The sequence below is a fragment of the Bradyrhizobium embrapense genome, from assembly GCF_001189235.2.
Classification (GTDB): domain Bacteria; phylum Pseudomonadota; class Alphaproteobacteria; order Rhizobiales; family Xanthobacteraceae; genus Bradyrhizobium; species Bradyrhizobium embrapense.
In genome coordinates this window covers 900,604-1,359,364 of the sequence record NZ_LFIP02000002.1, presented here as the reverse complement: position 1 = coordinate 1,359,364, position 458,761 = coordinate 900,604, and the positions used below count along the sequence as shown (strand labels likewise).

The 458,761-nt window shown below is 64.5% G+C and carries 425 protein-coding genes, 2 tRNA genes, 8 pseudogenes and 1 riboswitch (2 of these 436 running past the window's edge); of the genes and pseudogenes, 205 read left to right on the top strand and 230 right to left on the bottom strand.

Annotated features, from left to right (window positions below):
- Positions 1–206: the 3' portion of a hypothetical protein gene (locus AKN83_RS13795; RefSeq protein ID WP_050401676.1), read on the top strand. Its footprint begins 124 nt before the window's first position; only the last 206 of its 330 coding nucleotides appear in the window; its start codon lies off the left edge, out of view; it ends in the stop codon at positions 204–206.
- Positions 207–335: 129 nt separating this feature from the next.
- Here the strand turns inward: AKN83_RS13795 and AKN83_RS13790 are convergent, their stop codons facing one another.
- Positions 336–989: a PilZ domain-containing protein gene (locus AKN83_RS13790; RefSeq protein WP_050401675.1), complete on the bottom strand. Its 654-nt coding sequence runs from the start codon at positions 987–989 to the stop codon at positions 336–338.
- Between the two features lie 378 nt (positions 990–1,367).
- Between AKN83_RS13790 and AKN83_RS13785 the strand changes: the two genes are divergently transcribed.
- Entirely contained in the window at positions 1,368–2,171 is an 804-nt protein-coding gene (locus AKN83_RS13785; RefSeq protein ID WP_050401674.1) for an enoyl-CoA hydratase, read from the top strand.
- 185 nt (positions 2,172–2,356) lie between these two features.
- On the opposite strand, the gene AKN83_RS13780 is transcribed toward AKN83_RS13785, so the two are convergent.
- The 6 genes and pseudogenes from AKN83_RS13780 to AKN83_RS13760 all read right to left on the bottom strand — a co-directional run bounded on the left by AKN83_RS13780 (position 2,357) and on the right by AKN83_RS13760 (position 7,403).
- Positions 2,357–3,139, bottom strand: a complete 783-nt coding sequence (locus AKN83_RS13780; protein WP_050401673.1) for an SDR family NAD(P)-dependent oxidoreductase — start codon at positions 3,137–3,139, stop codon at positions 2,357–2,359.
- 159 nt (positions 3,140–3,298) lie between these two features.
- Positions 3,299–4,045, bottom strand: a complete 747-nt coding sequence (locus AKN83_RS13775) for a TetR/AcrR family transcriptional regulator (protein ID WP_050401672.1) — start codon at positions 4,043–4,045, stop codon at positions 3,299–3,301.
- Positions 4,046–4,102: 57 nt separating this feature from the next.
- The gene (locus tag AKN83_RS13770; RefSeq protein ID WP_050401719.1) at positions 4,103–4,981 is read right to left on the bottom strand and encodes an SMP-30/gluconolactonase/LRE family protein; all 879 of its coding nucleotides are present in this window, start codon (positions 4,979–4,981) and stop codon (positions 4,103–4,105) included.
- A gap of 35 nt (positions 4,982–5,016) precedes the next feature.
- Positions 5,017–6,087: an aldose epimerase family protein gene (locus tag AKN83_RS13765; RefSeq protein ID WP_050401671.1), complete on the bottom strand. Its 1,071-nt coding sequence runs from the start codon at positions 6,085–6,087 to the stop codon at positions 5,017–5,019.
- A gap of 2 nt (positions 6,088–6,089) precedes the next feature.
- Positions 6,090–6,206, bottom strand: a pseudogene (locus AKN83_RS41175) (gfo/Idh/MocA family oxidoreductase); the annotation flags it as partial.
- A 171-nt stretch (positions 6,207–6,377) separates the two neighbouring features.
- Positions 6,378–7,403, bottom strand: coding sequence for a histone deacetylase family protein (locus AKN83_RS13760; RefSeq protein WP_050401670.1), 1,026 nt, complete (start codon positions 7,401–7,403; stop codon positions 6,378–6,380).
- 153 nt (positions 7,404–7,556) lie between these two features.
- Between AKN83_RS13760 and AKN83_RS13755 the strand changes: the two genes are divergently transcribed.
- Positions 7,557–8,168 carry a TetR/AcrR family transcriptional regulator gene (locus AKN83_RS13755; RefSeq protein WP_050401669.1) on the top strand — a complete coding sequence of 204 codons (612 nt, stop codon included), beginning with the start codon at positions 7,557–7,559 and terminating at the stop codon, positions 8,166–8,168.
- A gap of 3 nt (positions 8,169–8,171) precedes the next feature.
- Here AKN83_RS13755 and AKN83_RS13750 read toward each other — a convergent pair whose 3' ends face one another.
- A complete protein-coding gene (locus AKN83_RS13750) occupies positions 8,172–9,122 on the bottom strand; it encodes a fatty acid desaturase (RefSeq protein WP_050401668.1) in 951 nt (316 codons plus the stop codon).
- A gap of 14 nt (positions 9,123–9,136) precedes the next feature.
- Complete coding sequence (locus tag AKN83_RS13745) at positions 9,137–10,168, bottom strand: alpha/beta fold hydrolase (RefSeq protein ID WP_050401718.1); 1,032 nt, start codon at positions 10,166–10,168, stop codon at positions 9,137–9,139.
- Between the two features lie 212 nt (positions 10,169–10,380).
- Between AKN83_RS13745 and AKN83_RS13740 the strand changes: the two genes are divergently transcribed.
- From AKN83_RS13740 to AKN83_RS13710, 7 genes are all read left to right on the top strand, one after another.
- On the top strand, positions 10,381–11,718 hold the full coding sequence (locus tag AKN83_RS13740) for an MFS transporter (protein WP_050401667.1): 1,338 nt from the start codon (positions 10,381–10,383) through the stop codon (positions 11,716–11,718).
- Positions 11,719–11,874: 156 nt separating this feature from the next.
- Positions 11,875–12,780: a LysR family transcriptional regulator gene (locus tag AKN83_RS13735; RefSeq protein WP_050401666.1), complete on the top strand. Its 906-nt coding sequence runs from the start codon at positions 11,875–11,877 to the stop codon at positions 12,778–12,780.
- 127 nt (positions 12,781–12,907) lie between these two features.
- Positions 12,908–13,849: a 5-dehydro-4-deoxyglucarate dehydratase gene (kdgD, locus tag AKN83_RS13730; protein WP_050401665.1), complete on the top strand. Its 942-nt coding sequence runs from the start codon at positions 12,908–12,910 to the stop codon at positions 13,847–13,849.
- Between the two features lie 31 nt (positions 13,850–13,880).
- On the top strand, positions 13,881–15,236 hold the full coding sequence (gene gudD / locus AKN83_RS13725) for a glucarate dehydratase (RefSeq protein ID WP_050401664.1): 1,356 nt from the start codon (positions 13,881–13,883) through the stop codon (positions 15,234–15,236).
- A gap of 21 nt (positions 15,237–15,257) precedes the next feature.
- Positions 15,258–16,706: an aldehyde dehydrogenase family protein gene (locus tag AKN83_RS13720; protein ID WP_050401663.1), complete on the top strand. Its 1,449-nt coding sequence runs from the start codon at positions 15,258–15,260 to the stop codon at positions 16,704–16,706.
- Positions 16,707–16,812: 106 nt separating this feature from the next.
- Positions 16,813–18,354 (top strand): galactarate dehydratase, encoded by a 1,542-nt coding sequence (garD, locus tag AKN83_RS13715; RefSeq protein WP_050401662.1) that lies wholly within the window; start codon positions 16,813–16,815, stop codon positions 18,352–18,354.
- Positions 18,355–18,447: 93 nt separating this feature from the next.
- Positions 18,448–18,633: a hypothetical protein gene (locus tag AKN83_RS13710; RefSeq protein WP_244521970.1), complete on the top strand. Its 186-nt coding sequence runs from the start codon at positions 18,448–18,450 to the stop codon at positions 18,631–18,633.
- Between the two features lie 60 nt (positions 18,634–18,693).
- On the opposite strand, the gene AKN83_RS13705 is transcribed toward AKN83_RS13710, so the two are convergent.
- The gene (locus tag AKN83_RS13705; RefSeq protein ID WP_050401660.1) at positions 18,694–18,951 is read right to left on the bottom strand and encodes a hypothetical protein; all 258 of its coding nucleotides are present in this window, start codon (positions 18,949–18,951) and stop codon (positions 18,694–18,696) included.
- Positions 18,952–19,169: 218 nt separating this feature from the next.
- Between AKN83_RS13705 and AKN83_RS40550 the strand changes: the two genes are divergently transcribed.
- Positions 19,170–19,346, top strand: coding sequence for a hypothetical protein (locus tag AKN83_RS40550; protein ID WP_172803536.1), 177 nt, complete (start codon positions 19,170–19,172; stop codon positions 19,344–19,346).
- Between the two features lie 44 nt (positions 19,347–19,390).
- Here AKN83_RS40550 and AKN83_RS13700 read toward each other — a convergent pair whose 3' ends face one another.
- The 7 genes from AKN83_RS13700 to ald all read right to left on the bottom strand — a co-directional run bounded on the left by AKN83_RS13700 (position 19,391) and on the right by ald (position 26,688).
- Positions 19,391–20,263: an ABC transporter permease gene (locus AKN83_RS13700; protein WP_050401659.1), complete on the bottom strand. Its 873-nt coding sequence runs from the start codon at positions 20,261–20,263 to the stop codon at positions 19,391–19,393.
- Positions 20,260–21,093 (bottom strand): ABC transporter ATP-binding protein, encoded by an 834-nt coding sequence (locus tag AKN83_RS13695; protein WP_050401658.1) that lies wholly within the window; start codon positions 21,091–21,093, stop codon positions 20,260–20,262. Before AKN83_RS13695 ends, AKN83_RS13700 begins: the two co-directional genes overlap by 4 nt.
- Positions 21,090–22,148: an ABC transporter substrate-binding protein gene (locus tag AKN83_RS13690; protein WP_050401657.1), complete on the bottom strand. Its 1,059-nt coding sequence runs from the start codon at positions 22,146–22,148 to the stop codon at positions 21,090–21,092. The genes AKN83_RS13695 and AKN83_RS13690 overlap by 4 nt, the downstream gene beginning before the upstream one ends.
- Complete coding sequence (gene leuB, locus AKN83_RS13685; RefSeq protein ID WP_083992029.1) at positions 22,148–23,281, bottom strand: 3-isopropylmalate dehydrogenase; 1,134 nt, start codon at positions 23,279–23,281, stop codon at positions 22,148–22,150. Before leuB ends, AKN83_RS13690 begins: the two co-directional genes overlap by 1 nt.
- Positions 23,278–23,928 (bottom strand): 3-isopropylmalate dehydratase small subunit, encoded by a 651-nt coding sequence (gene leuD / locus AKN83_RS13680; RefSeq protein ID WP_050401656.1) that lies wholly within the window; start codon positions 23,926–23,928, stop codon positions 23,278–23,280. Before leuD ends, leuB begins: the two co-directional genes overlap by 4 nt.
- A gap of 3 nt (positions 23,929–23,931) precedes the next feature.
- The gene (gene leuC, locus AKN83_RS13675; RefSeq protein WP_172803546.1) at positions 23,932–25,320 is read right to left on the bottom strand and encodes a 3-isopropylmalate dehydratase large subunit; all 1,389 of its coding nucleotides are present in this window, start codon (positions 25,318–25,320) and stop codon (positions 23,932–23,934) included.
- Positions 25,321–25,572: 252 nt separating this feature from the next.
- Positions 25,573–26,688: an alanine dehydrogenase gene (gene ald, locus AKN83_RS13670; RefSeq protein ID WP_050401654.1), complete on the bottom strand. Its 1,116-nt coding sequence runs from the start codon at positions 26,686–26,688 to the stop codon at positions 25,573–25,575.
- An 89-nt stretch (positions 26,689–26,777) separates the two neighbouring features.
- Here ald and AKN83_RS13665 point away from each other — a divergent pair, with 89 nt between their 5' ends.
- Positions 26,778–27,305 carry an Lrp/AsnC family transcriptional regulator gene (locus AKN83_RS13665; protein WP_083992059.1) on the top strand — a complete coding sequence of 176 codons (528 nt, stop codon included), beginning with the start codon at positions 26,778–26,780 and terminating at the stop codon, positions 27,303–27,305.
- Positions 27,306–27,320: 15 nt separating this feature from the next.
- On the opposite strand, the gene AKN83_RS13660 is transcribed toward AKN83_RS13665, so the two are convergent.
- Complete coding sequence (locus tag AKN83_RS13660) at positions 27,321–27,869, bottom strand: cytochrome b (protein WP_083992058.1); 549 nt, start codon at positions 27,867–27,869, stop codon at positions 27,321–27,323.
- 433 nt (positions 27,870–28,302) lie between these two features.
- Between AKN83_RS13660 and AKN83_RS13655 the strand changes: the two genes are divergently transcribed.
- A complete protein-coding gene (locus AKN83_RS13655) occupies positions 28,303–29,235 on the top strand; it encodes a hypothetical protein (protein WP_050401652.1) in 933 nt (310 codons plus the stop codon).
- Between the two features lie 84 nt (positions 29,236–29,319).
- Positions 29,320–30,032: pseudogene (locus AKN83_RS13650) on the top strand (type 1 glutamine amidotransferase).
- A gap of 10 nt (positions 30,033–30,042) precedes the next feature.
- Here the strand turns inward: AKN83_RS13650 and AKN83_RS13645 are convergent.
- The gene (locus AKN83_RS13645; protein WP_050401715.1) at positions 30,043–30,393 is read right to left on the bottom strand and encodes a hypothetical protein; all 351 of its coding nucleotides are present in this window, start codon (positions 30,391–30,393) and stop codon (positions 30,043–30,045) included.
- Between the two features lie 257 nt (positions 30,394–30,650).
- Positions 30,651–31,586, bottom strand: a complete 936-nt coding sequence (locus AKN83_RS13640) for a LysR substrate-binding domain-containing protein (protein ID WP_050401651.1) — start codon at positions 31,584–31,586, stop codon at positions 30,651–30,653.
- A 201-nt stretch (positions 31,587–31,787) separates the two neighbouring features.
- On the opposite strand from AKN83_RS13640, the gene AKN83_RS13635 reads away from it, so the two are divergent.
- The 4 genes from AKN83_RS13635 to AKN83_RS13620 all read left to right on the top strand — a co-directional run bounded on the left by AKN83_RS13635 (position 31,788) and on the right by AKN83_RS13620 (position 37,673).
- On the top strand, positions 31,788–33,116 hold the full coding sequence (locus AKN83_RS13635; protein WP_050401650.1) for an MFS transporter: 1,329 nt from the start codon (positions 31,788–31,790) through the stop codon (positions 33,114–33,116).
- Between the two features lie 34 nt (positions 33,117–33,150).
- Complete coding sequence (locus tag AKN83_RS13630) at positions 33,151–34,176, top strand: amidohydrolase family protein (protein ID WP_050401649.1); 1,026 nt, start codon at positions 33,151–33,153, stop codon at positions 34,174–34,176.
- A 33-nt stretch (positions 34,177–34,209) separates the two neighbouring features.
- Positions 34,210–34,884: an RraA family protein gene (locus AKN83_RS13625; RefSeq protein ID WP_050401648.1), complete on the top strand. Its 675-nt coding sequence runs from the start codon at positions 34,210–34,212 to the stop codon at positions 34,882–34,884.
- Between the two features lie 239 nt (positions 34,885–35,123).
- Positions 35,124–37,673 carry a TonB-dependent receptor gene (locus tag AKN83_RS13620; RefSeq protein ID WP_283807366.1) on the top strand — a complete coding sequence of 850 codons (2,550 nt, stop codon included), beginning with the start codon at positions 35,124–35,126 and terminating at the stop codon, positions 37,671–37,673.
- Positions 37,674–37,793: 120 nt separating this feature from the next.
- On the opposite strand, the gene AKN83_RS13615 is transcribed toward AKN83_RS13620, so the two are convergent.
- Positions 37,794–38,414 carry a hypothetical protein gene (locus AKN83_RS13615; protein WP_050401647.1) on the bottom strand — a complete coding sequence of 207 codons (621 nt, stop codon included), beginning with the start codon at positions 38,412–38,414 and terminating at the stop codon, positions 37,794–37,796.
- A 361-nt stretch (positions 38,415–38,775) separates the two neighbouring features.
- On the opposite strand from AKN83_RS13615, the gene tuf reads away from it, so the two are divergent.
- The 3 genes from tuf to AKN83_RS13600 all read left to right on the top strand — a co-directional run bounded on the left by tuf (position 38,776) and on the right by AKN83_RS13600 (position 42,969).
- The gene (gene tuf, locus AKN83_RS13610) at positions 38,776–39,981 is read left to right on the top strand and encodes an elongation factor Tu (RefSeq protein WP_050401646.1); all 1,206 of its coding nucleotides are present in this window, start codon (positions 38,776–38,778) and stop codon (positions 39,979–39,981) included.
- Positions 39,982–40,177: 196 nt separating this feature from the next.
- A complete protein-coding gene (locus AKN83_RS13605) occupies positions 40,178–40,549 on the top strand; it encodes a hypothetical protein (RefSeq protein ID WP_063695342.1) in 372 nt (123 codons plus the stop codon).
- Positions 40,550–40,695: 146 nt separating this feature from the next.
- Positions 40,696–42,969 carry a TonB-dependent receptor gene (locus AKN83_RS13600; protein WP_063695319.1) on the top strand — a complete coding sequence of 758 codons (2,274 nt, stop codon included), beginning with the start codon at positions 40,696–40,698 and terminating at the stop codon, positions 42,967–42,969.
- 31 nt (positions 42,970–43,000) lie between these two features.
- Here the strand turns inward: AKN83_RS13600 and AKN83_RS13595 are convergent, their stop codons facing one another.
- Positions 43,001–43,933: a LysR family transcriptional regulator gene (locus AKN83_RS13595; protein WP_050401644.1), complete on the bottom strand. Its 933-nt coding sequence runs from the start codon at positions 43,931–43,933 to the stop codon at positions 43,001–43,003.
- A gap of 115 nt (positions 43,934–44,048) precedes the next feature.
- Here AKN83_RS13595 and AKN83_RS13590 point away from each other — a divergent pair, with 115 nt between their 5' ends.
- The 3 genes from AKN83_RS13590 (at position 44,049) to AKN83_RS39620 (ending at position 45,158) form a co-directional block, all read left to right on the top strand.
- Positions 44,049–44,384 (top strand): hypothetical protein, encoded by a 336-nt coding sequence (locus tag AKN83_RS13590; protein WP_050401714.1) that lies wholly within the window; start codon positions 44,049–44,051, stop codon positions 44,382–44,384.
- Positions 44,385–44,409: 25 nt separating this feature from the next.
- On the top strand, positions 44,410–44,874 hold the full coding sequence (locus AKN83_RS13585) for a hypothetical protein (RefSeq protein ID WP_050401643.1): 465 nt from the start codon (positions 44,410–44,412) through the stop codon (positions 44,872–44,874).
- Positions 44,875–45,005: 131 nt separating this feature from the next.
- Positions 45,006–45,158: a hypothetical protein gene (locus AKN83_RS39620; RefSeq protein ID WP_157113346.1), complete on the top strand. Its 153-nt coding sequence runs from the start codon at positions 45,006–45,008 to the stop codon at positions 45,156–45,158.
- Positions 45,159–45,195: 37 nt separating this feature from the next.
- Here the strand turns inward: AKN83_RS39620 and AKN83_RS13580 are convergent, their stop codons facing one another.
- A complete protein-coding gene (locus tag AKN83_RS13580; RefSeq protein ID WP_050401713.1) occupies positions 45,196–46,104 on the bottom strand; it encodes a LysR family transcriptional regulator in 909 nt (302 codons plus the stop codon).
- A gap of 135 nt (positions 46,105–46,239) precedes the next feature.
- Between AKN83_RS13580 and AKN83_RS13575 the strand changes: the two genes are divergently transcribed.
- The 24 genes from AKN83_RS13575 (at position 46,240) to AKN83_RS13460 (ending at position 73,245) form a co-directional block, all read left to right on the top strand.
- Positions 46,240–47,013, top strand: coding sequence for an SDR family oxidoreductase (locus tag AKN83_RS13575; RefSeq protein ID WP_050401641.1), 774 nt, complete (start codon positions 46,240–46,242; stop codon positions 47,011–47,013).
- Positions 47,014–47,147: 134 nt separating this feature from the next.
- Positions 47,148–48,083, top strand: a complete 936-nt coding sequence (locus tag AKN83_RS13570; protein WP_050401640.1) for a helix-turn-helix domain-containing protein — start codon at positions 47,148–47,150, stop codon at positions 48,081–48,083.
- A gap of 115 nt (positions 48,084–48,198) precedes the next feature.
- Positions 48,199–49,443 (top strand): acyl-CoA dehydrogenase family protein, encoded by a 1,245-nt coding sequence (locus AKN83_RS13565; RefSeq protein WP_050401639.1) that lies wholly within the window; start codon positions 48,199–48,201, stop codon positions 49,441–49,443.
- A gap of 20 nt (positions 49,444–49,463) precedes the next feature.
- Positions 49,464–50,183 (top strand): SDR family NAD(P)-dependent oxidoreductase, encoded by a 720-nt coding sequence (locus tag AKN83_RS13560; RefSeq protein WP_050401638.1) that lies wholly within the window; start codon positions 49,464–49,466, stop codon positions 50,181–50,183.
- Between the two features lie 832 nt (positions 50,184–51,015).
- Positions 51,016–52,266 carry an ABC transporter substrate-binding protein gene (locus tag AKN83_RS13555; RefSeq protein ID WP_050401637.1) on the top strand — a complete coding sequence of 417 codons (1,251 nt, stop codon included), beginning with the start codon at positions 51,016–51,018 and terminating at the stop codon, positions 52,264–52,266.
- Between the two features lie 138 nt (positions 52,267–52,404).
- Positions 52,405–53,223 carry a helix-turn-helix transcriptional regulator gene (locus AKN83_RS13550; RefSeq protein ID WP_050401636.1) on the top strand — a complete coding sequence of 273 codons (819 nt, stop codon included), beginning with the start codon at positions 52,405–52,407 and terminating at the stop codon, positions 53,221–53,223.
- 121 nt (positions 53,224–53,344) lie between these two features.
- Positions 53,345–54,355: a branched-chain amino acid ABC transporter permease gene (locus AKN83_RS13545; RefSeq protein WP_050401635.1), complete on the top strand. Its 1,011-nt coding sequence runs from the start codon at positions 53,345–53,347 to the stop codon at positions 54,353–54,355.
- Position 54,356: 1 nt separating this feature from the next.
- Positions 54,357–55,442: a branched-chain amino acid ABC transporter permease gene (locus tag AKN83_RS13540; RefSeq protein ID WP_050401634.1), complete on the top strand. Its 1,086-nt coding sequence runs from the start codon at positions 54,357–54,359 to the stop codon at positions 55,440–55,442.
- Positions 55,435–56,217, top strand: a complete 783-nt coding sequence (locus AKN83_RS13535) for an ABC transporter ATP-binding protein (RefSeq protein ID WP_050401633.1) — start codon at positions 55,435–55,437, stop codon at positions 56,215–56,217. The genes AKN83_RS13540 and AKN83_RS13535 overlap by 8 nt, the downstream gene beginning before the upstream one ends.
- Complete coding sequence (locus AKN83_RS13530) at positions 56,210–58,420, top strand: ABC transporter permease (protein WP_063695318.1); 2,211 nt, start codon at positions 56,210–56,212, stop codon at positions 58,418–58,420. The genes AKN83_RS13535 and AKN83_RS13530 overlap by 8 nt, the downstream gene beginning before the upstream one ends.
- 3 nt (positions 58,421–58,423) lie before the next feature.
- Positions 58,424–59,257 (top strand): phosphoenolpyruvate hydrolase family protein, encoded by an 834-nt coding sequence (locus AKN83_RS13525; RefSeq protein ID WP_050402300.1) that lies wholly within the window; start codon positions 58,424–58,426, stop codon positions 59,255–59,257.
- A gap of 25 nt (positions 59,258–59,282) precedes the next feature.
- On the top strand, positions 59,283–62,174 hold the full coding sequence (locus AKN83_RS13520) for a flotillin family protein (protein WP_050402301.1): 2,892 nt from the start codon (positions 59,283–59,285) through the stop codon (positions 62,172–62,174).
- Positions 62,175–62,183: 9 nt separating this feature from the next.
- Entirely contained in the window at positions 62,184–62,621 is a 438-nt protein-coding gene (locus tag AKN83_RS13515) for an SRPBCC family protein (RefSeq protein WP_050402302.1), read from the top strand.
- A 216-nt stretch (positions 62,622–62,837) separates the two neighbouring features.
- Positions 62,838–63,281 (top strand): SRPBCC family protein, encoded by a 444-nt coding sequence (locus AKN83_RS13510; RefSeq protein ID WP_050402303.1) that lies wholly within the window; start codon positions 62,838–62,840, stop codon positions 63,279–63,281.
- A gap of 15 nt (positions 63,282–63,296) precedes the next feature.
- The gene (locus AKN83_RS13505; RefSeq protein ID WP_050402304.1) at positions 63,297–64,115 is read left to right on the top strand and encodes an FAD binding domain-containing protein; all 819 of its coding nucleotides are present in this window, start codon (positions 63,297–63,299) and stop codon (positions 64,113–64,115) included.
- Positions 64,116–64,121: 6 nt separating this feature from the next.
- Complete coding sequence (locus AKN83_RS13500; RefSeq protein WP_050402305.1) at positions 64,122–64,601, top strand: (2Fe-2S)-binding protein; 480 nt, start codon at positions 64,122–64,124, stop codon at positions 64,599–64,601.
- Positions 64,602–64,613: 12 nt separating this feature from the next.
- Entirely contained in the window at positions 64,614–66,197 is a 1,584-nt protein-coding gene (locus AKN83_RS13495; RefSeq protein WP_050402306.1) for a xanthine dehydrogenase family protein molybdopterin-binding subunit, read from the top strand.
- A 2-nt stretch (positions 66,198–66,199) separates the two neighbouring features.
- Entirely contained in the window at positions 66,200–67,222 is a 1,023-nt protein-coding gene (locus AKN83_RS13490; RefSeq protein ID WP_050402307.1) for a xanthine dehydrogenase family protein molybdopterin-binding subunit, read from the top strand.
- A 9-nt stretch (positions 67,223–67,231) separates the two neighbouring features.
- Positions 67,232–68,113 carry an AAA family ATPase gene (locus AKN83_RS13485; protein WP_050402308.1) on the top strand — a complete coding sequence of 294 codons (882 nt, stop codon included), beginning with the start codon at positions 67,232–67,234 and terminating at the stop codon, positions 68,111–68,113.
- A complete protein-coding gene (locus tag AKN83_RS13480) occupies positions 68,110–69,234 on the top strand; it encodes a vWA domain-containing protein (protein ID WP_050402309.1) in 1,125 nt (374 codons plus the stop codon). Before AKN83_RS13485 ends, AKN83_RS13480 begins: the two co-directional genes overlap by 4 nt.
- Entirely contained in the window at positions 69,231–70,121 is an 891-nt protein-coding gene (locus AKN83_RS13475; protein WP_050402310.1) for an amidohydrolase family protein, read from the top strand. Before AKN83_RS13480 ends, AKN83_RS13475 begins: the two co-directional genes overlap by 4 nt.
- A gap of 46 nt (positions 70,122–70,167) precedes the next feature.
- Positions 70,168–71,016 carry an MBL fold metallo-hydrolase gene (locus AKN83_RS13470; protein WP_050402311.1) on the top strand — a complete coding sequence of 283 codons (849 nt, stop codon included), beginning with the start codon at positions 70,168–70,170 and terminating at the stop codon, positions 71,014–71,016.
- An 18-nt stretch (positions 71,017–71,034) separates the two neighbouring features.
- A complete protein-coding gene (locus tag AKN83_RS13465; protein ID WP_050402312.1) occupies positions 71,035–72,609 on the top strand; it encodes an isochorismatase family protein in 1,575 nt (524 codons plus the stop codon).
- 9 nt (positions 72,610–72,618) lie between these two features.
- Positions 72,619–73,245 (top strand): FMN-dependent NADH-azoreductase, encoded by a 627-nt coding sequence (locus AKN83_RS13460; RefSeq protein WP_050402313.1) that lies wholly within the window; start codon positions 72,619–72,621, stop codon positions 73,243–73,245.
- A 203-nt stretch (positions 73,246–73,448) separates the two neighbouring features.
- On the opposite strand, the gene AKN83_RS13455 is transcribed toward AKN83_RS13460, so the two are convergent.
- From AKN83_RS13455 to AKN83_RS13440, 4 genes are all read right to left on the bottom strand, one after another.
- A complete protein-coding gene (locus tag AKN83_RS13455; protein ID WP_050402314.1) occupies positions 73,449–74,822 on the bottom strand; it encodes a sensor histidine kinase in 1,374 nt (457 codons plus the stop codon).
- Entirely contained in the window at positions 74,809–75,501 is a 693-nt protein-coding gene (locus AKN83_RS13450) for a response regulator transcription factor (RefSeq protein WP_050402315.1), read from the bottom strand. Before AKN83_RS13450 ends, AKN83_RS13455 begins: the two co-directional genes overlap by 14 nt.
- A 146-nt stretch (positions 75,502–75,647) precedes the next feature.
- Positions 75,648–76,142, bottom strand: a complete 495-nt coding sequence (locus AKN83_RS40545) for a hypothetical protein (protein WP_050402316.1) — start codon at positions 76,140–76,142, stop codon at positions 75,648–75,650.
- Between the two features lie 176 nt (positions 76,143–76,318).
- On the bottom strand, positions 76,319–76,678 hold the full coding sequence (locus AKN83_RS13440; protein ID WP_430641526.1) for a winged helix-turn-helix transcriptional regulator: 360 nt from the start codon (positions 76,676–76,678) through the stop codon (positions 76,319–76,321).
- 99 nt (positions 76,679–76,777) lie between these two features.
- Here AKN83_RS13440 and AKN83_RS13435 point away from each other — a divergent pair, with 99 nt between their 5' ends.
- Positions 76,778–77,362 (top strand): glutathione S-transferase N-terminal domain-containing protein, encoded by a 585-nt coding sequence (locus tag AKN83_RS13435; protein ID WP_050402378.1) that lies wholly within the window; start codon positions 76,778–76,780, stop codon positions 77,360–77,362.
- Position 77,363: 1 nt separating this feature from the next.
- Here the strand turns inward: AKN83_RS13435 and AKN83_RS13430 are convergent, their stop codons facing one another.
- From AKN83_RS13430 to AKN83_RS13415, 4 genes are all read right to left on the bottom strand, one after another.
- Positions 77,364–79,703 carry a Tex family protein gene (locus AKN83_RS13430; protein WP_050402318.1) on the bottom strand — a complete coding sequence of 780 codons (2,340 nt, stop codon included), beginning with the start codon at positions 79,701–79,703 and terminating at the stop codon, positions 77,364–77,366.
- 119 nt (positions 79,704–79,822) lie between these two features.
- Positions 79,823–80,677: an amidohydrolase family protein gene (locus AKN83_RS13425; RefSeq protein ID WP_050402319.1), complete on the bottom strand. Its 855-nt coding sequence runs from the start codon at positions 80,675–80,677 to the stop codon at positions 79,823–79,825.
- Positions 80,674–81,711: an aldo/keto reductase gene (locus tag AKN83_RS13420; protein ID WP_050402320.1), complete on the bottom strand. Its 1,038-nt coding sequence runs from the start codon at positions 81,709–81,711 to the stop codon at positions 80,674–80,676. Before AKN83_RS13420 ends, AKN83_RS13425 begins: the two co-directional genes overlap by 4 nt.
- 132 nt (positions 81,712–81,843) lie before the next feature.
- A complete protein-coding gene (locus tag AKN83_RS13415; protein WP_050402321.1) occupies positions 81,844–82,161 on the bottom strand; it encodes a hypothetical protein in 318 nt (105 codons plus the stop codon).
- Positions 82,162–82,241: 80 nt separating this feature from the next.
- Between AKN83_RS13415 and AKN83_RS13410 the strand changes: the two genes are divergently transcribed.
- Positions 82,242–82,820, top strand: a complete 579-nt coding sequence (locus AKN83_RS13410; RefSeq protein WP_050402322.1) for a TetR/AcrR family transcriptional regulator — start codon at positions 82,242–82,244, stop codon at positions 82,818–82,820.
- Between the two features lie 2 nt (positions 82,821–82,822).
- Here the strand turns inward: AKN83_RS13410 and AKN83_RS13405 are convergent, their stop codons facing one another.
- From AKN83_RS13405 to AKN83_RS13380, 6 genes are all read right to left on the bottom strand, one after another.
- Positions 82,823–83,662: a class I SAM-dependent methyltransferase gene (locus tag AKN83_RS13405; RefSeq protein ID WP_050402323.1), complete on the bottom strand. Its 840-nt coding sequence runs from the start codon at positions 83,660–83,662 to the stop codon at positions 82,823–82,825.
- A 48-nt stretch (positions 83,663–83,710) separates the two neighbouring features.
- Positions 83,711–84,568: an alpha/beta fold hydrolase gene (locus AKN83_RS13400; RefSeq protein WP_050402324.1), complete on the bottom strand. Its 858-nt coding sequence runs from the start codon at positions 84,566–84,568 to the stop codon at positions 83,711–83,713.
- Between the two features lie 84 nt (positions 84,569–84,652).
- Positions 84,653–85,684, bottom strand: coding sequence for a hypothetical protein (locus AKN83_RS13395; protein ID WP_050402325.1), 1,032 nt, complete (start codon positions 85,682–85,684; stop codon positions 84,653–84,655).
- Between the two features lie 250 nt (positions 85,685–85,934).
- Positions 85,935–87,056, bottom strand: coding sequence for a branched-chain amino acid ABC transporter substrate-binding protein (locus AKN83_RS13390; protein ID WP_050402379.1), 1,122 nt, complete (start codon positions 87,054–87,056; stop codon positions 85,935–85,937).
- A 234-nt stretch (positions 87,057–87,290) separates the two neighbouring features.
- On the bottom strand, positions 87,291–87,782 hold the full coding sequence (locus tag AKN83_RS13385) for a hypothetical protein (RefSeq protein WP_050402326.1): 492 nt from the start codon (positions 87,780–87,782) through the stop codon (positions 87,291–87,293).
- A gap of 18 nt (positions 87,783–87,800) precedes the next feature.
- A complete protein-coding gene (locus tag AKN83_RS13380) occupies positions 87,801–88,820 on the bottom strand; it encodes a DUF4424 domain-containing protein (RefSeq protein ID WP_172803535.1) in 1,020 nt (339 codons plus the stop codon).
- Here AKN83_RS13380 and AKN83_RS39610 point away from each other — a divergent pair.
- Complete coding sequence (locus AKN83_RS39610; RefSeq protein ID WP_172803534.1) at positions 88,813–89,265, top strand: hypothetical protein; 453 nt, start codon at positions 88,813–88,815, stop codon at positions 89,263–89,265. The genes AKN83_RS13380 and AKN83_RS39610 overlap by 8 nt on opposite strands.
- A 157-nt stretch (positions 89,266–89,422) precedes the next feature.
- Here AKN83_RS39610 and AKN83_RS40540 read toward each other — a convergent pair whose 3' ends face one another.
- Together AKN83_RS40540 and AKN83_RS13365 are read right to left on the bottom strand one after the other, a co-directional pair.
- Positions 89,423–89,935, bottom strand: coding sequence for a class I SAM-dependent methyltransferase (locus AKN83_RS40540; protein ID WP_172803533.1), 513 nt, complete (start codon positions 89,933–89,935; stop codon positions 89,423–89,425).
- Between the two features lie 95 nt (positions 89,936–90,030).
- Positions 90,031–90,609 (bottom strand): cupin domain-containing protein, encoded by a 579-nt coding sequence (locus AKN83_RS13365; RefSeq protein WP_050402330.1) that lies wholly within the window; start codon positions 90,607–90,609, stop codon positions 90,031–90,033.
- Between the two features lie 211 nt (positions 90,610–90,820).
- Between AKN83_RS13365 and AKN83_RS39605 the strand changes: the two genes are divergently transcribed.
- Complete coding sequence (locus AKN83_RS39605) at positions 90,821–90,991, top strand: hypothetical protein (protein ID WP_157113344.1); 171 nt, start codon at positions 90,821–90,823, stop codon at positions 90,989–90,991.
- 44 nt (positions 90,992–91,035) lie between these two features.
- Here AKN83_RS39605 and AKN83_RS13360 read toward each other — a convergent pair whose 3' ends face one another.
- Positions 91,036–92,052 carry an AraC family transcriptional regulator gene (locus AKN83_RS13360; RefSeq protein WP_050402331.1) on the bottom strand — a complete coding sequence of 339 codons (1,017 nt, stop codon included), beginning with the start codon at positions 92,050–92,052 and terminating at the stop codon, positions 91,036–91,038.
- A 352-nt stretch (positions 92,053–92,404) separates the two neighbouring features.
- Here AKN83_RS13360 and paaG point away from each other — a divergent pair, with 352 nt between their 5' ends.
- Both paaG and paaZ read left to right on the top strand, forming a co-directional pair.
- Positions 92,405–93,196 carry a 2-(1,2-epoxy-1,2-dihydrophenyl)acetyl-CoA isomerase PaaG gene (gene paaG / locus AKN83_RS13355; protein ID WP_050402332.1) on the top strand — a complete coding sequence of 264 codons (792 nt, stop codon included), beginning with the start codon at positions 92,405–92,407 and terminating at the stop codon, positions 93,194–93,196.
- 114 nt (positions 93,197–93,310) lie between these two features.
- The gene (gene paaZ, locus AKN83_RS13350) at positions 93,311–95,338 is read left to right on the top strand and encodes a phenylacetic acid degradation bifunctional protein PaaZ (RefSeq protein ID WP_050402380.1); all 2,028 of its coding nucleotides are present in this window, start codon (positions 93,311–93,313) and stop codon (positions 95,336–95,338) included.
- Positions 95,339–95,341: 3 nt separating this feature from the next.
- Here the strand turns inward: paaZ and AKN83_RS13345 are convergent, their stop codons facing one another.
- The 3 genes from AKN83_RS13345 to AKN83_RS13335 all read right to left on the bottom strand — a co-directional run bounded on the left by AKN83_RS13345 (position 95,342) and on the right by AKN83_RS13335 (position 98,488).
- Positions 95,342–95,995, bottom strand: coding sequence for a TetR/AcrR family transcriptional regulator (locus AKN83_RS13345; protein WP_050402333.1), 654 nt, complete (start codon positions 95,993–95,995; stop codon positions 95,342–95,344).
- A gap of 384 nt (positions 95,996–96,379) precedes the next feature.
- Complete coding sequence (locus AKN83_RS13340) at positions 96,380–97,138, bottom strand: SDR family NAD(P)-dependent oxidoreductase (RefSeq protein WP_050402334.1); 759 nt, start codon at positions 97,136–97,138, stop codon at positions 96,380–96,382.
- Between the two features lie 78 nt (positions 97,139–97,216).
- Positions 97,217–98,488 (bottom strand): ROK family protein, encoded by a 1,272-nt coding sequence (locus AKN83_RS13335; RefSeq protein WP_050402335.1) that lies wholly within the window; start codon positions 98,486–98,488, stop codon positions 97,217–97,219.
- 241 nt (positions 98,489–98,729) lie between these two features.
- On the opposite strand from AKN83_RS13335, the gene AKN83_RS13330 reads away from it, so the two are divergent.
- From AKN83_RS13330 to AKN83_RS13300, 7 genes are all read left to right on the top strand, one after another.
- Positions 98,730–99,695, top strand: a complete 966-nt coding sequence (locus AKN83_RS13330) for a sugar-binding protein (RefSeq protein ID WP_083992025.1) — start codon at positions 98,730–98,732, stop codon at positions 99,693–99,695.
- 63 nt (positions 99,696–99,758) lie between these two features.
- Complete coding sequence (locus AKN83_RS13325) at positions 99,759–101,285, top strand: sugar ABC transporter ATP-binding protein (protein ID WP_050402336.1); 1,527 nt, start codon at positions 99,759–99,761, stop codon at positions 101,283–101,285.
- Positions 101,282–102,343 carry an ABC transporter permease gene (locus AKN83_RS13320; protein WP_050402337.1) on the top strand — a complete coding sequence of 354 codons (1,062 nt, stop codon included), beginning with the start codon at positions 101,282–101,284 and terminating at the stop codon, positions 102,341–102,343. The genes AKN83_RS13325 and AKN83_RS13320 overlap by 4 nt, the downstream gene beginning before the upstream one ends.
- Before the next feature lie 299 nt (positions 102,344–102,642).
- A complete protein-coding gene (locus tag AKN83_RS13315; protein WP_050402338.1) occupies positions 102,643–103,992 on the top strand; it encodes a carbohydrate porin in 1,350 nt (449 codons plus the stop codon).
- 38 nt (positions 103,993–104,030) lie between these two features.
- A complete protein-coding gene (locus AKN83_RS13310) occupies positions 104,031–104,795 on the top strand; it encodes an ATP-binding cassette domain-containing protein (protein WP_050402339.1) in 765 nt (254 codons plus the stop codon).
- Positions 104,795–105,877 (top strand): ABC transporter permease, encoded by a 1,083-nt coding sequence (locus AKN83_RS13305; protein WP_050402340.1) that lies wholly within the window; start codon positions 104,795–104,797, stop codon positions 105,875–105,877. Before AKN83_RS13310 ends, AKN83_RS13305 begins: the two co-directional genes overlap by 1 nt.
- Positions 105,878–105,972: 95 nt before the next feature.
- A complete protein-coding gene (locus AKN83_RS13300; protein WP_050402341.1) occupies positions 105,973–106,905 on the top strand; it encodes a sugar-binding protein in 933 nt (310 codons plus the stop codon).
- Between the two features lie 16 nt (positions 106,906–106,921).
- On the opposite strand, the gene AKN83_RS13295 is transcribed toward AKN83_RS13300, so the two are convergent.
- From AKN83_RS13295 to AKN83_RS13275, 5 genes are all read right to left on the bottom strand, one after another.
- On the bottom strand, positions 106,922–107,464 hold the full coding sequence (locus AKN83_RS13295; RefSeq protein ID WP_050402342.1) for an RNA polymerase sigma factor: 543 nt from the start codon (positions 107,462–107,464) through the stop codon (positions 106,922–106,924).
- A 22-nt stretch (positions 107,465–107,486) separates the two neighbouring features.
- Complete coding sequence (locus AKN83_RS13290) at positions 107,487–119,609, bottom strand: filamentous hemagglutinin family protein (protein WP_063695316.1); 12,123 nt, start codon at positions 119,607–119,609, stop codon at positions 107,487–107,489.
- A 541-nt stretch (positions 119,610–120,150) separates the two neighbouring features.
- A complete protein-coding gene (locus tag AKN83_RS13285; RefSeq protein WP_050404165.1) occupies positions 120,151–121,137 on the bottom strand; it encodes a FecR family protein in 987 nt (328 codons plus the stop codon).
- Between the two features lie 112 nt (positions 121,138–121,249).
- Positions 121,250–121,816, bottom strand: coding sequence for an RNA polymerase sigma factor (locus AKN83_RS13280; protein WP_083992023.1), 567 nt, complete (start codon positions 121,814–121,816; stop codon positions 121,250–121,252).
- A complete protein-coding gene (locus AKN83_RS13275) occupies positions 121,809–122,519 on the bottom strand; it encodes a hypothetical protein (protein ID WP_050404164.1) in 711 nt (236 codons plus the stop codon). The genes AKN83_RS13280 and AKN83_RS13275 overlap by 8 nt, the downstream gene beginning before the upstream one ends.
- Positions 122,520–123,168: 649 nt before the next feature.
- On the opposite strand from AKN83_RS13275, the gene AKN83_RS13265 reads away from it, so the two are divergent.
- Entirely contained in the window at positions 123,169–124,353 is a 1,185-nt protein-coding gene (locus AKN83_RS13265) for an IS481 family transposase (RefSeq protein ID WP_050404162.1), read from the top strand.
- 387 nt (positions 124,354–124,740) lie between these two features.
- Here AKN83_RS13265 and AKN83_RS13260 read toward each other — a convergent pair.
- The 4 genes and pseudogenes from AKN83_RS13260 to AKN83_RS38250 all read right to left on the bottom strand — a co-directional run.
- Positions 124,741–126,311: pseudogene (locus tag AKN83_RS13260) on the bottom strand (ABC transporter permease/substrate-binding protein).
- Positions 126,312–126,324: 13 nt separating this feature from the next.
- Positions 126,325–127,117: pseudogene (locus AKN83_RS13255) on the bottom strand (ATP-binding cassette domain-containing protein).
- 160 nt (positions 127,118–127,277) lie between these two features.
- Positions 127,278–128,216 carry a hypothetical protein gene (locus tag AKN83_RS13250; protein ID WP_083992053.1) on the bottom strand — a complete coding sequence of 313 codons (939 nt, stop codon included), beginning with the start codon at positions 128,214–128,216 and terminating at the stop codon, positions 127,278–127,280.
- 594 nt (positions 128,217–128,810) lie between these two features.
- Positions 128,811–128,999 (bottom strand): annotated as a pseudogene (locus AKN83_RS38250) (tyrosine-type recombinase/integrase); the annotation flags it as partial.
- 3 nt (positions 129,000–129,002) lie between these two features.
- Between AKN83_RS38250 and AKN83_RS38245 the strand changes: the two are divergent.
- Positions 129,003–129,629 (top strand): annotated as a pseudogene (locus AKN83_RS38245) (aminotransferase class V-fold PLP-dependent enzyme); the annotation flags it as partial.
- A gap of 181 nt (positions 129,630–129,810) precedes the next feature.
- Here AKN83_RS38245 and AKN83_RS42040 read toward each other — a convergent pair.
- A complete protein-coding gene (locus tag AKN83_RS42040) occupies positions 129,811–130,086 on the bottom strand; it encodes a LysR family transcriptional regulator (RefSeq protein WP_083992022.1) in 276 nt (91 codons plus the stop codon).
- 558 nt (positions 130,087–130,644) lie between these two features.
- Here AKN83_RS42040 and AKN83_RS13230 point away from each other — a divergent pair.
- Together AKN83_RS13230 and AKN83_RS39600 are read left to right on the top strand one after the other, a co-directional pair.
- Positions 130,645–133,314 (top strand): PAS domain S-box protein, encoded by a 2,670-nt coding sequence (locus AKN83_RS13230; protein ID WP_050404158.1) that lies wholly within the window; start codon positions 130,645–130,647, stop codon positions 133,312–133,314.
- Positions 133,314–133,747 (top strand): annotated as a pseudogene (locus tag AKN83_RS39600) (response regulator transcription factor); the annotation flags it as partial. The gene AKN83_RS13230 and the pseudogene AKN83_RS39600, both read left to right, overlap by 1 nt.
- Before the next feature lie 132 nt (positions 133,748–133,879).
- Here AKN83_RS39600 and AKN83_RS41730 read toward each other — a convergent pair.
- Positions 133,880–134,725, bottom strand: a complete 846-nt coding sequence (locus AKN83_RS41730; RefSeq protein WP_050404157.1) for a Fic family protein — start codon at positions 134,723–134,725, stop codon at positions 133,880–133,882.
- Positions 134,726–134,917: 192 nt separating this feature from the next.
- Between AKN83_RS41730 and AKN83_RS38235 the strand changes: the two genes are divergently transcribed.
- A complete protein-coding gene (locus AKN83_RS38235) occupies positions 134,918–135,226 on the top strand; it encodes a hypothetical protein (protein ID WP_175596492.1) in 309 nt (102 codons plus the stop codon).
- On the opposite strand, the gene AKN83_RS13220 is transcribed toward AKN83_RS38235, so the two are convergent.
- Positions 135,171–136,502 carry a tyrosine-type recombinase/integrase gene (locus AKN83_RS13220; RefSeq protein WP_050404156.1) on the bottom strand — a complete coding sequence of 444 codons (1,332 nt, stop codon included), beginning with the start codon at positions 136,500–136,502 and terminating at the stop codon, positions 135,171–135,173. The two genes, AKN83_RS38235 and AKN83_RS13220, sit on opposite strands and share 56 nt — an antisense overlap.
- A 491-nt stretch (positions 136,503–136,993) precedes the next feature.
- A complete protein-coding gene (locus AKN83_RS13215; protein WP_050404155.1) occupies positions 136,994–137,293 on the bottom strand; it encodes a hypothetical protein in 300 nt (99 codons plus the stop codon).
- 180 nt (positions 137,294–137,473) lie between these two features.
- On the opposite strand from AKN83_RS13215, the gene AKN83_RS13210 reads away from it, so the two are divergent.
- Entirely contained in the window at positions 137,474–137,845 is a 372-nt protein-coding gene (locus tag AKN83_RS13210) for a DUF4118 domain-containing protein (protein WP_050404154.1), read from the top strand.
- A 69-nt stretch (positions 137,846–137,914) separates the two neighbouring features.
- On the opposite strand, the gene AKN83_RS39595 is transcribed toward AKN83_RS13210, so the two are convergent.
- Positions 137,915–138,055: a hypothetical protein gene (locus tag AKN83_RS39595; RefSeq protein WP_157113342.1), complete on the bottom strand. Its 141-nt coding sequence runs from the start codon at positions 138,053–138,055 to the stop codon at positions 137,915–137,917.
- A 180-nt stretch (positions 138,056–138,235) separates the two neighbouring features.
- On the opposite strand from AKN83_RS39595, the gene AKN83_RS13205 reads away from it, so the two are divergent.
- Positions 138,236–138,463 carry a hypothetical protein gene (locus AKN83_RS13205; protein WP_050404153.1) on the top strand — a complete coding sequence of 76 codons (228 nt, stop codon included), beginning with the start codon at positions 138,236–138,238 and terminating at the stop codon, positions 138,461–138,463.
- A 366-nt stretch (positions 138,464–138,829) separates the two neighbouring features.
- On the opposite strand, the gene AKN83_RS13200 is transcribed toward AKN83_RS13205, so the two are convergent.
- Positions 138,830–139,366, bottom strand: coding sequence for a hypothetical protein (locus AKN83_RS13200; RefSeq protein WP_050404152.1), 537 nt, complete (start codon positions 139,364–139,366; stop codon positions 138,830–138,832).
- Between the two features lie 52 nt (positions 139,367–139,418).
- Positions 139,419–140,963: an acetolactate synthase large subunit gene (locus AKN83_RS13195; RefSeq protein ID WP_050404151.1), complete on the bottom strand. Its 1,545-nt coding sequence runs from the start codon at positions 140,961–140,963 to the stop codon at positions 139,419–139,421.
- Positions 140,964–141,320: 357 nt separating this feature from the next.
- On the opposite strand from AKN83_RS13195, the gene AKN83_RS13190 reads away from it, so the two are divergent.
- The 4 genes from AKN83_RS13190 (at position 141,321) to AKN83_RS13175 (ending at position 145,284) form a co-directional block, all read left to right on the top strand.
- Positions 141,321–141,893 (top strand): L,D-transpeptidase, encoded by a 573-nt coding sequence (locus AKN83_RS13190; protein WP_050404150.1) that lies wholly within the window; start codon positions 141,321–141,323, stop codon positions 141,891–141,893.
- A 93-nt stretch (positions 141,894–141,986) separates the two neighbouring features.
- On the top strand, positions 141,987–142,784 hold the full coding sequence (locus AKN83_RS13185; protein ID WP_050404149.1) for a DUF2927 domain-containing protein: 798 nt from the start codon (positions 141,987–141,989) through the stop codon (positions 142,782–142,784).
- A 385-nt stretch (positions 142,785–143,169) separates the two neighbouring features.
- On the top strand, positions 143,170–144,201 hold the full coding sequence (locus AKN83_RS13180; protein WP_050404148.1) for a MerR family transcriptional regulator: 1,032 nt from the start codon (positions 143,170–143,172) through the stop codon (positions 144,199–144,201).
- 87 nt (positions 144,202–144,288) lie between these two features.
- Positions 144,289–145,284, top strand: coding sequence for a LysR family transcriptional regulator (locus AKN83_RS13175; RefSeq protein WP_050404147.1), 996 nt, complete (start codon positions 144,289–144,291; stop codon positions 145,282–145,284).
- Positions 145,285–145,445: 161 nt separating this feature from the next.
- Here the strand turns inward: AKN83_RS13175 and AKN83_RS13170 are convergent, their stop codons facing one another.
- Positions 145,446–145,649 (bottom strand): hypothetical protein, encoded by a 204-nt coding sequence (locus AKN83_RS13170; RefSeq protein ID WP_050404146.1) that lies wholly within the window; start codon positions 145,647–145,649, stop codon positions 145,446–145,448.
- Positions 145,650–146,009: 360 nt separating this feature from the next.
- Here AKN83_RS13170 and AKN83_RS13165 point away from each other — a divergent pair, with 360 nt between their 5' ends.
- Positions 146,010–147,158, top strand: a complete 1,149-nt coding sequence (locus tag AKN83_RS13165) for an ABC transporter substrate-binding protein (protein WP_050404145.1) — start codon at positions 146,010–146,012, stop codon at positions 147,156–147,158.
- Between the two features lie 8 nt (positions 147,159–147,166).
- On the opposite strand, the gene AKN83_RS13160 is transcribed toward AKN83_RS13165, so the two are convergent.
- Genes AKN83_RS13160 through AKN83_RS13150 form a run of 3 tightly spaced genes read right to left on the bottom strand, consistent with a single transcriptional unit; the run spans position 147,167 to position 149,733 of the window.
- A complete protein-coding gene (locus AKN83_RS13160; protein ID WP_050404144.1) occupies positions 147,167–147,412 on the bottom strand; it encodes a hypothetical protein in 246 nt (81 codons plus the stop codon).
- A 46-nt stretch (positions 147,413–147,458) separates the two neighbouring features.
- Positions 147,459–148,583: a M48 family metallopeptidase gene (locus AKN83_RS13155; RefSeq protein WP_050404143.1), complete on the bottom strand. Its 1,125-nt coding sequence runs from the start codon at positions 148,581–148,583 to the stop codon at positions 147,459–147,461.
- A 4-nt stretch (positions 148,584–148,587) separates the two neighbouring features.
- Entirely contained in the window at positions 148,588–149,733 is a 1,146-nt protein-coding gene (locus AKN83_RS13150; protein WP_157113379.1) for a DUF898 family protein, read from the bottom strand.
- A gap of 567 nt (positions 149,734–150,300) precedes the next feature.
- On the opposite strand from AKN83_RS13150, the gene AKN83_RS13140 reads away from it, so the two are divergent.
- Positions 150,301–151,572 carry a cytochrome P450 gene (locus AKN83_RS13140; protein WP_050404140.1) on the top strand — a complete coding sequence of 424 codons (1,272 nt, stop codon included), beginning with the start codon at positions 150,301–150,303 and terminating at the stop codon, positions 151,570–151,572.
- 31 nt (positions 151,573–151,603) lie between these two features.
- Positions 151,604–152,878, top strand: coding sequence for a cytochrome P450 (locus tag AKN83_RS13135; RefSeq protein ID WP_050404139.1), 1,275 nt, complete (start codon positions 151,604–151,606; stop codon positions 152,876–152,878).
- A 22-nt stretch (positions 152,879–152,900) separates the two neighbouring features.
- Here the strand turns inward: AKN83_RS13135 and AKN83_RS13130 are convergent, their stop codons facing one another.
- Positions 152,901–153,410 carry a MarR family winged helix-turn-helix transcriptional regulator gene (locus AKN83_RS13130; protein ID WP_050404138.1) on the bottom strand — a complete coding sequence of 170 codons (510 nt, stop codon included), beginning with the start codon at positions 153,408–153,410 and terminating at the stop codon, positions 152,901–152,903.
- Between the two features lie 107 nt (positions 153,411–153,517).
- Here AKN83_RS13130 and AKN83_RS13125 point away from each other — a divergent pair, with 107 nt between their 5' ends.
- From AKN83_RS13125 to AKN83_RS13110, 4 genes are all read left to right on the top strand, one after another.
- A complete protein-coding gene (locus AKN83_RS13125) occupies positions 153,518–154,417 on the top strand; it encodes an alpha/beta fold hydrolase (protein WP_050404137.1) in 900 nt (299 codons plus the stop codon).
- 66 nt (positions 154,418–154,483) lie between these two features.
- The gene (locus tag AKN83_RS13120) at positions 154,484–155,287 is read left to right on the top strand and encodes an isocitrate lyase/PEP mutase family protein (protein ID WP_050404136.1); all 804 of its coding nucleotides are present in this window, start codon (positions 154,484–154,486) and stop codon (positions 155,285–155,287) included.
- A gap of 128 nt (positions 155,288–155,415) precedes the next feature.
- On the top strand, positions 155,416–155,976 hold the full coding sequence (locus AKN83_RS13115) for a thiamine pyrophosphate-binding protein (RefSeq protein WP_157113341.1): 561 nt from the start codon (positions 155,416–155,418) through the stop codon (positions 155,974–155,976).
- Positions 155,976–156,569 carry a thiamine pyrophosphate-dependent enzyme gene (locus AKN83_RS13110; protein ID WP_050404135.1) on the top strand — a complete coding sequence of 198 codons (594 nt, stop codon included), beginning with the start codon at positions 155,976–155,978 and terminating at the stop codon, positions 156,567–156,569. Before AKN83_RS13115 ends, AKN83_RS13110 begins: the two co-directional genes overlap by 1 nt.
- A 133-nt stretch (positions 156,570–156,702) precedes the next feature.
- Here AKN83_RS13110 and AKN83_RS13105 read toward each other — a convergent pair whose 3' ends face one another.
- Positions 156,703–157,626, bottom strand: coding sequence for a LysR family transcriptional regulator (locus tag AKN83_RS13105; RefSeq protein ID WP_050404134.1), 924 nt, complete (start codon positions 157,624–157,626; stop codon positions 156,703–156,705).
- Positions 157,627–157,748: 122 nt separating this feature from the next.
- Here AKN83_RS13105 and AKN83_RS13100 point away from each other — a divergent pair, with 122 nt between their 5' ends.
- The 5 genes from AKN83_RS13100 to AKN83_RS13080 all read left to right on the top strand — a co-directional run bounded on the left by AKN83_RS13100 (position 157,749) and on the right by AKN83_RS13080 (position 162,326).
- Complete coding sequence (locus AKN83_RS13100; protein WP_050404133.1) at positions 157,749–158,918, top strand: acyl-CoA dehydrogenase family protein; 1,170 nt, start codon at positions 157,749–157,751, stop codon at positions 158,916–158,918.
- Positions 158,919–158,929: 11 nt separating this feature from the next.
- The gene (locus tag AKN83_RS13095) at positions 158,930–160,030 is read left to right on the top strand and encodes a CaiB/BaiF CoA transferase family protein (protein WP_050404132.1); all 1,101 of its coding nucleotides are present in this window, start codon (positions 158,930–158,932) and stop codon (positions 160,028–160,030) included.
- A 27-nt stretch (positions 160,031–160,057) separates the two neighbouring features.
- Positions 160,058–160,912 carry an HTD2 family dehydratase gene (locus tag AKN83_RS13090; protein WP_050404131.1) on the top strand — a complete coding sequence of 285 codons (855 nt, stop codon included), beginning with the start codon at positions 160,058–160,060 and terminating at the stop codon, positions 160,910–160,912.
- Positions 160,913–161,015: 103 nt separating this feature from the next.
- Entirely contained in the window at positions 161,016–162,068 is a 1,053-nt protein-coding gene (hisC, locus tag AKN83_RS13085; RefSeq protein ID WP_063695314.1) for a histidinol-phosphate transaminase, read from the top strand.
- A 66-nt stretch (positions 162,069–162,134) separates the two neighbouring features.
- Complete coding sequence (locus tag AKN83_RS13080; RefSeq protein WP_050404130.1) at positions 162,135–162,326, top strand: hypothetical protein; 192 nt, start codon at positions 162,135–162,137, stop codon at positions 162,324–162,326.
- 18 nt (positions 162,327–162,344) lie between these two features.
- Here the strand turns inward: AKN83_RS13080 and AKN83_RS13075 are convergent, their stop codons facing one another.
- Genes AKN83_RS13075 through AKN83_RS13060 form a run of 4 tightly spaced genes read right to left on the bottom strand, consistent with a single transcriptional unit; the run spans position 162,345 to position 165,354 of the window.
- On the bottom strand, positions 162,345–162,638 hold the full coding sequence (locus AKN83_RS13075) for a putative quinol monooxygenase (RefSeq protein ID WP_050404129.1): 294 nt from the start codon (positions 162,636–162,638) through the stop codon (positions 162,345–162,347).
- Positions 162,639–162,674: 36 nt separating this feature from the next.
- Positions 162,675–164,045, bottom strand: coding sequence for an epoxide hydrolase family protein (locus AKN83_RS13070; RefSeq protein ID WP_050404128.1), 1,371 nt, complete (start codon positions 164,043–164,045; stop codon positions 162,675–162,677).
- Positions 164,042–164,692: a cysteine hydrolase family protein gene (locus tag AKN83_RS13065; protein WP_050404127.1), complete on the bottom strand. Its 651-nt coding sequence runs from the start codon at positions 164,690–164,692 to the stop codon at positions 164,042–164,044. Before AKN83_RS13065 ends, AKN83_RS13070 begins: the two co-directional genes overlap by 4 nt.
- 56 nt (positions 164,693–164,748) lie before the next feature.
- Positions 164,749–165,354 (bottom strand): VOC family protein, encoded by a 606-nt coding sequence (locus AKN83_RS13060; RefSeq protein ID WP_050404126.1) that lies wholly within the window; start codon positions 165,352–165,354, stop codon positions 164,749–164,751.
- A 134-nt stretch (positions 165,355–165,488) separates the two neighbouring features.
- On the opposite strand from AKN83_RS13060, the gene AKN83_RS13055 reads away from it, so the two are divergent.
- The 4 genes from AKN83_RS13055 to mdlC all read left to right on the top strand — a co-directional run bounded on the left by AKN83_RS13055 (position 165,489) and on the right by mdlC (position 168,422).
- Positions 165,489–165,974, top strand: a complete 486-nt coding sequence (locus AKN83_RS13055; RefSeq protein ID WP_244521969.1) for a winged helix-turn-helix transcriptional regulator — start codon at positions 165,489–165,491, stop codon at positions 165,972–165,974.
- Between the two features lie 112 nt (positions 165,975–166,086).
- Complete coding sequence (locus tag AKN83_RS13050; protein WP_050404124.1) at positions 166,087–166,470, top strand: tautomerase family protein; 384 nt, start codon at positions 166,087–166,089, stop codon at positions 166,468–166,470.
- A gap of 13 nt (positions 166,471–166,483) precedes the next feature.
- Positions 166,484–166,648, top strand: coding sequence for a hypothetical protein (locus AKN83_RS41160; protein WP_244521968.1), 165 nt, complete (start codon positions 166,484–166,486; stop codon positions 166,646–166,648).
- A gap of 145 nt (positions 166,649–166,793) precedes the next feature.
- Positions 166,794–168,422 carry a benzoylformate decarboxylase gene (gene mdlC, locus AKN83_RS13045; RefSeq protein WP_050404123.1) on the top strand — a complete coding sequence of 543 codons (1,629 nt, stop codon included), beginning with the start codon at positions 166,794–166,796 and terminating at the stop codon, positions 168,420–168,422.
- 110 nt (positions 168,423–168,532) lie between these two features.
- On the opposite strand, the gene AKN83_RS13040 is transcribed toward mdlC, so the two are convergent.
- Together AKN83_RS13040 and trhA are read right to left on the bottom strand one after the other, a co-directional pair.
- Entirely contained in the window at positions 168,533–169,327 is a 795-nt protein-coding gene (locus AKN83_RS13040; RefSeq protein WP_050404122.1) for an SDR family oxidoreductase, read from the bottom strand.
- A gap of 197 nt (positions 169,328–169,524) precedes the next feature.
- Positions 169,525–170,220, bottom strand: coding sequence for a PAQR family membrane homeostasis protein TrhA (gene trhA, locus AKN83_RS13035; protein WP_050404121.1), 696 nt, complete (start codon positions 170,218–170,220; stop codon positions 169,525–169,527).
- Positions 170,221–170,397: 177 nt separating this feature from the next.
- Between trhA and AKN83_RS13030 the strand changes: the two genes are divergently transcribed.
- Positions 170,398–171,861, top strand: a complete 1,464-nt coding sequence (locus AKN83_RS13030; RefSeq protein WP_050404120.1) for a YcjX family GTP-binding protein — start codon at positions 170,398–170,400, stop codon at positions 171,859–171,861.
- Entirely contained in the window at positions 171,858–172,889 is a 1,032-nt protein-coding gene (locus AKN83_RS13025) for a YcjF family protein (RefSeq protein WP_050404119.1), read from the top strand. The genes AKN83_RS13030 and AKN83_RS13025 overlap by 4 nt, the downstream gene beginning before the upstream one ends.
- Positions 172,890–173,029: 140 nt before the next feature.
- On the opposite strand, the gene AKN83_RS13020 is transcribed toward AKN83_RS13025, so the two are convergent.
- Complete coding sequence (locus tag AKN83_RS13020; RefSeq protein WP_347336823.1) at positions 173,030–174,580, bottom strand: glycosyltransferase family 39 protein; 1,551 nt, start codon at positions 174,578–174,580, stop codon at positions 173,030–173,032.
- 214 nt (positions 174,581–174,794) lie between these two features.
- On the opposite strand from AKN83_RS13020, the gene AKN83_RS13015 reads away from it, so the two are divergent.
- The 5 genes from AKN83_RS13015 (at position 174,795) to AKN83_RS12995 (ending at position 179,143) form a co-directional block, all read left to right on the top strand.
- Positions 174,795–176,531 (top strand): adenylate/guanylate cyclase domain-containing protein, encoded by a 1,737-nt coding sequence (locus tag AKN83_RS13015; protein WP_050404169.1) that lies wholly within the window; start codon positions 174,795–174,797, stop codon positions 176,529–176,531.
- A gap of 161 nt (positions 176,532–176,692) precedes the next feature.
- Entirely contained in the window at positions 176,693–176,920 is a 228-nt protein-coding gene (locus AKN83_RS13010) for a hypothetical protein (RefSeq protein WP_050404118.1), read from the top strand.
- A gap of 217 nt (positions 176,921–177,137) precedes the next feature.
- Entirely contained in the window at positions 177,138–178,337 is a 1,200-nt protein-coding gene (gene sorA / locus AKN83_RS13005; protein WP_050404117.1) for a SorA family sulfite dehydrogenase catalytic subunit, read from the top strand.
- A gap of 11 nt (positions 178,338–178,348) precedes the next feature.
- Entirely contained in the window at positions 178,349–178,660 is a 312-nt protein-coding gene (gene sorB, locus AKN83_RS13000) for a SorB family sulfite dehydrogenase c-type cytochrome subunit (RefSeq protein ID WP_050404116.1), read from the top strand.
- A gap of 282 nt (positions 178,661–178,942) precedes the next feature.
- Positions 178,943–179,143, top strand: a complete 201-nt coding sequence (locus tag AKN83_RS12995; protein ID WP_021079749.1) for a cold-shock protein — start codon at positions 178,943–178,945, stop codon at positions 179,141–179,143.
- A 168-nt stretch (positions 179,144–179,311) separates the two neighbouring features.
- On the opposite strand, the gene AKN83_RS12990 is transcribed toward AKN83_RS12995, so the two are convergent.
- Together AKN83_RS12990 and AKN83_RS12985 are read right to left on the bottom strand one after the other, a co-directional pair.
- Entirely contained in the window at positions 179,312–179,962 is a 651-nt protein-coding gene (locus AKN83_RS12990) for a hypothetical protein (RefSeq protein ID WP_050404115.1), read from the bottom strand.
- 91 nt (positions 179,963–180,053) lie between these two features.
- Complete coding sequence (locus AKN83_RS12985; RefSeq protein WP_050404114.1) at positions 180,054–180,518, bottom strand: Lrp/AsnC ligand binding domain-containing protein; 465 nt, start codon at positions 180,516–180,518, stop codon at positions 180,054–180,056.
- Positions 180,519–180,644: 126 nt separating this feature from the next.
- On the opposite strand from AKN83_RS12985, the gene putA reads away from it, so the two are divergent.
- Together putA and AKN83_RS12975 are read left to right on the top strand one after the other, a co-directional pair.
- Complete coding sequence (gene putA, locus AKN83_RS12980) at positions 180,645–183,656, top strand: bifunctional proline dehydrogenase/L-glutamate gamma-semialdehyde dehydrogenase PutA (RefSeq protein ID WP_050404113.1); 3,012 nt, start codon at positions 180,645–180,647, stop codon at positions 183,654–183,656.
- A gap of 211 nt (positions 183,657–183,867) precedes the next feature.
- Positions 183,868–185,073, top strand: coding sequence for a CaiB/BaiF CoA transferase family protein (locus tag AKN83_RS12975; RefSeq protein WP_050404112.1), 1,206 nt, complete (start codon positions 183,868–183,870; stop codon positions 185,071–185,073).
- Positions 185,074–185,163: 90 nt separating this feature from the next.
- Here the strand turns inward: AKN83_RS12975 and AKN83_RS40535 are convergent, their stop codons facing one another.
- The 3 genes from AKN83_RS40535 to AKN83_RS12965 form a co-directional block, all read right to left on the bottom strand.
- The gene (locus tag AKN83_RS40535; RefSeq protein ID WP_172803532.1) at positions 185,164–185,328 is read right to left on the bottom strand and encodes a hypothetical protein; all 165 of its coding nucleotides are present in this window, start codon (positions 185,326–185,328) and stop codon (positions 185,164–185,166) included.
- Positions 185,329–185,421: 93 nt separating this feature from the next.
- Entirely contained in the window at positions 185,422–186,969 is a 1,548-nt protein-coding gene (locus tag AKN83_RS12970) for a hypothetical protein (protein ID WP_050404111.1), read from the bottom strand.
- A 90-nt stretch (positions 186,970–187,059) separates the two neighbouring features.
- Entirely contained in the window at positions 187,060–188,136 is a 1,077-nt protein-coding gene (locus AKN83_RS12965) for a hypothetical protein (RefSeq protein ID WP_050404110.1), read from the bottom strand.
- A 204-nt stretch (positions 188,137–188,340) separates the two neighbouring features.
- Here AKN83_RS12965 and AKN83_RS12960 point away from each other — a divergent pair, with 204 nt between their 5' ends.
- The 4 genes from AKN83_RS12960 (at position 188,341) to AKN83_RS12945 (ending at position 191,680) form a co-directional block, all read left to right on the top strand.
- The gene (locus AKN83_RS12960) at positions 188,341–188,715 is read left to right on the top strand and encodes a Crp/Fnr family transcriptional regulator (RefSeq protein WP_050404109.1); all 375 of its coding nucleotides are present in this window, start codon (positions 188,341–188,343) and stop codon (positions 188,713–188,715) included.
- Positions 188,712–189,521 carry an MBL fold metallo-hydrolase gene (locus AKN83_RS12955; protein WP_050404108.1) on the top strand — a complete coding sequence of 270 codons (810 nt, stop codon included), beginning with the start codon at positions 188,712–188,714 and terminating at the stop codon, positions 189,519–189,521. The genes AKN83_RS12960 and AKN83_RS12955 overlap by 4 nt, the downstream gene beginning before the upstream one ends.
- Positions 189,522–189,648: 127 nt before the next feature.
- Complete coding sequence (locus AKN83_RS12950; protein ID WP_050404107.1) at positions 189,649–190,962, top strand: MFS transporter; 1,314 nt, start codon at positions 189,649–189,651, stop codon at positions 190,960–190,962.
- A 103-nt stretch (positions 190,963–191,065) separates the two neighbouring features.
- Positions 191,066–191,680 carry a glutathione S-transferase family protein gene (locus AKN83_RS12945; protein ID WP_050404168.1) on the top strand — a complete coding sequence of 205 codons (615 nt, stop codon included), beginning with the start codon at positions 191,066–191,068 and terminating at the stop codon, positions 191,678–191,680.
- Positions 191,681–191,791: 111 nt separating this feature from the next.
- On the opposite strand, the gene AKN83_RS12940 is transcribed toward AKN83_RS12945, so the two are convergent.
- From AKN83_RS12940 to AKN83_RS12930, 3 genes are read right to left on the bottom strand one after another with little or no spacing between them, the layout of a single operon-like run.
- Positions 191,792–192,289 carry a TPM domain-containing protein gene (locus AKN83_RS12940; RefSeq protein ID WP_050404106.1) on the bottom strand — a complete coding sequence of 166 codons (498 nt, stop codon included), beginning with the start codon at positions 192,287–192,289 and terminating at the stop codon, positions 191,792–191,794.
- A 4-nt stretch (positions 192,290–192,293) separates the two neighbouring features.
- Positions 192,294–193,193 carry a TPM domain-containing protein gene (locus tag AKN83_RS12935; protein WP_050404105.1) on the bottom strand — a complete coding sequence of 300 codons (900 nt, stop codon included), beginning with the start codon at positions 193,191–193,193 and terminating at the stop codon, positions 192,294–192,296.
- Between the two features lie 22 nt (positions 193,194–193,215).
- A complete protein-coding gene (locus tag AKN83_RS12930) occupies positions 193,216–193,830 on the bottom strand; it encodes a LemA family protein (RefSeq protein ID WP_050404104.1) in 615 nt (204 codons plus the stop codon).
- Positions 193,831–193,989: 159 nt separating this feature from the next.
- On the opposite strand from AKN83_RS12930, the gene AKN83_RS12925 reads away from it, so the two are divergent.
- From AKN83_RS12925 to AKN83_RS12915, 3 genes are read left to right on the top strand one after another with little or no spacing between them, the layout of a single operon-like run.
- Positions 193,990–194,847, top strand: a complete 858-nt coding sequence (locus AKN83_RS12925; protein ID WP_083992021.1) for an enoyl-CoA hydratase — start codon at positions 193,990–193,992, stop codon at positions 194,845–194,847.
- Between the two features lie 4 nt (positions 194,848–194,851).
- Entirely contained in the window at positions 194,852–195,997 is a 1,146-nt protein-coding gene (locus AKN83_RS12920; RefSeq protein WP_050404103.1) for an acyl-CoA dehydrogenase family protein, read from the top strand.
- Between the two features lie 13 nt (positions 195,998–196,010).
- Entirely contained in the window at positions 196,011–197,207 is a 1,197-nt protein-coding gene (locus tag AKN83_RS12915) for an acyl-CoA dehydrogenase family protein (protein ID WP_050404102.1), read from the top strand.
- 136 nt (positions 197,208–197,343) lie between these two features.
- Here AKN83_RS12915 and AKN83_RS12910 read toward each other — a convergent pair whose 3' ends face one another.
- The 6 genes from AKN83_RS12910 to AKN83_RS12885 all read right to left on the bottom strand — a co-directional run bounded on the left by AKN83_RS12910 (position 197,344) and on the right by AKN83_RS12885 (position 207,805).
- Positions 197,344–199,671: a xanthine dehydrogenase family protein molybdopterin-binding subunit gene (locus AKN83_RS12910; protein WP_050404101.1), complete on the bottom strand. Its 2,328-nt coding sequence runs from the start codon at positions 199,669–199,671 to the stop codon at positions 197,344–197,346.
- A 111-nt stretch (positions 199,672–199,782) separates the two neighbouring features.
- Positions 199,783–200,658, bottom strand: coding sequence for a dihydrodipicolinate synthase family protein (locus AKN83_RS12905; protein WP_050404100.1), 876 nt, complete (start codon positions 200,656–200,658; stop codon positions 199,783–199,785).
- Positions 200,651–201,607 (bottom strand): NAD-dependent epimerase/dehydratase family protein, encoded by a 957-nt coding sequence (locus AKN83_RS12900; protein WP_050404099.1) that lies wholly within the window; start codon positions 201,605–201,607, stop codon positions 200,651–200,653. The genes AKN83_RS12905 and AKN83_RS12900 overlap by 8 nt, the downstream gene beginning before the upstream one ends.
- Before the next feature lie 21 nt (positions 201,608–201,628).
- Positions 201,629–203,269: a phosphoglucomutase (alpha-D-glucose-1,6-bisphosphate-dependent) gene (gene pgm, locus AKN83_RS12895; protein ID WP_050404098.1), complete on the bottom strand. Its 1,641-nt coding sequence runs from the start codon at positions 203,267–203,269 to the stop codon at positions 201,629–201,631.
- A gap of 138 nt (positions 203,270–203,407) precedes the next feature.
- On the bottom strand, positions 203,408–205,060 hold the full coding sequence (locus AKN83_RS12890) for an acetolactate synthase large subunit (RefSeq protein WP_050404097.1): 1,653 nt from the start codon (positions 205,058–205,060) through the stop codon (positions 203,408–203,410).
- A 78-nt stretch (positions 205,061–205,138) separates the two neighbouring features.
- A complete protein-coding gene (locus AKN83_RS12885) occupies positions 205,139–207,805 on the bottom strand; it encodes a M1 family metallopeptidase (RefSeq protein ID WP_050404096.1) in 2,667 nt (888 codons plus the stop codon).
- Between the two features lie 246 nt (positions 207,806–208,051).
- On the opposite strand from AKN83_RS12885, the gene AKN83_RS12880 reads away from it, so the two are divergent.
- Positions 208,052–209,506 (top strand): GH1 family beta-glucosidase, encoded by a 1,455-nt coding sequence (locus AKN83_RS12880; protein WP_050404095.1) that lies wholly within the window; start codon positions 208,052–208,054, stop codon positions 209,504–209,506.
- A 1-nt stretch (position 209,507) separates the two neighbouring features.
- On the opposite strand, the gene AKN83_RS12875 is transcribed toward AKN83_RS12880, so the two are convergent.
- Both AKN83_RS12875 and AKN83_RS12870 read right to left on the bottom strand, forming a co-directional pair.
- Positions 209,508–210,575: a maleylacetate reductase gene (locus AKN83_RS12875; protein WP_050404094.1), complete on the bottom strand. Its 1,068-nt coding sequence runs from the start codon at positions 210,573–210,575 to the stop codon at positions 209,508–209,510.
- Positions 210,576–210,596: 21 nt separating this feature from the next.
- A complete protein-coding gene (locus AKN83_RS12870; protein ID WP_050404093.1) occupies positions 210,597–211,577 on the bottom strand; it encodes a helix-turn-helix domain-containing protein in 981 nt (326 codons plus the stop codon).
- 145 nt (positions 211,578–211,722) lie between these two features.
- Here AKN83_RS12870 and AKN83_RS12865 point away from each other — a divergent pair, with 145 nt between their 5' ends.
- Positions 211,723–212,448 (top strand): alpha/beta hydrolase, encoded by a 726-nt coding sequence (locus tag AKN83_RS12865; protein WP_050404092.1) that lies wholly within the window; start codon positions 211,723–211,725, stop codon positions 212,446–212,448.
- On the opposite strand, the gene AKN83_RS12860 is transcribed toward AKN83_RS12865, so the two are convergent.
- Together AKN83_RS12860 and AKN83_RS12855 are read right to left on the bottom strand one after the other, a co-directional pair.
- The gene (locus AKN83_RS12860) at positions 212,445–213,935 is read right to left on the bottom strand and encodes a flavin-containing monooxygenase (RefSeq protein ID WP_050404091.1); all 1,491 of its coding nucleotides are present in this window, start codon (positions 213,933–213,935) and stop codon (positions 212,445–212,447) included. The two genes, AKN83_RS12865 and AKN83_RS12860, sit on opposite strands and share 4 nt — an antisense overlap.
- Positions 213,936–214,044: 109 nt before the next feature.
- Entirely contained in the window at positions 214,045–214,494 is a 450-nt protein-coding gene (locus AKN83_RS12855; RefSeq protein WP_050404090.1) for a cupin domain-containing protein, read from the bottom strand.
- Positions 214,495–214,758: 264 nt separating this feature from the next.
- On the opposite strand from AKN83_RS12855, the gene AKN83_RS12850 reads away from it, so the two are divergent.
- The 4 genes from AKN83_RS12850 (at position 214,759) to AKN83_RS12835 (ending at position 217,714) form a co-directional block, all read left to right on the top strand.
- On the top strand, positions 214,759–215,781 hold the full coding sequence (locus AKN83_RS12850) for an AraC family transcriptional regulator (protein ID WP_050404089.1): 1,023 nt from the start codon (positions 214,759–214,761) through the stop codon (positions 215,779–215,781).
- Positions 215,782–215,878: 97 nt separating this feature from the next.
- Positions 215,879–216,745, top strand: coding sequence for a S1C family serine protease (locus tag AKN83_RS12845; protein ID WP_063695313.1), 867 nt, complete (start codon positions 215,879–215,881; stop codon positions 216,743–216,745).
- Positions 216,742–217,113, top strand: coding sequence for a response regulator transcription factor (locus AKN83_RS12840; RefSeq protein ID WP_050402547.1), 372 nt, complete (start codon positions 216,742–216,744; stop codon positions 217,111–217,113). Before AKN83_RS12845 ends, AKN83_RS12840 begins: the two co-directional genes overlap by 4 nt.
- Positions 217,114–217,501: 388 nt before the next feature.
- The gene (locus AKN83_RS12835; RefSeq protein WP_050402548.1) at positions 217,502–217,714 is read left to right on the top strand and encodes a hypothetical protein; all 213 of its coding nucleotides are present in this window, start codon (positions 217,502–217,504) and stop codon (positions 217,712–217,714) included.
- 89 nt (positions 217,715–217,803) lie between these two features.
- Here the strand turns inward: AKN83_RS12835 and AKN83_RS12830 are convergent, their stop codons facing one another.
- Positions 217,804–219,165, bottom strand: coding sequence for a metallophosphoesterase family protein (locus AKN83_RS12830; RefSeq protein ID WP_050402549.1), 1,362 nt, complete (start codon positions 219,163–219,165; stop codon positions 217,804–217,806).
- A 240-nt stretch (positions 219,166–219,405) separates the two neighbouring features.
- Between AKN83_RS12830 and AKN83_RS12825 the strand changes: the two genes are divergently transcribed.
- The 6 genes from AKN83_RS12825 (at position 219,406) to AKN83_RS12800 (ending at position 227,007) form a co-directional block, all read left to right on the top strand.
- Positions 219,406–220,824, top strand: a complete 1,419-nt coding sequence (locus tag AKN83_RS12825; RefSeq protein ID WP_050402550.1) for a M20 family metallopeptidase — start codon at positions 219,406–219,408, stop codon at positions 220,822–220,824.
- A 358-nt stretch (positions 220,825–221,182) separates the two neighbouring features.
- On the top strand, positions 221,183–222,973 hold the full coding sequence (locus AKN83_RS12820; RefSeq protein WP_050402551.1) for a peptide ABC transporter substrate-binding protein: 1,791 nt from the start codon (positions 221,183–221,185) through the stop codon (positions 222,971–222,973).
- A 252-nt stretch (positions 222,974–223,225) separates the two neighbouring features.
- A complete protein-coding gene (locus tag AKN83_RS12815; RefSeq protein WP_050402780.1) occupies positions 223,226–224,182 on the top strand; it encodes an ABC transporter permease in 957 nt (318 codons plus the stop codon).
- A complete protein-coding gene (locus tag AKN83_RS12810; RefSeq protein ID WP_050402552.1) occupies positions 224,148–225,065 on the top strand; it encodes an ABC transporter permease in 918 nt (305 codons plus the stop codon). The genes AKN83_RS12815 and AKN83_RS12810 overlap by 35 nt, the downstream gene beginning before the upstream one ends.
- A complete protein-coding gene (locus AKN83_RS12805) occupies positions 225,062–226,042 on the top strand; it encodes an ABC transporter ATP-binding protein (RefSeq protein WP_157113375.1) in 981 nt (326 codons plus the stop codon). The genes AKN83_RS12810 and AKN83_RS12805 overlap by 4 nt, the downstream gene beginning before the upstream one ends.
- Positions 226,039–227,007, top strand: coding sequence for an ABC transporter ATP-binding protein (locus tag AKN83_RS12800; RefSeq protein ID WP_050402554.1), 969 nt, complete (start codon positions 226,039–226,041; stop codon positions 227,005–227,007). The genes AKN83_RS12805 and AKN83_RS12800 overlap by 4 nt, the downstream gene beginning before the upstream one ends.
- 189 nt (positions 227,008–227,196) lie before the next feature.
- On the opposite strand, the gene AKN83_RS12795 is transcribed toward AKN83_RS12800, so the two are convergent.
- Positions 227,197–228,159 carry a LysR family transcriptional regulator gene (locus tag AKN83_RS12795; protein WP_050402555.1) on the bottom strand — a complete coding sequence of 321 codons (963 nt, stop codon included), beginning with the start codon at positions 228,157–228,159 and terminating at the stop codon, positions 227,197–227,199.
- A 99-nt stretch (positions 228,160–228,258) separates the two neighbouring features.
- Between AKN83_RS12795 and bla the strand changes: the two genes are divergently transcribed.
- Together bla and AKN83_RS12785 are read left to right on the top strand one after the other, a co-directional pair.
- Entirely contained in the window at positions 228,259–229,158 is a 900-nt protein-coding gene (gene bla, locus AKN83_RS12790) for a class A beta-lactamase (protein WP_050402556.1), read from the top strand.
- A gap of 117 nt (positions 229,159–229,275) precedes the next feature.
- Positions 229,276–230,190: an ankyrin repeat domain-containing protein gene (locus AKN83_RS12785; protein WP_050402557.1), complete on the top strand. Its 915-nt coding sequence runs from the start codon at positions 229,276–229,278 to the stop codon at positions 230,188–230,190.
- 14 nt (positions 230,191–230,204) lie between these two features.
- Here AKN83_RS12785 and AKN83_RS12780 read toward each other — a convergent pair whose 3' ends face one another.
- The 17 genes from AKN83_RS12780 to AKN83_RS12700 form a co-directional block, all read right to left on the bottom strand.
- Positions 230,205–230,771 (bottom strand): c-type cytochrome, encoded by a 567-nt coding sequence (locus tag AKN83_RS12780; RefSeq protein ID WP_244521966.1) that lies wholly within the window; start codon positions 230,769–230,771, stop codon positions 230,205–230,207.
- A 211-nt stretch (positions 230,772–230,982) separates the two neighbouring features.
- Positions 230,983–232,692 carry a pyrroloquinoline quinone-dependent dehydrogenase gene (locus tag AKN83_RS12775; RefSeq protein WP_050402558.1) on the bottom strand — a complete coding sequence of 570 codons (1,710 nt, stop codon included), beginning with the start codon at positions 232,690–232,692 and terminating at the stop codon, positions 230,983–230,985.
- Positions 232,693–233,125: 433 nt separating this feature from the next.
- Positions 233,126–234,616, bottom strand: a complete 1,491-nt coding sequence (locus AKN83_RS12770) for an ABC transporter substrate-binding protein (RefSeq protein WP_050402559.1) — start codon at positions 234,614–234,616, stop codon at positions 233,126–233,128.
- A 56-nt stretch (positions 234,617–234,672) separates the two neighbouring features.
- Positions 234,673–235,701 carry an ABC transporter ATP-binding protein gene (locus AKN83_RS12765; RefSeq protein WP_050402560.1) on the bottom strand — a complete coding sequence of 343 codons (1,029 nt, stop codon included), beginning with the start codon at positions 235,699–235,701 and terminating at the stop codon, positions 234,673–234,675.
- A complete protein-coding gene (locus AKN83_RS12760; RefSeq protein WP_063695312.1) occupies positions 235,698–236,702 on the bottom strand; it encodes an ABC transporter ATP-binding protein in 1,005 nt (334 codons plus the stop codon). The genes AKN83_RS12765 and AKN83_RS12760 overlap by 4 nt, the downstream gene beginning before the upstream one ends.
- A gap of 2 nt (positions 236,703–236,704) precedes the next feature.
- Entirely contained in the window at positions 236,705–237,601 is an 897-nt protein-coding gene (locus AKN83_RS12755; RefSeq protein WP_050402562.1) for an ABC transporter permease, read from the bottom strand.
- A complete protein-coding gene (locus AKN83_RS12750; RefSeq protein ID WP_050402563.1) occupies positions 237,598–238,548 on the bottom strand; it encodes an ABC transporter permease in 951 nt (316 codons plus the stop codon). The genes AKN83_RS12755 and AKN83_RS12750 overlap by 4 nt, the downstream gene beginning before the upstream one ends.
- A 79-nt stretch (positions 238,549–238,627) precedes the next feature.
- Positions 238,628–240,055, bottom strand: a complete 1,428-nt coding sequence (locus AKN83_RS12745; protein ID WP_050402564.1) for an amidase — start codon at positions 240,053–240,055, stop codon at positions 238,628–238,630.
- 122 nt (positions 240,056–240,177) lie between these two features.
- Positions 240,178–241,116 carry a carbohydrate kinase family protein gene (locus tag AKN83_RS12740; RefSeq protein WP_050402565.1) on the bottom strand — a complete coding sequence of 313 codons (939 nt, stop codon included), beginning with the start codon at positions 241,114–241,116 and terminating at the stop codon, positions 240,178–240,180.
- A 13-nt stretch (positions 241,117–241,129) separates the two neighbouring features.
- Positions 241,130–242,782: an FGGY-family carbohydrate kinase gene (locus tag AKN83_RS12735; protein ID WP_050402566.1), complete on the bottom strand. Its 1,653-nt coding sequence runs from the start codon at positions 242,780–242,782 to the stop codon at positions 241,130–241,132.
- Between the two features lie 79 nt (positions 242,783–242,861).
- Positions 242,862–243,635 (bottom strand): SDR family NAD(P)-dependent oxidoreductase, encoded by a 774-nt coding sequence (locus AKN83_RS12730; RefSeq protein WP_050402567.1) that lies wholly within the window; start codon positions 243,633–243,635, stop codon positions 242,862–242,864.
- Positions 243,636–243,710: 75 nt separating this feature from the next.
- Entirely contained in the window at positions 243,711–244,718 is a 1,008-nt protein-coding gene (locus AKN83_RS12725; protein WP_050402568.1) for an ABC transporter ATP-binding protein, read from the bottom strand.
- Positions 244,719–244,734: 16 nt separating this feature from the next.
- Positions 244,735–245,565 (bottom strand): carbohydrate ABC transporter permease, encoded by an 831-nt coding sequence (locus tag AKN83_RS12720; protein WP_050402569.1) that lies wholly within the window; start codon positions 245,563–245,565, stop codon positions 244,735–244,737.
- 4 nt (positions 245,566–245,569) lie between these two features.
- Positions 245,570–246,442 carry a carbohydrate ABC transporter permease gene (locus AKN83_RS12715; protein ID WP_050402570.1) on the bottom strand — a complete coding sequence of 291 codons (873 nt, stop codon included), beginning with the start codon at positions 246,440–246,442 and terminating at the stop codon, positions 245,570–245,572.
- A gap of 135 nt (positions 246,443–246,577) precedes the next feature.
- On the bottom strand, positions 246,578–247,891 hold the full coding sequence (locus tag AKN83_RS12710; RefSeq protein WP_050402571.1) for an ABC transporter substrate-binding protein: 1,314 nt from the start codon (positions 247,889–247,891) through the stop codon (positions 246,578–246,580).
- Positions 247,892–248,047: 156 nt separating this feature from the next.
- A complete protein-coding gene (locus AKN83_RS12705) occupies positions 248,048–249,001 on the bottom strand; it encodes a sugar-binding transcriptional regulator (RefSeq protein ID WP_050402572.1) in 954 nt (317 codons plus the stop codon).
- Between the two features lie 9 nt (positions 249,002–249,010).
- Positions 249,011–249,676: an HAD family hydrolase gene (locus AKN83_RS12700; RefSeq protein WP_050402573.1), complete on the bottom strand. Its 666-nt coding sequence runs from the start codon at positions 249,674–249,676 to the stop codon at positions 249,011–249,013.
- Positions 249,677–249,791: 115 nt separating this feature from the next.
- Here AKN83_RS12700 and ybaL point away from each other — a divergent pair, with 115 nt between their 5' ends.
- Together ybaL and AKN83_RS12690 are read left to right on the top strand one after the other, a co-directional pair.
- A complete protein-coding gene (gene ybaL / locus AKN83_RS12695; RefSeq protein ID WP_063695339.1) occupies positions 249,792–251,522 on the top strand; it encodes a YbaL family putative K(+) efflux transporter in 1,731 nt (576 codons plus the stop codon).
- 38 nt (positions 251,523–251,560) lie between these two features.
- Positions 251,561–251,794: a hypothetical protein gene (locus tag AKN83_RS12690; protein WP_050402574.1), complete on the top strand. Its 234-nt coding sequence runs from the start codon at positions 251,561–251,563 to the stop codon at positions 251,792–251,794.
- Between the two features lie 5 nt (positions 251,795–251,799).
- On the opposite strand, the gene AKN83_RS12685 is transcribed toward AKN83_RS12690, so the two are convergent.
- The 5 genes from AKN83_RS12685 to AKN83_RS40895 all read right to left on the bottom strand — a co-directional run bounded on the left by AKN83_RS12685 (position 251,800) and on the right by AKN83_RS40895 (position 255,017).
- Positions 251,800–252,024 carry a hypothetical protein gene (locus tag AKN83_RS12685; RefSeq protein WP_021081495.1) on the bottom strand — a complete coding sequence of 75 codons (225 nt, stop codon included), beginning with the start codon at positions 252,022–252,024 and terminating at the stop codon, positions 251,800–251,802.
- A gap of 28 nt (positions 252,025–252,052) precedes the next feature.
- Positions 252,053–252,328 (bottom strand): chaperone modulator CbpM, encoded by a 276-nt coding sequence (locus AKN83_RS12680; RefSeq protein ID WP_050402575.1) that lies wholly within the window; start codon positions 252,326–252,328, stop codon positions 252,053–252,055.
- Positions 252,325–253,227: a DnaJ C-terminal domain-containing protein gene (locus AKN83_RS12675; protein ID WP_050402576.1), complete on the bottom strand. Its 903-nt coding sequence runs from the start codon at positions 253,225–253,227 to the stop codon at positions 252,325–252,327. The genes AKN83_RS12680 and AKN83_RS12675 overlap by 4 nt, the downstream gene beginning before the upstream one ends.
- A 124-nt stretch (positions 253,228–253,351) precedes the next feature.
- The gene (locus AKN83_RS12670; protein WP_050402782.1) at positions 253,352–253,534 is read right to left on the bottom strand and encodes a hypothetical protein; all 183 of its coding nucleotides are present in this window, start codon (positions 253,532–253,534) and stop codon (positions 253,352–253,354) included.
- A gap of 82 nt (positions 253,535–253,616) precedes the next feature.
- Positions 253,617–255,017, bottom strand: coding sequence for a YXWGXW repeat-containing protein (locus AKN83_RS40895; RefSeq protein ID WP_050402577.1), 1,401 nt, complete (start codon positions 255,015–255,017; stop codon positions 253,617–253,619).
- Between the two features lie 645 nt (positions 255,018–255,662).
- Here AKN83_RS40895 and clpB point away from each other — a divergent pair.
- The 5 genes from clpB (at position 255,663) to AKN83_RS12640 (ending at position 260,910) form a co-directional block, all read left to right on the top strand.
- Positions 255,663–258,275, top strand: coding sequence for an ATP-dependent chaperone ClpB (gene clpB, locus AKN83_RS12660; RefSeq protein ID WP_050402578.1), 2,613 nt, complete (start codon positions 255,663–255,665; stop codon positions 258,273–258,275).
- A gap of 102 nt (positions 258,276–258,377) precedes the next feature.
- Positions 258,378–258,647, top strand: a complete 270-nt coding sequence (locus AKN83_RS12655; RefSeq protein WP_050402579.1) for a DUF2171 domain-containing protein — start codon at positions 258,378–258,380, stop codon at positions 258,645–258,647.
- A 116-nt stretch (positions 258,648–258,763) separates the two neighbouring features.
- Positions 258,764–259,825 carry a Dyp-type peroxidase gene (locus tag AKN83_RS12650; protein WP_050402580.1) on the top strand — a complete coding sequence of 354 codons (1,062 nt, stop codon included), beginning with the start codon at positions 258,764–258,766 and terminating at the stop codon, positions 259,823–259,825.
- A complete protein-coding gene (locus AKN83_RS12645) occupies positions 259,818–260,633 on the top strand; it encodes a family 1 encapsulin nanocompartment shell protein (RefSeq protein WP_063695311.1) in 816 nt (271 codons plus the stop codon). The genes AKN83_RS12650 and AKN83_RS12645 overlap by 8 nt, the downstream gene beginning before the upstream one ends.
- An 85-nt stretch (positions 260,634–260,718) precedes the next feature.
- Positions 260,719–260,910 (top strand): hypothetical protein, encoded by a 192-nt coding sequence (locus tag AKN83_RS12640; RefSeq protein WP_050402581.1) that lies wholly within the window; start codon positions 260,719–260,721, stop codon positions 260,908–260,910.
- Positions 260,911–260,918: 8 nt separating this feature from the next.
- Here AKN83_RS12640 and AKN83_RS12635 read toward each other — a convergent pair whose 3' ends face one another.
- The 4 genes from AKN83_RS12635 to AKN83_RS12620 form a co-directional block, all read right to left on the bottom strand.
- Positions 260,919–262,208, bottom strand: coding sequence for an MFS transporter (locus AKN83_RS12635; RefSeq protein ID WP_050402582.1), 1,290 nt, complete (start codon positions 262,206–262,208; stop codon positions 260,919–260,921).
- A 121-nt stretch (positions 262,209–262,329) separates the two neighbouring features.
- A complete protein-coding gene (locus AKN83_RS12630) occupies positions 262,330–263,355 on the bottom strand; it encodes a glycoside hydrolase family 5 protein (protein WP_050402583.1) in 1,026 nt (341 codons plus the stop codon).
- On the bottom strand, positions 263,352–264,641 hold the full coding sequence (locus AKN83_RS12625; RefSeq protein WP_050402584.1) for an O-antigen ligase family protein: 1,290 nt from the start codon (positions 264,639–264,641) through the stop codon (positions 263,352–263,354). Before AKN83_RS12625 ends, AKN83_RS12630 begins: the two co-directional genes overlap by 4 nt.
- Positions 264,642–264,715: 74 nt before the next feature.
- Positions 264,716–265,540: a WecB/TagA/CpsF family glycosyltransferase gene (locus AKN83_RS12620; RefSeq protein WP_050402585.1), complete on the bottom strand. Its 825-nt coding sequence runs from the start codon at positions 265,538–265,540 to the stop codon at positions 264,716–264,718.
- 484 nt (positions 265,541–266,024) lie between these two features.
- On the opposite strand from AKN83_RS12620, the gene AKN83_RS12615 reads away from it, so the two are divergent.
- Positions 266,025–267,155, top strand: coding sequence for a GNAT family N-acetyltransferase (locus AKN83_RS12615; protein ID WP_050402586.1), 1,131 nt, complete (start codon positions 266,025–266,027; stop codon positions 267,153–267,155).
- 27 nt (positions 267,156–267,182) lie between these two features.
- Here the strand turns inward: AKN83_RS12615 and AKN83_RS12610 are convergent, their stop codons facing one another.
- Positions 267,183–268,403, bottom strand: coding sequence for an FAD-dependent oxidoreductase (locus AKN83_RS12610; protein WP_050402587.1), 1,221 nt, complete (start codon positions 268,401–268,403; stop codon positions 267,183–267,185).
- A 519-nt stretch (positions 268,404–268,922) separates the two neighbouring features.
- Here AKN83_RS12610 and AKN83_RS12605 point away from each other — a divergent pair.
- Positions 268,923–270,248 carry a lipopolysaccharide biosynthesis protein gene (locus AKN83_RS12605; RefSeq protein WP_430641525.1) on the top strand — a complete coding sequence of 442 codons (1,326 nt, stop codon included), beginning with the start codon at positions 268,923–268,925 and terminating at the stop codon, positions 270,246–270,248.
- Positions 270,249–270,336: 88 nt separating this feature from the next.
- Here the strand turns inward: AKN83_RS12605 and AKN83_RS12600 are convergent, their stop codons facing one another.
- Positions 270,337–272,442 (bottom strand): GumC family protein, encoded by a 2,106-nt coding sequence (locus AKN83_RS12600; protein WP_050402588.1) that lies wholly within the window; start codon positions 272,440–272,442, stop codon positions 270,337–270,339.
- Positions 272,443–272,718: 276 nt separating this feature from the next.
- Here AKN83_RS12600 and AKN83_RS12595 point away from each other — a divergent pair, with 276 nt between their 5' ends.
- Together AKN83_RS12595 and AKN83_RS12590 are read left to right on the top strand one after the other, a co-directional pair.
- The gene (locus AKN83_RS12595; RefSeq protein ID WP_083992051.1) at positions 272,719–273,909 is read left to right on the top strand and encodes a glycosyltransferase family 4 protein; all 1,191 of its coding nucleotides are present in this window, start codon (positions 272,719–272,721) and stop codon (positions 273,907–273,909) included.
- Positions 273,910–273,924: 15 nt separating this feature from the next.
- Positions 273,925–275,481, top strand: a complete 1,557-nt coding sequence (locus AKN83_RS12590; RefSeq protein ID WP_050402589.1) for a glucosamine inositolphosphorylceramide transferase family protein — start codon at positions 273,925–273,927, stop codon at positions 275,479–275,481.
- A 125-nt stretch (positions 275,482–275,606) separates the two neighbouring features.
- Here the strand turns inward: AKN83_RS12590 and AKN83_RS12585 are convergent, their stop codons facing one another.
- From AKN83_RS12585 to AKN83_RS12530, 12 genes are all read right to left on the bottom strand, one after another.
- The gene (locus tag AKN83_RS12585) at positions 275,607–276,809 is read right to left on the bottom strand and encodes an ABC transporter substrate-binding protein (RefSeq protein WP_050402590.1); all 1,203 of its coding nucleotides are present in this window, start codon (positions 276,807–276,809) and stop codon (positions 275,607–275,609) included.
- A gap of 52 nt (positions 276,810–276,861) precedes the next feature.
- On the bottom strand, positions 276,862–277,563 hold the full coding sequence (locus AKN83_RS12580; RefSeq protein WP_050402591.1) for an SDR family NAD(P)-dependent oxidoreductase: 702 nt from the start codon (positions 277,561–277,563) through the stop codon (positions 276,862–276,864).
- 39 nt (positions 277,564–277,602) lie between these two features.
- A complete protein-coding gene (locus AKN83_RS12575) occupies positions 277,603–278,409 on the bottom strand; it encodes a glutathione S-transferase family protein (RefSeq protein ID WP_050402592.1) in 807 nt (268 codons plus the stop codon).
- A gap of 25 nt (positions 278,410–278,434) precedes the next feature.
- On the bottom strand, positions 278,435–279,595 hold the full coding sequence (locus AKN83_RS12570; protein WP_050402593.1) for an iron-containing alcohol dehydrogenase: 1,161 nt from the start codon (positions 279,593–279,595) through the stop codon (positions 278,435–278,437).
- Positions 279,596–279,636: 41 nt separating this feature from the next.
- Positions 279,637–280,410, bottom strand: a complete 774-nt coding sequence (locus tag AKN83_RS12565) for an enoyl-CoA hydratase-related protein (RefSeq protein WP_050402594.1) — start codon at positions 280,408–280,410, stop codon at positions 279,637–279,639.
- 12 nt (positions 280,411–280,422) lie between these two features.
- Positions 280,423–281,433: an NAD(P)H-dependent flavin oxidoreductase gene (locus AKN83_RS12560; protein WP_050402595.1), complete on the bottom strand. Its 1,011-nt coding sequence runs from the start codon at positions 281,431–281,433 to the stop codon at positions 280,423–280,425.
- A 21-nt stretch (positions 281,434–281,454) separates the two neighbouring features.
- Positions 281,455–282,642: an acetyl-CoA C-acyltransferase gene (locus tag AKN83_RS12555; RefSeq protein WP_050402596.1), complete on the bottom strand. Its 1,188-nt coding sequence runs from the start codon at positions 282,640–282,642 to the stop codon at positions 281,455–281,457.
- Between the two features lie 17 nt (positions 282,643–282,659).
- The gene (locus AKN83_RS12550; RefSeq protein WP_050402597.1) at positions 282,660–283,790 is read right to left on the bottom strand and encodes an acyl-CoA dehydrogenase family protein; all 1,131 of its coding nucleotides are present in this window, start codon (positions 283,788–283,790) and stop codon (positions 282,660–282,662) included.
- A gap of 73 nt (positions 283,791–283,863) precedes the next feature.
- Positions 283,864–285,045 (bottom strand): acyl-CoA dehydrogenase family protein, encoded by a 1,182-nt coding sequence (locus tag AKN83_RS12545; protein WP_050402598.1) that lies wholly within the window; start codon positions 285,043–285,045, stop codon positions 283,864–283,866.
- A 12-nt stretch (positions 285,046–285,057) separates the two neighbouring features.
- Positions 285,058–285,795, bottom strand: a complete 738-nt coding sequence (locus AKN83_RS12540) for an SDR family oxidoreductase (RefSeq protein WP_050402599.1) — start codon at positions 285,793–285,795, stop codon at positions 285,058–285,060.
- 51 nt (positions 285,796–285,846) lie between these two features.
- Complete coding sequence (locus AKN83_RS12535; protein ID WP_050402600.1) at positions 285,847–287,394, bottom strand: class I adenylate-forming enzyme family protein; 1,548 nt, start codon at positions 287,392–287,394, stop codon at positions 285,847–285,849.
- Between the two features lie 53 nt (positions 287,395–287,447).
- Positions 287,448–288,086, bottom strand: a complete 639-nt coding sequence (locus tag AKN83_RS12530; protein ID WP_050402601.1) for a 2-hydroxychromene-2-carboxylate isomerase — start codon at positions 288,084–288,086, stop codon at positions 287,448–287,450.
- A gap of 208 nt (positions 288,087–288,294) precedes the next feature.
- Here AKN83_RS12530 and AKN83_RS12525 point away from each other — a divergent pair, with 208 nt between their 5' ends.
- Positions 288,295–288,807 (top strand): winged helix-turn-helix transcriptional regulator, encoded by a 513-nt coding sequence (locus tag AKN83_RS12525; protein ID WP_050402602.1) that lies wholly within the window; start codon positions 288,295–288,297, stop codon positions 288,805–288,807.
- Between the two features lie 6 nt (positions 288,808–288,813).
- On the opposite strand, the gene AKN83_RS12520 is transcribed toward AKN83_RS12525, so the two are convergent.
- Positions 288,814–289,854, bottom strand: a complete 1,041-nt coding sequence (locus AKN83_RS12520) for an alpha/beta fold hydrolase (RefSeq protein WP_050402785.1) — start codon at positions 289,852–289,854, stop codon at positions 288,814–288,816.
- A gap of 151 nt (positions 289,855–290,005) precedes the next feature.
- Positions 290,006–292,327 carry a molybdopterin guanine dinucleotide-containing S/N-oxide reductase gene (locus AKN83_RS12515; RefSeq protein ID WP_050402603.1) on the bottom strand — a complete coding sequence of 774 codons (2,322 nt, stop codon included), beginning with the start codon at positions 292,325–292,327 and terminating at the stop codon, positions 290,006–290,008.
- Between the two features lie 450 nt (positions 292,328–292,777).
- On the opposite strand from AKN83_RS12515, the gene AKN83_RS12510 reads away from it, so the two are divergent.
- Together AKN83_RS12510 and AKN83_RS41725 are read left to right on the top strand one after the other, a co-directional pair.
- Entirely contained in the window at positions 292,778–293,434 is a 657-nt protein-coding gene (locus tag AKN83_RS12510; protein ID WP_050402786.1) for a hypothetical protein, read from the top strand.
- Positions 293,431–293,697, top strand: coding sequence for an HGGxSTG domain-containing protein (locus AKN83_RS41725; RefSeq protein WP_050402604.1), 267 nt, complete (start codon positions 293,431–293,433; stop codon positions 293,695–293,697). The genes AKN83_RS12510 and AKN83_RS41725 overlap by 4 nt, the downstream gene beginning before the upstream one ends.
- A 316-nt stretch (positions 293,698–294,013) precedes the next feature.
- On the opposite strand, the gene AKN83_RS12500 is transcribed toward AKN83_RS41725, so the two are convergent.
- From AKN83_RS12500 to AKN83_RS12490, 3 genes are all read right to left on the bottom strand, one after another.
- Complete coding sequence (locus AKN83_RS12500; RefSeq protein ID WP_172803531.1) at positions 294,014–295,777, bottom strand: radical SAM protein; 1,764 nt, start codon at positions 295,775–295,777, stop codon at positions 294,014–294,016.
- 62 nt (positions 295,778–295,839) lie between these two features.
- Entirely contained in the window at positions 295,840–297,138 is a 1,299-nt protein-coding gene (locus AKN83_RS39585; protein ID WP_157113338.1) for a hypothetical protein, read from the bottom strand.
- Positions 297,126–298,904, bottom strand: coding sequence for an esterase/lipase family protein (locus AKN83_RS12490; protein WP_050402607.1), 1,779 nt, complete (start codon positions 298,902–298,904; stop codon positions 297,126–297,128). Before AKN83_RS12490 ends, AKN83_RS39585 begins: the two co-directional genes overlap by 13 nt.
- A 690-nt stretch (positions 298,905–299,594) precedes the next feature.
- Here AKN83_RS12490 and AKN83_RS41720 point away from each other — a divergent pair.
- Positions 299,595–299,690 (top strand): annotated as a pseudogene (locus tag AKN83_RS41720) (beta-ketoacyl synthase N-terminal-like domain-containing protein); the annotation flags it as partial.
- A gap of 27 nt (positions 299,691–299,717) precedes the next feature.
- On the opposite strand, the gene AKN83_RS12485 reads toward AKN83_RS41720, so the two are convergent.
- A complete protein-coding gene (locus AKN83_RS12485; protein ID WP_050402608.1) occupies positions 299,718–302,501 on the bottom strand; it encodes a UPF0182 family membrane protein in 2,784 nt (927 codons plus the stop codon).
- Positions 302,502–302,795: 294 nt separating this feature from the next.
- On the opposite strand from AKN83_RS12485, the gene fabF reads away from it, so the two are divergent.
- Entirely contained in the window at positions 302,796–304,058 is a 1,263-nt protein-coding gene (gene fabF / locus AKN83_RS12480; RefSeq protein ID WP_050402609.1) for a beta-ketoacyl-ACP synthase II, read from the top strand.
- Between the two features lie 66 nt (positions 304,059–304,124).
- Here the strand turns inward: fabF and AKN83_RS12475 are convergent, their stop codons facing one another.
- Positions 304,125–304,721, bottom strand: coding sequence for a TetR/AcrR family transcriptional regulator (locus tag AKN83_RS12475; protein WP_050402610.1), 597 nt, complete (start codon positions 304,719–304,721; stop codon positions 304,125–304,127).
- A gap of 94 nt (positions 304,722–304,815) precedes the next feature.
- Between AKN83_RS12475 and AKN83_RS12470 the strand changes: the two genes are divergently transcribed.
- Entirely contained in the window at positions 304,816–306,111 is a 1,296-nt protein-coding gene (locus AKN83_RS12470) for an MFS transporter (protein ID WP_050402611.1), read from the top strand.
- Between the two features lie 364 nt (positions 306,112–306,475).
- The gene (locus AKN83_RS12465) at positions 306,476–308,785 is read left to right on the top strand and encodes a tetratricopeptide repeat protein (RefSeq protein ID WP_063695310.1); all 2,310 of its coding nucleotides are present in this window, start codon (positions 306,476–306,478) and stop codon (positions 308,783–308,785) included.
- A 166-nt stretch (positions 308,786–308,951) separates the two neighbouring features.
- Here the strand turns inward: AKN83_RS12465 and AKN83_RS12460 are convergent, their stop codons facing one another.
- The 3 genes from AKN83_RS12460 to AKN83_RS12450 form a co-directional block, all read right to left on the bottom strand.
- Positions 308,952–309,965: a filamentous hemagglutinin family protein gene (locus tag AKN83_RS12460; RefSeq protein WP_050402613.1), complete on the bottom strand. Its 1,014-nt coding sequence runs from the start codon at positions 309,963–309,965 to the stop codon at positions 308,952–308,954.
- A 9-nt stretch (positions 309,966–309,974) separates the two neighbouring features.
- On the bottom strand, positions 309,975–310,670 hold the full coding sequence (locus AKN83_RS12455; protein WP_157113336.1) for an STN domain-containing protein: 696 nt from the start codon (positions 310,668–310,670) through the stop codon (positions 309,975–309,977).
- Positions 310,671–310,906: 236 nt separating this feature from the next.
- On the bottom strand, positions 310,907–311,134 hold the full coding sequence (locus tag AKN83_RS12450) for a site-2 protease family protein (protein ID WP_050402615.1): 228 nt from the start codon (positions 311,132–311,134) through the stop codon (positions 310,907–310,909).
- A gap of 585 nt (positions 311,135–311,719) precedes the next feature.
- Between AKN83_RS12450 and AKN83_RS12445 the strand changes: the two genes are divergently transcribed.
- Genes AKN83_RS12445 through AKN83_RS12435 form a run of 3 tightly spaced genes read left to right on the top strand, consistent with a single transcriptional unit; the run spans position 311,720 to position 314,363 of the window.
- A complete protein-coding gene (locus AKN83_RS12445; RefSeq protein ID WP_050402616.1) occupies positions 311,720–313,243 on the top strand; it encodes a TadE/TadG family type IV pilus assembly protein in 1,524 nt (507 codons plus the stop codon).
- Between the two features lie 11 nt (positions 313,244–313,254).
- Positions 313,255–313,815, top strand: coding sequence for a TadE/TadG family type IV pilus assembly protein (locus AKN83_RS12440; RefSeq protein WP_050402617.1), 561 nt, complete (start codon positions 313,255–313,257; stop codon positions 313,813–313,815).
- Positions 313,812–314,363, top strand: coding sequence for a TadE/TadG family type IV pilus assembly protein (locus AKN83_RS12435; protein WP_050402618.1), 552 nt, complete (start codon positions 313,812–313,814; stop codon positions 314,361–314,363). Before AKN83_RS12440 ends, AKN83_RS12435 begins: the two co-directional genes overlap by 4 nt.
- Positions 314,364–314,679: 316 nt before the next feature.
- On the opposite strand, the gene AKN83_RS12430 is transcribed toward AKN83_RS12435, so the two are convergent.
- From AKN83_RS12430 to AKN83_RS12415, 3 genes are all read right to left on the bottom strand, one after another.
- Entirely contained in the window at positions 314,680–315,627 is a 948-nt protein-coding gene (locus tag AKN83_RS12430) for an AraC family transcriptional regulator (protein WP_050402619.1), read from the bottom strand.
- Positions 315,628–315,636: 9 nt separating this feature from the next.
- A complete protein-coding gene (locus tag AKN83_RS12425; RefSeq protein ID WP_050402620.1) occupies positions 315,637–316,113 on the bottom strand; it encodes a MarR family winged helix-turn-helix transcriptional regulator in 477 nt (158 codons plus the stop codon).
- 776 nt (positions 316,114–316,889) lie between these two features.
- A complete protein-coding gene (locus AKN83_RS12415) occupies positions 316,890–318,200 on the bottom strand; it encodes an NRAMP family divalent metal transporter (RefSeq protein ID WP_050402622.1) in 1,311 nt (436 codons plus the stop codon).
- 251 nt (positions 318,201–318,451) lie between these two features.
- On the opposite strand from AKN83_RS12415, the gene AKN83_RS38220 reads away from it, so the two are divergent.
- Positions 318,452–318,697 carry a hypothetical protein gene (locus AKN83_RS38220; RefSeq protein WP_083992017.1) on the top strand — a complete coding sequence of 82 codons (246 nt, stop codon included), beginning with the start codon at positions 318,452–318,454 and terminating at the stop codon, positions 318,695–318,697.
- A 154-nt stretch (positions 318,698–318,851) separates the two neighbouring features.
- Here the strand turns inward: AKN83_RS38220 and ccoS are convergent, their stop codons facing one another.
- The 12 genes from ccoS to AKN83_RS12360 form a co-directional block, all read right to left on the bottom strand.
- On the bottom strand, positions 318,852–319,019 hold the full coding sequence (gene ccoS / locus AKN83_RS12410) for a cbb3-type cytochrome oxidase assembly protein CcoS (RefSeq protein ID WP_050402623.1): 168 nt from the start codon (positions 319,017–319,019) through the stop codon (positions 318,852–318,854).
- A complete protein-coding gene (locus tag AKN83_RS12405) occupies positions 319,019–321,205 on the bottom strand; it encodes a heavy metal translocating P-type ATPase (RefSeq protein WP_063695309.1) in 2,187 nt (728 codons plus the stop codon). The genes ccoS and AKN83_RS12405 overlap by 1 nt, the downstream gene beginning before the upstream one ends.
- 11 nt (positions 321,206–321,216) lie before the next feature.
- A complete protein-coding gene (locus tag AKN83_RS12400) occupies positions 321,217–321,717 on the bottom strand; it encodes a FixH family protein (RefSeq protein ID WP_050402624.1) in 501 nt (166 codons plus the stop codon).
- A gap of 16 nt (positions 321,718–321,733) precedes the next feature.
- Positions 321,734–323,191 (bottom strand): cytochrome c oxidase accessory protein CcoG, encoded by a 1,458-nt coding sequence (gene ccoG, locus AKN83_RS12395; RefSeq protein ID WP_050402625.1) that lies wholly within the window; start codon positions 323,189–323,191, stop codon positions 321,734–321,736.
- Between the two features lie 97 nt (positions 323,192–323,288).
- A complete protein-coding gene (gene ccoP, locus AKN83_RS12390) occupies positions 323,289–324,161 on the bottom strand; it encodes a cytochrome-c oxidase, cbb3-type subunit III (RefSeq protein ID WP_050402626.1) in 873 nt (290 codons plus the stop codon).
- Positions 324,162–324,167: 6 nt separating this feature from the next.
- Complete coding sequence (locus tag AKN83_RS12385; protein ID WP_050402627.1) at positions 324,168–324,332, bottom strand: cbb3-type cytochrome c oxidase subunit 3; 165 nt, start codon at positions 324,330–324,332, stop codon at positions 324,168–324,170.
- Between the two features lie 10 nt (positions 324,333–324,342).
- On the bottom strand, positions 324,343–325,077 hold the full coding sequence (ccoO, locus tag AKN83_RS12380) for a cytochrome-c oxidase, cbb3-type subunit II (protein WP_050402628.1): 735 nt from the start codon (positions 325,075–325,077) through the stop codon (positions 324,343–324,345).
- 8 nt (positions 325,078–325,085) lie between these two features.
- Positions 325,086–326,708: a cytochrome-c oxidase, cbb3-type subunit I gene (gene ccoN, locus AKN83_RS12375; RefSeq protein ID WP_430641541.1), complete on the bottom strand. Its 1,623-nt coding sequence runs from the start codon at positions 326,706–326,708 to the stop codon at positions 325,086–325,088.
- Between the two features lie 26 nt (positions 326,709–326,734).
- The gene (locus AKN83_RS39575; RefSeq protein WP_157113334.1) at positions 326,735–327,232 is read right to left on the bottom strand and encodes a hypothetical protein; all 498 of its coding nucleotides are present in this window, start codon (positions 327,230–327,232) and stop codon (positions 326,735–326,737) included.
- A 113-nt stretch (positions 327,233–327,345) separates the two neighbouring features.
- Positions 327,346–327,573, bottom strand: coding sequence for a hypothetical protein (locus tag AKN83_RS12365; protein WP_063695308.1), 228 nt, complete (start codon positions 327,571–327,573; stop codon positions 327,346–327,348).
- 216 nt (positions 327,574–327,789) lie between these two features.
- Positions 327,790–328,005, bottom strand: coding sequence for a hypothetical protein (locus AKN83_RS39570; protein WP_157113333.1), 216 nt, complete (start codon positions 328,003–328,005; stop codon positions 327,790–327,792).
- A complete protein-coding gene (locus tag AKN83_RS12360) occupies positions 328,002–328,751 on the bottom strand; it encodes a CBS domain-containing protein (protein WP_050402631.1) in 750 nt (249 codons plus the stop codon). Before AKN83_RS12360 ends, AKN83_RS39570 begins: the two co-directional genes overlap by 4 nt.
- Before the next feature lie 146 nt (positions 328,752–328,897).
- Between AKN83_RS12360 and AKN83_RS12355 the strand changes: the two genes are divergently transcribed.
- The 5 genes from AKN83_RS12355 (at position 328,898) to fixJ (ending at position 332,160) form a co-directional block, all read left to right on the top strand.
- The gene (locus AKN83_RS12355) at positions 328,898–329,116 is read left to right on the top strand and encodes a hypothetical protein (protein WP_157113332.1); all 219 of its coding nucleotides are present in this window, start codon (positions 328,898–328,900) and stop codon (positions 329,114–329,116) included.
- Between the two features lie 329 nt (positions 329,117–329,445).
- Positions 329,446–329,802 carry a hypothetical protein gene (locus tag AKN83_RS12350; RefSeq protein WP_083992050.1) on the top strand — a complete coding sequence of 119 codons (357 nt, stop codon included), beginning with the start codon at positions 329,446–329,448 and terminating at the stop codon, positions 329,800–329,802.
- A 100-nt stretch (positions 329,803–329,902) separates the two neighbouring features.
- The gene (locus tag AKN83_RS41715; protein ID WP_283807365.1) at positions 329,903–330,031 is read left to right on the top strand and encodes a hypothetical protein; all 129 of its coding nucleotides are present in this window, start codon (positions 329,903–329,905) and stop codon (positions 330,029–330,031) included.
- 93 nt (positions 330,032–330,124) lie between these two features.
- Complete coding sequence (locus tag AKN83_RS12340) at positions 330,125–331,555, top strand: PAS domain S-box protein (RefSeq protein WP_050402635.1); 1,431 nt, start codon at positions 330,125–330,127, stop codon at positions 331,553–331,555.
- Positions 331,552–332,160: a response regulator FixJ gene (gene fixJ / locus AKN83_RS12335; protein ID WP_050402636.1), complete on the top strand. Its 609-nt coding sequence runs from the start codon at positions 331,552–331,554 to the stop codon at positions 332,158–332,160. The genes AKN83_RS12340 and fixJ overlap by 4 nt, the downstream gene beginning before the upstream one ends.
- A 112-nt stretch (positions 332,161–332,272) precedes the next feature.
- On the opposite strand, the gene AKN83_RS39565 is transcribed toward fixJ, so the two are convergent.
- The gene (locus AKN83_RS39565) at positions 332,273–332,560 is read right to left on the bottom strand and encodes a hypothetical protein (RefSeq protein WP_157113331.1); all 288 of its coding nucleotides are present in this window, start codon (positions 332,558–332,560) and stop codon (positions 332,273–332,275) included.
- Positions 332,561–333,168: 608 nt separating this feature from the next.
- Here AKN83_RS39565 and AKN83_RS12325 point away from each other — a divergent pair.
- Both AKN83_RS12325 and AKN83_RS12320 read left to right on the top strand, forming a co-directional pair.
- On the top strand, positions 333,169–335,580 hold the full coding sequence (locus tag AKN83_RS12325) for a phosphoketolase family protein (RefSeq protein ID WP_050402638.1): 2,412 nt from the start codon (positions 333,169–333,171) through the stop codon (positions 335,578–335,580).
- 26 nt (positions 335,581–335,606) lie between these two features.
- On the top strand, positions 335,607–336,782 hold the full coding sequence (locus tag AKN83_RS12320; RefSeq protein ID WP_050402639.1) for an acetate/propionate family kinase: 1,176 nt from the start codon (positions 335,607–335,609) through the stop codon (positions 336,780–336,782).
- 12 nt (positions 336,783–336,794) lie between these two features.
- Here AKN83_RS12320 and AKN83_RS12315 read toward each other — a convergent pair whose 3' ends face one another.
- The 3 genes from AKN83_RS12315 to AKN83_RS12305 are packed head-to-tail and all read right to left on the bottom strand — an operon-like array spanning position 336,795 to position 339,773.
- Positions 336,795–337,904, bottom strand: coding sequence for an ABC-type transport auxiliary lipoprotein family protein (locus AKN83_RS12315; protein ID WP_050402640.1), 1,110 nt, complete (start codon positions 337,902–337,904; stop codon positions 336,795–336,797).
- Between the two features lie 16 nt (positions 337,905–337,920).
- Positions 337,921–338,658 carry an ABC transporter ATP-binding protein gene (locus AKN83_RS12310; protein ID WP_050402641.1) on the bottom strand — a complete coding sequence of 246 codons (738 nt, stop codon included), beginning with the start codon at positions 338,656–338,658 and terminating at the stop codon, positions 337,921–337,923.
- Between the two features lie 2 nt (positions 338,659–338,660).
- A complete protein-coding gene (locus AKN83_RS12305) occupies positions 338,661–339,773 on the bottom strand; it encodes an MlaE family ABC transporter permease (RefSeq protein ID WP_050402642.1) in 1,113 nt (370 codons plus the stop codon).
- Between the two features lie 181 nt (positions 339,774–339,954).
- Here AKN83_RS12305 and AKN83_RS12300 point away from each other — a divergent pair, with 181 nt between their 5' ends.
- Entirely contained in the window at positions 339,955–340,365 is a 411-nt protein-coding gene (locus AKN83_RS12300) for a hypothetical protein (RefSeq protein WP_050402643.1), read from the top strand.
- On the opposite strand, the gene AKN83_RS12295 is transcribed toward AKN83_RS12300, so the two are convergent.
- The 3 genes from AKN83_RS12295 to AKN83_RS12285 all read right to left on the bottom strand — a co-directional run bounded on the left by AKN83_RS12295 (position 340,352) and on the right by AKN83_RS12285 (position 344,112).
- The gene (locus AKN83_RS12295) at positions 340,352–343,105 is read right to left on the bottom strand and encodes a bifunctional acetate--CoA ligase family protein/GNAT family N-acetyltransferase (RefSeq protein WP_083992015.1); all 2,754 of its coding nucleotides are present in this window, start codon (positions 343,103–343,105) and stop codon (positions 340,352–340,354) included. The two genes, AKN83_RS12300 and AKN83_RS12295, sit on opposite strands and share 14 nt — an antisense overlap.
- Positions 343,087–343,563, bottom strand: a complete 477-nt coding sequence (locus AKN83_RS12290) for a CBS domain-containing protein (protein ID WP_050402644.1) — start codon at positions 343,561–343,563, stop codon at positions 343,087–343,089. Before AKN83_RS12290 ends, AKN83_RS12295 begins: the two co-directional genes overlap by 19 nt.
- A 75-nt stretch (positions 343,564–343,638) precedes the next feature.
- Positions 343,639–344,112 (bottom strand): Hsp20/alpha crystallin family protein, encoded by a 474-nt coding sequence (locus AKN83_RS12285; RefSeq protein ID WP_050402645.1) that lies wholly within the window; start codon positions 344,110–344,112, stop codon positions 343,639–343,641.
- A gap of 132 nt (positions 344,113–344,244) precedes the next feature.
- Here AKN83_RS12285 and AKN83_RS12280 point away from each other — a divergent pair, with 132 nt between their 5' ends.
- Genes AKN83_RS12280 through AKN83_RS12270 form a run of 3 tightly spaced genes read left to right on the top strand, consistent with a single transcriptional unit; the run spans position 344,245 to position 347,129 of the window.
- Positions 344,245–345,228 (top strand): zinc-dependent alcohol dehydrogenase family protein, encoded by a 984-nt coding sequence (locus AKN83_RS12280; protein WP_050402646.1) that lies wholly within the window; start codon positions 344,245–344,247, stop codon positions 345,226–345,228.
- Positions 345,228–346,820 (top strand): AAA family ATPase, encoded by a 1,593-nt coding sequence (locus AKN83_RS12275; protein ID WP_050402787.1) that lies wholly within the window; start codon positions 345,228–345,230, stop codon positions 346,818–346,820. Before AKN83_RS12280 ends, AKN83_RS12275 begins: the two co-directional genes overlap by 1 nt.
- 54 nt (positions 346,821–346,874) lie before the next feature.
- Positions 346,875–347,129 (top strand): hypothetical protein, encoded by a 255-nt coding sequence (locus AKN83_RS12270; RefSeq protein ID WP_050402647.1) that lies wholly within the window; start codon positions 346,875–346,877, stop codon positions 347,127–347,129.
- 303 nt (positions 347,130–347,432) lie between these two features.
- On the opposite strand, the gene AKN83_RS39560 is transcribed toward AKN83_RS12270, so the two are convergent.
- The 5 genes from AKN83_RS39560 to phbB are packed head-to-tail and all read right to left on the bottom strand — an operon-like array spanning position 347,433 to position 351,104.
- A complete protein-coding gene (locus AKN83_RS39560; protein ID WP_157113329.1) occupies positions 347,433–347,690 on the bottom strand; it encodes a hypothetical protein in 258 nt (85 codons plus the stop codon).
- Positions 347,687–349,501 carry a PHA/PHB synthase family protein gene (locus AKN83_RS12265; protein ID WP_244521965.1) on the bottom strand — a complete coding sequence of 605 codons (1,815 nt, stop codon included), beginning with the start codon at positions 349,499–349,501 and terminating at the stop codon, positions 347,687–347,689. The genes AKN83_RS39560 and AKN83_RS12265 overlap by 4 nt, the downstream gene beginning before the upstream one ends.
- Positions 349,498–349,887 carry a hypothetical protein gene (locus tag AKN83_RS12260; protein ID WP_050402648.1) on the bottom strand — a complete coding sequence of 130 codons (390 nt, stop codon included), beginning with the start codon at positions 349,885–349,887 and terminating at the stop codon, positions 349,498–349,500. The genes AKN83_RS12265 and AKN83_RS12260 overlap by 4 nt, the downstream gene beginning before the upstream one ends.
- A complete protein-coding gene (locus AKN83_RS12255) occupies positions 349,884–350,345 on the bottom strand; it encodes a CBS domain-containing protein (protein ID WP_244521964.1) in 462 nt (153 codons plus the stop codon). The genes AKN83_RS12260 and AKN83_RS12255 overlap by 4 nt, the downstream gene beginning before the upstream one ends.
- Before the next feature lie 33 nt (positions 350,346–350,378).
- Complete coding sequence (gene phbB, locus AKN83_RS12250; RefSeq protein ID WP_050402650.1) at positions 350,379–351,104, bottom strand: acetoacetyl-CoA reductase; 726 nt, start codon at positions 351,102–351,104, stop codon at positions 350,379–350,381.
- 163 nt (positions 351,105–351,267) lie between these two features.
- Between phbB and AKN83_RS12245 the strand changes: the two genes are divergently transcribed.
- The 7 genes from AKN83_RS12245 to AKN83_RS12220 all read left to right on the top strand — a co-directional run bounded on the left by AKN83_RS12245 (position 351,268) and on the right by AKN83_RS12220 (position 356,629).
- On the top strand, positions 351,268–352,104 hold the full coding sequence (locus tag AKN83_RS12245; protein ID WP_050402651.1) for a universal stress protein: 837 nt from the start codon (positions 351,268–351,270) through the stop codon (positions 352,102–352,104).
- 77 nt (positions 352,105–352,181) lie between these two features.
- Positions 352,182–352,475, top strand: a complete 294-nt coding sequence (locus tag AKN83_RS12240; RefSeq protein ID WP_430641539.1) for a c-type cytochrome — start codon at positions 352,182–352,184, stop codon at positions 352,473–352,475.
- Positions 352,476–352,538: 63 nt separating this feature from the next.
- A complete protein-coding gene (locus AKN83_RS12235) occupies positions 352,539–353,261 on the top strand; it encodes a CBS domain-containing protein (RefSeq protein ID WP_050402653.1) in 723 nt (240 codons plus the stop codon).
- 19 nt (positions 353,262–353,280) lie between these two features.
- Positions 353,281–353,445 (top strand): hypothetical protein, encoded by a 165-nt coding sequence (locus AKN83_RS39555; RefSeq protein WP_157113328.1) that lies wholly within the window; start codon positions 353,281–353,283, stop codon positions 353,443–353,445.
- Between the two features lie 175 nt (positions 353,446–353,620).
- Entirely contained in the window at positions 353,621–354,298 is a 678-nt protein-coding gene (locus AKN83_RS12230; protein ID WP_172803529.1) for a helix-turn-helix domain-containing protein, read from the top strand.
- 52 nt (positions 354,299–354,350) lie between these two features.
- Positions 354,351–355,703, top strand: coding sequence for an oxygen-independent coproporphyrinogen III oxidase (gene hemN / locus AKN83_RS12225; protein WP_050402654.1), 1,353 nt, complete (start codon positions 354,351–354,353; stop codon positions 355,701–355,703).
- Positions 355,704–355,894: 191 nt separating this feature from the next.
- Complete coding sequence (locus AKN83_RS12220; protein WP_050402655.1) at positions 355,895–356,629, top strand: CBS domain-containing protein; 735 nt, start codon at positions 355,895–355,897, stop codon at positions 356,627–356,629.
- Positions 356,630–357,048: 419 nt separating this feature from the next.
- Here AKN83_RS12220 and AKN83_RS41155 read toward each other — a convergent pair whose 3' ends face one another.
- The 3 genes from AKN83_RS41155 to AKN83_RS12205 all read right to left on the bottom strand — a co-directional run bounded on the left by AKN83_RS41155 (position 357,049) and on the right by AKN83_RS12205 (position 358,316).
- Positions 357,049–357,207 carry a hypothetical protein gene (locus AKN83_RS41155; protein ID WP_244521963.1) on the bottom strand — a complete coding sequence of 53 codons (159 nt, stop codon included), beginning with the start codon at positions 357,205–357,207 and terminating at the stop codon, positions 357,049–357,051.
- A 16-nt stretch (positions 357,208–357,223) separates the two neighbouring features.
- Positions 357,224–357,436: a YgaP family membrane protein gene (locus AKN83_RS12210; protein WP_050402656.1), complete on the bottom strand. Its 213-nt coding sequence runs from the start codon at positions 357,434–357,436 to the stop codon at positions 357,224–357,226.
- A gap of 508 nt (positions 357,437–357,944) precedes the next feature.
- On the bottom strand, positions 357,945–358,316 hold the full coding sequence (locus AKN83_RS12205; protein WP_050402658.1) for a carboxymuconolactone decarboxylase family protein: 372 nt from the start codon (positions 358,314–358,316) through the stop codon (positions 357,945–357,947).
- 291 nt (positions 358,317–358,607) lie between these two features.
- Here AKN83_RS12205 and AKN83_RS12200 point away from each other — a divergent pair, with 291 nt between their 5' ends.
- Both AKN83_RS12200 and AKN83_RS12195 read left to right on the top strand, forming a co-directional pair.
- Positions 358,608–359,339, top strand: a complete 732-nt coding sequence (locus tag AKN83_RS12200) for a CBS domain-containing protein (protein ID WP_050402659.1) — start codon at positions 358,608–358,610, stop codon at positions 359,337–359,339.
- 320 nt (positions 359,340–359,659) lie between these two features.
- Positions 359,660–360,379 carry a CBS domain-containing protein gene (locus AKN83_RS12195; protein WP_050402660.1) on the top strand — a complete coding sequence of 240 codons (720 nt, stop codon included), beginning with the start codon at positions 359,660–359,662 and terminating at the stop codon, positions 360,377–360,379.
- 51 nt (positions 360,380–360,430) lie between these two features.
- Here AKN83_RS12195 and AKN83_RS12190 read toward each other — a convergent pair whose 3' ends face one another.
- The 6 genes from AKN83_RS12190 to AKN83_RS12165 all read right to left on the bottom strand — a co-directional run bounded on the left by AKN83_RS12190 (position 360,431) and on the right by AKN83_RS12165 (position 365,544).
- The gene (locus tag AKN83_RS12190; RefSeq protein WP_050402661.1) at positions 360,431–361,819 is read right to left on the bottom strand and encodes an MBL fold metallo-hydrolase; all 1,389 of its coding nucleotides are present in this window, start codon (positions 361,817–361,819) and stop codon (positions 360,431–360,433) included.
- On the bottom strand, positions 361,816–362,823 hold the full coding sequence (locus AKN83_RS12185; RefSeq protein WP_050402662.1) for an LOG family protein: 1,008 nt from the start codon (positions 362,821–362,823) through the stop codon (positions 361,816–361,818). The genes AKN83_RS12190 and AKN83_RS12185 overlap by 4 nt, the downstream gene beginning before the upstream one ends.
- Positions 362,816–363,004 carry a hypothetical protein gene (locus tag AKN83_RS12180; protein WP_157113327.1) on the bottom strand — a complete coding sequence of 63 codons (189 nt, stop codon included), beginning with the start codon at positions 363,002–363,004 and terminating at the stop codon, positions 362,816–362,818. The genes AKN83_RS12185 and AKN83_RS12180 overlap by 8 nt, the downstream gene beginning before the upstream one ends.
- Positions 363,005–363,203: 199 nt before the next feature.
- Positions 363,204–363,665, bottom strand: a complete 462-nt coding sequence (locus AKN83_RS12175) for a CBS domain-containing protein (RefSeq protein ID WP_050402664.1) — start codon at positions 363,663–363,665, stop codon at positions 363,204–363,206.
- A gap of 385 nt (positions 363,666–364,050) precedes the next feature.
- Positions 364,051–364,896: a S1C family serine protease gene (locus AKN83_RS41150; RefSeq protein WP_050402665.1), complete on the bottom strand. Its 846-nt coding sequence runs from the start codon at positions 364,894–364,896 to the stop codon at positions 364,051–364,053.
- Between the two features lie 168 nt (positions 364,897–365,064).
- Positions 365,065–365,544 carry a c-type cytochrome gene (locus AKN83_RS12165; RefSeq protein WP_244521962.1) on the bottom strand — a complete coding sequence of 160 codons (480 nt, stop codon included), beginning with the start codon at positions 365,542–365,544 and terminating at the stop codon, positions 365,065–365,067.
- A 271-nt stretch (positions 365,545–365,815) separates the two neighbouring features.
- Between AKN83_RS12165 and AKN83_RS39550 the strand changes: the two genes are divergently transcribed.
- Positions 365,816–366,361, top strand: coding sequence for a hypothetical protein (locus tag AKN83_RS39550; protein WP_157113326.1), 546 nt, complete (start codon positions 365,816–365,818; stop codon positions 366,359–366,361).
- Here AKN83_RS39550 and AKN83_RS12155 read toward each other — a convergent pair.
- Positions 366,349–366,423 (bottom strand) — tRNA-Glu (locus AKN83_RS12155). The genes AKN83_RS39550 and AKN83_RS12155 overlap by 13 nt on opposite strands.
- A gap of 523 nt (positions 366,424–366,946) precedes the next feature.
- Between AKN83_RS12155 and AKN83_RS12150 the strand changes: the two genes are divergently transcribed.
- Genes AKN83_RS12150 through AKN83_RS12140 form a run of 3 tightly spaced genes read left to right on the top strand, consistent with a single transcriptional unit; the run spans position 366,947 to position 370,044 of the window.
- Complete coding sequence (locus AKN83_RS12150; protein ID WP_050402667.1) at positions 366,947–367,399, top strand: (2Fe-2S)-binding protein; 453 nt, start codon at positions 366,947–366,949, stop codon at positions 367,397–367,399.
- A 1-nt stretch (position 367,400) separates the two neighbouring features.
- Positions 367,401–369,716, top strand: coding sequence for a xanthine dehydrogenase family protein molybdopterin-binding subunit (locus AKN83_RS12145; protein ID WP_050402668.1), 2,316 nt, complete (start codon positions 367,401–367,403; stop codon positions 369,714–369,716).
- A 58-nt stretch (positions 369,717–369,774) separates the two neighbouring features.
- The gene (locus AKN83_RS12140) at positions 369,775–370,044 is read left to right on the top strand and encodes a hypothetical protein (protein WP_050402669.1); all 270 of its coding nucleotides are present in this window, start codon (positions 369,775–369,777) and stop codon (positions 370,042–370,044) included.
- Positions 370,045–370,169: 125 nt separating this feature from the next.
- Here AKN83_RS12140 and AKN83_RS12135 read toward each other — a convergent pair whose 3' ends face one another.
- The 3 genes from AKN83_RS12135 to AKN83_RS12125 form a co-directional block, all read right to left on the bottom strand.
- Entirely contained in the window at positions 370,170–371,900 is a 1,731-nt protein-coding gene (locus AKN83_RS12135) for a methanol/ethanol family PQQ-dependent dehydrogenase (RefSeq protein ID WP_063695305.1), read from the bottom strand.
- A 58-nt stretch (positions 371,901–371,958) separates the two neighbouring features.
- Entirely contained in the window at positions 371,959–372,606 is a 648-nt protein-coding gene (locus AKN83_RS12130) for a QcrA and Rieske domain-containing protein (protein WP_050402670.1), read from the bottom strand.
- Positions 372,607–372,735: 129 nt separating this feature from the next.
- Positions 372,736–373,071: a hypothetical protein gene (locus AKN83_RS12125; protein ID WP_050402671.1), complete on the bottom strand. Its 336-nt coding sequence runs from the start codon at positions 373,069–373,071 to the stop codon at positions 372,736–372,738.
- Positions 373,072–373,134: 63 nt separating this feature from the next.
- On the opposite strand from AKN83_RS12125, the gene AKN83_RS12120 reads away from it, so the two are divergent.
- From AKN83_RS12120 to AKN83_RS12110, 3 genes are all read left to right on the top strand, one after another.
- Positions 373,135–374,115, top strand: a complete 981-nt coding sequence (locus AKN83_RS12120) for an RluA family pseudouridine synthase (RefSeq protein ID WP_050402791.1) — start codon at positions 373,135–373,137, stop codon at positions 374,113–374,115.
- 216 nt (positions 374,116–374,331) lie between these two features.
- Positions 374,332–375,228, top strand: a complete 897-nt coding sequence (gene rpoH, locus AKN83_RS12115; RefSeq protein WP_050402672.1) for an RNA polymerase sigma factor RpoH — start codon at positions 374,332–374,334, stop codon at positions 375,226–375,228.
- 366 nt (positions 375,229–375,594) lie between these two features.
- Positions 375,595–375,987 carry a hypothetical protein gene (locus AKN83_RS12110; RefSeq protein WP_050402673.1) on the top strand — a complete coding sequence of 131 codons (393 nt, stop codon included), beginning with the start codon at positions 375,595–375,597 and terminating at the stop codon, positions 375,985–375,987.
- A gap of 117 nt (positions 375,988–376,104) precedes the next feature.
- Here AKN83_RS12110 and AKN83_RS12105 read toward each other — a convergent pair whose 3' ends face one another.
- The 7 genes from AKN83_RS12105 to AKN83_RS12075 all read right to left on the bottom strand — a co-directional run bounded on the left by AKN83_RS12105 (position 376,105) and on the right by AKN83_RS12075 (position 381,918).
- Positions 376,105–376,992: a L,D-transpeptidase gene (locus AKN83_RS12105; protein WP_050402674.1), complete on the bottom strand. Its 888-nt coding sequence runs from the start codon at positions 376,990–376,992 to the stop codon at positions 376,105–376,107.
- 164 nt (positions 376,993–377,156) lie between these two features.
- A complete protein-coding gene (locus tag AKN83_RS12100; protein WP_157113325.1) occupies positions 377,157–377,630 on the bottom strand; it encodes a cupin domain-containing protein in 474 nt (157 codons plus the stop codon).
- 48 nt (positions 377,631–377,678) lie between these two features.
- Entirely contained in the window at positions 377,679–378,266 is a 588-nt protein-coding gene (locus tag AKN83_RS39545) for a hypothetical protein (RefSeq protein ID WP_157113324.1), read from the bottom strand.
- A gap of 26 nt (positions 378,267–378,292) precedes the next feature.
- On the bottom strand, positions 378,293–378,907 hold the full coding sequence (locus AKN83_RS12095) for a peptidoglycan recognition protein family protein (protein WP_050402676.1): 615 nt from the start codon (positions 378,905–378,907) through the stop codon (positions 378,293–378,295).
- A gap of 36 nt (positions 378,908–378,943) precedes the next feature.
- Positions 378,944–380,158 (bottom strand): GGDEF domain-containing protein, encoded by a 1,215-nt coding sequence (locus tag AKN83_RS12090; RefSeq protein WP_050402677.1) that lies wholly within the window; start codon positions 380,156–380,158, stop codon positions 378,944–378,946.
- Between the two features lie 634 nt (positions 380,159–380,792).
- Entirely contained in the window at positions 380,793–381,404 is a 612-nt protein-coding gene (locus tag AKN83_RS12080; RefSeq protein WP_050402678.1) for a LysE family translocator, read from the bottom strand.
- 112 nt (positions 381,405–381,516) lie between these two features.
- Positions 381,517–381,918, bottom strand: coding sequence for a response regulator (locus AKN83_RS12075; protein ID WP_050402679.1), 402 nt, complete (start codon positions 381,916–381,918; stop codon positions 381,517–381,519).
- A 164-nt stretch (positions 381,919–382,082) separates the two neighbouring features.
- Between AKN83_RS12075 and AKN83_RS12070 the strand changes: the two genes are divergently transcribed.
- The gene (locus AKN83_RS12070; RefSeq protein WP_050402680.1) at positions 382,083–382,988 is read left to right on the top strand and encodes an SDR family NAD(P)-dependent oxidoreductase; all 906 of its coding nucleotides are present in this window, start codon (positions 382,083–382,085) and stop codon (positions 382,986–382,988) included.
- A gap of 201 nt (positions 382,989–383,189) precedes the next feature.
- Here the strand turns inward: AKN83_RS12070 and AKN83_RS12065 are convergent, their stop codons facing one another.
- From AKN83_RS12065 to AKN83_RS12045, 5 genes are all read right to left on the bottom strand, one after another.
- The gene (locus tag AKN83_RS12065) at positions 383,190–384,035 is read right to left on the bottom strand and encodes an FRG domain-containing protein (protein WP_050402681.1); all 846 of its coding nucleotides are present in this window, start codon (positions 384,033–384,035) and stop codon (positions 383,190–383,192) included.
- Between the two features lie 199 nt (positions 384,036–384,234).
- Positions 384,235–385,041 (bottom strand): lytic murein transglycosylase, encoded by an 807-nt coding sequence (locus AKN83_RS12060; protein WP_050402682.1) that lies wholly within the window; start codon positions 385,039–385,041, stop codon positions 384,235–384,237.
- Between the two features lie 55 nt (positions 385,042–385,096).
- Entirely contained in the window at positions 385,097–386,056 is a 960-nt protein-coding gene (locus tag AKN83_RS12055) for a DUF817 domain-containing protein (protein WP_244521961.1), read from the bottom strand.
- Positions 386,057–386,134: 78 nt separating this feature from the next.
- A complete protein-coding gene (locus AKN83_RS12050; protein ID WP_172803528.1) occupies positions 386,135–387,028 on the bottom strand; it encodes a DUF4231 domain-containing protein in 894 nt (297 codons plus the stop codon).
- A gap of 202 nt (positions 387,029–387,230) precedes the next feature.
- Positions 387,231–387,641 (bottom strand): ester cyclase, encoded by a 411-nt coding sequence (locus tag AKN83_RS12045; protein WP_050402684.1) that lies wholly within the window; start codon positions 387,639–387,641, stop codon positions 387,231–387,233.
- 534 nt (positions 387,642–388,175) lie between these two features.
- On the opposite strand from AKN83_RS12045, the gene AKN83_RS12035 reads away from it, so the two are divergent.
- Positions 388,176–391,007 carry a CHAT domain-containing protein gene (locus AKN83_RS12035; protein WP_050402686.1) on the top strand — a complete coding sequence of 944 codons (2,832 nt, stop codon included), beginning with the start codon at positions 388,176–388,178 and terminating at the stop codon, positions 391,005–391,007.
- A 182-nt stretch (positions 391,008–391,189) separates the two neighbouring features.
- Positions 391,190–391,426, top strand: a complete 237-nt coding sequence (locus tag AKN83_RS12030) for a hypothetical protein (RefSeq protein WP_024581032.1) — start codon at positions 391,190–391,192, stop codon at positions 391,424–391,426.
- Between the two features lie 214 nt (positions 391,427–391,640).
- On the opposite strand, the gene rpoD is transcribed toward AKN83_RS12030, so the two are convergent.
- Together rpoD and dnaG are read right to left on the bottom strand one after the other, a co-directional pair.
- Positions 391,641–393,767 (bottom strand): RNA polymerase sigma factor RpoD, encoded by a 2,127-nt coding sequence (gene rpoD, locus AKN83_RS12025; RefSeq protein ID WP_050402687.1) that lies wholly within the window; start codon positions 393,765–393,767, stop codon positions 391,641–391,643.
- A 253-nt stretch (positions 393,768–394,020) separates the two neighbouring features.
- A complete protein-coding gene (gene dnaG, locus AKN83_RS12020; protein ID WP_050402688.1) occupies positions 394,021–396,033 on the bottom strand; it encodes a DNA primase in 2,013 nt (670 codons plus the stop codon).
- A gap of 258 nt (positions 396,034–396,291) precedes the next feature.
- Between dnaG and AKN83_RS12015 the strand changes: the two genes are divergently transcribed.
- Positions 396,292–396,846, top strand: a complete 555-nt coding sequence (locus tag AKN83_RS12015) for a chlorite dismutase family protein (protein WP_050402689.1) — start codon at positions 396,292–396,294, stop codon at positions 396,844–396,846.
- Between the two features lie 5 nt (positions 396,847–396,851).
- Here the strand turns inward: AKN83_RS12015 and AKN83_RS12010 are convergent, their stop codons facing one another.
- The 3 genes from AKN83_RS12010 to AKN83_RS12000 form a co-directional block, all read right to left on the bottom strand.
- Positions 396,852–397,250: a gamma-glutamylcyclotransferase family protein gene (locus AKN83_RS12010; RefSeq protein WP_050402690.1), complete on the bottom strand. Its 399-nt coding sequence runs from the start codon at positions 397,248–397,250 to the stop codon at positions 396,852–396,854.
- 66 nt (positions 397,251–397,316) lie between these two features.
- A complete protein-coding gene (locus AKN83_RS12005; RefSeq protein ID WP_050402691.1) occupies positions 397,317–398,129 on the bottom strand; it encodes a transglutaminase-like domain-containing protein in 813 nt (270 codons plus the stop codon).
- Between the two features lie 2 nt (positions 398,130–398,131).
- On the bottom strand, positions 398,132–399,034 hold the full coding sequence (locus AKN83_RS12000) for a transglutaminase family protein (protein ID WP_050402793.1): 903 nt from the start codon (positions 399,032–399,034) through the stop codon (positions 398,132–398,134).
- 102 nt (positions 399,035–399,136) lie between these two features.
- On the opposite strand from AKN83_RS12000, the gene AKN83_RS11995 reads away from it, so the two are divergent.
- Complete coding sequence (locus AKN83_RS11995) at positions 399,137–399,934, top strand: N-formylglutamate amidohydrolase (protein ID WP_050402692.1); 798 nt, start codon at positions 399,137–399,139, stop codon at positions 399,932–399,934.
- A gap of 238 nt (positions 399,935–400,172) precedes the next feature.
- Here AKN83_RS11995 and AKN83_RS11990 read toward each other — a convergent pair whose 3' ends face one another.
- From AKN83_RS11990 to AKN83_RS11980, 4 genes are all read right to left on the bottom strand, one after another.
- A complete protein-coding gene (locus AKN83_RS11990; protein ID WP_050402693.1) occupies positions 400,173–400,355 on the bottom strand; it encodes a hypothetical protein in 183 nt (60 codons plus the stop codon).
- A gap of 7 nt (positions 400,356–400,362) precedes the next feature.
- Complete coding sequence (locus tag AKN83_RS11985; protein WP_050402694.1) at positions 400,363–401,526, bottom strand: PepSY-associated TM helix domain-containing protein; 1,164 nt, start codon at positions 401,524–401,526, stop codon at positions 400,363–400,365.
- 222 nt (positions 401,527–401,748) lie between these two features.
- Positions 401,749–401,922 (bottom strand): hypothetical protein, encoded by a 174-nt coding sequence (locus AKN83_RS40530; protein ID WP_172803527.1) that lies wholly within the window; start codon positions 401,920–401,922, stop codon positions 401,749–401,751.
- Positions 401,923–401,931: 9 nt separating this feature from the next.
- Positions 401,932–402,165 (bottom strand): DUF6894 family protein, encoded by a 234-nt coding sequence (locus tag AKN83_RS11980; protein WP_050402695.1) that lies wholly within the window; start codon positions 402,163–402,165, stop codon positions 401,932–401,934.
- A 171-nt stretch (positions 402,166–402,336) separates the two neighbouring features.
- On the opposite strand from AKN83_RS11980, the gene AKN83_RS11975 reads away from it, so the two are divergent.
- From AKN83_RS11975 to AKN83_RS11965, 3 genes are read left to right on the top strand one after another with little or no spacing between them, the layout of a single operon-like run.
- A complete protein-coding gene (locus AKN83_RS11975) occupies positions 402,337–403,011 on the top strand; it encodes a TetR/AcrR family transcriptional regulator (protein ID WP_050402696.1) in 675 nt (224 codons plus the stop codon).
- The gene (locus tag AKN83_RS11970; RefSeq protein ID WP_050402697.1) at positions 403,008–405,689 is read left to right on the top strand and encodes a molybdopterin-dependent oxidoreductase; all 2,682 of its coding nucleotides are present in this window, start codon (positions 403,008–403,010) and stop codon (positions 405,687–405,689) included. The genes AKN83_RS11975 and AKN83_RS11970 overlap by 4 nt, the downstream gene beginning before the upstream one ends.
- Positions 405,686–406,609, top strand: a complete 924-nt coding sequence (locus tag AKN83_RS11965) for an FAD binding domain-containing protein (RefSeq protein ID WP_050402698.1) — start codon at positions 405,686–405,688, stop codon at positions 406,607–406,609. Before AKN83_RS11970 ends, AKN83_RS11965 begins: the two co-directional genes overlap by 4 nt.
- 13 nt (positions 406,610–406,622) lie before the next feature.
- Here AKN83_RS11965 and AKN83_RS11960 read toward each other — a convergent pair whose 3' ends face one another.
- The 3 genes from AKN83_RS11960 to AKN83_RS11950 all read right to left on the bottom strand — a co-directional run bounded on the left by AKN83_RS11960 (position 406,623) and on the right by AKN83_RS11950 (position 409,368).
- Entirely contained in the window at positions 406,623–407,240 is a 618-nt protein-coding gene (locus tag AKN83_RS11960; protein ID WP_050402699.1) for a LysE family translocator, read from the bottom strand.
- 144 nt (positions 407,241–407,384) lie between these two features.
- The gene (locus AKN83_RS11955) at positions 407,385–407,918 is read right to left on the bottom strand and encodes a hypothetical protein (RefSeq protein ID WP_083992011.1); all 534 of its coding nucleotides are present in this window, start codon (positions 407,916–407,918) and stop codon (positions 407,385–407,387) included.
- A gap of 7 nt (positions 407,919–407,925) precedes the next feature.
- The gene (locus AKN83_RS11950; RefSeq protein WP_050402701.1) at positions 407,926–409,368 is read right to left on the bottom strand and encodes an LVIVD repeat-containing protein; all 1,443 of its coding nucleotides are present in this window, start codon (positions 409,366–409,368) and stop codon (positions 407,926–407,928) included.
- A gap of 121 nt (positions 409,369–409,489) precedes the next feature.
- Between AKN83_RS11950 and AKN83_RS11945 the strand changes: the two genes are divergently transcribed.
- The 4 genes from AKN83_RS11945 to AKN83_RS11930 are packed head-to-tail and all read left to right on the top strand — an operon-like array spanning position 409,490 to position 411,269.
- The gene (locus tag AKN83_RS11945; RefSeq protein WP_050402702.1) at positions 409,490–409,804 is read left to right on the top strand and encodes an ArsR/SmtB family transcription factor; all 315 of its coding nucleotides are present in this window, start codon (positions 409,490–409,492) and stop codon (positions 409,802–409,804) included.
- The gene (locus AKN83_RS11940) at positions 409,797–410,261 is read left to right on the top strand and encodes an SRPBCC family protein (protein ID WP_050402703.1); all 465 of its coding nucleotides are present in this window, start codon (positions 409,797–409,799) and stop codon (positions 410,259–410,261) included. The genes AKN83_RS11945 and AKN83_RS11940 overlap by 8 nt, the downstream gene beginning before the upstream one ends.
- The gene (locus AKN83_RS11935; protein ID WP_050402704.1) at positions 410,254–410,721 is read left to right on the top strand and encodes an SRPBCC family protein; all 468 of its coding nucleotides are present in this window, start codon (positions 410,254–410,256) and stop codon (positions 410,719–410,721) included. The genes AKN83_RS11940 and AKN83_RS11935 overlap by 8 nt, the downstream gene beginning before the upstream one ends.
- Before the next feature lie 32 nt (positions 410,722–410,753).
- The gene (locus AKN83_RS11930; RefSeq protein ID WP_050402705.1) at positions 410,754–411,269 is read left to right on the top strand and encodes an SRPBCC family protein; all 516 of its coding nucleotides are present in this window, start codon (positions 410,754–410,756) and stop codon (positions 411,267–411,269) included.
- A 1-nt stretch (position 411,270) separates the two neighbouring features.
- Here the strand turns inward: AKN83_RS11930 and AKN83_RS11925 are convergent, their stop codons facing one another.
- The 6 genes from AKN83_RS11925 to AKN83_RS11900 form a co-directional block, all read right to left on the bottom strand.
- A complete protein-coding gene (locus AKN83_RS11925) occupies positions 411,271–412,074 on the bottom strand; it encodes a DUF2189 domain-containing protein (protein ID WP_050402794.1) in 804 nt (267 codons plus the stop codon).
- A gap of 86 nt (positions 412,075–412,160) precedes the next feature.
- Entirely contained in the window at positions 412,161–413,771 is a 1,611-nt protein-coding gene (locus tag AKN83_RS11920) for an acyl-CoA synthetase (protein WP_050402706.1), read from the bottom strand.
- Positions 413,772–413,828: 57 nt separating this feature from the next.
- Positions 413,829–415,355 carry an FAD-dependent oxidoreductase gene (locus AKN83_RS11915; protein ID WP_050402707.1) on the bottom strand — a complete coding sequence of 509 codons (1,527 nt, stop codon included), beginning with the start codon at positions 415,353–415,355 and terminating at the stop codon, positions 413,829–413,831.
- 79 nt (positions 415,356–415,434) lie between these two features.
- Positions 415,435–415,902: a hypothetical protein gene (locus tag AKN83_RS11910; RefSeq protein WP_050402708.1), complete on the bottom strand. Its 468-nt coding sequence runs from the start codon at positions 415,900–415,902 to the stop codon at positions 415,435–415,437.
- Between the two features lie 131 nt (positions 415,903–416,033).
- Positions 416,034–416,489, bottom strand: a complete 456-nt coding sequence (locus AKN83_RS11905) for a GatB/YqeY domain-containing protein (RefSeq protein WP_050402709.1) — start codon at positions 416,487–416,489, stop codon at positions 416,034–416,036.
- 58 nt (positions 416,490–416,547) lie between these two features.
- Positions 416,548–417,249 (bottom strand): alpha/beta fold hydrolase, encoded by a 702-nt coding sequence (locus AKN83_RS11900; RefSeq protein WP_050402710.1) that lies wholly within the window; start codon positions 417,247–417,249, stop codon positions 416,548–416,550.
- Positions 417,250–417,410: 161 nt separating this feature from the next.
- On the opposite strand from AKN83_RS11900, the gene carA reads away from it, so the two are divergent.
- From carA to AKN83_RS11880, 4 genes are all read left to right on the top strand, one after another.
- Positions 417,411–418,604: a glutamine-hydrolyzing carbamoyl-phosphate synthase small subunit gene (gene carA, locus AKN83_RS11895; RefSeq protein ID WP_050402711.1), complete on the top strand. Its 1,194-nt coding sequence runs from the start codon at positions 417,411–417,413 to the stop codon at positions 418,602–418,604.
- Positions 418,605–418,753: 149 nt separating this feature from the next.
- On the top strand, positions 418,754–419,251 hold the full coding sequence (locus AKN83_RS11890; RefSeq protein ID WP_050402712.1) for a PaaI family thioesterase: 498 nt from the start codon (positions 418,754–418,756) through the stop codon (positions 419,249–419,251).
- A 125-nt stretch (positions 419,252–419,376) separates the two neighbouring features.
- Positions 419,377–420,477 carry a mandelate racemase/muconate lactonizing enzyme family protein gene (locus tag AKN83_RS11885; protein WP_083992010.1) on the top strand — a complete coding sequence of 367 codons (1,101 nt, stop codon included), beginning with the start codon at positions 419,377–419,379 and terminating at the stop codon, positions 420,475–420,477.
- Between the two features lie 73 nt (positions 420,478–420,550).
- Positions 420,551–421,072 (top strand): hypothetical protein, encoded by a 522-nt coding sequence (locus AKN83_RS11880; protein ID WP_050402714.1) that lies wholly within the window; start codon positions 420,551–420,553, stop codon positions 421,070–421,072.
- A 165-nt stretch (positions 421,073–421,237) separates the two neighbouring features.
- On the opposite strand, the gene AKN83_RS11875 is transcribed toward AKN83_RS11880, so the two are convergent.
- On the bottom strand, positions 421,238–421,777 hold the full coding sequence (locus AKN83_RS11875; protein WP_050402715.1) for a Dps family protein: 540 nt from the start codon (positions 421,775–421,777) through the stop codon (positions 421,238–421,240).
- Positions 421,778–421,902: 125 nt separating this feature from the next.
- Here AKN83_RS11875 and AKN83_RS11870 point away from each other — a divergent pair, with 125 nt between their 5' ends.
- The 5 genes from AKN83_RS11870 (at position 421,903) to AKN83_RS11850 (ending at position 427,946) form a co-directional block, all read left to right on the top strand.
- On the top strand, positions 421,903–422,592 hold the full coding sequence (locus tag AKN83_RS11870; RefSeq protein ID WP_050402716.1) for a class I SAM-dependent methyltransferase: 690 nt from the start codon (positions 421,903–421,905) through the stop codon (positions 422,590–422,592).
- A gap of 77 nt (positions 422,593–422,669) precedes the next feature.
- Positions 422,670–422,745 (top strand) — tRNA-OTHER (locus AKN83_RS11865).
- Between the two features lie 328 nt (positions 422,746–423,073).
- Positions 423,074–426,538, top strand: coding sequence for a carbamoyl-phosphate synthase large subunit (gene carB, locus AKN83_RS11860; protein WP_050402717.1), 3,465 nt, complete (start codon positions 423,074–423,076; stop codon positions 426,536–426,538).
- 197 nt (positions 426,539–426,735) lie between these two features.
- The gene (greA, locus tag AKN83_RS11855) at positions 426,736–427,209 is read left to right on the top strand and encodes a transcription elongation factor GreA (RefSeq protein ID WP_157113323.1); all 474 of its coding nucleotides are present in this window, start codon (positions 426,736–426,738) and stop codon (positions 427,207–427,209) included.
- 341 nt (positions 427,210–427,550) lie between these two features.
- A complete protein-coding gene (locus tag AKN83_RS11850) occupies positions 427,551–427,946 on the top strand; it encodes a DoxX family protein (protein WP_050402719.1) in 396 nt (131 codons plus the stop codon).
- A 441-nt stretch (positions 427,947–428,387) separates the two neighbouring features.
- On the opposite strand, the gene AKN83_RS11845 is transcribed toward AKN83_RS11850, so the two are convergent.
- The 5 genes from AKN83_RS11845 to AKN83_RS11825 form a co-directional block, all read right to left on the bottom strand.
- On the bottom strand, positions 428,388–429,035 hold the full coding sequence (locus AKN83_RS11845) for a hypothetical protein (RefSeq protein WP_157113322.1): 648 nt from the start codon (positions 429,033–429,035) through the stop codon (positions 428,388–428,390).
- A gap of 143 nt (positions 429,036–429,178) precedes the next feature.
- Entirely contained in the window at positions 429,179–429,379 is a 201-nt protein-coding gene (locus AKN83_RS11840; protein WP_050402720.1) for a hypothetical protein, read from the bottom strand.
- 187 nt (positions 429,380–429,566) lie between these two features.
- On the bottom strand, positions 429,567–430,151 hold the full coding sequence (locus AKN83_RS11835) for a protein-S-isoprenylcysteine O-methyltransferase (protein ID WP_050402721.1): 585 nt from the start codon (positions 430,149–430,151) through the stop codon (positions 429,567–429,569).
- Between the two features lie 180 nt (positions 430,152–430,331).
- Positions 430,332–430,874 carry a GDSL-type esterase/lipase family protein gene (locus tag AKN83_RS11830; RefSeq protein ID WP_244521959.1) on the bottom strand — a complete coding sequence of 181 codons (543 nt, stop codon included), beginning with the start codon at positions 430,872–430,874 and terminating at the stop codon, positions 430,332–430,334.
- Between the two features lie 116 nt (positions 430,875–430,990).
- Positions 430,991–431,704 carry a thioesterase domain-containing protein gene (locus AKN83_RS11825; protein WP_172803526.1) on the bottom strand — a complete coding sequence of 238 codons (714 nt, stop codon included), beginning with the start codon at positions 431,702–431,704 and terminating at the stop codon, positions 430,991–430,993.
- Positions 431,705–432,105: 401 nt separating this feature from the next.
- Here AKN83_RS11825 and AKN83_RS11820 point away from each other — a divergent pair, with 401 nt between their 5' ends.
- Complete coding sequence (locus AKN83_RS11820) at positions 432,106–433,305, top strand: hypothetical protein (protein ID WP_050402724.1); 1,200 nt, start codon at positions 432,106–432,108, stop codon at positions 433,303–433,305.
- Positions 433,306–433,343: 38 nt separating this feature from the next.
- On the opposite strand, the gene AKN83_RS11815 is transcribed toward AKN83_RS11820, so the two are convergent.
- A complete protein-coding gene (locus AKN83_RS11815; protein ID WP_050402725.1) occupies positions 433,344–433,823 on the bottom strand; it encodes an Lrp/AsnC family transcriptional regulator in 480 nt (159 codons plus the stop codon).
- Between the two features lie 284 nt (positions 433,824–434,107).
- On the opposite strand from AKN83_RS11815, the gene trxB reads away from it, so the two are divergent.
- From trxB to AKN83_RS11795, 3 genes are all read left to right on the top strand, one after another.
- Positions 434,108–435,073: a thioredoxin-disulfide reductase gene (gene trxB, locus AKN83_RS11810; protein WP_050402726.1), complete on the top strand. Its 966-nt coding sequence runs from the start codon at positions 434,108–434,110 to the stop codon at positions 435,071–435,073.
- Between the two features lie 2 nt (positions 435,074–435,075).
- Entirely contained in the window at positions 435,076–435,996 is a 921-nt protein-coding gene (locus AKN83_RS11805; protein WP_028344089.1) for a LysR family transcriptional regulator, read from the top strand.
- Positions 435,997–436,530: 534 nt separating this feature from the next.
- A complete protein-coding gene (locus tag AKN83_RS11795) occupies positions 436,531–437,445 on the top strand; it encodes a 4-hydroxy-tetrahydrodipicolinate synthase family protein (RefSeq protein ID WP_050402727.1) in 915 nt (304 codons plus the stop codon).
- Positions 437,446–437,504: 59 nt separating this feature from the next.
- On the opposite strand, the gene AKN83_RS11790 is transcribed toward AKN83_RS11795, so the two are convergent.
- Entirely contained in the window at positions 437,505–439,841 is a 2,337-nt protein-coding gene (locus AKN83_RS11790; RefSeq protein ID WP_283807364.1) for a heavy metal translocating P-type ATPase, read from the bottom strand.
- A 132-nt stretch (positions 439,842–439,973) separates the two neighbouring features.
- Between AKN83_RS11790 and AKN83_RS11785 the strand changes: the two genes are divergently transcribed.
- A complete protein-coding gene (locus AKN83_RS11785; protein WP_050402729.1) occupies positions 439,974–440,249 on the top strand; it encodes a metal-sensitive transcriptional regulator in 276 nt (91 codons plus the stop codon).
- A gap of 214 nt (positions 440,250–440,463) precedes the next feature.
- Here the strand turns inward: AKN83_RS11785 and ychF are convergent, their stop codons facing one another.
- The 4 genes from ychF to AKN83_RS11765 form a co-directional block, all read right to left on the bottom strand.
- Positions 440,464–441,561, bottom strand: a complete 1,098-nt coding sequence (ychF, locus tag AKN83_RS11780) for a redox-regulated ATPase YchF (RefSeq protein ID WP_050402730.1) — start codon at positions 441,559–441,561, stop codon at positions 440,464–440,466.
- Positions 441,562–441,614: 53 nt separating this feature from the next.
- Positions 441,615–442,229 carry an aminoacyl-tRNA hydrolase gene (gene pth, locus AKN83_RS11775; RefSeq protein ID WP_050402731.1) on the bottom strand — a complete coding sequence of 205 codons (615 nt, stop codon included), beginning with the start codon at positions 442,227–442,229 and terminating at the stop codon, positions 441,615–441,617.
- Between the two features lie 55 nt (positions 442,230–442,284).
- Entirely contained in the window at positions 442,285–443,010 is a 726-nt protein-coding gene (locus AKN83_RS11770; protein WP_050402732.1) for a 50S ribosomal protein L25/general stress protein Ctc, read from the bottom strand.
- A 190-nt stretch (positions 443,011–443,200) separates the two neighbouring features.
- Positions 443,201–443,461 (bottom strand): accessory factor UbiK family protein, encoded by a 261-nt coding sequence (locus tag AKN83_RS11765; protein WP_038388183.1) that lies wholly within the window; start codon positions 443,459–443,461, stop codon positions 443,201–443,203.
- Between the two features lie 177 nt (positions 443,462–443,638).
- Here AKN83_RS11765 and AKN83_RS11760 point away from each other — a divergent pair, with 177 nt between their 5' ends.
- From AKN83_RS11760 to AKN83_RS11730, 7 genes are all read left to right on the top strand, one after another.
- Complete coding sequence (locus tag AKN83_RS11760) at positions 443,639–444,370, top strand: dienelactone hydrolase family protein (protein WP_050402733.1); 732 nt, start codon at positions 443,639–443,641, stop codon at positions 444,368–444,370.
- 16 nt (positions 444,371–444,386) lie between these two features.
- Entirely contained in the window at positions 444,387–444,878 is a 492-nt protein-coding gene (locus AKN83_RS11755; RefSeq protein WP_050402734.1) for a GNAT family N-acetyltransferase, read from the top strand.
- Positions 444,879–444,883: 5 nt separating this feature from the next.
- On the top strand, positions 444,884–445,726 hold the full coding sequence (gene lgt / locus AKN83_RS11750; protein ID WP_050402735.1) for a prolipoprotein diacylglyceryl transferase: 843 nt from the start codon (positions 444,884–444,886) through the stop codon (positions 445,724–445,726).
- An 84-nt stretch (positions 445,727–445,810) separates the two neighbouring features.
- On the top strand, positions 445,811–446,869 hold the full coding sequence (locus AKN83_RS11745; RefSeq protein WP_050402796.1) for a class I SAM-dependent methyltransferase: 1,059 nt from the start codon (positions 445,811–445,813) through the stop codon (positions 446,867–446,869).
- Positions 446,866–447,633, top strand: coding sequence for a peptidoglycan editing factor PgeF (pgeF, locus tag AKN83_RS11740; protein WP_050402736.1), 768 nt, complete (start codon positions 446,866–446,868; stop codon positions 447,631–447,633). Before AKN83_RS11745 ends, pgeF begins: the two co-directional genes overlap by 4 nt.
- A gap of 121 nt (positions 447,634–447,754) precedes the next feature.
- Positions 447,755–448,372, top strand: a complete 618-nt coding sequence (locus tag AKN83_RS11735; protein ID WP_050402737.1) for a hypothetical protein — start codon at positions 447,755–447,757, stop codon at positions 448,370–448,372.
- Positions 448,373–448,551: 179 nt separating this feature from the next.
- Positions 448,552–449,505: a ribose-phosphate pyrophosphokinase gene (locus AKN83_RS11730; RefSeq protein WP_050402797.1), complete on the top strand. Its 954-nt coding sequence runs from the start codon at positions 448,552–448,554 to the stop codon at positions 449,503–449,505.
- 169 nt (positions 449,506–449,674) lie between these two features.
- Here AKN83_RS11730 and AKN83_RS11725 read toward each other — a convergent pair whose 3' ends face one another.
- Together AKN83_RS11725 and AKN83_RS11720 are read right to left on the bottom strand one after the other, a co-directional pair.
- Positions 449,675–450,481: an SDR family NAD(P)-dependent oxidoreductase gene (locus AKN83_RS11725; protein ID WP_050402738.1), complete on the bottom strand. Its 807-nt coding sequence runs from the start codon at positions 450,479–450,481 to the stop codon at positions 449,675–449,677.
- Positions 450,482–450,588: 107 nt separating this feature from the next.
- Entirely contained in the window at positions 450,589–451,170 is a 582-nt protein-coding gene (locus tag AKN83_RS11720; RefSeq protein ID WP_050402739.1) for a 6,7-dimethyl-8-ribityllumazine synthase, read from the bottom strand.
- Between the two features lie 78 nt (positions 451,171–451,248).
- Positions 451,249–451,402, bottom strand: a riboswitch (FMN riboswitch).
- A gap of 445 nt (positions 451,403–451,847) precedes the next feature.
- On the opposite strand from AKN83_RS11720, the gene AKN83_RS11715 reads away from it, so the two are divergent.
- The gene (locus tag AKN83_RS11715; RefSeq protein ID WP_016844492.1) at positions 451,848–452,348 is read left to right on the top strand and encodes a type III secretion system chaperone family protein; all 501 of its coding nucleotides are present in this window, start codon (positions 451,848–451,850) and stop codon (positions 452,346–452,348) included.
- Positions 452,349–452,464: 116 nt separating this feature from the next.
- A complete protein-coding gene (gene proC, locus AKN83_RS11710) occupies positions 452,465–453,343 on the top strand; it encodes a pyrroline-5-carboxylate reductase (RefSeq protein WP_172803542.1) in 879 nt (292 codons plus the stop codon).
- A 6-nt stretch (positions 453,344–453,349) separates the two neighbouring features.
- Here proC and AKN83_RS11705 read toward each other — a convergent pair whose 3' ends face one another.
- From AKN83_RS11705 to AKN83_RS11690, 4 genes are all read right to left on the bottom strand, one after another.
- On the bottom strand, positions 453,350–453,760 hold the full coding sequence (locus AKN83_RS11705) for a thioesterase family protein (protein ID WP_050402741.1): 411 nt from the start codon (positions 453,758–453,760) through the stop codon (positions 453,350–453,352).
- Positions 453,761–453,906: 146 nt separating this feature from the next.
- On the bottom strand, positions 453,907–454,110 hold the full coding sequence (locus AKN83_RS11700; RefSeq protein WP_044538952.1) for a tautomerase family protein: 204 nt from the start codon (positions 454,108–454,110) through the stop codon (positions 453,907–453,909).
- A gap of 115 nt (positions 454,111–454,225) precedes the next feature.
- Positions 454,226–455,740 carry a histidine--tRNA ligase gene (gene hisS, locus AKN83_RS11695; RefSeq protein WP_050402742.1) on the bottom strand — a complete coding sequence of 505 codons (1,515 nt, stop codon included), beginning with the start codon at positions 455,738–455,740 and terminating at the stop codon, positions 454,226–454,228.
- Positions 455,741–455,877: 137 nt separating this feature from the next.
- The gene (locus tag AKN83_RS11690; RefSeq protein WP_050402743.1) at positions 455,878–456,957 is read right to left on the bottom strand and encodes a branched-chain amino acid aminotransferase; all 1,080 of its coding nucleotides are present in this window, start codon (positions 456,955–456,957) and stop codon (positions 455,878–455,880) included.
- A 330-nt stretch (positions 456,958–457,287) separates the two neighbouring features.
- Between AKN83_RS11690 and AKN83_RS11685 the strand changes: the two genes are divergently transcribed.
- The 3 genes in view from AKN83_RS11685 to AKN83_RS11675 are tightly spaced (at most 23 nt apart) and all read left to right on the top strand, a layout consistent with a single transcriptional unit that may run on beyond the window.
- Entirely contained in the window at positions 457,288–457,836 is a 549-nt protein-coding gene (locus AKN83_RS11685; RefSeq protein WP_050402744.1) for a MarR family winged helix-turn-helix transcriptional regulator, read from the top strand.
- 23 nt (positions 457,837–457,859) lie between these two features.
- Positions 457,860–458,561: a response regulator gene (locus AKN83_RS11680; protein ID WP_430641538.1), complete on the top strand. Its 702-nt coding sequence runs from the start codon at positions 457,860–457,862 to the stop codon at positions 458,559–458,561.
- A gap of 9 nt (positions 458,562–458,570) precedes the next feature.
- A protein-coding gene (locus AKN83_RS11675) for an ATP-binding protein (protein ID WP_050402746.1) crosses the window boundary here: on the top strand, positions 458,571–458,761 show its 5' end (the start). Its footprint extends 1,195 nt past the window's final position; only the first 191 of its 1,386 coding nucleotides appear in the window; the start codon lies at positions 458,571–458,573; the stop codon falls past the right edge of the window.

The window sequence follows — 458,761 nt, the reverse complement described above, 5'->3', positions numbered from 1 at the left end:
GGTTTCCAGCCGGAATCACTTTTGGGATCCTAGACGTATATCCTCTGATGGATCAGCATCCATGGACAAGATTTCTGGGGCCTCCCGTCTCCTTACTGATCATGTATTTGCTCGGTTGGCTGGTTAACGTCATCAGATTTCGCCATAAGGTCAAGGAAACAGAAGCCTTGGCGCACAGGCTTGCCGAAGCCAAAAGGAGCGACTGACTTTCGTTCGCGAATGTCAGCTTGTGGCCCTTTGCGGACATTCACCTAGGCGTCGGTGACGTCTGCTTTGGAGGATATCTCCGTCCTCGCTATTGCCGCACGCACGCACCCGATTTGTGAGTACTCGCCCTAGGCAACCGGATCCGCGTCGGCGGAGGCCACCAGCAGCTCCTTGGACTTCCGCGCGATCAAGCGGGCCAGTTCGCTCTGCTTGTAGGTCTCGACGAACTTGATCGCGAAGCCGTTCGGCAGATGCCGGACGACGCGCCCGACGCAGGCGCCGATCGCCAGCGGCATGCCGATCGGCGGCTGCACCTCGGAGGACACTGCCGCGCCCGACAGCGACATGTCGATGATGAAGCAGCTCTGCATGGTGCCGTCCGCGAGCGTCAGCATGGCATGCGGCGCGACGGGAACGAAGCGCGGATTGTTGCGCGCCTCGCGGACGCTCGGATCCTTCTGCTTCTTCTCGATCCAGGTCAGCTTGTCGGCGAACTTCTCGCGCCTGGCATGCGTCATCTCGAGCTCGAGCAGGAAGCTGCCGCTCATCGTGTCGGTGATGCAGCCTTCGAACTTGCCGAACTCCTCGAAATACGACGTCAGCCGGTCGCCGACCTTGCCGACGACAGGCACGTCCACGATCATCCGGAACGGCGAGACGCGCGTGGTGCGGCAGGCGAAGGTGCGCAGCTTGCCCTGCGCATCGTACCAATTCGGCAACGTGTAGCTGCCGTTGACGGTGATCCTGACCGCGCGTTGCTTGAGAAACTTTTCGACGGACACGACTGAACCTCGCCCGAGGCGATGTGAGTGCACGGAGGTCGGGGATGACCGGCTTGCCTGCCGGTCCGGTGGGGGACGTCCGCTACCGGCGCGATGGCAGCGGGAGGCTGCGGCACGCACCCCAGCGCGTCGGGGAACGGTCCTGGCGCGCAGGTGCGTACAGTCGTACCGTCGAAACACTAGGAAACAGTTAAACTGGCACAAAGTGCACAGTCTATCGCGCAACCCTTTCGCGGCAGTTTATTTCGCGAGCCGTGCAACTACCGGGAGAGTTACCGCGCGCCGATGCAATCGCGCCGTGCCATAAACCGCCTGCCCCCGGCTGGCAACTGCCTGCTAGCCTCGGCTCAAATCAGTCCGGCCACTCATAGGCTCAACATGTCAGACAAATCGCTCGCCGACGGCAAGATCCTGCAAAACGTGGTCGACGGCGTCGGCGTCGTCACCTTCAACAACCCCGACAAGCGCAATGCGATGTCGCTGGAGATGTGGGAGGGGCTTGGCGAAGCGCTGACCGCCTTGCGTGACGATCCTGACGTCCGCGTCGTGATCCTGGTCGGCGCCGGCGACAAGGCCTTCGTGTCCGGCGCCGATATCAGCCAGTTCGAGAAGACCCGCCACAACGCGGCAGCTTCCGAGGAATATTCACGGCGCAGCGCCGCCCAGCGCGCGCTGTTGGCCGACTACCCGAAACCGACCATTGCCTGCATCCGCGGCTTCTGCCTCGGTGGCGGCATGCAGGTCGCGATGCTGACCGACATCCGCATCTCCGGCACGAGCGGCCAGTTCGGCATTCCCGCCGCCAAGCTCGGCATCGCTTACGGGTATGACGGGCTGCGCCATCTGGTCTCGCTGGTCGGCCCGTCCTGGGCGCGGCTGATCATGTATACCGGCATGCGGATCGACTCCGCCGAAGCACTGCGGATCGGCCTCGTCGACCGCGTGCTGCCGGATGCTGAGCTCTGGGACGCGACCATGGAGATCGCGCGCACCATTTCAGCCAACGCGCCGCTGGCGATCAAGGCCGCCAAGATCACCATCGCGCAGGTGCTGAAGGATCCCGCCGATCGCGACATGGCCGCGATCAAGCAGATCGGCATCGATTGCATGGACAGCGCGGATTTCCGCGAAGGCCGCAACGCCTTCATGGAAAAGCGCAAGCCGCAGTTCAAGGGCCGGTAGCCATCCGATGTTATCACCCGCGCATGCCGCGGCCTACTGGATCGCCCGGTTAACCGGGCGATCCAGTTGGTGATGCCGCGAGGTTTCTGAAAAGTAAAATAATACCGCAAATTAGGCCCGGCATCCCGACACAGGCCGCCCGCGGCTACTGTGCATGGGGTTGTTTTCGATATTTTGGCGGCGCGCTACTTCTTCTCGTTGACCGGCACCGTGTAGTTGAGGATCAACCGCCCGCCGTCGGGATAGATGGTCTGGCCGGTGATGTAGGAGGCGTCGTCGCTGGCGAGGAACGACACCACCGAGGCAACTTCGCTCGGCTCGCCGCAGCGCCCCGCGGGGGTGCGCGACAGCACGCTGCGCCGCGCGTCCTCCGACGAAAAGATCGCGGTCGCCACCATCTCGGTCAGGATCGTGCCGGGCCCGACTGCCACGACCCGAATGCCGTGCGGCGCCAGCGCGACGGCGGCCACCGAGGTGAGCTGCTTCATCGCACCCTTGGACATCGCGTAGGTCGCAAGCGAGGGGATCGCGAGCAGCGCATTGACCGAGGACATGTTGACGACGACGCCGCCACCGCCCTGCGCGATCATCTGGCGCGCTGCGGCCTGAACGCCGAAGAACGCGCCCTTGAGGTTGATCCCCATCACGTCGTCGAACTCGGCCTCGCTGATGTCGAGGAAGTCGCGGTTGCGCGCGACGCCGGCGTTGTTGACCATGACGTCGAGCCGGCCGAACTCCTTCACCGCGGTGGCCACGATGCGATCGACGTCGGCGCGCTTGCTGACGTCGGCCTCGACCGCCCGCAACCGATCCTCATGTCCGAGTTCCTGGGCGGCGTGGACGAGCCCCGCAGCGTCGACATCGGAGATGACGACCCTGGCGCCATCGGCCAGGAAGCGCGCCGCGCAGGCCTTGCCGATACCGCGCGCCGCCCCGGTGATGGCGACGACCTTGCCGGAATTCTTCATGGGAGTGCCTCCAGAACCGAAGCTGTTCGCAGAGCAATAGCGCATTGCGCGTCGGCAGGGAACGCGGCGGATTCTCCGCGCGTCACCGCCTGGACGTGCGGGTGATTGCCAAGCACGGTGCGCAGCCGAAGTTTCTCCATGGCGACGAACTCCGCGGGGTCAGGTCAGCGCGCGCCCAGGATTCGCGCTTGCGGTCTTCCGCGGCACAGGCGTTGGTTGATCGAGCCGCGCAGCCTGCAGCGCGGCGACCGTCGCGCGTACCAGTTCTTCGATAGCGTGGCCGGCGTTGGTGCCGTCGGCGCTGCCGCGCGACAGCCGCGAGACGCGCTCCGGCGTCACTAGTGTGTAGTACAGCGCGCCGAGCAGGAAGTGGCCGCGCCAGACCAGATCGGTGCGCGGGATATGCGGCAGGCTTTCATGGATCGCGTCGATCAAGGCATGGCTGGTGTCGTCGAAAGTCTGCGCGATGATCTTGCGCACCACCTCATTGCCTTCGGCCGACATGATCGCGCGCAACCGCGTGAACCGCGTTCCGCCGCCGGCGAGATCGCTGCCCGAGGTGAAGGCCGGCAGCACATAGGCGCGCACGATCGCCTCCAGCCGGTCTTGAAGATCGCGCACCCGCCGCGCTTCCGCGAGCAGCTCAGAGCGCCGCCGGTTCATCGGGCCGCAATGCCGCCGATAGATCTCCAGCAGCAGGCCGTCTTTGGTCTTGAAGTGATAGGTCACGCTGCCGGGATTGGCGCCGGCGGCCTGCGCGATGTCGCGCACCGAGACGGCGTTGAAGCCGTAGGTCGAGAACAACTCCTCCGCCGCGGCGAGGATCGCCTCGCGCATGTTCGGCTTGCGGGTGCTGGTGGCCTTGGCGTCGGGCTTGATGCCGGACCTGGCAGGTTTACGGACCATATTTGTACTGTCGTCCAAATATTCAGGTCGCGTCAACGAGGCGGCAGCGAGCCGCGTTCAGGAGAGCTTGACGTCGGGCTCGGCACGGCCGCGTGCCGCGGCGTCGAGCAGGAAGGTTTGGCCGTGGCCGGGATCGGCTGCGCGCTGCGCCTCGTCCATGTCCTGCCAGGCCGAGGTGACCAGCACGCGCGAGAAATCGCGGCCGACAAAAGCCGGACAGCTCGACTGCTTCGCCGGCACCTTCAGCGAGCGCAAATGCCGGCCGCCGGGATCGTAGACGTCGACACAGCCGCCGCCCCAGCGCGCGTTCCAGATCATTCCATCGGCATCGACGATCGCGCCGTCGATCCCGCCGATGCCCCGATATCTGATTAGGTCGACGGGCTCGCCGGTCGGCAATCCCGTCGATGGATCCAGCGGTACGCGATACAGCACGTTGGTCGCGGTGTCGGCGAAGTAGCCGACGTCGCCTGCGGGCGAAAAGCAGATCGCGTTGGGGATCGTGATCCCGGGATAGAGCCGCGTGATGCGGCCGTGATGCAGCGCGTAGATCGCGCCGGCGTTATGCTCGGCCTGACGCCCCATGGTCCCGAGCCAGAAGGTGCCCGACGGATGCACCCGCGCATCGTTGGAGCGCGTCACCGGATTGTCGGCTTCGAGTGCGGCAAACAGCTCCGGCCGGCCGCCGGCGAGCTGCCGGACGTAAAGCCCATCCTCGGTGAGGATCAGCTGCCGCTCGCCGTCGATCCGCGCCAGCGCGCTCGCCATTTTCGGCAGCGCGTGAATGACGGTGCGGCCGCTGGCAAAACGATGCTCGAACAGGCGACGCTCGCGGATGTCGAACCACCAGGCGGTGTCGGTCGCTGCGTCATAGGTCGGGCCCTCGCCGAGGTGACAGCGCTCGGCTGACAGCACCGATGTCGGGACCCGTTCGATCAGCGGCTCGGCGGCAGGATCGGTCATGATGTCACTCACACTGTGGAGAAGCGATAGATCGCGGTGCGCCGATAGATCTGCCCGGGATCGAGCCGCGCTGGCGGGAAGTCGGGCCGGTTCGGCGTATCCGGCCAGGCGTGCGGTTCGAGACACAGCGCATCGGATTGGCGATAGAGCCAATCGCCCTTGCCGGCGGTCGAACCGTCGAGGAAATTGCCGGAATAGAACTGCAATCCCGGCTGATCGGTGAACAGCTCCATCACGCGGCCGCTATGAGGTGCCTCGAGCCGCGCGGCGAAGCGAACGCCTGTCCCCGAGGCCAGACAGAAATTATGGTCATAGCCGCGGCCGAGCCGCAGCTGCTCATCATTGATCCTGATCCGCGCGCCGATCGCGATCGGCTTGCGGAATTCGAACGGCGTGCGGTCAACCGGCCACGGCGGCCCCGGTAGCGGAATCGCGGTGGCGTCCACCGCGAGGAAATGATCTGCGGCGATCGTCAGCCGATGATCGAGGATCTGCGTGCCCGAGCGCGCGCCGTCGAGATTGAAGAAGCTGTGATTGGTGAGGTTGACGCAAGTCGGCCGGTCGGTGGTCGCCTCGTACGTGACTGCGAGTTCCACCGGGTCGCGCACCTGATACGTCACTCGGGTCTGAAGATTGCCCGGATAGCCCTCTTCGCCATGCGGGCTTTCGCGCTCCAGCACCAGCGTCGGCCCCGGTTGATCGACGAGCCGGGCAATCCGCCACAGCTTGCGATCAAAGCCGTGGGGGCCACCGTGCAGCGCATTGGGGCCGTTGTTGGCGGCGAGATTTACCGTCTCGCCATCGAGCACGAAGCGCGCGGCGGCGATCCGGTTGGCGTAGCGCCCGATCGTCGCGCCGAAGAATTTGCGCTGAGCGAGGTAGCCTTCGAACTCGTCATGTCCAAGCACGACGTCGGCGCAATGCCCGCCGCGATCGGGCACGAGCAGCGCTTGCAGCGTGGCGCCGAAAGTGAGGATGCTGGCCTCGAAGCCGTGTTCGCCGCGCAGCGTCACGCGCTCGACGGCGATGCCATCGTGCAATTTGCCGAAGGGCGCGCGCGCAATGTTGGCTGATGTCATCGTCAGTCCCCGAACGCCTCGACAAGGCGCCGTCGCCCCAGCATGAAACTATCGGCGACGAGCCGCAAGGGCGCGAGGTCGACCTCGGACTTTCCGTCCGAGGTCAGCGCAACGAAACGGAACGGGATACCAACGGCTTGATCCGGCCTTGGTTACAAACCGGCAAATTCACGACGCCTTGTTGTGCGACGCGCGGCTGGGGCATCGGTCCTGATCGATCAAAACCGATGCTCCAGATTCGTTGTCTTGACAGGCTTTTTCGCGCGGACCGATCACCAGTCGAAACCACGCTAGCGCGCAGCTTCGAATCCGCCGAGCACCGCCGTCAGATTGGCACCGAGGATGTCTGAGAGATAGCCGCCTTCCTGCACCAGCACCGTCGGCAGGCCGAACCGGGCGAGCGCCTCGCCGATCCGGCGGAAGCCGTCGGTGGTGACGGCGAGGCCTGCGAGCGGGTCCTTCTCGGAGGCGTCGAGCCCGAGCGCGACCACCAGCGCGGTCGGCGCGAAGGAGCGGATCGCCCTCTCGGCGGCGGCGAGCGCCTTGATGTAATCGTCGTCGCCGGTGCCCTTGGCGAGCGGAATGTTGAGATTGGTGCCAAGACCGGGCCCGGCGCCGCGCTCATGCGAATGGCCCCAGACGAAGGGGTAGAAGAACGACGGGTCGGCGTGGATCGAGACGGTGAAGACGTCGCCCCGCTCGTAGAAGATGCCCTGCGTGCCGTTGCCGTGATGCACGTCGACATCGAGGATCGCGACGCGCTCGTGCTTCTGGCGCAAATGTTCGGCCGCGATCGCACTGTTGTTGAGGAAGCAGAAGCCGCCGGCGAGATCGCGATAGGCATGGTGACCCGGCGGACGGCACAGCGCGTAGACGGCACCCTCGCCATCGAGCACCATCTGCGCCGCGGTGACTGCGACGTCGCTCGAGGCGCAGGCGCCGGCCCAGGTGCCGGGGCCGATCGGCGCCGCGGTGTCGACCGTGTGCCAGCCGAGCTTGCCGACGATATGGGAGGGATAGGTCCCGGCGTTACGCACCGGGTGCATGTTCGCGATCATCTCCGGCCCGGCGTTGCCGAGCGCCGACCATTCGTCCCAGGCATCAGCAAGAAAGCTCAGATATTCCGGACTGTGCACGCGCGCCCGCGGCCCCTGCCCGAATTTGGTCGGTTCGATCAGCGAGTGCTTGCCGGCCTTCAGGCCCGCCAGCAGGCGATCGGCGCGCTCAGGCTGCTCCGTGGTGCGCTGGACCACACCGCGGACCAGGAAGAATTGCGGATCATGGCTGCGGTGCAGATCACTGTAGACGGCCTTCACGGGATACTCCTGTTCGATGGGGGCAATTGAGCTGAGCCTTCGCTGGCGAATTGTACAGTATCAGCGGCCGCGATGATCTGAAACAGCGCGCGATTTCATGCTATGTCCGCAGGCAACGCACTGATTCAAGCACGCAGGACACCAATCCCGGCCATGGCGGCAAGCAAGGCGGAGACGGAGGATACGACGACGGGACGGCGCGGCCGGCCGCGCTCCGCCGCGACCACGGCCGCGATCCTGCACAGCGCCTATACGCTGATGGCAACCACGGGCCTTGCCGCCACCACCATCGACGCGATCGCGAGACACTCCAACGTCTCGAAGATGACGATCTACAAATGGTGGCCGTCGCGCGAGGCCTTGCTGATCGATGCCTTCCTCGACCAGGCCTCGCGCGCAGTGCCGCTGCCCGAAGCGGGCAATCCGGTGGCCCGCATCCGCCGGCACGTCGCGACCTATGTCGAGGCCTTGCAGGGCGAGTTCGGACGGGTGCAGCTCGCGGTGATCTCGGAATGCATCTCGCAGACCGGCACGGCCGAACTGTTTTATGAGCGCTACCTCGGCCTTCGCCGCGCCAGGATGCTGAAAATCATCGCCGCCGGCCAGAAGGACGGCAGCATCGGCGCGCCTGGCGTGCCCAGCGACATCTACGACGCGATCTATGGCAGCCTGTTCTACCGCTATGTCTTCGGCATCAGGCCGCTGACGCCGGCCTATGCCCGCAATCTCGTCAATCTGGTGCTGCGGCCACACGCCGAGGCTTGAATATCAAGCGGAGCGTTGCCGCTGACGGCGGAACCAGGCCCAGGTCTCGCGTGTCACGGCGCGGTAGTTGCGACCGCGATAGACGATGTGGCCGTCGACGATCGCGTTCAGCTTCGGCAAAGCATGGAACGGCACCGTCGGATAGGCATGATGCTCGACATGATAGGGCATGTTCCAGGCGAACCATTTCATGATCCGGCCGGTCATCGTGGTGCGGGTGTTCTCGAACGCACTCCGCGTCCGCTCGCAACCGGTGTGCTCGGCGTAAAGATACGGGCGCAGGATGAGCTGGCCGGCCAGCAGCGGCACGATCCAGACCCAGAGCAGGATCGCGCTGTGCAGCGCAAGCGATGCCACGAGCAACAGCAGATAACCGGCGAGGTAGAGCCTTGCCTCCAGCACGATCGCGGCGCGCTTGTGCTGCGGAATCCACGGCACGATCACCTTCCCGGTGAGTGCATGCCGGAACATCAGGCGAATCCGGACCAGCACCTGCAGCAGTCCCGAATAGGCGATCGCGAGCTGGGTGTCCGACGCGGGCTTGGGGCCGACGATCAGCTCCGGATCCTTCTCCGGATCCTGGGTGTAGCGGTGATGGTCCCAGTGAAACAGGCAGTAATATTGGTAGGGCAATCCGATCATGAAGGCGGACAGGTTGCCGACCACAAGATTGAGTGCGTGACTGCGGAACGCCGTCTTGTGCGCAGTCTCGTGCACCACCATGAACAGGAATGCGACGAAGTAACCCTGGATGGCCATCAGCGGCAGCGCCCAGACGAGACCATAACGCGACGAGATCAACGAGATCAGCGCGCCGACGATGAGGATCATCCCGTAGTGGCTTGCCGCGCGCACCGCGCCGGCAAGGTTCGACCTGGTCGACAGCTCGCGCAAGGTCAGGGGGCTGAGCGGCTTGAGGCGAGGCCCGGCATCACTGGTTTCTGCGGTGCTCATAGCGGTCTCACATATTAGCGTTGCAGGAGCGCCGAGATCTCGGCGTTGATGAAGGCGTGGTCTTCGGCGTTGTTGACGGGATTGCCGGCGCGGTGCCCATGGATCGATGGGATCGCGTGCAGCGCCGCGGAGCGGGCATTGACGAGGCGTCCAAGCTCATCCGCGTTGTCGCGCGGGTCGAAATAGCGGTCGGTGCGGCCGGGCATCAGCAGCACATGCGCCTTGATCGCCGCCAGCGCACGGTCGAAGTCGCCGCCGAATTCGTTGCAGCGGCTGATATCGCCGGCCTGCCAGATCGCGATCTGCGCCAGCAGATTGTTCGCGTCGCGCCGCGCGAAAGCACCATCCCACGATCCCGCGAGGTAGTCCTCCAACGAGTTGAAGCCGGCCTCGCGCCAGGCTTCCTCGCGAAAAAACGCGTGCGACATCGCCCAGCCGGCATAGACGCGCCCCATCGCGCGAAGGCCTGCTGCCGGCCTGGTGACGAAGCGGCCATCCTGGTAGGCCGGATCGGCGGTCAGCGCGGCCTTCACGCCTTCGAGGAAGACATGATTATACGGCGAGCACCTCGCGCTGCCGCAGACCACCGCCGCGCGTTCGACCATGTCAGGATAGCGCGCGGCCCAGTGATAGGCCTGCATGCCGCCCATCGACCAGCCATAGACCAGTGCGAGCTTGGTCACGCCGAACCGCTCGACGAGCAGCCGCCGCTGGATAGCGACGGCGTCATGATAGGTGAAGTCTGGAAACGGTGCGCCGCAGAGCACCTCGCTCGAATTCGACGGCGAGGACGACAGGCCGTTGCCGAACAGATTCGCGATGACGATGAAATAGCGCGCGGGATCGAGTGCCCCGCCCGGCTGCACCAGCCATTCGATGTCGGTGTGCTGCGCGGCGAACGACGTCGGATAGAGGATGACGTTGTCCCTGGCCGCGTTCAACGTGCCGTAGGTCTTGTAGGCGAGCGCAAGCTGCGGAAACACCGCGCCGCCCTGCAAGGTCACCCTGCCTGCCTCGAACACCTCATAGTCGCGTTGCGTGGTCATGCGCATTCGAACTCGAAAGGCGGGCGCAAACGCCGCGCCCCAATAACTGTACTATTAGTACATTAATTTGGAACCGAAGCAAGAGCGACGAAGGTGGAATGACACCGGGCCGATCCATTCAAAATCGGCATCGATCAATACCCGTTTCGGCTTGGACCCATTGCCGTCATCTCTCTAGGACAGACCCCGAGGAAATTTCCAAGGAGGCGCGAATGAGCGCAATTGTGTCCGCCACGGACGCGCGGCGATCCCGCGTCCGGCTGTTGATCGTGGCGATGCTGTTCCTCGTCACCACCGTGAACTATGCCGATCGCGCCACGCTCTCGATCGCCGGCCCTGCGCTCTCCAAGGAACTGCATCTCGACCCCGTCGCGATGGGCTACGTGTTTTCGGCGTTTGGCTGGTCCTATGTGGTTGCGCAGGTGCCGTGCGGCTGGCTGCTCGACCGCTACGGCTCCAAATGGGTCTATGCGATCAGCATCATCGTCTGGTCGATCTTCACCGCGATGCAGGGCCTGGTCGGGTTCCTGTCGGCCGGCGCGGCCGTGGTGCTGCTGTTCGCGCTGCGCTTCCTGGTCGGCTTTGCCGAAGCGCCATCGTTCCCGGCCAATGCCCGCATCGTCGCGGCCTGGTTCCCCGGCAATGAGCGCGGCACCGCATCGGCGTTCTTCAATTCCGGGCAGTATTTCGCGACCGTGATCTTCGCGCCGCTGATGGGCTGGATCGCGCACGACTACGGCTGGCGCCACGTGTTCTACGTGATGGGCGGGCTCGGCGTCGTGATGGGCATCGCCTGGATCAAGACGATCTACGAGCCGAAGGACCATCCCGCGATCAACGAGGCCGAGTTCGACTACATCAAAGAGGGCGGCGCGCTGGTCGACATGGATGCCGCCAAGACCAGCAAGACCCAGGTCAGCGGCCCGAGTTGGGATCATATCCGCCAGTTGCTCGCCAACCGGATGATGCTCGGCGTCTATATCGGCCAGTACTGCATCAACACGCTGACCTACTTCTTCCTGACCTGGTTCCCGGTCTATCTGGTAAAGGAACGCGGCCTGTCGATCCTGCAGGCCGGCTTCGTCGCGACATTGCCGGCGCTGTGCGGCTTTATCGGCGGCGTGCTCGGCGGCGTGATCTCGGACTACCTCTTGCGCCGCACCGGCTCGTTGACCATGGCGCGCAAGATCCCGATCGTCGGCGGCATGCTGCTGTCGATGACGATCATCGCCTGCAACTATGTCGACAGCCAGGCGCTGGTGGTCGGCTTCATGGCGCTCGCCTTCTTCGGCAAGGGCATCGGCGCACTCGGCTGGGCTGTCGTCTCCGACACCTCACCGAAGGAGGCCGGCGGCGTCTCCGGCGGGTTGTTCAACACCTTCGGCAATCTGTCCTCGATCACGACGCCGATCATCATCGGCTACATCCTCGCCGCCACCGGCTCGTTCAACGGCGCGCTGGTGTTCGTCGGCGCCAACGCGCTGGTCGCGGCGATCGCCTATCTGTTCATCGTCGGCGAGATCAAGCGGGTGCAGCTGAAGGCGGCCTGAGCAAAGTCTAGGCAATAAGGCTGCCGCGAGTTGCAACAACAGATCAACGGCGGCTTCGGCCGCCGTCTTTGTCTGCTTGTTCGTCTTCTTGGCCAGTGGGAGGCATCGATGCTAGAACGAACAAATCCTCGACCGATCCATTCCAGGCTAGCATCGATGTTCGACCTGAACCAGCTCCGCTGTTTCGTCACCGTGGCCGAGGAATTGCACTTCGGCCGCGCCGCGGCGCGGCTCAACATGACGCAGCCGCCGCTCAGCCGGCAGATCCAGGTGCTCGAGCACATCATCGACGCGCCGCTGCTGGAGCGGACCAGCCGTTCGGTGCGGCTGACCCCGGCGGGACGCAGTTTCCTGCCAGAGGCGCGGCGCATCCTCAAGCTCGCAGAATCCGCTTCGCAAGTCGCCCGCCGCATCGCGCTCGGCAAGACCGGCTCGCTCAAGATCGGCTTCACGGCCGCCGCCGCTTACGGCTTCCTGCCCGATCTGATCGCAGCCGCCCGTTCCCGCCTGCCCGAGGTCGATTTTTCCCTGAAAGAGATGGTGTCCGGCGATCAGTTCGAGGCGCTCACCACCGGTCAGATCGATGCCGGCCTGTTGCGCCCGCCGATCGCGCGGCCGGAATTCGCCAGCCGGCGCGTCGTGGCCGAGCCGCTGCTCGCTGCGATCCCGAAGAAACATCCGCTGGCCACAGCCGGCACCGTCAGCATCAAGGATTTCGACGACCAGCCCTTCGTGATGTATTCGCCCTATGAGGCGCGCTACTTCCACGACCTGCTGGTATCGCTGTTCACACGCGCCGACGTGCTGCCGCGCTATGTGCAGCATCTCAGCCAGATCCACTCGATCCTCGCGATGGTTCGCGCCGGGCTCGGCGTCGCGATCGTGCCGGAAGCCGCTGCCAGCCTCAAAATCGCCGACGTCCGGCTGAAGCCACTAAAGCTGCGCACGCCGGTGCCGGTCGAGTTGTTCATGGTATGGCGGCGCGATCACGAGAACCAGTTGCTGCCGTCCCTGATCGAGATCGCCAGCGAACTCGCGGCCCCGCATTTGCGCGGCGATTGATGCAGATTGCGCATCGCTTGATACCGCGATTGGCTTGGACGCGCATCGAAGCTACCCTTAAGAAATCGGCCGTGGACGCGCGCTGCTCGCGCATCCCTTATCCCAATATCATTCGAGGAGTGGCGCCATGAGCAAGATGACCCCTCAGGAGATGGCTGCCAGAATCGGTAGCGGCCTCCTGTCTTTTCCCGTGACCCCGTTCAAGCCTGACTATTCGTTCGACGAGGCGACCTATCGCGCCAACATGGACTGGCTGTGCGGCTATGACGTCGCCGGCCTGTTCGCCGCCGGCGGCACCGGCGAGTTCTTCTCGCTGACGCCGGCTGAAGTTCCCCATGTCGTGAAGATCGCAGTCGACGAGACCAAGGGCCGCGTTCCCGTGCTGGCCGGCACCGGCTACGGCACCGCGATTGCGCGCGAGATCGCAATCGGTGCCGAGAAGGCGGGCGCCGACGGCCTCTTGCTGCTGCCGCCTTATCTCATCCATGCCGAGCAGGACGGCCTTGCCGCCCATGTCGAGGCGGTGTGCTCGTCGGTGAAGATCGGCGTCATCGTCTACAATCGCGACAATGCGATCCTGCAGCCCGATGCGCTGGCGCGGCTGTGCGAGCGCTGCCCGAACCTCGTCGGCTACAAGGACGGCATCGGCGACATCGAGCTGATGACCCGCGTCTACACCAAGCTCGGCGACCGCCTGACCTATATCGGCGGCCTGCCGACGGCGGAAACCTTCGCGCTGCCCTATCTCGACATGGGCGTGACGACTTATTCGTCGGCAGTGTTCAACTTCGTGCCGGAATTTGCGACAAGATTCTACGCCGCGGTGCGCCGGCGCGATCATCAGACCATCCATGCGGGGTTGAAGGATTTCATCCTGCCGCTGATCGCGATACGCAACCGCAAGAAGGGCTACGCGGTGTCGATCATCAAGGCCGGCATGAAGGTGATCGGCCGCGATTCCGGCCCGGTGCGGCTGCCGCTGACCGATCTCACCGAGCAGGAGATCGCCGAACTCGCGGCGCTGGTGGCGAAGCTGCCGCAGGCCGCGACCCAGCAGGCGGCGGAATAAGCCGGACGACAAACAACAAAGGGAGGAGCAGATGATTCAAGACACGATCCGCAGCGGCTTTGCCGGCGCCCCCGTCGTCACGGCGATGGAGGTGATCCCGGTCGCCGGCCGCGACGGCATGCTCCTCAATCTGAGCGGCGCGCACGCGCCGTTCTTCACCCGCAACCTCGTCATCCTCACCGACAACTCCGGCCACACCGGCGTCGGCGAGGTGCCGGGCGGCGAGAAGATCAGGAAGACGCTCGAGGACGCCCGCGACCTCGTGGTCGGCCAGACCATCGGAGGGTGCAACAACATCCTGGCCTCGATGCGCCAGGCCTTCGCCGACCGCGACGCCGGCGGCCGCGGCAAGCAGACCTTCGACCTGCGCGTCACCATCCATGCGGTGACCGCGGTGGAATCCGCGCTGCTCGATCTGCTCGGCCAGCACCTCGATCTCCCGGTCGCAGCCTTGCTCGGCGAAGGCCAGCAGCGCGCCAGCGTCGAGACGCTCGGCTACCTCTTCTTCGTCGGCGATCGCCAGAAGACCAACCTGCCTTACGTCGAGGGCGAGACCGGCAAGCCTGACTGGTTCAATCTGCGCCATCAGGCGGCGATGACGCCGGAGGCGATCGTGCGGCTCGCCGAGGCGACGCAGGCGCATTACGGCTTCGCCGATTTCAAGCTCAAGGGCGGCGTGCTCAGGGGCGAAGAGGAGATCGAGGCCGTCACCGCGATTGCAAAGCGCTTCCCCAAGGCCCGCGTCACGCTCGACCCGAACGGCGCCTGGTCGCTCGACGAGGCGACCCGGCTTTGCAGCAACATGCATGGCGTGCTTGCCTATGCCGAGGATCCCTGCGGCGCCGAGGCCGGCTTCTCCGGCCGCGAGATCATGGCCGAGTTCCGCCGCGCCACCGGACTGCCGACCGCGACCAACATGATCGCGACCGACTGGCGCCAGCTCAGCCACGCGCTGCGGCTCGGCGCGGTCGACATTCCGCTCGCCGATCCGCATTTCTGGACCATGCAGGGCTCGGTGCGGGTGGCGCAGACCTGTCGCGACAACGGCCTGACCTGGGGCTCGCACTCCAACAACCATTTCGATATTTCACTGGCGATGTTCACCCATGTCGGCGCCGCCGCGCCCGGCAAGGTGACCGCGATCGACACCCACTGGATCTGGCAGGACGGCCAGGCGTTGACCAGGGAGCCGCTGCTGATCAGGGGCGGCAAGATCGCGATGCCGGATCGGCCCGGCCTCGGCATCGAGCTCGATCGCGGTGCCATCGAGGCGGCGAACGCGCTATACAAGCAGCATGGCCTCGGCGCCCGCGACGATGCGCTGGCCATGCAGTTCCTGATCCCGGGCTGGACTTTCGACGACAAGCGTCCCTGCCTCGTGCGCTAACAAGAAAGGTTGGAGAGAAACATGACCGCTCACCAGAAGAACTTCATCGCCGGCGAATGGGTCGACGGAACAAGCATCACGCGGGACATCAACCCCTCCAACACCAAGGACGTGGTCGGCGAATACGCCAAGGCCGACAAGGCGCAGACCGAAAAGGCGATCGCCGCGGCGAAGGCCGCCTTCCCGGCCTGGGCGCGCTCGACACCGCAGGAGCGCTTCGACGCGCTGACCAAAATCTCCGTCGAAATCCTCGCCCGCAAGGAAGAACTCGGCCGCCTGCTGGCGCGCGAGGAAGGCAAGACGCTCCCCGAGGGCATCGGCGAGGTGGCGCGCGCCGGGCAGATCTTCGCGTTCTTCGCCGGCGAGGCGCTGCGGCTGATGGGCGAGAAGGGCGCATCGGTGCGCCCCGGTCTCGATGTCGAGATCACCCGCGAACCGGTCGGCGTCGTCGGCATGATCACGCCGTGGAATTTCCCGATCGCGATCCCGGCCTGGAAGATCGCGCCGGCGCTCTGCTACGGCAACACGGTGGTGTTCAAGCCGGCCGAGCTGGTTCCGGGCTCCGCGCATGCGCTGTCCGAGATCATCGCGCGCTCCGGGATTCCGGCCGGCGTGTTCAACCTTGTGGTCGGCTCGGGCTCGGTGGTCGGCCAGACGCTGCTCGATCATCCCGACGTTGCCGCGATCTCGTTCACCGGCTCGGTGCAGACCGGTCGCAAGATCGCGCAGGCCTGCGTGCTCTCCAATCCGATGAAGAAGTTCCAGCTCGAGATGGGCGGCAAGAACCCGCTGGTCGTGCTCGACGACGCCGACGTCAAGGTCGCCGTCGAGGTCGCGGTCAACGGCGCCTATTTCTCGACCGGCCAGCGCTGCACGGCCTCTTCGCGCCTGATCGTCACCGCAGGCATTCATGATCGCTTCGTCGATGCGATGACCGAGCGGATGAAGGGGCTTGCGGTGGATGACGCGCTGAAGAGCGGCGTGCATGTCGGCCCTGTGGTCGACCAGAGCCAGCTCGACCAGGACCTCCGCTACATCAAGATCGGACAGGACGAGGGCGCCCGCCTGCATTGGGGCGGCGAGCTGCTGAACCGCGAGACGCCCGGCTTCTATCTGCAGCCGGCGCTGTTCACCGAGGCCAACAACCAGATGCGCATCGCCCGCGAGGAGATCTTCGGACCGGTCGCCTGCGTGATCCGCGCCAAGGATTATGAGGAGGCGCTGGCGATCTCCAACGATACCGAATTCGGCCTCGCCTCGGGCATCTGCACCACGAGCCTGAAATACGCCTCGCACTACAAGCGCAACAGCGAGGCCGGCATGGTGATGGTCAATCTGCCGACCGCCGGCGTCGACTATCACGTGCCGTTCGGCGGCCGCAAAGGCTCGAGCTACGGCGCTCGCGAACAAGGCGCCTACGCCCGCGAGTTCTACACCACGGTGAAGACGGCCTATACATTCCCGGGTTGAGAATCGTAGGGTGGACTAACGTCAGCGCAATCCACCATCGGCACCGCACACCAAGCATGGCGGGTTACGCCTTCGGCTAACCCGCCCTACAAATCCGGGAGCCCTCATGGACCAGTCGATCGGCGCGCAGGAGCAGCCCCGCTACATCAAGCTCAACGCGCGCGACAATGTCGCGATCGTGGTGAATGATTTCGGCCTGCCTGCCGGCTCGCGCTTCGCTTGCGGCCTGACGCTTCGCGCCTACGTGCCGCAGGGCCACAAGACCGCGCTGCAAGACATCGCCGAGGGCGCGCCGATCATCCGCTATGGCGAGGTGATCGGCCATGCGCTGTCGCCGATCCTGGCCGGCGAATGGGTCGACGAGGCGCGCATCCGCATGCCCGACGCGCCGCCGCTGGATCAGCTCGAGATCGCAACCGCCGTGCCGCCGGCGCTGCCGCCGCTCGAAGGCTTTACCTTCGAAGGCTATCGCAACCGCGACGGCTCGGTCGGCACCAAGAACATCCTCGGCATCTCCTCGTCGGTGCAATGCGTCAAGGGCACCATGGAATATGCGGTCAAGCGCATCCGCGCCGAGCTGCTGCCGAAATATCCCAATGTCGACGACGTCGTGCCGCTGACCCACGCCTATGGCTGCGGCGTCGCGATCACGGCGCCCGATGCCGTGGTGCCGATCCGCACGCTGCAGAATCTCGCACTCAATCCGAATTTCGGCGGCGAGATCCTGGTCATAGGGCTCGGCTGCGAGAAGCTCGCGCCGGAACGGCTGGTGCCCGAAGGCATCAATGATGCCATCGTGCGGATGCAGGACGAAGCCTTCGACGGCTTCGGCGCCATCGTCGACGCGATCATGACCCAGGCGGAGGCCCGCCTGAAGGTGCTCAACGCCCGCCAGCGCGAGACCTGCCCCGCCGCCGATCTCGTGATCGGCCTGCAATGCGGCGGCAGCGATGCATTTTCCGGCGTCACCGCGAATCCTGCGGTCGGCTTCGCCGCAGACCTGCTGGTGCGCGCGGGCGCCACCGTGATGTTCTCGGAAGTGACCGAGGTGCGCGACGCCATCCAGCTGCTGACTCGCCGCGCCGCGAGCGAGGATGTCGGCCGCGCCCTGATCCGCGAGATGGCCTGGTACGACGCCTATCTCGCCCGCGGCGGCGCGGACCGCAGCGCCAACACCACGCCGGGCAACAAGAAGGGCGGCCTCGCCAACATCGTCGAGAAATCACTCGGCTCGATCGTCAAGTCGGGCTCGGGCCCGATCGCCGGTGTGCTGTCGCCCGGCGAGAAGGCGCGGCAGAAGGGCATGTTGTTCGCAGCGACACCCGCGAGCGACTTCATCTGCGGCACCTTGCAGCTCGCCTCCGGCATGACCCTGCAGGTTTTCACCACCGGTCGCGGCACGCCCTATGGCCTCGCCGCCGCGCCCGTCATCAAGGTCGCAACCCGCAGCGAGCTGGCGCGCCGCTGGAAGGACCTGATCGATTTCGACGCCGGCTGCATCGCGACCGGCGAGAAGACGATCGAGGAAACCGGCTGGGATCTGTTCCGCCTGATCCTCGACGTCGCGAGCGGGCGCACCAAGCCGTGGTCGGACAAGTGGGGCATCCACAACGATCTGACGCTGTTCAATCCGGCGCCGGTGACTTGAGCATCGGCGCCAGATTAACCACCCGTTAGCCACGTCTCCACGGGCCGGGGAACGTCGCAGTTCGATTCAAATTGTCTGGACATGGAGGCAGCCATGAGCCCGACAATCAACGATCTCAAGGACGCGGCCGAGCGCGCCGAGCGGCTGGCACGCACCGGTCTGGACCAACTGACGGCCGAGCGGCTGCGGGCGTTCGCAGCTGAATGCCGCAGCCGGATCACGAGCGTCGAGCGAGAAAGGCCTGACATCCAATCGGCGGTATGCAGCCCTCGCTCATGAAAAGTCCGCCGCGGCAGATCCAGCGGCGGACTTCTGCTGCAGACGAGGCTTCGATTGCCGTCAGTCGTCGTCGTGATGGATCACGGTCTTGCTGCGGTTGCCGAACTCGTCCTGCTTCTTGATGACGGTGGTTCGGTCACTGCGCGGCTCGCGCTCCCTGATTACGGTGGTGCGGTCACGATCGTGGTCGCGATATTCGGGCGCCCGGCCGACGGTCACGCCGGCGCCGACGGGACCGGCGCGGACACCGATTTCATCGGCGAACGCAGGCGATGCGATCGCCGTGACCATGGCTGCGGCGAACAGATACTTCCTCATGGCGTCTCTCCTCCTCCAGTTGCGACGTGAGGGACGAACGCCGAGTGCGACATAGTGTTCCTATATCGGGTATGGTGCAGATGCTCACGCGCGCCTTGCGGAACATCGCACCGGAACCTCGCTGAACAGGCATTCACCTGTATGGCGAAATGCTCATGTTCCAAGCGTTGAATAGCCGGATTTGATGTCCCACGTCCTTACCAACAGGAGGACGTTCCATGAAGCAATCGCAGCACTTCCTCGACAATGCAGAGAACTGCGCGCAGCTTGCCGAGCACGCCAGTGACGAGCCGACCCACAACCGCTTCAAGCGCATGGAAGCGGCCTGGCGCGCGCTGGCCAGGGAGCAAGATTGGCTCGACGGCGAAAGTTCGCCGTCGGAAAACGCAGCTTAGATCCACGCCGTGGCGGCCGATACGCCGCTACGGCGCCACCTGGTCTACTCGGCGCTGCGCTGCCGCTGCCAGCGCAGCAGATAGGCCTGCAGCCGCCAGATGATCGCCGACAGCACGACGCCGACCAGCATCAAGACCACGACTGCGATCATCATGCCCGAGGCCTCGCCGCGCGCCTCGGACTCGATGATCAGGCGGCCGATGCCGCGCTCGGCGCCGATGAACTCGCCGACGATGACGCCGATCAGTGCGAACGAGATCGCCGGCGTCAGCGAGGCGAACACCCAGGCCATGGTCGAGGGGATCACCACGGTGCGCGTGATCTGCCACTCGCTGGCGCCGAGCAGTCGCGCCGCGTTGGTAAAGCCCTCGTCGATCGAGCGCGCGCCCTCGAAGGTGTTGAAGAACACCAGGAACACCACGACAATCCAGGACGTCACGATCTTCGACATGTCGCCGATCCCGAACGCCAGCACGATGATCGGCGCCAGCGCGATCCGCGGGATCGAATTCACCGCGGTGATGAAGGGCTGGAAGATCGCGCTGAGACGGTCGGACCGTCCGAGGATCAGCCCAGCGACGAAGCCAGAGACCACGCCGGTGATGAAGCCGAAAAAGGTGTTCTTGAGGGTGATCGCCGTCGCGGCCCAGAGATTGTTCTCGTTGCGCGTCAGGCACTTTGCGAACTCGCCGTTGAACCAGCCATTGAAAACACCAAGCTTCGATTTCAGGCAACTCTGGATCAGGAAGTTGTCGAAGATCATCGACGGCTTCGAGATGAAATAGGGGTCGAGCAGATCGGGCACCAGCCACGGCAGCCTGGCGCGGAGATCATAACCCCATTGCCACACCGACAGCACGATGGCGCAGATCAGGACCTGCCAGCCGATCGTTCCGAGCGTGCTATATCGCCTCATGCGCTGCGGCCCTTGATGAATTCCTCGCCGAGCGAGTGCCAGATGTGTTGGAACAGCTCGGCATAACGCGGGGTCTCGCGTACCTTCACCGCGTCGCGCGCACGGGCGAAATCGACCGCGAACATGTCCTTGATGCGGCCCGGCCGCGCCGAGAACAGGATGATGCGGTCGGCCAGGGTCAGCGCCTCGCCGAGATCGTGGGTTACGAACAGCACGGTCTGCTGCTCGCGCTCCCAGATCCGGAGCAGCACCTCGTGCATGTCGATCTTGGTGTGGGTGTCGAGCGCGCCGAACGGCTCGTCCATCAACAGGATCTGCGGCTCGACGATCAAGGTCCGCATCAGCGCCGCGCGCTGCCGCATGCCGCCCGACAGCGCCGATGGATAGGCGTTCTCGAATCCCCTCAAGCCAGCCCGCGCGACGCATTCCGCGATGCGCTCTTTCCGCTCCCGAGCCGACACGCCGGACAGCTCCAGCCCGTAGCCGATATTATCGGCGACGGTTCGCCACGGAAACAACGTATCGCGCTGGAACACGTAACCGACATTGGGTGTCGCTCTGCCGGAGACGACGCGCTTGCCGTCGATCAGGATCTCGCCGGCGGTGGGGCGGATCAGCGAGGCGATCATGTTGAGCACCGTGCTCTTGCCCGAGCCGGACGGCCCGAGCAGCGCGACGAACTCGCCGCGGCGCACGTCGAACGTCACGTCGCGCACGGCTTCGATCGTGGTCTTCGCAAGCTGGAACGACTTGCTCAGGCCCTTGACCTCGACGCGGCGATCGGCCGAGGCGCGCGGCGATGTGGTTGCGCTCGTCTCGAGCGCGCTCAACCCGGATAGGCCTTTCGCGCCGCGTCGATGAAGCTTGGGTTGATCACGTCGGCGATCTTGAGCGGCTTGATGCCGGTCATCTCGCGGAACCAGACCTTCTCGCCGCGCGCGAAGCTCGCCGCATCGACCGTACCCTCATAGTCCGCGACCTTCTGGATCGCGGATATCTCGAGCAGGTTGGCGTCGCGCGAGGTGCTGCCGACATAGGGCTCGATGGCGTCGTAGATCTCCGCCGGCTTGTGGGCCTTGATCCATTGCGAGGCGCGCCACAGCGCGGTGACATAGGCCTGCATCTTGGCGGGGTCCTTGTCGATGGTCGCCTGCAGCGTGAAATGCGCGGTCACCGGCACCTTGCCGCCGATATGCTCGTTCCAGATCGCTTCCTCGGTGCCGTCGAACAGCAATTCGCCCCAGCCCTGCTGCTGCGCCTCGTTGAGCAACGACAGCGAACTGACGAGGATGTCGACCTGCTTCGACTTCAGCGATCCCAGCATGGTGTCGACATTGCCGGTGCCGATCCAGGTCACCTTGTCGTCGAGCCCCATGGTTTCCATGTAGTAGGACGCCCAGACATGGTTGGTGCCGCCGAGCGAGGAGACCGAGACGATCGGCTTGCGGCCATCTGGCCGCTTCCATTGCGTGAAAGCCTCCAGCGTGCTGATGCCCTGGTCCTTCAAATCCTTGCGCAGGATGAACATCACCGAGTTCGACCGTGTGTCGACCGGCAGCAGCACGCGCGCGGCGCGGCCGTGATTGGTCAATTGCATCGGATGGGTGACGTCGCCGATCCCGATATCGCCCTGCGACGAGGCGATGATCTCGCGGGTCTTTACCCCGCTGCCGCCCTGCACCAGCTTGCAGTCGAGCCCGGCGTCCTTGAAATAGCCGATCCGGTCGGCAACGAATTGCGTCTGATAGACCGGCACCGCGACCGGATAGACTACGCGGCCGGTGGCCGCCTGCGCCCATGCCCGCCCGCTCGCCAGCGCCGCACCGCCGGCGATCACCGTCAGCACCGATCGCCTCGACAGATGGGGCATGGAGGGGCGGGCCATCAAGCGTGCTCCCTGGCCGAGATCTTGTCCAGCGCGCTGAGTACAGCATCGCCCATCTGCACGGTCGAGAGCTTTTTCGCCCCCGCCTCGGCGATATCGGCGGTGCGTGCGCCGGAGGCGAGCGCGGTCTGCACCGCCCGCTCCAGCAGCTCGGCATCCTCGGGCCGGTTCAAGGTCAGGCGCAGCAGCATCGCGACGCTGAGGATCGAACCGAGCGGATTGGCGATGCCCTTGCCCGCGATATCGGGCGCGCTGCCATGCACCGGCTCATACAGCGCCTTGCGCCGGCCGAAGCGATCGACCGGGCCGAGCGAGGCCGACGGCAGCATGCCGAGCGAGCCCGAAGCCATCGCCGCGCAGTCCGACAGGATGTCGCCGAAGATGTTTCCGGTCACCATGACGTCGAACTGCCGCGGCTCGCGCACGATCTGCATCGCGGCGTTGTCGACATAGAGATGGGTCAGCTCGACGTCGGAGAACTCCTCCTTGTGCAACCTGATCACGTCCTCGCGCCAAACCACGCTGGTCTCCAGCACATTGGCCTTGTCGACCGAACAGACCTTGTTGCGGCGGGTCCGTGCCAATTCGAACGCCGAGCGCGCCACGCGGCGGATCTGGTTCGTGGTGTATTGCTCGGTGTTGAAGCCGCGGCGCTGACCGTCAGGCAATGTCTCGATGCCGCGCGGCTCGCCGAAATAGATGCCGCTGGTCAATTCGCGGATAATGACGAAATCGACGCCGTCGAGCACCTCGGGCTTGAGCGGCGCCGACGCCGACAGTGCCGGGCTCGCCACGATCGGACGCAGATTGGCGTAGAGATCGTATTTGCTGCGCAACCCCAGGAGGCTGCCGGCCTTGCGCGCGGCGGCCGGCACTTCGGTCGTTTCCGGACCCCCCGTTGCACCCCACAGGATGGCGTCGGCCTCGTCCATCGCCTCCGCGGTGTCCTCGGGCAGCACCTTGCCGGTCGCCAGATACGGGATCAGACCGTACTGCGCCTCGCGCAACGTCATCGGCACGTTGCGTTTGGCTGCGAACCACTCGAGCACGCGGCGCGACTGCGCGGTGACCTCGGGGCCGATGCCCTCGCCGCCGACGACGGCGACCTTGATCATGTTGGATTGCGTGCTCATGCCGATGTCCTTGAAGCGGGCGTTTTCTGAAAATGAATCCAGGGCCGCGCGGTGCGGTCGGCATCCTGGAAGGCGTGGATCTCGAGGTCGCGCTGCAATGTCAGCGCGACCTCGTCGAGCCCCTTCAACAGCCCCTCGCGTCGCCGCGGATCGATCTCGAACGCATGCCGCGCGCCTGATGGCGAGACGATGGTCTGGGCCTCGAGGTCGATCGAGACTTTGCCGGCGCCCTGCGTCGCCTCGATGTCGGCGGCGAGCTGATCGACCACCGCCTTGTCGACGATGACGGGCAGGATGCCGTTCTGGAAGCAGTTGGCGAAGAAGATGTCGCCGAAGCCGGAGCCGATGATGGCGCGGATGCCGCGCTCCTGCAGCGACCACACCGCGCCCTCCCGCGACGAGCCGCAGCCGAAATTCGGGCCTGTCACCAAAATCTCCGCCTCCCGATACGGCTCGCGGTTGAGGATGAAATCCGGATTCTCCGAGCCGTCGGCCAGATAGCGCAGCGAGCCGAACGCCCATTTGCCGAGCGTGCCGCGGACCCCGTTGCCGACCAGGCGTTCGATCCGGATGATCACGTCGGTATCGATATTGGCGCGCATGATCGGCGCGGCGGTGGCGGTGAGCTTGTCGAACGGCTTTGGCATCGTCTAGCGCCCCATCATCCTGACATCGGCGATCGCACCGGCAATGGCCGAGGCCGCGGCGCTCGCGGGACTCGCCAGATGGGTCCGCGCGCGCGGCCCCTGCCGGCCGACGAAGTTGCGGTTCGAGGTCGAGACCGAGCGCTGCCCGGGCGCCACCACCTCGCCATTGGCGGCCAGGCACATCGAGCAACCCGGCTCGCGCCACTCGAAGCCGGCCTCGATGAAGATCTTGTCGAGCCCTTCGGCCACCGCCTCGCGCTTGACGTTCTCCGAGCCCGGCACCACCCAGGCGCGGACCCCGGCGGCGACCTTGCGGCCGCGCGCGACCTCGGCCGCGGCGCGGAGATCGCTCAGCCGGCTGTTGGTGCAAGAGCCGATGAACACCCAGTCGACCGGCGTACCGGCGATCGGCGCGCCGCCTTGCAGGCCCATATACTCGAGTGCAGTCTCGATCGCAGCGCGCCGTGCGGGATCATCGACCGCCTTGGGATCGGGAATGACGCCGTCGACGCCGACGACGTGCTCGGGGCTGATGCCCCAGGTCACCTGCGGGATGATCTTTTCAACGTCGATCACGACCTCGCGGTCGAACACCGCGTCGGGATCGCTCGGCAATTCGCGCCAAGCCTTGACCGCGAGATCCCACATCTCGCCTTGCGGCGCATAGGGACGGCCGCGCAGGAATTCGAAAGTCTTCTCGTCCGGCGCGACCATGCCCATCTTGGCGCCGAGCTCGATCGAGAGGTTGCAGATCGTCAGCCGGCCCTCGATCGGCAGCTCGCGGATCGCACTGCCGGCATATTCGACCGCGTAGCCGGTGCCGCCGGCGGCGCCGATCTGCCCGATCAGCGCCAGGATCATGTCCTTGGCGGTGACGCCGAGCGGCAGCTTGCCCTCGAACCGCGCGCGCAGCGTCTTCGGGCGCTTCTGGATCAGCGCCTGCGTCGCCAGCACGTGCGTGAGCTCGCTCGATCCGATGCCGAAGGCGAGCGCCCCCAAGCCGCCATGGGTGCAGGTGTGGCTGTCGCCGCAGACGATCGTCGCGCCCGGCAGGCTCAGGCCGAGCTCCGGCCCGATGACGTGAACGATGCCCTGGCCGGGCTGGTCGACATCGAACAGCGTGATGCCGCTCGCCGCCGTCTCGACCCGCAGCGCGGCCAGCAATTCCATGCCGATCTTGCTGGTCCCGGCGCGGCCGGGCGCCGTCGACAGCGCGTGATCCGGCGTCGCAAAGGTCAGCTCGGGATTGTGAACCTTGAGACCGCGGCTCTTGAGATCAAGCAGCCCGCGCGAGCCGCCGAGATCGTGCAGCAGATGGCGGTCGATGTGAAGCAGGTCAGTGTCCTCGCTCAGGCGAGCAATGACATGCTGATCCCAGATCTTGGCCAGCATCGTACGACCGGTCTTTTCCAAGACGGTCCTCCCTTCGGCTTCTTGAGGCCAGCGGCGGCGCTGATCGCCGCTTCGCGCGGCTTACGTTGCGCATCAAATCACGCAGTCGACCGCCCGGCCAGAGCCGAGTGAGGAGCATGAGATGGAGGGAGGGCTGCGCTGGTGCAGCTTGACAACGCCGTAGCCCGGATGGAGCGAAAGCGAAATCCGGGCTACGAATCTAGCCTCAGTATCCGCAGCGTGAGCCAAGCCTCACGACGCCAGCGCTTCCTCCGGCATCACGGCCGACAGATGCTGGCTCTCGGCAACGGCGCGGTTGGTGATGCGGCCGCGATGGACGTTGAGGCCGGCGCGCAGATGCGGATCCTCGACCAGCGCGCGCAGTCCCTTCGAGGCCAGCGCCAGGCCGAACGGCAACGTGGCGTGGTTGAGCGCGTGGCTCGAGGTGACCGGCACCGCGCCCGGCATGTTGGCAACGCAATAATGCACGATATCATCGACCAGATAGGTCGGCGCCTGGTGCGTGGTCGCCTTCGAGGTCTCGAAGCAGCCGCCCTGGTCGATCGCGACATCGACCAGCACCGCGCGGCGCTTCATGCCTCCGAGCTGTGCGCGCGAGACAAGTTTCGGCGCGCTGGCGCCGGGCACCAGCACCGCGCCGATCACAACGTCAGCGGCGAAAACCTCCTGCTCGATGGCTTCCAGCGTCGCGTAACGGGTGCGGACGCGTCCGAGGAAGAGGTCGTCGAGCGCGCGGAGCCGCGGCAATGAGCGGTCGAGGATGGTGACGTCGCTGCCGAGCCCTGCCGCCATTCGCGCCGCGTGGGTACCGACCACGCCGCCACCGATGATCGCAACGCGCGCCGGCGGAACGCCCGGCACGCCGCCGAGCAGCTTGCCCATGCCGTCGGCGGACTTACGCAAGGCGGCGCCAGCGGCCTCGATCGCAAGCCGGCCGGCGACTTCGCTCATCGGCGCGAGCAGCGGCAGCCCGCCATGCGCATCGGTCACGGTCTCATAGGCGACCGCGGTACAGCCGGAGGCAATCAGCCCCGTGGTCTGCGGCACGTCGGGCGCAAGATGCAGATAGGTGAAGAGGATCTGGCCCTCGCGTAGCCTGCTCCATTCGGATGGCTGCGGCTCCTTCACCTTCACGACCATCTCGGCAACCGAGAACACCTCTTCGGCGGTATCGGCTATCCGTGCTCCGGCCTGGGTGTAGACGTCATCGCCGGCACCGATGCCGTCACCGGCCCCGCGCTGGACCACGACTTCGTGGCCATGCGCCACATATTCCCGCACCGAGGCAGGCGTCAGCCCGACCCGATATTCCTCGACCTTGATTTCCTTGGGCACACCGATGCGCATGGTCCCGCTCCTTGAAGGATTCGTTTCCCGTTACGCGCAAGGCTATTCCCCGTCACATGGCGTTTCTCAGCGAATTCCGGCTTGTGCACATGCGGATACGCTCATATCCTTCGTTTCCGACACAGCCCTCGAAGGAAAACTGCGTGGACGGTTTCGATCGTATCGATCTCAGGATCCTTGCCGAGCTCGTCGCCGACGCTCGCGCGAGCCAGATTGAGCTTGCCGAGAAGGTCGGGCTGTCGCCGACCGCCTGTGCGCGGCGCATCCGTCATCTCGAGGAGATCGGCGTGATCCGGGGCTACCGGGTCGACCTCGAACCGACGGCGCTTGGCCTCGTGACGACCGTCGTCGTCACCATCACGCTGGAGAAGCAGAGCGAGGATTATCTCGCAGCCTTCGAGGCCGCGGTCGCGCGCTGCCCCGACGTCGTGTCGTGCCATCTGATGTCGGGCAGCGACGATTATCATCTGCAGGTGATCGCCCGCGACATCGCCGACTTCGAGCGCATCCACAAGCAGCATCTGTCGCGGATGCCGGGCGTCGCCCGCATCCATTCCAGCTTTGCGATGCGCGAGGTGGTCCGCCGCACCATTCCAGAAACCGCCCTGCGCGGCTAAACGCGCGCTAGACGGTCAGGATGGATGGCGGCTCGCGCGCGGCCACATCCGCGCCAGCGTCTCATCCTTCTTGACGACGACATGCCAGAGCGTCGCGGCGACATGCAGCGCGACCACGCCGTAAACGAAGTAGGCAAGCACGCCATGCGCAAGCTCGCCCGCTTCCGCGACCGCCTTGTTGTCGGCGAACAGGCGCGGCCAGCTGAAGCTCCAGAAATAGCGCAGCGAATAGCCGCCGGCCGACGAGAACATGTATCCGGTCACCGGCATCACGAACAGGATTGCGTAGAGCGCCCAGTGATTGAGCCGTGCGGCGATCCTGACCAGCGGCGAGTATGAGCCCGGCTCCGGCGGCGCCGTGGTCGCAGCCCGCACCATCAGCCGCAGGATCGCCAGGAAGAACAGGGTGACGCCGAGCGACTTGTGCACCTCGAGCAGCTCGCGCCGCGGCGAAGTTCCCGCCGGCTGCAGCCCGCAATAGAGCCCGATCAGCATCGCCGCGATGAACAGCACCGCGGTTGCCCAGTGAATCCGGCGGAGCAGCGGATCGTAGCTGGGTGTCATCTCCATCGTCACGGGGTGCCTTCGTTGAAGCCAGCCCACGCGGGTTCGGCCGTTAAGGACGGCCGTTCATAGAGGATCGCGCGGAACCTGCCTACCGGCGCGAGCGTCAACTTCGATCACGATCGCGAAGGCCGGAGGGTTCGTCTCTCCCGTCGTCATTCCGGGATGCGCCGAAGGCGCAGGCCCGGAATCCATCGGGCCGCCGCGTTGCGGTCGAATGGATTCCGGGCTCGCGCTTCGCACGCCCCGGAATGACGAGAGGAGGTTTGGTGGGCCGCTCCTGTCACAAACGCCGCGCTGTCACAAACGCTGTCACAATCGCAGCCGCCGGATCCCGTGCCACACGCATTTTTTAGTCGTGATTCGCCACCTTCTATGACAGAATTACTACAACTCGATATCAGTTCGGTTACACGCGGAGCGGTGAATGAGCATGGAGTGGCGGGCGCGGCCGGTTACGCTGGCGTGGTCAAATCCAGTGGTCCGGTGGTGGGGCTTCCTGAGCCTCGTCAGCGCCGCCAACATCGCGGTGTGGTTCGCGCTCTACCGCCAGTTCCATGAGCAGGCCAATGGCAGCTTCAGCAACACGTCCGGCATCGGCCTGATGATGCTGCTGTGTGCGGCCTACGTGTTCGGCTGCGCGTTCCGCTCGGTGCTGCCGCGCGCCGACGTGCAGCGCATTTGTCTGTTCGATCACTGGCTATCGAGCGTCGTGGTCGGCCGCACCGTCGCCACCATCGCCGAGGTCTGCTTCGCCGCGCAATGGGCGATCATCCTGCATCAGCTCGGCACCATGACTGGCGCCGAGACCACCGTGACCATCGCCTGGGTCATCGTGCCGCTGATCGTGATCGCGGAATGCTTCTCCTGGTACGCCGTGCTGACCACGCATTATCTCTGCAACGCCATCGAGAACTCGATCTGGGCCGTGGTGTTCTTCCTGGTCGGGATCGCGCTATGCCGGCTGCTGCCGGAGTTTCACGGCCCGGTGCGCTGGGCCTTCATCGTCGCGATCGTCGGCATCGCCGCCTTCCTCGCCTTCCTGATGACCGTCGACGTGCCGATGTACCTGAATCGCTGGCGCGCCAATCTCGCGGCCGGCGGCACCCTGCTGCATCCGCTCGACGGCCTGCGCGACGTCAGCCGCCGCTGGGTCGTGACCCACGACATCGCCGAATGGCGCGAGGAGATCGCCTGGATGTCGCTGTATTTTAGCATGGCGGTGTGGTCGAGCCTCGCGCTCTGCGTCGGCTATTCGCTCGAGGACCAGCTGCCGCGCTACCGCACCGAGTCTGCCATCGTCGCGACAACGCCGGCACCGGCGGCGCAGCACACCGCCACGATCGACGCGGCGTTGCGGAATTGATCGGCGGCCGCGCCGCGCGGCTTGTGGCCGCCGGCGCTTTCGGAGTAAACGCTTAGGCATCCTGCCCATCCGCCAATGCGTTCCGTGCCCCGCATCACCATCATCGAAACCGGGCTCGTCAGTCCGCAATTCCGCGAGCGTCACGGCAGCTATCCGCAGATGTTCCAGCGGATGGTCGCCACCGCCGATCCATCCATTGCCTGCGATGTCGTGAGCGTCGCCAGCGGTGAACCGCTTCCGGATCCCGCCACACTGGATGCGATCCTGATCACGGGATCGGCAGCGGGTGTCTATGACGACGTCGCCTGGATCGCGCGCTCGAAGCCTTCGTGCGCACCGCCCATGACAAGCGCATTCCGATGGTCGGCGTCTGCTTCGGCCATCAGCTGATCGCGCAGGCGCTCGGCGGCACCGTGCGCAAATCGGAGAAGGGTTGGGGCATCGGCCGTCATGTCTATCAGGTCGCGCCGGACAACGGGCTGCTCGACGGCGAGACGATCGCAGCGGCCGCCTCGCATCAGGACCAAGTGATCACGCCGCCCGCCTCCGCGCGCACCATCATGTCGTCCGACTTCACCCCGCATGCCGGGCTGCTCTACGCCAACGGCACGACGCTGTCGGCGCAGCCGCACCCGGAATTCACCGTCGACTATGCCGACGCGCTGTGCGACCTGCGCCGCGGCCTCGCGCCCGACGCTGTCGTCGACGCCGCCAAGGCATCGCTCACCGGGCCGCTGGACCACACGACGCTCGGCGGCGTGGTCACGCGCTTCCTCACCGCCAAGCGCCCGGCGTAAGATTGCGGCCTCAGGTCATGCTGCCCGGCATGAAGCAGCGCACCCGCGGGTGGCCGTCGATATAGTGCTTCCACACCATGGTTCGGCCGATCTTGTTCGGCTCGGTGATCACGGCCTCGCTCGGCACAACCACCCATTCGTCGTCGATGTGCACGCGATAATGGCCATGATCCGACTCCCAGTCGGGGTCGGCGACCACATATCCGTCGGCATCCGAACAGCATTGTCCGTAGCCGCTGTGCAGGCTTTCGAACCAGGGTTTCAGGGGTGAATTGGCGTAGCGGCCGTCGTCGCGCGCCAGGGTCGGCGATGTCAGCGACATCGCCGCAAGCAGCAGTACCGCACGTGTGATGACGTGCATGTCGTCGTCTCCGTCAATGTCGATCCAGCTATGGGCGCACATCACCTCCTGTTCGCCGGCAACACGGCCGTTCCGGGCGAAAACACGACGAATCGGCGCCCCAGCACCTTGCATTGAGCTATGCAAGAGCGACGCCAGACTGCATTCCGGGAGACTACTGGCGACGAAAGTATGGGGTATGCGGACTGTCGCGTGCCACGCGCGGCCCCCTCACGCCGCCACCTCAAGCGCGAGCTTTCGCCTTTCACACAGCTCGATCAGCGGCCGGCCGCGGCGACCTCGGAGACGAGCGGCGGTGCGCTGCGCGACGCCGCCTGCAGCGCGCAATCGACGAACCGGCGCGGCAGGAGCGAGGCGTTCGAGCGCATCGCCACCAGCATGCGGCTCTCCGCATCCGGCGTGTCCAGCGCTTTGGCGACGACGTTCATGACGCCGGCCTGCTGGTAGCACGACGGCAGGATCGAGAGTCCGATCCCGGCCGCGACGAGGCTGAGCACCGTGCGCAGCTCATGCGCCTCCTGCGCGATCCGCGGCGCGAAGCCGGCGCGCCGGCACAGCATCGCGGCCTGGTCGCCGACGCCGCAGCCGCTCTCGGCCATGCCGACGAATTCGTACTCGGCAAGGTCCGCGACGCCGAGCTTGCCGGGTACCGCAGCCAACGGATGATCGATCGGAAAGAACACCATCAAGCGGTCGCGCCAGACGACATGAACTTGCAAGTCAGCTGCGGGCCGGAAGTCCAGCGGCGGCCGCATGATCGCGACGTCGAGCTCAGCGTCGGCCAGCGCCTGCAGCTGCTTGGCCGTCGACATGTGCCTGAGCTCGATCTTCACCCGCGGATAGCTGCCGCGAAAGCTGCGGAACAGTTCGGCGAACATGTCGAGCATCGGCACCGAGTCGGTAAAGCCGACACGAACGGCGCCGGCCTCCCCGCGCGCGGCGCGGCGCACCGTCTCCGACGCAAGATCGAGCTCGCTGACGGCACGCCGTGCGTGCTCAAGCAGCAACTGGCCGGCCTGGGTGAGCTCGACCGCGCGCCGCGTCCGCGACAACAGCCTTGTGCCGAGCTCCTCCTCCATCGCCTTGATCTGGGTGCTCAGCGGCGGCTGGCTGACATGCAGCCGCTTGGCGGCGCGGCTGAAGCTGAGCTCTTCGGCCACCGCGATGAAGTAGCGAAGCTGCCTGTAATCCATCGCTTATTCCGTTTCCCTATAAGTGGCGGGTCAAAGCGGTATTTGACCTCCCACGGCCGTTTCCCGATCCTGGCGGCAAAACGCCGATGCTCCAAGGGGCAACACGCGCAGCCGGTCAGCCATGCGAAATCGCCGCGAATAACAGGCGCTCCGCCCGGTTCGGATCACAGGCGCGATAACAACAAGCAAGGGAGGAATCCAATGGACCAGGCGTCCGTCAGCGAACTCGAACAGCAAACCATCCGCCGGGTCTATTGGCGACTGATCCCGATCCTCTTCGTCATGATGTTCTTCAACTATCTCGACCGCATCAACCTCGGCTACGCCGGGCTGACCATGAACAGGGACCTCGGCCTCAGCCCCGCAATCTTCGGCTTTGCCGCCAGCATCTTCTTCCTCGGCTACATGGTGCTCGAGGTGCCGAGCAATCTGATGCTGCACTGGCTCGGAGCGCGGATCTGGCTGGCGCGCATCCTGATCACCTGGGGCCTCGTCGCCACGCTCACCGCCTTCGTCTGGAATCCGCTCAGCCTCTACGTGATGCGGTTCGGCCTCGGCGTCGCCGAGGCCGGCTTCATGCCGGGCGTGGTGCTTTACCTCACCTACTGGTTCCCCTCGCGCTACCGCGCCCGCGCGGTTGCCGGCTACATCATCGCGGGTTCGTTCTCTGCCGTCTTGGGCGGGCCGATCTCGACCAGCATCATGACCTGGTTGGACGGCGCGGCCGGCTTGCATGGCTGGCAATGGATGTTCATCGCCGAGGGCGTGCCGACCATTCTGCTCGGCCTGTTCACGCTCTGTTATCTGACCGACAGTCCCGCCAAGGCGAACTGGCTCACCAAAGAGCAGGCCATCTGGTTGGAAGGCGAGCTCGCCGCCGAGCGGGCCGAGATCGAACAACAAGGGCAGCACAGGTTGATCGAATGCGTGCTCGATATCCGCGTCTGGCTGCTGGCGGCGCTGTTCGGCTGCGCGCTGGTCGGCATCTACGGCCTCTTGCTGTGGTTGCCGCAGATCATCAAGGGCATGGGCGATCTCAGCAACATCGAGGTCGGCTTCCTGTCGGCGATCCCGCCGCTGCTCGGCGTGGTCGGCACCATCGTGGTCAGCCGCAGTTCGGACAAGACGGGTGATCGCAAGTTTCATCTTGCGGCCGTCTATCTGCTTGCCGCGGTTGCCATGCTCGGCAGCGCCTATGTCGCGAGCCCGGTGCTGGCCTTCATGTTCCTATGCATCGTCGGCTTCAGCCTGAACGCCGGCAATCCGCTGTTCTGGAGCATCAACGCCTCGCTGCTGACCGGGGCGGCCGGCGCCGCCGCGATCGCCATGGTCAACACGCTGGCCCAGTTCGGCGGACTGATCGGCCCGTGGTGCATCGGCCTGATCAAGGACTCCACCGGAAGCTTCTCCTGGGCGCTGGTCGGCATCGCCGGCTTCCTGTTCGTCGCCTCCGCCATCGCCGCCACCATGCGCGTCAAACCGCGCGAGACGGAACTTTCGGGCGCGATCCCGTCATCCGTCGCACACTGACAACCCTGCCAAGGGGAACAACAAGGACGCAACCATGATCATCGACTGTCACGGCCACTACACCACCGAGCCGGCCAAGCTGCAGATCTTCCGCGACAAGCAGCTCGCCGGCCTCGCAGACAGATCGCGCCGGCCGCTCACCACCAATCTCGGCATTACCGACGACGAGATCCGCACCAGCGTCGAGGGCGCGCAGCTCCGCCTGCAGAAGGAGCGCGGCACCGACGTCACCATCTTCTCGCCGCGCGCCGCCGGTATGGCGCACCATGTCGGCAAGGAAGCGACCAGCCGGGAATGGACCACGATCTGCAACGACCTGGTGCACCGGGTCTGCACGCTGTTTCCGCAGAATTTCGTGCCCGTGTGCCAGCTGCCGCAGAGCCCCGGGGTGCAGCCCAAAAACTGCATCGAGGAGCTGGAGCGTTGCGTGACGCAGCTCGGCTTCGTCGGCTGCAACCTCAATCCCGATCCCGCCGGCGGTTATTGGTGCGATCCGCCGCTATCAGACGAATGGTGGTATCCGCTGTATGAGAAAATGGTCGAGCTCGACGTGCCGGCGATGGTCCATGTCTCGTCGTCCTGCAATCCGTGCTTCCACGGCACCGGCGCGCATTACCTCAACGGCGACACCACGGCCTTCATGCAGTTCCTGACCTCGGACCTGTTCAAGCGCTTCCCGACCCTGCGCTTCATCATCCCGCATGGCGGCGGCGCGGTGCCCTATCACTGGGGCCGCTACCGCGGCCTCGCACAGGATATGAAGCTGCCACCGCTGTCGGAGCATCTGTTGAAGAACGTATTCTTCGACACCTGCGTCTATCATCTCCCCGGCATCGAGCTGTTGACCCGGGTGATCCCGGTCGAGAACATCCTGTTCGCCTCCGAGATGGTCGGTGCGGTCCGCGGCATCGACCCTGAAACGGGTCATCACTTCGACGACACCCGCCGCTACATCGATGCGCTGCCGCTGAGCACGGAGGACAAGGCCAAGATCTTCGAAGGCAATGCCCGCCGCGTCTATCCTCGCCTCAACGCCCATCTCGACCGCCGCGCGCATTGAGCGATCGCGCCGCCAACACACCGGAGAAAACCGATGGCCATAGGATTTGCTATTCACAAGGCGAAGCGGAAAGTCTCGTCCGACCTCGTCGCGCGCTACCGCACGCTGCCGGTCGCCAATATCAGCGATTCGATGTCGCGGATCGCCGGCACCAACCGGCTGCGGCCGATGCATAAGGGCGGCTGGCTGGGCGGTCCGGCGCTGACGGTGAAGACCCGCCCCGGCGACAATCTGATGGTGCACAAGGCGATCGACCTCGCCCAGCCGGGCGACGTCATCGTGGTCGATGCCGGCGGCGTCCTGGTCAATGCCATCATCGGCGAGATCATGTCGACCCTGGCCGAAAAGAAGGGCGTCGCGGGTTTTGTCATCGACGGCTCGATCCGCGATGCGGGCGCGATCCGCGCCGGATCGTTCCCGGTGTTCGCCGCCGGCGTCGCCCATCGCGGGCCCTACAAGGACGGCCCGGGCGAGATCAATTGCGCCATCTCGATCGACGGCATGATCGTCGAGCCCGGCGATCTCATCGTGGCCGACGACGACGGCGTGCTTTGCGTGCCCCATGACGATGCCGAGGCGATCTGCAAGCTGACCGAGGCCAAGAAGGCGAGCGAGGAAAAAGCCATCCAGCAGATCCTCGCCGGTACCAGCGACCGCCGTTGGGTCGATGAGGCCCTGCACCGCCTCGGCTGCGAGTTCAAGGACTGACCAACTCGCTGCCCAGGCGGCGGGATGCCTGTCTCTTGGGCATAAATTGGCGAGAATCGCTGTCGCGCAGCCGGTTGGCGGGTCCGTCGACCGGCATCGGGAATTTTCCCGATTATGGATGGAAAAGAATCCCGCCCCTCCGGGACACATCTTGTTTGCCAAAGCAAACGCGCTCCCCCAGTCTCGGGACCAAGGTTCGTCGGGGATAAAAGCCGAACCGGGACAACAGGGTGGGCGTTATGGCTGGTACGTTGTTGCGTGCGGCAACACGGTTTTTGTCTGGTTCGGTCACGACGCGCGGCGCTGCGGCCGTGCTCACCGCCATCGGAGCCGCATCGCCGCTGACGATGGTGCAAGCCCAGACCTCCACCCCGACGACCGAATTACCGCCGGTCACCGTGATTGCCCCCTCGCCGCTGTCGGGTACGCGCAGCATCAAGCCCGCGTCTCGGCCGGTGGCGCGAACCTCACGAACCGCCCGAACACGGGCCGCGCCCGTGCAAACGGCCGCGGCGCCGGAGGGCGGCGCCGGGGTCCCGGGCCCCTCCGAGCGCGATTCGAGCCTGCTCGACCGTGACAAGATCCCGTCCAATACCGAGGTGCTGACCTCGGCCGATTTCAGCCGCAACGATTCGACGAACTTTCTCGACTCGGTGAATCGCAAGCTGCCCGGCGTCGCGCTGACCGACCAGACCGGCAACCCGTTCCAGCGCAATCTCGACTACCGCGGCTTCACTGCCTCGCCGGTGCAGGGAACGCCGCAGGGCATTGCGGTCTATCAGAACGGCGTGCGCATCAACGAATCCTGGGGCGACGTGGTCAACTGGGATTTCATTCCCGAAAAGGCCATCGACCGGGTGTCGCTGGTGCCCAACAACCCCGTATTTGGCCTCAACGCGATCGGCGGCGCGCTCAGCATCCAGATGAAGAACGGCTTCACTTATCAGGGCTCCGAGGCCGAACTGTTCGGCGGCTCCTACGGGCGCGTGCAGGGCAGCGTGCAAGCCGGCGGCCAGCGAGACAATATCTCGGCCTATGCCGCATTCGAATCCGCCTATGATCGCGGCTGGCGCGACTACGCCAATTCCTCGCACGTCAACCGCATGTATGTCGACGTCGGCGCGCGCAACGACGACACCGAATTCCACGTCAATTTCACCGGCGCCAGCAACCTGCTCGGCAACGTCGCCGCAACGCCGGTCGAGATGCTCAACCAGCGCTGGTCGAGCGTCTACACCTGGCCGCAGTCGACGCTGCTGCAGCTTGCCTTCGTCAACGCCACGCTGAGCCATAATTTCTCGGACACCTGGTCGTTCCAGGGCAACGCCTATTTCCGCGGCTTCCGGCAGACTCATGTCGACGGCAACGGCACCGACGTTGCGCCCTGCGACGATCCCACCACCTTGTGCATCGGCGACGGCCTTCCGGTTTTCGGTCCGGCGGACGGTCCCGCGACCCCGAACACGCTGGGTAACGCTTTCCTTGGCGAAATCGATCGCAACCGGGCCGCGACCAACAGCTTCGGCGGCACCGCACAGCTGACGAATTCGGACAAGCTGTTCGGGCTCGACAACCACGTCGTGATGGGCGTCAGCGTCGACCACGGCAACACCAAGTTTACGGCGACCAGCGAGCTCGGAACAGTCGACCCGAACAACCTGTTCGTGTCCGGCACCGGGGTCTTCATCAATCAACCAGACGCCGGCCTCAGTCCGGTCGACCTGCGCGCCACCAACACCTACACCGGCGTCTACCTCACCGACACGTTCGACGTGACGAACAGGTTCTCGGTAACAGCCGGTGGGCGATTCAACTACGCCCAGATCGATTTGCACGACCAGACGGGGACCAATGACCTGCTCAACAGCAGCAACCGCTTCCAGCGATTCAATCCGGTGATCGGCGGCACTTACAAGATCACCCCGAGCCTCACCGCCTATGCCGGCTATTCGGAAGCCAACCGCGCGCCGACGCCGCTCGAGCTCGGCTGCTCCGATCCCAACCATCCCTGCATGATCGACACCTTCCTGGTGGCCGACCCGCCGCTCAAGCAGGTGGTATCGCACACCGTCGAAGCCGGCCTTCGCGGCAGCTGGGGCCGTGATGCCAAGACGGGCGTGCTGAGCTGGGGGCTCGGCGCGTTCCGCACCCTGTCCGACGACGACATCATCCAGGTGGCAAGCCCGCTCGGCGTCAACAATTTCGGATACTTCCAGAACGCCGGACAGACCTTGCGCCAGGGCATCGAGGCCAAGCTCGACTATCGCCTCGACCGCTGGAACGCCTACGCCAACTACACCTATGTCAACGCGACCTATCAAAGCGCGATCACGCTGTCATCGCCGAACAATCCGAATGCGCTGACCAGCGACGGCGGCGTGCAATTCGTCAACGTCAAGCCGGGTGACCACATCCCCGGCATTCCCGCGCACCGCTTCAAGGCCGGCGTCGACTACAACGTGACCGATGCCTGGAAGGTCGGCGCCGACCTCAACGTCGTCGGCAGCCAGTGGCTGATCCATGACTATACCAACCAGAGCCCGAAGGTGCCGGCCTACTCGGTCGTCAATCTGCACACCTCGTATCAGATCACGCCGAGCATCGAGGTGTTCGGGCTGATCAACAATGTGTTCAACCAGCACTATTATCTGAGCGGCGCGTTCTACCAGACCGGCGGCTTTGCCAGCGCCGGGGGCGGCCCCAACCTGATGGCGCAGCTGAGCGATCCCCGCGCCTTCGTGCCCGGCATGCCGCTCGCCGCGTACGCCGGTATCAGGGCGAAGTTCTAGGAAGTCCTGTGGGAGCGCAGCGCCGTCTTGATCTCGTCCTTCTTGGTTCTGGTTGAAGTTCTGGTTGGATCAGGACCGCAACACTGCGGTCTTGCGCTGACGCGCTCTATTCGTGTCGCGCTAGCGGCCGCCGAACAGAACCGGAGACTGGCCGGGCAGCAGCTGTGAATGGATATCGCTGTCCATGCGTTCCGCCCCTTGCTGGGTTAAACCGGCTCCGAACGACAGGGTAACGTTTGAGGTCGGGCGGAACTCGACGCCCGCACGTGCGCTATACCCGGCGTTGACGCCGGGATTGCCGCTGAACGGCGCCAGCGGGCCGCCGGCGCCGGGAGGATTGTATTTCAACGAGTCGAACCCGGCGAAGAACGTCACGGGTGTGTTGCCGAAACCCTTGAAATTGTAGCCGACCTGCGCACCCTGATATTCGAGCGAGCCGAATGCCGCCGATTGGCCAAGCGCGCTCCAGCCGGCGCGGCCGCCTTCGCCGCCGATGAACCAGCCGTCCGGACGGCCGTTCAGGTACGAGAAGTCGCCGCCTTTCGCGGCGGCCGCGTCAAAGCCCGGAAAGTTTCCGTAAGTATCCGCCTTCTGGCCGTCGGCCAGGCTGCCGCCGAAGCCGAACAGCGAGCCCGGCGTCCAATAGCGCACAGGTCCGGCCTGAGCGTTGGCCTGCTGGGCGCCGAGACAGAGCACTGCAGCGATGATGGCGAGACCGGATTTGCTTGCGAAGATCGACATTCGGGAGACCGTCACTTGTGCCCGCGAACTATACCCTCCGGAGGTCGACTACGCCAGCGTGGCGCTTCGGCGCGACGGCCCCGCCTCTTGCCAATCAGGCGACCACCCCTTATGTACACGCCTCCTTTGTAGAGCGAGCGATCCAGGTTTCCAACATGCGGCAGTCACAGCGAGCATCAGTGCTGATGACGGGAGGGCTAGTGCCTTCGTCCGCCGCCATTCTGCTTTGGACCTGACCTCACGTCACACCTGACATTGGAAGGCAGCCCGGAGCGGAAGCGGCTCCTGGCGCCGAGCGGGCTCTCGCGGTGCCTCGAGTCGTGCAAACCCAGCACGGGAGCTCGAACACCACAGGTGTCCCATGGCCAAAGAGAAGTTCATCCGCCTCAAGCCCAACTGCAATGTTGGCACGATCGGCCACGTGGATCATGGCAAGACGACGCTGACGGCAGCGATGACGAAGGTTTCAGCCGATCTCGGCTGGGGCGCGTTCGTCTCCTATCAGGACGTTGCCAAGGCGTCGGCCGCGCAAGGTACGCGTGACGATTCGAAGATCCTGACGATAGCAACGAGCCACGTCGAGTTCTCGACGGCGGCGCGCCACTACTCGCACGTCGACTGCCCGGGCCACGCCGATTATGTGAAGAACATGATCACGGGTGCGGCGCAGATGGACGGCGCGATCCTGGTCGTCTCGGCCGTCGACGGACCGATGCCGCAGACGCGCGAGCACATCCTGCTCGCGCGCCAGATCGGCGTGCCGCGCATCGTGGTGTTCCTGAACAAGTGCGATGTCGCCGACGATCCGGAGCTGGTCGATCTCGTCGAGATCGAGGTGCGCGATCTGTTGTCGAAGTACCAGTACGACGGCGACAACGCGCCGGTGGTGCGCGGGGCGGCGATGGCGGCGCTGCGCGGCGAGCACGGCCCGCTGGCGGATCAGGCGATCCTCAAGCTGTTCGAAGCACTCGACAACTACATCGAGGTCCCCGAACGGCACCAGGATCGTCCGTTCCTGATGCCGATCGAAGGCGTGCAGTCGATCGCCGGGCGCGGCACTGTCGTGACCGGGCTCGTCGAGCGCGGCACGATCAGGATCGGCGACGAGGTCGAGATCGTCGGCCTCGGCGAGACCCGCAAGTCGGTCGTGACCAGCATCGAGAGCTACCGGAAGATCCTCGACCAGGGGCAGGCCGGCGACAATGTCGGCTGCCTGCTGCGCGGGATCGACAAGGCTCTCGTGCAGCGGGGTCAGGTGCTGGCGCATCCGGGCGGTGCGTCGCCGCACCGGACCTTCCGCGCGGAAGTATACGTGCTGACAAAGGATGAAGGCGGCCGTCACACGCCGTTCTTCGCCAATTATCGTCCGCAGTTCTACTTCCGAACCGCCGACGTCACCGGCACCGTCCAGCTCGCTGACGGCGCCGAGATGGTGATGCCGGGCGACAGCGCCGAGTTCACGATCGAGCTCAACAAGCCGATCGCGCTCGAGGCGCGGTCGCGCTTTGCGATCCGTGAAGGCAACCGCACCGTCGGTGCCGGCGTCGTGACCGCGATCGTGGAGTGAGGAATGGGGGCCTGGCGCGCGCCGGGCCCCCATTTTCAACGCTGCGATGTTGCATAATCGTCCGGGCGGCTGGAAATCGATCAGGCCGCTCGGCAATGCGGATTGACAGGCTGGCAGGTTTTCGAAAATGTGCGACACCGCGTCGCACATGCCGTCCGGCGGTCTTGTGACCTCACGGCGCGGGAATGGCGGCGTCATGAAGTGGTTTCGCTCGAACATCAGGCACGGGGCTCGGCTGGCGCTTTTGGCGCTGTCGATCCAGTTCGTGCTGTCGTTCGGGCATTTTCACGCCATTGCTCCGGCGCGGGCCACAACGTCGGCGGCGGCGCACGTCGAGAACGCTTCGCGCAACGCGCCGCGTTCAGCTCCGGATTCCGATCAAGCCGCGGATCTCTGCGCCATCTGCGCCGTTGTGGCGATGGTCAACTCGGCGACGCCGTCGCCGACGCTGCCTCCACTGCAGCTGCCGGATGCCGCAGCTCTGCTCTCCTGGCGCATCGACAATCATGCGGCCCCGCTCGACATCGGCCGGCTGCACTATCAGCCGCGCGCACCTCCGATCTCCTGAACTCCCTGCACGACTGAACGTCGAACGCGGCCATATGTCGGCCGCGGTTCGATCAATGGGGAATTTCGCCGTCACGGATCGACGGCGGGCTCGACCGCATCCTTCGGAAGGATCCGGATCGTGGCCTCGCGAGATCGGGAACCAACATGTCAGCACACATCCGACGGCACGCCGCCGCAGGCGCGGCTTCACTTCTGGTCTGCGGGATGAACGGCGCCGCCTTCGCGCAGACCACGGCGCCGACAACCAAGCTTCCGGACATCACGGTGACAGCGCCGCAACATCGCGCCGCGCCGTCCGGACCGAAAAAGCCGAGGACCCGCGTTGCGACCGGAGGCGGCCACCGGGCGCGACGAGCCGCTGCGGTAACGACGACGCCGGAATCTCCGGAGCAGTCCCAGGCTCAGGCCGTTGCTGGCCAGAACACACGGCTCGACCAGGCCCGCGCCGCCCTGCTCGCGCCGACCGGCGCAAACAGTTACCAGATGAGCCGGCAGGCGCTCGAGTCGTTGCCGCAGGGCACCAACACCACCCTCGACAAGGCGCTGCTGCAGGCGCCGGGCGTCTCGCAGGATTCCGCCGCAAGCGGCGAGTTGCACGTGCGCAACGAGCACGCCAACCTGCAATACCGCATCAACGGGATCATGCTGCCCGACGGCGTCGGCGCCTTCGGCCAGATCATCGACACCGGAATCGTCGGCAGCATGGCGCTGATCACCGGCGCGCTGCCCGCGCAATACGGCCTGCGCACCGCCGGCGTGCTCGACATCCAGACCAAGGCCGATGCCTTCAACAATTCCGGCAGCATCAGCGTCTATGGCGGCAGCCATGGCAACTTCACCACCAGGGTCGACTATGGCGGCACGACCGGGCAGACCCAGTATTACGTCTCCGGCCGCTATTTCGGCAGCGATGTCGGCATCGAGAACCCGACGCCGGCCTATAGCGCCATCCACGACCGGACCGATCAGGAGAAGGGCTTTGCCTATGTCTCGACCGCGATCGATCCAACCAGCCGGCTGACCTATATCGGCGGCGTCTCCAACGGCGCCTATCAGATCCCCAACAATCCCGGGCAAACCCCGGCCTTCACCGCCTACGGCGTCTCGAACTTCGATTCCGCGCTGCTCAACGAGCGGCAACACGAGTTCAACCAGTTCAACGTCGTGGCCTATCAGAAGTCCGGCGACGGGTTCGATTACCAGGTCGCCTATTTCAATCGCTACAGCCAGCTGCACTTCATGCCGGATCCGGTCGGCGATCTCGTGTTCAACGGCGTCGCGTCGGACGTCTATCGCCAGAGCTTCATCAACGGCATCCAGGAGGACACCTCCTACCGGCTGGGCTTCGCGCACACGCTGAAGTTCGGCGTCGCGTTCAGCGCCGAGCGTTCGCTGGTCAACAACGGCTCGACCGTGCTGCCGCTCGACGACACCGGCAACCCCATCGATGCGCCGCTGTCCGTGTTCGATACCAGCGCCAAGACCGGATATTTGTTCTCCACCTACATCGCCGACGAATGGAAGATCACCAACCAGCTGACGCTCAATGCCGGCCTGCGCTTCGACCAGATGTGGCAATATGTCGATGCCAACCAGCTGAGCCCGCGGATCAGCCTGACATGGAAGCCCTACGATGGCACGACCTTCCACGCCGGCTATGCCCGCAACTTCACGCCGCCCGAGCAGGTGCTGGCGGCCCCGACCAACCTCTCGCTGGTGCAGAACACGACGGCGGCGCCGGCGACCACCGCCAATGACCCAGTGCGGCCGGAGCGCTCACACGTGTTCGACATCGGCGTCACGCAGAAAGTTGATGCGATCCCCGGCCTCGAAGTCGGCATGGACGCCTACTACAAGATCGCGACCGACCTGCTCGACGACGGCCAGTTCGGCCAGGCTTACGTTCTCACCGCCTTCAACTATGCGAAAGGCACCAACGAGGGCGTCGAGCTGACGGCGAGATACGACCACGACAATCTGCATCTCTACGGCAATGTCGCGATCGCAAGACAGGTCGCCACCCAGGTCGTCTCGAACCAATATCTGTTCGATCCGGACGAACTGGCCTACATCGCCAACAACTACGTCAACACCGACCATGCCCAGACGCTGACCGCATCGGTCGGCGGCTGGTACCAATGGCGCGACACCAAGTTCAGCGCGTCGGTGATCTACGGCTCAGGCTTGCGCGACGGCTTTGCCAATACGGGCACCGTGCCGCCCTACGCGCAGGTCAACGTCGGCGTCTCGCACGATTTCAACATCGTCGCACCGAACAAGCCGACCACGCTGCGCTTCGACGTCGTCAACCTGTTTGACACCGTCTACCAGATCCGCGACGGCTCCGGCATCGGCGTGTTCGCGCCGCAATACGGCCCGCGCCGCGGCTTCTATGCCGGCATCACCCAGAAGTTCTAGCGAGGTCGGCGTTCGTTGCTGCCGTGCCGGCTCACAGTTCGGCGACCAGTTGGACCAGCTGGTCCCGCAACCATACATGAGCCGGGTCGTGGTGGTAGGACGCATGCCACAACAGTGACACCGTGACGTCTTTCACCTTCACCGGCGGTGGACTGAGGCTGAGCCCGAGATCGGCAGCGAAGCGGCGCGCCAGCCGCGCACCCATGGTGACGATGACGGGCGCTTGCGCCACCAGATATGGCACGGTGAGGAAACGCGGCGTGGTCAGCGCGACGGAACGCTGCAGGCCGAGTTCCTCGAGCGCGTCATCGACAAAGCCGCGCACCGTGAGCCCTGGCCGCAGGCTGGTCAGCACGTGCGGAAGCCGGACGTAATCCTCGAGCGAGATCGGCGGCTTGATCCCGGTCTTCTCGGCATTGAACATGCAGAGGAAGCTCTCGGTGAACAGCACGCGCTGCTTGTGATGCAATTGGCCGTGCTGGATCTGCCCGTAGGACAGCGCGATATCGACTTCATCGGCGTCGAGGTCATCGAGCAGCCGCGAACTATCGACATTGTAGAGCCGCAGATGAATACCCGGTGCGATCTCGCGCATGCGCGCCAGCAGGCGCGGCACGATCAGGATTTCCATGCTGTCCGACAGGCCGAGCCTGAACGTCCGCACCGCCGTGGCCGGATCGAAGGACTGGTCGCGCAGCAGCACCGTCTCGACCTGTGCGAGCGCGGTCCGTACCGGATCAACCAGGGTCGTCGCGCGCGGGGTCAGACGCATGCCATCGGCTGCCCGCGTGAGCAGCTCATCATCGAACAGTTCGCGCAGGCGGGCGAGATTGTGGCTCATCGCGGATTGGCCAATGCCGACGCGTCCCGCCGCGCGCGTCACGCTCCGCTCGGTCAGCAGCGCATCGAGATGAACCAGCAGATTCAGGTCGATGCGACCCAAATTGACGACATCGATGGCCATTATCGATCCCATCTGTTTGATCGATGATCATAGCCTGACCATCTCCTCCGGCAAGGGAGCAGGCGGGCAATCGCCCGCCGCCCAGGTTCCAACCGTCAAGCCAATGGAGGATCCCATGTCGATCCGCAGCACCGCTCTCGCCGCCTTCACCCTCGCCGCACTTGCCACCACGACTGGAGTTGCAGAAGCGCGCGGCCTCAGGCCGATCGAGGCCCAAAGCATCCATCTCGGCGACGTGTCCGGCGTAGCCTATTACACGGTCGAGCCCGATGGATATCGCGTCGTGACCACGCTCGCGCAGGGCGAGACCGGCACGCCGGTGCGCTTCGTGTCGGTACTGGCACCTGGTCAGCGTGCCCTGCTCTCGACGCCGAACCGGGCAGGCGCCCTGGAGATCAGCCGGACCGGCGACAGCGTGACGGTCCGCACGTCGCCCGCACTCTCCAATTGATCCGCCACCCGTGGAGGAGCGACAGATGTCCACGATCCACCTTCACCGAACGACGACGTTAACGCCCGAGCAATACGTCGCCGGCCTCACCGACTTCGGACCAGGCCGTTCCAAGCTGTTCGGCAACAGCGCCGACGCCTATCTTAAGGTGCATGACCGCGGCCCCTCGGATGCGGACGTGACGGAAGGCTCGAACAGCATCTGGGAGCGTCTGTATTACGACTGGTCAGATCCCGACCATGTCATCCTGACGACAACCGACTCCAATGTGTGGGGCGGCAGGTCAGGCCACACCTACAACTTCGTACGACGGCCAGACGGGACGACCGATATTGACGTGGTCGTGGTGCGCGACGGCAAGAATTTCAAAGGATGGATTCTGGGTCTCGTGCTCGGATCCATCGGCAAAGGCGTGCTGGAAAAGGCATTCGAAAACTCCGTCAAAGCCATCGAGCAACGGCACGCACCGCAGCGCCGGATCGCTGCCTAGGCGAGAGCATTGAGAGTATTGCTCCGAGATCAATGTTTCTATTGTACCGAGCAATGTACCGGATCATATTTAGCTTTGTAGAGCGCATTGCACCGGGTCAGCCCGGTACAAGCCGAATGGAGACAACGAAAATGGAGATTAACTTTCTCGATACGTTCCTGGCATTCCTCGGAATGACCTTCGGACTGGTCTCGGTGATGCCCGGCCTTTTTTTCGAGCCCAAGGCCGAGGTGAAGCGCGCGACAAGGATAGCCTCGACCCGCCCCGGCAACAGCCGGCGATGACGCGACGCGGCTTCCGGGCCTGCATCACGCTGGAGCCCTAGCTCCCGACCAGCAGCTGCTCTTTCAGCAGTGCGGTCAGCCAATCGGCAAACACCTGCAGTCGCCGCGACAGATGCTGGCGGTGCGGATAGAGCAACGTCATCGGCATCGGCGTCGCGCGATGCCGCGGCATCGCCTCGACGAGCTCGCCGGCATCGAGATGCCGCTTCACGTCGTAGGCTGGAATCTGGATCAGGCCGAGACCGGCGAGGCAGCAAGCGATATAGGCTTCCGCACTGTTGACGGTGACGCGGCTGCGCATCGCGATGGTGCGCAACGCGCCCTGCTCGCGCCATTCCCACTCTTCGATACGGCCGGTGGATGGCGAGGCGTAGTTGACCGCCCAATGCGCGCCGAGATCGTCGGGCGTCTGCGGCGTGCCGTGGCGCGCGAGATATCCCGCGCTTGCGACATTGATCAGCACGAGATTGCCGAGCGGCCGCGCGATCAGACCGGAATCGCCGAGCGGGCCGACGCGCACCACGCAATCGGCGGAGTCCTCGATCAGATTGATGGCGCGATCGGTGACGCCGAGATCGATGTCGATCTGCGGATAGCGATCCAGGAAAGCCGGCAGTGCCGGCGCGATAATCAGGCGTCCGATCCGCCCGGGCACGTCGACCCTGAGCCGGCCCGACGGTTCGGCGGCGGTATGGAGGAACAGGGTCTCAGCTTCCTCGACGTCGGCAACGACGCGCAGGCACCGTTCGTAGAACGCCGCGCCATCATGCGTCGGTGACACTTTTCGTGTCGTGCGATGCAGCAGCCGGGCGCCGACGCGCTGCTCTAGCTCCGCGACGGCTGACGAGACCGACGAGCGCGGCAGCCCCAGCGTGTCCGCCGCCCGGGTAAAGCTCGCGCATTCGACGACGCGGGCGAAGACGCGGAAGAGATCGATGCGGTCCAAGATCAGGCCCCGATTGTTCGTCATTTCTGACAAGTGACGTCAGAATGCACGGCTTTATCGGCAAATCCTAGACGATATCGTTGCCTCTAGAAAGCGGCCGCAGGGCGTGGCCGCACGATCTGGAGAAGCGACGTCATGACCGACCACAGCATCAAGGACAAGACCGTCATCATCGCCGGCGGCGCCAAGAATCTCGGCGGCCTGATCGCGCGCGATCTCGCGGCCCACGGCGCGAAGGCGATCGCGATCCATTACAACAGCGCCGTAACCAAGGCCGATGCCGACGCGACCGTCACCGCGATCAAGGCTGCCGGCGCCAACGCGGTCGCCTTGCAGGCCAACCTCACGACAGCGGGCGCGATGGAGAAGCTGTTCACTGACGCCGTCGCCGCGATCGGCCGTCCCGACATCGCAATCAACACCGTCGGCAAGGTGTTGAAGAAGCCGATGGTCGAGATCTCGGAAGCGGAATACGACGCGATGAGCGCGGTCAACGCCAAGTCCGCATTCTTCTTCCTCAAGGAGGCCGGCCGTCACGTGAACGACAACGGCAAAATCTGCACGCTGGTGACGTCGCTGCTCGGCGCCTACACGCCGTTCTACGCCGCCTATGCCGGCACCAAGGCGCCGGTCGAGCATTTCACCCGCGCGGCCTCGAAGGAATTCGGCGCACGCGGCATCTCGGTCACTGCGATCGGCCCCGGCCCGATGGACACGCCGTTCTTCTATCCGGCCGAAGGCGCCGACGCGGTCGCCTATCACAAATCGGCAGCGGCGCTGTCCGGCTTCTCGAAAACCGGCCTCACCGACATCAAGGATATCGTGCCCTGGATTCGCCTGCTGGTGTCGGAGGGCTGGTGGATGACCGGCCAGACAATTCTGGTCAACGGCGGCTACACCACGAAGTGAGGTCGCTGCTCCCTGCAGGCAGGCGCCTATCCTTGCAGGGGAAATGGACCCCGGCGGAATTTGACCGCCGGTTTGGCCGGCGATATCGTTCGCCCCGCTGGGTCCTTCGCTGTGACGGTCTATTCGAGGCGCACATGGAATGGTCGACCAGGCCGGCCCGTCCGGATCAGCCCTTCGGCAGTTGGGCCGACGACCTCGCAGCCGCCTTCGTGCGCCTCGAGCCGCGCAGGATTGCCGAGGAATCGTTTGCCGGTGCGATCTGCAAGGTCGACGCCGCGCCGCTGCAGATATCGCGGGTCACGGCGAGCGGGCACATCGTGCACCGTCTCGCCTCGCACATCGCAGCGAGCACCGACGACCTTTGTTTCGTCAACCTGCAGCTCGAAGGGCTCGGACGCACCTCGCAGCGCGGCCACGAGCAGATCAGCGCCCCCGGGGATCTCGCGGTTGCCGATACGACGCAGCCGTTCGAGATCGCCCACCGGCATCACTTCAAGCTGTTCTGCTTTGCCGTACCGCGGCGTCTGCTGCCGGACGCGCTGTTCGATCACCCGCGACTCGGCCTGTCTGCGACCGAGACCGGCCGCGCGTTGTCGCGGACGCTGGCGAGCTACGCCGAGCTCTGCCTGAGCGGCGGTGGCCTCGCAGCAACCTCGTCGATGCTGGGAACACATATCGCCGAGCTGATCGCGCACGCACCCGACATTCTCGCCGACGTGCCGGCGGAGCGCGTGCATACGCCGGTGCTGTTGTCTGTCATGCTTGACCATATCGCCCGCTACAGCGACGATCCCGAGCTCGGCGCGCCGGCGCTGGCCACGAAATTCCGCTGCTCCGAGCGCTACGTACACCGCCTGTTCGCAAGCACCGGCCGCTCCGTGGGCGAACATGTCAACGAGCAGCGGATCACCGCCAGCACGCGCACTCTGCTCGATCGCGCCTCTGCCCACAGGACCATTGCCGAAATCGCCTTTGCCGCGGGCTTCCGCGACATCTCGCATTTCAACCGCCTGTTCAAGCGCCACAATGGCCTCGCCCCGCGCGAATTCCGCCGCGCCGCCGCGCACTGAGGCGCGGCGAGATTAGGTTCACTCCGCGCCAAGAAATCAGGCACTGCCATCCAAGATTTCCCGACCATGCCGCGATAGCCATTAAGCCCGAACCGCCGACACGGAGGGCATTGGCATGGCGATCGATTTCACGCTCACGGCACAGCAGCGCGAGCTGCAGCTCGAGTCCCGCAAATTTGCCAGCAAAGTACTGGCCGAGGCCAGGGCCGCCGAAAGACTGGCAACGCCGGAGCAGCGCTTTCTCGCCACTAAGCCGACCTACGAAGCGATGGTGGCGGCCGGTTACTTGCGCAAATGCATTCCGGCGCCTGCCGGCGGCGACAACGCCGGCATGATCGACATGGCGATCCTGGCCGAGGAATTCTACAGCGTGAACCCCAGCGTGACCCTCACCATGCTCGGCAGCGTGCTCGGTCTGCTGCCGCTGCTGCTCGGCGGCACGCCGGAGCAGTGCCAGCGCTTGCTTCCGCCGTTCCTGAAGACCAGCGGCGCGCCCCTCGCCGCCTTCTGCTCCAGCGAGCCGGGCGGCAGCGCCAACGCCGCCTCGCCGTCGCCCGGCGAAGGCGTCCGCACAACGGCCCGGCGAGAAGGCGACAACTGGATGATCAACGGCCGCAAGAAATGGGTGTCGTCGGCGACCGGCTGGAATCGCGAGGGCGCCGATCTCCTCACCATCGTGTGCCGGACCGATCCGGCGGCGGCGCCCGATACAGCCATCTCGATCATTGCCGTGGAAGGACCGGTAAACGGTCTCGTGTTCGAACGTGCGATCGACAGCGTCGGGCATCGCGCGCACCTTGTCCCGCAATTTGGTTTGCACAACGTCGCGGCGCCGCATCGCAATCTGCTGGGACAGCAAGGTGCCGGCCTGGCGCTGGCCGCGGCGTCATTCACCGGCACCGCGGCGCTGGTCGGGATATTCGGGGTGGCGCTGATGCGGGCCGCCTTTGCTTTCGCGCTGGATTTTGCCCGCAGCGAAAAGCGCGGCGGCGTCCATCCCATCATCGAGCATCAGGCGGTCGGCTACGCGCTTGCCGATGCCAAGACCACGATCGAAGCGGCGCGCGCTCTGAGCTGGCGCGCCTGCCATGCTCTCGACACCCAGTCGCCGGCTGCCGAGGAGCTTTCGGTGCAGGCCAAGATCTTCGGCTCCGAGGCCGCCGTGCGCGTCATCACTGATCTGATGCGGGTGGTCGGGATCGACAGCTACGATCATGAGACCCCGTTCGGCGGCTTGCTGCAGGACGCGCTTGCGCTGCCGATCTTCGATGGCGGCAATCTCGGCATCCGCCGGCGGCAATTGCACACGCTGTTCAAGAGCCACGACTACAGCCCGCTCGCCGCAAGTGGCGCGGCGTAGCATTGCAAAGGAGCGCAATCATGAGCACGGAGCGGAAAGTAGCCGTCGTCACCGGGGCGTCGCAGGGAATCGGCGCTGGCATCGTGCAGGCCTTCAGGGATCGCAACTGCCGGGTGGTCGCGACCTCGCGCGCGATCAAGCCGGCGGCTGACGCGGATATCGTCACGGTGGCGGGCGATGTCGGCGCAGCAGAAACAGCGGAGAGCGTATTCAAGGCAGCGCTGGAGCGCTTCGGCCGCGTCGACACGCTGGTCAACAACGCCGGCATCTTCCTGGCAAAGCCATTCACCGCTTATACGCAGGAGGACTACGCCAGCTACATCTCGACCAACGTGACCGGCTTCTTCAACATGACCCGGCGCGCGCTGGAGCTGATGAGCAAGCAGGGGCACGGTCACATCGTCACCATCACGACGAGTCTCGTCGACCAGCCGATGAGCAGCGTTCCCGCCGCCCTCGCCTCGCTGACCAAGGGCGCCCTGAACGCCGCAACCCGCGCGCTCGCCATCGAATATGCAAGGAGCGGAATCCGCGTCAATGCGGTATCTCCCGGAATCATCAAGACCCCGATGCATCCGGCGGAGGCGCATCAAGCGCTGGCGGCGCTCCACCCGGTCGGCCGGATGGGAGAGATCTCCGACATCGTCGGCGCGGTGCTCTACCTCGATGGCGCGGGCTTCGTGACCGGAGAAGTCCTCCACGTCGACGGCGGGCAGGCCGCCGGCCACCATATGCCCTAGCAAGGCGATGCCTGGACCGGATTGCCGCTTCGCGCCCCGCAATTCGTTTTTTCAGAATACGTTCTTGACATGACGCCCAACTCAGCTGTTCAATGTACCCGTCTCGCCCGAACGAGGGGCGCTTCGCGGTCGTCACGAACGCGGGTCGAGATGCGGTGGACGCGGTCGTGCGCAGTCGACGAATGCGCATGAAGCGGACGGTGAAGTCGTGTGGTCCTGACGCCCTAACGGCAGGTGTCTTTTCCGATTGCGCAGGTCGCGCGTTGCGAAGACGGTGACAAAAAAGCCCAGTCTCGCCGGGGAGAGCACGAAGTAAGCCGTAGCCCATCGCGCAGGGAAAGCCGGGTTGTTTCCGGTTACACCTGTGGTCCTACCCCCCGTGCTTTCTACCCATTGCACGGGGCCCATGGGTGCGATCGGCACCCGGCTTTCCCTGCGCCCTCTGCAAGACAGAGGGCGGAACGACCAGCAAAGCTCGGGCAATTCATGTCGCGAGAATGCAGAATTGTATCTCATTCTCATCTGTCATCGCCGGCTTGACCGGGCGATCCAGTACGCCGCGGCTCCTCGGTTCGAGCATTGCTGTCTCTGAAATACTGGACCGCCCCCTTTTTCGTTGATGACACCGAACAGACCGAACAACCACCGCGACATTGCGCCGCGAAGCTCGTTGCGGCGCAACAATCAAAATGAGACTGCCCGTTAAGCACCCAAGCGACGACGACATCCGCGCTGCGCCTGCCTTCGGCTAGCTTTGCCGGCAACAACCGGACACCCATCGGCCTTCGTCAGGCCATGTGGAGATCGGCGACAACACAGAGGGAGGAGAGCGATGTTGAAAGGCAGTTTGGGACTGATTGCGTTGAGCAGCCTGTTGCTTTCGGGCACGGCGTTCGCCCAGGAGAAGATCAAGGTCGGCGTCACCGCGACGCTCGAGGGCACTTACACGGTGCTCGGCGAGGATGGCATGCGCGGCCACCAGACCGCCCTCAATGTGCTAGGCAAGAAGATCGGCGACAAGGAGCTCGAATTCGTCGTCGCCTCAACCGACGCGACGCCGGACTCCGCGGTGCGCGCGGTGCGTAAGCTGATTGAGCAGGACAAGGTGCAGATCCTGCTGTCGCCGCTGTCCGGCGACGAAGGCATCGCGGTGAAGAATTTTGCCAAGACCCATCCGGAGCTGACCTTCGTCAACGCCGCCTCCGGCGCTCAGGAGACGACCTACGTCGATCCGGCGCCGAACTTCTTCCGCTACAACATGGACGGCGCGCAGTGGCAGGTCGGCCTCGGCAAGTACGCCTACGAGACCAAGGGCTATCGCAAGATCGCAACCGTCGGCGAGGATTACTCGTTCATCTACACCCAGGTGTTCGGCCTCGTGCTCGAGTTCTGCGGCGCCGGCGGCCAGGTCACCAACCGCCAATGGGTGCCGCTCGGCACCAAGGATTTCGCCTCTGTCATCGCCGCACTGCCCGACGATGTCGATGCAATCTATCTCGGCCTCGGCGGCGCCGACGCCGTCAACTTCCTCAACCAGTATCAGCAGGCCGGCGGCAAGGCGCATCTGATGGGCGGCTCGATCATGATCGACCAGACCATCCTGTCGTCGAAGGGCAGTGCCAAGAACGCGCTGATCGGCACCATCGCCGCGAGCGGCCAGGCCGATACCTGGGAGGATCCGGGCTGGCAGAAGTTCGTGAAGGCCTATCAGGACTCGTTCCCGGAGAGCAAACGCTTCCCGAGCCCATCGCTGCTGGCCACCAACTATTACGGCTCGACCATGGCGCTGATCCTGGCGCTGCGGCAGGTCAATGGCGACCTCTCCAACAATCAGGCCAAGCTCAAGGACGCGCTGGCCAAGATCGAGATCGACGCCCCGAACGGCAAGATCAAACTCGACGCCAACCGCCAGGCGATCGGCACCAATTTCGTCACCGAGGTGGTCGATGACGGCAAGGGCGCGCTGTTCAGCAAGGTCGTCAAGGTGATCCCGAACGTCAACCAGACGCTTGGCTACGATCCGGCGGTGTTCGCCAAGATCGGCCTGCCGAGCCGCACGGTCCCGGAGTGCAAGAAGTACTGACGTATTTGTTGCAGGTGCGAGCAAGCCAGCCGTGACGAAGGCGCGCGGTTGCATCAAGAGCCCTGCTCGCCCTTGCTTTCCGCGGGCGGATGATGAACGCTTGTCGAAAAGACAAGAACATCCCGCGGGAGGGGAGGCATGAGCAGGGCGCTTGCCGTCTTCCACGGCCGGTTCGGTCGCGCGACGGTCTACCAGTTGAACCGTCCCTTCAACGTGCATGCGCACCGCGAAGGGCACTTGATCTTTCATGTCGGCGGCACGCCGGCGCAGATCGACGTCTCCGAGCAGCGCCTGCTGCTCAAGGACGACACCGTGGTTGCGGTCAACCCGTGGGAACCGCACAATTTTCTGCCGACCGACATGGACCATGGCGCGATCTTCTTCGTGCTCTACGTCAATGCCGAATGGTTCGCGCCGCAGCCCGCGAGCGCGCAGGGCCTGCGGTTCGGCCGCACCTTCTTTCCGCGCACCGAGGCGCTCGACCGGCTGATCCGCCGCACTGCAGCACTGGTGTGCGGCGCGCCGTCGCTGCGCAGCCTCGACTGCGAGCTCAGGCAGCTGATCGATTCCTGCTACGAGGAGAGCTGGCAGGCGGCACAGGACACGCCGGCCGCCGCCGGGGTGACCGATTTCCGGGTGCGTAAATCGATCAAGCTGATGTCGGAAAGTCCCGGCGCCGAGATCGAGCTCGATGCGATCGCGCGCGAGGCCGGCTTGTCACGGCCGCATTTCTACCGGCTGTTCCGGACCCAAACCGGCGTCACCCCTCACCTCTACATGAACACGCTGATCATGGAGCAGGCGCTGGATGCGCTGGTGGCGACGGAAGCGCCGATCGCCGATATCGGCTTCGATCTCGGCTTCTCCTCGCAGAGCGGCTTCACCCGCTTCTTCGCTGCCAATGTCGGCATGGCCCCGACCGACTATCGCCGCGCCGCCAAGGTGTTGCGGCCGTGAAGGGAGTTCCGGGCAAACGATAAAAGATACTCTCGATCAAATCCGAAGCTTTCGCCCTCGGTAGGATGCAAGGACACGCGGCCCGGCAGACGGTCGCGACGTCAGAGGGAACGCGACGGAGATGGCCAGGTTCATCGAACGCCATCCAGCCTGGGCGCTGATCGTGATCATCGCGGTCGCGGTGCTGCTGTGGCTGGTGTTCGCGATCTGGCCGCCGGGGCTGGAAGCCGCGATCGGCCGCAAGCGCTTGTTCCTCAACGCCGTGCTGAACGGCATCACGCTCGGCGGGCTGTATTTCCTGGTGGCGAGCGGCTTCACGCTGATCTTCGGCCTGATGCGCAACGTCAACCTCGCGCACGGCTCGCTGTATTTGTTCGGCGGCTATATCGGCTACGCGATCAGCACCTGGACCGGGTCGTGGATCCTCTCCTTCATCGTCGCCTTCATCGCAGTGGCGCTGGTCGGCGTGATCCTGCAGCTCGCCGTGTTCCGCCGGATGGAGGGGCAGGATCTCCGGCAGACCATGGTCACGATCGGGCTCTCGATCGTGTTCGCCGACCTGATGCTGTGGGTGTTCGGCGGCGACTTCTACCAGGTCCAGACCCCGAGCTGGCTGATCGGCCCGGTGCAGTTGCCGTTGCTGACCGCGATCAAATCATCGGGCGAGCCGGTCTATCTGCAGTACCCGCTGGTGCGGCTGGTGATCTTCGCAGCCTCCGTCGTGATCGGCATCGCGATGTGGCTGGCGCTCAACCGCACCCGGATCGGCATGATCGTGCGCGCTGGGGTCGACGACCGCGACATCCTGGCCGCGACCGGGGTGCGGATCCAGCTCGTGTTCGTGCTGGTGTTCGCGCTCGGCGCAGGGCTTGCCGGCATCGCCGGCGTCGTCGGTGGCACCTTCCAATCGCTGTCGCCGGGCGAGGATACGCGCTTCCTGCTCGCGTCCCTGGTCGTCGTGATCGTCGGCGGCATGGGCTCAATTCCGGGGGCCGCGCTCGGCGCCGTCATCATCGGGCTCGCCGAGCAGCTCGGCTCGGTCTACATCCCGACCTACGCCATCGTCGTCACCTTCCTGATCATGGTCGTGGTGCTTGCGCTGCGGCCGCAGGGCCTGCTGGCGAGGCGATGAGATGTCGTTGCTCCAGAGCACCCAGTTCCGCCCCGACCCCACTACGCCAACGACGCGCCGCGCCCTGATCCGTGCCTGGCCGGAATTCCAGAACCCGGTGGCCTGGCTGGTCGCGCTGATCCTGGTGATCATGCCGCTGATCGCCAACGGCTTCTTCCTGATCGAGATCTTCGCCACCACGCTGATCCTCGGCATCATCGCGCTCAGCCTGATGTTCCTCGCCGGCTATGGCGGCATGGTCAGCCTGATGCAGCTCACCATCGCGGGCTTCGCCGGCTACATGGTCGCGGTGTTCGGCGTCAGCGGCAACGCCAATATCAGCCTCGGCTGGCCGTGGTGGCTCGCGACGCCGATGGCGCTGGCGCTGGCTACGCTGTTCGGCACGCTCGGCGGCGCGCTCGCGGTGCGCACCGAGGGCATCTACACCATCATGATCACGCTGGCGATCGGCGCGGCGTTCTACTACTTCACCAACCAGAACTGGGCGATCTTCAACGGCCACACCGGCATCAACACCGTCGCGACGCCGCATTTCTGGGGCGTCGACTGGCGCGCCGATATCGCCTTCTACTATGTGACGCTCGGCGTCGCCGCGATCTGCTACTTCGCGGTCCAGTATGTCTCGCGCGCGCCGTTCGGCCTCGCGCTGCAGGGCGTCCGCGACAACTCCCGCCGCATGGCGGCGCTCGGCTTCAATCCCAATGCGCACCGCATCGCGGCCTATGCCTTCGCGGCATTCATCGCCGCGCTCGGCGGCGTATTGCAGGTCTGGAACTACCGGCAGATCTCGCCCGGCTCGGTCAGCGTCGGCGCCTGCATCGACGTCCTGATCATCGCCGTGGTCGGCGGCATCACAAGGCCGATCGGGCCGTTTATCGGGGCGCTGATCTTCGTCCTGCTGCGCACCTTCGCGCTCGACGTGTTGATCAAGTTCGGGCTCGACGGCAATCGCTTCCGCCTGCTGATCGGGCTCGGCTTCCTCGCCATCGTGTTCTGGTCATCCGACGGCGTGATCGGGCTGTGGGAACGCTGGCGGCGGCGCAGTGCGTCATCGACGCAACGTTCGGACGGAGGCCGCCATGGATAGCGTCGCGCAGCGGCTGTCCGTGGTCGGCGCCGGCGCAGCGCTGGAGCTGCGCGGCGTGACAAGGTTGTTCGGCGCGCTGGCGGCACTGACCGACGTCACCATCACGGTGCGCCCCGGCGAACGCCGTGCGGTGCTCGGCTCGAACGGCGCCGGCAAGACCACGCTGTTCAACTGCATCACCGGCGACTTCCCGCCCTCCTCCGGTACGATCCGCTTCTTCGGCGAGGACATCACCCAGTTCCCGCCCTATGAGCGCATCCGCCGCGGCTTGCGCCGCACCTACCAGATCTCGGCGCTGTTCCCCGGCCTCACCGTTCAGGACAACGTCTATCTCGCCTGCCGCGGCGTCTCGCGCAGCCGCTTCTCGTTGCTGCGTCCGGGGCAGAACGACGCGCTGATGCATGCCACCGAAACGCTGGTGCAGGCGGTGCACCTCGCCGGCGTCAAGGACCAGCGCGTCGCCGAACTCGCGCACGGCCAGCAGCGGCAGCTCGAAATCGCGCTCGCGCTCGCGGGCGCGCCGCGCTTCATTTTGTTCGACGAACCGGCGGCGGGGCTGTCGCCGACCGAGCGACGCGAGCTGATCGAGATCCTGACCTCGCTGCCCGCCCATATCGGCTACATCATCATCGAGCACGACATGGACGTCGCGCTGCGCGTCGTCGAGAGCGTGACGATGATGCACAACGGCCGTATCTTCAAGGAAGGGCTGCCGCGCGAAATCGAATCCGATCCCGAGGTGCAACAGCTCTATCTCGGAGGCGGCCATGAATGACCGCCGCGCCGCCCCAGCCCTCGAGGTGAAGGGCCTCGACGTCTATTATGGCCATTCGCATGCGCTGCAGGGCGTCGACCTCACGCTCGATACCGGTGTATTCTCCGTAGTCGGCCGCAACGGCATGGGCAAGACCACGCTGTGCAAGGCGATCATGGGCTTGGTCCATGCCAGCGGCGGCTCGATCCGGATCCGCGGCGAGGAGGTCACACGGCTGAACCCGGCCCGGATCGCCCGGCTCGGCGTCGGCTATGTGCCGCAGGGCCGGCGGCTGTGGCGCTCGCTGACGGTCGACGAACACCTTGCGCTCGCCGGCGGCCTGCGCCGCGGCGCCTGGACCATCGAGCGCATCTACGACACCTTCCCGCGGCTCGCCGAGCGCAAGAACAATGGCGGCAACCAGCTCTCCGGCGGCGAGCAGCAGATGCTGGCGATCTCACGCGCCTTGCTGACCAACCCGCAGCTCTTGATCATGGACGAGCCGACCGAAGGCCTTGCGCCCGTCATCGTCGCGCAGGTCGAGGAGATGCTGCTGCGCCTCGGCGATGAAGGCGACATGTCCGTGCTGGTGATCGAGCAGAACATCGGCGTCGCGACCGCGGTCTCGCAGAACGTCGCCATCATGGTCAATGGCCGCCTCAACCGCATCATCGACTCCGCGCGGCTTGCGACCGACCGCGAGCTGCAGCAGCGGTTGCTCGGCGTCGGCACCCACGGCGCGGACGAGACCGACGCCGAGGCTGCGCCGGCGAAAGTCGAAGCCGCCGGCACGCCGCAGCCGGAGCGCAAGGGACCGATCCGCATCTACATCTCCAATCCCGTGCTGCCGACGCGGTGGTCGCAACCGGTGCCGATCGCCCGTATCGAGGCCGCCGCGCGGACCCAGTCCGCCGCCGTCACGCGTCTTGAGGAGACAACGCGCGCGCGGCACGAACCCGCGACGTCGAGGACATCGGGACCTCCGGTCGTGCTGGTCGTCGGCACGCTCGACACCAAGGGCGCGGAGCTGCGCTTCATCCGCGGCATCGTCGCTGGCAGCGGCCTGCGCACCCGGCTGGTCGACGTCTCGACCAGCGGCAAGGCGGCGAGCTGCGACGTCACCGCGCAGGAGATCGCGCTGAACCACGGCCGCGGCGGTTCCGGCGTATTCGGCGCCGATCGCGGTGCCTCGGTGACGGCGATGGCAGAAGCATTCGAGCGATGGCTGCGTCGGCAGAGCAATGTCGCCGGCATCATTTCCGCCGGCGGCTCGGGTGGCGCGTCGCTGGTCGCACCGGGCATGCGCGCGCTTCCAGTCGGCGTGCCGAAGCTCATCATCTCCTCGGTCGCGTCCGGCGACGTCGGCCCCTATGTCGGTCCGGCCGACATCACCATGATGTATTCGGTGACCGACGTGCAGGGCCTCAACTCGATCTCACGCGCGGTGCTCGGCAACGGCGCCCATGCGCTGGTCGGCATGGTCAAGGCCCGGCTCGACGAACAGGCCAGCAAGCAGCGCGATACCGGCGCTCATCTTCCGGCTATCGGCATCACGATGTTCGGCGTCACCACGCCGGCGGTGCGGAGGATTGCCGCCGATCTGCGCGAGGATTTCGAATGCCTCGTCTTCCACGCAACCGGCGTCGGCGGCCGCTCGATGGAGAAGCTGGTCGAGTCGGGCCAACTCGCCGGCGTCATCGATTTGACCACGACTGAAGTCTGCGACCTGCTGATGGGCGGCGTGTTCCCGGCGACCAACGATCGCTTCGGCGCCATCATCCGCAGCCGAGTGCCTTATGTCGGCTCGGTCGGCGCTCTGGATATGGTCAACTTTGGCGCGCCCGACACCATTCCGGAGCGCTACCGGCAGCGCAAATTCCACATCCACAATCCGCAGGTCACATTGATGCGGACCACGCCGGAAGAGAACGAGCGGATGGGCCGCTGGATCGGCGAGCGGCTCAACCAGATGGATGGGCCGGTGCGCTTCTTCCTCGCCGAAGGCGGCGTCTCCGCGCTCGATGCCCCCGGCCAGCCGTTCTGGGACCCCGACGCCGACGCGGCGCTGTTCCGCGCGCTGGAGCGCACCGTGCGCCAGACCGGCAACCGGCAGATCATTCGCGTCAAGCGCAACATCAACGATCCCGAGTTCACCGCCGCCATCGTCAGCGCGTTCCGTCCATTGCTCGGACGCGCCGGTGGCCGGCGCAGAGTGGCGAGGTGACCCATGCCGAGGTTTGAACGCGCGGCGCTGTTGAAGAAGTTTCACGCCATGATCGCGCGCGGCGAGCCGATCGTCGGCGGCGGCGCCGGCACCGGCCTGTCGGCAAAATGCGAGGAGGCTGGCGGCGTCGACCTGATCGTGATCTACAATTCCGGCCGCTATCGCATGGCCGGCCGCGGCTCGCTCGCCGGATTGATGCCCTATGGCGACGCTAACGCCGTCGTCGTCGAGATGGCCGGCGAGGTGCTCCCCGTCGTGACCAAAACGCCGGTGCTCGCCGGCGTCAACGGCACCGATCCGTTCCGCGACATGGATGTGTTCCTCGACCAGCTCAAGGCGCTCGGCTTCGCCGGGGTGCAGAACTTCCCGACCGTCGGGCTGATCGACGGCACCTTCCGCGCCAATCTCGAAGAGACCGGGATGTCCTATGCGCTCGAGATCGACATGATCGCAAAGGCGCATGACAAGAACATGCTGACCACGCCCTATGTGTTCAGCGAGCAGGAGGCCACCGCGATGGCGATCGCCGGCGCCGACATCATCGTCTGCCATATGGGGCTGACCACGGGCGGCACGATCGGCGCGCAGACCGCGCCGAAGCTTGCCGACTGCCCTGCCCGGATCGAGGCCTGGGCCGAGGCTGCGCTCAGCGTCAATTCAGACATCATCGTGCTCGCGCATGGCGGTCCGATCGCGGACCCCGAAGACGCCGATTTCATCATGAAGCAGACCCGCAACTGCCACGGCTTCTATGGTGCCTCCTCGATGGAGCGCTTGCCGGTCGAGCGGGCGCTGACGGATCAGGTTCGCAAGTTCAAGGCGATCGGCGCGCGCTGACGCGCCGTGACCAAGGGAGGAAGATATGTCGGGGATGCTGGTCGGTGAATTGATCCTCTGGCTCATCGTCGCAATCGTCGCGATCGTCATCATCGTCTACGTGGTGAACTGGCTCTACCACCGTTCATCGAAAGAAACCTCCTTCGTCCGCACCGGCTTCCTCGGCGAGCGGGTGGTGATCAACGGCGGCGCCTTCGTGCTGCCGTTCATCCACGACTACACGCCGGTTAACATGAACGTGCTGCCGATGGGGATCGTGCGCTCCCGCGAGGACGCCGTGATCACCCGCGACCGCATGCGCGTCGACATCGAGGCCGATTTCTACGTCCGGGTCCAGCCGACCCGCGAGGCGGTCTCGATCGCCGCCGCGACGCTCGGCCGCCGCACCATGGAGCCCGAACAGCTGCACACCCTGCTCTCCGGCAAGTTCATCTCAGCGATCCGCTCGGTGGCTTCCGAGATGACGATGGAGCAGATGCACGAGCAGCGCGGCGACTATGTCGCGCGCGTCAAGGCCAATGCCGCGGAGGCGCTGGCGCAGAACGGCCTCGAACTCGAATCGGTCGCAATCACTGATCTCGACCAGACCGACCTCGAATATTTCAATCCCTCGAACCGGTTCGATGCCGAAGGCCTGACCCGCCTGATGGAGGACATCGAGGCCAAGCGCAAGCTGCGCAACGACATCGAACAGGACTCGATGATCAAGATCCGCTCCCGCAACCTCGAAGCCGAGCGGCAGGCGCTGGAGATCGAGCGCGAGAGCGAAACCGCACGCCTCGAGCAGGAACGCGACATCGAGATGCGTCGCGCCCTGCAGCGCACCGAAGTGGCGCGTGAACGTGCCTTGCGCGAGACCGAGTCCGAGCAGGCTCAGATCGCGGCACGAGAGGCTATTGAAAAGGCGCGCATCGCCAACGAGCAGGCGATCACCGAAGCCCGGATCGCCTCCGAGCGCGAGACCCGGCATCGCGAGATCGAGCGCACCCGCGCGGTGGAGGAGCGCGAACTGCTGGCGCGCGAGGAGATCGAGAAGGCGAGGATCGCCAACCAGCGCTCGGTCGACACCACCCGCATCGCCTCCGAACGCGAGGTCCGCCAGCGCGAGATCGAGCGGATGCGCACGGTCGAGGAGGCCGAGATCGCGGCCCGCGAGGCGATCGAGAAAGCCAGGATCCAACAGGACCGTGTCGTCACCGACGCCCGCATCGCCAATGAGGAAGAGACCCGCCGGCGCGAGATCGAGCGCACCCGCGCGGTCGAGGAAGCCGAGATCGCGGCCCGCGAGGCCACCGAGAAGGCGCGCATCGCCCAGACCATGATTGTCAATGTCGAGCGCATCTCCTCCGACGAACGCACCCGCGCGCTGGAGATCCAGCAGGTCCGCACCATCCAGGAAGCCGAGATCGAGGCGCAGAAGGCGGTCGAGGCCGCCCGCATTGCGCGCGAGAAGACGCTGGCGGCCGAGCGCATCGCCGCCGATCACACGACACGCAAGCTCGAGATCGAGCGCAACCAGGCCATCGAGATCGCCGGAATCGCCGCGCGCGACGCCACCGAAGCGTCTCGGATCGCCCAGGAGGAGCACGTCCGTGCACTGGAGATCGCGCGCACCCGCGCGATCGAGGAAGCCGACATCGCCTCGCGCGAAGCGATCGAGGCGGCACGGATCTCGCAGGAGAAATCGGTCGCCGCGCAGCGCATCCGTGCCGAGCGCGAGACCCGCGGGCTCGAGATTGCGCGCACCGAGGCGATCGAGGCCGCCGAGCTAAAGCGCCGCGACTCCATCGAGCGGCAGCGGATCGATGTCGAACTCGCGCTGGAGAGCGAGCGGATCGCTTCCTCCAGGACCCGCGAGGTGCTCAACATCGACCAGAAGCGGGCGATCGAGCTCGCCGACGAAGAGCGCGTGATCGCGCTCGCTGCCAAGCGTTCCGAGCGGATCGATGCCGACCGGCAAGTCAGGCAGGCCGAGATCACGGCGCGCAAGGAGGTTGAGACCACCGATGTGACCCGCGAGCAGGCGCTGGAGGCGGCGCGGATCGAACGGCGTCGTTCGATCGAGCAGCTTGAAGTCGCGCGCAATCAATCGCTGCAGGAGGCCGAGATCGCGGCGCGTGAAGAGGTCGAGCGCGCCCGCATCGCCGCCGACCGCGGCCTCGACGAGGCGCGGATCGGCCGCGAACGCGAGCTGCGCAAACTCGAGGTCAACCGCGAGAAGGATGTCGAGACCGCCCTGATGGAGAAGGCCATCGTGCTGCACCAGAAGTCGCTGGAGGAATCGGCAGCGCGCGCCGCCGCCGAGGACGCGAGGGTCCACGCCACCGAAGCGGCCGAGCGCGTCGTCACCGCGCGCGAAAGCGAGATCGCCAAGCGGCGCAAGACCATCGAGGTGCTGCTCGCCGAGAAGCAGGCCGAGGAAACCCGGATCGCCGCGGAAGCCGAACGCGTCCGTGCTGCGGTCGAGGCCGAGGCCCAACGCATGCTCAACGAGGCCGAGAACGTGCTGACCGACCAGGCCCGCTACTCGCTGTTCCGCCGCAAGCTGCTCGACCGGATCGAGGGCATCGTGCGCGAGAGCGTCAAGCCGATGGAGAAGATCGAGGGCATCCGCATTCTCCAGGTCGATGGCCTGAACGGCAACGGCCAAGGCGGCGGCAGTGGTCGCAGCGCGACCGACGAGGTTATCGACTCGGCGCTGCGCTATCGCGTGCAGGCGCCGCTGATCGACTCGATCCTTTCCGACATCGGCGTCGAGGGCGGCAGCCTCGCGAAGATGCCCGGCCTGATCCGCGAGGCGCGCGACATGCAGGGCATCAAGGACTCCGCACGCAAGGGCGGCGGCGAGGCCAAGCCGGCGGCGCCTGAGGGCGGCGGCGAGCCGCGCCCTGAACGCACGCCGCGCAAGAAGGACTGAGCTCGCAACATGGCACGGGTTTACATCTCCACTGTCGTCAATGCCCGCAACGACCGGGTCTGGGCGCGCGTCCGCGATTTCAACGGACTGCCGAACTGGCATCCCGCGATCGCGGAGAGCCGGATCGAGGGCGGCGAGCCGTCGGACAAGATCGGCTGCGTCAGGGATTTCCGCCTGCGCAACGGCGATCGGATCCGGGAGAAGCTGCTCGGGCTGTCCGACTACGACATGTTCTGCACCTATTCGATCCTGGAATCGCCGATGGGCGTGGAGAACTACGTTGCGACGCTCCGGCTGACGCCGGTCACCGATGGCGACCAGACGTTCCTGGAATGGACGGCCGAGTTCGACTGCGCTCCGGAGCGCGAGACGGAGCTGGTCAACAATATCGGCAGCGGCGTGTTCCAGGGCGGATTCGATGCGCTGAAGCGGGCGTTCGGGGGCTAGCGGGATGCATAAGCAAGATATCGCCGAGCAGACGGTCCACCTCTCCCCCTGTGGGAGAGGTCGGATCGCATCGCGCGATGCGATCCGGGTGAGGGGCGGCGGTTCATCGTGGGGCCTGATCCCCCTCACCCGCGCCTTCGGCGCGACCTCTCCCCGTTGGGGAGAGGTGGTTCACGCGGTCACATCGACGCAAACGATTGGCATTGGATGCTAGTCATGCCGCATATCGTCAAAAGCACGATCCTGGATGCACCGACCGATGCGGTGTGGGCCGTGCTGCGCGATTTCAACGGCCATGACCGCTGGCACCCGGCGGTCGCGAGCAGCGGCATCGAGCGGGCGCAGCCGTCCGACAAAATCGGCTGCGTCAGGCGCTTCAAGCTGATGGACGGCGCCGAGCTGCGCGAGCAGCTGCTGGCGCTGTCCGACCTGGAGCAAAGCTTCAGCTACTGCCTGCTCGATACGCCGATCCCGATGTTCAACTACGTCGCGCATGTCCGCCTGCTGCCGGTCACCGACGGCGACCGCACCTTCTGGCACTGGGAATCACGCTTCTCGACCCGGACCGAGGACACGGATCGCATCACGCGAATGGTTTCGGAAGACATCTACCAGGCCGGCTTCGACGCCATCCGCCGGCATCTGAAGGAGGCCGCGTAAGCGGGAGAGGACATCATGCCAGTCACGGTGAAGACCTTTACCAGCACCCATGACGCCGCGGCGGCGTTGTCGTCGGATCGCGGCGCCCGCTATCTGGGCGGCGGCACGCTGGTGATGCGGGCGCTGAACGAGGGTGACATCTCGATCTCGACTATCGTGCGCGCCAGCGACCAGGCGATGACAAGGATCGATACGTCAGGCTCGCGCATCACGCTCGGCGCCGGCATCACTTTCGCGCGCATCTTGGCCGAACGCGAGCTCGGGTTTCTGCACGCTCCTGCCCGCTCGATCGGCGGACCGGCGGTGCGCAACATGGGCACGGTCGGCGGCAATCTGTTCGCGCCGGTGCCGTATGGCGACTTCACGGTCGCGATGCTGGCGCTCGACGCAACGGTCTCGGTGCAGGGCGGCCTCGGCGGCCGCGAGATCCCGATCGATGAGTTCCTGCAATCGCGCGACCGGCAGACCGGCGCGCTGGTACTGGCGATCTCCTTTGCCAAGCCCGGCAACCCTGATGCCTTCCGCTACCGCAAGATCGCGCGGATCAAACCCAAAGGCGGCGCAGTGATCACATTGGCGGCGCATCTGCCGGTCAACGGCAGTCGGATCGGCGGTGCCCGCATCGCGCTCGGCTCGATGGCGCCGACCCCGATCCGCGCCCGCGCAGCCGAACGTGCACTGGAAGGCCGTTCGCTAGACGCTTTCACGATCAACGCGGCCGCCGCGGCCGTCGTCGAAGGCACATCGCCCGGCGACAATGCCCTCGCCAGCGCCTGGTATCGCCGTGAGATCGTCGGCGTGCATCTCCGGCGCCTGTTGTCCGGGCAGGAATAAATCGCGATGGCCAAGACCCCTCTGCAATTCAGCCATAACGGTCGCGACGTCGCGATCTTCGTCGACGGCGGCACCAACCTGCTGGTCGCTCTGCGCGAGCTAATCGGCGACATGACGCCGAAATTCGGCTGCGGCCAGGGCGGCTGCGGCACCTGCAGCGTCCTGATCGACGGCGAACTGCATCTCTCCTGCCTGACGCTGGCCGAGACGGTTGCCGGCCGCTCGGTCGAGACGCTCGACGGCATCAAGGACGGTCCCAATCTGCACCCGCTGCAGCGCGCCTTCGCCGACAATTTCGCCGCGCAGTGCGGCTATTGCACGCCGGGCATGCTGATGGCCGCCAAGGCGCTGCTCGACCGCAACCCGCAGCCGAGCCGCGCCGAGGTGATCGAGGCGATCTCGGGCAACGTCTGCCGCTGCACCGGCTATGAGCCGATCATCAACGCCGTGCTGGCAGCCGCTTCCGGCGGCCGCGCCCGCGCGTAAGGGAACAGTGCCATGCTGGAATTGCGCAAGGACCTCTTCGCCGACGAGCGCGACGACAATCTGAAGGAAATCGGCAAGGGCACGCAGCGCCAGGACATGCTCGGCCATGTCACGGGCACCTCGCCCTATTTCGACGACCACAAGCTGCAGGGCATGCTGCACCTGAAGGTGGTCCGTAGCGCGCACTCTCATGCAAGGCTGCGGCGCATCGACACTTCGGAGGCCGAGCGGTCGCAGGGGGTGCGGCGGGTGATCCGCGCCTCCGACGTGCCACACAATTTGAACACGCTGCTCAGCCTGATCAATTTCGGCAAGGACGACGAACCGTCGCTCGCGCTCGACAAGGTGCGCTACAAGGGCGAACCGATTGTCGCGATCGTCGCCGACAGCCCTCGCGAGGCCTTTGAAGCCATCGCGAAGGTGAAGATCGACTACGAGCCGCTGCCGGCGGTGTTCGACGTCGAGGACGCGCTGAAGCCGGGCGCGCCCGTGGTCAACGAAGTCTATCCCAAGAACACCTTCACCTATCACGAGAGGTACGATCGCCAGCAGCTGCGCTTTGGCGACGCCGACCGCGCGCTCGCAGCGGCCGACCATGTGCTGGAGCAGCGCTACCAGATGTCGCCGATCGAACACGCCCCGACCGAGACCAACGGCTCGATCGCAGCGCCCGATACCAACGGCCGTTACATCGTCTATACGTCGACGCAGGCGCTGTTCTTCTCGGTCGACACCTGCGCAAAAATCCTCGACGTGCCCTCCAACACCTTCCATTTCATCGGCGGCACGGTGGGCGGCGGCTTCGGCGGCAAGGTCGATACCCTGACCGAGCCGCTCTGCATCCTCGGCGCGATGCTGACCGGGCGGCCGGTGCGCTACGTGTTCGGACGCGAGGAGGAGATGCAATATGGGCCGCCGCGCGGCGCCGAGCGCATCTACATCAAGGACGGCGTGATGCGCGATGGCCGCGTCGTCGCCCGCAAGGTGCGGGCCTATTTCGACAGTGGTGCCTATACGCGGCTGTCGAGCTATGCCGCGGTGAAATGCGCCGCGCATCTGCCCGGCCCCTACACAATCCCGAACGTCCATGGCGACGTCTACTGCGTGTTCACCAACCGCACGCCGGCGACCGCGATGCGCGGCTTCGGCGTCACGGCGATGGATTTCGCGATCGAATGCCAGATGGACAAGCTCGCCCATCTCGTCGGCATGGATCCGATGGAGTTCCGGATCCTCAATGCGTATCGCGACGGCGACATGAAAGCTCACCGCCGCGAGGCCAAGAACACGGCGTTGATCGAATGCGTGCAGGTCGCCGCCGAGAAGGCGAAATGGCCGCTCCGCGAGGAGTTCAAGCGGATGTCGTCGCGCAAGGATGGGGGCGGCGCGCGTGCCGCCGTGCCGCTGACACCGCGTGAAACGCACGCGCCACCGCCGGCCCCGTCGCAACAGCGCACCACCTATGACCGCGCGCCGGCCGCGACCCGCGAGCCGCCGCCTCCCCCGCCACCGCCATCATCTCCGCCACCGCGGCCGAGCGCGCCGTCGCACGGCGCCACCCGCTTCTCTTCCGTCTTCGGCACCAGGAGGCGTTGACCATGACCCGGCATCGCGGACGCGGCATCGCGTCGGTCAACTATCCCATCGGCATGAATCTCGGCGGCGATCCGAGCCAGGCGCTGGTGCATTCCAACCCCAGCGGCAAGTTCACCGTGGCGCTGTCCTCGATCGATCTCGGCCAGGGCATGAAGTCGGTGACCCGGCAGATCTGCGCCGAGACGCTCGGCGTGCCGGTCGAGGACGTCTATGTCGATACTGCCGACTCCGACACTGGCCCGCACTGCATGGGCTCGTTCGCCTCGCGCGGCACGCACCGCGTCGGCAATGCCGTGATGGCGGCAGCGCGGGAGGCCCGCGGCGTGATGATGGAGGCGGCCGCCGAGGAGCTCGAGGTGAATGCCGCCGATCTCGAGACCGACGGCCGCGGCAATATCCACGTCAAGGGCGCGCCACATCGCTCGATCTCGACCAAGGACGTCGCCATCGCCGCGCAGTTCAAGCAGGGCAAGACGATCTCCGGCCGCGGCATTTTCCTGGTGCCGCTGTCCGATGTCGACCCCGAGACCGGCGAGATGTCGCCGGCGACCTGTTACGCGCACGCCTGCCTGGTCGCCGAGGTCGAGGTCGACGACGAGACCGGTGAGGTCGACATGGTCAGGATGGACTCGGCCTATGAGCTCGGCCGCGCGCTCAATCCGCGGCTGGTCGAGCAACAGCTGGTCGGCGGCGCCTGGATGGGCGTCAGCCACGCCCTCTACGAGACGCCGGAGCCCTATTATCCGGAGCCGATACACGGCCCGCGCGATTTCGTCGAATACCTGATGCCAGGGCCCGGTGACATCTGTCCGCACGACATCGCAGTGCTGGAGCGCCCCGCACCCGACGGCCCGTTCGGCGCCAAGGGACCGGGCGAGATGTGCGCCAATCCGGTGCTGCCCGCCGTCGCCAATGCGATCTTCAACGCGGTCGGGGTGCGGATCGACGATCTGCCGATCACGCCGGAGAAGGTGTTGCGTGCGATCAAGGCGCAAGGCGGCGCGCGGCCGCAGCCGCGGCGCTGAGGTCTCTCCATGCCGGTCCGCAGCAACATCGTCGGCATCGATAGCCCCGAGGCGCTGGAGAAGGCGCTGCGTGCGGCCTATTACCTCGCCGACGACGGCATCGCGACGGCGTCCTATCTCTCGCTTGCGCTCGGCAAGCCGCTGCTGCTCGAGGGTGCCCCGGGCGTCGGCAAGACCGAGGCAGCGAAAGCGATCGCCGCCGTGCTCGGCCGCCGGTTGATCCGGCTGCAATGCTATGAAGGCATCGACGCCGCGGCGGCGCTCTACGAGTGGAACTATCCGCGCCAGATGCTGGCGATCCGGCGGGCGGGCGAAGAGAGCATCGACATCTACGGCGAGCCGTTCCTGATCGAGCGCCCGATGCTCGCCGCGCTGCGCGCTCCCGACGCGACCGTGCTCCTGATCGACGAAATCGACCGCGCCGACCAGGAGTTCGAAGCCTTCCTGCTCGAATTCCTCTCCGACTTCCAGATCTCGATCCCGGAGCGCGGCACCATCCGCGCCGCCGAGCATCCCGTCGTGGTGCTGACTTCGAACCGGACCCGCGACCTGCACGAGGCGCTGCGACGGCGTTGTGTGTATCACTGGATCGACTATCCGAACGCCGAGCGCGAGGCCCGGATCGTGATGATGCGCGCCTCCAGCGTCGCCGAGGCGACCGCCCGTGCCGTCGTCGCCGCGGTCGGCCGGCTGCGCCGCGAGCCGCTGAGCAAGGCGCCGGGCGTTGCCGAGGCGGTCGACTGGGCCGAGGCCGCAACCCTGCTCAACAAGGGCGGCGCGCGCTGGCCGGACGCCTTCAAACGCTCGATCGGCGTCGCGCTGAAGGACGAAGAGGACCTGCATTTCATCTCGCCGCGGCTCGATGCGATCATCGCGGAGGCTGCGGCGTGAGCGACGATCTCAGGCTGCCGCGCGCCGCGCAGTTCTTCGTGTCCTTTGTCGCGCTGCTGCGCGCCAACGGCTTCCTGGTGGCGCCGGAGCAGACCACGAGTTTTCTGGCCGCGATCGAACTGCTCGGGCCGCGCAGCCTCGAGCACATCCGCCGGGCCGGTCTGGCGACATTGGCGCCTCCGCCGGAGCGCCGCGCGACCTATGACCGGCTGTTCAATATCCATTTCCGTGGCGCTGAGGCGATCGAGCACGCCGAGGGCGAGGACGAAGACGAGGAGACCGTCCGCCTGCAGGAGGAAGGCCGCGGCGAGAACGAGCCGCCGCTTGCCGACGAGGCCAATGAATCAGGCCTCGCCGCGGCGCGGGCCGAGGCGCTGGTCGAGCGCAGATTTGCGCAAGTCCCGACCAGCGATCCGTTGCGTCGGCTGTCGCGCGAGGCGGCAAAACGGCTGCCGCGGCGCCGCAGCCACCGGCGACGGCGCGCGCGCAGCGGTCCATTCGCTGACCTCCGCCGCACTTTGCGTGACAGCGTACGCAATGACGGTGAGGTGCTGCGGCTCGGCCGGATGCGCCGCCGCCAGCGGCCCCGCAAGATGCTGCTCCTGATCGACGTCTCCGGCTCGATGAAGGCTCGCACTGAAGAGAACATGCGGCTGGCGCATGCGCTGGTGCAGGCGGTTGGCAATGTCGAGGTCTTCACCTTCGGCACACGGCTGACCCGCGTCACGTCGGCGCTGCGGCTGAAGCGCCGCGAGCAGGCACTGAGCGCGGCATCCTTCCTGGTCAGTGACTGGGACGGCGGCACGAGGATCGGCGACGCGCTGCAGGCCTTCCTCGCCGTACCGAGGTTCGGCGGATATGCCCGTGGCGCCGCTGTCGTGATCGTCTCCGACGGTCTGGAGCGCGGCGATCCGGCCGCGCTGAGCGACGCCGTCGCAAAACTGTCGCGCCGAGCCTGGCGCGTCAGCTGGCTGACGCCGCTCGCGACCGCGCCAGGCTTCAAGCCGCAAACCGAGGCGCTGATCGCGATCCAGCGCTTCGTCGATGATCTCGTGGACGGCGGATCGAGCGCGGCAGTCGTCGCGCATCTGCTGTCGCTTGCAACAAGGAGAGCGGCGTGACCGGCATTGTCGACGGACATCATCACATCTGGCGTCAGGCCGATCTCGCCTGGCTGTCCGGCCCGATGCAGCCGCGCATCTTCGGCCCCTACGAGCCGATCCGCCGCGACTATCCGATCGAAGAGTATCTCGACGACCTCAAGGGCACCGGCGTCACCCGCTCGGTCTATGTCCAGACCAATTGGCCGAACGTCCAATTCGAGGACGAGGCCGCCTGGGTGCAGCAGACCGCCGACGCTCACGGTTGGCCGCACGCGCTCGTCGCTTATGCCGACTTCTCCGTCGACGACGTCCGACCGCAGCTCGATCGATTAAAGCGCTATCCACTGGTGCGCGGCGTGCGCATGCAGCTGCACTGGCACGAAAATCCGCTCTATCGCTTCGCAGCTCGTCCCGATCTCTGTACCGATCCGGTGATCCGGCGCAATATCGGCCACCTCGCCGACTATGGTTGGAGTTTCGACTTGCAGGTGTTCGCGCCGCAGATGGTTGCTGCCGCCGGGCTTGCGGAGTCCTGCCCCGACGTGACCTTCATCCTGCAGCATGCCGGCATGCTGGAGGATCTGTCGCCGCAAGGCCGCGCCGCATGGCGCGCCGGCATGGCGCGGCTCGCGCAATGTCCCAACGTGGTGTCCAAGCTGTCCGGGCTCGGCACCTTCATCCATCGCAGCGATGCCGCGCATATCGCCGGTGTCGTGATCGACACGGTCGCGATCTTCGGCGCAGAGCGCTGCCTGTTCGGCTCGAACTTTCCGATCGAGAAGCTGTGGACCAGCTACCGCGATCTCATCGCGGCCTTCAAGGCGGCAGCCGAACGGCTCAGCCGCGAACAGCGCGAGGCGATCTTCAGCACGACGGCGGCGCGGGTCTATCGGCTGGGGCCATAGCCGCGCTGCGAACACGAACACAACAACGAACACGGGAGGGCGAGCGATGCCGTTGGAGATCAAGATTCTGGACTATGGCGATATCGAGCTGGAATCGAGCTTCCTCGTGCTCGGGCACAATTGCGGCCGCACCCGCCGCGTGCTGACGCTCGGCTTTCTGATCCTCGGCGGCCCCTACCCTGTGCTGGTCGACACCGGCTATCGCTCCAACCAGATCATGGAGACGCTCGGCATGCGCGGCCTCCAGTTCCACGAGAACATGATCGAGAACCAGCTCGCCCGCCACGGCGTGCGGATGGGCGACGTCCGCTTCGTCTGCCACACCCATCTGCACATCGACCATGCCGGCAAGGACGATCTGTTCCCGATGAACACGACCGTCGTTCTCAACCGCAAGGAGCTGGAATATTCCGTTTCCGGCCTGATGCACCCGCAATATCCCGCGCCTGACATCAAGCACCTGATCGACCGCCTGCACACCAAGAGCGCGCTGCGCCTCCTCGACCTCGAGATCACCGGCCCGGTCGAGTTGATGCCGGGCGTCTATTGCGACGCCGCCAACGCCCATACGGAAGGCTCGATGAACATCCACGTCCACACTGCCGATGGAATCGCCACGATCTGCGGCGACGTGATCTACGATTTCAACGACCAGATCGTGAATCCATTCAACGAAATCCACGACGCCGAGCCACGCACCACCGGCAATCATGGCACCAGCAAACGAGCGGAGAAGGCGTCGATCAAGAGGCTCCTGAACAACTCACGCTATCTGCTGCCGGTGCACGATCGCCCGGCGAAGATCGAGGGCGGCATGGTGGTCGGCCGCCTGCATGACCAGGTGCCGGGCCCGATCGTGCAGAGCCTGCCGCAGCGCAACTGGTTCCCGGCGTAGGGGCGGAGGCTTGATGCGATGACGCATGTCACGCTGCGCAGCGAGTTTGAAGACCTGATCGACCCCTACGCGCCGGTCGGCCAGGTCGGCACCGGCTTCGATTTCACGGAAGGACCGATCTGGCATCCGGTCGATCACTTCCTGCTGTTCTCCGACATGCCGGGCGACGTGCGCCGGCGCTGGGATGCACGACGCGGCGTAGTCGAGGTCAGGCGCCCGTCGAACAAGTGCAACGGCATGACCTATGATGCCGAGCTCAACTTGATTGTCTGCGAGCACGCGACGTCATCGCTGATCCGCGAGCGCCCCGACGGGCGGCGCGAGGTGCTGGCCTCGCATTACGAGAACCAGGAGCTCAACAGCCCGAACGACGTCTGCGTTCATTCGAGCGGAGCGATCTACTTCTCCGATCCCTGGTACGGCCGCATGCCGGTCTATGGCGTCGAGCGGCCACGCCAGCTCGGCTTCCAGGGCGTCTATCGCGTGCCGCCCGGCGGCGGTGCGCCGAAGCTCTTGGTCGACCGCTATCTGTTCGAACAGCCGAACGGGCTGTGCTTCTCGCCCGACGAGCGCATCCTCTACGTCAACGACACCGTGCAAGCGCTAATCCGCGCCTTCGACGTCAGCCCCGACGGCGCGCTCGGCAATCCGCGGGTATTCGCCTCAGGCATCCGCTCCGAGCTTGAACCCGGCCTGCCCGACGGCATGAAGTGCGATCAGCGCGGCAATGTCTGGGTTACCGCGCCCGGCGGCGTCTGGGTCTACTCGCCCGCTGGTGATCTGCTCGGCAAGGTCCGCCTGCCCGAACTCGTCGCCAACCTTGCCTGGGGCGGCGCCGATTTCCGCACGCTCTATCTGACCGCGACCCATTCGGTCTATGCGATCCCGACCAAGGTCGGGCCGCGCAACGAGCCTTATATGACCGGCAAGCGCGGCAGCACCGGCGCCGTAGCGTCGTCCTCGCCCGCGCCCAATCTTGCCGCCGGCGAGATGCAGATCGATCCGCAGCGCTGCGCGATGATCATCCAGGACATGCAGAACGACGTCATCATGGAAGGCGGCGCATTCGCCGACTCTGGCGCGCCGGCCCATGCCCGCCAGCAGCATGTCGTCGAGAATGTCCGCCGCGTCGCGGAGGCTGCGCGGGCGCGCGGCGTCGCCATCATCCATGTCTGGTTCGTGGTCGAGCCGGGCGCGCCCGGCGTGACGCTCAACGCGCCGCTGTTCGAGGGGCTGGTCGACAGCAAGGCAATGGTGCGCGGCAGCTGGGGCGCCGCGCCGGTCTCGGGGCTCGAACCGCGTCCGGGCGACTTCGTGGTCGAGAAGATGCGGATGAGCGCATGGGAAGGGACGAGGCTCGAGACCATCCTGAAAGCCACCGGCCGCGACATGATCATCAACACCGGGGCTTGGACCAACATGTCGGTCGAGCACACCGCGCGTACCGGCGCCGACAAGGGCTATTTCATGATCGTTCCGGAGGATTGCTGCTCGACCATGAATGCAGACTGGCACAACGCGGCGATCAATTTTGCGCTCCAGAATGTCTCCGTCGTGACCAACGCCGACACAGTCATCAAGGCGCTGGGCTGAGGAGGCGCGGTGCCGAAGCTGCTGCATCTTGACTGCTCTCCCCGCGCCGATTCGGAATCGGCGGCCGGCGCGCGCGTCTTTCTCGATCACTTCCGGGAGGTACGGCCGGACTGGGAGATCGACGCGACGAACCTGTGGCGCGAGCCGTTGCCGGAGTTCGAGGGCCATCTGCTCGAAGCGAAATACGCCCGGATCGGCGGCAAGGCCTTCACCAATTCGCAGCAAGATGCCTTTGCCGTCGCCGAACGCCTGGCCCTGCGGCTGTCGCTGGCCGACCGCGTGCTGATCTCGACGCCGATGTGGAATTTTTCGATTCCCTACAAGCTCAAGCAGTGGCTCGATGTCATCATCCAACCCGGGCTGACCTTCCGCTTCGATCCGGCGCTGGGCTATCTGCCGCTGCTCAAGGACCGCCCGACGGTTGCGATCATCGCCAGCGGCAGCGACTTCGTCACCGGCATGAACCGCGGCCGCATCGACATGGCGACGCCCTATCTGCGCGAGGTGCTGCGCTTCATCGGCATCAGCGACGTGCGCTTCGTCCCGATCGGCCCGACCACCGGACCCACCGAGCCGATCCGCACGGCCCGCGAAGCCGCGCACCGGAGGCTCGCGGAGATGGCGGCGCGGTTTTAAGCTCCTCTCACCACATCGTCGTCCTGGCGAAGGCCAGAACGACGGTTAGTTTGCGGTGGAAGAGTTGCCCGTCGGGTTGTCGCCCTTCCCCTTCGTCATTTTGGGGCGACGCGAAGCGTCGAGCCCGGAATCCATCGAGCCGAATTATGCGCGGAGCAATGGATTCCGGCTCGCGCTGCGCGCGCCCCGGAATAACGAAAGATCTACGTTTCCGCTGCTGGAAACACCAGCCTGCACAACAACCCCGGCGCGTTGTCGCGCAATTCGATCTTTGCGCCGTGCAGGCTCGCGACCGCGGCGACCAGGCTGAGGCCGAGGCCGTTGCCCGGCGTGTAGCGGCTCTGCTCGAGCCGGTAGAAGCGCTTGAAGACCTGATCGTGCTGTTCGGCGGGAATTCCGGGACCGTTATCGGCGACCGAAATCACCGGCTCGCCCTCGTCGTTGTCGCAGGTCACGGTCACCCGTCCGCCCGGACGGCCATGCTTGATGGCGTTGTCGACGAGATTGGCGATGGCGTCGAACAAGAGGTCGCGATCGCCGGTGACCAGCACCGCCGGATCGCCGGCAAGGTCGAGATGGGTGGTGACCTCTTCGGCGGCGGCATCGTAGAGCTCGACCACCTCGCCTGCGATCTCGACCAGGTTAACGATGCGGAACGCGCCCTTGCGGGCCCGCGTCTCGATCTCGGAAATCCGCGTGATCGATGCGAACATCCCGAGCACCGCGTCGAGATCGGCGATGGTGTCGCCGATCAGCGCCGCATCGCCCTCCCCGTTGCGTGGGGCGTGATAGGCCTTCTCGAGCCGGCCGCGCATCCGGGTCAGCGGCGTGCGCAAATCGTGGGCGATATTCTCGCTGACCTGCTTGATGTCTCCCATCAGGGTCTGGATGCGATCCAGCATCAGATTGAGGTTCTCGGCGACGCGATCCCATTCGTCGTGACTGCCATGGAGCGGGATACGCTGATCGAGGCCGGAGAGCATGATGGCGCGGCTGGTCGCATTGATCGACTCGATCCGCCCGACGGTTCGCCGTGTGACCCCGATGCTGGCGGCCGCAGCAAGGCCGATGATCAGCATGACGACGGCGATGCCTGCGGCCCTGATCTGTGCCATGAAGCCGTCGAGATCGCTGATGTCGCGCCCGACCAGCAGCCGATCACTGCCCGGCAAAGTCTTGGTCACAGCGCGCACCAGCGCGGTTGCCGAAGGCCGCTGTGGCAGCGAGGTTCGAAATTCGGTCCATCCATCTCCAACGGCGTCTGCTGGCCATTGCGTGAGATTTCCCGCAAGCACCACGGATCCGGGGCCGACCAGCAGATAAACCTGATCGGCAAGACCCTTGTTCGCGATGCGTTGTGCGATCAACGCGGTCAGGCCATCGCGGCCGGACCGCGCATAGGTGTCATACAGGCTCGCTTGCTCGGCCATAATGGCGCGGTCGGACCTGTCGCGCACGTACGACAGCGTCGACCAGTATACATAGGCGAAGATCGCGGACACGATCAGGCCGAACACGCCGATGGCGATCAACGCCAGGCGGAAGGTCGACGATCGGAGGGTTTTAGCCAGGAGCACGGAGGCAGTACCCGATGCCGCGGATCGTGTGGATCAGCGGATAGGCTTGCTGGTCGTCGACCTTGCGACGCACCCGACCGACATAGACGTCGATGATGTTGGTCGAGGGATCGAAGTGCAGGTCCCAGACATGCTGCAGCAGCATGGCGCGCGACACCACTCGGCCTTCGTTGCGCGCGAGATATTCAAGCAGCTGGAATTCCTTCGGCAGCAGCGGAATCTTGCGACCGCGGCGGCTTGCCGTCCGCGCAATCAGATCGACCGCGAGATCGCCGACCCGCAGGATGGTCTCCTTTGCAACGGTCTCACTGCGGCGGCCAAGCGCTTCCAGTCGCGCCAGCAGCTCGACAAACGAAAACGGCTTGACCAGGTAATCGTCGCCGCCCGCGCGCAAGCCACGCACACGATCATCGACCTCGCCGAGCGCGCTGATGATCAGGAACGGCGCCGCGATGCCGTCGTCGCGCATCTGGCGCATCACCGTGATACCGTCGATGTCGGGCAGCATGCGATCGATCGTGATCACGGCATAGTCGCGCGCCGCCCCCTGGCTCAACGCCTCGCGGCCGTTCGCCGCCAGATCCACCTCATAACCGCTGGTGGTGAGCTCCTCGACGAGCTGACCGGCGGTTTCCGGATCGTCCTCGACGACGAGAATGCGGCGGTGAGCTCCAGTCATGTTCTTAAACTCTCCGAGTTGTCCTGAACTCCCCGAGTTCTCGAACTCTCCGAGCGCCCCGCAACGGTCGCCGCCAGACTATCCCATTCCGGGGCTGGATGGAACGCCTGGCGACGACCGCGACAACGGTGCGGTTGATTGGGCGATCACCAATAGTCGCCGCACACATTGATCCACTGCGGACCGTAAGAGGTCCATACCCTGCGGTAGCAGCCGTTGTAGTAATCGGCATAGACGTAGGGCCCGCCGAAGAAGGCGAAGCGATGGAAGCGGTGGTGGTGGAAGAAGCCGCCATGATGGAAGAAGCGCGCGCCGTGGAATCCGGCGCCGGCAAAGCGCGGGCCGAATGCCGGTGCGCCTGCGAAGCGAGCGCCGCCGAAATGCCCACCGGCAAAATGCCCGCCGCCGCCCATCGCGGCGAACGCCATTCCGCCACCATGCATGCCGCCGAAGCCGCCGCCATGCATACCACCACCCATGGCACCACCAAAGCTGCCGCCATGGCCGCCACCGAAGCCACCGCCGCCGCCATGTCCGCCGCCACCACCACCACCGCCGCCTCTAGCGAGGGCAGCGGGTGCAAGTGCAACGCTTACGGCGAGCGTCGCCGCGGTGAGAAACGTGAAGAGCCTGTTCGTCATGAAATCCTCCCTGATTGGGACCGCGGCGAACCTCGTGGCGCGGCATGCAGAGCATGATCAGAAGACGCAAGCGTGAGGCCGACTTCAACTGACAAATGCGCCAGATTCTGACGCCGGATTTAGTTTCGGCGAGACCTGCTCAATGACGGCGCTCTTCAACCCGACTTCGTCGCGCTTCAAGTGCGGCTGGTGTCGTATCGCTGACGGTTTTCACGAATGATTGTACGGTGCGCGACCGCCCATTCCGCAAGCTGCCGCACTGTCCCTGAAAGCGAGAGCCCGAGTTCGGTCAATGCATACTCGACCTGCGGAGGCGTGCTGGAGCGGACCGTGCGCGCGACCATGCCGTCGCGTTCAAGCGCCTTGAGCGTGCGCGTCAGCATCTGCTGCGAGATGCCGGCGACGTGACGCTTGATGTCGTTGAAGCGCCGCGGCCGATCGCGAAGCGCCACCACGACCTGAATTGTCCACTTGTCGCCGACCTGATTGAGAATCTCGCTCACCCAGCGACAACCGGCGGAAGCATCGACCGACACGGGCACATCCATATGACCTGGTCCTGAAGATATGCGTTTGACGACATAGTCACGCATCTGCTGTTGGTCAACAAGTCGGACCACGTACGGAGAACTATGATGATCCTCTACTACGCCCCCGGTGCCTGCAGCCTGGCGGACCACATCGCACTGATCGAGACGCGCCTTCCCTACAAGCTGATCAGCATCAATCGCGACAAGCGGACCGAAGACGGGCGCGACTACCTGACAGTCAATCCCAAGGGCTACGTGCCCGCGCTGGAGCTCGACGACGGAACGGTGCTGACCGAGAACCTCGCCATTCTGGCTTACATTGCACACCGGAGCGAGGCGTTGCTCCCCGAGGATGGTCTCACGCGCTGGCGCGCGCTTGAGGCCATCTCCTTCATGGCCACCGAGATCCATGGCGGCTTGCGACCCTTCTTCAAGAACCTGCCAACGCCCGAGAAGGAACGCGCGCGGAACCTGTTGATCAAGCATTTCGCTGTTCTCGCGCAGCAGCTCGGCGACAAGGCTTTCTTGTTGGGCGATCGAATGACGATCCCCGACCCCTATCTTTTCTGGGCGCTGAAATGGGCGCCCGTACACGGGATCGAGGTCCCGGAACGGCTACAGGCCTATTTCGCCCGCATGAAAAGCTTGCCGTCCGTCGAACAAGCGCTCGTCGAGGAAGGACTGGCTTGACCTAGGTCGGCTTGCCGCGCCCGCTCTTCTCGGCGGCGCGGCGCAGCGCGTCGGCGAGCGCGCCCCCGCCGGACTGTTCCTGCGGACGGCGCGACGCCGACGACGTCATCTTGGCCGAGCCGCGCGAGAAATCGCGTGACTGTCCCGCATTGTCCTTCTTGGCTCCGACCTCATCGTCGAGCCGCAAGGTCAGCGCGATGCGCTTGCGCGCGACCTCGACGTCCAGCACCTTAACCTTGACGATGTCGCCCGGCTTCACGACTTCGCGCGGGTCCTTGATGAAATTCCGCGACATCGCCGAGATGTGCACCAGGCCATCCTGGTGCACGCCGATATCGACGAAGGCGCCGAAGGCGGCGACGTTGGTCACCGTGCCCTCGAGGATCATGCCCTGCTTGAGGTCCTTGACCTCTTCGACGCCGTCCTTGAACACCGCCGCCTTGAACGCGGGACGCGGGTCGCGGCCGGGCTTTTCCAGCTCGCGCAGAATGTCGGTGACGGTCGGCAGACCGAACGTGTCGTCGACGAAGGATTGCGGCTTCAGCCCGCGCACCACGTCGGCGTTGCCGATCAGCGCCTTGATGTCGCTTTTGGTGGCCTCGAGGATGCGGCGCACCACCGGATAGGCTTCCGGATGCACGCCGGATGAATCGAGCGGGTCCTCGCCATTGCTGATGCGCAGGAAGCCGGCGCACTGCTCGAACGCCTTCGGCCCGAGCCGCGGCACGTCCTTCAGCGCCTTGCGCGACTTGAACGGGCCGTTGGCGTCGCGATGCTGCACGATGCTCTGCGCCAGCCCCTGACCGATGCCCGACACCCGCGCCAGCAGCGGCACCGAGGCGGTATTGGCATCGACCCCGACCGCGTTCACGCAGTCTTCCACCACTGCATCGAGCGAGCGCGCCAGCTTGGCTTCGCCGAGATCGTGCTGGTACTGACCGACGCCGATCGCCTTCGGTTCGATCTTGACCAGCTCGGCCAGCGGATCCTGCAGGCGCCGCGCGATCGAGACCGCGCCGCGAATGGTGACGTCGAGATCGGGCAGTTCGCTCGAGGCAAAGGCGGAAGCCGAGTAGACCGACGCGCCGGCTTCGGAGACCACGATCTTGGTCATCTTGCGCTCGGGCAGCCGCTTCACGAGCTCGGCGGCCAGCTTGTCGGTTTCGCGCGAAGCGGTGCCGTTGCCGATCGCGATCAGCTCGACGCCGTGTTCGATCGCAAGCTTGCCGAGGATGGCCAGCGCCTCGTCCCAGCGCCGCTGCGGCTCGTGCGGGAAGATCGCCGTGTGCGCCACCACCTTGCCGGTGGCATCGATCACTGCGACCTTGACACCGGTGCGATAGCCCGGATCGAGCCCCATGGTGGCGCGCGGGCCGGCCGGCGCCGCCAGCAGCAGGTCGCGCAGGTTCGAGGCGAACACGCGCACCGCCTCGGTCTCCGCCGCGGTCCACAGCCGCATCCGCAAATCGATGTTGAGATGGATCTGGATCTTGGTGCGCCAGGCCCAGCGTACCGTCTCCGTCAGCCACTTGTCGCCCTTGCGGCCCTGGTTGGAGATCGCAAACCGGTTCATGATCCTGAGTTCGTAGAGGCCGGGCACGCCGGCGACCGGCTCCTGTGCTTCCGGCTTGATCGCGAGGTCGAGGATCTCCTCCTTCTCGCCGCGGAACAGCGCCAGGATGCGGTGCGACGGCAGCTTCGGCAGCGGCTCGGAGAAATCGAAATAGTCCTTGAACTTCTCGCCGTCGGTCTTCTTGCCGGTGCGGACGGTCGAGACCATGATGCCGTTCGACCACATCTCCTCGCGCAGGGCGCCGATCAGGTCGGCATCCTCGGCGAAGCGTTCGACGAGGATGGCGCGCGCACCGTCCAGTGCAGCTGCGACGTCGGCGACCTGCTTCTCGGCATTGACGAAGGGAGCAGCCGCCTCGTTCGGATCGTTCTGCGGTTGCGTCAAGAGGAGATCGGCGAGTGGCTCGAGTCCGGCCTCCTTGGCGATCTCGGCCTTGGTGCGGCGCTTCGGCTTGTACGGCAGATAGATGTCTTCCAGACGACCCTTGCTGTCGGCCGCCATGATCTGGGCTTCGAGCGCAGCGTCGAGCTTGCCCTGCTCGCGGATCGAGTTGAGCACCGCGGTGCGGCGCTCCTCAAGCTCGCGCAGATAGGTCAACCGCTCTTCCAGAGTGCGCAACTGGGCGTCATCTAGCGCGCCAGTGAGCTCCTTGCGGTATCGCGCGATGAATGGCACCGTGGCGCCGCCGTCGAGCAACGTCACCGCCGCCTCGACCTGCTCATCGCGAACCCCAAGCTCCTGCGCAATCTGATGATGGATCTTTGCCACGCCTGTCTCTCTCACCCCGTTGCGCCGCCAAATCACCGGCGTCGCGGACGCCGCTTATGAACCATCCCGGATTGATTCATCAAGGCGCGCTGTGGATCAAATGAGGCGCAGGCTGCGATCTATTTCCGGGATGGCGACCGCCCGCGGCTTGACAAATAGATGCGCGCCGCATTGCCGCCGAAAATCGCGCTCCTCTCGTCACTTGACAAATCAGCCAGCAAGGTCTCCGCCGCCGCGAACCAGTGCGCATAGCCGCCGGCGAGATTGACGACCGGCCAGTCACTGCCCCACAGCATCCGCTTCGGGCCGAAACATGCCAGCGCGTGATCCACCGCCTCGCGCAGATCGGCAACCTGCCAGTTTGGCGCTGCCTCCGTCGCAAGGCCCGACAGCTTGCAGGCGACGTTGGGCCGTGACGCAAGGTTCGCGATGTGGTCCTTCCAGGCCGCGATGTCGCCGGTTGCGAGGTGCGGCTTGCCGAAATGATCGAGCACGAATTGTAGATCCGGATGGCGATCGACCACCTGAACCAGCCGCGGCAGATGGCGCGGCAGCGCCAGCGCGTCGAAGACCAGATCATGCCGAACCATCGCCTCGAGCGGCGCCGCCAGTTCCGGCCGCAGCAGCCAGTCGTCGTCGGCGATGTCCTGCACCATCGGCCGCAGGCCGACCAGCAGTTCGCGATCGGCGATCGCATCGATCCGCGCCGCGGCATCGGCGGCGTCGAAGTCGATCCAGCCGACCACGCCGCGCACCAGCTCGGCACCGTTGGCGACGTCGAGCATGAACGCCGTCTCGGCCTCGGTCGGCGCGGCCTGCACCAGGATGGTGCCCTCGATGGCGGCCGCGGCGAGATGCGGCGCGAGATCGGCCAGGCCGAAGTCGCGATAGATCGGCCCGCGTTCGGGCGTCAGCCAGCCGTAATCGGCGCGCGCCAGCGTCCAGACATGGTGGTGGGCGTCGATCCGCATCATGCCGGCACCGGCGCGTGCTGGTCGAGCAGCTCCTCGGTCTTCAGATCGCGCCACAGCGCGGCCGGGACCGGCGACGACAAGGCGGCGACGTTGCGCTCGACCTCCTGCGGCGTCTGCGCGCCGAGCACGAGGCTCGCGACCGCCGGATGGCCCAGCGCGAAATGCAGCGCCGCGGTCGGCAGCGGCACGCCATGCGCGCGGCAGACGTGCTCGATCGCCGCGACCTTCTGCATCACGTCGGGTGGCGCGTCCTTGTAGTTGTATTTGGCGCCGGCAACCGCGCCGGTCGCCAGGATGCCCGAGTTGAACACGCCGCCGAGCATCATGCCGATGCCCTGCTGCTCCGCCAGCGGCAGGAACTCGGCGAGCGCCGGCTGCTCCAGCAGCGAGTAGCGGCCGGCGAGCAGCATGGTGTCGAACGTCCCCGCCTTGGCGAAGCGCACGCACATCTCGGCCTCGTTGACGCCGATTCCAATACCCCGGACCACGCGCTCGGAGCGGAGCTTGTCGAGCGCGACATAGGCGCCTTCCATCGCCTCGCGAAACCGCGCCTCAATGGCCTCAGCTCCGTGGGTCCAGACGTCGACGTCGTGGATCAGCAGCAGGTCGATGCGATCGGTACCGAGCCGCAGCAATGACTGCTCCACCGAGCGCATCGTACCGTCATAGGAATAATCGACCACCGCGCGATGCGGCGCGCCCCCGACGAAATTCGAGCCGTCGCCGCGGCTGCGGAACGGGTCCATCCAACGCCCGACCTTGGTGCAGACGACGATTTCGTCGCGCGCCACGCGGCGCAACGCCGTGCCGCTGCGGTGCTCGGCGAGGCCATGGCCATAGAGGGGGGAGGAATCCAGCAGGTTGATGCCCAGCGTGAACGCCTGCTCCGCCGCGGCGATCGCGGTGGCATCATCGAGCTGCGCGAACAGATCGCCGAGCGGCGCGGTGCCGAAACCGAGTATGGAGACATCGAGCCCGGTGCGGCCGAGCCTGCGACGTGGTAGCGCTGGACGTGAGGATGGAGATTGGTTCACCGTGACGGCTCCCTCGCAGTTTTCTTACTTGCAGGGAAAGTAGCCTTGCGGACGCCTCCAACACAAGCAGATGCGCCCGGCATGCGCCGTCAAGAGTTCCGCGCCCTTTGAATTTGACGTGACGATGCAATACTATTCGTGGTCGGCAACGATCTGCTCGGCGACATTGTCGACCACGACGGGGCTTTCGAAATAGGCGACGGTCGGATCGGCGCCATATTTCTCGCGGGCACGGGCGCGCCAGGCATCGGTGTACAGCGCTTCCGCCTCGCTCCGCGAGTTCCAGAAATAGATGCCGCCGGCCGTCATGCCGTCCTCCGACAGCACATAGGTCTTGCGAAACAACCCCTGGACGCCGCGATAGATCGGTGCGGTGCTCAGGAAGATGCTGCGCGCTTCCTCGCGCGTGACCGGCTTCGGCAATCTGAACGTCGTGACGGCGGTGATCATCTGGACCTCCTTGGCATCATTCTTGACATCATTGTTAATCTTGACGACAGTGTCAAGGATGGTTTGATGGAGCGAACCGAATGGTGGGCATACGACAGTTTGACGAGGACGAGGTCATCGCAACCGCGCTCGACGTGTTCTGGCGCAAGGGCCTGCACGATGCGACCATGCTAGACCTCGCGGCGGCGACCGGCGTGCAGCGCGGCAGCCTCTACAACGCTTATGGCGACAAGGAAGCGATCTTCCTGCGCGCCTTCGATCGGTATGCCAGGCAATTCCTGGAGGCGGCCGGCAACGCGCTGTCCCACGGCGACGCTGCGGCGGGGCTGCGGCACTTCTTCGACATGATCATCGTTAACATGACCGACGGCTCGCCGCCGCGCGGCTGCCTGACCACGCGCACCGCGCTCGACGCGGCCATTTCAAGCGCAGATGTCCGTCAGCGCGTGCAGGATATGCTCACGCGGCTTGAGCAGCAGATCGCCAAGGTCATCGGCACGGCACCGGGCAAGCGTAGCGTGGCCGATGCGAACCGGCTGGCACGCGTCATCGTGACGTACACGCGCGGGCTGGCCGTGATGGAGCGCGCCGGATACACCCGCAAGCAGTTGAGGGAAATGGCCACGACGTTCATCGACGCGGTCGTTGGCAACGCCTGAGGTCAGCCCGGCCGCCTGCGCGACCATGCGCCGACGAAGGTCGGCAGCGCAAAGACGCCCTGCACGGCGACGACCTCGGTGCGCAAGCGGTCGGCAAAGCTATCCAGCGCCAGCTCGGCTTCAGTGGCGACACCGAGCTTGACGATATGCGGCAGGTTGCTGCGCAGGCCGCTCGCCATATAGTCGTAACCATCGAAATCCGCCCCGCCTCCGGCCGGCGCAAACAGGCTCATGCGTGGCACCGGAAGCCCGGCGGCGACGAAGGCGCCATGCAACGACAATCCCATCCGGTTGTTCAGACCCGCCCGGCGGAACATCTCCTTCACGGTGCCCCAAGCCTGCGACAGCAGCGGCGACGGCGGATTGGCGATCGGCCCCTCGCCCCAGTCGAGATCCTGGAACGCCACGATGCCATCGGGCTTGATATGCCCGAGCAAGCGCCGGATCAATGCCGCGGGATCCTTCACATAGATCAGCACGAGCCGGCCGACGACCGCATCGAAATCCCGATCCAGCTCGATCGTGCTGATATCTCCGACCTGGAACGAGACGTGGCGGAGGCCGAGCGAGCGCGCCGCGCCCGCGGCTTCTTCGACGATGGCGGGGTTGCTGTCGACCCCGACCACCGCTCCGCTTTCGCCGACCAGGCCCGCGGCAATGAAGGATACGTTGCCGGCTCCGCTTCCGATGTCGAGCACTTTCATGCCCTGCGAGAGCCCGGCCTCCTTCAGGAGTTGCCATGTGGACGCATCATAGAGCTGCGACTGGCGCTTGAGCCTGTCGGTTTCCGCAGCCGAACGCCCCATCACGTAGTTCGGATCGTAGCCGGACGTCTCTTGCATGGATCTACCCGTCTTCGGTTCGTAAAATAGAGGCTGCCGCGGCCGTGCTCACTCCGGCTGCAGGCTCAACAGGAAAGTCTGCAGATCCGCCGCGAAACGTTGCTCGAACGCGATGGAGCGGTGGGGTGAATGGCCGCAACCCTCGTAGCGAACGATGTCGGCACGCGGATTGTCGTGAGCGAAGCGCGCATCGTGGTCCTCCAGCAGGGCCGCCCCACATCCAGGATCGGCCTGAATGATCCTGACGGGACAAAGGAATTCCCGCTTGGTCGGAATCGCCGCAAGAACCGAGGTACCAACGTTTCCGTCCGCCCAGCACCGCCCGTCCTGTCGCTGCAGCGCAGACGCATGGCTCAGCAGATGACGGGGGCCGAAATGATCGCGGCCGATCCCGCCCATCGGCGTCGGAGAGTCTGCAACGAACGCCAGATACGTGCCGAGCGGCGCGCGCGCCTGCTGCCACGCGGCCTGACGCGCGCTGACGATCGCAAACAGTTTTGGGAACGCCGACTTCTCCCACTCGCCTGGCTGGCCAAGATACCACGGCGGGTCTTCGAGCAAGGCGGCGCGCACGCTAGCATTGCCACTTTGTGCCAGCACCCCGGCAACGCAGCCGCCGAGCGAGTGTCCGACGATCGCCGCCGGACGCCCGATCACGGCCAATGCGGTCTCGGCGTCCGACACATAATCGGAGAGCGAGTAGCCCGAGGCCCGATCCGAGTGCCCGTGTCCCCGGAAATCCAGCGTCCAGACCCGATATCGATCCTTCAGCCGATCGCCGAGTTCCTGCCATGTGTCCCGGCTGAGCGACAGTCCGTGCAGAAACAGGATCGGTTCACCGTCCGCCGGGCCAACGACCGAAGCAGCAAGCCTGACGCCGTCATTGTCGAGTGTAATATCGGTCACCGAACATCTCCGTTACGAAATTCCATCAGCATTAGACACCGGCCGGCTGGCTTGCCGCTCGGCGCGAGCTATCGTCCGCCGATCTCAGCGTCCGATCTGCCGGAACTTGTCTGTGAGGCCGTCGAGATAACCGACCCAGGTCGAATTGATCGGCTGGTTCTCGATCAGCGCGTGGAAGCGGATCATCATGCAGATCAGGAATAGCGGCTGGATGAATGCTGCGCGCACCGTCACCGCCAGCAGGGCCGCAGTGAAGACGGTGAACATGGCGCCGTACTCCCTGACAGCCTCCGGCAACCAGACGGTCACCACTCCGGCGGGGACCAGCAGCACCAGGCAAAGCAGGATGCTCAGGATCCGCTCGACGATGACCATCCAGACCGACGTCGCCAGGATCGGCTTGGCGTTCTGGCAATAATAGACCAGTCCGTCCTGGATGTTGCGCCTCGGATCGTCGCCGCCGCGCGCCAGATCGTAGGACAGCACGACCTTGTCCAGATAGCGCGTCGCGGCCGACAGGATGGTGTTGAGCAGACCGACGATCGCCTTCATGCCCGGCGCCGGCAGCCAATCGCCAAGCGTGTCGAGCGCATTGTGAAACGCACGGAGCACGGCGCGGATCAGCGCGTTAAGCCCGAACAGGACCGCGACCTCGCCGAACCGGTCCATCACGATCCGGCGGCCATAGGCAAACTGCCCCTCGGTGCCATTGCCGATGCTGCCGCGCGTCATCAGCTCGGTCAGCACGGCGACATGGCCGCAGGCGATCATGTGAAGCGTGTAGCGCAGGATGGCGCCCCAGATCCATCCGCCGAGCAACAGAACGCCAAGCAGCCAGCAATAGCCGAACACGCTGGCAACGTGGGTGCCGAGCCAGACTGCGCCGCCCACCGCAACCACGGCCCAGAGGGCGCACGCCGCGGCAAAGGCCAGCAGCACGCCCCAGCGCGCCAGCGCGTAGGGCAAGGTTTCGACCAACAGCTTCAGCGCCGTCGCCAAACCATGATCGCGAACCAGCAACGGATAGGAGTGGGACGCACCCTGGGACTGTCCCGTGGCGCGCCAATCGGCTGAGCCGCCGCGGCCGCCGCCATTGCTCAGGCTGATGTCAGACACGTGTTGCCTCTTGCTGGCTCTTGGGTTGCCGTGATCGATCGAAATCCGATTGAATGGGATCGTTTTGGGAATCGTTATTGCGGGATCAGCTCGACGCGCTGACTGACGCGGCAATCTGCCCTTTTCGGTCGCGGACCGGGCGTCACAGCGCCAACACCTCCGGGGCTGGCAGAGGGTTGGTCCGTTGGCGCTGTGACCCGGCACAGCCGCGACATCGATCAGGGAGGAGCGCCGATGTCGCGGCCAGCGATCATTGACCGGCGGCCGGCAGCTCGGTGTAGTTGCCGTCCTTGTCGCGGCGGTACACGACGTAATCGATCAGGGTGATGTCACCCTTCGGCGTGTAGCTGATGTTGCCGAGCACGGTGTCCCAGTTTCCGCTCTTGATGGTCGCTGCGATCTTCTTGGCGTCCGTGGTCTGGGCGCGGGCGACGGCCTGGCTCCAGATCTGGAACGCGGCATAGCTGTAGAGCGTGTAGCCGTCCGGATCGATGCCCTTGTCCTTGAACTTCTTCAAGGTCGCGGCCGCGGTCACTTTCTTCCGCGGATCCGGCGAGAAGGTGAACAGCGAGCCCTCGGCAAGCGGACCCGCGATCGCGGCGAACTGCTTGTCGACCAGAGCGTCGCCGCCCATCAGCACGGCATTGACGCCCTGCTCGCGCATCTGGCGCAGGATCAACGCTGCTTCGGCGTAGTAGCCACCGACATAGACGAAATCGATCGATTCCTTCTTGAAGCGGGATACCAGCGCGGCGAAATCCTTGTCGCCCTTGGTGTAGGCTTCATAGAGCTTTTCCTTCACGCCCGCCGCGTTGATGGCGTTCTTGGTCTCGTCGGCAAGACCTTTGCCATAGGTCGTCTTGTCGTGGATGATCGCGACGTTCTTGGTCTTGTAGTTCTTGATGATATAGGCCGCCGCGACCATACCCTGCTGGTCATCCCGGCCGCAGACGCGGAACGTGTTCCACAATCCGCGCTCGGTGAACAGCGGGTTGGTCGAGCCCGGCGTGATCTGCAGCACGTTGCCCTCGGCATAGGCGTCCGAGGCGGGAATCGAGGTCGACGAGCAGAAGTGCCCGACCACGAACGGAATCTTCGCGCCCGCCATCTTCTCGGCAACCGACACCGCCTGCTTCGGATCGCAGGCATCATCGCCGACTTCCAGCTTCAGCTTCTTGCCGAGCACGCCGCCCGCCGCATTGATGTCGGCAATGGCGAGATCGGCGCCGTTCTTGAACTGCTGGCCGAAGCTCGCCTCCGAGCCGGTCATCGGCCCAACCACGGCAACACTAATATCCTGTGCCATGGCGGCGCCGGACAAGGCCAGGCTGGTGCCGAGCGCAAGCAAATATTCTCGAAGTGCAAACTTCATCACATTCTCCTCGATGGTCTCAAGTCGCCACAATGCATCGCAATCGACTCAGGTCGCCGGCTGCGACGATCACCGGGGGCTGCCTTTTATGCGCGCGATGGCAAGCAGGCTCGGACTGGGGCGACGGGGGATTGGACATATGCGACATTGGGCAACAATGTGAAACACGTTGCCGTGCATTGGTGCCTGGAATCACCCTATGTGCGCGACAGCACGTAGCTGGTCGTTGTCCGATCACGGCCGCACCAGCGGTTCGGGCTCGGCCGGCTTGACGTTTGCGCCGACCGGCGCCGCGGCCTCGACCGCGCCTGTCAGCTCGATCTCGTAATAGCCGCCGACCTTGATCGCGCCCCATTGCGTCGAGACCGCAAGGTTGATGCGCTGTCGCGCCGGCAGATCAGCATCGGTGTGGCGGTGAGCGACGGCGCCCTGAGACAGGACTTCGATATGCGACAGCCGAACGCCGTCCGCATTCCAGAAGTCGAAGTTGAGATACTGCGGCAGCGGACGACCGAACACGCCCATCTCTTTGAAGGCCAGTTCGACATCGACATGGCCCGGCCCCGCCATGAAGGTGTAATAATGGCCGCGGACATCATTGGTGATGTTGGCGCGATTGACACCCAGGCCGAGCACCGTCGGATGATGCGGATCGGTGGACTGCGCCGATGCCGGGCCCGCCAGGGCGCAGGTCCAGAGCAGCAGGCAGAGGGCCGCATTCGTCATGGCTGGAACGCGCCGGCGCTAATTTGGATTCGGAACGAAGATGACAATCTTCAAATCGCGCGACGGCCTGAAATTGGTGTGCCTCACCTCGAAGCGGGTTGGTCCGGTCTTCTTGACGCCATCGGCACAGAAGCTGACGAGATTGTTCGGCTCGCCCTTGTCGATGGTGAGGTGGAAGTCGCCGATCGGTGCCGCCCAGTTGGCGCCGGTCGAGAGCACATAGGCAATCGACCGCTCGCCGAATGGCGGATAGGGAGTATGCCGCGTCGCACGCGCCCGCTCGATGGTGCGGATCAGGTCGTCATCGATGCAGTAGGAGGCGAGGAATGCCGGCGCTTCGGGATTGCTGCGCCAGTTGTCGGCGCCGATGATGGTCTGCACGGAGCCTCCGACGCTCGGACGGTAGGTCTGCTCGAACGTAATTTCCCGGCCCGCGGGGAAGGTCTGCGTCCAGGTATAGGCCGAGCGCAAGGTCCAGGTCGGCACCAGATGATCCTGCATCGGGCCGCCCGACCCGTAGGTCTCGACGGCGCCGACACCGAGCTTGACCAGTTCCGGCCATTTCGACTTCGGCACCTTGTCGAGCAGCTCGTCGGCGGTCCCCCTGATCGGCATCAGCGGGATGCCAAGCTTCCGCAGCAGCGCGGTCTGGTCGACATCGTTCGCCAGCGCCGTCTGATCGAGATGCGGCGCGGCCGGCTTGCCGTCGACCGAGACGTAGAAATCAAAGATGTTCTCCGGATCATCCGTCGGAATCCCGATGTTCTCGTCGCCTTCCTTGCCGACGATGTCAGGCATCGGGAACGCGATCATGATGGTCTTGTCGGCGGCCGAGGTGTTGAAGAAGCGGTAGACGATCCGGATCTGCTTCTCGGAGATGAACAGATCCTCCGAGCGCATCACGATATCAGGGTCTTGCTTGAAGCGCAGGCCTCCGGTTTCCAGCGCGGCGGAGGTGTCGTTCGCCCGCGCGCACCAGGGCATCAGCCCGGCAAGCAGGACTAGAAAAGCCCCTTTGGCTCTCGGAGGCATGTTCATTCCCTCTCTATTGATTGCGGAAGCAAACTCGCGGCAGTCAATCGCATCCGTCCTTGACCGGGAAAAAATCGGAGACGTCGACATGCGTCGTCTCGATCGGCAGAACGACCCAACTGTTTATCTCGAGATGACCGCAAAGCTTGACGACGGCGATCGATTTCCGGCCCCGCCAGGCCGTCGCCGTGAATCCGATCGGGACAGCGCTGCGCTCGAGAACATGCAGCTTGGCAATACCGGCGGCAGGGCCGGCCGCAAGCGAGATCGTGATTTCGCCGGCGCTGGTGCCACCAGGCTGGATCGCCGATTGCCGCGGTGGTCCAAACGAGAGTTCGCTCCCGGCCGAGACCACGACGGTCTGCTGGAACCCGTTCTCGATCCTGAGCACAGGTTTCGCACCCGCGGCCTCGGTCGGCGCTATTCCCGCTGGAAGGCAGAGAAGCACTGATGCTGATCGAATGAGCGAAACCGACATGAGCGCAATCCTTCCTGAATGAGTGCGCGCAGAGCCGAACAGGTTCGCTGCATCGCGAGCTCTCCCTGCGTTCAGTATCGATGCACGCGCAGCCTTCGCTGCGAACGATCTTGAACGGCAACCACTCCTCCTATCGCGCAACGATTACATTCCAGGCCGTGTCAGGCTCGGGACGATGGATCTCGACTGCTCCGAACCCCGCCTGCCGCAAGGCATGTTCAACATCGCCTGTGGTTCGAAAGGTGAAGATGTCTTTGGGAAATCCCAAGCGCCCCATCGCATCGGCCGGCAGGAAGCCGAGCGCAAGCACGCCACCTGCCTTGAGCACCCGCCTGAGCTCGCCGGCACCTGCAGGCAGCGATCGCCAGAAGTACACCGTGTTGACGCTGCATACCTTGTCGAACTGACCGCTCTGAAGCGGCAAGGCCTCGATTTCTCCGATCCGGAAGTCGGCGCGTCCGGCATCGACCGCAATCCGATATCGCGCAGTCGCCCACGCCACCACATCCCGCGAGCGATCGACCGCCGTCAGATGAGCAGCGCGATCCAGCAAGGGGCCGAGCGTAGCGCCGCCACCGAACCCGATCTCGGCCACGCGGTCGGAGGACTTCACATCGAGCAATTGCAGCGCAAAGCGGTTCATCCGGCTGTTGCGCCGGTTCATCAGGCCGCCGACAAAACGGCCGAAGACGCCGCGCGGGTGAGCGAGATGGCGAGCGATCAAGCGAGGCGGAGCCATTATTCTTCCCGAACCGATTTCAAGACCCGTGATGCAGGAGGCTGATAACCGCGCAGCCGACCGATGACCGCCAGGCCCGCGAGCGCGGGACGAAGCAGCCACTGCGGACCGGCGAGGCAAAACACGTCGCGATAGGCAGTCAGATACACGCCGAACGCCAACAATCCTGGCATTCCGTCGCGGCCGACGCGCCCCGTGCGCTGCAAACCATCCAGCGCCATAAACCATTCGAGGGTTCGCTTCGGCGGCGTCGTGACCCAGACCGCGCGTACCGGATCGCTGCCAGCATTCCACATGCGATGTGGCGTACCGCGCGGCACGTCACATGTTGCACCCGGACCGAGTTCCTTCTTCTGTCCGTCAAGCACGACGTGAAGACGGCCGGCAAGGATTTCGAAATGCTCGTCCTGCGCGGGATGGAAATGCGCGGGAGGTGGCCGCCCGCCCGGCGAATAGACGACCTCCACAGTCAGATGATCGGAACGCACTTCACGGACGGTCACCGACTCGTGCGGGGTCAACTTGAAGGTTCGAGCCGCGGCAGCGTCACGCGACGATGGCAAGGTGATGTGATCCATTGATCTCCTCGTCGCACCCCCCTCCGTTCGAAACTGCCCGTGCATTCGTGGAATCGTCCCGAAGGCAAGAACAGGCGGGAACGGCCTTTTAGGTGCTTCGCGGACGTGCGGCACGGACCGACGCGACAGTGATTTGGACATATGCGACATTTGTCGCCGCCTGTCGCAGGCTTATCAGGCGGCAGGGTCGTCTCAGACCAGCCGCCCGCTCATGATCGCCCGCTCGGACGCCGCGATCGACGGCAGCATCGCATGGCCTGCCGAGCCGAAGGCTGCGTGCGGCGCGATGTTGATGTGCGCGAATGAGCCGGTGTTGTCGGCAAAACGTCAGCGGCGGCTGGTCGAACAGGTCCGGCGGCTGCCCGGATGCGGCGAACCGTAGCAACCCGCCACGCGTCTGCGCGGCCGAGGACCCGAGACATTCGGTCAGGAACGCCGCGGCACCGTGCGAATATCCGACGGCGTCATGCCGTATTGCCGGCGGAAGGTGCGATTGAAGTAGGACAGGTCGCCAAACCCGACCTCGAACGCGATCGTGCCGATGGTGCTACGGCTGTGGCGTGGGTCGGTCAATAAATGATGCGCGCGCGCCAGGCGTTGGCCGAGCACGAATGCTGAGAATGTCGATCCCGCGCTCTCGAACAGCCGCTGAATACGGCGCGGCGTCAGCTTCAGCCGGGCAGCCACCGCGGGCAGCGAGAGGTCGCCATAGCTGAGATTGGCGCTGATGTCGGCCTTGACCGCGGCGAGCCGCGCCGCCGCGAGTCCGCCGTCTTCCGCAGCAGCCGCTGCATCCCGGTTGGCGCCGATGATCAGCGCGCCGAGATCGATCAGATGCTTGACGACGGCGCCGCGCAACTCCGGAGTCGAAAGCTGGTAGCTGTCGTCGAGTTCCCTGATGTAAAGCGCAAGGAGGCGCATCGCCTCGGTGTTCGCTGGCAGCGCGCGGATCAGCATGTCCTCGGGATCGTTGACCAGCGATGCCAGCGCCATGCGTGGCAGCCGGAGACCGACGAAGCGGCTCGGCGACACCGGGACCACGATGTTGCCCGCTTCCGCGCTCGACTGCAGAACAGCCTGGCCCGGGCCCAGCTCGATATCGCGGCCGCGCTGCGAGGCGCGGGTGTTGCCGCTCGTGATGATCGTCAGCACCAAATCGTCGGTGCCGTCCAGCAATTCGCGCGGTCTTGCGATCTTGAGATTGCTGCACGCCCAGGATCCGATGCCGAGCCCGGACAATTCGCGTACATTCGCTTCGGCGTGAAACGCGCCGTCGTGGAGCGGCTCCGGATCGAGCTTGACGATCATGCGCCCGATCTGCTCGCGAAAGATCGGCAGGCGATCGCGCTCGCCGAAATGCGCGGTCGAGAACCGGAATCCTGTGATATCGCCCGACTGCATTGTCATCGGCTCGCCCTCATGGCGGCGGACGTCGCCGCTCATATACGGCTGATTTGTGGCGGCGCACACCGCAGCATGGGGGCCATGCAACGCGACGTTGAACGTGAACCTTTCACCGGTTCCACCGATGCTTCGATCTGACAAGTGTCAAGGGTTGCGCATAAGCTTCGCAAATGCGCGGTCTCGTGCAACGCGCGCAAAACTGCTCCGATCAAATTGTATTTGTTGCGCCCGAATTCGCGACCGGGACTAAAATCGTGTTCGCTCCGATCGGCCCGAAGACGCCGTCCGACTGGGCGCGCGGATAAATATAATTGACTGACCGGACGGTCAATAGTAATCCGGTCGCAGGTCATGCGACCTCGGTCATCAGAAGCCGCAACGGGAGGTAATCATGGTCAGCAATTTGGTGTTGACCGATATCCGCGCCGGATATCGCGTCCTGACGCTCAACAGACCCGACCGCCTAAATTCATTCAGCGCCGATCTGCACAAAGCGTTGATGGCCGCGTTGACCGCGGCCGAGCAGGACAAATCCTGCCGCGCGCTGATCCTGACCGGAGCCGGGCGCGGATTCTGCGCCGGGCAGGATCTCTCGGACGGCGTGTTCACGCCGGGCGAAACGCCTGATCTCTCGGTGCCGATCGAAAAATACTACAACCCGCTGGTGCGCAAGCTGCGCAGCCTTCCGATTCCGGTCGTATGCGCCGTCAACGGCGTGGCCGCGGGCGCCGGCGCGAACGTGGCGCTTGCCTGCGATATCGTGATCGCCGCGCGATCGGCCAAGTTCATTCAGGCCTTCGCGAAGCTCGGCCTCGTCCCGGATTCCGGCGGCACCTGGTTCCTGCCGCGGCTCGTCGGCCCGGCGCGGGCTCGTGCCTTGGCCATGCTGGCCGAACCGGTTTCCGCGGAGCGGGCGGAGACATGGGGCATGATCTGGAAAGTGGTCGAGGACTCCGACCTGATGATGGAGGCCCATGCGCTCGCCGCCTCGCTCGCGACGCAACCGACCGATGGTCTTGCGTTGATCAAGCAGGCGCTCGATGCCTCCGAGACCAACACGCTCGATGCGCAGCTCACGCTTGAGCGCGACCTGCAGGGACGCGCGGGCCGGTCGGCAGACTATGCCGAGGGCGTCACCGCGTTCCTCGAAAAGCGCGCGCCACGCTTCACCGGACGAGCCTAACCGCAGATTGAACATTCCGCCGGCAAGGCGAGACGCATCAATGATCACCAGTCAGAGGATCCAATTTCGATGACACAGCCTCAGCCCAGCGGCGCGCAGTCGTCCGACAAGATCATGAAACTCGACAGCTTCGTTCGCGGAAAGTGGTCCGGCGCGGGAGAATTCGCCACCGAGATCCGCAGCGCCGTCACCGGCGACGTGGTCGCGCTCACGACCAGGAGCGATCTCGACATGCGCGAGATCCTCGCCTATGGCCGCGCGATCGGCGGCAAGAATCTCCGCAAGCTGTCGTTCCACCAGCGTGCCGGCCTGCTGAAGACGCTGGCCGACTATCTGAGCCAGCACAAGGACCGGCTTTACAAACTCTCGCTCCATGCCGGCGCGACCCGCACCGACGCCATGATCGACGTCGATGGCGGCATTGGCACGCTGTTCGCCTATGCCAGCAAGGGACGCCGCGAGCTACCGAATACCAGATACCTGCTCGACGGCAATGTCGAGGGGCTTTCCAAGGGCGGCGCATTCGCCGGCCAGCACGTCGTCACGCCGTTGCACGGCGTTGCCGTGCATATCAACGCATTCAACTTCCCGTGCTGGGGTATGCTGGAGAAGCTGGCGCCGGCGCTGCTCGCCGGCGTACCCGTCGTCACCAAGCCCGCGACCGTCACCTCCTACGTTGCCTACGAGCTGGCGCGGATGATCACCGAATCCGGCGCGCTGCCCGAAGGCGTCCTGCAGTTCATCGTCGGATCGACCGGCGACCTGTTCGACCACCTTACCTGCCAGGACGTGGTGTCCTTCACCGGCTCGGCCGACACATCGCAAAAGCTCCAACGGCATCCGGTCATCGCGCGCGAAGCGGTCCGGTTCATCGCCGAGCGGGATTCGCTCAATGCGGCAATCCTCGCGCCGGACGCCATGCCGGGAACCCCGGAGTTCGACCTCTTCATCAAGGAGGTGGCGAAGGAGATGACGGTCAAGGCCGGGCAGAAATGCACCGCGATCCGCCGCGCATTGGCGCCGTCGGCGCAGATCGACGCCGTTGTCACGGCGCTGCGCGAGCGTCTCGCCAAGGTCACGATCGGCAATCCCGAGAACGACAAGGTCAGGATGGGACCGCTGGTCGGCCTCGCCCAGCGCAGCGATGTGCTTGCCCATGTCGCGAAGCTTCGCACCGAGGCCGAACTGGTGGCCGGCGATCCCGACAACTTCCCGCTGGTCGACGCCGACGCCAAGCGCGGCGCCTTCGTCCCACCGCTGCTGCTGCACTGCACGAAACCGGTGGCCGCAACCGCGGTGCATGAGATCGAGGCGTTCGGGCCGGTCTGCACCGTGATGGGCTATGACGATCTCGACCAGGCCATCGCGCTGACCAATCGCGGCGGCGGCAGCCTCGTCGCATCGGTCTACACCCACGACATCCCGACCGCGACCGAACTTGCGTTCGGCATCGGCAGCTTTCACGGCCGGGTCGCGATCATCGACCGCGACTGCGCGACCGAGCACGCCGGGCACGGCTCGCCGATGCCGCAGATGGTTCACGGCGGCCCGGGCCGCGCCGGCGGCGGGGAGGAACTGGGCGGAGTCCGCAGCCTGCAGCATTACATGCAGCGCACTGCGTTGCAGGGCTCGCCGGCGATGCTGTCCGGCGTCACCGGCCGCTGGTTCAAGGGCAGCCCGATGCTCGAAGGCGACCTGCACCCGTTCCGCTACCACTACGACGATCTCGAGATCGGCCGCACGCTGGTCTCCAAGGCGCGGCAGATCACGCTCGACGACATCGAGCACTTCGCGCATTTCACGGGCGACACCTTCTACGCCCACATGGACGAGGAAGCGACCCGGGGGCATCCGTTCTTCCCGGGTCGCGTCGCCCATGGCTATCTGCTGCTGTCGTTCGCGGCCGGCCTGTTCGTCGATCCCGACTACGGACCGGTGCTCGCAAATTACGGGCTCGACTCGCTGCGCTTCGTCAAACCTGTGCAACCGGGCGAACAGATCCAGGTGCGGCTGACCGCGAAGGAGAAGACGCCGCGCAACAAGCAGTACGGCGAGGTGCGCTGGGACGTCGAGATCACGACCGGCACCGGCGAGACCGCGGCGACCTACGAGCTTCTGACGATGAACGCGATGCGGTCGTAACGCTCAGAGCAACTCGGCCTGCCGGCTGCGGCCGGCGGGCTTTGCCTTGCTGCGCGGCCGGGTGTTGGCCGCCTCTTCCGCGCCGGCCAACACCAGTTGCGCGACGAAGTCGGCGTATTCGGCGCGGGTCATCGGCCCGCCCTCGCGAAACCACATGTAGTGCCAGTTCAGCATGCCGAAGACGCTCATCGTTAACGGCTTGAGCACGCGCTTCTGCTTGGCCGTCGGCACAGCCGCGGCGAGCGCATCCGACATGATCCCGACCAGGGTCCGCTCGCTCGCAAGCAGCGGCTGTTGCTTGTCCTTCGGCAGCAGCTTGAGGCTCGCAATCTGGACCTGATGCTCGGCGTCAGCATGCCGGTAGAGCTCGAGCAAGGTCGCCACGATCGTCCTGAAGCGCTCAACCGGATCGCCGGCCGATGCGCTCGCCTTCCGGACCGCCGCCACGAGCTTCTCGAGATGCGACGACAGGATATCGAACAGGATCGCCTCCTTGTCGGGGTAATAGTGATAGAGCAGCGCCTTCGAGACACCGCAGGCGTCGGCGATGGTGTTCATCGACGTGCCGACATAGCCCGACGCGGCAAACAGCTCGGCGGAGCGATGCAGCATCGAGAGACGCTTGTCGTCGTAATCCTTGGCGCGCGATCGGGCCATGTCCTGTCAGTTCCACCTGCCGGCTATTCGGCGCTCGCCTCGAGGGGCAAATCACCACCGGCCCAAAGCCATGTCCGGCGTGGCGATTCATTGACCATCCGGTCGGATAATTCTACGACGTATACGGAATAGGTGGCGACGTTGCAATCCGCACCTTGCAAACCAGCGCGGGAACATGGCGGTACGTCGCCGACGAGATGGCGAGCCGCGGTCGGCCGCCCTGCCATCTCCACAAAGAGCGCGACACGCGCGTCAGGACGGCATCGGCCTGACGGTCGACGAACTCGTCACGCTCAACAAGCGCGTCAGGCGCTTCGCGACGCGTTGACCGCCTCAGGCGCGGGCTGATCGACGAGGGTCCTTCCCCCAGTTGTGATGCGATCGCTAGACCCAGCCGCCATCGACGATGTGGCTCTGGTTGGTGCAGGCGCCGCTGTCGTCGGCGGCGAAAAACAGGACGACACGGGCGATGTCGTCCGGCACGAGCTTGCGCTTGAGGCATTGGCGCTGCATCAGCTCGGCCACCCCTTCGGGCGTCAACCATAGATCCTGCTGCCGCTGGGTCATGATCCATCCGGGCAGGATGGAGTTGACCCGCACGTTGTGCGGCCCGAGATCGCGGGCCAACGCGCGGGTGAGGCCCTGAACCGCAGATTTGGCCGTGGTGTAGCAGGGCATGTTGCCCTGACCGATCACCCAGCTCACCGAGCCGATGTTGACGATCGAACCGCCCCCTGCCTGTTTCATGTCGGGTGCGACCGCCTGGGCGCTGAAGAACTGATGCTTCAGGTTGACGGCGAAGCGCTCGTCCCAGAATTCCGGTGTGACGTCCTCGATCGCGTGACGGTCGTCGCGCGCCGCGTTGTTGACCAGGATGGTGATCGGCCCGAGCGCCTCGCGGATACCGGCAACCGCGCGTCGCAGCGCGCCGATGTCGCGCAGGTCGGCGTGCTCGAAGTGCACGCGGGCATGCGCTCCCAAATCGGACAGCAGCTGCTCCGAAGACGTCACATCGATATCGATGAAGCCAACCCGCGCGCCCTGGCTGATGAACTGGCGGACGATGGCCTCGCCGATACCGGAACCGCCACCGGTGACCAGGACGGTCCGGTCCTTGAGGCTTGGATAGATGGCACCCTGCATTGGCATTCTCTCGCTTTGGCGCCTGAAGCGCGTCGGTTGCGTTGCTGCGGCTCAAGCAGGAGCCGCAGCTCCCGAGGTTCACTCGGTCGTCTCCATGTGATTTCGGTCCACAACCCGCAGCGTGCGCCGCACCATGCCGTCGACAATCGTCGCCGACTCGCTCGGACGAACATGGATCGCAGTGGACTTGAGCAGCCACGGCAACACGGCCTGCTCGAGCCGCTCCTCATAGGCAGCGCGCATCATGTCAAACGCCTGCAGGCCGGGACCTGCGAGGATCAAATGATGCGGGCGCAACACCGAGATCGTCGTGGCTACCGCTTCGGCAAGTGCGTAGCCCGCCTGCCGGAACAGCTGTTCGAGACGGGGATCGCCGGCGCGTGCCCGCGCGCGCAACAGGGCCATCTGCGCCTCGGATGGTTGCTGGGACACCGCCGGTGGCAGATCGAGAAAGGTGCGGGCGTCGCGGTAGAGCGCATAGTCGGCGAGATGGGCCTCGATGCAGCCGCGCTGACCGCAGCGGCATTGCGGACCGTTCGGCGTCAACTTGACATGGCCGATCTCGCTGCCCGCGCCGGCCCCCCAGCGCGCTTCACCGTCGACGACGATGCCCATGCCGATGCCGTGACCGACCATGAGCGTCGCCGTGAGGCCCTGCGCCAGCGCCGGCTCGGCCGCCACGAGGGCCAGCGCCACCGCGACCGCGTCGTTCGCCATCACGACGTCAACGCCGAATGCCTCGCGGATCGGTTTTGCCAGATCGACGTCGGTGATCGACAGCGCCGGGCTCCACAGATGCCGGCCGGTGTCGGCATCGACGATGCCCTGCAGCGCAATCCCGATTCCGAGCAGCCGGTCCCGCGGCGTGGCCGTCTCATCGAGCATGGCGTCGATCTGCGCGGTCACGAGGTCGCATAACCCGCCGGCATCGAGCCCGCGGGTCGTGAGCTCGAGCCGCGATTGTGCCAGGGCAGAGCCACTGAAATCGGCGAGCAATGTCTCGATCAGGTTCATGCGCAGCGAGACGGCAATGATGCGGCCGAACTCGGGGTTCAGGGTCAGCAGGACCGCCGGCCGGCCGCGGCGGCGGCCGTTCAGCCCATCCGCGTCCTCTTCGTCGGTATCGTCGGGCAACGACGTCGCCGCGTCCGTCTCGGCTTCGCACAGCAGGTCTTCCGCCATCAGCTTTGACGTGATGGCCGAAATGGCCGGAAAGCTCAGTCCCGTGCTGCGGGCGAGCTCGACGCGCGGCAATGGCCCCTGACGCCGCAAGACTTCGACGAGACGGCCACGGTTCGATCCGCGGGCCAGACTAGAAGCACGTCTCAGCGGTTCGGACTGCTCGTTCATGTCGGCTTTTTTAATTCGCTTGATAAAATTATTCAACGGATGAGCCTCAGACGTTGGCCAAAAAGCGTCGATAGCGGCCGAAATACATCACATTCCCACTATTTTTGCTTGAATACGCAAACGTAAACATCCTTGACTGGACATTTCGTCGCGCTAATTTATTAGTTACGTGAATAAAATAAGGCGTGAAAAGCGCCGGGCGTGAAATCCCCTTACCGGGGGTGTCGACAGGGAGGTCCATATGAATGACTCAATGAAAAGATTGATCGTGCCGCTGTTGGCGGGCGCAGCTGCGCTCGCGATGACTACGGGGATAGCACAGGCGCAGCAGAAAAAGACCATCGCGCTGGTGACCAATGTCGCGGCCGATTTCTGGACCATCGCGGGCCGCGGGCTTGAGAAGGCGCAGAAAGAGCACCCGGAATACAATATCGAGCTGATCGTCACCAACGAAGGCACCGCGGCTGGCCAGCGGCGCGAGCTGGACGACCTCTTGGTTCGCGGCGTCGCCGGCATCTCGATCTCGGTCGACGATGCGCCGCATGCGACCGAAGAACTCAACAAGGTCGCGGCCAAGACCGTGCTGATCACGACGGACAGCGACGCACCGCAGAGCAACCGTCTCGCCTATATCGGCACCGACAACGTCGCGGCCGGACGGCAGGCCGGCGAGGAGATCAAGAAGGCGCTGCCGAACGGCGGCAAGATCGCGCTGTTCGTAGGCACGATGGATGCCGACAACGCCCGCGAGCGCGTCCAGGGCATCAAGGAATCGATCGCCGGTACCAAGGTCGAGCTGGTCGACGTGTTCACCGACCAGGTGGATTTTGCCAAGGCCAAGGCGAACATGGAGAACGTGCTCGTCAAATATCCCGACATTGCACTGCTCTCCGGCCTGTGGAGCTACGAGACCCCGCTGATCTATGATGCGGTGAAGGCCGCGGGCAAGGCCGGCAAGGTAAAGATCGTCGGCTTCGACGAGGACCAGCGGACGCTGCGGGGCATTTCCGACGGCACGATCGAATCCACGGTCGTGCAGCAGCCCTACGAGTTCGGCTATCTCTCTGCCACCAACATCATCAAGACGCTGAACGGCGACAAGTCCTGGATTCCGAAGGACAGCAAGCTGATCGTGCCGACCAAGGTGATCAGCAAGATCAACGTCGCGGAGTTCGCCGCAAACCTGAAGGAACTGCTGAAGAAGTAACTTAAGTCGGCTTGACCGCCCGGCCGCCTCAGGCCGCCGGGGGGCTGCAGGAGGACGTGCCGAATGGCGGAGACGCTGCTCGAACTCAGCGGAATCAGCAAGACCTACCCCGGCGTCAGGGCGCTCGACGAAGTCAATTTGCGCGTCTGCCGCGGCGAGGTGCTGGGCCTGATCGGCGAGAACGGCGCCGGAAAATCGACGCTGATGCGCGTGCTGGCGGGCGTGATCGCGCCGAGCGCGGGCGTGATCCGCATCGGCGGCATCGATCACGCCAGGATGACGGTGAACGAGGCGACCCTCGCCGGTATCGCCTTTGTGCACCAGGAGCTGAACCTGTTCGAGAATCTCGACGTCGCGGCCAATGTCTTCATCGGGCGCGAGAAGCTTGCCGGCGGCCCGCTGAAGCTGGTCGACAATGCAGAAATGCGCGCCCGCGTGACACCGCTGCTGGAGCGGCTGGGCGCCGATTTCACGCCGAGCACGCTGGTCGACAATTTGTCGATCGCGGAGCGTCAGATGGTGGAGATCGCCAAGGCGCTCTCGATCGACGCCCGCGTGATCATCATGGACGAGCCGACCTCCAGCCTGACCATTTCGGAGACCGAACGGCTGCTGGAAGTGATTGCCGACCTGAAGGCCCACGGCATTTCGGTGATCTACATCTCTCACCGGCTCGGCGAGATCATGAGCTGCGCGGATCGCGTCGTGGTACTGCGCGACGGGCGCACCGTGGGCGAGCTGGCGCGCGCCGAGCTGAGCCATGCCGCGATGATCCGGCTGATGATCGGCCGCGACCTCAAAGCGCTGTACACGCCGCCGGCGCACGCGCCGCAGCCTGGCGGCTGCGACATCGCCGGCGTTGTGACGACGGCCTTTCCCGACCGGCAGATCGACCTTTCCGTGCGGCGCGGCGAGATCCTCGGTCTTGCCGGACTCGTCGGTGCCGGCCGCACCTCACTCGCCCGCGCCGTCTTCGGCATCGACCCGCTGCTGGGGGGCGAGATCAGGATCGACAATGCAGCGGTCGGTATCGCCTCGCCGCGTGATGCGATCAGGCAGGGCATCTACCTGGTGCCGGAGGACCGCAAGAAATCCGGCCTGGTGCTGGAGCTGCCGATCCGGGAGAACGTGACGCTCGCGAGCCTGCTGGATTATGCCCGGATGTGGCTGGTTAACGGCACGTCCGAGCGCAAGATCGCAAAGGAACAGGCCAGGCGGCTGTCGATCAAGGCGCCGAGCATCGACATCGAAGCCGTGACGCTCTCCGGCGGCAACCAGCAGAAGGTTGTGCTGGGCAAGTGGCTCTCCATGCAGCCGCGCGTGATGTTCTTCGACGAGCCGACCCGCGGCATCGATGTCGGCGCCAAGAGCGAAATCTACGCCCTGATGCGCAACCTCGCCGACCAGGGCGTCGCCATCGTGATGATCTCATCCGACATGGAAGAGGTCATCGGCGTCTCCGACCGGGTCGCGGTGATGCACGAAGGCAGCGTCAGCGGCGTGCTCGAGCGCGACCAGTTCAGCGAATACAACGTGTTGAGGCTGGCGGTCGGCCAGGCGCTCGAAAACCTGGAGACCGCTGCGCCATGATGAAGAAGGAACTCGGCCTGTTCTTGCTGCTGGCGGTGATCTCCGCCATCACCGGCGCGATCAATCCGGCCTTCCTGTCGTTCGTGAACCTGTTGAACATGGCCAATTTGATCGGCCTGTTCGGTGTGTTCGCGCTGGGCGAAGGATTGGTCATCATCACCGGGGGCATCGATCTTTCGCTCGGCTCGATGTTCGCGCTGCTCGGTGTCGTCTTCATCGACCTGCTGACGACGTACCAGGTGCCCTGGCCGTTCGCGCTCTTGCTGGTGCTGATGGGCGGGCTCGCGCTGGGCGGCATCCAGGGCTTCCTGATCACCCGGCTGAAGATGCAGCCCTTCATCGTGACGCTGTGCGGGCTGCTGATCTATCGCGGTGCCGCGCGCTACTATACCAGCGATTCGACGCGCGGCTTCGGCTACGGCGACGAGGCCAGCACGTTGAGCAACATCGCCTCCGGCAATGTTGCGGGCATTCCGAACACCTTCATCTTCCTGATCATCCTCGCGGTGGTCCTCGGCGTGCTGCTGCATCGTTCGGTCTACGGGCGCTGGCTTTATGCGGTGGGCAAGAACGAGGAAGCGGCGCGCTACTCCGGCATCAGGACGAATCTCGTGATCGCGACCGCCTATGTCATCAGCGGTGGCCTCGCCGGCGTTTCGACGGTCCTGTTCGTCTTCTATACCAACTCGGTCTCTCCGAGTTCGTTCGGTAATTTCTACGAACTCTATGCGATTGCGGCTGCCGTCCTCGGCGGCTGCAGCCTGCGCGGCGGCGAAGGCTCGATTCTCGGTATCGTGCTGGGCACCGCGCTGCTGCAGGTGCTGCAGAACCTCGTGAACATCCTGGGCATTCCGAACTCCCTGAACTTCGCGGTGATGGGAACCGTGATTCTGATCGGCGTGCTGGCGGATCAGCAATTGCAGGCCCGGCGCAGGCGCAAGGCGGCGCTGGCCGGCCTCGCCCGCACGGCGCCTCGATCAAGGGAAACCACAATTCTGCAAAACGCATCTCCCCGTGGCGCGTCAGCGTTGCCGACGAGCGCGGGCGACCAGGCTTAACTCGATGACGAAGAATCAGGATCGGGAATACGACCGCGGCGACTTGGGTAGAGGGACAGGGGAAGAGTTCGATGCGCAAGACTGATCGGGCATCCGACGTTCGCGTCCATGTCGGCGCTGTGAGCCGAGCCCGGCCGCGGGCAGACCTCACCACCGTCCCGAATGGTTTGGTGCGCGTAGATTTTCTATCTCAAGTTGACGTGTCGCTACACTGACGGGGGCACGTTCCAGGCTGAAGGGCTTTGGGCAGGAACGTGACGCAAAAATGGACAAAGCCGGGGACGCTGGGAGTGCAGAAAATGTCACCTTGGTCTGTAAACATCGCGCGAGCGTGCGGCGTGGGGATCGCCTTGTTATCTCTGTCCAACGTCGGTGCGCATGCGGCCGATCTCTTAACGAAGGCTCCGCCTGTGCCCTACACGGAGACCGATGATTTCTGGACAAGACCGTATCTGTTCGGCGATCTCGGCAGGACGCAGCTGAAGGAGCGGGGTATCTCGCTGGCCCTGACGCTGGGCGATGAAGCCGTCGGCAACCTGTCGGGTGGCAACAGGAACACCGCGACCCAGGCCGGGCAGCTGTTCTTCCAGGCCAAGTTTGACATGGCGAAGCTGGCCGGCATCCAGGGCGGTACGGTCGGCCTCACGCTGGTCGACCGCTTCGGCCGCAACCTGAATGACGAGGCAGGCATTCCGGCGCTGCAACTGACCAACGAAGTGTTCGGCCGCGGCAGTATTCTTCGCCTCACCGAACTCTACTATTCGCAGAAGCTGTTCGATGACCGCCTTGAACTGAAGGGCGGCCGTCTTCCGGTCGGCTCCGACTTCTTCTTCGGCCTGTGCGAATTCATCAACCTGACGTTCTGCGGCGGCCAGCCCGGCAACATCCAGGGTGGCTACATCTACAACTGGCCGGTGAGCCAATGGGCCGGTGTTGCACACTACAACTTCACGAAGGAATGGCAGCTTTCGGTCGGCGTCTACGACGCCAATCCGAACTATCTGACGACGTCGGACTCCGCGACTTACTTCCTGCCGGGCGTCCCCGGTTCGAGCCGGGCCTCCGGCGTGCTGGTGCCGGTCGAGGTGGTCTGGGCGCCGAGCGGTCCCCTGAACGGGACCTGGAGATTCGGCGGCTGGTATGACAGCGCGTCGACGATCGACGGCGGCCTGCCCGGCATCATCGCAATCGCCCCCGGCATGGGTGGTGTCTCGGATCAGAATCTGGGCGATCAACGCGGCCGCTACGGCATCTACGAATCGATCCTGCAGCGATTGACCGTCGAGGGTGCAAAGGCACAGGGTTGGTACATGTTCCTCAATACGACCGTCGCCGATCATCGGACGTCGTATCAGGACTACCAGGTCGCCCTGGGCTTCAGGCACACCGGAACGTTCTCTTGGCGCCCGGAAGACGAAGTCGGCTTCGCGGTGGGTACGACGCACGTGAATTCGGCGGCGCTCACCCTGAATGCGGGTGGAAACGAAGTGCCGATCGAAGCCTGGTACGGCTGGCAGGCGACCGGCTGGATGAACCTCAAGTTCGACGCCCAGTACGTGATCAATCCCGGCGGGCGCGGCTACAATGCCGCGGGTATCAAGACCGAGAATGCCTGGGTCCTTGGTCTGCGCACGCTGGTGCACTTCTGATCGGGAGGGGTTGCCAGCATGTCTGAGCGAAACCAACCATGGTAACCCCTCACGATGCCGGGCTCGCGGTCCTCGAGTTGAAGGGCATCGGCAAGGAGTTCGGCGCTATTCGCGCGTTGCATGGCGTCGACCTGCGCGTTTCTCCCGGCGAAGTGGTCGGCCTGATGGGAGACAACGGTGCCGGCAAGTCGACGCTGGTCAAGATCATCGCCGGCAATTTCCCGCCAAGTCACGGCGAGATCCGCTTTGACGGCAAGGTGGTTCATTTCGCCCGCCCGATCGACGCCCGCGCGATCGGCATCGAAGTGGTCTACCAGGACCTCGCGCTCGCCGACAATCTCACGGCAGCGGCCAATGTCTTCCTCGGCCGTGAGCTCAAGCGCAAGCTTGGTCCGTTCGCGCTTCTCGACCACAAGGCGATGGCGGCCCGCGCGCTGGAGCTGTTCGGCGAACTGCGTTCGGAGACCCGGCCGCACGATCTCGTCAAGCAGATGTCGGGCGGCCAGCGCCAGGCGGTCGCGATCGCGCGGACGCGGCTGTCCAATGCCAAGCTCGTGATGATGGACGAGCCGACGGCCGCGATCTCGGTCCGCCAGGTCGAGCAGGTGTTGAGCCTGATCCATCGCCTGAAGGAACAGGGCGTCGCGGTGATGCTGATCTCGCACCGCATGCCCGACGTGTTCGCGGTCTGCGACCGCGTCGTCGTCATGCGCCGCGGCGAGAAACGCGCCGACAAGGCGATCGGCGACACCAGCCCCGAGGAAGTCACCTCCCTCATCACGGGAGCGAAGGAGGCTGCGTGATGGCCACGCCCCTGGAATCTCCCATCACCTTCACCAATGTCGGCAAGGCCAGATGGTGGCAGAGCGGTCTATTTGCCTCACAGACCGGCTACGTCCTGCTCGCGCTGGTCGCGCTGTTCGTGGTGATGAACTTCACCAGCCCCTATTTCCTCACCGAGGGCAACATACAGAACGTGGCGAAGAATTTTTCCTTCATCGCCATCGCCACGCTCGGCGTGACGTTCGTCATCATCACCGGCGGTATCGACCTCTCGGTCGGCTCGGTGATGTGCTTTTCCGCGATGATCACCTCGATGGTCATGACGCAGATCTCGACACCGGGCCTGCCCGGCGCGGGATGGTTCGTACATCTGGCCGGCGACGGCAAGACCGTGATCGCCAATGTGGCCGGATTGATCCTGTTGGTCTCGATCCTCGCAGGACTCGGCGTCGCGCTGATCGTCGGCCTCGTCAATGGCTTCTGCATCGCGGTGCTCGGGCTGTCGCCGTTCGTCACCACGCTCGGCATGCTCTCGATCGTGCGCGGCCTCGGCTACGTCGTCTCCAATGGCCGCGGCAGCTTTCCCAGCGGCCCCGAAGCCGATTATTTCTACACGCTGACGTCGGGCGTCGTATTCGGCTTGCCCGCACCGTTCATCTACCTCGTCGTTCTCGCGGTGGCGATGGCGGTCGTGCTGCACCACACGAGTTTCGGCCGCCACGTCTTTGCCGTCGGCGGCAATGAGAAGGCGGCCGCCCTGACCGGCATTGCGGTCGTGCGGGTGAAAATCGGGATCTACGTGATCTGCGCGCTCGCGGCGGGCCTGCAAGGCATCATCATCTGCGGCTGGCTGGGATCGGCGCCGGCAAACATGGCGACGTCCTACGAGCTCAACGTCATCGCTGCTGCCGTCATCGGCGGCGCCAATCTCGCCGGAGGCGCCGGCGGCCCGCTCGGAGCTATCGTGGGCTGCGTGCTGCTGGAGGTGATCCGCAATGGCCTCGTGCTCGCGCAAGTCAACTCCTATTGGCAGCAGACCTTGGTGGGCGTGATCATCATCGCAGCGGTGCTGGTCGATCGCCTCCGCTCGCGCATGGCCTGAAGAGTTCGTCCCCGGAGGACCACCAATGTCGGCCTATCCGCCTCCGGGAATTGCTGATTTCAAGGAATAGGCACAAGAAAATGTGGAGGGAAGCAATGAGGAAGACACTTCTTGCCGCCGCGGTCCTCGCCATGATGGCGACGCCTGGCTTTGCCCAGAGCTACAAATTCGTGATCGTGCCCAAGGCGATGAACAATCCGTTCTTCGACTTCGCGCGCGACGGCTGCCAGAAGCGCGCCAAGGAACTCGGCAACATCGAATGCATCTACAAGGGTCCCGTCGAGCACGAGCCGGCGACGCAAGCGCAGATCATCCAGGACTTCATCACCCAAAAGGTGGACGGCCTCGCCATCTCGGTCGCCGACGTCGCCGCGATGACCAAGTCGATCGAGGCGGCGACGGCGGCCGGCATCGCCGTGATCACGTTCGACTCGGACGCACCCGGCTCGAAGCGGACTGTCTATATCGGCACCGACAACAAGGAGTTCGGCGTCGCGCTCGGCAAGCAATTGCTGAAGCTCCGGCCCAACGGCGGCAAATACGCGATGATCTCCGGCGGGCCGGGAGCGGCGAACCTCGCCGAACGTGTCGATGGCGTGCGCGAAGCGCTCAAGGGCTCGAAGTGGACCGAAGTCGGGGGCTCGCCGACCTTCTGCAACGACGACCCTGCGCTGGGCGTCCAGCAGATGACCGATCTGCGCACCGCAACGCCCGACCTTGCCGCGATCGTCCCGGTCGGCGGCTGGCCGATGTTCGCGCCGGAAGGCTTCAAGGCATTCGCCAGCAAGAGCAAGAAGGAGATCGACGCAGGCAAGTTCACGCTCGTCGTCGCCGACACCCTCAAGATGCAGCTCGAGCTTCTGAACGACGGTTATGCCAATGCGCTGATCGGCCAGCGTCCGTTCGAGATGGGCGAGAAGGCGATGGATACGCTGCTTGCCATCAAGAAGGGGCAGAAGGTGCCGCAGATCATCCACACCGGTCTCGACGTCGTGACAAAGGACAATGTCGCGACAATGTTGAAGTAGGTGCCGCCGCAACCAGTTACGGCCGCAGCCGTGGTCCGCCGCGACGACGGACCACGGTGCGGCCAAGAACGGTTGCGCAGTGCCGTAAGGCCAGTCTGAGGTCATTTTCGACCGTACGAAGGCTGATTTGCAGACGGGCCGCGACCTCCTGCGGCGTTACACCCTCGATCGAAATCCCTTCAAGCACCTGGCGAGGCCGGTCCGGAAGCCCGGCCAACGCGTATTTGAAGGCTGCGATCTCGGAGCGCGCCTCGACCACCCGCGCAGTATCGGGCTGCTCGTCGCAAACATCCAGCAGCGCATCGACCTCGGACACGCCGAGGCGATAGGTCTGGGCCTTGCGTCGGTCCTTCGCGACATTGATGGCGATGCGAAAGAGATAGTCGGCCGGACTGCGAACCGGGACCGCGTCCGTGACCCGATCCAGCCGCAGGAATGTCTCGTGCAGGGCCTCATAGGCGAAGTCTGAGGAGCCCAGGCGGCGCGTCAGTCTCGCAATGAGGCCGTCATAGTTCTGCACCAGCTGGTCGCGCAGCCGAGCCTGGTTGGTATCAGCCACGTTCAGGACCCCAAACTATTCCTCAGCGTGTCTCGAGGCTCGCTCTTTCCTCCACGGTGAGCGCCTGCCTTTGCGTTTCCGAAAGCGAACCATTGCCAACGAGCTGAAGAAGGCTGTTCTGGTTGTAGCTGTGCTGCTCTTGCGTACGCCGCTTCTGTTCCTCCTTCGCGGGATCCGGCGCGGCGCCATCGCCGCCGCCATAGCCGAGCACCTCGACGATGACGATCGAAGGCTGGTCATTGTTCTTCGGCGGCGGCGCCGTGGCCTGCTGGCTGGCGGCGGTGGTGTTCGACGCCGCCGTCAGTGCTGCGACCGGCGGCCCCTGCACCGTCGGAATGCCGGTCGAGGTGCCCTGCACCTGGATGTTGGCGGCGTTGACCACCTGCAGCGCCGCGAGATTGACGTTGCCCGAGACGCGGATGCCGGCTTCGCCCGCATCAATGGTGCCGAGCGGCGCGATCAGGTCGACGTCGCTCGGCGGCGTCCCCGGAATGGGGGCGAGCGTCGCGATGCCGGCACCACTGGCCGGCGCCGCCGGCGACAGCTTGATATTGCCATACGCGTCATAGGTGCGCAGCGGCGGCGTATAGATCACCGTCGTTTTCGAGCCGCGGCCGGCGTTGATGTCGCCGATTGCCGACCACGCCAGGATGTTGCCACCGAACGTGGTCATGATGCGGCTCTGGCCGAGCAGCACGCTGCCGAGCGAATAGACATCGATATTGCTGTTCTGGCCTTGCGTGATCAGGCCAGCGCCGGGACCCGGCGTCACGCCCTCGACCCCGATAATGGTCTGCCCTCCCGGATTGAGGACCTGAATGTCGCCGCCGAACTGCGTCTGAATGCCGGCGTCAGCAAGATACGTGTTGCCAAGAGCGTCCTTCGTGAAGCCGCTGAACATGGTGACCTTGCCCGAATACGCCAGCGGATTGCCTTGCGCATCCTTATCCGGAAACAGGGTGGCAATCGCCTCGCGACCGCGCAAATAGCTCCTGTAGCGACGGCTGTCCTCGTTGTTGTACTCGCGACCGCTTTCCTTCAGCTCGGTATAATATTCCTGCCGGACGAAAACGCCCTGCTGCTGTGCCGGCAAGGTCAGGAAGAAAGCGAGCGCATCCTGCTTCGCGCCCGTGAAGACGTAGGACTGGCCGTCGTACGAATAATTCCGGCTCGGCGAGAACCGGTCGCGCAGCCAATCGTACAGCTCGTCGGCGTAGGTCTTTGCGACCTTGCCGCTGCCCGCGAGCGGCGTGCCGTCGCCGGGAAGCTGGTTCGCGGCATCGAAATACAGCTTGGCGAAATCGGTGTAGTCGGGGCCGTTGGCGCCGGTACCGGCGATCGCAACGATTCCCGCACCGCCCTTCTGATTGACGATATCGCCGGCGCTGACCAGCGAGCCGTAAAAGCCCTGATACAGATTGCGGCCGGCTTGCAGCTGAAACAGACCGGGGCCGAGGACGGTGACCGATTGATAGAAGATGTCACGACCGGCCTGCATCAGCGAGATATCGTCCGCTCCGTTGTTCAGGAACACGCTCGGCACGGGACCGGTGCCGACGATATCGCGGCCGGCGATCACCTCGAACGGCTTGGCCGCGATATACCAGGTGCTGTGGGTCGGATAGAAATACTGGCCGGCACTCGGGTTCTGCGGCTGCGCCTGGCCGAGGGTGAGATCGACAATGTCGATGCCGGCGTAGACCAGGGCCGGCCGATCATCCCCTGCGTGCAGGTTGGAGATGGGCATATCCTCGCCGAAGGCGATTGGACTGATCGGATTGATGCGATTGGCGGCGTTCGCCCACGCGTTGCTGCTGCCGCCGCCGTTGACGCCGGTGGCAAAGACGGGATTGAACGGCGTCGCCAACGTGCTCATGTCCGCGCCCGACATCGCCACGGCCTGGCTCGTCCCGTAGATTGACCCGGCCGCCAGCAATTCGAGTTGGCCGCGAGGCGACGGCATCAGTTCGATTGTCGGCACTCCGCCGCCGGCCGCAGGCTCCAAGAACCGAATGTCGCCGTTGGCGGCCGCAACGATCAGCGTTCCCGGAAAGAAAGCCGTGCCGCCAAAGGAAATTCCGCCCAATACGGCCGCATCGCCACCCGCCGCGTAGAGATCGATCGCGGTCGCCGGCGTCCACAATGTGAAGTTCGATTGCCCGCGGCTATGGAGCGTCGTAGTGCCGTCCGCGTTGCGCACCGTATACGCAATGCCGTTCAGATCGACTGGCGACGCCATGCCGGCGTCCCCCGCGCCGCCGAGCACGAGGTCGCCGCGCGTCGTGATGCTGACGCTGCCGTCGCCCGGCATGACGAGCGGCCCCGGCGTCTTGAGCGAGCGCTTGAAGACGTTGGGATCAGCGGCGCGCGGATCGTACGAAACGAAATTGGATGACCAGGTGTTCACGGCCAGCGCGCCGACCGACCCGGCACTGACGGTGGTGTCGCCACGCAGGTTGGTGATCGAGCCGAAATAGTCCGGCACCTGACCCTGACCGTCAGGTGTTCTTGGCACCACCGGATTGAGTCCGCCGCCAATCCTCACGACCAGATTGCCGCCACCGGTCTCGACCAGCGTGCCATTCGCCAGAACACGGCCGGTCGACGCGACCGCCAGGTCGAGGCCGGTCGAGCCGTTGCCCGTCACGCCGGCATTGCCGCCCGCGGTCACGGTGAGATTGCCGCCGCCAAGCGTGCCGATCCCCTGGAAGCCGATCAATTGCTGGCTGATGCTATAAGGGTAGGTCTTCGCAAGCGAGCCGAAATTGATCCACCACGCAGCCGGATCGGCGGAGGCGCCACCGCCTTGCAGCCGGAGCCAGTTGGCGGTGAGATTGGAGTCGGCGAACCGGGTGTTGTTGTCCGCGATCTGGAGATTGCCGGTGATATCCCGTTGCGCGGTGAGCAGGAGGTCGCCGCCATGCTCGGGGTACCAGGCGTGCGAGTTGCCGCTGCTGGTGACACCGACGAGGTCGTAGGGATTGCTGCCGTCGGCCGCCAGGATCGGCGCCGCCTGCGTACCAGCCGTATAGACGCCATATGGCGTGGCTTCGCTGAAGCTGCCGCCGGCCAGCAAATCGAGACTGCCGGTGCCGGTGCGCAGCACGCTGAAGAACGTGCCGTTGCGTGACGAATTGTAGGCCGGATCGCTCAGCGTCAGGTTGCCGCTCCCGTTCAGCGCTTGTGTCGTTTGCAACGCGCGCTGGTCGGCACCGGCAAGATCCGCACCTGCCACGAGGCGAACCGATGCGGAGTGCGAACCGGGCGCGAGCATTGCCGCTGCCGCCGACATGGCAGCTGCGCCGGGAATTCCGGGTACGACCACCGCTCCGAGGGAAGGCAAAGTCGCAATATCGAAGATCAAGTAGCCGTTCCCGCCTAACGAAGGTCCGGGATTCAGCGTAGTGCCGGCCGGAATGGTGTTACCCGGCCCATATTGATGGCCGTTGATATCGACGAATGGGATCCCATACATCGAGACCATAGACTGGTAGAACTCATCGTCCGGCACCGTCCAGTCAATCATCAGCGTCACGCTGCTGGAATAGACGTAACTGGAATTGTTCAGGCCGGTGTCGCTGGGCGACCACAACTGCGCGTTGGGATCTTTCGAGATATCGATCGGAGTGTAGACCGCTGGCTTTCCCGGAGTCGACTTGAACCCGTCCGATATGCTTCCATTGATCGTGAGGTTGCCGGCGGCGCGGACCACAAGAGCCATCGGCTCGCCTCCGCCATAGTTCGCCGAATTCGGATCACGATCTGCGCCCGCGCCGTAGCGATATTTCGCAAGGTCGATATCGCCCAAAGTCGAGAGGGCGCCGCTCGACGTTATCTGGACGCCCGGCCGCAGATGGTAGGCACTGCCGAAAGCGGACAGGCCCGCGACGCGCGTCGCCAATCCCGCGTTACCCAATGCGGCATTGATGAACGCCGTGCTCGCGATGTCGTAGCCGTCGAGCGTCGCCTGGCTGATGCTGCTGCCGCCCGGCAGGTCATAGGTCCAGAACGCGTTGAGCGCGATGCTGTAGGCGCCCTTGATATTGAGCGGACCCGAGGCGTTGATGGCGATATCGCCCGAGGTCTCGCCGGTGCGCTGTGCGTTCAGCACCACGTCGCCATAGGCAACGCCGTTCGGCGCGGTAAGATTCATGGTCGCGCCAGAAGCCAGCGTGAGAGCGCCGCCCGCCGCGGTCAGCTCGATGTGGCCGCGGTTCCTCGCTTCGATCGGCTGGCCGTAGCTGTCGACCTGGAGCACCGTGCCGTGAACATCGAGCACGGCGCTCGGCGCCAGCGCGAGCCCGTTGCCGGCGGAGAGCCGGATGGTGCCGGGTGCGGCACCGGACGCATCGATGGTGCCGACGACGGTGAGGCTGCCGTTGTCGGTGGAGACCGTCACGCTGCTGGCCTTCACGCCGTCGCCGATGACGAGATCGCCGTTCCTGATGTCGAAGGCACGCGCGTCGAAGAAGCCGCCCTGGGTCAGCAGGGCGTTGAGCGCTGCGAAGTCGGAACTCGAAAGCGTGCCGCTGGACACGCTGAAGTCACCGCTGGCGTAACCGCCCGTCGCCGCGCCGCGAAGCTCGCCTCCCAGCGTGACCTGACCATTCGCCGCAGCGATGCTGATCGAGCCGGCACCGGCATTGGTCGCGGAGACATCGATCACGGCGCCGGCAGACTGCGTCAGGCTGCCCTGTACGCTGTTGAAGATCGCGGTGCCGCCGAACCCATAGACCGTCGCCTTCTGGATCGCGGACGGCCGGCCGCCGAGGTCGATGCGGCTTGCACCGCCGAGTGCGATATCACCGGTCGCATTGACGACCAGCTTGCCGCTCGGCAACAGGATCGTGCTGTCGATCCCGACGCTGCCGCCGGTCAGGTCGATCTCGGCGCCGGCCACGGTGGACCCGGCGGCGCTTGGCGCGATGCCCGCGGGCGCGACGACATCGAGCGCGCCGCCCGTGGCATAGGCCATGATCGATTTCTGCGCACCGGTCAGCAGCGGCGTCGCCAGCGTCAGGTTGCCGCCGCTGCCGCTCTGGCCGAACACGGCAGCAGGATCGGCGCTTGGCGACTGGTAGACGAACAGCTTGCTGTTGCCGGCCGAGACGATCCTCGAGTTGGCGGTGATGTTGACGTTGCTGAAGCCGTAGATCACGCGGCTCGCGGTTGATGTGTCGAGCGAGGCAAACCGGCCGAAGTCGATCTCGTCCGCGACGATATTGAGGGCACCTGCTCCGGTGCCCGGCCCGCCTGCGGCGATCGCCGGCGGGGTCGTACCGCTCAGGCCATTCCACGTGATCTTGTTGGCGGCGATGGTCGAGCTGTCGCCGGCTGTGCCGTAGCCATAGATCGCCGAGGTGTTCAGCACCAGGTTGACACCGCTGCCGGTGGCATCCAGACCGGCACCTGCGAACAGATTGATGGAATTCGCCGCAGACAATGTGATGGTCTTCAGCTCCGGCGCGCCGTGCAGCGGATCACCATGGAGAAGAGTGTTGAACAGCGTCTGATCGAACATCAATCCGGCGGGTGCGCCCGTCGCGGCCACGGTCGCGGCGTCGCCGATATTGATGGTGCCGACCGCGAGCGCGATGTTGCTCGACCCGAAATGGGCGGTCGGATCGATCGCAGAAGCGCCGTTGGTGACGAACGCCAGCGTCCCTTCGGAATAGAGCGACGAGCCGGCGCCGATGGTGATCGAGCCGTTGCCGACGTTCGAGGGCAGGAAGTTGACGTTACCATTGGACAGTGCCAGCACAGTGAACTGGTTGACCGCATAGCTCATGCCGGTGGTCACGGAATCGAACGGCACTGCGCCCTGTCCGACGGTGCTGAGCGTCACGTTGTTGCCGACGCTGATATTGTTACCGATAAAGAACATCTCGCCGGCGGAAAGGGAGACGCCATCGCGGATGAAGAGATCCTGACCGTGAACCTGATTAAGAGACAGCGTGCCATTCGCGATGACGACGATTCCGTTGATCAGGAGGCGTGGCGCCTTGAGCGCATTGAGATCGGCGGCGTCGACCGAGGGACTGGAAAATCCTTGGGTCGGCGCGCCAGCATAGATTTCGCCGACATTCAGCAACGCCACCTGGCCGGCGTTACCGCCCTGCGCACCCTGAAACAGCGCGGTGCCGTCGAATGTGAGCACAGGTCCGATCGGGGTGGCGTTCGGCCTCTCGAACACGATCTCGAGCGTCTTGCCGTCGCTCGGCAGCAGCGGACGCACGCCGCCGAATTGCGCCACGTTGGCAAGCAGGAAATCGCTGTAGCTCTGCTCGTTGAATTGCGAATATTTGCGGACCGAGGTGCCCGCGGTGATCAGCGCCGTCACCGGCAAGCTGCCCTTGATCGCGGTGTTGGCGATGCTGGTGGTGACCGAGGTGGCGTAGGTGCCGTTACCGATGGTGATCGGGCTGCCGACCGGCGTCGTGGTGCTGCCGCCGAGTTCGACACGGTATCCGCCGGGCAGCAGCGCGTAGTTGGAGGGCAGCAGCGTGTACGTTCCCGCCGGCAGTCCCGGAACACCGGACGGAATGGTGACCTGTTGACCAATCGCGGGATCGCCGGCGCCGTTTTCGGGCGCGATCGGCGCGTAACTTGAACTATAGCCAGGCAGGATGGCGTAGACCGTGTCACTCGCCTTGCTGACGGGAGCAGCAGGGTTGGCGTTGACGAGCGGCGTGTCGATCACGTTGACGGAGCCGCCGCGTCCGGACACGAAACCCGCGCCGGCGAGCGTGCCGCCGCCCGACAGATCGAGGATCGCGCCGCTCGCGACGTTGACCGACTGCCCATCCAGGATAATGCCGGATTGCGGGCCGTTGTTGTTGAAATTGGTGACGCCGATCGGACGGATGCTGGTGCCGTTGTACGTGTAGGTCACGCCGTCGATCGTCCCGCCGTAGGGAATGGTCAGGCCTGCCATCGAAACCGAAGTCAGGCTGCCGGGCAGCAGATCGACATGTGGCGTGTAGACCGGCCAGCTCGTGCCGAAGGTCAACAGGCCGAGCGGTGCACGGACGATGCCGCTCTGCTCGATCACCGGCGCCTGGAACGCGAGCTGGCCGAACACCGACAGCGGTGCATCCGGAATGTTGTCGGTGGTGCGTCCGATGATCAGCTTCGTGGTCGGATCGGCATTTCCGCTGCCGGCGATCACGGTCGCGACGGTGTTGGTTGCGGGATAAATCTGCGCGGCGAATAGTTCGAGATTACCGCTGGTGGACAATTGGGTGGCGATCACCCCGGGCATCGACAGGAAGCGGATATCGCCCTGGCTGACCAGCTTCGTGGTCAGGAATCCTGGCGCATACATGTTGTTCGGCGAACGCGCCGAGAATCCGATCAGGCCCTGGACGTCGATCTGGTTTGCGTCGGCCTCGAACCTCGCCATGGTCGGCAAGACCGCACTGCCGGGATTGCGGATGCTGCCGCTGATGGTCCCGTCAGGGACGACAGCGGTCGCCTCACGGAACAGGATGTAGGGGGCCCACAGCTTCACGCTGCCGGTCGTAGCCGCCATCGAGGAATCGATCGGCCCGGAAACCGGCGCCCCCGATGTGAAAGCCGCCGCCGTCAGCGTCAGGCTGCGCCCCAGCGTCAGCGACACATCGCCGGAGAACTGCATGTAATCGCCGGACACAAGCGTCAGACTATCGAAGCCGCCGTCGTTGACCATCTTGGCGCTCACCGTGGCCCGGCCGAACTTCAGCTTCGAAGCATCGGTCCCAGGCGCGATATCCGCCGGCAGCGAGGAATCCGGACGCGCCTGCACCACGGTCATCAGGCTTGGGACGATCACGTTGGCCGGCGCCGTGCCGTTGGGGAATGAATTGCCATCGAAGTTCGGCGTGGTGAGCGCGATCGACAAATTGCCGCCGGCAGCGCCTCTGCCACCGGACAAGGCGTGGACGGCGCCGTCGAGATAGAGCCCGCTCTGCGACGCCAGGGTGATGGAGCCGCCATTCGTCGTGATCATCTGCGGCCGGCTTGACGACGCCGCGCCTCCCGCTGCGAGATCGATCGCCAGCTGGGTGCCGTCGGCATTGAGCTCGGCACCCGGGCGCAGGATCACGAAGGCGCCGCCGCCGTTGACGGTGATCGAGCCGCCATCGGTCGCCCGCCCGAACGGGTGTCCGGCCGTGTCGGTCGCCTTATAGGCCAGCCCCGAGACATCGAGCTTGGCAGCGGCGTCGACCCAGATCGAAACGCCGCGGCCATTGCCGTTGAGGTCGAAGTTAAAACCGCCCTGAACCGGTGAACCGTAGGCGTCATTGACCAGATTGATGCTGCCGCCATGCGCGGTGAGGCTGCCGAACACGTTTATCTGTCCGAAGGCATCGAGCGTGATGCTCTGGCCTGGATCGACGCTGACCGAGGCGCCGTCGCCAACCACGATGGCACCGCCGTTCACGAGAGCACCGCCTCCCGATTTGATCAGCGAGCGCAGCGTGAGGCTCGCTCCGCCGCGCTGGGTCATCGTGGCCTTGACCGTATCCGCGGCAAACAACGGAGGCGTCCATAGCGTCAACGCCGAAGACGGATCGCTGCCGCTAGCTGCCGAATAGCTGGTCGGCGTGAACCGGTAGACCGGCATCGTCGGCGCGATCACGGTATTGCTGGCCACCACAACGCCCAGGCCACCATTGATGTCGTAGTTGGAGAAGCCGGCGGCGAAGAACGAAGGATGGAGCGCAGGCGCGGGCTCGACGGCCACGGTCTGCGGTATCACCCCGCCGACCGGAATAGTACTGCCGACCGGGTAAGTCATCGACGTTGATTGAACCGACCCGGCCGCATAGGTGATCTGATAGGGCTGGATCGGGAGGCCGTTGGGGAAAACGCTCGAAGGAATGACCGTGCCGGCCGGAATGACGTCTCCCGTGGATCCGCCCAGGCTAAAGCCGGCAATGATCGACCCCGCCGGCAACACGGATCCCGCGCTCCAGTACTGAGTATTGCCGTTCACCTTTGTCTGCACCGTGAATCCGGCAGGAATAGTCCAGGGCGCGCCGGTCGGCGTGCTGGGTGCACCCGCGTTCCGGATGTCGACCGGGGTCGGCACGTCATAGACCAAGGAGGTGAAGGTGAGCGTAAGCGGGATCGGCAGGGGCTGCCCTGCCGGAATGGTCAGCGGTTGGCTGAGTTTCAATGCCACTGGCGCCGGCGTTCCTGCCGTCAATGAGCCGCCCGCCAATTGGGCGTTGTCGCCGATCAGGATATTGCCGGGCGAGGAAATCGTCAGCGTGCCGCCGCCGCTGACGCCCCAGGCGCGGATCACTCCGTCGAGAACAAGCGTTCCATCGCCCGGCGTGCCGGCGTTCTGCTGGGTGTGGCCGGCGAGGATCGTGACGTTGCCGCCCTTGCCGCCTTGCGTCTTGCCGTTGACGAGAACGGCGCCGCCGGAGGACACGTCGATCACGCTCCCCGCCGCGAGCGTCACATTCTGGGTCGAATCGAAGGTAACGTTGCCGCCGTCAAGGAGGCCGAGGCCCGACACGCTGGTCGGATCGCTCTGCGCATTGACCCACAGGCCGCGCGTGTCGATGGTCGCGCCGGCCTCCAGCGTCAGCGATGCGCCGCCGGTCGCGTTCGTCAACGTAACCGTTCCGTTTGCGGTGTTGAGAATGTTGCTGACCGTGACGCTGCCGGAGCGCGCGGTGATGTCGGCTGCGATATCGACGGTCGGCGCGATCAGCCTGACCTGCGCCCCGGCCGAGAACTCGAGCGGTGCATTGATCGCGATCTTGTTTGATGTGTTGATGTTGACGCCGCCGAGGCCGAAGCTGTTGAGCGTCGGCGCGTCGAACCAGGCCGTGTTGGCGCGATCCGTCGGCAGCGCGGAGGTCAAGCCGAGATTGCCGGTGACCGGCGCGACATTGCCGAACGTCACATCGGTGGTGTAGGCGCCGGCGAGGCCGTAGCCGTTGTACTGCCCGAGCGCSAGCGTGCCGGCGAGCGGCRSGGTGTTCTGGGTCAGCTTGTAGCCGTCGGTGACRCCGGCCGGGCGTTTGGCGATCTGGGTTTCGCCGTCGATCACACCGGCGAGGACCGTGCCCTCGAAGATCGAGGTCGGGGTCGCGAGAACGAGGCTGCCGGCGTCGCGGCCCACGGTGTAGCCGTTCTCCCAGCGCGAGCCGCCTTTGCCGAACGGGCTGAGATAGACCTCGACGACGTTCCAGTGGGCGTGATTGACGATGAAGCCGTTGGCCACCGCGACATAGGTCAAATTGGCCGGGGCATTGTCGGCATTGTAGATGCGGCCGTCACTGCCGAGCAGCATCGTCTGCTGCACATAGCCGCCCTGGTACTGCACCGCGCCGCCGGAGATATTGAAGATCGCGCCGCGCTGCGCCACCACCTCCGGCGCAGACAGGGTGATGGTGCCGCCGAGCGCGGTCCATTCGCCGATCCTGTGGCCGGTGTTGTTCAGATAGCCCGACACCTCGAGCAGGCCGCCGGCGGTGTAGTAGCGGTCGGTCGCATAGCCGCCGGTGCCGGCCGGCACCAAGGTGAGATCGCGGGCGTCGATCCACATGTTGCTGTTGATGAGCGTGCCGCTGTCGCGGTTCTGCGGACTGTCGCGCAGCTCGTTGCCCTGGACGTTGACCTTGACCATGTTGGCGGACGCCGGCAGCACGGTGCCGGTGGTGCCGGAGACGTCGATCACGGCGCCGGTCTCGGCGAACACCCGCTTGCCGGCGGAGGCCGTCACCTGGCCGCCCTGCGCCATGGTCAGCGAGCCGTTCCTGAAATCGATGGTGCCGCCGGTGACGATTTCGATGCGCGACTGATCGGGCCGATCGGCCAATGTCGAGAGGTTGTCGAACTGGCCGGTCGCCAGCAGGTTCGGCTTGGCCGAGGCGATCAGGGCATCGCGCTGCGAATTGAACGCGGTCACGCTCGGATCGATGCCCGAAACCAGCGCGGCTGCGGCATCGGTCTCCGGCAGGATCAGGCTGATGCCGTTGTTGGTCAGSGTRATGCTGCCGGTGGCGTCGGACGTCGAGTTGAGCAGATGGATGCTGCCGCGCTGATTGACCGAGGTGGTGGAGAGAACAATGCCGTCCTGGGTGACGGCATGCCCGGCCAGCGTGATGTCGCCCTGCTGGGCGAGGACGAGACCGGTGTTGGTGACGGTCCCGCTGGCGCTGCCGCTGCGCAGCAGCGGCGCGATCTCGTTGCCGCGGGTAGTCGAGTTCTGGTTGGTGTTGGTGCCGTAGCCGGCACGCAGGATGAAATCGTCGCCGGCCGCGAACTGGGTCTGGCCCTTCGGCGTGGTGATGGCGCCGGCATTGTCGACCTCGGTGCCCATCATGAGCACGAAGCCGCCGCCTGACGTGACCGAGGACGGCGCATTGGTGGTGATCAGCGCGCCGCTCTCGACCACGATCTTGCCGCCGGCGCCGGTGAAGCTCGGCAGATAGGTCGTGCCGCTCTGGATCGAATAGAGCCCATTGGCGAGGAATTGGCCATCGGTGATGTTGGCGGTCGAGGCGATCAGCGARCCGACATTGATCTGGCTGGCGCCGCCGAAGATGATGCCGTTCTGGTTGATCACCAGCACCTGGCCGGGCGCGGTGATGCGGCCGAGGATCTGGCTCGGTCCGATGTTGCCGACGACGCGATTGAGCGCGGTCCAGTTGCCGGCCTGCTGGTTGAAGTTGAGCGTGGTCTGGCTGCCGACGTTGAAGCTCTGCCAGTTGAGGATCGCCTGCGGCGCGGTCTGATTGACGGTGACCGTGGTCTGGCCGCCGCTGGCGCTCTGGCTCGGCAGCGCGGCGCCTTGCCAGAGGCCCGAGCCGGGCACCGCGCCCGGCGCCACCTGAAGCCCGCCCGGTGCAAGACCGTTCGGCACCGCCACCTGCGGCAGCGTGGCCGATCGCTGCGAGGCCGCGGCGGCACTGCGTGCGGCAGACTGCGCGGCCTGCAACGCCTGGATGGCCTGGGTCGCTCGCATCAGCGCGCCCTGGCTTTGCCTGGCGACTTCCGTCGCCTGCCGGGCCGCGGCGGTTGCCGCGTCGCTGGCGATCGCCGGAGCCGACGTCGTCGTCGCGAAATTGCCGAAGGGCCGCGCGGAGGCGTCCTCGAGCCCGCTCAGCAGCAGCGCCAGCGTGCTCGTTCCGGCGAGCAGCACGGAACGGGATACCAGTCCGATCCGCTGCCGCGGAGGAAGCGGCGCGACCCCACGCAGGTCAAGACGAGAACGGCGGATGGCTTTCCGGCGAGACGGCATGGGTATCCTCTGGGAATGGAATGAGCGAATAAGGAGCGGATCAGAGGCGTACGGAGCGAAGCGTCGGTGCCTCGGCCCGGTTGATGCGCGACCGGGGTGTCCGAACGCCGGCCATTGCCGGAGCCGCTCTTCCGCTCACCGGACGGTTCTGCGGCGAACGAAACCACGAAGCGTTGCGCAGGGCGCGCGATACGCGGGAAATCACACGATCGACGTACATTGGAAATCCTGACCAGGCCGATTTGCGATCACTGTGATGACCGCTGGCTCACTGTCGTGACACCTCCCAGCGCCGAACCCCTCAAGGGAATTTTATGAATGTTTTGTGTCACCACCCCGGAGCGTCAGAACGTGGTCGCGATGCAGTACGCTGAGACTGATCCCGGGGGCGCCGCCGGTTGGCGTGAAGGACGTGCGTGGAACAAGATCTTGGCGAGAAGGCTCAGGCGAGCAAGACCAGTCCGCCGGGCAGTGTGCGGGCGTGAATGCCGAATGCCCGCTCGATCTGCACCAAGGCCTCGTCGGGACGATCGATCCTGAAGCGGCCGTTGACGGGATTACGCCCTAACTGCGCATTCAGCAGCACGATGCGGCCGGATCGGTATCTATTCAGCTCCTGAATCAAATCCGTCAAAGGCATCATGTTGCAGATGATCAGACCCTGCTGCCAGGCAGCGGCAATCGACGGGTCGATCGCGACGACATCGCCAAATCCGCTGTCACCGTAGGTCACACACTGCCGGGATCTGAGGACCATCCGCTGCGTCCGATGCTCCACATGCGCCTCGTTCGCGAGGCAGGTGACACGGACGCCCGCCCCCTCAACGCGCATGTCGAACTGCGCTCCCATCGACGTGGTTTTTCCACCCGCCGCGATCACACTGAATATCTCTGCGCGCCGATCGGCAACCTTGAAGGAGGCTTCGCCGGCGATCAGTTCGACCGCGCCGGACGCATCTCCCGATCCCAGCGAGATGCTGGTGCGCGTGTTCATCTGGACCACGACGCCGTCCACCACGGCCACCTCACGCTGCTCGCCGACGCCGGTGCGGTAATCAGCCCGCAGTTCGAACAGGGACGGCCACAGATCGAGTGGCGGGTGCACCACCATGATCCCGGCTGCCGTGGCCGCCAGCGCACCTCCCACCACCGCGCGGCGACTGAGGTTCGACGTCCTGCCGCCGGCGCGCGGTCCGAGGTTCGTCACTCTCTCGTCCGCGAGCAGGCTCCGACCGGCGGGCCCGAACGCCTTCCAGAAACGGCTGGCTTCGGAAAAAGCGGCCGCATGGGCTGGACTCTGGCTGCACCATCGCTGCAGCGCCGCCGCATCGGACGTCCTCGCCTCGCCGGACGTCAAGCGCCGAACCCAGGCGTGGGCTTCGCGCTCCAGCGCGGGAAGCTCGTCGTGATGTTGGTCGCTTTCAATCATCAACGTTGCATTTGCCGATCATCGTGAGGACTGCAGTTGCAGTCCGCTGCGGGCGAACCAGCGGCCCTCCCGCAACATAGACACTCCTGGGAAGCGCGAACCGCACAATTTTCTACTCCGAACGCTGGATTTTCTTGAAACGGGCAACGCAATGTTCCTGCGCCCTCCTCAATTCCTTTTCCACCAGGCTCAAGGAGATTCCGAAGCGCCGGGCAATTGCCTGCCTGGACAATCCTTCGAGCCGGGCGGCCAACAGGATAGCCCGCGGGCGCGGCGGCAGTTCGGCCATTACCCGCTTGAGCCTTTCGAGATCGGCGCGGGCAGAAATCACGCGCACGGCATCGGGCGCATCGTCGGCGAGATCAAGCAGCGCCTCGACCTCCCCCGTATTGAGGCGTCGGTTGTCGGCGCGACGCTGATTCAGCGCGATATGGAAGGCAGATCGAAGCAGGTAGGCGGCCGGATTGTGGACGTCGCCAACGATCTCCCTGCCGTTCAGACGCAGATAGGTGTCCTGCAGGGCATCTTCCGCCCATTCCAGCGAACCCAGCCGACGTGCCAGGCGCGACTTCAAGTCCTGATAGCGCTCGATCAAGAGAGCCCGCAGCGTCCGCGAACTGTCGTTGTCCGCAGCGGGCTCATGATCGGGAGAGTTCGAGAACCTCTCGTCCTCACTCATCTTGTCGGCCGCCTTCAGCCCGCGGACAGTCGACGGTGCCGCCGGACGCTTGCGGCAGGATAACCATGGTGAAGGGTTGCGTCATCTGCGCAGGGGGAGCTTCGCCTACGGCCACGCAAAGCGCTGCCTCCGCAATCGCTGCATCCCGTTGCGCATCGCCGGTCGTCCCTAAGAGCTTCACCCTCGTCACACTGCCAGAAGGTCCGACCCAAAAGCTGATTGCAGCCCGGTACGTGCCGGGCCTCGTCACACGCTGAGCGCACAAGGCATTGTTGAGCCGCTCCTGTAGCAGTGCCGAGTATCGCCGTTCAATAGCGCTCTGTTGTGACAAGGCCGCTTGCGCGATCGCCGATGGCGATCGTGTCACAGAAGTTTCATTCGGCGCCGGAACGACGACGATGGCATCGGATGCCGTGTAGTCTGCGACCAATCCGCTGCCTTTCAGAAGAAGCAGAATGGCTTGCTGAGGATAGAACTGGCCTTTCACCGGATTCGAAAGCCGTCCAACCGCAAGATTGCCATTGTAGGCGATGACGACGCCGGTCGTCTTGCCAAAGGCGTCGAGCGCCGACGCGAGCGGTTGCGAGGGAATGTCGAACCAGGCCTGACTCGCCGGCTGCGCCGTTTGCGCCGACACTGCACAAGCCCAGAACATGCCTAGGGAGAAAAAGCCGCGGAACCAGAAACGCCATCGAAACGGCATGAGATGCAGACGTCATTTCCTAAATGGACTCCGACCATCTCATAGCGTCTGCACGGGATTTGAACCACTCTCTCTTATGAGCCGGCTCCTGAATTGCGAAGAGTAACGGATCCGACATCCTCCGGCCGATTGGGTCGACACCGGTTTGGCGGACGGTCTGGGGAAGCGCGAGCTTCAGTTCAAGACCCGAAAAGCTCCCCATCATACCGGCTGAACGTCGAGATTCGACCGCAACGGTTTCGTATCGGAGCCACGGCGGATGAAACTCCGCGAACACGATCGAACCGGACCAAGACGAAAGCAGATATCTGAGGAGTTGCAGCGCCGGCACCAAGGGAAGTTGCGCTGCATCCGTCCATCCAAAGCGATAATGAGGCGCAGCTCGGCCGGCTTGAGGAAGCGCTAGCAGGGTGTCGGTGCGAGGCCGCCGAAGCATCAAAGGTCTCGTCGAGACCGTCACCGTCCCCGAGATCCGCGCAGGCAGGCGGTGTAACCGTGGAGGTTGCGGGTCTGCTCGGCGCCCTGACGGAGGAAGAGGCTTATCCCAACCGCGTCAAAGAAGTGTGGGGTGAGCGGCCCGAGACATAGGTGACAGAACGTACCGGACACATGGGTTACACTTTCCGCTTTTGTTCTGCGGGAGGTGTGGATGCCGTGGAAAGCGAGTTCGGTGATGGAAGAGCGCCTGCGTTTTGTCGCCCGGCTTCTGAATGGGGAAGCCATGTCCGAGGTCTGCCGGGAGTTCGGCATCTCCCGCAAGACCGGCTACAAGATTCTCGACCGCTACAAGGAGCACGGTCTGGAGGCGCTGAGCGACCGCTCCCGGCGCCCGGTCCGCTTTGCCAATCAGTTGCCGAGCCAGATCGAGACCCAGATCGTCCAGCTCAAGGCCGAGAAGCCGCACTGGGGTGCGCGCAAGATCCGGGAGCTCCTGGTCAGGCGCCTCGACGGTGATGTCAGGGTCCCGGCCAAAAGCACCATCCACGCGGTGCTCGACCGCCACGGCTTGGTCAAGCGCGGCGGCGGGCCGCGCCACCGCGCGCGCGGCACGCCGCTGTCGCAGGGCACACTGCCCAACGATCTGTGGTGCGCCGACTTCAAGGGCGAGTTCAAGCTCGGCAATGGCCGATACTGTTATCCGCTGACCGTTACCGATCATGCCTCGCGCTTCCTGCTGCTCTGCGAGGCGCTGGACTCGACACGCGAAGACCCTGCAATAACAGCCTTTGAACGGCTGTTCCGCGACCGCGGACTGCCGCTGGCCATTCGCTCCGACAACGGCGTGCCGTTTGCCAGTCCCAACGCTCTGTTCAATCTCTCAAAGCTCTCGGTGTGGTGGCTCAGGCTCGGCATTGCCATCGAGCGCATCAAGCCAGGCCATCCACAGCAGAACGGTCGCCATGAACGGATGCACCTCACCCTCAAGAAGGAAGCGACCCGCCCGCCAGGATTCAACAGCCTGCAACAGCAACACCGCTTCGACAGCTTCCTGCACGAGTTCAATGAAGAGCGGCCGCATGAGGCTCTCGGCATGAAGCGACCCGCCGACCTCTACTTTGCCTCACCCCGGCGCTACGACGGCCTGCCCGAGCTGGCCTATCCCTTCCACGATCGCGACGTCGTCGTCACCTCCTGCGGCCGCCTCTGCCTGCATCGCAAGAGAATCAACATTTCCCTCGTCCTGGCCGGCCAGAAGCTCGGCATCAAGGAGGTCGACGAGGGCATTTGGCTCGTCAGCTTCATGCACTATGATCTTGGATATTTCGACCTGGAGCAGAAAACCCTGCAACCTCTCGACAACCCGTTCGGCACGAGGTTGTCACCCATGTCTTAGGTACGATCCGTTACCTATGTGTCAGGGCTGGACAGGGGCAAAGGTGGTAGCGGGGGTCCGCTACGCTGCGAAACCCACTATCTCGATCTCGGACGCCTTGTTTTCTTATCGCGGAGCAGCCTAACCTCGAAATGTCGCGCGTTGACAGTCCGACAAAAGCCGCCGTTGGTGTGCAAGCTATCCTGGAACCATCTCAAATTGCTATTTGAGGCAGCCTGAGCGGGCGGATCGGTCGGCCGAACCGCCACAACGTTGCCAACGGAGCCCGACTGTACTGCCGAACTGATCGTTCATTGCAAGACGCGCAATTTCGTTCGGAACCTTGAGCACGACTCATCCGCGAAGATCGAACCTCGAACGAAAACGCCCTTGCCCGGGTACTTATATTTATCGCGACTGCAAATGCACGGCCCTTGCCAAGGCTCGCGCCGCCTCTTGCGGAGGAGCCTTGTCCGTATCGCCGTCGACCATGAGGTTAGCGGCGCGCATAGCCTCAACGGAAACCGAGCCGACAAGCGGAACAAGTGCTCGCTTCAGCCGCGCATCGGCGGCGCGCTTTGGCGCGACGAGGATCAGGGCATCATAGGAAGGTATCGCATGCTTCGGGTCAGCCAGCACGGGAAGATCAAGCGCCGCGATACGCCCGTCGCTGGAGAACGCGGAGATGACGTCGGCCTCGCCGGATTCGAGAGCATGATACATCATCGTTGGATTGAACGAGCGTCGCGCTCTGAACGACAGACCATAGGCATTCTGAAGCGAGCGCCATTCCGGTCGTCCCAGGAACTCAAGATCATCGCCGATGGTGAGTTGAGGTGCAACACGGGCAAGATCGGCAAGCGAACTGACGTTTGGTGCCCGCGCTCTTTCTCGTTTCATCGCGAGAACGTAGGCATTTTCGAAACCGAGCGCGCCAAGGACCGTGACGCCCCGCTCTGCTTTCATCCAGCGGACGATCTCCGCCTGCATCTCCTCGCGTGGCGGCATGTCGGTGCGGCCGATGACATTGCGCCAGAGCGTGCCGGAGTAGTCGACGTAAGCATCAATGTCATTGTGAGCCAGCGCGCGAAAGGCGATAGCCGAACCGAGCCCATCCTTGCGCGTTACGCCGGCTCCCTCAGCCTTCAGTCGGTCACCCATCAGGTCCGCCAGAATGAACTGTTCGGAGAAGCTCTTCGCGCCGATGACATAGGCAGCGGCTTCGTTCGAGAGCAGCGGCGCGAGAGCGGCGAGCGTGCCGAGAGAAAGCCCGGCGATACCGAACACCACACGCTTCCCGTTGCGTTCAGACGCCCCTGTCTCCACGAGGCCGAGACATAAGTCGGTGATTAGAGCAAGTCCGGCGGCGGCGATGCAGCCGAACAGCACAGAAACCCAGTTTTCGGTTTGCAATCCCGTAAAAATGTAATTGCCGAGGCTGGTTTGGCCGACGGGCGTGGAAAGCGTGGCTCCTCCAATCGTCCATACAGCTGCAGTCCGCACCCCGGCCATGATGACAGGCGTGGCGAACGGCGCCTTGACGCGCGTCAGAATCTGCTGCGGCGTCATACCACGCCTTCTGCCGCTTCGACGATGGCAGGACTGATGCCATTCAGGCCAACCACGCTGTTGCGCAAGATCGGAAGCATGGCATAGAGCGTCAACGCTATCAGCGTCGGCAAGAATCCCAGCGCGGGGATGCCGAAGCCGAAGAGCCGTGTCGTCAAGGTCGAGAGCACAAGGAGCAAAGGATAGAACAGCGCGAGCAGCACAAGTCCGGGTATGGTCTGGATCAAGCTCGCGATGGCAAGCACCAGCCTGCGTAGCCATGGCCGATTCGCTGCGAGGGCGGCCAGCGGCAGGCTGATGAGCAGTCCAAGCGTCAGCGCCGTGGCGCAAATTAGGATATGTGGCGTGAGATAGGTGGGAAGCAGGCGCCAGGCGTCGAAGAAAGCGTCTAAGCGGGCACCGGAAAGCAGCTCTGCGCCGGCATCAGGCACTGGCAGGTCCGTTGCTGGCCGCAAGCGCGGCGATACGTTCCGCTTGACGTCGCGGCACTTCCATCAAGGCGGTCACGTCCGGATCGTCAGAACCGGAGCCCATCATCAAGGCGTGCGACGAATCGTCGGCCAGTATGCGGCCGTTCTTCATGACGACGATCCGATCAGCCATCAGCGCAGCTTCCTGGATGTCATGTGTAACCATCAGGGTCGTCATGCCGAACCGGTCGTGCAGGTCGCGGTAGGAAGACCCCAGGCTGTCGCGGGTAACAGGATCGAGTGCGCCCAGCGGCTCGTCCATCAGAACAATGCGCGGTCGGGCGGCGATTGCGCGCGCGACGCCAACCCGCTTGCGCTGACCTCCGGACAGCATGTGCGGAAAGCGGCTGGCGTAATCTTGCGGCAAGTCCACCATGTCAAGCATTTCGGCCACCCGCGTTTCGATCTCGCTCGCCTGCCAGCCACGCAACCTGAGTGTTACGGCAATGTTGTCGGCAACGCGCATGTGCTTAAACAAACCGATCCCCCTGAAAGACATAGCCGATGCTCCGCCGCAGCATCGGCGGTTCGGCTTCGCTTACCGGCACTCCGTCGATCCTGACTTCTCCAACGTCAGGATCGGCGAGCCGAATGATGGTCTTCAGCAGCGTGGTCTTGCCAGATCCTGAGCCACCCACGAGCGCAACCAGTGAACCCTGCTGTACGTCGAGCGATACGTTGGAAACGGCAGCAGTCCGCCCTCCATCGTAAGATTTCGATACAGCATCGATTTCGATATACGGCACGGAAGCAGACGGATTTGAGATCGACGAAGCTGTTATGAGCAAGGCCTCCCTTTAGACTGCTGAACTGGCAGAAAGTAACAGTGCAGGAGTCAGATCATGATCCACTTGGGTGCACAGGTCACAGGGTCACGGCAACGCCCGTCTTCGGAAAGCGAGCCGGTCACGGCTCCAACGCGACCTGCAAGCCGTCGTCGCCCTCAATGTGAACATAGCGGGGTCCGATCGGACGCCCTCTACCGCTGGCGACAGTGACAATGTCTCTCAGGGGAGAGGCACGCGCATCCGCCTCAGGGCGCGACAAGATCAGATCGGCGTGAAACAGCCCTTCCGACTCAAGACCGGTCGCATCGACGCCAAGAGCCGCCAGGCTGGCCAGGCAACTTTCAAACTCTTCAGCATCGCGAAAACGACGCTGGATAAAAGTCGCGCCGGTAAGACGCTCTGTCACCAGGCCACGCTCCGCGAAAGTCGTGGCTAGAGAATCGAACGGGAACATTCGTAGCACGAACGAAATGATCCATGGACGCTTTTCTGTCGCATCGAGAATCTTGCCGAACGTCTTCTCGGTAACGTAGCCGATACACCCCGTCGACATGATGACATCCGCGGATCGGATAAGATTCGCGCTGCCGGTCGAGAGTGCCTCGGTTTCAAGATCAGCGACAATGCCCTGCTCAAGCAGGCCAACACCCGTCGCATACTTGATCGCCGGCGCCGAGATATCGAGACCGATAAATCGCGCCAGACCGACATCCGGCCAAGCGGCATAAAAATGACGATCGAGACGCACCAGTGTCTCGGAATCGACCGCCCTCATCTCGCGTCGAGCGTAGCGATGGCGCAAGCCCCCGAAAGTCAGCGGAAACCGATGCACCGCTGCATTGATGCCGTATGAGCAGCCAACATCAAGCACGTTCGGCTTAACGCCGGTTGCCGAAGCTTTCGCTGCCAGAATTTGGCGCACAACCGGCTCAGCCACGTCCGGGATCATGTAATCCAAATCGCCCAGGACAGAGAAATATGCCCTGGGATCATCCAGCGAGTAAATATCGTCGAAGACGGCCTTGGACTGATTGATGCGCGAAAAATGTGTTTGCAACCCGGTCTCCCATTTCACCTTGCAAGCCACTCGACGGCTGCTGCCTTCAAGGGCTTGATGCCTTATTGCAGAGATTGACTGACGCATAAACCCCATTGCGCAATTTCAATCTCGCTTCGTGGAACTGCGCTGATCACTGATGTGCACGCGCGTGTAACGCGGCTTTCCAAACCATCGCGTGTTGGGGCGGCTTGATGTGCGATCAGGATGATGCCGAGTATGCCGGTCGCTCTGGCAGAGAACAAAATCAATTCCAGTGCTGCGCGAATGAAAGCGTGCGGACAGTCGGCCTCGATAATCCACAATGCAGGCGAGGCACGGACGCGGCACGCTCACGTTGCGTGCTCGGTGGCGCCAGTCGCAGCACCGGAGAACATTTCGCAGAGGCATGGAATGCGCTCGTACCAGCACAGTTGCCGACAACAGGTTGAGACCCTGCCAATAGGAAGGGCGCTCAGATGGGAATGATTAGCCCGCGCCCGATGGATCGTACTTGGCCTACTGACAAGGCGCGGTGGAGCCGTTCCTCGGCAACGGCAACTCACGCACGTGGTTGGGGCCATGTGAGAAAATGCGCCGAGCCGCCACGCCGAGGATGATGAGCGCGGTGTCCAGCGTATGGATGTACTTGCTGGTAACCGAACCTTTGGCATGGCCGACCAGAGCCGCGATGGTCACTTCAGTAAAGCCGAGATCGTTGGCGATGCTCGCGAAACTATGGCGCAGGACGTGGGGGGTAATATCGGATAGCGGGGAGTCCTCGAAGAGATGCTTCCAATGGTTCCCTACCTGCTGGATGCCTGCCAGGCTGTTGGCCAGATCCCCGTCGACGTCCGCGCACTTGGTTGCGACATACTCACGGCGACAGGTCGGATATTCTTGCGTGGTCCGCGCGGAACAGGGTTCCTCTACATGCGCGACGATTTCCTGAAGGACATTGAACCGGCCATGATTGACCTGTTCGGAGCCCCTTGGGTTGGACCTGAGCGTTACGAACTTAGGCCTGACGCACGACGATTCGAAACGTGGGAAGCGAACTATGCGGCGCGGCTTGGACTTGGGATCGCTGCTGACTACGCGCTTGCAATTGGCATCGAGAGGATCGAACGACGTTGCCGCCAGCTTGCGAATGAATTGCGAGCAGCACTTGGCACGGTCCCTGGGGTGTTGCTCCATGATCTCGGAGAACGTCCCGCTTCAATCGTATCGTTCACAGTTCGTAAGGCCGCACGCGAGGTCATGCGCGGCGTTGCTAGGCAGACCATCAACCTATCGGTCTCGCCACCAACGAGTACACCGTTGGATGCTGCGCGAAGAGGCCTTCCGGACGTTGTTCGCGCATCGACGCACTACTACAATACGATTGAGGAGGTTCACACTCTCGCGTCAGTGGTCAGGGGAATTGCCGCCTAACCGTGGATTGCAAGCTGCGCCAAGACCAGGACGTTCGGTTTTCGACCACCGAGTGGGCGGCTTGTCGATAGCTCGTCCCTTCGGTTAGCAGCTCACCTATTGCTTCATTTCCGTCGGCGATCGAGGCCTCAAAGAACCTGTAGCGGCGAGCACCGCCTCAAATGACTGCGGTGCGCAGGTCCTAACGGTAGAACGCCTTGTTTGCCCCGAATATTTCAATCACGAAATCAAAGACCGCCGCCATCCTGGGAACCTGCCGTAGCTCTTCGTGGATGGCAATCCAGAAGCCGCGATTTGTCTTGGCCTCAACCGCCAGTACGCGCCTGAGGGTAGGCTCAGAGTCCGCCAGGCAGGTGGGAAACATTCCGATGCCGAAGCTTCGCCTGACGGCCTCCAATTGGACAAGTGGGCTGGTGCTACGGAAAACGACGGGCCTCTCGCCGACGGTGTCATGCAGCGTGCGGAGATTTCGATCATATCGCCGATATAGTCCACAAAAACATGATCATCGGCTTGCTCCAGACTTTGAGGCACGCCATGACGGTCAATGTAGCTTTCGGAGGCATAGAGATAGACGTCGCATCTGGCGATTCGCCGGGCGATATGGCGTGGACCGGTCGGGCGCACGATCCCGATGGATATGTCAGCCTCTCGCCGCGTCAGACTTTCGGTCTGCATCGCGGTGACGGCGCGGCGCCATAGCCGCCTGTAGAAACGTGTTTACAGCAACCCAGTCCGCGACGATCCGCTCCAGCAATCGATCGGAGTGGGGTGGAGATGCGAACCAAAGAAGCTTGAGGCGCATAGCTCGGGCACGGTTGTTAGCTTCGATATTGAAAGGTTTAAAAGAACTATACGAACGTTTGTAATGCGCTTTCCTTCGGCTCATGCTGAGTTCAGTGACCGCCGACGGTTCTCGGCACCGCCCCTAAAGTGCTGTTCGGGGCGAAAGGAATTGCCGCATTTTTGCCCAATATGTTAACCTCTTCCGCCAGAGAATGGCGGATGACTGTGTATGTATAATCAGCTCACCAAGTTCGGACATTCAGTAGGGCAGCTTGCTTTCGGCAGCATTGCGCTGGCGGCGGTGACGCTAACTTCCGTATACGTTCACAGCCACTTCGCGGCAACAGCGTTTGCCTATTTGGTGGTGATATTGCTGTTTTCGCTGATGGGTAGCTTCATCGCATCGTCCGCCCTCTCTATCTTCTCCGTCGCGGCTTTGGCCTACTTGTTTACGCCACCAACATTCAGTCTCCAGATTGACGACCCCCAAGACCTTCTTGTGCTTGTCGCTTTCCTTACTGCATCAATTGTCGGAACGCAGCTGATCAGAAACGTTCGCCACGAGAGGGAGACTGCGCGTGAGATCGCAGCCAAGCTACGGAACAGCGAGGCCGATTTGCGTGACCGCGAGAAACGATGGCGCGCAATCTTTGAGCACAATCCGGTCATGTACTTCATGGTCGATGAAGCCGGAACGGTTCTCAACGTCAACACTTTCGGTGCGACACAACTCGGCTATGCGCCCGAGGAAATAGTCGGCCTATCCGTGCTGAAGATCTTTCGGGACGAAGATCGCGAGCTTGTCCGCAAATGCATAGGAGAGTGCCTTGCAAATATCGGCCAATCGCACACCTGGGATATCGAGAAGGTGAGGAAGGACGGCTCGGTGCTGTGGGTGCGAGAGAACGCCAAAGCCATGCCGTGGGCTGATGACAAGCCCATCGTCCTCCTCGCTTGCGAAGATATCACTGAGCGAAGACGGACTGTACTTGCTCTGCGGCGGAGTGAAGCCCATCTGGCCCAGGCGCAGGAGTTGAGCCACACCGGCAGCTTCGGCTGGAACGTCGCCACCGGCGAGGTCTTTTGGTCCAGGGAGAATTATCGTATTTTCGAATACGACCCTGAGACCAAACCGACGCCGCAGTTCGTCCTTGACCGCACCCACCCCGAAGATAAGGCTTCCGTTCAAGACGTTTTGAATCGAGCGTCTCAAGGCCAGGATTTCGAGCACGAATACCGACTGCTGATGCCCGATGGGTCGGTAAAGCACATTCACGCGCTGGCTCGGACCACAAGAACCGCCTCTGGCGATATCGAGTTTGTCGGGGCGGCGACGGACATCACGGCAAGAAAGCAGGCGGAACAGCACCTGCGCCGGAGCGAAGCCTATCTGGCCGACGCACAGCGGCTTAGCCATACGGGCACCTGGTGCTGGGACTGCAACCGTCGCTGTTTTGCGTACCGCTCCGCCGAAGTCAGCCGCTTATTTGGCTTCGACCCGGACGAACCTGTATCGCTTGAGGCCATCCGGTCGCGTATCCATCCAGACGACTTGCCGCTGCAGCAGAATGTGCAGCGTCAGGCAATCGAACAGAAGACGGGGAACTTCGAGTATGACTTTCGAATCCTCCTACCCGATGGCGCAATAAGGCACATACACGCAGTTGCGCACGCCGTGGTGGGAAGCGATGGCTCCACCGTCGAGCTCATCGGGACGCATATGGACGTCACCGAGCAACACGCAGCCAGGGAACGGTTAGAAAACACCCTTGCCGCGTTGCGCGAAAGCGAGCAGCGTTTTCGCGACTACGCCGAGACGGCGTCCGACTGGTTATGGGAGACCGGCCCAGACCACCTGCTTACCCAATTTTTGGAGCACGCCGGCACCGCGGGCGTCGTGGCGAAAGGGGTTATCGGCTTACCCCGCCGAGAAATTGCGCGCGACGTCGAAGAAGAACCCGAGAAGTGGCGCCAACATCAGGCGACGCTAGACGCGCGTCTCCCATTTCGAGATCTGATCTACCGTACCGTTAACCGGCACGGCTCTCCGACCTACGTCCGAAGCAGCGGCAAGCCCTTTTTTGACGGAAGCGGCAACTTTCTTGGCTACAGGGGCGTCAGCACCGACATCACCGCGATGATTAGGGCAGATCAAGCCGAACAAGAGCTGAGAAAGGCCCAAGCGGAGCTAGCGCATGTGACGCGCGTAACGACGCTTGGGGAGCTGACAGCCTCCATCGCCCACGAAGTAAATCAACCGCTTGCCGCTATCATCAACAACGCCGATGCGTGCCTCGGTTGGCTGGGTCGAAACACACCTGACCTTCCTGCTGCGCGCAGCTCGGTGGAGTGGATCATCGAAGACGCGATCCGTGCAAGCGAAGTGATCCGCCGCATCAGGGCACTTGCGAAGAAAGGCGAGATCGAGATGGTCACAATCGATATCAACGAAGTCGTCAAGGATGCCATCGCGCTGGTGACACGCGAGTTGGCCAATCATCACGTCACCTTGCGGACTGAGCTGGCGCCGATGCTTCCCGCGATTCTGGCCGACCGGGTCCAGCTGCAGCAGGTAATCATCAATCTCGTGATGAACGGGATCGAAGCCATGCAAACGGTTGACGACCACACGCGCGAACTCATGATTAAGTCATCCCTAGATGATATGGGCCGGGTGCAACTCTCGGTGACCGATTGCGGCGTCGGGATCGCCGAGGATGATACGAACCGAATTTTGGATCCTTTCTTCACCACCAAAGCGAGTGGCCTTGGAATGGGCCTGTCGATCTGCCGTTCCATTGTGGAAGCCCATGGAGGGCGCCTGTCAGTCGTCCGCAAGCAAGGGCCGGGCGCGACCTTCCAATTTGTTCTGCCCTTGCATAAGGAGGTTGTATCGTGATTGGGCGCTTTGATTCGTCGCGAGAAAGCAGGACAGCTACGGAGCCGACAAGTGCGGCCGTGTTCGTTGTCGAGGATGACGCCTCGATGCGTCGGTCGCTCACAAACCTTTTTCAACAAGTTGGACTGGACGTGGTGACTTTTGGATCAGCCCACGAAATGCTTCAGAACAACGTTCCGACGTTGTCAGCTGTCTGGTTCTTGACATCCGACTACCGGGACAGAGCGGGCTCGAATTCCAGGCTGAGCTGGCAAAGTCGAACATTCGAATGCCGATTATTTTCATCACCGGCCACGGCGACATTCCAATGAGCGTCAGGGCGATGAAGGGAGGAGCGGTCGATTTTCTCACCGAGCCGTTTCGCGAGCAGGAACTTCTTGATGCGGTGGCGGCGGCGACCGAACGGAATCGCAAGAGACGAGAGGGTGCGGAATGCTGCACGCATCTGACGGATGCGGCGATCAAACATGATACGACGCATTGTTTTCAGGGCGAATGTTATAGGCAATTGATACTTCGAGCGAACGCAGTACCCGAATTTGGTTGGTCGGTCGCTTTGCACATTCTACGGAAACAATCCGGGAAGGAAACGTTCGGCCCTATGCGCCGGCAACGAGAAACTGACCGCTTCGTCGTGCACATTGACCACGCCATCCCGTTTCAGCTGATCAATCACTTCGACTGCGTTGACGTTGTTTCCCACGACGAGCTGGCAACGGGACTTGCTTAAGGCGCCTTCGTTGAGGATGGCCTTGAGAAGCGGGCCGGCGGCGGGGTCCAGCCGACTTCCGGGAGTTCCTCCTTGGCCTGCGCCCTGACCGTACACGGAAGCTGTCTCGACCCACCTGTCGATGTGGCTCGAGAGCTCGTCCAGCCGCATGACCTTGCGCATAAACTGGATCTGCTCGAGACATGTGTTCAAAAAGAATTCCGAGAATTGCGACAATACGCTCTCGCTGAGATTGCCGCGGCCATCGAGATCTCCTCTTCGGGATTGATCGCATGCCTCGATCAGTCCTTTGTACTCGGTCTGCCGGATCGCGAGCCCTCTGGAAACAGACCAGAGGCTGTGCGTCCTCAGTGTCCGGCCGAGCATGGCGTCGCTCATGAGCCGGGCCCCCCGCCCGTTTCCGTCCCCAAAGGGATGGATCCACAACAGACGATGATGGGCGGGGGCCGCCGCCAATACGATGGATTCCGGCGACCTCATCACACCGTAGACCTGCTCGAATCTGTTCACAAGCCGGGGAATGGCGCCGGGGCTGGGCGGCCCGTGTCTTCCGACTGACGTGAAATCTCGTCTAAAACCGCCGGGCACGACGAGCTCCCGACGCGTGCCATCCTGGTTTTCGATCCATTGCGGTTCGGGGAATTCCGAGAAGAAGCGATCGTGGACGAGCCCTCGGCGCATAGGAGTGTGCTTCGTCCTATTAGTACGCCACAGCTACCCGGCAACCTTACCTGCGTTCTAGCTCTCTTTCTTCGTTGAGAAACCTACGCGATCTTATTGTCTCAGACCGATCACGGTTCGGGGCGGAGGCATGAGTGGCAAGGACGAAAGGGCCGGATCGAGGCATTAGAGTCGTCGCTAGGTAATCTGAAAATGCCGCCGACCACGAAGCGCCGCCGCAAGAACCGTGGCATGCCGCCGCCCGCGACGTTCGATATCGATGCGCTGCCAGGCGGCTCCAATTTGACGGCATTGGAAACGGCCGCGGTCATCCGGCGCACACCCGGCGCGCTGGAACGGTGGCGACGCGATCCGAACCACCCGCTGAAATGGCGCTACGTCGAAGGCCGCCCGCTCTATCGGGTCGATGCCGTGCGGGACTATCTGGCCAAATGCGACAAGGCTACTAAGCCGTCTCAGCCGCATAATGCTCGCGGAGACGACCCAGCAGCTCAGCCTTGATCGGATCGAGCGGATTCGTTCTTTGCAGGCGCACGACTTTGCCGACCCGCATCGCGCCGACCAGCTCCGCGATGTAATCATGAGCCGCTTCGAATGCCATTTTTCGGATGATCCACTGTTCGTCGTGATTGTATACCTTATCGATTCCGCTGGGCTTTTGCCCGACACACAGCCGCTGGATCTCATTGTCGTAGCCGCAGCGCGACATGATAGTGCGCAAACTGCGCCTTAAGTCATGCATGGTGAATTTCGCGCCCCCCGCCTCCTTGATCAACCGATTGACCATCTTGGTGAAGCCAGACATCTGGCCGCCGGTCTTCGGTGACGGGAAGACGTAATCGGACGTGGCACGCTGAAAATGTTTCGCAGCCGAGAGCACCTCGTCAACCAAGTGAGTGCGCGGCACATCGTGGTGCAGCCCCATCTTGGTCCACGCAGCATCGAAGGTGATACGGTCATCCATGATGTGCTTTCGCCACTCGATCATGGTAGGCTCGCTGCGGCGCGGGCCACCGAGTAGGCACATGCGTGTCAGAAGACCGAAAGCTCCGAGCTTGCCGGATGCATCCCAGACCTTCATGATCTCCTCATCGGTCAGCGCGCGGCCCTTTGTTCGGCGCCCGACTCTCTGCGCGCGGGTTTCCTTGGGCGCGCGATAGCCGGCGAGCACGTTGTGCTCGACGTAACCTTCGCCGACGCACCATTCGAGGAAAGTATGCACGTGCTTGCGCAAGTCCTTGGCTGCGCCGCGCTTGCCGGTCTTGGCAATCTTGTCGACCGCAGCCATGATCTGCCGTCGTGTCAGGTCCCCCACGCCGCTCTCGGCGTGATCCTTGAGCCCGCGGCGGAGCGCCGACATTGCTGGCTTCCAGTTGACGACTTGACGTTCGGTCAAGGACGCCTGGTAGGGACCATCTTTAACAATGAGCGTCGCGAGCGTGGTGCGCTGCTTCTCGGCTGCCTGTTGCCGCCTCGCCTCGCGCTTCGCGTCGTTCGGGTCCAAGCCCTTGACTACCTCGCCGGCGGCGATGGTGGCGGCCTTGCGCGCGGCCTTCTCATTATATCTTGGCCACGCGCCGAGAGTTTTGCGCTGGGTCCCTCTCACCCCCGGCTTGGTGAAGAGGTAGACCCAGGTCCGACCACCGGTGGCGCGCATGCGCAAAGCGAGGCCTGGCAGCTTGTCGTCGTGGAGATAGTGCTGCGCCTTACCCGGCGGCAGCGTTGCGCTGCATATCACCGCATCGGTGAGTGTCAGCTGGTTGGCCGGCTCCGTCATGATTCCTTCCCTCTCTCTGTGCCCGGTGGGCCCCGCAAGAAGGGCGGTCAGCCCTCGAACAGAACTGGACCACAGACCTTCCCCTTGCCGTGTGCCCGCGCAGGGAGGCTCCACAGACCCAAACAGAACCGGGCTCAGACCTCCCCGTTTTTGTGCCCCAAGGGAAAATCCTCGGCGGGCACAACGGGGGCATACAAAATGTAGTAAGGTCACCTATGGGCCCTTATGGCCGAATAAGGCCATAAACCACATCAATCGAACGAGTTTTTACATCGCAACTATGGCCGGATTTGGCTGGCTCTGGTCTACAGATTGTGGTTCACACGGGAGAGGTCCAAGGTTCGATCCCTTGTGCGTCCACCATGCCCTTCGGCCCCCCGAGCGCGGACGATTGTCGACATTCTGGTGGCCATCGTGACCGCCTGATCGAAAATGTCGAAAACAACCCCATGCACAGTAGCCGACGCCGCGGCGGCCCCGGCCAATCCAGCTCATTGCCGACGGCGGTGCGGGGCGGATGACGGCCTGGCGTTACGCCGGCCAAGCTCGCCGAGCAGGTCGCGAACCGCGCCGTCGAGCTCGTCAGGCGGCAGGGTGGCTTGGTCGGCGCCTTGCGCGCCGGCCGGCCGATACCAGCCGCGGGCGGAGATGTCGTCATTCGCGGCGCGGACCTTCGGCGGGTGCACCTGCGGAGCAGACCGCCGTCTGCGGCGCGAGATCAGTTCGCGCACGCCGTACCCCGATACGAACCCGATCCCGGTGACCAGCACGACAATCAAGAATTCCAGCATCGTGTCGTCCCACCATCACCCTGCTGCAACGCAATAAGCGCGACAATGCGGCGGCGGCTTGACCGGGCCGGTTCCTTTTCACTGTGCCGAGCACAATGCTGACCCTCGGAGTCCTACGGGGTTTTGTTTGCAGGCCTCCTCGGCTACCGTCCCGGAACTCGCGGAGGCCGGGACGTCTCGATGCGCAAGGGCAACGACTACATTCTGAAGCTGCGGCCTTGGTCATTGTCGACGTTCGTCGTCGCCCTGCTGGCCGTGGTGCTCGCCACCGCGACGCAGGAGATGTTCGCAAGCTTCGGCATGCAGCTCCATTTCGCGGCCTTCGTGCCAGCGATCCTGATCGCCGGGCTGCTGGGCGGCGCACCGGCTGGGGCTTTTGCCACCATCATCACGGTGCCGCTGGTGTGGTGGGTGTTCATGCCCCCCTATTTCGAGTTCGCCTGGCCGACGGCCGACGATTATGACAGCATCGCGACGTTCCTGCTGTCGAGCTCGCTGTTGCTCGGTTTCTCGCAGCTCTACCGGGAAGCGCTGATCATTTTGCGGAAATAGCCGACCGGGCGCAGGCCACGACCGCGCGCCGGCGTTTATAAGCCGGTCGCCTGGGCGGATCGTTCGCCCTCAGATCCCGAACATCCAGACCGCGACGATGGCGGCCAGTGTCGCCAGCCCGCTGATGGTCCAGCCCACCGTGTAGAAGGTATCCTCGGGGGCGGTGTCGAGCACCGTATTGGTGGTTTCCGTCACTGATCGCCAACGCATGGCGCCTCTCCTCGGAATTCCTGCCCAGCGATATAACGCGGCGCGCGGTTCCCGGTTCCGTCCATCTCGCGGCGGCGGCACCGTTCACGGGCAGCTCACGGACTGCTGATCGACGCTGCGGAACCTGCGACATTCTGTCCCGTTGAGGGGCGCCGGAAACCAACTTGGGAGAACCATCCGATGCGAACACTGATCCTCGCCGCCACGGCGCTTGCCTTCGTCTCGTCCACAGCGCTCGCGCAGGACAAGGCCGCGAGCCCGGCCCCCGCAGCGCAAAGCGGCGACACGGCAACCAAGAGCGAGGCGACCAAGATGGCGCCGAAGAAGAAAGCCAAGAAGAAGTCGAGCGCCAAGGGAGCGGCAAAGGGCGGCGCCGCCGCGACCGGCGACGATGCGGCCAAGCAATAAACAGAAACAAACGCGATAGCCGATCGCGAATCTGGCGATCACGGAAAAGGCCGCCCTAAGGCGGCCTTTTTTGTTGCTGTCTCGGTGCGGATGCCGCCTCGCCCATCGCATCGCGTCGCGATCACATGCGCCGGCCGCTTGGGGCAGTGATTGTCGGGGCCGCGAGAACTGAATTCAAGTGCGGGAGAGGGAGCGAAAGAGGCGCAGAGCCGATAATCCGCACCGCCATCGGATCGTTCTGAAAATTGACCACCAGCTCCAGAAATTGCTCCACCTCCCGCACGTTCTGTTTTGACGCGCGTGCAGCAGCAACGCATGATCCAAACGGGCTATCACTGCGATGCGTTGAACGATTCATCGACAGGCCTAATGCTGGGCGCCGTCGTCGCGCCCGCCTGCGAGCCCGCTCTCGCGTATCCGCGCCGCAAACCAGCGCGACGTGGCGCTGTCGACGGTGCCGCCGGCATAGATCTCGGAAAAGCTCACGCCGTGCCGTCCGACGATCACCAGAATGCCCATCGCATAGGCAAACCACACATTCGGATCGGTCAGCGCCTGCAGCTTGCGTTGATCGTGGTCGAGCGGCTGGTGATTGCTGTCCTTGCGCAGCTCGATAGCCAGCAGATTGTTCGGGATGTCGCGCTGGTGCACGACGATATCGGGATAGATCGACTTGCCGAGATGGTCGTCGGTCGAACTCCCCGAGCCGCGCGGCAGCCGCAGCGTGCGCTCGCCGAGCCGGTCGTAGTTGCAATCGACCTGCCAGCCGGGAAACTGCCGCTCGACATAGACCGCAAGCCGGTGGGTGAGCGTTCGCTCGCCGAGATCGCGCTCCAGCAGGAAGGTCTCCTGCGCGTAGAATTCCGCGACCGCGGCGATCAGCTTGTTCAGCTCGGTCTGCATTGTCGCCTCCGACTGGACTGGACCACCGCCGCGGCCTTTTCAAATTGCGCTGCTACACCTGCACTTCGATCAGCCGCGGGCCCGGCTCGGCGACGGCTTCCGCCAAGGCCTTGTTGAACTCGTCGGCAGTGGTCACCGCCCGGCCCGGCACGCCCATGCTCTTGGCGAGCGCGACGAAATCCAGCGTCGGGCTGTCGATCCTCAGCATGTCCTGCGCCCGCTTGCCCGGTTCACCGGCGCCGACGCCATCGAATTCGCCGCGCAGGATCTGGTACATGCGATTGGCGAAGACGATGGTGACGATGTTGAGCCCTTCGCGCGCCTGGGTCCACAGCGACTGGATCGTGTACATCGCGCTGCCGTCGCCGACCATGCAGATCACCTTGCGGTCCGGACAGGCGATCGCGGCGCCGGTCGCGACCGGCGTCGAATAGCCGATCGAGCCGCCCAGGTTCTGAATCCAGTCATGCGGAGCGGCGCCCGCCGTCAGCGGAAAGAAGCCGCGCCCGGTCGTTATGGATTCGTCGACCAGGATGGCATTGTCAGGAACCGCAGCCGCGATCGCCTGGGCGATCGACGCGTGGTTCAAGGCACCGGTCGGCTTCACCAGTTCGACGGTCGCCTGCGGCTTCACATCGGCCGGCTTGGCGCCAACCGCCGAGGCCAGTGCCTGCAGCGCCGCCACCGAATTCTCGCCGATCGAGGTCATGCGATGCACCTCGCATCCCTCCGGCTTCAGCAGGCTCGGCTTGTTCGGATAGGCGAAGAACGCGACGGGTTCGTTGGCCTCGACGAGAACGATGTGTCGAAAGCCCTTCAGCGCCGCGAGCGCCAGCTCGACCACATAAGGCACCCGCTCGATCGAAAACCGCCCGCGCCCCCGCGCCATCCGCGGGCTCGCCAGCTGACCCATGACCTTGCAGCCGGTCTTGCCGGCGATCTGCGCCGCCAGCGCCAGCGCCGGCTCTGTCACCGCGCTGCCGGTCATCAGCAGCAATGTCGGTTCACCGCTGCGCAGCACCTTGGCGGCGCTCTCGACCGCCTGCGGCGAATAGTTCCGGCGCTGCGATTCCACGGGCACCTGCGCCACCTCGTCGGCCTCGTTCCACGCGGTGTCGGCGGGCAGGATCAGGGTCGCAACCTGCGGCGGTGCGCCGCTGGCCGCGGCGATCGCGGCGGCGCCGTCACGGGCGACCGACTCGGCGTCCGGCGAGGTGCGCACCCAGGCCGACATCGGCCGTGCCAGGCCTTCGATGTCCGATGTCAGCGGCGCGTTGTATTCGATGTGATAGGTGGCGTGCTGGCCGACGATGTTGACGATGCCGGAATGCGCCTTCTTGGCGTTGTGCAGATTGGCGAGGCCGTTGGCAAGGCCGGGCCCGAGATGCAGCAGCGTCGAGGCCGGCGTTCCCTTCATACGGAAATAGCCGTCGGCCGCACCGGTCACCACACCCTCGAACAGGCCGAGCACGCAGCGCATGCCGGGGACCTTGTCCAGTGCCGCGACGAAATGCATCTCCGAGGTGCCGGGATTGGTGAAGCAGACGTCCACGCCGCCCGCAACCAACGTCCGCACCAGACTTTCCGCACCGTTCATGCTCACGCTCCCGTTTCGAGATGTTCTTGAGGTCGCTCCAGGGCATGATCCGATCGAATCGGAGCATGCTGGTATCCTTTTGTTTGGTCGCGTTTTCTGAAAACGCTCAAGCTTTTGCTTGGCCGCGTTTCCTTGACGCGAACCGGTTTCCGCTTCGCTTGAAAACGCTCCAGATCAACCATTCTTCGTCCGCTTCGTCAAAGGTTTGGCGGGACAATGCAGCTATCGCTTCCGGTCTGTTGCCTTTTTAAACCGTGTTGCTCGAAAGTGCATGAAGTCACGGCTTCGTCGCTTGCGAAAGGCCGGCGGTTGTGGCCTTTTTGGCGGAATATTTGATTGTTCGCGAGGACGACGACGATGCGCAAGATTGCCTTGATGTTTGCCGCGCTCACGATCCTGGCAGGCGCCGGCCAGGCCCAGGCCCAGTTCTTCGACTCCCGGGGCTACCAGTCCGAAGCCCCGAGCTTCTTCGGCGGTGGCGGCGCAAGCCCGATCCCGCGCACCACCGTCAACTATCCGACCAACTATGCCCCCGGCACCATCGTGGTGAACACCGCCGAACGACGGCTCTATCTGGTGCAGGGCAACGGCCAGGCGCTGCGCTACGGCATCGGCGTCGGCCGCGACGGCTTCCGCTGGAGCGGCGTGCACCGCATCTCCGCGAAGAAGGAATGGCCGTCCTGGACGCCGCCGTCGCAGATGCTGCGCCGCCGCCCCGATCTGCCGCGCCACATGGCCGGCGGCATCGAGAACCCGCTCGGCGCGCGCGCGATGTATCTCGGCTCGACGCTGTACCGCATCCACGGCTCGAACGAACCGGAGACGATCGGCCAGGCGGTCTCGTCGGGCTGCTTTCGGATGACCAATGAGGACGTCAAGGACCTCTATGATCGCGTCTCGGTCGGCGCCACCGTGGTGGTGAAGAACTGACCGCGTCGATTTCGACGGAACCAGGCACTTCCATCCGGCGAGATCGTCAATCGCAGCTTGCGCTGTCGCAAACCTTGCGGCAGCGTCGTCGCAATGTCTCAGCATCGTCCTTCGATACTTCTGCTTCTCGCCGCAGCGCTCGCCGTTTGCCTCACCGATAGCACCGTGCCGGCCGCCGCCGAGGTACCGGCCATCGCGGCGCGCCAGCGCAACGAGAAGAAGGTCTTCACCGACGCCGAGATCGTCGAGGGCTTCCTGAAGACCGCGTTCGGCGCCGAATATCATCTCGCCGGCCGGGTCGACCGCATCCGCAAATACGACAGGCCGGTGCGCGTGTTCGCCGACGGCAACCGTGCCGACCGCAAGGTCCAGCTCGCCAAGGTCATCGCCGACATCCGAGCCAAGGTGCAGCATCTTGACATCGCGATGACCGACGACAACGACGCTGCCAATGTCGTGGTCAAGCTGGTGCGCGACCGCGAGCTAAACCGCACCATCGCGACCTTCTACGGCCAGGAGCGCGCCAAGGAAATCCGCACCTCGCTCGACCCGCAATGCCTGTCCGGCTTCCGCAAGAACGAGAACTACGAGATCGAGCATTCCGACGTCATCCTCACCGTCGACAACGGCGATTTCGTCTTCCTCGACTGCGCCTATGAGGAGCTGCTGCAGTCGCTCGGCCCGATCAACGACACTGCGACGGTGCCGTGGACCATGTTCAACGACAGCGTCTCGATGGGCTTTTTCGACATCTACGACCAATACCTGCTCAACCTGCTCTACGATCCCCGCATCAAGCCCGGCATGAACGTCCAGGAGGTCAAGGCCGCGCTGCCCGAAGTGCTCACCGACGTCCGCGCCTGGGTGGCGAAGGTGAACCATCTGGAGTGAGGGTGAGCTTTTGCCGCAATGGGCACAGACGCTCGCGGCACACACCGCTGTCGTCCCTGCGAAAGCAGGGACCCATACTCCGCGGCGGATGTTATTGAGGGGACTCGTCATACCAACATTGCTCACCACAACCATTCGTGGTTATGGGTCCCTGCTTTCGCAGGGACGACATCGAGAACGTTGCACCGCTTGTGAATCAAGCGGAACGCGCACGTGAGGCGAGCACCGGCAGCAGGGCTCCCTCTCCCCTTGCGGGAGAGGGAGCCTGACCGGCGTGCTTACCTCACTGCTCAATTCGCAACGTGGGAATCACCACCCTCGCCGCTTGACCTTGCCCCTGCGGCCGCCTCCATAGAGCTGCGGTCAGACAACGCGAGGTGATTCGATGAATGCTCCTGCTGCCCGTTTCCTCAGCCCGTCCGAAGCTGCAAGGCAGCTCGGGATCTCGGCGAAAGCACTGCGCCTCTACGAGGAGCGCGGCCTGATCGCGCCCACCCGCTCGCCGGCGGGATGGCGCGCCTATGGTGCGGCCGAGATGGCGCGCGGCGCCGAGATCGTCGCGCTGCGCGGGCTCGGCCTCAGCATCAATGAAGTGGCGCGGATCCTGAGCGGCGACGCCGCCGTCCTCGATCGCGTGCTGGCCGCGCACCAGGCCGCGCTCGAAGCGGGCATCCGCCAATCCGGCGACAGCATCGCCAAGGTGCGACGACTGCGGGCTGACCTCGCCCGCGGCAAGATGCCCGCGACGCACGACCTCATCGGTGCAGTCAGGACAAGACCCGGGATCGGCGTCGCATTCGATCTGCCGTGGCCGTGGGGCGGCGAGCGCTTCGAGTTGCACGACATCAAACTGCTGAACTACATCGTCGGCCCGCTCGGCAGCGGCAAGACGCGCCTCGCGCAGCGGCTGGCCGAAGTGCTGCCCGGCGCCAGTTTCGTGGGGCTGGACCGCACCGCCGGCGGCGGCGCGGCCGTTCGCGCGCGGCTCGATGCGGACCCGGCACACAAAGCGAGGGTCGAGGCGAGCCTTGCCGTCCTGCTCGCCGATGGCGCGGTGGACTCGGTCGCGCTGACCACCCTGCTCGCCGCGCTCGAAGCCGACGGCGACACCATCCTGGTGATCGACATGCTCGAGCAAGGGCTCGATGCGGCAAGCCAGGAAGCCGTGATCGCGCATCTGCGCCGCCGCGGACCTGCGGCGCGGCCGCTGTTCTTCCTCACGCGCTCCAACGCGATCCTGGACCTCGACGCGGTCGGCGACGATGAAGCGATCATCCTGTGCCCCGCCAATCACAGCGTGCCGATCTCCGTCACGCCGGTGCCCGGCGCGGCGGGCTATGAGGCGGTTGCGACCTGCCTCGCCTCGCCGGCGGTGCGGGCGCGCACCGAAGGCATGGTTGCGTGGCGGCCATCCTGACTTCTCGCATTGGTTGTATTATAATTACACAACAATGCACTGCGCAGGTCGGATGCACGGCGAAAAAGTGTGCTATAAGCCCACACAATGACCGAGCTTCCCCGTACCCAGGCCTTGCGTTGCTTCATCACGGTTGCCCGTGAAGGCACTGTATCGCGTGCTGCAGCGATGCTGAAACTGACCCAGCCGGCGGTCAGCCTGCAACTCAAGGCGCTCGAGGAAAGCACCGGCTTGCTGCTGTTCAACCGCACGCCGAGCGGCTTCACGCTGACCGAGGCCGGCGCCGCGCTGCTGCCGCTGGCGCACCGGGCGGTGGCGGCCGCATCCGACTTCAAGGCGATGGCGGATCAGCTGAACGAGGCGCAGCGCGGCACGCTGCGCGTCGGCACCATCCTCGACCCCGAGTTCACCCGGCTCGGGCCGTTCGTGCGCAGCCTTGCGATGTCCTCGCAACGCACCGAAGTGTTTCTGCGCCATGGCGTCAGCGACGACGTGCTGGCGCAGGTCGGCCGGGGCGAGCTCGACGTCGGCTACTATGTCGACGCCACGCCGCCGGAGCAGCTGGTCCATCACAGCTTCGCGGAACGGACCATCGCCGACGGCCGCTACCAGCTGGCGCCGCTGCTCAGCTACCACTACCGCGTGATCGCGCCGATCGGCTGGCGGGATCGGGTGATCGGCAAGGGCTGGGCGGAGCTCGCCGAGCTGCCCTGGCTCGCGACACCGCCGCATTCCGGCCACCGCCGGCTGCTCGATGACATCTTCCGTCCGCTCGGCGCCTTACCCAAGCGCGTCGGCTACACCGATCAGGAAGAGGCGATGATCGACTTCGTCGAATCCGGCCTCTGCCTCAGCCTCGCGCGCGACAGCGTGCTGGCGCCGCGGATGGCGCGCCCGCATCAGTTCGTGGTCGCCGACAAGGTAAAGCTCACCTGCGATCTCTCTTTCGCCTGCCTTGCCGCCCGCCGCCAGGAGCCGGTGATCGCGCACGCCTTCACGGCGGTGCGCGCGGTGTGGAATATCAAGCCGGCGATCGCCGGCGCCGGCCCGACGCGGACGCGCAAGGTCGCGAAGAACGTGTGACGCGGCCGCGCGGCCGGTCGGTCACCGTGAACCGGGGCCTAAAGCGCGAGGAGATCAGACTGAAGCGTCATCGCGCCTCAGCTCTTTGTTTGAGCACGCTCTTTTTGGGAAAGCCGGTTCGCACTTTTCGCCAACGCGGCCGTTCCGGTCCGGATCATGCTCTAGGCCGCGACCACCAACGCTCGCGCCATGACCGGCGCCGCCGACGGCGCCTCATGATCCTGCAGCGCGAGTGCGTTCATCAGCTCCTGCAGCCTGGGCGGCAGATCGGCGTAATCGCCGCGCAGCGCATGGCGCAGCCGCTCGCCGATCTCCTCGCAGATGGCGCGCGCGTGCTCGGGCGCGATCGGATGAGGCTCACCCATCGGCGTGGACCGCGTGAACTGCTTGCATAGGCGGCGAGCCGTCAGACGGCATTTCCGCGTACGCGGATCCCGCATGCGCACATGCGATCAAGACCAGGATCCGAACGATGCTGAACATGTTCGTACTCCCTTTTCCCCTCCTTCGATAACAGCAGGTCGTTGCCGCCCGATTAGGGAAACTGGTTCTCACGGCCTTTAAGGGAGTGGTAAACGCCAGGTTTCAGCGCCCGCCCGCAGCCGATCATGTCCCCCGCGGAGGGGACAGACACATCAGGCGGAATTGGTATGATGCCAAACTGAAGGCCGGTCGGCTATCGTCGGCCACCAATGACAAAAAGCATTTGACCGGGAGGAATTGCAATGAAGTTGGCGATGGCCGGACTCTGGGTACTCGCAGGCGCGCTGCTGGTCGCGCCGGACGCGCGGGCCGACATCAAGGTCGGCGTCGTGGTGTCCGGATCCGGGCCGGGCTCGGCGCTCGGCCAGCCGCAGATGCGCACCATCGCCGCGCTGCCGAAGGAGATCGGCGGCGAGAAGGTGGTCTACATCGCACTCGACGACGAGTCCGATCCGACCAAGGGCACGCAGAATGCCCGCCGCCTCGTGATCCAGGACGGCGTCGACATCCTGATCGGCTCCTCGCTGACCCCGGTGACCATGCCGATGCTCGACGTTGCCTTCGAATCCAGGACGCCGATCATCTCGCTCGCGGCGGCGACCGCGATCGTGCGCCCGATGGACGAGCGCCGCCGCTGGGCGTTCAAGGTGGTCCCCAATGACGACCTGATGGCGGCGGCGATCCTGAAATACATCGCCAAATCGGGCATCAAGACGCTCGGCTATATCGGCGTCTCCGACGGCTATGGCGAAGGCTATTACGCCGAGGTGTCGCGGCTGGCGCCTCAGCTCGGCCTCACCGTCACGACGCATGAGGTCTATGCCCGCGCCGACACCAGCGCGATGGGCCAGGCGCTGAAGGTGATCGCGACCAACCCGGAGGCGGTGTTCATCGCCTCCGCGGGCACGCCGGCGGTGCTGCCGCAGGAAGCGTTGCGCAGCCGAGGCTATGCCGGCAAGATCTTCCAGACCCACGGCGTTGCGTCGGAGGAATTCATCAAGCTCGGCGGCGCCAATGTCGAGGGCGCGATCTTCACCGGCGAGGCCTTCACCATCGCCGACGATCTGCCGGCGAACGATCCGTTCCGCCAGGCGCGCGACGAGTTCGTGGCGAGCTACGAGAAGGTCAACGGGCAAAAGCCAAACATCTTCGGCGCGCATCTGTGGGACGCCGTGACGCTGTTCAAGCGGGCGGCGGCGAACGCGCTGAAGACGGCCAAGCCCGGCACGCCGGAATTCCGCGCCGCGCTGCGCGACGAGCTCGAGCGCGGCAAGGACGTCTATCTGAACAACGGCCTCTCGACGATGAGCCCGACCGATCACAACGGCTATGACGAGCGGTCGGCATTCCTGATCAAGGTCGAGGGCGGCAAGTTCAGGCTGGTGAAGTAGCGGTTGGGTCAGTCGCCGCCCCAGCGCCAGCGCGGCGGCTCGCCCTTCCACCAGCATACGGCGGTGAGCAAGGCGCTCAGCACGACGACATAGGCGATGAAGCGAGCCGGAGCGTGCGGGAGGATCAGCGCGGCGCCGACCGCAATCAGCGCCGCGAATCCTGCCAGAACCGACCAGCCCTGCCAGTTGTTCGGAGGTCCCCAGCCCCAGCCGTAGCGCTTGGCGGGAAACCAGTATCTGTCGTCAAGCGGCATGGGATCGCTCCAGTTCTCGAAATCCCAATTCAGAAAATCGCCGGCCTCACACCTTGCCCCTGCCCGATCCGCAGATGCCCTTCAGCGCCTGCCATTCGGCTGATGACAGCAGCGGCGGGCCGCTCGGCCGGCTGCCGGCATCGGCCTTGTCCATGCGCGCGAGGCGGTCCTCGGTCAAAGGATGGCTTGAGACCAGCGAGAGCCCCTTGCCGCCTTCCTTGCCGGTGACACGGAACATCAGTTCGCCCATCGGTTTCGCCGGACGGCCGAGCTTGTGCATGGTCTCGATCGCGAAACTATCGGCATTGGTCTCGGCGTCGCGCGAATAGGACGACGTCACCAGCGAGCGCGAGGCGAAGATGAGCGCACCGGAGCCGGTGACGTCGCCGAACAACAGCCCGATCAGGAACGAGGTGCCGCCATTGTGGATCAGCTCGCGCATGCTGTCGCGATGCCGGAGATGGCCGAGCTCATGCGCCAGCACGCCGGCGATCTCGTCGGGATTTTCCGCTTTCTCGAGCAGCCCGTCGAACAGATAGACCTTGCCGCCCGGCAGCGCGAAGGCATTCGGCACCGAGGTCGCCAGCACGCCCGACTGCACCGAATTGTCGAGGCCGGCGGTCTCCCGCAGCTTGCCGACCAGCTTCGCGAACGCCGCTTGTCCTGCCGCGTTGCTGCACGGCTTGCCGTCGAACACCACCTTGACCTGCGCCTCCGCGACGTCGCCGAGCCGCCGCTCGAAAGCGTCGGGCACCAGCGGCGTCAGCCGCTCGGCGGCGAGCGGCACGCCGAACAGCACCACCAGCACGATCGACACCGCAGCCGCGAGCGACCAGCCGACGATCGCGGCGACGCCCTTGCGGTTCGGCAGGTCCGCCTCGAGTGCCTCGCAGCGCGCGACCAGCGCCGCGATCAGCTGCGCATCGCGGATTTCAAGCCGCGCCAGAGCCGGAGCGGTCAGGCAACTCAGCCGCAACAAGCCGGACGGGCTATCGGCGCGGCGAATGTCGGCAAACGGCCAGCGCCCCAGCAGTTCGCCGCTCTCCCTGATCTCCAGCGTATCGGACAGTCTGAGCGCGACGAGGCGCCGACGGTTCGACAGGCCGTCGAAGAAGACGCCGCCAGGAGCCGGCGTCGCCGCGGAGTTGGTCTGGCTGGAATCGGATTCCATGGCGCTAGAAGCCACCGACGTCGAGGCCGTCGGCAAAACCTTCGCCGAGCGCATTGGCGAGATCGCCGCGCGCGGTGACGTTGGCCGCCGCCTCGATGTTGTGCACGATGGTCGAGGACAGCACCCGGAGCCAGAGATCGCGCATCAGATAGACCCGCATCACCACGTTCATCGCCAGCGCAAAGGCAAGATAGCCGATGCCGAGCAGAACGATCAGGGGAATGCTCTTGGCGAACGCCTCGGTCCTGAAGAAGCTCTCGATCGAGGAGCCGTCGATGCTGGCGGCCAGGAAGATGCAGAGCAGGAGATAGGCCGCGAACACCGCGAACAGCAGCACGATCCAGCCGATCACCTTCCAGTACAGGCCGACCAGCGCGCTGCGCGGAAGCGTCGATTCCAGCCGTACCTCGCCGAAACGGATGCCCGACAGCCACCAGCGCCACTCGATCGCCTTGAATGCGGCATAGGCGAACGGGGCAAACACGTAAGACGACAGCGCGAGCGGCATCAGCAGCCAGAGCCACCAGCCCCGCTTGAAGAAATCCCAGCCGCGGCCCTCGAACGAGCCTTGCAGATCGCCGTAATAGGAATGCCGCATCTTGTAGCGTTCGAGCGCCGCCTCGCGCCATGGCAGCGCCAGGCCGAGCGTGAACACGACCAGCAAGCCCCACAGCGAGGCCTTGAGCGCATAGAGCCAGCCCGAGCCGCTCATCCAGAAACGGACGCCGCGCCACACCGTGCGGGTCAGGCGGTAGCGCCGCGCGCGGTAGATCGCAAACTGCCCGAACAGATAGAAGAAGGCGACCAGCGGCAGCGAGGCGAACGCCTTGAGATGCTCCGCCTCGATGCCAATCAGGAAGTATCCGACATAGATCGGCATCAGGATCGCGAGCGCGACCAGAAAGCCGATCAGCAGTTCCTTGCCGCGGCCGGTATATTCCGGCGCGTCGCCATCGATCTGGGTGTGCGACCAGAGGTGACGACGGATGTCGGTGGTCAGCCAGAACCGGTAGAAGCCGAGCGTGACGAGTTCGAGCCCCGCGCCGCGCGCGACCAGGCGGAAGAAGTCCTTCCGGTTTCCTGCAAAGGCCACCGGCATCGGCGGCGGAACCGGTGGTGGTTGCGGCGGCCCCAGCGGGGTCCAGCTCATATCGTTCACGGGGTAGCTCCAAAACGTGACAATCTCTGCGCTACAAAGAGCACAGCTTTGTCGCTCTGAGTGTGATGCAGGTTTCACACAAGGTCGAGATCGCGGGGTGATTTTTTGGCGGGGTGCGGTTGGCCACGCCTTAATGGCATGCCGGAAGCACGGTCGTCGATCGGGCATCGACCACCGCCGGACCAAAGCGCCCGCTGCCGAGCAGACCGAGGAGATCATGCTCAAATCGGCCGACAAGCGGGACGCGAAAGGCGACGTGCTGGTCGCGTCCCTGCTGCTGTGGGGCATGCAGGATACCTATCCCTGCGAAAAACCAGCGAGCCAATAGCCGCGCCGTCCGCGCGGTGCCGGACCAGAATCAAACATCGTTTCAAACAGGCCGCGTCACGCCGCCGCCCCCGATCGGCGCGAAAAGCCCGGATTCGGCCGCTTTGGCCCGGCATCAATGCGGCCAAATGCGCGCTGAGGGCACTTGCGCAAACGATGGAATGAGAATGTAATTCGGTAAAACATGCCGCGCCGGCGACGCCCCGGCGCGCAACGATTGAGGAGCCGCTCATGCACGGGACCATCGATCTGGTCGACAGCACCAATCTGGATGCCGCACGCGAACGCGCCAACACGCTTCCGCTTTCGGATTACGATCCCGGCGATCCCGAGCTGTTCAAGACCGATACCTTCTGGCCGTATTTCGACCGGCTGCGCCGAGAGGATCCGGTGCACTGGTGCAAGGATTCGATGTTCGGTCCGTACTGGTCGATCACCCGCTACAACGACATCATGGACATCGAGACCAACCACGCGGTGTTCTCCTCGGCCGCCTCGCTCGGCGGCATTACCATCCGCGACGTGCCGCCGGACCTGCGCCGCGAAAGCTTCATCGCGATGGACCAGCCGCGCCATTCGGCGCAGCGCAAGACCGTGGCGCCGATGTTCACGCCGACGCATCTCGACGAGCTCGCCATCAACATCCGCAAGCGCTCGACCGAGTGTCTCGACAATCTGCCGCGCGGCGAGGTGTTCGACTGGGTCGACAAGGTCTCGATCGAGCTGACCACGCAGATGCTCGCGGTGCTGTTCGATTTCCCCTGGGAAGACCGCCGCAAGCTGACGCGCTGGTCCGACGTCGCGACGACCCTGCCCGGCGCCGGCGGCCTCGTTGCCACCGAGGACGAGCGGCAAGCCGAATTGATGGAATGCGCGACCTATTTCGCACGGCTGTGGAAGGAACGCGCTGCCCAGCCGCCGAAGAGCGATCTGCTCTCGATGATGGCGCACAGCGACGCCACGCGAAACATGGATCCGAAGAACTTCCTCGGCAATTTGATCCTGTTGATCGTCGGCGGCAACGACACCACGCGCAACACGCTGTCCGGCAGCATCTACGCGCTGAGCAAGCATCCGGAGCAGTACCGCAAGCTGCGCGAGAATCCGGCACTGATCGACAGTTTCGTGCCCGAGGTGATCCGCTGGCAGACGCCGCTCGCCCATATGCGGCGCACCGCACTCACCGACGTCGAGTTCCGCGGCCGCCAGATCAAGAAGGGCGACAAGGTCGTGATGTGGTACGTCTCGGGCAACCGCGACGAAGAGGCGATCGAGAAGCCCTACGAGTTCCTGATCGACCGCGCCCGGCCGCGCACCCACATCTCGTTCGGCTTCGGCATCCACCGCTGCGTGGGTCTCAGGCTCGCCGAGCTGCAGCTCAAGATCATCTGGGAGGAGATCCTCAAGCGCTTCGACACCATCGAGGTGGTGGAGGAGCCGCAGCGGGTGTATTCCAGCTTCATCAAGGGCTACGAGACGCTGCCAGTGCGCATCGCCGCCTGATGCGTCGCGAGCCAACCGGGATCAAGGAACCATGAACGTCCAGACCGCCATCCGTGCCGACCGGGCCGAGCTGCTGCGCCAGGCGCGCGAGGAAGCCTATGCGACGCCACTGAAGGACTTTCATCCCGGCGCACCAAAACTCTTCCAGAACGACACGTTGTGGCCGTGGTTCGAGCGGCTGCGCAAGGAAGAGCCGGTGCACTACTGCACCAACGCGCCGATCGAGCCCTATTGGTCGGTCGTGAAGTACAACGACATCATGCATGTCGACACCAGCCACGGCATCTTCTCCTCGGACTCCACGCTCGGCGGCATCTCGATCCGCGACGTGCCGCCCGGCTACGACTATCCGAGCTTCATCGCGATGGACCAGCCGAAGCACGCCCATCAGCGCAAGACCGTGTCGCCGATGTTCACGCCTGATCATCTCGACGAGCTGGCGAAGCTGATACGCCAGCGCTCGGCGAGCGTGCTCGACAATCTGCCGCGCAACGAGACCTTCAATTTCGTCGAGCGCGTCTCGATCGAATTGACCACCCAGATGCTGGCGACGCTGTTCGACTTCCCCTGGGAAGAACGGCGCAAGCTGACGCGCTGGTCCGACGTCTCAACCGCGCTGCCGAAGAGCGGCATCGTCAATTCGCCGGAGCAGCGGCGGCAGGAAATGGACGAGTGCTACGCCTATTTCTCCAGGTTGTGGAACGAACGTGTCAACGCGCCGCCCAGGAACGACCTGCTGTCGATGATGGCGCATAGCGACGCCACGCGGCACATGGACCCCGACAATCTGATGGGCAACATCATCCTGCTGATCGTCGGCGGCAACGACACCACGCGCAACACCATGAGCGGCTCGGTGCTGGCGCTGCACGAGCATCCCGACCAGTTCAGGAAGCTGAAGGAGAACCCCGCGCTGATCGACACCATGGTGCCGGAGGTGATCCGCTGGCAGACGCCGCTCGCGCATATGCGGCGCACCGCCCTGCAGGACACCGAGCTGGGCGGCAAGACGATCAGGAAGGGCGACCGCGTCGTGATGTGGTACGTCTCAGGCAACCGCGACGACGAGGTGATCGATCGTCCAAACGAATTCATCATCGATCGCGCCCGGCCTCGCATCCATCTGTCGTTCGGCTTCGGCATCCACCGCTGCGTCGGCATGCGGCTCGCCGAGCTGCAGCTCAAGATCGTCTGGCAGGAGATGCTGAAGCGCTTCGACCGCATCGAGGTGGTCGGCGAGCCGAAGCGAGTCTATTCCAGCTTCGTGCGCGGCATCGAGAACCTGCCGGTGCGCATCCCGGGTTGAGCCTCGCTTCGTTCGCGCCAGCCTAGCGCGCGTGCTGGCCCTTGCTGGTCGGCAATGGGCAATTGGTGCAGACCCGGTCGTCGCACATCCGGCAGATGGTGAAGCGATCCATCTCGGAGGTGTCCTGCCGTCCCAGCAGTTCGCGGATCAATATCGCCAGCTGCTTGCGTTCGGCCGGTGACAGCACGTCGAGCAGCGACGTCACGGCTGATATCCGCGACGCCAGCAGTTTGTTGCGGGCCGCGGCGCCGGTCGAAGTCAGGTGCAAGGCGACCTCGCGGCCGTCCTTGCCCGGGCGGCGTTCGACCAGCCGATCCGACACCAGACGATCCACCAGGCGGACCGTTCCGGAATGCGACAGGCCGAGGATCCGCCTCAGCTTGTCGTTGGTCATGCCCTGGCCATAGCCGATGACGATGAGGGCCGCCGGCGTCTCGCCGCCGCGGCCGACCACCTCGCGCGCGCCCTGCTCGATCCGATCCATGACAGCGAGCGACAGCGCGCCCAGCAGATTGGCGATTCCGTTTTCCATGCCGGGAATAATATGTGCGCTGCGCACAAAAAACAACTTGACCTGATATGTGCGCTACGCACATATTTATCCCAGAGCATAGCAGCGACGAAAAATGGAGTGGAGCGATGACGATCCGAAGCACCGCATTGGCAACGCCTGATGCCGCCGGCGGCGAACCCGCCCTGAAATACGTGCAGGCCAACGGCGTGGGCTTCGCCTATCTCGAACAGGGCAGCGGGCCGCTCGTCATGTTCATGCACGGCTTCCCCGACAATGCCTGGTCGTATCGCAAGCAGTTGCAGGTGTTCGCGGATGCGGGCTATCGCGCGGTCGCGCCGTTTCTGCGCGGCTATGCGCCGACCGAGATTCCGGCCGACGGCATCTTCGATCCGATCGCGCTGGGACAGGATCTCGAAGCGCTGATCGCCGCGCTGAGCGACGACGGACGGGCATACGTCGTCGGCATGGATTGGGGCGGCACCTCGACATTCCAGGTGCTGGCCACGGCGCCGTCTGCGATCAAGGCCGCGGTAGTGATGAATACCGCGCACCCAATCACGATCCCGAGCCTCAGGAGCGATCCCGATGCCGTTCGATCGGTCTTCCACGTCTATTTCTTTACGGTGCCCGGCGCGCACGCGGCGGTCAACATCGAGGGACTTCCCTTCGTCGACTACCTCTGGAAGTTATGGTCGCCAACCCTAGAGAACGACGCGCATCTCCGCTCGGTCAAGCAGACGCTCTCTTCTCCCGGCACCATGAAGGCGGCGCTGAAATACTACAACGGCCTGGTCGATGCCGGAGTTGCGGGCCGGCTACCGATCAACGACATGCATACGCCGACGCTGACGATTTATGGCGGCAACGATCCGACCGCGCGCTATTCGATCAAGGAAGAGCCGCTGTTCAAGGGGCCACATCAGCGCATCGTCCTGCCCGATGTCGGTCACTTCCCGCATCTCGAGCGTGAGGCCGAGGTCAACGGCCTGATCATGGACTGGTTCAAGACCCACGCCGCCGACTGAGCGCCCGCAGGCAGCGGCCGCTCAGCCGCGACATCTTTCAAAATTCTCCAACCGGGAGTGCGCGCAATGGACGCCACGACACAGCAGCAATACGCCGAAGCCTTTCATGCCCTTCACAGGACGGGCGATCCGCTCGTCCTGTTCAACGCCTGGGATGTCGCGACCGCCAAGGCGATCGCGAAGACCTCGCCAGCCATTGCAACGAGCAGCGGTGCGGTCGCCTCCGCACTCGGCTATGCCGACGGCGAGAATGCCCCGCTCGACATGGTGGAGGGCCTGGTGTCGCGGATGACTGCTTCCGTAACAGTCCCGGTATCGATCGATCTGGAGGCAGGATATGGCGACACTCCCGATGCCACCACGCGTTCGGCGGCGCGAATCCTCAAGGCCGGCGCGATCGGCATCAATATCGAGGACGGGCTCTTCGGCGGCAAGCGGCAGCTCGTCAGCCCCGAACTGCATGCCGCCAAGATCAGGGCGGTGCGGGACACTGCGCGACAGCTCGGAGTTCGTCTCTTCATCAATGCCCGGACCGATCCGTTTCTGCTGAAATTCGGCTCGCCGGAGCAATGCCTGGATGAAGCGGTGCGGCGCGCGAAGGTTTATGCGGATGCGGGCGCAGATGGCATTTTTGTGCCGGGGCTCACCGAGCTCGCGCTGATCGAGCGGCTCGTTCAACTGTCGCCGGCGCCGGTCAACATCATGGTGACGCGGGGCGTTCCCGAGATCGGCGAGCTCGCCCGTGCCGGCGTGCGCCGGATCAGCCTTGGGCCGTGGCCGATGCTGGCGGCGATGCGCGTCATCGGCGAGGCCGCCGCCGCGGTCGTCGCGAGCAAGCAGTACGGCAGGTTCCTGCTGCCGAACCCCTGAGTTCTAGGGTCGCGCGCGGGTATACAAATCCGGTATAGCTGCGCGAGCCAGATGCGAAGGGAAGTAAGGCTGCCCGCGCGGTAAAGGCTTCGGCGAGGACGCGCCAATGTGCGGCCCGAGCCGAGGCCATGATGGACCAGATTGCCGTTCACCAGGACAGCGCGACCAGCACCGACTGGCCGGTTGCGATCTACCGCACGCTGAAGAATTTTGGCGTCGCGCAGGTGTCCTACGTCCCCGACGCGGGACATTCCAAGCTGATCAAGCTGTCGCACGCCGATGCCGACATCAAGACCACGGTGCTGACGACCGAGGAAGAAGGCGTCGCGCTGTCGGCCGGCGCCTGGCTCGGCGGCGACCGCGCGGTGCTGCTGATGCAATCGAGCGGCGTCGGCAATTGCATCAATATGCTCTCACTGATGGCGAGCTGCCGCTTCCCGCTGCTGACATTGGTGACGATGCGCGGCGAATGGGCCGAGTTCAATCCCTGGCAGATCCCGATGGGCCGCGCGACGCCGCAGGCGTTCGAGATCATGGGCACCACCGTGCTGCGGCTCGACCATCCCGACGACGCCGAGGAGGTGATCTCGGCGGCCGCCTCGCTCGCCTTTGACGGCGACCAGCAGGTCGCGGTGCTGATCTCGCAGCGGATGATCGGCCGCAAGAAGTGGACGAAGGAGACGCATTGATGTCGGCATCAACAGGCACGCTCGATCGCCGCGCCGCCGTGAACGCGCTGCTCGCCGACCGCGGCGATCTACTCGTGATCTCCGGGCTTGGCTCCTCGTCTTACGATGTGTTCGATGCCGGCGAGCATCCCGGCAATTTCTATCTCTGGGGCGCGATGGGTGGCGCCGCGATGGTCGGTCTCGGGCTCGCGCTGGCGCAGCCGAAGCGGCCGGTTCTCGTCGTCACCGGCGACGGCGAGCAGCTGATGGGGATCGGCAGCCTGTTGACCATCGCCACCAAGCAGCCCGGCAATCTCTCGATCGCGGTGCTCGACAACGGCCATTTCGGCGAGACCGGGATGCAGCTCAGCCATTCCGGCCTCGGGGCGAAGCTGGAGGTGATCGCAAGCGGCGCCGGCATCGGCCATGTATCCGATATCGCCGACATGGCCGGCATCGATCGCTTCCGCAAAAGCTTGCGCGATCTCGCTGGCGGCCCGCGGCTGGCGCGCATCCGTATCGCGGCCGGCGAAGTCGAGCGCGCGCTGCCGCCGCGCGACGGTACGTATCTCAAGAATCGCTTCCGCGGCCATCTCGGTTTCCAGGTGCGCTGAGATCACAATGCACGCACCGCCGTCATTGCGAGCGAAGCGAAGCAATCCATCGCGCGGCATGCGCGGAGGCATGGATTGCTTCGTCGCTGTCGCTCCTCGCAATGACGATGATAGGCCTACGCCGTCAGCGCGCTCAGGCGAGCTGGATATCCCAGAGCCCCTCGGCGCGGCACGCGGCGACCTCCTCGCGCAGCAATTTGGCGATCAGCGTGATGGCATTGGAGCCGGGATGTTCGACCGGCGAGGCCAGCGTCAATTCGCGCCGCGGCGCGGGACGTGCGATCGGCGCAGTCTCGAGCCGGCCATCGGCGACCTCGCCGCGCACCGAGGATGGCGGCAGCATGGTGTATCCGAGCCCCTCCTCGACCAGACTGGTCAGCACCCGGAACGAATCCGCCTCGAGCTTGACGTCGAGCGTGACCTTCTTCTTCGCCGCCGCGTGCTCGATCATGGCGCGGAGCCCGTGCGAATGACTTGGAAGCACCAGGCGCTGGCGCAGCAGCCAGCCGATGTCGACCTGCTTCTTCTGCTTCAGCCCGCTGCCGCGCGGGCCGACCGCGACGATCGAGTCGCGGCCGAGGCTCTGCACCGCCAGATGCAGATCGACCGACGGGCCGTAGATCACCGCAAGGTCCATCTCGCCGCGATGCAGCCACTCGATCAGGTGACCGCTGTAGCTTTCGACGATGCAGAGCGAGATGCCGGGATAGCGCTCCACCGTGCGACGCGCCAGCCGCGCCGAGATCACGCAGCTCACCGTCGGCACCAGCCCGAGCACGACGCGCCCGGACGGCGCGCCGCCAGCGGACTGGATGTCGTCGCGGATCTGGTCGATCTGCCGCACGATACCGCCGGTGCGCGCCAGCAGCAGCCGGCCGGCGTCGGTCAGCACCATGCCGCGGCCGTTGCGCGTGAACAATTCGGTGCGCAGCTCGTGCTCCAGCAGCTTGATCTGCCGGCTCAGCGCCGGCTGCGCCACCCGCAAGGTATCCGATGCCTTGCTCAGACTCCCGAGTTCCGCGACGCACGCAAAGGTCCTAAGCTGGCGGAAATCCATACTTGCCAATCCTGGAAGGCAGGTTCATACGCTATAACAAAACAGCATAGGGAGTTTACCGGGGCCCCACAACAGCGGGCGCTTCACCCGGCGTCTGCGTAACCTCGCGACAAGAAGAACCAATGACCGCACACGAACAACACACCGACGACCATTCCGACATCCGCGACGCCGTCGCAAAGCTCTGCGCGCAGTTTCCCGGCGAGTACTGGCGCAAGCTCGACCGCCAGATGGCCTATCCGAAGGAGTTCGTCGATGCGCTGACGGAAGCCGGCTATCTCTCGGTGCTGATCCCCGAGGAGTATGGCGGCGCGGGCCTGAAGCTGTCGGCCGCGGCGGCGATCCTGGAAGAGATCCAGCGCGCGGGCTGTAACGGCGGCGGCTGCCACGCCCAGATGTACACGATGGGCACCGTGCTGCGGCACGGCAACGATGCGCAGAAGGCGAAGTACCTGCCGAAGGTCGCGACCGGCGAATTGCGATTGCAGGCGTTCGGCGTCACCGAGCCGACCAGCGGCACCGATACATCGTCGCTGAAGACCTTCGCACGCCGCGAGGGCGACCACTACGTCGTCAACGGCCAGAAGATCTGGACCAGCCGCGCCGAATATTCCGACCTGATGGTGCTGCTCGCACGCACCACCCCGAAGGAGCAGTCGAAAAAGCGCACCGACGGCCTCTCGGTGTTCATCGTCGACATGCGCGAGGTGAAGGGCAAGGGGCTGGAGATCCGCCCGATCCGCACCATGATGAACCACGCGACGACAGAAGTGTTCTTCACCGACATGAAGGTGCCGGCGGAGAATTTGATCGGCGAGGAAGGCAAGGGTTTCCGCTACATCCTGTCCGGCATGAATGCCGAACGCATCCTGATCGCGGCCGAATGCGTCGGCGACGCCAAGTGGTTCATCCAGAAGGCGACCGACTACGCCAAGGAGCGCAGCGTGTTCGGCCGGCCGATCGGCCAGAACCAAGGCATCCAGTTCCCGATCGCGAAAGCCTACGCCTCGATGCGCGCGGCCGAATTGATGGTGAAGGAAGCCACCCGCAAATACGAAGCCGGCCTCGACTGCGGCGCCGAGGCCAACATGGCCAAGATGCTGGCGGCCGATGCCTCCTGGGAAGCGGCCAATGCCTGCGTGCAGACTCATGGCGGCTTCGGCTTCGCCGAGGAGTACGATGTCGAGCGCAAGTTCCGCGAGACGCGGCTCTACCAAGTGGCGCCGATCTCGACCAACCTGATCCTCTCCTTCGTCGCCGAGCACGTGCTCGGCATGCCCCGCTCCTACTGAGTTGCCAGATCATGCTGCCGCTTGAGGGACTGACCGTCATCGCCGTCGAACAGGCAGTCGCCGCGCCGTTCTGCTCGTCACGCCTCGCCGACGCCGGCGCTCATGTCATCAAGATCGAGCGCCCCGAAGGCGATTTCGCCCGCGGCTACGACGCCGCGGCGAAGGGCCAGAGCAGCTATTTCGTCTGGCTCAACCGCGGCAAGGATTCCGCCGTGGTCGACCTCGCGACCAAGGAAGGCCGTGCGCAGCTCGAGCAGCTGATCGCGGGCGCCGACGTGCTGCTGCAGAATCTCAAGCCGGGCTCGATGGACAAGCTCGGCTTCTCGCGCGAGCGGCTGCGCAAAGACTACCCGAAGCTGGTCATGTGCACCATCACCGGCTATGGCGACACCGGTCCGTACGCCGATCGCAAGGCCTATGACCTCCTGATCCAGGCCGAGAGCGGGCTGGCCTCGATCACCGGCGGCCCCGAGGGCGCCTCGCGCGTCGGCATGTCGATCGTCGATGTCGCGACCGGTGCCACCGCGCACGCCGCGATCCTCGAAGCGCTGATCGGCCGCGGCCGCACCGGAGAGGGAGCCGACATCCGGATCTCGATGTTCGACGTGATGGCCGACTGGCTCACGGTGCCGCTGCTCAACGCCGAAGACGGCAAGTCGCCCAAACGCATCGGCCTCGCCCATCCCTCGATCGCGCCCTATGGCGTGTTCCGCTCCAGGGACGGCAAGGAGATCCTGATCTCGATCCAGAGCGAGCGCGAGTGGAAGACGCTGTGCGCCAAGGTGCTGGGCCAGCCCGGCCTGCCCGACGATCCGCGCTTCGCCAACATGGTGGAGCGCGTGCGCAACCGCGCGCTGACCGACGGCATCGTCAGCGACAGTTTCAGCAGACTGACGCGCGAGGAATTGCTGGGCAAGCTCGCCGAGGCCGACATCGCCTTCGCCGAGGTCAACAGCATGGACGACCTCGCCAGGCATCCGCATCTGCGCCGCATCGAGGTCGACACGCCGAACGGCAAGGTGAGCTATCCGGCACCGGCTGCGATCGTGGTCGGCGAGAACAGGCACTACGGCAAGGTGCCCGCGATCGGCGAGCGCATCAAACGTTCCTGAGATCCCTCCTGCCCGGGCAACACAGACATGACCGACAAACTCGACCTCGATCATCTCCGCCAGTGGATCGGCAAGACCACCGAGTCCTCCGACGTCGTCACCAAGTATCTCGTGATGGGGCTGCGCGCGACTCTGTTCCAGGAGATCGGCGAGCCGAAGGCCGGCGACACTGCGCCGTGGACGACGCATTGGTGCCTCGCTCAGCCGGTGTTTCCGATGTCGCAGCTCGGCCCCGACGGCCACCCGACCCGCGGCGGCTTCCTGCCGCCGGTGCCGCTGCCGCGCCGGATGTGGGCTGGCGGCGAACTGGAATTCTTCGACGCGTTGCGCATCGGCGATGACGCCAGGCGAACCTCGAAGATTGCGGACGTCACCGTGAAATCGGGCTCGACCGGCACGCTGTGCTTCGTCTCGGTCAATCACGAGGTCACGACCTCGCGCGGGCTTGCGATCCGTGAGCGGCAGGACATCGTCTATCGCGAGATGACGAGCACGCAAGCCGCAGCGCCTGCCAAGGCGCCGCCGCCTGCCCCGGCCGCGCAGCATCGCGAGAGCCACGTTTCCGATCCTGTGCTGCTGTTTCGCTACTCGGCGCTGACCTTCAACGGCCACCGCATCCACTACGATCGCGACTACGTCACCAAGGTCGAGGGCTATCCGGGCCTGATCTTCCACGGCCCGCTGCAGGCCTCGTTCATCGTCGAGCTCGCCGCGAAGCTGCGCGGCGGCAAACCGCCGAAGAAGCTCAGCTATCGCGGTGTGCAGCCGCTGTTCGAGGGCAGCGAGTTCTCGATCAATGCCAACGACAAGGACGGCGGCATGGAGCTGTGGACCGCGAATGCCGAGGGCCAGCCGACCATGAAGGGCACAGCGACCTGGTAGTCGCGCGCGCGCCTCACATCAAGATGCGACGGGAATACGAGGCGCTTTCATCAACGCCTCGTATTCCCTATTGTGATCGCATTCAGCCACGGATCACGGGATCATGAGTCGCTTCTGGAGTTCGGTCGTCCACAATCTGTCGCCCTACGTGCCCGGCGAGCAGCCGAAGATCGGCGGCCTGATCAAGCTCAACACCAACGAGAACCCCTACCCGCCGTCGCCGCGCGCGGTGGCGGCGATCACCGCGGCCACGGATCGGCTGCGGCTCTATCCGGACCCGCGCGCGACCGCCCTGCGCGAGGCGATCGCGACGCGCTACGGCGTCACGGCAGACGAGGTGTTCGTCGGCAACGGCTCGGACGAGGTGCTGGCGCACGCCTTTCCGGCGCTGCTGAAGCATGACGCGCCGCTGCTGTTCCCCGACATCACCTACAGCTTCTACCCGGTCTATTGCCGCCTCTATGGCGTCGGCCACGAGACGATTCCGCTCGATGCCGCGATGCGGATCAACCTTGCCGACTATCGGCGGCCTGGCAGCGCCATCCTGCTGTGCAATCCGAACGCGCCGACCGGCATCGCGCTGCCGCGGGCCGCGATCGAGGCGCTGGCGACCGAGCAGCCCGACCGTCTCGTGGTGGTCGACGAGGCCTATGTCGATTTCGGCGCCGAGAGCGCCGTGCCGCTGGTCGCGCGCCACGACAATCTGCTCGTCATCCAGACGCTGTCCAAGTCGCGCGCGCTGGCGGGACTGCGCGTCGGTTTCGCCGTCGGCCAGCGCCCGTTGATCGAGGCCTTGGAGCGCGTCAAGGACAGCTTCAACTCCTATCCGCTGGATTGCTTTGCGATCGCCGGCGCCGTCGCCGCGATCGGGGACGATGCGTGGTTTGAAGAGACCCGGCAACGCATCATCAGCAGCCGTGAGGCGCTCGCCCGCGGCCTCACGGAGCTCGGCTTCGACGTGCTGCCGTCGTCGGCGAATTTCGTGTTCGCCCGCCATCCCGGCCACCGCGGCGCCGATCTCGCCGCGAAACTGCGCGAGCGCGGCGTGCTGGTGCGGCATTTCCAGAAACCACGGATCGAGGATTTCCTGCGCATCACGGTCGGCACCGACGATGAATGCGGCCGCCTGATCGGCTTGTTGCGTCAGATGGTGTGATCCAGTTTCGGCTGCTACTGGAACCGAACGCCGGCCAGCGCGTTCCCCGCCGTGACGGAGGACGCCATGATTAGAGACGAACAGGTCGCGGTTCTCTGCGACATCGCGCAATCCATTGCCTTTGCCGACGACGTGCAGGGTGAAGTCGACCGGCTGATCAAGGAGGGCTACGTCGCCAAGGACGGCGATCTATACGAGCTGACGCCGAAGGCCGAGAAGCTGCTGTCGGATCGCGGCGCCAGCCTCAACCAGGCGTGACGCTGCTCGCGACCGAGCTTACGCCGCGGGCGTGCACAGCGTCGCTGATATCTTGATACCGAGCCCTGCGGACTCCTCGCGGAACTGCGCGATCGAGCGCGCGTTGCGATGGGCCTCGAACGCGGCGTCATCCTGGTAGACCTCGTAGATCAGGAGCTTCGCGGCGTCTTCGCGCGGCACCAGTATCTCGAAGTGCAGCGTGCCCGGTTCATCCCTGAGCGACCGGGCGCCATGCGCCGACAGCAGCGCCAGCACCTGATCCCTCTTTTCTGGCGCGACCTCGACGTTGGCGATGAGTGCAAGCTTCGGCATGATGAATACTCCTTTCGGTTCCGTTGAATGTTCAGATCAGCTGCGCAGCGGCCGAAACGCGTCCCGAACCTCTCGACTGAAGATGTCCGGCTGCTCCCACGCGGCGAAGTGACCGCCGGCTTCGGCCTGATGGAAGTAGATCAGCTTGTGGTAGGCCTTTTCCGCCCAGCTCCTCGGCGCCACGAAGCTCTCGCCGGGAAACGCGGTCACGGCAGCCGGGACCGTGACATTGGCGGGCAGATAGAAGTTGGTCTTGTTCTCCCAGTACAGGCGGCCCGACGAGATCGCCGTGTTGGTCAGCCAGTAGAGTGTGATGTTGTCGAGCACGTCATCGCGGGTCAGTGCGCCGGCGGAATGCCCGTTGACGTCGCGCCCGAGCACGGCTGATTGCATTGCGGAGGCCGGCTGCGCATAGCGGTCGCCGTGATCGAGCAGCCAGGCAGCGAGGCCGGCAGGCGAATCCGCAAAGGCCGCGAGCGACTGCGGGCGCGTGCCCATGATCTGCGCGTAGGCGCGTCGCTTCGCGAATTGAAGCTTGAGCTGGTCGAAGGCGTGCTGCTCCTCCGTGGACATGTTGTCCGGCGCAGGGCCGCCGGTGCTCACCGCCCTGAAGACCTCGGGCGGAACGACGCCAGGCAGGTTGACGTGGATGCCGAGCAACTCCGGCGCACCCAGCTTGGCCATCTCATTGGAGACCGGCGATCCCCAATCGCCGCCCTGCGCCACGAACTTGCTGTAGCCGAGCCGCTTCATCAACTGAACCCAGGCCCGCGCGATGCGCTGGGTATCCCAGCCGACCGTGGTCGGTTTGCCGGAGAAGCCGTAGCCCGGCATCGACGGGATCACGAGATGGAACGCATCCGACGCGCTGCCGCCGTGTGCGGTGGGATCGGTCAGGGGGTCGATGATCTTCATCTGCTCGATGACCGAACCCGGCCAGCCATGCGTGACGATCAGGGGCAACGCGTTGTCATGCTTGGAACGTACGTGAATGAAATGGATGTCCAGTCCGTCGATTTCGGTGATGAATTGCGGCAGCGCGTTGAGCCGCGCCTCGACCTTCCGCCAGTCGTAGTCGGTCTGCCAGTAGCGGACGAGATCTCGCAGCATCGCCTGGGGAACGCCCTGGGAGTCGTCATTGACGGTCTCCTTGTCGGACCATCGGGTCGCGGCCAGACGGCGGCGAAGGTCGGCGAGGTCCTCCTCGGGAATGTCGACGCGGAACGGGCGGATCGCATCATTCTCCGCCGCCCCGACGGGATGCGAGGGGAACAGACTGGCGGCACCTGCGACAGCAGCCAGGCCCAGCGCCGCGCCCGTCAACAGCCTGCGCCGGGTCCGGTCGATGGCTCCCTGGGTCGATTGGCCTGTTGCGATTGCAGCCGGTGTCTTCGATGTCGCAGTCATTTGACTGTCTCCTTGGAACGAGAGGCCGCCGGCAACGCCGCGATCACCTCCGTGGTTGTCAGGATGGAATGGGCGTAGGTCGGGCCATTCAGCTCATGAGCGGCGTGCATCATGTCGTGCGAGAAAGCGGCGGTGGCATCGCGCACCAGCGTCACGTGGTAGCCGAGCTCCATCGCGAAGCGCGCGGTCGATTCGATGCAGGTGTTGGCCAGCAGCCCGACCACGATCACGTGCGTGATGCCTTTCTGCTTGAGCAGGAAATCGAGATTGGTGTTGGCGAACCCACTCTGCCCCCAATGCTCCCCGGCGATCAGGTCGCCGGGCTTGGGGGCAAAGTCCGGATGCCAATCGCCGCCCCATTCGCCGCGCGCAAAGCTATGGCGCTGCATGATCAAGCGCTGGGTCGGATTGGGATGATCCCAATCCGCATAGTCGCCCGGCTCCCAGCGGCGGTGCGGGACGATCACCACCTGGATCCCGGCGCCCCGGACCGCGCCGTCGAGCCGGCGCAGATTGTCGAGTAGCCCGACCTCGTCGGCGATCGGCTTGATGCGCGGAAACACCAAGCCGCCCTCGGAGAGGAAATCATTGTAGGGATCGACGAGAAGCAGCGCGGTTCGCTCGCGTGGATAGATGATCTGGGACATCGATCACTCCTTGGCCATCAGGCAGCGGTTGGATTTGCTTCAACGACGCGCTCCGTTCACTCGGGCAGCGGCTTGCCGGCTTGTTCGCGGACGATGTACTCGGCGTACCAATCGGGCCAGTTCGCATCGTGGCCGCCGGTCCGTTTCTCGTGTTCGCCATGGGCTGCTGCCGCGCGGCGCAACGCAGCGGCGAGATCGGCCGCGGAGGAGAAATCCGTGCTGTTGCCGTCGACCCGCCCGGGCAGGCGTTGCGTCACCTGCTGCAGCAGCCAGACGTTGCCGTCGGGATCGTTGAACGTGGCGAGCGACCCGTAGCTCGGACGTTCCGGGTCCGGGCCCTTGATGCGACCTTCCGCGCCGCGGTGAAACACCTCGCTGACATCGGCGCCGCGCGCGATCAGCTCGGTGCGCGCCGCTTCGATGTCGTTGACGATGAGGAAGCGCGGCAGCGCGGGTCCCGAGCCGAGATGGATCGAGGTCGGCGAGCCTGGCGGCGTCAGCTGCAGGGCGCGCGAACCGTCAGGTCTGACGAAGTCGGCATCAAGGCGCCAGCCCAGGTCCTGGTAAAAGCGCTTGGCGCGGTCGACATCCGAGACCGGAATGACGACGACTTCGAGCTTCAAATCGACTTTGGCCGCTGTCGGCGCCTGTTCGGTGGTCATGGCTAGCTCCCTGGTGATGACAGACCGGGCCATCAACGGCCCATTGCATTTGCGACGATGCCGCGCCATATTGCTATGAAAATCATAGTAACAAGCCTGATGAAGAAAACGTGATGACCAGAATGAAGGGCAACATGACTGACCAAACGCTGTGCCCTGTCGCGCGCGCCGAAGCCGTCGTGGGCGACCGTTGGACCGTACTCGTTCTGCGCGAATTGTTCGCGCGAAATCATCGCTTCGAGGAGATTCAGGCGCAGACCGGTGGCACGCCGCAAATGATCACCGCGCGCCTGAAGACGCTGGAAGCGGACGGGCTGGTGACGCGGCGCGTCTACAACAAGCGTCCGCTGCGCCACGAATATCACCTCACCGAGAAGGGCGAAGCGTTCTTTCCGGTGATGATGGCGCTGCGCGCCTGGGGCGAGACCTGGTGCAAGTCACCGCGCGAAGGCCGGGCAATGAAGTACACCCATCTCGTCTGCGGCAAGCCGGCCGGGCTCGGTCCGGTCTGCGAGTCCTGCGGCGAGCCGGTCCGTCGCGCCGACATGGTGGGCGAGCGGACGCCGAAATATCAACGCGAGCGCGATGCCCGATGGGAGGCCTTCAAGGCAACCCGCTGAATTCCCCGACGCCGCCGGCGCGAGCGGACGACGCGAGAGCCTTCGCATCGTCGCAGCGTCTCGATCACACCGGGCCGATCCGGCCGAGCCCCGCATAGCACAGGAGACCACCATGCCATTCGTTCGTATCGACCTGAAGCGCGGCAAGTCCGCCGAATATCGCAAGACGCTCGGCGAGATCGTCTACAAGGCGATGCGCGAGGTGATCAACGTGCCCGAGAACGACAAGTTTCAGGTCATCACCGAGCACGATCGCGGCGACCTCAACTACGCCGACAACTATCTCGGCAACAATTACAGCGACGATCTCGTCTTGATCCAGATCACGCTGAATGCCGGGCGGACCGTCGAGATGAAGAAGGCGTTCTACAAGCGGATCGTCGACGATTTCCAGAGCCAGCTGCAGGGACGTCCAGACGATATCTTCATCAACCTGGTCGAGGTCGCCAAGGAAAACTGGTCGTTCGGCAACGGCATCGCGCAATACGCCAGCTGAACGCGGAACAGGCATGCGCCGGACGGACGGCCGCCTTGACTGGCGGCTTGCCGCCCGCCGCTTGCGATCGGCATTGCCAGCACGCAGAGGCGAAAACACCAGCTATGTGACCGGGCTCCAGCAGGATTTCGACAAGCAGTTCGCCAAGCAGACCGCCGCGCTGCAAAAATCCAACTAGCAGACCGCAACTTTCGGCCGTTGCTGCGGCAACTATGGGGACTGCGGCTTGACATCGTCAGGCAATCCATCGAGAGGTGGATTGCCTTTCCGCTTTTGCGACACGCAATGACGGAACGTAACAAGACAGGAATGGAAACCGCCTGATGTCATCCCGTAAACCCGAGGCCAGCAAAGGCAAGACCGTCACCGTCAAGGACGCTACCTTCGGCCTCCTGCGCGCCTGGGGCATCAAAAAGGTGTTCGGCAATCCCGGTTCGACAGAGCTGCCGTTCCTGAGCGACTGGCCCGACGACATCGATTACGTGCTCGGCCTGCAGGAAGCCTCCGTCGTCGGCATGGCCGACGGCTATGCGCTGGCGACGCGCAATGCCGGTTTCGTCAACCTGCATTCGGCGGCCGGCGTCGGCAACGCGCTCGGCAACATCTACAACGCCTATCGCAACCAGACCCCGCTCGTGATCACCGCCGGCCAGCAGGCGCGCTCGATCATGCCGCTGCAGGCCTTCCTCTATGCCGAGCGTGCCTCGGAGTTTCCGCGGCCTTACGTCAAGTTCGCCGTCGAGCCGGCGCGCGCCGAGGACGTGCCGGCGGCGATCGCGCGCGCTTATTACATCGCGATGCAGCCGCCCTGCGGGCCGACCTTCGTCTCGGTGCCGATCGACGACTGGGCGCATGCGACACAGCCGCTCGAGGCGCGCCAGGTCAGCCGCGAGGTCGGCCCCGATCTGTCGGCGATGCAGGCGCTGGCGGCCGCGCTGGGCGCGGCCAGGCGCCCTGGCCTCGTCGTCGGTCCCGCCGTCGATCGTGCCGAAGCCGTCGACCTTATGGTCAAGGTCGCCGAGAAGACGAAAGCCGCGGTCTGGGCCAGCCCGTTCTCGGCGCGCTGCTCGTTCCCTGAGCGCCATCCGCAATTTGCCGGCTTCCTGCATGCCGCACCTGGCCAGCTGTCCGACGCGCTGCGCGAGCACGATCTCGTCTTGGTGGTCGGCGCGCCGGTCTTCACCTTCCATGTCGAGGGCCATGCCGCGATCTTCGACGGCACAACGGCGATCTTCCAGATCACCGACGATCCCGATGCGGCCGCGATGACGCCGACCGGCCACAGCATCGTCGCGACCATGAAGCCGGCGCTGACGGCGCTGCTCGATATGCTGCCGGAGACCAAGCGCTCCGCGCCCGCGGGCCGCGTGCTGCCGCCGGCGCCCGCGGCCGGCGACCCGATCCCCGCCGAATATGCGCTGCATGCACTTTCGGCCGCGATGGGACCCTACGACGCACTGGTCGAGGAGGTGCCGTCGCATCGCCCGCTGATGCAGAAGGCGATGCCGATGCGCGGCCAGGACAGTTTTTACACCATGGCGAGCGGCGGCCTCGGCTACAGCCTGCCGGCGGCGGTCGGCATGGCGCTCGGCCGCAGCAAAGGGCGCACGGTCTGCCTGATCGGCGACGGCTCGGCGATGTATTCGATCCAGGCGCTGTGGACCGCCGCACAGCGCAAGCTGCCGCTGACGGTCGTCGTGATGAACAATTCCGGCTATGGCGCGATGCGTTCGTTCAGTCAGGTCATGCAGGTCCGCAACGTGCCGGGCCTCGATTTGCCCGGCATCGATTTCGTCAAGCTCGCCGAAGGCATGGGCTGCGACGCAATGCGGGTGACGAAGTCGGCCGATCTTCCCGCCGCCTACCAGCGCGCGCTGTCGCATCAGGGCGCCAGCCTGATCGAGGTGATGGTGGATTCCGCGGTGCCGCTGCTCTACACGCAGAAGAATTGAGCGGGGATCCTACGGGGGTCTCGTAGCCCGGATGGAGCGCAGCGTAATCCGGGATTCTCGCAACGACGTTCGGCCCCGGATTGCGCTTCGCTCCATCCGGGCTACCGGTCTCACTTCCCGTAACTCTCCCGCATCTTGGCCTGGATCTTGGCCATGCCGCCGATCCAGCGGTCGTAGTTCTCGGTCTTCTTGCGCATGTAGCCGAGCACTTGCGGGTGCGGCAGGATCAGGAAGGTCTCCTGCTCGATACCCTTGAGCGCGTCCTGCGCGACCTGCTCCGCCGTGAGATCGCCGTCGCCGGATTGCGGGCCCTTCGGGATCGAGCGCAGCATGTTGGTGTCGACGCCCTGCGGGCAGAGGATCGAGACCTTGATGTTGTCGGCGCGGTGCGAGATCGCGAGGTTTTCGGCAAAGCCCACTGCTGCGTGCTTGGTGGTCGAATAGGCCGGGCTGCCGACCTGCGACAAGAGGCCCGCGGCCGAGATCGTGTTGAGGAAATAACCGCCGCCGCGCGCCTTCATACGCGGCACCAGATGCCGCGCGGCATAGACATGCGCCATCACATGGATCGCCCAGCTTCGCGACCACGGCTCGTCCGAGGTGCCACCGGCATTTTTCGACAGCGGGTCGAAGCCGCCGCCAATGCCGGCGTTGGAGCAGAACAGCGCGATCGGGCCGAACATGCGCTCGGTCTCGTCGATCACATGCAGGATGTTCTTCTCCTGCCCGACATCGCATTTGAACGCGGCGCCACCCACCGAGGCCGCGACCTTCTCTGCCGCCGCATGATCGAGGTCGACCACCACGACCTTGGATGCGCCCGCGGCATGGAACGCCTCGCACAGCGCCTTGCCGATGCCATTGCCACCGCCGGTGACCACCACGACTTTACCTGCCACCTGCATGGCTGTCCTCCCGATACCTTTGCTTGCACACTGTCGTTCGCTTTGCTCACCTCGCCCCCTACATCCGTCATCCTGAGGAGCGCGGAGCGCGTCTCCTCCAGCGACAACGGCTTCGCCGTTGCGCGGGGGCGACGGTGAGAGGGCTGAATGCGCTATCACGAAGCATGATAGCTCATCCGCTGCAGATGGCGAGAACTTCAGCTCGTCAGCACGACGTCGAATACCGCCGTATAGTGGCAGGCGGCGCCGAGCAGCACGAAGCCGTGCCAGATCGCATTCTGGAAACGCAGCCGCCGCCAGGAGTGGAAGATCACCCCGAAGCTGTAGAGAATGCCGCCCGCCAGCACAAAGCCGAGCGCCATCGCCGGCAGCGCCTTCACGACGCGGTCGTAGAGCATGATGCCACTCCAGCCCATCGCGAGATAGAGCCCAATCGACAGCCGGTCGAACCGGCCGGGGTAGCGCAGCTTCAGCCAGATGCCGACGATCGCGACGCACCACACGCCGACGAGCAGCGCGAGCGCGAAATAGCTGTCCTTCAGTTCCACGATGAACGGCGTATAGGTCGCGGCGATCAAGAGATAGATCGCGGAATGGTCGAAGCGCCGCAGCACCCATTTGGCGCGCGACACCGGCCAGAGATTGTAGGTCGCCGACAGCGTCAGCATCGCGAGCAGGCCCGCGACATAGACCGAGACCACGGCAACGTCGAACGGGCCGGCATAGACCGCGGTCAGCACGATCAGCGCGGTGGCGGCAACCAGCCCGAAGGCGACGCCGATGAGATGAACGACGCCGTCGGCGATCAGCTCGGCGCGGTCATAGTTCCACAGCGCGGCGCCGGCTGCGTGGATCGAGTTCGAGGCAAGTTGCTTCAGGCGGAAGACCGTCATGCCGTAACGCTTTCCTGTGCGGCGATGAATATGGGTACTGCGAGCGCGGCCCAGCGTTCAATCCCTCGCCCGCAAAGGCGCCGGAAATGTGAAGCTTGATTTTGCCTGGATAATCGCCACCTTGCGGGTGATCGCCCACCCTTTTGGCCCCCTTTGCCGGGTTTCCGTTAACCCTCCATGCCCCCCAGCTTCGCAGATATCGTCGAGGAAGCGCGTCTCTCGGCGCGGGCGCTGCTCGACTATGGCGAGGGTTTCTTCAACCCGACGGTGCGGCTCGGCGTCACCGGCCTGTCGCGCGCCGGCAAGACCGTGTTCATCACCGCGCTGGTGCATGGCCTGACCCGCGGCGGCCGCTTCCCGGTGTTCGAGGCCTATAGCTCCGGGCGGATCGCGCGCGGCTATCTCGCCCCGCAGCCCGACGATGCGGTGCCGCGCTTCGCCTACGAGAACCATGTCCGCACCCTGATCGAGGAGCGGAGCTGGCCGAGCTCGACCACCGACATCTCCGAGCTTCGCCTGGTGATCGAGTATCAGCGGCAAAATGGCGCGGACCGCACGCTGACGCTCGACATCGTCGACTATCCCGGCGAGTGGCTGCTCGACCTGCCGCTGCTCAACAAGAGCTATGAGCAATGGTCCGCGGAAAGCCTCGCATTGTCGCGCGAGCCGCTGCGCGCCAAGCTCGCGGCACCCTGGCACGCCCATCTGGCAACGCTGCAGCCCGAGGCCAAGGAGGACGAGCAGGCCGCACGCACCGAAGCCAGATTGTTCACCGACTATCTGCGCGCCTGCCGCGACGAGCGCTTCGCGATGAGCTTGCTACCGCCCGGCCGTTTCCTGATGCCGGGCAATCTCGCCGATACGCCGGCGTTGACCTTTGCGCCGCTCGACGTGCCGGCGGACGGCAGCGCGCCCGACGGCTCGCTGTGGGCGATGATGCGGCGGCGGTACGAGGCCTACAAGGATGTCGTGGTGCGGCCGTTCTTCCGCGATCATTTTGCGCGGCTCGATCGCCAGATCGTGCTGGCCGATGCGCTCGCCGCATTCAATGCCGGTCCCGAGGCGCTGCACGATCTTGAGGCGGCGCTGGCCGGCATCCTCGACTGCTTCCGGATCGGCCGCAGCACGATCCTGAGCGCGCTGTTCCGGCCGCGCATCGACCGCATCCTGTTCGCGGCGACCAAGGCCGACCATCTGCACCACCAGAGCCATGACCGGCTGGAATCCGTGCTGCGGCGGATCGTGGCCAGGGCCACCGAGCGCGCCGAATATGCCGGCGCCGGCATCGACGTCGTGGCGCTCGCCGCGGTGCGCGCCACGCGCGAGGCGCAGGTCGCACGCGGCCGCGACCGGCTGCCGTCGATCCTCGGCACGCCAGCTGAGGGCGAAGTTGCCAATGGCGAGACGCTTGACGGCGAGACCGAGGTCGCGACCTTTCCCGGTGACCTGCCCGACAATCCGGAGGAGCTGTTCAACGGCGGATTCCGCGGCCTCTCGAGTGCCGGCGCGGATACCGCCGACTTTCGTTTCCTGCGCTTCCGGCCGCCGAAGCTGGAACGAAGTGGCGATGCGGAGCCGGCGCTGCCTCACATCCGCCTTGACCGCGCCCTCCAGTTCCTGATCGGAGACAAGCTGCAATGAACGAGAAGACGCCCCCGCGGCGGCCGGCGACGTTCAAGCTCGACGATCCCGGCGTGGTCGTGATGGATCCGGACGAGGCCGGCCGCCTCTCCCGCGGCACGATCCAGATCGTGCCCGAAGCCGAGCCCGCGCAGCTCCCGGTGCCGGTCGATACGCCGATGCTGCCGGCGCGTCGTGGCTTCCGCTGGGGCACGCTGTTCTGGAGCGCGGTCGCGGGCCTTGTGGTGCTCGGCAGCGGGCTCGGCGTCATCAACCTGGTCGAGGATCTATTCGCGCGCAACGAGGGCCTCGGCATGCTCGGATTGGGGCTCGCCGTGATCGCCACGGTGGCGCTCGCGGTCGTCACCATGCGCGAGCTGGTCGGCCTGGCGCGGCTTGCGACCATCGAGAAGCTGCATCTGCGCGCCGCCGAGGTGCTGATCAGCGACGACCGCGCCACGAGCCGCGCGATCGTTGCCGACCTGCTCAAGCTCGCGCACCAGACCCCGCAACTCGCCCGCGCCCGCAGCACGCTGCAGAGCCACACCGACGACATCATCGACGGCGCCGACATGATCCGCCTCGCCGAACGCGAATTGATGACGCCGCTCGACGAGGAGGCGCGGCGGCTGGTGTCATCAGCCGCGCAGCGCGTCTCCGTCGTCACCGCGGTCAGCCCGCGCGCGCTGTTCGACGTGCTGTTCGTGTTCGTGGCGAGCCTGCGGATGATCCGCCAGCTGGCGCGGCTCTATGGCGGCCGGCCCGGCGCACTCGGCATGATCCGCTTGCTGCGCCACGTCATCGCGCATCTCGCCATCACCGGCGGCATGGCCGCGAGCGACAGCCTGATCCAGCAGATGCTCGGCCACGGCATCGCGGCAAAACTCTCGCAGCGGCTCGGCGAAGGCATGCTCAACGGCCTCTTGACCGCCCGCCTCGGCCTCGCGGCAATCGACGTCACCCGCCCGCTTCCCTTCAGTGCTTTGCCGCGCCCCGCGCTGACCGATCTCGCGAAGGACCTGATCCGCAAGCGCGAGGAAGAGGAATAGTTCTTCTTTTTCCTGCCCAAAGCGGTGCCCATTACTGCGCCCTCTCCCCTTGTGGGAGAGGGCAGCTCAGCTGCTCGTCAAGAACCCGCTTGGGTGAGGAGTTTCTTTCCGCAAGCACCGCTCGCGCGGAGACATACCCCTCATCCGGCAGCCTTCGGCTGCCACCTTCTCCCACAAGGGGAGAAGGGGATCTCGCAAGGTCCGCTCAACATCGCCAGCACGCGCCAGCGGAAGAAGGTGGTGTCCGGCGGCGGCGACAGGTCCGGTGTCCAGCCCGAGATCTTCTCCAGCGCGTAGGTGTCCATCACCATGCCGCGCCAGCTCCGCGTCACGCGCTCCAGCGGCTGGCGTAGCGCGGATGTTTCGCTCCACAGCGGCAGATTGTTCTCGGGCTCGCGCCCGACATAGATGCCGGCGTGGTCGCGGATCTCGCTCATGCCGGGATCGGCAAAGCCCTGGAAACGGCCGCGCTCGTTGATCTCGACGACCGGCACCCGCCCGCGCAGCATCCAGCGCAGCATCGCATAGGTGCGATAGTCCGTGGTCGCGACCCAGCTCGCACCGGTCGCCTGCACCTGCGCCAACGTGCGCGCGGCCACCACATCGTAGCCCGCCTCGGTGCCGATCGGATCGGTGCGGCCGATCAGATTCCACGGCGCGAACATGTAATAGAGGAAGACGCAGACGACAAAGACGATGCCCGATGCGATCGCGGTCCGCGCCCAGGAGATCGTCGATTTGATGAGCCCGAGCGACCAGCCCTCGAACGGCATCTTCGTGACGTTGATGGCAACGGCCGCAAAGCCGGCCGGCCACAGGAACATCGGCCAGGTGTCGCCGACCCGCAAGGTCAGCGACTTCCAGAGGAAATAGACGAACGGCACCAGCACCGATGTTGCGAGCAGGATCGCGACCGGCTCGCGCCTGACATAGCCGCGCCATGCCGTCAGCACCGTGCCGAACAGCGTCACCGGCAGCAGCACGAAGCCGACGAGGCCGAACTGCATGCCGATGAACTCGCCGAGCGTGCGGAAGGTGAGATCGCGCTCGACGGTGGCGCGCACCGCCTGGAAGCGGAACGAGGCCCAGTCATGCTCCGCATTCCAGATCAAGACCGGCGAGAACACGATAATCGCGATCAGCGCGGCGAGGTAGGGATACGGGCTGCGCAGCCAGCGCCAGCGCCAGTCCGGCACCAGCGCAAAGGCGAGCACCGCCGGCGCGAACATGATCGCGGTGAATTTCGACAGCAGCGACAGCCCGGCGAACAGCCCCGCGGCGAGCCACCAGCGCCCGTCATTGCTCTGCGCGAGCCGCACCAGCGACCACAGCATCGCCACCGAAAACGGGATCAGCGCGGTATCCGGCGCGACCTTGGCCATTAACAATCCGTAATACAGCGCCGCCTCCGGCAGCAGCAGCGCGAGCATCACGGCGCGGACATTGTTCGATGTCACGCGGCGAACGATGTCCGCGAGCAGCAGCTGGGTCGCCAGCATCGCCACGATGCCACTGAGGCGAACGCCGAGATTGGTGTCACCGAGAATAGCTGTGCCAAAACGGATGAACCAGGCGACCATCGGAGGATGGTCGAGGAACGACAGCACGTTCTCCTTCGACCAGGTCCAGTAATAGGCCTCGTCGGTGCGCAGATCGAGCGCATGGGCATAGGCCAGCCGCATCGCGGTCATGGCGGCGATCACGGCAATGACGCCACGCCAATCCGGCGCACGCAAACGGGCCGGCTTGACGCTGATGTTATCGGGATGGGCTATCGTCACGGCGCTTTTTGTTCGACTCTTAACGGAGTGTCAACGTGCTGCAATGCCCGCTACCGCGGCGTGTCCGGACCGGCGGTGGTGTTCAGCGCGGGAATTAAGCACTAGAATTGCCGATATGAATCACATGGCGTCCCCTTCGCGCGAACATTTGCAGGACATGGCCCGCGGCATCGGCCAGCGGCAGGTTCGCCTGGTCACGGGGACGATCATGTTCGCCTACCTGATCAGCCATTTCCTCAACCACGCGCTCGGCAATATCTCGACCGAGGCGATGGCGATCGGGGTGCATTACCACACCGAGTTCTGGCAGTTCCTGCCGGTCGCGATCGTGTTCTATTCTGCGTGCCTGGTGCATACCGGCCTCGGCATCTGGGCGCTGTACCAGCGCCGCGAGTTCCGCTGGAAGGCGATCGAGCCGCTGCAGCTGACGCTCGGCCTTAGCATCCCGATGCTGATCGTCGCGCACGTCGTCGGCGTGCGGCTCGGCCAGACCCTGTACGGGCACGAAAAGCTCTACCCGCAGGAGCTGTACACCTTCTTCATCGCCTCGCCGAACCGGCTCTGGACGATGCTGTCGGTGCTGGTGATCGCCTGGGTCCATGGCTGCATCGGCCTGTATTTCTGGTTGCGGCTGCGGGCGTTCTTTACGCGCGCCGCGCCGTTCCTGCTCGCGACGGCGGTGCTGATCCCGACGCTGGCGATACTCGGCATCTATCAGGCCGGCCGCGCCACCATCGCCGACTATCAGGATCCCGACTGGCGGCGCGAGGAGCTCTCGGTGCAGAAGCTCGGGACGGCGGCCCAGGGGACCATGCTCGAGCGGATCACCGATGACCTGACGATCGGCTATCTCGGCCTGCTCGGCCTCGTGCTGCTGGCGCGCGGCGCGCGTGCGCTGCTGGAGCGCCGCGGCGGCATGATCGCGCTGTCCTACGGCAACGGCCGCACGCTGCGGGTGCCGAAGGGACTGAGCGTGCTGGAAGCCAGCCTGCGCTACAACGTTCCCCATGCCAGCGTCTGCGGCGGCCGTGCACGCTGCTCGACCTGCCGTATCCGGATCATCGGCGATCACGCCGCGCTGCCCGAGCCCTCGCCGCGCGAGGCCTTCGTGCTGCACCGGGTCGGCACCGACGATCCGTCGATCCGGCTGGCCTGCCAGTTGCGGCCGACCGGCGACCTGACCTTCTTCCAGCTGTTCCTGCCGCACACGATGTCGGCGAACGCACACGCCGGCAATCCGACGCGGGTCGGCCAGGAGCGATATCTCGTCAGCATGTTCGTCGACATGCGCGGCTCGACGCAGCTTGCCGAGAAGCGGCTGCCGTTCGACACCGTGTTCATCGTCAATCGCTTCCTCGGCGCGGTGTCGCAGGCGGTGCTGGAAGCCGGCGGCCGGCCCAACCAGTTCATCGGCGACGGCATGCTGGCGCTGTTCGGGCTGAGCACCGACCGCCAGGTGGCTTGCCGCCAGGCGCTGCGCGCGGCCGCACTGATCGCAACCAATATCGACGAGCTGAACCAGTTTCTCAGCCACGATCTGCGCGAGCCGATCCGCTTCGGCATCGGCATCCATGGCGGCGAGGTGATCGTCGGCGATATCGGCTATCGCGACCACATGGTGTTCACCGCGCTCGGCGACGCCGTCAATGTCGCGGCGCGGCTGCAGGACATGACCAAGGCGCTGGCCTCCGAGGCGGTCATCTCCGACGAGGTGCGCGCCACCGCGGGCCTTGCCGACGATGCCCTGCCGGCGCAGGAAGTCGCGATCCGCGGCCGCAAGGAGCCGATGACGGTGCGCACCGTCGAGTCGACGCGCGTCCTGTCGGCGCTGGTCGACGACCGGCGTGCCGTCGCGGCCTGACCGGGTTCAGTCCCCTTCACTCAATGTGACCTGCCGCACATCCGAAGCTGCGTTGAGCAGAGATGCTCGAACGCGTCCTATGCCGGATGCGACTGACCGGCGATGGGTAACACTGCAACCGCGCCGCGACAGAGCTCAACGCGCACCTGAAGGAGACGACCATGCTTCGCAAAGTCACGCTCGCTCTCGCCACTGCTGCAACGCTTGCTGCCGCCGCGCTGGCGCCGACCTCGGCTTCCGCCAAACCGTTCTTCTGGCATCCGTACCACCATCACTTCTGGGGCGGCCCGGGCATCTCGGTCGGCTTCGTCGATTCCGGCTGCTACGTCACCCGCCTAGTGCTGACGCCCTACGGCTATCGCTATCGCACCGTGAACGTCTGCTACTGATCCAACCTTCGTCTTGATGGAAATGCCCCGGTCGTCTGATGCGACCGGGGCTTTCGTTATTGCGACGCAGCGGCGTTGGACGCTGCGAAAGCTCAATTGACTTGCAATTGCCCGATGCGTCATTTGTCTTGCGCGCATTCCATGATGCGAAGGCGCGCAAGGCAGAGTGAGCCTGGTGATGACCAGCCCACGACAGAACAGCTTCGGAGGAAGCGGAATGCTCGATCGACGAGACTTGATGAAGCGCGCCGGGTTGGCCGCCTTGGTGACGGGGCTGGGATCAAGGGGCGCATTGGCCCTCGACACCGTGACGATGCCCTTCGGCAACGGCGAACGGCCGCTGGTGCGCTACCCGCAGAAGCGCCCGATGATCGGCCTGACCGCGCGGCCGCCGCAGCTGGAAACGCCGTTTGCGATCTTCAACGACGGGCCGCTCACGCCGAACAACGCGTTCTTCGTCCGCTATCATCTCGCCGGCGTCCCCTACGATCTCGACCCGGACAAGTTCACGCTCGAGATCAAGGGCAAGGTCGACAAGCCGCTCAAGCTGTCGCTGAAGGAGATCCGGAAGCTGAAAGCCGTCGAGCTCGTCGCCGTCAACCAGTGCTCCGGCAACAGCCGCGGCTTCTTCAATCCGCGCGTCGCCGGCGGCCAGCTCGGCAACGGCGCGATGGGCTGCGCGCGCTGGCACGGCGTGCCGCTGAAGACCGTGCTCGACATGGCCGGCGTGCAGGCCGGCGCCAAGCAGGTCACCTTCAACGGCATGGACGGCCCGGTGATGGAGACGACGCCCGACTTCGTGAAAGCGCTCGACATCGACCATGCGCGCGACGGCGAGGTGATGCTGGCCTGGGGCATGAACGGCGAGGACCTGCCGTTCCTCAATGGCTTCCCGCTCCGCCTCGTGGTGCCCGGCTATTACGGCACCTATTGGGTGAAGCACCTCAACGAGATCACCGTGATCGACAGCGTGTTCGAGGGCTTCTGGATGAAGTCCGCCTACCGGATTCCGGACACGCCGAACAACGCGGTCGAGCCCGGCACCGCACCAAAGGCGACGATCCCGATCAACCGCTTCACGGTGCGCTCGTTCATCACCAGCGTTGCCGACGGCGCCAAGCTGAAGGCCGGTCGCATCACGCTGCGCGGCATCGCCTTCGACGGCGGCAAGGGCATCAAGGAGGTCGTGGTCTCGACCGACGGCGGCAAGAGCTGGACACCGGCCAAGCTCGGCAAGTATCTCGGCAAATACGCATTCCGCGAATGGAAGCTGAAGGTCGCGCTGCCGGCCGGCGCCTCGGAGCTGAAGGTGCGCGCCACCAACAATGCCGGCGACACCCAGCCGATGGACCCGTTGTGGAATCCCGCCGGCTATCTGCGCAACGTCGTCGAAACCGTGCGCGTCACCGCGGCCTGAGGAGAAGCATCATGACCAGCAAGCTGCTTGCCTCCCTCGCCGCGATCGCCATGCTGTCGATCGGAGCTACGATGGCCGCGCCCGTCAACTATACGCTTCCCGAGGAGACCGCGACCTTCAAGCCGGGTCCCAACCTCGACGTGGTGCAGAACAACTGCACCGCCTGCCACTCGGCCGACTACATCAAGACCCAGCCGCAGGGCGAGAAGTTCAAGAAGGACTTCTGGCAGGCCGAGGTGACCAAGATGATCAAGGTCTACGGCGCGCCGATCGACCAGGCCGACGTCAGCAAGATCGTCGAGTATCTCTCCGCGACCTATTGAGACGCGGCCGATTCATCCCCCGCGCACCGGCAGAAACCCCGCGCGGGGGCCGTTGATCCAAATCGGTTCACTGGAACCGATCTCTTTTGCAGCGCATCAATTGACCACGAAACAGGCAATCCGGCAGCAAAACCCTGCAAACCGGGTTGTTTCCGGGCGAAAACACACCGTGGTTTGATCTACCCAGCTTTTTTCAAACTGCTATCCTGTGCGGTACGGACAAGCCGGTTTGTGCGGGGACCGACTGGTCTGTTTTCGATTGATTCCGCGGAGACGACTGGAATGCCCAAAGGTACAGTGAAGTGGTTCAACCCGACCAAGGGTTATGGATTCATCCAGCCCGCTACAGGCGGCAAGGACATTTTCGTGCATATTTCAGCAGTTCAGAAGGCCGGTCTTCAGAGCCTCAACGAAGGCCAGTCTGTTGAATACGAAGAGATCGCCAATCGCGGCAAGACGTCAGCCGAGAACCTCAAGGTCTAGCGCACCGCGCGAGATCAGCGGCGCACTCTCGGACACGATCCGGGAGTGAGGGCCGATCCAACATCACACGACGTGACGTTCGGCGGAGCGGGCACGGCGCCCGCGCGTCACGACGCTGAACTTTTCTCCGGCCGCCTTCGATCGCGCGCGGCACGAACACTCAGCCGTTCAATCTTCCGTCACCCATTTGGCGACGGTCATGACGTCAGGCGGCTGCAGATAGCCGCGGGGCCAGAGATCGACGGCCCATTCCACCTTGGTCGCGCGCTCCACCAGCACGGCGGTATTGTGCGGCGTCTGCATCAGCTGAAAACCGCGATAGTGGGGGTCTCCCACGTCGTGGAACTTGAACAGATTCCACGACTGCATCACCAGCATCAGGCTGGTGGTGTTGCGCGTGGTGTCCCAGCAATCGTAATTGTGCTTGTCGTCGTTGGCGCGGAAGTCGGCTTTCGCCACGCGCTTGTCGGTGCCGAGGATCGGCCCCATCCGGCGGTCGAACCAGATCACGGCCTTCTGCACGGCCGCGCGTTCGGCGGCGGCGTTGGCGCGGCCAGTGGCCATGATCCTGGCCAGGGCCGCCCGGTCGGCCGCGCTGAAGTCGAGCATCTCGCGGCGCCGGCAAACGAAGCCGTAACACACCGTCATCGCCGAGGCCGACGGCGGATAGATCGAGACCGACGTATAGAGCTGCATGATGCCGGAGCTGAGCTCGGCCGCGCGGGAGGGCGTCATCGCGGATAGCGACAGGATGGCTGCGCATAGCGCGCCGGCAACCCCGGCTCGACTCGCACCTATCGGCTGATTGGCATCGTCCATGTCGCGGCCCCCAACTGAGGGGAGAATTATCGCGGGTGCGCCGCGATGCCAAGACATCCTGCGCATGGCTGTGGATCGGATCCTGCGCCTGTCAGCCGACCGGAAGCGGCGCGTCGCGCTTGACTTCCTCCATCACCGCGTAGGTTCGCGTCTCGCGCACGCCCGGCAGCGCCAGCAGGGTCTCGCCGAGAAACCGGCGATAGGCGGTCATGTTGGCGACGCGGGCCTTGACCAGATAGTCGAAGCCGCCGGCCACCATGTGGCACTCCAGCACTTCCGGGGCGTTCTGCACGGCCCTGGCGAACTTCTCGAATACGTCGGGCGTGGTCTTGTCGAGCAGCACCTCGACGAACACCAGGAGGCCGAGGCCGAGCCGGTGCGGGTTGAGCCGCGCACCATAGCCCTCGACGAAGCCGTCGCGCTGCAGCCGCTTCAGCCGTTCGCCGACGGAGGTCGGCGACAGGCCGATCCTCTCGGCCAGTTCTACATTGGCAATCCTTCCATCTCCTTGCAGGATCGAGAGGATTTTGCGGTCTGTCTTATCTATCTCTGTCATATCCACGGCAATATTTGAGATGATCCGGATTTTCTAAGGCAACTCTGCTAATTTGTCTATCGAACTACGGTGCGACCGCGCGTAGGTATTCCTGTGCAACCATCGAGGAACCGCCAAGGGACCGCCATGCCCGACCCATCCCCGCTCCCGCCGCCGTTCAGCGCGCCCTACGCCCCCGATGACACCGCGATCGCCGGCAGGCTGTGCCGGGACGCGCAGCTTGGCGCGGATCAGGAGGCTGGGGTCGACCGCACCGCGCGACGCCTGATCGAGGCGATCAGGGCCAATGACGATCCGCTCGGCGGGGTCGAGGACATGCTGCGCGAGTTCGCGCTGTCGACCAAGGAGGGCCTGGCGCTGATGGTGCTCGCGGAGGCGCTGCTCAGGGTGCCCGACGCGCGCACCGCCGACCAGTTCATCGAGGACAAGCTCGGCCAGGGCGACTTCGTCAACCACGAGACCAGATCGAGCGCGTTCATGGTCAACGCCTCGGCCTGGGCGCTCGGCATGTCGGCCCGCGTAATCCAGCCCGGTGAAACACCGCAAGGCACGATAGGTCGGCTGACCAAGCGGCTCGGCGCCCCTGCGGTGCGCGCTGCGACACGGCAGGCGATGCGGCTGATGGGCAGCCATTTCGTGCTCGGCGAGACCATCGAGGCCGCGCTGTCGCGGGCGCAATCGCACACGGCCCGTGGCTCGCGCTATTCGTTCGATATGCTTGGCGAGGGCGCCCGCACCGCCGACGATGCCCGCCGCTATTTCGAATCCTATGCCCGCGCGATCGACGCGATTGGCAAGGCGGCCGACGATCAGGCCCTGCCCGACCGGCCCGGCATCTCAGTCAAACTCTCCGCGCTGCATCCGCGCTTCGAGGCGGTTAGCCACGCTCGCGTGATGACCGAGCTGGTGCCGCAGCTGATCGACCTGGCGCGCCGCGCCAAGGCGTTCGACCTCAACTTCACCGTCGATGCCGAGGAAGCCGACCGGCTGGAGCTGTCGCTCGACGTCATCGCAGCTGCCTTCGCCGACCCGTCGCTCGCCGGCTGGAGCGGCTTCGGGCTTGCGATCCAGGCCTATCAGAAGCGCGCCGCCGACGTGATCGACTACATCGATGCGCTGACGCGCGCGCTCGACCGCAGGATGATGGTGCGCCTGGTCAAGGGCGCCTATTGGGACACCGAGATCAAGCGCGCACAGGAGCGCGGGCTCGACGGCTATCCGGTGTTCACCCGCAAGGCGATGACCGATCTGAACTATGTCGCCTGCGCGCGCAAGCTGCTCGGCTTGCGGCCGCGGCTGTTTCCGCAATTCGCCACCCACAACGCGCTGACGGTCGCGACCATCCTCGAACTGTCGGACGATCCCACGAGCTTCGAGTTCCAGCGGCTGCACGGCATGGGCGAAGCGCTCTACGCCCAGCTTGGCGACGACAGGCCGGAGATCGCCCACCGCACCTATGCCCCGGTCGGCAGCCACCGCGACCTGCTTGCCTATCTGGTGCGGCGGCTGCTCGAGAACGGCGCAAATTCGTCCTTTGTGGCGCTGGCGGCGGACAATCGCGTTTCCATCGTGGACCTGCTGCGCCGCCCGGCCGAGATCATCGGCGCCGACGACAACGCGGCGCACTCCGGAATTCCATTGCCGGCCGATCTCTACCGGCCGCAACGCGAGAATTCGCACGGCATCGAGTTCGGCGAGCGAAAGGCGCTCGACGCGCTGACATCGGCGATCGCGGCCGAACCCAAGGCGGCGTCGGGCATGGTCGCAACGTCGAGGGCCGAACAGGCGAACGCCGCGGTCGTTGCCGCCCGCGCCGGCTTCAAGGCCTGGAACGCAACGCCCGCCGCCCAACGTGCGGCGATCCTCGACGAGGCCGCGGACCTGCTCGAGCAGCGCCGCGCGCACTTCCTCGCCCTGCTGCAGAGCGAAGGCGGCAAGACGCTCGACGACGCGCTCTCGGAGGTGCGCGAGGCGATCGACTTCTGCCGCTACTATGCAGCGCTCGGTCAAAAACTGTTCGGCCAGGGCGAGGCGATGCCCGGGCCGACTGGCGAAAGCAACGTGCTGGAGCTGCGCGGCCGTGGCGCCTTCGTCGCGATTTCGCCATGGAATTTCCCGCTCGCGATCTTCCTCGGTCAGGTCACGGCGGCGCTGATGGCCGGCAATGCGGTGATCGCAAAGCCGGCCGAGCAGACCCCGCGGATCGCAGCCGAGGCCGTCGCGCTGCTGCACCAGGCCGGCGTGCCAGCATCGGCCCTGCATCTGGTTCAGGGCGACGGCACTGCCGGTGCCGCGCTGGTCAGCCATCCCGCCATTGCTGGCGTGGTCTTCACTGGCTCCACGGAGGTGGCGCGATCGATCAACCGGACGCTCGCGGCCAAGGACGGCCCGATCGTGCCGCTGATCGCCGAGACCGGCGGCATCAATGCGATGATCGTCGATGCCACCGCGTTGCCCGAGCAGGTTGCCGATGACGTCGTGACCTCGGCGTTCCGTTCCGCCGGCCAGCGCTGCTCGGCGCTGCGGCTGCTGTTCGTGCAGGACGACGTCGCCGACCGCATGATCGAGATGATCGCTGGCGCGGCACGCGAATTGAAGATCGGCGATCCATCGGAGCCATCGACGCATATCGGACCGGTGATCGATGCCGAAGCCAAGCTGCGCCTCGACGCGCACATCGCGCGGATGAAAAAGGAAGCGCGGGTGCATCTCGCCGGCGAGGCCCCTGCAGGCAATTTCGTCGCGCCGCATATCTTCGAGCTCTCGTCCGCAAGCCAGCTGCGTGAGGAGGTGTTCGGCCCGATCCTGCATGTCGTGCGCTACCGCGCCGAACGGTTCGGCGAGGTGCTTTCCGCGATCGAGGCGACTGGGTTTGCGCTGACGCTCGGCATCCACTCGCGCATCGACGACACGATCGAGCACGTGATCGATCGTCTTCAGGTCGGCAACATCTATGTCAACCGCAACATGATTGGCGCGGTGGTCGGCGTGCAGCCGTTCGGCGGCAGCGGCCTCTCCGGCACCGGCCCCAAGGCCGGCGGCCCGCACTACCTCACTAGCTTCGCCACCGAGCAGACGGTGACGATCAACACCGCCGCCGCCGGCGGCAATGCGGCGCTGATGGCGGGCGTGGAGTAACGGATGCGTCATTGCGAGGAGCAGAGCGACGAAGCAATCCACCTATCCCGGGATGAGGTATCGATTGCTTCGCTGCGCTCGCAATGGCGCTCAACAAGCCGTTGCATCGTGCCCCCGAGATGGGTCAAATGGCGGTCCGATCGGGATCATCGCACGCGATAATTCCAGCTACCGGAAAAACACCAACAAGCGCCACGGGAGCGACGGCACGATGGAAAAAGGCATTTTTGACGGGCTCAAGGTCCTGGACTGCGCGAGCTTCATCGCGGCGCCCGCGGCCGCGACCGTGCTGTCCGACTTCGGCGCCGACGTCATCAAGATCGAACCGCCCGGCGCCGGCGATCCCTACCGCAATCTGCCCAATCTGCCCGGCTATCCCGCCAGCGAGCACAATTTCGCGTGGATGCTGGAGGCCCGCAACAAGAAGAGCCTCGCGCTCGACCTCACCAAGCCGGACGCACAGCAGGTGCTCTACAAGCTCGTCGCCGAGGCCGACGTCTTCATCACCAACATGCCGCCGCAGGTGCGGGCGAAGCTCGGCATCACCTACGATCATCTGGCCCATCTCAACGACCGGCTGATCTACGCCTCCTTCACCGGTTACGGCGAGAAGGGCGAAGAGGCCAACAAGCCCGGCTTTGACTCCAACGCCTACTGGGCCCGCTCCGGCCTGATGGACCTGGTGCGCGCCGACGAGGACACCACGCCGGCACGTTCCGTCGCCGGCATGGGCGATCATCCCTGCGCGATGGCGTTCTACGGCGCGATCGTCACCGCGCTGTTCCAGCGCGAGAAGACCGGCAAGGGCTCGCACGTCTCGACCAATCTGATGGCCAACGGCATCTGGGCCAACGGCGTGCTGGCGCAGGCCAAGCTGGTCGGCGCCAAGTTCAAGAAGCGCAAGCCGCGCGAAGAGGCGCTGAACGCCGTCACCAACCACTACAAGTGCAAGGACGGCCGCTGGCTGATCCTGTCGCTGCTCAACGAGGACCGGCAGTGGCCGACCCTGGCGCGCTGCATGGGCCGCGAGGACCTCCTCGCCGACGCGCGCTTCGCCACCAAGGCGGACCGCCATGCGCGCTCGGTCGAACTGATCAGGATCTTCGACGAGGTGTTCGCCGGCAAGGACCTCGCCGAATGGCGCAAGATCCTCGACGGCAACGGCCTGGTGTTCGGCGTCGTCGGCATCCTCGACGACATTCCGAACGACAAGCAGATGATCGAGAACGAGGTGCTGGTGCGCTTCGAGAACGACACCATGCTCACCGTCAACAGCCCGATCTTCATCGACGGCGCCAAGAAGGTGCAGCCACGCAAGCCGCCCGAGGTCGGCGAGCACTCCGACGAGATCCTGCGCCAGGCCGGCTACGACGAGGCCACGATCCGGAAGCTGCGCGCGTCCGGCGCGGTGGCATAGTCACGCGACACGTAGCCCGGATGGAGCGAAGCGTCCTCGAATACTCCGTTCCCGGATTGCGCTGCGCTCCATCCGGGCTACAAGGAAAGCTCAGCGCTTCATCCAGGCCCAGGCGATGGCCACCACGATGATGCCGATGATCACCGCGAGCCCGATCGCCCAGCTGCTGACGCGGACGGCGCTGACCGCCTGACGCTCGGCCTCATTGGCCGCGATCTCGCGATTGCGCTGCTTGTTGTCCTCGGAAGCACTCATCGGGCCGGTCTCCGGTCAAGAGCTGTCAGGTCCTGGGCAAGCTCGAGTGTAGCATCAAATAATGACGCGCAGCCGCTTCGGTTCCGGCTGAACTCACCGTCCCTGCACGAAGCACATCCCCATCCGTGAGGTCTTCCCCGCGACCTGGCAGGCAAGGCCTTCGGCGCAGGTCCAGCCGCGAAAGCTGCGGTCGGTCTGGGCCGGTTTAGCGTTCGGCAGATAGCAATGCGCGCCCCAGCCGTCGCTGTATTCGGTGCCGGCAAGCTCGGCGCCGGCGCGCAGTTGCGGTCGGTTGGAGAAGCCGCGCGAGAAGTCCGGCGCCTTGCCGTCGCGGACGCTGGTGAGGATGTCGCGGCGGCGAGGCTGGTCGCCGAAGAAATGCGGCGAGGCCGGCACCACGGTGGAGTTCGACGGCTTTGCCGCCATCCAGTCGACGCCGGGAAAATGGAAGCCGCCGATGCCGCGGGTCTGATGGCATCCGGCGCAGGTGACGTCGTTGAGGCGCCGCTCGAAGCCGGCCAGCGACTGGATGTTTTGCAGCTTCGTTCCGTCGGCCGCGGCCTTCTGCAACGCGCCGACCACCTCGCCTTCCGAGAACACCGCCGTGCCGGCTGTCCCCTCGCCCTGCACCATCCCGAACTCAGGCTCCAGATCACTGACATCAAAACCGGTCGGCGTTGGCGCCACCGCTGATGTCGCGAGGAAGCGATCGGGGATCAGCAAGGTGCCGCGATCGAGCTCGGCAAAATGCCCGGGATCGAGCAGCCATGCCCTGAAGTCGCGCTTCAAGGCCGCGTCGGCCAGAATACGATCGCGGTCGATCTGGTTCTCCAGCGGCGCCTCGGCAAAGCGTTTCGCCGCGGCGTCATAGTCGAACACCTTCAGGAGATAGTCGGTGCGGAAGTCGCGCACCGCGGATTTCGGCGCATGAGCGATCTGCAGATTGGTCTCGATGCGATCGATGTTGCGGGCATCGATCAGGTCGAGCGGCCCGTCCTTGCCGAACAGCCTGTCCATCGTCGGCGGCGCGCTGGCGGTCGCGAGCCAGCGCCGCGCGAGCTCGCGACAGGTCAGCGAGGCATCGTTGCCGTCGCCCTTCGCCTTCAACACCAGGTTCAGCGTCATCGGCAGCCGCTGCGAGACCGCGTTCTCGCCGATCAGCGGCACGTCGGTGCGAGTCAGCCGGTAGATCAACCGGATCTCGCCGCAATCTTTCGGCGCCACATAGGCGCGGTCCATGCGGTTGACGATGCCGGCCAGCACGAAGCGAACGTCAGCGGATTCAAGCAGCGCGCGATCGAACAGCTGAAACGCAAAGCCGTCGCCGACCCCGATGCTCTCGTTCGGCAGGCTTGCCTTGTGCTGTCCGACATAGTGATCGAATTCGCGGTCGAGCGCCTCGCGCACCGGCAGCATCGCAGGCAATCCGAACAGGTCGCGATTGGACAGCGGCGTATCGGCGGCGCGCTCCGGCGCCAGCATCCGGCCGAGGCCGAAGCGGCCATGATCGAGCTCGCGCAGGATCGCGGGATCGATCACCGCCGCGCCGCGCTCGAGCGCGAAATGCTCCGCGGCGCGCCCAGGCACGGCGCCGCCGAACAGAACGGACATCACCAGGAGGCATTTCAGCGCGCGGCTCATGCCCCACTAACACCGCACGGCAAACCCTATTCAAGAAAAAAGGCGCTTCACATCGCGGTGAAGCGCCTTGGTATCGTCGCGTTTCACAGATCAGCGCGAGACGATCAGACCCTTGCTGGTGACGACCACCCAACGGCCATCCTGCTTGCGGATCGCATCGACGCGGCCGAGGCCGGGGACGGGATCGCCGGCATAGACCTCGTAGATGCCGCCGCGGCCCTCGATCAGTGCGCCGCCATTGCCGACGTCGCGCAGCGCCCAGCCGTCGACCACCGGCATGCGGCCGACCTCGGGCCTCGGGGCGGCGGGTGCTGCCGCGGCAGTCACCGGCGGGACCGAGCCGGTCACCTCGCGGGCGGGCGTCACGGCGGCGACGGTCGTCTGCGGGGCGCGGAGCTTGTCGACGGTCTCGCTGAGCTTGTTGAGCCTGGCGATCGGCTCGGCCTGGGCCTTCTCGACCTTCTCGATCCGGTCACTGGCCTTGCTGAACTGGGCCTGGCCGGCCTTGGCAGCCTGCTCCAGGCTGGCCTTCAGCCCGGCGATTTCGGATTCAATCCGGGCGAAGGAGGCATCGGCCGCTTCCTTGGCGGCGGCGTTGGCAGCGTCCTTGGCAGCCACATCCCTGACGGAGGCAGCGGCGGGCGCGGCGAGATGGCCAAGCCCGGCGGTCGCGAGCGCACCACCGACGGCCCCCGCGACGGTCGCCAGCGCAATCACCGCGGCCATGGCCCCGAACCGGCGCGTACCGGCCGGTTTGCCTGATGTCTTGCCGCTCTGCTCGGTGCCCGGCCTGGAGGCGGATGCCTCGTGGTCCCAGGTCCGGTCACCCGGCGCCATGATCATCAGCTTGCCCGGGAAAGGCGGCTCTTCACGCTTGCCGGTCTCGACCTTGGGCACGTCCATGTTGGTCGGCTCGATCTTGGCGCCGATGTTGGCGTCAATCTTTGCCTCGATCACCGGATCAAGCCGGGACGGCTCGATCTTGGGGGCTTCAACCTTCGGCGCGTCCATCCGGGGCGCGTCGGCCTTTGGCGAGGTCTCTTCCTGCTCGGGCGCAAGCCTGACAGCCTCGGCACCGGCCGCGGCCATCACGGGCTCGCTCTTCGCCGCCGTCTCGGCGCCGGCTTGACCGCTGACCGGCTCGCTCTGCTGCTCACTCACGTTCAAAGTCTCCAGGATAGGTTGACAATTCGGTAACTTTCATTGCTTGCGAAATGGTTACCCCGCGCCGCCATTACCTAAATTTTAGGGAGTTTTCCGGGCCGGATTTGGGCGATGTTGCCGTGCGGCAATCTGCGTCAGCTCCGTTTGCGCGCGGCGCTTTCCCGATTAACATACCGCCGTCTTCCAGCCAGAAGGCAGGAGAGCGCCATGACGATCGAGAAGTGCATCAATGAATTTGATGTCGATGACGTCATTTTTGAGGAAGGCTCGACGGGCCGCGAGCTGTTCGTCGTGCTCGACGGCACCGTCGACATCGCCAAGATCGATGGCCGACACAAGACGGTCATCGTCAGCCTCGGCAAGGGCGAGTTCTTCGGCGAGATGGCCGTGATCGACGGCTCGGCGCGCTCGGCAACCGCGATCGCCTCCGCGCCCGCGACGCGAGTGATGCGGATCAATCACGCCCGCTTCGTCTATCTAGTCAGCCAGCAGCCGGCCTTCGCGCTGATGGTGATGGATGCACTCTCGAAACGGCTGCGCGCCTCCAACGCCGTTACATACCGGACGGCGGCTGCACCATGAGCGAGCGCAAGCCAAGCCCGTTCAAGACGCTGTTCGACGCCGACGTCGCGACGCTGATCCAGGCGGCCGACGACGTCTACCAGATCCGCTTCAAGAATCGTGCGGCCAACGCCTATCTCGTGCGCGGCAGCAAGCGGACCATCATGATCGACGTCGGGCTGTCGACCAACTATCCGTCGCTGGTCGCCTGTCTCAACCATCTCGGGGTGACGCCCGACATGATCGACATGGTGGTGCTGAGCCACGAGCATCTCGACCACATCGGCGCGGCCTATCATTTCCATGGCTCGGCCTACATCGCCGCGCACCGGCTCGCCGCCAACAAGATCATGCTGCGCGACGACTTCTCGATGCTGCGCAAGATGTTCAACGAACCGAACGTGCCGATCGACATCGACATCTGGCTCGAGGAAGGCAATCTGATCGACCTCGGCAATTTCCGCCTCAACGTGATGTACACGCCAGGCCACACCTCGGCCTGCATCTCGCTGTTCGATCAGGACAAGGGGCTGCTGTTCGCCGCCGACACGCTGATGCCCGGCGGCGTGATGGGCGGCGTGTTCGGCTCCGGCTCGATCGCCGACTACATCCAGTCACTGGAACGGCTGAAGGGGCTCAATTCGAAGATCCTGCTGTCGGGTCATGGCCGCCTGTCCGACACGCCGCAGGATGATGTGCGGATCGCGCTGCAGCGCTCGCATGCCCTGCTCGAGGACACCGCGCAACTGTTCGATGCGCTCGATGCACGCGCGAATTTCGAGCCGATCATGCAGTCGGTACGCGACCTCAACAAGCTCGACGATTGACGGTCGGACCGAGCCCAAGGTCACCCGTTGTGGCCTGCCATGACTTTGCATTAGGATCGGCCCACAATGACAAAAATCATGGGCTCGGCGATGCAAGCCATTGCCGATAGCGGGGGAGACGAAACCAATGCAGGCTGACACGATGGCGCAGATGCGCCGCCGGGTGGTGATCTCCTCCACGATCGGCAATGCGCTGGAATGGTTCGACTTCACCGTCTTCGGCCTGTTCGCCGGCATCCTGAGCAAGCTGTTCTTTCCGGCGGACAATCCGCATTCCTCGCTGCTGCTGACCTTCGCGACATTCGGGATCGCCTTTGCAGCCCGGCCGCTGGGTGGCCTGGTGTTCGGGCTGTATTCCGACAAGCACGGCCGCAAGAAGGCGCTGGTCGTGATGATATCGCTGATGGCGATCGGCACCGGCCTGCTCGGCCTGCTGCCGACCTATGGCGCGATCGGAATCGCGGCGCCGCTGCTATTGCTGCTGGCACGGCTGATCCAGGGATTCTCCGCCGGCGGCGAGTTCGGCAGCGCCAGCGCGATGCTGATCGAATTCGCGCCGCCCGGCCGGCGCGGCTTTTACGGCTCATTCCAGATGGTGTCGCAATCGTTGGCGTTCGGCCTCGGTGCCGCGATGGCGATCGGCCTCAATGTCAGCCTGTCGCCCGACGCCTTCGCGAGCTGGGGCTGGCGCGTGCCGTTCATCCTCGGCATCCTGATCGGGCCGACCGGATGGTACCTGAGGCAAAAGTGCGACGAGTCGCCCGAATTCAAGGCCTATCTCGCCGAGAAGGCCGCGACGGCGCAACCGAGCAGGCAGACCACGCTCGGCCAGTTGTTCTCCGAGCATCCGCGCGAGTTGATTGCCTCGTTCTGCCTGATCGCCGCCGGTACGGCGATCAACTATGTCAATGCGATCTTTCTGCCGACCTATGCGGTCGCTGAGCTGAAGCTGCCGATCCTGAACGCGCAGCTCGGCCTGCTCGTCGTCAGCCTCGTCAATGCGGCGGTGGCGGTGGCATGCGGCGCGCTCTCCGACCGGATCGGTCGTCGCGCGGTCCTTGTTCCGGCGCTGATCATCTACAGCGTGCTGTTCTACGTGATCCTGCAGCGGCTCGTCGCCGCCCCGACCACCGCGAACCTCTGGCAGTTGCAGATCGTCGCGGTCCTGCTCGGAGCCCTGGCCGGGCCGATGCCGGCCTTCATGACCGAGATCTTTCCGGTCGGCGTGCGCTCGACCGGAGCATCGCTGATGTACAACCTCGCCGTGATGCTGTTCGGCGGGCTGGCGCCGTTCATCAACACCTGGCTGGTGCAGATCACCGGCGACAAGGCTGCACCGGTCTACTACATCCTGTTCGCCGCGGCGGTGGGTCTCGTGGGTCTGTCGGTCTATCGCGGGAGACCTTCCGTGCCGGGAATCGCAACTCAGCCCGCGCAATGAGGTCCGCGTGCGCGACCACGACTGCGGCGCTGCATTTGACAAATCCGCGCGTGGCCTGTTCAACAGCGACAAGAATAACACTGAAGAACAGGGAGCGAGGACGATGAAGCTTTACGACTCGATCGGGCCCAATCCGCGCATCGTGCGCATGTTCATGGCCGAGAAGGGCATCGAGATCCCCAAGCAGACCGTCGACCTGCGCAAGGGCGAGAACCGTGAGGCTGCGCATCTGAAGCGCAATCCGCACGGCCAGATGCCGACGCTCGAGCTCGACTGCGGCAACTACCTCTCGGAGATCACGGCGATCTGCGAATATCTCGAGGAGAAGCACCCCACGCCCGCCATGATCGGCAGCACGCCGGAAGAGCGCGCCGAGTGCCGGATGTGGACCCGCCGCGTCGATCTCAACATCGCCGAGCCGCTCGCCAACGGCTACCGCTTCGGCGAGGCGCTGAAATTCTTCGAGAAGCGCATTCCGGTGGCGCCGGAGGCCTCGCCCGGGCTGAAGATGATCGCCGCCAACCGCATCAAGTGGCTGAACGACCAGATGGCCGACGGCCGCGACTATATCTGCGGCAAGCGCTTCACCCTCGCCGACATGCTGCTCTATTGCTGGCTCGATTTCGGCAACCAGGTCGGCCAGCCGCTGGACCCGTCGAACGGCAACATCGTAGCCTGGTTCGACCGTGTGGGTGCGCGGCCTTCGGTGAAGGCGTAAGCCTTTCAGAGCCGTCATTGCGAGGAACGACAGCGACCAAGCAATCCACCTCACCGCACGTGGAGAGCTGGATTGCCTCGCTTCGCTCGCAATGACGTGGGGAGAGTCGGCCTAGATCACCACCGGCTTGTCCGGCAGCTCGTTCGGTCCGCCCTCGACGTGCGGGAAATACTTCGCGAGCTCCCGCGACACCGCCTCGATCCCCTTGATCACGCCCTGCTCGAACCGGCCCGCCCGGAAGTCCGTTTCCATCGCGCGGCAAATCGCTTCCCAGCCGGCATGGCCGACCTTGGCATCGATGCCGCGATCGGCGACGATCTCGACATCGCGGTCGGCGAGCAAAAGATAGATCAGAACGCCATTGTTGTGATGGGTGTCCCAGATCCGCAGGTGCGCGAACACGTCGAGCGCCCGCTCCCGCGCCGGCTGATCGCGGAACAGCGGCACGCCATCGAGCGCGCCCTCGACGACGAAGCGGATCTGGCCCGAGTGGGTCGCCTCGCCGGCCTTGATCGCCTGCTCGATTGCATCGAGCACGCGCGGCGGAAACTCGCGCCGCACGCGCCAGCGGTGTTCGAGCAGATGCTTGCCGATGCGCTTGATGCCCATGTGCCTACCAGCTCCCCGAGGCGCCGCCACCGCCGAAGCTGCCGCCTCCGCCGCTGAAGCCGCCGCTGTCGCCCGAGCTCGAGCCGCTGCTCCAGCCACCACCGCCGCCCGACCAGCCGCCGGAATAACCGCCGCCACGCCGGTACGGTCCCGAGCCGGCCGCCGGACCGCCGAAATTCAATCCGCCGAAGATCAGCGCGGCAACGGCCGCGAACAGCCCGATCACCATGGCAGTGGCAAGCGAGCCGGCGACCATCCAGGTGAAGACGCCGACGATACCGCCGGTCGCGACCGAGCCCAATAGCCGCCCCAGCATCGCGCGCAACACGCTCGCCGCGATGATGACGACGAAGATCACCACTGGATTGGCAAAGTCGACCAGGCTCGGCCCTTGCCAATGCTCGGGCTCCGGCGCGGGCAAATGCTCGCCATTGATCAGACGGATCATGCGGTCGACGCCGGCCGAGATGCCGCCGGCGAAATCGCCGGCCTTGAATTTCGGCGTGATGTCTTCGTCGATGATGCGGTGGGTGACGACGTCGCTCAGCACGCCCTCGAGGCCGTAGCCGACCTCGATGCGCAGATGCCGGTCGCTCTTGGCGACGACGAACAGCGCGCCGTCGTCAACCTTCTTGCGCCCGATCTTCCAGGCCTCGGCAACGCGGATCGAGAACTGCTCGATGGTTTCCTCGCCCGTGGTCGGCACGATCAGAACCGCGATCTGGCTGCCCTTGCGGGTCTCCAGATCCTTCAGCCTGTCGTTCAGCGACGCAACGTCACTCGCCGACAGCGTCCCGGTCTGATCGACGACGCGGCCAGTGAGCTGAGGCACTGCGACCTCCGCCCACGCCGGGCACACGAAGCCCAGCAGCAAAGCGATCAGGATGACGCGTGCGACAGTCATCGCGGTAGGCGCCCCGCCGACGCTATTTCGACGGCGCGGGCGCCGGAGCCGGATTGAAGTCGACCTTCGGCGCGGTCGAGATCTCCTTCTCATTGTCGACCGTGAAGTTGGGCTTCTCCTTGTAGCCGAACGCCATTGCGGTCAGATTGTTCGGGAAGGTGCGGATGCCGACGTTGTAGTCCTGCACCGCCTTGATGTAGCGATTGCGCGCCACGGTAATGCGGTTCTCGGTGCCTTCGAGCTGCGCCATCAAATCGCGGAACAGCGCATCCGATTTCAGCTGCGGGTAGTTCTCGGTGACGACCAGCAGCCGCGACAGCGCGCTGGTCAGTTCACCCTGCGCCTGGGTGAACTTCTGGAACGCGGCGGGATCGTTGAGCACCTCGGGCGTCGCCTGAATGCTGCCGACCTTGGCGCGTGCGTTGGTGACGCCGAGCAGCACGTCCTTCTCCTGCTGCGCAAAGCCCTTCACCGAGTTGACCAGGTTCGGCACCAGATCGGCGCGCCGCTGGTACTGGTTCACCACCTCCGACCAGCTCGACTTGACCTGCTCGTCATTGGTCTGGATCGCGTTGTAGCCGCAGTTGGTCAGGCTCAAGGTCGCCAGCGCTGCCAGCACGGTCCAAAGCTTGCGCATGAAGATGGTCCTCCCGGTGGATTCTCGTATCAGAGTAACAGATTTCCGGCTGACAATCCCGCGCGGCGGGATACGCGGGCGGTTTTGCAGACGATAGCCCTTGCCACTCCCTCCCCGCGCCGTTCATCATGGCGGAAAAATCGGTCCCGGGAGGATCCATTGGCGTCTGAACAATTCGAGACGATCGTCGTCGAGCGGCCCGACCCCGCGATTGCGCGGATCGTGATGAATCGACCTGAGGCGCGCAACGCCCAGAACCTGCAGATGACCTACGACCTCAACACCGCCTTCGACCAGGCAGTGCAGGACGACGCGATCAAGGTCATCATCCTCGCCGGCAACGGCCCGCATTTCTCGGCTGGCCACGATCTGCGGCCCGCCGGCAAGAACGAGGCCGGCGTCGATTTCCCGCCAGTCGGAAATTGGGGCGGCTTCGCCGAACCGAACGCCCACGGCCGCTTCGCGCGCGAGCAGGAGATCTACCTGCAGATCACACGGCGCTGGCGCAATCTCGCCAAGCCCACGATCGCGGAGATCCACGGCAAATGCATCGCCGGCGGGCTGATGCTGGCCTGGGCCTGCGACCTGATCGTCGCGAGCCACGATGCCGAGTTCTGCGATCCCGTCGTGACGATGGGCGTCTGCGGCGTCGAATGGTTCGTGCATCCCTGGGAGCTCGGCGCGCGCAAGGCCAAGGAGATGTTGTTCACCGCGGATGTCTGGAGCGCCGACGAGGCGCATCGCCTCGGCATGGTCAATCACGTGGTGCCGCGCGGCGATCTCTCCTCCTTCACGCTGGCGCTGGCGCGCAGGATCGCGGCCAAGCCTGCCTTCGCGCTGAAGCTATCCAAGGAGGCGGTGAACCGCTCGATCGACATCATGGGCCAACCCGCCGCGATCGATCAGGCGTTCGCGCTGCATCAGCTCTGCCACGCCCACAACCTGCAGCAATTCGGAATGATAGTGGACCCTGCGGGCCTGCATCCCTCCGTCAAGAAAAACGCCAACGTGAAGTAATCAGATGGACCTTACCCTGAGCGACGAGCAGCGCCTGCTGCGCGAAAGTGCCGACCGCTTCGTGGCGGAGACCTTCACATCGGAGCATCGCAAGAAGGCGACGAACGATCCGCTGGGTTATTCACCCGCGATCTGGAAGCAGTTCGCCGAGCTCGGCTGGCTGGCGCTGCCGATCGCCGAAGCCCATGGCGGGCTCGGCGGCGGCGCGATCGAGATCGGGCTGCTGATGGAAGCATTCGGCCGCGGCCTGGTGTCCGAGCCGTTCCTGTCCACGGTCGTGATCGGCGCTGCGCTGGTCGCCGAATGCGGCACCGAGGCACAGCAGCAGGCGATCCTGCCCAGGGTCGCCGAGGGCGCGCTCACGCTTGCCTTCGCGCATTCGGAGCGCGCCGCGCGGTTCGACCTCGCCCATGTCGACACCACGGCCGCCAAGACCGCCGACGGCTGGCGGCTGAACGGCAGCAAGATCGCCGTGCTGGACGGCGCGGCCGCCAGCCAGATCATCGTCTCGGCCCGCACCGCCAACGCCAACGGCGCATCTGGCAAGCTTTGCTTGTTCCTCGTGCCTCCCGGTACACCGGGTCTCACCTTGCGCGACTACGCGCGGCTCGGCGGCGGGCACGGCTGCAATCTCGATCTCAGCGATGTGCAAGTGCCCGCCGACGCGCTGCTCGGCGACGGACGGGATACGCTGCCCGCGATCGAGACCGTGGTCGACCGAGCGATGGCCGCGCTCGGCGCCGAGGCGGTCGGCATCATGCAGACGCTGCTCGACACCACGCTCGAATACACCAAGATCCGCAAGCAGTTCGGCCGCCCGCTATCGGCCAACCAGGTGATCCGCCATCGCCTCGCCGACGTCGCGATGCAGGTCGACGAGGCGCGGTCGATGGCGCTGCGCGCTGCGCTGATGGCGGGCGCCGAGCCCGTGGCCCGCGGCCGCGCCGCTTCCGGCGCCAAGGCGAAAATCGGCAGATGCGCGCGCTTCGTTGCCGAGCAAGCGGTGCAGCTTCACGGCGCGATGGGCGTCACCGAGGAGCTCGACATCGGCGCCTATTTCAAGCGGCTGCTCGCCTTCGACACGCTGTTCGGCAGCAGCGCCCATCATTATCGCCGCCACGCCGCGCTGAGCGGCCGCGCCCACGCGTAACGGAGAGCGCTCCATGGATCTCACCTTCAGTGCCGAGGAACGGGCTTTCGAACAGGAAGTCCGCGACTACATCGCCGAGAGCCTGACGCCGGAGATGAAGCGCGCCACCGCGCTGACGCCGTCGGTGTTCTCCGATCCCGACATCGGCACGGCCTGGCAGCGCGCACTACACAAGAAGGGCTGGGGCGCGCCGGGCTGGCCGGTCGAGCATGGCGGGCCGGACTGGACGCCGGCGCAGCGCTGGATCTTCGAGGCCGAATGCGCCCGCGCCGGCGTCCCGAATGTCAACGTGATGGGCGTGAAGATGGTCGGCCCGGTCATCATCGGCTTCGGCTCCCCGGAGCAGAAGAATTATTATCTGCCGCGCATTCTTTCCGGCGAGGACTATTGGTGCCAGGGCTATTCCGAGCCGGGCTCCGGCTCCGACCTGTCGTCGCTGAAGACCCGCGCGGTGCGCGACGGCGACGACTACGTCATCAACGGCACCAAGATCTGGACCACGCACGCACATCACGCCAACCGCATGTTCGCGCTGGTGCGCACCAGCGACGAGGCGCGGCAACAGGACGGCATCAGTTTTATTCTCATCGACATGAAGACGTCCGGCATCACGACGCGGCCAATACTGACGATCGGCGGCGATCACGAGGTCAACCAGGTGTTCTTCGACGACGTCCGCGTGCCCGTCGCCAACCGCGTCGGCGAGGAAGGCAAGGGCTGGACCTACGGAAAGTACCTGCTCGAATTCGAGCGCGGCTCCGGCATCGCCTCGGCCAAGCTGCGTGAGGCGCTGAAGACGATTGCCGACCTCGCGGAGTCCGAGGTCACCGGCCGCGCCATCGAAGACCCCGACATCGCGATACGGATGTCGGAGCTCGAGGTCGATATCGACGCGCTCGAGATGACCGAGCTCAGGGTGCTGTCGGCACTGCAGACCGGGCAGAATCCCGGCGCGGTGTCGTCGCTGATCAAGCTCAGGGTCAGCGAGATCCGTCAGGCGGTGACGCGGCTCGGCGTCGACGTGATCGGCCAAGACGGGCTTGCGGTCGAGCCAGCGCGGCCGTTCTACCGGCTCAACCACGAGCCGGCGATCCCGGAAGAACTGCTGCCGGTAGTGCCGGAATATCTCAACGGGCGGGCGTACACGATCTTCGGCGGCTCGTCGGAGATCCAGCGAGACATCATCGCGAAGATGGTGCTGGGGCTGTAAATTCTCCCTCCGTCGTTCCGGGGCGCACATGAGCGCGAGCCCGGAATCCATTTCACCTCAGAATGTGGCGCCCGATGGATTCCGGGCTCATCGCTTCGCGATGCCCGGAATGACGTGGTGAGAGTGCGCGGGCCGCCTAAGCAGCCCCCGCTTTCGCGTCCTGGATCGCCTGCCAGATCTTCACCGGCGTCAGCGGCGTGTTGAGCTGGGTGATCCCGACCTCGCTCAAGGCATCCATCACGCCGTTGGTGATGCAAGGCGGCCCGCCGATCGCGCCCGACTCGCCACAGCCCTTGGCGCCGAGCGGATTGGTCTTGCAGGGCGCGGAGGGATCGAGCGTCACCGACAGCGGCGGAACGTCCGAGGCGCGTGGGATGCAATAGTCCTGATAGCTCGCGGTCAGCAGCTGGCCTTCCTCGCTGTAGGCCACGCCCTCGAACAGCGCCTGGCCGATGCCCTGGACAACGCCGCCATGCACCTGCCCGGTCACCAGCATCGGATTGACCGCGACGCCGACGTCGTCGACCGTGGTGTAGCGCACCACGCGCGTGACACCGGTCTCGGGATCGATCTCGACCTCGCAGATATGCGTGCCGTTCGGCCAGCTCGGTCCGTCGACATTGCCCTCGCTCTCGACCGAGAGCTTTGCGCCGCTTTCCTTGGCCGCAATCTCGAACAGGCTGATGCGCTTGTCGGTGCCGACCACGGTGAGGAAGCCGTCGCGATACTCGATGTCCTCGACCGAGGCTTCCAGCAGGTTGGAGGCCTTGTCGCGCGCCTTGTTGATCATGTCGTTGGTGGAGACCGCAACTGCGGTGCCGCCGACGAACAGCGAGCGCGAACCGACGCTGCCGAAGCCGGTGGCCAGATCGGTGTCGCCCTGGACGACGTCGATCTTGTCCATGGCAATGCCGAGCGTATCGGCGATCATCTGGGTGTAGGTGGTGGCGAGGCCCTGCCCCATCGCCATGGTGCCGGAATGCAGGATGACGCGGCCTTCGGCGGTCGCATGCAGCGACACGTTTTCGGTGTGGGCGCGGCCGCCGGTCCACTCGATGTAGCTGGTCAGACCGCGACCGTAGAGCAGGCCTTTCTTCTTCGCCGCCTTCTTGCGCGCGGCAAAGCCGTTCCAGTCGGCGAGGTCTGAGGCGCGCTCCAGCATGTGGGCGAAGGCGCCGGAATCGTACACCTGCCCAACCGCATTGGTGTAGGGCAGTTGCGCCGGCTTGATGTAGTTGACCTTGCGGATGGTGCGCGGGTCCATGCCGATCTGGCGCGCGGCGGCATCGAACAGCCGCTCGACGATGAACACCGCCTCGGGCCTGCCGGCGCCGCGATAGGCGCCGACCGGCGCGGTGTGGGTCATCACCGACTTCACTTCGAAATGCACCAGCGGCAGATCGTAGACGCCGGTCTGCACGAACGGGCCGAGCACCAGCGGGATGATGTTGGCGGTGCCCGACGAGTAGGCGCCGGTGCCGCCGATCGAACGCACGCGATAGGCCAGCACGCGACCCTTGGCGTCGAGCGCAAACTCACCGGTCGAGGTGAGGTCGCGGCCATGGGTGCCGCCGACGAATTCGTCGGTGCGATCGCCACGCCAGCGGATCTTCTCGTTCAGCTTGGTCGCGGCATAGGCGACGATGCCGTCTTCGGGATACAGGCTGGTCTTCTGGCCGAAGCCGCCGCCGATGTCGCCGACCAGCACGCGCACGCTGTCCTTCGGCCGCTTCAGGATCGATTCCGCCAGCAGATCGCGGGTCGAGCCCGGGGTCTGCGACTGCACGTGGAGAATGAGCCGGCCGGTCTTCTTCTCGATCTCGGCAATGGTCGAGCGCGGCTCCATCGCCGACGGCACCAGGCGCTGGCTGACCAGGTCGAGCGACACTTTGTGCGCGGCATTGGCAAAGGCTTCCTCGACCTTGGCTGCGTCGCCATAGCTCATCGCGGCCACGATATTGTCGGGCGCTTCCGGCCAGACCACCGGCGCACCGGGCTTGATCGCCTCGACCGGATCGACCACCGAAGGCAGCACCTCGTAATCGACCTCGATCGCCTCGGCCGCGGTCTGCGCCAGCACGCGCGAGGTCGCGACCACAGCCGCAACGCCCTCGCCCGCGTAACGAACCACCTCATGCGCCAGCAGGCGCCGCGGCGGCACCGTCATCGGCGAGCCGTCCGGCCGCTTAAAGATCGCAAGCGTCGGCAGCGTGCCGATATCGTCCCTGACGAGGTCGGCGCCCGTATAGACCGCCTTGACGCCGGGCATCTCCAGCGCCGCCTTGGCGTCGAACGACTTGATGTTGGCGTGGGCATGCGGCGAGCGCAGCACGTGCAGCCACAGCGCGCCGTCCTGCGGCTTATCGTCGATGAAGTGCCCCTTCCCGGTGAGCAGCCGCTGGTCTTCCAGACGCTTGACCGGCTGGCCCGCACCAAAACGCATATTGCCGGGAAGAATGTTCATCGGAGGGTCCTTGATTTCATAAATTTCGGCGGGTTTTAACGGATTTTCGGCGCGAGACAACACGCCCGGAAACGACGACGTAATGCGCCGGATGCAACCCGCAAGCCAGCTTCAGCCGAGATCGCGCAACGCGGCCTCGACCACCTTGCGCTGCTCGGCGCTCAGCGGCGCCTGCGGCGGCACGGGATCGCCGACATCGTAGCCTTGGCTCGCCAGTCCGGCCTTGATGCAGGCGGCGAGGTTGAAGCAGGCGAACGCCTCGTTGATGCGCCAGAGCTTGCGCTGCAGGGCCATCGCCTCGTCCCACCGGGCGCGGCGGCAGAGATTGTAGAGCTCGACGCTCTGGCGCGGGATGATGCAGGCAGGTCCCGCCATCCAGCCATGGCCGCCGATCAGCATCACCGCGGCCGGAATATGGGCGGACGCCGAGAATACTTTCAGGCCATCGCCGCAGCGGTTCATGATCGACAGCAGCCGGCCAGTGTTGGTCGAGGCGTCCTTGATGTAGCCGATCCGCGGGTGCTGGGCGAGCCGCGCGATGACGTCGAGCGTGAGATCGGAACGCTGGAAATTCGGATTGGTGTAGATCACGACCGGAATGTCGACGGCGTCGGCGATGGCGCGGAAATAGGATTCCACCTGGGCGTCACTGAGCGGAAAATACGCCTCCAGGATCGCGAGAATGCCGGCAGCGCCGCGCTTCTGATAGGCCTTGGCCTGCGCCACCGCATCCGCCGTCGAGGTCGAGGCGACGCCGGCGACCACAGGCACGCGGCCCTGCGCGGCCTCGATCGTGGTCGCCACCACCTGCATGCGCTGCGCATTGTTGAGATAGGCGAATTCGCCGGTCGAGCCGAGTGGCGTCAGCCCGTGGACGCCGGCCTCGATCAGGTCGTCGCAGAGCCGGCCCAGCACCTCGGTGCGGATATGGCCGGCGGGATCGACCGGGGACACCAGATAGGGAAAGACGCCGTGGAAATCAGCCATTTGCGAGCCTCGTTGACGGCGAGACATAATCGGGATCGTGCGCAAATGGAAGCGGTTCGCCCGTGCGCAGGGCGTCGAGCACGGCGGCAAAATCGGTTACCGCGCGGAAACCGAGCAGCCGCTCGGCCTTGCTCGCATCGTAGATCCGGCCGATCGATTTCGGCAGCTGCCAGCCGCGGCGCGCGAACAGCGCCGGCGCCTCGGGGAAGATACGCGCGATCGTGCCGGCCGCATCCGTCTTCAGGGCGGCAACGTCGCTGCGCGCAAACGGCGTCGGCGCACTGATCACGAACACCTCGAAGCCGCGGATCTTCTCCAGCGCCACGACATGGGCGTCGGCGGCATCCTCGACCGTGAGGCGGCGGTACAGCAGCTCGGTCGCCTTCAGGTTCTCGCCATGGATGTCGCGGATCGTGTCGTCGTCCTCGGGGAAGAAGCGGCTGGTGCGCAATACCGCGCAGTTCAGCCCATACTCGCGGCTGTAGAGCCGGCACAACCCTTCGGCGGCGAGTTTTGTCACGCCGTAGACGTTGCGTGGCTCGAGCGGCCCCGAGCTCTCGTCGAGCCACACCGCGGTGTGGCCCTCCTCGTCGCGGATCGCCTGCGAGATCATCAGCGAGGTCGTCGAGGTGAAGACGAAGCGGTCGTGGCCAGCGGACGCGGCGGCTTGCAGCAGATTGAGCGTGCCTGACACGTTGACGTCGACAAAGGCCTGCGGCGCGAACCGTTCGATGTCCGGCTTGTGCAGCGCGCCGCCATGGATCACGGCCTCGATGCCGCGATCGCCGAACACGCGGTCGACCACCGATCTCTCAGTCACCGAACCGACCACATCGGTCGCCTCCCCCGGAACGATGTCGAGGCCGGTCACGTCATGGCCGGCCTGTTGAAGCCGCGGCGCGAGGAACCGGCCGAGCCAGCCGGAGGAGCCGGTCAACAATACGCGCATGAATTCCGCCCCGCCCGGCGCTCAGAACACCTTGGCGATCGCGGCCTGCGCGTCGCCCTGGATCTTTTTCAGATGATTCGGGCCGTGAAAACTCTCGGCGTAGATCTTGTAGACGTCTTCGGTACCGGAGGGACGTGCGGCGAACCAGCCGGCGTCGCTCTCGACCTTGATGCCGCCGAACGGCTGATCGTTGCCCGGTGCCTTGGTTCGGACCGCGCGCACCGGATCGCCGGCGAGCTCGGTCATGTTGAGCTGGTCCGGCCCGAGCGCCTTCAGCGCGTTCTTCTGCTTCGGCGTCGCCGCAACATCGATGCGCTCGTAATAGGGCACGCCGAGCTCGGCGGTCAGCTCATTGAACAATTCGCTGGGATCGCGGCCGGTCTTGGCGATGATCTCCGCAGCCAGCAGGCCGAGGATGATGCCGTCCTTGTCGGTGGTCCAGGCCGAACCGTCGCGCTTGAGGAACGAGGCGCCGGCGCTTTCCTCTCCGGCAAAGCCGAAGCGGCCGCTGCCGAGCCCTTCGACGAACCATTTGAAGCCGACCGGCGTCTCGACCAACTTGCGACCGAGCTTCTTGGCCACACGATCGATGATCGAGCTCGATACGATGGTCTTGCCGATCGCGGCGTCCTTGCTCCATTGCGGCCGGTGCGCGAACAGATAGGCGATCGCGGTGGCGAGGAAATGGTTCGGGTTCATCAGCCCGTTCGAGCGGGTCACGATGCCATGGCGGTCGGCGTCGGTGTCGTTAGCGAAGGCGACATCGAAACGGTCGCGCATCCCGATCAGGCTCGCCATCGCATACGGCGACGAGCAGTCCATCCGGATCTTGCCGTCCCAGTCCGCGGTCATGAAGCGGAAGGTCGGATCGACCGCCTGGTTGACCACGGTAGCGTCGATGCCGTAGCGCGCGATGATCGGTTGCCAGTAGTGCACCGCCGCGCCGCCGAGCGGATCGATGCCGATCCTGACGCCGGCGGATTTGATCAGCGCGAGATCGACGGTGTTGCCGAGGTCGGCGACATAGGGCGTGATGTAGTCATGCAGATGCGTGGTCGCTGCCTTGCGCGCGCGATCATAGGGCATCCGCGCGACCCCCTTGAGGCCGGCCTCGATATACCGGTTGGCGTTCTTTTCGACCACCGCGGTGACGTCGGTGTCGGCCGGGCCGCCATGCGGCGGGTTGTACTTGTAGCCGCCGTCCTCCGGCGGGTTGTGTGACGGGGTGATGACGACGCCGTCGGCAAGGCCGGTGCTGCGGCCCTTGTTGTAGCTCAGGATGGCGTGCGAGATGACGGGCGTCGGGGTGTAGCCGCCCTGCGCGTCGATCATGATCTCGACGCCATTCGCCGCGAACACCTCGACCGCGCTGGCCAGCGCCGGCTCGGCCAGCGCATGGGTGTCGATACCGATGAACAGCGGCCCGGTCAGCCCCTTTTCGCGCCGATAGTCGCAGATCGCCTGCGTGGTGGCGAGGATATGATCCTCATTGAACGAGTTCTTCAGCGACGAGCCGCGATGGCCCGACGTGCCGAAAGCAACCCGCTGGGTGGGATCGCCGGCGTCGGGCTTGCCCGCGAAATAGGCCGTGACCAGCCGCGGCACATTGGCGAGCGCTGAGGGATCAATGGGTTTGCCGGCGGCAGGATTTGGTGCAGTCACGTGACCTCTCAGATCTGGTATCGCCGACCATCAGCAAAACGAGTGATGCTCAGTGCGTAACATCTGGGCGTGCTACCATGGCGGCTGACGTTCAATCAAGCCGACGGCATTTCGTTCCGTGAGGTCGGCGGCAATTTGCTATTCCACGTCGATCTGCTGCACCTTCTCGCGCAGCTCGTCGACCAGCACCCGCTTGTTCTCGCTATAGTCGATCGGCACCACGACGAGGTGCACGCCGCCGCCGGCGAAAGCCCGCTCCAGGGTCGGCACGATCGCCTCCGTGCTCTCGATCCGCGAGCCCTTGGCGCCGTAGCTTTCGGCATATTTGACGAAATCGGGATTGCCGAAGGTCAGGCCGAAATCCGGGAAATGATCGACCGCCTGCTTCCAACGGATCATGCCGTAGGCGGAATCCTCCAGGATCAGGATCACGAGATTGAGCTTGAGGCGGACCGCAGTCTCCATCTCCTGCGAGTTCATCATGAAGCCGCCGTCGCCGCAGACCGCGAGCACGCGGTTGTTCGGAAAGAGCATCGCCGCCATCATCGCCGACGGCAGGCCGGCGCCCATGGTGGCGAGCGCGTTATCCAGCAGCAGCGAGTTCGCGAGCAGCGTGCGGTAGTTGCGCGCGAACCAGATCTTGTACATGCCGTTGTCGAGCGCGACGATGCCGTCCTCGGGAATCACCTGGCGCACATCGTGCACGATGCGCTGCGGCGTCGGCGGCCAGCGGCCTTCTGTCGCGCGATCGGTGATCTTCGCCAGAATGCCCTCGCGCAGGCTGAGCAGCGCACTGGCATGCGGCAGCTTGCCCGCGACGCGGTCGGCCAGCAGTTCGAGGCTCGGCCCGACATCGCCGATCACCTCGCATTGCGGGAAATACACCTGCTCGACATTCGCCGGCGTGTAGCTGACATGGATCACCTGCGGCCCCTTGGGGCCCATGATGAAGGGCGGCTTCTCGATCGTGTCGTGGCCGATCGCGATGATCAGGTCGGCGCGGTCGATCGCCTCGTGCACATAGTCACGCTCGCTCAGCGCGGCGGTTCCCATGTACTGGTTGGTGCCGCCGGATACCGTGCCCTTGCCCATCTGTGTGGTGAAGAACGGGATCTTGGTCCGCCGTACGAAGTCGCCGATCCCTGCGGTCGAGCGCGGGCGCGATGCCGCAGCACCCAGCATGATCAGCGGCCGCTGCGCCTTCAGGATCATCTCGGCGGCGCGGTCGAGGGCTGCAGCATGTGCGATCGGAATTTCGATCGGATGCGGCGGGATCATTTCGACCGGCGCGGTCTCCTCGCCGGCGATGTCTTCCGGCAATTCAAGCAGCACCGGCCCCGGCCGTTCCTGGGTCGCGATCCGGAAGGCATCACGCACCAGCGTCGGGATGGTCGCGCCGCTGACGATCTGCAGCGACAGCTTGGTCAGCGGCCGGAACGTGTTGACGATGTCGACGATCTGGAACTTGGCCTGCCGACTGCTCAGGATGCCCTTCTGCCCCGTGAGCATCACCATCGGCATCGCGCCGAGCAGCGCATAGGCCGCGCCGGTCGTCAGGTTGAGCGCGCCGGGGCCCAGCGTCGTCATGCAGACGCCGGGCTTTCCGGTCAGCCGGCCATAGGTCGCCGCCATGAACGCCGCGGCCTGCTCGTGGCGGGTTACGATCAGCTTGATCGAGGATCTGCGCAGGCTCTCGACGACGTCGAGATTCTCTTCGCCGGGAACGCCGAACACCCGTTCCACGCCCTCGTTCTCGAGGGCGGCGACCAGCAAATCGGAACCTTTGACCATGTCAGCCTCGCATCGTTGATTGCATGCCGCGCACGGAGCATAGCCGCATCGCGCGCCGCCGGAAACTCCCCCGCGACCTCACGGCTTGTGCGCCGTGATCCAGGCCTCAGTGGCGGGCAGCACGCGCGCGGCGAGATCGGCCGAGATCGCGATCGCCTGCAAGGAGCGCGCCACCATCACCCGCCCGCCGCTGGTCGATTGCGACGGGGCGAACGCGGCGAGCTCCACCGCGTGGGCCTGATCGGTAAAATTGGTCATGAAGTTCGGCACGAACTGGTCGCGGAAGTTCGGCCCTTGCCTCGCCAGCAGCGCATCGAAATTGGCCCGGACGAAGTCCCAGGCGAGCTGCGGTTGATCGCCCGCGCCCGCAACGGCGTTGATCATTCCCGTGACGATGGTGTCGGGCAATTCGTTGGTCAGCGTCAACGTCAGCGTGGCGCGCGCCAGCTCCGCATCGCGGGCACTGGCCGCGGCGAAGTAATAGCGCAGCCGCTCATTGGTCGCCGTGCTCTTGCGCGCGAGCGCCAGCAGTTGATCATAGGTTGCCCGATCGGCCGTGATGCCAACGACATGGGTGACCGCATCGCGCAGCGTGGTGGGCAGCGATTTGGGATCATCGAGGAACGTTGCAAAGCGCTGCTTCGCTTCGGCGATGATGGCCGCATCCCCGAGATCGCCCAGCGTCGAGATCAGGCTCGCGCGCTGCAGCGCGGTGTCGTCGTCGGCGGGACCGCGTCCCTCCCATCCGATCCGATCGAATACCGGGCGCAGCTTGGCGCGGGCATAGGCCTGGATCACCGGTCGTTCGCTGCGGTCGCGCGACAGGCGGTTGAGCATGGCAAAGGTCGAGATCACCTGGTCCCACACCGCACGGTGGTCGCCGACATCGAGCGCGTCGAGCAGCGCAAGATAGGATGACGCTTCAGTGCGGCCCGCCTGCACCAGCGCCCAGCTGTCGGTGACGATATTGAGCCGGTCGGTGACCTGCATTTGCGGGAAGGCGTTCAGCAATGCGGCACGGTTCTTGGGACCGTATTCGACCCTGAAGTAACCGACGGCGCCGAGATTGACCTTGATCGCATCGCCGCATGTGCCGGCCGGGACATCGGCACGGCCCTTCAGCAGGATCTCGTCGAACGGCTTGCCCTGCGCCGGTCCGGCCGCAACCGGGATCTGCCAGTCGTGGGCCGGCAACGGCGGATCGCCGGCCGGCGCGATCACGAAGCGATCCTGCCGCAACGTCAGGCGCTGTGCCGTGCCATCGCACGCTGTCTCCGCCACGACGAGCGGCACGCCGTCCTGCTCGGTGAAGGAGGCGGCGATGCCGGTGATGGGCTTGCCGCCGGACGTCTCGAGCGCCTGCCAAAGATCGGCCGTGGTGGAATTGCTGTAGGCATGCGCGGCGATGTATTTGCGGATGCCGTCGCGGAACGCCTGCTCGCCCAGCCAGGTCTCCAGCATGCGGATCAGCGCCTGCCCCTTGTTGTAGGTGATGGCGTCGAACGCCGTGACCGCTTCGCTGTGATCGGCGATCGGCTGCTGCACCGGGTGCGAGGTGCGGCGCGCATCGAGCGCCATGGCGAACTGCTTGGCGCCGTTGCCGTTCAGCCAGCTCTGCCATTGCGGATAGAATTGCTCCGACGCCTTGGTCGCCATCCAGCTGGCAAAGCCCTCGTTGAGCCAGAGATTGTCCCACCACGCCATGGTGACGAGATCGCCGAACCACATATGCGCCATCTCGTGCGCGATGATCGCGAAGATGCCGCGCCGCGCGGTCTCGGCATTGGTCGCGGGATCGAACAGCAGCCGGCTCTCGAAGAAGGTGATGCCGCCCCAGTTCTCCATCGCGCCGCCGAACCCGCCGGGAACGGCGATCAGGTCGAGCTTCGGCAGCGGATATTTCACGCCGAAATAGTCGTTGTAATAGGCGAGCAGCTTCACCGCGCTGTCGAGCGCGAACCGGCTCTGCCCGCTCTTGCCCTCCGTCGTCACCACGCCGACGATGACGCCGCCGGCATCCGCGGTGATCCGCTCGAGCTCACCGACCGTGAGCACGAACAGATAGCTCGACATCTTCGGTGTCGGCGCGAAGGTGACCTTCTTGAGATCGTCGGCGACCGGCGCCTCGCTCGCGACGGGCATGTTGCCGACCGCGAGCAGATTGCGCGGAATCACGACGGTCAGTGCGAAGCTCGCCTTGAACGACGGCTCGTCCCAGCACGGGAAGATCCGCCGCGCATCGGCCGGCTCCAGCTTGCTTGAGACCAGCCGCTTGATCCCGCTCGGGGTCGGATAATCGACCGCGAACAGGCCGGTGCCGAATTTGTTGATCTGCGCCGTGAACACGATGCGGAGCTTGTGCCGGCCCGCCGCAAGCGGTTTGGCGAAGGTCAGCGTCGCGGTCTGCGCGGTAGCGTCCGTTGCGACCTCAGCACGCTGCGCACCGTCATCGATCGTGACCTCGGCGAAGGTCGTATTGATCGCATTCAGCGTCAGCTGCGCCACGGCCTCGCGCACATCGACGTCAACGGTCTCGACGCCGGGCAGAGCAAGGCTGGTGAGATCGGGCGTCAACTCGATCGTGTAGCTCAACGGGACCACCGTCTTCGGCAGCTTTCCCGGCGTGCCGTCGAACGAAAATGTCTGCTCGGCCTGCGCGCCCGCGGCCATCGTCAGCAGCAGACCGATCGCCGTGGCAAGACGACGCAGCTGCGCGGTCCGGACATGGGTTGCTGGCTTGTTCATCGCGCACGACTCACCGGGATTTCGGGAATTTCGGATGTCATTGCGGAAGGACATAGCGGGCAATCTAGTAGAGAACATGTCGCCACAAAACTGACAACTCCGCGACATCCGACATCGCAGCGGCTCGCATCGATTGGTGCGCGGCTCGCTACGGCGCCTCGGCCGGCCCTTGTTGCTCTACGGCCGGGTGGAAGGCTAACTTGTGGCCGACATTCCGGCCGCAAGGTCCGGCCACGGGAGACAATAATGTTCGGAAAATTCTCGCGTCGGCAATTTGCGGGCCTTGCAGGCCTCTCGGCGCTCGGCTTGACCGGCCCTGCCGAGGCAGCGAACCACGCCCCGCGGCCGGACGGCGCGAACTTTCCGGCCGGCTTCGTCTGGGGCACCGCGACCTCGTCCTACCAGGTCGAGGGCGCGGTCAACGAGGACGGCCGCGGCCGATCGATCTGGGACACATTCACCCACACATCGGGCAAGATCGAGGACGGCTCGACCGGCGATCGCGCCAACGAGCACTACCACCGCTACAAGGAAGATGTCCGCCTCATCAAGGATCTCGGCGCCAGGGCCTATCGTTTTTCGATCGCCTGGCCGCGGGTGTTTCCCGATGGCACCGGCACGCCGAATCCGAAAGGCCTCGACTTCTACAACCGCCTGGTCGACGAGCTGCTCGCCAACGGCATCGAGCCCTACGCCACGCTCTATCACTGGGACCTGCCGCAGGCGTTACAAGACCGCGTCGGCGGCTGGCGCTCGCGCGACACATCGAAGGCGTTCGGCGACTATGCCGGCTATGTGGCGCAGCGACTGACCGACCGGGTCAAGAACATCTTCACCCTCAACGAGGTCGGGCGCTTCCTCCCGTTCGGCTATGCGCTCGGCGTCGACGCGCCGGGGCTGACGCTGCCGCCGGCCGAGGTCAACCAGGCGCGCCACCACGTCGCGCTGGCGCATGGGCTCGCGGTGCAGGCGATCCGCGCCAAGGGCCGCCCCGGCACGCGGGTCGGCCCGGCCGAGAACATCACCGCCTGCGTGCCCGCGGTCAACACGCCGGAGCACATCCGCGCCACCGAGATCGCGACGCGCGAGCTCAATGCGGGCTTCCTCGGCGTTCTCCTCGAAGGCAAGTACACCGAGGGCTTCCTGCAATATGCCGGCACTGATGCACCCAAATTCACCGCGGAGGAGCTGAAGATCATCTCGCAGCCGAACGATTTCGTCGGGCTCAACATCTACGCGCCGCAGTGCTACGTCCTCGCCACCGACTCAGGCCCCGGCTGGAAGCCGCTGCCGATGCCGGGCTCCTTCCCGCATATGAGTTCGGATTGGCTGCGGATCGCGCCGGAAACGATCTACTGGGCGCCGCGGATCGCCGCCAAGCTCTGGAACATCAAGAGCATCTATATCAGTGAGAACGGCACCTCCGGCGAGGACAAGGTGCAGCCGGACGGGCAGATCTACGACCTCGACCGCATCATGTTCCTGCGCAACTACCTCGCCCAGTTGCAGCGCGCGACCGCCGACGGCGTCCCGGTCCACGGCTATTTCCTGTGGAGCCTGATGGACAATTTCGAGTGGATCTTCGGCTATGCGAAGCGCTTCGGCCTCTATCGGGTGGATTTCGAGACCCAGGCGCGCGTGCCGAAACTGAGCGCGGCGTTCTATCGCGACGTGATCGCGCGCAACGCCATCGGCGCATGATCTATCCGGCCTGCGGCCGCGCGCCGGACCACGCACGCTTGAGCAAGTTGCCGATGCCGCTCTCTTCGATCGGCCGCGGATTCCAGTAGGGATTTTTGGTGGCGAGTGCGGCCGCTTTTGCGATGCCGTCTTCGGGCATACCGATCTCGGCGAGCGAGCGCGGCGCGCCGAGCCTTGCCGACAGATCGAACAGGCCATCGGCCGCATCGGACACTCCAAGCGCCCGTGCGGCACGGCTGATCGCATCGCGTGCCGCCGGCGTGTTGTAGGCGATAGTGTGCGGCAGCAGCACCGCATGGGTTTCGGCATGCGGCAGGTCGAACAGCGCGCCGACGGTGTGGCAGAGCTTGTGATGCAACGCCATGCCGACGGTGCCGAGACAGACCGCACACAGCCACGCGCCATAGAGCGCGTCGGACCGCGCGTCGAGATCGCGCGGCCGTGCGATCACCTCCGGCAGCGATGACGCGAGTTTTGCAATCGCCTCTTCCGCCATTAGCGCGGTGATCGGGTTGCCGTCCCGCGCATACAGCGCCTCGGCCGCATGGGCGATCGCATTGAGGCCGGAGATCGCCGAGAATTTTGCCGGCATCGAGACCGTCAAGTTGACGTCGTAGATCACGGCCTCGGGCAATATCTTGGGCGAGGACTGCGTGGTCTTGACACCGTCCACGGTCTCGCCGAGCACCGGCGTCATCTCGGAGCCGGCATAGCTGGTCGGCAAAATCAGTTGCGGCAGGTCGGTGCGCAGCGCGATCGCCTTGCTAAGCCCGGTCGCGGCGCCCGCGCCGATCGCAACCACGCCGTCGGGTTTCAACTCGCGGACCGTCTGCATCGCACGTTCGGTCACCGCGACCGGCGTGTGCACGACGGCGCCGTCGAACGCGCCGGCGATGCGGCCGCCGGCCAGCCTTACGAGATCGCCGAGCTCGGCCTGCTGCCGCCGGCTTGCGAGCAGCAGCGCGCGGCCGATGCCAAGCCGGCCGAGTTCGTCCGCCAGCTGCGCGACCGTGCCGGTCCCGAACACGACCCGCATCGGGCTGACCTGATAGATAAACGATTGCGCCATGGCGATTTCCAGAACGGTTGGTCAGCCCCGGCGCCAGTCACGCGGCGTGCAGCCGAAGCGATGCCGAAAGCGCCGGGTAAAGTGCGACAGATCGGAGAAGCCCCAGTCGAAGGCGATGTCGCCGATGGCGCGCCCGGCGACCGCCGGATCCTTCAGGTCGCGCGCCGCGCCGTCGAGGCGGCGGTCCATCACATGGCTGGCGAATGTGGTGCCGGCTTTCTCGAACAGTTTGTGGACGTAACGCTCGCTGATGCCGATTGCGGCCGCGATCGATGCGACGCTGAGCCCCGGCTGGCGCAGCCTGCGGTCCACGGCGCGGCGCAGCGCCAGCCAGGTCGCGTCCGCAAGGCCCGCACCCTCGGCAACGCCTGCGCAACCGGTCCGCGACAGGCTGAGCGCGACCAGATCGAGCAGCACACCGAACAGCCGGGCATTGTCGGCATCAGAGGCGCGAAGCGCCGAATTGTTCAGCACTTGCGCGGTCTCGGCGATGAGATGGCCGACAAAGGGATCATCGGAAACCCGCGCCGGCGTCACCTCGGGCGCCGACGGCAGCCGTTCGTCGAGCGCCTCGGCCGGCACCCAGAACGAAGCGACCTGCAGCGCCGGGCCGCGGTCATGCAGCAGCGAGAAGCGCTGCCCGCTGTCGAAGATTCCGACCTGCCCCGGCGACAGGCTGATCTCGCGCCCCGCCTGCTGGATGCGGCAACGGCCGGCGAGCTTGAGATTGAGGTAGTAGCAGCGCCGGCTGGACGCGGCGATGTCGGCTGCCGAGCGCCGCACGACATGCTCCGGGAAGCTGACCCGGTTGACCGCGCCATCGCCGAGCCCAACGGTTTCGACCCGGGCCAGGAAGCCCGGTGTCGCCGACGGTTCCGGCGTCAGGTTCATGAAGGCCTTGCAGATCGCTTCGCGATAATAGGCGAACTGCTCGCCCGGCCGCGTGTCCGCGGTATTCCAGCTCAGCCTGCGCGAGCGATCAGCGGCGGCGATTTGCTGCATCAGTTCACTCCGAGCCCAGTCCGGTTCGGTTACAGCCAAGCGCGTTCCGTGGCCCCGGGTCAATATCCGATCGAGAACTGCTTGAACTCGGCGCGTATTCCGGACGTCGCAACCGATCTAACCAAACCACGCAGGGAGCTACAACATGTCGACCTATGTTCTCGTCCATGGCGCCTGGCATACCGGCGCCGAGTTTGAGCCGGTTGCGGCTGCGATCCGCAAGGCCGGCCATGTCGTGCACACCCCGACCATCAAGGGCAACCGCCCCGGCGACCGCAAGGATTCCGGGCTTGCCGAGGCCATCCACTCGATCGTGGATTATCTCGCCGAGCACAATCTGAATGACTTCGTGCTGGTCGGCCACAGTTACGGCGGCATGGTCATCACGGGCGTTGCCGACGCCGCCGCCAACCGCATCCGCCGGCTGGTGTACTGGAATGCGTTCGTGCCCAACAATGGCGAATGCCTCAACGACATGGTGCCGCCGCACTATGTCGGCCTGTTCGATGCCGTCCATGCCGAGCGCGGCGACGGCTCGGTGGTGCTGCCGTTCCCGATCTGGCGCGAGGCCTTCATCAACGACGCCGATCTCGAGACGGCGCAGCGGGCCTATGACAAGCTCAACCCGCACCCGCTCAAGACCTTCCAGGACAAGATCGCGCTGCGGACCAATCCGGCCGAGATGCCGATCGCAAAGTCCTACGTCAACTGCACCGAGGATACCGCGATGCCGCACGGCCTGCCCTGGCATCCGCGGCTGTCGGAGAAGCTCGGGCTGTTCCGCCTGGTCCAGGTGCCGGGCAGCCACGAGCTGTGCTTCTCCAATCCCGAGCGCCTGGCACAGGCCTTCCTCGACGCCGGCCGCGATTAGGCAGCCTTGTATTCCGGCGCGGTCGCAAGGAAGCGCGCATAGGCGTCCGCGTCCGGCGGCGTGAACTTTTCGACGAGCGGGTTGCGGCGCGACGCCTTGGTGCCGATATCCGCGAGCAGCTCGTCGAAATGCTTGAAGTGATACGGCGCGACGCACAGCCCGCCATAGACGCCCGCCGCCGGACGCTCGACGCGCTTGAAGTTCAGCATCATCGCAATGTTGTCGTGCATCTCGGCCGCGCTCGGCTGCCGCGCGAGCTGGCCGTCGGCATAGCGCACCAGCCAGTTCGCGGCGAGATCCGCGCACAGCACGGTGCAGAAGCTCGAGTTGAACCCGACAAAGCCCATGTCGGGCAGATCGGGGTTGGCGATCAGCCGATAGAGCCGGTACTGCCCGTCGGGCTCGACCAGCTTGGCTTGATACTCCTCGGGCAGGAACGGCACGCCGAGCTTGTAGCCGATCGCGAGCACCGCGACGTCGGCCGCGACACGCTGGCCGCCGCTCATCACGATGGTCCTGCCGTCATAATGATCGAAAGTGCCCTGCACGGCCTTGATCCGGCCGTCGGCGACCATCGGATAGAAACCGGGGGTCGCGATCGGCACCGAGCAGTTGACGCCGTCTTCGATCCGCTGCTTCGGCACCATGCCGCACTGCTTGAGCTTGAGCTGCATCTTCAGCATGCTCTCGAGCCCGCGCCAGTTCGCCCAAACGAACGGCTTCGCCACGGCATGCGCAAGGCGCGCGATCGGGCCGATGCCCCAGCTCGCGAACATCTGCTCCTGGGCACGGATGTAGAGGATGCGCTTGAAGTTGACGAGGCCGCCGACGAAATAGGGAAACCGCCAGACCGGCTCGCGAAACACGATGGTGACCTCGCTGGCGCCGGAATTGACCGCGTTCACCGCGATGTCGGTCGCCGATTTCGAGCCGCCGAGCACCACCACCTTGCGGCCCTTGGCGAGATCGGGATCGCTGTATTGCGACGAGTGCAGGATCTGGCCGCCCTGCGCCTTGAAGCCCTCCTCGCCGGGCAACGGCAGGGACTGCGGTTCGTTGAACTGTCCTGTGCAGACGGCGACAAAGTCGAAATCCTCATGGCCGGTGGCACCGTCGGTCGAGCGCAGCGTGAGCGTCCAGCCTGGTCTGCCGTCGGCGCGGCGCGTCATGCCTTCGACCCTGGTGTCGAACCGCATCGCGCCGTCGAGCCCATGGCCGCGGGCGTAGTCGCGCAGATAGGCATGGACTTGCGGTCCTTTCGGCCATTCCGGATAGGACTCCGGCATCGCCTTGTCGGTGTAGCGATAGAGCTCCTTCGGGCTCTGGGTCTGCACATCGGGATAGGAGCGCGCCGGCTCCCAGACCCCGCCGAGATCGCCGCTGCGCTCGATGATCGTCACCTTGTGGCCGCGACCGGCGAAGGCCTTGCCGGCGGCGAGGCCGGAAATCCCGGCGCCGATGACGCACACATGCTTCTGCTTGACCATGAAACGTCTCCGCGATGAATGAACAAGTCCATTTTCCAGGCGCACGTCCCCGTAATCACCGGAGCCAGCTCCGGCGATTGCGCGTGCGTTTTGTCTGTTTGCTCGCGCTCTAGTCGTTGGCTTCCGGCGGCAGGAAATCCACCTCGTGCTCGGCGGAAATGCGCACCACCTCGACGGGGTCCTGCAGGTTGTGCAGCTTCTCGAACAACGCCTCGAGCTTCTGCATCGGCGACACCCAGAACAGCGCCCGCGCCGGCTTGTCCGACTTGTTGAAATAGCCGTGCGGGATGCCGCGCGGCATGCGCACGAGGTCGCCGGCCCTGGCCTGCACCCAGACGCCGTCGAGCTTCAGGTCGAGCACGCCCTCCTGCACCAGGATGAACTCGTCCTGGGTCGGGTGGATGTGCACCGGCACGAACTGGCCGGGATCGCTGTTGGTCTCGAACGCGAAGGTCGAGTCGGTGACTGCCTTCGGATAGTAGACCTGGCCCAGGATATTCCAGGTCTTGCCGCCGTAGCCGGTGCCGGTTCGGGTAATGCCTTTCTCGAGCGTGCCCATGTCAGCCTCTCCAGTTTTGGATGCTTCTTGCGGACACGGAGCCTGTCGCTGGCCGGTGAGGCTGTCTAGCCGATAAACGAATCCGCAGCCGGCGCGATCATGCTGCAATGCGGGAGCATCGAGCCGGCCGCCGTCTGCTTAACGACATCGCAGCCGCCTGCGTGCCGATCGGGCAGATTGCGCGACGAAACGGCGTTCCCCTTTGCCGGCGAATGCACTAGGCTGGCTGATATTTTAGACCTCAAACAACTCCGGACGGCCGGCGTGACTGCTGTTGGCAACGAGGTTTCGGCAAGGGCAAATTCCGCAAGGCTGAAGGATTTCGCACGCGTTGCGACCGCGCGCGTCGATGATGCGGCCGAAGCGATCGGCCGCATCTTCTGTCCGCACGACCTGACGCCGGTCGATCATTCGGAGCGCGATTTCTCCGCGCACCACAATTGCGCAGGGTTCGACGGCTTCTCCGTCAACTATGTCGCCTATGGCGGATCGGTCGCGATCAATCCCGGCTGCCTCGATCGCTTCTTCCTGTTGCAGATGCCGCTGTCCGGCTCGGCCTCGATCCGCACCGCCGCACGCGAGCTCACCACCGGGCCGCAACACTGTGCCTCGCTGCTGTCGCCGACGATTCCGACCGAGATGACCTGGCGCGACAACTGCGCCCAGATCATCCTGCTGCTCGACCGCAAGCTGGTCGAGCATCGCGCCGCGGCGCTTGGCGGCGCGGCGGTCCAACCGGTCGAGTTCGATCCCGCCGTCGCCTTGCATGGGCCGCTCGGGCAGACGCTCTCGGCCAGGATCGGGCGGCTCGTGTCGACGGCGGAGCAGCTCGGGCCATGCAAATCGTTATCTGCGGTCGCGGCGGCCGATTGGCGCGAACAGTTCCTCAACGTCCTGCTCAACGAGCAGCGCCACAGCCTGAGTTCGGCGATCGAGGTGTTCAACGGCCGTACCGAGGCGCAGCCGGCGGCGCTGAAGCGCGTGCGGGCCTACCTCGAAACCCGCGCGACCGAGCCGCTGGATCTTGCCGAGCTCGCCGACATCGCGGGTACCGGTATCCGCGCGCTGCAACTCGGCTTCCGCCGCCATTTCGGCACCACCGTCTCAGAGATGCTGCTCGACATCCGCCTCGCCCATCTCAACGCCCGCCTCAAGACGGCGCGGCCGGGCGAGCGCATCGTCGATATTGCATTCGACCTCGGCTTCACCCATCTGAGCCGGATGGCGAGCGCCTACCGCGCCAAGTTCGGCGAAAGCCCGAAAGCGACGCTGCAGCGGCTGAGCTGAGCGGCGGTTCCGAGCGGCGCGTCCCGGCCCTGCCCATCCGGCCAGTTTCGCCGCCGGCCGCAACATCCCAGATTGCGGGAAGCCAACGGAGTTTCCCATGACCGAACCGAACATCCTTGCCTCGCTGTCGTCAGCCCTGTCGGAGACCATTGCGCGCGCTGCGCCGTCGGTCGTCTCCGTGCATTCGCATCGCGCGCGCGCCTCCGGCTTTGTCTGGAAGGTCGGCCTGATCGTCACCGCCGACGAAGCGCTGGCCGACGAGGGCGAGATCGAGATCCAGTTCGCCGACGGCAGCCGCAAGCAAGCCGCCGTCGCCGGGCGCGACCACACCACCGACATTGCCTTGCTGCGCGTCGATGGCGAAGTCGCCCCGGTCAAACTGTCGAGCGAGATCCCCGCGCTCGGATCGCTCGCGGTGCTGGTCGCGGCCGACCGCGACGCGCCGGTCGCACGGCTCGGCATGGTCTCGCGGTCGGGCGGCGCCTGGCGCAGCCTGCGCGGCGGCGAGATCGACGCGCGGATCGAGCTCGACGTCCGGCTGCGGCACAGCCAGCAGGGCGGGCTGGCGCTGAATGCCGCCGGCGTGCCGTTCGGCATGGCGGTGCTCGGCCCGCGCCGCGTACTGACGATTCCGGCTGCGACCATCGAGCGGGTCGCAGCCCAGCTCGAGAAGAGCGGCCGCATCGCGCGCGGATATCTCGGCGTCGGACTGCAGCCGGTCCGTCTCGACGACGGCCTCGGCGCGATGGTGATGAATGTCGACAAGGCCGGCCCCTCGGCCGCCGCCGGCATCCGCCAAGGCGACGTGATCATCGCCGTCAACGGTGAGAAGCTGTCGGGCGTGCGGGCGCTGTCGCGCGGTCTCGGGCCGCAGAGCGTCGGCAGCGTCGTCGAGCTGACCGTGCATCGCGGCGGCGAGCCGATGACATTCAAGGTCACAGTCGGAGAGAGGCCCGAGACGTGAGCAGTGAACCTGCCGCCGACATCGTCATTGCGCTCGAGATCGACGACCCCGTCCTCGCCGACCGGCTGGCGACATTGCTCGGCAGCGTCGCCGGCCTGCGGCTTGCCGCACCCGGCGAGCAGGCGGCGGCCGCGATCGTCGCACGCAACCGCGAGGCCGCCAGCGGCGACTTCGAGCTGACACCGCGCGAGCTCGATGTGCTGGCGCTGCTGGCCGAGGGCGCATCCAACAAGATGATCGCGCAGCGGCTCGGGATTTCCGTCCACACCGCAAAATTCCATGTCGGCTCCCTGCTCGACAAGCTCGACGCCACCGGCCGCACCGACGCCGTCGCCCACGCCGCGCGGCGCGGCGTGATCAATTTGTGAAGGGTGCGCGGTCTCTCCACACGTCGTCCCTGCGAAAGCAGGACTCCGGCGCATGTTGCATGCGGGACCCACCGTTCGTCGTCCTGGCGAAAGCCAGGACCCATAACCACGGCTTTGGATTGTGAAAGGGACCGTGGCCCCGGCATCGCGCAACAATGAACATTCGGGGTAATGGGTCCTGGCTTTCGCCAGGACGACGATGAGGATGGTTCTCGATTCAAGGTGTCACGCGGTGTCATCACCCGCGAAAGCTAGACAACGACCCCAACTCGATGATTTGCAAAAATTCCGCCACGCGGACGTCTAGACCAAATGCGTAGGTAGTCGTCCGGATACAGACACCCTCTCGATCTCGCTATGCACTCTTCAGCCAACAAGAAGAAACGGCATGAAGAAGCTGATCGATCGTCACCGGGACATTCAATACACGCTCACCAACATCGAACCCGACCTCTGGAGCTGGTCATTCGAAATCAACGGCAAGATCAAGCGCGGCACCACGCGCGCGCGGCTCGACCTGCTGGCGCAGCGCCGGGTCTGCACGCTGATCGATCGCGAATTGAAAGGCGCGGAACGGGACAAGCCGAAGAAGCCTGACTAGACCAGCCGCTTCGCCGCCGACCTGACCCAAGGCTTGGACTAAGGCTTGGACTAAGGCTTGGCCCAAAGCTTGGCCTAAGGCTCAAAGCATCATGACGCTGCGAGAACGGTCGCAGCGATCTCGAGCCGCGGTCCGGCGTAGCGCCGGTCGTCCGGTCCATGCTGCCCGCAGCCGACGCTCCAGAGCGCGGGCCACGACAACAGCTCGAGCCCCGTCGCCGATATCGCCGCGAACGACGTCCAGCTGATGTCACCGCGGCGTCGCCACAGCACGCCGCCGGGTCCCATGTCCGGATAGAAGGCGATCTCGAGGTCGAAATCCCGCTCATCGCCGAGATCCGGACCGACCCAATAGTGCGGACTGCGCCCATGCTCGCGCCCGAGGATCAGCGTTAGCGTCTGGTTCGGACCGCGCAGGCCGAGCCAGAGCGGTGCGATCATGTCAGGCACCGGCGTGCAGAGCAGCGTTTGCGGCGCCGCTACTCCGGCGGCGGTGCGACCTGACAATCTCAGGGCGACGACCGTCGCCGGCGCCGGCATTCCGGACAATGGTGCAGGGTTGATGCCGTGCGGCAATGGCGACCACGCTGCCTCGTCGAGAGATGGTGGCGGCCATGCGAGCTGCTCGCGGATGGCGCCTTCGGTGTCGAGCACCTGATAGCGGAGACCGCGTCGATCGAGCGCGGCCTGCACGCAATGCAGATACTCGACGCCCTCGGGCATCCGGTGCGCGGTGCCTGCGCCGGCGGTGCAGATCTGCAGCACCCCGCGATGAACCTGAACGTCGAATGCAAGGATGTGGCTGCAGACATAGGCGGTCACGCCGGCGCGCACCAGGATTTCCCAGAAGCGCGCACTGTATTCGTGGCCGATCTCGCGCTGATAGCTGCCGCTGAAGCCATTGATGGGGAAGACCGGATGATGACCCAGCACCAGCTTGTATCTTGCGTCGTTGTGCTGTTCGAGGACCGCGTCCAGCCATTCGGTCTCGACGTGGCCCTCGCCGCCGAGCCCGCTCCACAGCGTGTGCACGAACACCATCAGCAGGTCGTCGCGGTGGACCCAATAGGACAGGCCTTCCTGACCGGGCGGACCGTTGCGCGGCAGCTTCAGCACCTCGCGAAACACCGCCTCGCTCATCCGATCATAGGTGGTGTGGTTGCCGGTCGTGTGCCACAGCGGCACGGCGCGTCGATCCAGCCAGCCCATTTCGGTATCGAGCCAGTGCCGCCATTGCGCGCGCAACGCCTCCGCATCGGCGGTGAGGCCGATGATCTCGTCACCCGGAAAGAGGATGAATTCGGGCGCAGGATGCAGCCGGCGGACCACATCATTCATTGATGCGAAAGTCCGCTCGTGCAGCGCGCCGGGAACACCGGAGCAGGCGTCGGCATAGATCACGAACTGGTGGCCCGAATTTCTCGGCAACAGAGACGGAATTGCATCATGCATGGTCGGACCACGTCCTCACGAGCCACATCATAGAGGAAGGCAGACTGATCGCTCAAGGCGGCCATCCATGCGATGGTCGTGGATTCGGGGCTCTCGAAGTCGCTCGGTCCGAGGACGGGGGTTCCTGCACACCAGGACGTGACTTTCGGAAAAGCTGGTCTGCCGGCAGGCGCTAGGCGGCGCTGCGGCAAGCTGCTAGCGTTTTGCGCTTCAGATTGCCTTACTCGAGGATCGGAGCAAATGGACAACCGTAGTGATGTTTGGCGCGGCGTCGACGCGATCAAGCCGCGTTTCATCGAATTGAGCGACCGGGTGTGGGCAATGCCCGAGGTCTGCTACACCGAGGCACGCTCCTCCGCCGAACATCTGGCCGAACTGCGCCACCAGGGTTTCCGCATCACCGAAAACCTCGCCGACATTCCAACCGCGGTGATGGGCGAATGGGGCGAAGGCGGCCCCGTGATCGCCTTCCTCGGCGAATATGACGCCCTGCCCGGCCTCAGCCAGGAGGCCGGCATCGCCGAGCATCGTCCGGTCGAGACCGGCGGCCACGGTCATGGCTGCGGCCACAATCTGCTCGGCTCCTCCGCATTGCTCGCCGCGACCGCGGTGAAGGACTGGCTCGCCGCCAACAAGGTGCCGGGCCGGGTGCGCTACTACGGCTGTCCCGCCGAGGAAGGCGGCGCCGCGAAGGCCTTCATGGTGCGCTGTGGCGCGTTCGAGGACGCCGACATCGCCATCACCTGGCATCCGCACAGCTTCTGGGAGGTGGCGGTGACGCCGTCGCTCGCCAACACCCGGGCCGACTTCATCTTCACCGGGCGCACCTCGCATGCGGCGGCCTCGCCGCATCTCGGCCGCAGCGCGCTCGATGCGGTGGAATTGATGAATGTCGGCGTCAACTACATGCGCGAGCACATGCCGAGCGATGCCCGGGTGCACTATGCGCTGCTCGACACCGGCGGCATTGCACCCAACGTGGTGCAGGCCCATGCCCGCGTGCGCTACTCGATCCGCGCCCGCGACCTGCCCGGCATGAACGAGCTGGTCGAGCGCGTGCACAAGATCGCGCAAGGCGCTGCCCTGATGACCGAGACCAAGGTCGAGATGAAGATCATCTCCGCGGTCTCCAACATCCTGCCCAACACGCCGCTGGAGCGGACGCTGCACCAGATCATGGAAGATCTCGGCCCGCCGCATTTCGACGATGCCGACAAGGATTTCGCCGGCAAGATCCGCGCGACCCTGACCGACAAGGACATCGCCTCGGTCTATTACGCGATCGGCATGGAGCCAACCGACCGGCCGCTGGCCGATTTCCTGGTGCCGATCGACGCCAAGCGCAATCCGCTGATCGGCTCGACCGATGTCGGCGACGTCAGCTGGGTGGTGCCGACGGTGCAGGTTCATGCACCGACGGTTGCAATCGGCACGCCGTTCCACACCTGGCAGGTTGTGGCGCAGGGCAAGACGCCGGCCGCGCACAAGGCGATGGTGCAGGCCGCCAAGGCGATGGCTGGCCTCGGCGTCAAGGCGCTGCTGGAGCCGGAGCTGATCGCGGCCGCCAAGGCCGATCTCAAGAAGCGGACCACCAGAACGCCCTATGTCAGCCCGCTGCCGGCGAATGTTGCTCCGCCGTTGGACATGTCGGTCGCCTGAGGACCGCATAACGGGCCGGACCAGTTCTTTGCAACGAGGTCCGGCCCAAGCCCTTTCCGATTGGAACGGAGCAGCCACTTCGCGCGACAACGCTCTTGCGTGACAAAAAAGCATCTCAGAACAAAGGATAACGAACAAATTTTCCGCACTGCGAGGCGTGCGCAGCCGCGCTTTGGCACCGAAATGCCGAACCGATGTGCGATGCGGAGCCGTTCTGCACAAGCGATAGCCAAAAGACCTAGGCCCTGTGGCGTTGGAGACGTTGACCTTCGCGGTCATTCGGTGTGCCATCTGCCGCCAGCACGGCGGCCGGTTCCACGGTCCGCCGCAATCTCACGTGAGCCGGACCGAGGGGACAATGTTCGACAACAATCTGCGCGGGATGATCGACGACGTAAGGGACGGGCGGATGGATCGCCGCGCCTTCGTCAAGCGAATGGTTGCCGTCGGCCTCACCGCGCCGTTGGCTAACCAGATTCTGGCGATCGGCGGCGTCGCGATGGCGCAGAGCCCCAACCCCTACAAGCCGACCAAGCGCGGCGGCGGCGGTCCGCTGAAGCTGTTGTGGTGGCAGGGCCCGACGCTGCTCAATCCGCACTTCGCCACCGGCACCAAGGACCAGGATGGCTCGCGCATCTTCTACGAGCCGCTGGCCAGCTGGGATGTCGACGGCCATCTCAACCCGATCCTCGCCGCCGAGATCCCCTCGATCCAGAATGGCGGCCTTGCCGCCGACGCCAAATCGGTGGTCTGGAAACTCAAGCCCGGCGTCAAATGGCATGACGGGAAACCGTTCAGCGCCGACGACGTCGTCTTCACATACGAATATGCCAGCGACCCGGCGACGGCCGCGGTCTCGAGTGCGACCTACGCCGGCATGACAGTGGAGAAGGTCGACGACCTCACGGTCCGCATCAAGTTCAAGGATCCGACGCCGTTCTGGGCCAACGCATTCGTCGGCGCCTATGGCTGCGTCATTCCGAAACACCTGTTCGCCGAGTTCAAGGGCGGCAAGTCGCGCGAGGCGCCGACCAATCTGAAGCCGGTCGGCACCGGACCCTACAAGTTCATCGAATTCAAGCCGGGCGACCTGATCCGCGGCGAGATCAATCAAGACTACCACATGGCGAACCGGCCCTATTTCGACACGATCGAGATGAAGGGCGGCGGTGACGCGGTGTCGGCGGCGCGCGCGGTGATCCAGACCGGCGAATATGATTTCGCCTGGAATATCCAGGTCGAGGACGAAGTGCTGCTGCGGCTGGAGAAGGGCGGCAAGGGCAAGACGCTCTATGCCGTCGGCGGCGACATCGAATTCATCGCCATCAACTTCACCGACCCCAACACCGAGGTCGACGGCGAACGCTCGTCGATGAAGACCAAGCATCCGATTCTGTCCGACCCGCGCGTGCGCCAGGCGCTCGCCCTCCTGGTCGACCGCGAATCCATCAAGAAGGTGATCTACGGCCGCGCCGGCCGCGCCACCGCCAACTATCTCAACGGCCCCGAAGAGTTCGTCTCCAAGAACACCAAATGGGAGTTCTCGGTCGAGAAGGCGAGCGCGCTGCTCGAGGAAGCCGGCTGGAAGGCGGGCTCCGATGGCATCCGCGAGAAGGACGGCAAGAAGCTCAAACTTCTCTACCAGACCTCGATCAACGGGCCGCGACAGAAGACCCAAGCGATCGTCAAGCAGGCCTGCCAGAAGGCCGGCATCGACGTCGAGTTGAAATCGGTGGTGGCCTCGGTGTTCTTCTCCTCCGACGTCGCCAACCCCGACACCTACGCCCATTTCTATGCCGACATCGAGATGTTCCAGATCCCGATGACGCAGCCCGATCCGGCCCTGCACATGCGCCGCTATCATTCGCGCAACGTCGCCACCAAGGAGAACAAGTGGCAGGGACCGAACTTCCCGCGCTGGGTCAACAAGGATTACGACGCCGCGGTCGATGCCGCCGATACCGAGACCGATCCGATCAAGCGCGCCGATCTCTACATCAAGTGCAACGATCTGATGTGGCAGGACAACGTGATGATCCCCGTGATGCATCGGCTCGCGGTGGAAGCCTGCTCCAACACGGTGCGGCCCGCGCTCTCCGGCTGGGCCAACCAGACCGACAATCTGCAAGACTGGTATCGTGAAACTTAAGACGTGACGGGTACAGCGTCGAACCGGTGCATCTCTTCCCTCTCCCCCCCCTTGCGGGGAGAGGGTTAGGGTGAGGGGCTCGAACTGCCAATACCGTGAGAGATGAGTTCGTGGAGAGTCCCTCTCACCCGGCATTCAAGCCGTGCTTGAATTCCGACCTCTCCCCGTACGCTGGGCGAGGTGAAGCTCGCCTTTCGACTGAAAGTAAGATCAACGTGCTCAAGGTGCGAGCGTTAGTTAGATGATCTCTCTATGAGTCAGTATATCCTGCGCCGTCTGATGATCGCGATCCCGAGCCTGCTCGGGATTTCGGTCGTGCTGTTCGTCGTGCTGGCGCTCGCGCCAGGCGATCCGTTCAGCGAGCTCGCGACCAATCCGAACGTGCCGCCCGAGGTGCAGGCCGCGCTGCGCACCAAGTTCGGGCTCGACGATCCGATCTATCTCCGCTACCTGCACTGGCTCGTGGCGATGGCGCAGGGCGACTGGGGCTTCTCCTTCGTCAGCCGGATCAATGTCGATACGCTGATCCTGCAACGACTGCCGACCACGCTCTACGTGGTCGGCTCGTCGCAACTGCTGGCGCTGCTGATCGCGATCCCGGTCGGCGTCTACGCCGCCACCCGACCCTATTCGCTGTTCGACCAGCTCGCCAACACCTTCGCCTTCATCGGCTTCTCGCTGCCGACCTTCTTCACCGGCATCCTGTTCATCCTGGTGTTCTCGGTGAAGCTGGACTGGCTGCCGTTCGTCTACACCGACCTACCGGGCAGCGGGATCAAATGGGCCCTCGAGATGATCCGGCAGGCCATCATGCCAGTGATGGTGCTCGGCCTGTTCCAGGCGGCGTCGATGACCCGCTTCGTGCGCTCGGCGATGCTCGACGTGATCCGCCTCGACTATGTCACCACCGCGCGCGCCAAGGGGCTCGGGCAGGCCAAGGTGATCGTCAAGCATGTGATGCGAAACGCGATGATCCCGGTTGTCACGCTGATCGCATTGCAAATGCCTGCCGTGTTCGGCGGCGCCATCGTCACCGAGCAGATCTTCCGGATTCCCGGCATCGGCTCGCTGCTGATTTCCTCCATCCTCGCCAACGATACGCCGGTCGTGATGGCCGTGACCTTCGTGTTCGCGTGTCTCGTGGTGCTGTTCAACCTGATTGCAGATGTCCTCTATGGCTGGCTTGACCCTCGCATCTCCTTCCGCTGAGCGGCGCGGCTATTCGCCCTGGCGCGAAACCTGGCGGCGCTACCGCCGGCACCGGCCGGCGGTGGTCAGCGCCGTGCTGCTGCTGCTCTTGATCGCGGCCGTGGTGATCGGTCCGTTCATCTGGCGCGTCTCGATCAGCGACATCGACGTGGTGGCAGGCCTGCAGGGCCCCTCGCTGGCGCATCCGTTCGGCACCGACGATCTCGGCCAAGACCTGCTGGCCCGCATGATCTATGGCGGCCGCATCTCGCTCGCGGTCGGCCTCGCCGCGATGCTGGTCTCGGTGTTCGTCGGCACGCTGATCGGCGCGCTCGCCGGCATGTCGCGCGGCCCGCTCGGCTACGCGCTGATGTGGCTGACCGACCTGTTCCTGTCGCTGCCGCAACTGCCGCTGCTGTTGATGCTGATCTATCTGTTCCGCGACGGGCTGAAGGCCGTGTTCGGCCCGGAGGGCGGCATCTTCATCCTGATCGTGCTTGTGATCGGTGGCCTGCGCTGGATGCCGGTCGCCCGCCTGGTGCGCGCCCAGTTCCTGTCGCTGCGCGAGAAGGAATTCGTCGAGGCGGCGCGTGCGCTCGGCGCGAGCCCGGTGCGCCAGGTGGTGCGCCACATCCTGCCCAATGCACTTGGTCCCGTGATCATCGCCGGCACGATCGACGTCGCCGCCGCGATCATCGCCGAATCGACGCTCTCGTTCCTCGGCCTCGGCTTCCCGCCGGATACGCCGACCTGGGGCCGCATCCTCTATGACGCCAAGGACTTTCTCGACATCGGGCCGCATTGGGCGCTGTTTCCCGGCGGCGCGATCTTCATCGCCGTGGTCGCCATCAACTTCATCGGCGACGGGCTGCGCGACGCGCTCGACGCCCGCAAGGTGATCTGATGGCGCTGCTCGACATCAAGGGCCTGAAAACCCATTTCAGCACCGACGCCGGCATTCTCCAGGCCGTCGACGGCGTCGACATCAGCATCAACCGGGGCGAGACGCTGTGCGTGGTCGGCGAATCCGGCTGCGGCAAGACTGTCACCGCGATGTCGATCCTGAAGCTGATCGCGATGCCGCCGGGCAGGATCGTCGAAGGCGAGATCATGTTCGAGGGCCGCGATCTCGTGCCGTTGACCAGCCGCGAGCTCGACGATATCAGGGCCAAGGAGATCGGCTTCATCTTCCAGGAGCCGATGACCTCGCTCAACCCGGTGCTGACGATCGGCGAGCAGATCGCCGAGAGCCTGCGCCGCCACGAGCCGGTGACCAAGAAGCAGGCGCTCGAGCGCACCGTCGAGATGCTGAAGCTGGTGCAGATCCCCAATGCCGCGGGTCGCGTGCATCATTACCCGCACCAGTTCTCCGGCGGCATGCGCCAGCGCGTGATGATCGCGATGGCGCTGGCCTGCCGGCCCAAGCTCGTGATCGCCGACGAGCCGACCACCGCGCTCGACGTCACCATCCAGGCGCAGATCCTCGACCTCTTGCAGGACATGAAGGAACGCTTCGGCATGGCGGTGATGCTGATCACGCACGCGATGGGCGTGGTGGCCGAGACCGCGCAGCGCGTCGTCGTGATGTATGCCGGCAAGGTGGTGGAAGAGGCGCCGGTCGACGAACTGTTCGGCAATCCGCGCCATCCCTACACCCAGGGCCTGATCCGCTCGATCCCGCGCATCGACCTCGACGCCGCGCACAAAACCCGGCTGGAAGCGATCGGAGGCTCGGTGCCGATCCTGATCAACCCGCCGCCCGGTTGCCGGTTTGCTTCCCGCTGCAAACACGCGATGAGCATCTGCACCGAGCGCGAGCCGCGGCTGCGCGAGATCGCGCCCGGCCATCGCATCGCCTGCCACCTCGGAGACGCGTCATGAGCGAGCCGCTGCTGCGCGTTTCCAATCTGAAGAAGCATTTCCCGGTGCTCGGCGGCCTGTTGTCGCGCGAGGTCGGCCAGGTCTATGCGGTCGACGGCGTGTCGTTTGCGGTCAGCCGCGGCGAGACGCTCGGCCTCGTGGGCGAATCCGGCTGCGGCAAGTCCACCACCGGACGCTGCGTGCTGCGGCTGATCGAGCCGACCTCGGGCGAAGTCGTGTTCGACGGCCAGAGCGTGACCGGTCTCGGCGGCGGCGACCTGCGTGCCATGCGGCGCAACATGCAGCTGGTGTTCCAGGACCCGTTCGCCTCGCTCAATCCGCGCATGACGGTCGGCGCGATCCTCGCCGAGCCCTTCATCATCCATAATCTCGTGACGTCAGCGAGCGAGCGCGAGGACCGCGTCGCGCGCCTTCTGGTCAAGGTCGGGCTGAAGGCCGAGCACATGCGGCGCTACCCGCATGAATTCTCCGGCGGCCAGCGCCAGCGCATCGCGATCGCCCGCGCGCTGACCTTGGAGCCGAAGCTGATCGTGTGCGACGAGCCGGTCTCGGCGCTCGACGTTTCGATCCAGGCCCAGGTCATCAACCTGCTCGAGGATCTGCAGGCCGAGCTGAACCTCACCTATCTGTTCGTGGCCCACGATCTCTCTGTGGTCGAACACATCTCCGACCGTGTCGCGGTGATGTATCTCGGCCGCATCGTCGAGCTCGCCAAGGCCAGCGATCTCTACCGCAATCCCCAGCATCCCTACACCAAGGCGCTGCTCTCGGCGGTGCCGGTGGCCGATCCCAAGGCGAAGCGCGACCGCATCCGCCTGAAGGGCGACGTGCCGAGCCCGATGAACCCGCCGCAGGGCTGCCACTTCCACACCCGTTGCCCGATCGCCGAAGAACGCTGCCGGCAAACCGCGCCGGAACTGCGGGAGGGAAGCAACGGGCATTCCGTGGCGTGCCATCTGGCGTAGGTGACGCGCCAGATGCGGTTGCCAGCCGTCGCTGGGGGCGCACCGCCAAAAATATCGAAAACAACCCCATGCACAGTAGCCGGCGGCTGCGGGCGTTCGACACGGCCCTTGACATGTCGGGCAAATCAGCGGCATTATTCGAAAATTCAGAAATAGTGGCGACGATGATTGAAATCATGCCGCCCAAGGCTAACGCCGCTTGGTCTTGCTCAGTGGCGTCGGTCTGGCCTTTGCCTTGGCGTTCCGCCGCGGTGCAGGCGCTGCCGCGTCCTCCGCCTCGCTCACTTCCGCCCGCAGCGTATCCAGCAACCAGTCGCGGAAGGCGCGCATGCCGGGCGTCACTTCCCGCGACTTCAGCCAGGTCAGCCAATAGGAGCCCGCCGGCACTTCGGCCGCGAATGGCCGCACCAGCCGGCCCGAGGTCAATTCGTTGTTGAACATCGCTGTTGGGACCAGCCCGACGCCGACGCCGCGCGCGGCGGCCTCGGCCATCGCAACCGAACTGTCGAAGATCGGCCCCTGGATCTTCGGGCATGGCGCGCCGGCCACCGCAAACCACAGCGGCCATTCCTCGGCGCGGTAGGAGCGCAGCAGGAATTCCTGCGCGAGATCCGACGGCTTGCGCAGCCGGCCCGCCGTATCGGCGCAGCACACCGGCGAGAGCGGCGTGGACAGCAGATGGATCGCCTCGGTTCCGTGCCATGAGCCGTCGCCGAAGCGAAGCGCAAGATCGAGCCCGTCGCCCGCGATGTCGACGCGGTTGTTGTTGGTGAGCAGGCGCAGGTCGATATAGGGATGCGCACGCTTGAAGCGATCGATCCGCTGCAGCAGCCACCCGGTCGCAAAGGTCGTGACGCAGCCGACGGTAACGACCTCGCGCGTGCCCTTGGCTTCGATGCGATCGATCGCAGCCCCGATCCGGTCGAGCGCGTCGGTCAACACCGGCAGCAGCGCCAGCCCCTCGTCGGTGAGCACCAGCCCGCGCGGCAGGCGGCGAAACAGGCTCGCGCCGAGCGTATCCTCGAGCTGCTTGACCTGGTGACTGATCGCGGTCTGCGTCACGCGCAGCTCCATCCCCGCGCGGGTGAAGCTGAGCAGCCGCGCGGAGGCCTCGAAGGCGCGTAATGCGTTCAGCGGGAGGTGCCGGCGCACGGTGTCATGACCAAGTTTTTCTCATGCCTCGTTGTATAAATGATTGTTTGTGCTCCGTCACGCCGCCCGGCAGGTTCGCGCCGCCAACGGAGACGAGAGATGCTGACGAGACGGACATTGGGATTGCGCGCGCTGGGCCTTGCGGTTTCTTGCACCCTGGCGCGACAGAGTGCAGCGGCGGGACCGAGCGGGCCGGCGCAGCGGCTGCAGGACGAGTTTGCGCGCATCGAGCTCGCAACCAGCGGCCGGCTCGGCGTCGCCGCGCTCGACATGGAAACCGGATTGCGCGCCAGCCTGCGCGGCGACGAGCGGTTCCCGATGTGCAGCACCTTCAAGGCACTGGCCTCGGCCGCGGTACTGCTCCGGGTCGACCGAGGTGAATCCAGCCTCGACCAGCGCGTGCGGTTCGAGGCCAAAGATATCTTGGCCAATTCGCCTGTCACCAAGGACCATGTCGAGTCGGGCATGACGCTCGCCGAACTCTGCGAGGCTGCGATCACGCGGAGCGACAACACCGCGGGCAACATGATCCTGCGCGAGATCGGCGGGCCGGCCGGCCTCACCGCGTTCTTCCGCACCATCGGCGACAATGTGAGCCGGCTCGACCGCTGGGAGCTGGCGCTGAACGAGGGCGTATCAGGCGACCCGCGCGACACGACGAGCCCTGTTGCGATGCTGAAGAATCTGCAGCGCGTGGTGATCGGCGATGTCCTGCAGGCCGCCTCGCGCCAGAAGCTGGCGGATTGGATGGTGGCCAACAAGACCGGTGACGCAAGGCTGCGCGCCGGCGTGCCGCGCGACTGGCGGGTCGGCGACAAGACCGGCACCGGCGAGCGCGGCACCTATAACGATATCGGCGTATTCTGGCCGCCCGGCCGCAAGCCGATCGTGGTGACGGTCTACCTGACCGGGGCAAGTGCGCCCATGGAGAAATGCAACGAGGTGATCGCCAATGTCGCGCGCGCCGTTGCGAATGCGAGTACCGGGCAGTCCGGCTAGAGCCGCAGGACGCCGCCGCGCGGCATCCCATCGCTGCGCGGCTTGGCAGCAACGAAGGATCATGCGACGCTGAATCCGAATGGCGATGCTGATAGCAGGCCATCCGGAGGACACGTCTTGTATCGCCGCATCGCCCTCGCCGCGCTGCTTGTCGCAGGCCACGTTCACAGCGGCTTTGCTGCGGCCGACCCGGCACGCTGCCGCGAGCTGATCCGCAAATACGAAACCGACAAGGCCCAGCTCAGCGCGATCGAGATCTCGCTGACCTTGTTCGCTGCCGCCAACGCCGATTGCATCAATCTCGCCACCGCCCTGCTCGATGGCGGCGCCTCGGTCGATGCACGGGACCGGCTCGGTGCAAGACCGCTGAGCCACGCTGCCCGCTCCGGCCATCTCGACATGGTCGACCTGCTGCTGGCCCGTGGCGCGCCGGTCGATGCCCGCAACCTCGCAGGATCGACCGCGCTGTATCTTGCCGCCGAGCGCGGCCATGTCGCGATCGTGCAGCGGCTGATCGACCGCGGCGCCGACGTCAATCTCACCGGACGCAGCGGCGCCTCGGCGGTCGCGGCCGCCGCCTATGCCGGCCGGGACATGGTGGTGCGCATGCTGCTGGCGCACGGCGCCGACGGCCGCAAGCCCGACGACACCGGCAAGCCGCCGGTCGTCTATGCGGCGGCCGGCGGCCAGCTCGGTATCGTCAAGCAGCTGCTCGCGCTCGATATCGACATCAACGCGCGCTACGCCAACGACCTAACGCTGCTGATGTGGGCGGCCGGACCGGATGAGACCGTGCCGGAGGCGCAGGCGCTCGAGGTCGTCGCGTATCTGCTGGACGCGGGCGCCAAGGTCGACGAACGCGATGCGCGGGGACGCACAGCGCTGATGATCGCCGCCGAGGGCAACCATCCGGCGATCGCCAAAGCGCTGCTCGCCCACGGCGCCGATGCGGCGCTGGCCGACAAGGCCGGCAAGCACGCCGCCGATCTCACCATCCTCTCGGCGCTGCGCGAAGAGCTGACACCGCACTGAGACGGCGGCGCCGCTCACAGCCCCGCCAGATACTCGACCAGCGCGGCGAGGTCGTCGGGCGACGTCGCGATCATGAGGTCGGACATGCCGGGATTGTTGCCGCGCGCGCGGGTGCGGAAATCGGCGATTGTCTTGGCGAGGTAGTCCCGCCCCATCCCGGCAAGCCGTGGCACCGTGCCGTCACCCTGGAAGCGATCGAGGTGGCAGGCCGGGCAGCCGACCGAAGCGCTGGCGCTGAGCGCCTTCGCCGCGACGTCCTTGGGCGCACGCGGCTGGCCGAGGTCCGGCCATGGCTTCTGCGAGAAATATTCCGCGATCGCCAGCATGTCGTCGCGCTCGAACTGGGTCGCGATCGGCTGCATGATCTCGCTCTTGCGATCGCCGCGCTTGAAATCCCGGAGCTGGATGTAGAGATAGCCGGCCTGCTGGCCCCAGATCGTCGGAATGGTCTTGTCGATGGGCTTGCCGGCCTCGCCGTGGCAACCGGCGCAGACCGCAACCTTGTCTTCGATTGTCTCTGCCCGCGCCTGCCCCGCCATCAGCAGCAACGCCGCGCCGCACATCATCTGTTTACCGAGCATCACCTGATCCGAACGGGTTATGATTCCCGTCATTGCGAGGAGCGAAAGCGACGAAGCAACCCATGCCTCCGCACATGCGGCACAATGGATTGCTTCGCTTCGCTCGCAATGACGCGGCTGGACCTTTGGTCCGAACAAAACCGAGGCGGGACCGGAGCGGGCCCGCCTCGCCGTCAACGCTTGTACGCGCGATTATGCATTCCGCCCCGGCTCAGTCGAGCGTGAAGGCGATGATGTTGTTGCCGCGCTTGAAATCGAGCTGGACGTTGCCGCCCGCACCGACCACGACATATTGCTTGCCGCCGACCATGTAGCTCGACGGCGGCGCGTTGACGCCGGCGCCGGCGCGGAAACTCCACAGCTCCTTGCCGCTCGACGAATTGTAGGCCGCGAACTTGCCGTTGCCCTCGCCGGTGAACACGAGGCCGCCGGCCGTGGCGAGGATGCCGCCGATCATCGGCTCAGGCGTCTTGACCTGCCACTTGATCTTGCCGGTGTTGTAGTTCACCGCGGTGATGTTGCCCGACTGCTTCTCGCTCGGGATCACCTTGAAGGCGCCGCCCAGCCACAGCTTGCCGTTCGGATAGGCGGTGCTTTCGACGTGGTAGGTCATCGGCTGGTGCAGATTGATGGCGTAGGCCAGCTCCTGTCCCGGGTCGGTCGCGATCGGCGACCATTCGACGCCGCCATTGGCGCCAGGCAGCATGCGCGCGCCCTCCTTGGTCGGCAGCACCCACATGTTCTCCTGCGGCACCATCGCCTCGGAGAAGCGGATCAGGCTGCAGTCCTTGCGATCGTGCACATAGATGTGTCCGGTCTTGCCGGCATGAATGACGCCGGGAATCGTCTTGCCGCCCTTGTCCTTGACGTCGACCAGCACCGTCGGGCTGACCGCGTCGAGGTCCCAGACGTCATGGGCGATGTACTGGAAGTGGCAGACATACTTGCCGGTGTCGAGATCGAGCGAGACCAGCGAGTTGGTGTAGAGGTTGTCGCCGGGCCGGTTCGAGCCGTCGAGGTCGGGCGATGGATTGCCGACGACGAAGTAGATCCGGTTGGTCGCGAGATCGACCGAAGGGTTCTGCCACACGCCGCCGCCGAGCTTGGCATAGGGATCGCCGATCTTGGCGAGCATGTCCTTCTCGGCCTGGATATTGCGATGCATGTCGCGGCCGGTGGCGTCCTTGGTGGCCCAGACTCCGACGGAGTTCTCCGGAATGGTGTTGAAATTCCACAGCTGCTTGCCGGTCTTGGCGTCATAGGCACGCACGAAGCCGCGGATGCCGTATTCGCCGCCATTGGTGCCGATCAGCACCTTGTCCTTGACCACGGTCGGCGCCATGGTCTCGCTGTAGCCGAGCTCGGGATCGGCGATGTTGGTGGTCCATACCACCTCGCCGGTCTTGGCGTTCAGAGCCATCAGCTTGGAATCCAGCGTCGCCAGATAGACCCTGTCGCCCAGCACCTGGACGCCGCGATTGTTGGGACCGCAGCAATAGACGGTGATCGGGCCCATCTTGTGGGCATAGTGCCAGAGCTGCTGACCGGTCTTGGCGTCGAGCGCATAGACATGGCTGAACGACGTCGTCACGTACATCACGCCATCGACGACGATCGGCGATGTCTCGAGCGACTCCTTGACGTCGGTCTGGAAGATCCAGGCGACGTGCAGGTTCTTCACATTGTCCCGGCTGATCTGCTTGCCCGGATAAAACCGCGTCTGGGCGTAATTTCCGTTGGTGAGCAGGAAGTCCTTGGCGTTCTTGTCGGCGGCGTTGAGCTGCTCCTGGGTCACCGGCGGCACATTGGCGTTGCCGAGAACCGACTGCTTCTCCTGCTTGACTTCCTGTGCGATGGCGGCGCCGGACAACAGGCCAACGCCGACCGCTGCGGCGAAGGCCGCAAGCCCTTTCACGTACATAGTCTCCCCCGTTATTTCTTGGTTGCAGTATCAGGGATGGTGTTTGCTACTTCCCCTCGAGGCCTGGCGTAGCGAGCGCGCACCGTGGTGGCCTTGGTTGCGCTGCAATAGATGATTGAAAAATGACAACGACAGGTATCGACGGACGGGTTCCATGTTAGCGCTGTCCTTCACAAAGACAACCGATGCGCTCGATGCGAAGCCGGAACAGCATGCGTTCGCGCGCCCGAAGTGCTGCGACCGCGGGCTTGCATCAAACTGAGCAATATCGGTGGCTTCCCGCGCCGTCACGCATCGCCGGACAGAATCGCCTTCGCAAGCGCAGCACGTAAAATGAGACTAAGCGTCAAGCGACGGCGTCGCGCGAGCTGCGGCGCCGGCTGAGGCCATTGCTCTCCGCCGGCGCGATCGCTTGCTCCGAGTTACTCGCAAGTTACTCCCAAGCCCAGGTCGAGAAATCATTCTCGAACTGCGGCACGTCTTTCCACACGCCCTTCAGCTTCTTGCTGGCGATCGTGATCAATTGCGGCTGGAACAGGAAGCAGGCGACCGCATCGGTTGCCAGCATCCGCTGCGCGTCGCCGAGCAGCTTGGCCCGGCCGGCCTCGTCAGGCGTCGCCATGATCTGCTGATAGAGCGCGTTGAACGCCTCTGACTTGTAGCCGAGATAGTAATCCGGCTCGGTCAGCTTCACGAGGTCGAACGGCTCGACATGCGCGACGATGGTGAGGTCGTAATTGTGCGGGCCGGTGAACACCTGCGACAGCCACTGCGCCCATTCCACGTTCTCGATCTTGGCAACGATACCGACCTTGGCGAGTTGGGCCGCGAGCACCTCGCCGCCCTGACGCGCGTAGGACGGCGGCGGCAGTTTCAGGCTGAGTTCGAGCGGCGTCTTGACGCCGGCCTCGGCCAGCAGCTTCTTGGCGAGCTCCGGATCGTAGGGGTTGATGCCGGTGGTATCGACATAGCCGAGCGATCCCGGCGTGTAGAAGCTGCCGATCGGCGTGCCGAAGCCGTCGACCGCGCCGTCGATCATCGCCTTGCGATCGATCGCGGCGAGGATGGCGCGACGAACCCGGACGTCGTCGAGCGGCTTCTTGCGTTCGTTGATGCCGACGATGGTTTTTGTTCGCGAGCCGCCGATCAGGACATTGAAGCGCGGATCGGCCTTGAACTGCGCCAGGCTGCGCGCCGCCGCAACCCGCGGAAACGCGTCGACGTCGCCCGACAGCAGCGCCGCGACCTGCGCGGCGGGATCGCCGATGAACCGGATCGTCACCTTGGACAGCTTGATCGCGGCGGCGTTGCGATACTCCGGCCATTTCACCAGCGTGATCGACGAGCCCTTGGCCCAGTTGCCGAGCGTGTAGGGTCCGGTGCCGACCGGCTGCGTCACGTCGGTCGGCGCGCTCTTCGGCTCGACGATCGAACCCGACGCCTGGCCGAGCAGGAACGGCAGGTTCGGCTCGGAATACTTCAACGCAACGACGATCGTCTCCGGGTCGGGCGCCGTCACCGACGCGAACGCCTGGTACAGGCTCCTGTCCTTGTTGGTCGAGGTCGGCGCTGCGGCACGGTCGAATGTGAACTTGACCGCGGCGGAATCGAAAGGCTCGCCATTGTGGAATTTGACGCCCTTGCGGAGCCTGAAGGTGTAGGTCTTGAGATCAGGCGAGGCTTGCCAGCTCTCGGCGAGCAGCGGCGACACCGAGCCGTCCTCGTTGATCTTGGTCAGCGTCTCGTAGATGTTGTAGAGCGTGACCTCGGCGATCGCCGCGGCCGCTGCGTTGGTCGGATCGAGCCCCGGCGGCTCCAGCGTCATGCCCATCACGACGCTGTCCTTCTTGCCCTGCGCGAAGCTCGGCAGCGGCGCGGCGGCGAGCGCGGCGGCGGCCGCGATGACGCACAATTTCCTCAACATTGGTCTGCTCCCCGGGCGTGCTCATTCTTCAAGCTCGGTCAACCTCACACGAAAGACTAACCGGCCTCGGCGACCACCGGCGGCAACGCCATCACCGCTTCGGCGTGATGGCAGGCCGCCAGATGGGTGTCACCCACGCTGCGTAGCGCAGGCGCGGTCTCGCGACAATGCTGGTCGGCCAGGGGGCAGCGCGGCGCGTAAGGACAGCCGGCCGTGACCGAGGACTGCGAGACGATCGCCTGCGCGCCGCGGCGCCGCCGGACACCACCGGCCCGGGCGCGCGGAACCGCATCGAGCAGCGCGCGCGTGTAGGGATGGGCGCTGTGGGCGAACAGATCTGCGGGATGCCCCTGCTCGACGATCCGCCCGAGATACATCACCGCGATCTCGTCGCAGATCAGATCGACCACGGCGAGGTCATGGCTGATCAGGATGTAGCTGAGCCCAAATTCGTCCTGCAGATCCTGCATCAGGTTGAGTACCTGCGCCTGCACCGAGACGTCGAGCGCCGAGACCGGCTCGTCGGCCACGATCAGTTTCGGCCGGGTGATCAGCGCGCGCGCAATCGCGATGCGCTGGCGCTGGCCGCCGGAGAATTCATGCGGGAACTTGTCCATGTCGGCATCGCGCAACCCGACCTGCCGCAGCACCGTGGCGACCCGCTCGCGCAGGCCGGCGCGATCGATCCGCCCGAGCGCGGTCAGCGGCTCGGCAACGATCCGCGCGATGGTCTGGCGCGGATCGAGCGAGCCGTAGGGATCCTGGAACACCATCTGGAAATCGCGGCGGGCGTGGCGCAGTTCGTCCGGCGGCATCCGGTTGAGGTCGCGGCCCATCATGACGACCTGCCCCGACGACGGCCGCTCCAGCGCCATCACCAGCCGCGCAAGGGTCGATTTGCCCGACCCGGACTCGCCGACCACGCCGAGGCTCCTGCCCGGCATCACCCGCGCCGTGACGCCGTTGAGCGCGTGCACCTGCGCCGCCGGCCTGAACAGGCTTTCACGCGGCAGGGTGTAACGCTGCGCGAGCTCCGTCACCTCGAGCAACGGCGTCGCAGATGATGGCTGGTCCAGCACCGTCATGCGACGACGCCTCCGTCGGCCATCGAGACGTCCGTCCTGATGCAACGCACGCCATGGCTTCCGCCGACATCGACGACTGGCGGGAGCGCCGCGCGGCAACGCGCCTCGACGATCGCGCAGCGATCGGCGAAGGTGCAGCCCGCGGGCAGGTCGGCGAGCTCCGGCACGGTACCGGCGATGGTCGTGAGCCGCGTGCCCTTGCGCGCGCCGAGCCGTGGCCGGGCGCGGAACAGGCCCTGCGTATAGGGATGGCCCATCCGCGTGAACACGGCCTGGGTCTCGCCGCTTTCGACGACGGTGCCGCCATACATCACCATCATTCGCGCGACATTCTCGGCGATCACGCCGAGATCATGCGAGATCAGGATCATCGCCATGCCGCGCTCCGCGACGAGGTCGGCGATCAGATCGAGGATCTGGCCCTGGATCGTGACGTCGAGCGCCGTGGTCGGCTCGTCGGCGATCAGCACATCGGGCTGGCAGGCCAGCGCCATCGCGATCGTGATGCGCTGGCGCTGGCCGCCCGAGAACTGGTGCGGATAGGCATCGATGCGCTTTGACGCATCGGGCAGCCCGACACGATCGAGCAAGGCGATGGCCTCCTGCCGCGCCTCAGCCGCCGAAACACTGGTGTGGCGCAGCAAGGGCTCGGCGACCTGGCGCCCGATCGTGTGCATCGGATTGAGCGCGGTCATCGGCTCCTGGAAGATCATGCTGATGCGGTTGCCGCGCAGCTTGCAATAGGCCGCATCAGGCAGTCCGACCAGCTCCGCGCCTTCGAGCCGGATGCTGCCGCTGATCACGGCGCTGTCCGGCAACAGCCCCATCAGGGCCAGCGCCGTGACCGACTTGCCGCAACCGGATTCGCCGACCAGCCCGAGCGTCTCGCCGCGGCGAAGCGTAAAGCTGACGCCGCGCACGGCCTGCGCCGGGCCGCGGCTGGTGTTGAGCCTGACGCCAAGGTCCTTCACCTCGATCAGCGGCGCGTCTGCGTTAGCCATGCTCAACGCTCCCGTGCCAGGCGGGGATCGAGCAGATCGCGCAAGCCGTCGCCGAGCAGATTGAGCCCGAGCACCGCGATCGCGATCGCGGCACCTGGATAGACCGCGAGCATCGGCGACTGGAACAGCAGGGTCTGCGCATCGTTGAGCATGCGGCCCCAGGACGGCTGCGGCGGCTGGGTGCCGAGCCCGAGATAGGACAGTGCGGCCTCGGCGAGGATCGCGAGCGCGAACTGGATCGTCGCCTGCACGATCAGGATCGACAGGATGTTCGGCAGCACATGCTCGATGGTGATGCGGAACGACCCCTTGCCGGCGGCGCGCGCGGCCAGCACGAATTCGCGGGCCCAGATCGCATTGGCCGAGCCGCGGGTGACGCGGACGAAGGTCGGGATCTGGAAGATGCCGATCGCGGTGATCGACGTCACCATGCCGGGGCCGGCGACCGCGGCGAGCATGATCGCCGACAGCACCGCTGGGAAAGCGAAAGTGAAGTCGCTCATCCGCATGATGAGCTCCTCGGTCCAGCCCTTGCGCGCGGCGGCGACCAGGCCGAGGCCAACGCCGAAGCTAAGGCCGATCCCCACCGCAATGACGCCGACCATGATGGTGGAGCGCGCGCCGACCAGCAGCAGCGAGACGATGTCGCGGCCGAGCACATCGGTGCCGAGCCAGTGCGCCGCCGACGGCGGGTGCAGTTTCGACGCGACATCGATGTCGTAAGCCGACCACGGCGTCCAGACCAGCGACAGCAGCGCTGCGCCGAGCACGAACAAGCTGAGCACCGCCCCGAGCAAGAAGCTGCGATGGCGCAGCGCGCGGCGCCAGAAGCCGGTCACAGGCCGCGCGCCCGGTGCGATTGCCGCGGTGCCGGCAGCTGCGGTCAGCGGCGCGCTCACAGGTTGGCCACCTTGATGCGCGGATCGATGAAGGCATAGAGCATATCGACCACGAAATTGACGATCACGACCATCGCGGCCAGCAGCATCACGCAATTGCGCACCACGATCAGGTCGCGGTTGGCGATCGACTGGAAGATCAGCCGGCCGAGGCCCGGCAGATAGAACACGTTCTCGATCACGATGGTGCCGGCCAGCAGATTGGCGAATTGCAGGCCCATCACTGTCATGACCGGGATCATGGCGTTGCGCAGCACGTGGCGCCACAGCACCTCGCGCTTGCCGAGCCCTTTTGCGCGCGCAGTGCGGACAAAGTCCTCGCGCAGCACCTCCAGCACCGCCGAGCGGGTGACGCGGGCGAGGATCGCGGCCTGCACCACGGCGAGCGAGATCGCGGGCAGCAGCAGCGAGCGGATCCCCGGCCAGATGCCGTCATCCCAGCCGGCGAACCCGCCGGCGGACAACAGTTGCAGCTTCACCGAGAACAGCAGGATCAGGAGGATCGCGAACCAGAAATTCGGCAGCGCGATGCCGATTTGGGTCAGCGACATCACGCCGACATCCCCGATCTTGTTGTGGTTGGCCGCGGTGTAGATGCCGGCAGCGAGCGCCAGCACCACCGTGATCAGCATCGACATGATCGCGAGCGGGATCGTCAGCACCAGCCGCTCCGCGATCAGTCCGGCCACCGGCGTGCCATAGACATAGCTGTTGCCGAGATCGCCGACCGCCATGCCCTTGAGCCAAAGCAGATAGCGAACCGTGAGCGGCTGGTCGAGGCCGAGCTTGACGGTGAGCGCGCGCACCGCATCGGGCGAGGCATCGGCACCCATCAGCATCTGCGCGGCATTGCCGGGCAACGCGTCGAGCACCAGGAAAATGATCAGCGAGGCCGCGAACAGGGTCGCCACCAGGGTCAGTATCCGCTGCAGGAAGAATACGCTCATGCCCGCTCGAAGGATTGGGAACAGGCCGCAGGTTTCAACATGTTCGCGAACGAATGCAAGCCCTTCGCTGCACCGTTCATCATGTCAGCGCCGGCCAGCGGCCGAGCAGATCGCTCGCCTCTTCGAACAGCGCCGCGGCGCGCAAGAGTTCCGCATCGGCCCGAAAGCGGCCGACCAGATGCAGGCCGATCGGCAGGCCGTCGCGGCCGAAGCCGGAGGGGATGCTGACCGCGGGATGCCCGGTCATGTTGAACAGCATGGTCCAGGGAAACCAGTGCGGCCGCACGCTGTCGAAGTTTTGGCCGTCGATGTCGATGGTGCCGAACAGATCCTGATCGATCGGCAACGCGGTGCGGGTCAGGGTCGGCATCGCCAGCAGGTCGCCGCGCACGAACAGCGACTGTATGCGACGGAACAACGCGGTGCGGTCGAACATCGCCTGCTGGTAGTCGACGCCGCTCACCTTCGCGGCGAGCGCAAGCTGCTTCAGGAAGGTCGGGCTGAGATCATCAGGATGCTCGGCCGCGAGCTTCTCGAACCGGGTGCGCCAGACCGTGTGATTGATGGCGCGCCAGATCGGCTCGATGTCGAATCCCTCGCCGGAGAATTCCTCGAGTTCGGCACCGAGGCTGGCCATCCGGTCGAGGCTCGCCTTGAAGTTCGCGGCGACGTCTGATGTTACCGGCCGGCCCGGCGGCGACAGGCAGTACAGCACCCGCCTGCCCCTGAGATCGCCGCGCGGCGCCGCGAGGTCGAGATAATCAGGCACCGGCACGCCGATCGACCACGGATCGGACGGATCCTCGCCGGCCATCGCCTGCATCATCAGCGCCGTGTCGGCGACCGTGCGGGTGGTCGGCGTGACATAGGTCTGGTTGCCGAAGGCGTCCTGCACCTGGCTGTGCGGGATCACGCCGTTGCTCTGCTTGATCCCGACCACGCCGTTGCAGGCGGCGGGAATCCGGGTCGAGCCGCCGCCGTCGGTCGCAACGGCCAGCGGCGCGATGCCGCTCGCGACCGCCACCGCGGCCCCGCCGCTGGAGCCGCCGCTGGACCGCGCGGCGCTCCACGCATTGCGGGTGCGGCCGAACAGCGGCGAGTCGGTCAGGCACTTGCTGCCGAACTCAGGCGTCGTGGTCTTGCCGAGCAATATTCCGCCCTGCGCACGGAGCCGGGCCACTGCGACGGCGTCGCTGTCGGGCACATTGTCCTTGTACGGCACCGCGCCAAAGGTCGTCCGCACGCCCCTTGTGCTGACGATGTCCTTCACGGTGAAGGGAATGCCGTGCAGCAGACCGAGCGGCTCACCGGCCATGACCTGCCGCTCCGCGGCCTTCGCCTGCGCCGTGGCGGCCTCGCCGCACAGCGTGATGAAGCAGTTGAGCTCCGGTTGCAGCCGCTCAGCGCGGGCCAGCACGGCGGCGGTGAGTTCGACGGGAGAGACTTCCTTGCGAGCGATGCGCGCACGAAGCTCAACGGCAGGCAGCAGGCACAGATCATCGCTCATTGGGAACACATGCTCGCTTCAGACGTGGTCGACGACCCGCATCGTGCCGCGCCGGATGCGTCAAGTCCATCGCCTCGCGCGCATGATGGTACGTGGGGCGGAGACGGCCGCGCCGTGGCCGCCTACCAGGTACCCGCGGGCAACTCCCGGCTGCGCGGCGGATCGGCGCCCGCGCGTGTGCAGGTGAAGGCAGCGCATTTGCAGGCGAACGACAGCGCGCGCGTGAGCTCGGCCGCGCTGATCCCGCGCAGCCGCTGCCGCGCGATCCGGTCCAACCGATGCAATGCGGCGAGCAGCGCGGCTTGAAAACTGTCGCCGGCGCCGATCGTATCCACCACATTCACCACCGGCGAGGCGACCTCGATCGGGCCGGCTTGGCGATGCCAGGCCGAGGCGCCATCATTGCCGCGCGTGACGACGACGAGCGATACGCCGTTCGACAGCAGCGCCTCGGCCCGCGCCGCATAGGCCTCGTCGCCGAACAGATAGGCGAAGTCGACGTCGGACATTTTTACGACATCCGCCTTGCCGCAGAACGCCAGCATGCGCGCGCGATAGGCGTCCTTGTCCCTGACGAGGTTCGGCCGGCAGTTCGGATCGAGCGAGATCGTCACGGTCGACCGCGCATCTTCGATGAAGGCAAGCGTCTCGGCCGCGCCCCTGTCATGGACCAGAGTCGTCGAGCCGGTGTGAAGGCAAGTGACGCCGTCAAGCGCGACCGCCTCGCGCCGATAGGTCCAGTTTCGCGACGCGGTCTCGGCATCGTAGAAGGCGTATTGCGTCTCGGTGCCGGTGACGCGTGCAAAGGCTAGCGTCGCCTGATGGTCGCTGCGCGTCGCGCGGCTGAGATCGACGCCGGAGCCCGCGGCGTGATCGGCGATCATCCGGCCGAAGGTGTCGGTCGAGATGCCGCCGACAAAGCCGGTGGGAATATCGAGCCGGGCGCTGCCGATCGCGATGTTGAGACAGGAGCCGCCGACCGCGGGCGTCAGCGCCTCGCGCCCATCTGCCGTCCGCGACGCCAGGAAATCGATCAGCGCATCTCCGCAACTCAGCAGCATGGACAAACAATCCCTACATTGGCGCCGCGCCGGGCACGCGCTTCATCGCCTCGCGGCTGTCGCGATCGAGCTGGCGCAGCATCCTGTGCACGCCGCGCTTCCGGCGGTGGAAATCGGCCAGCTCGGGCCTGGTCGGCTCGCTCAGCCGACCGAGCGCCGACATGCCGGCCATCGCCGCATTGATCGAATCGTGCGCACCGCTGGCGACCGCGCCCAGCATCGCGGCGCCGAGCAAAACAGGCTCTTGCGTCTGCGGCAGCGCAACCGTGTAGCCGGTGGTATCGGCCATGATCTGGCGCACCAGCGGGCTGCGGCTCGCGCCGCCGCCGATCACGATGGTCTTGCCGCTGACGCCATGGGCCTGCAGCGCCTCGATGACGTCGGCAAGGCCATAGGCCAGCCCGCACAGGCCGGCGATGAACAGCCGCTCCAGCGTCGACAAATCGGTATCGAGATCGAGCCCCGCGATCACCGCGCGCGAGCCGGGATCGGCGTAGGGCGAACGGTTGCCGAGGAATTCCGGCAGCACATGGACGTTGCGCGCCAGCAGCGCGGCCGCGCCGGCATTGCCGCTGCGCGCCAGGATGCGCTTCTCAAGGTACTCGATGACATCGACGCCGTCGCGCTTCGCCGCGGCCGAAACCTCGGCATGCGCCGGATGCGACTTGAGCAGATGATCGATCGCGGCCCCCGCCGCCGATTGACCGCCTTCGTTGAGCCAGAAGCCCGGCACCATGCCTTCGAAATACGGGCCCCAGACGCCGGGCACGAAGCAAGGATCGACGGTGGTCGCCATGATGCAGGCCGACGTTCCCATGATGTAGGCGAGCCGCTGGCAGACGTCGACCTCGGCGCCGGAGCCATCGCGGCCGCCGATCGCACCGACGCCGCCGGCATGGGCATCGATCAGCGAGGCGCCGACCGCGGTTCCCGGCATGAGGCCAAGATCGCGCGCGGCATCCTCCGACAGCCCGCGGCCGAGCGGCGAGCCGGGCGGCACGATCTCGGTGCCGATGCGGGCGAAGCGATCGGCGACGAGCGCCTCGAGCCCCACCCGCTTCAGGAACGATTCGCTCCAGCCGCCCTCACCCGCGACATAGGTCCATTTGCAGGTGACCGTGCAGGTCGAGCGCGCCAGCGACCCGGAGGCGCGGAACGAAAGATAGTCGGCGAGATCGAAGAAGTGACCGGCCGCCTCATAGGTCGCGGGCAGATGGCGCTTCAGCCAGAGGATCTTCGGGATCTCCATCTCAGGCGAGATGGCGCCGCCGACATAACGCAACACCTTGTCGCCGGTCGCGTTGACGAATTCAGTCTCGTCCATCGCGCGGTGGTCCATCCAGACCACCACGTTGCGCGCGGGATCGCCGGACGGGCTGACGGTCAGCGGCCGGCCGGCTCGGTCGAGCACGACCAGCGAGCAGGTCGCGTCGAAGCCGATACCCTTGACGTGCTCGGCGGCGACCGCCGCCTCCCGCATCGCATTGCGCACGGAGGCGACGCAGGCCGCCCAGATGTCGTCAGACGATTGCTCGACGATGTCGCCGGACTCGTGCCAGACCCGGATCGGATGCCGCGCCGAGCCCAGCAGCTTGCCGGTCTCGTCGAATACCCCCGCCCGGGCGCTGGTGCTCCCGACGTCCACCCCGATATAGGCTTGCCGCATGGCCGCTCATCTTTGCTTGCGCATGATCTCTTCGGAAAACCGGTCGCCACTTTTCCGGATCATGCTGTCCGGCGCAAGCCTACCAGCAAGTGTAGCCGCCATCGACCAGAACGATGCTTCCGGTCATCAGGCTCGCAGCCTCGGACGCCAGGAACAGCACCACGGAGGCGACCTCGTCGACCTGCCCCATCCGCGCCATCGGGGTTCCGCCGATCCAGGCGTCGTACATCTTGGGGCTGTTCTTCACGAAGGCGTTCAGCGGCGTCTCGATATAGGTCGGCGCCACGGCGTTGACGCGGATCCCGCGCGCGCCCCATTCCGCGGCGAGCGATTTGGTGAGGTGATGCACGGCGGCCTTGGAGGCATTGTAGAAGCACTGCTCCTGCGGCTTGTTGACGATGAAGCCGGACATCGAGCCGACATTGACGATGGTGCCAGACTTCGCCTTCAGCATGTGATTGCCGAACGCCCGGCAGCACCAGAAGGTCCCGTTCAGATTGACGTCGATGACGTTGAGCCAGTGCTCGTCGGTCACGGTCTCGGCCGGCGTCTCGCTGCGGGCGATGCCGGCATTGTTAACGAGAATGTCGACCTTGCCGTACTTGCGCACCAGCTCGTCGGCGACCGCCGAAACGCGGCCGGAGTCCGTCACGTCCATCAGCGCGATATCAGCGTCGAAGCCCTTGGCCTTCAGCGCCGCCTGCGCATCATTGGCGACCTTGGCGTCACGATCGCCGATGACGACCTTGGCGCCGGCTTCCGCGAGCGCTTCGGCGCAGGCGAGCCCGATGCCCTGACCGGCGCCGGTGATGATGGCGGTCTTGCCGCCAAGCCTGAATTTCTCGAGGTACATTTTCTTCTTCCTTTGCCTAAAGCCCGCGTTACGCAGGCGTGCCGCCCCGGCCAGAGCGAGATCAACTGCTGAGGATTACGCGCGGATCGATTTTCCGCCGTCGTCGAAACGATGGATGCGCGCCGGATCCGGGATCAGCGACACCTTGTCGCCGGGATGCAGGTCGAGCTCGCCGACATAGCGCGCGGTCAGCATTCCCAGTGGTCCGGCATCGACATAGAGAAAGGTGTCGCTGCCGAGATGCTCGGCGACCGCGACCGTGCCGTGCCAGCCGCCCTGCCCGTCGCGCTCGACCTTCAGATGCTCGGGCCGCACGCCGATCGTCGTGGCCCCCTGCTGCTTTGCAAGGTCACCGGTGACGAAATTCATCTTCGGCGAGCCGATGAAGCCGGCGACGAACAAATTGGCCGGCTTCTCGTAGAGCTCGAGCGGCGAGCCATACTGCTCGATCTTGCCGCCGTTCAGCACCACGATCTTGTCGGCCATGGTCATGGCCTCGACCTGGTCGTGGGTGACGTAGATCGCCGTGGTGCCGAGCTGCTTCTGCAGGCGCGTCACCTCGAGCCGCATCTGCACCCGCAGCGCGGCGTCGAGGTTCGACAGCGGCTCGTCGAACAGGAAGGCCTTCGGCTCGCGCACGATGGCGCGCCCGATCGCGACGCGCTGGCGCTGGCCGCCGGAGAGCTCGCGCGGCTTGCGATCGAGATAGGGCGTCAGGTTGAGGGTTGCCGCAGCGGCCTCGACCTTGCGGTTGATCTCGTCCTTCGGCAACCCCGCCATCTTCAGGCCGAACGCAATATTGCCGCGCACACTCATATGCGGATAGAGCGCATAGGACTGGAACACCATCGACAGCCCGCGCTTCGCCGGCGGCACGTCGACCACGTTGCGGCCGTCGATCAGGATGGCGCCGCCGGTGACGTCCTCGAGCCCCGCGATCAGCCGCAGCAGCGTGGTCTTGCCGCAGCCTGACGGACCGACGAAGACGACGAAGGAGCCGTCGGTGATCTCGAGGTCGGCACCCTTGATGATGTGGACCGGCCCGAACGATTTTTGCACACCCTGCAGCCTAATCTGACCCATGGGACAAGCCTTTCTGCTACTTGACCGCGCCGAAGGTCAGGCCACGGACGAGCTGCCGCTGACTGAACCAGCCGAGCACGAGAATGGGCGCGATCGCGAGCGTCGACGCCGCCGACAGTTTCGCCCAGAACAATCCTTCCGGGCTGGAATAGGATGCGATGAACACGGTGAGCGGCGCGGCCTCGAGCGTCGACAGATTGAGGGTCCAGAATGCCTCGTTCCACGCCAGGATCAGGTTGAGCAGCAAAGTCGAGGCGAGCCCCGGCACGGCCATCGGCGTCAGCACATAGATCAGCTCGCGGCCGATCGTGGCGCCGTCCATCCGCGCCGCCTCGAGGATGTCCTTGGGGATCTCCTTGAAATAGGTGAACAGCATCCAGATCACGATCGGCAGGTTGCCGAGGCACAGGATGAAGATCAGGCCGGTCCGGGTGTCGAGCAGGCCGAAATTCCGGTAGATCAGGTAGATCGGCACCAGCACGCCGACCGGCGGCATCATCTTGGTCGAGAGCATCCAGAGCAGGATGTCCTTGGTCCGCTTGGTCGGCGAGAATGCCATCGACCACGCGGCCGGAATTGCGATCAGCATCGCGATCAATGTCGAGCCGCCTGCGATGATGATCGAGTTGAGCGCGTGGTGGAAATAATCGCTGCGCTCCTGCACCGTGACGTAGTTTTCCGTCGTCCAGTGGAAGAACAGGAACGATGGCGGGATCGCGAACGCTTCGAGCTCGGTCTTGAAGCTCGCCAGCACCATCCAGAGGATCGGGAAGAAGATCAGGAAGCCGACCAGCCAGGCCGCGGCCGTCGAGATCGCCTTGCGCCGTGTCGTGACCATCCGCGCCATGACGTTACGCCTCCAGATTCCGGCCGACGATGCGAACGAGGAAGAACGCGACGATGTTGGCAAGCACCACCGCGACCAGGCCGCCCGCCGATGCGCTGCCGACGTCGTACTGGATCAGCGCCTGGGAATAGATCAGGAAGGCGATGTTGGTGGTCTGCAGGCCGGGACCGCCGCCGGTCGTGACGAATATCTCCGCGAACACCGTGAGCAGGAAGATGGTCTCGATCAGGATCACCACCGTGATCGGGCGCGCGAGGTGCGGCAGCGTGATGTAGATGAAGGTCGAGATCGCGCTCGCGCCGTCCATCTCGGCCGCCTCCTTCTGCTCCTCGTCGAGCGACTGCAGCGCTGTGAGCAGGATCAGGGTCGCGAACGGCAGCCACTGCCAGGAGATGATCAGGATCACCGAGAACAGCGGCGCCTCGTTGAACCAGTCGATCGCGGGCAACCCGAACAGATGTGCGATCCAGGCGAACAGGCCCGACACCGGATGCATCAGCAGGTTTTTCCAGACCAGCGCGCTCACCGTCGGCATCACGAAGAACGGCGCGATCACCATCAGGCGGACGATCGAGAGCCCGACCACCTGCTGGTCGAGCAACAGCGCCAGCGGCACGCCGAGGATGATCGTGATCGCGAGCACCGAGCCGACCAGCACCAAGGTGTTCTGCAACGAGGCGAGGAAGGCCGGATCGGTGAGGAAGTAGCGGAAGTTCTCCAGCCCGACGAAGGATTCGGAGCCGGGATCGAGCAGGTTGTAGTGCAGGGTCGCGAAGTAGATCGTGAGCGCCAGCGGCACGACCATCCAGATGAACAGCAGCGCCACGGCGGGCGTGAGCAGCGTGCGTGCGAGCAGTTGGGTCTGCTGGGTCGCCATCCCCGCCTCCTTCTTTCGGAAAGGAGCGACCATCCCGCTGCGGGACAGGATGGTCGCAAGTAGCCAGCTCGGGAGGTCGAAACTGGTCGGGAGGCCAGGGTGCATGCCGCGCCCCGGCTTTGGTCCAGGCGTGGTTTACTTGATATAGCCCGCGCGCTTCATCTCGCGCTCGGTCGCGGACTGCGCAGCCGAGAGCGCCGCATCGACGGTGGTCGAGCCGGATAACGCGGCCGAGAACTGCTGGCCGACCTGGGTGCCGATGCCCTGGAATTCAGGGATCGCCGCGTACTGCACGCCCACGTAAGGCACCGGTTTCACCGTCGGCTTGTTCGGGTCGGCCGCATCGATCGAGGCCAGCGTCAGCTTGGCGAAGGGCGCGACCTTCAGATAGTCGGGGTTCTTGTAGAGCGAGGTGCGCGTGCCGGGCGGCACGTTGGACCAGCCTTCCTTCGACGCGACGAGCTTGGTGTAATCCTTGCTGGTGGCCCAGGCGATGAACTTCTCGGCCGCATCGACCTTCTTCGAGCCGGCGGGGATCGCAAGGCTCCACGCCCACAGCCAGTTGGCGTTCTTGCCGAGCCCGGTGTTCGGGGCCAGCGCAAAGCCGACCTTGTCGGCAACCTTGGAATCCTTCGGGTTGGTCACCATGGACGCCGCCACCGTGGCATCGATCCACATCGCGCATTTGCCGGCGCTGAACAGCGCGAGATTCTCGTTGAAGCCGTTGGACGAGGCGCCGGGAGGTCCGGCCTGCTTCATCAGGTCGACATAGGTCGTCAGCGTCTTCTTCCATTCCGGCGAATTGAACTGCGGCTCCCACTTCTCGTCGAACCAGCGCGCGCCGAACGAATTGGACATCGCGGTCAGGAACGCCATGTTCTCGCCCCAGCCGGCCTTGCCGCGCAGGCAGATGCCGTAGACGCCGCCCGACTTGTCGGTCAGTTTCTTGGCGGCATCGACCACGAAGTCCCAGGTCGGGCTTTCCGGCATCTTCAGGCCGGCCTTGTCGAACAGGTCGGTGCGGTACATCACCATCGAACTCTCGCCGTAGAACGGTGCGGCGTAGAGCTTGCCGTCGACGGAGACCGCATCCTTGATCTTCGGCAGCAGGTCATTGACGTCGTAATCCGCGCCGAGCTTGTCGAGCGGCACCAGCCAGCTCTTCTTGGCCCAGATCGGCACCTCGTAGGTGCCGATGGTGAGCACGTCGAACTGGCCGCCCTTGGTGGCGATGTCGGTGGTCACGCGCTGGCGCAGCACGTTCTCCTCGAGCGTCACCCATTTCACGGTGATGTCGGGGTTCTTCGCGGTGAATTCGCTGGTGAGCCCCTGCATGCGGATCATGTCGCTGTTGTTGACGGTCGCCACCGTCAGCGTGGTCTGGGCGATCGAGGGGGCAGAGATCAAAAGACTGGCCGCGCCCGCAACGGCGCAAAGGACGTTTTTCACGGTGACCTCCCTATGTCACGTTGAGCATATGCCCACGTGCTGAGCGTATGTTCATCCTGTCGCCAAAATTTGTCAAGCACGCGGGTGCGCCGTCCCGCGCGATCGCGGGTTCCGCCACAGCCTGGAAGGGAGGTTTTTGCGGGAGCGAAAGGGCGTTTAGCGATCCAGCACCGCGCGTGCGGTGGCCTCATCGGTGATCAGGCCATTGATCACCCGGCCCGCCAGCGCGGCCTTGATCGACGGCACCTTGGCGGCGCCGACCGCCGCCGCGATCGTGGTCGAGACCGCGGGGATTTGCGGCGGAATGCTGGTCAGGCGCTTGTTGGTGCCGCCCTTGATGAGGCGGCCCTTGGCGTCATACGCCCAGCCCGTCACTTCACCGACCGCCCCGAGCCGCATCATCTCCAGCAGCTCTTCGCGGGTGACGAAACCGTCGACATGGACCTGCGCCTTCTGGTCCATCTGGCCGATGCCGATCAGGCGCAGATCGGCCTTGGCGGCGACAGCCCTCACCCGCGCGATCGGGTCGATCCGGATCATCCGGTTGCGCTCGTCCTCGCTCGACATCAGGAACGGCAACGGCATCGGGTAGTGCCGCGCACCGGTGCGGTCGGCGAGCCGTCCGACCGTGTCGTAGAAGCTCGCCGAGCCGTCGGCGGAGATATTTCCGACCAGCGAGACGATCTGATGGTCGGGCCGCTCGATCGGCGAGACCCGCTCGACCGCGGCGCGCACCGCACGGCCGGTGCCGAGCGCCACGATGACCGGCGTCTCCGAGCGCAGCGTCAGCTCCAGCAGATTGGCGCTGCGCTCCGCAATCCCGGCATTCGACAGCGGCGCCGCCGGATCCGATGGTACGACGTCGCAATGCACCAGATCGAACCGCTCCTTCAGCCGGGAAGCGAGCTCCATGCAGGCGGCAATGGGGTGTTCGAGACGAAACGTGATCAGCCGCTCGGCAAGGCACAGCGACACCAGGCGCTGCGCCGAGGCGCGCGACACCTGAAGCATCTTTGCAATCTCGTCCTGGGTGTGGCCCGCGATGAAATACAGCCAGCCGGCGCGCGCCGCATCGTCGAGGCGAGACTTTTCGTTGTCGGGCGCAGCCATGATCTTGCGTCAGCCTTCGTTCCAGAAATCCGTCATCGCGGCGAAGATTCGATCCGCCCCCGCCTGCTTCAGCAGAGCACTGCCGTCCGCCAGCCGATAGTGGGCGCCGCCGACGAATCCCCACACTTTCATCCCGGCGGCCTTCGCCGCCGTCACCCCGCTGACGCTGTCCTCGATCACGAGCGTACGGCGCGGATCGGCTCCCATCGCGCTGGCCGCATACAAGAACAGATCCGGCGCCGGCTTGCCATGCTCGACCATCTGCGCGGTGTAGAGCCGCGGCCCGAAGCTCGACGCAAGACCGGTCAACTCCAGCGAGAACCGCACGCGGTCAAGATCGCTCGATGAGGCAACACAATACGGCAGCTGCAATTCCGCGAGCACGGCGGCGATGCCGGCAATCGGTTTGAGCTGCGATCGGAAAGTCTCGCGCACCTGCAGCGCCAATTCAGTCAGGAAGGTCGACGGCAACGGCTTGCCCACACTCCGGCAATACGCGACCAGGGCCGTGGTGCTGCGCCCGAGGAAGAGTTCGAGCGCCCGATCGGTGCTCATCTCGATGCCGGCCTCGACCATCGCCTCGGCGAGGCAGCGGCAGCTCAGCTCCTCGCTGTCGACGAGCACGCCGTCACAGTCGAAGATGACGAGATCGGTCTTGGGCAGCCGCGGTTCCATCTCGGCATGAGATCATATGCCCACGCCATGAGCAATAGATCACAGTTCCGCGCGCGGAATGCCGCGCCTCAAATGGTCGCGGTGCACCGCCAACCATGCTGTGCGACAAGGCGAAATGCCGCATGACACACCTCTGATCGCGACCGTCGTCGCGGGCCTTGGATTAGCCTTCGTCTTCGGAACCATCGCCCAGCGCTTTCGGGTTCCGCCACTGGTCGGTTATCTGCTCGCGGGCGTCGCCGCGGGTCCGTTCACGCCGGGCTTCGTCGCCGACCAGGCGCTGGCGACCGAACTCGCCGAGCTCGGTATCATTCTGCTGATGTTCGGGGTCGGCCTGCATTTCTCGCTGAACGACTTGCTGTCGGTGCGCGCAATCGCGGTGCCCGGCGCCATCGCGCAGATTGCGGTCGCCACGCTGCTCGGCCTCGGCCTCGCGCTGTTGATGGGCTGGACCGTCGGTGCCGGCCTGGTGTTCGGGCTCGCGCTGTCGGTCGCGAGTACCGTCGTGCTGTTGCGCGCGCTGCAGGAGCGTCGCCTGATGGACACCGAGCGCGGCAAGATCGCGGTCGGCTGGCTGATCGTCGAGGACCTCGCCATGGTGCTCGCGCTGGTGCTGTTCCCGGCGGTGGCGAGTTTCCAGGGCGATGGCACGGCACTCACCTCCGACCCGCTCGCCACCCGCTTCGGCCTCGGGCTGACCGGCGTGCTTGTGCTGACGCTGATCAAGATCGCCGTGTTCATCGCGCTGATGCTGGTGGTCGGGCGGCGCCTGATTCCATGGGTGCTGCACTACATCGCGCACACCGGCTCGCGAGAGCTGTTCCGGCTGACCGTGCTCGCGATCGCGCTCTGCATCGCGTTCGGCGCCACCAAGCTGTTCGGGGTTTCGCTGGCGCTCGGCGCCTTCTTCGCCGGGATGATGCTGCGGGAATCGCCGCTCAGCCAGCGCGCCGCCCAGGAGACCCTGCCGCTGCGCGACGCCTTCGCGGTGCTGTTCTTCGTCTCGGTCGGCATGCTGTTCGATCCGCTGAGCGTGGTGCGCGAGCCGTGGCCGTTTCTCGCGACGCTGTTCGTGATCGTGGTCGGCAAGTCACTCGCCGCGCTTCTGATCGTCGTGCTGTTCCGTCACCCGATGGCGACCGCCCTGATGATCTCGGCGAGCCTCGCCCAGATCGGCGAATTCTCCTTCATCCTGGCCGAGCTCGGCGTTGCGCTCAATCTGCTGCCGAAGGCCGGCCGCGACCTGATCCTGGCCGGCGCGATCTTCTCGATCATGCTCAACCCGCTGGTGTTCGCGGTGGTCGACTGGCTGACCTCGCGGCTCGAGAAGCCGCAGGCCGCCTCGCCGACCGTTGCGACCACTGAACCGATCCCGGTCACCGACCTGCGGGATCACACCATCCTGGTCGGCTACGGCCGGGTCGGCAGCCTCGTGGGTGATGCCCTGCATCGGCGCAACGCGCCGTTTCTCGCGATCGAGGCGTCCGACGACACGGTCGCAAAGCTCAGGCAGCGCGGTATCGAGGCCCTGATGGGCAACGCCGCGCGCGCCAGCGTGCTGCGCGCGACCAATCCGGCCGCCGCGCGATCGCTGGTCATTGCGATCCCCGAAGCCTTCGAAGCCGGACAGATCGTCGAGCAGGCCCGCGCAGCCAACGCCGAGATCCGGATCATCGCCCGCGCGCATTCCGACGCCGAGGTCGATCATCTGAAAGGGCTCGGGGCCGATATCGTGATCATGGGCGAGCGCGAGATCGCCCGCGGCATGATCGAGGAGCTCGACCGGGGACATCTTGATGTTGCCTCGCAGGGTGCTGCGAGCGCGAGGGAAGATTCCGAGGCCTGAGCAACTGCGCCCACGGCGCGACGAAAGGAGATCAAGATATGGCGTTCAAGAGCCCGCAAGTTTCACTGGTGTCGTTCTCGATCGAGATCGGCGCGGGTGCCACGACCAATGTAATGCAGATCGAGACCGCCCTGCATCTGAACGCGCGTCATCCGAGCTATGACGCCGCGGCGATCGAGCGTCTGGTACGCGACGCGCAGGCCTATCTTGCCGGCAACGCCGACCAGGTCACGCAAATCCGGCTGGTCTCCAACCGCAGCGGCCAGACCTGACGAAATCAGCCGCCGAGGAATGCGGGCGCCAGATCTTCCTGCACGATGATGTTGGCGGCCTCCGTCGTCAGCTCGCTGCCGACGAGGTCGAGATTCTTTGCAGCCTCGAACAGCATCGCGCGGACGTCGTCCGGCGTCAGCACGCCCTTGGCGATTAGCTTGCGCACCAGCGCCTGCAGGATGAGAACGTCGATCTCGCCATGGGCCAGCGGCGTCGGCTTGTCCGTCATGATTGTCTCCAGGGACTGAGGTTCGCGGCTAGCGCGGCGATGACGCGATGTCCTTGTGCAATTCTTCGAATGCACGGCGCAGCCCGTGCAGCTGATCGACCAGATGCAGGATGACGTCGATCCCCTCGTCGTTGACGCCGAAGTCGCCCTTCAGATCGCGGATCAGGTGCGCGCGCGCCACGTCGGTATCGGAGAAACTGACCTCGTGCGCGGTCTCGTCCGGAACGAGCCATTGCTGCTCGATCCAGAACTCCAGGGTCTGCACCTCGAGACCCGCATCGATGAGGAACTGCTGCTTGTTCATGATGCACCATCATCGCGTGGATTGAATCCCTTGCGATCCCAGCTCGACACGAACGCCTCGAGCGCGGGATCGGGTCCCTTGGGCAGGACCACCTTGAGCTTGACGAACTCATCGCCGTGACCGCCGCCGGCCTTGGGCGCGCCCTTGCCGCGCAAGCGCAACGTCGTGCCGGTGTTCGCGCCCTTCGGAACCGTCATGGTCACGGCGCCGGTCGGGGTCGGAACGTTGACCTTGCCGCCAAGCACGGCTTCCGACAGCGAGATCGGCAATTCCAGCGAGATGTCGTCGCCCTCGCGGGTGAAGCGCGGATCGGGGCGAACATCGACTTCGATCAGCGCATCGCCGGGGCCGCCCTTGCCGCTGCCGGGCATGCCCTTGCCGCGCAGGCGAATGACCTGGCCGTCGATCAGGCCGGCCGGGATCGTCACGTCGAGCGTGCCGCCATCGGGAAGCATCAGGCGCTTGCTCGCACCGGCGATCGATTCCGCGAAATCGATCACGAGACTGTAGTGCAGGTCGCGGCCGCGCCGGTTGGCGCGCGCCTGCTCGGTGCGCCGAAGCAACTCGGCGAACGCGTCGTCCTGGTCCATATAGTCGGCATAACCGGAACTGTCGGCATAGGGATGCCCGCCATCCGCGGTGGCGAAATCCCGGTAGTAGCGATGCTGCGGCCGCTCGGTGCCGTCAGCGTCGATCTCGCCGGCGTCGAAGCGCTTGCGCTTGTCGGCATCCGAGAGCAGATCGTTCGCCGCGGCGATTTCCTTGAACTTTTCTTCGGCAGCCTTGTCACCCGGATTGAGATCCGGATGCAGCTTCTTCGCCAGCTTTCGATAGGCCTTCTGGATATCGACCGCAGACGCCGTCGGGGCAACGCCAAGAACCTCATACGGATTTCTCACAACTTGCTCCGCAACACCGTGAGTGCACCTGCGATCATGAGGGCGCAAAAGCAGGCGATTTGCAAGTGCGCTGGCAGATCGCCCGGCAAGGGGCGACGCAGGCTGCGCTCACGTCACAGCCGAGCTAAGACGTATGTCCAGGGTCCAGATAGTTCGGCATGTTCTTTTCTTGCTGCGGTGTCATCCTGGCGGGATCCGGCTTGCCCGGCACGCCTCGCGGGCCAAGCAGGGCTCGCTGCATATCGTCCTCGCTGAGGCGCGGCTTGCCGTCGTCAAGCTGTCCGCTGCCGCTGTGACTCTGTGCCATGACCGACCTCCAGTGCTGATCGCTTGCGCGGACGAGGATATCGCGCTCCGCCGGGACGAGCCAGCGGAGCGCGATCGTTCCGTTAGTGCTCCTGCCGCTTCTCCTCTGCAGGATGACCTGCGGGAGGCGCAGCATGTGGCGGCGCCTGAACGTGCGGCTCCGGCCGTGCCGCCGGCTGCGGATGCGCCTCAGGGCGGGCGATCGTCTCCGGTCGTGCTTCAGGCCTTGCCGCAGGCTCCGGTCGTGGTTCGGGCCTTGCTGCCTGCTCCGGCCGCGCGACGGGCTTCGCTGCGGGCTCAGGCCGCGGCTCCTCCTTGCGCACCTCTTCAGGACGCCTTTCCGGTGCGGCAGGCCGAGCCGCTTCGGTTGCGGGCCGCGGCTCAGCCTTCGGTTCGGCGGCAGGCGCGGCACGCTTCTCCTCGACCGCAGGCTTACCCACCTCAGCGGGCGGATGCGTCGCAGCGCCCTTCTCGGGGACCGGAAGCTCGTGCGACCCGGCCGCTGCCGGCGCAGCAGGACGCGGCTCAACCTTCGTCTCGGGAGCAGGTGCTGCGCGCTTCTCCTCGGCCGCGGGCTTGCTCTCCTGGGCGCCAGGACGCGCCGCAGGAAGCTCCTTCCCCGGGACAGGGAGCGCGTGCGAGTCAGCCGGTGTAGTTGCAGGCGCTGCTGCAGTTCCCGGCCGCGCCGGCTCCGCGGCTGCGGGCCTGGCGGCGGTGGCAGGCACCGCCTCGCCGGCCGGCCGCGCGCGGACCACGCCCGGTCCCTTCAGCTCGCCGGGCCGCGCGGTTGCGGCAACGGCCGGCACGCCATTGTTGGCCCGCTTGAACAGGCTCGGATCCTGGCTTGCGATCTCGACCTGCTTGCGTTGCAGCGGCGTCGCCGCGAAATGCTGCTCCTTGGCGATCGTACGTTCGGCGGGAGTCGGCCGTACGTCGATGCCGCCGCGGCCGCCATTGTAGCTGACGTTGTTGACGGTGGTCTGATTGATCGTGACGTTCTTCTCGTAGACGTTGGTGATGCGCGCACCCTGCAGATTGTTCACGGCGCGATTGTAGAAGAAATTGCCGTGATCCCAGCGGCCGCCTTCATAGCCTGAACCGCCGTAGCCGAAGCCGTAATTGATGCCGCCGTAGAAGCCGACGCGCTCGCCCCAATAGCCCTGATGGAAAATGAAGCCGCCGCCGAACGCGCCCCAGTAGCCGGGGGTCCACAGCAGTCCGACCCGCGGCGGCTGCACCCAGGTGCCCGGCACCCAGTAGTAATCGCCGCGATCCTCGTCCCACGACCAATTGCCCGGTGACCAGATGTAACCGGGCCCGGGCACCGGCGGCTGATCGTAGGTCGGCAGCGGCGGCGGCGCGGTCTCGACAGCAGAGACCGGCGCGCATGCCGCGTCCTGCGCGATTGCCGGCACGGCCGTCGCAGCGAACAGCGCCGTGGCCAGCGCGGCGCACGACACGGTCGAAAGGAAACGAGTGGTCATTGGGGAGCCTCTTCGATGAACACGTTCAACGTGAGAACCGGAACAAAAGTTCCGTGCGTCGGCAATGCGCCGACACAGTTCATCGCTAACGCCTTGACCTTACATCAACCTGAAACAGCCCCAAATGCATCGCGCAGCTATTCATCGACGGTTCAGAGTGTGCAGTGACTCATCATCGAGCGATTCAGTGGAACATTACGCGACGCAGTTCTGCATCATCGCGTGCACTCGACGAAGCGCGAGATCATCCCCGTTGAAATCGCAAGGGTGACTTCGGCTCTCGCACGATTGCAACGATGCTGACAGCGTTGCGCCGTTCGCTGCGCACCGCGATCAACCGAGCCACCATCGGTGGGATGCGGACCCGTTTGTCGGCGTGCCCATAGCAGTGCCCGCGGATCAATGCCGGAAACGAACACCGCAACACCTCGAAAGCGGTATGCCGGCGGCCATGCTCCACGATTGACACACTCCTGAAACGACCACACGATACGGCCTGCGGCAGTGTCAGGCCCACGGTTTTCCGCCGGCGCGATTGCACCGGGCTGTCGCTTGATGGATGTCATCGTTCCGCCATCTGTCGCCGGCGGCAATGCGTGGCATGACTTTGATCTCGACGAGCCTGTGCTGCCTTGAGGTGCCACCATGAACATTGAAAAATATACCGATCGCCTCCGCGGCTTCATCCAGTCGGCACAATCGCTCGCGATGCGCGAGGGGCACCAGCAGTTTTCGACGCTCCATATCCTGAAGGTGCTGCTCGACGACAATGAAGGCCTCGCGGCCGGCCTGATCGACCGGGCCGGCGGCAACTCGCGCGCGATCCTCAAGGCGACCGAAGACGCGCTGGCGAAGGTGCCGAAGGTCAGCGGCGCCGGCTCCGGACAGATCTATATGGCGCCCGAGACCGCGCGCGCGTTCGCCGCCGCGGAACAGGCGGCCGACAAGGCCGGCGACAGTTTTGTCTCGGTCGAACGCATGCTGCAGGCGCTCGCCGCCAACAAGGACAGCGAGGCCGGCAGACTGCTCGCCAAGGGCGGCGTCAATCCGCAGAACCTGAACGCGGCCATCAATGCCCTGCGCAAGGGCCGTACCGCCGACAGCGCGTCGGCCGAGAATGCCTATGACGCGCTGAAGAAATATGCCCGCGACCTCACCCAGGCCGCGCGCGACGGCAAGCTCGATCCGGTGATCGGCCGCGACGAGGAGATCCGCCGCACGATTCAAGTCCTGTCACGCCGCACCAAGAACAATCCCGTTCTGATCGGCGAGCCCGGTGTCGGCAAGACCGCGATCGTCGAGGGCCTTGCGCTGCGCATCGTCAATGGCGACGTGCCGGAGAGCCTGCAGGACAAGGCGCTGCTCGCGCTCGATCTCGGCGCGCTGATTGCTGGCGCCAAGTATCGCGGCGAGTTCGAGGAACGCCTCAAGGCGGTGCTGCAGGAGGTGACGTCCGCCGAGGGCGGCATTGTCCTGTTCATCGACGAGATGCACACACTGATCGGCGCCGGCAAGGGCGACGGTGCGATGGACGCGTCCAACCTGCTGAAGCCGGCGCTGGCCCGTGGCGAGCTGCACTGTATCGGCGCCACCACGCTCGACGAATACCGCAAGCATGTCGAGAAGGATCCGGCGCTGGCGCGCCGATTTCAGCCGGTGTTCGTCTCGGAGCCGACGGTCGAGGACACCATCTCGATCCTGCGCGGCCTGAAGGACAAATACGAGCAGCATCACGGCGTGCGCATCGCGGATTCGGCGCTGGTCGCCGCCGCCACGCTGTCGAACCGCTACATCACCGACCGTTTCCTGCCCGACAAGGCCATCGATCTGATGGACGAGGCGGCGGCCCGGCTGAAGATGCAGGTCGACTCCAAGCCTGAAGAGCTCGACTCGCTCGACCGCGAGATCATCCGCCTCAAGATCGAGCAGGAAGCGCTCAAGAAAGAAACCGATATGGGCTCCAGGAGTCGCCTGCAAACCCTCGAGAAGGATCTCGTGGATCTCGAGAAGAAATCGGCGGACATGACGTCGAAATGGCGGTCGGAGAAGAGCAAGCTCTCCGACGCGCAGAAGATGAAGGGTGAGCTCGAGCAGTTGCGCACGGAGCTTGCCAATGCGCAGCGCAAGGGCGAATTCCAGAAAGCCGGCGAGCTGGCCTATGGCCGTATTCCCGAGCTCGAGAAGAAGCTCGCTGCGGTCGAGGCCAGCGAGACCTCGTCCGCCAGCGAGACCGTGACCGCCGATAACATCGCAGCCGTGGTGTCGCGCTGGACCGGCGTGCCGGTGGACAAGATGCTGGAGGGCGAGAAGGACAAGCTGCTGCGCATGGAGGAAATGCTCGGCAAGCGCGTCGTCGGCCAGGCCGAGGCCGTGCGTGCGGTGTCGACCGCAGTGCGTCGCGCCCGCGCCGGCCTGCAGGACCCGAACCGGCCGATCGGCTCGTTCATGTTCTTGGGGCCAACTGGTGTCGGCAAGACCGAGCTCGCCAAGGCGCTCGCCGAATATCTGTTCGACGACGAGACCGCGATGATCCGGCTCGACATGTCCGAATACATGGAAAAGCACTCGGTGTCGCGGCTGATCGGCGCACCGCCCGGCTATGTCGGCTATGACGAGGGCGGCGCGCTGACGGAGGCGGTGCGGCGGCGGCCGTATCAAGTGGTGCTGTTCGACGAAATCGAGAAGGCGCACCCTGATGTCTTCAACGTGCTGCTGCAGGTGCTCGACGACGGCCGCCTGACAGACGGCCAGGGCCGCACCGTCGATTTCCGCAACACGCTGATCATCATGACCTCAAACATCGGTGCGGAGTATCTCGTCAACCAGCCCGAGGGCCAGCCGACCAGCGCGGTGCGCGAGCAGGTGATGAACATGGTGCGGGCGCACTTCCGCCCCGAATTCCTCAACCGCGTCGACGAGATCATTCTGTTCCACCGGCTGCAGAAGAGCGACATGGGCCGCATCGTCGAAATCCAGTTCTCGCGCCTGCGCAAGCTGCTCGAGGATCGCAAGATCGATCTCGAGCTCGATCCGAAGGCGCGCGACTGGCTGGCGGAGAAGGGCTGGGATCCGGCCTACGGCGCCCGCCCGCTGAAACGGGTGATCCAGCGCAGCGTGCAGGATCCGCTCGCGGAGATGATCCTCGCCGGCGAGGTCCGCGACGGCTCGCACGTGAAGCTCTCGGCCACCAAGGCCGGCCTCACCTTCAACGGCAAGAAGCCGGAGAACGCCGCCGCGGACGAATTCGAACCGGTGTGAAGAGGCCGGGATTGCCGACGACGAGCTGTCATCGGCGCGTCGTCCACGGCGCATCATATGCAAGCTGAATATACAGGCTGACCTGCAACCAGGGAGAGCGCCATGACGCAGCAGAACATCAAGGACAACATGGAGGTCATCGGCGCCGACGGCGTGCATGTCGGCACCGTCGATCACGTCGAAGGCAACCGCATCAAGCTCAAGAAGAGCGAAAGCGAGGGCTTCCACAAGGGCCATCACCACTATATCGAGCTCGGCTTCGTCGCCGGTGTCGAAGGCTCCAAGGTGCGGCTCTCCGCCAACGCCGCCATTGCGGTGACCCTCGAGGAGGAGAAGTCCGGCAAGCCGGTTGGTCCGTCCGCGGAAGCCTAGCGATCCGGGCTCTTGTAAAGGTTCCGGTGGCATGCTCCTCTGCCCCGTCTGGGCGTCGATCCGGCGTTCATTCGGGATTTTTTCGCGTTAAAGTGACGTTAGTTAAGGAGAGATGCGTGCCATCAGCCGTTCCGCAACCGGTCGCTGCGAAGCTGACGCGCGCGGCGATCTTCCTTGCGGTCACGATCAAGCCCAATCCGGAATTTGATACCGTGGTGCGGTCGCTATGTGCGGACGTGGCCGCGCTGGTGCGTGCGGTAGGCTTCCGCGATCTCGAGGGCCGGCTATCCTGCGTCATGGGCATCGGCTCGGATGCATGGGACCGGCTGTTCGGCGCGCCGAAGCCGAAAGGCTTGCATCCGTTCCGCGAGATCAACGGCGTCCACCACGCCGTCGCGACGCCGGGCGACCTGCTGTTTCACATCCGCGCCGTGCCGATGGACCTGTGCTTCGAGCTCGCGAGCCAGATCATGTCGCGGCTCGGCGATGCGGTCGCCACCGCGGACGAGGTGCATGGCTTCAAATATTTCGACGAGCGCGACCTGCTCGGCTTCGTCGACGGCACGGAGAATCCGGAGGATCAGGCGGCGACCGAGGCCACCATCATCGGCGACGAGGACGCGGTGTTCGCCGGCGGCAGCTATGTGATCGTACAAAAATACCTGCACGATCTGAAGAAGTGGAACGAGCTGCCGGTCGAGACGCAGGAGAAGATCATCGGCCGCACCAAGCTGTCCGACATCGAGCTCGACGACGCGGTGAAGCCGAGCTACGCGCACAATGCCCTGACGACGATCGTCGAGAACGGCGAGGAGCTCGACATCGTCCGCGACAACATGCCGTTCGGCAATATCAGCAAGGGCGAGTTCGGCACGTATTTCATCGGTTATGCCAAGTCCCCGCACCGGATCGAGCAGATGCTGGAGAACATGTTCGTCGGCAAGCCGCCGGGCAATTACGACCGCCTGCTCGACTTCAGCCGCGCAGTGACCGGCACGCTGTTCTTCATCCCGTCGGCGACGTTCCTGGAAGATGTCACCAGCGAACCACCTGCGGCCGCCCCCGCTGAGCTGTCGCTGGATGACGCCGGAGCCGACGACACGCCCGTACCCAAAACACCGCCGGCCGACGGCTCGCTCGGGATCGGCTCACTCAAAGGAGAGGCTGGACATGAATAACCTTCATCGGGGACTGGCCCCGATCTCGGACGCGGCATGGGCCCAGATCGAAGAAGAAGCCTCGCGGACGTTGAAGCGCCATCTGGCAGCGCGCCGTGTCGTCGATGTCGATGGGCCGAAGGGCACGGACTTCTCTGCGGTCGGCACCGGACACCTGAAGAAAATCGCGACACCCGGCGACGGGGTCGAGGCGACGCAGCGCGACGTCCGCGCGCTGGTCGAGCTGCGCGTGCCATTCGAGCTGTCGCGCCAGGCGATCGACGATGTCGAGCGCGGCTCCAATGATTCCGACTGGGATCCGCTCAAGGAAGCCGCGCGAAAGATCGCCTTCGCCGAGGATCGCGCGGTGTTCGACGGCTACGCCGCCGCCGGCATTCAGGGCATCCGTCAAGGGACCAGCAACCCGGTGCTGACGCTGCCGCCGAGCGTCAAGAACTACCCCACCGTGGTCGCGCAGGCGGTCAGCCAGTTGCGGCTCGCCGGCGTCAATGGTCCCTATACGCTGCTGCTCGGCACCGAGCCCTACACCGCGATCGGCGGCGCAACAGACGACGGCTATCCTGTGCTGCAGCACATCCAGCGGCTGGTCGACGGCAAGATCATCTGGGCCCCCGCGATCGCGGGCGGCGTCCTGCTCACCACCCGCGGCGGCGACTTCCAGCTCTCGATCGGCCAGGACCTCTCGATCGGCTATCTCAGCCACTCGGCGACCTCGGTCCAGCTCTACTTCCAGGAGACCATCACCTTCCTGATGCTGACCAGCGAAGCGTCGGTGGTGCTTGCGCCGGAGGCGAAGAAACCCGCCTAGTCTTACCGGCGTTGACTCTTCCGGGAAGCCTCCGGCCAATCTGTGCCGGAGCTTCCGTTGAACTGCAACGAAGAGGAGGCGCGCAATGGACTACGATCTCTACATCAACCCGAAGAAGGCGTCGGTCGGCCTTTATGTCCGCAAGGGCGCCGGCCTCCCCGATCTCGGCGATGCCAAGGACTGGGTGTTCGACGGCACCTCGGCGCAGGCCAATCTGCCACCGCAACTCGTGAAAGAGATCGAGGCCAACGGCCACGCCTTTCGCAACATGGACTGAGCTCAGCGTTACTTCTCGCCGACCTTCACCGGGGCGGTCTCAGGCATCAGGCTCATCGCCACGATGCCGACCGCCGCCGCGAGCAGCAGATACCAGGACGGCGCCAGCGGATCGCCGGTCACGTGCAGCAGCCACGTGACCACGAGCTGCGCGGTGCCGCCGAAGGTCGCGATCGCCACCGCGTAGATCGTCGCGAACACGCCGCCACGGATGCTCTGCGGCAACCCCTCGGTGAAAGCAGCGTAGAATGCGGTGAACGGCAGCGATCCGATGAACGACAGGATGCCGAAGCCGAACAACAGCGACCACGCGCCGGGATCCCGGACGATCCACAGGAACGCCGGATAGGTCAGCACCAGCACGACGAGCTGCGGCCAGATCATGATCGGCTTGCGTCCGAGCCGGTCGGCAAGCCAGCCGCCGAGCACCGCGCCGATGATCTGAAGTCCGTTGCTCACCAGCGACACGGTGAACGCCAGCGACGGCGACACATGCAACGTGTTCTTGGCGTAGGTCGTCATGTATTGCGTCACATAGGTCGAGATCGTGCCGCTAGCGAGGATCATCACGGCCAGCAGGATCACCCGCAGATGCCGGCGCGCCAGCCTGACATGGCTCGAACGCTCAACGCTCTCCGCGGCGCGCTCGCCGTGAGGCACCGTCTCCGGCAGCGTCCGGCGCATCCAGATGCCGAACGGCAGACAGACGGCCCCGAGCAGGAATGCGACGCGCCATCCGTAAGCCTCAAGCATGTCGGGCGCCATCGTGCTGCTCAGGATGACACCGACCAGGGCACCGACGGTCGCCGCGACCTCCTGGCTGGCCGGCTGCCATGCCACCACCAGGCCGCGATTCCTCGGTGCCGCGATCTCGATGAGATAGGCCGTGGTCGGCCCGACTTCGCCGCCGAGCGCGAACCCCTGCACCATCCGCGCCAGGATCACGATAACAGGCGCCACGACGCCGATCGCGGCATATGATGGCGTCAGCGCGATGGTCAGGATTGCGCCCCCCATCAGCGCAAAGCTCAGCAACATTGCCGGCCGCCGGCCGACCCGGTCGGAGAAGATGCCGAGCACGACGCCGCCGATCGGCCGGGTCAGGAAGCCGGCGCCGAAGGTCGCCAGCGACAGCATGAGGCTGCCGTATTCGCTGTGCGCGGGGAAGAAGGTGCGCCCGATCTCGGTCGCAAAGAAGCTGTAGGTGATGAAATCGTAGAACTCCAGCATGTTGCCGATGGTCGCGGCAAAGGCTGCGCGCTTGACATCGAACTCTTCCCTGCCCGCAATGTCCGGCAACGCTCTCAGTTCCCTCAAGGTGTCTGGCTGTCCTGAAGCGAGTATTGTTCGTCAGGCCAAGCAAGGCAAGGCGAGCTGTACGCGCGATCCCGAAGCGGTGCCGTGCATAAACCGCAAGGGCTCATCGAGCCGGAGGAATGATCGCGCGCAGGATGTCCCTGTTCCAGCGTTGCCGGGCGCCGTCGAATGCCGCGAAATCGTGATCGAATTGCCAATAGGCCCACGCCCAGCCGAAGCTTTCGGCACGCCTCGCCACGAACGACAGATACTTCGCCCGGCTCTCCGCCGGCGCGCGCTCAAAGACGCCGAACTCGCCGAGATAGATCGGCCGCAGCTCCCTCTCCGACCAGGACCTGACCTTGTCGAAATCGGCGGCGGCCTTGGCTTCGTCCTCCGCCGAGCCCCAACTCAATGGGCCGATGTTCGAGAAAGTCGCCGACCACGGCGCGCCCTGATGGGTGAATTGCAGCGGCAAATAATAGTGGAACGTGACGATGAGATTCCGGTCACCGGCCGGCAGCGCCAGTTCGTCGACCGGCAACTGCTCGGTGTTCAGGACGGCGACAACCACATTGCGCGTCGGATTGGTGTCCCTGACGATGGCGAGGCACTCTCCGAGCAGCCCGTTCCACTCAGTCGATGACATGTTCCCGCCGGGCTCGTTCAAAATCTCGAACACCAGCGCGGGGTATTTGCCCGCGTAGCGCGACGCGATCTGGCGCCAGAACGCCTTGAGCTTCGCCGTGCATTCTCCCACGTCGCGTTGACAGAGATCGGTGTCGTGCTCATCGAGGATCGGGATCAGCCTGCTCGCCAGCACCTGCTCGATCACGGCATCGAGACGCCGCAAGACGGCTTCATCCAGGATGTTGCCGGAATCCATGTGCTTGAAGCCGAAGAAGTTGATCCGGACGTGTGAAAAACCCGCCTTGCGGATGGCGGTGAGGTTTTCCAGGCGAAAGGGCGCGTTCTGGTAACCTTCCCAGATGCCGTCATAGCCGAGAATATTGATGCCGCGCCCTAACGCCGCGACGTCCGGGGACGCCCCCTGCCCGGCCGCACGCGCGGGCGAGAGCAACACGGCGGAAAGCACTGCCGCCAGCAGCGCGCTCAACACTCTTTGCGGAAGACAGCGGAACCCGCTCATGTTTGCTCCTGCTCGCGCGGCTGCGGGCGCGACGACGGCAATGACCGGCAGGCGGCCAGGAAAACGGCGACCAGCAGCACCGATGTGAACATCGTCGAACGCAGGAAGACCGTTTCGGTAAAATTGGTCTGGCAGTTGAGAAAGACGAACCCGATGATCAGCGCGCAATGCAGACGGTCGATCGCCCGCTCCGCGATCAGGCAGAGCATCTTGTAGGAAAACAGGAAGACGCTCGCCATGAACAGGACATAGCCCAGGAATCCGGTTTCGACGAGGATGGCGATGTAGCCGTTGTGGTAGTTGTCGAGCACCCAGCCATGGTTCTGGTTGAAATAGTCGTAGATCTCCGGTCTGGTCCAGAACCCGTTGATGCCAAATCCGAACAGCGGCGCATCGTCGAAATGGCTGATGGCGTACTGCCAGATGAAGGTCCTCTCGGTGAAATTGATCGTCGTGTCGAACACGTGGATCGCGTCGTACCCGGTGGTGTAGAAATACAGTATCAGCAACGCGGCCGCGACGCACATGGCACATGGCAGCACCGCGTAGACCTGCATGCACCTGACTGACCGCAGGGAGGTCAGCAGCAGCGCACAGGCGACCAGCGACAAGGCGCCGGCGCCGCGCGATTCCGAAAAGACGACGCAGGTCGAGGCCAGCGCGAACGTCACGAGGAACGGCAGCCAACCCTGTCTGGTTATCTTCCGATAACAGGCAAAGAACATGAGATAGGCCCCGGCGAAGCCCAGAGTCTGCTTCGACTGGAAGACGCCCTGCCATTGCCCATTGTGCATCCAGGTCTGATCCACACCGATGTCCGGCAGCGCGACCGCACAAAACGCCGAGCCCGCGATCAGGACGAACAGGCCGCGCGTGGTCGACTTCACGATGTCGTCAATGTCGACGCGACTGACCATGCAGAACGCGCCCAGCGTCGTGACCGCGAGCGCAGCGGCCTTCATCAGGGCCGCGACGTCCAGATTGGTCCAGAGCACCGAAATGGTGGCGAACGCATAAAATCCGACGATCACGAGCGTGTCGAGATTAAAGGCCAGCCGCAGGCAAGGACGGATGAACAGGCTCGCATAGATCAGCACGCCCCACATCAAGAGGGCCACGGCCTGCTGAACCAGCGTCAGCTCAGTCGGAAGCAGCGCGGGGTGGAACGTCCCCATCGACATGATCACGTTGACGGCGATCGACCAATTGACGACGGTCCGAGCGAAATCTTCCGCATCAATGCCCGGCGCCTGCCAGACCGAGCCATCGACTGCTCGACCGTCCATATCGGTTGTACTCCGCTCACTGAAGAGCTCGCCGGTCCGTTGGATCGGAGCGGCACATTGCACTTGGTACGGATTCAGTCTCGGGTCGCCGAGGACCGGGTCCGGTTGAACAGCAGGTAGAGGGCGTGTGGGTTGGTCGTCAGATAACGCCAAAACAGCCGGCGCGGCTCGAGCCAAAGCCGCCAAGCCCATTCGAGCCCGACGATCTGCATCCACCGCGGCGCGCGCGGCCGCGATCCGGACAGGAAGTTGAACAATCCGCCGGACGTCTTGATGACACCGACATTGCCAAGTCGCGACATGAATTCGTCGACGAAGGCCTGCTCATAGGGCACGCCAAGCGCCACCCAGAGAAAGTCCGGCGCCAGCGCGTTGATCTCATCAACCTTGGCCCGAAGCGCCTCGCCGCGCAGATAGCCGTGCGAATAGCCGACGATCTTGAGAGCCGGATAGGCCCGGCGGACGTTGGCGATTGCTGCCTTGTTCTCGGCCTCGTTGGCGCCGAACAGGTAGAAGGTCAGCCCGAGTTCTTCCGCCTTGCGCGCGACGTAGTGGAACAAATCCGTGGTCGCAACGCGTTCGGGAAGCGGGTTCGGCGACCGCAGCTTCGACACCATGACCAGCGGCTGCCCATCGGCATTGATCAGGTCGGCGGCACGGAACAGCCGGTCGGTCATCGGCTCGGTGGAGCAGCGCGACAACACCTCGCCATTGGCTGATGTCAGATACAGCGGCCGATTGATGCGCCGCTTCGGATACACCGCTTCGACCATGAAGTCCGCGGTCTGCTCGCGGTCGAGCACGGCGAGCCGCAGCCCGCCGACGGTTGCCCTGGCGATGCCGGCGGTCGCGGCCCTGCCGACAGGATTGATGCGCCGCTCCGGTGCGCCGTTCGGCATCGATGATCCGACTGGCAGATCCGCGGAGGCAACCGGTAGCCCAGCACTCAAACTGTTGCAAATCCGGACAGATGGAGCAGCCATGTCCGAATTGAGACGCCGAGGCCGCTCGCGATCGACTTGCGCAGGCGAAATTGCGTCGAAAACGCGGGCTTTTTGGCTGTTCGTCAACATTTCAGCAGGGCTCCAGGACTTGCGTGCCCTTAATTGCAATATCCGGTCCAGACCGCATGCGATGTCGCGCGGCAGTGCGATTCGAGGCTCGTCGTAAGGAGATTGTTAACGGTGCCGGCCGTCCGGCACGGCGGCAGCATCACAGTGGGTCCCGCCAGGCCGGCGACGTTCGCGCAGCAATACTGCGCAACGGTCGACGCACGACATTAATACAAATCGTATTCTGCCGGTGCCCGAGGTCATCAGCCTTGCTATAACGGCGAGGCGCTGGCCTGACCGGCGCTTTAAAACGCCGTTTGTTTGGTTTCACATGAATAAGAATGATGACGCGTTCGATGTTTGCATCGACGACACATTCGACTTCCTGTCTGAAGAATACGCGACATTGTTTGAAGGCTCGGACGCGACCGCCTTCCAGCATCCGTTGTGGCTGGACAGCCTGTATCGCAAGCTCGCTCCCGCCGCGGCGGCGAAGCGCTTGGTCGTCGTCGTCCGGCATCGCGCGAACGGCACGCTCGCGGCCGTGCTGCCGCTGCTGCGGGTGCGGCGCGGCCCGATGCGCGCGATCGAATTCGCGGACCTTCGCGTGTCCGACTATTTGTCGCCGGTCTGCACCGCGAGAACATTCGCCGACCTGCTGCAGGATCGACAGGCCTGCGAGAAGCTTCGCAAACTGGTCCGGCCGTTCGACCTGCTCCGCATTCCCAAGCTGCTCGATGCCAGGATGCCGATCGAGAATTTGCTCGGGGCGCCTCACCGCAGCCTGATGGACACCAATGCCTATGCGACGGTGCTGTCCGCGCCGTTCGAGCAATGGCAGATCAACGCGCTGGGAAAATCCTATCAAAAGGAACTGGCAAAGAAATGGCGCCAGATCCACAAGAAGGGCACGCTCACCTTCTCATGCTGCAACGACAGCGCTTCCGTCGCGGAGGCCATGGACGTGATGAGGAAGTTTCGCGGTCCGCGATTCCACGCGCACGGCGACGGTGACCTGCTGCAACGCCCGGAGTATTTCGATTTCTACTCGAGCGTGGCGCTTCGCGGCATCGGCTGCTTTACCCGGCTGTATGCCATGAAGATGGATGGCGAGGTCATCGCCGCCGCCCTTGGGCTGGCTCACCGCGGCAGCCTGCTCGTCGTCATGACGGCTTTCGACATCGAGGGATACAAGAGCCAGTCGATCGGCGCGTTGACGTTCGAAAGTGTCGCCAAGGACTGCATCTCGCGCGGCGACCGGGTGCTGGATTTCACCATCGGTGACGAACCCTACAAGATGCAGTTCGGAGGCCAGCCCACGCCAATGTCGAGCGTGACGCAGGCCGGCAGTGCGGCCGGATCGCTTGCGCTGTTTGCGCTGAAACAGGCGCCCTGGATCAAGCAGGCCGCCAAGCGGGTGACCGAGCTCAGGCCGGTCCGCACCTCGACCGGCACGCGGTAAGGCTCGCCCGGAGCGCCTTGCCGCCGCCTATCGGAGCGCGCTACGGACGCGCATGACCCATCCCGGATGAATCCGGTCCACCTGATGCGTGATCATGCGGCGCAGGAAGTGCAGCTTCCGCTGCATGGTCCAGCGGACATCGGTGCTGGAGGTCAGAGCCTGGCGGAAGCGCGCCAGTTGCAGCGAATGCCGGTCGGCGGCGAGCTTGTCGCGATCGGAATAGAACTGCGCGATCTTCTCCGTGCCCATGCCGTCGGTCTGGAGCCAGCGCGGCACATATTCGGTGCAGAGACGCTCGACATCCACCAGCAGGCGGCTCACGCCGGTTCCGGCCGCTGGGCAGTTGGTCTGGTAGGCATCGCCGATCAGCACGACGCCCGGCTGCAGATGGCCCTCGGTCACCGACAGATCCATGACCCAATTGTGCACCTGGCCCACGATCTCGAAATCACCGAGATAGGGCTGCAGTCCCGGCATCAGACGGAGCAGCGTCCGTCTTGTGTCGCGGCGCAGCTCGCGCATGATCGGATCGGTCGGATCGCGGAACATGAACAGGTTGGCGCGCATGCCGCCCGACATCGGAAACAGGCTGAGATAGTCGACGCCGTCAGCCGCCTGCTTGCCGTAGCAGGTCAGCGCGTCGAAGCCGAATGGCGCGTGATCGTGCCGCGCGATCGTGAAGCCGAACGTCACCGAGTGGCGCGCCGCGATCACCTTCCGGCGCATTCCGAGATTGTAGCCGAGCGCGCCGGCCATGCCGGTCGCCAGAACCACCAGGCGCGAGACGACGCGTTTTCCGGAGGCCAGCGCCAGTTGCTGACGATCCTCGCTGCAGCTGACATGGGTCACCTGGTCGAGCAGGAAGCCCGACGTATCAGGCATCAGGCCGCGGGCCATGTCGACGAGGTCGGCATAGGAAATTCCATAGGATCGCCCGACGCCGATATCGACCAGTTTGCCATCCCTGATGTTGAGCACCCGATCATAGGACGAGGCGACGGCCTCGACGCCGTCGATGAAGCCCAGGCGGCGGAAGATATCGATCTGTCGCCCGGCGATCTTTTCGACGCGGAATTCATCCGGCGGGATCGAGCGCTTGTCGATCAGGACGACCCGATACCCGGCACGCGTGAGGACGGCCCGCGCGAGCGAGCCCGCCAAGCCGGCGCCAACAATGGCGACATCTGCTTCGATCGTCTCAGCCTCGCAGGCTGCGATCGGCTGGATCATGCTTTCCATGGCAATCATGTTGGTCCGCTCCGACGGCTAATTGGGTCGGAACTGCAATTTCCTTGCCTGCCCTGCCGCCGCGCAGAACGGCCACGACGGGTTCCATTATTGAGGTTAACGACAACTCCTCGTCCGCGATCAGCCCCGTTCTCGGCACATGACTTGCAGCTCCAGCGATCATGAAACTGATGTCTTGGAGGCTCCGCAGCAGGATGGCAGGGCAATGGCCTGGCCTTGGAGCGTCGACGGGTGTCGTTGACGCGCTAACGCGGCTTCAACCAGCGGAGTCCACGCTGTCAAACCGGGCGGCGGCAAAAAATCCGATCTGCACCGTTTGGACACAGCGAGGACGGCAGCGTTCCAGAATGGAGCAGCGCGACATTTTGGCCAGGTGCACCACTGCGTGGCGCCTGGGGGCCGGTTGGAAGGAACGGAATTTTAGCAAGATAACATTAACACTTCTGACTTCACCGATTGCTAGGGCGGGTGGCCCGACAGGATATTGAGACGGCGCTTGTGATTGCCTCTGTTCTTCAAATGCTACGGCGCGATGTCACGCGCGGCGTTGCCGGGACCATCCTCCTCAAGGTTGGCAGCGGTGGACTTGCGTTCGCCCTGTTCTCGCTGGCGGCGCGGACGATGACGCCCGACGCGTTCGGAGACTTCGCAACCCTGCTCTCCATCGCCCAGATCGCCGCGGTCGTCGGCCTTGTCGGTCAGGAGCTGCTGCTGGTTCGCTTCCTCAATGAGTACGAGGTGCGCGGTCAGACCGAGTTCACCAAGGGCGTGCTGCTGTCGAGCCTGAAGTACTCCGCGATCGGGATGTCGATCTCGATCGCCGCGATCGCCGCGGTGGCAGCCATTCGCGGCGAATGGTGGCTCTTGATCCTCTCCGTCTCGGCGTTCACCGCCGTCAATGCCGGGCTGATGCTCGGCAGCCAGATTGCGCGATCGCTGGTCAGCATCCTGATGGGCGAAGGCAATCGCGAATTCTTCTGGCGGGTTGCCGTCGTCCTGCTCCTGATCGCGGCGCTGTTCGGCCACCGCCAGCTCACCCCCGCCGAACTGTTCACCGCGATGACGGTCGCGATGGCGTTGGGGCTCGTGGTGCAGATCGTCTCGATCGTCCGCGTGTTGCCGAACCTGCGCGCAGTCACGGCGCGCTTCGAGACGTCGCGCTGGAACCGCAGTGCGTTCCGCTTCTGGCTCGCCTCGATTCTCGAAGCGGCGAACCAGTATTTCGACGTCATCCTGGTCTACTGGATGCTGGATCCGGCCACTGCGGGCATCTATTTCGCCGCCTCGCGTCTGGCGAACATCTTCGCGATGCTTTCCGCGGCGCTCTACACGTTCGGTGCGCGGCGGCTGCCGTCGCTGTATTTCAGCAAGAATCACCGCGAGCTCGAACATACGCTGAAGCTGATGGCCGAGGTGACCGCGCTCTGCGTGCTCAGCGGGCTCGTCATCGTCTGGGTCGGCGCTCCCCACCTGCTCGGCCTGTTCGGACCGCATTTCGCCGCCCAGCAATGGGTGTTGATCGTGCTCGCGATCGGAACGGCCTTCCAGGCGGCCGGTGGGCCGTCCGCCGCGGTCCTGCAGCTGACGGGACACGAGCGCGACTATGTTCCTGTGGTCGCCGCCAACGTGGCGCTTCGACTGGCCGGATTTGTCGTGCTGATCCCCTGGCTCGGCGTGCTCGGAGCGGCGATCTCGGCGACGGTTTCGCTCGTGTTCGCCACCATCGCGCTCAATGTGCTGTGCCGCCGGCGGACCGGCGTCGACCCGTCAATTCTGGTGCTGTCGCACCTCGCGTCGTCGAAGGCTGGCGCTTACGCGGTCCGTGTTGCGGATAGCAAGGACTAGAGCGCTTCAAGCGAGAGCCTGTCCCGCACATGACGCGGAATGGACGCCGGTTCGCATAAAGAAAACGCGAAAACTAGAATCTAGAGCTTCAGCTCGCCAATCCCAGGGCTTCGCGCTGCGGGTTGCCAGCCGCGGCGTTGGCCGCCACGCGATTGACGACGAGCGCAATCGGAACCGAACCGAACTTCGACAGATCGGCCCGCGCCTTGCCGATCGCTGCCGCGTCGGCGGCGCCCTCGCGGACCACGAGGATCACGAGGTCAGCTTGTGCGGCCAGCGCGACCACGGCCGGCTGCAAGGCAAGCGACGATGCGTCGACGATGATCAGGCCGAAATCGGCGCGAATGTCGTCCTGCGGATAGGGCGGCGCCTTGCTGCTCGCGCCGAGCAGCTCGACGACCGACGGCAAATCGGCCTTGATGATCCCTGAGCCCTGCGGCGGCGCAATTTCTGTGCGCCTGGTTTCCATCTCGATCAGGACGCTGAGCATCCCGTTCTTGACGGCGGACCGGTTGAGCGACCGTGCGACGGTGCTGCCGCCCGCACCGGTCTCGACCGACAGCAGCAGCGCCACCTTGCCGTGCTCACCCGGAAGCTGCTCGATGTTCTCGATCAGCAACTGAAGATGCGCGCTGAGATCGGGCTCGGCCGTTGTCGAAATCGGGGTCTGCCAGACGCTCCTGACGGCATCTGATGATACCATGTCGGGAATGCGGGCCAGCACCGGCAATCCCGGCGGCAGCGCAGGATGCGGCGCCGCCGGAGCCGGTGCGGGTGCGGGCGCCTCGGGTCTGCGAAGCGGCGGAATGCTCTTGGTCGGAAGCAGATCGAGACCGGGAATGGCGACGATCGCCGTCGACGTCAGCAGCGAGACGATCGCGAGCGCGACGAGCAGCAGCGGCAGCGGCGGAAGCGTCGAACGAATCGGCGGCGTCGCCGGAGATGCGACCTTGGTCTGCGAGTTCTGAAGACCACGCTGCTCGTCGGTCGTCCTGTAGCGCGACAGGAACTGCTCGTAGATATTCTTGTTGGCGTCGGCGTCGCGCTGCAGCTCCTGCAACTTGACGAACGCCTGGCCGTCGACCAGGATTTGCTGCTCGGCCGCCTTCAACTGGTCTTCGAGCGCCGTCTGCTGATCGCGCTGCGCCTCGTATTCCGACTTCGCGGTGTCGATGTTCTTCTTGCGCTCGATCTCGATCTGCCGGTTGAGATCGCTCAATTGGCTGAGCGCCATCACGAGGTCGGGATGACGATCGCCGAGCACACCGCGCTTCTGCGCAATCTGGTCGTTGAGCGCGGAACGCTGGGCCCGCAGCGCGCTCAGCAGATCCTGCTTGACCGGCCCATCGACATTGGCCTTCAGGTCGCGCTGCAACTGCTCATAGCGCGCCTTGGCTTCCTCGGTGCGGGCGCGCGCCGCAGCGACCTGCTGCGACAGGTCGGTGACGCGCAGCTGCTGCGTGGTGGATTCCTTGCCGGCGTTGACGATCCGGTGCTCGAGCTTGAACTTGGCGACGGCATCTTCCGACGACCGCAGCCGGTCGTTCAATGTCTTGAGCCGGCTCTTCAGCCAATCGGCCGCTTCATCGGTCGCCACGGTGCGCGTTCCGCGCTGGCTGGCGACGAACGCCTCGGCCACCGCATTGGCGTAATAGGCCGCTCGCTGCGGGTTGTTCGACGTGAACGTGATGGCGATAACATAGGTTAATCCGCGCCGGGAAATGTCGAGCCGTTTGCGAAACCGGTCGAGCAGCCGCGTGGGATCGGTCGTGCCACCGGACACATCGCTGTCCTCGGCGACCTTGAGCTGATCGATCAGCGGCCCGAGAAATCCGTCGGATTTGGCGATTTCGACGTAGCTCTGCAGCGCTGCGGCATCCTGGCCGATCCCGGGCAGGACATCCTGGTCGGTGGTGACGCGCTGCTCGCGCGGGTCGACGACGACGAGCGCCGTCGCGGCGTAGCGCGCCGGAATCAGCATCAACAAGATGATACCGACCGCGAAGATGACCGCGGCGAGCATCAGGATGCGTTGACCCTTCTCGCGAAAAAACGTCAACACACCCGGAATGCTAAGCACGCCCTTGGTGGTTTCCGCCGAAGATTGCCCGGCCGGTACGCCGGCAGTTTCCCACGACGCTGCGGGTTCCGTGACTTCGGAACGTCTCGGGCCTATGCGACGACCGAACTTCATGGGTTCTGACTCGAATTCAACTGACAGTACTGCTCCAACGTAAATATCTATGGTTAATCGCCGGTTACCCCCTCTCTGCGCGGCCGTAACCAATTAGTTAACGAGCCGGGTGTACCCTGCTGTGAGATAATAGCTCTCAATTTCTGACACATGTCTGATTGCTAAATGAGCGGTAACCTCAACACGCGCTACACGGTGCATGAACACGGTTTGCGTGATAGCCACGCGCGCAACAATGAAGGAGACGCATCCACTCCTTCGACGGGTGAGGAATCCGTGCTCCAATACGCGCCAAGCACCGAATTGCGCGAGGCATCGACCGCATCACGCGATCGATCGAACGAGAGCAAGCCAAAGCTGCGCGTTCTCCTGGTGCAGACCCAGGCGGAGAACGCCGGCGCGCAGGAGATCTCGCGGCTGCTCGGCGCCGGCCTCACCGCGCGCGGCTATGACATCACCAACCTGTTCTTCTTCCGCAAATCGGATTCCTTCGACGAACCGCCCAATACGTTCTATTGCGCGCAGACCCGCCCGGGAAATCCGGTGGCGCTGCTGCGCATGCTGTGGACGCTAGCCGGCCATCTCAGGACCATCAAGCCCGATGTCGTCCTGACCTTCCAGCACTTCGGCAATGTGATCGGCGGCGGCGTGTCGCGCCTCGTCAGCCGCGCGCCCGTGATCGCCAACCAGGTATCCTCGGCGCTGTCGATGAGCATGCCGGTGCGCGCGGCCGACATTATCATGGGCTCGACCGGCTTCTTCCAGTGCATCACGCTGAACTCGCGGGACATGGAGCGCGAATATGCGCGCTATCCGGCGCCCTATCGATCGCGCATGAAGCACGTCCCGCACGGCTTCGACGACAAGTCGCACAGCCTGCCGAAGGACGCGGCGCGGCAGCAGTTCAAGCTGCCGCCGGACCGTACCTTGCTCGGCTGCGCAGCGCGGCTGCACCCGCACAAGCGGCTCGATGCGGCCATTCGCCTGCTCGCCGCCGATCCATCCTGGCACCTAGCGCTCGCGGGCCAGGGCGCGGATGAGGGGCGGCTGAGAGCCCTGGCGGACGAGCTGAAGGTATCGGACCGGCTGCACTTCATCGGCGAGATCCCGCCGCGCCAGATGGCCGATTTCTTGGCCTGCCTCGACGTTTTCGTATTCCCCACGCAGGCCGAAACCTTTGGCCTTGCCGCGGTCGAAGCCGCGAGCGCCGGCATTCCCTGCGTCGTCAACGATCTGCCCGTGTTGCGCGAGGTGCTGTCCTGCCAGGGACAGCCTGCCGCGGTATTCGTCGACGCTGCGAACGAGGCCGAGTTCTCGGCCGCCGTGTCGCAGGTCCTGACCGATCGTGTGTTGAGCGACCGGCTGCGGCAAAGCGCCGTGGGCCTGAAGTCGCGTTATTCGTTGGATGCCATGATAGAGGAATACGTCCGCATTCTCGGCGACGCTGTGGGGGCGGACGCGCACTAGGAAGTTGGGCTGGCCATGATTATCGAGTTTCGCTGCGATCGCGCGCAGCCGCGGCTCTGGATGTGCCGCGAGCACCTCCGCGTCAACGATCAGGATATTCCCGTTCAGATCGCCTGGACCACGACGCCGGAGCCGCGACCTGCCGGCCTCGACATGCTGTTCGAGCTCGAACGCATCGTCCTGCGCAAGGGCAAGACCGGCGGCGCCGACCGCTTGAAGACGATCCCGGAGCGTCCGCGTGCAGGCAACCCCGACGTGGTGGTCGACTTCACCAGCGCCGCGCGGGATCCGAATTGCGCCGCCAGGCTCTATCTCCGTCCGCGGTTCAACGGGCACGTGGGAGAAAGCGCGGCACTTTCGGCCATTCTCGCCGGCGACCTGCCGGTGATCGAAATCGTCAATGAGCTCGACGGCGCGGTGATGGACCGCGGCCATCCCTCCGCGGAAATTGCGGCCGGCCTCAGCGGCGGGCTCGATACCGTGATGGCACGCACGCTGGCGATGCTGCCGCCGATACTTTCGGGAGCTCCGCGGCTGGTGCCGCAATTGGCTGTCCCGGCGAGCAGCAGCGCAGCGCCAAATCCGGCACCCTTTGTCGTGCGCGGCGTGGCGACTTCGATCGCGAAGGAAATCTATCGCCTGTGCTGCTACGCGCCGCACTGGCATGTCGGTTGGCGCTTCGCCTGGAATACGGATATCTGGAGCACCGGCGACCTGTCGGGACCGGCCTGGAACGTGCTCGGCGATCCCGGCAACCATTTCTATGCCGATCCGTTTCCGGTGAAATGGCAGGGCCGAACGTTCGTCTTCTTCGAAGACCTCGACCACCGGACCGGCAAGGGCATCATTTCCGCGATCGAGTTCGACGGCAGCGGGCCGATCGGCACGGTGATGCCGGTGCTCGAAGAACCCTGGCATCTGTCCTACCCGTTCCTGATCGAGGATAACGGCGAGCTCTGGATGATCCCGGAAAGCACTGCGCAGCGGGACGTTCCGATCTACAAATGCGTCCGCTTTCCGGACAAGTGGGAGCGGCACTCAACGCTGCTGACCGGCCTCGAACTTGCCGACGTGACGATCACGCAGCACAACGGCCTCCACTACATGTTCGGCGCCTGGCGCGACGGCAGCGGCGGATATTCCGACACGCTGGCGATCTACTACGCCGAGCATCTATTCGGACCCTGGCAACCGCATGCCGCCAATCCGATCCTGATGGATCGCGCGACCACACGGCCGGCCGGCAACTTCGTGACCGTCAACGGCCGACTGTGGCGGCCGGTGCAGGACTGCAGCAACGGATACGGCGCGGCGCTCGGCCTTGCCGAAGTGCTCGAGCTGTCGCCCACGACGTACAAGCAGGCCATTCGACATCTGCTCAAGCCCGGCCCGCTATGGGCCGGGCGCAAGCTCCACACCCTCAACCGGTGCGGCCAGCTCGAGGTGATCGACGGCTCGCGGGTGCAGCCGAAGACCACGGCGCTTGTGGCGAGCTTGCGGTCAGGTGACCGATCATCGCAATGGGACTGGCACAGCGCACTGGCGAAGCCGATTGCACGCCGGCTCCACTAAAGCATGATCCGGAAAAGTGCGAAGCGGTTTTCCGAAAAGATCATGCTCAGTCAAAGAGCTAAAGCGCGATGACGATTCAACCAAATCACATCGCGCTTTAGCACGCGAGCAATCGACACGACGGCTCAATTCGGCTCGGCGCTCAGCACGCCGCCGAACTGCTCCCATGAGCTCCCGGTCCAGCGCTGCAGCTGAAGCTGCGTATAGGCCATGCTGTTGGCGGGCCCGGTGTTGATCGTGATCCCCGGCATGAGTGTCGGCAGCACCAGCCCCTTGATGTTGCGCGCCTGCTTCACGATGTTCTCGCGCGACAGGTCGTCGCCGCACTGCTTCAGCACCTGTTCCAGGATCTGGCCCTGCTGGGTCCCGAACAGATAGTTGTTGTCGCCGATGTCAGCGCCGGGAAGATATTTCTCGAAGTGGGCGCGATACCATTTCATGCCGGGATCGTCGGCCCATTTCTTGTCGTTCGGATCCTTGGTGATGGTCGCGACAACGACGCCGACCGCCTTGTCCGCCCCCGCTGGGACGATCGTTGCCGACACCGAGCTCGAGACGTAGTTCACGATGGTGAGCGGCGTCCAGCCGATCTCGCTCGCCTTCTTGATGGCTTGCGCCGCGAATTTCGGCGTACCGGCGATCAGGAATGCCTGGGCGCCCGAGGCCTTCAGCGTCACCACCCGGGATTCGATCGTGGGCTCGGTGACCTCATAGGGAGACGTCACCACCTTCTTGTCGAACTCGCCCTTCAGGGTCTCCTTGAACGCGGCCACGAAGTCGCGGCCGAGATCGTCGTTCTGGTAGAGGATCGCGATCTTCGCGTCGGGCGCCGTCTGGGCAATGTATTTGGCGTAGATCTTTCCTTCGGTGTTGTAGCTCGGCAGCCCGGTGGTGGTCAGCGGAAACTCGGCGAAGTTCGCGAACTTGGTCACGCCGCTGACGACGAAGAGGTGCGGCACCTTCTTCGCGGTCACGTATTTGATGGTCGCGCCGATGCCGGGCGTTCCCAGCGGGCTGAACAGGAATGCCACCTCGTCGCTCTCGATCAGCTTGCGGGTCTGCTCAACCGCCTTGGGCGGCGAATAGGCATCGTCATAGGTGATGAGGTCGACCTTGCGGCCGTTGATGCCGCCGCGATCATTGATGGAATGCACGTAGGCGATCAGGCCCTTGCCGGTATTGCTGAGCGGGGATGCCGGGCCGCTGAACGGGAATGTCGCCCCGATCCTGATTTCCGATTCCGAGACGCCGGGCGTTTCGGCGCGGACAGGCGCGGCGGCAAGGCCCGCGAAAACAGCAACGGACACGGCAAACGTCTTCAACGACATGCGACTCCCCCTTGGCTTTTATGAATTGACGGCTCTACCGACCGCGCGGCGCCTACCAGGCTTCGCCGAACGGCCTGATCTCGACGTTGAACGACCACGCGCTGCGGTCCTGATGGGCGACGTGCCAGACCTCGTCCGCGATCGCGCGCGGCTTGATGAAGAACTCATCCGGCCGCTGCGGCCAGCGCTTGCGCGTCCATTCCAGATCGATCACCGCATCGATCACGAGATAGGCGACGTGAACGCCCTGCGGCCCGAGGTCGCGCGCCATGGCCTCGGCCAGGATACGCTGCGCCGCCTTGGTCGGCGCGAACCCGGCGAAGCCGGCCTTGCCGCGCAACGCCGAGGTGTTGCCGGTCGCAATGATGGCGCCCTTGCCGGCGCTGACCATCGCCGGAGCAAACCGCCGCGCCAGATACAACAGGCCCATCGTGTTGACCTGGAAGTTGCGATTGAGAATCTGCGGATCGATCTCGCGGAACGTCCCGAACGCGCCGCCAACGGCGTTGTGGATCACGACACTGGGATGGCCGAGATCGCGCTCCACAGCGGATGCCACCGCTTCGACCTGCGCGGGATCTGACACGTCGCACCGATAGGCCTTGGCTCCCGGCAGCTGCTGCTCGAGCGCGGCCAGACGCTCCTCGTTCCGGGCGAGAAGCGCGACCCGATAACCGCCTTCGGCGAACCTCCGCGCGAGCGCCGAACCTGTGCCGGGTCCAACGCCGGATATCAGACAGACGGGTGCGGTCATGCAGTCGATCCTCCGCGTTGCAGCTTACAGTTCTCGAGATCAGGCGGCCGCCTTCGACCGCAGCTTCTCGACGTACGGCTTGAGGTCCGGCCTGATGTGCTCGTGCTCGACCAGCCGAGCAAAGTGAGCGAACATCCGCGGATACGCATCCAGCACCCCGGGATGCAGGATCCTGTCCAACCCCTGCCTATGCAGCTGCTCGATCCGCCCGTGCTCGTTCATGAACAGCGCAAGTTCGGCGGCCAGACAAATGTCGGCAATCGAGATGCCGTCCCCGACCAGCGCCTCTCGCCGTGGCGATAGGGCCTGCTCGATCCCCGCGGCATAGATCGCGAACGCATCCTTGGCGCGGGCATGAATCGCGGCATCGACCGTGCCGCCCGACAGCGCCAGCAGATAGATCTGCGTGTCCCGCGCAAACACCAGGCTTACGTCGAGGAAGCTGTCGATCCTCGACGCCTCATAAGCGTCACGCCCATAGAGCTTGAACTTCGCCTCACCGAGCCGCGCCACCGCCCGCATGATGCTGTTCGATTCGAAGATCCCGACCTTGCCGTCGGCGCCGAACGCGGCCGGCACATTGCCGAACGGCTGCGCCGCCATGAACGCATCGGTCTTGAACAGCTGCGCACCGGTCAGCCCGACCCGGCCGGTCCGCGCCAGCGAAGCGAGCTCAGCGCGCTCCTGCTCGGTAAGAGGATGGGCGTCGTAGTCCCACAGCCAGTCGCGCAGCTCCTTGCCGGAGGCACCCCTGACCTCGACGTCGATGCCGACGAACCGCGCCGCGATGGTCGCCTTCCAGACCCGCGGGTTCGGCAGATAGGAGAAGATGCGCAAGGCGGCCATGATGGCGGCTCCAGGTGCTGTTGCTTCAGGCAGCCAACCTCAGGATCTTGACGACGTCGCCGGGCTCGCGGATCGGCTGCGGATTGGTCCGCGTGAAGATCGACAGCATGGCGTTGCGGCCGATCAACTCGAAGCGGTCTTCGCCGACACCGACATCGGCCAGCCGCCGCGGCAGGCCGAGTTCCGCGATGAAGCCGGCGAACGCTTCGCTGGCGTCGCGGCCGGGCGCGCCGAGCGCGGCGGCAATCGCCTGCTGGGCGGTTTCCGTCGCGGGGCGGTTGTAGCGCAGCACGCTCGGCATCATCACCGCCGTACAGAAGTAATGCGGCACGTCGCAGGTGCCGCCGAGCACGTGGCCGATGGCGTGGCTTGCGCCCATCGGCACCCGCGACTGCAACCCGAACGCCGATAGCCACGAGCCCAATTGGCAGCTCAGCCGCGCCGCCTCGTCGTCCGGATTGGCCTTGGTGCGCAGCAGGCCGTGATGCAGATAGCGCAGTCCCTGCTGGCACACCGTATCGACCAGCACGTTGGGGCGGCTGGAGCAGATCGCCTCGATGCCGTGGTCCATCGCGCGTGTGCCGGAGCCGAGCCAGAGCTTCTCCGGCGTATATCTGGTGATCGCGGGATCGAGGATGATACTGCGCGGCATCATCATCGGGTGGTTGAAGATCTGCTTCAGCTTGCGGCTGCTGTCGGTGACCAGCGCGCCCGAATTGTACTCGCCGCCCGACAGTGTGCTCGGGATCGCGATCATCCGGACCTTCGGGTTGCGGAACGGCCCGAACCGGCGGTCCGGCGTGGTCTCGAAGCCGTCGAGCCCTGCGGGTTCGAATATCTCGTGCTCCATGCACATCAGCACGATCTTCGCCGCGTCGACCACCGAGCCGCCGCCGATCGCGACGACGAGGTCGGCCTTGGCTTCGCTCGCCTGCCGCGCGATCTGCGTCACGACATCCCGCGTCGTGTGCTGCGGCACGCCGTCGAAGGTCGCGGCGTGGCGATCGCCGAGCGCTTTGCGGATCTTCGCGATCTCGTCGGTCGTGGTGTTCAGCGTCCGGCTGGCGATCAGATAGACGCGCTTCGCGCCGAGCCGCTCTGCCTCCTCGCGCAGCGCCTCGGCCGCCGGCTTGCCGTAGATCACGGATTCCATGCTGGGATATTGATGGCTGCCGATGACGCCCATGCTTGTCACTCCCTCAATGTGTCCGTGGATCCCACTGTCGGTCAGGCCGACAGCTTGGTGAAATCCGGCTGTCGCCGCTCGGCGAATGCGGCAAAGGCCTCGCGCGCCTCGGGCGTCGTCAGCCGCTGCTTGAACAGCACGCCTTCTTCGGCAATCTGCGCTGCGATCCGCTGCTGCTCGCGCATCAGCTGCTTGGTCATGCCGAGCGAACCCGCCGGCCGCTTGGTCAATGCGATCGCCGCGTCATGGGCTTTCTTGCGCAGATCAGCCAGCGGCACCACGGCGTTGGCAAGGCCGGATGCCAGCGCTCCCTGCGCGTCCATCGGCTCGCCGAGCGCGAACATCGCATAGGCGCGCGCGTGCCCGATCCTCAAGGGAAGCAGCCAGCTCGATGCCGCTTCCGGCACCAGCGCCAGGTTGACGAAGGGCGTGATCAGCCGCGCACTCTCGGCGAGATAGACGAGGTCGCAGTGCAGCAGCATGGTGGTGCCGACGCCGACCGCATTGCCCTGCACGGCCGCGACCAGCGGCTTGCCGACCTTGCTGATGGTCTCGATGAAGCGATGCGCGGGGCTATCGACCACGCTCTCGCCGCGCGCCTGGCTCGCGAAATCGGCCAGGTCGTTGCCTGCTGTGAAGCTGTCGCCGTCGCCCTGGAACAGGATCACGCGGACGGCTGGATCCGCCTCGGCCTGCTTCAACGCGTTCGACATCGCGTCATACATCGCGCCGGTGAGCGCATTCTTCTTCTCGGTCCGCTGCAAGGTCAGCGTCATGACGCCGGCGGCGACTTCCACTTTGACATGCTCGGTCATGGCACTCTCCCGTCAGGCGACCGCGCGGGCCGCCGTGGTTTCGAACCTGCCGTCGAGGAAGCCGGTCAGCCGTTGCCGGATGATCGCTTCGGCCTCGCTCATGATGCGATCGATCAGCTCCTTGACGGTCGGAATGTCGTGGATCAAGCCGACCACCATGCCGCAGCTCCAGGCCCCGGCATCCATCTCGCCGTCGATCATCACTTTCGGGTAGACGCCGGCGACCTGCTCGTGGATGTCCTCGATCTTCAGCTTGGCGCCCTTCTCCCGCTCGATCTCGAGCAGTTCGTCGACGCCCTTGTTCTTCAGCACCCGTTCGGTGTTGCGCAGCGCACGCATCACAAGGCGGGTGTCGAGCTCGTCGGCATCGAGCAGCGCCTGCTTCACATTGGCATGGACCGGCGCTTCCTTGGTCGCGATGAAGCGCGTGCCCATGTTCATGCCGGACGCGCCCATCGACAGCGCGGCAACGAGGCTGCGCGCATCGGCCATGCCGCCCGAGGCGACGAACGGGATCTTAAGCTCGTCCGCCGCGCGCGGCAGCAAGATCATGTTCGGGATGTCGTCCTCGCCGGGATGGCCGCCGCACTCGAAGCCGTCGACGCTGACCGCGTCGCAGCCGATCTTCTCGGCCTTCAGCGAATGCCGCACCGAGGTGCATTTGTGGATCACCTTGATGCCGGCCGCCTTCAGCGCCGGCATGTACTGCTCCGGGCTGCGGCCCGCGGTTTCCACCGCCTTGACACCGCCCTCGCGGATCGCCGCGATGTATTCCGGATAGGGCGGCGCGGTGAAGCTCGGCAGGAAGGTGAGGTTCACGCCGATCGGCTTGTCGGTCATGTCGCGGCAACGCGCGATCTCCTTGGCCAGCAGTTCCGGCGTCCGCTGAGTCAGGCCGGTGATGATGCCGAGGCCGCCGGCGTTGGACACCGCGGCCGCCATTTCAGCGAAGCCGACATAGTGCATGCCGCCCTGGATGATCGGATGCTGGATGCCGAACAATTCAGTGATTGCTGTCTTCACAAGTCTCTCCCACGCTTCCGATCAGTGGACGATTTCAAACAGGCCGGCCGCGCCCATGCCGCCGCCGATGCACATGGTCACCACGCCGTATTTGGCCTTGCGCCGCCGGCCCTCGAGCAGGAGATGGCCGGTGAGCCGCGCGCCGGTCATGCCATAGGGATGGCCGATCGCGATCGACCCGCCGTTGACGTTGAGCTTGTCCGGATCGATGCCGAGCTTGTCGCGGCAATAGATCACCTGCACCGCATAGGCCTCGTTGAGCTCCCAGAGATCGATATCGTCGATCTTCAGATTGTGCCGCTTCAACAGCCGCGGGATCGCCGCGACCGGGCCGACGCCCATCTCGTCCGGCTCGACGCCGGCGGCGACGAAGCCGCGGAAGATGCCGAGCGGCTTCAGCCCCTTCTGCGCGGCGATCTTGTCGCTCATGATCACGCAGGCCGAGGCGCCGTCCGAGAGTTGGCTGGCATTGCCGGCGCTGATGGTCTTGCCCTCGAACACCGGCTTGATTTTTGCCAGACCGTCCGCGGTGGTGTCGGGACGTGGACCTTCATCCTTGGCCAGCGTCACCTGCTGGAAGCTCACTTCCTTGGTGTCCTTGTTGACCACCGCCATCTTGGTCGTGAACGGCACGATCTCGTCGTTGAAGCGGCCGCCCTGCAGCGCGGCGCCGACGCGGCGCTGGCACTCGAGGCTGTACTCGTCCTGCTTGTCGCGGCCGATCCCGTAACGCTCGGCGACGACCTCCGCCGTCTCCAGCATCGACATGTACATCTCGGGCTTCATCGCCATCAGCTCGTCGTCGACGGCATGGAACCAATTCATGTGCTCGTTCTGCACCAGGCTGATCGACTCGATGCCGCCGCCGATCGCGATCTCGACGCCATCGAGCATCACTGACCGTGCCGCGACCGCGATCGCCTGCAGACCGGAAGCACATTGCCGGTCGATGGTGGTGCCGGCAACCGTGACCGGAAGCCCTGCGCGGATCGCGCCCTTGCGCGCGACGTTCATCACCATGGTGCCCTGCTGCATGGCGCAGCCCATCACCACGTCCTCGACCTCGCCGGGCGCGATGCCGGCGCGCTTGACGGCCTCGGCCATTACATGGCCGGCGAGGGTCGGGCCGTCGGTGTTGTTGAGCGCGCCGCGATAGGCCTTGCCGACGCCGGTGCGCGCGGTGGAAACGATGACTGCATCCTGTGACATGCTTAGCCTCTCTGATTTTAAGCGGCCGCGTCGAGCTGCGCGTAGCGCAGCACGTGGTAGGCGGGATCGCCGAACTGGATGTTGATGGAGGAAATCCGCTTGAAGTAGTGGCCGACATTGAGCTCATCGGTCATGCCCATGCCGCCATGCAGCTGCACCGCCTGGTCGGCCACAACCTTGCCGGCATAGCCGATCTTGGACTTTGCGCCGGAAGCCAGCCGGGAAATCCCGGCATCATCATCGGCAAGGCTGAGCGAGAGATGCTGCATCAGGGACAGCGCCTCCTGATGCGCGATGAACATGTCGACCATCCGGTGCTGCAGCACCTGGAAGCTGCCGATCGTGACGCCGAACTGCTTGCGCGTCTTGGAGTAGTCGAGGGTTGCGTCGTTCAACTCGCCGATCGCGCCGACTGCCTCGGCACAGAGCGCGCCGATGGCGCGGTTGCGGCAGGCTTCCAGCGCGGCAACGCCGTCGCCCTCCTTGCCGAGCAGCTCGCCGCGCACACCGCGCAGGTTGATCTCGGCCGCCCGGCGGCCATCGATCGTCCTGAAGCTCTGCAAATCGAGATTGGCGGCGTGGCGATCGATCACGAACAGGCTGACGCCGCCGCGATCGTGGCGATGACCCGAGGTGCGCGCGGAGACGATCAGATAATCCGCCCAGGGCGCGGCCATCACCGCCGTCTTCTCGCCGGTGAGGACGTAGCCGTCACCGTCGCGGCGCGCCGTGGTGGTAACGGTAGCAAGATCGAACCGCGAGCCCTTCTCGGACCAAGCGAGGGCCCACAGCTTCGATCCCGCGATGATGTCCGCAATGAAGGCCTGCCTCTGCGCGTCGGACCCTGCCTGCTCGAGCAGGCCACCCGCAACCACGACGGTCTCGACGAAGGGCTCGACCACGAGATGCCGGCCGAACTCCTGCATGATGATCATGGTCGACAGCGGACCGCCGCCGAGGCCGCCCACGGCTTCCGAGAATGGCGCGGCGAGCAGGCCGAGCTCGGCGAATTCGGCCCAATGCTTGCGGCTGAAGCCGTCTTCGCTCGCGACGATCCTGCGGCGCGCATCGAAATCATACCGGTCGCGCAGCAGCCGCTGCACGCTGGACCGCAACAATTCCTGCTCTTCCGTGAACTGGATATCCATCCGATCCTCTGTCGTGCCGCTGTCGCCAAAGCGCAATGTGATGCGCTGCGAGTCCTTGTTTGAGCATCATGCTCTAGAGTCCAAGCACCGCCTTCGCGATGATGTTGCGCTGGATCTCGTTCGATCCGCCGTAGATCGAGAGCTTGCGCGAGTTGAGATATTTCTCCGATGCCGTATGGCCGTAGTCCGGCCCCGGCATGAAGTGATTGGCGCTGGCCGGCTGCTCGCGGATCGCAAGGCCGTAATTGCCGATCGCTCGATGCGTCAGCTCGGTGATATCCTGGAAAATCTCGGTGCCGCGGATCTTGAACAGCGATGCCGCCGGTCCCGGGTCGATGCCGCGCGCCATCTGGGCAACGACGCGCAGCTCGGTCGCCTCCAGCGCCAGCACGTCGAGCTCGACGCGGGCGATATCCCTGATGAATTCCAGATGCGCGGGATCGTCTTCCGGGATCTCGGCCTTCACGATCTTCTTCAGCCGCTCGATGTAGCGCGTCGAGCGGCCGATGCCGGCCATGCTGGTTCGCTCATTGCCGAGCAGGAATTTGGCGTAGGTCCAGCCCTTGTTTTCCTCGCCGATCAGGTTCTCTGCGGGGACACGGACGTTCTCCAGGAAGACGTCGTTGACCTCGTGCGAGCCGTCGATGGTGATGATCGGGCGGACCGTCACACCTGGCGACTTCATGTCGATCAGGAGGAACGAAATGCCGGACTGCGGCTTCGCGGTAGGATCGGTGCGGACCAGGCAGAAGATCCAGTCGGCGTGCTGCGCCAGCGTAGTCCAGGTCTTGTGGCCGTTGACGATGTAGTAGTCGCCGTCGCGCACCGCCTTGGTGCGGACGGTGGCGAGATCGGAACCGGAGCCCGGCTCCGAATAACCCTGACACCACCAGTCCTCGCCGGACAGGATACGCGGCAAGAATTTTGCCTTCTGTGCCGCGTTGCCGAACGTGTAGATCACCGGGCCAACCATCGTGACGCTGAACGCCAGCGGCGGCATCGTGCCGGCGCGCGTCGTCTCCTGCTCGAAGATGAAGCGCCGGGTGATCGACCAGCCGGGCCCGCCATATTCCTTGGGCCAGAGCGGTGCGATCCAGCCTTTCTTGTGCAGGATCCGATGCCAGAGCAGCATCTGCTCCTTGGAGAGATCGGTCTCCGGATTGGGGACGCGCATCTCCGCCGGATAGTTGTCCTTGATGAAGGCGCGGACTTCGTCGCGAAACGCCGCGTCTTCAGGAGATAGCGCGAGCTCCATCTGTGATGCTCCCTACCACTTCTCGCCGAAGGGCCGGATTTCCAGCTCGAAGGTCCAGGCGCTCTTCGGCTGCTGGTAGAGCTGCCAGTAGGACGTCGCGACCGAAGCGGGCGGCATCAGCAAATCGGGATTGTCGAGCGCGTTCGGACCGAGCGCCTCGATGCGGCGCTGCCGCACCCATTCGGTGTCGACGCCGGAGTCGATGATCAGATGCGCGACATGGATGTTCTTCGGACCAAGCTCGCGCGCCATCGCCTGCGCCACGGCGCGCAGGCCGAACTTGGCGCTGGCAAAGGCGGCATAGCCGCTGCCGCCGCGCAGCGAGGCGGTGGCGCCGGTGAAGAAGATGTTGCCCTCGCCGCGCGGCAGCATCAGCCGCGCCGCCTCGCGCCCCGCCAGGAAGCCGGAGTAGCAGGCCATCTCCCAGACCTTGCGGAACACGCGTTCGGTGGTCTCCAGGATCGGGAAATTGACGTTGGCGCCGATGTTGAAGATGCAGACCTCCAGCGGCGCATGCTTGTCGGCGTCGTTGAGGAAGGCCGTGATCTCCTCCTCCTTGCGCGCATCGAGCGAGCGCGCATGGATCTCGCCGCCGGCGGCCTCGATCTCCTTGACCAGCGGCGCCAGCTTGTCGCCATTGCGGCGGCCGGCGAAGATCGTAAAACCTTCGGAGGCGAACTTCTTGGCGATCTCGCCGCCGATGAAATCACCGGCACCAATGACGGCCACCGTCTTGTTTCTCTTCTGCATGGTGTACTCCGGTCGAATTTGAGTGAACTGGCTTGCGGTGACGGCGCAGCTTCAGCTGCGCAGCGACTCCGCGAGCTTGTGCTTCAGCAGCTTGCCCGTCGATGTCGCGGGCAGCGCGTCCATCAGGATAATCTCGGACGGGCGCTTGTACGAGGTGAGTTGCGGAGCAATATGGGCCATCAGGTCCTGCACGGTGGCGGTCGAACCCTTGATCAGCTGCACGAAAGCGACGACTTCCTCATTGCCCTCGACCGGCCGGCCGACCACGGCGCACTGCACAACGGCATCATGCGTGCTCAGCACCGCCTCGATCTCTGCCGGATAGACGTTGAACCCGGAGCGGATGATCATCTCCTTGGTGCGTCCGACGATATAGAGGACGTCATTGTCGAAGCGGGCCAGGTCGCCGGTATTGAACCAGCCGTCGGAATCGATCGCCTTGGCGGTCAGATCGGGCGCGCGGTAATAGCCGCGCATCACGTTCGGGCCGCGAACATGCAGCTCGCCGACCTCGCCCGGTGCAACCGGCCTGAGGTCGCGGCCGACCAGCTTTGCCTCGAGGCCCGGCATCACAGTGCCGACCGCGTGGTCCGCACGCGGGTTGTCGGGCCGCACGCCGGAGATACCGGGCGAGCATTCGGTGATGCCGTAGCCGTTGAGCAGCGGCAGCCCGAGTTCCTGCTCGACCCGGGATTTGAGTTCGAGGTCGAGCGGCGCACCGGCTACCGAGATCACCCGCAACCGGCCGCGATCGAGCCTGGGCAGGCCGGCGTTGCGTCGGTATTCAAGCAGGCGCTGATAGGTAGCGGGCACGCCGTTCAGGATCGTGATGCCCTCTTCAGCCATCGCCTTGACCAGCGCGGCCGGATCGTACTTGGCGACCAGCCGCACCGTGGCGCCCACCATCAGGGTCATGGTCAGCAGCGAGATGCCGACGATATGCGAGATCGGCAGCACGCAATACTGCACGTCGTCGGCCGCCATCTTGCGGAAGCCCGCGGTGCCCCGGGCGCTGAACAGCAGATTGCGATGGGTCAGCATCACGCCCTTCGGCGTGCCCGTGGTGCCCGACGTGTAGATCAGGACTGCGACCTGGTTGGCGCCATCGGCCTCGACCGGCTCGGCCGTGGTCGCAAGATTCAGGCCGGTGACGGCGACGCCACGAAGCGGGCCGACATCCTGCACGGCAGCCTCGTAGCGCGCGGCATGGGCGGCCGCTTCCTGCGACACATCGGCGGTCAGCAACACGCGCCGGGCGCCGCTGTGATCCCTGATCTGATCCAGCTCCCGCGCTGACAGCCGCGGATTGACCACGATCGACCAGACATCGAGTCGGCTCGCCGCCAGCAGCAGGCACGCGAGCGGAATCGAATTCTCGCTCACGATCATCATGCGGTCGCCGGCGCGGATGCCGAGCGCCTGCAGCGCCTCGGCGACACGACTGACCGTTCGATCGAGCTCGCGATAGGTCAGCTGCCCCTTGTCGTCGATCAGCGCCGGGTGATCCGGCGTCGCCGTCACGTGATGATCGATCACCTCGTGGATGCGGTTGGGCAAGCCTTCGACACTTCCTTCGATAATCCGGATCGGCGCCTGCACTGAAACCTCCCTGTCGCTGCCCTTTGGGCTTGTTGTGTTGAGGACTTTTCCGCTCAAGCAGTCTTGCGCTGCCTCTCAGCCAACTGCGCGACGATCTCTTCCTCGACTTCGCGCACCTTGTCCTTGCCGAAAAAGATCTCGCTGCCGACATAGAAGGTCGGCGATCCGAACGAACCGCGCGCGACCGCGTCGCTGGTGTTGTCGATCAGCTTCTTCTTGACGTCATCTTGCTGGGCGCGGGCGATCAGACGGTCGATGTCGAGACCCGAGGACAGGAACGCTTCGCGGAACACCTGCGGGTCGTCCATCTTCTTCGGCTCGACCCACATGTGGTTGTAGGCCGCGCGGAAATAGGGCTCGAACACGCCCTCGAACTGGGCGGCCACCGCGCCGCGCATCAGCGCCAGCGTGTTGACCGGAAAGAACGGGTTCGTGGTGAATTTCGTGATGTTGTGGCGGCGCAGGAAGCGCTCGGTCTCGAGCGCGTTGTATTCGGGCTTGTTCTTGATCCCGCGCAGCGACTCGCCGGGCGACATGTTGCCGGTCGCCTTGTAGACGCCGCCGAGCAGCACCGGGATGTAGTCGAACTTGACGCCGGTGCGCTTCTCGATCCCGGGCAGCGCAAGCTCGGCGAGATAGGCGTTGGGGCTTCCGAAATCGAAATGGAATTCGACCTTGAGCGGAGCAGCCATGGAACGCCCTTCCCTTCGATTGGCGGCAAATCGCCTGTCGCCGCTGGTTGATGGTGGGCGGACCATAAGTTCTATTTTAGAACTGTCAATATGATATTTGTCATCCAATAGCCGGACGGTGGCTATCGCGCAGGCATCATATTGAAATGACGTCAGTTCTGTTTTAGAATTTTAGTTGCGATGCCGCCGCAGACCGCAGGAGACGCCGATGAAATGGGATGCCCTCGAGGAGGAGCCGTGCTCGCTGGCCCGCACGGTGGCCGTGATCGGCGACCGCTGGAGCCTCTTGATCTTGCGCGAATGTTTCCTGCGCATCCGCAGGTTCGACGACTTCCAGGCATCGCTCGGCATCACGCGGCATCTGCTCGCCGACCGGCTGAAGAAGCTGGTGCGGTTCGGCGTGCTGCGAAAGATCCCCTATCAGGAGGCGCCGAAGCGCTACGAATACATCCTGACGCAGAAGGGGCTCGACCTCTATCCGATCATCATGTCGATCGTGCACTGGGGCAACGTCCACATGGTCGATGCGCGCGGCCGGCCGTTGCTGCACGAACACAAGACCTGCGGGAAGATGTTCGACCCGGTCATGGTCTGCTCGGAATGCGGCGCGCCGCTGAGCGCGAAGCACGTCCATGTGCATCCGGGCCCCGGCGCGCGGAAATCGTCGCCGGTGCACGCCAGCGCGCGGGAGCGCACCAAGCGCACCGCCGAGCAGGGCTAGATCGGGCTATTTGACCAGCGTCGCGCCGGTTTCGGGGTGCTGCAGCCAGCCGAGCAGCGCGTCGTGGAAGCGGGCCGGCGCCTGGATCTGCGGCGAGTGGCCGAGGTCGGGAAATTCGATCAGCTGCGCATGCGGAATCCGCTTCGCGGCCGCCTTGCCCAGCACCGGATAATTGCCGAGCGTCTTGCGGATCTCGGGCGGCGCGGTGTCCTTGGCGATCGCGGTGGTGTCCTTGTCGCCGACGAGCAGCAGGGTCGGCGGCTTGATCTGCTCGAACTCGTAGAACACCGGCTGGGTCGCGATCATGTCGTAGAGCCGCGCCGAGCTCGACGCCACGGCGGCACGGCCTTCGCCGCGATACATGCCGGCCAGCATCTGCACCCAGGTCTCGTAGGACGGATCCCAGGTGTCGGCGTAATAAGTGGCGCGCTCATAGGCGCGGATGCTGTCGGCGGTGACACGGGTCTCGCGCTGCATCCAGCCGTCGAGGCTGAGCCACGGCACGCCCTTGGCCTTCCAGTCCTCCAGGCCGATCGGATCGACCAGCACCAGGCGGTCGGTGGCCTCGGGATACATCAGCGCGTAACGCATCGCTAGCATGCCGCCGGTCGAGTGGCCGACCATGATGGAATGTTCGATGCCGAGCGACGCCAGCAGCGCGCGGCTATTGCCGGCGAGCTGCTGGAAGGTGAATTGATAGCGTTCCGGCTTGGAGGACTTGCAGAAGCCGATCTGGTCCAGCGCGATCACGCGATAGCCGGCGCCGCTGAGCGCCTTGATGGTGCCGTCCCAGGTCGCGGCGCAGAAATTCTTGCCGTGCAGCAGCACCGCGGTCTCACCGTTCGGCGTCGCCGGCTTGACGTCGAGATAGGCCATGTCGAGCTGCTGCCCCTGCGAGCTGAAGCGGTAGCGCTCGACCGGATAGGGATAGTCAAAACCCTGCAATTCCGGTCCATAGGCCGGCTCGGCGGCGGATTGCGCCGATGCGCTGGATGAAGCGAGCGCGACGGTCGCAGCGACGGCAAGAAACAGGGTTTTCAGGTGCATCTTGGCAAATCCAGAACTCGGGGACGACTTGATGATGCCGTAGCCGAACGGCTGGGCGCCATCCAGCGCCCCGCCGATGATTTGTTCGTGATCCCCGCGCAAACGCAACGCGTTTGTCGCGAAACCGCGTCACATTCTTCCGGCTCCTGCGTTACGCCGGATCGAACGCCCGGATCGGCGGCAGATTGCCGTTGAAACGTTCCACCTCGACGGTCGTGAGCTGGCCGGTGCAGCCCTGCGCGAAGGATGACGTGCCGATGTCGCGGGTCAGCACGTTCGGATTGCCGTGCACGCAGAGCGGCGCGTCCTCCTCGGGGTCCATCGGGTCATACCAGGCGCCGGTCGGCAGCTGCACCACGCCGGGCGCGATGCCGTCGGTGACATGCACCGCGGCAAGGCAGGCGCCGCGCGCGTTGAAAATGCGGATGATGTCGCCCTCAGTGATGCCGCGCGCCGCCGCATCGCACGGATTCATGCGGGCGACCTCGCGGCCGCGATGCTTGGCCTCGAGCGAGTGACCGCCGAAATCGAGCTGGCTGTGCAGGCGCGTCACCGGCTGGTTGGCGACCAGGAAACACGGCGCATCCGGCGTCGGCGTATCTGATTTCTCGAGCCAGACCGGATGGCCCGGACAATCCGCATCGCCGTGATCGGCGATCTTCTGCGAGAAGATCTCGATGCGCCCACTCGGCGTCGGCAACGGCCGCGCCACCGGGTCTTCGCGAAAACGGCGCAGCGAACCGCCGTCGTCGAGCTGCTGCGGCACCACCAGGCTGCCGCGCGCCCAGAACTCATCGAAACTGGGCGACTCGAGCCCGCGCGCGGCGAGCGCCTTGCGGGTCGGCTCGTAGAGATGTTGCAGCCACTCTCGCGACGTGCGGCCTTCGGTAAAGGGCTCGCGGGCCCCCAGCCGCTCGGCGAGATCGGCGAAGATGTCGTAGTCGTCGCGGGCGAGGCCGTACGGCTCGGCGATGCGGTGCATCGCGACCATCAGGGGATCGTTGCTGGAATAGCCGATGTCCTCGCGCTCGAGCGTCATCGTCGCGGGCAGCACGATGTCGGCGTGGCGCGCGGTCGCGGTCCAGGCGAGCTCGTGCACGACCAGCGTATCGAGCCGCGCAAACGCCTTGCGCAGGCGGTTGAGGTCCTGGTGGTGGTGGAACGGATTGCCGCCGGCCCAATAGACCAGGCGGATATCCGGATAGGTGCGCGTCTCGCCATTGTAGCGATAGGTCGTGCCGGGATTGAGCAGCATGTCGGCGATGCGCGCCACCGGAATGAAGTCGGCGACGCCGTTGCGGCCCTGCCCGAGCGTCGGCCCCGGCACCGCATTGACTCTGCGCCCGTAGTAGCCGATCGCGCCGAGCGAATAGGCGTAGCCGCCGCCGGAGAGACCAATCTGGCCGAGCGCTGCCGCCAGCACCATGCCCATCCACACCGGCTGCTCGCCATGCTCGGCGCGCTGCAACGAATGCGACACGGTGATCAGCGCCCGCCGGCCGGGAAGCCGCCGCGCCAGCGTCCTGATCGTCGTGGCATCGATGCCGCAGATCGGCGCGGCCCAGTCGGCGCCCTTCGGCACGCCGTCGCTCTCGCCCATGAGATAGCGCAAGAACACCGGCCAGCCCTCGGTGTAGCGATCGAGGAAGGCCTGGTCGTGCAGGCCTTCGCTGACGAGGGTGTGGACGATGCCGAGCATCAGCGCGGCGTCGGTGCCGGGGGTCGCCGTCAGCCATTCGGCGCCGGCCTCGACGGGGAGATCCTCGCGCAGCGGGCTGACCAGGATGAACTCGCAGCCGCGCCGCTGCGCGGCTTGCATCGCGCCGCGCTCGATATGCTTGCTGATCGAGCCGCCCGCCACCATCGAGTTCTTCAGCGCCATGCCGCCGAACGCCAGCACGATGTCGGTCTCGGCTGCGATCTGCTCCCAGGTGACGTTGCGCTTGGTGATGTCCTCGTAGCCGGTCAGGATCTGCGGCAGCAGCACCGAGGACGCGCCCGAGGAATAGGAGTTCACCGAGCGGACGTAACCGCCGAGCGCGATGTTGAGGAAGCGATGCACCTGGCTCTGCGCGTGGTGGAAGCGGCCCGCGCTGGACCAGCCATAGGAGCCGCCGAACACCGCGCCCGGGCCGACCGTGTCGCGAATCCGCGAAAGCTCGCCGCCGAGCAGGTCGATCGCCCGCTCCCAGCTCACCGAGACGAACTCGTCGCGGCCGCGGCGATCGTCGGGTCCGGGCCCGCGCTCGAGCCAGCCGCGGCGGATCGCGGGCTTGCCGATGCGCGCCTGGTGGCGCAGTGCGCCGGGGAAGTTGTCGATGATGCCGCTCGGATCGGGATCGCCGCCATAGGGCCGGACTTCGAGACCTTGTTGGCCGAGCCGCGCCGAGAACACGCCCCAATGCGAGGTATGCGGCTTGAAACCATCGGACAGATCGAGGTCGGGATCGGGGAAGCCCACAATTTCGTTCATCGGGTGTCGCTCATCTCGTCTCCTTGCTCCCAAGTCCCTGATCCCAGGGCCGACGGTCAGGCCGCGTCCGGGTTGCAACGCTTCGGCCAGTATAATGATCCAGCCGGCACGCGATACCCGCCGGCGGGTTATCGCCCCGTGCCCTGCCGGCATGACTGCGCCTGGCGGCGGCGGAACTGCCGGCGGCAGGGGCGCCCACCAAAATATCGAAAACAACCCCATGCACAGTAGCCGGCAGGCCGCCGACGTTCGAGATACCAACTTGACACGTCGGGCAACTCAGGGGCATATTTCCAATATTCCGAAATCGTGCAAGCGCGCCCCTCGCCCGCCACAGCGGTCGCGACGATCGCGCTTGCCGCCAACCCCTCCCCACCATCGACATCGCACCGGCTGCCGCAGCGAGCAATCGCCTGCGCGCATGCCGCGCACACCCCAAGGACCATCGCCATGACGACTGCACCTGACATCGCCGTCCCGACGACCGCCGCCGCCCCCGTCCCGCCCCAGACGGCGACGCCGCGGATAAAACTCTCGCGGCGCGGCTACGCGATCGACCATCCCGACCGGAAGCTCGGCGAAGCGCTGATGGCGCACGCGCTGGGCGCCGCCGATCGCGAGGCGATGGACGGCATCCTGCGGCAACTGGTCAAGGCCAGCGTGAGCGGCGGCAGGCCCTGCGAGGTCAACCTCGCCTTCATGATCTCGATGGTGAAGAGCATTGGCCCGCGGGATTCCGTCGAGGCCATGCTGGTGGCGCAGATGGTGTCGGTTCATGTGATGGCGATGCGCTGCGCCCATCACCTCGCGCATGCCGACGACCTCGCCCAGCACGATAGCGCGGCGCGGGCGCTCGGCCGGCTCACCCGCACCTTCCCCGCCCAGATCGACGCGCTGAATCGTTATCGCAGCCAGCGCGAGCCCGCCATCACCGTGCAGAATGTGAAGGTGGAGGACGGCGGCAACGCTATCGTCGGCAACGTCACCCAGCACGCCAGCGTGATCGTCTCGGACCAGGCCCCGTCAGCCGCGGCACGGGCCCTGCGGCCCGCTGGCGCCAGGCGACGGCATGATGCCGCAGATAGCAGGCCAGACGCTCAGGCATGAGCGATCATATCAGAACCACCGGGGCGATGCGGGCGAGCCCACGCTGCGGCGCCAAGACCCGCAGCGGCGGCGCGTGCCGCGCTCCGGCGGTTCGCGGCAAGACGCGCTGTCGCATGCACGGCGGCGCAAAGGGATCCGGCGCGCCAAGGGCGAATCGGAACGCGCGCAAGCATGGCTGGTTCACGAGGGATGCGATTGCGGAGCGGACGGAGATACGGGCGTTGTTGAACGAAACAAGGAAGATGTTAGAGGGGATGAAGTGATTGCTCTTCGCAAATATTGGGGCGATCGAATTGCTTGGGGTGGCGCCAACTTTATTTGCCAACCTCGGCGCCGCCAGAAGCGACACGCGCTGGAATAAGGCCCGAGGTTAAGGCTTAGCGCTCCCTTAGAGGAGGCGAAGCAGATCCAAAAGGCCGGAAAGTACCTTCGCGCAACGGCTAGCAGTTCGCGTCGAGCGATGTTGGTACAGTTGGGTGGGTACCGCGGACCAGTCACCTTCGCTTTGAAAAGACTAGACTATTTTCGCTCGCCTCCAGCGCTTTTGTATCACGCCTTTGTATTTTGCAATACAGCGCACTAAGAGAAGCTCGCCCCCTCAATCTCCTCCGGAGGAGCGCCGCCTTCGAGCTTGTAGGATCTGAACAGCTCGGCATAGTTGCGACGTTCTTGCGGCCCGAGCACCTCACGAAGCGCCGCCTCCATTTGCCGAACAGCAGCCAATGGCCCCTCTAACTCCAAGAAAAATCCGAGTTCCGGTATCTCATCCAAGGCGGCCAACAATTTCTCGCCGGGCCTGCGATAAGTAGCTCTTCGCTTCTCGAAATACCAAGTAACTTCGAGCCCATTTCGACCCAACGCCGCCCGGACTTCGTTCTCGGAGCCAGCTGGAAATTCAAGCTCAATCCGCGAGTACGTCTTTCCCACCCAATGTCGTGGTCCCTTCAGCGCCACGGCCAGAGCACCGTTCTCTTGCCGCAGGCGTATGACGTAATCCAATCTCTTCGAAAAACGTTCAGGGGTGTCGAAATACTCGTCACGTTGGAATTTGGCTTTTCCTTCCGCCTTGAACCCATGCTCTTTCAGAGCAACCTTCAGCTTAGCAACGTCAAGCACTGGGAATTTTGCTTCCGTCTCGACGGGGTTCGCCTGCGCAATTAGCTCCGAAGCGGCAGGGACTGGAATATCGTAGCAGATGGTCTCAAGACTCCGGCCTTCAAAGAACCATGGGTTCCAATTGAGGTATCGCCGTGCATGACCAAATCGGTCTAGGTGCGGCCACAAAGCCTGAATTAGATCAGGACGCGCGTCGCCAACGGTGTAAAGGCAAACCTTTCCTTTGTGGGCGTATCCCTCTGTGTACAGATCGCCTTTGCTTCCAATTAGGAGTACCGAGTTCGGAGTCGTGTCAGTGTCGGTACAGCGGATGTCGATTGGAAGATGGGCTCTCATCGTCTCATCCACTAGCCGCCATAGCTTATTGTAAACCTGCGGACTAGGAGAAATCCCACCGCTACGTTTACCCCGAGCCGACTCTTCGATGCGGCGAGCGCTTCCTCCCTTGACTACCACGTGGAGGACCCAGTTACGCACCCCCCGTGCAACAAGCCAATCTCTAAGGTCGCGCCACTCGTCAATGTTCTCATTGAAAGACGTCACCACGGTTTGAACTGTCAGCGGCACGCCTTCCGCCAGACACATGTCGATGGCACGAGTTGCGCCCACCGACGATGCTTCTCGGCTGGAAATGTATTGTCGGTTCACCGGCCTCAATTTTTGATTTTGTTTAGAGATCATGTCGAGTGAAACTCGGACATGGACGTTGTGCTTCTTCAGAGCTGGAAGCAAGGCAGCAATGTCCCCGACTCCTGACGTGTCTAGTACCAATGCCTTCTCTTCGGCGAGCCGCTCAATAAGCTTTTTCGCCCGATCGGGACGGGTCAGTGGATCGCCACCAGTAATCACGGCCACCATGGCCGGAAGCATATTTGCAGTTGCGGCAACGTTGTCCAGGTCTTCGTCCGTCTCTGCGTCTCGAAACTGTTTCATCAGATCGTCAGCGTGGCAGTAGATGCAGGACAGCGGACAATGTGCCGTACAGAAACAATTCACAACGAGCGGCATGGAAACGGTTGGCAATTCCTCAAACCTACCGAGGAAGGACGGTCCACAGTAGGAGCCTTCCTTGATTTTAGGGTTAGTCGTTTCACAAATGCCCAAAACCGCCAATGCAGCAATGGCGTCTCTATCTTTTGGCGGTATAGGCTGCCAATCGTGGGACACGCTCTTGAGGTATTTGAAGGTAGTTTTGTCGGCAGCGAAGAAGTCGTCACGCTGGGGCACGTAGCAGACGCCCCCGAAAACATCTTCACGAAGCCTAATTCCAGAACGGATACGAGCTCTCATTATCGAACCTTACGAAATGCGAGCCACCATTCCTGCTGTCCAACTCCGTAGAGCCCGCTCCCAGCTGACCGTCGCCTCAAGCCAACGTGTCTCTTAACGATCTGGCGTTCTCTGCCAACCAAACGGTACCCCTCGCTCTGAAGAACTTCTTCAATCAGCAAACCGGCTGGGAAGAGAATGTCCTTCCTAACGGTGTCCCGTACAAAAAATACGAGCGTTCCATTTCTCAATACTCGGCTGACTAGTTTTTTCACCGAGCTGGCGAGAGTTACCGCGTAATTGCGGAAAAATGGATAGTAGTAGCCTTCACTTGCATAGCCTTCATCGCTCTTGATGTCGCGCAGGGCTTTAACAATCTCCCTTGGCAGCGCTTCTTCATCATTCCTAAAACGGTCCGTCCCTCGAACAACGTTTGATCCGATTTGACGAGATTGAATGTCAGAGACACTAGCCTCCCAGATCGATGCGGCGACCTGAGACTCAGGCCCCCACATTCTCGTGTAATCTAAGCGATTGGCGTAGGGCGGCGACGTTACAATTGCGTTGACTTTGGGAGACATGGCGAAATCTCCCGCCGCAGCATCCATGCGCATAGTTAGCAGCTGTCCCGGCTGGCAACCCTCGCGATATAGGTCCGCGCTGGCCGTCGCGAAAGCGTACCACGATGCGACCGCCCGCTTCAGTGGGGCAGTAATGTGGGGCTCTCTCTGTAGACCGCCCGGCTTGATCCAAGTTTGATTGTCGCTCGAACGAAAGCAAGCAATCTCTCGTGCGGCGAGCAAGGGTATGGCAGCGGCAAAGCGCTTGCGCAGCGGCATTCGCGAAAATGCCTCTCGCTCTCGAAATGGATCGCCAGATAGACCAAATAACTCTCTGTAATGTCGCAGCTCGGCTCTAATATTGTCCGGAAGCCAATCGTCTACATACTCCGCGCCCCGCGACTTTCCTGAAAAGGAACCTCGACCGAGCTGTTCGTCGAACCAATTCGACAGTCGTTCGCGATTTTGAACCATCTCCGGCGACCTCAGCGAAGACATGAGGCACATTGTTGGATTGATATCACCCAGCCAAACAGTCGCCCCCTCGAAGGCCAAGTTTGCAAGGAGGAACCCCTGACCGCTCATCGGATCTAAGATCGTCTTACCACTGAGCTTACCCAGATGCGTCAAATAGAACTGCTGCTGCCCAGCGGTGTATCCTCCGTACGCGCGCGAAAAAAATGGCGACTTAGAAGACGACGCTGCGCCAGAGTCGCGCTTAGCCTTTGAAATTGCCGGAGAGGAGCTCAAATCAGCCATTTTGCGAGCTCGTTTGTGAGAGGCCCCGCGAGCTGTCCTGCAGCAAGCCCGTCAATGGAAGTGTCTAGCCCAATTTTTTCGATAGCTACCTGCAGACAAGCTTCTTGACCCGCAACAAATTGCGGGAGAAATACGCAACATCGAATGGACCAAGGAATTAGGCGCCCGAACTGCGCCCAATCGGGGCCATTGAACTCTGTTTGTAGCGCGTTTCGTATGTCATCTCGACTGGTCCAATCGAGCGAGTAACTCTTTGGTTCTTCCATATGAAGCGCGGCACTTCCGTGCTGGCTATCCACCTCGCTCAGCAGTGGGAGGAAAAGATGACCAACGTTCGGCAATGGCTGCACCGTTTGGTCTTTCCAAACGTCCCACAAAAGCTTTTCATCATATCCCGCCAGCGTAATGATCTGCTGATCGGCGGATAATGAGTTCAAGTAAGACAGGCAAGTCCACACCATAGGTGGACTGAGCAACCGTCGGGGTCGCTTGTTGCTTAGAACCGCCAGATCAATCGCTTTGTCATTCGGCTTAATTAGCTTCGAGACTTTCAGAATTGGACCGAGTTTATACTCGGTGTCTCCTAACCATTTGCGGACAGCGGTCCATGGATCCGCTCTCGGGGAGGCTTCGCCGTGCGCGGTCGCGATGACTTGACCGAAGGTGTAGACTTTAACGGCCTGCGGTTCAGCTCCGACTTTCTTAAGCCACGCGAGAAGTTGGTCGCGGAACCTATTTACGTCAAAGTCCTTCTCACCCAGGTCGTCGATAAATAAGTGAACACTCGCGCCTAACTTTTGCAGACCTGCCGCCGCAAAACACTGTGCAGCATGGATCGGGGTTGGACGTCGCAATCGTACGGGCCAATAAACGCTATAATTCTTGATGCTGCTATTGAATGTGTTTTGCTCCCATCTAAAGAGGAAGTCCTTGTCGAAGGTCGAAATGAGGTCGCTCAGAGTCGAAATCTTTGCAAGACCACTCGGTTCGCTGTTCTGCACAACAGGAGAAGGTGCGGCGGCCGCAGGCTTTCCGAGAAATTGGAGCACGCTGGTGTAAATTAACTCACCCCGATCCCGTGGCTTGCTGATGCTGGTATGGTTCTCATTAAGCGGCACAGCTACTGCGTTAGGAACGCCGGGCTCAGAGCTCGCTGCATCAACAATAAGGCCGAGAACTGGGAGTGGTAGTCTCTCGGAAAAGGAAAGGGTCGGAAGCGATTTCGCCCTATACCAGTTGTACGTATCGCGAAGAGCTGCGTTGTTTGCCTCCAGCTCTATCCCGAGCTCGGTAATGCGGAAGAGTTTCCGGAATATGTCCAACGACGGGACCCGAGCGGAGCCTTGATGCGGCGAAGCGATGAAAACGACCGAGCGGGTATTTTCAAATATTGATTTCCATCTCGAGACACCAAGGCCTTCAGCGTTTTGAAGGAGCTTCTTGATCAATAGACCCCCGAGGCTGTGCCCGACGAAAACAATCGGCCGGTCCCCGATAGAGTTACTAGCAAGCAACTCCAGCAGATTGTTGGCCCTGTCGTAGATTGGCATTGACTGACCACCGAGCCACTCCGACGGAGCCGACTCGTACTCAATCGTATAGACGTTTAGATCGGCGCGGTCTTCATCCAGCCAGTTGAGCCAGCCGTACGAATTACTATCGTCTGTCCACGTGCTCCTAGGATTGCCTCCAATGCCGTGAACGAAAATTAGGTCAACTAGTCCCTGCTTTTCGGCATGCGAGACACGGTGAAGTTTGGTAGCCAATGCCAGCCCCTGAACTGGATAAGTATTTCCGCAAGCTACGTATAAATCACGACTTGGAATAGCGGAGAGAGAGGCGTTGCAACTTTCGAACTGGGGATAAGGGCTCGCGGCATCCTCCCTTCTTTCCGGCGCTGCGCACGCGGGCGTCATTTCCGGCTTGCGCCCTATGCGGAATGTATCTAATTCTCAGGAATTTAATCCGAGAAACCAAGCTAAGCCCTTACAATATCAGGAAGTATATCTGGTATTTTCTATCGGCATGGCTGTTAATAATCGGCAGCACAACTCGGGCGCTGCGTTCGGTAAGCGCCTGTAAAACCTATCGCACACATTGCCCTTCGGGTAAGTCCGCCATGCGCTCGCGCGCTTTGCCGCTGTTCGGCCATTCCAACCCCTTGCGACGCTCGCGTCGATCAGCAGTTTCGCTATCGTAACGCCAATTCCGCCGGCCCTTCCGACTGCTGGTCCACACTGCAAATGCATCCGATAGCGGCAGCAGGGCGTCGCCCATCACGGGGCGTGACGTGCCCGATGGCCGCGGCCAGTTTGCGAAAGACCTCTGTGCGGAAGGAGCCGCCATATTGACGCCCGACCGGGCGAAATAATAGATGATTGCTATCATATAAAGTTGACACGAAGGCTTGGCTGTTCGAGTCCCGGCCACGCCGGCAAAAACAGATCAGGAGCACCATGCGTCGAATCGTTGTGACGGGCCTGGGGACGGTGTCTCCGCTGGGCTGTGGCACCGAACTTGTCTGGTCGCGGCTGCTGTCGGGGCGCTCCGGGCCTCATTAGCCCCCCACCCCCGCGCCATCAGTGGCCGACGGAGCGTCGGTTCATTTCCTCCAGCGGCTCGCGCAGGCCGTCGAACTGCGTGCCGAACCCTTTCCAGTCTCCGGCCTTCAATCGCTCCACCGCCTGGTTGTAGCGATCGAGCGCCTGCTGCGCCGGGCTCGCCGCGCCGCCCGCAGGGGACGCCGCTTCCGTTGCGCTTGAACCCTTTGGCCCCGCAGCGGGCTCTGCGAACAGCGCGGCCAAGGCCTCAGCGAGCGTCTCCTTCATCACGACGTGCTCGCCATAGGCCGCGATCACGCGTTTCAGCTCCGGCAGGTGGCCGAGCTCGGCGCGCATATAGAGCGGCGAGACATAAAGGATCGAATTCTCGATCGGGATCACCAACAGGTTCGCGCCGCGTATCACCCGCGAGCCCATCTGATTCCACAGCGTGAGCTGCTGCGAGATCTCGGTATTCTGATTGATCCGCGCCTCGATCTGGAACGGCCCGTAGACCAGTCTGTCCTTGGGGAATTCGTAGACGATCAGCTTGCCGTAGTCGGGCGCGTCGCAGCGCGCCGCGAGCCAGGCGATCATGTTGTCGCGACGGCTCGGCACCATCGGAACCATCAGGAAGAACTCGGCCTGCGGCTCGCCGGGCAGCCGCATGATGATGTAATAGGGGGTCATCACCGAGGTGCCGTCGCCGCCCGGCTGGCGCGGAAACTGCCAGAAGTCCTCGCGGTTGTAGAACGTTTCGGCCTGCTCCATATGGTAGGTCTGATACAGCCGCGCCTGAATCAGGAACAGATCCTCCGGATAGCGGATGTGCTTCTGCAAATCCGCCGGCATGGCCGTGAACGGCTTGAACAGGCCCGGAAAGATGCGCTGATAGGTCGCCGCAACGGGATCGCGCGAATCGATCAGATAAAAATCGACCGTCCCGTTATAGGCATCGACGACGACCTTCACCGAATTCCTGATGTAGTTGAGATCGAGCCCCGGCACCGGCTGCGCCGAAGGGAAATAGGCGCTCGTGGTGTAGGCATCCTGCATCCAGAACATCCGCCCGTTGCTGATGACGAGATAAGGATCATGGTCGAGCCTGAGGAACGGCGCGATCGTGCGCACCCGTTCGGTGATATTGCGCCGGATCATGATCCGGCTGTCGGCCGTGATGTAGCTCGAGAGAACCAGGTTCGCGTCGTTGAAGTAGTAGGCGAACAGCGTTCGCCACCCCAATGCGCCGATCGGCACGCCGCCGCTGCCGCCATAGGCCGCATAGACGTTGTCTTTGCCCTTCGGATAATCGAACTCCGGGACGCTCGCCTTGACGATGACGTAGTCGTCGCTCTCCTCGCCGAAATAGATGCGCGGTTCGGCGATCTCGGGACCGCCGTCGGCAACGGGCGGAATATCGCGCAGATAGAAGAACGGCAGTCCTTCCGTGCTCTTGCGGGTGACCGGGCTCATCACCGCGCCGTTGCCGTGCGTAAACAGCACGTGGCGGTTGACCCAGGTCTGGGCATTCGCCGGCAGCAGCGAGGCCCGCAGTTCGCGGGCCGAGAGCATCACGCTCTGATAGGCGCCGTCGAGCCAATATCGATCGACGTCGAGATCGTGGAACTTGTAGTAGGTGCGGATCTCCTGCAACTGCGCGTAGGTATCGGACAGCGGCAGCCAGTCCCAGAGCCGGATGTTGTCGATGGTCGCCCTGTTCGCTTCGAGCGTCCTGGAGGTCAGCCGCTGTTCGGCGGCAAACGGCCTGGCTGCGATCCGGTCGAGATTGTAGGCCTGCCTGGTGAGCGCGATGTTGCGTTCGATGTAGGGCTTCTCCAGCTGCAGCTCCGTCGGCTTGACGACGAAATGCCGGAACAGCGACGGGACGACGCTCGACAGCACGACCGAGCCGGTGCCGACCAGGATGAAGGCGGCGGCAAGAAGCCGCCAGGTGCGGACCCGCAGATTGGCCCATGCGACGAACGCCGCGACGATCGAAAGCCCGATCATCAGCCACAGCGCCGGCAGCCCCAGATGGACGTCGGTGTAGCTCGCCCCGACCACGACGCCATTGTCGCCGTAGAGCAGGAGATAGCGGTCGAGCCCATAGGACCAGGCCTTCACCGCGAACAGCAGGCCGGCCAGCGCAGAGCCATGCGCGATCGCCGTCGGCGAGATCGACCGGTTGTGAAGATCGTACTCGATGTCGCCGCGTGCCCAGTAGATCGCGCCGGCAAACAGCGCGCTGAGCACGATGGCGAGCAGCATCCAGTTCTTGATCGCGAGATAGGCGGGCAGCGCAAACAGATAGAAGCCAATGTCCTTGTTGTAGAGCGGATCCTCCGCGCCATAGGGCACCTGGTAGAGAAACTGCAGGAAGATGCTCCAGTTATTGGCTTCGCTCGCGGCAACCGGCACGGCGAGCAGACCCGCAGCGAGCGCGATGAACCACGGCCGGGTCAATCGCTCGCGCAGTATCGCGGACGGATCGGGCGCCGCTGCGACACCGGCGAGCTGCCACGGGAGGGCCGGCTTCGGTCGCGGCTGCGGCATGGCGAACCGCGTCGCCAGCACGCCGTTCAAGCCGAGGACGACGCTGGTCGCTGCCAGGACGGCGAAAACGACGATCGCCTTGGCGCCGATCGCGGTCAGAAAAACCTTGAGGTAGCCGATCGAGGAAAACCACAGCCAATCGACCAGGAAGTCGCTCGCGAGCGAGAGCAGGACCAGGCCAATCGCGATGACGACGGCCGCAACGATCAGCCTGACCACGCCACTCTGCCGTGGTGCCTTCCGGCCGGGTCCGGTAATCCCGATCGTCATGGCCCCATCATAGCGGAAATCAGCAACGTCCGCCGCTGGATTCGCGGGTCGCGCTTGCAACGTCTGGAAATAGCGAACATTTGGCGCGCCCTTGCGGGAAGCGAACCCCTGTTTCAGCCCCGTGAGGGCCGCGTCCTGGCCGCTGGACGAACGGGGTCGAGCGGGCAGTCAATACCTTGACGTCCGGCCGGCGGGGATCATAGATGATGGATATCATATAAATCAGACCCGACGCCCCCGGCAGTCTCGAATCCCGGCCACGCCGGGTCACCCGAAGGGCGCGACAGGAGCACCATGCGTCGCATTGTCGTAACCGGCCTCGGAACGGTGTCCCCGCTGGGCTGTGGCACCGAACTGGCCTGGTCGAGGCTCCTGGCGGGCCGTTCGGGGCTTGGCGCATTGCCTGATTGGGCGGCGGCGCTGCCGGGGCGGGTCGCGGGACAGGTGCCTGACAAGGCCACCGACGCCGAGGGCGGGTTCGATCCGGATTGCGCGGCGCCGCGCAAGGACCAGAAGAAGATGGACCGGTTCATCCTGTTCGCGCTGCTGGCCGCAAGCGAGGCCGTGGCGCAGGCCGGCTGGATGCCGGCGGAGGCGCAGGCGCAGGCGCGCACCGCGACCGTGATCGCATCCGGGATCGGCGGGTTTCCGGCGATCGCGGACGCCGTGCGCACCGCGGAGACGAGCGGGCTGCGCCGGCTGTCGCCGTTCACCGTTCCCTCGTTCCTCGCCAATCTCGCGGCCGGGCACGTCTCCATCCGGCACAGTTACAAGGGGCCGATCGGCGCGCCGGTGACCGCGTGCGCGGCGAGCGTGCAGGCGATCGGCGACGGCGCGCGGCTGATCCGGTCGGGCGAGGCTGATATCGCGATCTGCGGCGGCGCGGAGGCCTGCATCGAGCCGGTGGCGCTTGGCGGCTTCGCGGCGGCGCGGGCGCTGTCGACGTCGTTCAACGAGGCGCCGGCGCGGGCGTCGCGGCCGTTCGACCGCGACCGCGACGGCTTCGTGATGGGCGAAGGCGCCGGCGTGCTCGTGATCGAGGAGCTGGAGCATGCGCTGCGGCGCGGCGTGCAACCGATCGCCGAGCTCATCGGCTACGGCACCACGGCGGACGCCTATCACATCACTGCGGGTCCCGAAGACGGCGACGGCGCGCGGCGCGCGATGGAGGCGGCGCTGCGGCAGGCCGGGCTGCCGCCTAACGAGATCCAGCATCTCAACGCGCATTCGACCTCGACGCCGGTCGGCGATCTCAGCGAACTCGAAGCCATCAAGCGCGTGTTCGGGCGCGAGGGACGGATTGCCGTCAGCGCGACCAAGTCGGCGACCGGGCATCTGCTGGGCGCTGCCGGCGGCGTCGAGGCGATCTTCACGATCCTTTCGCTGCGCGACCAGATCGCGCCGCCGACGCTCAACCTGGAGCATGCCGATCCGGCCGCCGAGGGCATCGACCTGGTCGCCAATGTCGCGCGGCCGATGGCCATCGAGCACGCGATCTCGAACGGTTTCGGATTCGGCGGCGTCAACGCCAGCCTGGTGTTTCGACGCTGGTCGTGAGGCGGCGGGCCGCTCCCTAACCGCGACAGCTCAAGCGGACTCGCGCGCTTGGGCTGCTCACCCGGCTCACCGCTTCGCCACGCTCGCATCGATCAGGAGCTTGGCCACCGCGAGCGCCGACTGCGCCGGCCCGTCTTCCGACTGCTGGCCGGTGCTGTAGATGCCTTCGATCAGCAGCAACAGCGCATCGCCGAGCACGGCGGGCTGGCGCGCACCCATCAGGGCTGCGAGCTCGCGCAGGCGCTTGCGAAACAGCTTCTTGTGCGCCCCGGCGACCTGCCGCGCCGGATTGTCGCGCGACGGATATTCCACTGTGGCGTTGGAAAGCCCGCAGCCGCGATAGCCTTCGGCCACGGCGTTACTGGATAGTATGCGGATATAGGCCAGCACGTGCTCGCGCGCATCGGAATAGGACTTTCCGCCGGGCTTCTCGAATTTCTCCCAGAAGTTCGCCTCGTAGTCGCGCATGTAGGCGGCGGCCAGATCGTCCTTGGAGGCGAAGCTGCGATAGAGGCTCGGCTTGGTGACGCCGGCGCGCTCGACCACCTCGTCGACGCCGACGGCGCGGATGCCCTCGCGATAGAACAGCTCGCTCGCGGAGGCGCGAATCCGGTCGGCGGCCCGGGCCGGGCGGTCTGCGGATGGGTCGACGGTCTTGGTCATGACGGTTCTCCGGATCCCGCCGCGCGGCGGGGCTTGACAATGTTACTGACCGGTACGTATACACGCCGCATCGCAACACGTACCGGTCGGTAACATGCCAGATCCGTCCATTCAAGCCGTCCCCGCCTCGAGACGGCCGTTCGGCCAGAACTACGCCTTCGTCGTCGTCGCCGTGATCTTCCTTTCGCTGCTCGCCTCGGCCGGCCTGCGCGCGACGCCGGGCGTCTTGATGCTGCCGCTGCAGCAGGCGTTCGGCTGGGACGTCGGCGTGATCTCCTCATCGGCCGCGGTCGGCATCTTCCTCTACGGCCTCGCCGGCCCGTTCGCCGCGGCGGTGATGCAGCGCTTCGGCATCCGCCGCACCGTGCTGGGCGCGCTGGGGCTGATGTCCGTCTCGACCGGCGCCAGCTATTTCATGACGGCGCCGTGGCAATTGTTCCTGAGCTGGGGACTGCTGTCCGGCATCGGCTCGGGCGCGGTCGCCAACGTGCTCGGCGCCACCATCGTCAACCGCTGGTTCACCACCAATCGCGGCCTCGTGATGGGGCTTTTGACGGCGTCGACCGCGACCGGCACGCTGATCTTCATGCCGGGCCTCGCGGCGCTGGTGGCATGGGGCGGCTGGAAGCCGGTGGTGCTGACGGTGGCCGCCTGCTGCGCGGCGCTCGTTCCGCTGGTGTATTTTCTGGTGCCGGAGCGGCCCGCTTCGGTCGGCCTGCGCTCCTATGGCAGCCGGCACGACGATCATGTCGCGCCACCCGCGCAGGGCAATCCGTTCGTCGCCGCGGTCTCGAACCTCGTGCGCGCGGCGAAGACGCGGGCGTTCTGGTTCCTGTTCGCCACCTTCTTCATCTGCGGCTTCACCACCAACGGCCTGGTCGGCACCCATCTGATCGCGTTCTGCGGCGATCATGGCATCGTCGAGGTGCAGGCGGCGAGCCTGCTCGCCCTGATGGGGTTCTTCGACCTGTTCGGCACCACGCTGTCGGGCTGGCTCACCGACCGGTTCGATCCGCGCAAGCTGCTGTTCCTGTATTACGGGCTGCGCGGCCTGTCGCTGATCTATTTGCCCTACTCGGATTTCTCGCTGGTGAGCCTGTCGGTGTTCGCGGTGTTCTACGGTCTCGACTGGATCGCGACCGTGCCGCCGACCGTGCGCATCGCCAACGAGGCGTTCGGCGACAAGAACGCGCCGCTGGTGTTCGGCTGGGTGGTGGCGGGCCATCAGCTCGGCGCCGCCTGCGCCGCGTTCTTCGCCGGCTTCATGCGCTCGGCCCAGGGCGAGTATCTGCAGGCCTTCATGATCGCGGGCCTCACCGGCATCGTCGCGGCCGTGCTGTCGCTGACGATCACGCGGCGGCCGGCGCAACCGGTGCTCGCCGCGGCGTGAGCATGCGCTGATTGAGAAGCAGCCCGGCCTTCCGGCGGACGCGCAGGTCGCCCATCACGAGCGGGTGTCCGACGTCCGCCGGTTGCTTTCGAGGCAAGGAAGATATCCAGCGGCAGGCCGGCCAAGGACCACGCGTTTCGGCCCGCCTATTCCTCGAATTGTTCCTGGAAGCCGTTGCGCAATCGAGGGCGATCTGCCAGTTTTCAACCTTTCATGGACGGGCGATCCACATCGCGGGAGCAGGATCCGACATGTCTGGCAGCGTGAGGGCCAAGACCTGACGCTCAAGACCTGATGCTATTGACTCGCTTGTTGCAACTGCTTTTGAAAAACGGATCGGACCTGGAGCGTTTGAAGAAGCCGGATGTCCGAAACAGGTGAAGCTCAAAAATCCAATTCGAGCGCCTTGCAGCTCGCCTTCGGGCAGGCCGTCGCGCTGCATCAGCGGGGGCAGCTGGCGGCAGCGGAGAAGATCTATGAAGATATTCTCCGTCGGCAGCCAAGCAACTTCGATGCGCTGCATCTGTTGGGCCTGGTTTCCGCGCAGACCGGCCGCAACGAGCGCGGCGTCGACCTGATCCGGCGCGCGATCCGGCTCAACGGCAACGTCGCGGACGCGCACAACAACCTCGGCAACACGCTGCGCGCGTTGCGTCGCTTCGACGAAGCGCTCGCGAGCTTCGAGCAAGCGACCGCGCTCAGGCAAGACCTTGCGCCGGCGCTCTACAATCGCGGACTTACGCTCGCAGATCTTGGCCGTCACGCGGAGGCGCTAGAAAGCTACGATCGCGTGATCGCGCTGGTGCCTGGCCATGCAGACGCCCATCGGAACAGGGGCGCCGCGCTGCGAAAGCTGCAGCGGCTCGCGGAGGCCCTGGCGAGCCTGGACCGGGCGCTCGCGCTCGCGCCCAACGATGCCGGTGTGCACAACGATCGTGGCAACGTGCTCAATGACCTCGAGAGGTTCGATGATGCGCTCGCGAGCTACGACCGGGCACCGGGAATTGCCGGCGCGTGTTACAACCGCGGCAACGTGCTGACCAGGCTGGATCGTCTGGAAGAGGCGATTGCAAGCTACGACCAAGCGATCGCTTTGCGGCCCGGCTATGCCGAGGCCTACAACAACCGCGGCACGGCGCTGTTGAGGCTCAGGGATCATGAGGCGGCGCTCGCCAGCATCGACAAGGCGATCCAGCACAAGTGCGACGATGCGGCGGCCTACGCCAACCGCGGCAAGGTTCTATCCATGCTGGCGCGCTATGATGAGGCCTTCGCGGCCTTTGACAAGGCCGTCGCGCTCAAACCGGACGAGGCCGACATCGAAGGCTATCGTCTGCACGTCAAATCTCACCTTTGCGACTGGGCCGACTTTGACGCCGAGTGCGGCCAATTGATCGGGTCGATCAGGAATCGGAACGCGACGACACCGCCATTCATGTTTTGTAACATTCCTTCATCGGCCGCCGACCAACTGCTCTGCGCCACGCGATGGACTGCGAAGAATCATCCGCCGTCTGAAAACCAGCGCTGGCGGGGCGAGCGCTACGATCACGATCGAATTCGGATCGGCTATTTCTCGTCGGATTTCTGCAACCACGCGACATCGGCTTTGATGGCGGGGATGTTCGAATGCCACGACCGGTCGAAATTCGAGACGGTGGCAATCTCATGGTCGCCCAACGACCCTACGGAGATGCGCCGACGGCTGGAGGCCTCGTTCGATCGATTTGTCGAGGTCCGGGACATCAAGGACGATGAGCTCGCCGACCTGATCAGGCGATTGGAGATCGACATCCTGGTCGATTTGAAAGGCTTCACCGGGGGATCCCGCACCCGAGTCCTTGGCCGACGGCCTGCGCCGATCCAGGTCAATTATCTGGGTTACCCGGGAACACTCGGTGCCCCGTTCATCGACTACATCATCGCTGATCGTACCGTGATCCCGGATCACCATCGCGAATTCTACAGCGAAAAGGTGGTGGCCCTGCCGGGCAGCTATCAGGCCAACGACGACAAGCGCGTCATTGCCGATCGCGTGTTTACGCGCAGCGAGGTCGGGCTGGCACCGGCGGGCTTCGTGTTCTGTTGCTTCAACAACAACCACAAGATCACGCCTGACATGTTCGATCGGTGGATGAGGATCCTCGGCCGCGTCGAGGGCAGCATGTTGTGGCTGCTCGAAGGCAACGCCTACGCTGCCGCAAATCTGCGCAAGGAGGCGGTCGCGCGCGGCGTCGGAGCGGAGCGCCTTGTGTTCGCACCGCGCATGTCGTTGCCCGACCATCTCGCACGCCATCGCCTCGCCGGCCTGTTCCTCGACAGCACTCCCTACAACGCCCACACGACCACCAGCGATGCGCTATGGGCCGGCCTGCCGGTGCTGACCATTCTCGGCGACACCTTTGCCAGTCGGGTCGCAGCAAGCTTGCTCCATGCGATCGGCTTGCCCGAGCTTATTGCGGAATCGCCGGAGGCTTACGAGCGCATGGCGGTCGATCTTGCGACCGATCCCTCGAGGCTCGCGGCGCTCAAAACCAGGTTGGCGGCCAATCGGCTGACGGCGCCGTTGTTCGATACCAAACGTTTCACCCGACATATCGAGGCCGCTTACACCGCGATGCATGAGCGTCACCGTGCGGGCATGGCGCCTGACCATATCGTCGTCCCGGCGTGATCGTTGCTGCGTCCTGCCCCGCTCGGATTATCTCGCTGGTCGGCCCGTCGGCGTTCGCGATATTCTATGGTCTCGACTGGATCGCGACCGTGCCGCCGACCGTGTGCAGCTGATATCGGTCAAGTTCCTCGCGCCCGAACAAGCATTTGATCGACCGACATCTCGACTACGGCTGCATCTGACGGCGGCGATCCGCAATCAGCTGCTTTGCTTCGTCGATCGTGATCTCCCCGGCTCCCAGCACCTGATAACCGCTGTCGGGATTTTGGCTGCGCCGCTCGCGATCGTCCTGCTTCTGATCGCGATCCGGATTCGGCGTCGAAGACCCCTCTCCCCCGCCGTAGCCGAGAACCTCGACGATCACGATCGACGGCTGGCCACTGCCCTGCTGCTGCTGCGGCGCCGCCTGTTGGGTCGCGGCCGCCGTGTTTGATGCCGTGGTCAGCGCGCCGACCGGCGGGCCCTGCACCGTCGGGATCCCGCTCGACGTGCCCTGAACCTGAATGTTCGCGGCATTGACGATTTGCAGCGCCGCGAGGTTGACGTTGCCGGAGACGCGAATGCCGGCTTCTCCCGCGTCGATGGTGCCGAGCGGCGCGATCAAATCGACATTGCCGGGCCGCACTTCCGGGATCGGGTTGAGCGTTGCGTTGCCGGCCCCGGTCGTGGGAACGCTGGGCGACAATATCACCCGTCCATAATTGTCATAGACGCGCTTCGGCGGCGTGTAGACCTGCGTCGTCTTGGAGCCGCGGCCGGCGTTGATGTCGCCCTCCGCCGACCAGGCGACGATGTCGCCGCCGAAGGTGGTCATGATGCGCGACAAGCCGAGCAACAGGCTGCCTTTCGAATAGGCCTCGATATCACCCTTGCCCTGGGTGATCGGGCCCGCCGAGGACGGCGGCACGACGCCGATCGCGGCCTTGGCGTCCGACAAGCTCACCACGCGCTTCTCGCCTCGCCAGCGCGACAGCGCGGCATGGAAGGCCATCTGGATCAGGTAGCTTTTCGGGCTGCGCAGTTCGCCCGACGGGGCCGCACGATCGAGCCGCAGCCATGTGTCGTGCAGCACGTCGTTGGCAAGCTCGGCCGATCCCAGCCGCCGGGTCAGTCTGGCACGCAGGTCATCGTAACCGAGGACGAAGAACCGCCGCAGCAGATCGCGATTGGAATGGCTCATGCGCGGCCGTCACCTCGGCCCGGCGGCAGCACGGCCACACCGGAGCGGCTCGCCGGGTGCCTGCGCGAGGATCGCGATCGTGACCGGCTGCGGCATATCCGCCGGCGGCGCGGTGAGCGACAATCCGTGCAGCGCGCCGGCAACCTTGACACTCACCGGCGCGCTCGTCGAGATATCGAACAACTGGGCACGCTCGACCAGGCCGGACGCCGCAATCCAGAGCTTGAGCAACTGATCGACGTCGCGGGGCCGGGTCTCGGCGTGGCCACACAGGGCACGTGACACCTCCTTCTGAAGCGTCGCGAAATAGGATTGATCGATCCCGCCGGCGACGCGGATCGATGCCGACGAGACAAGCGTGAAGCTGCGGGTCCCGGTGCTGCGCGCAGTCAGCCCGCTGCCCGCAAGAAGTTCGCGCAAGGCGGCTTTCGGCTCCAGCACGCCATGAATGGAGCGAGAGCGCTGCCCGGCCACGAGTGCGCCATCGTAAAACACCTCCAGCCCCGTAGCGGCGCTGTAGGCATCGAGCGCGCTCGCCAACGGCTGGGCTGCGATCTCGAAACGAACCTGTTCGTCTTGCCCGGCGTCGGCACCATCGGCAAGACAGAACAGGCTCAGTCCGAAAAACACAGTTTGCCACAACAGCACGCCGGTTCGCGGCAGATGAAGAGCCGCAAACATGGACGGAAATCCGACTTCATACAAACGTCACGCGCCGGTCACCTTAGCGAGCGTTCAATACAGTCCGTTGACAGATTTGGACACAACTGACCACGCCGTCGGGTGGCGTCTCCGAATCTACGTCGGATGCGCCAGCGATGTCCGCGGCCGCTATGGCCACGGGCTATCCTCGATCCACAAATTGCCGCGAAGATTGGCGCTCGATCGCCGACGGCTTGATCAGACGAGGGAAAGTCCCGTCGAAGAACCGCGCCGACAGATCAGCCGATGACCTTGAACAAGAAAAGAACCGAGACGACAGTGGTGCTCGCGAGGACTGACAAGCCGATCCGAAGCAGGCGCTTCTCGTCTCTCTCGCCGACCCGCCTGCCGCGGACAGCTTCGAATGCGATGAGGAGGAGGCGACCTCCGTCCAATGGCAAGATGGGGAGGAGATTGGACAAGCCGATGGAGGCAGAGAACGCCCCAATCAGCACCTCCAGTCTCATATCGAGCCAGGCAAAAGCAGACCCGCCACTCTCAAGGTTGATCGCGCCGCGGCCAGCACCAAATTGACGAACGGTCCTGCCGCGTAGATCAATGCTCGCTGCGCCAACGATGCTGTCGAGAACGAGCGCCGGTTGGCAGCATCGGAAAGCACGCAGCTGCTCCGGCAGCCAATATCACGCAATCCAGATACACGTGATCACGTCAAGCCCGCCGCCACCAGGAGGCCGTTGGTACGAAGCGATGATTGGCTCTGTTTTCAGCAGTTACAGCTGCACGTCATTTCTGGCACCGTGAGCTTCGACGGTTAGAACCGTGCCTTCCCTTCGAATCTCTTGCCCGACACTCCCATTTTCAGTTCTCGACATTTATCCTTCGTTAATGAAGCCGCCTTGATTTGCAGCCGCTGATTTTGGCGGTCCAATGTTCACTCAACGCAAGTAAGCATTGCTTAAGAGGGTATCCCAATATTGCAAGCCTGCCGAACCGATCGGCGGACGAGAAGGCTGTGCTTGCTCCGGTCCACTGTGTTGCAAGTGCGAGAAGCGCCTCTGCCGCAGCGACTGGTCGCAATTGGGACAAGGATCATGCTCCGCCGCTTTATCCTACGTTTCGCCAGAGACTGCGCTGCCAACGTCGCCGTGATCTTTGCGCTCGCGATGTTTCCGACCATCTTTCTGCTCGGCATGGCGCTGGATTACACGCATGAGCAGCACATGAAGGTCAACCTCGACGCCGCAACTGATGCGGCCGCGGTTGCCGCGGTCACCTCGGCGATGATGCAGCAGAGCCCGCAGGTCGCCCAAGCGACCGCAAAGAACGTTTTCAACATCACCGCAAATACCCTGGTGAACAACGGCAACCTGGCCGGAAACCCAACTCTCACGGTCGCGGTCAATTGCAGCAAGCCGGATCCCACAACGGGCTACTGCACCTACGCCCCCTGCCCCGGCGCGGACGTGGTCTATACTGACGCTGTCAACTCAAACAATCAGGTCGTTCGCAACGTCCAGGTCTGTTACAGCGCAGCGTCAAGCAATGCCTTCCCGGCCATCCTTCAGAAGGCGAGCTGGCCGTTCGCGGGCCAGTCGGGCACGCGCAACCAGAGCGCACCCAACATCAATTTCTATCTCTTGCTGGACGACTCGCCCTCGATGGCCATCGGCGCGACCACGAGCGACATCAACACGTTGATCGCCAACACGCAAAAGCAGGTCGATTCAACCGGCACCAAGGGGTGCGGTTTCGCATGCCACCAAACCAATCCTTCCGCGGACAATCTGGGAAATCCGGGCGGCGCCAATCAAGACAATTACGCTCTCGCCCGCAGCCTCAACCTCACGCTACGCATCGATCTGGTCACGCAGGCAGTCCAATCACTGATGAATACCGCCTATCAGATATCGAACATCAATAGAAATACTTACGGGGTCGCGATCTACTCGTTCGACTATCAGTTGAACAGCAGTTCGCCGATCTTCGCGCCTTCCGGAAAGCCTGGAGTGGTGCGAACTCCCGTGACGCCCGCCTCGACGACGAGCTACACGGTGGCGACTATCCAGAACGCAGCCGCCAGTATTCAAGTGCTGCCCGTGTACAAGAACAACTGGCTGACATCGTCGAACAACAACAGCGACGCCGACACCAGCATCGCGGGTGCGTTGAGCGGCCTCAACCAGATCATGCCGAATCCGGGGAATGGCACCAACCTCGCTAACGATACGCCACAGGAAGTGGTGTTTCTCGTGACCGATGGCGTCGAGGACGTGAACATTTCGACCGACGCTTACACGAGTTCCTGCAACAAGACTCTCACCGGCAAGCGCTGCCAGCAGCCGCTGGACCCCACGATCTGCACCACCATCAAGAACCGGAATATCCGGATCGCGGTGCTCTACACCCAATATGACGACGCAGCGCTCCACAACAGCAACGCCTGGTACGATACATGGGTCCATCCCTACAACGGGACGTCCAGCCAGGTCGAAGCAAACCTGCAATCCTGCGCCTCGCCGGGCTTGTACACCGAAGTCCAGACCGGAGGCGACATCACGGGCGCACTCCAGGCGCTGTTCCTCAAGGTCGCGTCCGATCCCCGTCTGACTCAGTAGCGAAGGCAGTCATGACCGATACGCACGCCGCGCCCACCACCAAACATCGCCGCTGGCGAACGTTCGCCGCCGACCGAAAGGGCGCAACCGCGGTTGAGTTCGCGCTGGTCGGGGCGCCGTTCATCGCCTTGCTGGTCGCGCTCATCCAGACCTTCGTGGTGTTCTTTGCCCAGCAGGCCCTGGAAACGGTGGTGATCCAATCGAGCCGGACGATTTTGACGGGGCAGGCGCAGGCCCAGAACCTGACCCAGAGCCAGTTTGCCCAGAGGGTCTGCTCAAACGTCGTGATCTTGTTCAACTGCAGTAAATTGATGATCGACGTCCAGGTGGCCGGCGCATGGACTTCGGCGAACGCGGGCGCGCCATCGCTGACCTTCGACAGCAACGGAAACGTGACGAACACCTGGCAGTTCAACCCGGGCAATCCCGGTGACATCGTAGTCGTGCGGGTGATGTATCAGTGGCCGGTTGTCCTTGGTCCACTCGGCTTCAATCTGGCAAACCTCTCGAACGGCAACCGCCTCATAATGGCGTCCATGGCTTTCAAGAACGAGGCCTTTATCAACTCATGAGCCCGAGCGTTCATCGCGTCCGGAAGTTATGGGTCGACGTTCGCGCCGTGGCCGCGGTGGAATTCGCCATCGTGCTGCCGTTCATGCTGCTGCTCTTTGTGGGCGGGATCGAACTTGGGAACGCGCTCGCGATCAGTGTCAAGGTCAGCCAGACCGCCCACACGGTTGCGGACCTGGTATCACGAAACGCATGCGTCACCGACTCAGCGCTGAGCACCATGCTTGGCGCGTCCACGGTGACGATCGCTCCCTATTCCGCCGGAAGCGCGACGGTTACGGTGTCGGAAGTATCCACGGACGCTAATGGCAAACCAACCGTGACCTGGAGCAAGGCGCTCAACGGAAGCCCGCGGCCAGTAGGTCAGCAGATAACTTTGCCGTCGGCCCTCGGCACTCCCTCGCCCGCCAACATATCGTTGATACTCGGCGAGGTGACGTTTCAATACACGCCCAACCTCGGCTATACGTTCAGCGGGACGATCCCGATCGCCGAGAGCTACTACCTGTTTCCGCGCGTTTCCTCCGTCGTGCAGTATCCGTGCAGCTGAGGCATCGCGAGCCGAGGCGCGCCGATTTCGCCAACCTGCATTTTCTGGCGGTTTTGTTCTGAGTGGCGCTCCCTAGAGCATGATCCGGAAAAGTGTGAAGCGGTTTTCCGAAAAGATCATGCTCAAACAAGAAGCTAAAGCGCGATGACGATTCAACCCAATCTCATCGCGCTTTAGGGAAGTGAGGAAAGCCAAGAACGACGGGCGTAACTTGAAAAGTTTGGGAATTTGTCCCGGCATTTTGGGCCACGCACGCCGAACTCCATGATTTTCGGCGGCTTTAGCCGGTACACTGCCTGGACAGGCACACAGTGGATTAGGCCCCTCGCGCCCGCGCGAGAGTCTCCGACGGCGTCTCGCCATAGGCTCGGCCATAACATCTGGCGAAGTCGCTCAGATGCCAAAAGCCGTTGGCATGTGCCGCGGCGGTCACGGTAAGAAGCGGGCTTCCTTTGACGAGGAGCTTGCGCACCGACCACATCCGCTTCGACCGAATGTGTTGGTGCAGGCTAACGCCGTGGACGTGCTGCACCGCGGTCTGGAGCGTTCGAACGGAAGTGCCGAGCGTCTGTGCGAGAGCGCTGCTGTAGAGGTCGGCATCTCCGATCGTCGCCAGCAGTTCATCCAGGCGTTCGACAAGTTTCCGATGCCGGTCGAACGAGCCGGGAAGTGCCCGCTTGACACTGTCCTCGACCAGGGCGCTGTCCAGCCCGGCGACCAGCGTTTCCCGGAGCTTTCCGCTCAGCAGTTCGAATTCCCTGAGATCCCTGCAGCTGGAGGCCAGGCAGAACATGTCAAGAATTGCCGATCGTATCGCCAGCATCTTCAACGGCGCCAGCCGGTACAATTCGATTCCATCGTCGAAGTCGGCCCAGCCGCGATTGCTCATGTCGGAACCGAAGCGCAGCATGAGATAGGTGTTTGCATGCCGTTCAACGACGTCGACGGGCGCCCGGCCGCGGATGACGCCGATCGTGGAATCCTCGACCGGATTCCCGTTCATCGTCGCGTGGAAAGCCAAGGGAATGACGATCCCAATCCCGCGATTGGCGCCGAGATCTCCCTCCATTCGCCGCGCGAAGGACCGCTGCAGCACGAGAAGACAGTCCGGAAGTGCCAGAATGCTTCGCGAAACCGAGATGGGCGACGAGTCCAGCGGTGTGCTTCTCATTCCACCGATAACATCGTTGGGGCGGAATTCGTCGAAGCTGTTGAAGCGCTCGATGCGCAACACCGGCGACGGATCGAGCCAGCGGACGGGCATCGCGACCTCTTACGAGTTTGAATCGGCGAGCAGCGCCTCGCCTGCCTGCGTCATCTTTTTCATCAGGTCGACGGTCGCCTGAAATCCGTCTTCGCCAAACTGCGCAGCCAGCTTCGCCTGTATTGCCCGCCAGCGAGGCAGCACGCGGGACAGGATCTTCCTGCCTTGGGCGGATATCGAGATATCTCGCACCCGACGGTCCACGCCAAATGCGACCTTAACCAGCCCACGACGCTCAAGCACCGCAATATTGCGAGCAAGCGCACTCGGGTCCATTGCCATCCTCACTGCAAGAGCTCCCATGGTCAGGGTCCTTTGCCGCGCGCAGGCGGCGAGCAGCATAAATTGTGTCGGCTCCACGCCGACGGGTGCAAAGGCCTCGGCGTACAGCCGAGTAATCACCCGACTTGCCTTTCGAACATTGAATGCGGCGCAGCAGCTTCCCACGATGGCCAGTTCTTCGGGCGTCAGCGCATCGTGTTTCATGGCGAATCCTCGTTATCCGCATATACCTGTAATTTATATGCATATACCGTCTTCAACCAATTAAGCACGAAAATCCCATGCTTTGCCGAATTCCGATAAGCACGTTGATCGGACAATTAAGACACCGCCCTCAATATCCTTGGCAAGAGAATCGACACGGACCGCCAAGCCAAGGGAGAAGTCCAAAGTGCCGAACATCGCGAGCTCTCATGCACGCAGGCGCCGTAAATCTACGGTACTTGACGCATACGCAGGGTCCCGGTCGATCGACTTGTCCGGGCTCCGGGATGCCCGGCGGCGGAAAGTCCGGGAAGCACTGCAGGAGGCCGTGTTCGCCCTTCAGATCACTCACGCACAAACGTGCACTGCGATCGAACGAATCGAAAATCCGGAAAGCCGTGGTCAACTGCAGGCTCAGTCGGCCCGGATCGGGTCGCTGATCGACCTTGCCTGGTCCAGGCTTGGCGACATCTAGGCGCTGCCCCTTACCCAACGCGCAATCTGGATGCGACCGCGATTGCCGGTCATTGCGCGGGCCCGACCCCCTCGGGAACGCCGATGAGGCAGCCCGGCAGGAAGCTTTCCTGCCGGGCTGCGCCGCATAGCGATCCGATGGCTCGAATCCGATAGCGCGTTCGGCGTACTGGAGCGCACCAAGGATCGTGTTTGGCCGCTCCGACGACGCGTCCGCAATCCAGTCGAGCCCATGCCCATTCGAACCTGAGCGAGGTGCCATCTGGGACACAACGCTCTGAGCAAGACCACCACGCGGCTAGTTACCCTGGCACGAACATCATGCCGGCAGCGAACCCCATCACGAGGGTCGCGACCCACCCGAGGGCCAGGATCGGCCGGCCAGAGGTATATGGGCCCATGACGGACGACCTCGAGGCGAGGAGAAGGATCACGACCATCAGCGGGACGGCGACGACGCCGTTGATTACGGCACTCCAGAACAGCGCCTTCATGGGGCTGATCGGCGAGTACTGGATCAGCAATCCCGTCACGACGCTGAGCGTGATGACGCCATAGAACCCGCGCGCGTCCAGCGGCGTCCTCTCGAGGCCTTCGTTCCAGCCCATCGCTTCAGCGAACGCATAGGCTGCTGAGCCTGCGAGAACCGGCACGCCGATCAGACCGACGCCGACGATACCGATCGCGAACAGCTCAAAGGCGAAATCCCCTGCGAGCGGCCGCAACGCACCAGCCGCCTGGGCGGCCGTCTCGATGTCGGTGATTCCCGCGACATGTAGCGTGACCGCGGTCGCCAGGATGATGAAGTAGGCCGTAATGTCAGAGTAAAACATCCCGCTCCAGGTATCCCACTCAATCCGTCGCAACTCCGTCGATGCATTGTTCGGATCCTGCAGGAGAGACATGCCGCCTTGTGCGAGCATGTCCTCGACCTCTTCTGAGGCCTGCCAGAAGAAGAGATACGGGCTGATGGTTGTCCCGAATACGCCGACAACGACGGCGGCGGTACCTGAATCCAAGCGCAATTGTGGCCACAGCGTGCGCACGGCCACCTCGCCCCAGGGAACGTGGACGGTAAACAGCACGGCAGCATACGCCAGCAGCGAAAGGGTCAACCACTTCAGGAAGAAGACGTAGCGATGATACGGCACGAATATCTGAAGCAGGAGTGTCGTGACGGCAAACATGATTGCCATCGCGTGACGATCCATTCCCGTAACGAGCTCGCCGACCTCCCCCATGGCCGCGACATCGGCTCCGATATTGAGCGTGTTCGCGATCAGCAGGAGCAACACCACACCCTTCAGGACGACAGGCGGGAACGCAGCCCTGATATTCGCTGCCAAGCCACGACCGGTCACCCGTCCGATCCGGCCGCACATCGATTGGATGGCGGCCATGAGCGGGAACGCCAGCGGCATCGTCCACAGCATGTTCAAGCCAAACTGAGCGCCCGCCTGAGAGTAGGTGGCGATGCCGCTGGGATCGTCGTCGGCCACGCCCGTGATCAGCCCAGGCCCCAGTCGCGCCAGCGGATGGCTCTTCAATCTTGCCCAGCGAGTTCGAAACGTCTTTCCACGCGCGGTGGCCTGCTCATCCGCCAGTTCGACCATGCAAGCTCCTGCCGCTGCTGCCTCCGGACGACGGTCTCACGCTTTCCGCCGTGCCTGACGTTTGCCGATTGCCGCCCTGCACGGACAAGACTCCTGGCTGGCGAGCGTTTCGAGAATATCGCGCCCTCCCGGCTACTGGATTGAGGTGGGTCAACGGCGCCCCAGCCGTCGCACACCTGGATTGAGCCATGTCAATCACGCGAACTGCGACACGTGCGACAAGGACTAACATCGACCGGAGGCGACGTTGCATGCGCCACACACTCACATCATGGCTTCGCCGGCTCACCCTGTTCGAATGGCGAGACATCGCGTCGGCGCCATTTGGTTGCGTGATCGAACTTGCAAGAATTGATGGTGAACGCCAGCAGCTCAGCCGCCCCTGCATCCGCCACACCGAGGGATGGCTGGACGCCACCACGATGCAACCAGTTGCCGTGTCGGCGACGCACTGGCGCCATTGGCGGCCTGACGTGCTGCCGATGTGCTGCTGCTGACGATGGCCCGGTTTGGCGCCGTCAACCGGCTGGTCTCTGTCCTGCTTCTCCGCTCGCGGATGCCGCAATCGCGTCGAACGGACTGGACATTGGTGCTGGCGCTCGTCTCAACGGCAATGACCATCGCCGCGGCGGCTTCATTGGTATATTTTCATTATTTGGTCCCGCCCTGACCGCCGGTGGGCTCATCATCGACGATGGCGCGCCACGCTGCGCCGTCGAGATCGTCGTACTGGCCGCTTTTGAGGGACCAAAGGAAGCCGAGCAGGCCGGCAAAGCCAAGCGCGAGAGCCAACGGCACCAGAATGACCAGGACTTCCATCAGGCTGCCTCCCTCGTTCGTGCCCGTAGCGCGTTCAGCATCACGATCACCGACGAACCCGACATGGCTGCCGCGGCGATCAGCGGCGTCACCAGGCCGGCGATCGCGATCGGCACCGCCAGCACATTGTAGACGACGGCAAGCCAGAGGTTCTGCCGCATTAGCCGCAGCGCCTTGCGCGACACCTTGACCGCTGACAGCACCGGCGCAAGACGCTCGCCGAGAAAGACCGCATCGGCGACTGCCTGGCTCATGTGCGTGGCCGTAACGGGTGACATCGATGCATGCGCCGCGGCGAGAGCCGGCGCGTCGTTCAAGCCATCGCCGACCATCAGTACCTTGCAGCCCCGGCACGCCAGCTCCTCGATCCGTTCGATCTTGTCGACCGGGGACACCTCGGCGCGCCATTCATGCACGCCGAGCACCTCGGCCGCCAGCCGAACCGCAGGTTCGCGATCTCCGGACACGATCTCGACGGCGATGCCCATGCGCGCCAGCCCTGCTACCACCTCGGCTGCGTCCGGCCGCAGCCGTTGCCGGACCGCGAAGGCATATCGGCTCTCGCCATGGCTGAATGCGACGACGGACGCCTCCGGATCGCGGCACAGAATCTCGTTGGCGAGGTCGTCCGCGCCACAGAATGACGCTCGGCCCAGCCGGATCGGACGCCCTTCGTGAAAACCATGGACACCCTGGCCCGGCTCCTCCTGGATATTCGACAGTGGTGCGGCGACGCCCGCCTTGCGTGCGACCGCGGCAGCGACCGGATGACGGCTCGAGAGTGCCAGTCGGCCCGCGAGCTTCACGACATCGTCCGGGATATCAGCGAGGTTGGCGACATCGAGCTCGGGCAGCGTCAAGGTGCCCGTCTTGTCGAAGATCACCCGATCGATTTCGGCGATCCGTTCGATCGCATCGCCGGCGTTGAGCAGCACGCCCGAACTAAACAGCGTCCCGGATGCAACGGTCTGCACGGCCGGAATGGCTAGCCCCAGCGCGCAGGGACAGGTGATGATCAGGACCGCAATCGCCGTCACGATCGAATCATGAAAACTCGCGCCATAGGCCAGCCAGCCCAGCATCGTCAGGAGCGCGGTGGCGTGCACGACCGGGGCATAGAGCCTCGATGCACGCTCCGCCAGACGAAGATAGCGCGAGCGCGCCTGCAGCGCTCGATCGAGAAGCCGGGATATTTCGTCGAGCAGAGTGCCGCCCGAGGCCGCCGTTGCGCGAACGCGCAGCGTGCCGGAACGGATCAGCGTGCCGGCGAATACAGCGCTGCCGGGCGTCGCCATCGCCGGCAAGGTTTCGCCCGTGATCAGGCTCTGATCGACCTCCGAGCGGCCCTCGATCACATTGCCGTCGACCGCGCAGCGCTCGCCCGGCCGCAGCAGCACGATGTCGCCGGGCCGGATTGCGGCTGCCGGGACCGTCTTGATCTCGGTCGGGCTGATGAACTTCGTCGCCGTCTCGGCCTTCAACGCAGCGAGGTTTCCGGCAAAGGCGCGGGTCCGCCGCCGCATGTTCTGGTCGAGGTAGCGGCCGGCGAGCAGGAACGCGATCAGCATGATCGCGGCATCGAAATAGGCATGTTCGGCGTGGTTGATGGTCTCGATCACCGAAGTCGCCAGCGCGAGCACGATGCCGATGCTGATCGGCACGTCCATGTTGACGCCGCGTGCCCGCAGCGCCGACAGCGCCGACGAGAAGAAGGGCTGCGCCGAATAGGCGGCGGCCGGCAGCACGATCAGCGCCGACAGCCAGTGGAAGAAGTCGCGTTGTTCCGGCAGCATGTCGGAGACGTTGCCGGACCATACCGGGACCGACAGCATCATCACGTTCATCGCGGCAAAGGCCGCGACGCCCAGCCGGCGCAGCAGGCCTTGCGCCCGCTGCGCTTCCAGCGCCTCGGCATCGTCCCGCTCGAACGGATAGGCCTTATAGCCGAGCTCCGCGAGCCGGCTCACGAACAGCGCCGGTTCAAGAGCACCCGCCTTCCATTCCAGCGCAAGGCGACTGTCCGTCAGGTTTACGCGGGCTGAGGTGACGTCAGGTATGGCCGACAGATTGCGCTCGATCTTGGCCATGCAACCCGCGCAATTGATGCCCTCGACTGCGAGATCGAGATGGACGAGCCCGGTGCCCGCGCTCTTCAGATAGTGGGAGAAATCGATATCCGCCTGCATGGGATGCACCGTCAGTTCAGCAGGATTCTGTTCTTCGACAGGAACATGCGCCGGCCATCGGCGTCGCCCTCGATGACGAGGTCCCACTGCCCTGCCGCGACGCCTTCAACGCGGCCGCTATAGCTCCCACCTCCGGCCTCACCAATCTCGATTGCCCGGTCGGCGCGACGATCGATCGGCCGTTCGAGCCGGGCGAGGAAACTCATTCCCGTCAGCGGTGCGCCGGCGTGGTCGCGCGCCTCGAGTGCAAGTGCGGCGCTGCCGTCAGGCCGCCGATCGATATGCGCCTGGACCCGCCAGTCGCGCTCGTTCTGCTGCCTGGCCGCGTCGATCTCGCGTTGATAGGCGAGGCTCGCGCTGTAGGCGCTGTCGACCTCGGTGCCCGGCAGAGTCGAAATGGCAAGCCGCATCATGACCATGTTCACGCTGATGACGACGGCGAAGAACGCGATCGTCGTGACCAGGACGAAACGCCCGGTGATGGGTCGCGCGGCTGAACTGGAGGCTGCCATGGCGAGATTTCCGTGGTTAGGGAAGAACGAAGTGGTCGGTCGCGAAGGCGACCTCTCCGAGGCCGATGTCGGTGACGCGGAACGTGACCGGCACGGACTTTTCCGCTTTTTCATCGAACGGCACCGTCACCAGCACGCGAAGTTCGGTGGTGGTGTCGCGGCCAAGCACGATCATCGGGCGGTCTGGCGTCACCGAGTCCGCACCGATGACGTGCAGCTTGGCGTCGGTTGGTCCATCGACGTCGATCGCGATCACACGATCAAAGCCGCGCTTGTTGAGAAAGCGCAGCGTGTACCCATTGCGGATCGCGCCGTCGCTGAGACGCACCGCGATCGGGTTGCGGTCGTGCAACACGTTGACGTCCAGCAGGGTCCGCGACATCAGGGCATAAAGCATCACCGCACAGACCACGGTGATCAGGCTGGCGTAGACGACGGTACGAGCACGAGCCGGCTTGAAGATCTCTTCCTTGCCGGCGATGCGCCGCTGAACATTGATATCGTTGTCGTAGCCGATCAGACCGGTCTTGCGGCTGACCTTGGTCATGACGGCATCACAGGCATCGATGCACAGGCCGCATTGGATGCAGCCAAGCTGCGCGCCCTCGCGAATGTCGATCCCGGTCGGACACACGGCCACGCACTGGTTGCAATCGATGCAATCGCCGGCCTTCTCGCCGAGCGAGCGAATGTCGAACGCCTTCTTCACCGAGCAACGTGGTTCGCCGCGATCGTATTTATAGGTGACGTTGAGCGCCCATTCGTCGGTCAGCGCGGCCTGGATCCGCGGCCACGGGCACATATAGACGCAGACCTGCTCGCGCATGTAGCCGGCCAGCAGATAGGTCGACGCGGTCAGGATCGCGATCCAGAGATAGGCGATCGCCGGTGCCTGAAAGGTCGCCAGATCGCGCACCAAGGTCGGCGCATCGGCGAAGTAGAGCACCCAGGCGCCGCCGGTCCACCAGGCGATCAGCAGCCAGATCGCATGCTTCAACGCACGGCGACCGGCTCGCTTCACGGTCATTGGACCAGCGTCGGCCTTCATCTGCGCGCGGCGGTCACCTTCGACCAGGCGCTCGACAGCATAGAACAGATCGGTCCAGACCGTCTGCGGGCAAAGATAGCCGCACCAGATCCGGCCACCGAGCGCATTCATCAGGAACAGGGTGAGCGCCGCCAGCACCAGAAGGCCGGTGAAGTAGTAGACTTCCTGCGGCCAGAGCTCGATGAAGAAGAAATAGAAGCGGCGGTTCGGAAAATCGATCAGGACCGCCTGGTCGGGCGCGCCGAGACCCCGATGCCAGCGCACGAAAGGCAGCAGGTAATAGACGCCGAGACAAACGGCCATCAGCCGCCATTTGATCGAGCGGAACCGGCCCGAGACGCTCTGCGGGTACACCTTCTTGCGGGGCGCGTAGAGCGGCCCATCTTCGTCGGTCATGAGTTCGTCAGGCGGCACGGGCTTGTTCATGGGCTGCTCGAATGAGGCTCTCATTGAAACCTACATCCCCGCACCAGGTCCGGGTTTGACCTCGGTCAATGATCCCGGACGCCCTCGTTGGTGGCGGCTATTTGCCGCCACCGAGCGAGTGCACATAGACCGCCAGCGCCTTCACGGTGACCGGGTCCAGCCGGCCGACCCAGGCCGGCATCACGCCGGCGCGGCCGTTGGTGATGGTCTCGATCAGGGTCTCCTCGTCGGAGCCGTAGAGCCAGATCCGGTCGGTCAGGTTCGGCGCGCCGAGCTCCTGGTTACCCTTGCCGTTGTCACCGTGGCAGCTGGTGCAATTCTCGGCGAATATCTTCTTTCCTGCCGCGGTGTCGAATTTCGGCGCGGTGGAAAGGCCGGAAAGCGAGCGCACATAGTTGGCGACCGTCACGATCTCGTCCTTCTTGAGAACGCCGTCGCGGCCGAACGCCAACATCTGGCCTTCATGGGCCTTGGCGTGTCCGGAACGAGCACCGAACTGGATGGTCTGCATGATCTGGTCGAGCGAGCCGCCCCACAGCCAGTCGTCGTCGTTCAGGTTCGGATAGCCCTTTGCACCCGCGCCGCCGCTGCCGTGGCAGGGCGCGCAATTGTCGGCGAACACGGTCTTGCCGCGGGCACGCGCCAGCGCGAGCAGAGCCGGGTCCTTCTCGATGTCGGCCAGCGAGGCGCTGCCGAGCACCGCCATCTTCTCGCCACGCAGCTTCTCGAGATCGGCAAGGTCGGTCGCGACACTGGCGCGGGTGGAATAATGGAACAGGCCGGTCGTGTAGCCCGAGACCAGCGGCCAGGCCGGATAGACGACCCAATAGCCGATCGCCCAGATGATCGTCGCATAGAATGTCAGGACCCACCACCGCGGCAACGGCGTATTCAACTCCTTGATGCCATCCCACTCATGACCGGTCGTGCTGCGGCCGGAAACGCGGTCAATCTCGTTGTGCTCGCTCATGATCGGTCAGTCCTCCCGCAGCGGCATCCGGGCTGCAGCATCGAAGAGAGATTTGTTGCGGGGCCAAAGCGCGTAGACGACGATGGCGATGAAGATTCCAACGAAGACGGGAGTCCAGAGCGTGCCGACCAGGCTGGATGCGAAATTCTCGACTTGGATGATCGCTTTCATGCTCGTGTCCTCAGCGCAGATTGGCTTTTTCGTTGTAGAGCTTGAAATCGACGAGCGTGCCGAGCATCTGCAGATAGGCGATCAGCGCGTCGAGCTCGGTCGGATTGCCGGCCTTGCCGTCGAAGTTGCGGACCACCGCCTTCGGATAGCGCTTCTGGAACGCGTCGGTGCCGGAACCGTCTGGATCGACCTGTGCTCTCAGATCGGCGGCCGCGTTGACGATCTGCTCGTCGGTATAGGGCACGCCGACCGCGCGGTTGGTCCGCAGATGAGCCGCGGCGTCGGATGGGTCGAGCTCCGTCCTGGCGAGCGCCGGGTATCCGGGCATCACCGACTGCGGAACGATCGAGCGTGGATTGATCAGGTGCGTGACGTGCCAGTCGTCGGAATACTTGCCGCCAACGCGCGCAAGGTCGGGTCCGGTGCGCTTGGAGCCCCACTGAAACGGATGGTCGTACATGCTCTCGGCAGCGAGCGAATAGTGGCCATAGCGCTCGACCTCGTCGCGCAGCGGCCGGATCATCTGCGAATGGCAGAGGTAGCAGCCCTCGCGGACATAGATGTTGCGGCCGGCGAGTTCGAGCGGCGTATAGGGCCGCACGCCATCGACCGCCTCGATCGTGCTCTTCAGGTAGAACAACGGCGTGATCTCGACCAGTCCGCCGATGGCAATGACGGCGAGAATGCCGACGATCAGAATGATCGAGTTCTTCTCAAAGATCTTGTGTCTGTTCCAGAGAGACATGTCGTGACCTATTCGGCAGGCTGGAGGGCACTTGCGCCCTCGGTTTCGCTGGCTCGGCCGGCATTGACCGTCATCCAGAGATTGAACGCCATGATCAGAGCGCCGACCAGGAACAGCGCGCCACCGGCCGCGCGGATGATGTAGAAGGGATGCATGGCCTCGACGGACTCGATGAAGGAATATTCGAGGAATCCGAGCGAGGTGTAGGCACGCCACATCAGGCCCTGCAGGATTCCCGACACCCACATCGCGGAGATGTAGAGCACGATGCCGATGGTCGAGATCCAGAAGTGCCAGTTGACGAGCTTCACGCTGTAGAGCTGGCGATTCCAGAGCCACGGGACGAGGCAGTACAGCGCGCCGAATGACACGAAACCGACCCAGCCCAATGCGCCGGAATGCACATGGCCGATGGTCCAGTCGGTGTAGTGGCTCAGCGAATTGACCACCTTGATCGACATCATCGGTCCCTCGAAGGTCGACATGCCGTAGAAGGCGACCGAAACCACCATCATGCGCAGCACGGGATCGGTGCGCAGCTTGTCCCACGCTCCCGACAGCGTCATCAGGCCGTTGATCATGCCGCCCCAGGACGGCATCCAGAGCATGATCGAGAACGTCATGCCGAGGGTTTGCGCCCAGTCCGGCAACGCTGTGTAGTGCAAGTGATGCGGGCCGGCCCAGATGTAGAGGAAGATCAGCGCCCAGAAATGAATGATCGACAGCCGGTAGGAATAGATCGGACGCTCCGCCCGCTTCGGAATGAAGTAGTACATGATCGCCAGGAAGCCGGCGGTCAGGAAGAAGCCGACCGCATTGTGGCCGTACCACCACTGGAACATCGCATCCTGGACGCCGCCCCAGGCGATGTAGGACTTCGAGCCGAGGAGGGAGACCGGCAGCGCCGGGTTGTTGCCGAGATGCAGGACCGCGATCGTGATGATGAATGCCAGGTAGAACCAGTTGGCGACGAAGATGTGCGGCTCCTTGCGCTTCACGAGCGTCATCAGGAACACGAGCAGATACGTCACCCAGACGATCGTCAACCAGAGGTCGGCGTACCACTCCGGCTCGGCGTATTCCTTCGACTGGGTCACGCCGAGCAGATAGCCCGTGCCGGCGATCAGGATGAAGAAATTGTAGCCGACCACGACGAACCACGGCGACAGGTCGCCTGCAAGGCGCGTGCGGCAGGTCTTTTGCACGACATAGAACGATGTCGCGATCAGGACATTACCGCCGAATGCGAAGATCACGGCCGACGTATGCAGCGGCCGCAGGCGGCCGAATGTCGTCCAGGGCAGATCGAAATTGAGCGCCGGCCAGGCCAGCTGCAAGGCGATGATGAGCCCCACGGTGAAACCCGCGATGCCCCAGAACATCGCCATGGCGGAAGCAAACTTGATCGGGCCTAAATTGTAGTTGGGGCGCCCGCCGATCTCCGCCGGAGGCAGCTCGGCCGGACGGTCAAGGTAGCGGTTGCCGATCATGATCACCGCGATCAAGCTGGCGGCGCACGCGAGCGACGCGTGAAAGCTAAACGCCGCATCGTGCCCCATCGCCGCGCCGAGAAAGCTAATGAAGGCAAAGGCTGCGAGTGCCGACGCCAAGCCGGCCTCGCCCATCGTCATCGACTTTGAAACGGAGGATGGACCTGTCATGTGGAGGCTCTCTTTGGATGCGATGACGTCAGGGAAATCACAGTCTCGCTGCCAGCTGCTTGATCGGCATCAATTCCGGTGCCGTACCGCGTGCCGCCGGCGCCGCGGCTCAGTGCGGTCAAGGTCATTTCGTTCGGACAGTATCTTGCCGGGCTGGCCCGGCGCTCCCGCGCGAGATCATCGGCGCAACGTGCCTTCTCCTGGCAAAGACCGCACACGCGCTGCAGATCGCGCAACACATCGCAATGGGAAGAAGCGAGCGTCTGCTCGGACAAGCCTGCATGCTCGAGACGCTTGCCGAGCAACTCCGGCGAACCTTGCTCGCGGGCAAGGGCACGAAGGTCCGGCGTCGAGAGGTTGAGCTCTTGAGCGATCTCGTCGACCTCTCGAGGAGTCATGAGATCGAATTCATGTCGACGTGCAAGAAATGCCCGTAAGCGGGCGAGGAGACTCTCGAATTGCGGCGAGCTGCTGCCTTCTGATCGGTCGGTCATTATTCAAGCCCCGTTTTGGCTCTTCACCTTTAATCGAAGGACGCAATTGTCGATTTGATCTCGGTCAAACGCGCGACGTCGCGGCAATCGATCGCGGCCGCCGCGCAAGATCATTAGCCACCCCAGGCTGATGGCAATGTCGGCGGCGTTCGAAGCTCCATGGAGTCCGCAAAGATCGTCCAGTCGCGGACACCCTTCTGTCTGCAGAAGTCGGCTTCGGCCAGCTGTGCGGCCGCAGAAAGCGAGACTGCGTCGACCTTGAACGCTGCCTGGCAGGCGCGATGTTCATGGCCGGTATCGTCGCAAACTGTTTTGATGAAACGAACGTCGAATGATGTCATGGCACCCTCGCGTGGGCTGATTCGATGCTCATGCTGTCACTGGTGCGAGATGCCCGTATTGATCTGTCGCAACGGAATGCGCTGCGGCGCGGTGCCTTGTTGCGTCGAATATTGAAGGCACCAGGGCCTTGAGCGACCTCAATCGCCAGGACCGCGAGCGAGGCACGTTCTGTCCGGGACACGCCCTCCGGAACGACGGCCAGACCGAACGAGGTGCTATTTGTCGCGAGACGTCCAATCTGGGGCTGACGGCCGGACTGCAGGTATTGATGTTGATGTTGTTTTGCCGCCGACGGTCCATCCGGAGGCAACGATCGCGAAGCCCACGATCATACAGATCGCAAGCAACGTTGCGGCGAATCCCACGACATCGGCGCTGACCACGGCGATCACAATCAGCGGGATCAGCAGCGGTGCAGGGCGAGCGATCATCCGACCGTCTCGCTCGCCGCTTTGGCGGCCGCCGCTCGCTCGTCTTCCGCGGATTGGATATAGAAGCCGGAATAGGTGTCGATGTAGCACAGATGATCGTGCACGTCCTTGACGCCGGCGACATTCTCCGCGGCGACGATCGCCGCCTGCCTCGCCCGCTCGTCCATGATGATCCCACGAAGATGCACCACGCCATCGAGCACCGAGACTTGCAGCCCGAGCGGACACCAGTTTGCGCCATCGAGGGCTCGCACAATGCGATCGTGGATGTGCTGGTCATCCGCTGTGGGATCCGGAACCTGATGCGCGATGGACGCGACCGCCCGCAGCAGGTCCGCCCGCGTCACGAGGCCGACGAGCCGCCCGTCACGCATCACTGGCAGCCGTTTGACACCCTTCTTCTCCATGAGGTCGACCAGATCGGGCAGCGGCGTTTCTTCCGTCACGGTGACCGGGTCGCACGACATGATCTCTCCGACCTTCCGCCCTCGCTCGTGGACGAAGTCCGCGGCCGCATAGCCGGAGCCGAGAAGAAACCTAAACCAGCCGCTACGCCGGCGCTGCGTGCCGATCTCGCTTCGTCGCAGAAAGTCACTCTCCGACAGGATTCCAACCAGTCTTCCAGCCGCATCGACCACCGGCAGGCCGCTGATGTGGTGATCCATCATCAGCTTCGCGGCGTCGAGAATGGACGTCTCGGTTCCGACAGTGATGACGTGTCTTGCCATAATCTGATGTGCACGCATTGCCGCTCTCCTTGCATCGCCTGCGACCAAGGTCACACGCAATCGGCTCATCTGCGTTGATCTTCCTCAACGCCTGCGCTTGACGGAAATCAAGGCGACGCGACCGATGATCAACGATGCTGATGTCCTGTCAGGAGATCAGAATCATGCTGCAGAACCTGCTTGCCTCGATGGGAGCGTTGGTGATTGTCGTCGTGACGTTCGCCAGGATGCTCCAGCGGCCAAGAGGGCCGCTCAGGCAGCCTGCCAAATCAGCCTCCACCAGCTCCGTCGGCGCCGACCGTTCTAGACCGCCGCCTGCCCCGATCCGACCACCCGACTGGAATTTTGACCTGCATCAAAACGGGGCGAAGCGCCACCGTTAGGGTGGTCATCCATCAGGATCGTACAAATGTCAGACATAAGGGCTTGGCGCCCCATCATCTTCTCGTGCCCAAATACCGGCGATCGAGTTCAGGGCCTGCTACCTGCCGTCGCATCCGAACTCCCGGCTGACGAACTGCACTCGATTTCCTGCGCCGCCTGCGACGGCGTCCACTTCATCAATCTGCAAACCGGTGCCGTCGTCAGTCCCAAGGGCAGCTAGCCTGGTCGCGAGAATCACGCGGACCAGAAGCTATCGAGTTGACGCGCGTCAACGCGCAGGGGCAGCCCGCATGAGAAGCAATACTCCTCACAACGAAGGATGTTGGACATGACAGACCATAGCGAAGCCCGTCCCGTCTCCGACGCGATCCAGAGCTACGCGAAGCGGGCAATGGCGGTGCAGTCGGAATTCTCGGAGAAGCTGATCGAGGCAAACCAGCACTGGTTCGAGCAGATCCAGATCGAATCGAACGAAGCTTGGGAGCTTTTCCGCAGGTTCAACTCTACCGCCTCGGTGGCCGAGAAAATCACGGCTCTGCAGGACTGGGCCAAGGGTGCTACCGCGCGTAGCGCAAGCGACGCGACGTACGCGATCGAGACCGCGCGTTCGCTGGGTACGATCGAGCTGAACTTGTTTGCACGAAAGACCAGCGGTGTCGACGAGGCTATTCAGGAGGCAGCCTGACGTGCCAACACGCGACGCTCCAGAGCGCCCAGAAGCGGGCGTCAGCGCGACATGGGAGGGGGTCGCTACGGCCCCCTTCGACCGCGACCTTGAGCTAGCCGTGATCGAAGGTAATGCGATTCACAAGCTCGTCTTCCCCTGCCGCCGCATCCTGGGCGGCTGGGTAAAGGCGGAGACCGCCGAACGCATCCTGGTGCAGCCGACGCATTGGCGTTCCTGGGTCAGATAGACCTGTCCCGCCGCCTTGGCCGGCGCGCGGTCGGTGGCTTCCGCCGTCCGGACGTTGTAGGATCGGTCGGGCTGAGGGCTTCGCCGGGGAAATATGTCCGATCGCATCTGGTACCGTTATGGCACTGCCGCGGCAGCGGCCGCGCTCGTCTTCGCGGTGCGCGCGGGGCTTGATAACTATTTCGAAGACCGGACCTTCACGATCATCTACGTGCCCGCCGTATTGTTCGTGGCATTCGCCGGTGGCCGCGGCCCGGCGATCTTCACCACCCTGCTGTGCCTCATCATCAGCGCCGAATTCCTCGGCAAGAGCCTGGTCACCGACCCTGCGAATCTGATCGATATCGCTTGCTTTGCCGTCCTCGGCCCGGTCCTCGGCTTCATGGGCGACCGCCTGTTGCGCGAAAGCGATCAGGCGCGAAATCGCCAGGCCCATCTGCAATCGATCCTGGACACGGTCCCTGACGCCATGATCGTGATCGACGACCACGGCATCATTCGCTCCTTCAGCGCGGCAGCCGAGCGCCTGTTTGGCTGGAAAGCGGACCAGGTCGTCGGAAACAACGTTTCGAGCCTGATGCCCCAGCCGTATCGCGGCGAGCACGACCGGTACCTCGAACGTTACCTTACGACCGGCGAACGGCGCATCATCGGCATCGGCCGCATCGTGGTTGGAGAACGAAGCGACGGCTCGACCTTTCCGATGGAGCTCGCCGTCGGCGAGGCCAAGGTGCGCGGAGAGCGCTTCTTCACCGGATTCATCCGCGATCTCACCGAGCGCCGCGCGCAGGAGCGGCGGCTTCAGGAGCTGCAATCCGAGTTGGTCCACGTGTCGCGATTGACCGCGATGGGAGAGATGGCGTCCTCGATCGCGCATGAGATCAACCAGCCCCTGTCAGCCATCACGAACTACATGCGCGGCGCGAAGGCTTTGCTGGCGTCGAAGACACCGGATGCTAACCGCATTCAGGACGCGCTCGAGCGCGCCGCACAGCAAGCGCTACGGGCCGGCGACATCATCAAGCGCCTGCGCGAATTCGTCGCCAAAGGCGAGACCCAACACTCCCTGGAGAGCCCTGCCACCTTGCTTGAAGAGGCCGTCGCGCTGGCGCTGCTCGGCGCCAAGGAGCAGGGCGTCCGGGTGGCGATCCGCAGCGACCGCGACATGCCCTCGATCATCGTCGACAAGATCCAGATTCAGCAGGTCGTCCTCAACCTGGTTCGCAATGCGATCGAGGCGATGGCCTCCGGCCCACGCCGCGAGTTGACCGTCGGCGTCACCAAGGCTAACGGAGTTGCGACGTTCACTATCGCCGATACCGGCCCGGGCATCAGCCCTGACATCGCCGACCGCCTGTTTCAGCCCTTCATCACGACAAAGGAGCATGGCATGGGCGTCGGCCTCTCGATCTGCCGGACCATCATCGAATCCCATGGTGGACGCATCGATGTGATGCCAAACGCGGGTGGTGGCACGGTCTTTCGGTTCATCCTACCGTTCGCGGAGGACGGAGAAGAAGCATGACGACGCGGCACACAATTCTCGTAATCGACGATGACCCAGCGATGCGCGACTCACTGGCCTTCCTGCTCGACGTCAACGGCTTTGCCGTGACGACCTATGAGACGGCAACCGACTTTCTCGATCAGTTCAAGAGCAGCGAGGTCGACTGCATCGTATCGGATATCCGGATGCCCGGCATGAGCGGCCTCGAACTGATCCGCAAGCTCAAGGCCGACGCGGTAGCATGTCCAGTCATTCTGATGACCGGCCATGGAGACGTCGCACTCGCGGTCGAGGCGATGAAGGCAGGTGCGGTTGATTTCATCGAAAAGCCATTTGAGGACGAGGCGCTGTTGCGCGCAATCGGCGAAGCTTTGCAAGCACAGTCCGCGGCCCCGGCCGACGATACGATCAAGCGCGAGGCCGAAGCTCGCTTGGTGGATCTCTCGCCGCGCGAACGTGACGTTCTGCGGGGTCTCGTGGCAGGCAAGATCAACAAGGTGATCGCCCACGACCTTGGCATCAGCCCGCGCACGGTGGAGGTCTACCGGGCGAACCTGATGGCTAAGACCAATGTGCGCAGCATGTCGGAACTGATGCGGATCGCGATCGCTGCCGGGCTCTAGCCATCGGCCGCGTCCCTGGGCTTCAGTAATCAAACGCTGGTCGCCGTCGGTACGACAGCAGCACGCGAAATGTCGCGCGCCGGCAGCCTGCCCCCTACAATGTGGGCCGACGTCAATCGCCGGTGAGCGCTCGCGCATGCAGCAACGAAATGCGCCATTCCGCGTTGATCCCGATCAAGCGAAATGGGCCGAGGCAGATCAAGATGGTTTTTGCCGAACCATTGTTTGTGGGTGAAGTCGACCAAACGAGAAAGGGCCATCGATGGACGAGATCACACACTTCATTGCCCTGCCGTACGATCGGACCGATGGCGAACTCGTTCCAGGCCAGCAGGCCAAATGCGCCAGCCCGGCCGCGGCGATTGAGCACGCCAAGCACTTGTGGAAGACGTTCGGCCATGCTGGTGCTGCGGCAGTCGTCCGTACCGGCCATCCCGAGACGAAAACGACCGTGCTGCGGACATATGGCATGGTGCCAAGCGACCTCGAGCAGGACCAGTCTCGTCCTGGCTTCCAGTAAATCTGCGATTTGTTGCGCTGGCTCAAATCGCCACCCGGCACCGCATGCTTGAATAGGGCTGGTAGGACGAGCGATCCATTCTCCCTGGGGTTGTCTCGATATTAATGCCCGGCTTTTGCCGGGCATCTTTTTGCCTCGCCGCATGACGCCAAGAAATTGGCAGGACAGCCGGGAGGCAGCACGTATTGCTCACGAGCGCGGCGCGCTACTCCGGGTCAACGCAAGGCCTCCACAGATGGCCCCGAGATAACCATCGCCGGAACTGCTGGGAGCGCGAGCTTACCTCGAAGGAGCCGGTTCCGCTTTCAAGCGATTGAGCCTTCCTTCCTTGAACGCGAGGAATTGACTGACGTCGTCGGTAACGTTGCCGCTTCGGCTCGAATTGGCGTGCATCTTTGAGCTGGCTCAAGCCATTCCCGTCATATTCGCCCTCTAACGTGGAACCGATAGCGGCGTCCGAGGTCATCTTTGAATCCCGGGAGAACGACATGCAATCTGCGACCACTCCAAACGAGCCAGCGCGTGCGGACGATCTTGTGCTGCTCGACCTCTATTGGCGAGCCGCCAATTATCTCTCCGTTGGACAGATCTACCTGCTCGCGAATCCGCTTCTGAGAGAGCCGCTGAAGCCGGAGCACATCAAGCCGCGCCTGCTCGGTCATTGGGGCACCACACCGGGGCTCAACTTCATCTACGCTCACCTCAATCGCGCAATTCGCAATTCCGACCTCAACATCATCTATATCTGCGGTCCCGGACATGGCGGCCCCGGCATGGTCGCGAACACCTATCTCGAAGGCACCTACACGGAGCTCTATCCGGAGGTGACGCGCGATGCGGACGGCTTGCGCAAGCTGTTCCGTCAATTCTCCTTCCCCGGCGGCATTCCGAGCCACGCCGCACCGGAAACGCCCGGCTCGATCCACGAAGGCGGCGAACTCGGCTATGCGCTGGTTCACGCCTATGGCGCGGTGTTCGACAACCCCGATCTGATCGCTGTTTGCGTCGTCGGCGACGGCGAGGCAGAGACCGGCCCGCTGGCGGCCTCCTGGCACTCCAACAAGTTCTTGAACCCGGCGCATGATGGCGCAGTGCTGCCGATCCTGCACCTCAATGGCTACAAGATTGCCAATCCCACCGTGCTGGGACGAATGGATGACGAGGAGGTCCGCAACCTCTTCACGGGCTACGGCTACGAACCGCTGTTCGTCGAGGGCGACGATCCGCACGCCATGCATCGCCTGATGGCCGATACGCTCGACACCGCGCTCGGCAGCATCCGGTCGATCCAGCGAGCCGCGCGCCAGCAGACCGGCGGCTTTGAGCGGCCGCGATGGCCCATGATCGTGCTGCGCAGCCCGAAAGGCTGGACGGGACCGAAGGAAGTCGACGGGTTGAAGGTCGAAGGCTTCTGGCGTGCACATCAGGTGCCGATCGCCAACCCGCGCGGCAACCCCGAGCATCTGAAATTGCTCGAGCACTGGATGAGGAGCTACGAGCCCGAAAGCCTGTTCGATGCAGACGGGCGACTGGTAGCTGAATTGCAAGCCCTTGCGCCCGCTGGCGCCCGTCGGATGGGTGCCAACCCGCACGCCAATGGCGGCCTCCTGAAGCGGGAGCTGAAGCTGCCGGATTTCCGTGCCTATGCGGTCGAGGTCGCCGCTCCGGGCGACACCGTCGCCGAAGCCACGCGAGAGCTCGGCAAGTTCTTGCGCGAAGTCGTGGAGCTGAATGCGGAGGCTCGCAACTTCCGCATCATGGGTCCGGACGAAACCGCATCCAACCGGCTCGACGCGGTGTTCGAGGCCACCGACCGGGTCTGGATGGAAGGCATCGCGCCTTACGACGTCCACCTCGCCCATGACGGCCGCGTGATGGAAGTCCTGAGCGAGCATCTGTGCCAGGGTTGGCTCGAAGGCTATCTGCTCACCGGCCGCCACGGCTTCTTCTCCTGCTATGAGGCCTTCATCCACATCGTGGATTCGATGTTCAACCAGCACGCCAAATGGCTGAAGGTCTCGCGCGCGCTGCCCTGGCGGCGGCCGATCGCGTCGCTGAACTATCTCCTCACCTCGCATGTCTGGCGTCAGGATCACAACGGATTCAGTCATCAGGATCCCGGCTTCGTCGATCTCGTCACCAACAAGAAGGCCGATATCGTCCGCGTCTACTTTCCGCCCGATGCCAACACCCTGCTCTGGGTCGGCGATCACTGCCTGCGTACCTATGATCGCATCAATGTGATTGTGGCGGGCAAGCAGCCTGCTCCGCAATGGCTTTCGATGCGTGCGGCCATCACCCATTGCGAAGCGGGCATCGGGATATGGGATTGGGCCGGCACCGAGCCCTCCAACGCCGAGCCCGACGTGGTAATGGCCTGCGCCGGTGACGTTCCGACGCTGGAGACGCTCGCCGCCGTCGACCTGCTCCGCAAGGCGCTGCCGGAGTTGAAGATCCGCGTCGTCAACGTGGTCGACCTGATGACGCTGCAGCCGATGGAGCAGCATCCGCACGGCCTTTCCGACCGCGACTTCGACAGCCTGTTCACCCGCGACAAGCCCGTCGTATTCGCCTATCACGGCTATCCCTATTTGATCCATCGCCTGACCTACAGCCGCACCAATCACGACGGAATGCACGTGCGGGGCTTCGCGGAGGAAGGCACCACCACGACCCCGTTCGACATGGTGGTGTTGAACGGCCTCGACCGCTTCCACCTCGCCATCGAGGCGATCGAGCGCGTGCCGGGGCTCGACATCGCGGCAGCCCACGTCAAGCAGCAGTTCCGCGACGCGCTGACCGAGCACACCCGCTACGTGCGCGAGCATGGCGAGGACATGCCGCAGATCCGTGACTGGGTCTGGCCCTACGGCACGACCGACCACAAATCTGTTGACTGAGGCAGCGAACGCGAGAGAGACGGTCCATGTCCGACAGCGTCCTGGTGCTCAACGCCGGCTCGTCCAGCATCAAGTTCGGCCTGTTCGACATCACGCCGGCTGAGCCGAAGCTGCAATGCAGGGGCTTGCTCGATGAGCAGGAGAAGATCCCACGCGTCGTAGTGAGCGACGCCTCGGGTACGCAGCTGTTCGAGAAGCGTCGCACGAGCGGCGCGCCGGAAGACAACGACCTGCTCAACGACGTATTTGCCTGGATCGAGGACTATCTCGCCGGCGGCAGGCTCGCCGCCGTCGGCCATCGTATCGTCCATGGCGGGCGGGCGTTCTATCGGCCGGTCGTCATCACAGAGCAGATTATCGCCACGCTGGAGGCGTTGACGCCGCTCGCGCCGCTGCACCAGCCGCGCTGCCTGGCGCCGGTCCGCGCGGTGCAGGCGCTGCGGCCGGAGCTGCCCCAGATCGCCTGCTTCGATACGGCCTTCCATCACAACCTGGCACCGCCGGCCAGCCGTTTTGCCATTCCGCGGCAGTTCGAGGAGCGCGGCATCCGCCGCTACGGCTTCCACGGCCTCTCCTTCGAATATGTCGCGAGCCAGCTCGCCGCCATCGCGCCGCAATCGCGCGTCGTCGTGGCGCATCTCGGCAACGGCGCGAGCCTCTGCGCCTTGCAAAATGGCAGCAGCGTCGACACCACCATGGGATTGACCCCGCTCGACGGTCTCGTCATGGGGACGCGCTGTGGAACGATCGATCCCGGCGTGCTGCTCTATCTCATGCAGGAGGAGAAAATGTCGGTCGATGACGTACAACATTTGCTGTACGAACGCTCGGGCCTGCTCGGGGTCTCAGGGGTGTCGGCCGACATGCGTGCCCTGCTGGCGAGCCAAAAGCCCGAGGCCCGCGAAGCCGTCGATCTCTTCACATTTCGTGTCGCCGCAGAAGTCGCCGTGATGGCAAATACCCTTGCCGGCCTCGATGGCCTGGTGTTCACCGGCGGCATTGGCGAGCACGCCCCGGACATCCGGCAGCGTGTCTGCGATCGCCTCTCCTGGCTTGGCGTCGGCATCGATGCGGTCGCAAATGTACAGGGCGCACAGCGTATCGCCGCGAAGGACAGCCCGGTCGACGTCCTGGTCATTCCGACCAATGAGGAAATCAGTCTTGCGCGGCACTGCCGCAGCCTGCTGGTCCCCGGTCGCTAGCAACGATCTGGCTCAGTCGGTCGCCGCCACCCAGATCACGAGCTCGCGCGCGAGGACGCCGAAAGCCTGATCGAACGCCGCGGCCGCCGCAGACGGCGTCAGCGAGCCGATTGCTTCGGAACTCTCCATGACCCTTGCAGCCTTGACCTGACCGTTTTGATCCACGATCTTCGCGGAGAAAGAGATCGTCGCGCGCGGTTGCGTTCCTTGCACGATTTCGAACCGGCGCAGGTCGATCAGAAGGCGAGGCGCGCCTTCTGCGCCGCTGTCGGCGCGCAGTGGCGCATGCGCGACGTCGTAATTCTCGAAGGTCTGCAGCAACCGCGCCTGCAGCAGCACCGGCAGACTGTCGCTCCACTGCGCAGCTTCGAAACCCTGGGTTTCCTCATCCGGAGTAAACAGGAAGCGCTGGGTCTGCAAGCGTGCGATCGCGGTCGGCTCCGCCATGATCAGTCGCTCGGGCAGATTCGGATGCCGTTGCGCGCCGAAACTGTCCACCGCGTGAAGGTCGTATGCCACCTTGCGCGGCGCGGGCGCACCGCCGCCGGTCATGCGCTCAAGTCCGGCCACGATTCCATCGAGCTTCGGCGTGTTGCGCGCGAGCCCTTCGGCGAACGTGCTGAGATTGTCGATCGTACTGTGCAGCGGCGCAGCGTTGTCGGACAGGACGGCGTCGACCCGGCGCAGCGCATCGCGCGCGGCCTGCGTCATGCTCCGTCCCGCCCCCTTTTCGGCCACCAGCGGTTCGCGCGGGGGCGGCGCCTGGGGATCATCGCCGCCTTCCAGCGCGATCACCGGCACCCCAGTCAGCCCCTGGAAATCGAGGCCGACGCGCGTGTCGGTATGCACCGGCGTGCGTTCGGCGACCGCGATCGTGGCGTGAACCTCGCGTGGACGGTCCGGAACAAGTTCAAGCGCGGTCACTTCGCCAACGCGGATGCCGTTGAAGAGAACGCCCGCCCCGACCAGCAGCCCGGGCACCGGATCGGCGAAAACGAGCTGATATGTCTGCCGTTTTCCGATGCCCCCGACATTGTTCAGCCAGTAGACGAAGCCGAACACGGCGACGATCGCCGATAACACGAATGCACCAACGATGATGTAGGGTGCGCGGATTTCCATATGCGTCTCTCTCTGCCTAGTTGCCGAGGCCCAGCTTCTGTGCCCGGGCGCCATGAAAGTAGGCCTGAACCCAGGGGTGATCGGATTTGAGAACTGATGACAGCCGGCCGATTGCGGCGATCCGTCCATCGGCGAGCGCGGCGACGCGATCGCAGATGGCTTGCAGGCTGTTCAGGTCGTGCGTCACCATGAACACGGTGAAGCGCAACGTCCGATGCAGCGTCCGGATCAGGGCGTCGAATTCTCCCGCAGCGATGGGATCGAGGCCAGAGGTCGGTTCATCGAGAAACAGGAGCGAGGGGTCGAGCGCCAGTGCCCGCGCCAGCGCGACCCGCTTGGTCATGCCGCCCGAGAGCTCGGAGGGATACTTGTCCCCGTCTTCGTGCGTCAGGCCGACCATCTCGAGCTTCGCGTCCGCAATTTCGTCAAGCAACGCTGGCGACAGCCGCGCGCACTCGCGCAGCGGAAACTGGATATTCTGGCGAGCCGTCAAGGCCGAGAACAGCGCTCCCTGCTGGAACAGCACGCCCCAGCGGCGCTCGTCATCGCTGTCGTCCGCGAAATTGATCTGCCCGCTCCGCTTCGGCAGCAGGCCGACCAGTGTCCGCATCAGCACCGATTTTCCGCCGCCGGACGCGCCGACAAGGCCAAGAATTTCGCCGTCGTTCACGTCGAGATCGAGATGATCGAGGATGATCTTCTCGCCGAAACCGACCACGAGGTTGCGGATATGGATCGCGGGCGTGTCGGCCATGGTCACATCCCGATCGAGGCGAAGAAGACCGCGAACAACCCGTCGAGCACGATCACCAGGAAGATCGACTTCACGACCGATGCCGTCGTTTGCTGTCCGAGCGACTCCGCGCTGCCCTTGACGCTCAATCCCTCCACGGCCGCGACCAGCCCGATCACGAGCGCCATGAATGGCGCCTTGATGATGCCGACCTCAAAATGAGTGACCGAAACCGCGTCGTGGAGGCGTGCGATGAAGATTGCCGGGCTCATCCCGCCATAGAGCCACGCGACGAGGCCACCGCCATAGAGCGCCGCGAGCGAGCCGAGAAAGGCGAGGATCGGCAGCGCCACCACCAGCGCCAGGATTCGCGGCAGGATCAGGACTGCGACAGGATCGAGCCCCATGGTGCTGAGCGCATCGATCTCCTCCCGCATCTTCATCGCGCCGATCTCGGCCGTATAGGCGCTGCCCGATCGTCCGGCCACCATGATGGCCACGATCAGCACGCCGATCTCGCGCAGCACGAGAATGCCAACCATGTCGACGACATAGGATTCCGCGCCGAAGCGGCGGAAATGGAAGATGCCTTGCTGAGCAATGATGGCGCCGATCAGGAACGTGATCAGCACCATGATCGGCACCGCCTGCCAGCCCACCCGACCGAGCTGATAGACGGTCGACGTCAATCGGAACGATCGCGGATGCCTGAAAATGCCAAGCAGCGCTGCGCTGAAGGCGCCAAGCATATGCAGGAATGCCGCCGAATCCGACGCCAGCCGCCTGCTGCCGCGGCCAAGCTGATCAAGCCTCTGCAGCACGGGGTTGACCGATCTGCGTTCGGCGGGGCCGGAACGGTTCAGCCCCCGCACCTCTTCCAGCAAGTCGCCATATGGACCATCGGCGCCGGTGAGGACTGCTCTGGTCGCGCCACCACGGGCCAGCCTTTCAAGCAACCAGGCCCCGACGGTGTCGAGCGCGGTGACACGCCGCACATCGATCGAGCCGATATCCGCACGTGCGGCGTGCGCACACAGTCGCTCCAATGCCTCGACATTGGCAACGTTCCAGGCCCCACATGCGGTGAGCACACGCGGATCGTTCGGATTCGCTATCAGGGCCGGGGCATTGAGCAAAATTCTGACTCCAGTTTGCAACTCACCCTAAGGTGCTGGAGCCGGCTGTGTTTGACCCAGCGCAATCGACTTCGCAGCGGCCACCGCAATGGTGTTTGACCGAGATCAACGGTTTGGCAACCCGTGGTCTTATGATTTCAGAGATTGCCCGGCAGCCTCGGGCGTGCTCAGGAGATTTCAGATGAATCGCGCCGCCTTCAAGCCATTGCAAAACACTGCGTTGCCTCACTCGTTCAGGCAGGTCCGGCTCGAGCGCGCCCGCGAGCACGATCATCCCGAGGGCGCGTCCGCGATCGGATATATCATCATTGCCCCGCTCGATACGGCATCGCGGATCGATATCGAGACTTGGAACGACCATCGCGACGCCTGCCGCGTCGTACGCCAACGGCCGGACGAGGATGATCAACTCGGCCATCTCGTGCATGGTCCGGCCAACCGTTGGCGCTTCCATTATGATGTGGCCGGCGCGACCGCCGATGAAGCCGGGTTTCATTTCGGCAGCGAGCGCTTTCAGGTGGGCGAATATGTCTCCGTCCATGAGGCGGATGGCATGCATCCCTATCGTGTCGTCGCCGTCACGCCGCTCTGATCGCGTTGGGCCGGATCAGGATGTCGATACCCAGGGCATCCGCCACCGGAAGGGAGAGGTCGAGAACGACGTTGACAATCCTGTGGTCGGTAGGTTCAGTGGCGGCAGTAAACCCGAGTTCATGGCACATGCTCAGCATGGTGGTGTTCTCGGCCAGCACTTCGCCGGACAGGCGCTTCAGCCCTTCGGACTTGGCATAATTGATCAGGAGCTGCATCAGCGCCCATCCAAGCCCTTTGCCCTTGAGATCAGACTGCAACAGGATGGCATACTCGGCATTCTCATAGAGCGAGTCCGAATGAAGCTGGACCGCTCCAACCATGGCACCCGTGTTTGGATCCAGCGCCGCAAAGGCCATCGCGCGCGCGTAGTCGAGTTGGGTCAGCCGCGCAATGAAGGCGTGCGAAAAATTCTTCATCGCCTGAAAGAAGCGAAGCCTGAGATCCTCGGCGGTCACTCGCTTGAAGAAGCTCTCGACCATGGGTTCATCTTCCGGCCGCAACGGCCGTACCACGACGCGCGAGCCATCCCGCAAGGCAAGCTCGCCCTCCCACTGCGACGGATAAGGCCGCACTGCGAGACGAGTCTGGCCGGCAAACAACCGCGCCGGCTTGCGGATTGCCACCCGCGCGTCAAGCGCCAACAGCCCGGTTTCGTCCGCGAGCATCGGATTGATGTCGAGCTCTGCGACTTCCGGAATATCGGCCGCCATCTGCGCCAGCTTGACGAGGGTGAGCGGGACGACATCTTCCGGAACGGCGGGTACGTCGCGGTAGGCGGCAAGCAGTCGCGAGACCCGCGTGCGCCCCACGAGGTCGCGCGCCAGGTTCATATCGAGGGGCGGCAGCGCCAACGCCTTGTCGTCAATCACCTCGACCGCGGTCCCGCCTCGGCCAAACACGATCACCGGGCCGAAAGTCGGATCGTCGGCAATGCCGAGGATCAGCTCGCGTGCCGCCCGCCGCTCGATCATCGGCTGGATCGTCACACCTTGCAGGGCGGCATCCGGACGCGCGGCACGGGCGCGCGCCAGCACCGTCCTGGCCGCCTGTACGACGCTTTCGCGCGTCCGCAGGCCGAGAATGACACCGCCGATGTCCGACTTGTGCCTGATGTCGCGCGAGAGCAGCTTCACCGCCACGGCGAGCCCTTGCGCCAGGAAGGGCGCTGCCTTGTCCGCGGCATCGTCGGCATCACGGGCCACGACGGTCGGGACGATTGGAATATCGTAAGCCTCAAACAACGCGACGATCTCGACCGGGTCGAGCCATTCCCGCCCATCGGACAGCGCTTTCGCGATCACGTGCCGCGCCGCCGCCGTCCGCGGCGCAAACGTCGAGGCGCTGCTGGGCGGTGTCGCGGCCAGCGCGATGGAAGCATCGCGGTATCTCACCAGATGCATGAAGGCGCGTACGGCATCATCCTCGGTCGGGAAATGCGGGACTCGCGCTCGTTCGAAGGCCGCCGCGGTGCGAGCGTCGGCACCATCCCACGACGCAAGTACCAGTGCGGCTACCTCGCTCTTCCTGGCTCGGCGGTCGGCGACACATCGCGCCACCGCTTCGGCAATTCCTTCGGTCGGCGCAACGGCCGTTTCCACGTTCATGACCAGCACGGCGTCGCTGTTGGCGTCCTCGAGCAGCGCGCCGAGCGCGGCCACGTAGCGGGCAGCGTCGGCATCGCCGGAGATATCGACGGGGTTGGCGCGAGACCAGCCTTGCGGCAGCACCCGATCAAGTGCCGCAATCGTCTCCGTCGTCAGGCTTGCTGGAACGCCGCCGAGCTCGACGAGCCGGTCGATCGCGAGGATGCCGAGCCCGCCGCCATTGGTCAGGATCGACAGGCGGTTGCCGCGCGGAACGAAGCCGCGGCCAAGCAACTCGGCGCAGTCGAACAATTCGCGAAGGTCGTACACGCGCAGCATGCCGGCCCGGCGGAACGCCGCGTCATAGACGGCATCCGAACCTGCCAGCGCTCCGGTATGGGTGGCTGCGGCCCTGGCGCCCTGCGCCACCCGACCGGCCTTCACGACAATCAGGGGCTTGAGCCGCGCCGCGGCGCGCGCGGCCGACATGAACTTGCGCGCATCCCTGACGGCCTCGACGTAGAGCAGGATCGCGTTGGTGTGATCGTCCTGCGCGAAATAGTCGAGCAGATCGGCGACATCGACGTCGAGCTGGTCTCCGATCGACACGATGCCGGAGAAGCCGAGGCGCCGCTCTGCCGCCCATTCGATCATCGCGGCAGCGACGGCTCCGGACTGCGAGATCAGGGCAAGACGCCCCTCGGCGGGCTGATGCGCGGCAAAGCTCGCATTGAGCTTCGCGCGCGGCACCATGACGCCGAGACAGTTAGGTCCGATCAGACGTATGCCGTGCCGGCGCGCCGTCTGCGCAACCGTCTCGGCTAGCGAGCCGGCGCCATGCCCGAGGCCGGCGGACAGGATCACCGCGCCGGCGACACCGACTGCGGCAGCGTCCGAGATGATTCCGGGAATCGCGGCCGCAGGCGCCGTGATCGCAACGAGATCCGGAACGAATGGAAGTGACCTGAGATCCGGGGAGGCAATCTCGCCATCGATCGCAGTGTATTTCGGATTGACCACGGCAATGCGGCCGGCAAAACCGCATGCCTTGAGGTTCATGAGCACCGCCAAGCCGAGCGAAGACGGACGCGAACTGCCACCGACAAGCGCGACCGATCGGGGCGAAAGAACCCGATCTAAGCCAAACGTAGACATCGGACAGTCTCGCAGGGAACGAGCGGAGGCGCCTGCCGCTTCGTGCAGCGCGCCAGAGCCCGCATGACGTCCTCGCGAGCAATAATACCGACCAGGTGGTGATACTTGTCGATCACCGGCAGGCTCTTGAGCCGATGCGCGACCATCAGCTGCAAGACGCGCTGCAGATTTGTATCCGGCTCGACCGCGATCACATCGGATGACATGATCTCATCGACCGTCGTTCCCATACGATCGTCGTAACGTGGCAGCATGTGATCTACCGGACAGGCGAACACCTTCAGGGCGTCCAGCTTCGTGACGAAACCGACTACGACATCGTCGCGGAGCACGGGATAGGCGTCATAGTCGTCTTTTTCGAACAACCGGTACAAGTCGCCGACGGTCATTTCGGGAGCGACGCTTCGTACCGATCTCGTCATGTTGCTCGCAACGGTTTCCTGAAGAAACTCGTACATGGCTGATCCCCTTTGGATGGATAGTTATTTCGGGGACGCGTCGCTGCCTGACGGGCGACGCGCCCCGCAAGGCGGCTACGCCGCCGTCTTGATGTCGATCTGCCTGCTCTGCTTGGGAGCCGGCTTCTTGACCGTGACCTTGAGCACACCCTTGGCGATCTCGGCGCTGACGTCTTCCGCCTTGACTCCTTCGGGCAACGCAACGGACCGCGAGAACGCGCCGAAGCTGCGCTCGACCAGGTGATAGTCCTTGTCCTTCTCCTCGCGCTCGCTCTTCTTCTCGCCGCGGATCGTCAGCGTGTTGTCGGCGAGATTGAGCTGAATGTCCTTAGCCTCGAGGCCGGGCAGTTCGGCTGAGATCTCGACGGTCTTGTCGGTTTCGCTGACGTCCATGCGCGGCATCATCGCCTGCGACGCGGTGAACGCCGGAAAATTGCGGCCGAAGCCGTCGAACAGCCGGTCGATCTCCTGCTGCAGAAACGTGAATGGATTGGTTTCCCGCCGCGCCAAGGCGCGCTCGGTTCCAACAGGGATCACGTTATTAGCCATCAATACCTCCTGCTTACGTGTTGCTTGCAAGTCGAAGCTAGTCAGGAACGGCCTCCGAGCCGTTGACCAGGATCAAAACCCAACCAATGTCATGTGATCAAAGGAGTGGCACAGACCGAAGCGAGTTCCGCCATGCACGCCATGATCCTGCCCGCGCGCGACGCGCGGCTGCAATATACCAAGCGGCCCGACCCACATCCGGGACCAGGCGAGGTCCGCGTCAAGGTCGGCGCCTGTGGCGTTTGCCGCACCGACCTGCATGTCGTCGATGGAGAACTGCCAGACATCGCCTATCCGATCGTTCCCGGCCATGAGGTGGTTGGTCGTATCGAGGCGATCGGTGAAGGCGTGGACGGCCTGCATCTCGGTGCACGCGTCGGCGTTCCCTGGCTCGGATCGACCTGCGGGCATTGCCCCTACTGCCGGGAGGGCAAGGAAAACCTCTGCGACGCCCCCCTGTTCACCGGCTACACGCGGGACGGCGGCTTTGCCACGCACCTGGTGGCAGACGCGCGTTACTGCTTTCCGCTCGGCGAAGACGGCGAGGATGCGGAGCTGGCACCCCTGCTGTGCGCCGGCTTGATCGGCTGGCGTTCCCTGGTGATGGCCGGCGACGGCCGCAAGCTCGGCATCTACGGCTTTGGCGCGGCGGGACATATCGTCGCGCAGGTGGCACGCTGGCAAGGCCGCGATGTGTACGCTTTCACCCGTGCCGGCGACGCCGAGGCCCAGCGCTTGGCATTATCGCTCGGCGCATGCTGGGCGGGTGCTTCGGAAGATCGGCCGCCGGCCGAGCTCGATGCCGCGATCATCTATGCCCCAACCGGGCCCCTCGTCCCGCTTGCACTGCGCACGCTGCGCAAAGGCGGACGCGTGGTGTGTGCCGGCATTCACATGTCGGATATCCCGAGCTTTCCCTACGACATCCTTTGGGGTGAACGGCAGATCGTCTCCGTTGCCAATCTGACGCGACAAGATGGCGTCGACTTCCTCAAGACAGCGGCAAGGGCCGGAATCCGGACGCACGTCACCGTCTTTCCCCTGGACCAGGCGAATGAAGCACTTGCGCGCTTGCGAGACGGCAAGCTCGTCGGCGCAGCCGTCTTGAAGCCATGATGACGCCGGCATCATCACCCGAGGCTGTCACGGGCGAGACCGGCCAGGCTGCCGTATTGTCCTTCCTGGCCAGATCCGGCCAGCCGAACGCGCCAGTAAAGCGGATCGATACCCATTGTTCGATCGTCTTTCTCGGACCTTCACGCGTCCTGAAGGTCAAGCGAGCGGTCAAGCTGCCCTATCTCGACTTCTCGACATTGGAGAAGCGGCGGCGCGCCTGCGTGGATGAGATTGCGGTCAACAAGCGCCACGCCCCCTCCATCTATCGCGGCGTGGTTCCGATCACGCGCGGGCGTGACGGTCTTGCGATCGGGGGAACCGGACCGGTCGCCGAATGGGCCGTCGAAATGACTCGCTTCGACGAAAACGAGACGCTCGATCATCTCGCCGAGCGGGATGCAATCCGGCCGGAGCTGGGCGAAAGACTGGCCGCCATCCTGCTCGAATCCCATCGAGAAGCGATTGGGAGCGATGGATCGCACTGGCTCAAGTCACTCCCCGTCATCATCGATCGCAACACCGAGCGGTTTCGGAACGAGTCAGCTCTTTCCTGCGGGAAGATCGATGAATTGCACGAGTTAAGCCATCGATCGCTTGCTCGGAATCTTGAGCTGCTGCGCCGCCGCGCGGTTGCTGGACAAGTCCGGCATTGTCACGGCGATGCACATCTCGGCAACATCGTCCTGCTCGACGGCGAGCCCGTTCTGTTCGATGCGATCGAGTTCGACCCCGATATCGCGACAACCGACGTCCTCTATGACCTCGCATTTCCACTGATGGACCTGCTGTACTTCAGACGGGAGACCGCGGCCAACAGGCTGTTCAATAGCTACATGCAAAGCGCCTGGGACACGCAATCGAGGGCGTTGTGTTTGCTGCCACTGTTCCTGTCGATACGCGCAGCGATCCGCGCCAATGTGCTCTTCACCAGGGCACGGCAACATCAGCTCGATCAAGCGATCGCCGCCCAAGCGAGGCACTATTTCCAGCTTGCACGCCGGCTGATTGAACCGGCGCCGCCCCGCCTCCTTGCAGTTGGCGGGAAGTCTGGTACCGGCAAGAGCGTGCTGGCGCGCGACATGGCGCATCTGATCGCGCCGCCCCCGGGCGCCCTGGTCCTGCGATCGGATGTCATTCGCAAGCAGCTCTTTCACGTCGCCGAGCACGCCACGTTACCGCCGGAGACCTACACTCCCGAATCATCAGACCGCGTCTACCAGGCCATGCTCGATCGTGCCGCGCATACATTAGGCCAGGGAGTTTCGGTAATACTCGATGCAGCCTTCCTGAAACCGGGGGAACGTGATGCCGCGAAAGCCGTTGCTCGCGACGTAAAAGTTGACTTTCGCGGCATTTTCCTGACCGCCGGACGTGGCACACGGCTGCACCGCGTGGCATCGCGCCAAGACGATGCGTCGGACGCGACGTCCGATGTCGTCCTGATCCAAGACAACATCGAAACCGGAATGATCGATTGGGATATCGTCGACGCTTCCGGTACGCCCTCCACCACGCTTGCACGCAGTACGTCCCGCCCGCCGGCGACCCCAACGGACCGGGCGAGCGGTACGTCGCCTAAGGGAAACTCCTGAATTGGTCGACGCCGTCAGGTCTGGCAACATTCCCTCATTGACAGGAGGAGTTCCATGAAACGGCGATTGACCTTCATCTTTGTCGGTAGCGCGATCCTCGCGGTCGTGCTCGCTCTATTCTGCAATTGGTACTTTCCGGATGTGGTACCGCTTGCCTCGACCGAGCCGGTCCCAACAAGCTGGCGGCTTGACGCCGCCTTTGCCGTCTCCACCGTCAGATGGACCGCGACATTTGTTGCCGCCGCATCGGCTATAGCCCTGATGTTCATGAACATCACCAGGGGTCCTACCAGGCTCGAAGGACGGTAGACCCTTCCATCCGGACGCGTCGACGACATCCGCCATCTGCTTTCCAAGGGCCGGCCTGAACAGCCGGCCCTTGGCTGGTGGATGGCCCGTGGCGATACCGTTCCGGACCGACACGATCTGCGCCGATTTGATGAAGCGGCAGACCAGTATCGGACGCCGCACGCGCCGACGTTTCAAGCCCTGCTGCATCACCGATCCGGCGCGTAAGTGAAGTGCGAGTGCAAGTATCACGGGCGGATGGCGCTGATACCAGCGCACCAGGACGGACGCCACAGTTCCAGGCCTTCGACCGAGCCCGAGCCGTCACGTTTGCCGCCACAGGCTCCAGAGGCTGCCGGCCAACAGAAGCGCGATCACGAGCAGGATCGCCACGAACATTTGCATGACGTCAAAGTTCAGAGAATCGCGTGCGACGAACAGCGCGGTGACAGATCCCGCAAGTATGAAGAAAACGCGAAGGATCAGACTCATGGCTTCCTCGCTGCAACCTGGTGCACCATTTTCACCGTAGCGGCTCGCGACGGAGAGGATTTGCGACAGATCAAGCCGGCGCGACGTCAATGCTGGAGGACATACTGCCCCGGCGCGTCCCCAAGCGGCGATCGACCCTCGGGCGCGTGAAGCACCGGCTGCGCCGGCCCCCACGGCCCGGAATGCGCCGTAAGGAAACGAACCCATTCCAGCCACCAGGATCCGTCGCGATTCACCGCCTTGCGCAGCCACTCGTCGGGCCCGACATAGGGTTGGTCCGCCGCTTTCTCCAACAATTGATAGCTGCGCCCCTCCTCCGACGGCGGAGCAACGATGCCGGCGTTGTGACCGCCGCTCGCCAGCACGAAGGCGATATCGGCATCGGCCAACAAATGAATCTTGTGAACCGACCGCCAGGGCGCGACGTGATCGCGGACAGTGCCGACCACGAACATGGGGGCGCGAAGGTCGGAAAGCGCCACCGGCTGCCCGTCCGCCAGGTAGCGGCCCTCGGCGAGGTCGTTGTTGAGAAAGAGCTTACGCAGATAGTCCGAATGCATCCGGTACGGCATGCGGGTCGCGTCCGCGTTCCATGACATCAGATCATTCGGTTCGGCTCGCTCGCCCATGAGATAGTCGCGGATCAGGCGCGACCAGATCATGTCGTTCGACCGCAGCAACTGGAACGCTCCGGCCATCTGCGCCGTCTCGAGCACGCCGCGCTGCCGCATCATATCCTCGAGGAACGCAACCTGGCTCTCATTGATGAAGAGTGTCAGCTCGCCCGCATCGGTGAAATCGACCTGGGCCGCCAGCAGTGTCACCGAGCGTAGGCAGCCGGGCCGCTCCTTCTGCAGACGAGCAGCTGCAATTGCGAGCAGCGTGCCGCCGAGGCAATAGCCCGCTGCATGGATAGCGCGTTCAGGCACGAGTTGATTGATCGCGTCGATCGCAGCGTCGACCCCAAGCTTGCGGTAGTCTTCGAAACCAAGGTCGCGATCAGCTGGCTCCGGATTTCGCCACGAGATCATGAACACGGTGAAGCCTCGCTCGACCAGGAACCGGACGAGCGAATTCCGCGGCGAGAGATCGAGGATGTAATACTTCATGATCCACGCCGGCACGATCAGCACCGGCTCCGGGCAAACGTCGGCTGTTGCAGGCGCGTACTGGATGAGCTCCATCAGCTCATTCCGGTAGACGACCTTGCCCTTGGTCACGGCGACGTCCTTGCCGACCACAAAGGGGACGGATTCGGCTGGCTTGGCGCTCAGCAGATTTCTGCAATCTTCCAGCCAGTTATGCCAGCCCGAGACGAAGTTTCCGCCACCCGACTCCATTGCCTCGCGCAGCACCTCGGGGTTACTGAACGCAAAGTTGGACGGCGCAACGACGTCGAGGCATTGCCGGACGGTGAAATCCACGACCGCTGCATTTGCTTTCGAGACACCGTGCAGGCCGCTGGTCGCCGAATGCCACCATTGCTCCGCCAGCAGGAACGCCTGCGCCATGACGTTGAAGGCCGGCAACGTCCAATCCTGGCCCGTAAACCGGTTGTCACTCGGTTGAGGCTTGACCATGAACCAGGGCTGCCACGCCGCATGGGGCGTCGATACCATGCGCGCGAAATGCGCGCCGTCAGCCAGCGCATTCAGCGCCAGTTGAAGCCGCTTGCCGGGTGAGGCCGCAAGGTGGAGTTGCCAATCGGCAAAAGCGAGCGCGAGGCCGGCTGGTGAAAGCCCCCCGGTCCATCGCGCCATCGCCGCGTGAACGAGTTGGTCAAGCAAGTCGGTACCCGCTACCGGCTTGCTCTCAGGCTGCACTAAAGTAGGCGTTCCGGCACCCGTCACATCGTCGTTGGCAGGAGACCTGGGCTGGTCGAGGACTGCCTGCACTGTCATCGCTCGTCTCCGAGGTGGAACCGCTTCCGACCCAGCGCGACGATCTCCGCGTCAGTCGGATGATCGCTCGACTCAACGTGCAAGTTGAGGTCGGGCCGCTCCGCCCTGAGATACTGCGTCAGCTCGACCTTCTCGACGCCCGGACCGATGACGAGCAGATCGCTGCAATCGCTCACGGCCTCCCCCACCCTCGCGAGGAAGGTCGCGTCGGCCAGGACGCGGCCGTCGCCGATCGTATTCGCCCTGTGATGCAGATGCTGCGACGCCAAATGCGCATGGACGGCCGTCGTGCTGATGCCAGTCAACCCAATGCCGAAAACCTTCGCAACAAGGTGATCGATCCAGACGACGGCGTGCGCATGTGATTGCAGGGCCATCTCGTTCATGATGTAACTCCGGTGCTTGCTTTCTCTGCTTCTCTCAATCGGCGCGCCAGTGCCGCAAGCAGCTCCCTGCGACTGACAATGCCGACGACGGTTCTGGCGCAGAGCACCGGAACCTGGGCGACATTGTAGACGTCCATCTGCGTGACGACGTCCTCGATCGATGCTTCGATATCGACCGTGATCGGCGAGCCGCTCATGAGCGAGCCGACCTGCAGCGTGCGCATGCGTTCGCGTTCAGGCGTGTTCTCAGCAATCCCGAGCAGAGACTCCAGCCAGTTTCCCGACGGCGGACTGATGCCCAGCTCATCGCGATGAAGGAAATCGCCCTCCGAAACCATGCCGACGAGTTCGCCGGCCTCGTCGATCACCGGCAGGCCGCGCTGATCGGTTTCAAGCAGCAGCTCGACGGCATTGAGCACTGTGGCAGTCGGCTTGATCGTCGCGAACGAGCTGCGCATCACATCGGTTGCGAGCATAGTCATCGCTCTCCTTCAGCACATGTGTTGACCGCCATTGATCGACAGCGTCGATCCGGTGATGAACCCCGCTTCGTCGGCGGCAAGAAACGCGACGGCACGGGCGATTTCCTCCGGCTGCCCCAGCCGCCCGACCGGAATCTGCGGCAGAATGGAGTTCTGCATGACGTCGGTCGGCACCGTGGCCAGCATCTCGGTGCTGATGTAACCGGGACAGACCGCATTGACCGTGATTCCGAACCGCGCGCTTTCGAGCGCGAGCGCGCGGGTGAAGCCGAGCTCGGCGGCCTTCGCCGCGGCATAGTTCGTCTGGCCGATCTGGCCCTTCTGGCCATTGATCGACGAGATGTTGATGATCCGCCCGAACTTGCGCGCCCGCATGCCCTCGATGAGTGGCCGGCACATGTTGAACAGCGAATCGAGATCGGTTCGGATCACCGCGTCCCATTGCGGCTTGGTCATTCGATGCAGCGTGGCATCGCGCACGATACCGGCGTTGTTGACCAGGATGTCGATCGGGCCCAACGCGGCTTCCACCTCGCGGACACCGGCCGCACAGGCCTGGAAGTTCGCGACATCCCACTGGAATACGGGAATTCCGGTCTGATCCTGAAACGACCGGGCGACCGCCGCATTTCCGGCATAGCAGGCCGCAACCCGGCATCCGGCAGCAGCGAGGGCACGCGATATTGCTGCGCCAATTCCCCTGCTCCCACCCGTAACCAATGCGACGCGCGCCATGCCGGCTCCTCCAGGCTGAGAGCAACATTTGCGCGAAGTACGCGCGCGACGAATTGATCTCGCTCAATCAAAATCCGCAAACGCGCATGAGACAGATCAAATCGGCCTGCCTCGTCCCGTGCTCTGATGGCGAGTGTGCTTCCACCCCTTTTGGAGAACGGTCATGTTCAAGAACATCCTGGTCCACATTCCGACGGAGCTGTCGCCGCGTCCGGCGGTCGACGGATCGGTCTCCCTCGCGCTCGCCACCGGCGCCCATCTCGACGCAATGGCGATCGGCTACGAGACTGCCAGCGTGCCGCTCGTCGTTGAAGGGAGCGTGGCGGTCGCCTCGCTGTTCGAGGTGGAACACGCACAGGCCCTCGAACGCGCCGAGGCCGCGCTACGCGTCTTCGATATCGAGGCGCGGAATGCGGGGATATCCTATGCGACCCGCGCTGTGGGCGCACTCCCCATCGATGCGCGCGAGATGATCTGCGCCAGCGCACGACTACATGACCTAACCGTGGTGGCGCAGCCGCTGGGCGAATATCACAGCTACGACAATGTGATCCCGCGGGAACTGCTGTTCCAGGCCGGTGGCCCCGTCCTGTTCATGCCCTATACGTTCCATGGCGCATTCTCGGCGAAGCGAATCGGTATCTGCTGGGACGGCAGCCGGCTCGCTGCCCGCGCCCTCCACGACGCAATGCCGCTGCTGCGCGCAGCCGACGCTCTCGCCATCATCACGATCGGCGGGGCCGATCCAATTCCCTCTGAAAGCTCCACCGACCATCTGGTGCGCTATCTTGCGAAGCAAGGGCTTCCGGCCAAGATCACGTCGTTGCCGGCGTCAAAACCGGAGGTTCAGTCGATGCTGCTGTCGATCGCGGCGGACGAGAGCCTCGACCTTCTGGTAATGGGCGGATACGGGCACTCCCGCCTGCAGGAAACTTTGCTCGGCGGCGTGACGCGCGACATGCTGCGTGCGATGACCGTCCCGGTCCTGATGTCTCACTAAGCGCGAGCCGTCTCGTGAGACATCCTGCCAGGACATTTCAGTATTATGTCGCTCGCGGCCTCGCCATCATCGGCGTGATCTGCGCCGCACTGACTCCGGCCGCAGCCGACCAGGAGCAAGGTCGTCGCCTTGCGCAGCTCTATTGCGCTCGCTGCCATTCAATCGACCGGGTAAGCCCGAGCCCGCTGAAAATAGCACCGCCGTTCCGGACATTGCACGAACGCTATCCGGTCGAGATGCTGCAGGAGGCGCTGGCGGAAGGGATTGTCACCGGCCATCCGACCATGCCGCAGTTCAGCTTCGAGCCGGACCAGGTGGGCGACTTCATGCTGTTCTTGAAATCTCTGGAGCGCAGCCAGGCAGACCGTTGAGCCAGGTCAACGTGCGGGGCGCGCGACGCTTTATGGTTCGTTTTTCAACACGGAGGTCCCAACATGCGCGCGCATCAGATCATGACCAAGCACATCATCGCCGTCAGTCCGCACACCAAGATCCTTGACGCGGCCAACATCATGCTGCGATGCCATCTCAGCGGTCTGCCGGTGATGGACGAAGACGGCACGCTCAGGGGCATGGTGTCCGAGGGAGATTTCCTGCGGCGCACCGAGATCGGCACAGGACACAAGCGATCGGCATGGCTGGAGCTGTTCACCGGCACGGGTCGTGCCGCGACCGATTTCGTGCATGAGCGCGGCCGCAAGGTCGAAGATGTCATGACAGCGAACCCAATCACTGTGGAGGAGCAGACGTCGCTCGACGAAATCGTGCATCTGATGCACAAGCATGGCGTGAAGCGGGTGCCGGTTGTGAACGGCAAGACCATGGTCGGGATCGTCACCCGGGCGGACATCCTGCAGGCCGTCGCTTCGCTGGCGCGTGAAGTTCCCGATCCGACCGCCGATGACAGCCACATCCGTGAACGGATTCTGCGCGAAATTAACGCTACCGGCTGGCGCCCCGCCGGCTTCCAGGTCTGGGTGCGCAACGGCGCCGTGCATCTGCACGGCCTGATCTTCGATGAACGAGCTCGCCAGGCCGCAATCGTGCTTGCCGAGAACACCTCGGGCGTCAAGGAAGTCCGCGACCATCTTTGCTTCGTCGATGGTTACTCGGGCTACTACGTCGAATCGCCGGAAGACATCAAGGCGGCTGGCTGATCAGATCGAGGGGTCCAACATGGCACTGAGTACACTGCTCGTCGTCACGGCCGTCTGTCTGATCTTCTCGATCTTCGCGCTCGTGCTCGCCGTGACCGATCGCAGCACGACGCGCTGGCGTCAGGAACAGGACAGGAATGGAGCCAGCACGCGCGCTGCCTATCCTGACAAGAACGGGAGCTAGCCCCGCTTCGCCCCGTACCCCCAGCGACCCGCTCGGCGCGAGGCGAGGCTGCCTTGTCCGGAGCCTACGTACAAATACGTAAGTGGCTTCTACTTAGGGGAAATATCCAAATTTCCCGATCCAGGAGATGCGATCAGTCTGGCTCCATCGAACTTCCCATCCATGGAGCGTCGCCATGCAGACCCAGAACGCCATTTCTCTCGAGAACAGCCGTCACCCGACCAGCATCCTCAGCCGGCAGGCGCGCGTCGAAGGGCCCTTCGGCATGATCGGGATGCCGATGCGGTTCGCTCGCAACAGCGAGATCTACGGCGAGGACGAGGCCGCGGAATACCTCTACCAGGTCGTTTCCGGCGCGGTCCGAACCTACAAGATACTGGAAGACGGACGCCGCCAGATCGGCGCATTCTATCTGCCCGGCGACATCTTCGGCTTCGAAGCCGGCGAGACCCATATTTCCTCGGCCGAGGCCGTTTCCGAGACGCGGGTCATCGTGGTCAAGCGGGCCGCGCTCATGGTCCGTGCGACGCACGAAAAGGATCTGGCACGGCAACTGTGGGATGCGACGGCTCAGGAATTGCGTCGCTTTCAGGAGCATCTGATGCTGCTGATCTGTAGCGCAGAAGATCGCGTCGTCGGCTTCCTCAACGACATGGCCCACCGAGCCGTCAAGAATGCCGCCATCGAGCTTCCGATGTCGCGGCAGGATATCGCCGACTATCTCGGTCTGACGATCGAAACGGTGTCACGTACCTTTACCCAGCTCGAGCACAACGGCGTGATCTCGCTGCCGACCTCGCGCCGGGTGGAGCTTCGCAACCGTGCGATGTCGAACCGGGTCATGGCGGCGTGAAAGGGCGAGCCGGGCCCCGATGATCGGGGGCGCGCGAGAGGCAAGGAATCCAATGCGGTCGAGCTTGGCAATCACCTATGGGCAGGACAGACTGCCGCGCTACACCAGCTATCCGACAGCTCCTCATTTTTCTGCGTCGGTCGGCGAGGCTGATTACGGGACATGGCTGAGGTCTGTTCCAGCTCGGCGGCCGGCCTCGATCTACCTGCATGTGCCGTTTTGCCGGTCGATGTGCTGGTATTGCGGGTGCCACACCTCCATCACCAAGCACAGCGAACCGATCGCCATTTACGCCGCCGGCCTTCGCACCGAAGCCCACCTCGTTGCGGAAGCGGTCGGTCAGCGATTGCCCGTCTCCCATATCCATTTCGGTGGCGGCACCCCGACGATCATGACGCCGGAGACCTTTGCCGACCTCGTCAGTGCGCTGCGCTACTCGTTCTTCGTGCAGGCCGACGCCGAGATCGCCGTCGAGATCGATCCCCGCACCCTGACCGAGCCGATGGCGGAAGCATTGGGTTACAGCGGCGTCAACCGCGCGAGCCTTGGCGTCCAGAGCTTCGATCCTGTCGTCCAGCACGCCATCAATCGGTCGCAGAGCCTTGAGCAGACCGCGGAAGCGGTCGAGCGGCTGCGCCATGCCGGCGTCGGCCGCGTCAACTTCGACCTGCTCTACGGCCTGCCCGCTCAGACTGTCGCTTCCTGCCTGGACACCATCGACAAATGCGTCGCGCTGCGGCCCGACCGGTTTTCCGTGTTCGGATACGCCCATATTCCTTCCTTCAAGAAGCACCAGCGCATGATCGACGAGGACTTGCTGCCGGATAGCCTCGAGCGGCATCGTCAGTCCGAGGCAATCGCGCAGGCACTGACCGATGCCGGATACATCCGCATCGGCCTCGACCATTTCGCGCTCCCCGGCGACAATCTGGCCATGGCAAAGCGCGCCGGCCAGCTGCGGCGTAACTTCCAGGGCTACACGGACGATTCTGCCGAGATCTTGATCGGTCTCGGCGCCAGCGCAATCGGCCGCATGCCGCAGGGCTTCGTGCAGAATGCAGTCGCGACACGCGACTACCTGGCGCGCATCGCCGAGGACCGGCTTGCCACCGTCAAGGGCTACAGGCTGACGGCGGAGGATCGCTTCCGCGCCGACATCATCGAACGCATCATGTGCGACATGGCCGTCGACTTGCCGCAGATATGCCGCCGGCACCGCTGGGACCCGCGTTCGGCCGTCGTCGATTGCTCCCGGCTCGACAGGCTGATCGCGGACGGCGCTGTGACGATGAGGGGTGACCGCCTCCTGATCAACGATGACGCGGAATTCCTGGTCCGCAGCGTCGCCTCGGCATTCGACGCTCACCTCGGCCGCGCCGCAGCGCGACATAGCCGAGCCGTCTAGCTCCGACCGCCGGACGAAGCGCAGTTGTCAGCCACGTGGCGAACTCGGTTGCCTGCCAAATATCAGGCAGTATCAACGCAACTGCACGACCGTCCGGTTGATAAGGATCAACGCGCTTTGCTTCTTCAAGGAGTTAGCTGAGCTTTGTCAGCTCATGTCGGAGGATCGGCGCCGTGCACGTACGGGAGATCATGTCGCGAAACGTCATCACGATCGATGCCGATGCATCGGTGATCGATGCCATCAAGACGATGCTATCGCATCACATCAGCGGCCTTCCGGTCGTCGATCGGGATGGAGCACTGATCGGGATGCTGTCGGACGGAGACTTCGTCCGGCGCGTGGAAGTCGGAACGGAGAAGCGCCGCGGCCGCTGGCTTGCGATGCTCGCCGGCACGAGCCAGGTCGCACTCGACTTCGCCCGCCAACACGGCCGCAAGGTCAGTCAGATCATGTCCCCCAATCCTATCACTATCGAGGAGGACACCCCACTCGAGCAGGTCGTTCAACTGATGGAATCGCACGGCGTCACGCGATTTCCGGTCATGCGAGACAAGAAGCTGGTCGGGATGGTCACACGCACGGATTTCATGACCGCCATCGCAAGCCTTCGTCTCGACCTATCCTCCTCCAGCAACGATGACCAGATTGGTGCATCTGTCATTGCGGCGCTGGCGCATGCGCCCTGGCGACCGGCTGCGCTGAACGTGAGCGTGCGCGACGGGGTCGTCAGCCTGCGCGGCAACATCCGGAGCGACAATGCACGCAAGGCCGCGACCGTTGCGGTTGAGAACGTCGCTGGCGTAAAGCGGGTCGACGACCAGTTGGTGAAGATCATCTACCCGCCGCCGGAGAACGACTATGGCGGTGGCGACTTTGTCTCGTTGGAGGAAGAACCATCGACAGAAGACGATCAACCCCTGTAGGCATGCGAAAGACAGATCTGAGGTGCCCGCTTCGATTGTACGATGCACGGCTTTGACCACAAATGGATCGATCACGGCAACAAAACGAACTGAGACTTGACGACGCGAGCGATCGGCATGCTCACGCCGTTCCAACCCTTGCCTCGATGCCGACGGTCAATCAGCTTCGACGCCGGCAGCGTCGGAGCGGTCCGACCGTCTCATGGTACGGCCGTCTGCTCATCGTTGGGACATTACTGGTCGCCGCCGGCTGGGAGATCTTCCAGCTGCTTCTGACCATCATCACTCTCGACTGACCGTTTCGTTGAACAGATGTCGGGTTCAGCTGGCAATTGAGGGCGCGTCCTGCACCAGATCGACTGAACCATACGCGTCGGAATTCGACTTTCGGAAGTACACCGAACCTTCGCCCGGAACACTCAGCGATGCTTCCTGGCAAACTCTGCGGCCTTGGCGGCAGCGACTTCGTTGATCCCAAACAGCCGCTCGTAATCACGATCGGAAATTCTCAAGACAGCGCCCGCGCCGAGACGATCGAGTCGCGACCGCAACTCGGCGAGAGTGAGGTTTTCATCCATTATTGTTCTCGGATTTCTAGACCGAGCTGGACTTTTGCCGAGTATTGACTCCCAACAACGTGTACAGCGGACAGTACGAGAGGAGTGCTGTCGCGATCAGAACGAATCCGAGAGTCCCGACGATCAGCCATCCCGCTCCAAGCGAGCCGTCCTTCACGGTATATGCAATCAGAGCCAGACCGATGACGATCCGGGCGTACTGATCGATGAGTCCGACGTTGCGCGTCATGGCAAAGCGCCTCCTTTTCTGCAGGCCCCATTTTGAACGCACTCCGGCCCAAAGCCCTTGATCATGATCAATTCACGCGGAGGGACCGCGCGTCCTGCCACCCCGGAGCTCTACGTCCGTCGTCGGCCTAATCTGGATCCCGCCCGACGCTACGGGCCGAGCGGGCGAGTGCCTCATATCCGGCCGCGATTTTCATGAAATGATCGCGAGTCGCCTGGTCCGGATGTCGCGCGGCTTGCCGCTTCGTCCGCTCGGCGCGGGACGCCCAATATGAAGCGTCGTCCTGAAGCTTTCGGGCACGCGGCTTCTTCTGCACCACCTCATCGGCATTCTTCGCCGCTTGACGTGGCGGCCGCCCAACGATGACGGCTTCGTTCCCATGTTGCTGCGGCAGCCGCCGCTTGCCATCTCCAGAGCACATCGCACCATTCTCCCGGCTATCGAACGACGACAGCTCCGGATCCTTCAGCAGCTCGCCAACGCCTCGCGGCGCGTGGCGACGATCGGATCAATCCATCGCCGGCTCGGCAACCGCCGCGCGCTCCTGAAACTGGTCGTACGCCCCCAGAGCGTCGGCGGCGTACATCAGGGACGGTCCTCCGCCCATATAGACCGCCAATCCGAGCGCCTCCTCGACCTCCTTGCGGCCGACGCCAAGCTTGACCAGGGCCTCGGCGTGGAAGCCGATGCAGCCGTCGCAGTGAGCGGCAACGCCCAGTGCAAGCGCGATCAGTTCCTTCGTTCGTGCATCAAGCGCACCATTTCTGGTGGCCGCCTGCGCCATGGCCGAGAACGCTCGCATGGTTTCCGGAATGCCGTTGCGAAGCTGGCCCAGATTGTAGGAGATGTGCTTGCAGACGTCGGCATAGTCCTTTTGCATGCGACCCTCGGTCTTCGCTATTGGAACGGTCCAGAGGAAGGGCGGCTCCGCCGACGGGGGTGCAACGGCGAACGCCGCCCTTCATCCAACGCAGCCCGGCAACGCGATCTGGCCTCTCTAAAGGACGTGCGTGTTCGGCTTGCAAGGACCCCGACCTTGTAACGCAGCGATCGCGCTTGATCTTTGCGCCAGATCAAACCGCACCCAATTTGCCGCTTGTGTCAGATCAACGCGTCCCACGCATCTGGAGTTAGGCTGATTGTTACTTTCCAGGACGATGGGAGATATCGGATGTACGCGCACCAGATCATGGCCCGCAAGGTGCTCTCGACAGCGCCGGACAGCACCATCCTCGACGCGGCAAACATCATGCTTCGGCACCACGTAAGCGGTCTGCCGGTCGTCGGTCGCGACGGAACGCTCGTCGGAATCATCACCGAAGGGGATTTTCTTCATCGCAGCGAGCTCGGCACCGAAAGGAAGCGAAACTGGTTGATGACCTTCATTCTCGGACCAGGAAAATGGGCTGAGGACTACGTGTTCGAGCACGGCCGCAAGGTCTCCGAGATCATGACACGCGCGCCGGTCACCGTAGCCGAGGATGCGCCGCTGACGACGGTCGTCGAACTGATGGAGACGAACAACGTCAAGCGGCTGCCGGTTGTTCGCGGCGGCAAGCTTGTCGGCATAATCACCCGCAGCAACCTGCTGCGAACCGTGGCGAGCCTTGCACGCGGCGTACCTGCTCCAACCGAGAATGACGACCGGATCCGGCGGCGCATTCTGGACGAGATCGAACACAACGCCTGGTGCCCGCTCGGACTCAGCGTCATCGTCCGGGATGGCATCGTCCACTTGAGTGGCCTGATCACGGAAAGCAGATTCCGCAAGGCTGCGATCGTCGCGGCCGAGAACGTTCCCGGCGTCCGCGAGGTGCATGATCACCTCTACTGGGGCGATAGCTTCTCGGGCTTCTGTCTGAAATCTCCTGAAGACCAGGAGTCGGAGAAACAGGCTCGCTAAAGGCAACCAAAACCGCCGCACATTCGGAGTTTCTGCAATGGCCAGTGAAACAGCAAAGGCAATCTTGATGATTCTCATATTCGGGTCGCTTCTGATCACCATTCACGTATCGGAAAGCATCGCGACGAAGCGACTGAGAGCATTGGCGCTACGGGCACTACGACGCTCTCGCTCGCGATAGGCTGAAGCACTCACGACATCCAATCTTCCTGACACGCAGGTCCAGATCTCGTACGCGCCATTGCAAGCGGTTGAGCCTCGTCAAGGAATGCCGTGCGAAAGCGACTGCTTTGTAATCGAAAGGTTCATCGGAGGCATCGATGCGCGCCCACCAGATCATGACCAAGAACGTCATCACTGTTACGCCTCGAACCGCGATCGAGGATGCCGCCAACATCATGCTTCGAAATCACATCAGCGGGCTGCCGGTCGTCGATGACGGCAGGTTGACGGGAATCGTCTCGGAAAGCGATTTCTTGCGCCGCGGGGAGATCGGAACCGGGCGCAAGCGTTCGGCCATTCTCCAGTTCCTGTTTGGACCTGGCCGCGCCGCCGAGGACTTCGTCCACGAGCGCGGTCGCAAGATCGAGGACGTGATGACGCCGGATCCGGTCACGGTCGGGGAAGAAACGCCGCTCGAGGAGCTGGTGCACCTTATGGAGAAGAAGGACATCAAGCGCCTGCCCGTGATGCGCGGCAAGGACCTCGTCGGCATCGTGACCCGTTCGAACCTGCTCCAGGCCGTGGCTAGTCTGGCGCATGAGATCCCGGATCCGACCGCGGACGACGACCATATCCGCGATCGTATCCTCCGGCAGATCGACGCCGTAACCTGGCGCCCTATCGGGTTCGAGGTCACCGTCCGCAACGGCGTTGTCCATCTGCATGGGATCGTCACCAGCGACCAAGCGCGCGAAGCGACCATCGTAGCCGCGGAGAACACTGCCGGCGTCAAGAAGGTGCACGACCATCTCTGCTTCGTGGATACCTATACCGGCTTCTACGTCGAATCCCCCGAGGACATGAAGGCAGCGAGCTGAAGCGACAGGCGGCTCAGCAAGCTCGTTTGGCCGAATTGTCCGGCCCGCCATCTACAGATCAAACACGTCGCCCAGACGCGGCAACTCGACTCGCTGGTCCTCCAAATGCGCGGCGAGCGCCTGCATTGCAGGCTCTTCGCCATGAACCAGGAACGTTGCCTCGCATCCCTCGATCGCGCGTCGCCATACCAGCAACTCCTGCTGGTCCGCGTGAGCTGAAAATCCGTTGATCGTGTAGATCGTGCTGCGAATCGCAACGTCTTCGCCGAACAACCGCACGAAGTTGGCCCCATCGATGATCTGCCGCGCAATCGTTCCCGAAGCGGCGTATCCGACGAACACGATCGCCGATTCCTTGCGCCAGATATTGTGCCGGAGATGATGGCGAATTCTGCCGCCGGTGCACATCCCCGAGCCTGCCATGATGACCGCGCCTCCGGTTATCCTGTTGATGGCAATCGAATCGGCGCTCTCGCGGACCAGACGCAGGTTTGCCGGCTGCAGCGGATCCCGCCCTTCGCGAAACATGGAAGCGGCTTCGGAGCTGAGAGATTCGGAATGCCGCTTGAATATCTCGGTCGCCGAGATCGCCATCGGCGAGTCCAGAAAGATTTGCATAGTCGGCGGCAGCCTGCTGTACTCCACCCCTTGACGCAGGACATATAGGATTTCCTGGGCGCGCTCGAGCGCGAAGGTCGGGATAATGACGTTGCCGCCGCGCGCCAGCGTGCTGCTGACCGCGCCGTAAAGCTCTTCGATGGAGTCTTTCAGCGACCGATGGAGCCTGTCTCCATACGTCGATTCCATGACGACAATGTCGGCGCGAGCGGGAGGACTGGGGAGCCGCAGCAGCGGGCGACCGGCGTTGCCAAGATCGCCCGAGAACAGGACCGAACGCGCGCGGCCATGCTCGGCGACCTCGATCAGAATGCTAGCAGAGCCCAGGATATGGCCGGCATCGAAGAAGGTCGCACGAAGTCCCTCCGCGAGCGGCAAAGGCTGCCCATATTCAGCCGTCCTTCCAAACCGATCAAAGCAATCGAGCGCATCCACGACGGTGTAGAGCGGCGACCGCACATCTTCTTCGCCGCGCCGGCGCCATTGGCGCGCTCTCCGCTGTGCGTCTTCTTCCTGAAGATGCGCCGCATCGACCAGAACGAGGCGGGCCAGCTCGCGACTGGCCGCAGTCGTGATCACTTCACCCTTGAACCCGCGCTTCGCAAGCAATGGAATCCTGCCGCAGTGATCCAGGTGGGCATGGGTCAGCAGAACATAGTCGATCGTTGAAGGATCGAACCCGAAGGCGGCGATGTTCTCTTCCACCAGGTCGCGGCTTCCTTGAAAGAGACCGCAATCGATGAGAATGCGCCGGTTCAGACATTCGACCAGGTGACAGGACCCGGTCACCGCGCGATCGGCGCCATGAAAGGATAATTTCACGATTCGCCCTCTTTCCTGATCGACTTGCCCCGTGAGGCGTCGTCTCCGATCGGCAGAAGCGGTCGGCCGGCCGCCTCGTACCACCGCAGAATGCCCTGCCAGGTTTCCTCGGCGGACTCCGCAAACCAGAACAGGCACCTGTCTTCCGGATTGATGACACCCTCGTCGACCAGGAAGTCCGGATCAAACACGCGACGCCAGTACGACTCGCCAACCAGCACAACCGGCACCGGCGCAATCTTCCGGGTCTGCGCCAACGACAGCACCTCGAACAGTTCGTCCATCGTGCCAAAGCCGCCAGGGAATGCCACCAGCGCGCGGGCGCGCATCAAGAAATGCAACTTTCGCATCGCGAAATAGTGGAACCTGAAGCAGAGCTCCGGCGTGACATAGGGGTTGGGGTCCTGCTCTTTCGGAAGGGCGATGTTGAGTCCGATCGATGGGGCCTCGACATCGCGCGCACCCCGGTTGGCGGCTTCCATGATACCAGGCCCGCCGCCAGTCATGATCATCAGACGGCCGCCGATGGCCTTTTCGCTTGCGGCACCGACGATCTGCCCGAACTGGCGTGCGATTCTGTAGTACTTGCTCTTCGCCGCAAGACTCCGCGCCGTCTTGAGACGGCGCTGCAGGTCGTCATCGTCAGGATTCAACGCGAGCACGTCAGCCATCGAGGCGACGGCCCGGCGTGCCGCCTGCGCTTCGCAAATGCGAGTGCTGCCAAAGACGACAATGGTGTGAGCGATCTGATGCTCCCGAAGCAGGGTTTCGGTCTTGAGGAAATCAAGTTGGAGGCGAATGCCGCGTGTGGCTTCGCTCTGCAGAAAATCTTCGTCCTGATCCGCCTCCTGATAGCTTGGCGATTGCAGGATGCTGCGCAGAGCGCCAGGCACACGGCCGTCCTCTTCGGCGCTGTTGGGCTGCCGATCCGGGAGTACCACGGCCCTGTCGACACGGTGAGCCGGCTTCGGGCTTGGACGAGTCGATGGCGGATCGTCAGTCATGCGCCGGCCTGCCGTCCGCCTCCGAGGATGTGGGCGCCGCATCGTGCTTCAGGGCCTCACGAACCTCGTCATCCTCCAACGCATCCAGTAGCCAGCGGTGATCGGTCGACTTCGCGCTACCAATATCTGCTTCAAAATTCGCCCGTTGCCTGACGGTCGGCGACTTCACTAGGTCAGTCATGGCGAACCTCGTCAGCATTTGATAGGCATTGCCTAGCATCCGCAATCGGCTGCACGGGCGCCTTGAGCGAGGTCAATTCGGAAATTTCTTTGATGCCAAGGCGCCAAACTGAGCCTAGTTTCTCGCCGCTGTTGCGGCTCGACCGGAAGCGCGTCCGGAGCAATCGCACGCTCCGCAATTGTCTGCCGGGTCTTCCGCGTCAGTTGCCCTCGGATCGCGCGAGTATCCGCTCAAGCGCGGTGATCAGCTGCACACGCCCGACGATGCCGACGACGCGTGTACCCCGGAGTACCATGACTTGCGATATCTGATGCTTGTCCATTTCGACCACGATCTCGTCCACAGTCGCGCACTCGTCGACGCAGACGGGCTTGCGGCTCATCACAGCGTCGACGCTCAGCGCCCGGGTCCGCTCGCGGACCAGCCGCCCCTCCTCTCTGCTCAGCAGCCATTCGAGCCAAAAGCCCTCCGGCCAATGCACGCCGAGTTCGCGACGGTGGAGGAAGTCGCCCTCCGAGATGACTCCGATCAGCGCCCCTGCGGCATCGAGCACAGGCAAGCCGCGCTGTCCAGTTTCCAGCAATAGACGAACAGCATCAAGCAATGGTGCGCCGGGCGTGATCGTCGCGAAAGACGTGCGCATGACATCCAAGGCCAACATGGCAAATTCCCCAGAGCTTCGCGTACACGATGATCCGCCAGCATCGATCAAAAATGGAAGGTCAAGCTGATCTGGATCAATAAGCCGTGCAGCTTTTTGTAACCGCCCGTTTTCGCCGCAGGATCATTCGGCGAGCTATCGGTTCATATGGGAAGCACCGCCGAGTATGGAGCCGCAGCGCTGACTACGCACGTCGAGAGCCACTCCCGGAAGCTCGCGGCCGTTGCGCGCCCCTACCTGCTTTGGCTTGCCTGGCAAGGATGGCGAGATGCACCACAAGAGATCATTGACGGTGTACGTCGCGATAGTGACTGCAATTCGTACGGCTGTCGTGATTTTCAGCGGATCAAACGGCTGCAAATCGATCCACGGGCGCACTGAACATCTAGTTCATCCGGGCGAAGAGGCGATCGATGGCATCCGAGGGAATCGCAAAGGCGCGCTCGGATTCGGTCTCGCCGGTGGTGGCGGCAACAATGCCGATCACTTCACCCCGCAGATTGAACAGCGGCCCGCCTGCACTGCCGCGATCCAGCAACGCGTCGGTCTGAATGAGATCCTGGCAGGGAACACCAGGCGACGAACGATGCAGGGCGCTGACGATGCCGAAACTAATGCTTTGAGTGAACCCCGAGGAGCCACCGACCGCAACGACGAAATCCCCAGGCTCTACGTCGATCGATCGGCCGATGCGGGCCGAGGTCAGGCCGGACGCCGAAATCCTCAGCATCGCGAGGTCGTATCGCTCGTCGGCTACCACGAACCGGGCGTCAAGCTGGCGCCCATCCGGCAATCGGACCGCAAGCGTCGTGGCGCCGCTGACCAGATGATTGCTCGTCACGATCAATCCGGACTCCGCCTTGATGACGACGCCCGCACCATACACATCCTGCATAATGCGAGGCGGAAGCTCGGGACCAGCGTCCATTGACCGGGGGGATGCCGAAGTCTCGGTGCCGACCTTTATGCCGACGACACTTTGGATGACCTTCCCGACCAGAGGCGCAAGTGTTTGCACATCCCGGATTTCCCCAGCTTGCGCCGGTCCGGGCCAGAGCAGGAACAGCCCCGCGATGATGGTCATGGATGACAGCAGGCAGTCGGACCACTTCCGCATCAGCTCCGGATGTCGGCCTCGGACCAAGAGCGGCCGAAATCTGCTGTTCGAGCCAGAGGCGAACGGGAGCTGGGCGTTCTGAATTTGCCGGGCATCGAGCACAATGCCGGTCATCGTTGATCCTCCATTTCCATATGACCATGAGCGACTTTGCTCGCAGCGGCCTTGATGGGGATCAATGATGGGGCGGCACTTGATGCGCGTACGGCTGCCGCTCATCTATCGCCTCCGCGGCCGAGCGGCGAGTCGGCGGCACGGCGATCCCGAACGCCTTCGGTGCCGCTACTTCTGCTGGATGCGGTTCAGGTAATCGATAACGGCGAGGATGCGTGTTCGCACGACGACTTCCCGCAAGTCCCGCGAAGGATCGAGCGCGTCGTAGGTCGGATCAATCGTGTGAGGCGCGCTCTTGACGGGATTGAATCGTTCTCCCCAGATCGGCATTTCATGAGTGCCGTGCGCGGAAATTGTTCTCCGCCCATCTATGGCTTCATAAACGGCGGTTATCGGAAATATCCCATTGTTGTTCTTGGCCAAGGCCGTCAAATCGGCAGGCGGCACCTTCAGCTGCCCAGCAACAGGTCCTTTGCCCTTTCCATCTACGCCATGACAGCTTGCGCACGAAGCTTGAAACTCCGCCTTACCAACATCGACATCTTCAGCGTGAGCGGCCGCGGCGAAGCCAGCGGTCACACCGGCAATCATGAAAGACTTCAGGCCACGGATACTCATATCATGCCCCAGTTCTTCGGATAAGCTCATCTAGCGGTGTTGGCTTGGCCTCAGTTTGACGCAAGTCAATGCATCGCGCCCTCCCAGTTCCGGCGGCGCGGTGCCCTCGGGCCGGAGAATAAGCAGACATAGACTGCCACCGCTATCCCCGCTGAGCCGGACGCAGCAAAGTCGGGTTGAGCTGGACTTTGGCCAGCCACTAACTCTCGCCCTCGCAAGCAGCGCATCCTGATCAACCATTTCGGTCTCACGCCTGATCCAACCGCAGGCATCAAACGCCCAAGGGAGGCAAGATCAGATCTTGGACGGATCGAGAGATGGCCGCATTCGAGAAACGCTGGCCAATCGGAACAAAGCAGCGGACCGCCTACGGCTTGATGCTGAACAGGGCACGGCGCAGACTGGCGTCTTGGTCGACATGGCGGTGAGTGAAGACCTGCAGAAGGCGCTGGCGGCAACACAGCGCAAGCACGTTACCGTCATCAACACCGAGTACGGCAAGCCATGCACAGTCGATGGCTTCAGCCGATTCATGCGTGATACGATCAGCGCCGCAGGCCTTCCGCTCGACTGCAAGCCGCATGGGTTGCGTAAGACACTGGCCGACTCCTCGCTGATGCCGAATGTAGCGCGCATGACATCATGGCCGCGCTTGGTCACACCACACTGTCAGAGGCGAAGAGATATACCCGTGAGGCCGATCGCGGCCGTGGCGGCAAGCGCGCAGCAGCAGGCCTCAACGAACATAGGTCGAACAGAATTTCCCAAACCGCATCTGAGAATCTGGGAAAACAGGCAAAAGGCCACGGAAAAACAAGGTCATGATTTCCCGAATGGCGCTCCCTAGGGGAATCGAACCCCTGTTTCAGCCTTGAGAGGGCCGCGTCCTAACCGCTAGACGAAGGGAGCGTTGAGAGGGAAGGCAATAGCCTTGAAATCGGCCTGCCGCAAGATGGCTTGTGCATTGCGGCGGGGATTTTGTCATCCATGCTTACCATGCCGTGCCGGCGGTTTCGGCGCGGCAGCAGCCCCGGAACGCCCCTACGCCCCGAGGGGCCGCAGCGCGCCGCACCTGCACGGGCCAGCGATGCGGCCGCGCCGCCGGCACGGCCACCTCCGGATGTCATCTCTGCATCGTGCACGGCCCTGCTTTTGACAAACCGCAAATGCAAAAACACCGTTCTGTAAACACCTGCCTGTGAAGTCACCCGGCGCCGGCCTCTGCTAACATCGCAGCCCTTCACCATGCTGCGCCCGCACGGCGCCGGACAAGCAAGAGGAGTGCTTGGAACAAAGCGCGAGACCTTGGCGCACGGCAATTTGGCTCACCAGTATCTTGGCACAACAAACATCAGCGCGGCCGCTGGCGATGGAAGATGTTCCGTCCCTGCCCCCGCACCGGTCAATAGCTTAAGCAGAGCGAGGACAGACCATGATCAAACTAAGAATCAACGGCCAGGAACAGAATTGGGACGGCGACCCGGATCTTTCGCTGTTGTGGTATCTGCGTGACGAAGTCGGCCTCACCGGGACCAAGTTCGGCTGCGGCCAGGCCCTGTGCGGCGCCTGCACCGTGATCATCGACAAGGAGGCAGTGCGCGCCTGCATCACCTCGGTCTCCGACGCGGCTGGCCGCGAGATCACCACCATCGAGGGACTGCACCCGACCGGCGACCATCCGGTGCAGAAGGCGTGGCGCCAGGTCAATGTTCCGCAGTGCGGCTACTGCCAGGCCGGCCAGATCATGCAGGCCGCGGCACTCTTGGACCAGAACCCGAAGCCGAGCCACGACCAGATCCGCGAGGCCATGTCGGGCAATATCTGTCGCTGCGGCTGCTACCAGCGGATCGAGAATGCCGTCCATCTCGCATCGACGGGGGTGTGACATGAACATTCGCACCAACCCCGGAAAGCTTCGCGGTTTCGAGAAGCAAGTGAAGGTCGAGAACCTGTCGCGCCGCAGCATCCTCAAGGGGCTCGGCATTGCCGGCTCGTTCGTGCTCGCAGCGCCTGTGATGACGCGCCAGGCATTCGCCTATGAGACCGGCGCCGGCAAGATGCCGCACGGCGTCGTGGTCGATCCGCGCGTGTTCGTCGCGATCGCCCCCAATGGCATCGTCACCATCCTGGCGCACCGCTCCGAGATGGGAACCGGCGTCCGCACCAGCCTGCCGCTGATCGTCGCCGAGGAAATGGAGGCCGACTGGTCGCGCGTCCATGTCCAGCAGGCACACGGCGACGAGGTCAAGTTCGGCAACCAGGACACCGACGGCTCGCGCTCGACCCGGCACTATCTGATCCCGATGCGCCAGATCGGCGCCTCGGCGCGTTCGATGCTGGAAGCCGCCGCCGCCAAGAAATGGGGCGTGCCGGTCACCGAAGTGAAGGCGCAGAACCATGAGGTCGTGCACCGCGCGAGCGGACGCAAGGCCGGCTTCGGCGAACTCGCCGCCGACGCTGCGAAGGAATCGGTGCCGAGCATCGAGGGCCTCAAGCTGAAGGACCCGAAGGACTTCCGCTATCTCGGCAAGGGCCAGGTCTCGATCGTCGACCTGCACGACATCACCACCGGCAAGGCGCATTACGGCGCCGACACTCGCCTGCCCGGCCTGAAATACGCTGTCATCGCCCGGCCGCCGGTCACCGGCGGAAAGGTCAAGTCGTTCGATGACAGTGCGGCGATGAAGGTGCCCGGCGTCGAGAAGGTGATGGAGGTCAAGGGCTGGCCCTGGCCGTCAAAGTTCCAGCCGCTCGGCGGCGTGGCTGTGATCGCGCGCAACACCGGCGCCGCGATCAAGGGCCGCGACCAGCTGAAGATCGTCTGGGATGACGGCACCAATGCCAAATACGACTCCGTCACCTATCGTGCTTCCCTCGAGGAAGCCGCGCGAAAACCCGGCCTCGTGGTGCGCAAGGAAGGCGACGTCGATGCGGCACTGAAGAGCGCCGACAAGGTCATTGTCGGCGAATATTACCTGCCGCATCTCGCCCATGTCAGCATGGAGCCGCCGGTCGCGGTTGCCGACGTCAAGGGCGACAAGGCCGAGGTCTGGGCACCCGTCCAGAGCCCCGGCGGCACCCGCGAGGACGTCGCCAAGACGCTCGGCATTCCCGAGGACAATGTCACCGTCAACGTGACGCTGCTCGGCGGCGGCTTCGGCCGCAAGTCGAAATGCGACTTCGCGCTGGAGGCGGTATTGCTGTCGAAGGAACTCGGCGCGCCGGTCAAGGTGCAGTGGACCCGTGAAGACGACGTGCATCACGACTTCCTGCACACCGTCTCGGTGGAACGGATCGAGGCCGGTCTCGACAAGAGCGGCAAGGTGATTGCGTGGCGGCACCGCAGCGTGGCACCGACCATCGCCTCGACCTTTGCCGCCGGCGCCAACCATGAAGCGCCGTTCGAGCTCGGCATGGGCCTGATCGACAACCCGTTCGAGATCGCCAATCTGCAGTGCGAGAATCCGGAAGCGGCCGCATTCACGCGGATCGGCTGGTTCCGCTCGGTCTCCAACATCCCGCGCGCCTTCGCGGTGCAGTCGATGGTCGGGGAAATCGCACACGCGACGAACCGCGACCAGAAGGAGATGCTGCTGGAGCTGATCGGCAGCCCGCGGATCGTCAACCTGTCCTCGGTGAAAGATCCCTGGAACTACGGCGAGCCCTATGACAGCTACCCGATCGACACCGCGCGGTTGCGCAAGGTGGTCGAGCTGGTCGCCGAAAAGGGCGAGTGGGGCCGTCAGGTGCCGAAGGGCCATGGTCTCGGCATCGCCGTGCACCGTTCGTTCGTCAGCTACATTGCGACCATCGTCGAGGTGGCGGTTGACGACAAGGGCAAGCTCACTGTGCCGCGGGTCGACACCGCGATCGATTGCGGCACGTACGTCAATCCGGAGCGGATCGCCTCGCAGATCGAGGGTGCTGCGATCATGGGACTGAGTCTGGCCAAATACGGCGAGATCAGCTTCAAGGACGGCAAGGTGCAGCAGAGCAATTTCGACGACTTCCCGGTGATCCGGATCGACGAGTCGCCTGCGATCACCAACGTCTACATCGTGCCGCCCGGAGCGGACACTCCGCCGAGCGGCGTCGGCGAGCCCGGCGTGCCGCCGTTCGCACCGGCGCTCAGCAACGCGATCTTCGCCGCCACCGGAAAGCGCATCCGCGCGCTGCCGATCGGCAAGCAGCTGGAGACGTGAGACTGGAACGTTAGGCGAGACGGGCCGTTCTCATCGATCGATACTCTGGAGCAGATCGATGAGAACCCCACCTCAGACATTCGGGACGCTCGCGGCATTGCTGTCCGCGGGCGTCTTGCTTTTTGCCGCACAGGCTTCCGCACAAACCAATTCGCCGCCGAGCACGACGGCAACGCGTCCGGCCAAGGTGCTGCCCGACCAGACCTCGGCTCCAAGCAATGCTCCGCCGGCGACCACCGGCCAAAGCACCGGCGAAGCCTCCAAGGATCCCACAATCAAGAAGATGAACGAGGACGAGAAGCAGAAGGTCGACACCAAGGGCAAGTAACAGAGCGGACCGGGAAGCGGCGGTCTCCCCAACCGCCACTTCCCGATCGCATCGCCCCTTTCGGTGAGAAGTGTTTGCTGAAGCTTCGGTTCTGAATCCACAGAACCGAAGCTTTGGTTCGCGCCTTACTTCTTGTCGAGCGCGAACACCCAGATCACGCCGCCTTGCGGGACGTTGTTCTCGAAGCCCGCGACCTTGCCGGCCAGCGCGTCCTGGATGCGCTGCGCGTCGACGCCCCAGCCCGACTGGACCGCGATGTATTGCGTGCCATCGACCTCATAGGACATCGGCATCGCCATGATGCCGGAGTTGGTCTTTTGCTCCCATAAAACTTCGCCGGTCTTGGCGTTGAAGATGCGGAAGGCGCGGTCGTTGGTGCCGCCGGCGAGAACGAGATCGCCCGCAGTCGCGGTCACGGCACCGAACAGCTGCGAGGTCTTGTAGTCGTGCTGCCAGACTTTCTTGCCGGTCGCCGGATCCCACGCCTGCAGCTCGCCGAAGTGATCGGCATTGGGTGCGGGTATCAGGCCGATGTCCTCCGGCTTGGTGCCGAGCCAGAGCTGACCGGGAACCAGCGGCTGCTTCTCGCCGGTGAAGCCGCCGCAGAAGTTCTCGTTGGCGGGAACGTAGACGAGCTTCGTGTTCGGGCTGTAGGAGGCCGACGGCCAGTCCTTGCCGCCCCACAGCGACGGGCAGAACTCGACCCGCTTGCCGAGCACCGGCTTGTGGTCGGGATCGAGGATCGGCCGGCCGGTCTCGGCCTCGACGCCCTTCCAGACATTGGTCTTCACGAACGGCCAGCCGGCGACATAGTTGATCTTGTCCGGCTTGCGCTCGAGCACCCAGAAGATCGCGTCGCGGCCGGGATGGACCAGGCTCTTGAACGAGCGCCCGTCGCGCTGCATGTCGATCAGCATCGGCGCATCGACCTCGTCCCAGTCCCAGGAATCGTTCTGGTGATACTGGAAGTGGGTCTTGATCTTGCCGGTGTCGGGATCGAGCGCCAGCACCGAGCTGGTGTAGAGGTTGTCGCCGGGATGCATCGAGCCGGGCCATGGCGCCGCGTTGCCGACGCCCCAATAGACCGTCTTGGTGTCCTTGTCGTAGGTGCCGGTCATCCAGGCCGATCCGCCGCCCGACTTCCAGTCGTCGCCGCTCCAGGTCTCGTGGCCGGGCTCGCCCTCGCCGGGGATGGTGAAGGTGCGCCACAGTTCCTTGCCGCTGCTGGCGTCGAACGCGGCGACATAGCCGCGCACGCCGAACTCGCCGCCGGAGCCGCCGACGATCACCTTGCCGTCGACGGTGAGCGGCATCAGGGTCATGTACTGACCCTTCTTGTAGTCCTGCACCTTGGTGTCCCAGACCACCTTGCCGGTCTTGGCGTCCAGCGCGACGACGTGGTCGTCGGTGGTGGCGAGATAGAGCTTGTCTTCCCACAGGCCGACGCCGCGGCTGGTCGGATGCAGCTGGAACAGGTCGTCGGGCAGCTGCCGCTTGTAGCGCCAGTACTCCTCGCCGGTCTTGGCGTTGAGCGCGATTACCTGCCCCATCGGAGTCGCGACGAACATCACGCCGTTGTTGACGATCGGCGGCGCCTCATGGCCCTCGATGACGCCGGTCGAGAAGGTCCAGACTGGCTTGAGGTCCTTGACGTTGGATGTGTTGATCTGGGTGAGCGGACTGAAACCCTGTCCGTCATAGGTCCGGCGATAGAGCATCCAGTTGCCGGGTTCGGGATTTTCGAGACGCGCAGAGGTGACGGAACTGTAGTTTTCGATCGGCCCTGCGACAGCGTAGGTCGAAATGAGGCACGTGAATGCGACACAACTCGACAGTAACCACTGCTTGCTTGTCATGAGATGCTACCTCCCTGCTCTGTTTTGTTTTTAGGTCATGCAGAAATCTCGATTGGCCTCATCCTCCCTGCTGAGCACCTACCTTCCCGACGAATGGCGCTGCGACCGTGATCGCGCCGTCGGCAACCGTCAGCGGCAAGGCCGCGAGGCGACGTGGCGCCGGCCCGAACACGACCTGCGCATTCTGCCGCGGATCGTATTCGGAGTTGTGACAGAGACATTTCAGAACGTTCTTGTCGCCCTGATCCTGCTTCACCCAGGCGGTGATCGGACATCCGGCATGCGTGCAGATCACCGAGTAGCAGACGACGCCGTCAGGCGCGCGGGCACGCGTGGCATCGTCCAGCTCGTTCGGATCGAGCTTGATCAGCACGACCTCGTTGAGCCGCGAACCTTTGCGAACGACGGAGGTTTTCGGGTCCTGCGGCCAGGCGCGAATGGGCGGTCCGCCCAAGGTCAGATCATCCGACTTGATGACCTGGCTGGCCTTGTCGCCTTCGGCACGCACAAGCACATCGGCTTTTTGCGGTCGCTCGCTGGCGCCCGGCTGTTCATCATCGTCAGCGGCTGCGGGCTCGATCGCGGCGAGACAGGCGCAGCCCGCAAGCGCAGTCAACACCGCGCGACGCGTCGGCTCGATGCAGGACGCGGCCGCTTCGGATTCAACGCACTGTTCGCTGGGAGCGTTGGGGTTGGACTCCGACATGGCGCAAGCTGAGCGTGCAACTCGGCCGAAAAGATGGCAGCACACATTCTCGATGCGCGAACGCATGCGCAAAAAATACGCTGCAGCTATTGGTTGCGGATTGCCTGCGCGGCTTCGCGACTGCTTCGATCAGGGTTCGTTGACGAAGCTCAGCCTGCCGACAGGTTTCAGTGTCTTTGCATCAAATGTGCGGATCTCTGTTGCACCGCCTATATCAAGCGTGAGCACCAGCCGTTCGCCGGCGACGCCGGTTGCGACGATGCGGGCGCCCTTCGGCAACGCAGCAGTGACGTCGGATACGGAAACGGGGCTTCCCTCGCTGCGATAAAGGCGGTAGCCGATGGCGATCAACACGACGGCCACGGCCAATGCCGAGGTCAGGCCCGCGATCAGCATCATGCGCCGAACCCGCGCGATCAGCGCGGCCTGGTCGGGGGTCGGTTCGGTCACAGCGGTGTCGGTCATCACAAGGCTCTATCTTTGCAACAGGTCGATTTGAATCAGGTTTCTTCGAATGGCGGTCGGAAGCTGGAGGTCATCGTCACAGGCGACGAGGACTCGGCCCGGCTTGACCGCGTGCTCGCACAGCGCACTTCGGAGCTGTCGCGGTCCCGGCTGAAGGCGCTGATCCTCGCCGGTTCCGTGACCGTCAAGGACGCCGTCGTCCGCGACCCCGCTTATCATGTCGCCACCGGCGATACGATCATAATCGACGTCCCGGAGGCCGTGCCCGCCCAGCCTCAGGGCGAGGACATCGCGCTCGACATCGTGTTCGAGGACAACGACATCATCGTCATCAACAAGCCCAGGGGGCTCGTTGTGCATCCCGCTGCCGGCCACGCCTCGGGAACGCTGGTCAACGCGCTGATCGCGCATTGCGGCGGCAGCCTGTCCGGCATCGGCGGGGTCAAGCGGCCGGGCATCGTGCACCGGCTCGACAAGGACACCACAGGGCTGATGGTGGTTGCCAAGAACGACCAGGCGCACCAGTCGCTGACCGCGCAATTCGCCGATCACGGGCGCACCGGGCCGATGGAGCGCGGCTACATGGCGTTCGCCTGGGGCGTGCCGAACCGGCCCCACGGCACGATCGACGCCCCGATCGACCGCCACCCGCATGCCCGGGAGAAAATGGCCGTCCGCCCGGGCGGCCGCGAGGCGATCACCCATTTCGAGGTGTGCGAGAGCTTTGCCGGCCGCGACGGCAAGCCGGTCGCCTCACTCCTGGCCTGCCGGCTCGAGACCGGGCGGACCCATCAGATCCGGGTGCACCTCGCCCATCTCGGCCATCCCCTGATGGGCGACAGCGTTTACGGCGCGCACTTCAAGACCAAGGCCGGGCAGCTCAGCCCGGAAGGTAAGCACGCACTTACCGCGCTCGACCGGCAGGCCCTCCACGCCTATTTGCTGGCTTTGGAGCACCCCCGCACCGGGGAACTTTTGCACTGGGAGTCGGCCCTGCCGGAGGATTTGCTTCTCCTGCAACAGGCGCTGGCAGCGGCGGTATGACGCACCCTCTGATGAAAAGCCTTGTTATGACAACAGGTTATAGCTGCCACACGGGGACGTGACGTCAGCAATCCTTCCCTATCACGGACAGTTTGGTGTATGTTGCACCTGCGTTGAATATCCAACGCGGAACATCGCAGCATGGCCGGCTTTAACCCAGCGGCCACCTGCCTGGCCCGCCGCTATCGGGGGCCTGAACCACTGGAGGGCGCTCGAATGGCCCGTACAGCTACGTTGCCGGTCCTCAATGGAGAATCCGGCCTTTCACGTTACCTCGCCGAGATCCGCAAGTTCCCCATGCTGGAGCCCCAGCAGGAGTACATGCTCGCCAAGCGTTGGCGCGAGCACGACGATCGCGACGCGGCGCATAAGCTCGTCACCAGCCATCTCAGGCTCGTGGCCAAGATCGCCATGGGCTATCGTGGCTACGGCTTGCCGATCTCCGAGGTCGTCTCGGAAGGCAATGTCGGCCTGATGCAGGCGGTGAAGCGATTCGAGCCCGAGAAGGGCTTCCGTCTCGCCACTTACGCCATGTGGTGGATCAAGGCGTCAATACAAGAGTACATTCTGCGTTCCTGGTCGCTCGTGAAGATGGGCACCACTGCGAACCAGAAGAAGCTGTTCTTCAACCTGCGCAAGGCGAAGAGCAAGATTTCGGCCCTGGAAGAGGGTGATCTCCACCCCGACCAGGTCAAGCTGATCGCCAAGCGCCTCGGCGTGACCGATCAGGACGTGATCGACATGAACCGCCGCCTCGGCGGCGACGCGTCGCTCAACGCCCCGATCCGCGACGACGGCGAAGCCGGCGAATGGCAGGACTGGCTGGTCGACAACTCGCCCAACGCCGAAGCCATGATGGCCGAGAGCGAGGAGTTCGATCATCGTCGTCAGGCCCTGACCGGGGCGATCGGCGTGCTCAACCCGCGCGAACGCCGCATCTTCGAGGCGCGGCGTCTGGCGGATGAGCCGATGACGCTGGAGGACCTCGCGGCCGAGTTCGGCGTGTCGCGCGAGCGCGTGCGGCAGATCGAGGTCCGCGCCTTCGAAAAGGTGCAGTCGGCCGTCAAGGGCACAATTGCCCGGCAGGAAGCCGCTCTGGAAGCCGCGCACTGATCGCACGGCGCAAGCCAACAGACACGAAAGCCGGCGGCAACGCCGGCTTTTTTGTTGCCTGTAGGATGGGTGGAGCGCAGCGATACCCATCATCCCGCCGCGCGGCACGAGATCGATGGGTATCACTTCATCCTACGCCGCTTGCCGTCGCGCCCTTGCGGGTGTATGTGCTGTGCCCCCGGCGCGATGTCGCGCCGTTCCAGCGCGCACGAGGGGGGCGGCATGAAGCGTAGATCGATACATCTGACCGCCCGATCGGTTGATCGGCGATCGGCCACGCGCTGAACGCCGCATCGCGGCTGTTCTTCCATTCATTTGATCCGGCTACGAGGGGCGTGACGCAACACGGCGTCGCGCCGTGTCGCCATGTATTTGCGGTTCGTTACACCGCTCATCCACCCGCACAGCCGCGTGGAGAGCGGCTTCTTTCGTGCGTCCTGGTACATCCACCGGAACGGCTGCCCGGACTGGATCCGACACGAGTTGTCGGAGCAGTTCGACTGGTTCGGGCAGCATCTGCCGATTCCGGGCCGCATCGCGCGGCACTTCAAGCGGCGCAATTCGATCTGGGGCATTTGCTGGTTCGACCCCGAAGCCCGCGAAGCGATCAGCCGCGCGCGCTACTGCGCCTGGCTGCTCGAGGAGGGCGGGCTACCGGTGCGCACGATCACGACCTCGCGTCAGCGCGAGTTGCTCTGGCGCGATGCGCACCAGATTGTCACCAAGCCGTCGGCCGATCTTCCCAAGGCGTTCGCCTGAACAAGGCCTTCGCCTCGACACAGGCCTTCCCCTCAACAGGGGAAGGTGCGGCCGCGGGAGCCAAATCGCTCCTCGCTGCCGCAAGCGGCGGGGCACTGGCGCCCCGGGTGGCCGTGGTCAGCTTCGGTCAGATGACTGCACCTGCACGTTCGTTGCCGAGGGTCGGTTCGACAGCGACGCCGGGTCCGGCGTCGAGGCGGTGTAGGGCGGCGCGCCCTGGGATGGTCGATGGGCAGCTTGTGCCGGAAGCACGATCACCTTTGCTCCGACCTTCACCCGATCATAGAGGTCCGCGACGTCCTCGTTGGTCAGCCGGATGCATCCGGACGACACCCGCTTGCCGATCGTGTCGGGCTTGTTGGTGCCGTGAATTCGATACTCGGTCTCGCCGAGATACATCGCCCGGGCGCCGAGCGGATTGCCGGGACCGCCAGCCATGAACCGCGGCAGATAAGGCTGGCGCGAAATCATCTCCGCCGGCGGACGCCAGTCCGGCCATTCTGCCTTGCGGGCCACGGTCTGTTCACCGGACCACGCGAAACCTTCGCGGCCGACACCGATGCCGTAGCGCATCGCCTGTCCGTCGTTCAGAACGAGGTAGAGGAACGTGTTTCCGGTGTCGATGACGACGGTGCCCGGCGTCTGGTGACTTGTGTAGTCGACCACCTGCCGAACAAATTTTCCGGGAGCGTCAGTGGTTTTTGGCGTTTCGATTCTTGGTGGTTCGACCCGAGGCGCCGGGACCGGAATTGGAACCGGAGCCGGCACTGCAGCCTGGACCGACGCCGCTACGCGAATGGGAGCCGATGGCACAGGCGTGGATGGTACAGGAGCCGATGGCGCCGGGACCTGGTGCGCAACCTGCTTCCGTGTCGGTTGAACGCTCGCCGGCCGCCACAGCAAACCGTACCCCAATGCGACAGCCGCCACAGCGCCAATTGCAACTCTTGCCGCCACCGGCAGCGCGAGCGCCTCGGTCTTTTTGCGTTTGGCCCGCTTACCCATACCTCTCCCCTGGTCCCGTGTCTGGAGGAGGTACAAGGCAAGTTTTAACAAGCCTCGAAGCGATGTCGGCCGGGCTGGAAATCGCCAAGCGTCGTTAACGCCGGCTCCGGTTCTGCGATACCCATCGTCCGCGATCGCCGGTTCCGGCTGAAAATGGCGCCAGCCTATTGCTTCGCCTGGTCGATCCTGATGGTGCTGCTCGGACCGACACTGGTCGCTTGAAGAACGACCTCGCCGTCCTTGGCCATCGCGTAATGGGATATTTTCGCAGGTTCGATCAAGAACGAGCCGGGCGGGTAAGCCTTGAATTTGCTCTCATCCCACTGATCACCGTTCGCGTAATAGAAGGTGCCGGCCAGAACCACGGCCGTTCGTGTCTCACCGTGCCAATGTGGCATGATCTTGAAGCCGGCCGGGATCCTCACCCGCTCCGAAAACACGCCCGCCTTCTTCGGGTCGCCAAAGAGAACAGCGATCCCCACCGCTCCGGCGGGTCCCTCGAAATGAATATCCTGGGGAAGCGTTGCGACGACCGCATCCTGGGCAACAGCCGGCGCCCATGCGCCGAGCGCGAGCAGCGCCGCGACCGCAAGGCCGATCAATAAAGATGCCAACCTTGTGGTAATTGCGTACGTCATATCTCGATCCTTGCTGGGGCGGACGGTTGGAGCCGGAGGGCGGCGCTTTCAGACCCGCGCGTACGGGGCCAAGCTACACCACGGGCGTGATGCAAGAATATGGCATCCGCAATAGCGGACGTCCCTGACGTCGATCCATCCTATGGGACCGGCACCGGTGAACACTCCCGATAGCCGAAGCGCTCGATCAACACGCGACCTTCCATCGTATGGAATGTTTCTGTGTCCATGTGATGGCCTTCGCCGCAATGCTTCATTGTAACGAGAAAGCAGCGCCTGGCTCGCACGCGAGTCCGGACCGGTACGGTTTTCCGCAAGGTCATGGCCAGCGTGAAACATCAGTTGCGCATCGCGCTGGACACAGACATTGCGGATGCCGAGGAACACCGTGCAGGCTGATTTGCAGATTCCCTCGATGCGAAATTCATCGCCGCTTGCATTGTATTGACGGACGATCTTCAAGTAGTCCGGAATATAACCACCGTCGGCAAACGGCACGGACGACCCCGCCGCCGACCACGCGCGGGAAGCCAAGGCGCACAGGATCGCGGCGCCAAACCAAAACTGTCGAAACATCGAGCGGCCCTTAAATCCGGTGACCACAAATAGCAGGTCAACCGTGATGCGCCAGCTCACCCGGCCGTCCCCAGAAATGCTCGGCGCTACTCGCCCCACTCTCGTGCCATGGTCGCGAGCGCGCAGCCCTCGCAGTAGCGGGCGTCCTTGAAGTCGATCCAGTTGTGCGCATAGACCCGCTCCAGCGGGATGCCGTAACGGGCGCGCAGCAGCTTCACGAGCACCCGCCAGGCCGCGACCTGCGCGTCGGTCGGGCCCTTGGTGACGTCGGGGTAATTGCCGGCGAACTCGACGCCGATCGAGGTGTCCTTGTTGACCTGGCGATAGGTCTTGCTGTTGTCGATGTACTTGTTGTCGTTGCGGTCGGCGCCGTCGGTGTGGGTCGGGACCAGATTGTCGGCGACCGCCCAATAGACCGTGCCGTCGGTTTCGACCCAGACCATCACGCCGCGGCGTGTCGGGTTCTTGTGCTGCTCGGCGGCGCCATTTCGTGCCGAGCCGGCTGGACCTTCGGTCTGGTGCACGATGATGTTGCGCCAGGGATGGGATTTGGCGACGTCGCCCCACGGCGACAGCCACACCATATTCAACCCGGGAATCTCCGGCGTGCCCTGCGATCGCGCGATCGCCGCAAGATCAGTTTCGGCTGATGCGGCGGACGACAGGACGAGTGCAAGAAGTGTGGCGAGCAGGCGATGCATCACGGAAGGATCCTGTGTCGCTCCCAGTTAGCACGCTCAGGCGCTCTGGCGCAGGCTCGCCTTCACCAGATCGACCATGTCGGGCGGCAGCTTCGGCTCGTAGGTCGCGTAGCCGTTCTTGCCGCCCTTCTTGGCGTCGTAGAGCGCGTGGTCGGCAGCGGCGACCAGGCGGTCGGGGTGGAGGCCGATCTCGCGGGTCCATTGCGCGACGCCGATCGAGACCGCGATCGGAATATCGTTGCCGGTGCACTGCTCGGCGTCGGCGCGGCAGACCTCCAGCACGCGGCGCGCGATCATCGCGCCCTCGCGCAGCGTCGAGGACGGCAGCACGATGCAGAACTCGTCGCCGCCGGTGCGGGCCAGCATGTCGCCCGGGCGGAGCCTCGTCTGCGCCATCAGCGTGAAGTGCTGCAGGCAGGCATCGCCGGCGGCATGGCCATGGGTGTCGTTGATGCCCTTGAAGCCGTCGAGGTCGATCACCAGCAGCGCGAAGGCCTCGCCGTTCCGGTCGGAGCGAGCGCATTCCTCGGTCAGCCGCTGCAACAGTTGGCGGCGGTTGCCGACGCCGGTGAGATCGTCGAGCAGCGCAAGGTCGGCGACCTCGTTGCGCAGCCGGTCGATCGCCATCAGCAGGAAGCCGAAATTGAGCGCCATCGACAGGAACACCATCAGCAGGATCACCAGCGACTGGCTCGCATTGAAGCGAACGAAGCCGAACTCGCCGGGCTGCAGCACGGCGCCGACGAGGCGCAGCGCATAGATGCCGATCAGCACCGAGGCGACGATGCCGGCGAGCCGCGCGCCGGGGCTGACGCGGCCGTTCTCGGGCGACAGCAGCAGCTTCAGCGTCAACGCCAGCGGCATGACCTGGGCTGTGGTGTAGACCACGATGCGCATCGGCATGCTGTCATAGGCAAAGATGAAGACGCCGAGGCCGGCGAAGGCGAGTGCGGTGGACAGCGCGGTGCTGCGCCAGCCGACCGGCTTGCCGTAGAAGCGCTCGATGCCCATCGCGGCAAGGCCGGCGGCGAACACCATCAGCGTCCCCGCCGCGAGCAGCGGCAGCAGCGAATCCGTCATCATGACGCGGAGCATCGCGCAGGCGGCCCCAGTGGACGCCGTGAGTGCGGACGCGGTCCAGAACCGCGCGGCGCCGAAAGCTGGATAGCTGCGCGCGACATAGGCCCAGATCAGGCCGAGCGCGAGAAAATTGATAACGAATACCGTCCAAAGCGTCGGAACGCTCAACATCGCCCCTGTTCGAGACCCGTATCGGCCTCGCCTCTCCTGAAATGACCGTCCGCCCCTTGAGGCGTTTCTCCCAATGGCAATCCCCGTTGCCTTGCGTGACAGGATGCGGCCGCGCCGCTTAACGGACTCTCACCCGCCACGCGCCAATCCGCGCCGTGGTTTTGAATTGATGAAGATTCCCGAACCGGCCGTTTGCGCATCGTTAAGCATGACGGATGCGACGATGCAGCGATGCGTGACACGCGCACGCTGGCGAAAAACTGGCGAAAACACGTAACAGCTGTGGATAACACGATGACAGCGTGGTGACAGCACGCGGCAGCAGCCTCCGAATCTGCTGAGTTTGCTAGTGAGGATGTTGCGAGGCTGGCCCTCCGCCAAGCATGCCTCGGAGTCGCGTTCAATCCATGAAACCCTGAGAGGATACTATGGCTAAGAAAGCGAAGAAGGCGAAGAAGGCGAAGGCGAAAAAGGCCACCAAGAAGAAGGCCGCCAAGAAGTAGCGAATTTCTGGCCCGGGTAGCGGCTCTTGCCCTGCCCGGGCACCCGATCCGGACCGCCACCCCAGGCAAGGTAGCAGGCGCAAGGCCTGCTTTTTTATTGCCTGCTGCAAGCCCCGGGGGCGAATGCGAACTCAACGCTCCGCGAAGGCGAGCTTGGCGCCGAGCAGGGCAAAGCCCGCGGCAAAGCTGCGCCGCAGCCAGGCCATCACCCTCGGCCGGGTGATGACGCGGTCGCGCACCGACGCCGCGAACAGCCCGTAGACCGCGAACACCGCAAAGGTCATCGCCATGAATACGCCGCTGAGTTCGACCATCCGCGTCAGCGGGTAGGGTTCGTCGACCGCGATGAACTGCGGCAGGAAGGCGAGGAAGAAGATCGACAGCTTTGGATTGAGGATGTTGATCAGGATCGCGGTCACGATCACCCGCCCGCGCGAGCGCGGCTTGATCTCGGTATCGACGGCGAGCGCGCCGCGCTCGCGCAGCGCCTGCCAGGCCATGTAGAGCAGATAGACCACGCCGCCCCATTTCAGCGCCGCGAACGCCATGGCACTGGTGTGCAGGATGGCTGCCAGCCCAAGCATCGCCGCGATCATCTGTGGCACGATCCCGAGCGTGCAGCCGAACGCCGCCGCCACGCTGGCGCGCGAGCCGCGGGTCAGCGCCACCGCCAGGGTGTAGAGCACGCCGGTGCCGGGCGAGGCGACCACGATCAGGGTGGTCAGCAGGAAGGACCAGGTCATTTCAAATCCTCAACGGGACATCCGCCGCCAATATCACGTCCCGCCCCCGGGACGGAAGCGGCCGCCGCCCGCCCGGGCTGACAACTCCGCTATGAGGACCAGCCTGGCCCGGTCAGGATCTGCGCGACCCGCTATCCGACAGTTCGGATGCCTTCATCTCGGCGACCCGGATGACGTCCAGCGGCGCCCAGGGCTTGGACCAGAACAGGGTGCCGTCCGGGAGGCGCTGCCGCAGCGGCCTGCCCGAGGTCACGATCACGTCGAGATCGGGTTTGTATTTCTTCGCAGCGTAAGCGAGCTCGATCCCGGTCATGTTTCCGGCCAGTTCGACATCCGTCAACATCAGCACGACACTGTCGCCGCTGCCCTGCAGGACCAGTTCTGCGGCTTCCGCACTCTCACAGCAGATGACGTCGAACTCGCTCTCCGCGAGCAGCAGCTCGATCATCTCGCGCTGCATCGGATCGTCTTCGACAACCAGGGCTTTCGCACGATAGGGTCTCGACTGTCCCATGGCTGAACCTCCCTGCTGATCGCGGTTTCGAAACGAACACATTCCAAATGCCTAGGATCACTGGATGGTTCGGTTCCAATTTGAGAAAAGTGCGGAAACCGCCGTGTTCCCGTCCAGCATGTCCAACACCTTTTTCATCCAACGCCTTTTCAGATGGAGCTGACATGACCGCGATTTCTGGATCCGCCGCCGCCGTGACAGGGGCCGCCAGCGGCATCGGCCGCGCGCTCGCGCATGAGTTGGCATTGCGCGGCTGCGATCTTGCGATAGCCGACCGCGACGAGGCCGGCCTGCAGGCCGCCGTCGCCGAGATCGCCAAGGCGATCGAGAGCACCAAGGTCAGCCCGCGCAAGGTCACGGTGCACCGCCTCGATGTCAGCGAGCCCGGCCAGATCAGGGCGTTTGCCGAGGCCGCCGGCGCCGCCCATCCAGGGCTCAACATCGTCGTCAACAATGCCGGCGTCGCGCTGCTCGGCGAATTCGGCGAGATCGAGCAGGCGCAGATGGAGTGGCTGTTCAACATCAATTTCTGGGGCGTGGTGCACGGCACTCGCGCCTTCCTGCCGCAGCTTGCGCGGCAGCGCGAGGCGCATATCGTCAACATCTCCTCGATCTTCGGCATCCTCGCCCCGCCCGGCCAGAGCGCCTATTGCGCGGCCAAGTTCGCGGTGCGCGGCTTCTCGGAGAGCCTGCGCCACGAGCTTGCGGTGGCGAACAGCCCGGTGCGGCTCTCGGTCGTGCATCCCGGCGGCGTCGCCACCAACATCGCACGCAACTCACGCACCGGCGCCGGCATCACCGACAATGCCCGCCACTCGGAAGCCATCGAGCGCTTCGACGCGCTGGCCAGGACCACACCGACCGCGGCTGCGCAACGCATCATCACCGGCATCGAGAAAAACCAGCCGCGCATCCTGATCGGCAAGGACGCCCGCTTCATGGACCTGCTGCAACGCTTCCGCCCCGGCACCTACTGGAAGGTGATGCAGCGGCTGATGGAGAAGACGGCGGCGCGGCGGATCGCGCGCGAGGCGGCGCAGGCCGGCTCAATGCGCGAGGTGGCGAAGTGAGGGGCGGCCGAACGATTGGCGATATGCAGCACACACCATCCGTCGTCCTGCGAAAGCAGGGACCTATAACCACGAGATTGGGTTAGTAAGACACGCTGTGGCTCCAGCGTCGTGCGACACGGACATTTGTGGCTGGGTCCCCGTGTCAAGCCCGGGGCGACACCGACGATGTTGCACGAGCGGTGTGTCACGAAGCGCTGATCACCCCAGTTGCTTCTTCACTCCGAGCGCCAGCTGAAACAGCGGATCGCTTTTCTCCGACGGATAGAGCGCGCTCCTCGTCACCTGCGGGAAATTGTCGTTCTTCCAGAACGAGGCCGTCGCGAACGAGAATTTTGCGACCAGCCGCCGGCCGAAATCCATCTCGTAGGGAAAATAGTTCTCCTTCTGCTCGGTACCCGACATTTCAGGATATTCGCCGAGCAGATAACCCTCCTGGATATGCGGCCGCACCGCCGCCGGCGGACAGACGCTGGCGAGACGCACGATCTGCAGGCCGGCCTCCGCGCTCGCGGTGATCGCGCCGCTCAAGTTCGGCACGCCGAGCACATAGAGGAAGGCGGTGCCGGTCTCCGCCAGCGAGGCGAACGAGGCGGCGATCCGGATCGAATGGGTGACGTCGAGCAGCGGCGTCGTGCAGACCTCATAATGCTGCAGGATCGACCAGCGCAGGATGCGATGCCGCTTCAGCCGCTCCAGCCCGAGCAGCTTTGCCTTGGCGTAGTCCGCGATCAGGATCCGCTCGGCGCGGGCCAGCGCCGCAAACCGCGTCGCCAGCGTCTCGCGGTCCGGATTGCCGCGGCCGGCGCGGAACAGAGTCGGCTTCAGCGACGAGTTGCGCTTGACGTTCCGGAAGTCGGCGCCCTGGCCACGGAACAGCAGCACATGGTCGCGGTTGAGGAATTGCAGTTCGGCGATCTTGGTTGCGAGTTCGAGATAGGAGCCGACGCGATGCCCCGGCCCCTCCCGCACCGCCGAGTTCTTCGCAACCTGGCATCCTCGGCGGTCGAAGAACGACCAGATCTTTTGGCTGCCGATGGTTTCCATGGCCCCCGCACTCTCAATCCGTCGTTCCGGGGCTCGCAAAGCGAGAGCCAGAATCCATTTCTCAGCGCGTTATGCGGCTTGTTGGTAGCAGACGTCATTGCGAGGAGCGAAGCGACGAAGCAATCCATCTTCCCGCACATGCTGAAAGATGGATTGCTTCGCTTCGCTCGCAATGACGACAGACGCAAAAGCCGCGCCCTCACCGCCCCACAAGCTGATCGGCAAAATACCCGATGGTCTTGCGATAGATCACCGCCCTGTTCCACTCGCGCATCGCCTCGAAATTGGCGCTGCCTTCGCCATAGGGCGCGCCCATCTTGAAGCCGTTCGAGTGCAACAGGTTCGCGGTCGAGGCCAGCACGTCCGGCACCGAATGGCGCAGATCGACATGGCCGTCGCCGTCGAAATCGACGCCATACTTGATGTAGGACGACGGCAGGAATTGCGTCTGCCCGATCTCGCCGGCATAGGCGCCGATCATGTCATTCAGACGAAGGTCGCCGCGTTGCAGGATCTTGAGCGCGGCGAGCAGTTCGCCCTGGAACAGGTCGGTGCGGCGGCAGTCATGCGCCAGCGTCGTAAGCACGCGGAACACCGGCAGCTTGCCCATGTCGCCCTTGCCGAAATCGGTTTCCAGCCCCCAGATCGCAACCAGGATCTGGCGCGGCACGCCGTATTGCTGCTCGATCTTCGACAGCAGCGCGGCGTGCCGCTGCAGCATGGCGCGGCCGCCATTGATGCGGCCGGAGCCGACGCGGGTTGCGACATACTGCTCAAAGGTCTTGTTGAAGGTGTAGCGCTGCCGCCGGTCGAAGGCGAGCACCCCGCCATCCTGCTGCACCCCGCCGAGCGCCGCCGAGATCACGTCCTGCCGGATGCCGGCCGCGGCCGCTTCCTGCGAGAACGACTGGACGAAGGCCGGAAAACTGCCGCCGCAGCGGGCGGCATAGGAGGGGGTGGCAAGCAGCAAGGCGCCGAACACAACCGCCAAACGACACCTGAGCATGCAAACATCCCTTCTGCTTCGAATGGCCGATCATGGCATGGAGCAAACGAGGCAGTCAAAGCGTCGGCAGCGACATCTTTCCGACGGTCTCGGCGTCACGCCGCCGCACATCGGCACCCGCACTCTCGCCCCGCCACTTCCGCGGCGGATTGACTAGGCTCACCAGTGTGTAGCTGATGATCAGGAGCAGGAACCAGGAGCCGAGCTTCTCGATTCCGACCATCGACCAGCCGAGCCGCTGCGACGGATAGAGCCAGGTCTTGGCGAAGGTACCGATGTTCTCGGTGAACCAGATGAACAGCGAGACCAGTACGAGGCCGAGCAGCAGCGGCATTGCGCGGTAGGTGGTCCGGACCTTGAAATGGATGCTGGTGCGGCCGAACAGCCAGACGGCCCAGGCAAACAGCAGCCAGCGCAGGTCGATGATGTAGTGGTGGCTGAAGAAGTTGAGATAGATCGCGATGCTGAGGGCAACCAGGCTGAGGCGGCGCGGATGCTCGACAAAACGGAAATCGAACAGCCGCCAGCAGCGGCAGATGTAGCTGCCGATGCAGGAATACATGAAGCCCGAGAACAGCGGCACGCCGCCGATATGAAAGATGCTGGGCTCCGGATAGATCCAGGAGCCGACATGCGTCTTGAACAGTTCCATCAATGTCCCGACGACATGGTAGACCAGGATGACCCTGGCCTCCTCCCACGTCTCGAGCTTTCCTGCCAACAGCACGGCCTGGACGGCGAGCATGCAGAGAAACAGGAAGTCGTAGCGTGCCAGCACAGCATCCGGCGGATAGAAGCGCCAGGTGCCGATCATCAGCGCCACCGCGATGCCGCCGAACAAGCAGGCCCAGGCCTGCTTCACGCCGAAGCGCAGGAATTCGTAAAGCCCCGCGGTCCAGCGGCGCTGCGCCATCACCAAGCCGAGCCGATGCTCGGCGGCGATGAAGCGGCGCAGCGGCGGCCAGTTGGCCGCGGCGCTTGCGATCGGTCCGGTCGGTGTCAGCTTGTGATGCACGCCGCGGACGATGGCGGCGGATCACGGTCGCAGCGCGGCGCAGTTGTGCAGATTTTGCCTAGACCGCGCGCCGGGCCCTCACGGACTCGACGTCGCCTCAGGCTTGCCGGTGAACTTGGCGATCCAGGACATGTTCTCGGTCGCCAGAATGTTCTCGCATTCGTTGACGAAGTCCGACCATGACGGCCGCGGCCGATTGGTGCAGTCCTCGAGCCGCCGCGCCGTCGCGCGAAAGGTCGTGACCAGGAAATCGTAGCGCGCGGCCTCGATGTGGGCGAGCACCGCGCCGCCGAGCGTGGTCAGCACCGCGGTGAAGGCGACTGTGTCGAACGGAACACCCGCGATCACGGGCTTGGCTGCCACGCCGGCAACCGCGGTCAGCAGGGTTGCCAGCGCGGCGAGCGCGAATTCGATGCGCCGCAGCCGCACGACGACCGCCTGATTGCTGCCAGCCCTTTTGGTGAACCAGTCGATGTGGCCCTGCACGCGCTGCTTGATGTATTGCTCGTGTTGCAGGCTCTGGCGCGGCAACGCCCCTTGCGTCGCGGTGCGCACCAGCTGCGGCAGCAGATCCTCGCCATCGGCCTCGATCTTGCGCCCTTCCTCGTCGAGCAGCGCATCGGCCTTGGCCGGATCGTTGTAAGGCGCTGCGCCCGCCGCAAAGCGATAGGCCTCCCGCTTCAGGCGCTCCGAGATCGCGCGCACGCGCACCCAGGCCGAGATCCGGTCGGTCCCGAGCAGACGCTGCGTGAAGAAAGTCGCGAGCGCAAGGCTCACGGCGCCTGCGATCGCAACCGTGCTGCGCGGCGCGGCCGTGTTGTCCGGCAACTGGCTCGCCACCGCGGCCAGCACCGCGCCGAGCGACGATAGGGCGAACACCGACCAGCGCGCCCGATCGATGGTCGATTTCAGGTGGTTGGCGGTCTCGGACCACTGCGCCTGGCGGTTCGCAATCGTTTCCAATATGGCCATCGCAAACATCCTCGGACACGGGCAAATCCATGCCCGCGGCCAAATATCATCAAGCAATCCAAAGGATTATTTTTATCAGACAACAACCTTTGGTCAAGGCGACCGCGACGTGAAATCGCCAACGCAGGCAGCGCTCGTCAACGATCCGTCCCGGTCGAACGGACCACCGTGTCTCGTAACAGGACAGGGAGTTTGCCGGAGCTCAGTCCTTGAGCTGCCGCTCCAGGTCGACAAAATCGATCTCGGCCCAACGCTCGGAGATCTTGCCGTCGTGAATCCGCCAGAACGTCATGCCGCGGAACTCGACGTGGCGGCCGGTCGGCGCAATGCCGCGCCACGGGCTGCGGTGTCGGCCGCGCCAGACGAAACGGCCGGCGACGATGTCGCGCTCGGCCACCAGGCATTCCGCCACCGCTGACAGATCGGCGAAGGTCTCGTGCATCGCGGCCGCATGCGCGATCACCTCCTCCGCACTCATCCGCTTGCCCAGGGCATGATCGAAGAAGTCGGACGCCAGCTGCACGCGGATCGCATCGGGATCGAGACGGTTGGTCACGGCGTCGTAATGCGCAAGCACGAGCGCCTTGTTGGCGTCGAGGGTGGCGTTGGACATCGGCAGGGCGCCCTCAATCGAAAGGGTTAGTTGCAGAACAGGAAGGATGCGCCTCATACGCGAATCGGACGGGGTGGCGCAAGTGACGATGGTCAGAATTCATTTTCGCCTTCGGCCCGCGCGCGGTTCCATTCGGAAGCGAAAGGCGGTCGCCGGGAAAGTGGCGACGGCTTGCGGGCAGGCCGCGGCTCTTGAGCCCCTGCGCAACACGAACGGCACAGCCAGCCGGCATGCCGGCGGTAACATCATCTGATGGCTCGACCATGCCGGTGGCATGCAAGCGGCGGCCGACGGCGTCCCACGGCACATGGCACGGGCACAATTCGGGGATGCGATGCGTGAACGCCAGAGGCATCGGCTGCGACCAAGAAACACGAATTCGGCTCGTCGGTTCCGCGCCACGCGCAGAACCGGCCGTCCTGTCTTGTTCATGCAAAGGCGCACCGCTAAAGCGTCGCGAGCCTGTTGCGACGACGCCGTCAGGTGCGGGGAACGCGATCCGACGACGGACTGCACGATGAGGATGTGTTACTGATGAAGATCACCGGGGGTTTTGCTCACGCGCGCAGGACCGCATCGCTCAGTATCATCCTCGCATTCGTCACCGTTCTGATCGGACCGGTCGACACTGCGGTCGCGCAGAATTTCTCCGCGAGGCGTGCGCCGGCGCAAGGCGCCGGCGGCCCGCAGGTGGTCACCGCGCAGATCAAGAACGCCGTCGCGCTGACCCGCGGTGGCAAGATCGACACGGGCTATGCACAGCTGCTTGCCGCACTGGATGCGGCAGACAAGCTCGACGACGCGCAGTTCGTCATGGAGCAGTATTTCGACGCGACCGCCGCGCTGCGCGCGGTCAAGCGCGACGATCTCGCCGAGAAGCTGTTCGTGCGCGCGTTCCAGGGCAAGGCGGCGGCGCAATCGCCGCCCGGCAATGCCGATGTCCTCCTGATGTACGCGATCCTCGTATCCGACCACGCCAGGATCGCGGAGGCCGTGCCGCTCTACATGAAGGCGATCGCGGCCTTCAACGCCTATTGGGGCGAGGGCTCCGAGGAATCGCTGATCGCCAACGACAAGCTCGCGGTCGCGCTCTCGGCCAACGGCTCGGCAGCGTCGGCAACGAATCTGGGCCGGCACAATTTCGAACGCTCGGAGAAGGCGCTGGGGCCCGACCATCGCACCACCTGGAAGCTCGCCAACAATTATGCCGACATGCTGCGCGAGATCGGCGCGCCGGCGAAGGCGCTCGAGCTCGACCTGTTCGCGATCGAGAAGCGCGCCAAGCACTATGGCGAGAACCATCTCAACACGCTGGTGACGGTCAACAACGCCGGACAGGATTTCCTCAATCTCGGTCGATTCGACGACGCCCGCCGCTATTTCCGCCGGCATCGCGCGATCGCGACTGTGCTCGCGCCGAAGGATCCGAGCTTCGCCGGGCAGGCTGACGCCTGGCTGTTCTACACCGACATGCTCGCCGCAGGCGATGCTGCGATATCGCCGGCCGACCTGGCACGGCTGGAGGCGATCGTCGCCAACGAGGAGAACTTTGCGGATTTTCTGCGCATCAAGGCCGCGGTGCTGGCCGCGGGCCAGCGCGAGCGGCGCGGCGAGCCTGATGCGGGCATGCGGCTACGCCAGACCGCGCTTTCGATTTCGACCCGCGCCTTCACCGCGCAGCATCCGCTCAGCTTCGAGATCAAGCTCGGTATCGCGGTCGCATTGATCGCGACCGATCCGAACCAAGCCGTGCAGAGCTTCACCGCCCTCGATCGCGAGATGTTCGACTGGATGAAGCGCGAGGTCGGCACATCGGGCGATCGCGCCGTCGCGGAGGCGATCCGGGCCCACGCCGACCATTTGCTGTTCGCGTTCGGCCGCTTCGCCACCGGGGCCGGATCGTCGGTGGCACAGCCGGCCTTTGCCGCCGCGGTGCTGCGCTGGAAGACGCTCGGCGGCGGCGATGCCACCGCGCTGCGCCAACTCGAGACGCAAATGGCTGATAAGGACGAGGAGACCGCGGCGCTGCTGCGCGCGGCGCTGCGGCTCAACGGCGAGAAGCAGGAGCTGTTCTCGTCGGGCAATATCGACGACTGGGCACGATCGGTGTGGCAGCGGCAGGACGCGGCCGAGAAGGCGCTGAACAAGCGGCTCGACGCGATCGGCGCGAAGCTGCCGCAAGAGGCGATCCGTCCGTCACAGCTGCTCGCGCCTGACGAGGCCGTCATCAACTATTTCATCACGCGACAATGGAAGGCGGATCGGCAATCGAAGGAGCCGCTGTCCGCAACCGTGCTCTACGCCATCGTCGAGACCGCAACGGGCGAGCCCCGCGTGGTCGATCTCGGCGATCCCGGCCGGATGGTCGACACCGGCGTGCGCACCGAGATCGCGCGGCTGCGTGCGACGCAAGCCGTCGCGCCGAATCCAGACACCAAGGCAGCAGGCAACAAGACGCCCGACGACAGGGCGCTCGACAGCAAAGGCCGCTTCCAGAACCTCCACGCACGGCTGCTAGCGCCGCTGGAGCCTTTGCTGAAGGACAAGACCACGCTCTATGTCGTGCCGGACGGCTTCCTGTTTGCCGTGCCGTTCTCGCTTCTGCCTGGCGCCGACGGCGGCCTGCAGGAGGATCGCGCCACGATCCGGATGCTGACCAGCCCCGACGCGCTGATCGCGATCCATGCGCGCGAAAAGCTCGATCGCACGGGCGCGATGCTGCTCGCCGGCGGCATCGAATACGGCCAGCCGGGGCCGATGCCGCTGCCCGGCACGAAGACCGAGATCGAGGCGATCGCAAAACTCGCCCGCGCGCGCGGCGCGCCGGTCGAGATGCTGACCGGGCGCGGCGTCAGCGAAGCCGCACTGCGCGAGGCGATCGGCAAGGCGCGCATCGCGCATCTGGCAACCCACGGCTTCTATCACGACAGCACGGCGTCCGGCCTCGATACGCTCTGGCAGAGCGGCATCGTGCTGTCCGGCGCAGGCGACAGCAGGTTTCCGCTGCGCGACGACAAGGACGGCTATCTCTATGCCTTCGAGGTGATGGACTGGGACCTCTCGGGACTTGATCTCTTGGTGCTCTCGGCCTGCGAGACCGGCCGCGGCGACGAGAGTTTCGTCAGCGGCCTGCGCGGCCTGCCGACCGCGCTCGGCATCGCCGGCGCCCGCCGCGCGCTGCTGACACTGTGGCCGGTCGCCGACGAGGGCACCGCGAACTTCACCGTGCGCTTCTACGAGCACCTCGCAGAGGGCCTGACCTATTCGGACGCGCTGCGCCAGACGAGGCGTGATGCGCGCGACGGCAAGGTCGCGGGCGCCAGGGACGCCAGCGTGTGGGCGGCGTTCGTGCTGTTCGAGGGCTGAGGCGGACACCGGACGCAAGAGAACGGTGGACATCTCGCAGGCCGTTGTCATCCTGACACGTCGCCAGATTACGTCCGATCGCATCGCAAGAGCCTTCGCCGCAGGATTGCGCAGGGCAGACCGGCGCGGGTACGCAGCCGATTTGCTTTGACAGCGGCGGCCTGATCGGGGACAAGCCGCGCATGCCGAAAAAACCCGGGACCAATCCCAAAGGCGAATTCGCCTTTTTCAACGTCTTCTATGAAGACGGCTCGCAGCGCTCCAACCGCCGCGTGCCGTCGGAACTGCTGGGCGGGCTGGACGGCGACGAGCCGGTGCGCGCCTTCCTGCGCGAGCAGGACCGCGAGATCGCCGAAAAGGGCGGCCGCCCGCCGCTCGAAATCAAGACCATCGAGCGCGTCGGCGCGAAGAAGAAGTAGCGGCGGGCGAAGCCCTCGCGCCTCATCTACGTCGGGGCAAGCGGCACCCCTCTCCCCACCCCTTCCGCGCAAGGGGTGAGGGAGCCCTTCTGCCGGTGCCTCCCTTACTGACGCGTGAAGTCTGAAACCGACGAGCCAAATAAAAACGGCGGGCCTTTGCCCGCCGTTCTTGTTTCGATGGATGCCCGGTCAAGCCCGGGCATGACAATGCGAGTCAGTTATCCAAGAAGCTCCGCAGCTTCCGGCTCCTTGACGGGTGCTTCAGCTTGCGCAGCGCCTTGGCTTCGATCTGGCGGATGCGTTCGCGGGTGACCGAGAACTGCTGGCCGACCTCTTCCAGCGTGTGGTCGGTGTTCATGCCGATGCCGAAGCGCATGCGCAGCACGCGCTCCTCGCGCGGGGTGAGCGAGGCCAGGACGCGCGTCGTGGTCTCGCGCAAATTGGACTGGATCGCGGCGTCGATCGGCAGGATCGCGTTCTTGTCCTCGATGAAATCGCCGAGATGCGAATCCTCTTCGTCACCCACCGGCGTCTCGAGCGACAGCGGTTCCTTGGCGATCTTGAGGACCTTGCGGACCTTCTCCAAGGGCATGCCGAGCTTCTCGGCGAGCTCTTCCGGGGTCGGCTCGCGGCCGATCTCGTTGAGCATCTGGCGCGAGGTGCGAACGATCTTGTTGATCGTCTCGATCATGTGCACGGGGATGCGGATGGTGCGGGCCTGGTCGGCGATCGAACGGGTGATCGCCTGCCGGATCCACCAGGTGGCGTAGGTCGAGAACTTGTAGCCGCGCCGATACTCGAACTTGTCGACCGCCTTCATCAGGCCGATATTGCCTTCCTGGATCAGGTCGAGGAACTGCAGGCCGCGGTTGGTGTACTTCTTGGCGATCGAGATCACGAGCCGGAGGTTGGCTTCCACCATCTCCTTCTTGGCCTGACGGGCCTCGCGCTCGCCCTTCTGCACGCCGTGCACGATCTTGCGGAATTCGCCGATCTCAAGCCCGGTCAGCGCCGCCAGCGACTGGATCTCGTGGCGCAGGTCCTTGATGCGATCCTTCTCGTGATGAACGAAGTTCTTCCAGCCCTTGGCCGACAGCTTGGAGACGCGGTTGAGCCAGCGCGGATCGAGCTCGGAGCCCTGGTAGTTGCGCAGGAAGTCCTCGCGCGCGACGCCGTGGCTGTCGCCGAGGCGCAGCAGGCGGCCTTCGAACGAGACCAGCTTCTTGTTGATGTCGTAGAGCTGCTCGACGAGTGAATCGATGCGAGCCTGGTTGAGGCGCAGCGACTTCACCTCGACGATGATCTCGTCCTTCAGCTTCTTGTACTTGCGCTCCTGCGAGGGCGACAGCGACTCGCTCTGCAGCTGGTTGGCGATGTCCTGCTCCTGCAGGCGGCGCAGCTTCTTGTACTCGGATGCGATCTTGTCGAAGGTCTCGACCACCTTCGGCTTCAGCTCGGCCTCGATGGCGGCGAGCGACATCTGGTTCTCGAACTCGTCGTCGTCCATGTCGGACTCGGCGGCGGCTTCGGCCGGATCCTTCTCCTCGACGCCGGCTTCGCCACCGGCGGGCGCGGCGCGGAACGGGGTCGGCGACGGCGGCGCGGCAGGCGGCGCGACATGGGCCGGCGCGGCGGCATCCGCGCCGTTGGCCTCAGCGGCAGCGCCCTCGCCGGCATTGTTCCCGATCAGGTTCGGATTGATGCCGCCCTTCGACTCGGGCCCTGCATAGGTGGCCTCGAGATCGATGATGTCGCGAAGGAAGATCTTGCCTTCGTTGAGCTCGTCGCGCCAGATGATGATGGCCTGGAAGGTCAGCGGGCTTTCGCAGAGGCCCGCGATCATCGCCTCGCGGCCGGCCTCGATGCGCTTTGCAATGGCGATTTCGCCCTCGCGCGACAGCAGCTCGACGGTGCCCATCTCGCGCAGATACATGCGCACGGGATCGTCGGTGCGCTCGCCCGGCTCCGATTTCTTGACCTCGGTGACGGCCTTCTGCGTGACCTCGACGAGTTCGTTGTCGGTCTCGTCGTCGCCGTCGTCCTTCTCGTCCTCGCCTTCGCTGTCGTCGGCCTCGGTGACGTTGATGCCCATGTCCGAGAGCATCGACATGATGTCTTCGATCTGTTCGGGCGAGGTCGTGTCGGAAGGCAGCACTTCGTTGAGCTGATCGAAGGTCACGAAGCCGCGCTTCTTGGCCTGCTTGATCATCTTCTTCACCGCGGCATCCGACAGGTCGAGCAACGGCGACGGCGCGTCAGCGGCATCCTTCTCAGGAGCATCCGCTGCCTTGTCGTCCTTTTCCTTGTCCTTAACCTGCAGCGTCTTTGCCTTGGTGGCCATTCACTAAGCTCCCGAAACGCGGTCATGCAGAAGGGCGCCACGCACGCGCATCCGCACGAAATCTAGATTTACTCTCTCGACGCACAAAGGGCGGCGCAAAATCTCGCCACCCCTGTCATCCGTCTCGACGGTTTCCAATCTGCAATAGCCGCGAGGCTATTAAGTTTCGCTTAACCCTGTTTTTGCAGCCAAACCATGGATTTGGCGAGTCTTTTTGCGGGTTTGGCGAGCGCCGTCCGCAGCATTTTTGTTATCAGACATTACGCTGGAACCGGCCCGATAATTCGCCGAACCCTTCAATCAGGGCTTCGGTCCCGTCGGCTTCTGCCATCCGGGCCTGGATATCCTGCAACCATGCCAGATTGGCCTCGCTGGAGTCTTCAGCCAAGGCCGCTTCCGCATCTTTTCTTTCCCTAAGTAAGGCGTGGGTTTTCTGATGCAAGGCAACGAGTTGACGCCAGGTTGATAAAACATCCTCGCGCGCGGCACCGATCTGCGCCCCCCACACCGCCTGGGTTGTGATCGCCCGTTCAACCCTTTGAAGAATCTGCGATAATCCGCCTGCTTCAAGGTCGGCGCGCATCTTCTCGGCCTGCTCCTCGGCATCCGGAGAGTGGTGATGATCGTGGGCAAAGGCGGCGATGATGGCGGCCCGGAGCTTGTGGGCCTCGGGGTGGGCAAGCTCGAGGGCTGCGACCTCCTCGAGATGATCGTGCAGCAGCCAGGGATGATTGATCAGCGATTGCAGGATCAGCGCCTCGCGGCGAGAGATGGCGCTGCGCTGGCCGCGCATGATCGGGCTGTTGGCAAGCTGAGGGCTGGCAGCCTGATAGGGACCCCGTAAAATCCCGGGGGAGCCGCCGCCCTTGGCGCCGAACCGGCCACCCTGGGCAGGTCCCCGGGGCGCAAACTGGCGCGGTGATTCGCCGCCGCGACCACCGCCGAAATTGCCCCTGTTGCCGTAGCCGCCGCGGCCGTAACCGCCGCGGCCGCCCTCCGGGGCAAAGTTGCGTTGCAGCCGCTCCTGCAGGTCCTGCCGGTAATAGCGGCGCACCACCTCGTCGCGGATGCCATTGGTGAGTTCGCCGATGCGCGCCTCCAGCGCAGCACGGCGCTCGGGCGTGTCGAACTTGCCGCCCTCGATCTCGCGCGACCAAATCATGTCGGCGAGCGGACGCGCCGCCGAGATCACCTCCTCGATCGCGCCGCGGCCACCGGAGCGGGCGAGATCGTCCGGGTCCTGCCCTTCCGGCAGCAACGCAATGCGCAGGCTCTTTCCCGGCTTGAGCTGGGGCAAGGCAAGGTCGGCGGTGCGATAGGCCGCCTTCTGCCCGGCGCGGTCGCCGTCGAAGCAGAGGATCGGCTCGTCCGCCATCTTCCAGAGCATCGCCAACTGGTTCTCGGTCAGCGCGGTGCCGAGCGGCGCGACGGCGCCGGGGAAGCCAGAGGTAACCATCGCGATGACGTCGACATAGCCCTCGACGACAATCAGCTGCGCACCGTCATGCGCGGCCTGGCGCGCGGTGAACAGATTGTAGAGATTGTCGCCCTTGTGAAACAGCGGGGTTTCCGGCGAATTCAGGTACTTCGCCGGAACGTCCTTCTCCAGCGCCCGGCCGCCGAAAGCGATGACGCGGCCGCGGGCGTCCGTGATCGGGAACATGACGCGGTCACGGAAGCGATCGAACGGCACCGGCTTGTCCTCGCCGGACACCAAGAGCCCCGCCTCCACCATGTCCTCGGTCGAGATGCCCTGCGCGCCGAGATGCTCCTTCAGCGCAAAACGATCCGGCGGCGCATAGCCCATCCGGAACTGGAGCTGGGTCGCCGGCGAGATGCCGCGGTCGGCGAGATAGCCGCGCGCCTTGGCGCCCCCCTGCGAGGCCAGCGTGTCGGCAAAGAACTTGGTCGCCAGTTCCATCACGTCGTGCAGGGTGCGGCGATGCTGCTCGTGCCGCGCCGCATCGGGCGTCACGGCCGGCAGCGGGACACCTGCCATCGCGGCGAGACGTTCCACCGCCTCGGGAAAAGTCACGCCCTCGGTCTTCATCAGGAAGTCGAAGATGTTGCCATTCAGCCCGGACGAGAAGTCGAACCAGGCCTGCTTCTGATCGTTGACGAAGAAGGACGGCGTCTTCTCCTGCTGGAACGGCGACAGCCCCTTCCACTCCCGCCCGGCCTTCTTGAGCTTGACGCGCCGGCCCACGACTTCCGAGACCGGCAGCCGGGCGCGCAGCTCATCGAGGAATTCGGGCGTGAAACGCATGTGGCTCGGGCTCGGAACGAATCGGTCATCGATATAGTGAGGCGGGCCTCAGCGTATCAAGTTTATCCGCCTGCTCCCGCTATCCACACCCCTCGTCATTCCGCGGTGCGATGCGAAGCATCGAGCCCGGACTCCATCGGCCCGCAGAGCAGGCGGAGGAATGGATCCAGGGCTCAGCCCTTCGGGCTGCCCCGGAATGACAGTGGAGAGGTCGCGCAGCGCGCTTGCCCCATCCGCGCTTCCGGGATTGGATAGGCCATGTTCACGACATTCAGAGGCGGGCGAAGCGGCGGCTGGCTGGTCACGTCCATCACGCGGGTGAAGGGCGAGACGCTGCCGAAGGTTGCGGCACTGTCGGTGGTGACCAGCGAGTCGATCGCGCTGCCGCTGTTGCCGGCGCAGACCTCCTGGCGGCTCGCCGGCGTCGCCAGCTATCTGCGCTACACCGACAAGGACGAACGCGAGAAGCTTGCCGCCGTGCAGGCCGGGCTCGGCCGCAGCGAGGCAACGCATGCGGCCCTGATCCCGATCCGGAAATCCGCGGCCTGGTGGGAGCTGACGCAGCCGGAGCGCCGCGAGATCTTCGAGGACAAGTCGCACCACATCGCCGGCACCCTGAAATTCCTCCCCGCCATCGCCCGCCAGCTGTTTCACGCCCGCGACCTCGGCATGCCCTTCGACTTTCTGACCTGGTTCGAATTCGCGCCTGAGCACGTCGCCCTGTTCGACGAGCTGGTCGCCATGCTGCGCGCGACCGAGGAATGGAGCTATGTCGAGCGCGAGGTCGACATCCGCGTCGAGCGGGAAATTTGAAGCAATCAATGCTCGAGGAATTTTCCTGATGCGATCCGCGGCAGCTCGGCGACCGGCCAGTTGTAGAGATAGGTCCAGGCCTCGCTCACGCTGCCGTCGGCGCGCGTGACGTTGAGCATCTCGCGGACATATTCGGTCGGCGGCGGAAAGCCTTCGCCACAGGCTTCGTACATGTCGAATTCGCGCAACATCGCTTCGCGCTCGCGCAGGCGGAACAGTTCGCCGTGCACGATGTCGGCGGGACCGTCCGACACGACGAGGCCGGGATAATGCTTCACCAGATAGAGCCGGCCGCGGCACTGCGCCGGCCCGAGGAATTCGGCATTGCCGGCAAGCAACTTCGCCATCGGATGATCGAAGCCGCGCATCAGCGTGCCGTAGACGAAGAGAAGATCGGAGGTCATGGCCAACCTGTCATTCCGGGGCGCGGCGAAGCCGCGAGCCCGGAATGACGGAATGGGCGAAAAGAATCAAGCCGCCTCCACCTCATCGGTCACCACGACGAACTTGGTCAGCGTCATGCGGCCGAAGCTCGTGGTGAGTGCGACGTCGGCGGCGTCGCGGCCGGTCGCCATCAGGATGCGGCCGATCCGCGGCGTGTTGTGGCGGGCATCGAAGGTGTACCACTGGCCCGACAGATAGACCTCGAACCAGCCGGAAAAATCCATCGGCGCCGGATCGCGCGGCACGCCGATGTCGCCGAGATAGCCGGTGCAGTAGCGCGCCGGAATCCCCATGCAGCGGCAGAAGGTCAGCGCCAGATGCGCGAAGTCGCGGCAGACGCCGGTGCCGCTTCCGTACACGTCGTGCGCCGACTTCATGTGATGGGCGTGCTGGTAGCCGAACGTCACATGGTGATGCACGAAATCGGTGATCGCCTGCACCCGTGCCCACCCGGGCTGCGTGTTGCCGAACAGCGACCAGGCGATGTCCGTCAGCTTGTCGGTCTCGCAATAGCGGCTTGGCATCAGATAGAGCAGCATCTCGTCGGGCAGTTGCTCGATCGGAACCTGCTGCGCCGCCGGATTGACGATGTCAGGCAATCCGGAATCCCGCACCAGCGCGCTGCCATGGAAGGTGACGCCACCAGCTGGCGCAACCAGACGCCCGCAGACATTGCCGAAACCGTCGCGATAGAGGCCGATCGGAACATCGGGCTCGGCCGAAATGCGCTCGGTGCCGACGATGTCGGCGTAACGCGACGGATGGATCGACAACATGATCACCATCGGGGTCGGCTGCGGCGCCGTGTAGGTGATTTCGAAGCCGACCTTGATCAGCATCGTCAGGCCGTCTCCCGCTCCGCAGCGCTCTCACCCACCGAGACCACCTTGATGTCGACATCCATGGCGAGATAGGCATCCGCGGCGCCGAGATAGACGCCATGCAGCGGGATCGCCTGGCGCGGATCGCGCGCCACCGCCACGCGGATCAGATCGCGCGTGCCGACGATGCCGTTGGTCGGGTCGAACTCGATCCAGCCCGCGCTCGGCAGATAGACCTGCACCCAGGCGTGGGTCGAGCCGCCGCCGACATAGCCATGCGCGCTGCCGGGCGGCATCGCGAGATAGCCGGAGACGAAGCGCGCGGCGATGCCGAGCCGGCGCAGCGCCTCGATCATGAACAGCGCGTAGTCGCGGCAGGTGCCGGACTTCGTCCGCAGCGTATCGAGCGGATGCTGGGTGCCCTGCTCGTACCGCTTGCGGTAGCTGAACGCCTCGCGAATGCCATGGGTCATGTCGCTGAGTATCTTGAACGTCAGCGTCGGCGCCTCGACATCGAGGAAGCGCCGCGCCCAGGCCGACAGTTCGCCGTTCGGATCGCCATATTGCGGCGTGATGAATTGCTGCAGATCGGGGAATTCCTCATCGTCGTAGAGGAACGGATAGAAATAGGCGGCATCGTCCGGCGTCAGCGCGAACGTATCGGCCGCATTGTGCTCCACCGTCGCGGTCGAGACAAAGGACAGCGTGTCGGCGCGCTCGTCGAAGGTGGCGATCGCCACGCTGTTGCCGAACACGTCGTGGATCCAGCGCAGCGACATCGGCTGGGGGTCGATCACAAGTGCGCTGTCGAGCACGCGCAGATCATGGCCGTCGCGGGGTCGCAGCATGATGCGGTGTTCGCCGAACGCCACCGGGCGCACATAGCGATAAACTGTCTTGTGATGGATGGTCAGGAGCGGCATCTTCAAACAATCATCGTGATTTCGGCCGCCAAATCTATAGAGAATGCTGCTTGATTCCAAACCAGCATGCCCCTTGAATAGGCAAAGTTGAGGAAAAAGCCCGTGAATCACGCCGGTGGCCCGTTCTTTCTGCTGACAAACACCGATGTTTCACCGGTTCTTGAACATAATCCTGACGGCCGCTCGCCGTTCCTACTGACTTGCGATCATTACGGCAGGCTGATTCCCTCCCGGCTCGGAGACCTCGGCCTGCCCGAAAGCGAGCTCGTCCAGCACATCGCCTGGGACATCGGCATCGCCGGCGTCGCGACGCAGCTCTCCGACCTGCTCGGCGCGCACCTGATCGCGCAGCGCTACTCGCGGCTCGTGATCGACTGCAATCGTCCGCCGCATGTCGCAAGCTCGGTCCCGCTGATCAGCGAAGCCACCACCATTCCCGGCAATGAAGGCCTGTCGCGCGAGGCTGCCGAGCTGCGCCGCAGGCAGATCTTCGATCCCTATCATCAGCGCATCGACGCGGTCATCGACGAGCGCGCGCATCAGGGCATGCCGACAGTGCTGGTGTCGCTGCACAGCTTCACGCCGATTTATGCCGGCATCGCGCGTCCTTGGCACATCGGCACGCTCTACCACCACGACGAGGCGCTGCCGCCGCTGCTGCTGAAGCATCTGCGCGGCGAGGCCGATCTCGTGGTCGGCGACAACGAGCCCTATGCGGTCAGCGACGAGACCGACTACACGATTCCCGTGCATGGCGAACAGCGCGGCCTGATCAATTCCGGCATCGAGATCCGCCAGGACCTGATCTCCGACCATGCCGGAGAGACCGCATGGGCCGAGCGGCTGGCGCGCATCCTCGGCGAGATCGAAACGACACTGCGTAAGGACGCACTGATCTGAAGCATGATCCGGAAAGGTGCGAAGCGGTTTTCCGAAAAGATCATGCTCAGTCAAAGAGCTAAAGTGCGATGACGATTCAACCTAATCACATCGCGCTTTAGGGCATCGAGCGCGCCGTCCAACCCATCATGGCGGTCCAATTGGAACAGCAGCGACGGCTTACCTCTCCTTTGGGAGAGGTGGACCGAAGTCGACGGCCAAACCGTTCGATCAGGGAACGGCGATCAAGCGAGCCTGATCAATTCGGCCGCCGCCGCCAGATGAACAGCAGATAGAGCAGCACCGGCAGGCCAAGCGCGACCCAGGAGACGGCATCCCACCAGCCGTCGCCGACCAGCGCGCTGATCAATCCCACCGTGCTCACGATTGCGATCACGAGCGGGGCGGCGAAGATCTGGGTCAATGAACGATGTGCGACCATGCTGATGTCACGACGTGAGCGCGGGGTTGTCGATCGAGGCGGCGCTGGCGATGGCGCGCTCCACGCTCACGCCCGCCTTGCGTCGGCGCATCCACAGATACACGCCGGTCGCCAGAATGAAGATGGTGAGGATGTCGAGCAGCGCCCAGACGATCTTGAGCGGCATGCCGCCGTAATCGCCGAAATGCAGCGGCTGCGAGACGTACAGCGTCGACACATACCAGGGCATGTCGCGGCTGTCGGTCAGATCGCCGGTTTCCGCATCGATCAGCGCGGGCTTCAGCAGCCGCGAGGTCAGCGGCGTATCGCCGTGCAGGAACACCGCGTAATGGCTTTTGCTGCTGAACAGGGTTCCCGGGAAGGCGACGAAGCTCGGGGTCATTCCGGGTACCGCGTGCCTCGCCACCTCGACCGCCCCGTTCAGCGAGGTCAGCTTCGACGACACCTGTCGGTCCTTGTACTGCGCGGTCATTTCGGCGAGCTGGCCGAACTGCCACATCTTGAGGACGAGGTCGGCCCAGGTGTTGATGACCCCGGTGAAGCCGACCACCAGCGTCCAGGCCACCAGCAGGATGCCGGCGAGATTGTGCACGTCGAGCCAGCGCACGACGCGGGTCCGCTGCGCGCGGTAGGCGCCGAAGCGCAGCTTCCGCATCGACGGCGCGTAGACGACGATGCCGGAAATGATCGCGACGCAGAACAGGATCCCCATCAATCCGAGGAACAGCTTGCCGGGCAGGCCCGCGAACATGTCGGTATGCAGCTTCAGCATGATGTAGGTGAAGCGTCCGGTCACGTCAGGGGAATCGAGATAGGCGCCGGTATGCGTATCCATCCGGATCAGGAGGTTGTTGGTCGGATCGGCGTCGATCGTCGGACCGACGCTGACCCACATCGCGCCGGGCTCGTCGCGATCCCAGATCAGGAAATGCGGCACCTTGCCCGGCGCCCGCGCCAGCGCGTTGGCGAGCAGATGATCCAGATTGGCCGGCGGCGTGCCTGCGGCCGCCTCGGCCGGCTTGACCTGGCTGTGCAGGAGATCGTCGATCTCATCGTGAAAGATCAGCGGCAGGCCGGTGATGCAGAGCAGCAGCATGAACAACGTGCAGATCAGGCTGGTCCATTTGTGGACGGCACCCCACCGCCGCAGGGATTTGGTCGTCGCGGTCAACTTCGCTACCTGAATTCCAGAGTCTCCGTTGTGCCGTCACTAGCACGATGAAGGACGCGCGCCGTTGCGCGGCGATTAGAACCCATCCAGTGTTGGACTTATCGGCGATCGTGTTGCGATCTCGCAACGAGCGCGTCCGGGAACTGCGACAATGCGTCCCGGCCTTCGGCGCGATTTCCTGGGATCGTTCTCTTGGGATCGTTCTAAATCGGATCGCGGGGTTCAACCGGCTGACGCGGCGTGGACGGGATGCTTCGCGCGCCATTTGGGGCCCGGCCCGCGCATGTAGTGCAGCTCGGGCCGGTAGGGATCGCGCATTCGCGCGATCAGATTCTGCCAGCCGGCCGTGATCGCGTTCAGGCAACGAAGAGGCAGCAAGGACTGCAGCGACAGCATGGCTTACTCTCAGTGCGGTTTGCCGAGAACGAATGCGAAGGGCAGGATGACGATCTCCTCGCCGTCTTCGTCGCTGACATGCACGGCCCAGTCGCGCCAATCTTCCAGACTGACCGTTGCGACCAGCGAGCGCATCATGCAGGTCGCCGCCTCGCAGGCCTCGGCGAGGCTCGTCACCGAGGTGCCGCGGCGGTCCATCAGCACGCCGCGCGTGTTCGAGCAATGGAAATAGACCTGTGTCATGTCGCTATCCTCGCAAGCGCCGGGCGATCGGGCTCGCCCTTGCATGACGAAGCTTTACGGAGATCGGGCACACCCACCCGTGACGCTGCTCACACACAGGCGCGGGCACACAGCTCCCTGCCTCACCAAATCGCGATTTGACAAATCTTCTATCTTTGTCAAATTCGTCAAATGGGACCGAAAACCCGCATTCTCGATGCCACCATGCTGGTATTCCGCCGGCACGGCTTTCGCCGCTCCTCGATCGAGCAGGTCGCGGAAGCGGCAGGCCTGACGCGGCAGGCGCTCTACCACCATTTCGAATCCAAGGAGGCGCTGTTCCGCGCCGTGATCGAGCGCGTGCATGAGAGCGCCATCGCGGCCGAGGACAGCGCCGTCGCCGCGGCAGAGGCAGCGGGCGGCAATCTCGGCGACATCCTCGCCGCGGGCATGACCGCGCGGATATCGACCATGATCGCCTCGCTGGACAGCTCGCCGCATATCGAGGAATTGTATTCCGAGCACCTCGTGCACGCGCGCGACCTCTACCAGACCTATGCCGCGCGCCATACGGAGCGCGTGGCCGCCACCATCGCGCGTATCGTGCGCAAGCAGCAGCTTGTGCTGCCGCAGAGGCTGTCGCCGGAGGAATTCGCGCGGCTGGTCGAAATGTCGATGTACGCCGCGAAGTCGCAATATCCGGCGATGCAGCCGGCCGATGCGTTCCTGAAGGACATGGCGACCATGGTGCGGACGCTCTGCGCCGGCGCTGTGCCCAGATCGTTGCCGAACTCGCGACAGCCGCCCGCCAGGAAGGCGGCAATCCGCAACAAGTCGACACGCAGGACAACTGGAGGACAGTCATGACCACGACGACCGTCAACGGCCGCGCCGAATCCCTGCCCGACGATCCCGACGCGCTCCTGATCGACATCGTGCGCGACCAGCTCGGGCTCACTGGCACCAAGCTGGTGTGCGGCGCCGGCGTCTGCGGCGCCTGCACCGTGCTGGTCGACGGCGCGCCGGTCACAAGCTGCTTGATGCCGGCGCGGGCTGCCGCCGGCAAGGCGGTGACGACGGTGGAAGGCATCGGCGCCACGAGGCTGCATCCGGTGCAGAAGGCGTTCATGGCGCATGACGCCCTGCAATGCGGCTTCTGCACGCCAGGATTCATCGTGGAATCTGTCGCGTTCTGCGATCAATGGCGCGCGACCAGGGGAACGGCCGCGCCCTCGCGCGAGGAGATCGGCGCGGCGCTGTCGGGCCATCTCTGCCGCTGCGGCGCCTATGACGGGATATTCCGCGCGGTGGCGGACGCCTGCGCCGGCCGTTTCGACGGCGACAATGTCGCAGCGCCCCGCATCGAGGCGCGCGACAAGGTGACGGGAGCTGCGAAATACACCGTCGACATCAAGCATGACGGCCAGCATGAAGGCCTGATCCTGCGCTCGCGCGTGGCGCATGCGCGCATCACCGCGCTCGATCTCGCGCCAGCGCGCGCGCTCGCCGGCGTCACGGCGGTGTCGCTGCTCGGCGACGACAAGATCTTGCGCTATGTCGGTGAGCCGATCGCGGCGGTCGCGGCCAAGGACCGCAAGACCGCACTGGCCGCGCTCGCGGCGATCAAGTTGACCAGCGAAAAGCTGCCCGCGGTGGTCGGTCTCGACGCCGGACGCAAGGATGGCGCGCCTGTCGTGTTCGACAGAGCGAACCGCAAGCGGGCCGGCAACGTCTCCGAGGCGGCCGGCGGACTGGCACCATGGAAGCAGAACATCCGCGGGCCGACCGCGGTGTTCTCGACCCGCGCCAAGAAAGCCCGCAACTGGGTCGAGGAGGCGCGCCAGGCGGGCAACAAGCTGCTCGTCGAAGGCACCTTCCGCACCGCGACGCAACAGCATGCATGTCTGGAGCCGCACGCCGCGGTGGCGCGCTTCGACGGCGACCGGCTGACCCTGCACGCCTCGACGCAGCAGGTGTTTCATCTCAAGGAGCAGATCGCCAAGCGTTACAAGCTCGACCACGACAAGGTCCGCGTGATCGCCGATCACGTCGGCGGCGGCTTCGGATCGAAGGCAAGCCTCGGCACCGAGACCATCGCCGCGATCGAGCTGGCGCGCGAGGCCAAGGCGCCGGTGCGGGTCGCCTACGATCGGCAGGAGGAGCTCTCGGTCGCCGGCTATCGGCCGGCCGCCGAACTGAAGGTCGCGCTGCTCCCTTCTGATGATGGCAAGCTGAAAGCGCTCTCGGTCACCGCGCATGCCGACACGGGCGCTGCGACCAACTCGACGATCGCGGGCCTGGCGCGGCTGATCTATCCGGCCGAGGCGAAGGACCTGTCGGATTTCGACGTCATCAGCAATCTGCCGCCCGGCGCCGCCTTCCGCGGCCCCGGCGGTCCGCCGATGGCATTTGCGGTGGAGCAGGCGATCGACGAGGCCGCGCTGCGGCTCAAGGTCGATCCGATCGCCCTGCGCAAGCGCTGGGATCCCGATCCCAACCGTCAGCGGCTCTACGACTGGGCATCCGGGCTCGAGCTCTGGCGCAATCGCAAACCGCAGCAGAGCGGGCGCTATCGCCGCGGCATCGGTGTGGCGACCGGCTACTGGCTCTATCTCTGGCAGCCCAATGTGAAGGTCGAGGTCGCGGTCAAGAGCGGACGCATCGTCGCCAGCACCGCGACGCAGGACATCGGCACCGGCACCCGCAGCGTGCTTGCCGACACCATCGCACGCGAGTTCGATCTCGAGCCTGCCGACATCGACGTGCGGATCGGCGATTCATCGCTGCCCGAAGGGCCTGGTTCCGGCGGCAGCCGCGTCACCGCCTCGGTGATGCCGCCGACCTTGCTGGCGGTGCGGAAGCTGAAGGCTGCGATCCTCGAACAGGCCACACGAAAGCCCGCGCCCGGCTCGAACGCGCCCTGGCGCGAGCTGATCGCCCGCTCGCCCGACATTGCGGTGGCGGAAGCGCGCGGCGAGGACGGCAAGAACACCGCGCCCGGCATCCGCTCGCCGCTGCGCGAAGTCGGCCTGATGGGCATGGTGTTCGGCTGGATGATGCGCCGCTTCTCGAACATCGCGGTCGGCGCCGGCGTGCCGAGCTCGGTGCAGGTGATAGAGGTCGAGGTCGACACCTGGCTCGGCCATGTCCGCGTGCTCAACGTGCATACCGGGATTGCGGTCGGCAAGATCGCGGCTCCCGCGCTGGCGCACAGCCAGGCCTGCGGCGCGGTGATCCAGGGCCTCGGCTACGCGCTCTATGAGGCACGCGAGCTCGATCCTAACAGCGGCGACGTCCTGACCGCGGGAATGGAGGATTATCGCATCCCCGGCATCGCCGACACGCCCGAGATCGATGTGCATTTCGACGAAGCCGGGTTCGATCATGTGCTCGGCAACAGCGTCGGCATCGGCGAGGCCTCGACGGTGCCGACCTCGGCCGCGGTCGCCAACGCGATCCACGACGCAATCGGTGTCCGCCTCACCGAAATTCCGATCCGCCCCGACCGCATCGTCGCCGCGCTGAAAGGGAGGGATGCCGCATGAGCGTCGCAACCGCAGACGTCATCACCGCGCCTGAATTCCGTGCCGCCGGCACCGACCTGTCGGAGCGCCGCCGCAGCGGCCTGTCGTGCGGATCGGTCATCGATCTCACCGCCAGTCCCGATACGATCGGGATTGCGTGGAATGCGGACGGCGCGGCGCGGATCGGCGCCCTGACCGCAATCGCGGCGATCGCGTCCGACGCGCGGCTGGCGCAAGCCTATCCCGGCATCACTGCCGCCGCGCAGGGTCTTGCCACGCCGCAGATCCGGCACATGGCGACGCTCGGCGGCAACCTCGCGCAGCGCTCGCGCTGCTGGTATTTCCGCAATCCGCAGATCGGCTGTCTCAAGAAGGGCGGCTCCGACTGTCCGGCACGATCAGGCAATCATCTCTATCACGTCGCGTTCGATCTCGGCCCTTGCGTGGCGCCGCATCCGTCGACCATGGCGATGGCGCTCTTGGCCTATGATGCGAAGATCGTCACCGACCGGCGCAGCGGGCTGTCGATCGCCGAGGTGCTCGGCGACGGCAGCAACGGCACCGCCGACAATCTGCTCGCACCGGGCGAACGGATCGAACGGATCGAGCTCCCTGCCCCGCTGGCCAGCGAACGCGCGCTCTACAAACGCGCGATCAGCCGGACGCATGCCGAATGGCCGCTGGTCGAGATTTGCGTGCGGGCGGTGATAGAGGGCGGAGTCTTCCGTGAGGTCCATATCACCGCCGGCGGCATCGCCCCGGTCCCGCTGCGGCTTGCCGCGAGCGCTGCCGCGCTGCAGGGAAAGCCGGCCGACGCGGCGACCATCGCGCAAGCCGCCGAGCTCGCAACATCGGGGGCCAAGCCACTGACGATGACCGGATACAAGCTCGACCTGCTGAGGGGGCTGGTGCGCGACCTTGTCGAGCGGATTGCTGCGTAACCTGCAGCTTAGTCTAGCGTGCCCGGGTCAGCGCCAGCCAGATGCCGCCGCCGATCATGAAGCCGCCTGAGATGCGCGACATCAGCCGCGTCCGCTCCTTGGAAAAGAATTTGCGGGCGCGGCCGGCCGCCAGCGCGTAGGCGGCGTCGGTCAGCACCGCGGTTGCCATGAAGGTGACGCCGAGCAGCGCCACCTGCGGCAAATGCGGCTTGTCCATGTCCATGAACTGCGGGATGAAGGCGCCGAAGAACACCAGCACCTTCGGGTTCGACAGCAGCACCAGAAAGCCCTGCAGGAAGAACCCGCCGCGCGGCGGCGGCGGCCGGTCGTCGGTGCCGACGCCCTCGACCGGCGAACGGATCAGCTTGATGCCGAGCCAGACCAGATAGGCGGCGCCGGCAAAGCGCACCCAGTTGAACCAGTAGCCCATCGTCGCCATCAGCGAGGTCAACCCAACCGCGACGATGCCGATCACGATCGCGAGCCCGACCTGCGCGCCCAGCACGTTGGTGAGCGCGGCGCGCGTGCCGTAGCGCAGCCCGTTGGCGATCACCATCGTGACGATCGGACCGGGCAGCAGCGCCAGCGCGATGCAGGCGGCGACGAAGGCGAAATAGGCTTGCAGGGACATGGAGATCTCACTGAAGATGAGGCTGAATTATGCACGTGGGACGGGCGGAGAGGAAGCAGTTCCTGCTGATCCCCGTCGTACCTGGGTGACCCGCTTTCGCTTGCGCGGGTGACGACACCATTTCGCATGCGAGAGAAGGCCCCCTCAGCGCCCCTCCATGGCCGCGATCATCCATGTTCTGATCTCTCGTGACTCCAGAAACTTCAACGTCGCCCGTTGCACCTGTGCGGCATCGCCGCTGCCCTGCGCCGCCACGGCCATGAGGTCGCAGCGATGCGACACAGCAATACCGATCGCAGCTCGATTGCCGTCGACATCATAAGCCCTCACCCGTCCCGGCATGTCTGCCACCCGCAGGACATCACCCGCCTTCAGCGGCACAAAGCGCGGGCTGATCATGTCGACGTCGGACACGCGGTCGACCTCGTCGTCATCGGCGACGCCGCTCTCGCAGTTGCAGAAGCCGAGCTTCGGCCGGAAGTAAACCTCGACCTCAGTGCCGCACTCGGCCACACCGCAGCGGAAGGCACGACCGGCGGGCCAGCCGTCGCGCGGGAACGGCCAGGCGATCTCGCGCCATTGCGGGAGGCGCGGCGGCGCCATCTCGTAGCCGGCCACGGCCGACAGGCCGCCGAGCGCCAGGAACATCGCAACCATAAGCTGCCACGAGCGCATCATCGCCCGCTCACGGCAGCCCGGCGACGGCCCGCGCCGCGCCGGTCAGTTCGAGAATATGCAGGCCGGTGTTGGCGCGGTCGACCGCGTAAATAAAACCGCGCTCGTCGGTCTCCACATTGTTGGTCTGGATCGCGACCTTGCAGCGCTCCTTGTCGCCGATCGTGACGCAGCGCTTGTCGGTCGCCGCGGTGATGGAGGGAATGAAGTACCCGACTTCCCTGGGATGATAGGGGTCGCGGATATCGAGCGCGCGGACGCCGGCATTGAAGAAAGCGATGAACGCCAGCTTCTTGTAGTAGACCGGCGCCATGCTCTCGTTCGACGAATGTGAACCGAAGCGGCCGCCGCGCTCGCAGAAGGCGCCGGAGGCCTCGGGCACGGTGTAGCTAGAGATCAGCATCGGCCGTGCCTCGGTGGTGACGTCGGCGAACCATACCATCTGCCGCGCCTCGCCGCACTCGTTCTGGATCGCCTCGTCGACGATCATCACGATGTCGCGCGTCTTGCCGTCCTTGTCATGGGCGAATTCGGCGATTGGCATGCCGGGCATCGGAAACACCGTGTGCGCGCCGTTCATCGCTGACAGCGGCATCCGCGCGATCTCCGGGAATTTCAGATTGTCCGGTGTCGGCTCCTTGGGCCCATTCAAAAGCTTGTCGCGATCGACGATCTGCAGGAAGCCGCCCTTGTTAGTGCCGTAGCCGAAATAGACGCGGTTGCCCTGCGGCCCGGTCGAGATCGGCCCGTGCAGCTCGGTCGGCACCGCGCCGGTCGCGCCCGGCTCCTGCCCGGGCAGGCCGAAATCCCTGATCTTCCTTGGCTGCGCAGGATCGGAGAGATCATAGATTTGCGTCATGCGCCGCGTGCGCCAGTCCGGCGCCCCCGACACAAGATAGGCGATGCCGGTGTCGCATTCCCAAAAGTTCTTATGCGTGTCCTTCAACCCGCCGATCCGGGTGATCAACACGGGATTGGCGGGATCGGCGACGTTCCAGATCTCATGCGCCTCGCTGCCGAAGGTGCGCAGCATGTAGACCGCGTTGCGATCGCCCTTCGGCAGATCCTTGCCGTCGCAGATCCGCACCATCTGCGCGCCGCCGGATTCGTATTTGCCTTCCTGGCCTGGAATGTGCCGCAGATATTTCGGATGCGCGGGATCGGTGACGTCGACGATCGAGGTGCCGTTTGGTTCAGGCTTGCCGGTCATCGGATTGACCGGATCGGGAATGTCGTCGGTGCCGCCGTGATGGCCGATATAGGCGATCCATCTGTCGCCCTGGTGATGGATGGTCGGCTGATAGGCGCTGCGCGCCTGCAGGTCGCTGGTTCCAACCAGCCGCATGTTGGAGGCTTCAGGCGGGTCGCCGATCTTCTGCTGCCGGGCGCCCGCAGCATTCGCGAGCAGGACGAAAAAGAACACGCAGCAAACTGCCGTAACGCGACCACCCATGCGCACCACCCCGAATTCCCAGGCCAATCTGCGTTGGCTGCGCGGAACGCTAGCACGGCGATACTGGCGCCCAAACACACGCTCTTGACATGCAACCATTTGGTTGCCTATTGTCCGACCCATGGATGAAGTCTTCAAAGCCCTCGCGGATGCCTCACGGCGGATGCTGCTTGACCGGCTTCACGATCAAAACGGGCAGACGCTCGGTGAGCTCTGCGACGGTCTCGACATGACGCGTCAGGCCGTCACCAAGCACCTTGGGATTCTCGAGGAGGCCAACCTCGTCACCACGATCAAGCATGGTCGCGAGAAACTGCATTACCTCAACCCGGTTCCGATCCATCAGATCGGCGAGCGCTGGATCAGGAAGTTCGAGCGCGGCAAGCTCGCCGCGCTCAGCGAATTGAAAAGACAATTGGAGAAGCGTGATGAGTAAGCCGGACTATGTCTACGTCACCTATATCGAGACCACGGCCGACAAGCTGTGGCACGCGCTGACATCGAGCGACTTCACCGAGCGGTTCTGGTTCGGCTATCGGATCAGCTCGGACTGGAAGGTCGGCTCGCCCTACCACCTGTCCAAGGACAGCAGCCGCGCCGTGCAGGGCGAAGTGCTGATCGCCGATCCACCGAGCAAACTCGCCTACAGCTGGGACGTGGTGAAGGAAGGTCATGCGCGCGAACAGGTCTCGCGCGTGACCTTCGACATCGAACCGCACGGCGGGGTCGTCAAGCTGACCGTGACGCACGACAACCTCGGTCCGAAAACGCTGCGCGACATCTCCGGCGGGTGGCCGATGGTGATTGCAAGCCTGAAGAGCTTCCTGGAGACCGGACGCGAATTGCCGGCCGACCTGCTCACGAGCGGCGCGAGGGAGGCCTACCATGCCTAAGCCCGAATTCGCCTATGTCACCTACATCGAGACTACGCCAGAGAAGCTGTGGGATGCACTGACATCCAGCGCATTCACGCAGCAGTACTGGTTCGATACCGAGGTGAGGTCGAACTGGAAGATCGGTGCGCCGCTCGCGCTGGTGACGAACGGCAAGGTCACCGACACCGGCGAGATACTCGAGATCGACCGCCCGCGCCGCCTCGCCTACACGTTCAAGCACGAAGCCGATCCTGGAATGCGCAAGGAGTCGGCAACGAAAGTCGTATTCACGCTTGAGCCGTTCGGCCGGATCGTGAAGCTGACCGCGACCCATGAGGGCTTCGGCGTCGGCAGCAAGCTGCTCGACGGCATCTCCAAGGGCTGGCCCGCGATCCTGTCCAGCCTCAAGAGCCTGCTCGAGACCGGCAAGGCGGTCGCGATCCCGCCTGTCGCGCTCGGGATCGAAGGCTTCGAATGACAATGAAAATCTATCGAAGGATACGTGCGGACATGAACGTCGATAAATTCAAGCCGGCCATCGTCTATGCGATCTACATCGCCGCGACCCCGGAGAAGGTGTGGCAGGCACTGACGACCGCCGAACTCAGCCGGCAGTATTTTTCCGGCAACGCGGTCGAGGTCGATCTTCGGGTCGGTGGCGCCTACATCGTGCGCACGCCCGACGGCGCGATGCATATCTCCGGCGAGGTGATCGAGTGCGATCCCCTGAGGCGGCTGACGGTTACCTTCAACGTCAACTGGCCGCAGCTCGTCGAGAAGCTCGGGCCGACGCTCGTCACCTGGGAGATCGAACAAGCCGGCGACGGCGTAAAGCTGACTTTGCTGCAATCGCATGACCGCCCGATCAGCGACGACATCCTGTCCGGCGGCCGCACCGGCTGGCCGGCGATCCTCTCCAGCCTGAAGAGCCTCATGGAGACCGGCAGGGCCATGGTGATCCCGATGCAGCCGCCGGTGCGCATGATGGCAGCGCTGAAGGAATTGGGAATTCCGATGCCGACGTGACTTACTCCCGGCGCAGGATCGGGTCGGCAAAAGAGCCAACCGGGACCACGACGCGGCGGTAGAGATGCCAGGTAGTGTGGCCGAGCACCGGAATCGTCACGAGCAACCCCAGGAAGTACGGGATCGCCGAAACGATTAGCAGCACGACGATCACCGCCGCCCACCCGATCATGGGCAGCGGGCTCGTGACGACTGCACGCACGCTCGTTATCATCGCGGTGACGAAATCGACCTCGCGATCCAGCAGCAGCGGGAACGATATCACCGTCAGCGAGAACAGGATCAGAGACAACGCCGCCCCGTCGGCATTGCCGATGGCGAGGAACAGCAGGCCCTCATCGGTGGTCAGCACCACCGTGATGAACTCACGAAGGCTGGAAAAGGACACGTTGAGCCCGAGCAGGAGCGCGAGCAGCAGCCGCACCTGGTACATCCAGATCACGAACACGAACAACGTGACGAACGCCATCCAGCCGATTTCGCCCCGCGAGCGCAGCTTCGACCAGATCGCGCCGAGCGAGATCGGTTCGCCCGCTTCGCGGCGCCTGCTGATCTCGTAGAGACCGATCGCAACGAACGGGCCGATCAAGGCAAACCCCGCCGCGAGCGGATAGGCCAGATAGACCATGCCGAGCGCGGTCAGGCAAAGCAGGATGGCGTTGCCGCCGAGCATGTAGATCGCGCCGAACATCAATCCATAGAGCGGCACCGCCTGGAAATCGCGCAGCCCCTGCCCCAGCGCCTCCGCGATGTCAGCCACGCGGATCCTGCGCACCACTGGATCGAACTTGCCAGAGACCGACATCAGCCCTGCCGCGAATGATTGAACGCGCATCGATGCAAGCGATTGCGCGAGCCGCATTGATGCGGATCAATACCGGCGGCGTAGCCCTAGCCCAGCGCCCTTAGCTCGCGCCGCAGCACCTTGCCCGTCGCGGTCATCGGCAGGCTGTCGGCAAACTGCACGAAGCGCGGATATTCGTGGGCGGCGAGCTGGATCTTGACGAACTCCTGGATCTCGCGGGCCAGCGCATCGTTCGGCGCGAAGCCCGGACGCAGCACGATCCAGGCCTTGATCGATTCGGTGCGGATCGGATCGGGGATGCCGACCACCGCCGACATCGCGACCGCCGGATGTTTCATCAGCGTGTGCTCGATCTCGGACGGGCCGACGCGATAGCCGGCCGTGGTGATGACGTCATCCTCGCGGCTGACGTACCAGAAATAGCCGTCCTCATCCTGCACGCCGAGATCGCCGGTCAGCAGGAATTCGCCGGCATATTTCTTGGCGGTCGCCTCCGGGTTGCGCCAGTACTCGAGCATGGTGCAGGGGCACGGCTGGCGCACGCCGACGATGCCGCGCTCGCCGCGCGGCAATTCCTCGCCCTTGTCGTTGACGATGCGGACGTCGAAGCCCGGCGTGGCGCGGCCCATCGAGCCCGGCCGAATCGGAAACAGGTTGGAATTGCTGCCGATCACGAGATTGCACTCGGTCTGCCCGAACACCTCATGGGCGTCGATCCCGAAAGTATCGCGCACCCAGCCGAGCAATTCGCCGCCAAGCGACTCGCCGCCGGTGAAGATGCTGCGCAGCCTGACGCCGGAATTCTTCACATCGGCCTGCCGCATCAGCTTCAGCGCGGTCGGCGGCAGGAACACGTTGCGGATGCCGAGCTCGGCCATCATCTGCATCGCCGCCTGCGGCTCGAACTTGCGGGCGCGATGGCCGACCATCGGGATGCCGTGGTACCAGAACGCGAGCAGGCCATTGATCAGGCCGCCGATCCAGGCCCAGTCGGCCGGCGTCCACATCAGATCACCGGGCCTGGGCAGGAAGTTGTGGCACATCTCGACATTGGGCAGGTGGCCGAGCACGACGCGATGCGCATGCAATGCGCCCTTCGGATTGCCGGTGGTGCCCGAGGTGTAGATGATCAGCGCAGGATCGTCGGCCGAGGTGTCGACGGTGGCGAATTCCGGCGACGCCGACTTGATTGCGCTCCAGAACGGCTTTGTCGCCGCCGGCGTCTTGTCGCCGACGAGGTAGACGTTCTTCAGCTCGGGCAGGCGGTCGCGGATTTTTGCGATCTTCTCCCAGCCGGCCGCATCGGTGACGACGGCTTTGGCCGCCGAGTTCGACAGGCGGAATTCGAGCGCATCCTCGCCGAACAGCGCGAACAGCGGGATCGAGATCATGCCCGCGCGGAATGCCGCGAGGTGCGCGACCGGCAGTTCGAGCGATTGCGACAGGAAGACCGCGACGCGGTCGCCGCGCACCAGGCCATCGGCGGTCAAGACATTGGCAAAGCGGCGCGAGGCGTCCGCAACCGCGTCGAACGAGGTGCGCGTGGTGCCGCCGTCCTCATCGACATAGAGGAGCGCGAGCCGGCCGGTGCCATCGGCATGGCGGTCGCAGCAGGCGGTCGCCACGTTGAACCGCGCGGGAATGTCCCAGCGGAAGTTGCGATAGAGCTCGTCGTAGGTTCTGGCTTCCTGAAGCATAGCTGCAGATTAGAGCATTGCAGCCAGACCACAAACCCCTGCATGAGGGGAAAGCGGTCAGGCTGTCGCCCGCTGCTGCTGCATTGCGACCTCCGCCTGGAGGCTGTCGAGGTCGCGATAGATCGACGCGACCGCCAGTACGCGGCCGCCGCGCTTGTAGCGAAGCACGCAATCCTTACCCGCAAGGCTGCCCTCCACCGCGATCTCGTCCCACCGTTCGGCGTGGCCGACATAGTTGATCGGCACGTCGTAGTGCTGGCTCCAGAAGAACGGCACCGCGTTGAAGACCTCGCGCTGCCCGAGCATATTCCGCGCCGCGGTCTGGCCCTGGCGCTCGGCCACCACCCAGTGCTCGACCCGGATGTTCTCGCCGCTGTGCGGATCGGGCCAGCGGGCGATGTCGCCTGCCGCGTAGATGCCGGAGACACTGGTCTCCAGATATGCGTCCACTGTAACGCCGCGATCGATGGCGAGCCCGGCGGCTTCCGCTAGCGCCAGCCGCGGCTTCACGCCGACGCCGACCACGACAAGATCGGCATCGAGCACGGGCCCGCTCTTCAGGTGCGCGCGCTTGCCCTTGATCGCGGTCACCGTGTCGCCGAGGTGGAAGACGACACCATGCTCTTCGTGCAGCGCGCGGACGAAATCGCCCATCTCAGGTCCGAGCACGCGCTCCAGCGGCCGCTGCTCCAGTCCGACCACGTGAACCTCGATCTCCCTCGCGCGCAACGAGGCCGCAACCTCGAGCCCGATGAAGCTCGCACCGATCACGACCGCGCGGCGCGCTCCAGCGGCCGAGGCAATGATCGCCCGGCAGTCGTCCAGCGTGCGCAACACGTGAACGTGGGGCTGGTCCGCGCCCGGGATCGGCAACCGTACCGGCTCCGCACCGGTCGCCAGCAACAGCCGGTCATAGGGAAGTGCTTCGCCGCCGGCGAGCACGACATTGCGGCCTCCGGTGTCGATCGACTTGACCTCGCTCCCCAGTCTGAGATCGATCGCCGCATCAACATAGAAATTGTCCGGCTTGAGCGGGAGCCAGTCTTCAGGCGCGCTGCCGGCGAGGAAATCCTTCGACAGGTTTGGCCGATCCACCGGCGGCGCGGTCTCGCCGCTCAGCATGACGATGCTGCCGCGATAATCCTGCCGTCGCAGCATCTCGGCGGCGGCAAACCCCGCCGCGCCGCCGCCGACGATCACGATCCTGCCGGGCGCATCGACCGGGCCCTTGATCCGAGATTTCGGCTGCTCGCGCTTCTCGCGCACGACGATGCGGTCGCCGTCGCGCTCGACCTTCCAGACGGCGAGCGCGTTGAAAGCGGGCGCTTCGGTCGCTTCACCGGTGCGAATATCAAAGCAGGCGTGATGCCAGGGGCAATGGACGGTCTCGCCGTCCACCAGGCCGTCGGCGAGCGGGCCGTGATAATGGCTGCAATGCGCATCGATGGCGAAGATGTCCGCTCCCGAGCGCACCAGCAGCACGGCCTCGTCGCCGACATGGCCGAGCAACATCGCGCCCACGAAGTCGGAAAGTGACACGCCTTGTGTCAGATCCGGATCGGAAGGAGCTTGCTGATCGGCCATGGCCTGTCTCCAGTTTATCCAGAACTTCGCCCCGAAGGCGACGCTTTCGCGAGGCCAGGCCCGTTTTCGGCAGCCGATCTCAGCTTCCCTGCATGTAGCGGACCGGGTTCTCCTTGTCCGCCTTGAAGATCTCGGCGGCCTCGGCGAACAGCGCCGCAACGGCAGCCGCCTTCAGATCAGCAAACGCCTCGAAGCTGAAATTGTTGCTGCCGGCCCGCAATTCGCCGAGCCGGCCGGCGTAGCAGGACACCAGCGGCTTCCCGTTACGGGTGACCGCGACATAGATGCTGATGTAGTTCTTCTGCAGCGCGACCCCGATCACCGGCCAGACCGCCGTCTTGCCGGACTTGATCGCGTAGCAAAACCGACCGTAGCCGATCATGTTCATGCGCATGCCGGCTTCGCCGGCCGGCGTGCCGGCATGAAAATGCCGTTTGAGCGAAGGCGCGGCCTTTCGCATCACCGCATGGACTTGTTCGAGATCCGCGGTCCGGCCGGGATCGAAGGCGAGGTAGGATTCCAGACTGTCCGCCGCGACACGAAACATCGGAGGCCTCCGCCATCCGGCCCGCACAGGGCAGGTCATGCGTAGCCCGGATGCAGCGAAGCGTAATCCGGGGTTCTCACCGAACGGATAGATTGACCGGGATTGCGCTTCGCTTCATCCGGGCTACGAAATCAGGACGACAGCGCCGCCTTCACCAGGCCGCTGGCCTTGCCGAAATCCATCTGGCCGGCGTATTTCGCCTTCAAAGCACCGATCACCTTGCCCATGTCCTTGATGCCGGCCGCACCCATCTCGGCGATGACGGCCGCGATCGCGGCCTTCACGTCGTCGTCGGACATCTGCTTCGGCAGATAGGCGGAGATCACGGCGATCTCCTCGCGCTCCTGGGCGGCGAGCTCGGCGCGGCCACCCTTGTCGTAGAGCTCGACCGATTCCTGGCGCTGCTTGATCATCTTCTGCAGTAGGCCGAGCAGATCGGCATCGGAGAGTGGCGGCTTGCCCTGCCCGCGCGCGTCGATGTCGGCGTTCTTGATGGTCGAATTGACCATGCGCAGCGTGGAGAGCTTTCGCTCGTCCTTCGCCTTCATCGCTTCCTTGACCGCGGTATTGATATCGTCGCGCAGCATCCTGGTGTCCTTAAACTGGCAATCCTCTCATGTAGGCAGTTTGCGGCGGCGGGACAACCTAGTTCCTCAACCACTCAACCAGCGCGTCGGCGCAGGCCCGCGGCTGCTCCAGTTGCGGCAGGTGACCGCAATCGGGGATCACCACGAGCTTGGCTCCGGGAACGCCATTGGCCATCTCGTCCGACAACGCGTTCGGCACGGTGTTGTCGGTATCCGACGTCAGCACCAGGGTCGGGCATTTGATCCAGGCCATGCTCGGCCGCGAATCCGGCCGGCTGAGCACAGCGTTCTGCTGGCGGATGAAGGCCTCGGCGCCGACGTCCTGGCTCATGTCATAGACGACCTGACGCAGGCCTGCATCGCCCTGCCGCGACGGATGCACGAAGCCCGGAAACAGCTCGTCGACCACGCTCCGATACTCGCCGGTTTTGGCACGCTCGATCATGCCGCGGCGGCGTGCGGTTGCTTCCGGCGTATCAGGCCTCGCCTGGGTGCTCATCAGCGCCAGTTTCGCGACCCTCTCGGGCGCCTGCCGCATGATCTCGAAGGCGATGTAGCCGCCCATCGAGTGCCCGGCGAGCGCAAAACGCGGCGGCGCCTCGGCGAGGATCCGGCGGGCGATCGCCCCCATATTGTCGTCCCTGACATGGTTGGCGACCGTGACCGGCCCAAACCGCCACAGCGCCGGGATGACCGGGGCAAAGATCCGCGGTGAGCAGATGACGCCCGGGACGAGCAGGATCGGCATCGTGTTGTCCATGCGGGAGCTCCGGACCGGGTCATTTTCGGCAAGCAAACGGCCGCTTCAGGGAACTTTAGATTAAAAGCCCGTTCCGGCCTGTCAAATCGGCGGGCATTGCCGTGTGAATCCATGCCCTTTCGCTTTGACGCCGCAGGGTGCGGCGACTATTTAAAGGGCTCATGACAACCCCTGAAAACGCTCCCACCTGGCCGGACCACAAACCGACCGCGCTCCTTGTGCTCGCCGATGGTACCGTGCTGGAAGGCTTCGGTCTCGGCGCGGAAGGCCACGCCGTCGGCGAGGTCTGCTTCAACACCGCGATGACCGGCTATGAGGAGATCCTCACCGATCCGTCCTACGCCGGCCAGATCATCACCTTCACCTTCCCGCATATCGGCAATGTCGGTACCAACGAGGAAGACATCGAGACGGTGAACATGGCCGCGACGCCGGGCGCACGCGGCGTGATCCTGCGCTCGGCGATCACGGATCCCTCGAATTACCGCGCCACCCGCCACCTCGACCAGTGGTTGAAGGCGCGCGGCATCATCGGCCTCTCCGGCATCGACACCCGCGCGCTGACCGCGCTGATCCGCTCCAAGGGCATGCCCAATGCCGTGATCGCGCATTCGAAGACCAGCGAGTTCGACCTGCACGGATTGAAGGAAGAGGCCCGCGAATGGCCCGGCCTCGAGGGCATGGACCTGGTGCCGATGGTCACCTCCGGCCAGCGCTTCACCTGGGATGAGACGCCCTGGGTTTGGGGCAAGGGCTTTGGCCAGCAGAGCGCGCCGGAATTCAACGTGGTCGCGATCGACTACGGCATCAAGCGCAACATCCTGCGCCTGCTTGCCGGTGTCGGCGCCAAGGTGACCGTGGTGCCGGCAACGACCGCCGCCGAAGACATCCTGGCGATGAAGCCGGACGGCGTGTTCCTGTCGAACGGCCCCGGCGATCCCGCCGCGACCGGCAAATATGCCGTGCCCGTGATCCAGAAGGTGATCGCGTCGGGGACGCCGACCTTCGGCATCTGCCTCGGCCACCAGATGCTCGGCCTCGCCGTCGGCGCCAGGACCATGAAGATGCATCAGGGCCATCACGGCGCCAACCACCCGGTCAAGGACGAGACCACCGGCAAGGTCGAGATCACCTCGATGAACCACGGCTTCGCGGTCGACCAGGCCACGCTGCCCAAAGGTGCGACCCAGACCCATATCTCGCTGTTCGACGGCTCCAATTGCGGCATCGCGCTGGAGGGCAAGCCGGTGTTCTCGGTGCAGTACCATCCGGAGGCCTCGCCCGGCCCGCGCGACTCGCACTATCTGTTCCAGCGCTTCGCCGATCTGATGCGGAAGAAGAAGCAGGCGGCTTAGCTCCCGATCGTCATTGCCGGGCTTGACCCGGCAATCCATCCCTTGAAGAAAGATGGATGCCCGGACCAAGTCCGGGCATGACAGCTGTTGTGCGCGGCTGGCACCGACAGCGACAATGCGCCTTCGCATCACACCACGGAAATTCCGACATGACCGACAGCACCACCCCGAAGCCCGTCTACGGCGTCTCCTCGCTTGCGGTGATGGCGTCGATGCCGGGGCTCGACTTCGTGCGGGGCATCTTCGCCCGCACCTTGCCGGAGCCGCCGATCATGGAGAATGTCGGACCGTTCGACTGCACCGCCGAGCCGGGCCATGTGGTGATCCACAGCGTCCCCGGCCTGCGCCACTACAATCCGATCGGCTCGGTGCATGGCGGCTATGTCGCGATCCTGCTCGATTCCGCGATGGCGCTCGCGGTGCAGACCACACTGCCGAAAGGTTCGGGCTACACCACGCTGGAGTTCAAGATCTCCTTCGTCCGCGGCATGAGCCAGGACACCGGCAAGATCCGCACCGAGGGCCGGGTACTCAACGCCGGCCGTCGCGCCGCGACCGCCGAAGGCCGCATCACCGATCAAAACGGCAAACTGATCGCGCACGCGACCACGACCTGCATGGTGTTCGAGCTCCCCAAAAACGCCTGAAGGCAACCGCGTCCTGGCGCATTGGAGCCATGACGAAGCGCGCTGGATTGGCGCGGGCGTCCTGTGATTGAGTTTCGCGTCCGAGATCAGGCGACATGATCCGGTATAAATAAAGGGAACGCCCGATGACCCCAGCCAACCCGGACATGACCATCCGCGACATCCGCATCACGATGCTGCGGCTGCCCTGGGCCGACGACCACTGGCTGAAGGGCGCAGCGCTCGGCGAGACGCGCGACATCCTGATCTGCGACGTCGAGACGTCCGGCGGCATCACCGGCATGGGCTACCTGTTCGTGTTCCGCCCGGCGATGAAGGCGATCGCGGCCTGTCTCGACGAGTGCATCATCCCGCGCGTGATCGGCAAGGACGCCACCGCGATCGAGGCGATCTGGCGCGATCTGTGGACGGCGACGATGACCTATGGCCGCGGCGGTATCGCCGCGATGGCCATGTCGGCGCTCGACATTGCGCTGTGGGACGCGGTGGGGAAACGCGCCGGCCTGCCGCTGCACCGGCTGTGGGGACACTATCGCTCGGAGATCCCGGTCTATGGTTCCGGCTGCTTCCGTGGCGCCGGCGGCGACGGGATGATCGAGAAGGCGCTGCATTTCGTGAAGCAGGGCTACAAGGCGATCAAGATGCAGGTCGCGCATGTCCACACGCCCGCGCAGGACCTCGACAACGTGCGCCGCATGCGCGAGGCGCTCGGGCCGGATATCGACATCATGATCGACGTCAATATGGGCTGGAGCGCCGATGTCGCCATTGAGATGGGACGCAAGTTCGAGAAGTACGATATCTACTGGCTGGAGGAGCCGGTGCCGGCCGATGATTTCGCCGGCTACCAGCGCATCGCGGCGGCGCTCGACATGCGCGTCGTCGGCGGCGAAACCCATTTCACGCGCTACGATCTGCGGCCGTTCTTCCTCAATCCCTGCCTGCCGATCCTGCAACCCGACCCGATGCGCGGCGGCATGACCGACCTGCGCAAGATCGCGGCGCTCGCGGACACGTTCGGCATCACCATCGCGCCGCATCTGTTTCCCGAACTCAATGTGCACCTGCTGGCTTCGATTCCGAACGGCATCTGGTGCGAGAACATGGCGTTGATCGACGACCTCTGGGTCGAGCCGCCGCAGATCGCCGACGGCATGATCACGGCGCCGGAGCGGCCGGGGCACGGGCTCAGGTTCAAGGACGACGTCCTGAAGTTCAAGATCTAGCAGGAACGGTTTTGGGGCCGACGGTTTGGTTTGTCCTGATATCATGGCCCCGCGAGGCGCTGGAGAAATTACCATGTCGGTCGTCAGCAGCGATGCCGAGCCCCTGACTTTTGTCTTCCAGGACGACGGCTTGGTGCCGAACAATCCGATGCCGTTCCTGGTCTACAAGGGCGCCGTCAACCTCGGCAAAGATCCGGAAGCCACGATCGAGCGACTGTTCGGCGACAATGGCTGGGGCGCGATGTGGCGCAACGGCGTCTACGACTTCACGCATTACCACGCCACCGTGCACGAGGTGCTGGGCGTCGCTTGCGGCAGCGCGCGCGTGCAGTTCGGCGGCGCGCGCGGGCGTGCGCTGGAGATCACCGCCGGCGACGTCGCGATCCTCCCCGCAGGCACCGGGCATCAATGCCTGTCGGCGAGCGGCGATTTCAGCGTAGTCGGCGCCTATCCGCCTGGCCCGCCAATGGACCTGCAGCGGCCGACGCCGGAGAACCACGCCAAGGCACTGAAGACGATCCCGCTGGTGGCCCTCCCCGCAACCGATCCGGTGATGGGCAAGGACGGGCCGCTGGTGCGGTTGTGGAAGCGGTGATGCGCCAACGCGCTGCTCCCCGTCCCTTCTCCCTTGTGGGAGAAGGTGGGGCGGATGAAATCCGCGATGGACGAGGGGTCTGCATCCGCAGATAGAGACCCCTCATCCGGCTTCATCTCGCTCCGCTCGTGCGCCACCCTCTCCCACAAGGGGAGAGGGTGAGACTCAGGCCGCGTTGCTGCCTTCCTGGCGGCTTGCCTCGAACAGGAACCAGGTGCGGCGCTCGGTTTCGTCGATGAAGGTTTCGAGCAGGCCGGCGGTGCCGGAATCCTCATGGTCGTCGGCGAGCTTGTGCGCCCTGCGCATCGCCGCCGCGACGTGCTTGTTGTCCTCCATCAGCTCGCGCAGCATTTCGCGCGGCGGGACATAAGCCTCGTCATTGTCCTTGATGGTCTGGTGCTTGGCGATGTCGCCGATCGACCGCAGCGTCGCGCCGCCGAGCTTGCGCACCCGCTCGGCGAGCTGGTCGGTGGTCGCGAAGATCGCGTCCGACTGCTCGTCCAGCAACAAATGGTAGTCATGGAAATGCCGGCCGCTGACGTGCCAGTGAAAATTCTTGGTCTTCAGGTAGAGCGCGAAGGCGTCGGCCAGTAGCGTGTTGAGCGAGGCCGAGATTGCGTCCACTGCGGCTTGCGGCAAATCACTCGGCGTACCGAGATCGGCTGATATCTTGTCAGACTTGGCGTTACTGTTGGCTTTGCTCACGTTGGACCTTCCTGTTAGGAACCCCGTATTTCGGCGCATTGAACATTGGCCGCCGGACCGCTAACGCATCATCAGCCCACCTGTTCCTGAAAGTCAGGAACCCGTTCTGCCGGATACCAAACGCGATGGATGAATGGATCGACTATTACGATTCCACACATACGATTTATGCTAGCCGACTGCACCGCGACCTGCATTTCCAGGTCATCGCCAACGACATCATCGGCTACATCACCTCGCCCGGCGCCGTGGTGCTAGACTACGCCTGCGGTGAGGCGCTGTCGGCGGCGAAGGTCGCCAATGCCTGCGCCCAGCTCTATCTGGCGGAGCCTGCGCCCGGCGTGCGCGGCCGCCTGGTCGCGCGTTTTGCGTCCGACACCAGGATCCGCATCCGCTCGCTCGATGAATTGAAGAACATGGCGGCGGATTCGATCGACCTCGTGGTGATGAACTCGGTGGCACAATACATGACGCCGCAGGAGCTCGACGCCGCGTTCGACGTGATCCATCGCCTGCTGAAACCCTCGGGCCGCTTCGTGCTCGGCGATATCCTGCGGCCCGAAGTCGGCATGGCGAGGGACGTCATAGCGCTGCTGCGCTTTGCCGCGACCCACGGCTTCCTGCGCGATGCGTTGATCGGGCTCGCCTCGACGGCGCTGTCCGATTACCGGCAGCTGCGCACCAGGATCGGGCTGCAGCGCTACCGCGAGGACGAGATGATCGCAAAGCTCGCCGCCGCAGGCTTTGACGCCACGCGCGCGCCGCGCAACATCGGGCACAATCCGTGGCGGATGACATTCGTGGCGCACCACTGACCCAAGGTTGCGCCAGGCATTAACGTTACCCTAAAGCAAACGTAGCCGGCGCTGAAATAATCAGTAATGATCCACTCGGCCCGGTGGCGGAAGCGTCGACGCGGCAGTGGTGCAACACTGTTTATCCTGGTTCAAATCCAGGCCGGGCCTCCAGCCTTCGCTGCTGACGCAGCTTCGGCTCGGCAAGCCTTGTTGTAGCGAAGGCTGCCGCGGCGTAGCCCACAGGGACGAAGCCGTGCCTCCCGGGCAACCCACCCCACATCCCGAGCACCCCCAACCGGGCATACGTCAGATGAGGAATTTCCCCCGAATCGCAGTTGATTGGGCGTTTTTGGGGGTTTCGCGGGTGCGGAAACTGGTCTAAAGACCACCCGCGCGCGAGGGATCGCGCTTCCGGCGCTACAAAAGGTAGCGCATGGCTCGAGGGACGCGCGGAAAGCGCGCCCTTTTTTTGTGCCCAAATTCCAGTCCGCGAGAGCTGATGCCCAAAAGAACCGACATCTCCACCATCCTGATCATCGGCGCCGGTCCCATCGTGATCGGCCAAGCCTGCGAGTTCGACTATTCCGGCACGCAGGCGGTGAAGGCTCTGAAGGAGGAGGGCTACCGCGTCGTCCTCGTCAATTCCAATCCGGCCACCATCATGACCGATCCGGAACTGGCGGACGCCACCTATATCGAACCGATCACCCCCGAGATCGTCGGCAAGATCATCGAGAAGGAGCGCCACGTCATCCCGGGCGGCTTCGCGCTGTTGCCGACCATGGGCGGCCAGACCGCGCTGAACTGCGCGCTGTCGCTGCGCCGTCAGGGCACGCTCGACAAATTCGACGTCGAGATGATCGGAGCCACCGCTGACGCCATCGACAAGGCCGAGGACCGCCAGCTGTTCCGCGAGGCCATGACCAAGATCGGGCTGGAGACGCCGAAATCGCGGCTCGCCAATGCCTCGGCGCTGAAGAAGACCTACCGCGATAAATACCTGGCCGAGCGGGAGAAGCTGTCCGGCGAGGCGCTGGAAGAACTCGAACGGCAGTGGACGCTCGGCGAGAACGACCGCCGCAAGCGCTATCAGGAGCACGCCTTCGGTGAGGCACTGATGGCGCTGTCGGAAATCGGCTTGCCCGCGATCATCCGGCCCTCCTTCACCATGGGCGGCACCGGCGGCGGCATCGCCTACAACAAGGAGGAGTTCCTCGACATCATCGAGCGCGGGCTCGACGCCTCTCCGACCAACGAGGTGCTGATCGAGGAAAGCGTGCTCGGCTGGAAAGAGTACGAGATGGAGGTGGTGCGCGATAAAAAGGACAATTGCATCATCATCTGCTCGATCGAGAATCTCGATCCGATGGGCGTGCATACCGGCGATTCCATCACCATCGCGCCGGCGCTGACGTTGACCGACAAGGAATATCAGGTCATGCGCGACGCCTCGCTGGCGGTGCTGCGCGAGATCGGCGTCGAGACCGGCGGCTCCAACGTCCAGTTCGGCATCAACCCGGTCGACGGCCGCATGGTCGTGATCGAGATGAATCCGCGCGTGTCGCGCTCGTCGGCGCTGGCGTCGAAAGCCACCGGCTTCCCGATCGCCAAGGTCGCGGCCAAGCTCGCCGTCGGCTACACGCTCGACGAGATCGCCAACGACATCACCGGCGGCGCCACCCCCGCCTCGTTCGAACCGACCATCGACTACGTCGTCACGAAAATTCCGCGCTTTGCGTTCGAGAAATTCCCCGGCGCCTCCTCCACGCTGACCACGTCGATGAAGTCGGTCGGCGAAGTGATGGCGATCGGCCGCACCTTCCAGGAAAGCCTGCAGAAGGCCCTGCGCGGGCTCGAGACCGGCCTGACCGGCCTAGATGAAATCGAGATCGAGGGGCTCGGCCGCGGCGACGACAAGAACGCGATCCGCGCGGCGCTCGGCACGCCGACGCCGAACCGCATCCTGCAGGTCGCGCAGGCGATGCGGCTCGGCTGGACCGACGAGGAGATCTTCAACTCGTGCAAGATCGACCCGTGGTTCCTCGCGGAGATGCGCGCCATCGTCGAGATGGAGGGCAAGGTCCGCAGCAACGGCCTGCCGCCGAACGCGTTCGGCATGCGAACCCTGAAGGCGATGGGCTTCTCGGATGCGCGGCTCGCCGTGCTGACCGACACCACCGAAGCCGACGTGACCGCCAAGCGCCATGCCCTCGGGGTGCACCCGGTGTTCAAGCGCATCGACACCTGCGCGGCGGAGTTCGCTTCGCCCACCGCCTACATGTATTCGACCTATGAGCGGCCGTTCGCCGGCGAGCTTGCCGACGAGAGCGCGCCGTCCGACCGCAAGAAGGTGATCATTCTCGGCGGCGGGCCGAACCGCATCGGCCAGGGCATCGAGTTCGACTATTGCTGCTGCCACGCCTGCTTCGCGCTCGAGGACGCCGGCTACGAGACCATCATGGTCAACTGCAATCCGGAAACGGTGTCGACCGACTACGACACTGCGAACCGGCTGTATTTCGAGCCGCTCACCGCCGAGGACGTGCTGGAGATCGTCGCGACCGAGCGCAAGAAAGGAACGCTGCACGGCGTGATCGTGCAGTTCGGCGGCCAGACCCCGCTGAAGCTCGCCCGCGCGCTGGAAGCCGCCGAAGTGCCGATCCTCGGTACATCGCCGGACGCGATCGACCTCGCCGAGGACCGCGACCGTTTCAAGCGTGTGCTCGACAAGCTCCGCCTCAAGCAGCCGAAGAACGGCATCGCCTATTCGGTCGAGCAGGCGCGCCTGGTGGCCGCCGATCTCGATTTGCCGCTGGTAGTGCGCCCGTCCTACGTGCTCGGCGGCCGCGCGATGCAGATCATCCGCGAGGAGACCCAGCTCAACGATTACCTGCTCGGCACCCTGCCCGAGCTCGTCCCCGCCGACATCAAGGCGCGCTATCCGAACGACAAGACCGGGCAGATCAACACCGTGCTCGGCAAGAACCCGCTGCTGTTCGACCGCTATCTGTCTGATGCGACCGAAGTCGACGTCGACTGCCTCTGCGACGGCAAGGACACCTTCATCGTCGGCATCATGGAGCACATCGAGGAGGCCGGCATCCATTCCGGCGACTCGGCCTGCTCGCTGCCGCCGCATTCGCTCGACGCCAAGACCATCGACGAACTGGAGCGGCAGACCCGCGAGCTCGCGCTCGGCCTCGACGTGGTCGGCCTGATGAACGTGCAATACGCCATCAAGGATGGCGAAATCTACGTGCTCGAGGTCAACCCGCGCGCATCCCGCACCGTGCCGTTCGTCGCCAAGGTGATCGGCACCCCGGTCGCCAAGATCGCGGCGCGGATCATGGCCGGCGAAAAGCTCGCCGACTTCAAGCTGAAGAAGAAGAAGCTAGACCATGTCGGCGTGAAGGAATCGGTATTCCCGTTCGCGCGCTTCCCCGGCGTCGACACCGTGCTCGGACCGGAGATGCGTTCGACCGGCGAAGTGATGGGCCTCGACCGCTCCTTCGAGGTCGCGTTCGCGAAGAGCCAGCTCGGCGGCGGCACCCGCGTGCCGCGGCAAGGCACGGTGTTCGTCTCGGTGCGTGGCGACGACAAGATGCGCATCGCAGATGCGGTGCGGCTGTTGCACTCGCTCGGCTTCAAGGTGATGGCAACCTCGGGCACGCAACGGTATCTCAGCGACAACGGCGTGCCGACGGAAAAGGTGAACAAGGTGCTGGAAGGCCGTCCGCACATCGTCGACGCCATCACCAATGGCGACGTCCAGCTGGTGTTCAATACCACCGAAGGCCCGCAGGCCCTGGCCGACAGCCGCTCGCTGCGGCGGGCTGCCCTCTTGCATAAAGTGCCATATTACACCACTCTTTCAGGCGCGGTGGCGGCCGCACGGGGGATCCGGGCCTATCGGGACGGGGACCTTGAGGTCCGCACGCTTCAGAGTTACTTTTCCGAAAGCTGACCGCCGCCTGGGCTGAAGGCCCGACGCGGTCAATTAGCCGAATGGCTGGAACTCACCGCGCGATTGGATGTTGTCACGGCCCTTAGCGGGGCTGAAAATCACTGGGCTTCCGGGCGCGTTCGCGTCCTGATTCCTGCGTTGGCTGAACTGGATATTCGTGCACGGCCGCCGGGCGCGCACGATGAAGGACGAAGATGATGGATAAGGTTCCGATGACCGCGGGCGGTTACGCCGCGCTGACGGACGAGCTCAAGAAGCGACAGTCGGAGGATCGTCCGCGCATCATCGAACATATTGCGGAAGCGCGCTCGCACGGCGACCTCTCGGAGAACGCCGAGTATCACGCCGCGAAGGAAGAGCAGTCGCACAACGAGGGCCGCATCGCCGAGCTCGAGGACAAGCTGGCGCGCGCCGACATCATCGACATTTCGAAATTGTCTGGCGACACCATCAAGTTCGGCGCGACCGTGACGCTGATCGACGAGGACACCGAGAAGAAGGCGGTGTGGCAGATCGTCGGCGAGGTCGAGGCCGACGCCAAGAAGGGCCGCATCTCCATCACCTCGCCGCTGGCGCGCGCGCTGATCGGCAAGAAGAAGGGCACCACCGTCGAAGTGATGGCCCCGGGCGGCGCCAAGGCCTACGAGATCACCAAGGTCGAGTGGCGATAGTTACCTGACGTGACTGGTGCAGAAAAGCCGCGTGCTGCACGCGGCTTTTTTTATGCCCGCACTCTGACGGCAATGTGAGTGGAGAGGCGCCGCGGTCCGGACTAGGCAAGCCGTGACATGTTTATGCAGTATAATCATGTCGGGGGACGGAGTTCGGGCTGACGATTGCGTCGCAACACGCATCACTGCGCATCACCGTGTCACTGCCGCGTTGTCTCACACCTGCCGTTGCACGAGGAATGATTCCAGGCGCGAGGTGTTGACATCACACTCCGGTGGCGGACACCGTGTGCTTCTGCTTCGTGCAACGTTCCAGTTTGTCAAACAGGGGGTAAATGACAATGGACCAGATGTTATCCAAGTTTCAACCGGTGGCACTCAGCCTGTTCCGGTTCATCACCGGCCTGCTGCTGTTTCAGTTCGGCGTCGCCAAGCTTTTCAAGTTCCCGCCCGGGACGATGTTCGAGAAGGTCGAACTGTTCTCGTTGATCGGAGCTGCCGGCACGCTCGAGCTGGTCCTGGGCGGACTGCTGATGATCGGCCTGTTTTCACGGATCGTGGCCTTCATCCTGTCGGGTGAAATGGCTTTCGCCTACTTCATGGGGCACTTCCCGAAAGGCTTCTATCCGCTGCTCAACAACGGCAGCCTGGCGATCGCGTTCTGCTTCGCCTGCCTGTATCTCGCGACCTCGGGCCCAGGCCCGATCAGCGTCGACGCTGCAATCGGTAAGAGGTAACAGCGCTGAGCCCGTCCCGTTCAACCGGGACGGGTCCGTCGCGGTTGCTCCGCAACGGACAGCGACGATATCTGTCGAGCAATGCAAGGATAGTCAGAGAGCCTAAGGGCGCTGTCCGAGCGCGATGGACAAACCCGAAGAGCGTTGCAAAGATGGAAGAGCCGCGGTCTGGCGGACGATCTTCCTAGCGGTCAAAAACGGCGCCTAAAGCCGCCACATACTGAAAGGCCAGTTGCTGCTCACAGTTTCTGGCTGCCTTGCGAGAAAGCCGAATATAAGCGCCAGTTTAAATGGCGTTTTGGTGGGCTCGAGCTTGTATCCCGCATCGGTTCGCATTGGATGCCAATGCAATCATCTGCCCCTTCGTCTGAAGTAGGCTCAGAGGCGTTCCCGATAACGGCTTGCCCAAGTGCAGCCGCAAGGGGGTCTTGGGCGGGAAAACTAATGATCCGAAGCGAGTTGCACCGTTTGGCGCCCGCCGTTCAGGTCTCTCAACTGGTTCACGTATTCCTCAGGCTTCAGCAAATGGAACGGAGCCTTCAAGCCCATGAAGCTGGCAATGCGACCGATAAAAGCCGTACAATTGGTCGTTTCCGCGTTCCAAACAGGCGAACTCGCCTGAAGCTCCTTGATGTAGGCAAAGACCTTCTTCGCGTCCGCCTCAGTCAGGTACACGCGATAGCTGGCCGTCAAATACTGGACGTCAAGGTCGCCGTAGCTTGCTCCCGTCTCGGAGGGCACCCACATAAGATGTCCGAGCACGTAAGGCAGGACGTCGCCCGCCGGGTGCAGCCCCGCAACTTCAACCTGCTTCTCGCTCGTCTTGCCGTACCAGATAAAGGCATGCCCATAGGAAGCTGCCGTGCGGGCACGAAAGTCCACGTAATACGGCCCTTTGGCCGTGGACCTTCGAACCGGTTTTACGTCTGCTCCAGAGACGGAAGCACTCGGTGCAGCAACGGCCGCCGCCACAACCGACCTTGACGACGGTTTACGCGACTTATCCTGCTGCAACGGGGCTTGATCCGTTTGCGCAGCCAATTGCTGCGCATGACTGGTGCCGGCTTCCAGAGCAAAGGAAGCCACCATGACACCGACTCCGGCAAGCAGCCCCAGGCCGCTCCGTTTCCGCTTCACTTCTAGCACCTTCAAACCCTCACTAGGGCACGACGACAGCCCCAAGCAGCGCCTTCAGCGGATGCTAAAGGGGCGCGCTCCAGGCAATCCTCGAGCTAACCCTTCGTTACGATCGGAGCAGGCGCTTTTCCAACCGGATACTTGCCGACCGGGTACTTGCCGACCGGGTACTTGCCGATTGGCATCTTGCCAATCGGAGCAGTTTCAGCGACCGGCTGCGGATGAGGAAGGTCGGCGGCGGTGGCAGCAGCCATGAACCCGAAAGTCGCAACTCCAACAACCAGAAACTTCAACATAGTGATCTCCGATATGGGTAGCTGAGCACGAACAACTTACCCTCTAACGGCTGCAACGCAATTAACGCTGTATCGAACCTGGTGCTCCTGCGGTCGTTTCTTTGCCGGATGTGACAAAAACGACACGGAATGATTGCCTTGTTGGTGTTGGATTATGGATGGGCGAGACCGATCTCGTACAGCCGGCTCAGAACAGCCCCGGAATAATGCGTCCGGTCCGCGCCATATATTCGCGATACTCGTCGCCGAACGTTTCCAGCATCATCTGTTCTTCTCTGGCAACCCGGCCGAAAAACAACGTCCCAAATCCGATCAGTCCAGCCAAACCGGCTACCAAATTCGGCAAAAGCAATGCTTGAGCGACAGCCCAAAGCCAGAACGCGGAATACATGGGGTGCCGAATTTTTCGATAGATTCCATCCGTGATCAGGCGGTGATTTTCCCGCACATCGAGACTTAACGACCAATTCCGACCAAGGGCCCGATGGGTTAGCCGGAACATGACCAGCGCCGCGACCGCCACGAAAACGCCCAGCCAGGCTTGAGCCGGCCGGAACACGTAAGATGCGAAATGAGGCAGGGTCGTTACAATGTAGATGAATGGCACAACACCGAGACCCGTGAGCGATATTAGCAGCAGGGTGTTTTCGCGAAGACCTCGCGCGCTCCTCAAGACCTTTTCACGGCGAGCACGACGTGCGTATCGGTAGCGGATGAGGTACCAACCGACCGCCATCATGACAAACACGAACTTGGCAATGTCAGGTGTCATCGTGGGCCAAACGCTAGTTTCGCTGGCGCGTCATCTTTGCCGACCATTGAACGGGCGCCGTCTTGAGCGAGCGGCTGAGATTTGACCGAAACAGGTCTGCGGACCAACATCTAGCAATCATACAAGGCTTGCGGGTCGATTGCACCGACAAGTTGGCAGCTTGCGACGGCAAAGCCTTTTCTATCTCGCCCGCGGCGGCGTCGCGATGGCTTTCCGGCCTATCATCGCCAACACGCGCGGGAGCAACTGCGACGCTATGAAGGCATGACCGTCAGCCGTCAGATGGATTAAGTCAAAAGCGTAATACTGGCGGGGAATCTCTTCGTCGTACAAGATGGTCTTGATGCCGCGCTCGCGTAGCCGCCGCTCCATTGCCGCGATGTTGGCCGCCCGCTGCTCCTTCGTGACGAGGAAACGCCTGTCATTGCCTCCAGGCTGCAAAATGACGATGTCGGTTCCCTTTGGCACATCGCTATCAAGGCGTTTGAGCATGCCGGCCGTGGTATCGAAGGGAATGCCGGCATTGACGACGCTCGCGCTAATGCCCTTCTCCCTCAGCAGGGCTTCCAGCTTGGCAGGGTAGGCGCCCTGCTTCCCAACGTACCAGCCTTGCGTGTTGCTTGCGCCAACCGCCACCATATGAATCGGCCTTGTGAAGCCCGCGCACACGGTCGCCACGATACACAGGGCCATAGCGACCGAGAATTTTCTGAACGGCGTCACCGACTGCCTCCGGCCTGAAGTGCTAGAGAGAACAATACGAACACCGGTCCGCTACAGACCTAAAGCCTTACGTGCAGTATCAAACCCCACACTTCAGCTCTCTTTTGAGCGTCATGCTAGGAATTGGTTGAGGCTCCGGCCGCAGGCAAATCCGAGTTCGAAGGATTCTGGCGTTGTCGTGGGCGCGCGACAGCGGGGCCGATTGCCCTGATCTTCCGTATCACCAGGCTATGCAACGCCGCGCTCTTATCGATGTTGAAGTGGTCGACGTTGACATCGCGAACCTGGAAGTTTGTAAGCTCGCCGCGGAAGCCGGGGCCGGGACTTATTCGATCGCTTGCATGCTTGTACAGATTCAAAACCCTTGCGACATTCGCCGTCGCCGCATGAGGCGATGTGCCGTCGAACGGGACAACCAAAGCGACCGGCACGCCCATTTGGCCGAGGTACTCTGCCATCGACATCACGGCATCCGCACCAAGAGAGTGGCCCACGAGTACAATGGGCCCGCGCTGGCCAGTCCTGTAATTCGCGATAATTTCGTCGGCAACGCCTCTCCACTGGGCGTGATTGGCGACGTCCGCGGCGATGCCGGTCGCGCGCAGCTGGGCGGCGAGGTCGTCCATGCCCAAGGAAAAGACGTTCAGCAATCCGCGGAACAGATAGACGTGCGTTGCCGAGGAATGCAATCGAGCCTGCGGACCTGTCGATCTGAGTGCAATCGCAATTCCGGGACGCGCCTGAGCCCCGGTGTTCGAATACAAGCTGCTTGCAAAAAGGACCGTCAGGACGGCGCATACCAGCGCCGCGCTGTAACGTAGTCTTTCCATTTCAGGATCCCTCGCCGACTTCAAATCTGGCCGCATTAAAGCAAACTTGGGAATCGTGACAATCAAGAACGATTTTGAAACACGTGTTGAGGCACGCAATTGGTTTGCTGTCGCGGATTTGCCACACCGAAAAGAGCCATCAGGCCGCGCCGCTTCACGACCGTCCGGGTCAATTGGCTCCGATCACGGCTGGTCCCCTGCACTTTTTCGATCAAGGCCGATCTCAACCAGTGCCGCCCTCGCGGGTGGAGTGGTAATTTGATAGGGTCGGGTCCCATCATCCATGTCAGGTTCAGCAGGGATTGCGGATCAACGCCGTATGGGTTCCGGAGTAAGCTGCCGATGCGTTCATTTTGCTGGATGAGTGGCAACCAATGTCCAAGCAGATTTCGAGTTGTTAGATGATTCGACGACGGCACGTCTTCCACGTTGGCGGTTACGATCCCATCACTCCGGAACAGCAGGTTGAGCGCCTGCGCCGCTCGCTCGCCAGCTTCGACAAGATCTGGGGCGCTTCTTCACGGCTGTCGGAAATCTCGAGCACATCTGCAATCGATGCTTCGTGCAACGTGGAGGCGTGGGGTCCAAACTGGAAAACCAGCATCACCTTCGAGATGCTGCGCTGGGATGATCTCATTCGCTGCGATTCGAAAGTGGGGCTCGTGCCTCGTCTCGTGCAGTCCGCGAGAGCGCTGTTCGACTTCATCATCACGGGAACACTGTTTAGATATGCGATCGCGAGCTGGAAGTACGCCCTCTTCTTCGTCTTTCCCTATTGCAGCTTGCTGCTGATCGCATTGTGCAGCGCTGGGCTATCGTATCTGGTGATCAGGCCCCTGCACGCCACATTTTGGGTAGGGCTGCCGCTTGGCATTCTTCTGTCGCTTGCCATTTTCGTCGGCGCGGTGCTCTGGATTGGACCGAAGCGTCGGATAAACCATATTCTCGATGATGCCATTTTCTCCCACAAGTTCCTTTACGGGCGCAGAAGCGAACTTGATGCGCGCCTCGACGATTTTGCGGAGCTGATCGCAAAGAGAGCTCAGGCTGCAAAAGTTGATGAAATTCTCATTGTTGGCCATTCCCTTGGCGCCGCACTCACAATAGCTGCAGTCGCGCGCGCGCTAAAATTGGATCCCCTGCTTGAAACGCGCGGACCGAAGCTGTGCATTCTCACGGTGGGCGCCACTATTCCCAAATTCGCATTGCATCCGATGGGCGGCCAAATTCGGGAAGCGGCACAACTTGTGGCGGGAACGTCTGCCATCGACTGGGTCGAATACCAGGCACGAGATGACGCGATCAGCTTCTATCGCTTCGACCCCGTCACGCTGAAACGTACCAGCCGGGACTATTCAGGAGAGCACCCCAAGATTCGGCGCGTCCAAATACATTCAATGATAAGTCCGATCCGCTTCAGACGGCATCGGTTCGACTTCATGCAGATCCACTATCAGTTCTTGATGGGAAACGATCAGCTTTCGGCTTACGACTATTGCATGATTACTTGCGGACCGCTCGAGTTCGATGTCGCGACTTCACCATCCGGGGCAGTTGGACTATTCGACGCAAACGGTTCGGTGGTGACTGCCCGAAGTTGACGAGGAGCCTCTTCACTCCAGCTCAAACATCGGATGCGCTACGACGCCGCCTTCACGCCCAACGGCACCGCGGCTTCGTATTTCGAATTGTGCAGCACCAGCGACGTCCTGACGTTGCGCACATGCGGCGCGGCCGTCAGGTGGGTGACGAAATCCTGGAACGTCGCCATGTCGGGGGCGACGCATTTGAGGATGAAATCGACCTCGCCCGACAGCATCCAGCATTCCCGCACCAGCGGCTCGGCGCGCACGAAGTTCTCGAATGCGCGGAGATCGGCGTCGGCCTGGCTCGACAGATGCACCGAGGCGAACACCGTGACGTCGTAGCCGAGGCGGCGCGGATCGAGCAGGCCGCGGTAGCCTTGGATGTAGCCCTCCTCCTCCAGCGCCCGGACCCTGCGCAGGCAGGGCGGTGGGGAGATCCCGACGCGTTTGGCGAGTTCCACATTGGTGATTCGGCCATCGGCCTGGATCTCGGCGAGGATTTTGAGGTCGATCTCGTCAAGGTTCTTCGACACGCGACTTGGGTTCCCTAAGGGTTTGGAAAGACTTGGCAGGTCTGCCGGCAACTCTCATAGCGCAGCCAGCCGGCATTGCGCAATTTTATTGCGCGTGCAGCGCACGATTTCGCGAACGTGACTTCAGTTCCGGGGAAAAATCGCTGCCATGGATTGCAAATCTTGCATAGCTACCCAGATATCCTAGACTTGGATTTGACACTTTTGGCGCCGCCGTGACGCGTTTCCGGGGCGCTTCCCGCACAAGTCCTTGATCAAAATCCCCAAAACAGAGGGATCTCAAAATGCCCGCGCCTACCCATGCCAAGGTCGTCATCATCGGGTCCGGCCCCGCCGGTTACACCGCAGCGATCTACGCGGCGCGCGCGATGCTCGAACCGATCCTGATCCAGGGCATTCAGCCGGGCGGGCAGCTCACCATCACCACCGACGTCGAGAACTATCCGGGATTCGCGGACGTGATCCAGGGCCCCTGGCTGATGGAGCAGATGGAGAAGCAGGCCGCCCATGTCGGCACCAAGATCGTCACCGATCTCGTCAACAAGCTGGAACTCAGCCAGCGCCCGTTTCGTCTGACCTGCGATTCCGGCGACGTCTATCTCGCCGAGACGGTGATTCTGGCCACCGGCGCCCAGGCGCGTTGGCTCGGACTTCCCTCGGAAGAAAAATTCCAGGGCGGCGGCGTGTCGGCCTGCGCGACCTGCGACGGCTTCTTCTACCGCGGCAAGGACGTCGTGGTGGTCGGCGGCGGCAATACCGCGGTCGAGGAAGCGCTGTATCTGACCAATCATGCCTCGCAGGTCACCATCGTGCATCGCCGCGATCACTTCCGCGCGGAGCGCATCCTGCAGGAGCGGCTGTTCAAGCATCCCAAGATCAAGGTGGTGTGGGACTCCGCGATCGACGAGATCTGCGGCACGGAGAACCCAAACAAGGTCACCCATGTGCGGCTGAAGAACGTCAAGACCGGCGCGCTGACCGACCTCAAGACCGACGGCGTCTTCATTGCGATCGGCCATGCGCCGGCGACAGAACTCGTCAAAGGCCAGATCAAGCTGAAACCGTCGGGCTATGTCGAGGTGGCGCCGAACTCCACGGCGACCTCGGTGCCCGGCCTGTTCGCCGCGGGCGACGTGGCGGATGAAACCTTTCGGCAGGCGGTCACCGCCGCTGGTCTCGGCTGCATGGCGGCGCTCGAGGCCGAACGCTTCATAGCTCTTCGCGCGAGCGATCGCGCAGCGGCGGAATAATCATGGCACGATCTCGCGACGGATTTACGGACATGGACTGGGACAAGCTGAAGGTCTTTCACGCAGCGGCGGAGGCTGGCAGCTTCACGCATGCCGGCGAGCAGCTTGGCCTGTCGCAATCGGCGGTTTCCCGCCAGGTCAGCGCTCTGGAGCAGGAGCTCTCGGTGTCGCTGTTTCACCGCCATGCCCGCGGCCTGATCCTCACCGAACAGGGCGACCTGCTGTTCCGCACCGCGCATGACGTGTTCATGCAGTTGCAGGCGGCGCGCGCGAAGCTCACCGACAGCCGCGAGCGGCCGAGTGGCGACCTCAAGATCACGACGCCGCCGGCGCTCGGCATCAACTGGCTGATCCCGCGGCTCGACGAATTCACCGCGCTCTATCCGGATATCCGGATCTCGCTGATCGTCACCGACGAGGACCTCGATTTGTCGATGCGCGAGGCCGACGTCGCGATCCGCACCCGCAAGCCGACCCAGCCTGACCTGATCCAGCGCAAGCTGTTCTCGATCGGCTTCCATGCCTATTGCTCGCCGGAATACATCAAGCGCTTCGGCACGCCGCGGACGCTGGACGATCTCGATTCGCACCGCATCATCATGCTCGGCGACTCGCAGGTGCCGCCGCATCTGCAGAACCGCAGCTGGCTGATCGATGCCGGCCGCAACGGCTCCGGTCCGCGCGAACCCTACTTCAAGGTCAACAACATCCTAGGGTTGGTGCGCGCCTGCCAGCAGGGCCTCGGCATCGCCGCGCTGCCGGACTATCTGGTCGAACAGAACAACCTCGTGCAGCTGTTCGGCGAGTCCGACTCGATCGCGCTCGACACCTACTTCGTCTATCCGGAAGAGCTGAAGACGGTAGCCCGGGTGCAGGTGTTCCGCGACTTCGTGGTCAGCAAGGCGCAGCGCTGGCCGTCCTGATTAAGCCAGCCTTATGGACTGGGTTATAGGCTTTCCGCGCTGCCCCAACAGGCCCCTGAATCTCCGCATGACTGACATGCGAGCTGGATAGTTGCTGCAAGGCGTCGATGGGGATCATAGTGCTGACACGCTGAGCGGTCGCGTCGCGCATATGTCCCCCTCCTCCAGTGGCGCGGAAGTTCAGTAATCCCTCTTGGAAGGTGATTGTGTCGGCCTCACGTGGCCAATACCTTAAGCCGGGCTCACTTGAGCCCGGCTTTTTTTCATCTCCATGTCTTTTCACCTCGATGTCACGCGCAAACGTGCCGCACGTCACGGTCAGCATGCGGATTGACAACAACCTCGCAGCGCAGCATCATTCTCCAATGATCACGAGTTCGTGCGCCGTTCTGTCGTCGAAAAAAGCTCCCCTCCCGGGGACACGAGATCGCGCGCGATAAGATCACCTTCGCATTCAGACCGATCCCGAAACCCCGCCGCCTGGACGGGGTTTTTTGTTGGTCCCGTCTCCGGCTTTGCCCCTTAGGATGGAACATGACTGAGCTACACCAGCAATTGCAGGGCCTCTGGCTGCCCCTGATCACGCCATTCCGCGACGGCGAACTCGACGCTGCCTCGCTGCGCCGCCTCGTGCGGCACTATGCTGGCGGACCTGTCGACGGCTTCATCCTCGGTGCAACCTCCGGCGAGGGCATGGCGCTGAGTACCGATGAGCTGGAGGGGCTGGTCAGCGTCGTGCTCGACGAGCTCAGTGCCAACTCCCGCCATTTGCCGGTCTGCCTTGGGCTCTCCGGCGCCTCCACGGCCAAGATGAAGGATGCGCTGGACGATACGGCGGACTGGCCGATCGACGGCTATCTGATCGCAAGTCCCTACTACACGAGGCCATCGCAGCGTGGCCTCGTGCGGCACTTCAATGCGCTGGCCGATCACGCATCCTGGCCGATCGTGCTCTACAACATTCCCTATCGCGCGGCGGTGAACCTGACCAATGAGACGCTGCTGGCACTCGCGGAACATCCCAACATCGCCGGCATGAAGGATTGCTGTGCCGACCGTGCGCAGTCGATCGACTTCCTCAATCGCCGGCCCGCGGGCTTCCGCGTGCTGACCGGCGAGGACGCGCAGACCTTCGATGCGCTCTCGGACGGCGCCGACGGCGCGATCCTGCTCTCCGCGCATCTGCAGACGGACACGTTCGCCTCGATCCGCACGCTGTTGCAGCAAGGCAAGCGCGACGCGGCGCAGGCGGCCTGGCAGAGCGTCGTCGGCCTGACCCGGCTGCTATTCGCCGAACCGAGCCCCGCACCGGCCAAGCACTGGCTGTGGCGGCAGGGACTGATCGACAGCCCCGAGGTGCGGCTACCGATGGTCGAGGTAAGCGAGGATCTCGCAACCTGGCTCGATGCCGAGATGGAGCGCCGCGCCCAGCTTCTGCTGCCGGCGTGACTCTCCTAGCCCGGATCGTGTGTCCCGCGCCCAGAGATTTCAGGGCGAGAGACAAGAGCTCAATCCAGCTTCACCCGGGATAGCCGCAGCGCGTTGCCGATCACGCTGACCGAGGACAGCGCCATCGCCGCGGCGCCCACCATCGGCGACAGCAGGATGCCGAACAGCGGATACAGCACGCCGGCCGCGATCGGCACGCCGGCGGCGTTGTAGACGAAGGCGAAGGTCAGGTTCTGGCGGATGTTGCGCATGGTCGCGACCGACAATCGCCGCGCCCGGACGAGGCCCATCAGGTCGCCGGTGAGCAGCGTGATGCCGGCGCTCTCGATTGCGACGTCGGTGCCGCCGCCCATCGCGATGCCGACATCGGCCGCGGCGAGCGCCGGCGCGTCGTTGACGCCGTCGCCTGCCATCGCGACGGTGCGGCCTTCGCCGCGCAGCCGCTGTACGACCTCGCTCTTGCGCTCCGGCAGCACGCCGGCCTCGACCTCGTCGATGCCGAGCCTCTTCGCCACCGCGCGCGCGGTGGTCTCATTGTCGCCGGTCAACATCACGATGCGGAGGCCCTCGGTGCGCAGCGCCTGCAGCGCGTTGGCCGCCGACGTCTTGACCGGATCGGCGATCGCGATCACGCCGGCCGCTCGGCCATCGACCGCGACATAGATCGCCGTCGCGCCGTCGCGCCGCGCGGCCTCGGCGGCCTGGTCCAGCGCCGATGTTGCAATCTTCAACTCACCCATCAGCACGGCGTTGCCGAGCGCAACCTGCCTGCCCTCGACCATGCCGGTCGCGCCCTTGCCGGAGGGCGAGGCAAAATTGTTGACGGCGACTGATGCCAGCTTGCGTTCCCTGGCGGATGCGATGATCGCCTGCGCCAGCGGATGCTCGCTGCCCTGCTCGACGCTGGCGGCCAGGCGCAGCACGCCATTCTCGTCAAAGCCTTCGGCGGCAATGATACGGGTCACCTTCGGCTTGCCCTCGGTGAGCGTGCCGGTCTTGTCGATGACAAGCGTGTCGATTGCCTCCATCCGCTCCAACGCCTGCGCGTCGCGGATCAGGATGCCGGAATGTGCGCCGCGGCCGACGCCGACCATGATCGACATCGGCGTTGCGAGGCCCAGCGCGCAGGGGCAGGCGATGATCAGCACCGTGACGGCGGCAACCAGCGCAAAGGTCAGGCGCGGCTCGGGGCCCAACACCGTCCAGGCGATGAAGGCGAGCACGGCGGCGGCGATCACGGCCGGCACGAACCAGCCGGCGACGCGGTCGGCAAGCCGCTGGATCGGCGCGCGCGAGCGCTGCGCCTTCGCGACCATGTCGACGATCCGCGACAGCATGGTGTCGCGACCGACCTTCTCGGCGCGCATCACGAGGCCGCCGCTCTGGTTGACCGTGCCGCCGATCACGCTCGCGCCTTCCGCCTTCGTGGCCGGCATCGATTCACCCGTGACCATGGATTCGTCGATCACCGCACTTCCCTCGATGACGACGCCATCGACCGGCACCTTCTCGCCGGGGCGTACGCGCAGGCGGTCGCCGACCTTGATCGCGTCGATGTCGATATCCTCGTCGCCGTGATCGGTGATGCGCCGCGCGGTCTTGGGCGCAAGGCCGAGCAGCGCGCGGATCGCGCCCGAGGTCTGCGCGCGGGCGCGCAGCTCCAGCACCTGGCCGAGCAGCACCAGCACCGTAATCACGGCAGCCGCTTCGAAATACACCGCGACCGCGCCGTGCATGTCGCGGAACGCCGGCGGAAACAGCTGCGGCGCCAGCGTGGCGACTACGCTGTAAACATACGCGACGCCGGTGCCCATCGCGATCAGCGTGAACATGTTGAGATTGCGCGTCGTCACCGACTGCCAGCCGCGCACGAAGAACGGCGCGCCGGCCCACAGTACGACGGGCGTCGCCAGCACGAACGAGATCCAGTTCGACCATCCCATCGGCACCAGATCCATCAGCCCGAGATGGCTGCCCATCTCGAGTACGAACACCGGCAGCGTCAGCACGAGGCCGATCCAGAACCGGCGCGTCATGTCGATCAATTCGGGATCCGGCCCGTCGTCGAGCGAGATCTGCTCGGGCTCCAGCGCCATGCCGCAGATCGGGCAAGAGCCGGGACCGACCTGGCGCACCTCGGGATGCATCGGGCAGGTGTAGATCGTGCCGACCGGCATCGGCGGCTCCGCCTCGCGCGGCTTGAGGTACTTCTCGGGCTCGGCCTCGAAACGCTCGCGGCAGCGACCGCTGCAGAACAGGTACTCCTCGCCGTTGTAGCTGAAGCGGTGCTTGGCGGTCGCCGGGTTGACCTTCATGCCGCAGACCGGATCAATCGCGAACGCCGCCTCGGCCGGCGTCGTGTCGTGGCCATGCTTGCCGCCGCAGCAGGAATGCATGGCCGCGCCTTGATCGTGGTGGTGGTGATGATCCGCGTGCGAATGATCGTGCTCTGCGTGTGCCACGAAGTCTCTTCCCGGCCGCTATCCCGGCCTCTTGATTTATATACCCTAGGGGGGTATATGAGACCTATGAGAGACGAGGTCAAGACATCCTGTTTAAAACGGCTCAAACGGATCGAGGGTCAGATCCGCGGGTTGGCCACCATGGTCGAGGAAGACCGCTATTGCATCGACGTGGTGACGCAGATCGCGGCCGCGCGCGCGGCGCTGCGCCGCGTCGAGGAAGAGGTCCTGCGCGATCATGTCGCGCATTGCGTCGAGCATGCGATCTCGTCCGGCGACAAGGCCGACCAGCGGCGCAAGATCGCCGAGCTGATGGATGTGATCGGGCGTGCGGATAGGTGAAGCGAGCGCCACCGCATACTCGATGTCGTCCCTGCGAAGGCAGGGACCCATAACCACAGGACGTGGGGATAGAGCGAGCTGGGGCCACAGCTAGCTTCAACAACACGACCCTGTGGTTATGGGTCCCGGGTCGCGCTTCGCTTGCCCGGACGACGTGGGGAGAAATCGAGTCCCAGCTCACCGCCACCGTCGCGCAGCAGCCGGCGATCGCTGCTCAGGTATTGAACCTGAAATGCATGACGTCGCCGTCGGCGACGACGTAGTCCTTGCCTTCGAGCCGCAGCTTGCCGGCATCGCGCGCGCCGGCTTCGCCGTTGCCCGCGATATAATCATCATACGCGATGGTCTCGGCGCGGATGAAGCCCTTCTCGAAATCGGTATGGATCACACCGGCAGCGGCGGGCGCCTTGGTGCCGCGATCAATGGTCCAGGCGCGCGCTTCTTTCGGGCCGACGGTGAAATAGGTGATGAGGTCGAGCAGCTGGTAGCCGGCGCGGATCAGCCGGTCGAGCCCGGCCTCTTCGAGGCCAAGCGTCTCCAGGAACTCGGCGCGCTCGGCGCGCGACAGCGTCGCGATCTCGGATTCGATTTTGGCCGAGATCACGACCGCGACCGCGCCCTCTTCCTTGGCACGCGCGAACACCGCCTTGGAGAAATTGTTGCCGTCCTTGGCCGAGCCTTCCTCGACGTTGCAGACATAGAGCACGGGCTTCGAGGTCAAGAGGCCGAGCATGCGGAACGCGCGCTCCTCCTCAGGTTTGCGCTCGAGCGCACGCGCCGGCTTGCCGTCGCGCAGCAGCACCAGCGCGCGGTTGACGAGCTCGAGCTGTTCCTTGGCTTCCTTGTCGTTGCCCTTGGCCTTCTTAGACAGATTGTCGACGCGCTTCTCGAGGCTGTCGAGATCGGACAGCATCAGCTCGGTCTCGATGGTCTCGATGTCGGCGAGCGGCGCGATCTTGCCTTCGACATGGGTGATGTCGGAGTCTTCGAAGCAGCGCACCACATGGGCGATGGCGTCGACCTCGCGGATGTTGGCGAGGAACTGGTTGCCGAGGCCTTCGCCCTGCGACGCGCCGCGCACGAGGCCGGCGATATCGACGAAGGTCAGCCGGGTCGGGATGATCTGCGCGGATTTCGCGACCGCCGCGAGCTTGTCCAGCCGCGGATCGGGCACCGCCACCTCACCGACATTCGGCTCGATGGTGCAGAACGGATAGTTCGCCGCCTGGGCGGCTGCCGTCTCGGTCAGCGCATTGAACAGCGTCGATTTGCCGACGTTAGGCAGCCCGACGATCCCGCATTTGAATCCCATGTCTTCCTCTATCCAGCTTGCCCGGCCTCGTGCCGGACGCGACCACAAGGGGATCAGGCGGGCTTCTCGCCGCCGTTCTCACCCTTGTCGAAAAATCCCTTGGCCTGCATCGTCAGATGCACCTTGTTGGCGAACGAGGCATCGTGGCCCGCAGCCAGCAGGCCGGCATTGTCGGCGATGGCCTGGCACAAGGCCTCCACCCACGCCCGGTCGCTCTTGGCGAAGTCGGACAGCACGTGGCTGTGCACGAGCTCCTTGACGCCGGGATGACCGATCCCGAGCCGCACCCGCCGATATTCGTTGCCGATATGTGCGGAGATCGAGCGCAGCCCGTTATGGCCGGCGATCCCGCCGCCGATCTTGACCCGCACCTTGCCGGGCGGCAGTTCGAGCTCGTCCTGGAACACGGTGATGTCGGCGGGGGCGAGCTTGAAGAAGTTCGCCGCTTCCTGCACCGCGCGGCCGGACTCGTTCATGTAGGTGGTCGGCTTCAGCAACACGACCTTCTCACGATCGACGACGCCTTCGGAGGTCTCGCCCTGAAAGCGACGGCGCCATGGTGCAAAACCATGACGCCGTGCAATCTCGTCGACCGCCAGGAAACCGATATTGTGCCGGTTGCTGACGTATTTCGCGCCGGGATTACCGAGACCGACAAAAAGGCGCATGGCGCGGCATCCCGTGTCGGCGCGCCATCAGAGGATCGCGCGCCGACCTGATCGGTTACTTCTTCTTGTCGCCACCGCCGGCGGGAGCCTTCGCACCCGCGGCCGGAGCCGCAGCACCCGCAGCCGGAGCCGCCGCTGCGGCCGGAGCTGCAGCACCCGCGGCCGGAGCCGCGCCACCAGCAGCCGCCGCAGCCGCGGCCTTCTGCTCTTCGGCGTAGCCGGACGGCGGCACGATGGTGACCAGCGTCGCGTCCTCGCGGGTCAGCGACTTCACGCCCTTGGGCAGCGTGACCTCGGAGAGATGCAGCGAGTGGCTGATCTCGAGGCTGCCGACGTCGACTTCGATGTATTGCGGAATATTGTCGGCCGCGCACTCGAGGTCGAGCGCGTGGGTGACGATATTCACGGTGCCGCCGCGCTTGATGCCGGGGGCGGTTTCCGCGTTCACGACGTGCAACGGCACGCTGACGCGGATGGTCGCGCCTTCGCCGAGCCGCATGAAGTCGACATGGATCGGGAAGTCCTTCACCGGGTCGAGGTGGAAGTCGCGCGGAATCACGCGGTGCTTCTTCCCCTCGAGGTCGATGTCATAGATCGTGGTCAGGAACCGGCCCGCCAGGATGCGCTGGCGCAGTTCGCGATCGTCGACCGAGATGGTGACGGGGGGCTGGTTGTCTCCGTAGATCACTCCGGGAACTCTCCCGGCGCGACGCTCTGCCCGGGCGGCCCCCTTGCCGCTCTTCGGACGCGCGGTCGCCTTCAATTCCTTGACGGTCGCCATAGCGTTAAGTCCTTGTATTTAAAAAGTTAAAGGCCGCAGCGCGGCCCATGCTCAGGTCCACAGCAAGCCTCCAGGGGTGCGGGGGCCGCGGACGTGGCGGGCTTTTAGCCCCAAAGGGCCGAAATGACAAGGAAATGAAGGGATTTTTCTCACCCTCCATCACCCTCCTCCTCCAGGGGAGGGTGAAAGATCAGCCCGCCGAACCGCCGAGCTTGGCTTCCAGCGCGGCGATCCTCGCCTTCAGCGCCTCGTTCTCCTCGCGCGCCAGGCGGGCCATGTCCTTGACCGCGTCGAATTCCTCGCGCTTGACGACGTCGAGGTCGCGCAGGATGCGTTCGGCCTGGTTGCGCATGACCGTGTCGACCTCGCGCTTGACGCCCTGGGCAGCGCCAGCGGCATCGTTCATCAGACGGCCGATCTCATCGAAAAACCGGTTGCTAGTCTGGGTCATCTGGCAAAACTCTCCGCGTTCACTGAATCGCGATAAGACAATGGCGATGTCAGCCACCGGGTTCAAGTCCGTCGCGAATGGCAGACTTCCCGGGAGCTTGCCTTGTCATGCTCCGGTTTCCTTGCAATCGTATGAACTCACAACAGAAATCGCACACATAACGCGAGCAAAAGCGCCATGATCGAAGCGACCGTCGAGATCCCGACCAAGGACGGCAGGACCACCACCTTCATCACCCATCCCGAGCGCGCCGGCCCGTTTCCTGTCGTCATCTTCTACATGGATGCGCCTGGTATCCGCGAGGAGCTGCGCGACATGGCGCGCCGGCTCGGCACCTCAGGCTATTATGTGATGCTGCCCAACATGTATTACCGCGCCGGCGTGATGGAGCTTGGCCCGATCAATCCCGACCCGGAATCGCCCGAGCGCAAGCGGATGTTCGAACTGATGCACTCGCTCAACATCCCGCTGGTCATGGAAGACACCAAGGGCCTGCTCACCTACGCCGAGACGCAGAAGGCCGCCAACACCAAGATCATCGGCACGGTCGGCTATTGCATGAGCGGCCGCTATGCAGTGAACGCGGCGACGCATCTCGGCGATCGCGTCAAGGCCGCCGCCTCGGTTTACGGCACGCATCTGGCGACCGACCAGCCCGACAGCCCGCATCTCGCCGCGCAGAAGACCAAGGCCGAGCTCTATTTCGCCTGCGCCGAGACCGACATCTACGCGCCAACGGAGATCATCGAACAGGTGAAGGCGGGCATGAAGGGCTCGAACAACGAGGTCGAGATCTATCCCGGTACGCATCACGGGTTCGCCTTTCCCAAGCGCCCGGTCTACGACCGCGACGCCGCCGAACGCCACTGGGAGCGGCTGCTCGCGCTCTACCGCCGCAACCTGGTCTGAGGCCCGAAGCACGGGGATGGCGGGCGCCGCGCGCATTCGAGACTACCGAAGTTCCGACGCCGACGCGGTGAACCGGCTTGCGGTGACGGCCTTCGAGCAATTCCGTGACGCCTTCAACGACTGGCCGGCGATGCGCGCCGGTCTGTCAAAAACCTCCGTATTGAGCTCCGGCGGCGAGATCGTCGTCGCCGAGCTCGGCGACCGGCTGGCCGGCGCGGTTGGCTATTTCGGGCCCGGCGTCAAAAAGGCCGCATTCTTCGATCAGGCATGGCCGGTCATTCGCATGCTGGTCGTCGACCCCGTCGACAGGGGCAAGGGACTCGGGCATGCGTTGACGTCGGAATGCCTCGCCAGGGCGCGGCGCGACCGGTGCCGGACCATTGCGCTTCACACGAGCCCCATCATGACGGTCGCCTTGCCCATGTATCTGAAGATGGGCTTCAGCAAGGTGCATGACGCTCCGCCCATTCATGGCGTGCCCTACGCCGTCTACACGAAAGCGCTCTGATCCCGATGCCGTTCCTGCTGATCGACTTTCCGGTATTCAACCCCGTCGCGCTCGCGCTCGGGCCGATCGTGATCCGCTGGTACGCGCTGGCCTATATCGTCGGCATCGTGCTGGGCTGGATCTATGCCCGCTCGCTGATCAAGAAGGAGCGACTGTGGGGCGGCGAGGTGCCGATCACGTTGCCGCAGCTCGACGATTTCATCCTCTGGGTCACCATCGGCATCATCGTCGGCGGTCGCACCGGTTATGTGCTGTTCTACAATCTGCCCTTCTTCATCGCGCATCCGTCCGAGATCCTCGAACTGTGGAAGGGCGGCATGTCGTTCCACGGCGGCTTCCTCGGCTGCGTCGCAGCGGTGATGCTGTTTGCCCGCCGCAACGACATTCCGATCCTGTCGCTCGGCGACATCACCACCGCAGTCGCGCCGATCGGGCTGTTCCTCGGCCGGCTCGCCAATTTCATCAACAGCGAATTGTGGGGCCGGCACGCCGATCCGAGCCTGCCCTGGGCGATGGTCTTCCCCAATGGCGGACCGCTGCCGCGGCATCCGAGCCAACTCTACGAGGCAGGCCTCGAGGGCATCGTGCTGTTCACTGCGCTGGCGATCATGATCCGGATGGGCGCGCTCAAACGGCCCGGCCTGATCCTCGGCAGCTTCATTGCGATCTACGGCATCGCGCGGATCATCGGCGAGCATTTCAGGGAGCCCGATCCGCAACTCGGATTCCTGTGGGGCGGATTGACGATGGGGATGCTGCTGTCGGTGCCAATGATCATTGTGGGCGCTATCATCATCACGGCCGCCGTTCGCCGCAGGGCGAACGGACCGGCATCGAGTTCAACGTAGAGCAAGTGCAATCCAAGGAAGGCCGTGAGCGAACCCTCCCCACTGCTGGATGAGATCAGGAAGCTTATCAAGCTGTCCGGGCCGATGCCGGTCTGGCGCTACATGGAATTGTGCCTGATGCATCCGCGCTACGGCTACTATCTGTCGCGCGACCCGCTCGGCCGCGAGGGCGACTTCACGACGGCGCCCGAGGTCAGCCAGATGTTCGGCGAACTGCTCGGGCTTTGGAGCGCATCGATCTGGCGTGCGATCGGCTCGCCGGACACGCTGCGCCTGATCGAGCTTGGGCCCGGCCGCGGCACCATGATGTCGGATGCATTGCGTGCGCTGCGCGTGCTGCCGCCGCTCTACCAGTCGCTCAGCATCCACCTCGTCGAGGTCAACCCGGTGCTGCGCGAGAAGCAGTACGCCACGCTGACCGGCGTGCGCAACATCACCTGGCACGACAGCATCGACGACGTGCCGGACGGACCGGCGGTGATCCTCGCCAACGAATATTTCGACGTGCTGCCGATCCACCAGATGGTCCGCCGCGAGACTGGCTGGCACGAGCGCACGGTCGGAATGGATGCCAATGGCAGCCTGTATTTCGCGCCCGCCGCCGAGCCGACGCCACATTTCGAGCTGCTGCTGCCGCCGCTGGTGCGCGCCGCCCCGTTAGGTGCGGTGTTCGAATGGCGGCCTGACAGCGAGATCATGAAGCTCGCAACCCGGGTGCGCGACCAGGACGGCGCCGCTTTGATCATCGATTACGGTCATCTGCGCAGCGACGCCGGCGACACCTTCCAGGCGATCGCGCGCCACAGCTTCGCCGACCCGCTGAAGAACCCGGGACAGGCCGACATCACGGCGCACGTCGATTTCCAGGCGTTGGCGCGGGCTGCCGAGGACGTCGGCGCGCGCGTCCACGGGCCGGCAACGCAGGGCGACTTCCTCAAGCGCCTCGGCGTCGAGGCCCGCGCCGCCGGGCTGATGGCGAAAGCCTCGCCCGAGGTCTCCGCCGACATTGCCGGCGCACTGAAGCGCCTGACCGATTCCGGACGCGGCGGGATGGGCTCGATGTTCAAGGTCATGGCCATCTCCGACCCGCGCCTCACCTCGATCGCCGGCCTCAGCGATCAGACTGACGAGACCGAACAATGACATTGGGATCACCGCTGCTGTCGGCTATACCAAGCCTGCGCCATGCCTTCTTCTCGCGCGAGGGCGGCGTCTCCGAGGGGGTCTATGCCGGCCTCAATGGCGGGCTCGGCTCAAAGGACGATCCGGCCAAGGTCGCGGAGAACCGGCGGCGGATGGCCGAGCAGCTCGGCGTGCCGCTCGACCACCTGATCAGCGTGCATCAGGTGCACTCGCCCGACGTCGTCGTCGTGGACGGCCCGTGGAACGGCGCGCCGCGCCCGAAGGCGGATGCGCTGGTCACACGCACCGAGGGGCTTGCGATCTCGGTCACGACCGCCGACTGCGGTCCCATCCTGTTCGTCGACCCCAATGCGCGTGTAATCGGCGCCGCGCATGCCGGCTGGAAGGGCGCGCTGACCGGCGTGCTGGAATCGACCATCGATGCGATGGAAAAGCTCGGCGCCGAGCGCGGCGGCATCGTCGCCGCCATCGGCCCACTGATCCGCAAGGAATCCTACGAGGTCGGAGGCGAATTCGTCGAGCGCTTCATCGAGGCCGATGCCGAGAACGGCATGTTCTTCATGCCCGCCGAACGCGACGGACACGCGATGTTCGATCTGCCCGGCTTCATCCGGATGCGGCTGGAAAATGCCGGCGTGCTGATGATCGACGATCTCGGCATCGACACCTATTCCGACGAGCGCTGCTTCAGCTACCGCCGCTCGGTGCATCGCAAGGAAGCCGATTACGGCCGGCTCGTGCACGCCATCGCGCTGCAAAGCTGACGCCTGCGGCTGCCAAGGAATTTGATCCTGACCCGCACCGTTCGCAGCCGGCTGGATCGGTTAAGTGCTGTGGCCGTCCTGCCCTAGACGTTAAGCCGTTTTAACGATATCGCAGGACGCAATGAGGGAAGCGTCAAACTACCAGTTTCAAACTGGGACAGTCGTGCGTGCGGCGATCGCGGCCACATGGCTGACGATTGCGTGTGCACTTGGCGGCTGCGCGGCCGGCGGCAACGTGGCCGACTCCTACGCAATGGCGACGCCGGCGAGCGGCGGCACAACCATCGCGTTCGAATCGATCGATGGTCCGCCGCCCCAAGTATTCGACCGCATGGTCGGCGTGCTCGACAGCGAATCCAAGATGCGCAGCCTGGCGATCGTGTCGCGCCAAGGCACAGCGGCGTATCGCGTGCGCAGCTATCTCTCGGCGCAGGTGGTGCGCGGCCGCACCATGATCGCGTGGGTGTGGGACGTCTATGACAGCAACCAGCAACGGGCGCTCCGGTTGTCCGGCGAAGAGCCCGCCGGCAAGGCCGGCAGCGACGCCTGGGCCGCCGCCGATGATCTGGTGCTGCGCAAGATCGCCCAGGCCGGCCTCAGCGGCCTGTCCAGCATGATCAATGGCGGCCCGGCGGACAGCCCGGCGCCCGCCGCGGCACCGGAGCTCCGTGGGCCGGCGATGGTGAACGCTCCTGCCGCCGCGCCCGAGACCGTGGCGCTGAGCTATTCCGCCAACTAACCCCCGGTATCTCCCGGGGAAAGGCGTTTTTTGCCCAGGAAAACCGCAGTGGAGGCGGCCTAATGGGTTGCCATCCGAGCCGCCTGCCTGATATTCCCTCGCGCACCGAAAACCCGCCGGTTCTGTAAGGACTTGAGATGCTGAACGTCGTATCCAGCAAGGCGCGGGGGGAAGCATCGATGTCGGCAAAGAACGGATCAATCAAGCTCGTCGCCGGCAACTCCAATCCTGCGCTGGCGCAGGACATCGCCAGGGGACTTGGCATCGAACTGACCAAGGCCGTGGTCCGGCGCTTCGCCGACATGGAGATCTTCGTCGAGATCCAGGAGAACGTCCGCGGCTCGGACATGTTCATCCTGCAGTCGACGTCGTTTCCGGCCAACGACAATCTGATGGAGCTTTTGATCATCACCGACGCGCTGCGCCGCTCCTCGGCGCGCCGCATCACAGCGGTGGTGCCCTATTTCGGCTACGCCAGGCAGGATCGCAGGTCCGGCTCGCGCACGCCGATCTCGGCCAAGCTCGTCGCCAATCTGATCGCCCATGCTGGCGTCGACCGCGTCATGACGCTCGACCTGCATGCCGGCCAGATCCAGGGCTTCTTCGACATCCCGACCGACAACCTGTTCGCGGCGCCCCTGATGGTGCGCGACATCAGAGAAAAATTCGACCTCGCCAAGGTGATGGTGGTGTCGCCCGACGTCGGCGGCGTGGCGCGTGCCCGCGGCCTCGCCAAGCGCATCAACACCCCGCTTGCGATCGTCGACAAGCGCCGCGAGCGCCCCGGCGAGTCCGAGGTGATGAACGTGATCGGCGACGTCGCCGGCTACAACTGCATCCTGGTCGACGACATCGTCGATTCCGGCGGCACCCTGGTGAACGCGGCCGACGCGCTGATCGCGCACGGCGCCAAGGAGGTCTCGGCCTACATCACCCATGGCGTGCTGTCCGGCGGCGCCGCCGCGCGCATTGCCTCGTCGCGGCTGAAGGAACTGGTCATCACCGATTCGATCCTGCCGACCGAGGCCGTCAACAAGGCGCCGAACATCCGCCAGATCTCGATCGCCGGCCTGATCGCCGAAGCGATCGGCCGCACCGCGGCGGAAGAGTCGGTCTCCAGCCTGTTTGATTAAGCCCTACTGTCGTCCCTGCATTCGGATGCTTTCGCAGGGACGACACCGAGCGTATGGCGCCCGATGCGCTAAAGCGCGATGAGATTGGGTTGAATCATCATCGCGCTTTAGCTCCTTGTTTGAACATGATCTTTTCGGAAAACCGCTTCACACTTTTCCGGATCATGCTCTAGAACCCCGGCCGCGGCACGTGGCTCATCAGCGTCCGCGCATAGCCGCCATCGACGATGATCTCCTCACCATTGACGTATGACGACCTGTCGCTCGCCAGGAACAGGATCGCATCCGCCATGTCCTGCGGCATGCCGATTCGGCGCATCGGCACCACGGCGGTGCGACGCTCGGTGACCCCGGGCGTATCGTAGAACGCCTGGCTCATCGGCGTGACCACGAGGCCGGGGCTGACCACATTGCTGCGGATGCCGTGCGGTCCCCATTCGGCGGCGAGTTGCTGCGAGAGCATCACGACGGCAGCCTTGCTGACGCTGTAGGCGCCGCTCTGCCCCTGCGCATTGCTGGCGGCGATCGAGGCGACGTGGATGAGGCTGCCGCGTCCGGCCTTGCGCATCTGGCGGCCGAACGCCTGCGCGCAGATGAAATAGCCGGTGAGGTTGATCGCCAGCACCGCATTCCATTCGGCGAGCGGCAGCGTGTCGAGCCCGCCGGGACGCAGCACGGCGGCGGTGTTGACGAGGATGTCGCAAGGACCAAGCGTGCGCGCGACGGCGTCAGCGGCCGCCGCGACATTGTCCTCGCTGGTCGCGTCGCAGCCCGCGACGTGATGACCGTCGCCGAACTCGCGAAGCTTTGCCTTGGTCTCCGCCAGGGAGTGCTCGTCACGATCGAGCGCGGCGACCCTTGCGCCGGCACGCGCGAAGCTGATCGCGGTGGCGCGGCCGATGCCGCCGCCTCCGCCGGTGACGACGGCAACGCGGCCCGACAGGCCGAGCCAGTCGGAAGATTGTTGTTCGGTCATGGGCGCCTCCCGCGCGTTCTGATTATGCGGCAAGCATAACCGAACGCGCTGGCTGCGAGAGCGACCCCGGCACGCATGCCGGAGCAGCTTTTACGTCGGACCTTGAGCTAACCAGGAATCCCCGCCGCGACCTGACCGCGCAGCCGCTCCAGGCTGAGCAACGTGTTGGCGCAGGCCTCCGCGACCTCGATCCCCTTGATCACGAAGTGCTTGCGGAAGAAGTCGTAATGCACCTCGGTCTCGTGGAATTGCTGCGGTGTCAGCACGGCCGAGAACACCGGCACCTCGGTGCGCAATTGCACATCCATCAGCGCCTTGATCACGGTATCGGCGACGAATTCATGGCGGTAGATGCCGCCATCGACGACGAGCCCGGCCGCGACGATCGCGGTGTAGCGGCGGGTCTTCGCCAGCAGCTGCGCGTGAAGCGGGATCTCGAACGAGCCCGGCACCTCGAACACATCGACATTGGTGATGTGTCGCGCCTCGATCTCCTTCAGGAAGGAGATGCGGCACTCTTCCACCACGTCGCGATGCCAGGACGATTGCACGAAGGCAACGCGCTGCGGCTTCGCGAAGTGCGGATGCTCCGGCGTCGGCGGGCTAGCCGGCGTATCGGGAGCGCTTGCTGCTTCGGAGGTTTGGACTTGAGAAGCTTGAACGTCTTGGTCTTGCAACATCTGATTCATGGCTTTCCTCTTTCAGGACCAGAATCAGGGCACACGGACAACGACACAAGCCCACGCGAAAATCGCGTTGGCTGCCGCAACCGTTCTCTTTCATCCGGACTGTAACCGTCGGCTTCGGAATTGCACCGAATCTGCTGACCCTTCTCCCGCTTCGCGGAAGAAGGCGCTCGCGGGCTTGGGCTCATCGCCCTTTACCGCCGGTGGGGATTTTCACCCCGCCCTGAGAACATCGGCACGCCCGGGATGGACGTGCCTGAGCCGAAATATGACCAAACCGCGACAGCGGGGCAAGCACCTTTGGCATGGGCAAACGGCATGTCCCCATGACCGCGCCGCGGCCCTCGCAGGGGGCGATCCGAGGGCCAAAAAGTCGATTCACGCGAGCGGTAAAGCGCCGGCAAATGGTTAACAAATCGTTACGACAACGCGGAGATTCCGATTTGTTCGCAAAATCACAAGTGTGGCGGAGATCAGCTGTGGACGATGCGCGCTTTGGCTGTGGACGGACTCGGCGTGCGGTTGCGCGGATTCCGCAAATCACATCACTTCATCGGCGTCAGGTCCAGGGGCATCCGGAAGCCCGCATCAGGAGCTGTACTCGGCCACGACGCAGTATGTCGCAAGTGCCGGCTTCCGTGTGCGTATCAAGCGATCATAAGAACAAGGTCCGAGACGGCATGTCCCTCCTCGAAAGCATTATCGATTCCCGGAACAACCCGCTTGCGGTGGTCGAGGATATCGCCACCGACAACAACTGGGCGTTCGAGCGTTCCGGCGAAGACGAGGTGACGATCGTCTCCAAGGGAGACTGGATCGATTATCAGCTCTCCTTCACCTGGATGGGCGAGATCGAGGCGCTGCATCTCGCCTGCGCCTTCGACATGAAGATGCCTCAGGCGCGTCGCGCCGAGGTGCAGCGGCTGGTCGCCGCGATCAACGAGCAGTTGTGGGTCGGCCATTTCGATCTGTGGACCCACACCGGCATGGTGATGCATCGTCAGGCGCTGGTGCTACCCGGCGGCCTCACCGCCTCCACCGCGCAATGCGAGGCCATGGTGGTCAACGCGATCCACGCCTGCGAGCGCTACTATCCGGCGTTCCAGTTCGTGGTGTGGGCCGGCAAGTCAACCGCCGAGGCGATGGCCGCCGCGATGTTCGATACCGAGGGCGAGGCGTAGGCGCGTCGCATCATCGGTGCCGTCCCTGCGAAAGCAGGGACCCATACTCCGCGACGGGAGTGGTTGCCCGACCTGCTTGTGGCCTGCCGCTCGCTCCACTAGAACCGCCTGTGGTTATGGGTCCCTGCTTCCGCAGGGACGACACAGAGTTTGCGGAGCCACCTGTGAGCACGACAAACAGCCCTTTGAAAGATGTTACCGGCACGATCGCGCTCGCGGGCGCGGGCAAGATGGGCGGCGCCATGCTGACCGGCTGGCTCGCACAAGGCCTCGCGCCGACGCGGGTCGCGGTGATCGATCCATATCTCTCGCCGGAAATCTCCGCGCTCGCCCCGAAGGGCGTGCGGCTCAATCCGCAGGCGAAGGATCTCGGCACGGTCGATACGCTGGTCGTCGCGGTGAAGCCGCAATCGTTCCGCGACGCCGGCGCCGCGCTGAAGGCGCTCGTCGGTCCGTCGACACTCGTGGTCTCGATCATGGCCGGGACCACTATCGCTGCGCTGGAAGAGGTGGTCGGCGGCGCGGTGGTGCGCGCGATGCCGAACACGCCGGCGGCGATCGGCCGCGGCATCACGGTCGCGGTGCCATCAACGCGCGTCACCGCCGCGCAGCGCGCCATGACCGATGCGCTGCTGAAAGCGACAGGGCTGGTCGAATGGGTCGACGATGAGAGCCTGATGGACGCGGTGACTGCCGTCTCCGGCTCCGGTCCGGCCTATGTCTTCCTGCTCGCCGAGGAACTCGCCCGCGCCGGCGTCGCGGCCGGGCTGCCCGAGCAGCTCGCGACCACGCTGGCGCGCGCGACCGTTGCCGGCGCCGGCGAGTTGCTGCATCGCTCGGATCTGCCGTCGGCGACGCTGCGGCAGAACGTCACCTCGCCCGGTGGCACCACCGCGGCTGCGCTCGAGGTGCTGATGGCCAATGACGGCATGCAGCCGCTGATGACCCGCGCGATCGCCGCAGCGACGAGGCGCTCGAAGGAATTGGCGAAGTAGTCACGTTTACTGCGCCTGGCCCGACATCCCGGCAAGTCGCTTGTTGAAACTCTCGACATTGATCAGGCCACGCGCATGGCGGCCTTCGCCGAGCTTGCGCGTGCCCTCAAACGCCTCGACCGCGAAGCGGATCACGCGGCGCTCGACCGCGATCACCGTTGCGGTGGTCCGCACCGTGGCGCCGACGAGCGCGGCGGCGAGATGGCGGATATCGACCTCGGTCCCCACCGTGACCCAGCCGGGCTGCAGCGCGGCCCGAATGGCATCGCCCGCGGCCATCTCCATCTCGAGGATCATCATCGGCGTCGCATAGACCATCGGCATGCCGGGCACGAAATGCCCGACCGTGCGCTCCGGCGGCACCACCAGCATGCGCTCGGCGCTCATGCCGATCTTGATGAAGTCGCGTGCGTCCATGTGACTGCGCTCGAGATCTGCCAATGCATTTAGTAGCGCCGTCATTCCGGGGCGCGCGTAGCGCGAGCCCGGAATCCATACTCCCGCTCGTGGTTATGGATTCCGGGCCTGCGCCAGGAGGCGCATCCCGGAATGACGAAAGCAGTTTATTTCTTAGCCGCGGCGGCACGCTCGACGAAGGTCTTGCCGCCCTTCATCTTGTGATGCAGCGGCGCTTCGTTGATCTGGATCACGACGGCGTCGGCATCGACGCCGAGGTTCTTCACCAGCGCCTGGGTGATGTCGCGCATCATGCCGGCCTTCTGCTCGTCGGTGCGGCCGGCGGCCATGCTCACGGTGATCTCGGGCATCGGAATATCTCCCTGGTTGTTGTTGAAGCGCAAACCACGCCGTCTGCCGGTTCTTGCTGGCGCGTCATCTTTTTGAAGATGGCTGCGCGGGTCAAGCCCGCGCACGACAAACCAGCTATCCCCAGCTCACGTCGTGCCGCGCGAGGACCTCGCGGACCTTGGCGACCAGATCGGCTTCCGCGCAGGAGAACTGGGCGGGGCGCGTTTCGCGCCATTCCTGGTTGGAGGCGATCGCGGCCGCCGCCTTGGCGCCCTCGATCAGGTCCTTGATCTGCACCTCGCCGCGCGCCTTCTCGTCCGAGCCCTGGATGATGACGCAAGGCGAACTGCGGCGATCGGCATATTTGAGCTGGTTGCCCATGTTCTTCGGATTGCCGAGATAGAGTTCGGCGCGGATGCCGGCCTGGCGCAGCTCTGCGACCATCTTCTGGTAGTCGGCGACACGGTCGCGGTCGAACACGGTGACGACGACAGGACCGAACGTGGCCTGCGTGTCGAGCTGGCCGAGCATCGTCAGCGCAGCCTGCAGCCGCGACACGCCGATCGAGAAGCCGGTCGCCGGCGCCGGCTCACCGCGGAAGCGCGAGACGAGGCCGTCGTAGCGGCCGCCGCCGCCGACCGAGCCGAACCGAACCGGGCGGCCCTTCTCGTCCTTGGTGTCGAGCAGCAACTCAACCTCGTAGACCGGGCCGGTGTAATATTCGAGGCCGCGCACGACGGTGGGGTCGATGCGGATGCGATCCGCGCCGTAGCCGGACGCGGCGACCAGCTTGGCGATCTCCTCCAGCTCGCTCACGCCGGCCTGACCGACTTCGCTCTTCGCGAGATAGGTCTCGGCCGCAGCAATCGCCTCCCGCCAATCCGCGCGCTGCTGCGTGACGGCGAGCACGATATCGGCATCCGCCGGGCTCAGCTCGGCGCCCTTGGTAAAGTCGCCCTTGCCTTCCTCGCCGCCATCCCATCGCCCGGGACCGAGCAGCTTGCGGACCTCGTCGGCGGGAAACTTGTCGAGCTTGTCGATCGCGCGCAGCACCGTGAGCCTGCGGCCTGCATTGTCATCGCCGCCGAGACCGATCGCCTCGAGCACGCCGTCGAGCACCTTGCGGTTGTTTACCTTCACGACATAGGATCCGCGCGGAATCCCGAGCGCTTCCATCGTGTCGGCCGCCATCATGCAGATCTCGGCGTCGGCCGCCGGCGTCGCCGAGCCGACCGTGTCGGCATCGAACTGCATGAACTGGCGGAAGCGGCCGGGACCGGGCTTCTCGTTGCGGAAGACGTAGCCGAAACGATACGACCGATAGGGTTTCGGCAGCGCGTCGAAGTTTTCCGCGACATAGCGCGCCAGCGGCGCGGTCAGGTCGTAGCGCAGCGAGATCCACTGCTCGTCATCGTCCTGGAACGAGAACACGCCTTCGTTGGGACGGTCCTGGTCGGGCAGGAATTTGCCGAGCGCGTCGGTATATTCCATCGCCGGCGTCTCCACCGGCTCGAAGCCGTAGAGCTCGTAGACGGCGCGGATCTTCTCGACCATCGCCCGCGTGGCATTGATCGCGGCCGGGCCGCGATCTTCCAGCCCGCGCGGCAGGCGCGCCTTCAGCTTCTGGGGTTTTTTGGGTTTCTCGGCCATGTCATGCGCTGCAAGGTTTGTAGGCTGTGACAGCTTACAAAGGTGACGCCGAGTTACCAGTCAACGCCGCGGGCGGCAAGCGGCCCGGCCCCTCTCCCCGCAAGAGCGGGGCGAGGGAGCGAAAGAGGGTGCCGACCTTACGCCACGTTCCTGATCCAGTTATGCGGGTCGTTGGTGCGACCGTACTGGATGTCGACCAGCTTCTTGCGCAGGCCCATTGCGACCGGCCCGGCCACGCCGCCGCTGATCTGGAAGTCGCCGCTCGCCGAGCACACCTTGCCGATCGGCGAGATGACGGCCGCGGTGCCGCAGGCGAAGGCCTCTTTCAGCTTGCCGCTGGCGGCATCGGCGCGCCACTGCTGGATCGTGTAGGGCTCCTCGCGCACGCGGGTGCCTGCATCCTTGGCAAGCGCGATGATCGAGTCGCGGGTGATGCCGGGCAGGATGGTACCGAGCGGCGGCGTCAGCAGCGAGCCGTCGTCGAAGGCGAAGAAGATGTTCATGCCGCCGAGCTCTTCGATGTAGCGGCGCTCGACCGCGTCGAGGAACACGACCTGATCGCAGCCGCGCTCGATCGCTTCCGCCTGCGCGCGCAGGCTTGCGGCGTAGTTGCCGCCGCACTTGACGGCGCCGGTGCCGCCGATCGCGGCGCGCGTGTAATTCTCCGACACCCAGATCGAGACCGGCGCGGGACCGCCCTTGAAGTAGGAGCCGACCGGCGATGCGATGACCGAGAAGATGTATTCCGCCGACGGCTTGACGCCGAGGAAGACCTCGCTCGCGATCATGAACGGCCGCAGATAGAGGCTGCCCTCGCCACCCGGGATCCAGGCGCGGTCGATCCGCACCAGCTGCTCGACCGCCTCGATGAACAAATCCTCGGGAAGCGGCGCCATCGCCATGCGCTCGGCCGAATCATGGAAGCGGCGGGCATTGGCGTCGGGACGAAACAGGTTCACGCCGCCATCGTCGCGCCGGTAGGCCTTGAGACCTTCGAAAATCTCCTGGGCGTAGTGCAGCACCGCGCCTGCCGGATCGAGCGGGAAATTCGCGCGGGCCTCGACGCGGGCGCTGTGCCAGCCCTTGCCCTGGCTGTAGCGGACGATCGCCATGTGGTCGGTGAAGACGCGGCCGAAGCCCGGGTCCACGAGCTTCGCCGCGCGATCCTTGTCGGACGTCGGATTCGGCGAAGGATGGATGTCGAATTTCAAAGTCATTTTTCTTGCTTTCCGCTGTCGGAACCGGCGCCATACCGGGCGACGGCCTGTTTCCCCCGGAGCCATCAGGCTCGGCTGGTCCGAACTTCACCACCGCCGGCAAGGCGGCCGGTTTCCATCGCCAACATGCCGGTTAGACATGCTTTTGCGGAGTGCTGAAGTCCAGTATGTTTGCCGAAATGCCGCTCGACAATCGCACGGTAGTCCAATTTGCGGCCCAAACCGCCATACAGGCTCTTTCAGGCCGCCTCAAACGCTGTCGGGGACGAAACGATCTAATGTTTCGTCGCGACCGGCAGTTTTGTAACATTGAACCCAAGATACGTCAATATGACTGACATAAATTTCTCAGGCATGGCTGCCAAGCCCGATTCGCAGGGAGATGACCACGCTCCTGTGGCGGGCGGCCGCGACCTGCGCTGGGACATCATCGAGCTCTTGTTCTTCGCCTACCGCGACTTTGTCGGCGACGCCGACCAGGAATTGGAGGCGTTCGGTTTCGGCCGCGCCCACCACCGCGTCATCCACTTCGTCACCCGCTATCCCGGCCTCAAGGTCGCCGACCTGCTCGACGTCCTGCGCATCACCAAGCAATCGCTCGGACGCGTGCTCAAGCAGCTGCTGGATGAAGGCTACATCGTGCAGAAGACCGGCAACAACGACCGCCGGCAGCGCCTGCTCTACGCGACGCCGAAGGGCGAGGCGCTGGTCGCCAAGCTCGCAGGGTTGCAGACCGACCGCATCAATCGCGCCGTCGCCGGCATCGATCCGGCCGGCGTCGAGACGGTTCGCCAATTCCTCCGCGCGATGATCGACCGCGACGAACCCGACAAGGTGCTCGAAGCGATCTTCGGCGGCGGCAGAAAAACAAGGGAGTGAACCTGGTGCAGGCTGCAACCCTGATGCGCACGCCGGTCGAGCCGGCCGACGATGCGCCGCATCTTCTGCTGGTCGACGACGACCGGCGCATTCGCGACCTGTTGTCGCGCTTTCTCTCCGGCGAGGGTTATCGCGTCACCACCGCCATGAGCGCCACCGACGCGCGCGCCAAGCTGCTCGGGCTGCATTTCGACCTGCTCATCCTCGACGTGATGATGCCCGGCGAAAACGGCTTCGACCTCGCCCGCTTCATCCGCACCTCCTCGACGGTGCCGATCATCATGCTGACCGCCCGCCACGAGGCGGAAGCCCGCATCGAGGGCCTGCAGATCGGCGCCGACGACTATGTCGCCAAGCCGTTCGAGCCGCGCGAGCTGGTGCTGCGGATCGGCAATATCCTCAAGCGCACCGCGCCGCCGCAAGTCAGCGTCGTCGAGCAGATCGCGTTCGGCCCCTATATCTTCCACATCGAGCGCAGCGAGCTGCGCCAGGGCGAGGAGATCATCCATCTCACCGACCGCGAGCGCGAGATGCTGCGCATCCTCGCCAGCGCCCCCGGCGAGACCGTGCCGCGCGGCGAATTGACCTCTGGCGGCACCGTCAATGAGCGTGCGGTCGACGTCCAGATCAACCGCCTGCGCCGCAAGATCGAGCACGATCCCGCCAATCCGCTGTTCCTGCAGGCGGTCCGCGGCATCGGCTATCGCCTGGTCGCCTCGCCGTAAGATCCAGCCATGAGCACGCTCGATACCGGCCTGACCCTGATCAAGAACGCTTCGCAGCGCGTCTCGAAGGCCAATGGCTGGATGGGCAATGCGTTCAAGAGCTGGATGCCGACCGGCCTCTATGCCCGCGCGCTGCTGATCATGATCGTGCCGATGGTGATCCTGCAGACCGTGGTTGCGTTCGTGTTCATGGAGCGGCA

Coding starts and splice junctions, on each gene's coding strand:
- AKN83_RS13785 (WP_050401674.1), top strand. CDS start 1,368: ATGTCAGACAAATCGCTCGCCGACGGCAAGATCCTGCAAAACGTGGTC.
- AKN83_RS13780 (WP_050401673.1), bottom strand. CDS start 3,139: ATGAAGAATTCCGGCAAGGTCGTCGCCATCACCGGGGCGGCGCGCGGT.
- AKN83_RS13775 (WP_050401672.1), bottom strand. CDS start 4,045: ATGGTCCGTAAACCTGCCAGGTCCGGCATCAAGCCCGACGCCAAGGCC.
- AKN83_RS13765 (WP_050401671.1), bottom strand. CDS start 6,087: ATGACATCAGCCAACATTGCGCGCGCGCCCTTCGGCAAATTGCACGAT.
- AKN83_RS13755 (WP_050401669.1), top strand. CDS start 7,557: ATGGCGGCAAGCAAGGCGGAGACGGAGGATACGACGACGGGACGGCGC.
- AKN83_RS13750 (WP_050401668.1), bottom strand. CDS start 9,122: ATGAGCACCGCAGAAACCAGTGATGCCGGGCCTCGCCTCAAGCCGCTC.
- AKN83_RS13745 (WP_050401718.1), bottom strand. CDS start 10,168: ATGACCACGCAACGCGACTATGAGGTGTTCGAGGCAGGCAGGGTGACC.
- AKN83_RS13740 (WP_050401667.1), top strand. CDS start 10,381: ATGAGCGCAATTGTGTCCGCCACGGACGCGCGGCGATCCCGCGTCCGG.
- AKN83_RS13735 (WP_050401666.1), top strand. CDS start 11,875: ATGTTCGACCTGAACCAGCTCCGCTGTTTCGTCACCGTGGCCGAGGAA.
- kdgD (WP_050401665.1), top strand. CDS start 12,908: ATGAGCAAGATGACCCCTCAGGAGATGGCTGCCAGAATCGGTAGCGGC.
- gudD (WP_050401664.1), top strand. CDS start 13,881: ATGATTCAAGACACGATCCGCAGCGGCTTTGCCGGCGCCCCCGTCGTC.
- AKN83_RS13720 (WP_050401663.1), top strand. CDS start 15,258: ATGACCGCTCACCAGAAGAACTTCATCGCCGGCGAATGGGTCGACGGA.
- garD (WP_050401662.1), top strand. CDS start 16,813: ATGGACCAGTCGATCGGCGCGCAGGAGCAGCCCCGCTACATCAAGCTC.
- AKN83_RS13710 (WP_244521970.1), top strand. CDS start 18,448: ATGAGCCCGACAATCAACGATCTCAAGGACGCGGCCGAGCGCGCCGAG.
- AKN83_RS13705 (WP_050401660.1), bottom strand. CDS start 18,951: ATGAGGAAGTATCTGTTCGCCGCAGCCATGGTCACGGCGATCGCATCG.
- AKN83_RS40550 (WP_172803536.1), top strand. CDS start 19,170: ATGAAGCAATCGCAGCACTTCCTCGACAATGCAGAGAACTGCGCGCAG.
- AKN83_RS13700 (WP_050401659.1), bottom strand. CDS start 20,263: ATGAGGCGATATAGCACGCTCGGAACGATCGGCTGGCAGGTCCTGATC.
- AKN83_RS13690 (WP_050401657.1), bottom strand. CDS start 22,148: ATGGCCCGCCCCTCCATGCCCCATCTGTCGAGGCGATCGGTGCTGACG.
- leuB (WP_083992029.1), bottom strand. CDS start 23,281: ATGAGCACGCAATCCAACATGATCAAGGTCGCCGTCGTCGGCGGCGAG.
- leuD (WP_050401656.1), bottom strand. CDS start 23,928: ATGCCAAAGCCGTTCGACAAGCTCACCGCCACCGCCGCGCCGATCATG.
- leuC (WP_172803546.1), bottom strand. CDS start 25,320: ATGCTGGCCAAGATCTGGGATCAGCATGTCATTGCTCGCCTGAGCGAG.
- ald (WP_050401654.1), bottom strand. CDS start 26,688: ATGCGCATCGGTGTGCCCAAGGAAATCAAGGTCGAGGAATATCGGGTC.
- AKN83_RS13665 (WP_083992059.1), top strand. CDS start 26,778: ATGCGGATACGCTCATATCCTTCGTTTCCGACACAGCCCTCGAAGGAA.
- AKN83_RS13660 (WP_083992058.1), bottom strand. CDS start 27,869: ATGACACCCAGCTACGATCCGCTGCTCCGCCGGATTCACTGGGCAACC.
- AKN83_RS13655 (WP_050401652.1), top strand. CDS start 28,303: ATGGAGTGGCGGGCGCGGCCGGTTACGCTGGCGTGGTCAAATCCAGTG.
- AKN83_RS13645 (WP_050401715.1), bottom strand. CDS start 30,393: ATGCACGTCATCACACGTGCGGTACTGCTGCTTGCGGCGATGTCGCTG.
- AKN83_RS13640 (WP_050401651.1), bottom strand. CDS start 31,586: ATGGATTACAGGCAGCTTCGCTACTTCATCGCGGTGGCCGAAGAGCTC.
- AKN83_RS13635 (WP_050401650.1), top strand. CDS start 31,788: ATGGACCAGGCGTCCGTCAGCGAACTCGAACAGCAAACCATCCGCCGG.
- AKN83_RS13630 (WP_050401649.1), top strand. CDS start 33,151: ATGATCATCGACTGTCACGGCCACTACACCACCGAGCCGGCCAAGCTG.
- AKN83_RS13625 (WP_050401648.1), top strand. CDS start 34,210: ATGGCCATAGGATTTGCTATTCACAAGGCGAAGCGGAAAGTCTCGTCC.
- AKN83_RS13620 (WP_283807366.1), top strand. CDS start 35,124: ATGGCTGGTACGTTGTTGCGTGCGGCAACACGGTTTTTGTCTGGTTCG.
- AKN83_RS13615 (WP_050401647.1), bottom strand. CDS start 38,414: ATGTCGATCTTCGCAAGCAAATCCGGTCTCGCCATCATCGCTGCAGTG.
- tuf (WP_050401646.1), top strand. CDS start 38,776: ATGGCCAAAGAGAAGTTCATCCGCCTCAAGCCCAACTGCAATGTTGGC.
- AKN83_RS13605 (WP_063695342.1), top strand. CDS start 40,178: ATGAAGTGGTTTCGCTCGAACATCAGGCACGGGGCTCGGCTGGCGCTT.
- AKN83_RS13600 (WP_063695319.1), top strand. CDS start 40,696: ATGTCAGCACACATCCGACGGCACGCCGCCGCAGGCGCGGCTTCACTT.
- AKN83_RS13595 (WP_050401644.1), bottom strand. CDS start 43,933: ATGGCCATCGATGTCGTCAATTTGGGTCGCATCGACCTGAATCTGCTG.
- AKN83_RS13590 (WP_050401714.1), top strand. CDS start 44,049: ATGTCGATCCGCAGCACCGCTCTCGCCGCCTTCACCCTCGCCGCACTT.
- AKN83_RS13585 (WP_050401643.1), top strand. CDS start 44,410: ATGTCCACGATCCACCTTCACCGAACGACGACGTTAACGCCCGAGCAA.
- AKN83_RS39620 (WP_157113346.1), top strand. CDS start 45,006: ATGGAGATTAACTTTCTCGATACGTTCCTGGCATTCCTCGGAATGACC.
- AKN83_RS13575 (WP_050401641.1), top strand. CDS start 46,240: ATGACCGACCACAGCATCAAGGACAAGACCGTCATCATCGCCGGCGGC.
- AKN83_RS13570 (WP_050401640.1), top strand. CDS start 47,148: ATGGAATGGTCGACCAGGCCGGCCCGTCCGGATCAGCCCTTCGGCAGT.
- AKN83_RS13565 (WP_050401639.1), top strand. CDS start 48,199: ATGGCGATCGATTTCACGCTCACGGCACAGCAGCGCGAGCTGCAGCTC.
- AKN83_RS13560 (WP_050401638.1), top strand. CDS start 49,464: ATGAGCACGGAGCGGAAAGTAGCCGTCGTCACCGGGGCGTCGCAGGGA.
- AKN83_RS13555 (WP_050401637.1), top strand. CDS start 51,016: ATGTTGAAAGGCAGTTTGGGACTGATTGCGTTGAGCAGCCTGTTGCTT.
- AKN83_RS13550 (WP_050401636.1), top strand. CDS start 52,405: ATGAGCAGGGCGCTTGCCGTCTTCCACGGCCGGTTCGGTCGCGCGACG.
- AKN83_RS13545 (WP_050401635.1), top strand. CDS start 53,345: ATGGCCAGGTTCATCGAACGCCATCCAGCCTGGGCGCTGATCGTGATC.
- AKN83_RS13540 (WP_050401634.1), top strand. CDS start 54,357: ATGTCGTTGCTCCAGAGCACCCAGTTCCGCCCCGACCCCACTACGCCA.
- AKN83_RS13535 (WP_050401633.1), top strand. CDS start 55,435: ATGGATAGCGTCGCGCAGCGGCTGTCCGTGGTCGGCGCCGGCGCAGCG.
- AKN83_RS13530 (WP_063695318.1), top strand. CDS start 56,210: ATGAATGACCGCCGCGCCGCCCCAGCCCTCGAGGTGAAGGGCCTCGAC.
- AKN83_RS13525 (WP_050402300.1), top strand. CDS start 58,424: ATGCCGAGGTTTGAACGCGCGGCGCTGTTGAAGAAGTTTCACGCCATG.
- AKN83_RS13520 (WP_050402301.1), top strand. CDS start 59,283: ATGTCGGGGATGCTGGTCGGTGAATTGATCCTCTGGCTCATCGTCGCA.
- AKN83_RS13515 (WP_050402302.1), top strand. CDS start 62,184: ATGGCACGGGTTTACATCTCCACTGTCGTCAATGCCCGCAACGACCGG.
- AKN83_RS13510 (WP_050402303.1), top strand. CDS start 62,838: ATGCCGCATATCGTCAAAAGCACGATCCTGGATGCACCGACCGATGCG.
- AKN83_RS13505 (WP_050402304.1), top strand. CDS start 63,297: ATGCCAGTCACGGTGAAGACCTTTACCAGCACCCATGACGCCGCGGCG.
- AKN83_RS13500 (WP_050402305.1), top strand. CDS start 64,122: ATGGCCAAGACCCCTCTGCAATTCAGCCATAACGGTCGCGACGTCGCG.
- AKN83_RS13495 (WP_050402306.1), top strand. CDS start 64,614: ATGCTGGAATTGCGCAAGGACCTCTTCGCCGACGAGCGCGACGACAAT.
- AKN83_RS13490 (WP_050402307.1), top strand. CDS start 66,200: ATGACCCGGCATCGCGGACGCGGCATCGCGTCGGTCAACTATCCCATC.
- AKN83_RS13485 (WP_050402308.1), top strand. CDS start 67,232: ATGCCGGTCCGCAGCAACATCGTCGGCATCGATAGCCCCGAGGCGCTG.
- AKN83_RS13470 (WP_050402311.1), top strand. CDS start 70,168: ATGCCGTTGGAGATCAAGATTCTGGACTATGGCGATATCGAGCTGGAA.
- AKN83_RS13465 (WP_050402312.1), top strand. CDS start 71,035: ATGACGCATGTCACGCTGCGCAGCGAGTTTGAAGACCTGATCGACCCC.
- AKN83_RS13450 (WP_050402315.1), bottom strand. CDS start 75,501: ATGACTGGAGCTCACCGCCGCATTCTCGTCGTCGAGGACGATCCGGAA.
- AKN83_RS40545 (WP_050402316.1), bottom strand. CDS start 76,142: ATGACGAACAGGCTCTTCACGTTTCTCACCGCGGCGACGCTCGCCGTA.
- AKN83_RS13435 (WP_050402378.1), top strand. CDS start 76,778: ATGATCCTCTACTACGCCCCCGGTGCCTGCAGCCTGGCGGACCACATC.
- AKN83_RS13425 (WP_050402319.1), bottom strand. CDS start 80,677: ATGATGCGGATCGACGCCCACCACCATGTCTGGACGCTGGCGCGCGCC.
- AKN83_RS13415 (WP_050402321.1), bottom strand. CDS start 82,161: ATGATCACCGCCGTCACGACGTTCAGATTGCCGAAGCCGGTCACGCGC.
- AKN83_RS13410 (WP_050402322.1), top strand. CDS start 82,242: ATGGTGGGCATACGACAGTTTGACGAGGACGAGGTCATCGCAACCGCG.
- AKN83_RS13405 (WP_050402323.1), bottom strand. CDS start 83,662: ATGCAAGAGACGTCCGGCTACGATCCGAACTACGTGATGGGGCGTTCG.
- AKN83_RS13390 (WP_050402379.1), bottom strand. CDS start 87,056: ATGAAGTTTGCACTTCGAGAATATTTGCTTGCGCTCGGCACCAGCCTG.
- AKN83_RS13385 (WP_050402326.1), bottom strand. CDS start 87,782: ATGACGAATGCGGCCCTCTGCCTGCTGCTCTGGACCTGCGCCCTGGCG.
- AKN83_RS39610 (WP_172803534.1), top strand. CDS start 88,813: ATGTTCATTCCCTCTCTATTGATTGCGGAAGCAAACTCGCGGCAGTCA.
- AKN83_RS13380 (WP_172803535.1), bottom strand. CDS start 88,820: ATGAACATGCCTCCGAGAGCCAAAGGGGCTTTTCTAGTCCTGCTTGCC.
- AKN83_RS40540 (WP_172803533.1), bottom strand. CDS start 89,935: ATGAACCGCTTTGCGCTGCAATTGCTCGATGTGAAGTCCTCCGACCGC.
- AKN83_RS13365 (WP_050402330.1), bottom strand. CDS start 90,609: ATGGATCACATCACCTTGCCATCGTCGCGTGACGCTGCCGCGGCTCGA.
- AKN83_RS39605 (WP_157113344.1), top strand. CDS start 90,821: ATGATCGCCCGCTCGGACGCCGCGATCGACGGCAGCATCGCATGGCCT.
- AKN83_RS13360 (WP_050402331.1), bottom strand. CDS start 92,052: ATGAGCGGCGACGTCCGCCGCCATGAGGGCGAGCCGATGACAATGCAG.
- paaG (WP_050402332.1), top strand. CDS start 92,405: ATGGTCAGCAATTTGGTGTTGACCGATATCCGCGCCGGATATCGCGTC.
- paaZ (WP_050402380.1), top strand. CDS start 93,311: ATGAAACTCGACAGCTTCGTTCGCGGAAAGTGGTCCGGCGCGGGAGAA.
- AKN83_RS13345 (WP_050402333.1), bottom strand. CDS start 95,995: ATGGCCCGATCGCGCGCCAAGGATTACGACGACAAGCGTCTCTCGATG.
- AKN83_RS13340 (WP_050402334.1), bottom strand. CDS start 97,138: ATGCAGGGTGCCATCTATCCAAGCCTCAAGGACCGGACCGTCCTGGTC.
- AKN83_RS13335 (WP_050402335.1), bottom strand. CDS start 98,488: ATGAACGAGCAGTCCGAACCGCTGAGACGTGCTTCTAGTCTGGCCCGC.
- AKN83_RS13330 (WP_083992025.1), top strand. CDS start 98,730: ATGAATGACTCAATGAAAAGATTGATCGTGCCGCTGTTGGCGGGCGCA.
- AKN83_RS13325 (WP_050402336.1), top strand. CDS start 99,759: ATGGCGGAGACGCTGCTCGAACTCAGCGGAATCAGCAAGACCTACCCC.
- AKN83_RS13320 (WP_050402337.1), top strand. CDS start 101,282: ATGATGAAGAAGGAACTCGGCCTGTTCTTGCTGCTGGCGGTGATCTCC.
- AKN83_RS13315 (WP_050402338.1), top strand. CDS start 102,643: ATGTCACCTTGGTCTGTAAACATCGCGCGAGCGTGCGGCGTGGGGATC.
- AKN83_RS13310 (WP_050402339.1), top strand. CDS start 104,031: ATGGTAACCCCTCACGATGCCGGGCTCGCGGTCCTCGAGTTGAAGGGC.
- AKN83_RS13305 (WP_050402340.1), top strand. CDS start 104,795: ATGGCCACGCCCCTGGAATCTCCCATCACCTTCACCAATGTCGGCAAG.
- AKN83_RS13300 (WP_050402341.1), top strand. CDS start 105,973: ATGAGGAAGACACTTCTTGCCGCCGCGGTCCTCGCCATGATGGCGACG.
- AKN83_RS13285 (WP_050404165.1), bottom strand. CDS start 121,137: ATGATTGAAAGCGACCAACATCACGACGAGCTTCCCGCGCTGGAGCGC.
- AKN83_RS13280 (WP_083992023.1), bottom strand. CDS start 121,816: ATGAGTGAGGACGAGAGGTTCTCGAACTCTCCCGATCATGAGCCCGCT.
- AKN83_RS13275 (WP_050404164.1), bottom strand. CDS start 122,519: ATGCCGTTTCGATGGCGTTTCTGGTTCCGCGGCTTTTTCTCCCTAGGC.
- AKN83_RS13265 (WP_050404162.1), top strand. CDS start 123,169: ATGCCGTGGAAAGCGAGTTCGGTGATGGAAGAGCGCCTGCGTTTTGTC.
- AKN83_RS13230 (WP_050404158.1), top strand. CDS start 130,645: ATGTATAATCAGCTCACCAAGTTCGGACATTCAGTAGGGCAGCTTGCT.
- AKN83_RS41730 (WP_050404157.1), bottom strand. CDS start 134,725: ATGCGCCGAGGGCTCGTCCACGATCGCTTCTTCTCGGAATTCCCCGAA.
- AKN83_RS38235 (WP_175596492.1), top strand. CDS start 134,918: ATGCCGCCGACCACGAAGCGCCGCCGCAAGAACCGTGGCATGCCGCCG.
- AKN83_RS13220 (WP_050404156.1), bottom strand. CDS start 136,502: ATGACGGAGCCGGCCAACCAGCTGACACTCACCGATGCGGTGATATGC.
- AKN83_RS13215 (WP_050404155.1), bottom strand. CDS start 137,293: ATGCTGGAATTCTTGATTGTCGTGCTGGTCACCGGGATCGGGTTCGTA.
- AKN83_RS13210 (WP_050404154.1), top strand. CDS start 137,474: ATGCGCAAGGGCAACGACTACATTCTGAAGCTGCGGCCTTGGTCATTG.
- AKN83_RS39595 (WP_157113342.1), bottom strand. CDS start 138,055: ATGCGTTGGCGATCAGTGACGGAAACCACCAATACGGTGCTCGACACC.
- AKN83_RS13205 (WP_050404153.1), top strand. CDS start 138,236: ATGCGAACACTGATCCTCGCCGCCACGGCGCTTGCCTTCGTCTCGTCC.
- AKN83_RS13200 (WP_050404152.1), bottom strand. CDS start 139,366: ATGCAGACCGAGCTGAACAAGCTGATCGCCGCGGTCGCGGAATTCTAC.
- AKN83_RS13195 (WP_050404151.1), bottom strand. CDS start 140,963: ATGAACGGTGCGGAAAGTCTGGTGCGGACGTTGGTTGCGGGCGGCGTG.
- AKN83_RS13190 (WP_050404150.1), top strand. CDS start 141,321: ATGCGCAAGATTGCCTTGATGTTTGCCGCGCTCACGATCCTGGCAGGC.
- AKN83_RS13185 (WP_050404149.1), top strand. CDS start 141,987: ATGTCTCAGCATCGTCCTTCGATACTTCTGCTTCTCGCCGCAGCGCTC.
- AKN83_RS13180 (WP_050404148.1), top strand. CDS start 143,170: ATGAATGCTCCTGCTGCCCGTTTCCTCAGCCCGTCCGAAGCTGCAAGG.
- AKN83_RS13175 (WP_050404147.1), top strand. CDS start 144,289: ATGACCGAGCTTCCCCGTACCCAGGCCTTGCGTTGCTTCATCACGGTT.
- AKN83_RS13170 (WP_050404146.1), bottom strand. CDS start 145,649: ATGGGTGAGCCTCATCCGATCGCGCCCGAGCACGCGCGCGCCATCTGC.
- AKN83_RS13165 (WP_050404145.1), top strand. CDS start 146,010: ATGAAGTTGGCGATGGCCGGACTCTGGGTACTCGCAGGCGCGCTGCTG.
- AKN83_RS13160 (WP_050404144.1), bottom strand. CDS start 147,412: ATGCCGCTTGACGACAGATACTGGTTTCCCGCCAAGCGCTACGGCTGG.
- AKN83_RS13155 (WP_050404143.1), bottom strand. CDS start 148,583: ATGGAATCCGATTCCAGCCAGACCAACTCCGCGGCGACGCCGGCTCCT.
- AKN83_RS13150 (WP_157113379.1), bottom strand. CDS start 149,733: ATGAGCTGGACCCCGCTGGGGCCGCCGCAACCACCACCGGTTCCGCCG.
- AKN83_RS13140 (WP_050404140.1), top strand. CDS start 150,301: ATGCACGGGACCATCGATCTGGTCGACAGCACCAATCTGGATGCCGCA.
- AKN83_RS13135 (WP_050404139.1), top strand. CDS start 151,604: ATGAACGTCCAGACCGCCATCCGTGCCGACCGGGCCGAGCTGCTGCGC.
- AKN83_RS13130 (WP_050404138.1), bottom strand. CDS start 153,410: ATGGAAAACGGAATCGCCAATCTGCTGGGCGCGCTGTCGCTCGCTGTC.
- AKN83_RS13125 (WP_050404137.1), top strand. CDS start 153,518: ATGACGATCCGAAGCACCGCATTGGCAACGCCTGATGCCGCCGGCGGC.
- AKN83_RS13120 (WP_050404136.1), top strand. CDS start 154,484: ATGGACGCCACGACACAGCAGCAATACGCCGAAGCCTTTCATGCCCTT.
- AKN83_RS13115 (WP_157113341.1), top strand. CDS start 155,416: ATGATGGACCAGATTGCCGTTCACCAGGACAGCGCGACCAGCACCGAC.
- AKN83_RS13110 (WP_050404135.1), top strand. CDS start 155,976: ATGTCGGCATCAACAGGCACGCTCGATCGCCGCGCCGCCGTGAACGCG.
- AKN83_RS13105 (WP_050404134.1), bottom strand. CDS start 157,626: ATGGATTTCCGCCAGCTTAGGACCTTTGCGTGCGTCGCGGAACTCGGG.
- AKN83_RS13100 (WP_050404133.1), top strand. CDS start 157,749: ATGACCGCACACGAACAACACACCGACGACCATTCCGACATCCGCGAC.
- AKN83_RS13095 (WP_050404132.1), top strand. CDS start 158,930: ATGCTGCCGCTTGAGGGACTGACCGTCATCGCCGTCGAACAGGCAGTC.
- AKN83_RS13090 (WP_050404131.1), top strand. CDS start 160,058: ATGACCGACAAACTCGACCTCGATCATCTCCGCCAGTGGATCGGCAAG.
- hisC (WP_063695314.1), top strand. CDS start 161,016: ATGAGTCGCTTCTGGAGTTCGGTCGTCCACAATCTGTCGCCCTACGTG.
- AKN83_RS13080 (WP_050404130.1), top strand. CDS start 162,135: ATGATTAGAGACGAACAGGTCGCGGTTCTCTGCGACATCGCGCAATCC.
- AKN83_RS13075 (WP_050404129.1), bottom strand. CDS start 162,638: ATGCCGAAGCTTGCACTCATCGCCAACGTCGAGGTCGCGCCAGAAAAG.
- AKN83_RS13070 (WP_050404128.1), bottom strand. CDS start 164,045: ATGACTGCGACATCGAAGACACCGGCTGCAATCGCAACAGGCCAATCG.
- AKN83_RS13065 (WP_050404127.1), bottom strand. CDS start 164,692: ATGTCCCAGATCATCTATCCACGCGAGCGAACCGCGCTGCTTCTCGTC.
- AKN83_RS13060 (WP_050404126.1), bottom strand. CDS start 165,354: ATGACCACCGAACAGGCGCCGACAGCGGCCAAAGTCGATTTGAAGCTC.
- AKN83_RS13055 (WP_244521969.1), top strand. CDS start 165,489: ATGACTGACCAAACGCTGTGCCCTGTCGCGCGCGCCGAAGCCGTCGTG.
- AKN83_RS13050 (WP_050404124.1), top strand. CDS start 166,087: ATGCCATTCGTTCGTATCGACCTGAAGCGCGGCAAGTCCGCCGAATAT.
- AKN83_RS41160 (WP_244521968.1), top strand. CDS start 166,484: ATGCGCCGGACGGACGGCCGCCTTGACTGGCGGCTTGCCGCCCGCCGC.
- mdlC (WP_050404123.1), top strand. CDS start 166,794: ATGTCATCCCGTAAACCCGAGGCCAGCAAAGGCAAGACCGTCACCGTC.
- AKN83_RS13040 (WP_050404122.1), bottom strand. CDS start 169,327: ATGCAGGTGGCAGGTAAAGTCGTGGTGGTCACCGGCGGTGGCAATGGC.
- trhA (WP_050404121.1), bottom strand. CDS start 170,220: ATGACGGTCTTCCGCCTGAAGCAACTTGCCTCGAACTCGATCCACGCA.
- AKN83_RS13030 (WP_050404120.1), top strand. CDS start 170,398: ATGCCCCCCAGCTTCGCAGATATCGTCGAGGAAGCGCGTCTCTCGGCG.
- AKN83_RS13025 (WP_050404119.1), top strand. CDS start 171,858: ATGAACGAGAAGACGCCCCCGCGGCGGCCGGCGACGTTCAAGCTCGAC.
- AKN83_RS13020 (WP_347336823.1), bottom strand. CDS start 174,580: ATGACCGCGATGCGGCTGGCCTATGCCCATGCGCTCGATCTGCGCACC.
- AKN83_RS13015 (WP_050404169.1), top strand. CDS start 174,795: ATGGCGTCCCCTTCGCGCGAACATTTGCAGGACATGGCCCGCGGCATC.
- AKN83_RS13010 (WP_050404118.1), top strand. CDS start 176,693: ATGCTTCGCAAAGTCACGCTCGCTCTCGCCACTGCTGCAACGCTTGCT.
- sorA (WP_050404117.1), top strand. CDS start 177,138: ATGCTCGATCGACGAGACTTGATGAAGCGCGCCGGGTTGGCCGCCTTG.
- sorB (WP_050404116.1), top strand. CDS start 178,349: ATGACCAGCAAGCTGCTTGCCTCCCTCGCCGCGATCGCCATGCTGTCG.
- AKN83_RS12995 (WP_021079749.1), top strand. CDS start 178,943: ATGCCCAAAGGTACAGTGAAGTGGTTCAACCCGACCAAGGGTTATGGA.
- AKN83_RS12990 (WP_050404115.1), bottom strand. CDS start 179,962: ATGGACGATGCCAATCAGCCGATAGGTGCGAGTCGAGCCGGGGTTGCC.
- AKN83_RS12985 (WP_050404114.1), bottom strand. CDS start 180,518: ATGACAGAGATAGATAAGACAGACCGCAAAATCCTCTCGATCCTGCAA.
- putA (WP_050404113.1), top strand. CDS start 180,645: ATGCCCGACCCATCCCCGCTCCCGCCGCCGTTCAGCGCGCCCTACGCC.
- AKN83_RS12975 (WP_050404112.1), top strand. CDS start 183,868: ATGGAAAAAGGCATTTTTGACGGGCTCAAGGTCCTGGACTGCGCGAGC.
- AKN83_RS40535 (WP_172803532.1), bottom strand. CDS start 185,328: ATGAGTGCTTCCGAGGACAACAAGCAGCGCAATCGCGAGATCGCGGCC.
- AKN83_RS12970 (WP_050404111.1), bottom strand. CDS start 186,969: ATGAGCCGCGCGCTGAAATGCCTCCTGGTGATGTCCGTTCTGTTCGGC.
- AKN83_RS12960 (WP_050404109.1), top strand. CDS start 188,341: ATGACGATCGAGAAGTGCATCAATGAATTTGATGTCGATGACGTCATT.
- AKN83_RS12955 (WP_050404108.1), top strand. CDS start 188,712: ATGAGCGAGCGCAAGCCAAGCCCGTTCAAGACGCTGTTCGACGCCGAC.
- AKN83_RS12950 (WP_050404107.1), top strand. CDS start 189,649: ATGCAGGCTGACACGATGGCGCAGATGCGCCGCCGGGTGGTGATCTCC.
- AKN83_RS12945 (WP_050404168.1), top strand. CDS start 191,066: ATGAAGCTTTACGACTCGATCGGGCCCAATCCGCGCATCGTGCGCATG.
- AKN83_RS12940 (WP_050404106.1), bottom strand. CDS start 192,289: ATGGGCATCAAGCGCATCGGCAAGCATCTGCTCGAACACCGCTGGCGC.
- AKN83_RS12935 (WP_050404105.1), bottom strand. CDS start 193,193: ATGACTGTCGCACGCGTCATCCTGATCGCTTTGCTGCTGGGCTTCGTG.
- AKN83_RS12930 (WP_050404104.1), bottom strand. CDS start 193,830: ATGCGCAAGCTTTGGACCGTGCTGGCAGCGCTGGCGACCTTGAGCCTG.
- AKN83_RS12920 (WP_050404103.1), top strand. CDS start 194,852: ATGGACCTTACCCTGAGCGACGAGCAGCGCCTGCTGCGCGAAAGTGCC.
- AKN83_RS12915 (WP_050404102.1), top strand. CDS start 196,011: ATGGATCTCACCTTCAGTGCCGAGGAACGGGCTTTCGAACAGGAAGTC.
- AKN83_RS12910 (WP_050404101.1), bottom strand. CDS start 199,671: ATGAACATTCTTCCCGGCAATATGCGTTTTGGTGCGGGCCAGCCGGTC.
- AKN83_RS12905 (WP_050404100.1), bottom strand. CDS start 200,658: ATGGCTGATTTCCACGGCGTCTTTCCCTATCTGGTGTCCCCGGTCGAT.
- AKN83_RS12900 (WP_050404099.1), bottom strand. CDS start 201,607: ATGCGCGTATTGTTGACCGGCTCCTCCGGCTGGCTCGGCCGGTTCCTC.
- AKN83_RS12890 (WP_050404097.1), bottom strand. CDS start 205,060: ATGGTCAAAGGTTCCGATTTGCTGGTCGCCGCCCTCGAGAACGAGGGC.
- AKN83_RS12885 (WP_050404096.1), bottom strand. CDS start 207,805: ATGAACAAGCCAGCAACCCATGTCCGGACCGCGCAGCTGCGTCGTCTT.
- AKN83_RS12880 (WP_050404095.1), top strand. CDS start 208,052: ATGTTCGGAAAATTCTCGCGTCGGCAATTTGCGGGCCTTGCAGGCCTC.
- AKN83_RS12875 (WP_050404094.1), bottom strand. CDS start 210,575: ATGGCGCAATCGTTTATCTATCAGGTCAGCCCGATGCGGGTCGTGTTC.
- AKN83_RS12870 (WP_050404093.1), bottom strand. CDS start 211,577: ATGCAGCAAATCGCCGCCGCTGATCGCTCGCGCAGGCTGAGCTGGAAT.
- AKN83_RS12865 (WP_050404092.1), top strand. CDS start 211,723: ATGTCGACCTATGTTCTCGTCCATGGCGCCTGGCATACCGGCGCCGAG.
- AKN83_RS12860 (WP_050404091.1), bottom strand. CDS start 213,935: ATGGTCAAGCAGAAGCATGTGTGCGTCATCGGCGCCGGGATTTCCGGC.
- AKN83_RS12855 (WP_050404090.1), bottom strand. CDS start 214,494: ATGGGCACGCTCGAGAAAGGCATTACCCGAACCGGCACCGGCTACGGC.
- AKN83_RS12845 (WP_063695313.1), top strand. CDS start 215,879: ATGACCGAACCGAACATCCTTGCCTCGCTGTCGTCAGCCCTGTCGGAG.
- AKN83_RS12835 (WP_050402548.1), top strand. CDS start 217,502: ATGAAGAAGCTGATCGATCGTCACCGGGACATTCAATACACGCTCACC.
- AKN83_RS12830 (WP_050402549.1), bottom strand. CDS start 219,165: ATGCATGATGCAATTCCGTCTCTGTTGCCGAGAAATTCGGGCCACCAG.
- AKN83_RS12825 (WP_050402550.1), top strand. CDS start 219,406: ATGGACAACCGTAGTGATGTTTGGCGCGGCGTCGACGCGATCAAGCCG.
- AKN83_RS12820 (WP_050402551.1), top strand. CDS start 221,183: ATGTTCGACAACAATCTGCGCGGGATGATCGACGACGTAAGGGACGGG.
- AKN83_RS12815 (WP_050402780.1), top strand. CDS start 223,226: ATGAGTCAGTATATCCTGCGCCGTCTGATGATCGCGATCCCGAGCCTG.
- AKN83_RS12810 (WP_050402552.1), top strand. CDS start 224,148: ATGGCTGGCTTGACCCTCGCATCTCCTTCCGCTGAGCGGCGCGGCTAT.
- AKN83_RS12800 (WP_050402554.1), top strand. CDS start 226,039: ATGAGCGAGCCGCTGCTGCGCGTTTCCAATCTGAAGAAGCATTTCCCG.
- bla (WP_050402556.1), top strand. CDS start 228,259: ATGCTGACGAGACGGACATTGGGATTGCGCGCGCTGGGCCTTGCGGTT.
- AKN83_RS12780 (WP_244521966.1), bottom strand. CDS start 230,771: ATGCTCGGTAAACAGATGATGTGCGGCGCGGCGTTGCTGCTGATGGCG.
- AKN83_RS12775 (WP_050402558.1), bottom strand. CDS start 232,692: ATGTACGTGAAAGGGCTTGCGGCCTTCGCCGCAGCGGTCGGCGTTGGC.
- AKN83_RS12770 (WP_050402559.1), bottom strand. CDS start 234,616: ATGTTGAGGAAATTGTGCGTCATCGCGGCCGCCGCCGCGCTCGCCGCC.
- AKN83_RS12765 (WP_050402560.1), bottom strand. CDS start 235,701: ATGACGGTGCTGGACCAGCCATCATCTGCGACGCCGTTGCTCGAGGTG.
- AKN83_RS12760 (WP_063695312.1), bottom strand. CDS start 236,702: ATGGCTAACGCAGACGCGCCGCTGATCGAGGTGAAGGACCTTGGCGTC.
- AKN83_RS12750 (WP_050402563.1), bottom strand. CDS start 238,548: ATGAGCGTATTCTTCCTGCAGCGGATACTGACCCTGGTGGCGACCCTG.
- AKN83_RS12745 (WP_050402564.1), bottom strand. CDS start 240,055: ATGAGCGATGATCTGTGCCTGCTGCCTGCCGTTGAGCTTCGTGCGCGC.
- AKN83_RS12740 (WP_050402565.1), bottom strand. CDS start 241,116: ATGCTGCTGAGTTGCGGAGATGCGCTGATCGATTTCCTGGCGTCGCGG.
- AKN83_RS12735 (WP_050402566.1), bottom strand. CDS start 242,782: ATGCGGCAAGCCTATATCGGGGTGGACGTCGGGAGCACCAGCGCCCGG.
- AKN83_RS12730 (WP_050402567.1), bottom strand. CDS start 243,635: ATGTACCTCGAGAAATTCAGGCTTGGCGGCAAGACCGCCATCATCACC.
- AKN83_RS12725 (WP_050402568.1), bottom strand. CDS start 244,718: ATGGGTCAGATTAGGCTGCAGGGTGTGCAAAAATCGTTCGGGCCGGTC.
- AKN83_RS12720 (WP_050402569.1), bottom strand. CDS start 245,565: ATGGCGCGGATGGTCACGACACGGCGCAAGGCGATCTCGACGGCCGCG.
- AKN83_RS12715 (WP_050402570.1), bottom strand. CDS start 246,442: ATGGCGACCCAGCAGACCCAACTGCTCGCACGCACGCTGCTCACGCCC.
- AKN83_RS12705 (WP_050402572.1), bottom strand. CDS start 249,001: ATGGCTGCGCCCGACAACGAAAAGTCTCGCCTCGACGATGCGGCGCGC.
- AKN83_RS12700 (WP_050402573.1), bottom strand. CDS start 249,676: ATGGAACCGCGGCTGCCCAAGACCGATCTCGTCATCTTCGACTGTGAC.
- ybaL (WP_063695339.1), top strand. CDS start 249,792: ATGCCGCATGACACACCTCTGATCGCGACCGTCGTCGCGGGCCTTGGA.
- AKN83_RS12690 (WP_050402574.1), top strand. CDS start 251,561: ATGGCGTTCAAGAGCCCGCAAGTTTCACTGGTGTCGTTCTCGATCGAG.
- AKN83_RS12685 (WP_021081495.1), bottom strand. CDS start 252,024: ATGACGGACAAGCCGACGCCGCTGGCCCATGGCGAGATCGACGTTCTC.
- AKN83_RS12680 (WP_050402575.1), bottom strand. CDS start 252,328: ATGAACAAGCAGCAGTTCCTCATCGATGCGGGTCTCGAGGTGCAGACC.
- AKN83_RS12670 (WP_050402782.1), bottom strand. CDS start 253,534: ATGGCACAGAGTCACAGCGGCAGCGGACAGCTTGACGACGGCAAGCCG.
- AKN83_RS40895 (WP_050402577.1), bottom strand. CDS start 255,017: ATGACCACTCGTTTCCTTTCGACCGTGTCGTGCGCCGCGCTGGCCACG.
- clpB (WP_050402578.1), top strand. CDS start 255,663: ATGAACATTGAAAAATATACCGATCGCCTCCGCGGCTTCATCCAGTCG.
- AKN83_RS12655 (WP_050402579.1), top strand. CDS start 258,378: ATGACGCAGCAGAACATCAAGGACAACATGGAGGTCATCGGCGCCGAC.
- AKN83_RS12645 (WP_063695311.1), top strand. CDS start 259,818: ATGAATAACCTTCATCGGGGACTGGCCCCGATCTCGGACGCGGCATGG.
- AKN83_RS12640 (WP_050402581.1), top strand. CDS start 260,719: ATGGACTACGATCTCTACATCAACCCGAAGAAGGCGTCGGTCGGCCTT.
- AKN83_RS12630 (WP_050402583.1), bottom strand. CDS start 263,355: ATGAGCGGGTTCCGCTGTCTTCCGCAAAGAGTGTTGAGCGCGCTGCTG.
- AKN83_RS12625 (WP_050402584.1), bottom strand. CDS start 264,641: ATGGACGGTCGAGCAGTCGATGGCTCGGTCTGGCAGGCGCCGGGCATT.
- AKN83_RS12620 (WP_050402585.1), bottom strand. CDS start 265,540: ATGCCGAACGGCGCACCGGAGCGGCGCATCAATCCTGTCGGCAGGGCC.
- AKN83_RS12615 (WP_050402586.1), top strand. CDS start 266,025: ATGAATAAGAATGATGACGCGTTCGATGTTTGCATCGACGACACATTC.
- AKN83_RS12610 (WP_050402587.1), bottom strand. CDS start 268,403: ATGATTGCCATGGAAAGCATGATCCAGCCGATCGCAGCCTGCGAGGCT.
- AKN83_RS12605 (WP_430641525.1), top strand. CDS start 268,923: ATGCTACGGCGCGATGTCACGCGCGGCGTTGCCGGGACCATCCTCCTC.
- AKN83_RS12600 (WP_050402588.1), bottom strand. CDS start 272,442: ATGAAGTTCGGTCGTCGCATAGGCCCGAGACGTTCCGAAGTCACGGAA.
- AKN83_RS12590 (WP_050402589.1), top strand. CDS start 273,925: ATGATTATCGAGTTTCGCTGCGATCGCGCGCAGCCGCGGCTCTGGATG.
- AKN83_RS12585 (WP_050402590.1), bottom strand. CDS start 276,809: ATGTCGTTGAAGACGTTTGCCGTGTCCGTTGCTGTTTTCGCGGGCCTT.
- AKN83_RS12580 (WP_050402591.1), bottom strand. CDS start 277,563: ATGACCGCACCCGTCTGTCTGATATCCGGCGTTGGACCCGGCACAGGT.
- AKN83_RS12575 (WP_050402592.1), bottom strand. CDS start 278,409: ATGGCCGCCTTGCGCATCTTCTCCTATCTGCCGAACCCGCGGGTCTGG.
- AKN83_RS12570 (WP_050402593.1), bottom strand. CDS start 279,595: ATGGGCGTCATCGGCAGCCATCAATATCCCAGCATGGAATCCGTGATC.
- AKN83_RS12565 (WP_050402594.1), bottom strand. CDS start 280,410: ATGACCGAGCATGTCAAAGTGGAAGTCGCCGCCGGCGTCATGACGCTG.
- AKN83_RS12555 (WP_050402596.1), bottom strand. CDS start 282,642: ATGTCACAGGATGCAGTCATCGTTTCCACCGCGCGCACCGGCGTCGGC.
- AKN83_RS12550 (WP_050402597.1), bottom strand. CDS start 283,790: ATGGATATCCAGTTCACGGAAGAGCAGGAATTGTTGCGGTCCAGCGTG.
- AKN83_RS12545 (WP_050402598.1), bottom strand. CDS start 285,045: ATGGAGCTCGCGCTATCTCCTGAAGACGCGGCGTTTCGCGACGAAGTC.
- AKN83_RS12540 (WP_050402599.1), bottom strand. CDS start 285,795: ATGCAGAAGAGAAACAAGACGGTGGCCGTCATTGGTGCCGGTGATTTC.
- AKN83_RS12530 (WP_050402601.1), bottom strand. CDS start 288,086: ATGGCTGCTCCGCTCAAGGTCGAATTCCATTTCGATTTCGGAAGCCCC.
- AKN83_RS12525 (WP_050402602.1), top strand. CDS start 288,295: ATGAAATGGGATGCCCTCGAGGAGGAGCCGTGCTCGCTGGCCCGCACG.
- AKN83_RS12520 (WP_050402785.1), bottom strand. CDS start 289,854: ATGCACCTGAAAACCCTGTTTCTTGCCGTCGCTGCGACCGTCGCGCTC.
- AKN83_RS12515 (WP_050402603.1), bottom strand. CDS start 292,327: ATGAACGAAATTGTGGGCTTCCCCGATCCCGACCTCGATCTGTCCGAT.
- AKN83_RS12510 (WP_050402786.1), top strand. CDS start 292,778: ATGACGACTGCACCTGACATCGCCGTCCCGACGACCGCCGCCGCCCCC.
- AKN83_RS41725 (WP_050402604.1), top strand. CDS start 293,431: ATGAGCGATCATATCAGAACCACCGGGGCGATGCGGGCGAGCCCACGC.
- AKN83_RS39585 (WP_157113338.1), bottom strand. CDS start 297,138: ATGGCTGATTTGAGCTCCTCTCCGGCAATTTCAAAGGCTAAGCGCGAC.
- AKN83_RS12485 (WP_050402608.1), bottom strand. CDS start 302,501: ATGACGATCGGGATTACCGGACCCGGCCGGAAGGCACCACGGCAGAGT.
- fabF (WP_050402609.1), top strand. CDS start 302,796: ATGCGTCGCATTGTCGTAACCGGCCTCGGAACGGTGTCCCCGCTGGGC.
- AKN83_RS12475 (WP_050402610.1), bottom strand. CDS start 304,721: ATGACCAAGACCGTCGACCCATCCGCAGACCGCCCGGCCCGGGCCGCC.
- AKN83_RS12470 (WP_050402611.1), top strand. CDS start 304,816: ATGCCAGATCCGTCCATTCAAGCCGTCCCCGCCTCGAGACGGCCGTTC.
- AKN83_RS12465 (WP_063695310.1), top strand. CDS start 306,476: ATGTCCGAAACAGGTGAAGCTCAAAAATCCAATTCGAGCGCCTTGCAG.
- AKN83_RS12460 (WP_050402613.1), bottom strand. CDS start 309,965: ATGAGCCATTCCAATCGCGATCTGCTGCGGCGGTTCTTCGTCCTCGGT.
- AKN83_RS12450 (WP_050402615.1), bottom strand. CDS start 311,134: ATGAGACTGGAGGTGCTGATTGGGGCGTTCTCTGCCTCCATCGGCTTG.
- AKN83_RS12445 (WP_050402616.1), top strand. CDS start 311,720: ATGCTCCGCCGCTTTATCCTACGTTTCGCCAGAGACTGCGCTGCCAAC.
- AKN83_RS12440 (WP_050402617.1), top strand. CDS start 313,255: ATGACCGATACGCACGCCGCGCCCACCACCAAACATCGCCGCTGGCGA.
- AKN83_RS12435 (WP_050402618.1), top strand. CDS start 313,812: ATGAGCCCGAGCGTTCATCGCGTCCGGAAGTTATGGGTCGACGTTCGC.
- AKN83_RS12430 (WP_050402619.1), bottom strand. CDS start 315,627: ATGCCCGTCCGCTGGCTCGATCCGTCGCCGGTGTTGCGCATCGAGCGC.
- AKN83_RS12425 (WP_050402620.1), bottom strand. CDS start 316,113: ATGAAACACGATGCGCTGACGCCCGAAGAACTGGCCATCGTGGGAAGC.
- AKN83_RS12415 (WP_050402622.1), bottom strand. CDS start 318,200: ATGGTCGAACTGGCGGATGAGCAGGCCACCGCGCGTGGAAAGACGTTT.
- AKN83_RS38220 (WP_083992017.1), top strand. CDS start 318,452: ATGCGCCACACACTCACATCATGGCTTCGCCGGCTCACCCTGTTCGAA.
- ccoS (WP_050402623.1), bottom strand. CDS start 319,019: ATGGAAGTCCTGGTCATTCTGGTGCCGTTGGCTCTCGCGCTTGGCTTT.
- AKN83_RS12405 (WP_063695309.1), bottom strand. CDS start 321,205: ATGCAGGCGGATATCGATTTCTCCCACTATCTGAAGAGCGCGGGCACC.
- AKN83_RS12400 (WP_050402624.1), bottom strand. CDS start 321,717: ATGGCAGCCTCCAGTTCAGCCGCGCGACCCATCACCGGGCGTTTCGTC.
- ccoG (WP_050402625.1), bottom strand. CDS start 323,191: ATGAACAAGCCCGTGCCGCCTGACGAACTCATGACCGACGAAGATGGG.
- ccoP (WP_050402626.1), bottom strand. CDS start 324,161: ATGAGCGAGCACAACGAGATTGACCGCGTTTCCGGCCGCAGCACGACC.
- AKN83_RS12385 (WP_050402627.1), bottom strand. CDS start 324,332: ATGAAAGCGATCATCCAAGTCGAGAATTTCGCATCCAGCCTGGTCGGC.
- ccoO (WP_050402628.1), bottom strand. CDS start 325,077: ATGTCTCTCTGGAACAGACACAAGATCTTTGAGAAGAACTCGATCATT.
- ccoN (WP_430641541.1), bottom strand. CDS start 326,708: ATGACGATGGGCGAGGCCGGCTTGGCGTCGGCACTCGCAGCCTTTGCC.
- AKN83_RS39575 (WP_157113334.1), bottom strand. CDS start 327,232: ATGACCGACCGATCAGAAGGCAGCAGCTCGCCGCAATTCGAGAGTCTC.
- AKN83_RS12365 (WP_063695308.1), bottom strand. CDS start 327,573: ATGACATCATTCGACGTTCGTTTCATCAAAACAGTTTGCGACGATACC.
- AKN83_RS39570 (WP_157113333.1), bottom strand. CDS start 328,005: ATGATCGCTCGCCCTGCACCGCTGCTGATCCCGCTGATTGTGATCGCC.
- AKN83_RS12360 (WP_050402631.1), bottom strand. CDS start 328,751: ATGCGTGCACATCAGATTATGGCAAGACACGTCATCACTGTCGGAACC.
- AKN83_RS12355 (WP_157113332.1), top strand. CDS start 328,898: ATGCTGCAGAACCTGCTTGCCTCGATGGGAGCGTTGGTGATTGTCGTC.
- AKN83_RS12350 (WP_083992050.1), top strand. CDS start 329,446: ATGACAGACCATAGCGAAGCCCGTCCCGTCTCCGACGCGATCCAGAGC.
- AKN83_RS12340 (WP_050402635.1), top strand. CDS start 330,125: ATGTCCGATCGCATCTGGTACCGTTATGGCACTGCCGCGGCAGCGGCC.
- fixJ (WP_050402636.1), top strand. CDS start 331,552: ATGACGACGCGGCACACAATTCTCGTAATCGACGATGACCCAGCGATG.
- AKN83_RS39565 (WP_157113331.1), bottom strand. CDS start 332,560: ATGGCCGAACGTCTTCCACAAGTGCTTGGCGTGCTCAATCGCCGCGGC.
- AKN83_RS12325 (WP_050402638.1), top strand. CDS start 333,169: ATGCAATCTGCGACCACTCCAAACGAGCCAGCGCGTGCGGACGATCTT.
- AKN83_RS12320 (WP_050402639.1), top strand. CDS start 335,607: ATGTCCGACAGCGTCCTGGTGCTCAACGCCGGCTCGTCCAGCATCAAG.
- AKN83_RS12315 (WP_050402640.1), bottom strand. CDS start 337,904: ATGGAAATCCGCGCACCCTACATCATCGTTGGTGCATTCGTGTTATCG.
- AKN83_RS12310 (WP_050402641.1), bottom strand. CDS start 338,658: ATGGCCGACACGCCCGCGATCCATATCCGCAACCTCGTGGTCGGTTTC.
- AKN83_RS12300 (WP_050402643.1), top strand. CDS start 339,955: ATGAATCGCGCCGCCTTCAAGCCATTGCAAAACACTGCGTTGCCTCAC.
- AKN83_RS12295 (WP_083992015.1), bottom strand. CDS start 343,105: ATGTCTACGTTTGGCTTAGATCGGGTTCTTTCGCCCCGATCGGTCGCG.
- AKN83_RS12290 (WP_050402644.1), bottom strand. CDS start 343,563: ATGTACGAGTTTCTTCAGGAAACCGTTGCGAGCAACATGACGAGATCG.
- AKN83_RS12285 (WP_050402645.1), bottom strand. CDS start 344,112: ATGGCTAATAACGTGATCCCTGTTGGAACCGAGCGCGCCTTGGCGCGG.
- AKN83_RS12280 (WP_050402646.1), top strand. CDS start 344,245: ATGCACGCCATGATCCTGCCCGCGCGCGACGCGCGGCTGCAATATACC.
- AKN83_RS12275 (WP_050402787.1), top strand. CDS start 345,228: ATGACGCCGGCATCATCACCCGAGGCTGTCACGGGCGAGACCGGCCAG.
- AKN83_RS12270 (WP_050402647.1), top strand. CDS start 346,875: ATGAAACGGCGATTGACCTTCATCTTTGTCGGTAGCGCGATCCTCGCG.
- AKN83_RS12265 (WP_244521965.1), bottom strand. CDS start 349,501: ATGACAGTGCAGGCAGTCCTCGACCAGCCCAGGTCTCCTGCCAACGAC.
- AKN83_RS12260 (WP_050402648.1), bottom strand. CDS start 349,887: ATGAACGAGATGGCCCTGCAATCACATGCGCACGCCGTCGTCTGGATC.
- AKN83_RS12255 (WP_244521964.1), bottom strand. CDS start 350,345: ATGCGCAGCTCGTTCGCGACGATCAAGCCGACTGCCACAGTGCTCAAT.
- phbB (WP_050402650.1), bottom strand. CDS start 351,104: ATGGCGCGCGTCGCATTGGTTACGGGTGGGAGCAGGGGAATTGGCGCA.
- AKN83_RS12245 (WP_050402651.1), top strand. CDS start 351,268: ATGTTCAAGAACATCCTGGTCCACATTCCGACGGAGCTGTCGCCGCGT.
- AKN83_RS12235 (WP_050402653.1), top strand. CDS start 352,539: ATGCGCGCGCATCAGATCATGACCAAGCACATCATCGCCGTCAGTCCG.
- AKN83_RS39555 (WP_157113328.1), top strand. CDS start 353,281: ATGGCACTGAGTACACTGCTCGTCGTCACGGCCGTCTGTCTGATCTTC.
- AKN83_RS12230 (WP_172803529.1), top strand. CDS start 353,621: ATGCAGACCCAGAACGCCATTTCTCTCGAGAACAGCCGTCACCCGACC.
- hemN (WP_050402654.1), top strand. CDS start 354,351: ATGCGGTCGAGCTTGGCAATCACCTATGGGCAGGACAGACTGCCGCGC.
- AKN83_RS12220 (WP_050402655.1), top strand. CDS start 355,895: ATGTCGCGAAACGTCATCACGATCGATGCCGATGCATCGGTGATCGAT.
- AKN83_RS41155 (WP_244521963.1), bottom strand. CDS start 357,207: ATGGATGAAAACCTCACTCTCGCCGAGTTGCGGTCGCGACTCGATCGT.
- AKN83_RS12210 (WP_050402656.1), bottom strand. CDS start 357,436: ATGACGCGCAACGTCGGACTCATCGATCAGTACGCCCGGATCGTCATC.
- AKN83_RS12205 (WP_050402658.1), bottom strand. CDS start 358,316: ATGCAAAAGGACTATGCCGACGTCTGCAAGCACATCTCCTACAATCTG.
- AKN83_RS12200 (WP_050402659.1), top strand. CDS start 358,608: ATGTACGCGCACCAGATCATGGCCCGCAAGGTGCTCTCGACAGCGCCG.
- AKN83_RS12195 (WP_050402660.1), top strand. CDS start 359,660: ATGCGCGCCCACCAGATCATGACCAAGAACGTCATCACTGTTACGCCT.
- AKN83_RS12185 (WP_050402662.1), bottom strand. CDS start 362,823: ATGACTGACGATCCGCCATCGACTCGTCCAAGCCCGAAGCCGGCTCAC.
- AKN83_RS12180 (WP_157113327.1), bottom strand. CDS start 363,004: ATGACTGACCTAGTGAAGTCGCCGACCGTCAGGCAACGGGCGAATTTT.
- AKN83_RS12175 (WP_050402664.1), bottom strand. CDS start 363,665: ATGTTGGCCTTGGATGTCATGCGCACGTCTTTCGCGACGATCACGCCC.
- AKN83_RS41150 (WP_050402665.1), bottom strand. CDS start 364,896: ATGACCGGCATTGTGCTCGATGCCCGGCAAATTCAGAACGCCCAGCTC.
- AKN83_RS12165 (WP_244521962.1), bottom strand. CDS start 365,544: ATGAGCTTATCCGAAGAACTGGGGCATGATATGAGTATCCGTGGCCTG.
- AKN83_RS12150 (WP_050402667.1), top strand. CDS start 366,947: ATGATCAAACTAAGAATCAACGGCCAGGAACAGAATTGGGACGGCGAC.
- AKN83_RS12145 (WP_050402668.1), top strand. CDS start 367,401: ATGAACATTCGCACCAACCCCGGAAAGCTTCGCGGTTTCGAGAAGCAA.
- AKN83_RS12140 (WP_050402669.1), top strand. CDS start 369,775: ATGAGAACCCCACCTCAGACATTCGGGACGCTCGCGGCATTGCTGTCC.
- AKN83_RS12135 (WP_063695305.1), bottom strand. CDS start 371,900: ATGACAAGCAAGCAGTGGTTACTGTCGAGTTGTGTCGCATTCACGTGC.
- AKN83_RS12130 (WP_050402670.1), bottom strand. CDS start 372,606: ATGTCGGAGTCCAACCCCAACGCTCCCAGCGAACAGTGCGTTGAATCC.
- AKN83_RS12125 (WP_050402671.1), bottom strand. CDS start 373,071: ATGACCGACACCGCTGTGACCGAACCGACCCCCGACCAGGCCGCGCTG.
- rpoH (WP_050402672.1), top strand. CDS start 374,332: ATGGCCCGTACAGCTACGTTGCCGGTCCTCAATGGAGAATCCGGCCTT.
- AKN83_RS12110 (WP_050402673.1), top strand. CDS start 375,595: ATGTATTTGCGGTTCGTTACACCGCTCATCCACCCGCACAGCCGCGTG.
- AKN83_RS12105 (WP_050402674.1), bottom strand. CDS start 376,992: ATGGGTAAGCGGGCCAAACGCAAAAAGACCGAGGCGCTCGCGCTGCCG.
- AKN83_RS12100 (WP_157113325.1), bottom strand. CDS start 377,630: ATGACGTACGCAATTACCACAAGGTTGGCATCTTTATTGATCGGCCTT.
- AKN83_RS12095 (WP_050402676.1), bottom strand. CDS start 378,907: ATGCATCGCCTGCTCGCCACACTTCTTGCACTCGTCCTGTCGTCCGCC.
- AKN83_RS12090 (WP_050402677.1), bottom strand. CDS start 380,158: ATGTTGAGCGTTCCGACGCTTTGGACGGTATTCGTTATCAATTTTCTC.
- AKN83_RS12080 (WP_050402678.1), bottom strand. CDS start 381,404: ATGACCTGGTCCTTCCTGCTGACCACCCTGATCGTGGTCGCCTCGCCC.
- AKN83_RS12075 (WP_050402679.1), bottom strand. CDS start 381,918: ATGGGACAGTCGAGACCCTATCGTGCGAAAGCCCTGGTTGTCGAAGAC.
- AKN83_RS12070 (WP_050402680.1), top strand. CDS start 382,083: ATGACCGCGATTTCTGGATCCGCCGCCGCCGTGACAGGGGCCGCCAGC.
- AKN83_RS12065 (WP_050402681.1), bottom strand. CDS start 384,035: ATGGAAACCATCGGCAGCCAAAAGATCTGGTCGTTCTTCGACCGCCGA.
- AKN83_RS12060 (WP_050402682.1), bottom strand. CDS start 385,041: ATGCTCAGGTGTCGTTTGGCGGTTGTGTTCGGCGCCTTGCTGCTTGCC.
- AKN83_RS12050 (WP_172803528.1), bottom strand. CDS start 387,028: ATGGCCATATTGGAAACGATTGCGAACCGCCAGGCGCAGTGGTCCGAG.
- AKN83_RS12045 (WP_050402684.1), bottom strand. CDS start 387,641: ATGTCCAACGCCACCCTCGACGCCAACAAGGCGCTCGTGCTTGCGCAT.
- AKN83_RS12035 (WP_050402686.1), top strand. CDS start 388,176: ATGAAGATCACCGGGGGTTTTGCTCACGCGCGCAGGACCGCATCGCTC.
- AKN83_RS12030 (WP_024581032.1), top strand. CDS start 391,190: ATGCCGAAAAAACCCGGGACCAATCCCAAAGGCGAATTCGCCTTTTTC.
- rpoD (WP_050402687.1), bottom strand. CDS start 393,767: ATGGCCACCAAGGCAAAGACGCTGCAGGTTAAGGACAAGGAAAAGGAC.
- dnaG (WP_050402688.1), bottom strand. CDS start 396,033: ATGCGTTTCACGCCCGAATTCCTCGATGAGCTGCGCGCCCGGCTGCCG.
- AKN83_RS12015 (WP_050402689.1), top strand. CDS start 396,292: ATGTTCACGACATTCAGAGGCGGGCGAAGCGGCGGCTGGCTGGTCACG.
- AKN83_RS12010 (WP_050402690.1), bottom strand. CDS start 397,250: ATGACCTCCGATCTTCTCTTCGTCTACGGCACGCTGATGCGCGGCTTC.
- AKN83_RS12005 (WP_050402691.1), bottom strand. CDS start 398,129: ATGCTGATCAAGGTCGGCTTCGAAATCACCTACACGGCGCCGCAGCCG.
- AKN83_RS12000 (WP_050402793.1), bottom strand. CDS start 399,034: ATGCCGCTCCTGACCATCCATCACAAGACAGTTTATCGCTATGTGCGC.
- AKN83_RS11990 (WP_050402693.1), bottom strand. CDS start 400,355: ATGGTCGCACATCGTTCATTGACCCAGATCTTCGCCGCCCCGCTCGTG.
- AKN83_RS40530 (WP_172803527.1), bottom strand. CDS start 401,922: ATGCTGTCGCTGCAGTCCTTGCTGCCTCTTCGTTGCCTGAACGCGATC.
- AKN83_RS11980 (WP_050402695.1), bottom strand. CDS start 402,165: ATGACACAGGTCTATTTCCATTGCTCGAACACGCGCGGCGTGCTGATG.
- AKN83_RS11975 (WP_050402696.1), top strand. CDS start 402,337: ATGGGACCGAAAACCCGCATTCTCGATGCCACCATGCTGGTATTCCGC.
- AKN83_RS11970 (WP_050402697.1), top strand. CDS start 403,008: ATGACCACGACGACCGTCAACGGCCGCGCCGAATCCCTGCCCGACGAT.
- AKN83_RS11965 (WP_050402698.1), top strand. CDS start 405,686: ATGAGCGTCGCAACCGCAGACGTCATCACCGCGCCTGAATTCCGTGCC.
- AKN83_RS11960 (WP_050402699.1), bottom strand. CDS start 407,240: ATGTCCCTGCAAGCCTATTTCGCCTTCGTCGCCGCCTGCATCGCGCTG.
- AKN83_RS11955 (WP_083992011.1), bottom strand. CDS start 407,918: ATGATGCGCTCGTGGCAGCTTATGGTTGCGATGTTCCTGGCGCTCGGC.
- AKN83_RS11950 (WP_050402701.1), bottom strand. CDS start 409,368: ATGGGTGGTCGCGTTACGGCAGTTTGCTGCGTGTTCTTTTTCGTCCTG.
- AKN83_RS11945 (WP_050402702.1), top strand. CDS start 409,490: ATGGATGAAGTCTTCAAAGCCCTCGCGGATGCCTCACGGCGGATGCTG.
- AKN83_RS11940 (WP_050402703.1), top strand. CDS start 409,797: ATGAGTAAGCCGGACTATGTCTACGTCACCTATATCGAGACCACGGCC.
- AKN83_RS11935 (WP_050402704.1), top strand. CDS start 410,254: ATGCCTAAGCCCGAATTCGCCTATGTCACCTACATCGAGACTACGCCA.
- AKN83_RS11930 (WP_050402705.1), top strand. CDS start 410,754: ATGAACGTCGATAAATTCAAGCCGGCCATCGTCTATGCGATCTACATC.
- AKN83_RS11925 (WP_050402794.1), bottom strand. CDS start 412,074: ATGTCGGTCTCTGGCAAGTTCGATCCAGTGGTGCGCAGGATCCGCGTG.
- AKN83_RS11920 (WP_050402706.1), bottom strand. CDS start 413,771: ATGCTTCAGGAAGCCAGAACCTACGACGAGCTCTATCGCAACTTCCGC.
- AKN83_RS11915 (WP_050402707.1), bottom strand. CDS start 415,355: ATGGCCGATCAGCAAGCTCCTTCCGATCCGGATCTGACACAAGGCGTG.
- AKN83_RS11910 (WP_050402708.1), bottom strand. CDS start 415,902: ATGTTTCGTGTCGCGGCGGACAGTCTGGAATCCTACCTCGCCTTCGAT.
- AKN83_RS11905 (WP_050402709.1), bottom strand. CDS start 416,489: ATGCTGCGCGACGATATCAATACCGCGGTCAAGGAAGCGATGAAGGCG.
- AKN83_RS11900 (WP_050402710.1), bottom strand. CDS start 417,249: ATGGACAACACGATGCCGATCCTGCTCGTCCCGGGCGTCATCTGCTCA.
- carA (WP_050402711.1), top strand. CDS start 417,411: ATGACAACCCCTGAAAACGCTCCCACCTGGCCGGACCACAAACCGACC.
- AKN83_RS11890 (WP_050402712.1), top strand. CDS start 418,754: ATGACCGACAGCACCACCCCGAAGCCCGTCTACGGCGTCTCCTCGCTT.
- AKN83_RS11885 (WP_083992010.1), top strand. CDS start 419,377: ATGACCCCAGCCAACCCGGACATGACCATCCGCGACATCCGCATCACG.
- AKN83_RS11880 (WP_050402714.1), top strand. CDS start 420,551: ATGTCGGTCGTCAGCAGCGATGCCGAGCCCCTGACTTTTGTCTTCCAG.
- AKN83_RS11870 (WP_050402716.1), top strand. CDS start 421,903: ATGGATGAATGGATCGACTATTACGATTCCACACATACGATTTATGCT.
- carB (WP_050402717.1), top strand. CDS start 423,074: ATGCCCAAAAGAACCGACATCTCCACCATCCTGATCATCGGCGCCGGT.
- greA (WP_157113323.1), top strand. CDS start 426,736: ATGGATAAGGTTCCGATGACCGCGGGCGGTTACGCCGCGCTGACGGAC.
- AKN83_RS11850 (WP_050402719.1), top strand. CDS start 427,551: ATGGACCAGATGTTATCCAAGTTTCAACCGGTGGCACTCAGCCTGTTC.
- AKN83_RS11845 (WP_157113322.1), bottom strand. CDS start 429,035: ATGGTGGCTTCCTTTGCTCTGGAAGCCGGCACCAGTCATGCGCAGCAA.
- AKN83_RS11840 (WP_050402720.1), bottom strand. CDS start 429,379: ATGTTGAAGTTTCTGGTTGTTGGAGTTGCGACTTTCGGGTTCATGGCT.
- AKN83_RS11835 (WP_050402721.1), bottom strand. CDS start 430,151: ATGACACCTGACATTGCCAAGTTCGTGTTTGTCATGATGGCGGTCGGT.
- AKN83_RS11825 (WP_172803526.1), bottom strand. CDS start 431,704: ATGGAAAGACTACGTTACAGCGCGGCGCTGGTATGCGCCGTCCTGACG.
- AKN83_RS11820 (WP_050402724.1), top strand. CDS start 432,106: ATGATTCGACGACGGCACGTCTTCCACGTTGGCGGTTACGATCCCATC.
- trxB (WP_050402726.1), top strand. CDS start 434,108: ATGCCCGCGCCTACCCATGCCAAGGTCGTCATCATCGGGTCCGGCCCC.
- AKN83_RS11805 (WP_028344089.1), top strand. CDS start 435,076: ATGGCACGATCTCGCGACGGATTTACGGACATGGACTGGGACAAGCTG.
- AKN83_RS11795 (WP_050402727.1), top strand. CDS start 436,531: ATGACTGAGCTACACCAGCAATTGCAGGGCCTCTGGCTGCCCCTGATC.
- AKN83_RS11790 (WP_283807364.1), bottom strand. CDS start 439,841: ATGCATTCCTGCTGCGGCGGCAAGCATGGCCACGACACGACGCCGGCC.
- AKN83_RS11785 (WP_050402729.1), top strand. CDS start 439,974: ATGAGAGACGAGGTCAAGACATCCTGTTTAAAACGGCTCAAACGGATC.
- ychF (WP_050402730.1), bottom strand. CDS start 441,561: ATGGGATTCAAATGCGGGATCGTCGGGCTGCCTAACGTCGGCAAATCG.
- pth (WP_050402731.1), bottom strand. CDS start 442,229: ATGCGCCTTTTTGTCGGTCTCGGTAATCCCGGCGCGAAATACGTCAGC.
- AKN83_RS11770 (WP_050402732.1), bottom strand. CDS start 443,010: ATGGCGACCGTCAAGGAATTGAAGGCGACCGCGCGTCCGAAGAGCGGC.
- AKN83_RS11765 (WP_038388183.1), bottom strand. CDS start 443,461: ATGACCCAGACTAGCAACCGGTTTTTCGATGAGATCGGCCGTCTGATG.
- AKN83_RS11760 (WP_050402733.1), top strand. CDS start 443,639: ATGATCGAAGCGACCGTCGAGATCCCGACCAAGGACGGCAGGACCACC.
- AKN83_RS11755 (WP_050402734.1), top strand. CDS start 444,387: ATGGCGGGCGCCGCGCGCATTCGAGACTACCGAAGTTCCGACGCCGAC.
- lgt (WP_050402735.1), top strand. CDS start 444,884: ATGCCGTTCCTGCTGATCGACTTTCCGGTATTCAACCCCGTCGCGCTC.
- AKN83_RS11745 (WP_050402796.1), top strand. CDS start 445,811: ATGCCGGTCTGGCGCTACATGGAATTGTGCCTGATGCATCCGCGCTAC.
- pgeF (WP_050402736.1), top strand. CDS start 446,866: ATGACATTGGGATCACCGCTGCTGTCGGCTATACCAAGCCTGCGCCAT.
- AKN83_RS11735 (WP_050402737.1), top strand. CDS start 447,755: ATGAGGGAAGCGTCAAACTACCAGTTTCAAACTGGGACAGTCGTGCGT.
- AKN83_RS11730 (WP_050402797.1), top strand. CDS start 448,552: ATGTCGGCAAAGAACGGATCAATCAAGCTCGTCGCCGGCAACTCCAAT.
- AKN83_RS11725 (WP_050402738.1), bottom strand. CDS start 450,481: ATGACCGAACAACAATCTTCCGACTGGCTCGGCCTGTCGGGCCGCGTT.
- AKN83_RS11720 (WP_050402739.1), bottom strand. CDS start 451,170: ATGAATCAGATGTTGCAAGACCAAGACGTTCAAGCTTCTCAAGTCCAA.
- AKN83_RS11715 (WP_016844492.1), top strand. CDS start 451,848: ATGTCCCTCCTCGAAAGCATTATCGATTCCCGGAACAACCCGCTTGCG.
- proC (WP_172803542.1), top strand. CDS start 452,465: ATGGGTCCCTGCTTCCGCAGGGACGACACAGAGTTTGCGGAGCCACCT.
- AKN83_RS11705 (WP_050402741.1), bottom strand. CDS start 453,760: ATGGACGCACGCGACTTCATCAAGATCGGCATGAGCGCCGAGCGCATG.
- AKN83_RS11700 (WP_044538952.1), bottom strand. CDS start 454,110: ATGCCCGAGATCACCGTGAGCATGGCCGCCGGCCGCACCGACGAGCAG.
- hisS (WP_050402742.1), bottom strand. CDS start 455,740: ATGGCCGAGAAACCCAAAAAACCCCAGAAGCTGAAGGCGCGCCTGCCG.
- AKN83_RS11690 (WP_050402743.1), bottom strand. CDS start 456,957: ATGACTTTGAAATTCGACATCCATCCTTCGCCGAATCCGACGTCCGAC.
- AKN83_RS11685 (WP_050402744.1), top strand. CDS start 457,288: ATGACTGACATAAATTTCTCAGGCATGGCTGCCAAGCCCGATTCGCAG.
- AKN83_RS11680 (WP_430641538.1), top strand. CDS start 457,860: ATGCGCACGCCGGTCGAGCCGGCCGACGATGCGCCGCATCTTCTGCTG.